This is a genomic window from Vibrio sp. 1CM23M (assembly GCF_023161755.1).
In the GTDB taxonomy this organism is placed as follows: domain Bacteria; phylum Pseudomonadota; class Gammaproteobacteria; order Enterobacterales; family Vibrionaceae; genus Vibrio; species Vibrio coralliirubri.
Genome location: NZ_JALNTR010000002.1, coordinates 573103 through 1034475 on the forward strand (window position 1 = coordinate 573103; position 461373 = coordinate 1034475).

At 44.3% G+C, this 461373-nt stretch carries 399 protein-coding genes, 3 pseudogenes, 1 riboswitch and 1 other annotated feature (1 of these 404 only partly in view); of the genes and pseudogenes, 172 read left to right on the forward strand and 230 right to left on the reverse strand.

Annotated features, from left to right (window positions below):
* Nucleotides 1-828, forward strand: partial view of a GTP-binding protein gene (locus MSG35_RS07945; protein ID WP_248383620.1) — the 3' portion only. It extends 174 nt beyond the left edge of the window; 828 of the gene's 1002 nt are visible here — the last part of the coding sequence; the start codon falls outside the window, past its left edge; its stop codon occupies nucleotides 826-828.
* 99 nt (nucleotides 829-927) lie between these two features.
* Here MSG35_RS07945 and MSG35_RS07950 read toward each other — a convergent pair whose 3' ends face one another.
* Both MSG35_RS07950 and MSG35_RS07955 read right to left on the reverse strand, forming a co-directional pair.
* Entirely contained in the window at nucleotides 928-1800 is an 873-nt protein-coding gene (locus MSG35_RS07950; RefSeq protein ID WP_248383621.1) for an aspartoacylase, read from the reverse strand.
* 203 nt (nucleotides 1801-2003) lie between these two features.
* A complete protein-coding gene (locus MSG35_RS07955) occupies nucleotides 2004-2900 on the reverse strand; it encodes an EamA family transporter (RefSeq protein WP_248383622.1) in 897 nt (298 codons plus the stop codon).
* 103 nt (nucleotides 2901-3003) lie between these two features.
* On the opposite strand from MSG35_RS07955, the gene MSG35_RS07960 reads away from it, so the two are divergent.
* Both MSG35_RS07960 and cqsA read left to right on the forward strand, forming a co-directional pair.
* Entirely contained in the window at nucleotides 3004-4386 is a 1383-nt protein-coding gene (locus tag MSG35_RS07960) for a PLP-dependent aminotransferase family protein (protein WP_248383623.1), read from the forward strand.
* A gap of 268 nt (nucleotides 4387-4654) precedes the next feature.
* The gene (cqsA, locus tag MSG35_RS07965; RefSeq protein WP_248383624.1) at nucleotides 4655-5836 is read left to right on the forward strand and encodes an alpha-hydroxyketone-type quorum-sensing autoinducer synthase; all 1182 of its coding nucleotides are present in this window, start codon (nucleotides 4655-4657) and stop codon (nucleotides 5834-5836) included.
* A gap of 150 nt (nucleotides 5837-5986) precedes the next feature.
* On the opposite strand, the gene MSG35_RS07970 is transcribed toward cqsA, so the two are convergent.
* The 7 genes from MSG35_RS07970 to MSG35_RS08000 all read right to left on the reverse strand — a co-directional run bounded on the left by MSG35_RS07970 (nucleotide 5987) and on the right by MSG35_RS08000 (nucleotide 14438).
* Nucleotides 5987-8035 carry a hybrid sensor histidine kinase/response regulator gene (locus tag MSG35_RS07970; RefSeq protein ID WP_248383625.1) on the reverse strand — a complete coding sequence of 683 codons (2049 nt, stop codon included), beginning with the start codon at nucleotides 8033-8035 and terminating at the stop codon, nucleotides 5987-5989.
* Nucleotides 8036-8288: 253 nt separating this feature from the next.
* Complete coding sequence (locus MSG35_RS07975; protein ID WP_122082541.1) at nucleotides 8289-9104, reverse strand: TauD/TfdA family dioxygenase; 816 nt, start codon at nucleotides 9102-9104, stop codon at nucleotides 8289-8291.
* Nucleotides 9105-9352: 248 nt separating this feature from the next.
* Nucleotides 9353-9928 (reverse strand): RICIN domain-containing protein, encoded by a 576-nt coding sequence (locus MSG35_RS07980; RefSeq protein WP_248383626.1) that lies wholly within the window; start codon nucleotides 9926-9928, stop codon nucleotides 9353-9355.
* Nucleotides 9929-9952: 24 nt separating this feature from the next.
* Complete coding sequence (locus MSG35_RS07985; protein WP_248383627.1) at nucleotides 9953-11140, reverse strand: alpha/beta fold hydrolase; 1188 nt, start codon at nucleotides 11138-11140, stop codon at nucleotides 9953-9955.
* Between the two features lie 19 nt (nucleotides 11141-11159).
* The gene (locus MSG35_RS07990; RefSeq protein WP_102258548.1) at nucleotides 11160-12377 is read right to left on the reverse strand and encodes a multidrug effflux MFS transporter; all 1218 of its coding nucleotides are present in this window, start codon (nucleotides 12375-12377) and stop codon (nucleotides 11160-11162) included.
* Between the two features lie 163 nt (nucleotides 12378-12540).
* A complete protein-coding gene (locus MSG35_RS07995; RefSeq protein WP_248383628.1) occupies nucleotides 12541-13560 on the reverse strand; it encodes an MBL fold metallo-hydrolase in 1020 nt (339 codons plus the stop codon).
* Between the two features lie 2 nt (nucleotides 13561-13562).
* A complete protein-coding gene (locus tag MSG35_RS08000; protein ID WP_248383629.1) occupies nucleotides 13563-14438 on the reverse strand; it encodes an SDR family NAD(P)-dependent oxidoreductase in 876 nt (291 codons plus the stop codon).
* Nucleotides 14439-14745: 307 nt separating this feature from the next.
* Between MSG35_RS08000 and MSG35_RS08005 the strand changes: the two genes are divergently transcribed.
* From MSG35_RS08005 to MSG35_RS08015, 3 genes are all read left to right on the forward strand, one after another.
* Nucleotides 14746-15321: a TetR family transcriptional regulator gene (locus MSG35_RS08005; protein ID WP_248383630.1), complete on the forward strand. Its 576-nt coding sequence runs from the start codon at nucleotides 14746-14748 to the stop codon at nucleotides 15319-15321.
* 47 nt (nucleotides 15322-15368) lie between these two features.
* Complete coding sequence (locus MSG35_RS08010; protein ID WP_248383631.1) at nucleotides 15369-15722, forward strand: DUF5329 family protein; 354 nt, start codon at nucleotides 15369-15371, stop codon at nucleotides 15720-15722.
* Nucleotides 15723-16141: 419 nt separating this feature from the next.
* The gene (locus MSG35_RS08015; protein ID WP_248383632.1) at nucleotides 16142-16543 is read left to right on the forward strand and encodes an ACT domain-containing protein; all 402 of its coding nucleotides are present in this window, start codon (nucleotides 16142-16144) and stop codon (nucleotides 16541-16543) included.
* Nucleotides 16544-16649: 106 nt separating this feature from the next.
* On the opposite strand, the gene MSG35_RS08020 is transcribed toward MSG35_RS08015, so the two are convergent.
* Together MSG35_RS08020 and MSG35_RS08025 are read right to left on the reverse strand one after the other, a co-directional pair.
* On the reverse strand, nucleotides 16650-18536 hold the full coding sequence (locus MSG35_RS08020; RefSeq protein WP_248383633.1) for a methyl-accepting chemotaxis protein: 1887 nt from the start codon (nucleotides 18534-18536) through the stop codon (nucleotides 16650-16652).
* 342 nt (nucleotides 18537-18878) lie between these two features.
* Nucleotides 18879-19595 carry a DUF1826 domain-containing protein gene (locus MSG35_RS08025; RefSeq protein WP_248383910.1) on the reverse strand — a complete coding sequence of 239 codons (717 nt, stop codon included), beginning with the start codon at nucleotides 19593-19595 and terminating at the stop codon, nucleotides 18879-18881.
* 279 nt (nucleotides 19596-19874) lie between these two features.
* Here MSG35_RS08025 and MSG35_RS08030 point away from each other — a divergent pair, with 279 nt between their 5' ends.
* The 7 genes from MSG35_RS08030 (at nucleotide 19875) to MSG35_RS08060 (ending at nucleotide 24919) form a co-directional block, all read left to right on the forward strand.
* Complete coding sequence (locus MSG35_RS08030; RefSeq protein ID WP_248383634.1) at nucleotides 19875-20447, forward strand: YceI family protein; 573 nt, start codon at nucleotides 19875-19877, stop codon at nucleotides 20445-20447.
* A gap of 383 nt (nucleotides 20448-20830) precedes the next feature.
* Nucleotides 20831-22021, forward strand: coding sequence for a YbfB/YjiJ family MFS transporter (locus tag MSG35_RS08035; RefSeq protein ID WP_248383635.1), 1191 nt, complete (start codon nucleotides 20831-20833; stop codon nucleotides 22019-22021).
* Nucleotides 22022-22071: 50 nt separating this feature from the next.
* A complete protein-coding gene (locus MSG35_RS08040; RefSeq protein ID WP_248383636.1) occupies nucleotides 22072-22728 on the forward strand; it encodes a glutathione S-transferase N-terminal domain-containing protein in 657 nt (218 codons plus the stop codon).
* A gap of 172 nt (nucleotides 22729-22900) precedes the next feature.
* Complete coding sequence (locus MSG35_RS08045; RefSeq protein WP_019826031.1) at nucleotides 22901-23596, forward strand: VC0807 family protein; 696 nt, start codon at nucleotides 22901-22903, stop codon at nucleotides 23594-23596.
* A gap of 381 nt (nucleotides 23597-23977) precedes the next feature.
* Nucleotides 23978-24253 (forward strand): HU family DNA-binding protein, encoded by a 276-nt coding sequence (locus MSG35_RS08050; protein ID WP_017059113.1) that lies wholly within the window; start codon nucleotides 23978-23980, stop codon nucleotides 24251-24253.
* 25 nt (nucleotides 24254-24278) lie between these two features.
* A complete protein-coding gene (locus tag MSG35_RS08055) occupies nucleotides 24279-24422 on the forward strand; it encodes a hypothetical protein (RefSeq protein ID WP_017059112.1) in 144 nt (47 codons plus the stop codon).
* 293 nt (nucleotides 24423-24715) lie between these two features.
* Nucleotides 24716-24919, forward strand: coding sequence for a hypothetical protein (locus tag MSG35_RS08060; protein WP_050645367.1), 204 nt, complete (start codon nucleotides 24716-24718; stop codon nucleotides 24917-24919).
* A 42-nt stretch (nucleotides 24920-24961) separates the two neighbouring features.
* Here MSG35_RS08060 and MSG35_RS08065 read toward each other — a convergent pair whose 3' ends face one another.
* Together MSG35_RS08065 and MSG35_RS08070 are read right to left on the reverse strand one after the other, a co-directional pair.
* The gene (locus MSG35_RS08065) at nucleotides 24962-26053 is read right to left on the reverse strand and encodes a transporter substrate-binding domain-containing protein (RefSeq protein WP_248383637.1); all 1092 of its coding nucleotides are present in this window, start codon (nucleotides 26051-26053) and stop codon (nucleotides 24962-24964) included.
* 217 nt (nucleotides 26054-26270) lie between these two features.
* Nucleotides 26271-26726: a PaaI family thioesterase gene (locus MSG35_RS08070; RefSeq protein WP_059019434.1), complete on the reverse strand. Its 456-nt coding sequence runs from the start codon at nucleotides 26724-26726 to the stop codon at nucleotides 26271-26273.
* Between the two features lie 35 nt (nucleotides 26727-26761).
* Here MSG35_RS08070 and MSG35_RS08075 point away from each other — a divergent pair, with 35 nt between their 5' ends.
* On the forward strand, nucleotides 26762-27040 hold the full coding sequence (locus MSG35_RS08075) for a DUF134 domain-containing protein (protein ID WP_004734814.1): 279 nt from the start codon (nucleotides 26762-26764) through the stop codon (nucleotides 27038-27040).
* A 67-nt stretch (nucleotides 27041-27107) separates the two neighbouring features.
* Here MSG35_RS08075 and nqrM read toward each other — a convergent pair whose 3' ends face one another.
* From nqrM to MSG35_RS08095, 4 genes are all read right to left on the reverse strand, one after another.
* Nucleotides 27108-27305 (reverse strand): (Na+)-NQR maturation NqrM, encoded by a 198-nt coding sequence (gene nqrM, locus MSG35_RS08080; protein ID WP_004734813.1) that lies wholly within the window; start codon nucleotides 27303-27305, stop codon nucleotides 27108-27110.
* Nucleotides 27302-27781: a NifB/NifX family molybdenum-iron cluster-binding protein gene (locus MSG35_RS08085; protein WP_248383638.1), complete on the reverse strand. Its 480-nt coding sequence runs from the start codon at nucleotides 27779-27781 to the stop codon at nucleotides 27302-27304. The genes nqrM and MSG35_RS08085 overlap by 4 nt, the downstream gene beginning before the upstream one ends.
* 288 nt (nucleotides 27782-28069) lie before the next feature.
* Nucleotides 28070-29473, reverse strand: a complete 1404-nt coding sequence (locus tag MSG35_RS08090; protein WP_172379364.1) for a HAMP domain-containing sensor histidine kinase — start codon at nucleotides 29471-29473, stop codon at nucleotides 28070-28072.
* Nucleotides 29457-30131, reverse strand: coding sequence for a response regulator transcription factor (locus MSG35_RS08095; protein WP_050634514.1), 675 nt, complete (start codon nucleotides 30129-30131; stop codon nucleotides 29457-29459). The genes MSG35_RS08090 and MSG35_RS08095 overlap by 17 nt, the downstream gene beginning before the upstream one ends.
* Nucleotides 30132-30374: 243 nt before the next feature.
* Between MSG35_RS08095 and MSG35_RS08100 the strand changes: the two genes are divergently transcribed.
* From MSG35_RS08100 to MSG35_RS08135, 8 genes are all read left to right on the forward strand, one after another.
* The gene (locus MSG35_RS08100) at nucleotides 30375-30872 is read left to right on the forward strand and encodes a heme-binding protein (RefSeq protein ID WP_248383639.1); all 498 of its coding nucleotides are present in this window, start codon (nucleotides 30375-30377) and stop codon (nucleotides 30870-30872) included.
* Nucleotides 30873-31114: 242 nt separating this feature from the next.
* A complete protein-coding gene (locus MSG35_RS08105; protein ID WP_248383640.1) occupies nucleotides 31115-31837 on the forward strand; it encodes a DUF1007 family protein in 723 nt (240 codons plus the stop codon).
* Between the two features lie 77 nt (nucleotides 31838-31914).
* Nucleotides 31915-33012, forward strand: coding sequence for a nickel/cobalt transporter (locus MSG35_RS08110; protein ID WP_248383641.1), 1098 nt, complete (start codon nucleotides 31915-31917; stop codon nucleotides 33010-33012).
* Nucleotides 33013-33501: 489 nt separating this feature from the next.
* A complete protein-coding gene (locus tag MSG35_RS08115; protein ID WP_248383642.1) occupies nucleotides 33502-34113 on the forward strand; it encodes a hypothetical protein in 612 nt (203 codons plus the stop codon).
* On the forward strand, nucleotides 34065-35018 hold the full coding sequence (locus MSG35_RS08120; protein ID WP_248383643.1) for an alpha/beta hydrolase: 954 nt from the start codon (nucleotides 34065-34067) through the stop codon (nucleotides 35016-35018). The genes MSG35_RS08115 and MSG35_RS08120 overlap by 49 nt, the downstream gene beginning before the upstream one ends.
* A gap of 12 nt (nucleotides 35019-35030) precedes the next feature.
* On the forward strand, nucleotides 35031-37025 hold the full coding sequence (locus MSG35_RS08125; protein WP_248383644.1) for a choice-of-anchor X domain-containing protein: 1995 nt from the start codon (nucleotides 35031-35033) through the stop codon (nucleotides 37023-37025).
* A gap of 478 nt (nucleotides 37026-37503) precedes the next feature.
* Nucleotides 37504-37998, forward strand: coding sequence for a YcxB family protein (locus MSG35_RS08130; protein WP_248383645.1), 495 nt, complete (start codon nucleotides 37504-37506; stop codon nucleotides 37996-37998).
* A gap of 79 nt (nucleotides 37999-38077) precedes the next feature.
* Nucleotides 38078-38803 (forward strand): metallophosphoesterase, encoded by a 726-nt coding sequence (locus tag MSG35_RS08135; protein ID WP_248383646.1) that lies wholly within the window; start codon nucleotides 38078-38080, stop codon nucleotides 38801-38803.
* A gap of 75 nt (nucleotides 38804-38878) precedes the next feature.
* On the opposite strand, the gene MSG35_RS08140 is transcribed toward MSG35_RS08135, so the two are convergent.
* A complete protein-coding gene (locus MSG35_RS08140; protein WP_248383647.1) occupies nucleotides 38879-40078 on the reverse strand; it encodes a hypothetical protein in 1200 nt (399 codons plus the stop codon).
* A gap of 393 nt (nucleotides 40079-40471) precedes the next feature.
* On the opposite strand from MSG35_RS08140, the gene MSG35_RS08145 reads away from it, so the two are divergent.
* Nucleotides 40472-42529 carry an FUSC family protein gene (locus MSG35_RS08145; RefSeq protein WP_248383648.1) on the forward strand — a complete coding sequence of 686 codons (2058 nt, stop codon included), beginning with the start codon at nucleotides 40472-40474 and terminating at the stop codon, nucleotides 42527-42529.
* 152 nt (nucleotides 42530-42681) lie between these two features.
* On the opposite strand, the gene MSG35_RS08150 is transcribed toward MSG35_RS08145, so the two are convergent.
* Both MSG35_RS08150 and MSG35_RS08155 read right to left on the reverse strand, forming a co-directional pair.
* Nucleotides 42682-43704, reverse strand: coding sequence for a DUF2955 domain-containing protein (locus MSG35_RS08150; RefSeq protein WP_248383649.1), 1023 nt, complete (start codon nucleotides 43702-43704; stop codon nucleotides 42682-42684).
* Nucleotides 43705-43716: 12 nt separating this feature from the next.
* Nucleotides 43717-44766, reverse strand: coding sequence for an HlyD family secretion protein (locus tag MSG35_RS08155; RefSeq protein WP_050650111.1), 1050 nt, complete (start codon nucleotides 44764-44766; stop codon nucleotides 43717-43719).
* A gap of 406 nt (nucleotides 44767-45172) precedes the next feature.
* On the opposite strand from MSG35_RS08155, the gene MSG35_RS08160 reads away from it, so the two are divergent.
* Nucleotides 45173-45415, forward strand: a complete 243-nt coding sequence (locus MSG35_RS08160) for a hypothetical protein (protein ID WP_193840111.1) — start codon at nucleotides 45173-45175, stop codon at nucleotides 45413-45415.
* Between the two features lie 137 nt (nucleotides 45416-45552).
* On the opposite strand, the gene MSG35_RS08165 is transcribed toward MSG35_RS08160, so the two are convergent.
* Nucleotides 45553-47364 (reverse strand): PLP-dependent transferase, encoded by a 1812-nt coding sequence (locus MSG35_RS08165; RefSeq protein WP_248383650.1) that lies wholly within the window; start codon nucleotides 47362-47364, stop codon nucleotides 45553-45555.
* A 142-nt stretch (nucleotides 47365-47506) separates the two neighbouring features.
* Here MSG35_RS08165 and MSG35_RS08170 point away from each other — a divergent pair, with 142 nt between their 5' ends.
* Nucleotides 47507-47962, forward strand: a complete 456-nt coding sequence (locus MSG35_RS08170) for an Lrp/AsnC family transcriptional regulator (RefSeq protein WP_050634531.1) — start codon at nucleotides 47507-47509, stop codon at nucleotides 47960-47962.
* A gap of 11 nt (nucleotides 47963-47973) precedes the next feature.
* Here the strand turns inward: MSG35_RS08170 and MSG35_RS08175 are convergent, their stop codons facing one another.
* From MSG35_RS08175 to MSG35_RS08185, 3 genes are all read right to left on the reverse strand, one after another.
* Nucleotides 47974-48600 carry a type II secretion system protein gene (locus MSG35_RS08175; protein WP_172380260.1) on the reverse strand — a complete coding sequence of 209 codons (627 nt, stop codon included), beginning with the start codon at nucleotides 48598-48600 and terminating at the stop codon, nucleotides 47974-47976.
* Between the two features lie 139 nt (nucleotides 48601-48739).
* Nucleotides 48740-49096, reverse strand: a complete 357-nt coding sequence (locus MSG35_RS08180) for a hypothetical protein (protein WP_050634533.1) — start codon at nucleotides 49094-49096, stop codon at nucleotides 48740-48742.
* A gap of 35 nt (nucleotides 49097-49131) precedes the next feature.
* Nucleotides 49132-50004 (reverse strand): patatin-like phospholipase family protein, encoded by an 873-nt coding sequence (locus tag MSG35_RS08185; protein WP_248383651.1) that lies wholly within the window; start codon nucleotides 50002-50004, stop codon nucleotides 49132-49134.
* A 535-nt stretch (nucleotides 50005-50539) separates the two neighbouring features.
* On the opposite strand from MSG35_RS08185, the gene MSG35_RS08190 reads away from it, so the two are divergent.
* Nucleotides 50540-52048: a DUF3360 domain-containing protein gene (locus tag MSG35_RS08190; RefSeq protein WP_248383652.1), complete on the forward strand. Its 1509-nt coding sequence runs from the start codon at nucleotides 50540-50542 to the stop codon at nucleotides 52046-52048.
* Nucleotides 52049-52144: 96 nt separating this feature from the next.
* On the opposite strand, the gene MSG35_RS08195 is transcribed toward MSG35_RS08190, so the two are convergent.
* Both MSG35_RS08195 and MSG35_RS08200 read right to left on the reverse strand, forming a co-directional pair.
* Nucleotides 52145-52483, reverse strand: a complete 339-nt coding sequence (locus MSG35_RS08195; protein WP_248383653.1) for a cytosolic protein — start codon at nucleotides 52481-52483, stop codon at nucleotides 52145-52147.
* A 265-nt stretch (nucleotides 52484-52748) separates the two neighbouring features.
* Nucleotides 52749-53891 carry an MFS transporter gene (locus tag MSG35_RS08200; RefSeq protein ID WP_248383654.1) on the reverse strand — a complete coding sequence of 381 codons (1143 nt, stop codon included), beginning with the start codon at nucleotides 53889-53891 and terminating at the stop codon, nucleotides 52749-52751.
* A 545-nt stretch (nucleotides 53892-54436) separates the two neighbouring features.
* Between MSG35_RS08200 and MSG35_RS08205 the strand changes: the two genes are divergently transcribed.
* On the forward strand, nucleotides 54437-54817 hold the full coding sequence (locus MSG35_RS08205; protein WP_248383655.1) for a hypothetical protein: 381 nt from the start codon (nucleotides 54437-54439) through the stop codon (nucleotides 54815-54817).
* 120 nt (nucleotides 54818-54937) lie between these two features.
* Here the strand turns inward: MSG35_RS08205 and MSG35_RS08210 are convergent, their stop codons facing one another.
* Complete coding sequence (locus MSG35_RS08210) at nucleotides 54938-55864, reverse strand: hypothetical protein (RefSeq protein ID WP_248383656.1); 927 nt, start codon at nucleotides 55862-55864, stop codon at nucleotides 54938-54940.
* Nucleotides 55865-56161: 297 nt separating this feature from the next.
* A pseudogene (locus tag MSG35_RS08215) lies at nucleotides 56162-56497 on the reverse strand (alpha/beta hydrolase); the annotation flags it as partial.
* Between the two features lie 171 nt (nucleotides 56498-56668).
* On the opposite strand from MSG35_RS08215, the gene MSG35_RS08220 reads away from it, so the two are divergent.
* The gene (locus tag MSG35_RS08220) at nucleotides 56669-57352 is read left to right on the forward strand and encodes a hypothetical protein (RefSeq protein WP_248337694.1); all 684 of its coding nucleotides are present in this window, start codon (nucleotides 56669-56671) and stop codon (nucleotides 57350-57352) included.
* A 142-nt stretch (nucleotides 57353-57494) separates the two neighbouring features.
* Here MSG35_RS08220 and MSG35_RS08225 read toward each other — a convergent pair.
* Nucleotides 57495-58367 (reverse strand): annotated as a pseudogene (locus tag MSG35_RS08225) (alpha/beta hydrolase).
* 296 nt (nucleotides 58368-58663) lie between these two features.
* On the opposite strand from MSG35_RS08225, the gene MSG35_RS24090 reads away from it, so the two are divergent.
* Entirely contained in the window at nucleotides 58664-60445 is a 1782-nt protein-coding gene (locus tag MSG35_RS24090) for a HEPN domain-containing protein (RefSeq protein WP_248383657.1), read from the forward strand.
* 93 nt (nucleotides 60446-60538) lie between these two features.
* Here MSG35_RS24090 and pheT read toward each other — a convergent pair whose 3' ends face one another.
* The 7 genes from pheT to MSG35_RS08265 all read right to left on the reverse strand — a co-directional run bounded on the left by pheT (nucleotide 60539) and on the right by MSG35_RS08265 (nucleotide 71013).
* Entirely contained in the window at nucleotides 60539-62926 is a 2388-nt protein-coding gene (gene pheT, locus MSG35_RS08235; protein WP_248337690.1) for a phenylalanine--tRNA ligase subunit beta, read from the reverse strand.
* Between the two features lie 18 nt (nucleotides 62927-62944).
* Nucleotides 62945-63928 (reverse strand): phenylalanine--tRNA ligase subunit alpha, encoded by a 984-nt coding sequence (pheS, locus tag MSG35_RS08240; protein WP_004734764.1) that lies wholly within the window; start codon nucleotides 63926-63928, stop codon nucleotides 62945-62947.
* 309 nt (nucleotides 63929-64237) lie between these two features.
* Entirely contained in the window at nucleotides 64238-65329 is a 1092-nt protein-coding gene (locus tag MSG35_RS08245) for a GGDEF domain-containing protein (protein WP_248337688.1), read from the reverse strand.
* Nucleotides 65330-65531: 202 nt separating this feature from the next.
* Nucleotides 65532-66764 carry a hypothetical protein gene (locus MSG35_RS08250; protein ID WP_248337687.1) on the reverse strand — a complete coding sequence of 411 codons (1233 nt, stop codon included), beginning with the start codon at nucleotides 66762-66764 and terminating at the stop codon, nucleotides 65532-65534.
* Nucleotides 66765-66773: 9 nt separating this feature from the next.
* Nucleotides 66774-67565 carry an outer membrane lipoprotein-sorting protein gene (locus tag MSG35_RS08255; RefSeq protein WP_248383658.1) on the reverse strand — a complete coding sequence of 264 codons (792 nt, stop codon included), beginning with the start codon at nucleotides 67563-67565 and terminating at the stop codon, nucleotides 66774-66776.
* A gap of 44 nt (nucleotides 67566-67609) precedes the next feature.
* Nucleotides 67610-70108 carry an MMPL family transporter gene (locus MSG35_RS08260; RefSeq protein ID WP_248383659.1) on the reverse strand — a complete coding sequence of 833 codons (2499 nt, stop codon included), beginning with the start codon at nucleotides 70106-70108 and terminating at the stop codon, nucleotides 67610-67612.
* A gap of 119 nt (nucleotides 70109-70227) precedes the next feature.
* Nucleotides 70228-71013 (reverse strand): TetR/AcrR family transcriptional regulator, encoded by a 786-nt coding sequence (locus MSG35_RS08265; RefSeq protein ID WP_048611674.1) that lies wholly within the window; start codon nucleotides 71011-71013, stop codon nucleotides 70228-70230.
* A gap of 546 nt (nucleotides 71014-71559) precedes the next feature.
* Here MSG35_RS08265 and MSG35_RS08270 point away from each other — a divergent pair.
* The gene (locus tag MSG35_RS08270) at nucleotides 71560-72345 is read left to right on the forward strand and encodes a hypothetical protein (RefSeq protein ID WP_248337681.1); all 786 of its coding nucleotides are present in this window, start codon (nucleotides 71560-71562) and stop codon (nucleotides 72343-72345) included.
* Nucleotides 72266-73048: a hypothetical protein gene (locus MSG35_RS08275; RefSeq protein ID WP_248338171.1), complete on the forward strand. Its 783-nt coding sequence runs from the start codon at nucleotides 72266-72268 to the stop codon at nucleotides 73046-73048. Before MSG35_RS08270 ends, MSG35_RS08275 begins: the two co-directional genes overlap by 80 nt.
* Nucleotides 73049-73201: 153 nt before the next feature.
* On the opposite strand, the gene MSG35_RS08280 is transcribed toward MSG35_RS08275, so the two are convergent.
* The 3 genes from MSG35_RS08280 to MSG35_RS08290 all read right to left on the reverse strand — a co-directional run bounded on the left by MSG35_RS08280 (nucleotide 73202) and on the right by MSG35_RS08290 (nucleotide 79449).
* Nucleotides 73202-73696, reverse strand: coding sequence for an outer membrane beta-barrel protein (locus MSG35_RS08280; protein WP_017107497.1), 495 nt, complete (start codon nucleotides 73694-73696; stop codon nucleotides 73202-73204).
* 143 nt (nucleotides 73697-73839) lie between these two features.
* Nucleotides 73840-77922, reverse strand: a complete 4083-nt coding sequence (gene hrpA / locus MSG35_RS08285; protein ID WP_248383660.1) for an ATP-dependent RNA helicase HrpA — start codon at nucleotides 77920-77922, stop codon at nucleotides 73840-73842.
* Nucleotides 77923-78120: 198 nt separating this feature from the next.
* Nucleotides 78121-79449 (reverse strand): MipA/OmpV family protein, encoded by a 1329-nt coding sequence (locus MSG35_RS08290; protein ID WP_248383661.1) that lies wholly within the window; start codon nucleotides 79447-79449, stop codon nucleotides 78121-78123.
* Between the two features lie 81 nt (nucleotides 79450-79530).
* On the opposite strand from MSG35_RS08290, the gene MSG35_RS08295 reads away from it, so the two are divergent.
* The 3 genes from MSG35_RS08295 to MSG35_RS08305 all read left to right on the forward strand — a co-directional run bounded on the left by MSG35_RS08295 (nucleotide 79531) and on the right by MSG35_RS08305 (nucleotide 82727).
* Nucleotides 79531-80061: a hypothetical protein gene (locus MSG35_RS08295; protein ID WP_248383662.1), complete on the forward strand. Its 531-nt coding sequence runs from the start codon at nucleotides 79531-79533 to the stop codon at nucleotides 80059-80061.
* A gap of 24 nt (nucleotides 80062-80085) precedes the next feature.
* On the forward strand, nucleotides 80086-82131 hold the full coding sequence (locus MSG35_RS08300; RefSeq protein WP_248383663.1) for an alkaline phosphatase family protein: 2046 nt from the start codon (nucleotides 80086-80088) through the stop codon (nucleotides 82129-82131).
* Nucleotides 82132-82277: 146 nt separating this feature from the next.
* Nucleotides 82278-82727: a TerB family tellurite resistance protein gene (locus MSG35_RS08305; protein WP_048609171.1), complete on the forward strand. Its 450-nt coding sequence runs from the start codon at nucleotides 82278-82280 to the stop codon at nucleotides 82725-82727.
* 33 nt (nucleotides 82728-82760) lie between these two features.
* On the opposite strand, the gene MSG35_RS08310 is transcribed toward MSG35_RS08305, so the two are convergent.
* From MSG35_RS08310 to MSG35_RS08335, 6 genes are all read right to left on the reverse strand, one after another.
* Entirely contained in the window at nucleotides 82761-83198 is a 438-nt protein-coding gene (locus MSG35_RS08310) for a hypothetical protein (protein WP_019822532.1), read from the reverse strand.
* A gap of 5 nt (nucleotides 83199-83203) precedes the next feature.
* On the reverse strand, nucleotides 83204-84118 hold the full coding sequence (locus tag MSG35_RS08315) for a winged helix-turn-helix domain-containing protein (protein WP_248383664.1): 915 nt from the start codon (nucleotides 84116-84118) through the stop codon (nucleotides 83204-83206).
* Between the two features lie 241 nt (nucleotides 84119-84359).
* Nucleotides 84360-85055, reverse strand: coding sequence for a hypothetical protein (locus tag MSG35_RS08320; protein ID WP_248383665.1), 696 nt, complete (start codon nucleotides 85053-85055; stop codon nucleotides 84360-84362).
* A 15-nt stretch (nucleotides 85056-85070) separates the two neighbouring features.
* Nucleotides 85071-85427, reverse strand: coding sequence for an antibiotic biosynthesis monooxygenase family protein (locus tag MSG35_RS08325; protein WP_248383666.1), 357 nt, complete (start codon nucleotides 85425-85427; stop codon nucleotides 85071-85073).
* A 305-nt stretch (nucleotides 85428-85732) separates the two neighbouring features.
* Nucleotides 85733-86263 carry a 3'-5' exonuclease gene (locus tag MSG35_RS08330; protein WP_017068784.1) on the reverse strand — a complete coding sequence of 177 codons (531 nt, stop codon included), beginning with the start codon at nucleotides 86261-86263 and terminating at the stop codon, nucleotides 85733-85735.
* An 87-nt stretch (nucleotides 86264-86350) separates the two neighbouring features.
* The gene (locus MSG35_RS08335; RefSeq protein WP_050650138.1) at nucleotides 86351-87889 is read right to left on the reverse strand and encodes a sensor domain-containing diguanylate cyclase; all 1539 of its coding nucleotides are present in this window, start codon (nucleotides 87887-87889) and stop codon (nucleotides 86351-86353) included.
* 348 nt (nucleotides 87890-88237) lie between these two features.
* Between MSG35_RS08335 and MSG35_RS08340 the strand changes: the two genes are divergently transcribed.
* The 3 genes from MSG35_RS08340 (at nucleotide 88238) to MSG35_RS08350 (ending at nucleotide 93813) form a co-directional block, all read left to right on the forward strand.
* Nucleotides 88238-88870, forward strand: coding sequence for a DUF2760 domain-containing protein (locus tag MSG35_RS08340; protein ID WP_017091262.1), 633 nt, complete (start codon nucleotides 88238-88240; stop codon nucleotides 88868-88870).
* Nucleotides 88870-90819 (forward strand): Hsp70 family protein, encoded by a 1950-nt coding sequence (locus MSG35_RS08345; protein ID WP_248383667.1) that lies wholly within the window; start codon nucleotides 88870-88872, stop codon nucleotides 90817-90819. The genes MSG35_RS08340 and MSG35_RS08345 overlap by 1 nt, the downstream gene beginning before the upstream one ends.
* A gap of 153 nt (nucleotides 90820-90972) precedes the next feature.
* Nucleotides 90973-93813: an Hsp70 family protein gene (locus tag MSG35_RS08350; RefSeq protein WP_248383668.1), complete on the forward strand. Its 2841-nt coding sequence runs from the start codon at nucleotides 90973-90975 to the stop codon at nucleotides 93811-93813.
* Between the two features lie 170 nt (nucleotides 93814-93983).
* Here the strand turns inward: MSG35_RS08350 and MSG35_RS08355 are convergent, their stop codons facing one another.
* The 8 genes from MSG35_RS08355 to MSG35_RS08390 all read right to left on the reverse strand — a co-directional run bounded on the left by MSG35_RS08355 (nucleotide 93984) and on the right by MSG35_RS08390 (nucleotide 101883).
* Entirely contained in the window at nucleotides 93984-94199 is a 216-nt protein-coding gene (locus tag MSG35_RS08355) for a hypothetical protein (protein WP_012604204.1), read from the reverse strand.
* A gap of 264 nt (nucleotides 94200-94463) precedes the next feature.
* Nucleotides 94464-94937 carry a DUF2947 domain-containing protein gene (locus MSG35_RS08360; protein WP_017060433.1) on the reverse strand — a complete coding sequence of 158 codons (474 nt, stop codon included), beginning with the start codon at nucleotides 94935-94937 and terminating at the stop codon, nucleotides 94464-94466.
* A 152-nt stretch (nucleotides 94938-95089) separates the two neighbouring features.
* Nucleotides 95090-95677: a ribosomal protein S5-alanine N-acetyltransferase gene (gene rimJ, locus MSG35_RS08365; RefSeq protein ID WP_017060432.1), complete on the reverse strand. Its 588-nt coding sequence runs from the start codon at nucleotides 95675-95677 to the stop codon at nucleotides 95090-95092.
* 18 nt (nucleotides 95678-95695) lie between these two features.
* Complete coding sequence (gene tyrR / locus MSG35_RS08370; protein WP_248383669.1) at nucleotides 95696-97240, reverse strand: transcriptional regulator TyrR; 1545 nt, start codon at nucleotides 97238-97240, stop codon at nucleotides 95696-95698.
* 123 nt (nucleotides 97241-97363) lie between these two features.
* Nucleotides 97364-98416, reverse strand: a complete 1053-nt coding sequence (locus MSG35_RS08375) for a TIGR01620 family protein (RefSeq protein WP_248368185.1) — start codon at nucleotides 98414-98416, stop codon at nucleotides 97364-97366.
* Between the two features lie 14 nt (nucleotides 98417-98430).
* Complete coding sequence (locus MSG35_RS08380; RefSeq protein WP_086970236.1) at nucleotides 98431-99804, reverse strand: YcjX family protein; 1374 nt, start codon at nucleotides 99802-99804, stop codon at nucleotides 98431-98433.
* Nucleotides 99805-100015: 211 nt separating this feature from the next.
* Nucleotides 100016-100201: a hypothetical protein gene (locus tag MSG35_RS08385; RefSeq protein ID WP_004734731.1), complete on the reverse strand. Its 186-nt coding sequence runs from the start codon at nucleotides 100199-100201 to the stop codon at nucleotides 100016-100018.
* 164 nt (nucleotides 100202-100365) lie between these two features.
* On the reverse strand, nucleotides 100366-101883 hold the full coding sequence (locus tag MSG35_RS08390) for a fumarate hydratase (RefSeq protein WP_017068776.1): 1518 nt from the start codon (nucleotides 101881-101883) through the stop codon (nucleotides 100366-100368).
* Nucleotides 101884-102137: 254 nt separating this feature from the next.
* Here MSG35_RS08390 and pabB point away from each other — a divergent pair, with 254 nt between their 5' ends.
* On the forward strand, nucleotides 102138-103517 hold the full coding sequence (gene pabB / locus MSG35_RS08395; protein WP_248383670.1) for an aminodeoxychorismate synthase component I: 1380 nt from the start codon (nucleotides 102138-102140) through the stop codon (nucleotides 103515-103517).
* Between the two features lie 162 nt (nucleotides 103518-103679).
* Here pabB and MSG35_RS08400 read toward each other — a convergent pair whose 3' ends face one another.
* Both MSG35_RS08400 and MSG35_RS08405 read right to left on the reverse strand, forming a co-directional pair.
* Nucleotides 103680-105398 (reverse strand): ATP-binding protein, encoded by a 1719-nt coding sequence (locus MSG35_RS08400; RefSeq protein WP_248383671.1) that lies wholly within the window; start codon nucleotides 105396-105398, stop codon nucleotides 103680-103682.
* Nucleotide 105399: 1 nt separating this feature from the next.
* On the reverse strand, nucleotides 105400-105942 hold the full coding sequence (locus MSG35_RS08405) for a heme NO-binding domain-containing protein (RefSeq protein ID WP_017065424.1): 543 nt from the start codon (nucleotides 105940-105942) through the stop codon (nucleotides 105400-105402).
* A gap of 304 nt (nucleotides 105943-106246) precedes the next feature.
* On the opposite strand from MSG35_RS08405, the gene MSG35_RS08410 reads away from it, so the two are divergent.
* The 3 genes from MSG35_RS08410 (at nucleotide 106247) to MSG35_RS08420 (ending at nucleotide 109891) form a co-directional block, all read left to right on the forward strand.
* The gene (locus tag MSG35_RS08410) at nucleotides 106247-106846 is read left to right on the forward strand and encodes a CoA pyrophosphatase (RefSeq protein ID WP_081228700.1); all 600 of its coding nucleotides are present in this window, start codon (nucleotides 106247-106249) and stop codon (nucleotides 106844-106846) included.
* A 309-nt stretch (nucleotides 106847-107155) separates the two neighbouring features.
* Nucleotides 107156-108409 carry an aromatic amino acid transport family protein gene (locus MSG35_RS08415; protein WP_048658418.1) on the forward strand — a complete coding sequence of 418 codons (1254 nt, stop codon included), beginning with the start codon at nucleotides 107156-107158 and terminating at the stop codon, nucleotides 108407-108409.
* Nucleotides 108410-108529: 120 nt separating this feature from the next.
* A complete protein-coding gene (locus tag MSG35_RS08420) occupies nucleotides 108530-109891 on the forward strand; it encodes an L-serine ammonia-lyase (RefSeq protein ID WP_017060420.1) in 1362 nt (453 codons plus the stop codon).
* 154 nt (nucleotides 109892-110045) lie between these two features.
* On the opposite strand, the gene MSG35_RS08425 is transcribed toward MSG35_RS08420, so the two are convergent.
* On the reverse strand, nucleotides 110046-111188 hold the full coding sequence (locus MSG35_RS08425; RefSeq protein WP_017060419.1) for an aromatic amino acid transport family protein: 1143 nt from the start codon (nucleotides 111186-111188) through the stop codon (nucleotides 110046-110048).
* Nucleotides 111189-111269: 81 nt separating this feature from the next.
* The gene (locus MSG35_RS08430; RefSeq protein WP_048611631.1) at nucleotides 111270-111467 is read right to left on the reverse strand and encodes a hypothetical protein; all 198 of its coding nucleotides are present in this window, start codon (nucleotides 111465-111467) and stop codon (nucleotides 111270-111272) included.
* Between the two features lie 565 nt (nucleotides 111468-112032).
* Here MSG35_RS08430 and MSG35_RS08435 point away from each other — a divergent pair.
* Nucleotides 112033-113655 carry a methyl-accepting chemotaxis protein gene (locus MSG35_RS08435; RefSeq protein ID WP_248383672.1) on the forward strand — a complete coding sequence of 541 codons (1623 nt, stop codon included), beginning with the start codon at nucleotides 112033-112035 and terminating at the stop codon, nucleotides 113653-113655.
* 85 nt (nucleotides 113656-113740) lie between these two features.
* Here MSG35_RS08435 and MSG35_RS08440 read toward each other — a convergent pair whose 3' ends face one another.
* Nucleotides 113741-115231 carry a SulP family inorganic anion transporter gene (locus MSG35_RS08440; protein WP_052878183.1) on the reverse strand — a complete coding sequence of 497 codons (1491 nt, stop codon included), beginning with the start codon at nucleotides 115229-115231 and terminating at the stop codon, nucleotides 113741-113743.
* Between the two features lie 558 nt (nucleotides 115232-115789).
* Here MSG35_RS08440 and asnS point away from each other — a divergent pair.
* Nucleotides 115790-117190, forward strand: coding sequence for an asparagine--tRNA ligase (gene asnS / locus MSG35_RS08445; protein ID WP_017060416.1), 1401 nt, complete (start codon nucleotides 115790-115792; stop codon nucleotides 117188-117190).
* 135 nt (nucleotides 117191-117325) lie between these two features.
* Here asnS and MSG35_RS08450 read toward each other — a convergent pair whose 3' ends face one another.
* Both MSG35_RS08450 and MSG35_RS08455 read right to left on the reverse strand, forming a co-directional pair.
* Entirely contained in the window at nucleotides 117326-117532 is a 207-nt protein-coding gene (locus MSG35_RS08450; RefSeq protein ID WP_004734707.1) for a hypothetical protein, read from the reverse strand.
* Nucleotides 117533-117659: 127 nt separating this feature from the next.
* Nucleotides 117660-119063 carry a PLP-dependent aminotransferase family protein gene (locus MSG35_RS08455; RefSeq protein WP_050654432.1) on the reverse strand — a complete coding sequence of 468 codons (1404 nt, stop codon included), beginning with the start codon at nucleotides 119061-119063 and terminating at the stop codon, nucleotides 117660-117662.
* A gap of 218 nt (nucleotides 119064-119281) precedes the next feature.
* Between MSG35_RS08455 and MSG35_RS08460 the strand changes: the two genes are divergently transcribed.
* The 3 genes from MSG35_RS08460 to MSG35_RS08470 all read left to right on the forward strand — a co-directional run bounded on the left by MSG35_RS08460 (nucleotide 119282) and on the right by MSG35_RS08470 (nucleotide 122766).
* Nucleotides 119282-119581: a hypothetical protein gene (locus tag MSG35_RS08460; RefSeq protein WP_017060414.1), complete on the forward strand. Its 300-nt coding sequence runs from the start codon at nucleotides 119282-119284 to the stop codon at nucleotides 119579-119581.
* Between the two features lie 250 nt (nucleotides 119582-119831).
* Nucleotides 119832-121373 carry an HD domain-containing phosphohydrolase gene (locus MSG35_RS08465; RefSeq protein WP_248383673.1) on the forward strand — a complete coding sequence of 514 codons (1542 nt, stop codon included), beginning with the start codon at nucleotides 119832-119834 and terminating at the stop codon, nucleotides 121371-121373.
* A gap of 202 nt (nucleotides 121374-121575) precedes the next feature.
* Complete coding sequence (locus MSG35_RS08470) at nucleotides 121576-122766, forward strand: amino acid aminotransferase (RefSeq protein ID WP_248383674.1); 1191 nt, start codon at nucleotides 121576-121578, stop codon at nucleotides 122764-122766.
* Nucleotides 122767-122889: 123 nt separating this feature from the next.
* Here MSG35_RS08470 and MSG35_RS08475 read toward each other — a convergent pair whose 3' ends face one another.
* Nucleotides 122890-123531 (reverse strand): outer membrane beta-barrel protein, encoded by a 642-nt coding sequence (locus tag MSG35_RS08475; RefSeq protein WP_048664801.1) that lies wholly within the window; start codon nucleotides 123529-123531, stop codon nucleotides 122890-122892.
* Nucleotides 123532-123681: 150 nt separating this feature from the next.
* On the opposite strand from MSG35_RS08475, the gene MSG35_RS08480 reads away from it, so the two are divergent.
* On the forward strand, nucleotides 123682-125571 hold the full coding sequence (locus MSG35_RS08480; protein WP_048658410.1) for a DUF294 nucleotidyltransferase-like domain-containing protein: 1890 nt from the start codon (nucleotides 123682-123684) through the stop codon (nucleotides 125569-125571).
* Between the two features lie 5 nt (nucleotides 125572-125576).
* Nucleotides 125577-126293, forward strand: a complete 717-nt coding sequence (locus MSG35_RS08485; protein ID WP_123284763.1) for a 3'-5' exonuclease — start codon at nucleotides 125577-125579, stop codon at nucleotides 126291-126293.
* A 79-nt stretch (nucleotides 126294-126372) separates the two neighbouring features.
* Here MSG35_RS08485 and MSG35_RS08490 read toward each other — a convergent pair whose 3' ends face one another.
* The gene (locus MSG35_RS08490) at nucleotides 126373-127065 is read right to left on the reverse strand and encodes an MOSC domain-containing protein (RefSeq protein WP_248383675.1); all 693 of its coding nucleotides are present in this window, start codon (nucleotides 127063-127065) and stop codon (nucleotides 126373-126375) included.
* Nucleotides 127066-127216: 151 nt separating this feature from the next.
* On the opposite strand from MSG35_RS08490, the gene MSG35_RS08495 reads away from it, so the two are divergent.
* Nucleotides 127217-128032, forward strand: coding sequence for a helix-turn-helix transcriptional regulator (locus MSG35_RS08495; RefSeq protein WP_248383676.1), 816 nt, complete (start codon nucleotides 127217-127219; stop codon nucleotides 128030-128032).
* 25 nt (nucleotides 128033-128057) lie between these two features.
* Here MSG35_RS08495 and MSG35_RS08500 read toward each other — a convergent pair whose 3' ends face one another.
* The 4 genes from MSG35_RS08500 to MSG35_RS08515 all read right to left on the reverse strand — a co-directional run bounded on the left by MSG35_RS08500 (nucleotide 128058) and on the right by MSG35_RS08515 (nucleotide 133988).
* The gene (locus MSG35_RS08500; RefSeq protein ID WP_248383911.1) at nucleotides 128058-129947 is read right to left on the reverse strand and encodes a GGDEF domain-containing protein; all 1890 of its coding nucleotides are present in this window, start codon (nucleotides 129945-129947) and stop codon (nucleotides 128058-128060) included.
* Nucleotides 129948-129967: 20 nt separating this feature from the next.
* Nucleotides 129968-131092 carry an extracellular solute-binding protein gene (locus MSG35_RS08505; RefSeq protein ID WP_082242363.1) on the reverse strand — a complete coding sequence of 375 codons (1125 nt, stop codon included), beginning with the start codon at nucleotides 131090-131092 and terminating at the stop codon, nucleotides 129968-129970.
* Nucleotides 131093-131467: 375 nt separating this feature from the next.
* Entirely contained in the window at nucleotides 131468-132562 is a 1095-nt protein-coding gene (serC, locus tag MSG35_RS08510; RefSeq protein WP_048609211.1) for a 3-phosphoserine/phosphohydroxythreonine transaminase, read from the reverse strand.
* Nucleotides 132563-132725: 163 nt separating this feature from the next.
* Nucleotides 132726-133988 (reverse strand): DUF945 family protein, encoded by a 1263-nt coding sequence (locus MSG35_RS08515; protein ID WP_248383677.1) that lies wholly within the window; start codon nucleotides 133986-133988, stop codon nucleotides 132726-132728.
* Between the two features lie 183 nt (nucleotides 133989-134171).
* Here MSG35_RS08515 and MSG35_RS08520 point away from each other — a divergent pair, with 183 nt between their 5' ends.
* The 3 genes from MSG35_RS08520 (at nucleotide 134172) to MSG35_RS08530 (ending at nucleotide 137435) form a co-directional block, all read left to right on the forward strand.
* A complete protein-coding gene (locus tag MSG35_RS08520; RefSeq protein WP_248383678.1) occupies nucleotides 134172-136115 on the forward strand; it encodes an ATP-binding protein in 1944 nt (647 codons plus the stop codon).
* The gene (locus MSG35_RS08525) at nucleotides 136108-136605 is read left to right on the forward strand and encodes a response regulator (protein WP_048664795.1); all 498 of its coding nucleotides are present in this window, start codon (nucleotides 136108-136110) and stop codon (nucleotides 136603-136605) included. Before MSG35_RS08520 ends, MSG35_RS08525 begins: the two co-directional genes overlap by 8 nt.
* A 287-nt stretch (nucleotides 136606-136892) precedes the next feature.
* Nucleotides 136893-137435 carry a hypothetical protein gene (locus MSG35_RS08530; RefSeq protein ID WP_019822601.1) on the forward strand — a complete coding sequence of 181 codons (543 nt, stop codon included), beginning with the start codon at nucleotides 136893-136895 and terminating at the stop codon, nucleotides 137433-137435.
* 150 nt (nucleotides 137436-137585) lie between these two features.
* Here the strand turns inward: MSG35_RS08530 and MSG35_RS08535 are convergent, their stop codons facing one another.
* Entirely contained in the window at nucleotides 137586-138167 is a 582-nt protein-coding gene (locus MSG35_RS08535) for a TfoX/Sxy family DNA transformation protein (protein WP_017060401.1), read from the reverse strand.
* 358 nt (nucleotides 138168-138525) lie between these two features.
* On the opposite strand from MSG35_RS08535, the gene MSG35_RS08540 reads away from it, so the two are divergent.
* The 5 genes from MSG35_RS08540 (at nucleotide 138526) to MSG35_RS08560 (ending at nucleotide 144084) form a co-directional block, all read left to right on the forward strand.
* The gene (locus tag MSG35_RS08540) at nucleotides 138526-139446 is read left to right on the forward strand and encodes an HDOD domain-containing protein (protein ID WP_052878172.1); all 921 of its coding nucleotides are present in this window, start codon (nucleotides 138526-138528) and stop codon (nucleotides 139444-139446) included.
* A gap of 54 nt (nucleotides 139447-139500) precedes the next feature.
* The gene (locus MSG35_RS08545; RefSeq protein ID WP_248383679.1) at nucleotides 139501-140406 is read left to right on the forward strand and encodes a lysine exporter LysO family protein; all 906 of its coding nucleotides are present in this window, start codon (nucleotides 139501-139503) and stop codon (nucleotides 140404-140406) included.
* A gap of 174 nt (nucleotides 140407-140580) precedes the next feature.
* Complete coding sequence (locus tag MSG35_RS08550; RefSeq protein WP_017065407.1) at nucleotides 140581-141108, forward strand: hypothetical protein; 528 nt, start codon at nucleotides 140581-140583, stop codon at nucleotides 141106-141108.
* A 118-nt stretch (nucleotides 141109-141226) separates the two neighbouring features.
* Complete coding sequence (gene panP, locus MSG35_RS08555) at nucleotides 141227-142870, forward strand: pyridoxal-dependent aspartate 1-decarboxylase PanP (RefSeq protein ID WP_248383680.1); 1644 nt, start codon at nucleotides 141227-141229, stop codon at nucleotides 142868-142870.
* A gap of 359 nt (nucleotides 142871-143229) precedes the next feature.
* A complete protein-coding gene (locus tag MSG35_RS08560) occupies nucleotides 143230-144084 on the forward strand; it encodes a MurR/RpiR family transcriptional regulator (RefSeq protein ID WP_004734686.1) in 855 nt (284 codons plus the stop codon).
* Nucleotides 144085-144207: 123 nt separating this feature from the next.
* On the opposite strand, the gene MSG35_RS08565 is transcribed toward MSG35_RS08560, so the two are convergent.
* The gene (locus MSG35_RS08565) at nucleotides 144208-145500 is read right to left on the reverse strand and encodes an iron-containing alcohol dehydrogenase (protein WP_248383681.1); all 1293 of its coding nucleotides are present in this window, start codon (nucleotides 145498-145500) and stop codon (nucleotides 144208-144210) included.
* A 406-nt stretch (nucleotides 145501-145906) separates the two neighbouring features.
* Here MSG35_RS08565 and MSG35_RS08570 point away from each other — a divergent pair, with 406 nt between their 5' ends.
* Nucleotides 145907-146170, forward strand: a complete 264-nt coding sequence (locus MSG35_RS08570; RefSeq protein ID WP_009847069.1) for a GrxA family glutaredoxin — start codon at nucleotides 145907-145909, stop codon at nucleotides 146168-146170.
* A gap of 249 nt (nucleotides 146171-146419) precedes the next feature.
* Nucleotides 146420-148102, forward strand: a complete 1683-nt coding sequence (locus tag MSG35_RS08575) for an aspartate:alanine antiporter (RefSeq protein WP_017060395.1) — start codon at nucleotides 146420-146422, stop codon at nucleotides 148100-148102.
* A 273-nt stretch (nucleotides 148103-148375) separates the two neighbouring features.
* Here the strand turns inward: MSG35_RS08575 and fabV are convergent, their stop codons facing one another.
* From fabV to MSG35_RS08595, 4 genes are all read right to left on the reverse strand, one after another.
* Entirely contained in the window at nucleotides 148376-149578 is a 1203-nt protein-coding gene (gene fabV / locus MSG35_RS08580) for an enoyl-ACP reductase FabV (protein ID WP_132763719.1), read from the reverse strand.
* 210 nt (nucleotides 149579-149788) lie between these two features.
* A complete protein-coding gene (locus tag MSG35_RS08585) occupies nucleotides 149789-152071 on the reverse strand; it encodes an acyl-CoA dehydrogenase (RefSeq protein ID WP_248383682.1) in 2283 nt (760 codons plus the stop codon).
* Nucleotides 152072-152126: 55 nt separating this feature from the next.
* Nucleotides 152127-152756: a TetR/AcrR family transcriptional regulator gene (locus MSG35_RS08590; protein WP_248383683.1), complete on the reverse strand. Its 630-nt coding sequence runs from the start codon at nucleotides 152754-152756 to the stop codon at nucleotides 152127-152129.
* Between the two features lie 444 nt (nucleotides 152757-153200).
* Nucleotides 153201-157010 (reverse strand): VCBS domain-containing protein, encoded by a 3810-nt coding sequence (locus tag MSG35_RS08595; RefSeq protein ID WP_248383684.1) that lies wholly within the window; start codon nucleotides 157008-157010, stop codon nucleotides 153201-153203.
* Between the two features lie 301 nt (nucleotides 157011-157311).
* Here MSG35_RS08595 and MSG35_RS08600 point away from each other — a divergent pair, with 301 nt between their 5' ends.
* Nucleotides 157312-158619, forward strand: a complete 1308-nt coding sequence (locus MSG35_RS08600; RefSeq protein ID WP_048609222.1) for a TolC family outer membrane protein — start codon at nucleotides 157312-157314, stop codon at nucleotides 158617-158619.
* Nucleotides 158619-159230 carry an OmpA family protein gene (locus tag MSG35_RS08605; protein WP_248368215.1) on the forward strand — a complete coding sequence of 204 codons (612 nt, stop codon included), beginning with the start codon at nucleotides 158619-158621 and terminating at the stop codon, nucleotides 159228-159230. Before MSG35_RS08600 ends, MSG35_RS08605 begins: the two co-directional genes overlap by 1 nt.
* Nucleotides 159231-159472: 242 nt before the next feature.
* On the opposite strand, the gene nhaA is transcribed toward MSG35_RS08605, so the two are convergent.
* The 5 genes from nhaA to MSG35_RS08630 form a co-directional block, all read right to left on the reverse strand.
* Nucleotides 159473-160636, reverse strand: coding sequence for a Na+/H+ antiporter NhaA (nhaA, locus tag MSG35_RS08610; protein ID WP_048609224.1), 1164 nt, complete (start codon nucleotides 160634-160636; stop codon nucleotides 159473-159475).
* A gap of 274 nt (nucleotides 160637-160910) precedes the next feature.
* Nucleotides 160911-162059: a lipocalin-like domain-containing protein gene (locus tag MSG35_RS08615; RefSeq protein WP_050648771.1), complete on the reverse strand. Its 1149-nt coding sequence runs from the start codon at nucleotides 162057-162059 to the stop codon at nucleotides 160911-160913.
* Entirely contained in the window at nucleotides 162049-164502 is a 2454-nt protein-coding gene (locus MSG35_RS08620; RefSeq protein WP_048609226.1) for an ABC transporter permease, read from the reverse strand. The genes MSG35_RS08615 and MSG35_RS08620 overlap by 11 nt, the downstream gene beginning before the upstream one ends.
* Nucleotides 164483-165154 carry an ABC transporter ATP-binding protein gene (locus tag MSG35_RS08625; RefSeq protein WP_052878163.1) on the reverse strand — a complete coding sequence of 224 codons (672 nt, stop codon included), beginning with the start codon at nucleotides 165152-165154 and terminating at the stop codon, nucleotides 164483-164485. The genes MSG35_RS08620 and MSG35_RS08625 overlap by 20 nt, the downstream gene beginning before the upstream one ends.
* 122 nt (nucleotides 165155-165276) lie before the next feature.
* Entirely contained in the window at nucleotides 165277-166650 is a 1374-nt protein-coding gene (locus MSG35_RS08630; RefSeq protein ID WP_059019298.1) for an MATE family efflux transporter, read from the reverse strand.
* Nucleotides 166651-166746: 96 nt separating this feature from the next.
* Here MSG35_RS08630 and MSG35_RS08635 point away from each other — a divergent pair, with 96 nt between their 5' ends.
* Nucleotides 166747-168177 (forward strand): DUF2867 domain-containing protein, encoded by a 1431-nt coding sequence (locus tag MSG35_RS08635; RefSeq protein WP_248383685.1) that lies wholly within the window; start codon nucleotides 166747-166749, stop codon nucleotides 168175-168177.
* Between the two features lie 216 nt (nucleotides 168178-168393).
* Here MSG35_RS08635 and MSG35_RS08640 read toward each other — a convergent pair whose 3' ends face one another.
* From MSG35_RS08640 to rsuA, 3 genes are all read right to left on the reverse strand, one after another.
* A complete protein-coding gene (locus MSG35_RS08640; protein WP_010441495.1) occupies nucleotides 168394-169053 on the reverse strand; it encodes a DUF2913 family protein in 660 nt (219 codons plus the stop codon).
* The gene (locus MSG35_RS08645; protein ID WP_048617529.1) at nucleotides 169053-170270 is read right to left on the reverse strand and encodes a Bcr/CflA family multidrug efflux MFS transporter; all 1218 of its coding nucleotides are present in this window, start codon (nucleotides 170268-170270) and stop codon (nucleotides 169053-169055) included. Before MSG35_RS08645 ends, MSG35_RS08640 begins: the two co-directional genes overlap by 1 nt.
* A gap of 200 nt (nucleotides 170271-170470) precedes the next feature.
* The gene (rsuA, locus tag MSG35_RS08650; RefSeq protein WP_017060380.1) at nucleotides 170471-171166 is read right to left on the reverse strand and encodes a 16S rRNA pseudouridine(516) synthase RsuA; all 696 of its coding nucleotides are present in this window, start codon (nucleotides 171164-171166) and stop codon (nucleotides 170471-170473) included.
* Between the two features lie 97 nt (nucleotides 171167-171263).
* Here rsuA and MSG35_RS08655 point away from each other — a divergent pair, with 97 nt between their 5' ends.
* The 4 genes from MSG35_RS08655 (at nucleotide 171264) to MSG35_RS08670 (ending at nucleotide 175756) form a co-directional block, all read left to right on the forward strand.
* Complete coding sequence (locus MSG35_RS08655) at nucleotides 171264-173006, forward strand: DEAD/DEAH box helicase (protein ID WP_248383686.1); 1743 nt, start codon at nucleotides 171264-171266, stop codon at nucleotides 173004-173006.
* A 180-nt stretch (nucleotides 173007-173186) separates the two neighbouring features.
* Complete coding sequence (locus tag MSG35_RS08660) at nucleotides 173187-173585, forward strand: membrane protein (protein ID WP_017066076.1); 399 nt, start codon at nucleotides 173187-173189, stop codon at nucleotides 173583-173585.
* A 61-nt stretch (nucleotides 173586-173646) separates the two neighbouring features.
* Nucleotides 173647-174306 (forward strand): response regulator transcription factor, encoded by a 660-nt coding sequence (locus MSG35_RS08665; protein WP_017060377.1) that lies wholly within the window; start codon nucleotides 173647-173649, stop codon nucleotides 174304-174306.
* Between the two features lie 103 nt (nucleotides 174307-174409).
* Entirely contained in the window at nucleotides 174410-175756 is a 1347-nt protein-coding gene (locus MSG35_RS08670; protein WP_248383687.1) for an ATP-binding protein, read from the forward strand.
* Between the two features lie 94 nt (nucleotides 175757-175850).
* Here the strand turns inward: MSG35_RS08670 and MSG35_RS08675 are convergent, their stop codons facing one another.
* The 3 genes from MSG35_RS08675 to MSG35_RS08685 all read right to left on the reverse strand — a co-directional run bounded on the left by MSG35_RS08675 (nucleotide 175851) and on the right by MSG35_RS08685 (nucleotide 178515).
* Nucleotides 175851-176231: a VOC family protein gene (locus tag MSG35_RS08675; RefSeq protein WP_050652234.1), complete on the reverse strand. Its 381-nt coding sequence runs from the start codon at nucleotides 176229-176231 to the stop codon at nucleotides 175851-175853.
* Nucleotides 176232-176452: 221 nt separating this feature from the next.
* Nucleotides 176453-177772 carry an LssY C-terminal domain-containing protein gene (locus tag MSG35_RS08680; protein ID WP_248383688.1) on the reverse strand — a complete coding sequence of 440 codons (1320 nt, stop codon included), beginning with the start codon at nucleotides 177770-177772 and terminating at the stop codon, nucleotides 176453-176455.
* A gap of 14 nt (nucleotides 177773-177786) precedes the next feature.
* Nucleotides 177787-178515, reverse strand: coding sequence for a glycosyltransferase (locus MSG35_RS08685; protein WP_017079049.1), 729 nt, complete (start codon nucleotides 178513-178515; stop codon nucleotides 177787-177789).
* A gap of 367 nt (nucleotides 178516-178882) precedes the next feature.
* Between MSG35_RS08685 and rplY the strand changes: the two genes are divergently transcribed.
* Entirely contained in the window at nucleotides 178883-179161 is a 279-nt protein-coding gene (gene rplY, locus MSG35_RS08690; protein ID WP_048658383.1) for a 50S ribosomal protein L25, read from the forward strand.
* Between the two features lie 168 nt (nucleotides 179162-179329).
* Here rplY and MSG35_RS08695 read toward each other — a convergent pair whose 3' ends face one another.
* The 8 genes and pseudogenes from MSG35_RS08695 to MSG35_RS08730 form a co-directional block, all read right to left on the reverse strand.
* Nucleotides 179330-179722 carry an NUDIX domain-containing protein gene (locus MSG35_RS08695; RefSeq protein ID WP_248383689.1) on the reverse strand — a complete coding sequence of 131 codons (393 nt, stop codon included), beginning with the start codon at nucleotides 179720-179722 and terminating at the stop codon, nucleotides 179330-179332.
* Nucleotides 179723-179783: 61 nt separating this feature from the next.
* The gene (locus tag MSG35_RS08700; protein WP_248383912.1) at nucleotides 179784-180545 is read right to left on the reverse strand and encodes a nucleotidyltransferase domain-containing protein; all 762 of its coding nucleotides are present in this window, start codon (nucleotides 180543-180545) and stop codon (nucleotides 179784-179786) included.
* A 14-nt stretch (nucleotides 180546-180559) separates the two neighbouring features.
* Nucleotides 180560-181096 (reverse strand): GNAT family protein, encoded by a 537-nt coding sequence (locus MSG35_RS08705; RefSeq protein WP_248383690.1) that lies wholly within the window; start codon nucleotides 181094-181096, stop codon nucleotides 180560-180562.
* A gap of 50 nt (nucleotides 181097-181146) precedes the next feature.
* A pseudogene (locus MSG35_RS08710) lies at nucleotides 181147-181245 on the reverse strand (DUF3465 domain-containing protein); the annotation flags it as partial.
* A gap of 38 nt (nucleotides 181246-181283) precedes the next feature.
* The gene (locus tag MSG35_RS08715) at nucleotides 181284-181535 is read right to left on the reverse strand and encodes a TIGR03643 family protein (protein WP_017065384.1); all 252 of its coding nucleotides are present in this window, start codon (nucleotides 181533-181535) and stop codon (nucleotides 181284-181286) included.
* 123 nt (nucleotides 181536-181658) lie between these two features.
* Nucleotides 181659-182180 carry a GNAT family protein gene (locus tag MSG35_RS08720; RefSeq protein WP_248383691.1) on the reverse strand — a complete coding sequence of 174 codons (522 nt, stop codon included), beginning with the start codon at nucleotides 182178-182180 and terminating at the stop codon, nucleotides 181659-181661.
* A 146-nt stretch (nucleotides 182181-182326) separates the two neighbouring features.
* The gene (locus MSG35_RS08725) at nucleotides 182327-183139 is read right to left on the reverse strand and encodes a zinc-dependent metalloprotease (protein ID WP_248383692.1); all 813 of its coding nucleotides are present in this window, start codon (nucleotides 183137-183139) and stop codon (nucleotides 182327-182329) included.
* 236 nt (nucleotides 183140-183375) lie between these two features.
* Nucleotides 183376-183801, reverse strand: coding sequence for a hypothetical protein (locus tag MSG35_RS08730; RefSeq protein WP_248383693.1), 426 nt, complete (start codon nucleotides 183799-183801; stop codon nucleotides 183376-183378).
* 527 nt (nucleotides 183802-184328) lie between these two features.
* Here MSG35_RS08730 and MSG35_RS08735 point away from each other — a divergent pair.
* Together MSG35_RS08735 and MSG35_RS08740 are read left to right on the forward strand one after the other, a co-directional pair.
* On the forward strand, nucleotides 184329-184520 hold the full coding sequence (locus tag MSG35_RS08735) for a hypothetical protein (RefSeq protein WP_081228732.1): 192 nt from the start codon (nucleotides 184329-184331) through the stop codon (nucleotides 184518-184520).
* Between the two features lie 205 nt (nucleotides 184521-184725).
* The gene (locus MSG35_RS08740; RefSeq protein WP_081228733.1) at nucleotides 184726-185145 is read left to right on the forward strand and encodes a BLUF domain-containing protein; all 420 of its coding nucleotides are present in this window, start codon (nucleotides 184726-184728) and stop codon (nucleotides 185143-185145) included.
* A 154-nt stretch (nucleotides 185146-185299) separates the two neighbouring features.
* On the opposite strand, the gene MSG35_RS08745 is transcribed toward MSG35_RS08740, so the two are convergent.
* The 3 genes from MSG35_RS08745 to MSG35_RS08755 all read right to left on the reverse strand — a co-directional run bounded on the left by MSG35_RS08745 (nucleotide 185300) and on the right by MSG35_RS08755 (nucleotide 186823).
* Entirely contained in the window at nucleotides 185300-185692 is a 393-nt protein-coding gene (locus MSG35_RS08745; protein WP_241486943.1) for a hypothetical protein, read from the reverse strand.
* Nucleotides 185693-185763: 71 nt separating this feature from the next.
* On the reverse strand, nucleotides 185764-186213 hold the full coding sequence (locus MSG35_RS08750) for a hypothetical protein (RefSeq protein ID WP_248383694.1): 450 nt from the start codon (nucleotides 186211-186213) through the stop codon (nucleotides 185764-185766).
* Nucleotides 186206-186823: a winged helix-turn-helix domain-containing protein gene (locus MSG35_RS08755; RefSeq protein ID WP_048609459.1), complete on the reverse strand. Its 618-nt coding sequence runs from the start codon at nucleotides 186821-186823 to the stop codon at nucleotides 186206-186208. Before MSG35_RS08755 ends, MSG35_RS08750 begins: the two co-directional genes overlap by 8 nt.
* A gap of 254 nt (nucleotides 186824-187077) precedes the next feature.
* Between MSG35_RS08755 and MSG35_RS08760 the strand changes: the two genes are divergently transcribed.
* The 9 genes from MSG35_RS08760 (at nucleotide 187078) to MSG35_RS08800 (ending at nucleotide 194883) form a co-directional block, all read left to right on the forward strand.
* A complete protein-coding gene (locus tag MSG35_RS08760) occupies nucleotides 187078-187593 on the forward strand; it encodes a hypothetical protein (RefSeq protein WP_050650183.1) in 516 nt (171 codons plus the stop codon).
* Between the two features lie 17 nt (nucleotides 187594-187610).
* Complete coding sequence (locus MSG35_RS08765) at nucleotides 187611-188129, forward strand: hypothetical protein (protein WP_050634635.1); 519 nt, start codon at nucleotides 187611-187613, stop codon at nucleotides 188127-188129.
* The gene (locus tag MSG35_RS08770) at nucleotides 188126-190909 is read left to right on the forward strand and encodes a TcfC E-set like domain-containing protein (protein WP_248383695.1); all 2784 of its coding nucleotides are present in this window, start codon (nucleotides 188126-188128) and stop codon (nucleotides 190907-190909) included. Before MSG35_RS08765 ends, MSG35_RS08770 begins: the two co-directional genes overlap by 4 nt.
* 2 nt (nucleotides 190910-190911) lie before the next feature.
* A complete protein-coding gene (locus tag MSG35_RS08775) occupies nucleotides 190912-191610 on the forward strand; it encodes a hypothetical protein (protein ID WP_248383696.1) in 699 nt (232 codons plus the stop codon).
* Nucleotides 191610-192650, forward strand: coding sequence for a hypothetical protein (locus MSG35_RS08780; protein ID WP_248383697.1), 1041 nt, complete (start codon nucleotides 191610-191612; stop codon nucleotides 192648-192650). The genes MSG35_RS08775 and MSG35_RS08780 overlap by 1 nt, the downstream gene beginning before the upstream one ends.
* Nucleotides 192650-193453, forward strand: coding sequence for an outer membrane beta-barrel protein (locus MSG35_RS08785; RefSeq protein ID WP_248383698.1), 804 nt, complete (start codon nucleotides 192650-192652; stop codon nucleotides 193451-193453). The genes MSG35_RS08780 and MSG35_RS08785 overlap by 1 nt, the downstream gene beginning before the upstream one ends.
* A gap of 3 nt (nucleotides 193454-193456) precedes the next feature.
* On the forward strand, nucleotides 193457-194008 hold the full coding sequence (locus tag MSG35_RS08790; protein ID WP_248383699.1) for a helix-turn-helix domain-containing protein: 552 nt from the start codon (nucleotides 193457-193459) through the stop codon (nucleotides 194006-194008).
* 7 nt (nucleotides 194009-194015) lie between these two features.
* On the forward strand, nucleotides 194016-194441 hold the full coding sequence (locus tag MSG35_RS08795) for a hypothetical protein (RefSeq protein WP_248383700.1): 426 nt from the start codon (nucleotides 194016-194018) through the stop codon (nucleotides 194439-194441).
* Between the two features lie 67 nt (nucleotides 194442-194508).
* The gene (locus MSG35_RS08800) at nucleotides 194509-194883 is read left to right on the forward strand and encodes a hypothetical protein (RefSeq protein ID WP_248383701.1); all 375 of its coding nucleotides are present in this window, start codon (nucleotides 194509-194511) and stop codon (nucleotides 194881-194883) included.
* Between the two features lie 97 nt (nucleotides 194884-194980).
* On the opposite strand, the gene MSG35_RS08805 is transcribed toward MSG35_RS08800, so the two are convergent.
* The 3 genes from MSG35_RS08805 to MSG35_RS08815 all read right to left on the reverse strand — a co-directional run bounded on the left by MSG35_RS08805 (nucleotide 194981) and on the right by MSG35_RS08815 (nucleotide 209931).
* Nucleotides 194981-195931, reverse strand: a complete 951-nt coding sequence (locus tag MSG35_RS08805; protein WP_248383702.1) for an OmpA family protein — start codon at nucleotides 195929-195931, stop codon at nucleotides 194981-194983.
* A 62-nt stretch (nucleotides 195932-195993) separates the two neighbouring features.
* Entirely contained in the window at nucleotides 195994-199509 is a 3516-nt protein-coding gene (locus tag MSG35_RS08810) for a hypothetical protein (RefSeq protein ID WP_248383703.1), read from the reverse strand.
* A gap of 27 nt (nucleotides 199510-199536) precedes the next feature.
* The gene (locus MSG35_RS08815; RefSeq protein ID WP_248383704.1) at nucleotides 199537-209931 is read right to left on the reverse strand and encodes a DUF11 domain-containing protein; all 10395 of its coding nucleotides are present in this window, start codon (nucleotides 209929-209931) and stop codon (nucleotides 199537-199539) included.
* 306 nt (nucleotides 209932-210237) lie between these two features.
* Between MSG35_RS08815 and MSG35_RS08820 the strand changes: the two genes are divergently transcribed.
* Nucleotides 210238-212097 (forward strand): helix-turn-helix transcriptional regulator, encoded by a 1860-nt coding sequence (locus MSG35_RS08820; protein ID WP_248383705.1) that lies wholly within the window; start codon nucleotides 210238-210240, stop codon nucleotides 212095-212097.
* Nucleotides 212098-212167: 70 nt separating this feature from the next.
* Here the strand turns inward: MSG35_RS08820 and MSG35_RS08825 are convergent, their stop codons facing one another.
* Both MSG35_RS08825 and MSG35_RS08830 read right to left on the reverse strand, forming a co-directional pair.
* Nucleotides 212168-214549: a hypothetical protein gene (locus tag MSG35_RS08825; RefSeq protein WP_248383706.1), complete on the reverse strand. Its 2382-nt coding sequence runs from the start codon at nucleotides 214547-214549 to the stop codon at nucleotides 212168-212170.
* An 8-nt stretch (nucleotides 214550-214557) separates the two neighbouring features.
* Nucleotides 214558-216906 carry a hypothetical protein gene (locus MSG35_RS08830; protein ID WP_248383707.1) on the reverse strand — a complete coding sequence of 783 codons (2349 nt, stop codon included), beginning with the start codon at nucleotides 216904-216906 and terminating at the stop codon, nucleotides 214558-214560.
* 273 nt (nucleotides 216907-217179) lie between these two features.
* On the opposite strand from MSG35_RS08830, the gene MSG35_RS08835 reads away from it, so the two are divergent.
* Complete coding sequence (locus tag MSG35_RS08835) at nucleotides 217180-217803, forward strand: HD domain-containing phosphohydrolase (protein ID WP_248383708.1); 624 nt, start codon at nucleotides 217180-217182, stop codon at nucleotides 217801-217803.
* Between the two features lie 182 nt (nucleotides 217804-217985).
* On the opposite strand, the gene MSG35_RS08840 is transcribed toward MSG35_RS08835, so the two are convergent.
* The 4 genes from MSG35_RS08840 to MSG35_RS08855 form a co-directional block, all read right to left on the reverse strand.
* Complete coding sequence (locus MSG35_RS08840) at nucleotides 217986-218489, reverse strand: ABC-type transport auxiliary lipoprotein family protein (protein WP_248383709.1); 504 nt, start codon at nucleotides 218487-218489, stop codon at nucleotides 217986-217988.
* Nucleotides 218489-220114 carry an intermembrane transport protein PqiB gene (pqiB, locus tag MSG35_RS08845; RefSeq protein WP_248383710.1) on the reverse strand — a complete coding sequence of 542 codons (1626 nt, stop codon included), beginning with the start codon at nucleotides 220112-220114 and terminating at the stop codon, nucleotides 218489-218491. Before pqiB ends, MSG35_RS08840 begins: the two co-directional genes overlap by 1 nt.
* 24 nt (nucleotides 220115-220138) lie before the next feature.
* The gene (locus tag MSG35_RS08850; protein WP_248383711.1) at nucleotides 220139-221386 is read right to left on the reverse strand and encodes a paraquat-inducible protein A; all 1248 of its coding nucleotides are present in this window, start codon (nucleotides 221384-221386) and stop codon (nucleotides 220139-220141) included.
* A 188-nt stretch (nucleotides 221387-221574) separates the two neighbouring features.
* Nucleotides 221575-222441: a LysR family transcriptional regulator gene (locus tag MSG35_RS08855; RefSeq protein ID WP_248383712.1), complete on the reverse strand. Its 867-nt coding sequence runs from the start codon at nucleotides 222439-222441 to the stop codon at nucleotides 221575-221577.
* A 141-nt stretch (nucleotides 222442-222582) separates the two neighbouring features.
* On the opposite strand from MSG35_RS08855, the gene MSG35_RS08860 reads away from it, so the two are divergent.
* Entirely contained in the window at nucleotides 222583-222957 is a 375-nt protein-coding gene (locus MSG35_RS08860; protein WP_248383713.1) for a nuclear transport factor 2 family protein, read from the forward strand.
* Between the two features lie 212 nt (nucleotides 222958-223169).
* Here MSG35_RS08860 and proX read toward each other — a convergent pair whose 3' ends face one another.
* Genes proX through proV form a run of 3 tightly spaced genes read right to left on the reverse strand, consistent with a single transcriptional unit; the run spans nucleotide 223170 to nucleotide 226455 of the window.
* Nucleotides 223170-224177, reverse strand: a complete 1008-nt coding sequence (gene proX / locus MSG35_RS08865; protein ID WP_017065372.1) for a glycine betaine/L-proline ABC transporter substrate-binding protein ProX — start codon at nucleotides 224175-224177, stop codon at nucleotides 223170-223172.
* Nucleotides 224170-225264: a glycine betaine/L-proline ABC transporter permease ProW gene (proW, locus tag MSG35_RS08870; RefSeq protein WP_048609436.1), complete on the reverse strand. Its 1095-nt coding sequence runs from the start codon at nucleotides 225262-225264 to the stop codon at nucleotides 224170-224172. The genes proX and proW overlap by 8 nt, the downstream gene beginning before the upstream one ends.
* Nucleotides 225265-225267: 3 nt before the next feature.
* The gene (gene proV, locus MSG35_RS08875) at nucleotides 225268-226455 is read right to left on the reverse strand and encodes a glycine betaine/L-proline ABC transporter ATP-binding protein ProV (RefSeq protein ID WP_048614446.1); all 1188 of its coding nucleotides are present in this window, start codon (nucleotides 226453-226455) and stop codon (nucleotides 225268-225270) included.
* 641 nt (nucleotides 226456-227096) lie between these two features.
* On the opposite strand from proV, the gene MSG35_RS08880 reads away from it, so the two are divergent.
* Nucleotides 227097-227834: an HAD-IIB family hydrolase gene (locus MSG35_RS08880; protein WP_248383714.1), complete on the forward strand. Its 738-nt coding sequence runs from the start codon at nucleotides 227097-227099 to the stop codon at nucleotides 227832-227834.
* A gap of 40 nt (nucleotides 227835-227874) precedes the next feature.
* On the opposite strand, the gene MSG35_RS08885 is transcribed toward MSG35_RS08880, so the two are convergent.
* The 3 genes from MSG35_RS08885 to MSG35_RS08895 form a co-directional block, all read right to left on the reverse strand.
* Nucleotides 227875-228087, reverse strand: a complete 213-nt coding sequence (locus MSG35_RS08885; protein ID WP_017068050.1) for a TIGR02450 family Trp-rich protein — start codon at nucleotides 228085-228087, stop codon at nucleotides 227875-227877.
* 141 nt (nucleotides 228088-228228) lie between these two features.
* Nucleotides 228229-230676, reverse strand: coding sequence for a molybdopterin guanine dinucleotide-containing S/N-oxide reductase (locus MSG35_RS08890; protein ID WP_248383715.1), 2448 nt, complete (start codon nucleotides 230674-230676; stop codon nucleotides 228229-228231).
* Nucleotides 230677-230696: 20 nt separating this feature from the next.
* Nucleotides 230697-231791, reverse strand: a complete 1095-nt coding sequence (locus MSG35_RS08895) for a NapC/NirT family cytochrome c (protein WP_248383716.1) — start codon at nucleotides 231789-231791, stop codon at nucleotides 230697-230699.
* Between the two features lie 316 nt (nucleotides 231792-232107).
* Between MSG35_RS08895 and MSG35_RS08900 the strand changes: the two genes are divergently transcribed.
* Both MSG35_RS08900 and MSG35_RS08905 read left to right on the forward strand, forming a co-directional pair.
* Complete coding sequence (locus tag MSG35_RS08900) at nucleotides 232108-232383, forward strand: nitrogenase-stabilizing/protective protein NifW (RefSeq protein ID WP_019824239.1); 276 nt, start codon at nucleotides 232108-232110, stop codon at nucleotides 232381-232383.
* A gap of 135 nt (nucleotides 232384-232518) precedes the next feature.
* Nucleotides 232519-233643, forward strand: a complete 1125-nt coding sequence (locus MSG35_RS08905; protein ID WP_248383717.1) for a M14-type cytosolic carboxypeptidase — start codon at nucleotides 232519-232521, stop codon at nucleotides 233641-233643.
* 139 nt (nucleotides 233644-233782) lie between these two features.
* Here the strand turns inward: MSG35_RS08905 and MSG35_RS08910 are convergent, their stop codons facing one another.
* The gene (locus MSG35_RS08910; protein ID WP_048609429.1) at nucleotides 233783-234139 is read right to left on the reverse strand and encodes a hypothetical protein; all 357 of its coding nucleotides are present in this window, start codon (nucleotides 234137-234139) and stop codon (nucleotides 233783-233785) included.
* 231 nt (nucleotides 234140-234370) lie between these two features.
* Nucleotides 234371-234997 (reverse strand): LysE family translocator, encoded by a 627-nt coding sequence (locus MSG35_RS08915; protein WP_048609428.1) that lies wholly within the window; start codon nucleotides 234995-234997, stop codon nucleotides 234371-234373.
* Between the two features lie 209 nt (nucleotides 234998-235206).
* Here MSG35_RS08915 and MSG35_RS08920 point away from each other — a divergent pair, with 209 nt between their 5' ends.
* The 3 genes from MSG35_RS08920 to MSG35_RS08930 all read left to right on the forward strand — a co-directional run bounded on the left by MSG35_RS08920 (nucleotide 235207) and on the right by MSG35_RS08930 (nucleotide 237345).
* Nucleotides 235207-236445: a DEAD/DEAH box helicase gene (locus MSG35_RS08920; RefSeq protein ID WP_248383718.1), complete on the forward strand. Its 1239-nt coding sequence runs from the start codon at nucleotides 235207-235209 to the stop codon at nucleotides 236443-236445.
* A 248-nt stretch (nucleotides 236446-236693) separates the two neighbouring features.
* On the forward strand, nucleotides 236694-236915 hold the full coding sequence (locus MSG35_RS08925; protein WP_017057116.1) for a hypothetical protein: 222 nt from the start codon (nucleotides 236694-236696) through the stop codon (nucleotides 236913-236915).
* 127 nt (nucleotides 236916-237042) lie between these two features.
* On the forward strand, nucleotides 237043-237345 hold the full coding sequence (locus tag MSG35_RS08930) for a thiamine-binding protein (protein WP_017065764.1): 303 nt from the start codon (nucleotides 237043-237045) through the stop codon (nucleotides 237343-237345).
* A 59-nt stretch (nucleotides 237346-237404) separates the two neighbouring features.
* Here MSG35_RS08930 and MSG35_RS08935 read toward each other — a convergent pair whose 3' ends face one another.
* Nucleotides 237405-237572, reverse strand: a complete 168-nt coding sequence (locus MSG35_RS08935) for a hypothetical protein (protein ID WP_248383719.1) — start codon at nucleotides 237570-237572, stop codon at nucleotides 237405-237407.
* A 109-nt stretch (nucleotides 237573-237681) separates the two neighbouring features.
* Nucleotides 237682-237945 (reverse strand): DUF1289 domain-containing protein, encoded by a 264-nt coding sequence (locus MSG35_RS08940; protein WP_081090123.1) that lies wholly within the window; start codon nucleotides 237943-237945, stop codon nucleotides 237682-237684.
* A 188-nt stretch (nucleotides 237946-238133) separates the two neighbouring features.
* On the opposite strand from MSG35_RS08940, the gene MSG35_RS08945 reads away from it, so the two are divergent.
* The 5 genes from MSG35_RS08945 to MSG35_RS08965 all read left to right on the forward strand — a co-directional run bounded on the left by MSG35_RS08945 (nucleotide 238134) and on the right by MSG35_RS08965 (nucleotide 243059).
* Nucleotides 238134-238580 carry an META domain-containing protein gene (locus MSG35_RS08945; RefSeq protein WP_004734625.1) on the forward strand — a complete coding sequence of 149 codons (447 nt, stop codon included), beginning with the start codon at nucleotides 238134-238136 and terminating at the stop codon, nucleotides 238578-238580.
* A gap of 383 nt (nucleotides 238581-238963) precedes the next feature.
* Nucleotides 238964-240130, forward strand: coding sequence for an ABC transporter substrate-binding protein (locus tag MSG35_RS08950; RefSeq protein ID WP_017060323.1), 1167 nt, complete (start codon nucleotides 238964-238966; stop codon nucleotides 240128-240130).
* A 5-nt stretch (nucleotides 240131-240135) separates the two neighbouring features.
* The gene (locus tag MSG35_RS08955) at nucleotides 240136-241836 is read left to right on the forward strand and encodes a thiamine ABC transporter permease (protein ID WP_248383720.1); all 1701 of its coding nucleotides are present in this window, start codon (nucleotides 240136-240138) and stop codon (nucleotides 241834-241836) included.
* A complete protein-coding gene (locus MSG35_RS08960; protein ID WP_050621884.1) occupies nucleotides 241802-242452 on the forward strand; it encodes an ATP-binding cassette domain-containing protein in 651 nt (216 codons plus the stop codon). The genes MSG35_RS08955 and MSG35_RS08960 overlap by 35 nt, the downstream gene beginning before the upstream one ends.
* The gene (locus MSG35_RS08965) at nucleotides 242442-243059 is read left to right on the forward strand and encodes a CDP-alcohol phosphatidyltransferase family protein (protein ID WP_048617663.1); all 618 of its coding nucleotides are present in this window, start codon (nucleotides 242442-242444) and stop codon (nucleotides 243057-243059) included. The genes MSG35_RS08960 and MSG35_RS08965 overlap by 11 nt, the downstream gene beginning before the upstream one ends.
* An 82-nt stretch (nucleotides 243060-243141) precedes the next feature.
* On the opposite strand, the gene MSG35_RS08970 is transcribed toward MSG35_RS08965, so the two are convergent.
* From MSG35_RS08970 to MSG35_RS08985, 4 genes are all read right to left on the reverse strand, one after another.
* Nucleotides 243142-244095: a class I SAM-dependent methyltransferase gene (locus MSG35_RS08970; RefSeq protein WP_248383721.1), complete on the reverse strand. Its 954-nt coding sequence runs from the start codon at nucleotides 244093-244095 to the stop codon at nucleotides 243142-243144.
* Nucleotides 244096-244103: 8 nt separating this feature from the next.
* A complete protein-coding gene (locus tag MSG35_RS08975) occupies nucleotides 244104-244802 on the reverse strand; it encodes a TIGR01621 family pseudouridine synthase (RefSeq protein ID WP_248383722.1) in 699 nt (232 codons plus the stop codon).
* 178 nt (nucleotides 244803-244980) lie between these two features.
* The gene (locus MSG35_RS08980) at nucleotides 244981-246597 is read right to left on the reverse strand and encodes a methyl-accepting chemotaxis protein (RefSeq protein ID WP_248383723.1); all 1617 of its coding nucleotides are present in this window, start codon (nucleotides 246595-246597) and stop codon (nucleotides 244981-244983) included.
* Between the two features lie 207 nt (nucleotides 246598-246804).
* Nucleotides 246805-248238, reverse strand: a complete 1434-nt coding sequence (locus MSG35_RS08985; protein WP_081090249.1) for a sodium-dependent transporter — start codon at nucleotides 248236-248238, stop codon at nucleotides 246805-246807.
* Nucleotides 248239-248605: 367 nt separating this feature from the next.
* Here MSG35_RS08985 and cls point away from each other — a divergent pair, with 367 nt between their 5' ends.
* Both cls and MSG35_RS08995 read left to right on the forward strand, forming a co-directional pair.
* Nucleotides 248606-250060, forward strand: coding sequence for a cardiolipin synthase (gene cls, locus MSG35_RS08990; protein WP_248383724.1), 1455 nt, complete (start codon nucleotides 248606-248608; stop codon nucleotides 250058-250060).
* Nucleotides 250061-250243: 183 nt separating this feature from the next.
* Nucleotides 250244-251428, forward strand: a complete 1185-nt coding sequence (locus MSG35_RS08995) for a cystathionine beta-lyase (protein WP_017108370.1) — start codon at nucleotides 250244-250246, stop codon at nucleotides 251426-251428.
* Nucleotides 251429-251515: 87 nt separating this feature from the next.
* On the opposite strand, the gene MSG35_RS09000 is transcribed toward MSG35_RS08995, so the two are convergent.
* Nucleotides 251516-251986, reverse strand: a complete 471-nt coding sequence (locus MSG35_RS09000; protein WP_048614470.1) for a hypothetical protein — start codon at nucleotides 251984-251986, stop codon at nucleotides 251516-251518.
* Complete coding sequence (locus tag MSG35_RS09005) at nucleotides 251977-252834, reverse strand: winged helix-turn-helix domain-containing protein (RefSeq protein ID WP_248383725.1); 858 nt, start codon at nucleotides 252832-252834, stop codon at nucleotides 251977-251979. Before MSG35_RS09005 ends, MSG35_RS09000 begins: the two co-directional genes overlap by 10 nt.
* Nucleotides 252835-253041: 207 nt before the next feature.
* Between MSG35_RS09005 and MSG35_RS09010 the strand changes: the two genes are divergently transcribed.
* Entirely contained in the window at nucleotides 253042-254586 is a 1545-nt protein-coding gene (locus tag MSG35_RS09010) for a recombinase family protein (RefSeq protein ID WP_248383726.1), read from the forward strand.
* A 195-nt stretch (nucleotides 254587-254781) separates the two neighbouring features.
* Here MSG35_RS09010 and MSG35_RS09015 read toward each other — a convergent pair whose 3' ends face one another.
* From MSG35_RS09015 to MSG35_RS09025, 3 genes are all read right to left on the reverse strand, one after another.
* Nucleotides 254782-255045 (reverse strand): hypothetical protein, encoded by a 264-nt coding sequence (locus MSG35_RS09015; RefSeq protein WP_248383727.1) that lies wholly within the window; start codon nucleotides 255043-255045, stop codon nucleotides 254782-254784.
* A gap of 215 nt (nucleotides 255046-255260) precedes the next feature.
* Complete coding sequence (locus MSG35_RS09020; protein ID WP_248383728.1) at nucleotides 255261-256211, reverse strand: hypothetical protein; 951 nt, start codon at nucleotides 256209-256211, stop codon at nucleotides 255261-255263.
* 9 nt (nucleotides 256212-256220) lie between these two features.
* Entirely contained in the window at nucleotides 256221-256469 is a 249-nt protein-coding gene (locus MSG35_RS09025) for a hypothetical protein (RefSeq protein WP_061018972.1), read from the reverse strand.
* Nucleotides 256470-256927: 458 nt separating this feature from the next.
* On the opposite strand from MSG35_RS09025, the gene MSG35_RS09030 reads away from it, so the two are divergent.
* From MSG35_RS09030 to MSG35_RS09040, 3 genes are all read left to right on the forward strand, one after another.
* Nucleotides 256928-257467 carry a recombinase family protein gene (locus MSG35_RS09030; protein ID WP_248383729.1) on the forward strand — a complete coding sequence of 180 codons (540 nt, stop codon included), beginning with the start codon at nucleotides 256928-256930 and terminating at the stop codon, nucleotides 257465-257467.
* Between the two features lie 93 nt (nucleotides 257468-257560).
* The gene (locus tag MSG35_RS09035; protein ID WP_061018969.1) at nucleotides 257561-258334 is read left to right on the forward strand and encodes a toll/interleukin-1 receptor domain-containing protein; all 774 of its coding nucleotides are present in this window, start codon (nucleotides 257561-257563) and stop codon (nucleotides 258332-258334) included.
* A 150-nt stretch (nucleotides 258335-258484) separates the two neighbouring features.
* Entirely contained in the window at nucleotides 258485-259036 is a 552-nt protein-coding gene (locus tag MSG35_RS09040) for a DNA-3-methyladenine glycosylase I (RefSeq protein ID WP_248383730.1), read from the forward strand.
* Here MSG35_RS09040 and MSG35_RS09045 read toward each other — a convergent pair.
* From MSG35_RS09045 to pspA, 7 genes are all read right to left on the reverse strand, one after another.
* Nucleotides 258973-259584 carry a DNA-3-methyladenine glycosylase I gene (locus tag MSG35_RS09045; RefSeq protein WP_248383731.1) on the reverse strand — a complete coding sequence of 204 codons (612 nt, stop codon included), beginning with the start codon at nucleotides 259582-259584 and terminating at the stop codon, nucleotides 258973-258975. The two genes, MSG35_RS09040 and MSG35_RS09045, sit on opposite strands and share 64 nt — an antisense overlap.
* Nucleotides 259585-259662: 78 nt before the next feature.
* Nucleotides 259663-262773, reverse strand: coding sequence for an efflux RND transporter permease subunit (locus MSG35_RS09050; RefSeq protein ID WP_059019239.1), 3111 nt, complete (start codon nucleotides 262771-262773; stop codon nucleotides 259663-259665).
* On the reverse strand, nucleotides 262766-263851 hold the full coding sequence (locus tag MSG35_RS09055; RefSeq protein ID WP_248383732.1) for an efflux RND transporter periplasmic adaptor subunit: 1086 nt from the start codon (nucleotides 263849-263851) through the stop codon (nucleotides 262766-262768). Before MSG35_RS09055 ends, MSG35_RS09050 begins: the two co-directional genes overlap by 8 nt.
* A gap of 1 nt (nucleotide 263852) precedes the next feature.
* Nucleotides 263853-264887: an efflux RND transporter periplasmic adaptor subunit gene (locus tag MSG35_RS09060; protein WP_059019235.1), complete on the reverse strand. Its 1035-nt coding sequence runs from the start codon at nucleotides 264885-264887 to the stop codon at nucleotides 263853-263855.
* Between the two features lie 157 nt (nucleotides 264888-265044).
* Nucleotides 265045-265431 (reverse strand): envelope stress response membrane protein PspC, encoded by a 387-nt coding sequence (gene pspC / locus MSG35_RS09065; RefSeq protein ID WP_029405576.1) that lies wholly within the window; start codon nucleotides 265429-265431, stop codon nucleotides 265045-265047.
* A complete protein-coding gene (gene pspB, locus MSG35_RS09070) occupies nucleotides 265424-265657 on the reverse strand; it encodes an envelope stress response membrane protein PspB (RefSeq protein WP_004734605.1) in 234 nt (77 codons plus the stop codon). The genes pspC and pspB overlap by 8 nt, the downstream gene beginning before the upstream one ends.
* A 14-nt stretch (nucleotides 265658-265671) precedes the next feature.
* Entirely contained in the window at nucleotides 265672-266343 is a 672-nt protein-coding gene (pspA, locus tag MSG35_RS09075) for a phage shock protein PspA (protein WP_010440091.1), read from the reverse strand.
* Between the two features lie 274 nt (nucleotides 266344-266617).
* Here pspA and pspF point away from each other — a divergent pair, with 274 nt between their 5' ends.
* The 7 genes from pspF (at nucleotide 266618) to MSG35_RS09110 (ending at nucleotide 273796) form a co-directional block, all read left to right on the forward strand.
* Entirely contained in the window at nucleotides 266618-267640 is a 1023-nt protein-coding gene (gene pspF, locus MSG35_RS09080; RefSeq protein WP_017060309.1) for a phage shock protein operon transcriptional activator, read from the forward strand.
* A 102-nt stretch (nucleotides 267641-267742) separates the two neighbouring features.
* The gene (sapA, locus tag MSG35_RS09085; protein ID WP_248383733.1) at nucleotides 267743-269365 is read left to right on the forward strand and encodes an ABC transporter substrate-binding protein SapA; all 1623 of its coding nucleotides are present in this window, start codon (nucleotides 267743-267745) and stop codon (nucleotides 269363-269365) included.
* Entirely contained in the window at nucleotides 269365-270327 is a 963-nt protein-coding gene (locus MSG35_RS09090; RefSeq protein WP_017060307.1) for an ABC transporter permease subunit, read from the forward strand. The genes sapA and MSG35_RS09090 overlap by 1 nt, the downstream gene beginning before the upstream one ends.
* A complete protein-coding gene (gene sapC, locus MSG35_RS09095; protein ID WP_017065331.1) occupies nucleotides 270314-271201 on the forward strand; it encodes a putrescine export ABC transporter permease SapC in 888 nt (295 codons plus the stop codon). Before MSG35_RS09090 ends, sapC begins: the two co-directional genes overlap by 14 nt.
* The gene (locus tag MSG35_RS09100; RefSeq protein ID WP_017060305.1) at nucleotides 271201-272202 is read left to right on the forward strand and encodes an oligopeptide/dipeptide ABC transporter ATP-binding protein; all 1002 of its coding nucleotides are present in this window, start codon (nucleotides 271201-271203) and stop codon (nucleotides 272200-272202) included. Before sapC ends, MSG35_RS09100 begins: the two co-directional genes overlap by 1 nt.
* Nucleotides 272199-272981 (forward strand): ATP-binding cassette domain-containing protein, encoded by a 783-nt coding sequence (locus MSG35_RS09105; RefSeq protein WP_017060304.1) that lies wholly within the window; start codon nucleotides 272199-272201, stop codon nucleotides 272979-272981. The genes MSG35_RS09100 and MSG35_RS09105 overlap by 4 nt, the downstream gene beginning before the upstream one ends.
* Before the next feature lie 35 nt (nucleotides 272982-273016).
* Complete coding sequence (locus MSG35_RS09110) at nucleotides 273017-273796, forward strand: DUF2927 domain-containing protein (protein ID WP_248383734.1); 780 nt, start codon at nucleotides 273017-273019, stop codon at nucleotides 273794-273796.
* 98 nt (nucleotides 273797-273894) lie between these two features.
* On the opposite strand, the gene MSG35_RS09115 is transcribed toward MSG35_RS09110, so the two are convergent.
* Complete coding sequence (locus MSG35_RS09115; protein WP_004734596.1) at nucleotides 273895-274284, reverse strand: DUF2750 domain-containing protein; 390 nt, start codon at nucleotides 274282-274284, stop codon at nucleotides 273895-273897.
* 149 nt (nucleotides 274285-274433) lie between these two features.
* Entirely contained in the window at nucleotides 274434-275339 is a 906-nt protein-coding gene (locus MSG35_RS09120) for a manganese-dependent inorganic pyrophosphatase (protein ID WP_017630461.1), read from the reverse strand.
* Between the two features lie 201 nt (nucleotides 275340-275540).
* On the opposite strand from MSG35_RS09120, the gene MSG35_RS09125 reads away from it, so the two are divergent.
* Nucleotides 275541-276755: a putative manganese transporter gene (locus MSG35_RS09125; RefSeq protein ID WP_248383735.1), complete on the forward strand. Its 1215-nt coding sequence runs from the start codon at nucleotides 275541-275543 to the stop codon at nucleotides 276753-276755.
* Nucleotides 276756-277048: 293 nt separating this feature from the next.
* Here the strand turns inward: MSG35_RS09125 and torA are convergent, their stop codons facing one another.
* The 3 genes from torA to torE are packed head-to-tail and all read right to left on the reverse strand — an operon-like array spanning nucleotide 277049 to nucleotide 280950.
* A complete protein-coding gene (torA, locus tag MSG35_RS09130) occupies nucleotides 277049-279511 on the reverse strand; it encodes a trimethylamine-N-oxide reductase TorA (RefSeq protein ID WP_052879880.1) in 2463 nt (820 codons plus the stop codon).
* Between the two features lie 24 nt (nucleotides 279512-279535).
* A complete protein-coding gene (gene torC / locus MSG35_RS09135; RefSeq protein WP_017060299.1) occupies nucleotides 279536-280717 on the reverse strand; it encodes a pentaheme c-type cytochrome TorC in 1182 nt (393 codons plus the stop codon).
* A 50-nt stretch (nucleotides 280718-280767) separates the two neighbouring features.
* The gene (gene torE, locus MSG35_RS09140; protein ID WP_008222628.1) at nucleotides 280768-280950 is read right to left on the reverse strand and encodes a trimethylamine N-oxide reductase system protein TorE; all 183 of its coding nucleotides are present in this window, start codon (nucleotides 280948-280950) and stop codon (nucleotides 280768-280770) included.
* A 437-nt stretch (nucleotides 280951-281387) separates the two neighbouring features.
* Here torE and MSG35_RS09145 point away from each other — a divergent pair, with 437 nt between their 5' ends.
* Entirely contained in the window at nucleotides 281388-282182 is a 795-nt protein-coding gene (locus tag MSG35_RS09145; RefSeq protein WP_248383736.1) for an ABC transporter permease, read from the forward strand.
* A gap of 354 nt (nucleotides 282183-282536) precedes the next feature.
* Here MSG35_RS09145 and focA read toward each other — a convergent pair whose 3' ends face one another.
* Together focA and MSG35_RS09155 are read right to left on the reverse strand one after the other, a co-directional pair.
* Nucleotides 282537-283379, reverse strand: a complete 843-nt coding sequence (gene focA / locus MSG35_RS09150) for a formate transporter FocA (RefSeq protein WP_050621867.1) — start codon at nucleotides 283377-283379, stop codon at nucleotides 282537-282539.
* A gap of 362 nt (nucleotides 283380-283741) precedes the next feature.
* Nucleotides 283742-285049 (reverse strand): ATPase, encoded by a 1308-nt coding sequence (locus tag MSG35_RS09155; protein ID WP_081228765.1) that lies wholly within the window; start codon nucleotides 285047-285049, stop codon nucleotides 283742-283744.
* Between the two features lie 257 nt (nucleotides 285050-285306).
* Here MSG35_RS09155 and MSG35_RS09160 point away from each other — a divergent pair, with 257 nt between their 5' ends.
* The 3 genes from MSG35_RS09160 to MSG35_RS09170 all read left to right on the forward strand — a co-directional run bounded on the left by MSG35_RS09160 (nucleotide 285307) and on the right by MSG35_RS09170 (nucleotide 287179).
* Nucleotides 285307-285537 carry a TIGR02647 family protein gene (locus tag MSG35_RS09160; RefSeq protein WP_017060280.1) on the forward strand — a complete coding sequence of 77 codons (231 nt, stop codon included), beginning with the start codon at nucleotides 285307-285309 and terminating at the stop codon, nucleotides 285535-285537.
* Between the two features lie 114 nt (nucleotides 285538-285651).
* Nucleotides 285652-286506, forward strand: a complete 855-nt coding sequence (locus MSG35_RS09165; protein ID WP_248383737.1) for an NAD(P)H-binding protein — start codon at nucleotides 285652-285654, stop codon at nucleotides 286504-286506.
* On the forward strand, nucleotides 286499-287179 hold the full coding sequence (locus MSG35_RS09170) for a YdcF family protein (RefSeq protein WP_248383738.1): 681 nt from the start codon (nucleotides 286499-286501) through the stop codon (nucleotides 287177-287179). Before MSG35_RS09165 ends, MSG35_RS09170 begins: the two co-directional genes overlap by 8 nt.
* 150 nt (nucleotides 287180-287329) lie before the next feature.
* Here the strand turns inward: MSG35_RS09170 and MSG35_RS09175 are convergent, their stop codons facing one another.
* Nucleotides 287330-287908 (reverse strand): thymidine kinase, encoded by a 579-nt coding sequence (locus MSG35_RS09175; protein WP_017060277.1) that lies wholly within the window; start codon nucleotides 287906-287908, stop codon nucleotides 287330-287332.
* A gap of 97 nt (nucleotides 287909-288005) precedes the next feature.
* Complete coding sequence (gene cysS / locus MSG35_RS09180; RefSeq protein ID WP_248383739.1) at nucleotides 288006-289391, reverse strand: cysteine--tRNA ligase; 1386 nt, start codon at nucleotides 289389-289391, stop codon at nucleotides 288006-288008.
* 353 nt (nucleotides 289392-289744) lie between these two features.
* On the opposite strand from cysS, the gene MSG35_RS09185 reads away from it, so the two are divergent.
* From MSG35_RS09185 to MSG35_RS09200, 4 genes are all read left to right on the forward strand, one after another.
* Nucleotides 289745-290239, forward strand: coding sequence for a peptidylprolyl isomerase (locus tag MSG35_RS09185; RefSeq protein WP_017060275.1), 495 nt, complete (start codon nucleotides 289745-289747; stop codon nucleotides 290237-290239).
* A 77-nt stretch (nucleotides 290240-290316) separates the two neighbouring features.
* Complete coding sequence (lpxH, locus tag MSG35_RS09190) at nucleotides 290317-291051, forward strand: UDP-2,3-diacylglucosamine diphosphatase (protein ID WP_065675744.1); 735 nt, start codon at nucleotides 290317-290319, stop codon at nucleotides 291049-291051.
* A gap of 123 nt (nucleotides 291052-291174) precedes the next feature.
* A complete protein-coding gene (locus tag MSG35_RS09195) occupies nucleotides 291175-292392 on the forward strand; it encodes an EAL domain-containing protein (protein ID WP_248383740.1) in 1218 nt (405 codons plus the stop codon).
* A 136-nt stretch (nucleotides 292393-292528) separates the two neighbouring features.
* Nucleotides 292529-293041, forward strand: a complete 513-nt coding sequence (locus MSG35_RS09200) for a YchJ family protein (protein ID WP_248337531.1) — start codon at nucleotides 292529-292531, stop codon at nucleotides 293039-293041.
* Nucleotides 293042-293266: 225 nt separating this feature from the next.
* Here MSG35_RS09200 and hisIE read toward each other — a convergent pair whose 3' ends face one another.
* The 9 genes from hisIE to MSG35_RS09245 form a co-directional block, all read right to left on the reverse strand.
* Nucleotides 293267-293917: a bifunctional phosphoribosyl-AMP cyclohydrolase/phosphoribosyl-ATP diphosphatase HisIE gene (gene hisIE / locus MSG35_RS09205; RefSeq protein WP_009848800.1), complete on the reverse strand. Its 651-nt coding sequence runs from the start codon at nucleotides 293915-293917 to the stop codon at nucleotides 293267-293269.
* On the reverse strand, nucleotides 293914-294687 hold the full coding sequence (gene hisF / locus MSG35_RS09210) for an imidazole glycerol phosphate synthase subunit HisF (RefSeq protein WP_248383741.1): 774 nt from the start codon (nucleotides 294685-294687) through the stop codon (nucleotides 293914-293916). Before hisF ends, hisIE begins: the two co-directional genes overlap by 4 nt.
* A complete protein-coding gene (gene hisA, locus MSG35_RS09215) occupies nucleotides 294669-295406 on the reverse strand; it encodes a 1-(5-phosphoribosyl)-5-[(5-phosphoribosylamino)methylideneamino]imidazole-4-carboxamide isomerase (RefSeq protein ID WP_012604374.1) in 738 nt (245 codons plus the stop codon). The genes hisF and hisA overlap by 19 nt, the downstream gene beginning before the upstream one ends.
* A gap of 43 nt (nucleotides 295407-295449) precedes the next feature.
* Entirely contained in the window at nucleotides 295450-296064 is a 615-nt protein-coding gene (gene hisH, locus MSG35_RS09220; RefSeq protein ID WP_048614509.1) for an imidazole glycerol phosphate synthase subunit HisH, read from the reverse strand.
* Nucleotides 296065-296088: 24 nt separating this feature from the next.
* Complete coding sequence (gene hisB / locus MSG35_RS09225) at nucleotides 296089-297177, reverse strand: bifunctional histidinol-phosphatase/imidazoleglycerol-phosphate dehydratase HisB (protein ID WP_248383742.1); 1089 nt, start codon at nucleotides 297175-297177, stop codon at nucleotides 296089-296091.
* A gap of 129 nt (nucleotides 297178-297306) precedes the next feature.
* Nucleotides 297307-298347 (reverse strand): histidinol-phosphate transaminase, encoded by a 1041-nt coding sequence (gene hisC / locus MSG35_RS09230; protein ID WP_248383743.1) that lies wholly within the window; start codon nucleotides 298345-298347, stop codon nucleotides 297307-297309.
* Nucleotides 298348-298356: 9 nt separating this feature from the next.
* The gene (gene hisD / locus MSG35_RS09235; protein WP_048617710.1) at nucleotides 298357-299658 is read right to left on the reverse strand and encodes a histidinol dehydrogenase; all 1302 of its coding nucleotides are present in this window, start codon (nucleotides 299656-299658) and stop codon (nucleotides 298357-298359) included.
* Nucleotides 299658-300554 (reverse strand): ATP phosphoribosyltransferase, encoded by an 897-nt coding sequence (gene hisG / locus MSG35_RS09240; protein WP_009848806.1) that lies wholly within the window; start codon nucleotides 300552-300554, stop codon nucleotides 299658-299660. Before hisG ends, hisD begins: the two co-directional genes overlap by 1 nt.
* Nucleotides 300555-300607: 53 nt before the next feature.
* Nucleotides 300608-300743 (reverse strand) — a sequence feature (His leader region).
* Between the two features lie 190 nt (nucleotides 300744-300933).
* A complete protein-coding gene (locus tag MSG35_RS09245) occupies nucleotides 300934-302526 on the reverse strand; it encodes a Na+/H+ antiporter NhaC family protein (RefSeq protein WP_048609390.1) in 1593 nt (530 codons plus the stop codon).
* A gap of 112 nt (nucleotides 302527-302638) precedes the next feature.
* Nucleotides 302639-302816, reverse strand: a riboswitch (Lysine riboswitch).
* A gap of 364 nt (nucleotides 302817-303180) precedes the next feature.
* Here MSG35_RS09245 and MSG35_RS09250 point away from each other — a divergent pair.
* Nucleotides 303181-303591 (forward strand): H-NS family nucleoid-associated regulatory protein, encoded by a 411-nt coding sequence (locus MSG35_RS09250; protein WP_017060262.1) that lies wholly within the window; start codon nucleotides 303181-303183, stop codon nucleotides 303589-303591.
* Nucleotides 303592-303785: 194 nt separating this feature from the next.
* On the opposite strand, the gene MSG35_RS09255 is transcribed toward MSG35_RS09250, so the two are convergent.
* Together MSG35_RS09255 and MSG35_RS09260 are read right to left on the reverse strand one after the other, a co-directional pair.
* The gene (locus MSG35_RS09255; protein ID WP_017060261.1) at nucleotides 303786-305090 is read right to left on the reverse strand and encodes an inosine/guanosine kinase; all 1305 of its coding nucleotides are present in this window, start codon (nucleotides 305088-305090) and stop codon (nucleotides 303786-303788) included.
* Between the two features lie 102 nt (nucleotides 305091-305192).
* Nucleotides 305193-305462 carry a hypothetical protein gene (locus MSG35_RS09260; RefSeq protein ID WP_248383744.1) on the reverse strand — a complete coding sequence of 90 codons (270 nt, stop codon included), beginning with the start codon at nucleotides 305460-305462 and terminating at the stop codon, nucleotides 305193-305195.
* Nucleotides 305463-305666: 204 nt separating this feature from the next.
* Between MSG35_RS09260 and mnmA the strand changes: the two genes are divergently transcribed.
* From mnmA to purB, 3 genes are all read left to right on the forward strand, one after another.
* The gene (gene mnmA, locus MSG35_RS09265; RefSeq protein ID WP_048609389.1) at nucleotides 305667-306803 is read left to right on the forward strand and encodes a tRNA 2-thiouridine(34) synthase MnmA; all 1137 of its coding nucleotides are present in this window, start codon (nucleotides 305667-305669) and stop codon (nucleotides 306801-306803) included.
* A gap of 47 nt (nucleotides 306804-306850) precedes the next feature.
* Complete coding sequence (hflD, locus tag MSG35_RS09270; RefSeq protein ID WP_136974657.1) at nucleotides 306851-307468, forward strand: high frequency lysogenization protein HflD; 618 nt, start codon at nucleotides 306851-306853, stop codon at nucleotides 307466-307468.
* Between the two features lie 143 nt (nucleotides 307469-307611).
* The gene (purB, locus tag MSG35_RS09275) at nucleotides 307612-308982 is read left to right on the forward strand and encodes an adenylosuccinate lyase (protein WP_248383745.1); all 1371 of its coding nucleotides are present in this window, start codon (nucleotides 307612-307614) and stop codon (nucleotides 308980-308982) included.
* Between the two features lie 264 nt (nucleotides 308983-309246).
* On the opposite strand, the gene htpX is transcribed toward purB, so the two are convergent.
* Complete coding sequence (htpX, locus tag MSG35_RS09280; RefSeq protein ID WP_048617716.1) at nucleotides 309247-310110, reverse strand: protease HtpX; 864 nt, start codon at nucleotides 310108-310110, stop codon at nucleotides 309247-309249.
* Between the two features lie 276 nt (nucleotides 310111-310386).
* Here htpX and MSG35_RS09285 point away from each other — a divergent pair, with 276 nt between their 5' ends.
* On the forward strand, nucleotides 310387-310554 hold the full coding sequence (locus MSG35_RS09285) for a hypothetical protein (protein ID WP_017078977.1): 168 nt from the start codon (nucleotides 310387-310389) through the stop codon (nucleotides 310552-310554).
* Between the two features lie 113 nt (nucleotides 310555-310667).
* On the opposite strand, the gene bioD is transcribed toward MSG35_RS09285, so the two are convergent.
* Genes bioD through bioB form a run of 4 tightly spaced genes read right to left on the reverse strand, consistent with a single transcriptional unit; the run spans nucleotide 310668 to nucleotide 314402 of the window.
* Nucleotides 310668-311351, reverse strand: coding sequence for a dethiobiotin synthase (bioD, locus tag MSG35_RS09290; protein WP_172380166.1), 684 nt, complete (start codon nucleotides 311349-311351; stop codon nucleotides 310668-310670).
* Entirely contained in the window at nucleotides 311348-312151 is an 804-nt protein-coding gene (bioC, locus tag MSG35_RS09295) for a malonyl-ACP O-methyltransferase BioC (RefSeq protein WP_059019202.1), read from the reverse strand. Before bioC ends, bioD begins: the two co-directional genes overlap by 4 nt.
* Nucleotides 312152-313363 carry an 8-amino-7-oxononanoate synthase gene (bioF, locus tag MSG35_RS09300; RefSeq protein WP_248383913.1) on the reverse strand — a complete coding sequence of 404 codons (1212 nt, stop codon included), beginning with the start codon at nucleotides 313361-313363 and terminating at the stop codon, nucleotides 312152-312154. It abuts the gene before it with no gap.
* Nucleotides 313350-314402: a biotin synthase BioB gene (gene bioB, locus MSG35_RS09305; RefSeq protein ID WP_016792500.1), complete on the reverse strand. Its 1053-nt coding sequence runs from the start codon at nucleotides 314400-314402 to the stop codon at nucleotides 313350-313352. The genes bioF and bioB overlap by 14 nt, the downstream gene beginning before the upstream one ends.
* A 159-nt stretch (nucleotides 314403-314561) precedes the next feature.
* Here bioB and bioA point away from each other — a divergent pair, with 159 nt between their 5' ends.
* Nucleotides 314562-315845, forward strand: coding sequence for an adenosylmethionine--8-amino-7-oxononanoate transaminase (gene bioA / locus MSG35_RS09310; RefSeq protein WP_248383746.1), 1284 nt, complete (start codon nucleotides 314562-314564; stop codon nucleotides 315843-315845).
* A gap of 462 nt (nucleotides 315846-316307) precedes the next feature.
* Complete coding sequence (locus tag MSG35_RS09315; protein ID WP_248383747.1) at nucleotides 316308-317954, forward strand: response regulator; 1647 nt, start codon at nucleotides 316308-316310, stop codon at nucleotides 317952-317954.
* Between the two features lie 124 nt (nucleotides 317955-318078).
* On the opposite strand, the gene serS is transcribed toward MSG35_RS09315, so the two are convergent.
* The 5 genes from serS to lrp all read right to left on the reverse strand — a co-directional run bounded on the left by serS (nucleotide 318079) and on the right by lrp (nucleotide 325448).
* Nucleotides 318079-319386, reverse strand: coding sequence for a serine--tRNA ligase (serS, locus tag MSG35_RS09320; RefSeq protein ID WP_010439959.1), 1308 nt, complete (start codon nucleotides 319384-319386; stop codon nucleotides 318079-318081).
* 142 nt (nucleotides 319387-319528) lie between these two features.
* The gene (locus tag MSG35_RS09325) at nucleotides 319529-320884 is read right to left on the reverse strand and encodes a replication-associated recombination protein A (protein ID WP_248383748.1); all 1356 of its coding nucleotides are present in this window, start codon (nucleotides 320882-320884) and stop codon (nucleotides 319529-319531) included.
* A 63-nt stretch (nucleotides 320885-320947) separates the two neighbouring features.
* Nucleotides 320948-321544 (reverse strand): outer membrane lipoprotein chaperone LolA, encoded by a 597-nt coding sequence (gene lolA / locus MSG35_RS09330; protein WP_248383749.1) that lies wholly within the window; start codon nucleotides 321542-321544, stop codon nucleotides 320948-320950.
* A gap of 75 nt (nucleotides 321545-321619) precedes the next feature.
* A complete protein-coding gene (locus MSG35_RS09335) occupies nucleotides 321620-324790 on the reverse strand; it encodes a DNA translocase FtsK 4TM domain-containing protein (RefSeq protein WP_248383750.1) in 3171 nt (1056 codons plus the stop codon).
* A 163-nt stretch (nucleotides 324791-324953) separates the two neighbouring features.
* Nucleotides 324954-325448, reverse strand: a complete 495-nt coding sequence (gene lrp / locus MSG35_RS09340) for a leucine-responsive transcriptional regulator Lrp (protein WP_004734558.1) — start codon at nucleotides 325446-325448, stop codon at nucleotides 324954-324956.
* Between the two features lie 156 nt (nucleotides 325449-325604).
* On the opposite strand from lrp, the gene ald reads away from it, so the two are divergent.
* The gene (gene ald, locus MSG35_RS09345; RefSeq protein ID WP_017060246.1) at nucleotides 325605-326729 is read left to right on the forward strand and encodes an alanine dehydrogenase; all 1125 of its coding nucleotides are present in this window, start codon (nucleotides 325605-325607) and stop codon (nucleotides 326727-326729) included.
* A 155-nt stretch (nucleotides 326730-326884) separates the two neighbouring features.
* Here the strand turns inward: ald and MSG35_RS09350 are convergent, their stop codons facing one another.
* Both MSG35_RS09350 and cysB read right to left on the reverse strand, forming a co-directional pair.
* Nucleotides 326885-328087 (reverse strand): methyltransferase, encoded by a 1203-nt coding sequence (locus MSG35_RS09350; RefSeq protein ID WP_248383751.1) that lies wholly within the window; start codon nucleotides 328085-328087, stop codon nucleotides 326885-326887.
* 140 nt (nucleotides 328088-328227) lie between these two features.
* Complete coding sequence (gene cysB / locus MSG35_RS09355; RefSeq protein ID WP_248383752.1) at nucleotides 328228-329202, reverse strand: HTH-type transcriptional regulator CysB; 975 nt, start codon at nucleotides 329200-329202, stop codon at nucleotides 328228-328230.
* Between the two features lie 322 nt (nucleotides 329203-329524).
* Here cysB and MSG35_RS09360 point away from each other — a divergent pair, with 322 nt between their 5' ends.
* Both MSG35_RS09360 and miaE read left to right on the forward strand, forming a co-directional pair.
* On the forward strand, nucleotides 329525-330289 hold the full coding sequence (locus MSG35_RS09360; RefSeq protein WP_019822470.1) for a hypothetical protein: 765 nt from the start codon (nucleotides 329525-329527) through the stop codon (nucleotides 330287-330289).
* Between the two features lie 144 nt (nucleotides 330290-330433).
* A complete protein-coding gene (miaE, locus tag MSG35_RS09365; RefSeq protein WP_248383753.1) occupies nucleotides 330434-331189 on the forward strand; it encodes a tRNA isopentenyl-2-thiomethyl-A-37 hydroxylase MiaE in 756 nt (251 codons plus the stop codon).
* Between the two features lie 104 nt (nucleotides 331190-331293).
* On the opposite strand, the gene pyrF is transcribed toward miaE, so the two are convergent.
* The 11 genes from pyrF to MSG35_RS09420 all read right to left on the reverse strand — a co-directional run bounded on the left by pyrF (nucleotide 331294) and on the right by MSG35_RS09420 (nucleotide 342900).
* Nucleotides 331294-331989, reverse strand: a complete 696-nt coding sequence (gene pyrF / locus MSG35_RS09370) for an orotidine-5'-phosphate decarboxylase (RefSeq protein WP_081228810.1) — start codon at nucleotides 331987-331989, stop codon at nucleotides 331294-331296.
* 125 nt (nucleotides 331990-332114) lie between these two features.
* Nucleotides 332115-333290 carry a lipopolysaccharide assembly protein LapB gene (gene lapB / locus MSG35_RS09375; protein ID WP_016769333.1) on the reverse strand — a complete coding sequence of 392 codons (1176 nt, stop codon included), beginning with the start codon at nucleotides 333288-333290 and terminating at the stop codon, nucleotides 332115-332117.
* A 12-nt stretch (nucleotides 333291-333302) separates the two neighbouring features.
* On the reverse strand, nucleotides 333303-333575 hold the full coding sequence (locus MSG35_RS09380; RefSeq protein WP_017066774.1) for a lipopolysaccharide assembly protein LapA domain-containing protein: 273 nt from the start codon (nucleotides 333573-333575) through the stop codon (nucleotides 333303-333305).
* A 129-nt stretch (nucleotides 333576-333704) separates the two neighbouring features.
* A complete protein-coding gene (gene ihfB / locus MSG35_RS09385) occupies nucleotides 333705-333989 on the reverse strand; it encodes an integration host factor subunit beta (protein WP_017060238.1) in 285 nt (94 codons plus the stop codon).
* 121 nt (nucleotides 333990-334110) lie between these two features.
* Nucleotides 334111-335781: a 30S ribosomal protein S1 gene (rpsA, locus tag MSG35_RS09390; protein WP_010439921.1), complete on the reverse strand. Its 1671-nt coding sequence runs from the start codon at nucleotides 335779-335781 to the stop codon at nucleotides 334111-334113.
* A gap of 106 nt (nucleotides 335782-335887) precedes the next feature.
* Nucleotides 335888-336568 carry a (d)CMP kinase gene (cmk, locus tag MSG35_RS09395; protein WP_017060237.1) on the reverse strand — a complete coding sequence of 227 codons (681 nt, stop codon included), beginning with the start codon at nucleotides 336566-336568 and terminating at the stop codon, nucleotides 335888-335890.
* A gap of 293 nt (nucleotides 336569-336861) precedes the next feature.
* Nucleotides 336862-337608, reverse strand: a complete 747-nt coding sequence (kdsB, locus tag MSG35_RS09400) for a 3-deoxy-manno-octulosonate cytidylyltransferase (protein ID WP_248383754.1) — start codon at nucleotides 337606-337608, stop codon at nucleotides 336862-336864.
* Nucleotides 337608-337787, reverse strand: coding sequence for a Trm112 family protein (locus tag MSG35_RS09405; protein ID WP_004736429.1), 180 nt, complete (start codon nucleotides 337785-337787; stop codon nucleotides 337608-337610). Before MSG35_RS09405 ends, kdsB begins: the two co-directional genes overlap by 1 nt.
* A complete protein-coding gene (gene lpxK, locus MSG35_RS09410; RefSeq protein ID WP_248383755.1) occupies nucleotides 337768-338775 on the reverse strand; it encodes a tetraacyldisaccharide 4'-kinase in 1008 nt (335 codons plus the stop codon). The genes MSG35_RS09405 and lpxK overlap by 20 nt, the downstream gene beginning before the upstream one ends.
* 14 nt (nucleotides 338776-338789) lie before the next feature.
* The gene (gene msbA / locus MSG35_RS09415; RefSeq protein ID WP_248383756.1) at nucleotides 338790-340538 is read right to left on the reverse strand and encodes a lipid A ABC transporter ATP-binding protein/permease MsbA; all 1749 of its coding nucleotides are present in this window, start codon (nucleotides 340536-340538) and stop codon (nucleotides 338790-338792) included.
* A gap of 31 nt (nucleotides 340539-340569) precedes the next feature.
* A complete protein-coding gene (locus MSG35_RS09420; protein ID WP_248383757.1) occupies nucleotides 340570-342900 on the reverse strand; it encodes a DNA internalization-related competence protein ComEC/Rec2 in 2331 nt (776 codons plus the stop codon).
* Nucleotides 342901-342917: 17 nt separating this feature from the next.
* Here MSG35_RS09420 and MSG35_RS09425 point away from each other — a divergent pair, with 17 nt between their 5' ends.
* On the forward strand, nucleotides 342918-343430 hold the full coding sequence (locus tag MSG35_RS09425; protein WP_048658288.1) for a DUF2062 domain-containing protein: 513 nt from the start codon (nucleotides 342918-342920) through the stop codon (nucleotides 343428-343430).
* 192 nt (nucleotides 343431-343622) lie between these two features.
* Here MSG35_RS09425 and lolE read toward each other — a convergent pair whose 3' ends face one another.
* Genes lolE through lolC form a run of 3 tightly spaced genes read right to left on the reverse strand, consistent with a single transcriptional unit; the run spans nucleotide 343623 to nucleotide 346761 of the window.
* Nucleotides 343623-344867 carry a lipoprotein-releasing ABC transporter permease subunit LolE gene (gene lolE, locus MSG35_RS09430; RefSeq protein WP_248383758.1) on the reverse strand — a complete coding sequence of 415 codons (1245 nt, stop codon included), beginning with the start codon at nucleotides 344865-344867 and terminating at the stop codon, nucleotides 343623-343625.
* Complete coding sequence (lolD, locus tag MSG35_RS09435) at nucleotides 344868-345560, reverse strand: lipoprotein-releasing ABC transporter ATP-binding protein LolD (RefSeq protein ID WP_048614550.1); 693 nt, start codon at nucleotides 345558-345560, stop codon at nucleotides 344868-344870.
* The gene (gene lolC / locus MSG35_RS09440) at nucleotides 345553-346761 is read right to left on the reverse strand and encodes a lipoprotein-releasing ABC transporter permease subunit LolC (RefSeq protein WP_248383759.1); all 1209 of its coding nucleotides are present in this window, start codon (nucleotides 346759-346761) and stop codon (nucleotides 345553-345555) included. The genes lolD and lolC overlap by 8 nt, the downstream gene beginning before the upstream one ends.
* Before the next feature lie 227 nt (nucleotides 346762-346988).
* Between lolC and MSG35_RS09445 the strand changes: the two genes are divergently transcribed.
* The 4 genes from MSG35_RS09445 to MSG35_RS09460 all read left to right on the forward strand — a co-directional run bounded on the left by MSG35_RS09445 (nucleotide 346989) and on the right by MSG35_RS09460 (nucleotide 352542).
* Nucleotides 346989-347558 (forward strand): hypothetical protein, encoded by a 570-nt coding sequence (locus MSG35_RS09445; protein ID WP_048614554.1) that lies wholly within the window; start codon nucleotides 346989-346991, stop codon nucleotides 347556-347558.
* A gap of 6 nt (nucleotides 347559-347564) precedes the next feature.
* Nucleotides 347565-351026: a transcription-repair coupling factor gene (gene mfd / locus MSG35_RS09450; RefSeq protein ID WP_248383760.1), complete on the forward strand. Its 3462-nt coding sequence runs from the start codon at nucleotides 347565-347567 to the stop codon at nucleotides 351024-351026.
* A 65-nt stretch (nucleotides 351027-351091) separates the two neighbouring features.
* Complete coding sequence (locus MSG35_RS09455) at nucleotides 351092-351859, forward strand: peptidoglycan binding protein CsiV (RefSeq protein WP_009847152.1); 768 nt, start codon at nucleotides 351092-351094, stop codon at nucleotides 351857-351859.
* 137 nt (nucleotides 351860-351996) lie between these two features.
* Nucleotides 351997-352542 carry a GNAT family protein gene (locus tag MSG35_RS09460; RefSeq protein WP_248383761.1) on the forward strand — a complete coding sequence of 182 codons (546 nt, stop codon included), beginning with the start codon at nucleotides 351997-351999 and terminating at the stop codon, nucleotides 352540-352542.
* Between the two features lie 113 nt (nucleotides 352543-352655).
* On the opposite strand, the gene MSG35_RS09465 is transcribed toward MSG35_RS09460, so the two are convergent.
* The 7 genes from MSG35_RS09465 to hinT form a co-directional block, all read right to left on the reverse strand.
* Nucleotides 352656-353945 carry an NAD(P)/FAD-dependent oxidoreductase gene (locus MSG35_RS09465; protein WP_009847154.1) on the reverse strand — a complete coding sequence of 430 codons (1290 nt, stop codon included), beginning with the start codon at nucleotides 353943-353945 and terminating at the stop codon, nucleotides 352656-352658.
* A gap of 512 nt (nucleotides 353946-354457) precedes the next feature.
* Nucleotides 354458-354997, reverse strand: a complete 540-nt coding sequence (gene ycfP / locus MSG35_RS09470) for an alpha/beta hydrolase YcfP (RefSeq protein ID WP_009847155.1) — start codon at nucleotides 354995-354997, stop codon at nucleotides 354458-354460.
* Between the two features lie 108 nt (nucleotides 354998-355105).
* Nucleotides 355106-355960: a phosphotransferase gene (locus tag MSG35_RS09475; protein WP_248383762.1), complete on the reverse strand. Its 855-nt coding sequence runs from the start codon at nucleotides 355958-355960 to the stop codon at nucleotides 355106-355108.
* Between the two features lie 173 nt (nucleotides 355961-356133).
* Nucleotides 356134-356724: a penicillin-binding protein activator LpoB gene (gene lpoB, locus MSG35_RS09480; RefSeq protein ID WP_017060223.1), complete on the reverse strand. Its 591-nt coding sequence runs from the start codon at nucleotides 356722-356724 to the stop codon at nucleotides 356134-356136.
* A gap of 86 nt (nucleotides 356725-356810) precedes the next feature.
* Nucleotides 356811-357194: a YcfL family protein gene (locus MSG35_RS09485; protein ID WP_017060222.1), complete on the reverse strand. Its 384-nt coding sequence runs from the start codon at nucleotides 357192-357194 to the stop codon at nucleotides 356811-356813.
* Nucleotides 357194-358585 (reverse strand): hypothetical protein, encoded by a 1392-nt coding sequence (locus MSG35_RS09490; protein ID WP_248383763.1) that lies wholly within the window; start codon nucleotides 358583-358585, stop codon nucleotides 357194-357196. Before MSG35_RS09490 ends, MSG35_RS09485 begins: the two co-directional genes overlap by 1 nt.
* Before the next feature lie 277 nt (nucleotides 358586-358862).
* On the reverse strand, nucleotides 358863-359213 hold the full coding sequence (hinT, locus tag MSG35_RS09495; protein WP_017065295.1) for a purine nucleoside phosphoramidase: 351 nt from the start codon (nucleotides 359211-359213) through the stop codon (nucleotides 358863-358865).
* Between the two features lie 277 nt (nucleotides 359214-359490).
* On the opposite strand from hinT, the gene MSG35_RS09500 reads away from it, so the two are divergent.
* Entirely contained in the window at nucleotides 359491-361482 is a 1992-nt protein-coding gene (locus MSG35_RS09500) for a methyl-accepting chemotaxis protein (RefSeq protein ID WP_248383764.1), read from the forward strand.
* Between the two features lie 198 nt (nucleotides 361483-361680).
* Nucleotides 361681-362847 (forward strand): DUF1887 family protein, encoded by a 1167-nt coding sequence (locus MSG35_RS09505; protein WP_017065293.1) that lies wholly within the window; start codon nucleotides 361681-361683, stop codon nucleotides 362845-362847.
* A gap of 213 nt (nucleotides 362848-363060) precedes the next feature.
* Here the strand turns inward: MSG35_RS09505 and udp are convergent, their stop codons facing one another.
* The 4 genes from udp to MSG35_RS09525 form a co-directional block, all read right to left on the reverse strand.
* Complete coding sequence (gene udp, locus MSG35_RS09510) at nucleotides 363061-363819, reverse strand: uridine phosphorylase (RefSeq protein WP_017632176.1); 759 nt, start codon at nucleotides 363817-363819, stop codon at nucleotides 363061-363063.
* A gap of 283 nt (nucleotides 363820-364102) precedes the next feature.
* Nucleotides 364103-366460 (reverse strand): zinc/cadmium/mercury/lead-transporting ATPase, encoded by a 2358-nt coding sequence (locus tag MSG35_RS09515; protein ID WP_248383765.1) that lies wholly within the window; start codon nucleotides 366458-366460, stop codon nucleotides 364103-364105.
* 152 nt (nucleotides 366461-366612) lie between these two features.
* The gene (locus MSG35_RS09520) at nucleotides 366613-368076 is read right to left on the reverse strand and encodes an MATE family efflux transporter (protein ID WP_248383766.1); all 1464 of its coding nucleotides are present in this window, start codon (nucleotides 368074-368076) and stop codon (nucleotides 366613-366615) included.
* 179 nt (nucleotides 368077-368255) lie between these two features.
* Nucleotides 368256-368672 (reverse strand): CBS domain-containing protein, encoded by a 417-nt coding sequence (locus MSG35_RS09525; RefSeq protein WP_017060213.1) that lies wholly within the window; start codon nucleotides 368670-368672, stop codon nucleotides 368256-368258.
* A gap of 302 nt (nucleotides 368673-368974) precedes the next feature.
* Between MSG35_RS09525 and MSG35_RS09530 the strand changes: the two genes are divergently transcribed.
* Together MSG35_RS09530 and MSG35_RS09535 are read left to right on the forward strand one after the other, a co-directional pair.
* Nucleotides 368975-369208, forward strand: a complete 234-nt coding sequence (locus MSG35_RS09530) for a hypothetical protein (RefSeq protein WP_248383767.1) — start codon at nucleotides 368975-368977, stop codon at nucleotides 369206-369208.
* A 171-nt stretch (nucleotides 369209-369379) separates the two neighbouring features.
* On the forward strand, nucleotides 369380-369676 hold the full coding sequence (locus MSG35_RS09535) for a hypothetical protein (RefSeq protein ID WP_050622140.1): 297 nt from the start codon (nucleotides 369380-369382) through the stop codon (nucleotides 369674-369676).
* Between the two features lie 98 nt (nucleotides 369677-369774).
* On the opposite strand, the gene MSG35_RS09540 is transcribed toward MSG35_RS09535, so the two are convergent.
* Nucleotides 369775-370761 (reverse strand): glycosyl transferase family protein, encoded by a 987-nt coding sequence (locus MSG35_RS09540; protein WP_282449845.1) that lies wholly within the window; start codon nucleotides 370759-370761, stop codon nucleotides 369775-369777.
* Between the two features lie 167 nt (nucleotides 370762-370928).
* On the opposite strand from MSG35_RS09540, the gene MSG35_RS09545 reads away from it, so the two are divergent.
* The gene (locus MSG35_RS09545) at nucleotides 370929-371537 is read left to right on the forward strand and encodes a TetR/AcrR family transcriptional regulator (protein ID WP_065675669.1); all 609 of its coding nucleotides are present in this window, start codon (nucleotides 370929-370931) and stop codon (nucleotides 371535-371537) included.
* A gap of 122 nt (nucleotides 371538-371659) precedes the next feature.
* The gene (locus MSG35_RS09550) at nucleotides 371660-372154 is read left to right on the forward strand and encodes a peptidylprolyl isomerase (RefSeq protein ID WP_050652294.1); all 495 of its coding nucleotides are present in this window, start codon (nucleotides 371660-371662) and stop codon (nucleotides 372152-372154) included.
* Nucleotides 372155-372284: 130 nt separating this feature from the next.
* On the opposite strand, the gene MSG35_RS09555 is transcribed toward MSG35_RS09550, so the two are convergent.
* Nucleotides 372285-372722 carry a cytochrome c gene (locus MSG35_RS09555; RefSeq protein WP_248383769.1) on the reverse strand — a complete coding sequence of 146 codons (438 nt, stop codon included), beginning with the start codon at nucleotides 372720-372722 and terminating at the stop codon, nucleotides 372285-372287.
* Nucleotides 372723-372907: 185 nt separating this feature from the next.
* Here MSG35_RS09555 and MSG35_RS09560 point away from each other — a divergent pair, with 185 nt between their 5' ends.
* Nucleotides 372908-373552, forward strand: a complete 645-nt coding sequence (locus MSG35_RS09560) for a cytochrome b/b6 domain-containing protein (protein ID WP_248383770.1) — start codon at nucleotides 372908-372910, stop codon at nucleotides 373550-373552.
* Between the two features lie 16 nt (nucleotides 373553-373568).
* Entirely contained in the window at nucleotides 373569-373997 is a 429-nt protein-coding gene (locus tag MSG35_RS09565) for a MarR family transcriptional regulator (protein ID WP_050622032.1), read from the forward strand.
* Between the two features lie 121 nt (nucleotides 373998-374118).
* Here the strand turns inward: MSG35_RS09565 and MSG35_RS09570 are convergent, their stop codons facing one another.
* From MSG35_RS09570 to MSG35_RS09585, 4 genes are all read right to left on the reverse strand, one after another.
* A complete protein-coding gene (locus MSG35_RS09570) occupies nucleotides 374119-374985 on the reverse strand; it encodes a DMT family transporter (RefSeq protein ID WP_248383771.1) in 867 nt (288 codons plus the stop codon).
* A gap of 110 nt (nucleotides 374986-375095) precedes the next feature.
* Nucleotides 375096-376193: an alkene reductase gene (locus tag MSG35_RS09575; RefSeq protein ID WP_248383772.1), complete on the reverse strand. Its 1098-nt coding sequence runs from the start codon at nucleotides 376191-376193 to the stop codon at nucleotides 375096-375098.
* A 14-nt stretch (nucleotides 376194-376207) separates the two neighbouring features.
* The gene (gloA, locus tag MSG35_RS09580; RefSeq protein WP_248383773.1) at nucleotides 376208-376585 is read right to left on the reverse strand and encodes a lactoylglutathione lyase; all 378 of its coding nucleotides are present in this window, start codon (nucleotides 376583-376585) and stop codon (nucleotides 376208-376210) included.
* Between the two features lie 236 nt (nucleotides 376586-376821).
* Complete coding sequence (locus tag MSG35_RS09585; RefSeq protein ID WP_248383774.1) at nucleotides 376822-377757, reverse strand: LysR family transcriptional regulator; 936 nt, start codon at nucleotides 377755-377757, stop codon at nucleotides 376822-376824.
* Nucleotides 377758-377914: 157 nt separating this feature from the next.
* On the opposite strand from MSG35_RS09585, the gene MSG35_RS09590 reads away from it, so the two are divergent.
* The 6 genes from MSG35_RS09590 to MSG35_RS09615 all read left to right on the forward strand — a co-directional run bounded on the left by MSG35_RS09590 (nucleotide 377915) and on the right by MSG35_RS09615 (nucleotide 385976).
* Entirely contained in the window at nucleotides 377915-379165 is a 1251-nt protein-coding gene (locus MSG35_RS09590; protein WP_065675664.1) for an outer membrane protein transport protein, read from the forward strand.
* 675 nt (nucleotides 379166-379840) lie between these two features.
* Nucleotides 379841-380752 (forward strand): hypothetical protein, encoded by a 912-nt coding sequence (locus MSG35_RS09595; RefSeq protein ID WP_248383775.1) that lies wholly within the window; start codon nucleotides 379841-379843, stop codon nucleotides 380750-380752.
* 635 nt (nucleotides 380753-381387) lie between these two features.
* A complete protein-coding gene (locus tag MSG35_RS09600) occupies nucleotides 381388-381999 on the forward strand; it encodes a magnesium transporter (RefSeq protein ID WP_248383776.1) in 612 nt (203 codons plus the stop codon).
* Nucleotides 381999-382988, forward strand: coding sequence for a biotin/lipoyl-binding protein (locus MSG35_RS09605; protein ID WP_012604427.1), 990 nt, complete (start codon nucleotides 381999-382001; stop codon nucleotides 382986-382988). Before MSG35_RS09600 ends, MSG35_RS09605 begins: the two co-directional genes overlap by 1 nt.
* A 329-nt stretch (nucleotides 382989-383317) precedes the next feature.
* Nucleotides 383318-385294 carry an alkyl sulfatase dimerization domain-containing protein gene (locus MSG35_RS09610; RefSeq protein ID WP_248383777.1) on the forward strand — a complete coding sequence of 659 codons (1977 nt, stop codon included), beginning with the start codon at nucleotides 383318-383320 and terminating at the stop codon, nucleotides 385292-385294.
* Nucleotides 385295-385487: 193 nt separating this feature from the next.
* A complete protein-coding gene (locus MSG35_RS09615) occupies nucleotides 385488-385976 on the forward strand; it encodes a hypothetical protein (RefSeq protein WP_102257820.1) in 489 nt (162 codons plus the stop codon).
* Nucleotides 385977-386053: 77 nt separating this feature from the next.
* Here MSG35_RS09615 and cyoE read toward each other — a convergent pair whose 3' ends face one another.
* From cyoE to MSG35_RS09650, 7 genes are all read right to left on the reverse strand, one after another.
* Nucleotides 386054-386926, reverse strand: coding sequence for a heme o synthase (gene cyoE / locus MSG35_RS09620; protein WP_248337473.1), 873 nt, complete (start codon nucleotides 386924-386926; stop codon nucleotides 386054-386056).
* 8 nt (nucleotides 386927-386934) lie between these two features.
* The gene (gene cyoD, locus MSG35_RS09625) at nucleotides 386935-387246 is read right to left on the reverse strand and encodes a cytochrome o ubiquinol oxidase subunit IV (RefSeq protein ID WP_016786088.1); all 312 of its coding nucleotides are present in this window, start codon (nucleotides 387244-387246) and stop codon (nucleotides 386935-386937) included.
* The gene (cyoC, locus tag MSG35_RS09630) at nucleotides 387246-387863 is read right to left on the reverse strand and encodes a cytochrome o ubiquinol oxidase subunit III (RefSeq protein ID WP_010439790.1); all 618 of its coding nucleotides are present in this window, start codon (nucleotides 387861-387863) and stop codon (nucleotides 387246-387248) included. The genes cyoD and cyoC overlap by 1 nt, the downstream gene beginning before the upstream one ends.
* Nucleotides 387853-389934, reverse strand: coding sequence for a cytochrome o ubiquinol oxidase subunit I (gene cyoB / locus MSG35_RS09635; protein ID WP_248383778.1), 2082 nt, complete (start codon nucleotides 389932-389934; stop codon nucleotides 387853-387855). The genes cyoC and cyoB overlap by 11 nt, the downstream gene beginning before the upstream one ends.
* Nucleotides 389935-389939: 5 nt before the next feature.
* Nucleotides 389940-390836, reverse strand: coding sequence for a ubiquinol oxidase subunit II (cyoA, locus tag MSG35_RS09640; protein ID WP_248383779.1), 897 nt, complete (start codon nucleotides 390834-390836; stop codon nucleotides 389940-389942).
* Nucleotides 390837-391585: 749 nt separating this feature from the next.
* Entirely contained in the window at nucleotides 391586-394684 is a 3099-nt protein-coding gene (locus MSG35_RS09645) for an efflux RND transporter permease subunit (RefSeq protein ID WP_248383780.1), read from the reverse strand.
* Nucleotides 394685-394692: 8 nt separating this feature from the next.
* Nucleotides 394693-395814, reverse strand: coding sequence for an efflux RND transporter periplasmic adaptor subunit (locus tag MSG35_RS09650; protein WP_248383781.1), 1122 nt, complete (start codon nucleotides 395812-395814; stop codon nucleotides 394693-394695).
* 236 nt (nucleotides 395815-396050) lie between these two features.
* On the opposite strand from MSG35_RS09650, the gene MSG35_RS09655 reads away from it, so the two are divergent.
* A complete protein-coding gene (locus MSG35_RS09655) occupies nucleotides 396051-396665 on the forward strand; it encodes a TetR/AcrR family transcriptional regulator (protein WP_248383782.1) in 615 nt (204 codons plus the stop codon).
* 18 nt (nucleotides 396666-396683) lie between these two features.
* Here MSG35_RS09655 and MSG35_RS09660 read toward each other — a convergent pair whose 3' ends face one another.
* Nucleotides 396684-397595: a LysR family transcriptional regulator gene (locus MSG35_RS09660; protein ID WP_050053036.1), complete on the reverse strand. Its 912-nt coding sequence runs from the start codon at nucleotides 397593-397595 to the stop codon at nucleotides 396684-396686.
* Nucleotides 397596-397770: 175 nt separating this feature from the next.
* Here MSG35_RS09660 and MSG35_RS09665 point away from each other — a divergent pair, with 175 nt between their 5' ends.
* Together MSG35_RS09665 and MSG35_RS09670 are read left to right on the forward strand one after the other, a co-directional pair.
* On the forward strand, nucleotides 397771-398076 hold the full coding sequence (locus tag MSG35_RS09665; RefSeq protein ID WP_048609337.1) for a monooxygenase: 306 nt from the start codon (nucleotides 397771-397773) through the stop codon (nucleotides 398074-398076).
* Between the two features lie 73 nt (nucleotides 398077-398149).
* Nucleotides 398150-398524 carry a hypothetical protein gene (locus MSG35_RS09670; protein ID WP_248383783.1) on the forward strand — a complete coding sequence of 125 codons (375 nt, stop codon included), beginning with the start codon at nucleotides 398150-398152 and terminating at the stop codon, nucleotides 398522-398524.
* Between the two features lie 87 nt (nucleotides 398525-398611).
* On the opposite strand, the gene MSG35_RS09675 is transcribed toward MSG35_RS09670, so the two are convergent.
* From MSG35_RS09675 to MSG35_RS09685, 3 genes are all read right to left on the reverse strand, one after another.
* Nucleotides 398612-399139 carry a cytochrome b gene (locus tag MSG35_RS09675; RefSeq protein WP_048616656.1) on the reverse strand — a complete coding sequence of 176 codons (528 nt, stop codon included), beginning with the start codon at nucleotides 399137-399139 and terminating at the stop codon, nucleotides 398612-398614.
* Between the two features lie 108 nt (nucleotides 399140-399247).
* Entirely contained in the window at nucleotides 399248-399766 is a 519-nt protein-coding gene (locus MSG35_RS09680) for a lipocalin family protein (protein ID WP_048609334.1), read from the reverse strand.
* A gap of 150 nt (nucleotides 399767-399916) precedes the next feature.
* Nucleotides 399917-400777 carry an AraC family transcriptional regulator gene (locus MSG35_RS09685; RefSeq protein ID WP_248383784.1) on the reverse strand — a complete coding sequence of 287 codons (861 nt, stop codon included), beginning with the start codon at nucleotides 400775-400777 and terminating at the stop codon, nucleotides 399917-399919.
* Nucleotides 400778-400931: 154 nt separating this feature from the next.
* On the opposite strand from MSG35_RS09685, the gene MSG35_RS09690 reads away from it, so the two are divergent.
* The gene (locus tag MSG35_RS09690; protein ID WP_197087069.1) at nucleotides 400932-401108 is read left to right on the forward strand and encodes a hypothetical protein; all 177 of its coding nucleotides are present in this window, start codon (nucleotides 400932-400934) and stop codon (nucleotides 401106-401108) included.
* Nucleotides 401109-401233: 125 nt separating this feature from the next.
* Nucleotides 401234-403000, forward strand: coding sequence for an amidohydrolase (locus MSG35_RS09695; RefSeq protein ID WP_248383785.1), 1767 nt, complete (start codon nucleotides 401234-401236; stop codon nucleotides 402998-403000).
* Nucleotides 403001-403100: 100 nt separating this feature from the next.
* On the opposite strand, the gene MSG35_RS09700 is transcribed toward MSG35_RS09695, so the two are convergent.
* Entirely contained in the window at nucleotides 403101-403589 is a 489-nt protein-coding gene (locus MSG35_RS09700; RefSeq protein WP_248383786.1) for a hypothetical protein, read from the reverse strand.
* Nucleotides 403590-403851: 262 nt separating this feature from the next.
* Here MSG35_RS09700 and MSG35_RS09705 point away from each other — a divergent pair, with 262 nt between their 5' ends.
* Nucleotides 403852-405114, forward strand: a complete 1263-nt coding sequence (locus MSG35_RS09705; protein WP_248383787.1) for an amidohydrolase family protein — start codon at nucleotides 403852-403854, stop codon at nucleotides 405112-405114.
* A 658-nt stretch (nucleotides 405115-405772) separates the two neighbouring features.
* On the opposite strand, the gene MSG35_RS09710 is transcribed toward MSG35_RS09705, so the two are convergent.
* From MSG35_RS09710 to MSG35_RS09720, 3 genes are read right to left on the reverse strand one after another with little or no spacing between them, the layout of a single operon-like run.
* Complete coding sequence (locus MSG35_RS09710) at nucleotides 405773-406498, reverse strand: DsbA family protein (RefSeq protein ID WP_248383788.1); 726 nt, start codon at nucleotides 406496-406498, stop codon at nucleotides 405773-405775.
* Nucleotides 406499-406508: 10 nt separating this feature from the next.
* Nucleotides 406509-407036: a protein disulfide oxidoreductase gene (locus MSG35_RS09715; protein WP_248383789.1), complete on the reverse strand. Its 528-nt coding sequence runs from the start codon at nucleotides 407034-407036 to the stop codon at nucleotides 406509-406511.
* Entirely contained in the window at nucleotides 407033-409129 is a 2097-nt protein-coding gene (locus MSG35_RS09720; RefSeq protein WP_048609329.1) for a protein-disulfide reductase DsbD domain-containing protein, read from the reverse strand. The genes MSG35_RS09715 and MSG35_RS09720 overlap by 4 nt, the downstream gene beginning before the upstream one ends.
* Before the next feature lie 822 nt (nucleotides 409130-409951).
* Between MSG35_RS09720 and MSG35_RS09725 the strand changes: the two genes are divergently transcribed.
* The 5 genes from MSG35_RS09725 (at nucleotide 409952) to MSG35_RS09745 (ending at nucleotide 416149) form a co-directional block, all read left to right on the forward strand.
* Nucleotides 409952-411196, forward strand: coding sequence for an alpha/beta fold hydrolase (locus MSG35_RS09725; RefSeq protein WP_248383790.1), 1245 nt, complete (start codon nucleotides 409952-409954; stop codon nucleotides 411194-411196).
* Between the two features lie 186 nt (nucleotides 411197-411382).
* The gene (locus MSG35_RS09730; protein ID WP_248383791.1) at nucleotides 411383-412954 is read left to right on the forward strand and encodes an amidase; all 1572 of its coding nucleotides are present in this window, start codon (nucleotides 411383-411385) and stop codon (nucleotides 412952-412954) included.
* Between the two features lie 43 nt (nucleotides 412955-412997).
* On the forward strand, nucleotides 412998-413996 hold the full coding sequence (locus MSG35_RS09735; protein ID WP_248383792.1) for a DUF2860 family protein: 999 nt from the start codon (nucleotides 412998-413000) through the stop codon (nucleotides 413994-413996).
* A 104-nt stretch (nucleotides 413997-414100) separates the two neighbouring features.
* Complete coding sequence (locus MSG35_RS09740; RefSeq protein ID WP_108189066.1) at nucleotides 414101-415120, forward strand: response regulator transcription factor; 1020 nt, start codon at nucleotides 414101-414103, stop codon at nucleotides 415118-415120.
* A 135-nt stretch (nucleotides 415121-415255) separates the two neighbouring features.
* Nucleotides 415256-416149 carry a DMT family transporter gene (locus MSG35_RS09745; RefSeq protein WP_248383793.1) on the forward strand — a complete coding sequence of 298 codons (894 nt, stop codon included), beginning with the start codon at nucleotides 415256-415258 and terminating at the stop codon, nucleotides 416147-416149.
* Between the two features lie 112 nt (nucleotides 416150-416261).
* On the opposite strand, the gene MSG35_RS09750 is transcribed toward MSG35_RS09745, so the two are convergent.
* Entirely contained in the window at nucleotides 416262-417146 is an 885-nt protein-coding gene (locus MSG35_RS09750; RefSeq protein WP_248383794.1) for an SMP-30/gluconolactonase/LRE family protein, read from the reverse strand.
* Between the two features lie 99 nt (nucleotides 417147-417245).
* On the opposite strand from MSG35_RS09750, the gene MSG35_RS09755 reads away from it, so the two are divergent.
* Both MSG35_RS09755 and MSG35_RS09760 read left to right on the forward strand, forming a co-directional pair.
* Nucleotides 417246-418142 carry a LysR family transcriptional regulator gene (locus tag MSG35_RS09755; protein WP_248383795.1) on the forward strand — a complete coding sequence of 299 codons (897 nt, stop codon included), beginning with the start codon at nucleotides 417246-417248 and terminating at the stop codon, nucleotides 418140-418142.
* A gap of 632 nt (nucleotides 418143-418774) precedes the next feature.
* The gene (locus MSG35_RS09760; RefSeq protein WP_048609318.1) at nucleotides 418775-419641 is read left to right on the forward strand and encodes a hypothetical protein; all 867 of its coding nucleotides are present in this window, start codon (nucleotides 418775-418777) and stop codon (nucleotides 419639-419641) included.
* Nucleotides 419642-419758: 117 nt separating this feature from the next.
* Here the strand turns inward: MSG35_RS09760 and MSG35_RS09765 are convergent, their stop codons facing one another.
* From MSG35_RS09765 to MSG35_RS09775, 3 genes are all read right to left on the reverse strand, one after another.
* Nucleotides 419759-420772 carry a manganese-dependent inorganic pyrophosphatase gene (locus tag MSG35_RS09765; RefSeq protein WP_248383796.1) on the reverse strand — a complete coding sequence of 338 codons (1014 nt, stop codon included), beginning with the start codon at nucleotides 420770-420772 and terminating at the stop codon, nucleotides 419759-419761.
* 478 nt (nucleotides 420773-421250) lie between these two features.
* On the reverse strand, nucleotides 421251-421700 hold the full coding sequence (locus MSG35_RS09770; protein WP_048614662.1) for a septal ring lytic transglycosylase RlpA family protein: 450 nt from the start codon (nucleotides 421698-421700) through the stop codon (nucleotides 421251-421253).
* Between the two features lie 326 nt (nucleotides 421701-422026).
* A complete protein-coding gene (locus MSG35_RS09775; RefSeq protein WP_248383797.1) occupies nucleotides 422027-422737 on the reverse strand; it encodes an SDR family oxidoreductase in 711 nt (236 codons plus the stop codon).
* A 219-nt stretch (nucleotides 422738-422956) separates the two neighbouring features.
* Between MSG35_RS09775 and MSG35_RS09780 the strand changes: the two genes are divergently transcribed.
* Complete coding sequence (locus MSG35_RS09780) at nucleotides 422957-423853, forward strand: LysR family transcriptional regulator (RefSeq protein WP_248383798.1); 897 nt, start codon at nucleotides 422957-422959, stop codon at nucleotides 423851-423853.
* Between the two features lie 291 nt (nucleotides 423854-424144).
* Here the strand turns inward: MSG35_RS09780 and MSG35_RS09785 are convergent, their stop codons facing one another.
* Nucleotides 424145-425044, reverse strand: coding sequence for a LysR family transcriptional regulator (locus MSG35_RS09785; RefSeq protein ID WP_052879817.1), 900 nt, complete (start codon nucleotides 425042-425044; stop codon nucleotides 424145-424147).
* 114 nt (nucleotides 425045-425158) lie between these two features.
* Here MSG35_RS09785 and MSG35_RS09790 point away from each other — a divergent pair, with 114 nt between their 5' ends.
* Nucleotides 425159-426478 carry a serine hydrolase gene (locus tag MSG35_RS09790; protein WP_248383799.1) on the forward strand — a complete coding sequence of 440 codons (1320 nt, stop codon included), beginning with the start codon at nucleotides 425159-425161 and terminating at the stop codon, nucleotides 426476-426478.
* 262 nt (nucleotides 426479-426740) lie between these two features.
* Here MSG35_RS09790 and MSG35_RS09795 read toward each other — a convergent pair whose 3' ends face one another.
* The 3 genes from MSG35_RS09795 to MSG35_RS09805 form a co-directional block, all read right to left on the reverse strand.
* Nucleotides 426741-427232, reverse strand: coding sequence for a VOC family protein (locus MSG35_RS09795; RefSeq protein ID WP_048609315.1), 492 nt, complete (start codon nucleotides 427230-427232; stop codon nucleotides 426741-426743).
* A gap of 245 nt (nucleotides 427233-427477) precedes the next feature.
* Nucleotides 427478-428854, reverse strand: coding sequence for a nucleobase:cation symporter-2 family protein (locus tag MSG35_RS09800; RefSeq protein ID WP_248383800.1), 1377 nt, complete (start codon nucleotides 428852-428854; stop codon nucleotides 427478-427480).
* 281 nt (nucleotides 428855-429135) lie between these two features.
* Entirely contained in the window at nucleotides 429136-429627 is a 492-nt protein-coding gene (locus MSG35_RS09805) for a VOC family protein (RefSeq protein ID WP_016798106.1), read from the reverse strand.
* Between the two features lie 473 nt (nucleotides 429628-430100).
* On the opposite strand from MSG35_RS09805, the gene ahpC reads away from it, so the two are divergent.
* Together ahpC and ahpF are read left to right on the forward strand one after the other, a co-directional pair.
* Nucleotides 430101-430658, forward strand: a complete 558-nt coding sequence (ahpC, locus tag MSG35_RS09810; RefSeq protein ID WP_016798107.1) for an alkyl hydroperoxide reductase subunit C — start codon at nucleotides 430101-430103, stop codon at nucleotides 430656-430658.
* Nucleotides 430659-430856: 198 nt separating this feature from the next.
* Complete coding sequence (gene ahpF, locus MSG35_RS09815; protein WP_248383801.1) at nucleotides 430857-432449, forward strand: alkyl hydroperoxide reductase subunit F; 1593 nt, start codon at nucleotides 430857-430859, stop codon at nucleotides 432447-432449.
* A 137-nt stretch (nucleotides 432450-432586) separates the two neighbouring features.
* On the opposite strand, the gene MSG35_RS09820 is transcribed toward ahpF, so the two are convergent.
* The gene (locus MSG35_RS09820; RefSeq protein WP_017065259.1) at nucleotides 432587-433186 is read right to left on the reverse strand and encodes a LysE family translocator; all 600 of its coding nucleotides are present in this window, start codon (nucleotides 433184-433186) and stop codon (nucleotides 432587-432589) included.
* A gap of 122 nt (nucleotides 433187-433308) precedes the next feature.
* Between MSG35_RS09820 and MSG35_RS09825 the strand changes: the two genes are divergently transcribed.
* Nucleotides 433309-433794 carry an Lrp/AsnC family transcriptional regulator gene (locus MSG35_RS09825; RefSeq protein ID WP_248369094.1) on the forward strand — a complete coding sequence of 162 codons (486 nt, stop codon included), beginning with the start codon at nucleotides 433309-433311 and terminating at the stop codon, nucleotides 433792-433794.
* Nucleotides 433795-433912: 118 nt separating this feature from the next.
* Here the strand turns inward: MSG35_RS09825 and MSG35_RS09830 are convergent, their stop codons facing one another.
* A complete protein-coding gene (locus tag MSG35_RS09830; RefSeq protein WP_248383802.1) occupies nucleotides 433913-435283 on the reverse strand; it encodes an L-serine ammonia-lyase in 1371 nt (456 codons plus the stop codon).
* 26 nt (nucleotides 435284-435309) lie between these two features.
* Complete coding sequence (locus MSG35_RS09835; RefSeq protein ID WP_248383803.1) at nucleotides 435310-436851, reverse strand: sodium/solute symporter; 1542 nt, start codon at nucleotides 436849-436851, stop codon at nucleotides 435310-435312.
* Nucleotides 436852-437199: 348 nt separating this feature from the next.
* Between MSG35_RS09835 and MSG35_RS09840 the strand changes: the two genes are divergently transcribed.
* The 4 genes from MSG35_RS09840 (at nucleotide 437200) to MSG35_RS09855 (ending at nucleotide 442204) form a co-directional block, all read left to right on the forward strand.
* Nucleotides 437200-438504: an MFS transporter gene (locus MSG35_RS09840; protein ID WP_017104144.1), complete on the forward strand. Its 1305-nt coding sequence runs from the start codon at nucleotides 437200-437202 to the stop codon at nucleotides 438502-438504.
* A gap of 125 nt (nucleotides 438505-438629) precedes the next feature.
* Nucleotides 438630-439646 carry a nuclear transport factor 2 family protein gene (locus tag MSG35_RS09845; RefSeq protein WP_017065254.1) on the forward strand — a complete coding sequence of 339 codons (1017 nt, stop codon included), beginning with the start codon at nucleotides 438630-438632 and terminating at the stop codon, nucleotides 439644-439646.
* 248 nt (nucleotides 439647-439894) lie between these two features.
* Nucleotides 439895-440980 (forward strand): porin, encoded by a 1086-nt coding sequence (locus MSG35_RS09850; RefSeq protein WP_017065839.1) that lies wholly within the window; start codon nucleotides 439895-439897, stop codon nucleotides 440978-440980.
* A gap of 198 nt (nucleotides 440981-441178) precedes the next feature.
* Nucleotides 441179-442204: a LacI family DNA-binding transcriptional regulator gene (locus tag MSG35_RS09855; protein WP_048609306.1), complete on the forward strand. Its 1026-nt coding sequence runs from the start codon at nucleotides 441179-441181 to the stop codon at nucleotides 442202-442204.
* 68 nt (nucleotides 442205-442272) lie between these two features.
* Here the strand turns inward: MSG35_RS09855 and MSG35_RS09860 are convergent, their stop codons facing one another.
* Entirely contained in the window at nucleotides 442273-443775 is a 1503-nt protein-coding gene (locus tag MSG35_RS09860; protein ID WP_081228855.1) for an arylsulfatase, read from the reverse strand.
* Between the two features lie 9 nt (nucleotides 443776-443784).
* On the reverse strand, nucleotides 443785-444174 hold the full coding sequence (locus MSG35_RS09865; RefSeq protein ID WP_248383804.1) for a DUF4345 domain-containing protein: 390 nt from the start codon (nucleotides 444172-444174) through the stop codon (nucleotides 443785-443787).
* 139 nt (nucleotides 444175-444313) lie between these two features.
* Between MSG35_RS09865 and MSG35_RS09870 the strand changes: the two genes are divergently transcribed.
* Together MSG35_RS09870 and MSG35_RS09875 are read left to right on the forward strand one after the other, a co-directional pair.
* Nucleotides 444314-445084: a DUF481 domain-containing protein gene (locus MSG35_RS09870; protein ID WP_248383805.1), complete on the forward strand. Its 771-nt coding sequence runs from the start codon at nucleotides 444314-444316 to the stop codon at nucleotides 445082-445084.
* Between the two features lie 364 nt (nucleotides 445085-445448).
* Nucleotides 445449-446039, forward strand: coding sequence for a hypothetical protein (locus MSG35_RS09875; RefSeq protein WP_248383806.1), 591 nt, complete (start codon nucleotides 445449-445451; stop codon nucleotides 446037-446039).
* Nucleotides 446040-446107: 68 nt separating this feature from the next.
* Here the strand turns inward: MSG35_RS09875 and MSG35_RS09880 are convergent, their stop codons facing one another.
* The 3 genes from MSG35_RS09880 to MSG35_RS09890 form a co-directional block, all read right to left on the reverse strand.
* A complete protein-coding gene (locus MSG35_RS09880) occupies nucleotides 446108-446509 on the reverse strand; it encodes a globin (RefSeq protein ID WP_248383807.1) in 402 nt (133 codons plus the stop codon).
* 136 nt (nucleotides 446510-446645) lie between these two features.
* Entirely contained in the window at nucleotides 446646-447026 is a 381-nt protein-coding gene (locus MSG35_RS09885; RefSeq protein ID WP_248383808.1) for a VOC family protein, read from the reverse strand.
* Between the two features lie 76 nt (nucleotides 447027-447102).
* On the reverse strand, nucleotides 447103-447987 hold the full coding sequence (locus MSG35_RS09890) for a LysR substrate-binding domain-containing protein (RefSeq protein WP_248383809.1): 885 nt from the start codon (nucleotides 447985-447987) through the stop codon (nucleotides 447103-447105).
* Between the two features lie 104 nt (nucleotides 447988-448091).
* Between MSG35_RS09890 and MSG35_RS09895 the strand changes: the two genes are divergently transcribed.
* On the forward strand, nucleotides 448092-449420 hold the full coding sequence (locus MSG35_RS09895; protein ID WP_248383810.1) for a 6-phospho-beta-glucosidase: 1329 nt from the start codon (nucleotides 448092-448094) through the stop codon (nucleotides 449418-449420).
* A gap of 130 nt (nucleotides 449421-449550) precedes the next feature.
* The gene (locus tag MSG35_RS09900) at nucleotides 449551-450315 is read left to right on the forward strand and encodes a carbohydrate deacetylase (RefSeq protein ID WP_048609297.1); all 765 of its coding nucleotides are present in this window, start codon (nucleotides 449551-449553) and stop codon (nucleotides 450313-450315) included.
* 17 nt (nucleotides 450316-450332) lie between these two features.
* Here MSG35_RS09900 and soxR read toward each other — a convergent pair whose 3' ends face one another.
* Together soxR and MSG35_RS09910 are read right to left on the reverse strand one after the other, a co-directional pair.
* Nucleotides 450333-450773, reverse strand: coding sequence for a redox-sensitive transcriptional activator SoxR (gene soxR, locus MSG35_RS09905; RefSeq protein ID WP_017087167.1), 441 nt, complete (start codon nucleotides 450771-450773; stop codon nucleotides 450333-450335).
* Nucleotides 450774-450925: 152 nt separating this feature from the next.
* The gene (locus MSG35_RS09910) at nucleotides 450926-451885 is read right to left on the reverse strand and encodes a LysR family transcriptional regulator (RefSeq protein ID WP_248337412.1); all 960 of its coding nucleotides are present in this window, start codon (nucleotides 451883-451885) and stop codon (nucleotides 450926-450928) included.
* 130 nt (nucleotides 451886-452015) lie between these two features.
* On the opposite strand from MSG35_RS09910, the gene MSG35_RS09915 reads away from it, so the two are divergent.
* Complete coding sequence (locus MSG35_RS09915; RefSeq protein ID WP_081228861.1) at nucleotides 452016-452828, forward strand: enoyl-CoA hydratase/isomerase family protein; 813 nt, start codon at nucleotides 452016-452018, stop codon at nucleotides 452826-452828.
* Nucleotides 452829-452938: 110 nt separating this feature from the next.
* Here MSG35_RS09915 and MSG35_RS09920 read toward each other — a convergent pair whose 3' ends face one another.
* From MSG35_RS09920 to MSG35_RS09935, 4 genes are all read right to left on the reverse strand, one after another.
* Nucleotides 452939-453460 carry an NAD(P)H-dependent oxidoreductase gene (locus MSG35_RS09920; protein WP_017071824.1) on the reverse strand — a complete coding sequence of 174 codons (522 nt, stop codon included), beginning with the start codon at nucleotides 453458-453460 and terminating at the stop codon, nucleotides 452939-452941.
* A gap of 19 nt (nucleotides 453461-453479) precedes the next feature.
* On the reverse strand, nucleotides 453480-454271 hold the full coding sequence (locus MSG35_RS09925) for an arylamine N-acetyltransferase (RefSeq protein ID WP_052879805.1): 792 nt from the start codon (nucleotides 454269-454271) through the stop codon (nucleotides 453480-453482).
* 325 nt (nucleotides 454272-454596) lie between these two features.
* On the reverse strand, nucleotides 454597-456159 hold the full coding sequence (locus MSG35_RS09930) for a glutamate synthase-related protein (RefSeq protein ID WP_248383811.1): 1563 nt from the start codon (nucleotides 456157-456159) through the stop codon (nucleotides 454597-454599).
* A 226-nt stretch (nucleotides 456160-456385) separates the two neighbouring features.
* Nucleotides 456386-456943 (reverse strand): DUF1439 domain-containing protein, encoded by a 558-nt coding sequence (locus MSG35_RS09935; protein ID WP_029222249.1) that lies wholly within the window; start codon nucleotides 456941-456943, stop codon nucleotides 456386-456388.
* Nucleotides 456944-457231: 288 nt separating this feature from the next.
* Here MSG35_RS09935 and MSG35_RS09940 point away from each other — a divergent pair, with 288 nt between their 5' ends.
* Nucleotides 457232-458575, forward strand: a complete 1344-nt coding sequence (locus MSG35_RS09940; protein ID WP_248383812.1) for a sigma-54 dependent transcriptional regulator — start codon at nucleotides 457232-457234, stop codon at nucleotides 458573-458575.
* Between the two features lie 86 nt (nucleotides 458576-458661).
* On the opposite strand, the gene MSG35_RS09945 is transcribed toward MSG35_RS09940, so the two are convergent.
* On the reverse strand, nucleotides 458662-460452 hold the full coding sequence (locus MSG35_RS09945) for a hypothetical protein (RefSeq protein WP_248383813.1): 1791 nt from the start codon (nucleotides 460450-460452) through the stop codon (nucleotides 458662-458664).
* Between the two features lie 402 nt (nucleotides 460453-460854).
* On the opposite strand from MSG35_RS09945, the gene MSG35_RS09950 reads away from it, so the two are divergent.
* On the forward strand, nucleotides 460855-461241 hold the full coding sequence (locus MSG35_RS09950) for a DUF393 domain-containing protein (protein ID WP_248383814.1): 387 nt from the start codon (nucleotides 460855-460857) through the stop codon (nucleotides 461239-461241).
* Nucleotides 461242-461373: the final 132 nt, after the last annotated feature.

The following is a 461373-nucleotide window of genomic DNA, read 5'->3' on the forward strand; positions in this document are numbered from 1 at the left end:
CAAGGTAACCAGAACACACAACAAGTGTTCATTCGTGAAGTACCCGGTGGTTGCATGTGTTGTGCGGCAGGTTTACCGATGCAAATCGCGCTCAATCAACTGCTTACCGAAGCCAAACCCGATCGCTTGTTAATCGAACCAACAGGGCTTGGTCACCCTAAAGAAGTGCTGCAAGTTTTGTCCTCTGAACATTACCGTAAAGTACTATCACTGCAGAAAAACGTTACCTTAGTCGATGCACGGAAGCTTTCTGATTCTCGCTATGCAGATCACGATACCTTCAATCAGCAAATCACCATTGCCGATACCGTAGTTGGTAACAAAGTCGACCTATACCAAGATGGCGACGCAGAGAAACTGGCTGAATACGTGACTGAAATTTGTCACCCGAATACCAAGCTAGTCTTCGCTCACCATGGAAAAATCCCTTTTGAAGAGTTCGAAGGAGATACAAACTTCTTTGGCCAACAAGCGCACCACCATCATCATCACCAGCAAAAAAAGCCGCTCGCTTCAGAATTACCGATGCCAGAAAGCGGCATGATCAAAGCGACTAACCAAGGTGAAGGTTTTGAAAGCGTTGGTTGGCGATTCTCTGCAGAGAAACTGTTTGACCACCAGCGTTTGAGACACTTTTTAGTTGGATTGAAAGCTGAGCGGATGAAAGCGGTATTCATAACTCAAAGTGGTATTTTCGGGTACAACTTAACAGAGGATGGCTTGGCGGAATCAGAACTCGATGAGTGTATCGAAACCAGAATAGAAGTGATCGGTCTAGAAATAGACGACGATCTTGAGAGCCAGTTACTTGAGTGCATGATCGCTTAAGTCATAGAAAGAAATAAGCCCACTAACCTTGTATACCAAAGCTAGTGGGCTTATTTGCTTGTTATGGATTAGCAGTCTTATCAACTCCTAGAAAAATTCTTAGCCTACAGAAACTAGACGCTTCTCTGCCAAGGCCATCGCAATGTTCGCCTTAGCGTAGGCGCTCTCATTAATGAAATGTGGATAGATATCTTGTTCGCGCTCCCAATAGATATCATAACCAAAGAAAGTCGCTAGCAACGGCTCACCTTGCTTCACGGCTTCGAAATCTCTGCCACAAATCGCTGGGTGTACCGTAGCGACTCGCATACCATCTGGACCAAGTGGCACATTCACTTCCTCAACATAGAAAAAAGCACTGTAGTCTTGTAACGCTTTAACTTGGTTAAGGTTATGGTTCTCAACGTAATCAAGAACCAAGGTCAGCATCTGCTTCATCAGTTTGAGAGTGTCGAACTTGAGTGACCCATGCGCTTGAGCCCCTACTTCAATCATGACGCCGCGATCACCTGCCGTGCACAGGTATGGCTGCTCATCCCACGGTTTTCTGTCTTCAAAGAGAATATTGGCTTCCGGCATACGTTGCTTCACATACGCGCCCATTTTTTGGTAGAAAGCATCATTTGACAGCAAGATTAATGTCGCCCCCATATTGCTGGTCGTGTTGTGTAAATCAACGATCAATTGTTGCTCTCGATTTGCATACCTTTCGGCAAACTGACGCGCGACCGCCTGTTCAGCGAAGTCAGATCCGCTTTCTTCATCACCCACAGCAAACTGACGGTTTAGGTCTGTATCTAGGTATCGCACATTCTGTTCTACCGCTTTCGGGTTTGCGATAACAGAAGTCGCAGCGAACGTCGAACGATCAGCCCCATACATGCCCTCTTTGATCAGCTTGTTTAGGTAAATACCTGAGAGCTCATTGCCGTGTGTTCCCGCAACCAGCAAGACTTGTTTAATTTTATCCATGATATCGATGTCCAAATGTCGAGTAATCTAGTCATTCACAATTGATACGATATAACATAACAATTACTGGCAAATTTCTCCAGATAACTTGACCGCCTTCCATAAGATAACTTTAATCAAATTAGATACATAGAATAAGACCTCACAAGTGCGAGGTCTTATTTGTCATTCAAAGCTGGTCATGCAATATCAGTTTTCTTCAATCACTTTTGTTCAGCAAATGTTTGTGTCGCTTTGGTATTCGTTGTATTCGCAGGTTTCACAATCAAACCAATCCCGACAAGAAACAGTATTGATGCAACAACCTGAGCGACAGACAGCACCTCGTCATACATAAAGTAACCACTGATCAATGCAAAGATAGGCACTAACAAGGTTAACGGCGCGGTCGTACTTAACGGGTATTGGATTAGCAGCTTATTCCATACCCAATAACCAAATAGCGTGGTTGGGTAAGCTTGAAACAGCACCGCAATCGTCGTGTTCCAATCCCATTGTTCGATGCCCTGCCAGATTATTTGGTCACCGTGTAACATCACTGCAAATAACACTAATGGCACCGGAGCAAACAGCATCCCCCAGACATTGAACGCAAAAGCTTGAGTGGTTTTCGATGCCTTAACAATCACGCCCATCAAGGTCCAACTGCACGCCGAAATCATAATCAAGATCACGCCATTAACGGTGACATTACCCGTAGCTGCAGATACCAATACCGCCAACGCACACATAGCTAGCATCGCACCCAATAATTTACGAATAGAAGCACTCTCCTTGAACACCCACACGCCAACCGCCATGCCGATTAATACGTTGGTTGAAAGCAAGACCGATGAAAGCCCCGAAGACAAACCCGCAGTAATCGACCATGAAGCCATACCCCAAATTCCCACACCGAACACAAAGCCATAACTGACTAAGTAGCGCCAAGCAACATTAGGTCTCGCCACGAAAAATATCACCGGAATCACCGCTAGCGAAAAACGCGCAGCAGTGGCTAATAATGGATGAACGTTGGTCACACCCATCTTGATCATCGAGAAATTGAACCCCCAAATCGCCATGACGAATACCGCTAACAACAAATCATTTCTTTTCATACTGACCCCTCCTTTGTTTCGAATGAGTATCCCTTGAACAATAAAACCAGTACAGATACAATTTTTATAATAAAAACCAGTACAGTTAATAACGGTCGTGACAATGAGTATCTACAGAAAGCTAGCCAATCAGTTTATCGATGAGATAGAAACCGGCAAAAGACCGGAAGGCGGACGCATGCCTTCGCTACGTCAATTGGCCAAGCAACAAGCCATCAGCATGTCGACCGTGGTGAGCTGTTACCAAGAGCTGGAATCACAAGGCTGGATACATTCTCGACCGCAAGCGGGGTATTTTGTCTCGCCTCACAAGCCGTCTCACTCAACGCCTGAGTGGGCACAGTTTGAGAGTAAGGTGTCGAGCGTTAAGCAAACGTCATCGACTCACAACTCAATCAACGGGCCGTTAGGGGTTTCGAGCACCACCAATGATGAGCAGTCGATCGTTGAATTGGAACGAAGTTTTCGTCGCGCTATTAAACGGATGGGCAGCAGGCTCAACCACTACCCAGATACACAAGGTGAGCCGATGTTGCGACAGGCATTATCCGCTCACTTTGCCAAGATCGATGTCCATTTTTCACCTGAAGAGATGGTTATCACCGCTGGCTGTATGTCAGCGATTAAGGCCGCTCTTGAATCGTGTACCAAAGAAGGCGACACCATTGCGATTAGCTCTCCTTGTTTCAATGGCATTCTGGAGTTGCTAGGAAAGATGTCACGCCAGATCATAGAAATCCCATCGCTCGATGATGGTGTCGACTTGCAACAACTGGAAGCGCATTTGAAGAACAAGCGAGTCGATGCCGCGATCTTTTGTACTTCTCATATGAACCCTCAGGGGATCAATATGTCGGCTGGTCAAAAACAAAGGCTTGCCGAATTAGCGAATCAATATCGAGTGCCGATCATTGAGGATGATGTGTATCTTGAACTGTCCTACTCCTCACACACACCACTCCCCGCGAAATACTATGACAAAGGCGGCTATGTCTTATGGTGTGGTTCGGTATCGAAAAGCTTGTCACCGAGTTACCGTTTGGGATGGTGCTTGCCGGGCAGGTTTATCAATGAATATAAGGCTCAGTTCTCTGCTGCAAGCTACGGCGTTGCCCTGCCCACTCAGCTTGCGGTTGCTGACTTTATTGAATCTGGCCAATACGCTAAACACGTGAGAAGAAGATGCTCTCAGATCTTGTCTTTGCGCCAACAATACCTAAGTTATTTGTCTCAGCACCTTCCTCAAGATGTGAAGATAAGTAACCCACAAGGTGGCATGGTGCTTTGGCTGCAAATCCCAAACTTGAACCAGTCAACCTTTGCTCAGGCAGTTGCCGAGCAGAACATTGATATTAGGCTTGGACACCTATTCAGCACTCTCGACCTTTACAGCAACTGCTTACGCATCAATATTGGGTATTCGTTAGAGGGTGAAACTAAGCAGCAATTGGATGCCTTAATTGAGCTTATCCACATTCACAGCTAACAGCCGTAGCCTTTCAAAATCAGCTTTTTTAAAAGCCTTTCGATCGTCGAATTTTAATAGCCTTTTGTCATAAAAAAGAAGGCTATTATTCCTATCTTGATTCGGTTAAAGCCCCGAACCGTAAGGAAATCCACTCGCCTCAAAACCCTTAAATGCTGAGTTTGCAAGCACCCACAAATTTATGCAACTTGGTTAATGACACATCACTTTTTATCGTCAATATACAGCCGTCAGCGCTGGCGTTTTCCTGTATTTGAAGAGAACTATTATGAGTGATAAAACAAAAAACAAACCACTACCTTCCTTTATCGAAGAACGCTTGAACTTCTATATTCAAGACCTGATTACCCAGAACCAAAGCCAAAAGCATTTGGTATTGGGTAAACGCCCCCAGCGCAGTGCCGTTGTGATGCAGAGCAATGATTACCTAGCGCTGTCACACAACAAACAGATCCAACAAGCCCATCAAGCGGCGATCTGTGAGCACGACGACAACGTGGTGATGTCTGCCATTTTCTTACAAGATGAGCAGTCTAAACCTGCGTTCGAAACTGAGCTTGCGAACTATGTTGGAATGGAGAGCTGTTTGCTTTCTCAATCGGGCTGGGCGGCCAATATTGGGCTATTGCAAACCATCTGCCCACCGGGGACACCTGTGTATATTGATTTCCTTGCACACATGTCGCTTTGGGAAGGAATCCGCGCTGCCGGCGCAGTTGCCCATCCGTTCATGCATAACAATATGAATCACCTACGCAAACAGTTAGAGCGCCACGGCTCAGGTGTCATTGTTGTCGACTCGGTTTACAGCACAATCGGCACCATTGCCCCACTGCGCGACATCTACGAAATGGCGCAAGAGTTTGATTGTGCGGTCGTCGTTGATGAATCCCATTCACTGGGTACACATGGAGAAAATGGTGCAGGCTTAGTCCAAGCGTTAGGCCTCACCAACCAAGTCGACTTCATCACCGTTAGCTTGGCAAAAACCTTTGCTTACCGCGCTGGGGCAATCCTTGGCCCTAAACAACTGTCTAGAACCTTGCCGTTTGTGGCGTACCCTGCGATTTTTAGCTCGACAGTGTTACCACAAGAAGTGGTTCGTTTAGAAAAAACGTTAGAGGTGATCAAAGGTGCGGAAGACAAACGAGAAGCCTTATTCAATCGGGCCAAGTCGCTGACTACGGGGCTAAAGCGAATTGGCTTTAACATCCGCAGTGAGTCTCAAATTGTAGCGCTAGAGTGCGGCAATGAAAGAAACACTGAACGTGTGCGTGACTTCCTAGAACAGCGCGATGTGTTCGGTGCGGTATTCTGCCGCCCTGCGACTGGCAAGAACAAAAACATCATCCGTTTTTCAGTGAATGCCGACATGACGCCAAGAGACATTGACCATGTGCTCACGGTTTGTCACGAGGCGTACAATCACCCCGAGTTAGAGTTCGTGTAACCTTGTTCGAACCATATTTATAACTAACACCAACGGCAGGACTGAATGGACGCTATCATGTCGCAATACAAAAAGAGCCCAGCAATTCGCTGAGCTCTTTCTTGAATCTATGTCTACCCAATTCCCGTGAACTTCAGACTATTACATCCATTAAATCCAGTGAGCAATTTTATCGAATAGTCGGTTTTTGTCGGCCGGTTTAACAATAAAGTCCGACATGCCTGACGATTCCATCTTTTCCAAGGTAACGGGAGAACTGTCACCCGTGTGAGCAATAATCGGCACCGAAGAGTATTCTTTGTCGGCACTTCGAATTCGGCGAGAAGCTTCAACACCGTCCATGATTGGCATTTCAATATCCATTAGGATCAAGTCGATGTCGTCGGTATCAAGCGCATCTAAGGCTTGTTGTCCGTCTTCTTTCTGCACAACATCAAAGCCCTGTTTTTCCAATAACATTGCCGTAAATCGGCGTAGAGATTCATTGTCATCGACCACCATAATCGTACGTTTAGTGGTGGCCTCTAGCGGTTTTACAGCAACCGATGTCATCACGTAGTTGGAGTCAAACAGTAAACGGTCAATGGTCGCTTTAGTATTCAGTAGCCAGACTTGTGTTTCCACCCAAATAGGCTCGAAAGAGATGTTACGTACATGCTTGATAGGATGACGCTCATACAAGTAAATGATTCGCGCCTCAGTAAACGAAAGTAACGATTCAATCCTATCGAGGCAATTGGCTCTTAAATCCAAGCTCTCCATATCAACAAAGATCAGATCGAATTCGAACTGATACTCCTTGTTCTTAAGCGCAGATGCGACATCTAAGACGGCAAGTTCAAAGCCCATAAAACGCGATATCTCGGTCATTTTACTGGTCAGAATCTTCTGGTCGCTCACCATTAATACGGTCTTCAGCTTAGTGAGCTCACTCTTGATCTCTTTCACTGTATTTGAAGCCAAAGATGGGAACGTCATCGTAAACTGCGTCCATTGTTCCACTTCAGACTGGCATTTAATCTCACCACCAAACGAACGCATCACCTTCTTACAAAATGGTAAACCCAGCCCGTAATTACCCGACTGGCCTGTGGTGTAAAAATCTTGGAAAATACGACGAATGATATCGCTCGAAATACCAGACCCGTTATCCGTCACCATAATTTGGTTCGTCACTTCATCACTGAACATGGTGACATGAATATGAAAATCTTCAGGGCTACGATGATGGAACGCATTCTTGAACAGATTATACATGACGTATTTCAACAAGGTGTCGCTACCCAAGAACTCAAAGTTACTCTGCACATCCAAGGAGATTGCTGACTTATCAGCAGAGCGCTTGTAATTGAAACTGTCTATCGCATCTTCAACCACCGCTTGCGCTGAATGCTTCTTAAACGTAGATCGAGAGACTCGGTTTTCATCAATTGAAGTCAGTAACAGATCTATCGTTTCGTTGCCGGAATGAATGATCTCCATCGCTTCATCGCCCACTTCACGCAACTGAATCACTTCTTCATTGCTTAACGCATATTGCCCTTTTTGATCGCCACTTTTAGGGTTAGGCAATATAGACTGCATAACATCAATAGAGGTAAGTAATCCGCTTAGAGGGTTTCGCATCTCGTGGGCAATACCCGCACCAAAAGACTTCGCCAATGACACCTTGTTTTCATGTTCCACCTGATTGCGGAAGTAGAACAAGTTGCCGAATAAGTAGATAAACAAAAAGATTGGCACATGCGTCCAATCCATTGTGAGTTCGAGGTAGAAGCCTTGTGCAATCCAAGCACACAACGTAGCAATCCCAATACCGGCAAAGGTTTGTGCAAACATCACTCTCGTCACGTGCACCAATAAAATATGGAGGAAAATAGCCGACATGAATGACATAACCCAAACGTTGGACCAATTATTCATTAGCAGCATGTAGAAGAAGAAACCTGGCAAACAGATAGTTACAGCAACTTGATAATAAGCCGGAAGGTATTTTCGCCATTCAAATGGGACGCGATTGCGAAATATAATGCCAAAGAACAATACCGAGCAAAACAGGCGGAGTGCCAAGTTTTCGTAGGGTTGCGGAAACAAAAACTCCCACACAATGTAGTAAATTGGAAAACCGACAAAGCCCATCCAACCCACGAGGGTTAGATTCGGTTCTGCGTACTGGTAAACTTTACGAATCGCGTTCATACGAAATACTTTGTTCTCTAAGCCATGACGTTTATTAATTCTATGATTTGGTTTTTATACTTATATTTTGGCGCCGATTATATTACACATCACGTCCGAGCAGTGGGGTTTCAATCAAAGAACCAACAGATTTGTTTTTATTATTAAGCTTAGATGAATAAAGTCTCAGTTTTATACTTTAATTCAGACACTAAACCTGAGTTCCTGAGACTTGTCCGCTAGCGCCTACACCAATTACCCCTCTTACTTACTGTTATGTCACTGTTACTCGATGCATTTTTCTTGGAGTATCGCCGTAATCTATCACTGCGTAATGTTGCGTTACCCTGTTATCCCAGATCGCCATTGAGCCGTTGTCCCATTTGAAACGAACTTGAAACTCAGGGCGTCTCGCAATTTCAAACAGTTGGCTGAGTAAAACATCACTCTCTTTGCGGTCGAGCTCATTGATATAACGCGTAAACTGTTCATTGATATACAGCGTTTCTTTACCCGTTTCAGGATGAACTTGAACAACAGAGTGAACCACTGGCGGATTCTCCTGTGCTGTTTTGATTAAGGATTTGTGCCAATCGAGCTCAATGTCTTCTGACTCTATACCTTCAAAGGCCACCAGCGAATGAGTCGCCGATAAGCCTCTCAACTTAGCTTTCATATCTTCATTTAGAGATTCAAAAACCGCCGTCATAGAACACCAGATCGTGTCACCACCGACGCTTGGAATGTGTTGAGCATGCAACAGGGAAGCTTTCGACGGCAAGCTGCGCCACGTTAAGTCGGTATGCCAATAACTTTCCATTGGCGCATTGCCTAGGGTTGTTTCAATCACACTCACCTGAGGCGCACTTTCCACGCGAGGGAAGAAAGGATGTGCAGGTTCTAACGTTCCAAAGCGTTCTGCAATCATCAAGTGTTGTTCTGGAGACAAAGTCTGCCCGTCGAGAAAGATCACTTGATGGGTTAGAAGCGCCTGATACACCTTATCGAGTTCATCAGCACTGCATGTAGAAAGCTCTAATTCGTGGATGCGAGCTCCGATGTGAGGAGTAATGGGTTCTATTTTCAACATACTTTCGCTTATTGGTGATGTGACATTTCAGAGTCAATTTGGATACTGACTAGTAAACCGGACAAATACGCCATTTCTTTCAATCCTACTCGCTATAAAAGCAAAAAGCAGTTTTCCGATTAATATCAATGATCTTGTCTCGCCTAAAACATTAAAGCCTCAGTCTTCAAGCTGTTGAGAACAGCGTCAATACTGAGGCTTTGAGTTCGTTTAATTTCTATCTTTTAGCTGCTTACTTAAGATATCGACTAACGAGTCGTTGGTTTAACCATTTGCCATTGAGATAACGCTTTGTCGGCAACATTGCACTCCTGCATATACAAGCTTCTCCATCGGTGCGCCGCACTGTAGGTCACTTTAGATACATCGCCTGCAGTAATACAAAGGTTAGAACCCACCAACTGCACCTGCTTATCCTCTGTAAACTCAAACGTTTGGAACTGAGTAGCTTTCAAAAACGGTTCGTCAACATTGCAGCGTTTTAGCATCAATGCGTTGTAAGGTAGCGAATTATTATTTACACCCATAACCGTGACACATGCCTCGTAAGCGGGAAAGAACAGTGTTCCATCATCTCTATAGGTCACCGCCTCATCAGCGTACAAGCCTTCTTTACAATTGTGCGTCAATAACGGCAAATCGAATCTTACATAGTCACCACTTCCAGCAGCATCAATACAATAGCCGTCTTCCCTGTCTAACAGATCAACCAACTTTAAGTGTGAGCCCGTTTCCTTCCAATCTGCGGTTGCTGGGCCAGCAAACAACAGCGATAGCAACGATATCAGCCCCAATGGTAATACAGGGTATGGTTTTTGATACATTTTAGTGTCCTTCTAATATCGACTCTACAGGGAAGTGATAGATTTGGCGTAATCCAACATTTCGTCAAAATATGGATTGTAGGTTAGCCTCGCATGAACTTTCCCTTCTTCCTTATATCCCCAAGCGGAATACCACGGTTCATCACTATTTAAACAAGCTTCATAATCAAGAGGATCGGTGCTGTTATGGCACATTTGGAATTTACCATTAGCGCCATAATAGAAATTGTCTTCACGGTATAACAAACTCATGTGAGAGAAGTTACTGATGCGTTTTGACGGCACACGACTGTCGAAATGGACAACGCGTTTATCTAGCGTATCTGGTTTATCTCCAAACCAAATAAATCGGCTGTTTGTATTGGTAAACTGCGTTTCAAACTGTTTAAGGACTTCAGTCACATTAACGACACTGTCATCTTGAGTGACGGCTAAAAATGCGGGCCTGTCGAATGGTTTTCTTTCTAGAGATTTTTGAACCTCGTAGCTAGACCAGTAATACTGCGCAAAACCATTCAAAGGTACGCTATTGTATTTCATTAGATTGTTGTGATTTTGCGGATCGCCTTGGAACACCCAATCCACAAATAGGGCGCCAGCAGGCGCAAGGAAATCAATATCACTGTCAGATTTAAAAGCAGGAGAAAACAGATACAGAGCCTCTATGCTTGAATTGCTATTTGCATAATCCGTGACCAAATTCGCACCAGTAGAGAACCCAGCTAAAGACACATCAAATCCCTCTTCCTGCATAATCTCGACTTGATTCTTAACCGTCTTTTCCCAATCAGATATACTTATCGGCACTAAATCGGCGGGACGACTACTATGTCCAGGAAGCAATACACTGCGCACCAAGTAACCTTCATCAGCGAACTCTTGGGCAACATCAACAAAAGACCAAGGAGAGTCGCCCAAGCCATGCACAAAAATAATGCCCTTTCTGAGCGGGTTCGCTTGGTTTGGTGAGATTTGAAAAGGTGTATTATAAGAAAGCTCCGCTGCATGATCGTCTTGCAAAAACACTCGATTCTCTTCCAGCCAAGTCTGAACGGTTTGTTGATACTCTAGAAACGAGTCAAACTGTTGCACTGGAAACGCACTAGTAGACGTGTCATAGAGTGGGTGATCATACTCCTGCTCGCTGCTAATACAGCCAATCAGCAATAAAGCACACACAATTAAAATAAGAGGCTTAAACCTAAATTTCATAAAAAACGACCTTTTGTACCTAGTTTGACATGAAAGATGTTGATGAGTTGTTCTGCTTATTACTGGGGTTCCGAGACCATGCCAGCCACAATAGGCCGCTGATCACACCTATAGACAATTGGATCACACCAAGGTTTTTAATCAAAGAGTCAGACTCGACAGAAACCAACATCATCCCCATCGCGCCACAAATCATTGACGTAAATTGAATGATTGCAACGGCAGAACCAGTGTCCTTGTCTTGTTGTTCAAGCATTAGGTTAGTACCAGGCACTCGCGTTGTGATGGTGGCTAACGTAGCTAATCCGATTAATGGGGCGAACAACCAAGCCGAAGCTTCACCAAGGCTAAAAGTCAGTACTCCACACAAAATCAGAAGCATGAAGCAGAAAGAAATAATTCGTTTTGCAGGCCAATATTGAGTAATTTTGATGTAAGCCCGAGGTCCAAATGAGGCAAATAGAGCATTTAGCGCGAAGATATAACTAAACTCTTGCTCGCTAAAATTAAAGTGCTCAACATAGATGTAAGGACCCGCAGCCACAAATGCCATCATCGACATTGGAGTAAGCGAAAATACTGCCAGTAACAACAGAAACCGTGGATTCTTGAGTACTACTCCCAGCCGTCCCCAAGATCTCACTACAGATCCGCTATAACGAGATACCAACGTTTCTGTCAGACAGAGTGAAAGCACAATCGATAGAAGGCCAAAGACACCAAGCGCAACAAAAATCATCTGCCAAGTCGCAACCTTAAGTAATAATGCCCCTATTACTGGCGCCACCATAGGCGCAATAACCACCAGCGACATAATGGTCGCCATTATCTTCTCTCGTTCTCTCCCATCGTAAAGATCTTTGATAATTGCCACAGCGACAACCGTGACAGCACTACCACCAAACGCTTGAACAATTCGGAAGCCAATCAATTGTTCTATGCTGCCTGAGTTGGCACATAAGAAACTGGCAACAACGTAAATACCTGCCCCGATTAACAAAATTGGCTTGCGACCAAACTTCTCACTGAGGGGACCCCAAAATAACAGCCCGAAAGCATAAACAACGAAGTAGCTGCTCAGCGTAAAGTTAACCATTGACTGAGTCGTGCCTAACGCTGCCACCATATTAGGAAGAGCTGGTAAATAAAGGTCGGTTGTTAAAGGAGGAAACGCGCTGATCATCACCAAAAAGATCAACGTACCCGTATTGCCGAGTATGGGTTGTTTGTTTTTCATTACATCACCGAATAACGGACCTGACGCTACAGGTCAACATTATGAAATATCAAAACATCCATGTCTTTGAGGGCTCAAACACTCTATTTAGCGTTTAAAGCGATCTGAGATAAAAATTGATTTGAAATTAAAAAGGAGCTTGTGGTTAAAAAGAGCTGAGCATCTAAAAGTTAGTCGGTTGACCCACTTCAAGCGTAATAAACTCAGAAGCTGGAACTTGAGCTGCCTTCTTCGCAACGTCAAGCAACTCAACAGGCTCCAGGCGAGGCTCCGCCGTCATTTGAAATGTCCCATAATGTATACCAATCGACTGTTTTGAATTAAGATCTTGATGAGCTTGCACTGCCTCAAAAGGGTCAAGGTGCACTGGCTTGAAGATTTCTCTTGGTGCATACGCGCCAATAGGAATAAAGGCAATATCGACAGGTCCAAACTTCTCATAAGCGTATTTGTAGTGATTGGCATAACCGCTATCGCCACCAAAATAGATTTTTTGGTCGCCAATATGCATTAAAAACCCTCCCCATAGCGTTGAGTTTCTATCGAAGGGAGTACGACCTGAATTATGTTGAACTTCTAAAAACCAAAGCTTAAAGATGTCATTAACCTGAACACTCTCTCCCCAATCTAGCTCGGTGGTGTTAGCGCTTAAAGGGAGACGTTTTGCTACTCCAAGCCCCACATAGATTTTCGGGTTATCTCGTTTAATGAGGAACGCCAAAGAGTCCAAATCCAAATGGTCATAATGATCATGGCTTATCACCACCACATCAATTGATGGTAAGTTGGCTAACGCAATCCCTGGTTGGTGCACCCTTTTGGGACCAGCGAAAGAAATCGGACTCGCTCTTTCTGAAAACACAGGATCGGTCAGTACATTCACTCCTTGGGTTTGAATTAAAAAGGTCGCATGATTTACCAACGTAATACGAACTTTATCTCCTAGCTCACTAGCAGCAGGCATTTTATCCTCATTCGTTTCAACAGTGTCTGACCAATTCGCTTGTTCAACTTCAGAAGTTAAGCCAGCCCAGACAATCTGCCAAAACGTCAGTGTTTTGATATCGGTATTATTTTCAAACTGACCGTTTTTGAAATTAGGTGACGCTTTTCTGGTATCCATCTTGCTCTCTGCACAGGCGTTAATTAAAAGGGTGAGGCTCACTATCCAAAGAAATTTCATTTCTATTTTCCTGTTGGCTTAACTTCGCACGCTTGCAGGTAAGGAGTGGTAATCGATTCAAGTTGGTCCCACAACTTACTAGAACCAGATGTATCGCAACCAGGATCACTCTCCGGTAAATCAACCAAACCAAATACATTGTGCCAATAGCTTCCTCTTGGAAGATTTTGTGTCGCACCAATCAAAGAGGAGTGGGAGCCTTGCTCTTCCGACACCAGTTGTTTAGTACGAAGCCATGCTAGAAACCCTTTTTTACTTCCAGCAAAGCCACTGGCAACCACACCGGGATGAACCGCAATTGGGTGGATATTTGGGTAACGCTCTGATAACTCCCGCACTTGCCATAAATTCCCCAGCTTGCTTCGTGAATAAGTACTGGATGTGCCATCAAAAGGAATATCAGCCGAACACTCATTTTCCATAATGTAAATATCTCCACTAGTCATAACCAGACGAGCATCGTCAACCAACATTTTTTTCTGCATAAGAAGCCGATAAAGAATGTGATGACCTAACACATTAACTGAAAATGTTTTTTCATAACCGGAAGGCGATATTTCAGCCTTTTTAGACACAAGCCCCGCGTTGCAAATGACAATGTCGAATGGCGTCTCCTCTAGTTGTTTTACAGCAGTGACAATACTCTCAGGATCCGCAAGATCCATATAGATTGATTCGACATTAAGAATGTCATCCGTTGCATCCGATAAGCCTCTGGCCAACGACGTCACCCTCGCACCTTGAGCAAGCAAAGAACGAGTAATGAACTCACCAATACCTGCAGTTCCGCCCGTTACAAGTACCCTTTTCCCATCAAGCCTTGGTAACTCAGGGCATGAATGATGTTTTCTTTTCTGTCCAATAATGGCCGATAACACTCGGCGATGCCTACCCTTCGGGGGAGGACTTGCAATCAAACTTAGCGACATGGTGATGCTCCTGAAGGCTCAATAATAACAAATGACAATTTACAATAAATGTCATTTGTTATATTGTCAACGCACCAATTTGATTTAAGAGCACAATAACTTTTGTGCAAAACGGCAATACTTTTGTATTAAACGACGACCTCGTTTGACTGAGTAGGCGGTAATCGATAGCATCAGACTAATACTGTCGTTATCGAAAGTTCTTATTTTCAAAGCCTTAAATAAGGGTTTAGACACAATTTATTGGTAGTGAATAATGCTTACTAAAGAAAAAATATTAGATGCATCTGAAATCGTTTTACGTAAGTTCGGTCCTAGAAAAACGACCGTTGTTGACGTAGCTCGAGCCCTTGATGTGAGTCACGGAACGGTATACCGACACTTTGCAACTAAAGCAGAACTGCATGAAGCCATAACATTAAGATGGCTGGATCGTGTCACCGCACCATTAACTGAGATCACAAATAGACCGGAAAGCGCATCACTAAGGCTTCGAGAGTGGTTTGAGGCGTTAACGGCCATTAAAAGAAGAATTTTTATTGGTGAGCCTGAGTTGTTTGAATCATATTCATCACTAGCACAACAAACACCCGAGCACGTAAAATCAAAACACATCAATCATCTGTTGCAGCAAGTTGAGTCGATTTTGAATGATGGCGTTAGAGAAGGTGTCTTTGAAATTGAGGATTGTACTATCACTGCACGCTGCTTCTTTTTTGGTACCGTGCGTTACCACCACCCACTTCATTCACCAGAATGGAAGAGCGACACCATTGAACAAGAATTTACACAGCTTTTTTCTTTGTTAGAAAAAGCCATCTATAAACACTGATTCCTAATCGTTTTTTGAAATAGCCGATTAGATGGGAGAAGATGATTATGAAGCGTACACTGTTTCTATGTGGGTTAATGGCTAGCCAATTACTATCGCTGAATCATGCATTCGCCTCTCCTCAACAAGAGATTGACCATCTGCTTACCTTTGTTGAATCAACGCAGTGCAAATATGAGCGAAATGGTACAATCCACACAGGGCTAGAAGCGGCCGCACATATAAAAAAGAAAGCTGATTATTACGCCGACGAGATTGAGTCTGCTGAAGATTTCATCGCGTATTCAGCAACAAAAAGTATGTTGAGTGGGCGCCATTACCAAGTTCACTGTGAAGGCAAAACATCGGTTAGTAGTGAAGTTTGGCTAAAATCCGAACTTGATGACTTTAGGTCTCGCTAACTTTTTAGCTTACTTACTCTCTAATGTTCAGCCCTGCTAAATAGTAAACAACAAAGTGCCAAACAAAAAAAGAGCCCCTAAGCTGGAGCTCTTTTCGTTTTTTGATACTTCCTGTATCCATAGACAAGTCCAATCTGTAGTACTTTCACTGAAAGCCAGATCATCGATATCTCCAGTTGTGTATCACCAATAAATCTAGCACACAATCTCCAGGATTTTCTAAAACACAACAGAGATAATGAGTTTAGTCCCACTGCATCTCACCACTCAGCACTTGTTCGATGCCATCAATAAAGAGGAAAACTTGCCATTAGTAAAACTGATGCTGAATTAAAATCATTAATTTTACTTAACTGCCAGTTACTTCTATCGTGACTGCATGCATCTTCAATAAACTTATTAACGCAGGGAAACTGACTATGACTGCCATTACCGATCTAGACCTTCTACTGAAATCCATGTCACCAGAATTAATCGACGGTAACTATGTTTTTTTCACTGTCGACGGAGCGCTAGCAGACTATGTTCAGCTCAATCCAATCTTGACTTTTCGTGAAAAAGAAGGTTTAACACTGGTTCTGGAAGAAGACGTTGCGACCAAAGCTCAGCTAAACTTCGACGCTGTGTTTAGCCTGATCACTTTATCGGTACATTCGAGCCTTGAAGCGGTTGGATTGACGGCTGCTTTTGCGACAAAGCTTGGCTCATACGGCATTAGCGCTAACGTTGTTGCAGGCTACTATCACGACCATATCTTCGTTCAGAAAGACAAAGCTGAAGCCGCAATGAGTGCGCTAAGAGAATTTTCAGAAGTAGATTAGTAAAGAATTCTATTGTTCACAGACGCAAAAAAAGCGACGTAATCTACGTCGCTTTGGCTTATTGCTTACTGTTCATTCACTGATCAGGCATCAGCTAATGAAACAGTTAAGCAAGCTTAAAAGTCGCCACTTTATCACTTAAACCAGCGGCTTGACTCTTAAGTTCGTTCGACTCAGTTAAGCTGTCCTGTGCGCCCACAACTAGGTGGTCGGTAACATCTTTAATGGTCGTCACGTTCTGGGTAATTTCACCCGTCACATGTGTTTGCTCTTCAGCAGCCGTCGCGATTTGAGTCGCCATATCGCTGATCAAAGCAACCGCCGTGTTGATCTCTTCAAGCGCATGCGAAGCTCTATCGGCATCTTCTACTGAATGTATCGCCAGTTTAGAACTGCTTTCCATCAACTCAACCGCTTGCGCTGTCGTGCGCTGTAGGATATCAATCGTTGATTTGATCTCTTCTGTTGAAGAGTGAGTGCGCTGCGAAAGCACACGTACTTCGTCTGCTACCACAGCAAAGCCACGACCTTGTTCACCCGCACGAGCCGCTTCAATTGCAGCATTCAAAGCAAGCAAGTTGGTTTGCTCAGCAATGCCTTGAATCGTGGCGAGTACGGTCGAGATCTCTTGAGCATGCTTGTTTAGCTCGCTGATCACATTACCTGCTTCATTTACTTCATTGGCTAGGTTATTGATAGAACCTTTAGTGTCGACGACCAGAGCGTGACCACTGTTAGTGCTTGTCGCTGAGTCTTGTGCAGCTTTTGCTGTTTGCTCGGCATGCGATGCAATCTCTTGAGTTGCACAGGCCATTTCCGTTACAGCCGTTGCCACCATTGTGATTTCTTGCTGTTGATGGTTAAGCTCATCCACAGAACGGTTCGCACGTTGAGTACTTTGCTCTGACTGGCTATTTAACTGTTCTGACTGCCCACGGATATGGCCAATTAACTGCTGTAAGCTTCCAACAAAGGTATTGAAGTTATGAGCCAACTCGCCCACTTCATCTTGGTTTTCTACATGAATGCGTTGAGTCAAATCACCGCTACCATTCGCGATTTGCGCCAATGCTTGAGATACGTGGTTCAACGGACGGAATAGAATAGTACACAAAAGGTTAAACAGTATGGTACATACAATAACGACCAGCAGTGTCGCCAAAACTTGACCAATCACTGCATCAAATAACGGTGCAACCAGAGAGTCATGATTAACAACACTCACTGTAATCAGGCTCGTTCCGTCAATAGCACGAGCGTACAGAACATAGTCGCTGCCATTCAGTTCGATAGAAGTGTCTTTACCGCTAGTCAGAGCCTTTTGTACATCGGAGAAATTTAACCCAAGTGAACTGATATTCTTATTCAGTAACTTAGTGTCAGGGTGCGTATAAACCGTGCCTTTGTTGGTCGCGATGAACATGTAACCTTCACCTGGAAGAATCACCTGCTCTAGACTGTTTAAGATGTCTGTAATTTCTACATCAGCGCCCAACACAACCTGTTGCCCATGCAGTTGCATTGCTGTTCCTAATGAAACAACGTTCGCCCCAGTTGCAGCTGCAACCGTTGGGTTGTCCATAAACACTTTACTAGGGTTTGCAACCGCATTGGTGTACCAACCCCACAAACGAGGATCATTATTGCCCGGCGGAAGGACAACTCCATTCGCGTTCTTTTGCGAACCATCAGGAAATGCCAAGAAGACATTATCAAAAGAGGCTGAATCACGAACCTGTTTTAGGTGACTCACCAAGCTTTCTTGTTTGGATTCTTTCGAAAGAGAAGTAAGCGCACGCTCTTTGGATAAGATCCAATCCGATACATATTGATTGTAAGAAGCCGATGCGCCCTCTAAGCGCTGTTCAACTTCAGTATCCAACCTTTGCAGTGAAGCACGAAAAGACAATGCCTCGACCAAAATCCCCCCCAGGATAATGGCCATACTGGCTGAAATCGCCAGTTTATTTTTAAGCGAGAGTTTCTTGAACATAGGAAACCTATAATGTGGAAGTAAAAAACCGTGGCGAACAAATTGGTTGCCAAAGAGGTTTGCAAGCGGGATATATTTTACGCTTTAAAATAAATTAAGAAACCGATGAGGAACTGAAATATTGATATATGTGAGTAAGTGCACGCATCGTAACCCATTGATTTAGAGAATGGTAAACTCTAAATTTTGAATTAATGTGCTAAACATGATCAGCTGATAAGTGTCTCTGTTTGAGAGTAATAACGGCATAGATCGCGCCATGCCGTTAGCTCATTAGGAAGGTATTTAAATGTGTTGAAGGTTTGAAAAAAATAGGTCGCGGGCTAAATAGTCAAAAGTTGATCAACCAAAGTCCAACGTTAACAGCAATCGTGTTTCGTCAGATGAAGTGACTGGTGAACGATGCACAAGGCCTGCATTTTCATTGCCACTCCAGCGCTCCCCTTTTAATAACGCAACATCACCACTGGTCATTTTCTGGATGTCAGATTCGTCGTTGTACAGGCCTGAAACAGAATCAGGCTGTCCGTTACTTCCACGACCAAGCTTAGAACGGTCGACCGATTCGTTTGGCAGCCATTGAGTCGCAACGCCGTGATAGGTTGTCACTAAGCGGCAAGGAACTTGGTCAAAATGAAAACGAGGACACATCGCTTTATTCAGAACCGCCAAACGGAGCCCTACTTCTTCAAGATCGAACAAACAACAGAACATATCCACCAGCTCTGCCATGTTTTCTAATAACGCTTTAGAAGCGGTTCCATCGGTGGCAAATTCCAATTTATCGAGAGCATTTTCAGGTGACACGCTAACAGACTTACTAAAGTTTGGATTCAATGCGATAAATTCACTGATTGCCGTCCTTAAGCCTTCATCAAACTGTCGCTGCCATACCGCTATATTAATATCGCTTTGGTAGATATCCGCTAATACCGTTGGCTGTTCAGAAGCACTAAAGCTTGGCTTGTGATTCGCCGGATCCTGAATACTCACAGCTGAACTAATGTTGAGTGGCTGGTTGCTATTGGTTGCCAACGGCTTGGTTAACACGGCATTCATTACGTCGTCTCCTTGATACATGCTCATCGCTTCCCTCCTACCAACATAATAACTATTCTAAGTAAGAGTGACCTTTTAGGTTATGTTATAACATAACTAAAAATAAACAAGTCACTTAGTCGATCATGATTCCAGTAATACAGCGACGCCCTTCTTTGCCTGCGGTAATTTTTCGAATGCTGAACTAAGCTTCTATCAACCATTCTTTCCAAAAAGCCATTTTAAAGACGCACGACTCAAAAACGTAAACTTGTGAATTCATCAATCTGGTGACAACTTATGAAAAAACTAATCTCTACATTCGGCCTCCTATGCACCGTTATCTCCGCTCAATCTTTCGCGGAATCGGGCTACACATTAGATCCGAAGTTATCGAACATCACATTCGCTACCATTAAAAAGCAGTTTGTTGTAGAGCCCGCATCCATCAAACCCATGTCTGGAGGGCTTACCGAAGAGGGGCAGTTTTCAATAGTATTGGACTTGAAAAGCGTTAGCACTGGTGTCGCTATTCGCGATAAGAGGCTAAATGAGCTCTACTTTGAATCGATGACTTTCCCTGAAGTGAAGGTCTCTGGAAAAGTCGAACCTTCAATGTTATCCGGCGACCCAAAAAGAACAACCGTAGCGGCGGAAGTTACCTTACACGGCGTAACAAAAACGATCGACTTCCCAGTTATAGTGGTTCCATCGTCAGGATTTGTCATGGTTAGCTCAGCTTCGACAATCATCGTCAACGGCGCTGATTTTGGGATATCGACAGAGAATCTAAACAAACTTTCAGCGACCGTGGGTGGATTAGCGATTTCCGACAAAATCCCTTTAAGCTTTAACCTACTTTTCGACCAATAATGGACTTATAACTCTTCCTTTCTATTCTCCTCATTTCACATTCATCAATCGTTTGAGAGCGGTGAATGTGAGTGAGAGTTACTGGGCATCAATTTTTTCTAAATAACCTAATCATTTAACTCCAACTTTAGTCTAACCATTGATCACTCAATTCTACGATGATTAAAACAATCGCTTATTGCCTTCCCCTTGGCAGAGCAACAGATCTCACTAAGTGTTTAAACATACTGGCTATTTTCCTACCTCGAAACCACCTTTAGATATGCAACTTATATGACTAACAACCTAGTGATATTGATGGTGAATGATGTCAGTATGCAAAATCAAACAAAGATTTTGTCCTATTGCCAGAGCATCTAGTCAAACCGAAAAGAGCCCCTTTTATGCTGAATACACACATCGTTAATCGAGACAGCTTGGCTGGAATGGGGGCGACTCTAATTGGCAACGGGATCGGTAGGTTTGCCTATATAGCATTAATGCCGGCTCTCATTCAAAGTGGTTGGTTTAGCGAAAGTGATGCATCTTATCTTGGTGTAGCAACCCTTCTTGGATACATATTGGGTGCACCAGCTGCCAATATACTACTGCGTTATTTCAGCGCCGGTCAGTTGATTCGTTTCGCGATGTTGGTGAGCAGCTTTAGCTACTTGGGCTGCGCACTGCAGGATGCGCCCTTGGCATGGTTCTACGCTTGGCGAACTTTAGCTGGAGTTTCGGGTGCTTTGCTAATGGTCGTCGCCCCTCCGGTAATTGTTCGAAAATTTAACCCAGATGTGAAGGCTCGTGTAAGCGGGGTTGTATTTTCAGGCATTGGGCTTGGTGCAATGTTATCTGGCACCCTAATTCCTGTGCTCATTTATTTTAGTGTGGTTTCGGCTTGGATTGGCATGGGTGTCATCGCATTGGCCACCACTATGCTCACCTGGAATACATGGCAAACCCAACCTAATACGTCAAAAGCGCCCTATATAAAATCTTCCTTCTCTCAGCTATCAAAACCTAAGTTAATCAACGTAACGCTTATTCTTGTGGCTTATACCTTCGACGCTATCGGTTACCTACCACACACCTTATTTTGGGTTGATTACATCGTGCGTGAACTGGGCATGTCGTTCACTAGCGGTGGGTTGTTCTGGGCAACCTTTGGTATTGGTGCCGCCATTGGCCCATTAATAACAGGCATATTGGGAGACAAGCTAGGGCTAAAGAAATCACTCTGCATTGCATTTAGCTTCAAGGCTCTAGGCGTCGCATTACCCCTTTTTAGCACTCACCCCATCGCGCTATTTATCTCTTCTTTATTGGTCGGTATTTTCACGCCGGGGACGGTCACTCTGGTGTCGACTTACACATTGGAGATTGTCGGTTATGAACTGCACACCAAAGCGTGGGCTGGGATGACACTTTCCTTTGCTATATCACAAGGAGTCGTCGGACTTGTGATGGCGTACTACTTAAATCATATGGCGTCATATGATTTGTTGTTCAGCATGAGTGCTGCTGCTTTGATTTTATCTGCGGTGTGCACCTTAATGACCGCGACTCGACCTAAGCGTGAACACTCAATCTAAATCTAAACGCGCTTTTTGGACTCAGTTATCGAATAAAATAAGGGATTAACATGCAACTCTACTTAAATGAAACCTCTCCGTTTTCACGCGTAGTCGCAGCAACAGCACTTCTGTCTCGTTGCTCGCCTTTGTCTTTTGTTTGGGTCGACCCTTGGAGTACGCCGACCAACCTGAAAAACGTCAATCCATTTTGCTTAATTCCGGCATTGGAACTGGAAGATGGAGCTTCACTAACAGAAAGCTTATGTATCTGCCAATACCTAATTGAAACGTATCAACCTCAAACGCTACGCCAAGTGACGTTAAGTGATGCCCATCAAATGAAGCATCTAGGAACAGCAAAGACATTAATCGAGATAGCTTTTCGAACCGCAGCACTAACACGCTATACCGATAGTGATAATGTGCTAATCAAGAGAGGACAAGACGGTATCGCTGCCGCGCTAAAGCAACTTGACCAAGAGATAAACACACAAGGGTTAGATTCCCTTCTTACTGATAACTTGGCCACGTTGTATCTCCATGTCGCTTTAGATTACGTCCAATTCCGACATACTGCGCTGTTTGATGAAGCGAACAGCCGAAACATCACCGATTTTTTACACCGTTCTCCATTCGCAGACGTACTGGCACACATAAGCATTGAGAGATTGGCAAGCAAGCCTGACTATGAAATGTTATTAAACTCGTTCGGTCATGAGTCTTAAAAATGGCATGAAACAAAGGCGTGCAAAGTTTAGAATTGAGCATTAGATAGGCTCAGAGATGTCGTTGATGTCACATGTCGTTACACAGCATGACGCCTTAAGGCTTTACATCTTGGGCGAGGTAAACAACAATCCCTGAGAATAAATCCATAACATAATGTATTTAGAAATTATGAGTAGTACAGAAAACAAAAAATCGAGTCCTCTTTTCGAAGTCGTGTTTAACGTCTTTCTTCCTTCATTCATCTTAATGAAATTCAGTGGAGAGGAGCACCTTGGAACAGGCTTAGCATTGCTCGTCGCCCTTGCCTTCCCTATTGCTTACGGTGGCATGGAGTTAATCCGCAACAAGAAGTTCAACTTCATCGCGGCGCTTGGCTTCGTCAGCGTGCTATTAACGGGCGGTATTGGTTTCTTCGAACTAGACACTCGCTGGTTAGCACTAAAAGAAGCATTAATCCCTGGTCTAATTGGTTTGGCGGTTCTTGGCTCAACCTTCACCCGCTACCCGTTTATCCAGAAAGTTATCTTCACACCGGCCCTGTTAAATATCTCTCTTATTGAAGAGCGCCTAAAGCAGTTCGGTAACCAAGCAAAGTTTGATCGTTGTCTAATGACATCGAACTACCTATTCGCAAGTACCTTCGCTTTCTCTTCTGCGATGAACTATTTCCTAGCGACTTGGATTGTGACAAGCCCTGCCGGCACTGCAGCCTTTAATGAAGAGTTGGGTAAACTCACGCTATACAGCTACCCAGCCATAGCTATCCCTAGCATGCTGATGATGTTAGGTATTTTCTATTACATTTGGCGCCAAGTTCGCGCTATGACTTCGTTAGAAACAGAACAAATCTTTATTACTAAGTAGTTCTCGTTACGTTAGCTTTAAATACAGAACCGCTTCAAATACTAGATTTTTTAAACGCCATAAAGCCCAGCCCTGTCGCTGGGCTTTATAGTTTTTAGTGTCTAATTCATGAACCCAATCGGCGTTCCTTTGATTGATACTCTCAATCAACCAAGACATTCACCGCCACTTATCCGTCGTGAACTCAACTAACTCGCTTTAAATCCATAATAATCAATGAATTCCATTGATTGAGCCGTCAGATGCTTTTATAGTCGATTCTGTTGGTTACTTTACAAAGCTCTACCCAACCACTGACAATATTTCAGTTGCCGTTGATAAGATCGCATAAGCTAGGTGCTAAAGGTAGACGCCAGCCGTACTCAATAAGGAATATAGATTATGAACAAATCTCAATTAGTTGAACACATCGCGACTTCTGCAGACATCTCAAAAGACCAAGCAGGCACGGCGCTCAATGCGCTTGTGGAAGGTATCTCTACTTCGCTTGCTAACGGTGATGATGTATCGATCCTCGGATTTGGTAGCTTTAAAGTTAACTCTCGTGCCGCTCGAACTGGTCGCAACCCGCGTACCGGAGAAGAGATTCAAATTGCAGCGTCAAAAACGCCAGCATTTAAAGCAGGCAAAGCACTGAAAGAGACGTGCAACCTGTAATACAAAAAATACAAGGAAGGTTACGATGACAACTAAGGAAAAAGCGAAAACGAGCCGAAGCAAAAAAGCAGGTAAGTCGACTAAAGCGCAAGCTGAAACGCCTAAGACTCGTCAACGCATTGAAGAGCTCCTCGAAGAGCGTGAATTGGCCAAACTGTTAGAGCTATAGTTTATATAAGAACTAAAGTTTAGGTTTGAGCAAAGTGATAGTTTGTTATCGTTCTAATGCCACTGCAGATTTGTAGTGGCATTTTTGGTTTTAGAACACCCCCATTAAATCAATTCCCTCCTCACTTCCAAAAACGGAATTTTAGCTTACTGGCTTTAAGCTGATATCGCGTTGACGGTTACGTTTGAGAAGCGCATGATTTTATTTCGAGCAGAATCGTTGTCTGGCGTGTTAACCGTGTAATCGCCCTAAAACTCGTTCTGTGCAACGTACTCAATTGAATGGCAGGTCACATGAATAAAGTAATTATGTTAGTAATGGGGCTGCTTTTTACCAGTCGATTGTTTGCCAGTATTGTGCCGCATGTTGGTCAACTTGAGCATGATGCGCCTATTCTCCTTCGCTCGGCATTGATTGTAGGGGTTGCGGCTTACGCGGTTTGGAGTGCATTTAAATACTTCAAAAAGACCAAGGCCTCAGGTTCAGATCAACTGTAACGGCGAAAGTCCAAAAGCTTTTGAATAAGCCTCTAATTTCGATTACTGATCTGCGAAATAATCGACCAAGATTTTACGCCACTTTCGTGACTCACGAATCTTCAACAGGGCGCGGTTAATCTCTTCTTCGTACACGTTATTTTCAGTGATGATAAAGCCATAATTCTGCTTTTCTAGCTGATACGGCAACACTTCCAGATCTTCAAACTGCCCGCTTATTCTACCATTACCAATCATATATTTGAGCACCACATCATCGGCAACAATCGCTTCGACTTCACCGTCCTCTAAAGCCGCCAACAGTCTTGGCATATCGACATAACTCTTGTGTCGAATACCGAAGCTTGTGAGCATCAAAGAAGACGTCGTTGCAACCTTTGCACCCACCTCCACATTCGCAAGATCATTCACACCTTTAATATGGGAAGAGCCTTGGCTGAGCGTAAGCTTGCTGGCTAATACCGCAGTAATACTGGCGATGAAAAGCATACTTAGCACACCAATGAACACCGTAGCTATTCGTCCCGTTAAGCTCTTAAACTCGAAATAATTGAATGGGCCTCGAGTGATAAAAAGCAAACCCAATATGAAACTTTCTAACCAACGGCCCGTTCGGCTTTTCATTGAATAGAGCTTTTCATTTTCACCGTGTTCCAATATGTAAAAAAAGGCACCAATCACACCAGAGATAAAGATGATAACTCCAATGATCAGCCACAATGCAGGGTTTAAGAAAATGGCGTGTAAGGTATGAAGGTAACCTTGCTTCTTCACAGCGATAGCGAGGTGAGTTTCATAAAAGGAATGGGAAAAGTCAGCAAACAACTCACGCTCTGGGGTGATTGAAATACAAGAGACACCGATGTCGATTTGCTCTGATTCAATCGCATTGAGTAATTCATCCAAACGGTGATTCTCTATCGTGTACTCAACGTCCATCTCTTTGGCAATCTGTTCCCAAAGCTCGACACTCAGGCCATTCCATTGACTTTCCATCGAACTGGTCACAAAAGGAGGACACGGGTAAACACCGACTTTAAGTGGAGAAGAAGAGGCAAAAGTACTGAAGAATAAAAAAAGAGAAACGATTGAAGTGACACCGTATCGGAGTGTCGATTTGAAGTATTTGTGCATCAGCAGCCCTCCAGAAGAAGGCAGCAATGAATTGAATCGAGTACGAAGGCTCGACTAATGAACACACATCAGCGCGATCAGAAGTGAAGAAAGATTATGATAAATTCAATACTGCCCTAGCTTTATTCGTTATTACCTTAACTATAGAAAACCTCTATTTATTGTGCAAAACAATGGGCGTAACAAACTAACGGCATAGGGAACATCAGATCGATAACTAGTGGGATGACATAAACTGGCTTTGTGCCGACGAACATAACTTTCCGCACTGCGTAATTTGGCTTTCAAGGAAGTAGATATTACGTCTGCTTTTGACCCATTGGGCACGAACTTCCAATTCTTGACCAATGGAAATAGGATGATGAAAGCGAGACGCCAAACTCACCGTCATTGCAGTGATGTGATTTTGGAACAAACAATGCAGCATCGCACTGTCGTGTAACGCGGTGACAATGCCACCCTGCATGATGCCATCGTAGCCCTCAGCTTTATCTGTTGGTACAATCTTGGCCCTGGTTTTATATTTAGCTAAAGTCTCATACTTGGATAAAGTCTCGTGCTTAACTAAAGCCTCGTGCTCACCAATAGCTTCAAATATTATTGGATTGTCTGAAAAAAAACCTTGGCTGCACACTTGGCAACGCCGATGGTTGTGTGGAATGAAAACCTTCATACTTACCTTTTAACCTTAAATACCTAGAGATTGATATGGCTCGACCAAAAAAACATCGCCAGTTATGCACCCGAGCGGCTTACTCTTGCTTTAAGCCTAATGGCGTTCCTATGGACGAGCTTCATAAAGAAGAATTGCTATTAGAAGAGTTAGAAGCCTTACGCTTGGCTGATCAAGAAGGATTGAGCCAACTTGAAGCCGCAGAACAAATGCAGGTGTCTCGCCAGACGTTCGGCAACATCATCAAGCGTGCACGAGCCAAAGTCGCCAAGTGCATCGTCAACGGTCACGCGTTGGTGATTCAAAGCGCTTAACTCGCGCACTAGCCCTACGTTAGTTAGCCCAACGTTAGCTAGCTCAACGACAGTGAATTCTCGATACTTAGCTTGATGGCTCAGAGATCTGATACAGCTTTCGACTCTGCCCTTCACACACATCTTTGCAATTGCATTCACGCTCAATATCTAACTGCGCAAGCCCCCCACAGCTGCCTTTGATTGGCTTGCGAGAAAAAATCACACCTATCGCCATCAACGCGACGATTCCGACAAACCCCAATAGCGTCAACAAAAAGGTCATTTTCGGAACCCTCGAATACCCCCTAAGTGATTCGGCTGTGCCATAAGAATCGCGGAGTCTTTCTTGCGCCCTTCCTCACCGCAGCCTTTCTTATTACTGCACTCTCTCTGACTGTGCCCTTTTTTACTGTGACAAACGTTGCGAGGCTCGCGACCGTAATCGAGATCGGTCACTTCCCGTAGATTGTCGAAATCCAAAGTCCCGATTTCTGCCTTACCTGTTGATGCCAAGACTCTAATATCGTGGTTGAACAAGTGCGCTAGCATCTTCTTCCCTATGTGACGGACGACTACAGATTTCACATCGTAAGAACGGAGGACAGAGATCCATTGCTTCTTTTTATTGCAAGCGGTGTCGGACTCAACCAAAGGAACAATCTGCTTTATTTGTCGTTGTTCATCGACAATCGCAATCTGTGGGGAACGAGCAAAATGGTTGCCTACATGAAGGTCGCGACAAGGTACTGCGTATAACATAGTAACTTCCTGTTATTGATGATCAGAAGTTCAGCATACGCCCCATTATTAGCATATGCCAACAACTATCATGTGAAAAATAAGATTTACTGGATCGATAACTAAGATCAAAAGCTACAAGCTACAAGCTACAAGCAGCCAATAGGGTTGGCGCAGGTTACTCTACCTCCCAAACCTGTTCACGGAGAGCCTCCCTTCCCCAAAAACAAGAATGCCCCACTAGTGCGGGGCATTCTTTGTACCTGCGAGCTGGAATTTCAAAGGCAGAAGTGACGATATAAATCGTTGTTACAACGAAAGAGTAAAAGTACTCCCCACACCCAATTCAGATTCAACGACTAGCGTTCCTTCTAGATTCTCGACCATGGCAAGCGCTAAAGATAACCCAAGACCATACCCCTCGATATTGCTGCGGCTGCTGTCGACTCGGTAAAGTCGTTCAAAAATCAAATCCTGATATTTCTGTTCAATGCCAACACCAGTATCTTGGATGGTTATCGCGATCTTACCCTCTGAACTTTGCTCGGCTTTGACCGTCACTCTTCCTTCGGGCTCGGTGTACTTAATCGCGTTATCAACAAGGTTAACCAACACCTGAGTCAATTTGTCAGGATCTGACTGAATAACAAGAGCATCAGCGCTCTCAACCTCAAGCTCAACTTGTTTATCTTCTGCGACATCTTCATACCAGCTCACCACATTGGCAATCACATCAGAGACCTGAGTCGGCACTTTCTGTGGTATGCGCTTTCCAGTCAGCTCGTCGTTCAGCTTCATCAAGGCGGTTAACATATTGCTTGCCTGCATGGCGTGTTCAGAACAATCTGCCAATGCGTCTTTCATCGCTTGTTGGTCGGCGTTATTGAGCAATGCCGTTTGGGAGGCTAACGTAATACGCGACAAAGGAGTTCGAATATCATGAGCGATCGCATCGACGGTCGTATTCAAGGTTGTCGTCACGTGCTGTAACTTGGCAACCGCAGTATGGACACTAGAGCTGATCACATTGAGCCCTTGCGGTAAATCAGATTCGGCTTCATTTTTAGTGCTAGCGCTAGGAAATTCTAACTGCCCTTTTTTCAGCTTATCGAGCAGGTCGCCAAAGGTCACTAACGGAGACATCGCACTCTGGATAATGTTACGAGTAAAAACTGCGGTCACAGCCACGAGAGCAAGCAACGCATATAAAGTCATTAGCCATTGATTGTACGCGATAAAGTCTCTTGCTCGGTTATCCAAAACCAACCAGAAATCATACTGCTCCCCTTCAATAGGCAACGACATATAGGGACTCAAGATGAAGCTCTCCAGCCATGAACGATTGTCATCAATTTGGTAGCTAGAAAAAGGCTGTTCTGTCGATAAATGTTGAACACCAGCGATAAACACGCCATCAGATGAAGCGCCCTTCTCAAGCTTATACGCCGCAATGTTGTTTTCGAGTAGCCGATGAGGATTCGCCTCTAAAACATGAATCAATCGCTCACTCGAATCGTAAGTCAAAATACGCTGATACTCGGTCGACATAGACGTAAGGATCTTCTTTTCCGTTTGGTAAAGGTCGAAAAAGAAGATAGCCCCAACAATCAGTTCCACCAGCAGCAAGCAGAGCAGTAAGGCCGACATAAAGCGAACCAACAAATGTCTCTGCGTTTTAGCAAGCGCCTGTTCAATACTACGACTTGAGGACATAGCCAACACCTCGAAGTGTGTGAATTAATGGCTTAGAAAAACCCTTATCAACTTTGCTGCGCAGCCTACAAACCAAAACATCGACCACGTTGGTTTGCGGATCAAACTGATGCCCCCAAACATGCTCAAGAATCGCGGTTTTCGACATCACAGCCTCTCGGTTTTCGAGCAATAATTTCATCAACATAAACTCGCGTTGATTAATGGTGATCGTTTGTTGCTCTCTTTGTAGCGTGTGTTTAAGTAGGTCTAGGCTAAGCGGGCCGTAATGCAATTCTAATGCTTGAGGCGTGGGTTGCTTTCCTCGGCGTACCAAGGTTTGGCAACGAGCCAATAACTCAGGAAACGCAAAAGGTTTTACCAAATAATCATCAGCACCTGACTGTAGCCCTTGCACTCGTTCTTCCACTGAGTGTTTGGCACTTAATATGATGACAGGCGTCGCGTAACCTTGCCCTCTGAGTTCAGCCAACACTTCAAACCCATCTTTCTTTGGCAACATGATATCGAGAATGATCACGTCATACTCTTCGGTTACGGCCTCGTGTAATCCATCAACACCATCTGTTGCGTGCGTCACCGTTATCCCTTCTTGCTGAAAACCATTCACCAAAAATCTCGCGATATGAATGTCATCCTCAATCAATAGTATTTTCATTAACGTCCGTTTATCTGTTAGCCGTGGTCTAAACACACTCTATCAATATCCTTTCTCGAATATAACCAACATTGCAACTTTGTAATGTTCGAGAAAGCTCCTCGTAATCATGTGTTCGTTAGTATGAACCTGTTAAAAAAAACACCCTTTCTAAACAAACAAAAAATAGAGTTCGGAATTTGAAAACGAATATTTTTTGAAAACAGATTCTTTTTTGAAAACAGATGATTTAACGGAGTAAACATGAAAATGACCAAACTAACTGTACTAGCAGCAACTCTTGGTTTCCTTAGCCTTTCTCACAACGCAATGGCAGCAGCAACACAAACGCTCTCTTTCACACAGATCTCATCAGAAGCGGCATTCAAGCTTGCTCATGAAGCGGTTAGCCAATGTGAGGCTGATGGTTACAAGGTGTCTGCTACGGTCGTCGGTTTATCAGGGAATGTGATTGCGCAACTTCGCTCAGATGGCGCAGGTATCCACACGCTTGATAGCTCACGCAAGAAAGCTTTTACTGTCACTAGCATGAAGCAGCCGTCAGGTAACCTGATGAAACTCATCGCCGACAAACCTATCATGCAACCCTTGCAGAATATGGACGACAACTTGTTGTTCTTGGCGGGTGGTGTTCCGGTACAACTGAACAATGCCATGATTGGCGCGATTGGTGTGGGTGGCGCTCCGGGTGGCCACTTAGATGTCGCTTGTGCTGAAAAAGCGATTAAGAAGTTCTTCTAAGCAAGTCCATTCACTCGCCTAATTTGGTTATGCCTTTGCCCACCCCAACAATAAATGCCTCGCACTTGCGGGGCATTGCTGCAAATTAAAGCAGTTGCGAATGAAAGCAGTTGCAAATAAAAGCAACTCCGAATTGAAACCGATAGTAGAAACGTAAACAGGCAAAACATGACACAAATTTGATGTGAATAACCCACTCAATTGTTATATTATAACATTACACTTAATGACCATTCTTTCTCATGAAACAGCTATTCAATCTAATCGATGTAATTAATCGCCTCTCCTCACGCTATGTAAGCCGTTTCGCGACATGCTTTCGCTCTCTTAAGGGCTTGACTGTTGGCCTAGCACTCTTGTTTTTTGCGCCAAATCTATATGCCCACCCTCACTCTTGGATAGAGATGAAAACTCATATTGAGGGAGAGAATGGCATGATCACCGGTCTCTCTATGGAGTGGTCTTTTGATGCAATGACATCCATGTACATGCTGGATGGAGAAGATGTCTCTGCCGATACAGAAGCTGAAACATTCAAAAAGCTCGCTGCGTCTGTTATTGAAAACATGAAGTATGAGCACTACTTCACGTACTTTTATGATGGTGAAGAGCCCATCAAATATCAGGTTGCTGAACACGCCAAGTTTGAGCGTGATAAAGCCAAAATGGTTCTAACATTTGACCTACCACTTTCTAAACCTAAACCAGTGACACGAGACTCGCTTCGCGTACTCATTTTTGACCCTAGTTACTTCGTCGACATGTCGTGGCTATCTAATAGAGACGTGACCTTGTCACCTGAACTAGCGAGACAATGTCAGTTGGAGTTAATCGAGCCCAACCCGACGCCAGAACAGATGAGTTATGCGATGTCTTTACCAGCCGATGCTGACCCAGATAACACGTTAGGCCAACTGTTTACACAATCGGTTGAGCTTCATTGTGCAGCAGTTCCTGCATCCTAATAAAGTGACTCTTTATCGCCATTACGTAAGCTTCTCAATTCATTTAGAGAAAAATATCTGATATAGGTTCTTGTGAAATGCAGACAAATCAACTTAAAACAAACTATTACCTTATTGGCGCCGGAGCTTTATTGCTTATTGCTGTCGGTGCATATCAAGTGTGGTCCATGTGGCCATCGTTAGTTATCTCTAGCATCCAATGGCAAAGAGAAGTCAATTCAGAGCTAGCCGACCTACTCTATGAAGCCAAATCTAATCCTTGGGGCGCAGGCAGTTACCTTATCGGATTCAGCTTTATCTACGGCATGCTCCACTCTCTGGGGCCTGGGCACGGCAAGGTTATTGTATCTACCTACTTAGCCACTCACCCAACCAAAGCAAAAGCGAGTTTAGTGCTTACTGTCGTCTCCGCTTTTTTACAAGCACTGGTCGCAATCTTACTAGTCAGCGTGTCGCTGTGGGGCTTTAGTGCTTCCATGCGAGCCGTTAATGACAAAGCGAATATGTTTGTTTCATTAAGCTTTGCCTTAATCGCGGTCGTCGGCGCGCTTATATGTTGGAAGGCTTTGAAAAACATCTACACCACTATGCGTAAGCCTAAACTAAAAGTGAAAGCCATCACCACACTCGCAACAGACACAGCTGCGCCAATGTCAACGCGTTCGCCAATGGCACTTCGTTCATCAATATCAGCCCGTTCTCCAATAATAGGCGCTACTAGCGCAATGCCAGCCGCTGACCACACTCATGCAGATCATTCTCATACCGACTGTGGATGCGGCCACCAACACGTCGCTGATCCAGAAGCCATCAATAAAGCTTCAACATTTCGAGAGTACGCGGGAATCATCGTGACGATTGGCATCAGGCCATGCACCGGAGCAATCATGGTTCTGCTTTTCGCAAACATGGTTGGCCTATATTGGATGGGTGTTGTCAGTGCTTTTGCCATGGCGATTGGTACTGCTTTCACAACCTCGACGATTGCTATAATGACACTAACAGGCAAGAGCTTGGTAAAACGCTATTTGGCAGCAGGTAACAAGAATAACAGTGCTTCACTAAAAGCCGCAGGTCATTATTTACAGCTATTCGGTGGTGTTTTACTTGTCTTAATTGGCTTGTTGCTAATGAGTGGACAAGACAGCGGTATGTCGCCTGTTTTCACTATGTAGCGAACGATGTAATAACAAACCTCAGTTTATTGCGACCTTTACCATTTTTACTAAAAAACACTAGCCCTTATCTCTCAAATCTGAATTAACAGCCACATAATTTCTACTAACCTAACTTTGCACAGCCAGTTAGGTTAGTAGTCAACCATTCAGAACAGCGCGCTCTATGTAGTTCTGTAACAAACCTACATCCAACTTTGATTTTCCTATTCTTAGCTACTCTTTCATAAACTAACTTAGATTGTTCTAACAATATTAGAGCACTACCCCCCTCCTTTTGAAAATAAGGACATAACTTCCGCAATCCAGAAACTGCGATCGCACTCTTCCTATTTTGAAAAAAAATAGAGCAGCAGTTTTATCAATTGAGTAACAAGCCGAAATTATACCCAATAAATTTCACATCAAACTCCAAGCCTTTACCTTACAACTACAGATAGAGCTTTCTTCAACCAAATTCTTGGATAACCTATACTCAAAGGTAAACAAATGAAACTATACATTCCGAGCGCCACGCTCAGTGTTTTGTTACTTTCTCCGAGTTTCGCGAGTGCCGAAGATATACCTGATTCATACGAATTGCGTAATTTTTCGATGCGCTCACAAAGCTCTGGGATAGCCCCACCGCAAGAAGAACTCGGCGTTTATGTTGTGAATTCGGGTCCTGGTCTGGATACCGGTTGTACCTATGCTTCTGGCGGACCTCTACTTATCTCTTTACCTGTTCCTATGGTCGTCAGCCCCAACGTTTTACAAAGTGACGGGAGAATTGCTCCTAGTAAACTGGGCGATATGCAGCAAAAAGGCGTTATCGGTTCTAACGCAAGGATCAGCATGCCGGTCTTCGACATAGACTCCAATGCCAACGTCAGTAATATTGCTCCAGAAATAGATATCGTATCTTTTAACGGAAAGTCTTTAGGTACGCTGCAAGGCGCTGATAACCGTTGGACGGATACTAACCTTCAGTCGATATCAGTGATATCAAGTTCGGCCAAAACAATGAGATTCGCGTCGATATTGATACTGGCAATACGGGAGACAACTGGTGTATGTCTGTCGATTGGGTCTCAATCGAGTTTGATGTTGCCATTCCTGTGATTCTTGCTCATGGCATTGCTGCACAATCAGACACTTGGGATGATGATACGGCTCCAGGCGTGCTTTCTACACTTGATGACTATGGCATTCGTTATACTCGTTTCTCTGCTGACAAAAATGGAACCACAGCGACTAACGCTAATATCTTGAACAACAAAATTCAGGGTTTTCTCGGTGAGTTGAAATCCGACAAAGTTCACGTCATTGCACACAGTAAAGGCGGGCTAGATACCCAAAACCTCAAAGCACTTAGCCCTTCCTTTGAGATAACCTCCCTTTCTACTTTCTCCACACCTCACCTTGGTAGCGTCGCAGCAGATTTGTCGGTGATAAAAATGGACCACTACGCCGATATCTACAGTAACGTCAGTACCGATCCAAATAATTACGCTGGCAAGTACATGCAACTCCCAAATATTCCGTTTGCGGGTCCTAAAATGCCTGGTATCCGTGATCTAACAACGGATACAGCATCAAACGCGATCCAAATGCGTACTCGCGGCAATATTGCAAATACATTTTCTATTGGGGCAAATGCCGATCTCAACCAAGACGGTGTTATTGAGAAAGATCCTGATATCGTTGGCCTATTCCCATGGGGATCGCGTTGGGCAGGCGTTACCGCTTGGCAGGCGCTAAGAAGCTTTAGTTCTGCGGCCTACCTCGATACTCAAACTCAATCGGTCACAATGCCAAGTGTGTATGGACCACAAGCTCATCCAATCACCATAGTCAGTTACCAAGCCATTCAAACAGTACCGCAAGAAAATGATGTTGTTGTGACCTTGGCAAGCGCTAACCCAAGTTATACCAATGCATTGGGTAACGTATTGGCTAACCACTCAACAATGAAAACGGGACAAAACGTTGAACGTTTTCTACAACAAATTATTTCAATGCGCTAAGGAGTGGCCACAATGAAATTCATCAAGCAATTAGTGATGGTGTTCAGTCTTTTCTGTACCTTCATCACACCGGCTATCGCCAGTAATGCAATACCCGTTGGGATGAGTACAAGCACGACACTATCTCAACCAGTGACTAGTAACGATAACGAAGTCACAATGCTATTTACCATCGACAAAGCGGAAGCCCTAAAAGCAGAAATCATCGTGCCGTTGGATGATGCAACCGTATATTTAGTCAAGCCTAACGGACAAGTCGCAACATCATCCAATGATGTGCAAGCGAACATACTTTCAGGTGACACACAAAGTCCGCCGCTACCGGGCAGCTATTTATTTTTGCCTGAAGTAACTAACCCTGAACCTGGCGAATGGAAGATCGTCGTTGATTTTCCAAACCCAAGTTACAACACAGTAATTATTGCTCAGGTTGCGATCCAATCCCCAATTGCGTTTGGTATGGCGATAGCTGCAAACCAATTTGTGGTCGGTGAACCAGTTCCCGTTTCTGCATTACTGACAAACAAAGGGAATCCAATCACAGGAGCCCAAACCAGCGCAGTGATCATTGATGAAGCTGGAATAAAAACACGCCTGACGCTTAAAGATGAGGGTGTCAATTTCGATGCTATTGCTAAAGATGGTGTCTACAGCAATATTTTCGTTCCACCCGCTGAAGGGGATTATCTAATTGAAGGCATAACGTCTTTTGAAGAATATGGAACAACTATCACTCGCCAGACAAGTAAAAAAATCCACGTACTACCCTCTGACATTGAATTTGTCAGCCTCTCACTCGCTCCACTGTTTTCCTCTGAAGGCTGTGTTATTGCCTTAGAGCAGCGCTTGGAACTTGATGTTAAATCCGCGGGGGATTTTGCCATTCATGGTTACCTCACCGATGGAATTGACGAGCTGAACACAAGCAAACGTCTGCAACTCAAACCTGCGAAGCAAATCGTCACTCTACAGTACTCAACTGAAGATATTTTTGGCGCGTTTGATTCAGCGTCTACTTTGACCTCCAACCCGACGATCATCTACGCAATCACTCAAGATGACATACGAATTTCAGCCCCTCGAATTCAGTTTGAAGAATTTATTGATTTAGCATCTTTTGAGCGTTGCCGCGAACCGATTGAAGTCACGGGGAGTTTAGTCACCACACCGACTATGTCGCAAGATGGAACCTACATTGATTCGCTGAGTTTTGAGTTTCCTATCCATGTTACGCGCAGTGGAACTTACACAGGTTCGGTAAATATCGTTGGTACAGCCGGAGAGTATTTAGAGCTAGTGAGTTTCCAAGAACCGCTTGAGGCTGGCGAAAACACCATCAAGTTTACCGTTCCTGGTGACACGTTTAAGCAAGCCGATGGTCCTTATGAACTGAACGCACTGCTAATCTACAGTGGCGTTGACTCCTATCGACAAGGAGTTCTCGGTCAAACTCCACCATACCAAGCCTCTGATTTCAGTCCGCCAGTGAATGTGACCCTCCCCTCTAGCCTATTCGGTTTGGAAAGAGAAAACTGGCAAGCAACCCCGGCAACACAAGTCACGCAACATCGTGTCGGTGGTTACTTAAGAGCGGGGACTTCAATCCCATACGACTACGAAACACTAGCGAGTTTTGACTTAAGTGAGGTTCGAGGGAAAATTAAACAGGCAACGCTTATTGTTGATTTCGGAGATTCAACTCTTCAATTTCCATTCAACAATGTAACTGCGCATATCGTTAATCAAACTTGGTCTCCAAACACACTGGATTACGACACGTTCTGTGAGTCTTTTACAATATGTGCAGCATGGAGTAATCCACTCACTACATTCAACAACGTAGAAGCAGGTCAAACGCTTAGGTTTACCAACTCTAAACTATTAGAAGCATTAAATGAGAAGAGAGTGTCTGGGTTGTACAAACTAGATATTGCTCTTACCTCTTCTCCCTATGAAAGAAGTTTCTTCATTAACGTCAAGCAGGTGTCATTATTCATCGAGTACTGATCCTAAAACTGAAATAGAATAAGGCCATGCCCAAGGTATCGCTTTGGGCATGGCCTCTCAGAGTGAACAGTGATGAACTTTGCAAGCTTCATATGTTTATTCTGTTAGAGCAGACTATGCCAGCCCCTCAACAGTAGTGATAAAGCACGCTAATCACTATAGACTCCATCAACCAACAAAATGAGATCGAAGTTTTATCCAAAAAGGCCAGTAGTCCCAACAACCGGGTGACTCCACAGATCTATCCATCCCATCACCAAATTTTTAGGTGACTTTAAAGATGCCCCTACACTAGTCTGATAGCTAAAGTTAGAATAGACCCGTTAAGTATCATCGATTTACAAAACAGAGCCAAAATATCTAAATAAAAACAGTGAGAAGCGATACAATAATCAAGTTGCAAAATTGCAGCGTGGGACACCTGCCCACTGACAGCCCACTGACAGCCCATTCACAGAGAACCATAAAGTAGCCTCACATGTCTAAAGAACCCGGTTTCACTACAGAATACAAACTCGACAAGACGTTTTTCGCGGAGTGTTATGATCAAACTAGCCTTCCGGCTCAATTTCCAAAAGCCTACTTAAAAGGAATACTGTTTCTTATTTTTGGTGTGGTTCTACTGGAGTTTGAACTATTACCTAACGGCTATGTTGGCTGGTTCTTTATCGTTTTGAGTGTGATTGAAGCATTCAGTGTGTACTGCAAAAGAACCTGGTGGTTATGGCGACAAAAGATCAGCTCAGGCGCAGGCAGCAAAATAGTCTTTCAAGGTGATGCTAACGGAGTGAGTTACAAAAACCACAAAGCGACCAACACCATCGCGTGGAGTGACATCGACCAACTAGAGCAGACCAATCTTGGTTTTATCCTGCATATCGGTAAACAGCGCCAATATGTGAGTAAATCTTGTTTAAGCGAAGAAGCCATTGCCTTCATGATTGAACACCACGCCGCATCAAAAGCGAAATAACACCAATAAATGCCTGCTGATTTAGCAGGCATTTTTCTATCACTTTTAATTCTACGTATCGAATTACCGGACAATAACAATGAATACCGTGTACCAAATCAGTGATTGCCACCTTTCCGATGAATCCAGCTATGAGAACCTGCGCAGAGCACTGGAATACGTCAACAAAGACACGGCATGCAAGACCATCTTTCTGACTGGTGATATTTGTTGTAACCCAAAGTCTGGCGACTACGTTCGATTAGAGGCATTCATTAGGCAACACATTAGCGACCAATCCATTTACGTGATTGCGGGTAATCATGATGACTCTCGCTTAATGCGCACAGAGCTAAAAGGCTCGACGATTTATGTCACCGACAAAGCCACCATCGGTGAACGAGAGTTTGTGTTCCTAGACTCAAGCTTCAAGCCGCTAGACAGCCGCCACCCACTTGGTTCAGGGCGTATTGATAACCGCGGCATGGCTCAGCTAAAACAACAATTGAGAAAGGCCAATGATCCTATCGTGGTTGTTCACCACCCTGTCATTCCAGTCGGTGCAGATTGGATGAAAGCGATCCGCCTAGAGAACGATACTGATGTGATGAAAGTGCTTCGAAAATATCGCGTTCGTGACGTGTTCTGCGGTCATGGCCATGATGGAATAACAGCGACACAGCAAGGCATAACTCAATATATGGCCCCGTCGACAGCCTATGGCTTTGACCACTCGATCAATGAATACAATCGCAGCGAGAAGATAGGATTAAGTCGAATCTCGTTCTGTACTGATTCCATCGGCTACCAAGCTATCTACCTTTGAGGATGCTAGCTTTAAGATTGCTAGCTTTAACCTTGCTGCGCTGCTAACTTAAAACTCCGCGAACTTGGTGCTCCGCTACAAGTATTCTTTTACTTCTTTGAGTTTACCTTTCAACTTGTCTTTTTTGCTTAGCGCTTTGTCGAACTCATCTTTTGATGTATTGAGATAACTCACACCATCTTTAATTTGAGCTAAATAAGCCACGTAGATAGTGTCCATCGTGACGAATTCAATACCCGATTTAGTGATGTATTTGCGGGCAAACTTTCTGGTTTTTTCGTAAGACTTGTAAATCTTACCTGCAAGTTCACTACCTGGTGCATAGGTCGCAAACTTATCGGGCTCTTTCTTAAACTTATATTTGAGCTTTCTCATGTGCTTTTTCATGAGCGAACGTTTCTTATAAGCTGGCAGATCCAACACGCCAATGAGCACCTCTTCTTTAGAGCTGACTAAAGGATGTAAAATCCACATCATCGCGACAACTGGTATATCTTGGATGCTCTTGTTGAAAAACGTACAGCAAGCTAGGCCAGTAATAGTGCTCTTGTTCAGATACATTCTCAGGCATTCTTTTTGGAAAGCTTTGTATCGGGCAATAGTAATCTTTCTGTAAATGTAATTAACGCACCACTGACAAATTGATTTCGCCGCTCTTGCTATGGCTGTCGCAGGTGAGGCAGTACCCAAAGAAACGATATTGACCACTAACGTTGCGGAATTAAAAGAAAACTCCAATAACCCGTCCTCTAAGGCAGTCGCTTTGATTTTTCTTCTCACCACTCTCAGCGTCATCTGCCCTTGGCTATCCGCTACCGATATCACTTTGGTCGCTTTCTTATAGAGGGAAACGCCCTTCACGCCTTTATATGCGCCTTGAACTATCCCTTTGGTGTCTTTAATGAAAGGAGCAAATTCTTCCCAAACATCGCTCACTAAGTCAAAAATCAAAGGTTTCATCTCGGTAAATAGGTTTGAAGGTAATAACTCCAATCCAGGAACGCCTTGAACCGTCCTGTTTACCTGAGCGAAGATCTCATTTGATGTGTCACCTACCGCTTGCCCATTATCGCTATCATTCGACTTTGAGAGGTCCTTCACCTCATTCGTTATTTTTCTGACTTTGTTCAGCACCTTTCTATTTTTTCTGATTTGCTCAGGTGTTTTTACTGTGTCATCGATACTTACTTCACTAAAAAACCTAAGAAAGAAAAGTTGTTTGTCGTCTATCGGGTCACCTGTTATTTCCAAAGAATTGTTCAAATTATCTGGCATGATTCACTGTCCTTGTTCATCCATTTAAGATCATTTAGCTAGTTGATTGTGTCCACATAGAAGAGGCTGAAATGAAGGATTGTAAAAAGCGAAAAGAGCCTCGAAACTTATTGGCGGACTCTTTATCTTTACCTCTCGGGTGCTCAATAATTGCCCACCATATTGTTCGATATCCGTCTTTTCTGTGACTAAAAAGTTTGAGCTATAAAATCAAATGTAGCTTCTGTTTGAGCATAGAGCCAACTGACTCAGGTAGGAAAAGCTAGGAAGGTGTGGTGAGTCGAATTTCACCTAAAGGTTTGTTGTGCTTTAATTTATCAATCTGTGATTGAAGACAACGCGGAAACAGATTTGGCGTTACACTCATTAAGTTCAAACAAATAACGAGGGTCTATGACGTTTTCTCCTGCCATTTTGCGTAAAGTCTGGTACTCCCCTTCTATTAACCTTGGGCTTCGCGCCACCAGTGCCATTGTGCTGTTTCTCGGTTTAGGGGTGCTGTCGAATCAAACCACTATCGCCATGACCGCGCTGATGACTATGCCAGCCGCTCTGATTAGTGGCCTCGACGCCGCCGGGCCAAGGAGATGGACACGTTTTACGATCACCGCAACCGCTTGGGGCATGACTCTGGCCGTCAGTTACGCTCTGCTGAAAAGCGGACTGCCTTTATGGGTGACTTATGGTGCAATGGGTGCGTTGCTAGCCAGTGCGGCGGTAAACGGTCCATTCTGGGCGAGGCTTGGTATGTCTAGCCTCCTGATTGCTGTCGTCAGTCTGTCGCTTCATAACTCCAACACGGCGTTAAGCTTGTACCCGATGCTGGTACTTGGCCCCCTTACTTTTTCTCTGTTTAGCTGGCTTTGGTTTGCGTTATGGAAGCACTATGCGTTACGTGTGTGCTTAGCAGCAATTTACGAGGCATTGGCAGACTACATTCAATATCGCCAAGAGTTCTTGTTAGGTGGGGAAAATGAAGCGTCAAAAAGACGTATCAAGTATCAGCTAATCGAACTGTTCCAACAGGCTCTTCAGTCTGAGTCATTCCGCTCTAAACATGACGATGCTAACAAGCTTCGGGAAGCACTATTCCTCGCTATCGATACATTTGAAGTCGTAATAAGCAGCCACACCAGCAATCCAGATCTGTTAAAACAATTTCAATCCAATAAACACAACCGTGACTTACTGCTAGTTTGGAGCCAACATTGCCAGCAAAGGTTAAAACATAAAGCCAAGCAACTTCTGCACAACACCAATGAAGACATACAGCACTTGAGCTTGTTAGAACAAGAAGCTGATGACTTGATTGAGGCGGTGAAGCTAGAAGATCAGCCTCGCTTCCGTTATTGGGCATTCGCCGTAAAACACATCTCACGTCGTATTGAATTGAGTGAACCCGCGTATGAACGGTCATTTGAAGTACAACCGTTCGAATTATCATTTCGCCTACCCAAACGAGATAACCCTATTTGGCGCCACGTTGCCCGAGTCGGTTTGATGTTTTCCCTTGGTGCCGGCATCGCAGAATACTATGAATTAATTCGCCCTGACTGGGTGCTGATTTCAATGCTGATGGTGATACAGCCTAGCTTTTTGGCAACACGCAGTAAAACTTGGAAACGCTGCTTAGGTACTGCTGCTGGTGTGTTGTTCGCGACATCTTTGATTCAACTCGGTGTATCAGCCACCACAATGATAGTGCTGATCGCGATACTCTTACCCGTTGCCATGCTTAATATTATGCGCCACTACTCACTGGCTATTGGTTGTATTACCGCGCTATTGATTTTGGTTTACCAAACCATGGCACACCAAGGGCTCGATTTCGCCGCGCCACGTTTGATCGATAATGTCATTGGCGGCGCGATAGTTCTATTAGGCTATGGTTTGCTATGGCCTCAATGGCGAGGCAGAGAGATACATAATCAAGCGCTAAAAGCACTGAACCGTTCGAAAAGCTTGTTCCTGTATTGCTATGAACAACTTCAAATCGATGTAGAACAACATGACCACGTTGAACTAACCAAGCAACGTGCCGCCATGCTAACCGCTGAAAGCGACCTTGAGCTGATTTACAATGAGATGCAGCAAGAACCAAAACACACTCGCGCCGACCCTCACTATTATGAAGATATGCTGAGTCACTATCGATTGTTAAGCCATTACCTCTGCTTGCTGATTCCACTTGTAAGAAAAGGCACCCAATACCAAGGCTCGCAACAAGTCGAAAGTTTGATTCATGATGCGATGGATGCGTTGATCAATACCATTCGTGATAACCGCGTCCATGAGCTGCCCGCGCTCACCAATCAAACTGACGCCGACCACCCAATGTCTGCAGCTGGGCAACGTTCAGTAGAAGAAATCATCTGGTTAGCACTGATGACAGTAAAACAAATGCACGATTTAGTTCGGCGCAATCTCGAAAACGAAGAGCTCGAAAACTGAAAGTTTGAAAACGAATGATCTAGGCATCAAAACACAGACCTATGGATGATGACTCATAAAGATTTAGAAGATTCAGCCAGAATAAAAGCATTTTTTAATTTTATGAAAGGCGCAATCAAATCAGACCATAATCGGTTGGCCGGATTTGATTATTAGCGAACGAGTGCCGGCTCTTCACCATTAGGCTTACGAACAAAATGACACAAAGCCCACAGTACAAACAAAGTCACAGCCAGCTCCCAAGCGCGTAGGAAGGTACTTTCCAACCCTAAATTGCTACTGGTCATGTACAACTGAATAGGCAGCATGGTCGCTAATAACGCATCGGCATGAACGTCTCTGGCTGAACCTTTCGCTTTGGCCATTGATGCGGTGATCATAAAGGCAAAGAAACCCAACACTATGGTGTAGTAACCGAATGTAGACTGATGTCCTGCCATCAACAAAGTGAACACCACGGCTACTGCACAGCCGCCTACTTGAGTTTGAAAACGGCGGTCAACCACGTCAATAAAGCTGTTGTGCGTGGTTTGGGTTGCAGCAGCAATCACTGGCACCATGCAGAACGTTGCTGAGATGATGTCAACGATCATCAAGAATGCCAAACCGAGACCAATCAAAGCGAGTGAAATTGCTCTGCTCTCAAATGTGACTGCCTGGTCTTTAAATATAGGAGGCTTGCTTCCTTGCTCAACAGGGAACAGAGCCACCATGGTTTTTGCTACTACCATGGTAATCAACATGGATACCAAAATTTCATGAATGCGCATCGGCATATCCATGGTGGTGTGCTGAGCAAACACCACAATCAAAATCCAGTTGAAGGTTGGCATCAACATTTTACCTTTCTTCGCTGGCGTAGTGGCTCGACGACGCATAAAGTCGAAGAAGAACAGACTAATGGTCCACACCACAAACGGATGCTGTGAAAATACCTCAGTCACCACCAACGCTGTACTTGCTGCCAATAAAGTGGGTGCCAAGGTACGGATCAAGCCAAGCCAAGAGTAATCTTTGTTCTTGGTCATAATGATGGTTGGATACAACGCCAGATAAACGGGAGAGTCTAGGTTTAGTAGCTTTCCCAACACCATACAAATCGTCACAGTAAGTGCGACACGCAGCGCTTCATTACGTTGAGAATGACCCTGTGCAGTGTTTTCGAATGTCCACATCGTCATCTCCTACTAGTAGATGTAGCGAAATGTTGAAACCAAGTGAATCCAAGCAGAGCCAATAACGTGCATTATTGGATTACCGCTTTCAACAATCACACTCGCGCGTGAACCTGAGATCATCGAAGGATCCAATTCATTAACGGTAATGCGGGTACGTACTTTCTGTTGCTCACGGATCCAACGCGTATCATTGGTCACACTAGACAGTTTGCCATTGGCGTTATTGGTGTCGTAAATCGCACGCTCTTGGCTACTCACTTCACCCGTAAAGACTTTGCCCGGTAGCGCATCAAAAGAGACCAAAACTTCGCGGCCATTAGTTAGCTTATCAATGCCTTTCTCATTGAAGTCTGCACTGATCCACGCATGAGCTTCATCCACCAGCAGTAATGATGAAGTACCTTGAGTGATATAACTGCCCGATTGCAATTGTAAGTTGGTCACGACACCTTCCGTTTGCGCGACGACTTGAGTGTGGTCTAAATCCAGTTCCGCACTGGCGAGTTTTGCTTCTGCCAATTCAATGGCCGCTGTGCGGTCTTGGGTCGATAACTCAACTTCAATGCGTTTCACTTCCGCGTTCGCAGCTTCAACCGCACTACTCGCAACTTGTGTATTGGTGATTGCGTCATCAAGATCTTGTTCCGTCGCGAGCCCTTTGTTACGCAGTTTTTGGTTACGTGCGAGTTTCTGTTTCGCGTTGTGGTATTCGAATTCTCGTTGGCTTTGAGTTTGTTTCGCTGCTGCTAATTGCTGCCATTTAGCTGAATCAGAGTCACGCGCTTGATGCAGTTCAGCTTTCGCTTGTGCCACTTTCAATTGGTAGCTGCTGGCATCGATAGCAAATAATGGCTGACCTTTTTCAACCAACTCGCCATTACTAACCATGACGTCAGTAATTACACCGGACACTTCTGGCGCGATGGTCGCCACGTTGCGATACAAAGTCGCTTGAGTGGTAAAAGGGGAAACATTATCTGAGGTGACTAAAAAAGCGGAGAACAATGCTGCCGCTGAAAAAACAGTGTAAATCGCGTATCTATAAAAATTTTCGTTCATGCTTGTGCCTAGTTTTCATTCATTATGACGCGCCGCGCTCACGGCTTATTCGATTCTCTTTTCTACGAAAACTAGGTTATAACCATTCACAATTGGAAAAAAGAACCAATAAGAGAAGTGTGGATTCCATATTTGGAAAGGTTGATGATTTGTACCGATTTCGCTCAATGGTTGAGCGAAAAGGTCAGATTTGGATGTATTAAAATGTTCGCATTCAGTTCCTCCCCTTGCCTTCCCTACAATCAATAAGAGATTGAAGATGTAAACCGGACCCAGTTACATTCCATTAGATTATTGAATTTGAACTAGCTTCTTATGGTTAAAATGCCGTATGGTACAAACAATCAATTATAAAGACTTACGGCCTTTGCCACAGAGACTCTCCATTTAAACGAAAAGACTGACTATGAATTTTGATATCAATGCACTGAAACACCACCAACTGGTCGAAGATGGTCAACTTGAGGGGTGTTACATTCATCAGCCTGTACAGGGCAGTCTGCCAGACGATAAAGCCGTTTTAGAAGAGCGCCAAGCGCTGGAAAGCCAAGGATATAAGGTGGTTCAGGTTAAAGCGAAAGGCGGAACAACTACGTTTGCCGAAGCTATGCAAGAGCTTGCGAAAAAGACAGGCCACCAGCCTAAATAGTAAGTAACTTGGTAAACCAATATTGTCACTTGGTTCTATATCGAGAAAGCACCCTACCGACTACTGAGTCAGCAGGGTGCTTTTTTATTGACTGCTTTTTACTGACTAATCTTGTTAACTTTCCTTACTGAGCTAAGTTACTGACTCAGCTGACTGAACTTCGGCAAGCTCTTTACAAACCTCTGGTGTACATCCATATAAGTTTGCATATAGATTTCATCGATATTGTCACCACTCGGGAAGCTAGATGAGAAGTCGGCGTGTTTACGGTCAATCGATAACTTGGCTGCCTCGATAATATGAGCAATGAACATGCGGGGATCTTCTAAGCCGATAGAAATACGCATTGTGGTCGGTTTGATGCCTGCTTCATTGAGCGCATCGTCGCTCAGTTCTGAGTGCGTAGTCAGTGCCGGACATAACGCGACCGTGTTGGTTTGCCCAAGGCTCACTTGCATACCGATTGCTGGTTCAAGCATGTCGAAGAACTGTTTGAATCCATCTCTATTAATAGGCGCACGCTCGCCGTTACCTTCCATATCGATTGTGAAAAGAGCCGCTGGTAGCCCCAAGTACATGTTGTTCTGGCAGTGTTCATAGTTATCACTATCTGGCAGAGCTGGACACGACACATTGATGTCTGGGTGAGCATCGAAGATCTTCGCAAGAGTCAGCGTGTTGATGGTTTTCTGCACCACACGCATCTCATAGGTTTTCATGCCATTGAGCACTTCAAACGCTTTGTCTGCATCTAAGAATGCGCCTTTAATGTAATACACATTCCAAAACAGGGTTTCGTTCCATGGGATTGTGGTTTCATTGCCGTTTGGTTTGGTGAACGTTACCTCTTCTCCTTTTGGCACAAACATAGTTTCATTACGACCAATGACTACGCCAGCCGTTGTGGTGCCTGAACCCGCTAGCTCTTTGGTGTAGGAGTGAATCACATAATCTGGTCTTTCCATCACATCATCACGTTTGAGTACAGGATGAAGCAATGGTGTGCCTACTGTTGAGTCGACAATCACATCCCAACCACGAGAGTGACCAGCTTTACTGATACTGGCGACATCTAAAACATATCCATGCGGGTTACACGGTGATTCAAGGTAAACGTAGATTTTCTTACCCGCAGCGAGGCGACCAGCGTATTTGTCAGCAACTTCATCAAGGCGAGTCGCAAACTCATCTCCGGAGTAACCATCCACCCACTCTACCGCGACATTCAGATTCGAAGGTTTTCCAAACCAATCTTCCAACAGTTGGTAGGAACCGCCGTAGATATTGCGCGAGGCCAACACAATGTCTTCATGCCCAAGTAAATGGCTCAACAACCCATCAATGGCCGCCATACCCGAGTTAAAGTTCCATGCGAGGTACTCATTGGCTCTAGAGCCAGCCTCTAGGTCAACCATGTGGTTAGCCAGTGAGATTGAGGTTGGGTTTAGCAGTCGAGAGTAGATATCGTGCAGTGGCTCTTTACCGTTAAACGCATCTTCAATCCATTCTGTACAGGCAAACAAATAGGTCGCGGTTCTTGTAATGACAGGGCTGGCAGAGAAAATAGCAGCCACATTATCGAAGATTGGATACGCACCTTTGGATGCAAAATTACCATTGTTAGTCGCAATGGATTGGTAAGTGGCACGCATCGGGTTTTGTAGATTATCGAGGATCTTAGCGATCTGGAATGACAAAAAGCGTTTGGCGTTAAACCAAGCGATACGGTCACTCTTGTCGAGCTCTGAAAGCCCGTCAACGGTCAAAGCCCAAAGGTCGTGAGTCTTAGTATTGGCTTTGTACAGTGTCGTTGCCAGCTCAATCAGCGTGATGCCGTAATCACTGTTTGGGTCGATACCAAAATGCTTTGCTTGCTCAATGGCAAGGGCTTCTGCTTGTTCGTGTTTGGTGGTTTTACGTAGCGGGCTAAGTTGAGTTGAAGTATTCATAATTCCTAAGTCATTCCATGCTTGTTGTTCCTCCTTTAATTTTAGTTTTGTACCGATGTTAAAAATTGCTATTTGCGAAGTAAGACATACACTTTGAGCAATAATATTGCCAAATAAACTTCAATATTGATGGAATATGCTAATGGATGAGATCGACAAGAAAATACTGGCTGAACTGCAAAACAACGCTCGCCTGACCAATCAAGAGTTGGCCGACCGCGTAGCGTTGTCACCCTCTCCTTGCTTACGCCGAGTTCGAGCACTGGAGAAACAAGGGATCATTCGTGGCTATCACGCTAGCGTAGATCAAGAAGCGTGTGGCTTACCTGTGAATGTGTTTGTGTTGGTGAAACTTGAAAAGCCGACTGAAGAGAACATGCGCGACTTTGAACAGCACATTGAAGTGATTGATGAAGTGTTAGAGTGCTTTCTGATGACAGGCAATCACGACTACCTATTGCATGTAGTGAGCGAGTCACTCAAAAGCTACGAGCAATTTATCCGCAAACAGTTAACCCGCCTGCCCAATATCGCGTCTATAGAATCCAGCTTCGCATTTGGTCAGGTAAAAACTAAGACCAAGTTGCCAGTAAGGTAATTAGAAACGACTTAGTTTAACGGTTCAGAAGGCATTGGATAGTCATCTCCGATTATACAAACAAGCGCGCCACCAAAGGCTTTGTCGTAACGTACTTTTCCGGTCGTATTAGAACTTTCGAGACTCGTATTGCCATCGACAATCTGATTAATTTCTTGTGCCACTTTTGTTGGTACTAACCAGATACAAGCCGCAAGAGAACAAGTTGATGACGACGATTCACAACCTGTCTCGGAGCTTCCTCGTGCCCATTGACTACCCTTTTCCTTAAGCAGTAATTGCGTTGCTATGTAATCTGGGTGATCAATGTACTGATCACCTCCTATCCATGTATCCTCATAAGGTAGGTATGGTCCTTGCCATGTTGATAAGCCCGGATTTTCAATTAAGTGATTGATGTTTAAGTAGCCGAAGTTCGTATCGGTATCGGAAGTAATAGGAGGCAGAGAGCCGTTATCACGAGAATATTGCTCAGCAGCATCCAAAACAGCATTAAGTTGACCGATTAGAAATTTTGCCTCGTCGACACGGGACATACGGTTCCCGAACTGGTTGTAGATAAAAAAAGTGGCAATGAGAATGATCAAACTAAGCGACGCAAGTTTCCACTTTTTCACCTGGCGCAACAATTTCAACATGGCTTTCCTATCTCTCATCTAAAAGTTCTTATAACGTAATGGTTGCTCTAGCCTTGGGAAGTGGCTCTAGCCTTAAAATTGGTCTAGATAAAGCACTGGACTACCAACACAGAAGCCACTAGAAACTAGAAACTAGAAACTAGAAACTACTATACGACTGAGGGAGGCGTTTTTCTTCATCCCAACCCGATAGCTCAATATTGATCAATGATTTGCGCTGCTCATTACACAGTGACGCGATATTGATGATAGGAAGTTGACTGCGAAACTGCGCGGTGAGTATCACCTTTTTACCGTCATGAAGGCCGCTTCGGCATTGCGTCAAAGTCACTTCAGTATCTAGCTGGTGTGCGTTCTCGATAATCTGAATATCAGCGTTTTTTTGATAGTAACTTGTTAGCCAAGAGATAGCCTGATCTTCTATGCTTGTGAGCACGATGACATCTTTTGTGGCCACCAGATCGTTGAGTTCAAGTTGTTTGAGTTCCGTTTCCATAAATACTCTCTTCGTCGAGTCAGTGACCTATCACATTAAAGTCGGTTACCCAGTTTAGCCAGTGCCAAATGGTAGCCTCTGTCTATCATCTCTTGTGAACGATCAAACTCTAAAGTGCCACAAGCATTGCGTGGGAGTTCGAGCGTAATATCGGCGGGATAAGCGGCCAGTTTTTGGCGAGCAATGGTCGATTGCATTGCATCAAACGCTTGGTTAGCAATGTCGTAGGCCGCAAAATTGAAGCTCATTTTACTTTTTACACTGCTGCCTAGATTATCGATAAAATGAACAACCTTCTCGTGCAAGTTACTCTCTTTCGTTGGCAGGCAAACAGGTATCACTTCCTGTTGAAGCATTTCAGGTTCACCCCCTAAGTTCACCGCCAGTGTAAAGTCTGTGTTGTCTCCGAAGGTAGGCGCAATCGGTACGGGATTGAGCACTCCGCCATCAATGAGTTCTTCGCCATTGACGACATGAGGAGTAAAGAAAAGTGGCAAAGAGATAGAGGCACGAATGGCATCAAACAGAGAACCTGATTGCAGCCAAACCTCTTTTTCATCGGCAACGTTAGCGGCAACGGCGGTATAAGGGATAGGCAGATCTTCAATTGAAATTTCGCCGATAAGTCCACGCAGTGTGTCGATGATCTTGTCGCCTTTGAACATACCACTCGACTGCCATGAAAAGTCCAACAACATCGCCATGTCCCCTTGGTCGATACTGGTGACCCACTCTTCAAATTCATCCAACTTGCCCGCAGCGTAAACACCACCGATAAGTGCGCCAATTGAACAGCCAGAGATGGATTTGATCTGATAGCCATGCTCAATTAACCAACGGATCACTCCAACGTGAACCAAGCCTCTTGCGCCACCACTACCGAGTACCAATGAGATCGTTTTTGCCATCGTATCAATCCTTTAATTCATTAGCTCTTCAAAGCTTTAGGCAAAAATTATATCACCTCGTATAACTGTACGCAGTGTAATGCTTTGAAAAGGCTTAAAGTCGCTGGTGAACATCTTCATTTTGGGATAGTAAAAATTATCTTGTAGCGTATACCTTGGTCTCAGACGACTGAACAACGTTGAAGGGTGTTTCACCATCCACCCTCCAAAACGTCAGAAAGCACTCATCGGTGGACGTTATCTGGCGCTTTAGTACTAAGCATTTCTTGTTAGATATTCGTTTATTACCAAAAAAGCTCATCACCTACAAATAAACAGACACATACTATCTACCGAGTCTAATACTAGTCGGCTTGCTCTACGACTAATGTCTAACCGACTGAGTCTATTTGTTTTTTTTGGTTTGGTATAAGGTACTAACAACTAAATGTTAATGAATCTTTAATTATAAGTTGACGCATTGTTTGCACTTCTGCGTGAGTAAACAACGTTTGTTGGAATAACACACCTCAGAGTGTGAACGAAAGGAATCAAAATGAGCACTACTTTAGAGTCCGCACATATACAAACAGAGAAGCCTCAAGCCAATGAGGATGAACTCAGCTATGAACAACAACATAAGCCAAGCTCAGAGTTTGAATCCCGAGAACAGTATCTAGAGCACGAATTGCAAATCATGTCGCCTAAGCGCTGGCGTCCAAATTTGCCGTTTAAAGACTATCGATTTGAGATAGAAGACACCATCCCAGCGATGGCCGCGACCATTGGCAAAGTGGTTATGGTGGGCGCTATTGCAGCCACCTTTGCTGGAGCTCTAGGGTTAAATGAAGATTTTGTTCTAGAAAACGTCCGTTACGAACTCCTCATCGCCTCTGTTTTCATCATCCTTTTCTCTGGTTTTCTATTGCCGACTGCAAACCTCGCAGGGACACACGGCCCACTTATCCCGTTGATTCCGATTGTAGTTGCAGCAGGTGGCCATCCTATGGCGTTTGGCCTGTTGATTGGCGCTTTTGGCTTACTCTTAGCCATCAGTAAAGGTGGCAGTATGTTAGCCAACCTCACCAGTAAAGGCGTTTGTGGTGGCTTGCTACTCTACCTTGGCTTTGTAGGAACCGCTTCTCAGGTAAAAAAACTGTTCGCTTGGGCTGAAGGCATCGGCATGAGCCACATCGCTTTTGTCGTGATCTTCTGCACCATTATTCTGTACGCGCTATTGGAACACTTCCGTAAGCGTTGGTTAGCTGTGCCTCTTAGCTGCTTGCTGGGTGGTACGATTGCATTTGCCATGGGTGCGCCATTCGCTTTCCACACTGAGCCAGGCTTACCTAACATGAACCCTATGTATTGGTGGGGAGAAGATACAGGTTGGATGCTAGGTCTACCGACGATTGAACACTTCATGGTGGTATTGCCGTTTGCAATTTTGGCTGTCGCTATGTGGTCTCCAGATTTCTTAGGGCATCAAGTATTCCAAAAGATCAGCTACCCAGAACGTACCGAAAAAGTACACATGAACATTGACGACACCATGACTACAGCGTCTATTCGTCAAACGTTTGGTTCTCTGCTTGGTGGTACTAACTTCACGTCTTCATGGGGTACTTACATCGTACCAGCAGCGATTGCTAAACGTCCTATTCCTGCGGGCGCGTTACTCACGGCTTTGTTCTGTATTATCGCCGCAGTTTGGGGTTACCCGATGGATTTAGCTATCTGGCAACCTGTACTATGTGTTGCGCTAATTGTTGGGGTATTTGTGCCACTGCTAGAAGCGGGAATGGAAATGACGCGTGAAGGAAAAACCACACAGTCGGCAGCGATTGTTGTATTTTCTTCAGCGCTCGTTAACCCTGCATTTGGTTGGGCTCTCACCATGCTGTTGGACAACTTAGGCTTAGTTGGTTGTAAAGAACGTAGTAGCGAACTGAGCAAGATGAGCCGTTGGGTATTGCCAGGCATTATGTTTATTGTGCTAACAAGTGTCATGGCGTTGGTTGGCCTTCTGCCAGGGATTCCAGCGATTATCCCAAGCTTTCGTTAAGCTAGATAATCGTTAACTTCAATAGAAATACAAAGGCCTCATACATGCGAGGCCTTAGTTTTTCTATCAAGGGTTAATAGCCTTACTTCACTGGCTTTAATTTATTCGGGTAATGAAGGTTTGTTCGTCATCGACAAAAGCCACGTAGTCGCCGTGATAGATGAAAACGCGCCCACGCCCTTCAACGATACACGCAAGCTGCGGGTTCAAATCTTCTTCAAGATCTTTGCATTGGTACGTGCCAGTATCAGTGATGACGCCACGGAGTGTCGGTAAAAACCCACAGCTGCGCTTAGCTTGATCAATCAGGCTTAATTCACTGCTAATAGAGAAGTAAGACGGGATAGGACCAGCATCTTCGATAAACATCGGTTTCAGTTCTTCAAAAGCTGTAATCACCAGCCAGTCGATGCCGTTCACATGATGGATAAACATTGTTTATAAATACCTAGATTCTCGATAGTTCTGATGCGGGGATTCTATCACTATCAAGTGTAGAGCGTGGGAGAAATTGAGTTTCACTAGGAACACAAGAAGGCCCCGCAATCGCGAGGCTTTCGTTTTTCTATCGAACCGTTACCGTTATCCTTTAACAACGACAGCACCCTACTTCACTGGCTTCACCGCTTTCACCTGCGTAATGTTGAATTGCTGAGTTGTGCTAACAATGAGTAATGATCAGTGAGATAAATGAGTGTCGCTATTGTTTCTGTAGCCTATCGAATCCATTAATCCGCTGATGAAGCTGCGTGCCCATAGTCAACGACACAAGCAGGCTAATCAAAGCAATCACTGCTCCTGTAACAAACACCCATTGATAACCAGACATCCAGATTATTCCCAACAAAAATGGTAGGAACACCGCTGCAATATGGTTGATAGTGAATGACAAACTCGCCGTTGAAGCCACTTCATCTTCCCTAATTGTCTTTTTAAAGTAGGTGTTTAAAGCTAAAGCAAAGCTAAAAATGATACTGTCGATAACATACAACCCTGCTGCCGCATAATGATCATCCACAAATGCGTAAGATAGGAACACCAGCACTAACGCGGCATACTCAATGATCAAAGCGAGCCTTTCTCCTACTCGATCGATAAATCTCCCAACATACGGTAGAGCAAGCGTCGCAGCTAAGCTGGAGACCATAAACAGAGCAGCCATCATCGCAATCGTATAATGAAACTTTGTCACCATCAGTAAGCCAGCAAATGCCACAAAGATCTGTCTTCTTGCCCCACTCAAAAAAGTAAGAATGTAATAGGTCGTGTATTCACGTCGGACAATGAGTTTGGTGTGTTGCTTAACCTCTGTGTGAGTATCTTGGAACGTAACCAAATAGACCGCAAGCCAGAAACATATTGCTCCACAACTAAAGAAAATAGCCTTATCTGAAACATCAAACAGATAGCTCGCGACCATAATGCCTAGAAAAGTCACCATCGAGAAAAAAGAGGCGGCAGAGCGGATTTTCCCCATTGATTCACTAAAGTTCTCGATCTCTAACAATTGTGTTGAGAGTGATTTGTTCACCGCCTCTAAATAATGGAAACCAATAGACATGATCGTCGTGCTGAAATAGAAGCCATAAATCGAAGGCAAATACCCCGTCATTGCAACACCTAGCCCTAATGTTGCAACCGACAGTACCGCGACTCTTTGTTCTGAAGCGATAAACAACAGAAACAAAACAGTAAATGAGAGTAAGCCTGGGATCTCCCTAACACTCTGCAATACCCCCACATCAGCGCCGGTCATACCAACAGTATCGACAGCGAAGTTATTCATCACAACTCGCCATCCAGTATTCGCTATCACTGACGCGATAGCGATAATAACCAACATCGCGAATGAGCTCCGCGATGTTAAAAGTCTAAGCCAGAGAGTCATTTAAGCCGCCGATTCGAAAAGAAAGTCTTGAATATGATCGCGCATGAATGAAGCCGTTATTAGTTTTCCGTTCATATTCAGATCCTCAAAAATAATGGTATGTTCTGAGCTTGGTAACGATATGCAACTAAGAAAAAGAACACAGAGACAATACAACTCGCTAACAAATTGTTACACGATCGTTTTTAGAATGTTATTTCTTGAGATTGGTAAGTATTCAGAGAGATTTTACTTATTTGAGAGATTCATTGGAGATTGTTATTTGTCGCAAAACATACAGCTGCACTGGCAACGATCGGTATTCAGTTCCTCCCCTTTCCTGTTATCAAAAAAGAGATTGGAGATGTAAACCAAGGGGAGGTTAGGAGGGGATTGCTGGTCAAGCCTCATATGTATTTGATTCAAAAGCAATGACGTAACTTGTTACAATGCCCACAATTAAAGGGTGGTCTTATTTCGCTATACTCCGCCTCCTAATTCCAGAAACAGATCTAATACCAATGAATATCTTTAAAACCTTAGCTCTTTCCATCACGCTATTTTTAGTTGGCTGTGCATCTGGTTCAGCAATATTAGTAGGCGAAGCCAGAAACCCAATTACACCTCAAGAAGTAACACTTTATCTCGAAGCGCCTGAGAACTATGAAAAAATAGCTTTAGTTGATGCATCTAGTGATGCAGGTATGACTAAACAAGGCTCCATCGACTATGCAATCGAAGAGTTAAAAAATCAGGCGGCCAAACTAGGAGCTAATGGGGTCTTACTTCAAGCGACAGGAAGCAACAGCTCTGTAGTATTGGGAGGCGTCGGCACAGACTACCAGTACTTAATCCCTGTTTCAGAACAGACGGTTAATGGAATCGCGATCTACACAGAGTAGTTAATATTGTCCAAGTTAGTTGCCTCGTCAGCACAAACAAAAAGGCCTCGCAATCACGAGGCCTTGTTTTATCTGCGTTCCAACGAAAAAGTAGCTAGCAATTTACGATGGCAAACCAAATTAACTCGAGAGCCATTCGTCCAATACTGTGATGAATTTAGGGTTAATGAGATAACCGATGGAAGCGTGCGGATTGCTTTTTCCGTTGCGAATATTGAGGTTATAAATCGGGTGGATATCTTTCATTCCGCCGGGTATCAGATCCAGTTTGAGCATATCTTTAAAGTCATTTCTAATTTTGCTGTCATGAGAGATAAAGTCATCTTCTGCCGATATGTTTATCCATTGCTGAATGTTTAAAGGGTACTTCTTCTCATCTTTCAAGCGACTCCCTTTTAGCCTATCTTTTACGTTTTCATCGCCTAACGGTGACCCAAGCGTCAGCAATAAGTTGACCTTCTTATCCGCACCATAGTCGTGTCTATACTCTCCGTAATGAGACAGCTTCCATAACACGTCATAACTGATCATCGACCCGAGACTGTGCGACACAATCATCACATCATCCTGATTATCAAGCGCTTCCTTCAGTTCAACCAATAGCCTATGCCTGACATCGCTGCCGAAATAGGTATCTTCATACCAATAATGCGCCATATCCGGCGCGACCATCGTTATGAGTGTCTCAGCCACACCTAGCTTTCCAAACAGCGATGAAAAAGTATCTGCTAACGCCTCTTTTAGAAAACCAATTTTAGATACCTTGTTATACGTTGTTTTATTGAACTGGCTTGTCTTGTACTTTTTGAGTTCAGACAACGCTTGCTGCCGACTTGCAGGGTCTTCCGTTGGTTTGTCTAACAATGTGTTTGATAGTTCACCGTAATAGACAAACCGTTTATCGACATCTTTAAAAGCTTGTAACGAACTTGAGTCTCCACAATCTCGCTGTAAGCCATGTTCTATAGCCTCGTACCAGAGTGCTTGAAGGGAAGCTTTATCGGGCTTTTGAGCGCGACCATGAATGAATATTATTTTCTTAGCCATAGCAGGACGTCCTAAACACATAGTTAAAATTATTATCAGTAGAAAGCACCACTAGATTCGGTCAGCCCTTACTAATAACAGTGGTGCTAATTACGTATCTAAGGGTGGTTGATAGAGCATTTATATAACTATGAGGCCGTCGTTTAAGGACCATAAAAGAATGAACGATGCGAACATTACTCACAAATTGAAATGAATGTATCTAGCAAAGCCTCCAACTAACAAAAAGGCCTCGCAAACGCGAGGCCTTAGTTTTATCTATCACCGATTACATCCATATTTTAACAACTACGGCGCCTACTTCACTGACTTAACCGCATTCATCAACGTTTCGTTGAACTGCTGTGGTTGCTCAAGCATTGGGAAGTGGCCTGAGTCTTCAATGTAGTAAATGCTGTAATCCTTGATGTGTTTCTTGTTCGCTTCTGAATCTGTTGGCCATAGACGAGCGTTAACCAATATTACTGGCACGTTCACGTTCTCATACACGCGGTGTGCTTCGCCAGTCACGTATTGGCCTAGATAATGGCGGAACTGGTTTATCGCGATAGCTGGCTGTGCTGATGCCATGTCTTGTGTTACCCAGTAAAGTAAATCTGCGTCTACGTCTTTTGGTAGCGAGTCTTTTAAAAACTATGGGGAGTCATCCCGCAAACCTGACGCATCCTTAACCTAAATTAGTGGTTTAATGTTGAGTAACCTAAAAGAGATATACAACTTTGACCAATAACGTTAACATAATGTTTTAAAAGGAAATTATCCTATAATCCTAGTGAAAAACTAGCGCGTCTTCGGGAGCAGTGAGTGAAAGTATTTTTAAAACATTACAAACTTTGTAATGACGCAGATGTATGGAAAGTATTTAGGACGATAGTTGTAAATAATAATATCGCTGATCTGATTGTGTTGATATGTCAGTTCTTACTCTTTACATTCGGAGCAATTGGTCTCAAGTATTTCGCAGAGGGAATGTTTCAGTCAACGTTGTCACTGTCTTTCTCTTTGATCATGTGCTTCAAAATGATCAAAAAATATAACAGATGCCGACAAAAAGCATTTGAACGTTACTCGAACATTTTCCAGCATGAGCTCTCATTTTTTAGTAAAAATAACGAATATTTACAATTCGTTTTATTCTATGAAGGGGCGATTAAATCAAAAACAGCAAAAAATTGTGATTTTAATAGCACTCTAGAATATTGTAATACCGAAATCGAAAGTTATTCACAATCACCAATAGTTACAAACCCTTGGTTCATAATATTTGCGTCCTTTTTAGCAGCATCACTAATATCACTATTTTGGGAGTCCAATGAGACATTTATGGCTATAGGGCTATTTTCCGTCGTTTACGCTTCTTTGTTTTTTGTGCCATGGATATTAAGCAATTCTGGAAAACACCGAGCATTGACTAGGTTAAGGAAATTCTGCTTTTGGGCACAAAAACTATCTGATGAAGAAAAAAGAGTATTCCTTAAGATCAGGTAGAATACATTTTAACAAGGTCGAAAAGTTTAGAGCAAGGCCTTTTAATCGTTGCTGAACTAATCGGCATGAGCGCACCATCTAGAACAAAAAGGCCTCGCACACGCGAGGCCTTAGTTTTATCTATAGAATGATTACAACCGCCCTACTTCACTGACTTAACCGCTTTCATCAATATTGTGTTGAACTGCTGTGGTTGCTCTAGCATTGGGAAGTGGCCTGAGTCTTCAATGTAGTAAATGCTGTAGTCCTTGATGTGTTTCTTGTTCGCTTCTGAGTCCGTTGGCCATAGGCGAGCGTTAACCAATATTACTGGTACATTCACGTTCTCATACACGCGGTGGGCTTCGCCTGTCACGTATTGGCCTAGATAATGGCGGAACTGGTTTATCGCGATAGCTGGCGGTGCTGAGGCCATGTCTTGCGTTACCCAGTAAAGTAAATCTGCGTCTACGTCTTTTGGTAGCGAGTCTTTCACGAATGCAGCAATACCCGCTTGGAAGTCTGCTTCAAAGGGTTTGGTCGTCGCATCTAGGTCGCTTTGTGAAACCGCTAGCGCGACGTTTTGCGACGTGTCGACACCAATAATGCCCTTCACTCTTTTCGGCATCAGTTTAGCGGCTTCTGCAATAACACCACCAGCCATTGAATGACCAACTAAGACGACTGAATCAAGTTGTTCTTTGTCGATTACGGCTTTGATGTCTTCAGCGAACGCAACCATGGTGTACTCTTCACGGTTGAACGATGAGTTACCGTGCCCTGCTAAGTCCATAGTGATCACTTGGTACTGCTTTGAAAACTCACTCACTTGGTTCTGCCATAGCCTGCTGTCTAAACTCCAGCTGCGAATGAAGATTAGCACCGTATCCCCCGCTCCCACTTCTTCCATACGCAATTTGCTCACCATCGTGAGATATAGAAATACCGTACTTAACCATTGAATCATGAGCCATGGCATTAAAGCTGCCAGCGCCATGAATACCAAGAATGTGATGTTTAGAATTAAACGTTTCATAGTGTCTCTCTACTTACTTTGGAGAGAACACAGAAAGCGCCCCTCTCAATCAACATAGCCACTATAAAGTGTGAAATTGTAGACAGGTCAATAAGTCACCTTTAAAGGATATAATTGATATTAAACTCCGACTCTATGACTAGATGAACGCTCCTTTTTCACAGTGAACCAATAGGTTAAACCTACAATCATATTGACATAAAAATTAATAATAACAAAAGCTTACAGACAGTGACATTTCGGGGTATGATACCAATAATTTAAATGCATATTTATTTATACAAGAGAGTTTAGTAGTGATTATTACAAATCTTGCGACTTGGACTTATAAGCCAGAGCTTGAAGGATTGTTATTTTTTTCCCAGAGGTTATTGGAGTTGTCTTACGACCGTTCAGACTATGTAGAAAAAAATATTAAAGTACCTCTGAAAGATATAATAACCGAGTGTTTAGAGTACATTGAACTCCAAGAGAAGGGTTTACATATTACTTCAGATACCGAGTTGAACATGTTGTATGATGAGATTCGAGAAAACATTAGAACTGATTCAGTCGTAAAAAAACTATTAAACGAAAAAGCAGAAGTTTATCTTTCAAAATTAAACGCTTCAAATGATAATAAAGAGCTTAAAAACATACTAGAATTAATTAAGTTTAAGATCCCTTCACAGCGATATCTAAATGAAGTAGTTGAACAGTTAAAAGAAGCAATCAGTACACCTAAACAAAAAAAGAAGATACAAAATTTAACTGATAAACTATATGAGTTCCTGGTTTCTTATGGGTATCAAAAAGGTACTATATACTTTTTAACAAATAGACATTTTTTTGATAAGTCTGGTATAAATAAAGTCTCATCATTAGAGGATTTAGCTGCCTTTCTTGAATACTTCGACCTTGAATATAAGGAATTTGAAGTTATTTTCACCGCTTCTAAAATATACAACGAAATATCTGAAGCTTGTAAAAACCTGAACCTTAAAATATTCAGCACTAAAGAACATGTATATAATGAAATTTTAGAAAACAAGTTTTTTAGAAATCCTAGAGATAAGAAAGTATTTCTTAGTTGTGCTAATGTAGAAGCTGTCGACTATCAACACGCGATGCGAGTTGCTGCTTCTAGGGTTGGTATGTTATCAGATCTATTAGTTGTTTTTTCGCATCGCACCAAACCATGGTTTTCCGATTACTGCCTCGTCTACAATCATAGTAAAAATCATGTTGTGAATATAAGTAAACAAACTAATATGATGTCTTCGTTAAGCGAAGCTGACTTCGCTCACACTAAAGATATTTTCCCGGTATTTTTATCTAACTTCGGTTTAGAACAAGATTCATTCAAACGTTTTATTCGAAGTGTAGAGTTACATGCACATGCTTTAGAAAATGATGAAACTGCATCACAAATTTTAAATTTATGGATATGCTTAGAGGCTCTATTAATCACGGGAAAAACGAAATCTCACATTTCAACTGTAATTGAATCCATATCCTTAATCTATTCTTTCTATGCTGTCCGCCATAGAGTCTGTGCATTAAAAGACATTTTTTTAAAGTGGAACGAAATAGAATTTCGTGCAGTAATGGGAAATTTAGGAATAATCGATGAAGAAGAAGCTATGGCTGCCCTTTTATCAGTGAAGCAGTATGAAAAAATAGCAGTAGATTTATTGTCCAAATTAGATGAGCAACCATTAATTCGATTTAAGTTCATTAACCTTGTAAATATCCTCCAAACAAGGAAAGGAATAAGTAATTTAATTGAAGAAGAAAAAAGTAAATGTGAAAAAGATCTTCGTAGAGTTTATCGAACTCGAAATAAAATCGTCCATCAAGGTGATATTAATGGGCATAAAGATTATCTCGTGGAAATGGCTCATTTTTATTTAGACTTGGTTTTATTTTCGATAATTGAACGTAAAGTATCTTTTGATGATATTAGCTCGATTGACAACTTAATCCAAGAAATGAGGATTAATATTGAATGTCATAAAAGTTACCTTAAAGAAAAAAATAAAACTGATGAGCTAGTGCCTACAGACTTTAAAAATGTATTATTTGGACCTTCATCGTAATCAGCACTTAGAAATTTAGCTCTTGCTTGAATTTGTTCTTACAAAAAAGGCCTCGCAATGCGAGGCCTTTGGTTTTCTATCTATCAGAAAAGATTAGTCGCGAAGTGCTGCGCCGAATTTCTCTGAGATTGAAGCTACGATAGCATCTACTGAACCAGCGATGTCTGCATCTTCAAGTGTGCGCTCTACAGACTGTAGGCTAAGTGCGATTGCTAGGCTCTTCTTACCTTCTTCAACGCCTTGACCAACGTATACGTCGAACAGTTTAGCGCCTGTTAGGAATTCGCCACCAGCAGCGATACACGCTTCAACGATGTCGCCAGAAGCAACTGCTTCGTCAACAACTACTGCGATATCACGACGGTTTGCAGGGAACTTAGATACGGCTACTGCTTCTGGAAGCACGCGAGTGTTGATAGCTGCCCATTCGATTTCGAATACGATAGTGCGGCCGTTAAGACCAAACTTACGCTCTAGTTCTGGGTGAACAGTACCAATGATACCCACTTCTTTGCCGTCTACTACGATAGCCGCAGTTTGACCTGGGTGAAGTGCTGGGTGCTTCGCTGCTTTGAAGCTGTATGCGATTTCGTTTGCTGAAAGCTCAAGAACGGCTTCTAGGTCACCTTTAAGATCGAAGAAATCTACAGTGTTAGTTGCAATGTCCCAGTGCTCTTCGCCACGAGTACCAGAGATAACGCCCGCAAGCATCATTTCTTGGCGCATGCCGTTTTCAGCAGTTGCTTCAGGGATGAAACGTAGGCCTGATTCGAATAGACGAACGCGAGACTGTTGACGCTTCTGGTTGTGAACAACTGTGTTTAGTAGACCTTGGATTAGGCCAAGACGCATTGCTGACATGTCCGCAGAGATTGGGAATGGCAGGATTAGCGGCTCAACACCAGGTACAACAAGCTTTTGCTGTTCTGGTTCTACGAAGCTGTATGTGATTGCTTCGTGGTAGCCACGGTCTACAAGAAGGTCACGAACGCGCTTAAGCGGTTGGTTAGCTTCTTTGTGGTCATTCATTTTAAGTGCCGCTTTAGGCGCTTGGTTTGGAATGTTATCGTAACCGTAGATACGACCTACTTCTTCAATTAGGTCTTGCTCGATTGCGATATCAAAACGCCAAGATGGAGACGTTGCCGTCCAACCTGCGTCTGTAGTCTCTACTTCACAACCTAGGCGAGTAAGAATTTCCACTACGTCTGTAGATGGGATTTCGTGACCTAGTAGGCTGTCTAGCTTAGCGCGACGCAGAGCAACTACGTTTGCTTTTGGTAGATCAGCTTCAGATTCGCTGCCGTTTACTGGCGCAACTTCACCACCACAGATTTCAACTAGAAGCTGTGTTGCACGCTCCATTGCTGCTGCTTGAAGTGTTGAATCAACACCACGTTCGAAACGTAGAGAAGAATCAGTGTGAAGGCCGTAAGCACGTGCGCGACCACGGATGTGATCCGGTGCGAAGAATGCAGCTTCAAGAAGAACGTCAGTTGTTTCAGTAGTAACACCTGAATCTTGACCGCCAAAGATACCAGCGATTGCTAGTGCTTTGTTGTGGTCAGCGATAACAAGTGTGTTGCTGTTTAGTTCAGCTTCGTTGCCATCTAGAAGTGTTAGTTTTTCGCCCTGCTCTGCTAGACGAACCACGATACCGCCTTCGATCTTAGCTAGATCAAATGCGTGCATTGGTTGGCCTTGCTCTAGCATCACGTAGTTTGTGATGTCTACAACTGGGTCGATTGAACGGATACCACAACGACGCAGTTTTTCTTGCATCCAGATTGGCGATTCCGCTTTCACGTTTACGTTCTTAACCACACGGCCAAGGTAACGTGGACAAGCATCAGTTGCTTTGATTTCAACAGATACTGTGTCTTCAATACTTGTTGCAACAGCTTCAACTGCTGGCTCTGTAACGTCTGCGCGGTTTAGTACGCCAACTTCACGAGCAAGGCCACGGATGCTGAAGCAGTCTGCGCGGTTTGCTGTTAGGTCTACGTCGATAGTTACGTCGTTAAGCTCAAGAAGCTCACGTACGTCCATACCTAGCGTTGTGCCTTCAGGCAGCTCAAGGATGCCGTCAGACTCTACGTCGATACCTAGCTCAGAGAAAGAACAAAGCATGCCGTGCGATGGAACGCCACGTAGTTTTGCTTTCTTGATTTTGAAGTCACCAGGAAGTACTGCGCCAACTGTTGCTACTGCTACAGTTAGGCCAAGACGACAGTTAGATGCACCACAAACGATGTCTAAAAGTTCTTCTTCGCCGATATCAATTTTAGTTACTTGTAGTTTGTCTGCGTCTGGGTGCTGACCGCACTCAACCACTTTACCTACTTTAACGCCGGTGAATTCACCAGCAACAGGTTCTACATCGTCAACTTCCAAACCAGCCATAGTGATTTGGTGAGCTAGCTCTTCGCTGTTAATTGCAGGTTTAACCCACTCGCGTAGCCAAGATTCACTGAATTTCATAGTTTTGACTGCCCCGGATTACTTGAATTGTTTAAGGAAACGAAGGTCGTTCTCGAAGAACGCACGAAGGTCATTTACGCCGTAACGAAGCATCGTTAGACGCTCTACACCCATACCGAATGCAAAACCAGAGTATTTCTCAGGGTCGATGCCAACAGAGCGAAGTACGTTAGGGTGAACCATGCCACAGCCTAGAACTTCTAGCCATTTGCCATCTTTACGTTTCACGTCAACTTCAGCTGAAGGCTCTGTGAACGGGAAGAATGAAGGACGGAAACGCACTTCAACTTCTTCTTCAAAGAAGTTACAAAGGAAATCGTTAAGAATGCCTTTAAGTTGTGCGAAGTTTACGTTCTCATCAACTAACATACCTTCCACTTGGTGGAACATTGGCGTGTGAGTTTGATCGTAGTCGTTACGGTAAACACGACCCGGAGCAATGAAGCGGAATGGCGGTTTGCCGTTTTCCATCGTACGGATTTGAACACCAGAAGTGTGCGTACGTAGCATTAGATCAGGGTTGAAGAAGAAAGTATCGTGATCAGTACGAGCTGGGTGATCGTCTGCGATGTTTAGTGCATCAAAGTTGTGGAATGCATCTTCGATCTCAGGGCCAGACTCAGTGCTAAAGCCAAGCTCACCAAAGAACTGTTCGATACGCTCAACTGTGCGAGTAACTGGGTGAAGACCACCGTTCTCAATGCGACGACCTGGTAGGCTCACATCGATAGTTTCTTCAGCTAGTTTCGCTTCAAGCTCTGCACGTTGTAGTGCGTCTTTGCGAGCTGCGATCGCTTGTTGAACAGCACCTTTCGCTTTGTTGATCTCTTGACCAGCAGTGCGACGCTCTTCAGGTGGAAGTTTACCTAGGCTTTGTAGTTGAAGAGTTAGTTCACCCTTCTTACCTAAATACTGAACTCGCACTTCATCAAGTGCGACTAACGAATCTGCTGTATCAATAGCAGTCGTTGCATTAGCAATGATCTCTTCTAGATGTTGCATCATTTCCTCATCTACCAGTTGGTAGTGTCCGTATCGGATGATTAGTTTTTTTAGATAGCTACACATAGTAATCAAACACGCAACCAATGCCAAATTGAATCGTTAAAAGAGCAAGTTATTGACTAAAAACACGGCAAATTTAACAGGATATTAATGAGTAGTAAGAGGAAGTGGCACAAATACGAGTGCCACTCCTTTGTTTAGAAGTGAGCGGGGCTCAAGATTTACAGAGAGCTGAGTTCTGAATCTCTAGTGAACCGAGATCTAAAACTAAAGCGAACTTAGATCTGAACTTGAAATAAACCAGTTTTAAATCTGAATCGAACAAACACTGTTTTTACCTGCGTTTTTTGCTAAATAGACGGACTCATCGGCGGCTTTAATTAACTCGTTCATTGAGCCGAATTCTTGGGTTATTTCAGCCACACCGACACTAATACTGCCAATCCAAACTTGATGACTGGTTTCAACCTCTAATTCAGACACTTTCTGGCGAGCCGTTTCCGCGATGTGCATGCCACCTTTGAGGTCGGTGTTAGGGCAAATAACCAAGAACTCATCGCCACCTAACCGGCAAACAATATCATCATTACGGAACGTATTTTTCAGTTCACGCGAGAGGGTTTGTAGCACCAAGTCACCGGCATCATGCCCACTTGTGTCATTAATGCGCTTGAAGTTGTCGGCATCAATCATAATGCACACTAAAGGAATACCAAGTTCTTTGGAGTCTTGCCAATGTAGCGCTAACTGTTTAAAGGCACTGCGGCGGTTAGGCAAATGAGTGAGTGAGTCTGTTAACGACAGTTCTTCAAGCTTCTTACTCGCTCGTTTCAATTCTGCCGTCCGTTCCTCGACTTTGTCTTCGAGTAACTGATTGAAGCGTAACAACTGTTTGTTTCGTTCAGAGACTTGTTCAAACAGGCCGTTAAGCGCAGCCAACAGCGGGACAGTCGCAGAATCTTGCTGCTTTTCTTCTGCTTCAAAGGCTTGTAGAGGTGTTGCACCCTTTTCTATCGCGGTCATTTGTCGCGCCATGTTTTGATCGATGCCGAGGATGTGGTAAGCAAGCCAATGGATGAGGAAGTCCAATAACTGCCGTGCTGACACCTGATCTTCTTCCAAGATGAAAGCTTGCATAAACACACGATGCGCTTTGATGTGTTCTTCAATGTGTAACTGATGTACACCGCAATCTCTCATCAAAGATTCTTCTTCTTTAAAGTGAAATTCGGCATAGCGTGTGAGATCAAGTAAAGCGATGTTAATGTCGTCTATAGAGATTGTATTCTCTGACAAAAGATTTCCGTAGTGGTTGATAAAACCAACAAGGTATTGATGTTGTTCATCTACAACACCAATGCCCGTTTCAAAGTTTTGATCCCAATTAAATAAACTCATAGATCCCTTAGGGCCGATACCACCAGCACGATTTACATGCATATTCGGAGGTTATAGATATTCGAAAAATATAACCATCTTACCTGTGGGACTATTCGATTATTTGCTCTATTTTATAAAAAGATGACGTTGAACATTATAAATATAGCGCGTCTTAATTCTGAGACGCCTCCTTTAACAAGAACGCCCCACCAAACTAACACTAGAAATAATATTCCAACGCTACCTCAACAAAATCATCCTTTCGAGCGAAGAACAATAAGTCTTCTGGGGTTTCGTTCTCAAACAACCAAGCGTTTAATCGCCACTTCAGGTTGTTGTTGATTCGGCTTGATGCTTCCAACTTGGCACTGTAGACATCGCTGTTATCTAAATCTTGGGTGATGCCCGTAAGTACTTCGGTGCCGTCTTCATCATTCAAGGCAAAACGCGCGCCTAAGAACACATCGTTTTGGCCGATGGTTTGAGCATTGTTGCCTCGGCTGTCATACAGGTATTCCGCAATGAAGCCGATGTCCCAGTACGATTCAAGCGCTCCAACCCAAGTGTATTCAAAGCCTGTTGCGACGCCTGTGTGGTTGTCGTAACTATCGCGATAAATGCTTTCCAGCTTCCATAACCAGTCACCGATAATGCCCTGCACATCCAGTCCGAAGTGCTGCATTTGCGCGTAGTATGGCTTGAGTTGGTTGCCTTGCACACGGTAATAAGGGTCGCGGTTTGTGCCGCCCAAATAACTTAAACCGACATCCCAATCACCGTACATTTGGCTATAGCGCAGCGCCACATCGACGTGTTTTTCTTCTCGCGAAGATTCGTAAAGCGCATCGTTCGATACTGGCACGGTTGGTCTTAAGCGTCCGTCTTCGCCTGCAAAGGTACGTTCACGAAAATACGGCAGTAACATGGCGTCGATGGCTCCCCAGTCTTTTATCGAGGTGAAGTGCACCATTGGCTGACCTAGCTTGGATTCGCCATCGACCGATTCAATAGCGTCGGTTTGGTTTACCACATCCACTAAATGCGCCGATTCGGTCACGCCCCAAAACACTTTGCCTAAACCCGCCCGCAGTTCGTAGTCATCCCAGTAGGTGAGATACAAGGCTTCACGAATATCACCATGAGTTCGTTCATCGTCTTCACTGTCTAGGCGATAAAACGGGGTGAAGGTAAAACTGCCGTTGCCCTCTTGTTGTTCCCAATAAAACTCTGGCTGCAAAACCAGTGAGCTTTGCCCTTTATCTTGCCCTTGTAAGCCGTCGCTAAAAAACTGCCTGTGTTCAAGGTTAACCTGCCCTGCGAGCTGTGGGCTAATCTGTTCTACGAACTCAGAGCTAAATCCAGCCGCCACACATGGTAACGACACCTGCATGAGTCCAACTGTCGCTGCCAAGGTTAAAGATAACTGCGTTCCTGTTAACACAATCCTTTTCATATTCTTGCCTTACTTTGCACGTTTCAGTGTGTTTTTCTGGAAATCTTTGTCCTTAAGACCGGTCTGGAACGCTAAATCTGTCGTGGTTAAAACGGTACTTTTTCCCGTTTGATGGTTTTGCATCGACATGGTGTGCGCGCGCCAGTATTGGTTTAGGTATTGTTTGTAGTCTTGGAACGACAGGGTTTTCAGCAATGCGCCTTTACGGTCGTAAAACTCCACTTGAACGGGGCGGTAATATTGTTGGTCTAGCCATACTTTCTGCTTGGTATAGCCAGAGTTTTTGTCGGTAGGAACTTGCTCTAAAACAAAGGTATCCACACCTTCAATTTTGGCGTCTTCAATGTAGTTGAAGGTGTACTTTTCTAGCTCAAACGAGCTTAAGTCTTCGTAAGCAAATTCACTGCCCATAAACGGGCCCGACTTGTTACGTGAAGAGATGCGTTTTACACGTTTCAGAGCAGGCAGATACAACCATTGATCATCAGATTTAGAGATGTGTGAATGGTTTAAGAAAGCCGTGCCTTTTACATCACGTGGCTCATCAAAAATGGTTAAGCCTTTGTCACCATCGTCATCCACTTCTAATGACTTCAATCGCATTAGACGTGTGCTGCTTTCGCCCTGTTTGTTGCGAAGTAGCATCTCCATGGTCGCGACAGAATCGCCCCACCCCATATCCACGGCTTTGCGTTGCTCGGCTATTTCTAGGCCTTTAGCTGGGTCTGCTAATGCTGGGAAAGCTGCCAACGTGCTCAGCGTGAATAATGTAGTAACGAATGATTGTTTAACGCTTTTCATAAATATCTCCTTGAGTCAGCCCACCGCAGCAGGCTGACGATTCCTTATTTGGTTGAAGCAGACAGTTCGCCAGTCGAGCTAGGCTGGGACTTAGTGTCAGGCTTGTTTGAATAGTGAGTCTGTTTGTCGAAGATCATCAGCAAACTCGGTAGCAAGATGAAGTCGACCACCAGCGCAATGAAAATCACAATCGCGCTGAGCAAGCCCATATCGGAGTTGAGTCTGAAGCTCGACATCGCCAACACTGAGAAGCCCGCCACAAGCACGACAGTAGTGATCCACAATGCGCGTCCGACGGTGTGAAAAGCGTATCGGACCGCTTCTTCTGCTGATTTCCCTTCCATTCTGGCGCGCTGGTATTTACTCAAGAAGTGCACCGCATCATCAACCACGATACCCAACGTGAGCGTGACCACGACTGATAAACCTAGGTTGATTTCACCGGAGATGAGCGCCCATAAACCAAAGCCAATAATCGCCGGGGCAATATTTGGTACTAGGCTAATCATGCCTAAGCGAACTGAGCGCAATGCAAAAATCATCAAGCCAGAGATAAGCACTAAGGTGATAGGCAAAGTTGATAACATGCTTGCCATGTTGGTTTCGCCAATGTGAGCAAACATCAGTGATGGGCTCGACGCGACTACTTCATACTGAGGTGCATTGGCTGCAAACCATGAGTAAATGCGCTCTTCGAGTTCCACCAATTCCACACTGCCTAGGTTATCGACCGTGAGTACCATTTTGATCGATGACTTATCGACGTTGATCTGGTTGTTCAAGTCCAAGCCATACGGCAGAGACATCTCGTAAAGCAGTAGGTATTGCGCGGCTAGCTCTCGGTTAAGCGGTAGCTGGTAATAGCTGTCATCATCGCCGTGCATGTTCTTATTCAAACGCATGTAAACATCAGAAAGTGTTGCGACATGGTCGGTTTCAGGTTGGACGCGTAGCCACTCAGTAAAGTCACCAATCGCTTGCAAGAACACAGGATCAGCAATCGCTTGAGACTCGTTGGTTTTCACTGCGATGCTGAGGGTCGTCATGCCACTTACGGTCTCTTCCATGAAGTCGGCCGCTTGTCTGAATTCGCTTGAGGTATCGAAATACTTCACCGATTCATCGTTCACTTTGTTGAGTGGAATTAACGCAGCAGCACCGACAATCACAAGAGTTGAAACAGGCAGCAGTGCTTTACGGTTCGCAACGACAAAGTCACCGAGCTTATCCATAAAGGTGACTTTGTCTGCCGCCTTAGGATTGGCAGATAGACGTTTAACTGGCAGCAGTTTTAACAATGCAGGCAACATAGTTACAGATAGGAAGCACGCGATGAGTACGCCTAGTGCCGACAAGTTACCGAAGTCTCTTAATACTGGAGAATCCGACATGTTCATCATCAAGAAGCCGATCGCAGTGGTCACTGAGGTGATTAGAATCGGCATCGCATTGAGCTTGATGCTGTATTGAATGGCTTGTGCTTTCTCCATACCGCGCTGCATCGCTTGTCTCATGGTCACAATCACGTGAACACAATCGGCCACCGCCAAAGTCAAAACCAAGGTTGGAACATTCACGGTTGCGGTGCTCAAGAACATCCCTGCCCAACCGGATAAACCCATGGTGGCGACAATTGAGGAGATGATCACAATAAGCGTGGCCACCACACTAAAGAACGAGCGCAGCATAAAGGTCAGGAACACCAGCACCACCAACAGCATTAAGGGAACCAGCGTTGAGCTATCTTCTTGAGCCGAAGTCATAAACGCGTTGTTCATGGCGATGATGCCCGCTTTATGGAACTCAACATTTGGGTACTGAGCTTGGTACTTGCCAATCATGGCGTTGATGGCCGCAATCACCTCTTGCACTTCCGCGGTTTTATCCACTTCTGGCAATTGCACAGTGACGTTCACAATGGTCACATCGCCAGAGGCTGACACTAAGGCATTCTTAAGCAGTGGTTCGTTGAGGGCGATCTGTTTGACTTTGGCGATGCGCTCGGGCGTATGCTCGTATTCTTCATACAGCAGGTCTTCCACTAAGAGGTCATCTTCAACGGCTTCGGTATGCTGATAATTGGCCAGCGAATCGACACGGCTTGAGTATGGGATCTGCCACGCATCGACCGTGAGGTTTTGAATTAAGGTGAGTGTTTCTGGGGTGAAGACATTGCCGCCTTCAGGTGCGACAACAATCGCGAGGTTGTCGGTTTTCGCAAAGGTAGTTTGGATTTCATCGAACGCCATCAACTGTTTGTTGGTGCCTTCGAAGAAGATGTTGTAGTCCCCTCTAAAGTAAAGGTTCTTTGCCCCTAATGCAGAGAGAATGATGATTGAAAAAACCACCAGCAGAACGATAAACGAACGCTTGGTCGGTATTGAGTGCCAACTGTTATTTAGATCCCCGTTTACGCTATCGACGTTACGGTTATCTCGATTTTGGTGATCGAAAGCTGGCTTCTGGCTGTCATGTTCCATCACAGTCTCCATTTGTGACGATTCGTCATAGTTGTGTCTTAAAAAGCCAGCTGAAGCTGACAAAAACACAATTCTTAGTCATATACTCAAGAAAACCAAAACCACACTAGGCTAAACTTAAGTTTATGACGAATCGTCACTAATGGTTATTAATAAACCCACATGAGTGGGCTTAATGGAAGCTATCGACCTACAGATTCTAAGTAGGCAATCTCTTCACTGAACAGTTCTTGTTCTACTCGACGCCAAGTTTTGCGGTAGTCCCAATCAGTAGAAAGAGGCTGCCAGTTGAGGCCGTCTAGTAGCATGTTCGCGTTGTATAATACTGAATACGGGTCTTGTAACCGCTTAATACAATGACTGTTTGAAGCATTCTGTGACAAGGCATTTGAACCAAATGCGATTGACCAGTTTGCAAACACGATGGCGTCTGAACCCATACCAGAAGGGAATTTTAGGTCACCAGCATCGACTGCTTGGTTAACCATTAAATCGGCTTGTTCAATCACCAATTCTTCCAGTTCATTCATCTCGGCTACGCGTGCACTAGACGCTTTCTCTAGTACCCACGGGCTTTTTGCCATGATCGCACAAGTTGATAGTACCGGCTCCATGCGAACATAGATTCGGTAAGCAACGTGTAATGCAACGACCTTTTCGCGTGTGTTGCCTTCAAACTCTCCAGAACGAGCAAACATTAATGCTTCGGCCTTTAAAGAGTGAATACACAAGGCTAAAACTACGTCTTCTTTGCTGCAAAAGTGATTGTATATTGTACCTTTTGAATAAGAACTCGCGGCCGTTAGCTTATCCATCGTCAGGTTTCCGAACCCTTGCTCTCGAACCAGATCTTTTGCTAACAACATCAATTCTACTTCTCGGTCTGCGATAGACTGCTGCTTTTTAGACAACACGCCTTTGCAACCAAAGATACCTTGTTTATCGCCTTTACAACCAAAGCCAAACATAATTTCTCAGTCCGTATTTTAGCTTAGCTATCATCTAAGCTTCGCCAGTATTTAAAGCACTCCTATCCAATATATTAACACGAATAGTAAATTCATGTAGTTAACCATTTTATGACGCTTCGTCATTTCTGACTTATCGTCATAATAGCGCAAATATTGATCATATCAAGGTGTTTTATAAATTAAATACAGTTTATGAATAGATAGATAAGGGGATGGAGAGTCGATAAGACAATCATCAATAGTCGACCTTGAGAGAAGACCTTAAAAGAACGCCTGTATTTTGACCAACAGAATGCGAAAGCGAATTGGTCATTCTTAACCTAACAAAAAATGTCGGCACTTTACGCTGTTATGCGTATTCATGCCCAATGGCTCCTAGCTTAAACTACAAGAATGAATGACTGTAGGCTTACTTTATGGGGCAGACGTCTCCTTATGGTCAATATTTGGCTTACTAATGTCGTTTTCTGTTAAGTTGCTATAAATTCGGTAAGGGGTGACTTACAATAGTGACAACGACTTACCTTTTTTGAGAACACGATATTGAGCGCCAAATATTCTTATTTAGCTTGGCAAGTGAATACTTCTAGCCCTGCAGAAAAGCTGGTTTTATTGATGCTTGCAGACGGTGCTGACGAATTCGGCTACACCAATGTGTGCCTACAAACAGCAGGTCAACTTTGTGCTCTCTCTACGTTTGGTTTAGCCGACTGTCTTAAGTGTTTAGTCGACCAAGGTTTTCTCGATAAGGTGAAAGTAGATTATCGAGATAAAAAAGAGATTCACGTTTTCAAAATGCTCATTGAGCAAGAGCAAGCTGCGGTGCACGTTGAGGTTCAACCGACCAATAGTATTCCGGTCTACTCTACCGCACCTGCACCTGCACCTGCACCTGCACCTGCACCTAAGTTTCAGCCTGCTCCGGCGCCAATGCAACACATGCAACAGGCCCCTCGCCCACAAGGCCGAGGCTCAATGAACAGCAACACCGTTTCAACGCATGATTTGGATGAAGAGATCATTCCAACATGGGCGGAACGTGCGTTTAAATTCTCCGGCCTTGCTGGTGACCATAGTTTAGTATGGAAAAAATTTGTCCTCTGGTATAAAGCCAAAGCCAATGAACTAATGCCAATATCACGCATCGAATCTAAGTTGCAGTACTGGTTAGTTAACGAGAAGCAAAATGAAAGACAACAACAGCAGAAGACCTCTCAATATTCAGGAAATGCAGGACAAGCTCAAGGAAATGGGTATCGACAAAAGCTTAGCCCATCTGAACGCTTCAGGCAGCAGCTCATTCAAAAAGGCAAAAAGCCAACCTTCTGAGCCAGCTCAACCTGTTGTACCTGACGCTACAGGTCCATTAGTACCTGAAGTGATTGAAGCGCAAAGTACCGAAGTGAAAGTAGCGGCTGCACAAGCTGCGGATTCTGGTGCGTCTCAACAAGTGCCTGTTGTTGATCAAGATCCTACAGAATTAGAATTAACGGATTGGTGTATTCACGTGTTTGGCTCTTTCTTGAGCGTTTACGAAACACAGTGGGAATATCAGTACGGTAGTGAGCCAAGCGGTAAGTTCATCGAGTTTGCTAACTCTGTTGATTCAGACGGCCTTAACCGCGTGCTAATGCACTGTCACGAGCGTATTCAGCTTGGCAACAGTTGGCCGCCGCAAATGGGTGAGCTTTGGATCCTAAAAGATTCTCTAACGGAAGAAGAGTTGCTGGATAGCCGTATCCGTGTGTTGTCGCGCACTGCGGTGAACAAGATTGAAAAATGGTTAATCCAAAACAAACTGTACGACTTAAAGCGCACCGCGGAAAACAAGTTGGATGGTCTGTTTAAGAAGTACTACTTGGAAGCGAAGCGTTTAGATGAGAAAGGCATGCTAGAAACGGAGTTGCCACAATTCCTGCTTGCCGCTAACTCAGTGAAGAACCTAAACGATTTAAAACGTGAAGAGTACGAAAGCCAACACGGCAAAGCGATTAACCCAAGAATCCAGCGTATTCTAAACAGTAAAAAGTAACCGTCCGCTAGCTACCTGTTAGAAGAAAACAGAGTTGCGATTACACGGTTAACCGATACAAAAATGCCAGCTATCAAGCTGGCATTTTTTATGAATTCTTACGAACTCTTTAACGACTATCCGACCGTTATTTACGATCGTTTTACTGATTAATTACAGTAGGTGGATAGTTGCGTTTAGAGAGAAAACGCCTGCGTCGTCATCTTTCATTTTGAAGTTTTGGTAGCTAGCGCCTACAGATAGTGGACCGAAGATGAAGTATTCAGCGCCTACAGCGTACATGATATCAACATCGTCTTGCTTGAAGTTATCGCCTTTCACTTCGTAAGAGTGAAGACCACCCTTCGCGTATACGTGAAGAGGACCGAAGTCGATGCTTGGTTTGATCGCTAGGTAAGCTGTGCTTACGTCAACACCTTGTTTAGCACGGTTGCCGTAGCTAACGTTGTCGAAAGAACCTAGGTCCCAGTAACCCGCTTCAACACCAATTAGTGGAAGGATACCTGTACCTACGTGGATGCCCACCGCATTTTCATCTTCACCAGCGAATGAGTTTTGACCACCCATTACACCGCCGTACAACCAAGAATCAGCCATTGCTGTTGAAGATGCACCTAGTAGTGCTAGTGCCAATAACGTTTTTTTCATATTCGACCTTTTTCGTCCTAGTGGCAGGCCTTGAGTGGTAATAAATTGCCACCAAGTCGCCCTGTATGTAATAACTATTCAATTAGTAATGCAATAAGCAAGATTTATACCCAAACCTTGCCATTGCGTCTAGCTTTATTCCTTTAGCAAGCATCAATCGCGTTTTTAACACGCTTATCTGATACTGGGTAAGGCGTACCGAGCTGCTGTGCGAAGAAGCTTACACGAAGCTCTTCTATCATCCAACGCACCTCTTTTACATTTTCTGGAACCGCGATCCCTTTTGGAATTTTATTCAGCAGTTCTTTGTAATCATTCATTACTGACTCAACTTTGATCATGTGAAGACGATCTTTGTTCGGGTCAATTGGCAGTTTTTCCATGCGGCGTTCAATCGCTCTCATATAGCGTAGAATATCCGGCAAGCGTTTCCACCCACATTCTGTGGCAAAACCCTTAAAAATCAAACCTTCTACTTGAGCTTTTATGTCAGAAAGTGCGAATGCCATAGAAAGATCCACGCGTCCTTTCAGCTTTTTACTGATGCTGAATGCCGTGGTTAGGATGGTTTCAACCTGTTGAGCAATCTCAACTACGGTATCACCTAGCTCTGCACGCACGTGTTCTTTCAGTGCTTCAAACTGCTCTGGTTCCCAAACCAAACCGCCCTTCTCTTCAATCAGCTTATCAATACCACAAGCGATACAGTCATCGATAAGATCGAGCACCTGTCCGTATGGGTTGAAGTACAAGCCAAGTTTCGATTTGTTCGGCAAATTCGAGTGCAAGTATTTGATCGGCGATGGTACGTTCAACAGGATTAAACGACGCTGACCCGATTTCATTGCCGAGATCTGCTCTTGCTCGGTTTCGAACAGTTTGATCTCTACGCTGTCTTTGGTATCCACCAACGCAGGGAAGGCTTTAACATCGTAGCCGCCGCGCTTCTGTTGGTAGACTTTTGGCAATTCACCAAAGCTCCACGTGTGCAGGTTCTGCTGCTCGATATCGTCGTCTGCTACTTTAGAAAGCGTTTCTTGAACCTTATCTTTCAGGCTCTCTTTCAGCTCATGCAGATCTTTCTGTTCTTTCAGCTTACGCTTGCGATGATCGACAGCGCGGAATGTTACCTTTAAGTGCTCTGGAATCTGGTCTAACTTCCAGTCATCACGTACCACTTCCACACCCGTCATGCGGCGTAGCTCTTTCTCAAGAGAATCCAGTAACGGTGCTTCAAGTGGTGTCACGCGAGCCAAGAATGCATCAGCGTAGTTTGGTGCAGGTACAAAGTTACGGCGTAGCGTTTTAGGTAACGACTTAATCAAGCTAATCACTAGCTCTTGGCGTAGACCTGGGATCTGCCAATCAAAACCGTTCTGGCCGATCTGGTTCAAGATAGGCAGCGGAATGTGTACCGTTACACCATCGTTGTCGTCGCCCGGCTCAAATTGGTAGCTCAGCTTGAGCTTAATACCGTTTTGATGCCAGAAGTTCGGGTAATCCAAATCGGTAACGTGGCTAGCATCGCCTCGGAACAGCATCGACTTTTCAAAGTTCAGCAGCTCAGGGGTTTTCTGACTGGTCTTCTTCCACCATGTATCAAAGTGACGGCCAGAAACCGCCTCTTCACCCACACGTTGGTCATAGAAATCGAACAGTTCATCATCATCGATCAAGATGTCACGACGACGCGATTTATGCTCAAGCTCTTCGACTTCCTGTAGAAGCTTACGGTTCTGCTTGAAGAAAGCATGTTTGGTTTCCCACTCACCTTCTACTAATGCACTGCGTACAAACAACTCACGGCTGACGGTTGCGTCAATCGCGCCGTAGTTCACAAGGCGCTTAGGTACGATTGGGATTCCGTAAAGCATCACTTTTTCGTGTGCCATTACCGCTGCTTGTTTCTTCGACCAATGTGGTTCGCTGTAGCTACGTTTAATCAAGTGTTTCGCTAGTGGTTCAATCCATTCAGGTTGAATCTTCGCGATAACACGGCCCCAAAGTTTCGAGGTTTCCACCAGCTCAGCAGACATGATCCACTTCGGTTGTTTCTTAAATAAGCCAGACGCAGGGAAGATATGGAAGCGCGCATTACGTGCACCTTGATACTCATTCTTCTCTTGGTCTTTCATACCGATGTGCGAAAGCAGACCTGATAGCAGTGACATGTGAATGCCATCATAGCTGCCCGGTTCTGTATTCAACTTAGTATCCAGTTCACGCATTGCTTGGTGAATTTGGAAGTACACATCTTGCCATTCACGGATACGTAAATAGTTGAGGTAATCTTGCTTACACTGTTTGCGGAACTGGTTACTCGACAGCGCTTTTTGCTGCTGCTTGATGTAATCCCACAAGTTCACAAACGTGATGAAGTCAGACTCTTTATCGAAGAAGCGCTTGTGCTTGTCATCAGACGATTGTTGCTTATCTGATGGACGCTCACGCGGATCTTGAATCGACAACGCAGACGCGATCACCATCACTTCGTGTAGGCATCGGTTACGTGGTGCTTCGATAACCATACGCGCTAAACGTGGATCGATAGGCAGCTTCGCCAGCTTACGACCAATTGCGGTTAGCTTCTTCTTGTCGTCGCCGTGGTTCTTGTTTTTGTTTGCAGCTGGTTCAGCTGTTGCGATCGCACCCAACTCTTCAAGCAGTCTTACACCATCTTGAATGTTGCGCTTATCGGGCGCTTCAACAAATGGGAACGCTTGAATGTCGCCTAGGCCTAGCGCTGTCATCTGAAGGATAACCGATGCTAGGTTAGTACGAAGGATCTCTGGGTCGGTAAACTCTGGGCGTGATTCGAAATCTTCCTCTGAGTACAGACGAATACAGATACCTTCCGCAACACGACCACAACGACCTTTACGCTGGTTAGCACTCGCTTGAGACACTGGCTCAATCGGTAGGCGTTGTACTTTAGTACGGTAGCTGTAGCGGCTGATACGCGCCGTACCCGGGTCGATAACATACTTGATGCCCGGTACGGTTAACGAGGTTTCTGCTACGTTAGTTGCCAGAACGATGCGTCGACCAGTATGAGACTGGAAGATACGGTTCTGTTCACCTGCCGATAGACGCGCGTAAAGCGGAACAATTTCAGTATCGCGAAGGTTACGTTTACTTAATGCATCTGCGGTATCACGAATTTCTCGCTCACCGTTCATGAAGATCAATATATCGCCAAGGCCTTCATCACACAGCTCATCAACCGCTTCAAAGATGCCTTCGATTTGGTCGCGGTCTGAATCACTTTCATCACCACCTAATGGGCGGTAACGCGTATCTACTGGGTAAGTACGGCCAGATACTTCAATGATTGGTGCATTATTAAAGTGCTTAGAGAAACGCCCAGGGTCGATGGTTGCCGACGTGATGATCACTTTCAGATCAGGACGCTTTGGCAGCAACTCTTTCAGGTAACCCATGATGAAATCGATGTTCAGGCTACGTTCGTGCGCTTCATCGATGATGATGGTGTCGTACTGATTTAAGAATCGGTCGTGCTGAATTTCCGCCAGTAGAATACCGTCGGTCATCAATTTGATTTGGGTGTTGTCAGAAATCTGGTCGTTAAATCGAACCTTATAACCAACAAACTCACCCAGCTGCGTTTCCATCTCTTCAGCAATACGGTTCGCAACCGAACGGGCAGCAAGACGACGCGGCTGAGTGTGACCAATTAAGCCAAAGCGGCCGCGGCCAAGCTCAGAACAGATTTTTGGTAACTGAGTGGTTTTACCCGAACCCGTTTCACCCGCCACGATAACCACTTGGTTTTCGGCGATGGCTTTCGCGATGTCTTCGCGTTTTTGGCTAACCGGTAGAATTTCTGGGTATTCAATCGTTGGTTTCTGTGCCGCACGCTGAGTTGCCGTCATCATCGACTTAGCAATGTCTAACGCAATCTCATCAAAGACAGCGTGCTTAGCTTGTTCGTTCTTAATTTTGCTCGCACCAGCAATTCGCTTACTCAAACGGAAGCGATCGCGCATCATACATTCCTTGAGCGCTTTACGAAGAGAGGCTGGGCTATTCTGAGATGATTTGTTGTTTGTCGCTGATTGATCAGCTTTTTTGGTATTTGATTGTTCAGCATTTAATTGTTTAGCAGGTCGGTTCGATGCAGGCTTATTTGATTTCGCTTCGTTCTGTGAAGAACTTGGCTGTGCTGCATTCTTGTTGTTATCTGCTTTTTCCGGAGACGAAGTCAAAGCGTGTCCTATTCTTGTACTTATTAAACTCGCGCGATTATATCACAAGTCTCAAACAAAAAAGCCTGACAGCAAAGGGAAAACCTTTTGCTATCAGGCTGATTAATGTCGCTAACACTCGCAGGAGCTATGAAAGCGAGGTCAAACGTAAGTCGTACTTAGTCAACTCTGGTTTAAAGCTAACGTTAAAAACTGCGCTTAAAACTCATATTGGAAGTAAACCGTGTTGTAGTTACTGCCGCCTTTGATTCGTCCGAACTGGGATGCGTTTTCAAAGATTGCAGAACGGTGATGCAATGAGTAACCGAACCATAAGTTGTTCAAGTCATTCTTACCAATCAAGTCGCCGACGTTGACATCGAATGAGAAGTCTAAGTAGTTCAACAGATGGCTTGCGGTGTAACCTTTACGGTCCATCTCAGAGCCTTCGATGTAGGTAATCGAATCGATGTAAGACATACCTTCTGCCACACCTACACGCCACTGAGTTGGCCAATCAAAGGTGTAGTACGCCTTGATAGCGATAATGTATTCTGTGCTGCTTGATTGAACGTCTGAACTCCAGTGGTGCGCAATACCTGGAGTTAAATAGATGTCCAATGGGAAGCCAAAGATCTCATCGGTTAACGGGTGTCCATAGAAGAACGAGGTCAACTGGTTATTGTATTCGTCTTTCTCTGTATTGAACTTCATGATGTCACCAATATTGGATGGCGTTGCCCAGCCGTGTGCGACACGTAAATACGGCGCATTGCCCAGCTTAGGTTTCGGCGCTTTCTCTTTGTCGTTAAAGAAACCAAAGCCAAGGTACAATTCACCTTGATAACGGTCTTCAATAATTGAAGAATCGTAAGCGTTATCGTCCAATCGAGTCACACTGGTTGAACCCAATAAGTACAAGTTTGAAACCATATGGTAACGCGTTTCAACACCAACATTTAAGTCCACACCGGCACCGATGATTTCATTAGACGCAGAGTAATACTCGCTATTGAAGTCAGCACTTTTATAACGAAGTGTCGCGCTCGGGTAAAACTCCCAATCTCCAGTTTCATACTTAGCTTTAGCACGTAAGTTACCGTGGAAGTTGTACTCACTGTCGCTCATTAATTCCGTCTCAACAGACCAAGAATCATCAAGTTGGTAGGTCAGTTGAGCACCGAAATCCGCCGTGTCGCCTTCAATCGCGTTCTGCTCAGATGCAGGAATATCAATAAAGCGCATGCGAGAGATAGCATTGAAAGACCACTTTTCATCGTCAGTTTGATAGAGGTATGCCCCCATCTCGGTACCGTCAATGAACACATAATCGTTCTTAAAAAACAGCATCGGTACGAATGAGCTAACCGATTGGTCACCACCAGACGTGTCATAAGGGATGCTCGCAGTACGGAACATTGCAGCGATGCCCCACTCTTGCTCTTCAGCGGCCCACGCGTTGGCACTCAGGAAAACGCTACTTAGGAAAGCACTACCTAGTAAAACTACCCCAGATGAAGGGAGAGCCGGTAAATATTTGAGCTTCATTCTTATCTAATTACTCTTTGTAATAAATATTGTGTTACTGAATAGACATTTATTAACCATGACGGCTAACTATTTTTAGGTTTGCTCGGCATTGGCCGTTACAATGTAGAATATTCTCGGTTAAATGAAAGTATTGTGAAAGTCTCCGAATTACAAAACATTATAGATCACTTACCCAAAGATTCCGATCCAGATATTGTTATGGGTGAGGCGTGGTTGCCCGAGCGTTTGGTGGATACCAACCTAGACGGCGACATGCTATTTCTTGAATTCGATAATGCCCCTGAAGACAATCAAGGGGATGAAGAAGGCCGTGGTTTTGTTGAACACGAAATCGCTATGATTCGTGAAAAATTGGAGCAGGTGTTAGACGAGCCTTCCGATACCAAGACCAAAGCCGATGCCCTATTGGCAATATTTCTAATGGGCCATGAACTTTCTAGCTCGGAAGTTATCGAAATACTTGAATCAACGGAACCTGAAACGACAGAGCCTGAGATTGCAGAGCATAAAACAACAGAATCCGACTCAGTAGAACTTGAAGCATCACAGCTTCAAACCACAAAGCCAGACACGAATAAGCTCGAAACAAAAGAACACCACGACGACTAACCACTAACGATTTTAGGTACCGTATTGAAACCCTCTACGACATCATCTCTTCCCCTGTTACTCGCCGGACCCATTTTAAGAAAAACCACCGCGACTGAAGTGGTACTTTGGTTAGCCACCAGCTCACCTCTTAAAGGCAGAGCTGAACTTCACATTCAAGAAACGGGCTTTTCGAACGAAAAAGAGCATTCTGAAGCAGAACAAGATCTGCCGTTTTATACCTCATCGCTTGAAGAGCATGATTCGATTCAAATCGGTACACATGCGTGGGTAACACTAGTTCGCTTACAAGGTGAGTTTCCGACTAATACGCTGCTTGAATATGACATTCACACAGAGTCAGGTTCATTAAAAGATCTCGCCCCTCACCTTGTTTACAACGGTAAATCTCGCGTTGAGTTTAAGATCTCGACCTCGGCTGATTACATTCTTCATGGCTCTTGCCGTAATCCGCATCATCCAAGCAAAGACAGCCTAGTCTCGGCCGATAACAAGATAGCCGATCAAACCGTCGCTGAAAGACCCGATATGCTGATGATGAGCGGCGATCAGATCTACGCCGATCATGTGGCAGGCCCAACACTTGATGCTATTCAGCAAGTGATTCAACTGCTTGGCCTTGTTGGCGAGAGCTTACCGACCGACTCGCAAATTAAGAAAATCAACAGCAGTGACGCTCTGTATAACAGTGAATACCACTTATACCAGCGTCATCACTATTTGCCGCACCACACCACTTCAGAATCGATGCTCGATAAGTTTTTTCCTAATCGTGGCGTGCCGATTTTTAGCTCTACCGATTGTGAAAATCACTTGGTCACGCTGTCTGAGTTTATCGCGATGTACCTATTGGTTTGGTCTCCAACACTGTGGCAATGCGTCAATCGAGAGCGTTTAATTGAGAATAACTTCACTCAAGGTGGACGACAATTAACACCGACTGAGCAGCAACAATGGCGTGATGAAAGCATCATCATGGATGATTTCATTGCTGGCTTACCGCAAGTACAACGTCTGTTCGCGCATATTCCAACGTACATGATCTTTGATGATCACGATGTGACGGATGATTGGAACCTTACCGTGGGTTGGGAACATGCCGTCGACCAAAACCAGTTCGCGACTCAAGTGATAGGTAACGGCCTCGCAGCTTACTGGATGTGTCAGGGTTGGGGTAACAAACCGGAGAGCTTCGACGAAACGTTCATCGAGCAAGCAAAACAGCTTTTTGTCGCTCAACCGCTCATTGCTAAACAACCGCGCATTACTAAACAAACTCATAATGAAGCCGGCAATGCCGTGACTACTCACTCTGTTAGCAATATCGAGCCAGACAAACATCAAACCTTCATTGAGATGCTGAGTCGCTTTGAAGAGTGGCATTACACAATAGATAGCTCACCCAAAGTCATTGTGTTAGATACTCGTACGCGTCGTTGGCGTTCAGAGTCACAAATGAATAAACCTTCAGGTTTGATGGACTGGGAAGCCCTGATTGAGTTCCAACATCAGTTAATGAATCAAGATAAAGTGGTGATCGTTTCTGCTGCGCCGATGTTTGGCGTGAAGTTTATTGAAACACTGCAAAAGATGGCGACTACAATCGGCAAGCCATTAGTGATTGACGCTGAAAACTGGATGGCACATCCGGGCAGTGCGAATACGCTGATCAGTATCTTTACACATACCAAAACACCAACCAACTTTGTGGTACTTTCTGGTGACGTTCACTACTCCTTCGCTTATGACATCAAGCTTAGGTATCGTCGCAACAGCCCGAACATCTATCAAATCACCTGTAGTGGTATTAAAAATCAGTTCCCTGCTCCGCTGCTTAAATTCTGCGATGTATGGGACCGCCTGTTATACAGCCCTCGCTCAGTTTTGAACTACTTCACTAAGCGTAAACGCTTGAAGATCGAAAAGCGAAGCCCCGACAATCAAACCTTCTATCGCCTTTCAAACCGCAGTGCGATTGGGGAGTTAAGGCTAGATGTGGATGGTAAACCGCAATCGATCACGACACTCAGTGGCGACGGTAAGGTTACGCGTTTTCCGGAACCGGACTAGGAAGTGCTCCTCATCGCTCGCCTATCCGTAATGTCAGTTTTTAGTAAAGACGCTTGCGATCACACTCTGTAGACCCAATAGTTATGGTTATAGTTGATAGCTATCAGCGTTACGGAACCCGATACAAATTTTAACTGGAGCTCGTTATGTTCAATTCTCTCACATCAATGTTTAAACAATTGATTGAAGGCCAGGACCTAAGCAAAAACCAAGGCACATCACCTAATATCGCCATCGCGAGTTTGTTGTGTGAAGTGGCGGGAGCCGACCATCAGATCAATGAATCAGAAAGAGTCGCCAAGCTACAGCTTCTGCAACGCTTGCTGGATTTAGATGAAGAACAAGCAAAGGTGCTGCTCGCGCAAGCAGAACCAAAAGTAGAACAATCAGTATCGCTGTATGACTTTACATCGCAACTCAGAGACCTATCTCAGCCAGTGCGAATTGACTTAATCAAAGCGATGTGGGAAGTGGCGCATGCCGACGGGGAAATTGACCCTATCGAAGACTCTGTGATCCGTAAAACAGCGGAACTGCTCTACGTTGACCATAGTGACTTTATCAAAACTAAGCTGAACGTCCTCGGTAAAAGCTAACCAAAGGTTTTCTATTCGCGTTAAGCCTCTGTATTAACGTAATCGATCGCCATGCATGATGCCTTTAAGTTCTAATGGCGCGCCTTTTTTCGTTACATAAAGGCCGCGCTGATTCGATACCAACACACTGCGCTTACCTTGAGTTTGTTGAATATATAAGTGCTTGATATTGAATGTCTGTTTATCTTGGGCCTGCTCTTGGTCCAATTGATAAAGGTAGTAGTGATTCCCCCAGCGTAAGAACACACCAAACATTTGCTTGGTTTGAGCGACATTCCCATCCATGTCGTAACCAATGTACTGCATTTTGACTCGACCATTTTCCAATCGAAGTGAGATTTTCTCCCAGCCTATCATCGGATATTCTGCGGTGAATTTATAAGTACTTTTGGTTGCGAGCCCAGAAATTAAGCCTACATTTAGAATAACAAAAAGCGTCAACAAGATAGGCATCCAAAACTTACGATTCATATCGGCTATCCTCGCTCATCGTCATTGTCGTCATCACAAGAGAGCGATTTAAACTGATGGCTCATCTCTTTCCAGCGCCCGTTTATCAAAGCAACGGCTTGAATGTTCTGACACCCAACGCCAATGCGATGCAGGTAGAGTGACTCAACACCGAGTTCTGACACAGTATTCAACTCAGTTAAAAGCTCTTGATCAAAATTCAAACTGTCGTGATAAACATCCATGCCGTGATAACTCGTCTTATCCATAAAAAAAGCAAACTGATAAAACAGCATAAGAAGAAATCCGCTGACTAATATTCCGGCGATACGAGAGCGATGACGCGCGACAAGATGCTGCACCTGACGCTGTTTATACGAGTCTGGTTGCTTCGTTAAGGCTGGCTCACGTTCATTGTCACCACGCTCAGTACTCGAGCTCCTTACTGCTGAGGTTACATTAAGCGCTTCAACTTTAGGCGCTTCATATTGAGGTACTTCACCTTGAATAGCCGAGGTGGGTGTAGATAGGTAGCCATCAAGCTGTTGAGGTCTGCTAAAACTGTACCCTTCCTTTTGCACCGTTAAGATTTTGCAATCACACTTAAGTGAACCTAATGCTGTACGAATGTTCTTCACTGCAACATTAAGCGAACTGCCCGTCACCACCCTGCCCGGCCAACAATGCTCAAGCAAGAAGTCGCGACCCACAGCTTTGGGGCTGTTCTTCACTAAGAACTCAAGAATCAAGGCTTCTGAGGGAGACAAAGTCACCTGCTTGTCCAAGTTCGAATCAATGAGTGTGTTGTTAATCATCTCGATACCTGAAGCGTCTAAGATGATTTTTTCAGGGCTACTGGCGTTCATTTCGGCGAGGTGTTCATAAATAAAAAGGTCATCAAAAAGGTGTTCGTTTGGTTGAGCTAATGCCAAACCATACATAGAAAAGAATAGTGATAAGTTTAGCCAATAATTAAGCCAAATATAAGCTCAGCAAGTAACAAGAATAAAATAACAATAAGGTGAGTGAGTCACGCAGACTCACTCACCTTAGTACAAAGCCTAGCCATTAAAACAACGAATGAGGTCTATAGAAAGAAAGCTATATCGATTGATTTTGATAATTCTCATTTTCGATAGCTTCCATTTTCTTTAGTTCTTATTGTCTATAGATCTCATTTATTTATAGGTCTAGTTTAAAGCCCAATTCACTGACCATGACTTCAGCAAAGCCGAGCTTTACTGCATTCAGCTGACTGGCAATTTCGCGAGCTTGTTGTTCATTTTTAGCCAATATTGCCATTGAGTAGATTGGTCTGATCATCGCTTTTTGGTTTGGCTTCTCTTGGGCTATTTCTTGATGCTTTAAGTAAGCAGAAGTAATCACGCCTTGAGCGCTCCAATCGACAACCATTTGTAAATCTTGACTGATAATCTCATCGACAATGAATTGATTCTCAGGCTCTGTCCAAGCGAGTTCGACTGCGTAGTTTTTAAAAGCGACTTCGGTGTTTAACCACTTATTACCGATGTCTCTGATTTCAGTCACCTCGACAAGCTCTTTAAATTGGAATGGTAAGTTACCAATCAACTCTCGAACGTGCTGTTCACTGTCCGCTTCAATCACAAATTTGATGATCGGAAATTTCTTATCTCCGACAAAGCTTTCTGATACGAACATGTCGTGGACCAAGCCTGCATCAACTAAGTTAGCAAAGGCTTTTTGCTGATGAGGCATTGCCTCAAATACCGCTTGAGCGTCATCGGTTTTCCAAGCCACTGACACGCCGTATGCCGCAGCATGGCTATAGCTAGAAAATAGAATCGCTGAAAATAGAAAGCTAAAAATAGCTAAAAAGGTTCCTCGAATTGTTTTCATTATGTGGTTTCCTAATTAGTCGCGAATAATTTCATACAAGTTAGGGTCAGCAGAAACCCCTTCGATTTTTAAAGGTGGTAGCTCTTTTCTCATCACTTGTATTGCATCATGGAATTGCTTCTTACTCTCCCATTCAGCGACATTGATAAAGCGGTATGTCGCGTCCGAGCTTAAAGAGCGGTGCAATTTGGTAGAGATATATCCGGGTTGCTTCACCAATACATCTCGCGCATCTTCCCAATACGTTAATGTCGCGGCTTCATGGGCTGGCTCGACTGAAAAAGTGTTAATCAATACAACGGGTTGTGCCGAAACCAACGCACTTACGCTTAGTGCCCCCAGTACTAAACCAGACTTAATTATGTTCTTCATCCTAATCTCCTTGTTTGGGTGAGCTAACGCTATCATTTAGCTCTGGCCAATCAAGGCTGCAACCTGCGATTTAATATTAATTAAAAAGCTAAATTTCAAACCAATATTATTCACTCGTAAAATAAGCGATGTAGCCACTCACTATTGATAAACCACTCGCTGAAATGAGTTTTCTTTTGAACGGAATTTTCCTTGAATTACAGGCACAAAAAAACCACCTAATAAGTAGGTGGCTTTGATTTGGATAACTCACAACAATCTGGCTGGTTTCAGTTTTTAACCGAGCGCTCGTTTAATGCAAACGACTACAGCATCGTCAGCGTTAGCTTAGCCAAGTTATAAGCATCAACATAACCCGAGTGTTGACGACCTTCCCACTCAATATTTTTCGCTTCTTGAGCGGCGCGGTGACCAATGCGCTTGTCTTTCAATCGATTCTGAACTCGATAAAGCGTGGCGATATTCAAGAACTCGCTGAACGGAGGTTCGATGCCTTTTTCAATACACTCTTTGTGTAAGATGAGGTCATCACGTCCCCACGCTGCATAGATTTTTTTTGGACCGCCGAAGTTCTTAATCATCGACTTGATGACAGACTCTAATGGGCGACCCTGCTTTTCGATTTTACGAGGTGTAATGCCCGTTAACTCGGCACAGAATAGAGAGACTTCGTCTTTCTCTGGCTTAACGTAGTATTGCGCTCGCTTCACGATAGTGCCGGATGCTAGATCAATCTCAGCAAGACCAACTTCAATGATCTCCCCTGTTGTTCCCACACCGTCTTCGCTCCAACAGCACATTTCCAAATCGAAACACACAACTCGATTGTGATTCATACGTCGCCTAATTCTCTCGTCAAAAATTTCGTGAAATTGTACATGAGCCCAATACAGAACTCGACCCTAGTTGTATCAAGTGCTCATTTAGCCTGCAATTGTCACTCGATTTCGGCCATTCGACTTACTTTGATAGAGCATACTGTCTGTTTTTTGCAGAATCTCTTCCGTGTTTTCATTAGCGTAAATAGCAGCACCAATACTCAAAGTACAACCAAGCTGTCGACCTTTGTGCTCACAATGAGACTGGCTCACTGTTCTTAGAATACATTGTAAGTATCGTTCTAGGGCTTCATGGTTTGTAATACTAGAAATGATACAGAACTCATCTCCACCTATACGAAACAGGTTATCCCCCTCTTTCAGGCTAACTGAAATCAGCTTAATGACATGAATGAGTAAAGCATCCCCAGCAGGGTGACCGAATTGGTCGTTAATGCCTTTGAACTTATCAACATCAAATCCGATAAGACTAAAAGGTTCATTTCGCTGTATCGCTTTATCTAACATCTTATTGAAAGCACGTCGGTTATAAACTTCCGTAAGACTGTCATGGTTGGCTAGAAAACGAAGCTCTTCTGTTCTTTTATCAAGCATTTGATACAAACGCTCTTTCTCTCGGATTTGCATATTAACGATATACGCCAACAGCAATGAGATGGTTGTTCCGACTAACGCGATTCCGGTTAACACCAGATAACCATAGAAAGAGATGCATGAATCTATTTTGTAATCGACCTTCCAATCTCGATTGGTCAGTGTGATTGTTTTTGTTATGTGGTGGCCAGAAACGGCTTCATAACCCTCGGTTTCAAACAATATTGGGGAGTCTTCTGCTTCGAAACCCGTATCGGTAACACGAATATAGACATCCATGTCGCCGACTGCCGAAGCCAGTAGATTTTCAAAGTAATAAGTCGTGCGAACCACACCAATCACAACGCCAAGTAGATTATCGCTTTCACCTTCAAATACTGGGTGATAAACCAACATGCCGGTCTTTGGTGTATTTTGATCTAAGCCGTCTTGAAGCAAGCGAACTTTGTCTGAAATATTCGCTTTACGTGTCTGTTTAATATTATCTAAAACCAGCTTGAAGCGCTCACGAGAAGAGTAAAAACCAAGGACGTTGTCGTTTGCTTGTGTGTTGGGATACAGGTCACTAGCAATGAACGCCGGCTCACCATCTAAGATGTAACCAAAGACTTTGGCTTCGTGTTTTGGAATAGTGAACAGTTCGTAAGACGGGTATTTTTCTTTCATCTTAGCGGTATGCTCGGCAATATCGTCTGCTGCCACTTTTTGCATCCACTGCAAGCCAATTAGACTTTTTGAAACATTAATCGTTTGTTGTGCAAAACGATCAAACTTATCCCAGTTTTCAGGGTCATTTGCGTAGAAAAAATTAGCACCAGAACCAATGTAAGCTACGTCATTAGCGATAAACGCTTCCAAACTCAGTGTCTGGTGAGTAGCAAAGCTATCCAGATTCATATTTAACGCGCGGTTTTGGTTTAACGCGACTAATATAAAACACAACACAGTAATCAAAAAACTGACCAAAAATACGACCAATGGGAGAGTTCGTCTCTTCAACCCTGTTAGTGGGTCAGTAGTGTGCGGCATGTGGCTTCCAAATAGGCTCTAATGAGTTAAAAGTATATAACGGAAGGGAATGATGCTCCATTTAAGTTTGGTTTTAAAAATGACATAAAATGGGCATTGTTTACCTCGCCCTTACATCGACGACCAATATTCGAACGAATCTCGACTAAATTTCAAGCTAACACACCAAAAACCCACGTGATTAAAAACATTAAATACCACTCTTAAGCCTTGAATATGCTAGTATCCATCCATATTTATAGCTTGAAAGTGACCGTTTCGGCTTAGTGCCAATGAGTTTCTTTCCAACCTGTATATTCCTTTGAACCGACGAATATACCGTTAAATCAATTTTAAAGAGAAATCACTATGATCGTTGATTTGAACCTAATCCCACAAACGTTTGATATGCTTCACGCAGGCCTAACTGCATCAAGCGTTTTACTACTGCTAATTGCCGTTTCTCGTAAAACCAAAGTGGTTGAGAAAGTCGTAGAAAAACCAGTAGAAAAGATCGTTGAAGTTGAAAAGCCAGTTGAGAAAATTGTCGAAGTAGAGAAAGTAGTAGAAGTTGAACGTGTGATCGAAAAAGTAGTCGAAGTTGAATCTAAGCTGGCAACAGCACCGACTGATTCAGCAATGCAGCTACTGTCTATCATGCAGCAAGAAGCGCGTCTTATCGACTTCCTAAAAGAAGACCTAACGTCATTCTCTGATGAAGAAGTTGGCGCAGCAGCTCGTGTTATTCACACTGGTGGTCAAAAAGTATTAGCCGATTACGTAACGCTGTCTCACATCCGTACAGAAGATGAAGAAACACGTATCACTATCGCTGAAGGTTTCAACCCTCAAGAAATCCGCCTAACAGGCAACGTAACGGGCAATGCACCATTCAACGGCACACTGGTTCACAAAGGTTGGAAAGCAACTGACATGAACCTGCCTAAGCTTGCTGAAAACTACGATGCATCTGTAATTGCACCGGCAGAGGTGGAGCTATAATGGAACACCAAAGTCATTCAGCTCAAGAGCTATCTTCTCAAAAGCAAAATCAGGCACCTAAATTCAGTGTTGGTATCGATTTAGGTACTACACATTGCGTTTTGTCTTATATCGACACAAGCAATGAAGACGCACGTGTAGAGGTGATGCAAATCCCTCAACTGACGGCGCCAGGTACAGTAGAAACTCGCAGCCAACTTGGCTCGTTCCTATACCAACCACACGAACATGAAATGAATGCGGGCTCTCGCGTTCTTCCTTGGTCTTCAGAGCCAAAAGCGCTAGTGGGTGCAATTGCTCGTAACCTTGGTTCTAAAACCCCTATCCGTTTGGTAGCAAGTGCAAAATCTTGGTTGTGCCACGGTGGTGTTAACCGTCGCGATGCTTTCCTTCCTGCAGGCAGCCCTGAAGAAGTTGAAAAAGTATCTCCGCTTAAGACAACTGAATTGTACCTTGAGCATCTTAAAGACGCATGGAACCACGCAAACCCAGAACACAAACTGGCAGACCAAGATGTAACGATCACGGTGCCTGCTTCGTTTGATCCTGCGGCTCGTGACCTAACAGCAGAAGCTGCACGTAATGTTGGTTTCACTCACCTAACGCTTCTTGAAGAGCCACAAGCGGCTCTTTACAGCTGGATTGATAACAGCAACGACACATGGCGTGATGAAGTAAACGTTGGTGACATCGTTCTTGTTGTCGATATCGGTGGTGGTACAACCGACCTTTCGTTAGTTGAAGTAACACAAGATGACGGCAACCTAAGCCTGAACCGTATCGCAGTAGGTGAACATATCCTACTTGGCGGCGACAACATGGACTTAGCACTCGCTTACCGCCTGAAAATGAAACTGGCACAAGAAGGCAAAGAGCTAGCTCCTTGGCAGGTTCAAGCTATGACTCACGCATGTCGTGATGCGAAAGAAGCACTACTAAACGATGCTGAACTGCAATCTGTGCCTATCGTTGTTCCAAGCCGTGGTTCTAAACTACTTGGCGCAACACTGAAAACAGAACTGACTCAGCAAGAAGTACAACAAACATTGGTTGATGGCTTCTTCCCGAAAGTGGCTGTGACTGAGCACCCAGTACAAAAAACGCGTGGTGCACTGACTCAAATGGGTCTGCCTTACGCTCAAGACGCAGGTATTACTCGTCACATTGCCGCATTCCTTTCTAAGCAAGCGAACGCGCTTTCTGGAAATAGCGAAGCGGCTCAGCAAGATTTCAACCCGTTTGCAAACATGCCTGGTATGCCCGGTGCAGAAGCGCCAGCGGCTGACTTCATCAAACCAACAGCAATCCTGTTCAATGGTGGTGTTCTAAAATCGAACCTACTTGCAGATCGTCTTTCAGATACGATCAACGAATGGCTGATCAATGCTGACGAAGAGTTCGCAAAACAACTTTCAGGTTTAGATTTAGACCTAGCGGTTGCAAGCGGCGCTTCATACTACGGCGCAGTTCGTCGTGGCCAAGGCGTTCGTATCCGTGGCGGTATCGCTTCTTCTTACTACGTAGGAATTGAAAGCGCGATGCCAGCAATCCCAGGTATGGCTCCTCCAATGGAAGCACTGTGTGTTGCACCATTTGGTATGGAAGAAGGCTCAAGCGTACAAGTACCTAGTCAAGAGTTCGGTCTAGTGATTGGTCAGCCAGTACACTTCCAGTTCTTCGGTTCAACCATTCGTCGTGAAGATGAAGCGGGTACGCACCTTGATCATTGGGCGCCTGAAGAGCTTGATGAGCTTCCTGAAATCCAAGTGACACTGCCTGTATCTGAAGGCCGTCGCGAAGGTGAAGTGGTTCCAGTGACTTTGGCTTCTCGCGTTACTGAGCTAGGTACCTTATACCTAGAAGCGATTGCTACTGACAACGGTCAGAAGTGGCACGTTGAGTTCGACGTTCGTGAAGACTCGAATAACGACTCAAACGAACAAGCATAATGAATCAACGGCACCTTAGCGGGTGCCGTTACTTTATCAATGCATTTCTCAATCTAGTCCTGCCTGTTTCTCAGGAATGACGTTTACGAATAACAACAATAAGACCAAAGCTATCAAAAAACTGGTCATCACTCTGGAAGAATAAGGTTTTGTATGGCAACTCCTCGTTTTTTAGTCGGCATTGACTTAGGTACAACCAATACGGTTGTCGCTTACTGTGAAATCAACGACGACCTACAACATGCTCCCGTTTCTCTTTTCGATATTGACCAACTCATCGGCCCCGGTGAAGTGGTTCGCAAGCCCCTACTTCCATCATTTCGTTACCACCCAGCACAAGGTCAAATCTCCCCTTCTGACCTGACAATGCCATGGGAACCAAGCCCCGTTGAAGGCGATATTAAGAACGTTATCGTCGGTGAATGGGCACGTGAATTAGGCGCTAAGGTTGAAGGCCGCCAAGTATCGAGTGCTAAGAGTTGGCTATCACACCAAGCGGTTGATCGTAACTCCGATATTCTGCCTTGGGCTGGCGCAGCTGATGTCGATAAAGTCTCGCCAGTTGTGGCGAGTGCAAGCTACCTCAACCACATTCGCCAAGCATGGAACTACCGTAACCCGAGCAACAAGCTGGAAGACCAAGATGTTGTGGTTACCGTTCCTGCTTCCTTCGATGAGACAGCACGTAAGCTAACACTCGAAGCCGCAGAACTGGCGGGCTTAGGTAAGATTCTGTTACTCGAAGAGCCGCAAGCCGTTTGTTATGACTGGTATGCCCGTCACCAACAAACCGCAGCAGATGAACTTCAACAAATTCCGCTGATTCTAGTGTGTGATGTTGGCGGTGGTACCACGGACTTGAGCTTAATTGAAGCCAAATTCGATGCGAACAGCGACGGCAATAACGAGCTCGCACTCGACCGTATTGGCGTTGGTGAACACTTGATGCTCGGTGGTGACAACCTCGATTTAGCACTTGCTCACCTCGCTGAGCAACGCTTCAATCAAAACAAAAAGCTGAATGCTTCTAGCCTAACCAAACTAATTCAACAAACTCGCGCCGCAAAAGAGAGCCTACTTTCTGCCAATGCACCCGATGATGTGAAGATCACAATGCTAGGCAGCGGTTCTAAACTGCTTGGCGGTACTAAGAGTATTGGCTTAACCAAACAAGAAGTTCATCAAATCGCATTGGAAGGTTTCTTCCCGCTTTCTGAGTTTGCTGAAACACCCGACAAACGCCGCAGTGCTGTGGTTGAGTTTGGTCTGCCTTACGTGGCTGATCCTGCGGTGAGTAAGCACGTCGCAGAATTCCTAACAACACACCAACAAGTGTCTAAAGCCGCATTAGAAAACTCAGACTCTATTGAGTTCGATAACACCAAACCTGCAATTCCAGTTGGCGTGCTGCTCAATGGTGGTGTGTTTAACAGTGAATTGGTCACTGAACGAATCACACAGCTACTTGGCAACTGGAACGGTTCTCCGATCACAGTGCTTGATAACCCTCATCCAGATTGGTCTGTTGCCCTTGGCGCGGTTGCCTTTGGTAAAGCCCGCCGTGGTGCACAACTGAAAATCGGTGGTGGTGCAGCTCGTTCTTACTTCTTGCATCTACAAGAGAAGAACAAGATGGGTAAAGCGCTTTGTCTGCTTGCCAAAGGTACTGAGGAAGGACAAGAGATACGCTTAAACAGCCGTCGTTTCTCGCTGACTTTAGGTGAGCCAGTACGATTTAATCTACTGACTTCAACACACGATCAAATTGCTCACGACACCGCCATTCAAAACGGTGTGATGGTCAATGTGGATGCCGACTTGTTCTCCCCTCTCCCACCGTATATTTCTACGTTGGAAGGCTCAGGTACTGCAGAACTTCAAGCCAACCAAAAAGAGCGTGTTGAAGTCCTGCTCGCTTGTCAGTTAACCGAAGTCGGCACACTGAAAATGGAGTGTGTGAGCACAGAAGATGACTCTAAGCGTTGGTTGCTTGAGTTTGAAGTAAGAAATAAGCAAGGCGATGAATCTGATACCTCCGCGCTTCACCCAAGATTGGAAGAGTGTAAGGAATTGATTTCTCGCCTGTACAGCGGCAACAAGAAAAGTGCTGAATCGAAAGAGATCAAAACGCTATCGAAAGATCTTGAGAAGCGACTAGGTAAACGCGATGAATGGGATTTCACGACCCTTCGTCATCTGTTTGATACCTTCTCACTAGGTCGTAAACGTCGTCGCCGCTCAGAAGCACACGAGAAGAACTGGCTGCGTTTGGCGGGGTACTCGCTACGTCCTGGCTTTGGCGATCCGACTGACTCATGGCGTATCGAACAAATTTGGGGCCTTTACCAACAGAACATTCAGTTTAAGAACCACCAAGGCTGGACAGATTGGTGGGTATTCTGGCGCCGTGTCGCTGGTGGACTAAACCAAGAACAGCAAGAGAGTATCTTGGCGGACATCGCTAAATACCTTCACCCAGGTGCAATGAAGAACCCTAAGACGGCCAAAGATGCGCAAGACAATGGTTATGAAGCAATGGTTCGTTTAGCTGCGTCACTTGAGCAACTTGAGGTTGAAGACAAAGTACTGCTGGCAAGTTGGTTCTTAAGCAAAGCGATCAACCATAACCAATTTGAACAAGCGCACTGGTGGGCTCTGGGGCGATTGGCTTCAAGAACACCTTTGTATGGTAGCCAACACAGCGTGATTCCTAGAGAACAAGCTGAACAGTGGTTACCGAAACTGCTTGAGCAGAACTGGCATAAAGAGCAGATGATCGCCTTTGCAGCAGTGATGATTTGTCGAAAAACCGGTGACCGTCAGTTTGATATCTCTGACGACTATCGCAATCAAGTGATTGAGAAGCTTAAGCAAAGCAAGGTACCTGACTCATGGTTAACACTAGTGAGTGAAGTGACTGAGCTTTCTGAGAGTGAATCTAAGCGTGTGTTTGGTGATGCGTTACCAAGCGGATTAAGCCTGATAAACAACTAGGTTTGAAAACGATTAGCTTTCGTTGCTAATGGTAAAGAAGCTAGCAAGAAAAAAAAAGCCACTTTCGATTCGTTGAAAGTGGCTTTTTTATTGGTGGCTTAAGGCTGGTATGTGTAATCGACTTATAGCTTTTTGGTTAAGAGCCTTAGCCGTGTTGCAGTTCATCATTATTAATGTTTTGTTCCAGTTGGGTTGATAGGAAAATCCGTATTTTCATAAATGTCAGACAGTTTTTTCGGTTTCTTCTCTTTTGCTCCTTTGTTTGATTGATTATGAGTTTCGCTTAAAAGCCATTCCTCATGCATTTTTGCTGAATCCAAAAACTCTGGATCCTCCATTGCTTCCTTGCGAAGTTTATTTACACGTTCGAGAGTATCCCAAATCATAATACTTCACCTCCACTAAGGCAGTAATATAAAGATAGCCCAACCCCATAAAACTTCAACTAACCCAATGAGATAGCGATCTCAATTTCGTAATTTACCCGCCTTGAACGAATGAAAATGGTCACCTATAGATAGGCTCAAATAGTGGGTACTTCCCCATGATCTTCGAAGATCATTAGGCACAAAAAAAGCGAGCTCGATGCTCGCTTTTTGTTTGTCTGTTGCTCGAATCACCAACACCAGCTCGATTAAATCACACCGAGGTTAAGCACGGTTACCGATTTTCACCTTGCCATTGGTAGCAAACCAAAGGGCTTCTGAACGACGGCGACCGATTAAAATCGGGCCATCATCGTAGAACAAAAAGTTCTTCCAATGCTTCTTGAAAATCGCCCATTTGGTTTCAAGAACATTGTACTTTTCATAACAAAAATAAACAGTTACGTCATCTTGCCAATCAATAAAGTTAAGAATCTCTTCTGGCATTTCTGGCTCATCCGCTTCCCAATGCGCCATCCAGCTGATCTCTTCGTTCCAGTTCGATGCTTTGCTTGGCCAGTCTTGCGAGCTTAGTCGTTCTGCGTCTGGGCTTTGAGGGCTCACGTTCTCTTTCCAGAACTGAGATGCTCTCGCCTGTGTCATTGGCTTAATCTTTTCCAAGTCCTCTGCCGGCAGCGGCATTGACTGGTGTGTGAAAATCCATTTTCTTTGGTATTCGTCCAAAGTTGTGTATGACATCAAAATTCCTCAAATATCTTCTCAGGCTGATGGATTTACCATGCCTATCTGTTCTTTTTGATGCAGTGACGGTTTCATTTTATCTATGTCGTCACTGCCTCTAACTCTGTATTTACGCTTAATTGATACTTACGCCTAATGACTATTGGTCTCTATACAGCGCGCCTATCTTCCCAATTCGGGTTAACTAATGCCGTCAGTATATGGTCTTCCCATTTACCGTTAATCTGTAGGTAGTCTTTAGCAAAACCTTCTCGGACAAAACCAAGATGTTCTAATACACCCGCACTGCGTTCGTTGTGAGGCATGTAGCCCGCCATTAAGCGGTGCATGTTCTGCACATCAAACATGTAGTCTTTGGCCATGCTCAAACCTCTGCGCATGTAGCCGTGGCCCTGTGCACTTTGAGCCAATGAGTAACCGACATTACAAGCGTAGAACGGGAAACGCGACAAATTACTGAACGATATGGTGCCTAACATTTCATTAGAGTCAGCGTTAATCAGTAAACAGTAATAGCCTAGCCCCATTTTATGAAGCTCGTTTAACTTGATCAGTCGCTGCGCCCAACTCGCTCTATCAAAGAACGCATCTTCGCGTATCGGCTCCCAAGGTTTCAGGTACTCTCTGTTAACCTGAAAATACTCGCTGATCATGCCAGCGTCATCAATTTCAGCCGTGCGTAGAATCAGATTACCATCATGCTTATAAATGCGCTCTGGTGTACTCAAATCTTCCATAATCTTGTTCTTATTCGATCAGTTCTTTCTGATACCGTAATCACGAAGCTTATTCGCAATTGAGGTATGAGATACATTCAAACGTTTTGCTAGCTTACGGCTTGATGGGAAAGACTGATAAAGCTTCTCTAGAATCTGAGATTCATAGTCTTTCATGATTTCATCGAGCGAACCATCTAAGCTCAGGTTCGCCATTCCTGCCGTCATTGTTTCAAGCTGCGGCAAGTGGAATTGCTCAACCGTTAGTGTGTCTGAATCTAGCTCTGTTAGTGCACGTAGAACCATGTTGTCTAACTGGCGAATGTTGCCCGGCCATTGGTAATTACCAAGCTGGTCGACTAACTCTTGAGTCAATTTTGGTTTTAACATACCTAACTGCTGCGCGTACTTTGCAACGAACAGTTCCAACAGCGGTGCTACGTCGTTTGAGCGTTCACGCAATGCAGGGATAGACAGAGTCAGTACATTCAAGCGGTAAAACAAATCTTCACGGAACGAGCCCGAGTCGGCTAATTCAGAAAGACGGTGGCGCGTTGATGCAATAATACGAACATCAGCGTGCATCTCTTCTTCTTCACCAACACGACGGAATGAACCATCTTGTAGGAAACGCAGCAATTTGATTTGTAGATGCGGGCTCATCTCGCCAATTTCATCTAAAAATACGGTACCGCCATTCGCTTGTTCGAAAATACCTTTATGACCTTGCTCATGGTTGAATGAACCCGGCGCATGACCAAACAATTCCGTTTCCGCTACGTCATCAGGCATCGATGCACAGCTTAGAATCAAGAATGGGAAAGACGATCGATTTGAACGGTTATGACACGCTTTCGCCAACATCTCTTTACCTGTACCCGTATCGCCTTCAATTAATAGAGGCTGATCCAGCATAGCCAATTTCTTAGCTTGGCTGATCAAGGCTTTATGGCGATTAGAGACACCAACAAAGTGTTCGAAACCTAGGTTGTTCTGTTCTGGGATTGAATCTGGCGAGTTCATCTCTTGATTACAAGAGCGAATCGTCATTACTGCGCTTGCCAGTAGCGCTTCGTTGACATCACCACCAAGGTAAATCGGCAGGATCTCAATAGAGAAATCTAAACCATCCAACACGACAACTTCACGATGACGCGTTACATCGCCTTCGATCCAGCGAGCAAAGTTAAAGCTAGGAACAAACGTCGCTAGCGGTTCACCGATGACTTCATCTTCTTGTTTGTTGAAGAGGTTCAATGCAGCGTGGTTAGCCATATCGACTGAGCCTTTAAGGTCAATCGCAATCACAGGATCAGGTAGGTTTGCCAGCAGAGCAATCAGCTCTGTGTTATGCCTTTCGCTTGGCATAAATTGGATTTTACGTACATCCTTCACACCTGAAATTCGGCGAATTTCAGCCATAAGTTCACTAAAAGCATCAAAATCGATATCAGGGCAGTTTAGGTAAATAATGCCTTTAACATCAATTTCGATTCCTCTTAAATCAATGCTTTTTGAGGCCAAGATATCGAGCAACTCACGCGTTAAGCCGAGTCTGTCTTCACACAATACTTCAAGACGCACAAATAGTCCTATTATAGGTGTCAGGATAAGTTGACAGTAGTGTGGATTAAGCTCTGAGTTCAGTCAAGAAGAAGAGTAAACATATGTTTACTCTTCTTCTCAAACTATTGAGCTTCAAATGCTTTATTTGAGAGTGATACGCTTTATTTCAGAAAGGACGGCTTTGCGAAGATCTGATATTTTTACTTTTCGCTCATTATGCCAAGGCATAGGACGCAGCAATGTCATGGCTTTTAAACCCAGTCTCGCAGTGAGAATACCGACACCGAGCCCCTGCCCTGCTCGAGCTGAAACCTTGCCTGCAAGATCCATCGAGACGAGGTCCATACTCGCGTCTATCGCAAGTTCACTGGCACCCGCAGCTGCCATGTTGATTAACACCAGTTTAAATAGCTTAATACGAGACCAGTAGCCAAGCTCAATGCCATACACATCAGCAAGCTTGTCTATCATGGTGAAATTTCGCCAAGCCACCAGCAACATATCAGCCGCCGCCAATGGACTCACCGCGACCAAAGCCGCCGATTCGGTCGAGAACTTAGTGACGATTTGAGTCGCAACCTTATCTTGTTGACTCACGACTAACGCATCGTACATATCCAACACTTCTGCATCACTGTGTGCTGGGTTAATGCTGTTTCGCCACTTATCGTACGAAGGAGACTCAGCGATAATGCCGCCTTGCTTGGCGATGTTTTCACAGAACGCTTTGCCCTTACCGACACTTTGGCTTTGGAGTAGTTCTTCACTCTGCTCTTGCACACTAAAGTGATCTTTAAGTGAGCGCAGTTTCCACAGCTCTTTGCCTATTGCGCCTAAACCCAATGAAGCAATGGCAGCAATAAAGCCAGCCCAACCTAACGCAAGCCAGTCAGCCGTTTGAATCGCGGTAATCACCGAATCAATTGCCTGCCATCCAACTAGACCAGAGAAAGCGACCAATAAACCCGTTCCAAACCACTTCTTCTTTTTGCTCGGTCGAATCACTTGTTCCAATTGCTGCTCAGCTTCACCATCAAGTTCGGCTTCCACTTGCGGTGCGACAGGGACAAATTTCTCTTGCTCTGTGAACAGTTGTTGAGCGCCTAAATCCGGGCCAGCTTCGCTCTTGTCTTGCTCATCAAAAGAGGTCTTCAACGGTTCATTAAAGACCTGCTTTGTTTTTAATTCACTCATTTTGATTGCCTCAATTACTTCAACTTGTCGCCAATGAGATACTCTAAAACCTTGTCGACTCTTAGATGTTGGCAAGGCTCATCGGAATGTTGCTCCATCGGTCTAAAGCTCGTGAAATCAAACTGGTTGGTTTCCCAATACTGTTTATTGGGCAACTTACGCGGCACCTCTCCCGGATACATGGTTTGAGGAACATTATCCAAAGTCACACCTTGCAACGCCGGAACATTGTCTGAGCCCGACGAGATATAGCCCGCGCTGGTCGCTTGAATAGACGCGATGCTCATGCAACTCATGTCGATGTGTTCAAACGCCGCCTGTTGCCAAGCCGGATGCACCATCTGTTGTAACAGCGATACCAAGTTCGGGTGTTGATCCGGTGTCACGTGATCGGCCTTGGTTGCGGCGAATAATATCTTGTCGATCTTCGGCGCGAATAAGCGTCTTAAGATATTGCTTCGACCGTACTTAAAGCTCTTAAGTAACTGTTCTAACGCGCCACGCATGTCCATGAAAGAATCATAGCCCGCATTAAGTGGCTGTAAGCAATCCACTAACACGATTTGTCTGTCAAACGTCGCGAAGTGATTCTTATAGAACGCTTTCACGACCTTCTGTTGATACTCTTCATAACGCGCTTTCAGTACCGCATAGTTACTTGTTTTTGAGAACTTAAACTCAGGTGCGATACACGGGAAGAATTGCAGTACGGGCGCGCCTTCAAGCTCACCAGGTAATACGAATCGACCCGGCTGTACCCAATGCAACCCGTTACTTTTACAAGTATGAAGGTACTGGGTGTAGCTATCGGCAATCGCGACCAGTTTCTTTTCGTCCGCTTCTGCTAGCAAATCGATATCACCACGCATGGCGTTCCACTGTTGCGAGTAAGTTTCTCTGTCGCCTTTCAATGCGGCAAACTGAGATTGGCTCCAGGTATCGAAGTCCATATCCAGTAACGGCAAATCAAGCAGCCATTCACCTGGATAATCGACAATATCGAGATAAAGGGTGCTATTTTTACTCAGTAGCTTTTTCGCGCCCTTCGCAGGCTTATATTTGATTGCTAGACGAATCTCACTGACATCACGCGTTGGCACCGGCCATTCTGGTGGCTGTGCATTCAACGACTCCATCGCTTCATCATAAGAGAAGCGTGGAATCATCATGTTGTGTTGCGGGATACGCTTTGCGCCAATAACTCTTCCATCTCTCGCCGATGCAAGTAGTGGCAGGTTTTTATGGGTAGACGTATGAAGAAGCTGATTAACCAGCGAAGTAATGAATGCTGTCTTACCCGCACGAGAAAGCCCCGTGACCGCTACTCGAATATGAGAATCCGTTCCTCTGCTTATAAAGTCACTCATTTCTTGAGTTAGGTGTTTCATTTGAACGACTCCGTGATAGTTAGGCTAGCTGGTTATGATAATAAAGAGGCAAGCCTATGTTCTTTCCCAGTTGGGATAGTTTGTATGCTTTTGTTTGTTCTTTTGCTAATAGTGGTGAGTATGCAATACACATTCTTAATGCTAGATGAATAAAAGCCCCTGACTACATTCATAATCAGGGGCTTTAGAATTTTTGCACGATATCCGACGTTTAATCGTCTTCAATCAACTTGTAGATAACAAACAGTGCAATCTCTGCAATTAGCCAAAGCGCACATGTAATCGTCACATATTTATTATCAAAGATACTGATCCCTTTCAAGATCAGGTCGTAGCCAACAAAAGCACCAATCACCACTGCCAAGATAATCTGTAGGATCTGAATAAAACGAGGCATTCCTCTCTCCTATGTTCTTATATCAAACTATGTGTTTATCACTATATCATTGATAATATGACAAAAGTGCAGATAATGCTGCACTTTTGTCTTTAACTTTCTGTCAAAAATTGCGATTCAAACGCTGAAGTTAACGACAATTACGATTTTTTGGCTTCGGTTAATTACGCTTTCTCAGCTTCAGCAATCTTCACTTTCCACGTGTCAGGGCCGATCTGGTGTGCGTTCACGCCGTTAGAGTCAACCGCTACCGTTACAGGCATATCTTCAACTTCAAACTCGTAAATCGCTTCCATACCGAGATCTTCAAACGCAACTACACGTGCTTTTTTAATTGCTTTCGCGACTAAATAAGCTGCACCGCCAACCGCCATTAGGTAAACCGCTTTGTGCTCTTTGATTGATTCAACCGTTGCAGGGCCACGTTCCGCTTTACCGATCATGCCCATAATGCCAGTTTCGTTCAGCATCATGTCAGTGAACTTATCCATACGTGTTGAAGTTGTTGGACCTGCAGGACCTACCGCTTCATCACCTACAGCATCAACAGGACCCACGTAGTAAATGAACTTGCCTTTGAAATCAACGCCAGCTGGTAAGCCTTCGCCGCTTTCTAGCATGCCTTGAATACGTTTATGAGCAGCATCACGACCGGTTAAGATCTTACCTGACAGAAGAACCGTTTCTCCGGTCTTCCACTCTTGTACGTCTTCTTTAGTCACTTCATCAAGGTTAACACGGCGTGTATTTGCGCCCGCTTCCCAAGTGATGTCTGGCCACTCTTCTAGTTTAGGTGGCGTTAGCTCTGCTGGGCCGCTGCCATCTAGCGTGAAGTGAACGTGACGCGTTGCTGCACAGTTCGGGATCAGGCAAACTGGCTTAGATGCTGCGTGCGTTGGTGCTGTTTTGATTTTCACGTCAACCACAGTCGTTAGACCGCCAAGACCTTGTGCACCAATACCAAGCTTATTTACACGGTTGAAGATGTCTAAACGAAGCTCTTCTTCTGCGTTCTCTGGGCCTTTTTCGATAAGCTCTTGAATATCGATGTGTTCCATCAAAGATTCTTTTGCTAGTACCGCTGCTTTTTCAGCCGTACCGCCGATGCCTATACCTAGCATGCCCGGTGGACACCAGCCTGCACCCATTGTTGGCAGCGTCTTCTCTACCCATTCTGCAATATCATCAGAAGGGTTCAGCATAACCATCTTGGTTTTGTTCTCAGAACCGCCGCCCTTAGCCGCGATTTGAATTTCAACTTTGTTGCCTGGAACCATATTAATGTGGACAACCGCTGGTGTGTTGTCTTTGGTATTAATACGCTTACCTGCAGGGTCCATTAGGACAGATGCACGCAATGGGTTATCTGGGTTGTTGTAAGCTTGACGAACGCCTTCATCAACCATCTGTTGTACTGTTTGATCCGTTTCCCACCTAACATCCATACCGATGTTCACGAAACAAGTAACAATACCCGTATCCTGACAAATTGGACGATGGCCTTCCGCAGACATGCGTGAGTTGATAAGAATCTGAGCAATAGCATCTTTAGCTGCTTGGCTCTCTTCTTTCTCGTACGCTTTTTCTAGGGCTTGGACAAAGTCTAAGGGGTGATAATAAGAAATGTACTGAAGTGCGTCAGCGACACTGCTGATCACATCTTGCTTACGAATAACCGTCATTGCATGCCTCTTTATTGTTCTGGTTCCATGTGGGTTCACCGTTTGGCTATCTATGCCAAATCGAATTAGGTGGTTTAGCTTTTTATTGTGTTGAGCTGTATTTAGTTGCTTTAGCAATCGCTTGCATAGCTTTAAACTAAACCACTTGGATTACTCCGTTCTAATCAAGAACCCATTTTATTTTCAATTTATGATACTCTTGCTTCCTCTCACACGCCATGCAGTGATCGAACTCTTTGTCACAAATTAAACAAATGAATAACAACGAATTTCGCTCTATCCAAATCAAGCCGCTTGAATATCAATCAACTTTAGCTAAACAGCTGTTTTCCCATATTGAAAACCTGCCGTGGGCAATGCTATTACGCTCCGCTTCAGAAAGCCACGTTGATAGTCGATACGATATTTTAGTTGCTCAACCCATCGCCACCTTCGAAACAATCGGTGCAAAAACGACCGTTAATGTTAATGAGACGTGGGAGGTTTCAGACTCCGATCCTTTCGAACTACTCGACCAATATCAGCAACAGTTATTGCCTGCGACTAAAGAGCACACTGAGCTGCCATTCGTTGGCGGCGCTTTAGGCTATTTCAGTTATGACTTGGGGCGCAGAGTCGAGACACTTCCATCACTCGCAACGCGTGATATTGAAGCACCTGACATGGCGGTTGGCTTGTATGAATGGGCTGTTATCGTTGATCACCAACTGAAAACGGCGTGTATTGTCGGTAACAATATCGATGAACATCATGATTGGCTGATGCAGAAAATGGGTCAATCACACCTAACACATGCGCCCTTTGGATTAACCACACCATGGAAATCCAATATGAGCGAAGAGAGCTACGCCACCAAGTTCGATAGCGTTCAAGAATACCTGTTATCCGGGGACTGCTATCAGATCAACTTAGCTCAGCGCTTCAATGCTCAATACCAAGGCAGTGAATGGCTGGCTTATGACAAGTTAGAGCAGTACAACTCAGCACCCTTTTCGGGTTTCATCCGTTTGGCCGACTGCGCAATCATCAGTGTTTCGCCAGAGCGTTTCTTAGAACTCAAAGACAACGTCATTGAAACCAAGCCAATTAAAGGCACACGACCTCGTTCTGAGAACCCGATGATTGATGATGCTAACGCGCAAGATCTGGCAAGCGCCGATAAAGATCAGGCGGAAAACTTGATGATCGTCGACCTACTTCGTAATGACATTGGCCGAGTGGCAAAACCGGGCACAGTGCATGTACCAAAGTTGTTCGATATTGAGAGCTTCCCTGCCGTGCACCACTTGGTAAGCACGATACGAGCAGACCTTGATGAACAATATTCTGCGACTGACCTTCTGAGAGCGTGTTTCCCTGGAGGATCGATTACTGGCGCACCAAAAGTTCGCGCGATGCAGATCATTGAAGAGTTAGAACCGCATCGACGTTCAGCGTACTGCGGCAGTATTGGCTACATCAGCCGAAATGGCAGAATGGATACCAGTATTACCATTCGTACATTAGTCGCCGAGAACAATACGCTTCATGCATGGGCTGGCGGTGGTGTGGTATTTGATAGTGATTGTGCTTCTGAATACCAAGAAACTCTGGATAAGCTGAGTCGAATTCTACCGGTACTTGAAGATTGCTAAACCTAGCGTCATTAACTGCGAGTTCCGCGATTTAATGACGAGTTCTGCGGCTTAACGCTCAGCAAAAACTCGATATAAAAAGAAACCGAAGGATCGCAAGATCACTTCGGTTTTTTAGTCTTTGAACTAGAGTGCATTGCTCACAACGCATTATTAGCGTGTTTAAGCGACCTTCACCGCAGAGACACCCCACTTCTTAAGCATCTCTTTAAGATCATTGGCGGTGTAAGGTTTACTCAAAATGTCATCCATTCCACACTGAATACAACGTTCGCGTTCTTCAAGTGTCGTTCCGGCGGTCAGTGCCACAATAGATTTAACGTAACCGTTCTCTCTTAGTTTCTCTGTCGCTTCAAAGCCGTCCATAACGGGCATTCTGCAATCCATGAATACAATGTCGTATTCATTGTCTGACGCGAGCTCAAACCCTTCAACACCATTACTTGCGATAGCCGGTTCAATCTCATGTTTACGAAGCATTTGTTGGATGATGATCTGGTTCATTTTAATATCATCAACCACCAGCACTTTAAGTAGTGACAATTCCGCTTCAGACTCGAAGCCCTTGGCGACACTATCACTCTCAGCTGGAACATCGACAACTTGAAGAGGAATCGAGATGGTAAACGTCGTACCTGAGCCAACAACACTGGTCACCCCAATATCGCCATTCATCAGAGCCACCAGTTTGCGACAAATCGCTAACCCAAGCCCGGTGCCCTCATAGTTTCTGCTACTTGAGTTATCTGCCTGCGTAAAAGGTTCAAACAGCGTCTTATGCGCCGATTCAGCAATTCCGACTCCGGTATCTTCTACAGAGAAAACAAATTGGTTTTTGTCCCACTCAATATCAACATTCACATGCCCTTCTTCTGTAAATTTAATCGCATTACCGATTAAGTTCACAAACAGCTGAGTGATGCGCTCTAAATCGCCTTGAAAATGGGAAGGAACATTTGACGCAACACTGATATTGAATTCAAGCTGCTTCTCTATTGCTCGATTGACGAAGATGCTTTCAATCGTGTTTCTCAAATCATGCAACGCAAATTTCTTAGGAATAAGATCCAACATCCCTGCATTGATTTTGCTGTAATCCAATAGATCATTAATGATGGTTCTGAGAAACTCTCCAGACTGGCTCAGGTTGTTCACAATTTCACGCTGAGAACTGTTGAGTTCGGTATCACTGATCAATTCTGCACTACCTAACAAGCCATTAAGCGGAGTTCTTAACTCATGGTTAATCATGGCCACAAAGTCACGCGTTGCCCTTTCGGACTCTTCCGCTCGTTTACGTGATTCAATATTTCGGTTGATTGCTAATTGGTGAGTAATAGCACTACAGATAAGGTCTGTGACCAATAACAGTTGGCTCTCAATGAAGTCGACATCTTGTTCAGATAGGTTGACCTTTACGATTAGTGCTCCAACGATAACCTTCTCAACTTCAAGCGGCACTGTTAGTAAATCATCTTCCCATTTGATTTCTTCAATTTCTTGGTCGAAATCACCAACCGATGCATCACCATAATCGTAGGTCTGAAGTTGTGGGAGCAGCTTTGAAGGTAATATCAAGCGGCTAGCTTCAATGAGGTAACTGTTGGTCACGTTTGTGGTCAGTTGAGACAGCATTACATCATCTAAATCACTTCGAAGAAACGCGCGCCCGAAGTCAATCAACAGGTTGTCGATTTGTTCTTGAAATTCAATACGACGTAAATTCGCGTTGGAGCGCTTTTCTAATTGACGCAAAGCTAGCTCAAGCTGTTGGTTAGCCTCGAACAGTTCAAGGCTCTTCTGTTCCAACAATGCTTCAGCTGCTTTCCTCGCCGCGATTTGACGCTTGAGTTTCTTCTCTAGGGCAGATGCCAGATCCATATTACTTTTCTACTTTGAGATTAAACCTAACCACGCTTTGGTCATCATTTTGTGGCGTCATCTCCACCGCAATAGATTCACCGTGGTATTCAGCGCACCCTTCGATAAGCCCTAAACAAACATGAGACATACATCTTGCGCTTTTGTAGTCAAAAACAAGTTGTGCTTCGGTCGTGGTGATAAAACTGAATTCAGGTGGCTCAGCATCTGGATAAAGCTTCTTCACTTCAACGTGAATGTAGCGCTCTACGTGCTGAATAAATTGAAAGGTGGTATTGCTGTGAGCAAGGCTCGCTTTATTCGGCAATGAGGCTAATAAGTTCTTAAATACGGACTGCCCGAAAACGCGTTGCAAGCTTGCTGCATCTATATCGGTTTTTTTGCTCAGATTAATGATGAGTTTAACCAGATCTTTGTGGTCGTAACTTCCGACAGATGTGTAGATCCCTTCATCTTCTGACATCTCTAGAACTTCTTCCAAAAGCTCTAACCCAAACTTGTCTTCGACGAGTTCTAAAAATTCGGTGAATATGATTCCTTTCATCTCATACCTTTTCTTCTATTTCTTTTTAGAATGGTTCACTAAGTCATTGTTATCAAATTCTTAAACACAAAATCTACGCTTCGTAACCCAATTTTATGACATGGGTAACGCTTACTCGCAGATGCGTACATATTGAATATAGCAAAAACCGGCATTTTAAGGATGTCAGTCACAACGTGGCCCTTAATTACGCCTAGTTAATCGCTAAACTAAAGGTAAGTAAATGAAGACACACTCAAAATTGGTAATCAGCCCACGGTTATGTCTATACTTAAAATCATAATAATCAATATATTGGCTTGATATGAATAAAGAAAACTTCCTTCAACAATTCCAACTAAACCCTACCGTTGGCTATCACCCAGAGTCAGTAGAGCGTGTTTCGCATATCAGTGGCGATCAATTACGTAAAGCGGCAGTGGTGGTAGGTTTAGTTGAAAGAGAAGATGGTTTACATGTCATTTTTACTAAAAGAGCCGCTCATTTAAAGCATCATCCGGGCCAAGTCAGTTTTCCTGGCGGTAAACATGAACTCTCTGACCCTTCTATGCAATTTACTGCACTTAGAGAGCTCCATGAAGAGGTAGGAATTCGATCGGATCAAGTTAAAATTGTTGGGCAATTACCCGCTTTGAGTACTATTAGTAAATTTTCTGTGACACCGATTGTTGCCCTGGTCGATCCTGACTATGAAGCCATCATCGATGAGAATGAAGTTGCCTCTATTTTTGAGGTGCCTGCCACCTATGTTTTAGACCAAGCCAAGTTACACAGCCACACTGTTAACTTCAAACAAATCAAGCATCGTGTTTTTGCGATGCCCTTCCAAGAGCACCTAATTTGGGGCGTTACGGCGCAAATCATCCAATCGCTGCAGCAGCATGTAGTGCAACAAATCACATAGCAACTACGTTTTGTTTAATCTCTGTTAACAAATCGCAAGCTTTGTATGGAACAGAATTATTAATGCAATTTTACGCAAACGTTTACTTGCTATAGATCTATACAACCCGCCCTTTCGCATAAAAAAAACTAATACCAAGCATAAACATAAATCACCTGTGGCACGCTATTTTCGTGATCAAAAATCCGTTTTTCGCATATCATGTGACACGCCGTTTCATTACATGATTTAGATCTATTTTTTGTAGAAGAAAATTCTGCAGAATTAGCCCCGACTTATTTCCTGTTCCCAAAAAATGAGTAATTTAACATGAACACAACAACTTCTTCGGCAAATGCCGTTAAAGATTCAAGCAAGTTTAACTATAAAGATTTTACCTGGTGTTTATCACTATTCGGTACAGCAGTTGGTGCTGGCGTACTATTTCTTCCAATCAAAGCTGGTGCGGGTGGTTTTTGGCCATTAGTTATCCTAGCTCTAATCGCGGCACCGATGACTTGGTTCGCACACAAATCTCTAGCTCGTTTCGTACTGTCTGCTAAAAACCCTGAAGCAGATATTACAGACACAGTTGAAGAGCACTTCGGTAAGACTGGCGCAAACATTATTACTTTTGCTTACTTCTTCGCTATCTACCCAATCGTTCTTATCTACGGTGTTGGTATCACAAACACGGTTGATTCTTTCCTAGTAAACCAAATGGGTATGGAATCTATTCCACGTCCTCTTCTTTCTGGTGCACTTATCCTTGCTATGACAGCAGGTGTTGTATTCGGTAAAGAGCTGATGCTTAAAGCAACGTCAGCGATGGTTTACCCACTAGTATTCATCCTACTAGCACTATCTTTCTACCTAGTTCCTGATTGGAACACTTCAATGATGGACGTAAGCCCAGAATGGTCAACAATGCCTTCTATTATCTGGCTTGCTATTCCAATCATCGTGTTCTCTTTCAACCACAGCCCAATCATTTCACAGTTCTCTAAAGAGCAACGTCGTGTATACGGTGAAGACGCAGTTAAGAAAACTGACCAAATCACTGGCGGCGCAGCAATGATGCTGATGGGCTTTGTAATGTTCTTCGTATTCTCTGTAGTGCTTTCTCTATCTCCAGAGCAACTAGCAACAGCACAAGCACAGAACATCTCTGTTCTTTCTTACCTAGCTAACGTACATGAGTCTCCACTTATCTCTTACATGGGTCCTCTAGTAGCGTTCGCAGCGATTACTTCAAGCTACTTCGGTCACTTCCTAGGTGCTCACGAAGGTCTTGTTGGTCTAATCAAGTCTCGCTCTGGTTCTTCAATCTCTAAGATTGAGAAAGCTTCTCTAGCGTTCATCGTTGTTACAACTTGGATTGTTGCGGTAGTTAACCCAAGCATCCTAGGTATGATTGAAACAATGGGTGCTCCAATGATTGCAGCTATCCTGTTCCTAATGCCTGTATTCGCAATGAACAAAGTACCAGCAATGGCTAAGTACAAAACTTCAGCACCTGTACAAATCTTTACAGCTTTATGTGGTCTAGCGGCTATTAGTTCTGTAATCTACGGCGCTCTTTAATCTCTAGCCCTTTTTATAAGATGGCATCCATCTTATATCGCGAGATTAAACAAAAAATATAATGATAATAAATGAGCCTCCCTACTCCCCTTGGGAGGCTCTCTTTTTGAGGTAATCGCTATGATTAGTGTATTTGATATCTATAAAATCGGTGTTGGTCCATCGAGCTCACACACAGTTGGACCAATGAAAGCGGGTAAAGAGTTTATTGATGACCTACGTTCAATGGGAAAATTGCGCGACATCACTAAAATCACCGTGGACGTATATGGATCACTATCACTGACAGGGAAAGGTCACCACACAGATATCGCAATCATCATGGGTCTTGCTGGCAATACTCCTGAGCGTGTTGATATCGATTCTATTGCTGGCTTCATTGCTCGCGTAGAAGAAACTGAGCGCCTTCCTGTTGGCATGCACTGTCATACAGTATCGTTCCCACGCGATGGCGGTATGAACTTCCACACTAGCAACCTTTCTCTACACGAGAACGGCATGAGCATTCATGCATGGGTTGGTGACGAAGTTGCATACTCAAAAACGTACTACTCAATTGGTGGCGGTTTCATCGTTGACGAAGAGAACTTCGGCAAAGAAGAAGAAAACCCAATCAAAGCACCTTACGAATTCACAACAGCTGAAGAGCTGGTTAATCAGTGTAAAGAAAGCGGTCTTTCTATCAGTACACTGGTTATGAAAAACCAAGCAGCATTCCACTCAGACGAAGAGTCTCGCACTTACTTCGCTAACATTTGGAAAACGATGCGTGAGTGTATGGATCGCGGTATGAATACTGAAGGTATCCTGCCTGGTCCACTACGTGTTCCTCGCCGTGCAGCAGCACTTCGCCAACAGCTAATGACTTCAGAAAAAACAACCAATGATCCAATGTCGGTTGTTGACTGGGTAAACATGTTTGCTTTCGCAGTAAACGAAGAAAATGCAGCTGGCGGCCGTGTAGTAACGGCACCAACAAACGGCGCATGTGGCATCATCCCTGCTGTATTGGCTTACTACGATAAGTTCATCCAAACAGTGACAGAGAAAGACTACATCCGTTACTTCGCAGCTTCTGGCGCGATCGGTGGTCTTTACAAGCGTAACGCTTCTATCTCTGGTGCTGAAGTTGGCTGTCAGGGTGAAGTTGGTGTGGCATGCTCTATGGCTGCTGCTGGTCTTGCTGAGCTTATGGGTGGTAGCCCTGAGCAAGTATGTATGGCTGCAGAAATCGGCATGGAGCATAACCTAGGTTTAACGTGTGACCCAGTTGCTGGCCAAGTACAAGTACCATGTATCGAGCGTAACGGTATTGCTGCAGTTAAAGCAATCAACTCAACTCGCATGGCACTTCGTCGTTCTTCTGCTCCTACTGTTTCTCTAGATAAAGTTATCGAAACAATGCTAGAAACAGGTAAAGACATGAACGCTAAATACCGTGAGACATCTCAAGGTGGTTTGGCTGTTAAGGTTGTTTGTTAATTAGCATTAGTTTGCTAATAGCCTCTAACACAGCTTGCTTGGTAACGAGCAAATAATAAAAAAGGAACGCCGATGCGTTCCTTTTTTTCTATCTAAATTCCGGCCACTTATATCTAAGATGCTCGATTTGCATCTTAGATAATGGGCCAAAGAACTAGATCACTTGTGAGATAAGCAGGAAGCAACCAAACAGCAGTGAGAACAACATCATTGCGCTGCCACCTTCTGCTCGGTATCTATCATCAGCAACTTTCATGAAGCGCTGCTTGTGAACCATCACCAGAGGAACAAACACCGCTAGGAACACCAAGATGATACCTGCGTAATTCAGCACTTGTAGGAACTTGTCTGCAGCAAGCAATGAACCCGCTAACGGCAAGATAAAGCTAATGCAGTACGTTACCGCTGTATTTTGGTTGAACATATCTTTGTTCTGGTTGAACAACGCCATCGCCACACCAAAGAAAGAGGTCAACAACGCCAAGCCCGTGAAGGTAGACAGAACGTTACCCACCCAAGGAGACTGAGCCTCAAACGCCGCCATCAAATCTGATACGTTCTCAAAGCTTCTGAATTGCTCTTCACTCAAGTTACCCACTACCGCAAACAACCAACACAAGTAACACACTAATGGGATCAGAGAACCGATGATCACCATGTTACGCAGCTGTTTATCTGTCGCTTCGTGGTTGTAAGAAACCAAGGTTGGAATCACCACCATAAAGCCAAAGCTCGTAAACAGGATGGCACTGGTTTTGATTAGATCAACGTGGTCATGGCTGGTTACCTGCATCAAGTTTTCTTGAGTCATGCTCGGCGCCAAGAAAGCCATGGTTGCAAACAAACTAGCAAGCATCACGAAGAACAATGCTCGGTTGAGCTTATCAATCACACCGGTACCACTTGCGACTACAGCGCCAGCAAGCAAGGTAAACACGGTTTGGCTGGTAGTCGCGGTAATTTCGACGCCAAAGTTAGACAGTAACTTACTCAGCAAATCACCTGCGCCCAAGATGTAAGCCATTAATAGGCAGATCAACAACGCGTATAGCAAGCCGTTGGTAAGCAGCTGACCTTGTTTGCCCAAGGTTTTTCGGGCGATAGAGTTTAATCCTAGACCGCCACCCGCTTTGATGGTCGCTTCTAGAAGTAGTAATGCTGCGTAAGTCGTACCGAAGCAGATCAGTACCATAAGCAGTGTGCCGTAAAGCAATCCGAATTGAGCTAATACCATTGGGATCGCAAGCATACCAGCACCGAGAGCGGTACCAGCGATAATTAGGGAGCTACCCATCATTTTAATATTCATTGTTTTTAACTTATTTGTTTAGTTTTTATAGATGTGAGTCTTCGTTCATCGAGCGGATGACAAAGGAGTTCAGATAGAAATAAAGTTATAAAACGAATAACAATAGGAGCGATAAGCGGTAAAGAAGCGTGCAGAGACGTTGTCGAACAGGGCGTTCAAAGGAGAGCTTGTCTTAAAAGAGGTAAAACGAGAAGCGTGAGTTAGCATTAACTGATGTGGTGAACCTTCCGTAGGTTCAATAATCGGCGATGTAATCTTGAATTTCATGTATGTGTCCAATAAGTCACATTCCATAGTATTTGAAGCAGCGTATCCGTTGCTGCCCTACCTCTATCATAGAGGTCTTTTCATCTTATCGAATGAGCCTCGAAACACAACGCTATAACCACAATTTTTGCTATTAAATTGAACAAAACAGCCGTTTGGATATAAATTAACCACTAAGCCATCTAAAATAATAGTCTTTATTGATAAAAGACAAGCTGACAAATACATCGAGCTAATCAACAACCAAGGCTTTTCTAACTATCAGCAGACTCACAGCCCGTTGCTGCACTTCAATAACAGCGCTCTATTCCCAAAACAGCAGTCTGTTTCAATAGAAGCTGTATTTTTCACAACACGATGTTTTAAGAACCACACTATGTTTTGAGAACAGTGACGAGCTTGAAGCGCGTTCCATTTCAACATCAGACACAACACAAACTCGCTACATCACAGAAACATAACCACAACCGGAGTGTGGTCACACAATTCGTTATACCCCATAGGTGGTAGGAATTCTTACTAGTACAGTATTTGCGTCATTATAATTAATAAAAACAAACACCTTATGCGCTCAACAATCACCTTTAAAATCCTAGTGGCCCTCGCCATCGTGTTCACTTTTTTACTGGCAATATCGACCTATTTCCAATATTCGCAACAAAAGCAACTTGTAAACTCAGTGTTAAGTGAGCAGCTTCACGACAAAGCAAGTAACTACTTCGATAGCCTCAATATGATGATGCTCACCGGCACCATGGCACAAAAAGAGACCCTTCGTCAGAAAGCACTGGCTCAAGAAGGCATTGAAGACGTTCGTGTTTTACGCGCCGACGCTGTCAGCAAGTTATACGGCCCAGGTAATGACAACCAAACACCGGTTGACGATATTGATAAACGAGCGCTAGCGGGCGAAACCGTTATCGAACCTTTTTCTGCTGATTGGGGCAAAGGCTTAGTTATTGCTCTGCCAATGAAGTCGAGTGAAGATTATCGAGGAACCAATTGTGTCGCCTGTCATATGGCACCAGAAGGTGAAGTATTGGGTGCGATTCGCCTCGAATATAACCTCAACCATGTTAACTCGCTAATAAACACTCAAACCATGGCTGCTATTGGCATTATGGCAGTGATCTCGTTTGCCGGATTCGTGCTTACGATGGGGTTAATTCGTAAGATTATCGTCCGCCCGCTTCAACAAACCTCTCGCTTTATGACCCAAGTCAGCAGTGATAAAAACCTATCAACTCGGCTGCCAGAGCAAAGCAAGGATGAAATTGGCACGCTGGCTAACTCCATCAACTCGTTCATGGGAACCGTATCTGACAGCTTAGAAAAGGTACAAAGCACCTCGCACAAGTTAAATGCCTCGGCAAACCGACTGACTAGTGTCGCGCAAATTACCGAGCAAGCCGCCAGCGACCAGCAAAGCGAAACCGCAGAAGTGCAACACAATATCGAAGGGATACAGGCGCAACAAGTCAATGTAGAACAAGCGACGTTAACGGCTTCAGAGCTTATCAATCACACCGCTGATGTGGCGTGTAAGAGTGCCAACCAAGCACACGACGCAAGCAGCGAGATAAAAAACCTCGTTAGCAGCATAGAAGAAGTGAAACACAAAATACTGACACTCAATGAGCAAACCGGAGAGGTCTCTTCAATATTGAGTGTAATTCGTGGCATTGCAGACCAAACCAACCTTCTGGCCTTGAATGCAGCGATTGAAGCGGCGCGAGCGGGAGAACAAGGGCGTGGGTTTGCGGTAGTCGCAGATGAAGTTCGCCACCTTGCATCGCGAACCGCTGAAGCAACAGGCAGCATTGAGTCAATCATTCATCAATTCCAACAAGGCAGCGAAGAGTCGCTGAATTCTGCCGACCGCGTTTGCGAACAAGCCCATCAAAGCTCAACCGATATCGACGCACTGTCCGTTGAAATGAATGGTGTCGTTGAAGAGATGAAACAAGTACTGGCTCATGCGAAAAATATTCAACAACAGACGCAATCCACTACACACGCGACCGAAGATGTTCAACAAAAGGTTGAGACCATCACTTCTCACGCAGACAACACATCGCAGTCTGCGGCTGAGACTCGTGGAATCAGTAATGATTTAGAAGAGCTGTCTGATCACCTTGAGTCACTGATTAATCAGTTCACTTTGTCGAGTACAAAGAAGAAGTCATAGATCGCCAACAAAAAAGCGCTCAACAATGAGCGCTTTATCTTCCTAGCAATGTCTAGTGAGGCGTTCAAAGAACCTTAAACAATGATTAGTGTGTAATGGAAACCGCGGTTAAATCTTTATGCTTGTGATACATCGCGTGTTTGACTATCAGATTCGCACTCACGCTATCCATTCCTGACACTTCAACGTAAGCCCCTTTTTTACGGAACTTGAACACAACCTTATCAAGCGCCTCGACCGAGGTATTATCTAAGAATGACGCATCCGATATATCGATGGTCACTAAAGAGGTCGCGTTGTCATAATCAAATAAGTCGACAAACGCATCTGACGAAGCAAAGAAGACATGACCTTTTACTCGGTGAATGGTATGCATTTCGTTTGTCACGACTTCATCGGATATAAACACCATGGATTTGCTAGCATGCGCATAAAACAGAGCCGATAGCACCACGCCAACCGCAACACCTATTGCGAGATTGTGAGTAACCACCACCACCGCCACGGTTGCTAGCATGGTTACATTGGTTGGCAGTGTGTGATCTTTAAGCTCAACAATGGAACGCCATGAGAATGTGCCGATAGAAACCATGATCATCACAGACACTAAAGCGGCCATCGGTATCAGCTTCAACCAATCAGAAACAAACACCACCATTAGCAACAAAACCACCCCAGCGATCATGCTGGACAATCGGGTTAAGCCACCTGATTTGATGTTAATGATCGACTGACCGATCATTGCGCAGCCCGCCATGCCACCAAAAAGGGAAGCCACGATGTTCGCAACGCCCTGCCCTTTACACTCATTGTTTTTATTGCTTTCCGTATCGGTCAGGTCATCGACTATGGTCGCTGTCATCAAGGATTCCAACAAGCCAACCAGAGACAGAGCAATCGAATATGGAAGGATGGTTGCAAGTGTATCAAACGTGAATGGAATATTAGGAATCAAGAACACAGGCAGTGAGTCGGGAAGCTTGCCCATATCGCCAATTGTTCTCACGTCTAAGCCGAACAACAAACTAATGATTGTCAGGGCGACAATAGCGACCAGTGGAGAAGGTATTGCGTGACCAAATTTGGGGAAATAAGGAAGCAGATAAATGATCGCCAAACCCAAAGCGACCAACACGTAAACGCTTGAAGGGACGTTGATCAACTCAGGTAGTTGGGCCATGAAAATTAGAATGGCGAGCGCGTTAACAAATCCAGTAATCACCGATTTAGAAACGAAATTCATCAGGTTACCAAGCTTGAGATACCCAGCTGCGATTTGAATGACGCCAGCTAAAAATGAAGCAGCGAGTAGATATTCTAGTCCGTGCTCTCTCACCAAGGTGACCATTAACAGCGCCATAGCGCCTGTTGCCCCGGAAATCATTCCCGGACGACTGCCAACCAAAGCAGTGACGACACAAATACAGAACGAAGCATATAGCCCTACTTTAGGGTCAACGCCTGCAATAATTGAAAATGCGATGGCTTCAGGGATCAATGCGAGTGCAACCACAATCCCAGATAATGAATCTCCTTTAACGTTTGATAACCAGTGTTTTTTTAAATAATTAAGCATGTAATTCTCTTTTACTTGTACAGCCAGTCCTGCCTTGTTGAGACATAATCTGATCGACTGTTTTTCTTGAATGAGCGAGCGCTCGAAAAGTGCGGGTGTAGAGAGAATGCAGGGGTTAAGGCGGCGTAATTAACACGTAGATATTAAACTCCTCTTGTTGCTTTAGTGGGAAATTAAGAAGGTGATCAAGTCCAATATGACTGAATCCGCGCCAATATAGAGCGAGTTTCAACACAATCACACTCCCATTATTGAAAACAAAGGTTTCGATTACGCCTTGCTCGTTCAACAGCTCACATAGGGTGACAGGTAAGGCTGACGCTAAGATCGAACAAAAAACACACCCTCAAACCTATTTATCGTCAGTAGACACAATATTTCTTTCACCAAGCAAGAATAAAGGTTGAAGCTGTCGGTATGACAGGTAATATGTTCAATCGATTTAAAAAGTTTATACAACTTAATGTTTCGGCTAATTATTGTGCAAATGTATATTTATTTGCAGCAATGCCAGAGACTTTGAGTTGAATTTGTCCCTCAATGGAGAATGAAATCAACATGACTTACGCGCCTGTAACAGACGTACTTGGCGGCAAGCTAGCGGTAGACAGTGAAGTAACTGTTCGCGGCTGGATCCGTTCACGTCGTGATTCCAAAGCTGGAATCTCTTTCCTTGCCATTTATGACGGCTCTTGTTTCGACCCGATTCAGGCCGTGGTTCCTAATAATCTTAATAATTACGAAAACGAAGTATTAAAGCTAACGACTGGCTGCTCTGTTGAAGTAACGGGTAAGATTGTTGAGTCTCCTGCGAAAGGTCAAGACTTCGAACTAGCAGCAACTGACGTTAAAGTTGTAGGCTGGGTTGAAGACGCTGACACTTACCCAATGGCTAAGACACGTCACTCTATCGAATACCTTCGTGAAGTTGCTCACCTACGTCCACGTACAAACGTGATTGGCGCAGTAGCACGTGTACGTAACTGTCTATCTCAAGCGATTCACCGTTTCTACCACGAGCAAGGCTTCTTCTGGACTTCTGCTCCGCTTATCACTGCATCTGATGCAGAAGGCGCTGGTGAAATGTTCCGTGTTTCTACGCTAGACATGGAAAACCTACCACGCACTGAAAAAGGCGACGTAGACTTCAACGAAGATTTCTTCGGTAAAGAGACGTTCCTAACAGTATCTGGCCAACTTAATGCTGAAGCTTACGCTTGTGCACTAAGCAAGGTTTACACGTTCGGTCCTACGTTCCGTGCTGAAAACTCAAACACAAGCCGCCACCTAGCTGAGTTCTGGATGGTTGAGCCTGAAGTTGCGTTTGCAGACCTTAACGACGTAGCGAAACTGGCTGAAGACATGCTTAAGTACGTTTTCGCTGCTGTTCTTGAAGAGCGCCGCGACGACCTTGAGTTCTTCGCTTCTCGCATCGACAAGCAAGCAATTACTCGTCTTGAGCAATTCGTTGACGCTGACTTCGCACAAGTTGACTACACTGACGCAATCCAAATCCTACTAGACTCTGGTAAGAAATTTGAGTTTGACGTTGAGTGGGGCATCGACATGTCTTCTGAGCATGAGCGTTACCTAGCTGAAGAGCACTTCAAAGCACCTGTTATCGTTAAGAACTACCCGAAAGACATCAAAGCTTTCTACATGCGCTTAAACGACGACGGCAAAACAGTTGCAGCAATGGACGTACTTGCACCAGGCATCGGTGAAATCATCGGTGGTGCACAACGTGAAGAGCGTCTAGACATTCTAGACGAGCGTATGATTGCTATGGGTATCGACCCTGAGCACATGAGCTGGTACCGCGACCTACGTAAATACGGCACAGTGCCACACGCTGGTTTCGGTCTTGGTTTCGAGCGTCTAGTATCTTACGTAACAGGTATGGGCAACGTTCGTGACGTGATTCCATTCCCACGTACACCACGCTCTGCAAACTTCTAATTCGAAACCTATTCGACATTAAAAGTTAAGAACAAATAAAAACCTCCGCACTTGCGGAGGTTTTTTTATGTTCGGAATAAAACAAGACGACGGCTGTTTCTGCGTACCACTATCTGAGACTAATTATTTCAAAAGCTAATCCACATCTTGGTCGATAGCGTATTTTATTGCGAGACCGCAGATTGCCATCATAACGAATGGGATCGCGGCAGTGGTGTATTCCGCCCACGCCATATCAGCGAATGCTTTTGCCAGCAGTACGTGGCCGAGAATAAGCAGAAGCGCACACACAATCGCGACAATAATCAGCTTAACTTCATTTCCCATAGTCATTTTCAACATAACGGTATCTCCAATATTTGGTCTACCGTTATTGAATCACAACTCTTTGGTCAATTAGGCGTACAGTTACCCCACAAACAACCCGTACAGTTGGAATGATTGTCTTTTTTATGAGGGACTTAAGGTTTTACGAGTGCGTAAGTTGATGTGCCAGTTTGCCAAGCCAGATGAGCGCCTGTTCTTTCTCTTCTGTCAGTTCATAAGAGAAGTTCAATCGTATCGCGTTATCCACTCTGCCCTGCTCACTAAACAGATCGCCAGATGCGACGCTAATGCCTTGCTCGATAGCCAGTTGATGAAACTGTTGGCTGTCGAATTTTTCAGAGAAACGAATCCATACCAAGTAGCCACCAGCCGGTTCTTCAATCTCGATTGAATGCGGAAAGTACTGCTTAATGACATCGATAAATCGCTCTTTCCTGACTACAAGGTTTTTACGCAGTTTACGAAGGTGATTGTCGTAGCTTTCATGTGTTAAGAAATGGGCGACACCAAGTTGAACGGGAGCGCTGCTCGATAACGTAGAAAGAAGCTGTAACTTTTGAATCGCATCGTTAAAACGCGTGTTCACAACCCACCCTACTCGATAACCGGGACACAAGCTTTTTGAATACGACCCACAAAGCAAGACGGAATCGGTCTTATCGAAAGCCTTTAATGGCTTCGGCTTGTGCCCTTCATAATAAAGATCGCCATACACGTCATCTTCAATAATGTAGGTTCCATGCTGTTCTGCAATCTCTACCACACGGCGCTTTGCCTGTTCCGACAAACTGGTTCCCGTTGGGTTTTGAAAAGTCGTCATCAGCCAACACGCTTTAACATCTTGGTTTTGTAGCGCGTTTTCAAACTGCTCTATATTCAACCCATTGATCGGGCAAACGTCCACTTCGATAGGGTTAAGCCCGAGCCTCTCGACAGCCTGCAGAGCACCATAGAAGGCGGGAGACTCAATCACGACGTTATCACCCGACTTGGTGACCGTTTGCAGGCTCAAGTTGAGCGCTTCCATAGCACCCGACGTAATCACGATGTCTTGATGATTAACCGTAATCCCTTGCTGCAGATAACGCTGCGCGATTTGTCTTCTCAAGGACTCACTGCCCGGTGGCAAATTATTGATCACACTGGCGCCAGTCATTTTCCTGCCCGCGCTGGCAAGGTTTCGAGTCAAGGTAGGTAACGGGAACAGGTCAGGATCGGGGAATGCAGAGCCGAAAGGAATCACACCTTCGGCTGAACTCGACTTCAAGAAATCAAATAAGCGGTCATTAATGGCTTTCTTTTCACTAACGAGTGGCTGTGCGTAATCAACGCCGTCCAGCCTTGGCGCTACAAAGTAGCCCGACTGAGGTTTAGCGATGATCCACCCTTCGCTTTCTAGCAACTGGTAGGCTTGTAAGACTGTACTATTGCTGACGTTGTAATTTCGACAACTCATGCGTACCGAAGGGATCTTCTCTCCGGATCGCCACGTATTGTTGGCTATCTGAGTTCGAATATCCTTTGCAAGCTCTTCATAACGCGCCATCTAATTGTACTACCTAGAGAAATTCTGTGGGCCGGTGATTTTATCACTTACGCCAACAACTATTGCTGCTATCCATATGATCGCACCTAATTTCCACAATAGTGTGAATTAGTTCACAGATAACTTTGTAAGCTTTGCTAAGTTTGTACCCAAGGTAGGAGCTAAGTTGGCTTTCTACCTCAATAATTTGATGTACCCCAAAAACATGCGAGATAACAATGAAAAAAATAGAAGCAGACCAATTAAGTTATAAAGGAGAGTCAAACGGTGTTCACAGTTGGACAACACCGAGCGGCCAGCCATATTACTGGCACCCAGATTGGCTCCATATTGCTGAAGATGCGACAGGCTCACATCCAAAGCAAAAGATCGATGTCGAACAAGACCAAGCACCAACGGAAAAACACGCGGTGTCTGCTATTCTGAAACACATCAACCAATGGGCTGCAGACAAACTAGCGTCTCACCCAGAGATTGAAACCGGCTCAATCGAAGCTGAAATCAATCTGAAAAAGTAACGGGTTGAAGTAGATAGCGAACTCAATCACTCGCGATTCTAACCCAGTACACAGACTGAATAGCCTCGAACCTCGACCGAGGCTATTCAAGTATCTTCATAAAAATGCTGCAATAACCCCCACCTAGCTAACAAATCTCTAACACAAACCAGTTTCTTGTATCAATCCACGAAAGCTATCGATAGAATTTCCGGTCTTATTCACGTCAGTTATGCTAATCATTCGCAATTCTAAAGTCGTGAATCAATGAATGCGTGAATCTAATAAGAATGAGAACAAAGGCTTATCGATGGATACTTCAAATTACAATCAATCGCTAACGACTAAGTTATACGTCATTGCTGGCGTGCTGTTTGGCACCTATGGCAGTCGGGTGTGTCCTATGCTCGAGAGCTTAACGACGTTAGAGATTTTCACACAAGTCAGTATTGTGTTTGTCTTATTATGGCTCGCGCGTCGTTATTTATTAGCGCAACATACATTAGTTAAACAAGGCCGATTCGCGCAACTCGATACCCTGCTATTTTTTGCTGGAAGTGTGCCTTTCGCGCTCTACTACAACTTAAGCTATGAATTCACCATAGATAGCAATTTGAAGGTGCTTTTTGGCATGAGTTTATTCGGTTTCTTTACCGGAACCATTCTTCAATTGAACGCCAAGCTCAGCCAAATGGATAAAATGGAGACGACTGGGCAATTCGACTTCCAACTGGTTGGTGAAAGGAGTTCACTGGTCAAGCAAATTATAGGCTTGGTCATCGTACTTCTAGTAACACTGACGACTATGCTAACTATGATTGCCGTCAAGGACATCTTTTGGCTAGAACATAACCCAGATCGCTTATTGGATGGCACAGGGAAGATCAGCGTAATCAAAGAGTTTATTTATTTGGCGGTGGTGCTGGGTGGATATGCGATTACCATCATGACGCTTTGGAGCAAACTAATTAAGCGCATTCTCCTAAGCCAAGAGTGTGCATTAAACAAGGTGACCAATGGCGAGCAAGGCGTTCGCTTACCTATTTTCGGCTACAACGAGCTTGGTTCAATGGCCTCAATGACCAACACTATGCTTGATAGCCTCGAAACCGCGCAAAACGAAGTTAAAACCACACGTGACGTTGCGATTGTTAGCCTATCTGCGCTTGCCGAATCGAGGGACAATGAAACGGGCGCACACATACTTAGAACTCAAGAATACGTTAAGGTGCTCGCACAAGAACTCAGCAAATCAGAAATCCACTCAAGCTTGTTAACACCAAACTACATCGAGTTGCTCTACAAATCTGCGCCTTTGCACGACGTAGGCAAAGTGGGTGTGCCTGATAGCGTGTTATTGAAACCGGGTAAATTGACGGACGAAGAGTTTGAGATAATGAAAGGTCACCCCGCGATTGGTGCTGAAGCGTTATCTATTGCAGAAAAGCAGTTGGGAAGTAGCTCTTTCTTAAGAGTTGCAAAGGAGATATCTCTGACTCACCACGAGAAATGGAATGGCAGTGGTTATCCCAATCAGTTGTCTGGTGAAGATATCCCGTTATCTGGCCGTTTAATGGCATTGGCCGATGTTTATGATGCTCTCATTTCGAAGCGAGTCTATAAACCAGCCTTTACTCATGAGCAAGCTAAACAGATCATTTTAGAAGACAATGGGACGCATTTTGATCCACAAGTTGTCGACGCATTTCTAGCGGTTGAACAAGCGTTTATTTCGATCGCAGCAACCTACAAAGATGGCAAAAATATCGCTAGTGAACTCGAACGCGAAAGCCTTGTTGCTCAGCCCGCATAATCTATTCAAAAACCACTAACTTCTTGCACCCTATAGGTTAATCCGTAGGGTGTTTTGTTATCAAATACCCTCTTTAGTCAATAAATCTGATTGAAATGGATTTTTTTTAGCCTTTCTGTTCACTTCGTATTGTCTTAAAAATTCCATACAGGTATAACTACCCATAGATACTATCCCCTCTCAATTGACATGGATGAAGATTATGTTTGAAAAAGTGTTAGCTGCTCCCGCCGATCCTATCCTCGGCCTTACTGAAGAGTTTAAAAAAGACTCTCGTGCAGAGAAAATCAACCTTGGTGTTGGCATCTACAAAAATGAAGATGGTCAAACGCCTGTACTTAAAACAGTAAAGAAAGCAGAAGCTGCACTTCTTGAAAACGAAAAAACCAAATCTTACCTAACGATTGAAGGTACGGCTGAATACGGTCTAGCAGTTCAGAAACTTCTTTTCGGTTCAGACGCAGAGATCGTTGCATCTCAGCGCGCTAAAACAGCACAAGCTCCAGGTGGTACAGGTGCACTTCGCGTAGCGGGTGAATTCATCAAGCGCCAACTGGGCGACGTAAAAATCTGGATCAGTAACCCGACTTGGGCGAACCACAACGGCGTTTTCGCTGCTGCGGGTATCGAAACGGCTCAATACAGCTACTACAACGCTGAAACTAAAGACAAAGACTTCGCAGGCATGGTTGCTGACCTAGAGAAAGCTTCTGCAGGCGATATCGTTCTTCTTCATGGCTGCTGTCACAACCCAACAGGTATCGACCCAACAACTGAAGAGTGGGAAGTTCTGGCTAAATTGGTTGCTGAGAAGAAACTACTTCCTCTATTCGATTTTGCTTACCAAGGTTTTGCAAAAGGCGTTGAAGAAGATGCTGCTGGCCTACGTATTTTTGCTCAATACAACAAAGAGATCCTTGTTGCTAGCTCGTTCTCTAAGAACTTCGGCTTGTACAACGAGCGTGTTGGCGCATTCACTCTGGTTGCAGAATCTGCAGACGTAGCAACAACCGCGTTCTCTCAAGTTAAGAGCATTATCCGCTCTATCTACTCTAACCCACCAGCGCACGGCAGTGCTGTAGTAACTCACATCCTTGGTGATGCTGATCTACGTGCTGAATGGGAAGCAGAAGTAGCAGAAATGCGCGACCGTATCCAAGAGATGCGCGAACTATTCGTAACGACACTGAAATCTGAAGGTGTTGATTCAGACTTCACATTCATCGAACGTCAAAACGGCATGTTCTCTTTCTCTGGTCTAAGCAAAGAGCAAGTAACTCGCCTAAAAGACGAATTCGCAATCTACATTGTTGGTTCTGGACGTATCAGCGTTGCTGGTATGACTAAGTCAAACATGGGCCCTCTATGTAAAGGGATCGCTGCGGTTCTTTAATCGTAAAGTGAAACCTGTATTTGCAGACCAGAAACCTGCACTTACAGACCGATAAGTATGCAAAAGCCAGCGATTAAGCTGGCTTTTTTGTGTCTCGACTTTCAGTTTTAGATACTTTGTAAGTTAATACTCTAAGAAAAACTCCACGCCCAGCTCATTGGTTCGTTCGCTACGAATCTTACCTTCTCCATCTCGATGTTGGTACGAGCCACCAATCGCAAACTTGTTGGTCACGAGATAACGTAAACCTAAGTGATAAATCTCTTCATCAAACAGATCACTTCGATTCACTTGTACACTACCGTTGGCAATCCAACGTTTCGCAAAACCATAGTTAAGCTCAGCTTTTACCCCTTGGATGAACTCAGTATCTGAAGATTCAGTTCGGTTGGTGTCATTATCTTCAACCTTACCTTTAGTGATACCAAGCAGGTAGTAAGCCACTATATCTAAATCTTTCTTGATGCTGTAACGGTAACCAACACCCGGCATAAGTGTATCAATTCGAGTCGTGGTGTCGTCAGGGTGAATGAAGCGTGCACTGTAGTCGCCCAGCAACAACCAATCATCCGTCATCGCGTAACTGACGCCTAATCCATACGACGAGGCATTGTTATTACTGCCTGCATCTTCATTTAAACTGCCCGAATGCGCCGTGGCATAAACGTGGTCATAATCAAGAATATCCACCGCGTTAGTGTCCGCCCACAAACTTGGAGAAAACGCTAAAACCGCAGAGACAAAACTAAGCTTCCACTTCGACATTCCTATCATCCTTAAACTGTCACTCCATTAATTGAAAGGTTAGTCTATCCATAAGACTTTAAAAAGGTTTTAGCTCACAGATTGATTTGTGACGGCAAAATATTATCAAATGTTGTACCATGAAATCATACAAACCAATGGATGATCATTATGGATGCTGAGTTATTAGAGATTCAAAACTTTCTGGCACAATACCCCCCTTTCACAGAACTCCCTGAAGAGATGTTGGCGAAAGTGACCAGTAGCGTGGAAATTTCTTATTACCGCCAAGATACCCCTATCATTCACTTTGGTGACCAAATTCATGATCTTTATATGGTTCGAAGCGGCGAAGTCGAAGTCTATCGTCGTAAAGGTGAACTATATAACCGCCTTGATGAAGGCCATCTTTTTGGTCAAATGGGCCTACTGACCAACAACAAGGTGCGTTTCCCAGTCAAAGCGACTGAAGACACCCTGCTCTACTGCATTCCAGAACCTATCTTCCAAGAGCTTTACGACAACTACGATTCATTCGCCGACTTTGTCGAAGTAGAAGATAATGCGCGACTGCGCCAAGCCAATTCAGACAGCAACGACGCTAACGACCTAACCACATCAAAGGTAAAAACGCTGCTGACCAGCGAAGCGCCAATGATCGAAAAAACGCGCACGATTCAACAAGCCGCGACCATGATGGCAGAAGACAACGTCTCGTCCCTACTGATTATCGATCCAGATATCGTTGAAGATGATGAAGATGATTCAACGCCAGTTATTGGCATCATTACCGACCGAGATTTATGTACACGTGTACTCGCCGAAGGTCTCGACCCATCGGATGAAGTGTCCAGCGTGATGACACCCGAGGTTATCTCACTCGATCACAACGCCTATGTATATGAAGCCATGATGACCATGCTGCGCTACAACGTGCACCACTTACCTGTGCTTAAAGATAAGAAACCTATCGGTATTATCGAAGCGACTGATATTGTCCGTTACGAATCTCAAAACTCGCTGTTGCTTGTAAGTAGTATCTTCCAGCAACAAAGCATTGAAGATCTAAAGGTGCTTTCTGAGCAAGTAAAAGACAGCTTTGTACGCTTAGTTAACGAAGACGCCAACGCCCACATGGTGGGTACTGCAATGTCGGTAATTGGCCGTAGCTTTAAGCAACGTATTATCGAACTGGGTGAAGAGAAATTGGGTAAGGCGCCTATTCCTTACTGTTTCCTCGCACTTGGCTCGATGGGGCGTGATGAGCAGCTGCTCGTTACTGACCAAGATAACGCCATTATTCTTGATGATACTTACGACGAGAAAAAACACGGTAAATACTTTGAAGAGCTATCGACCTTCATTTGTGATGGCTTAGACCAATGTGGCTATGTGTACTGTACTGGCGACATCATGGCGACTAACCCAACGTGGCGTATGACTCGTCGCCAGTGGGAAGAGTGCTTTGCCGATTGGATTGATGATCCAAACCCGAAAGCACTGTTGAATGCTTCAATCTTCTTCGACTTAGATGGCGTTTATGGTCGTCTGAAATGGGCTGAGCAATTGAACAGCTTTATTGTTCGACGCGCACGCAAGAACAACCGCTTCTTGGCGTGTCTTGCACGTAACGCACTCAACCGCACACCGCCGCTCGGTTTCTTCAAAGATTTCGTGATGGAGAAAGATGGCCGTCACAACAACTCAATCAACCTTAAGCGTCGTGGTACTGCGCCTCTGGCCGATTTGATTCGTGTTCACTCGTTGGCGGTTGGCTCTCGCTCTAAGAACTCATTCGAACGTTTGGATGACATTATCGACGCAGGTATTCTGCCAAAAGGCCGAGCTCAAGATTTGAAAGATGCGATGGAGTTTATCTCTCTAGTTCGTATTCGCCACCAAGCACACGATGTCGACAACAACATCGAGCCTGATAACAACATCGAGCCAGAGAACCTGTCTGACTTCGAGCGACGTAACCTAAAGGATGCATTCCAAATATTAAGTAATGCGCAAAACTTCCTTAAGTTCCGCTATCAAGCCAGCAACAAGTTTAAGTAGGGCCTATGAACAAACTATTCAGATCACCTGCGGTCGATTGGCCATTTAAGTTTGCTCAGAAGTTAGAACGTGCGAAAGACGAGCGCTTAATACACTTTTATAGCCAGCCTCTTCCTGCGCCTGATACACCACTTTCAGAAGTGATGTTCTTGGCTGTCGACTTTGAGACAACGGGATTAAACCCAAACAAAGACGGCATCATTACCATTGGTCTTGTCCCGTTTACGCTCAATCGTATCTACTTGCGACAAGCCAAACACTGGACGCTGAGACCAAAACAAAAGTTAGAAGAAGAATCTGTCGTTATTCATGGTATCACTCACAATGACATCATTGATGCGCCAGACCTTAGCGAAGTATTGGGCGAGATCTTAGAATCAATGGCGGGACATATCCCGGTGGTTCACTATCGTCGAATCGAGCGTGACTTCTTGGACAATGCATTGAAGGTGCGACTCGGAGAAGGCATTGAGTTCCCAGTTCTCGATACGCTCGAGATTGAATCCCAGATCCAGAACAAACTGGCCGGTGGCCTATGGAATAAGCTAAAAGGCAAAAAACCAGCATCAGTGAGGCTTGGGCAGAGCCGTCGTCGATACCACCTACCCGACTACACGCCGCATCATGCATTAACTGACGCGATTGCGACCGCTGAGCTTCTCCAAGCGCAGATTGCTCATCACTTTGACGCAGAGATGCCTTTGAAGAATTTCTGGCTCTAATTGAGTTTCGTAAGCTAAACATAAACACAAAGCCCACTAACTTCCATTAGTGGGCTTTGTTATTTTTTATCATCTAAGTTTATGCTGCTGTTGGCCCAACCAATCGCATTTCCCAATCTTCAACTTCACCCGTTTCTAGGCGTCGTTCAACCAACTTGCCCCAAGATTCTACGAGTGGCAGTTCAGCCATCTGGCTCAGTTCTTCTCGATCCAGGCTTCCGGTAAAGACAGCGCCCATAATGCGCGCGAGCGACCAATCAGGGTATGGTCTTTCACACAAAGTAATCTCGTCACCTGCGCCAATATCGCCCTCTTCCAGTACACGGAAGTACCAGCCAGTTCGAAGTGTGTCTTGCAGTCTTCTTGCCATATCGTTTTGCTCGAAGCGTACATTGAGCTTCCAACAAGGCATACGCCCTTGCGAAACTTCTAGCAATGTTGAACCAATCCGAATCTTATCTTTTAAGCAAATAGACGCTTCAGTCACTCCGCTTGAACTTAGGTTCTCACCAAATGCACCTGCAGGTTGGAAGATGTCTTTGTCGCCTAAGTCTTTTTCCCAAACTGGGTAGTGTTCACTCGGGTAGATATGGAGCGCTTTTTGAATGCCACCATGAAAACGGGGGTCGCCTTGTTCGTCATTGGTAAAACCAAGCTCTGTGGCGTGTTGACGTTCCGACAAAACCTTCTTGTTGATGGCACTCTGGCTACCGTGAGCAAAGGCAACGGTTTTACCTACCAATACGCTGTTGATTACACCTAACTTCTTCATATCCCTTCCTTATTAACGGAAACTTTCTTACTGAAAACATACTTGCTGAACTGTATGAGGTAAGACGGCATCACACTCGACTTCATTCACTATGCCGAGCATGATAGCCTAACAAGCCAATGTCAGAGTAGAGATGTAAGGACAATTAACAATGCCACCCCGCCAAATAGGTTCTCACTCCGATGTCATGACTTCCAACGAGATGATGGCTGCCAACCCCAACTCACCAGCGCTAGTAAAGACCATCGACATGCCTAAAGGTTTCATCGATGCAATGCACCAACATACTTGGCATCAAGTGATCTTTCCAATCAGAGGTTTATTGCAAACTAAGACCGAGCACTACCAGCATCTTGTTCCGCACACTTCTGCGCTGTTGGTACCCGCGGGTATTCAACATGAATCTATCGCTTTAAGCCATACGACGTTTGTCGGCATCTATCTCAATCCTGCCTTCGGCACAGAATATGAGCCTTTAGTTCGAACCATTACACTGACGCCATTTTTAAATGAGCTCTTGCAGGAGATCCGCAGGCAGTGCGAAGGGTTAGTGAGTGATGAAGAGGTGTCGCGTTTACTTGCGGTACTGCACGACCAAATAATGAAAGATAATGTGCAAACCTTTCAATTATTGCTACCCGAAGATAGGCGCTTGAATCTGATATTCGAAGCGCTGACAGACACACCAAGATTAGATTATTCGCTAAAAAATTGGGGAGAAAAAGTCGGCGCATCGGAGCGAACGTTATCGCGCTTGTTCTCAAAAGAGTTCAACACGTCATTTCAGTTGTGGAGACAACAAATCCGACTGATTTATTCGTTATCTTTGCTTGATGAAGAGCTCTCGATCCAACGTATTGCTGACCAAGTTGGCTATCAAAACGACTCTTCGTACATCAAAGCGTTTAAAGCTTATTTTAATCTCACACCGCAGCAGTTTCGCTCTAATGGGCGTCGAAAATCGTGATCGCTATTTGTAAGCGTGATTGGCATTACTTCCCAAACACAGACAACGTTTGGTAATAACGACGCTTTTGCTGATACATATTCTCATCAGCGACTGAGAACAATTGCTCAACGTCTGTTGAATCACTAGAAGCTGCACCAATCGAGAATCTGACAGGAATAGAGATACCCGCTTTGGTCTCGATTGCCTGTTGCTCCTGAGCAATATACAACTGCTCAGCCATCTCTGCGACATTGAGCGAATTCGACTTACCAGACGTTAAGGTAAGCACCGCAAATTCATCTCCACCCAAACGATATAGATTACTGGCAGGTGTCAATTCGTGGCTGATTACGTCTACGCAGCGCTGTATCAGCTCATCCCCGACTTCATGTCCATGAACATCATTCGTGGTTTTCAAGCCATTGATATCAATAATGATCAAAGAAATCTGATTTTGGTTGTCGTTAATGCTGCGTTTACTGAACTCGAGATCTTCATTAAAAGCTTTACGATTCAAACAGCCAGTTGGCATGTTGATGCGCGTAATATTTTCGAGCTCTAGCCAACCGGCTAACTGTTTTTGGTACATGTCAAAAATCAGAAGATCTTCTTCACTGAGTAGAGCAAATGAGCTCGAACAAAAATACCCAATTGCCGTCCCCTGCGAGTCACAGAGTATCAAGTCAGCCTCGCCAGTTCGGTTAAAATGAAATTGAATTGAATGTTGAACAAGTAATGTCTTTAACTCTTGATCGACCATTTGAGGAATCAACCGATATTCAGCCGCCTGTCTCGATGATGCAAACTGCACGATCTTCAAAATACGATGCTTCTGGGATTCTTCACGCGCAAGCGAATACGTTAACTTGCTGGTTTTCTCTTCAACTAAGTCCTCTAGCTGTACATTAAATCTTTCGAGTTTATCGTTGGTTTCGGTAAGCTCACGGACTTGGTACTGTATGCGACCCCACATGGTTTCCAATAAACGACTCAGTGTGACGAACTCAGTAAAACGATGTTCATCCACACTATGAGTCGGTGATTGGTTATGCGAATACGACTTAACAGATTCAGCCAACAAGTTTAACTGCCCTGAGAACCAGCGGCTTAGGAACAGAGCAAACACAATCGCGATGGCAAGCGTCGCCACCAATATTCTGACAAAGACCACCTGAGCTTGTTGCATCTCTAATAAGCGCGCACTGTCGGAAATATGATGTTTGACGTTCAGTACCAACTTGTCGGTAAAGAATTTACTGTCGATAGATATAATGTTCGCACTTTGTTCAGAAGACTGAGCATCCGTTGAATCAACATAGTTAAACTCAACCGACTCATTTTGATAAAGGAAAGGCGTCACTTTAGTGTTAAGTCTGTCATACCCCATAAGAACCACAAGATAACCCTGCGGCGTGTATGTAGAACCTTCAATCAAACGATAAGGTAAAATCGGCGCGACAAAAGCAATACCGGCAGTGGCATTATCCGCCACTTCCGTTTCGGTAAACTCGGTGTGGAACAATTTCCCTTGCCCATAAACCGATTGAGGACGCTTCAAGCTTTCTAATAACTGGCTCTGCTCAAAATGGTACAAGCTGCCTTTACTGTCATAAATGGGCTTCCAGTTTTGGTCCAGAATATAAGTCGCGGACACACTCTCCGCTAGCGCATTGAAGCTATCCATCTTGTCCCAAACCACACTCGAGAAAAAGATATTACCACCCGCTTTAATGAGTGATCGGTCTTGCGAATACCATTGGGTTAGGCTCGCCGTCAGCTTAATTTGCTCTTGTACAGTTTGACGAATACCGGTCGTAGAGTTGTCCAGCTTGGTTTCTTTTTGCTCTAAAGAACTTTGGTTTTGTTTATTGAGAATCAACTGTCCCGCTAGGTAAACAGGGAGCATTGAGCAAGCCAGCAACACCAAGCCCATGGTGTATTTTAATGATAGCTTCAATCTCTTACCCTCATATTCGCCGAGTAATATTGAACAAAATCATTGTAAAACTTATGCAGTTCACTCTTTGGCATCCCTGACTTGTAACGCTGATACGCCCGAGCCGAAGCCTCCCAAACGATCGCCATCTTGTAGTCACTCGACATCATTTGCGACGCTTGAAACTCATCGTACATATTTGAAAAAGTCTGGTTGCCTTCCTCAACACGGCGTTGATTGACCTCATAAAACGGCGAAACCATGGCACTCGAGTGAGCTAAATAGGTGAAACTGTTTGATTGCAGGTATTGAACGACCTCTTTCAAAGCTAATTTCTTATCTGGATTTTGCATGCCTTTTTCCGTGACAGCAAAAATCTTCGCGCCACTAAATGAAGACATACTCTCACCACGATAGGTCGGCAACGAATTGATGTATAAATCTCGACCAAAAGCGGCATCGAGTTCGCTGAAAGCCCAGTCGCCGTCAATCAAAAACTCGACTTCCCCATTGATGAATCTCTGCCTCGCGCAAATATCACTGCACGATGATTCAATGACTTTTTTCTGCTGTAACATGTCGATGAAATCAAAAATGGCAACTAACCCTTCACCGTTAACATTCTTCGACGATAATAAGTCTTCAGAAAAAAGCTGATAGAAAGCTAGATAGAAGTACATGTTTGGATTGGGAAAAAGCACACTCACTTGATCGGACTTAGCAGAGCGCTCAATGAGACTTTCCCATGTCACAACTTGCGCTTGAGGCTTGCTCGAATACAGAACGACCTGGTTTCCAATACCAACCGGTAACGCCTTAAGCTCACCGTTAATGACCACCGCATCGAGTGCCTTTTTCTCATAGCGTTGGGTATCAACCCAAGCCTCGGGAAGTGTCGCTAATTCGATATATTCAGTTAGACCTAAGAAGTCAGAAGGAACCCAAATGGCATCGGGAAAGGTATTGTCTCTAGGGTCAGCAACAAGAAGTTCAGAACGAATACTGTTGACGTCAAACGAACGAATTTCTACACGATGATCAGTCATCGCTTCGATATGTTCTTTTACATAATCGGCCGTTTCATAATTAATACCAGCCCATATTTCAAGTGTGGACGAACAAGCAACGGCTGGAAATAGCATCGCAAATAGACTCAATAACCTCACACTTGATTCCTTGTGGTAAAAATTAGACGTTGGATTTTAATTGCCCATCAATAAACCGGTCGATGCAGCTTATCGCTCGCTGTTCATGATTGGAGATTCAGCTTTGGGCGACACGTTATATAGTAAAAAGTGTCTGAAAAACAGTTGGTACTCTCGCTTTAAGAGAAAGGTCTGCTCATTCCGATACATCCGTCATATCTCTGGATGGCTGTTCTTACAATAAATCAACATACCATACCCTTTATTATTAACGACAAAAAAAATGCCGCAAAAGCGGCATTTATCTCGTTCGGTGCATTCGACACAATAAAAATCAAATCAGTAACTTATCGGTCAAAGCCCTGTCATCGATTAAGCGTATTTCTCTTCGAAATCTTTCATGAAGCTAACCAGCGCTTGAACGCCTTCCAGAGACATTGCGTTGTAAAGTGAAGCTCTCATTCCACCCACTGCTCTATGGCCTTTTAGTGACTTCAGACCTGCGGCATCAGCCAATTCTAGAAACTTGCCATCTAACTCAGGTTTCGCCAGTTGGAACGGCACGTTCATTCTAGAACGGTTTGCAGTGTGAACATCGTTTTTGTAGAAAGCTGAGCTATCAATTGCACCGTAAAGCAACGCTGCTTTCTCTTTATTCACCAACTCCATCGCTTCAACGCCACCTTGAGCTTTCAGCCACTTGAACACAAGGCCTGATAGGTACCAAGCGTACGTTGGTGGTGTGTTGAACATTGAGTCTTTTTCAGCAAGTACTTTGTAGTTCAGAATACTCGGCAACACGTCGTTTGCGAGTTCGAGTAGATCATCACGTACGATTGCAATGCAGATACCGGCTGGGCCAATATTTTTTTGTGCGCCCGCGTAGATAACACCGTACTGAGACACGTCAATCTTACGAGACAGAATGTTAGATGACATGTCCGCTACGATTGGCTTATCCGTTTGAGGAAGTTCGCTGATTTCAATACCATCGATGGTTTCGTTCGGACAGAAATGTACATACGCCGCTTCCGGGTCGATTTTCCAATCTTTAGCTGGAACAACCGCTCCTTTGCCATCAATTGACGTCTTCGCGTTGAATACATCGATTTCGCAATATTTGCTCGCTTCAGTCACTGCACTTTCTGCCCAGTAACCCGCATCAATGTAAGTCGCTTTCGTCGCGTCACCTAAAAGGTTTAGAGGAACAGCAGCGAATTGAGCACGAGCGCCCCCCTGACAGAAAAGAACTTTGTAGTTGTCTGGGATGTTCAGAAGATCACGTAGGTCCTGTTCGGACTCGTCAGCAACTTGAATAAATTCCTTGCTGCGATGGCTGATTTCCATCACGGAAGTCCCTAAACCATTCCAATCAATAAAGTCCGCTTGCGCTTGTTTCATTACCGGTTTAGGCAGTGCAGCTGGGCCAGCACTGAAGTTGAATACGTTATCTAATGTAAGTTCCATGGGGATGATTGCTCCTGCTAAATAATAACTATGCAAGTAATACCATGTTTTACCCAACATAAAAACAACAAAAGAGGTCTTAAGACCTCTTTTGTTTTGTACCGTATAAAATGTTTAAGCTTAACCTGCTAAATCACCCTATCAGTATTCAAGCCAGCTCTGTTTATTGAACAAAAACCGGCATAAGTAGAGCGATTAATGGAATTTCTTGTCCATTTTCGAACACTAGGTTTCCATTCTGTAAGTCAGCGCTGATTTCATAACCACTGTCTGTTTCCTTGATCATTTCCATCACAAGCAATTCATCGATACCTTCACGGATGAATGGATACTCTTCAACAAGTCCGTTTGAGAAACTCGAGTGAAGATTACCAGTTAGTGCAGGCATAATCATTGAAGGGTTGCTGCTGATGTTTTCTGTCCCTTCCGGTACGCTCACCAACCACTTAGATTCGAACTGTCCCTTACCTAACTCTAGCGACATGTTGTTCATTGAAAGGTCAAAGCCTTTAGCAAACAGGATATCGATAAATGGAATGATCTCTGCTACGTCTTCTTGCGTCATCACTGGATTAGATTGGTAAATCTCGAAGATTTTCTCAAACGACTCGCTATCCAACTTCGACATTTCAAAATCGACGTTTAGGTTGTTCAACTGGCCTTCATTGGTCTCGATGTTTGCGATATCCAACTTGAGGTTGCTGCGCAGACGCTTAGTCGCTTCATCTAGATGTGATTCAAAATCGTACTTAGAGTTTTCAATGGTCATGAAAGGCTGCATTGCAGAGTCTGAGACCAAGAAGCTATCGATAGTAAAATTCTGAGTACCTAACCAGTAGCCTTTCGCTTGTTGGCCTGAACCCACACCTTTCAGATTAGACAGCGTTACCTCTTCACCGGTTTCAAAATCAATTTGAACTGAAGGGATTGAAAGCTCGTAATCAACTTGGCCTAAAACAGTCGCATGGCCAGAAAGATTCGATTTAGTGATCGATACCGACGTACCATTCTCATCAGAACCTTGATGATTGAACTGGCTCAACTCGAAGTTAAAGTCAGTGTTGCCGTTTAGCTCAGTGCTAGTCGTCAGAGTTAAAGGCAGAATATCGGTATTCTCAAACGTCGACAGTGCATTTAAGCTCACCAAACCGTGGCTAACCGCACTATTGATGACAAACTCACTCGGCAGTCCATCAATCGCAAGTTGCTCTTTCAGGTTTTCATCCGTCACAGTTAAACGAGTGGTGACGTTGGAAGACAGGTAACCTCTATCGTATTCCATGATCTCAGCTTGAATGCTTGAATTGTTAAGCTTTGCAACACCGTCAGTAATAGCATTTTGTCCAATTTGGCCAACCGCTAAAGGCCAACATAGTGCCAATGAGATTGCTCCGCCAATTGCACCAATTTTTCTTAACTGTTCCATGAGTTCTCTTTCTACACGTGTCTGTTTTTTTTAGTCTAACCCATCAGTAGCAAACAAGAAACATTGAGTTAAATCAGTCTATTGCTCGATACTTCGATTGCCTCAATAAATTAACGGCTAGCTCTCATCCTTATTCGGCGGTTCTTGCTAGGCTAGAGACGTCGCTACTATTAAGGTTGAGCTGTGAATCAATACGCTGTTATCTGTTTGGACAATAATCCGGTTAGCATTGAAAGAATACGTTCGGAGCTGGCTCCGTTGGCTTCTGTATTCGATATTTATACTGCCGAGAACATAGAAGACGCACATCACGCATTAGAAGATATTCATGATCACAACCAAACCGTTGCCTTGGTGATCACTCATCATCATTCTGAATTTAATGGCGTGCAATTTCTGATTGAACTTGAACAGCTGCCCCATAGTAATACCGCAAGAACGATATTAGTCAGCGCTTCGTCAGACATTCAATCCATTCTGACCGCTGTGAATGAAGGCAGGCTCAATCATTGTTTAACCAAACCGGTTCAAGATCAGGTTCTGTTCAAGTCTGCGCAAAAAGAGCTGACCTCTTTTGTTATCCAATACGACTCAGAGAACCTGCTCTCTTACAGTGATGCATTGGATCAACAACGCTTACTCAGAGCGCACATTGAGCAAAAGATTCACTCTTTCCAATCGGGTTTCATTCACGACTACCACCAGCTTTCTGATAATGCACTTGCAGAACGTGTCGTCAGTGCCTTACAAGATGTGTTTTCAAAAGATGACAAAACTAAGGCCATTCGTGACTATTCCCGCGAGCATCTGCTCACTGTGGAAGGCGAAGACAATCGCTTTTTATGGCTGATCATTGAGGGTGAAGCGGCTCTGTATAAGAAAGATGAACTCGGGCAACAGCGGGAAGTGGTACGTCACTCCAAAGGGAACATTGTTGGCGGGATGTCATTTGTGACAGGCGAGCCTTCGTTTTCTACCGCGATCACCCTAACGCAAACACGCGTTATCAAACTGGATAAAGATAGCTTTGCTCAGGTGATGCATTCAAACAATACCCTGCTGCCTTTATTTACCAATCTATTGCTTCGTCATTTCAATCGACGTTTGCAACGCAGCATCACCAATAAGATCAAACTGCAGCAAACACTAGAATCATTAGAGTCTGCACATCAACAACTGATCGAAAAAGAGAAAATGGCGATGCTCGGGCAGCTTGTCGCGGGAGTCGCACATGAGCTGAATAACCCGATTGCAGCCATATTGAGAAGTATCGAAACTCTGTCAGAACATCTCGACCAAATATTGGCAAACCTATCCGTTCCAGAGTCCAATAAAGGAACTGATGTACTGGCACATTCAAAGTTAGCTAAGCCACTGTCGACAGCTCAAGAAAGGCAGCTCGTAAAGCATCTTACGTCGACTATTGATGACCGTGCTTTAGCAAAAAAAGCCGTGAGACTAAACCTAAGCCAAGACTCTACGGTGCTAGACACATTAAAAGCGTCCCCTGTCGCAGGCAAAGAGCTGCTCAATGACTTAGAACATTACCATTATGTGGGGAACTCTATCCGCTCAATTCAAGTGTGCAGCAAGCGTATTGCCGATATGGTCAAAAGCCTAAAAAGCTATGCCCGAGAAGATGAAGAAGTTCGCCACTACACAGATATCCACGAAGGGCTTGAAGATACTTTAGTGATCTTTGAAAACAGACTCAAACATCACCAACTCGAGAAGCATTACGACACCAACTTACCGCCTTTATTGTGCCAGTCACTCTCTCTGCAACAAGTGTGGACCAATCTTCTTTCCAATGCGCTCGATGCCCTTTCTGAACGAGGCAAAGTGTCCATTACTACCTCTCAACATACAAAAGGTGACGACACGTTTCTTGTGGTGCAAATCTCCGATACTGGCCACGGCATTGCCAAAGAAGACATCAACACCATTTTCAACCCAAATTTCACGACCAAAAAAGAAGGTAACTTTGGTTTAGGGATTGGGCTATCCATTTCTCAACAAATCGTTTCGGCTCATCAAGGATTTATTTTGGTGGAGTCAGAGGTAGGCAGTCATACAAACATGCAAGTGTGGCTTCCATTCAAACAAGAAGGAGCACCTCATGAATAAGTACCTAATTTTATGTGTCGATGATGAACCTGAAGTTCTCAATAGTGTCCTTCAGGACTTGGCGATATTTGAAGAGAACTTTCTGGTTGAAGGTGCTGAATCGGTCGATGAAGCCATGCAAGTAATCAAAGAAATGGGACAAGATGGTATTAAGCTCGCGTTAATCTTGTGCGACCACATCATGCCAGAAAAAACCGGCATCGATTTTCTGATCGAACTCAACCAACACGACGCGACCAAGCCAACGCGTAAACTGCTACTCACAGGGCAAGCTGGGCTTGAAGATACCGTCACGGCCATTAACAACGCTGCACTTGATTTCTATATTTCAAAACCTTGGCAAGGCGACCAACTGAGAGACACGATTACTCAACAATTGACTGACTATGTCATTGCCAACGACAAACAATTGCTTAACTGGACTTCCATCTTAGATACCGAGCGTATACTGACTTCCATGGCGGATAAACGCACCAGTTTTGGTGAATAGCATTAATTGGTTAATAGATACTGAGAAAAGCAGCATTCGATATAAGAACCGTCCGAATACATACAAATTTTGGATAATTCGTTCTTCTATTTTCCTCATTCGCCCTAAAACATGAGATCTCCGTTACAGACTGATCCTTAATTTGCTTGTTTTTTAACTAAATGAGTAAGGTTTTACATTTTAAAGGATTACTTTTCCGTGAGTTAGATTAAACTGTCTCAATGTTTATGGTTTGCCGATTTGTCTCAAACCAAAGGAATTAACACTAATATAGGTTTACGGTCGTTATGCGCAAAATTCTACTTACTACCGCTATGCTATTGGCTTCTGGTCAAGCACTAGCTGTTGATGAACAACCACAGGTAATGAGCAACTTTAACTATGATTACTTTGAAGCACGCATCGGTGCTAGCCCAGTAACATTTGGTGGTGCGTTCAGTAAGTCAATTCACCCGAACGCTCATGCTGTAGCACGTATCGATTCAGAATTTGAAGGCGATTACGACTCAGCTGTAGGTCTTGGTTTCCACGCTCCACTAAACAACTGGGCAGACCTAACAGGTGAAATGCTAGCTCGTATCGTTCAGCCAGAGAACTCAAGCTCTACTGATATCGGTATGGAAATCAACGTTGGTGTTCGCCAATGGCTTGGTCCACAACTAGAAGTTGGTGGTAAAGGTGGTTACGTTTCTATCGATGACAACGATGATTGGACAGGTTCTGTTTACGCGCGTTTCCACTCTACAGAGCTTTTCTCTCTAGGCGCTGAAGCTCGTATTAACGACTTCTACGGTGACCAACTTATGTTCACTGCTCGCTTCAAGTATTAATACTTAAAGCCAAGCTAGCTCTTAATAAGCACGTAGCCTTTTGATACTTAGTCTTTTAAGAAATCCGGCTAAGACAGAAACAAAAAAACCGAGGACATTCCTCGGTTTTTATTTATTAACAGTAATCTTAAGCATATAAGGCAAACTTCTTTAGTGGCAGCTCTTTAGTAATTGCTGCTTGCGTGGCTCTTGTAACAGTTTCCAGTGAATACCATCAATTGCACCCGCAAATTTCCAAAGTAGTTTTAGGTCAACATCGTTTCCGTACGCTTCGCGAACCTTATTAAACACTTCAGGCGCGCCCAACTGCATAAACATTGAAACATCATCCACACCCGCCTTTTTAACCATGCGCTCTAACGTAAGCTGCATGTTTGGTAGATCTCTTAATCTACGGCTAGCTGATGATTTCTTGAAGCTACGCTGCTGAATTGAATTATCGATTGAAGTACGAATAATACTATCCAATTCAGGATGTTCACAGGTGAACAGATCCGTAATATCGTAATAGTTTACGGTTGCTGTTGTCTGCTTCTTTACATGACGATACTTTTCACAATCAAGATCGGTCAGTTTTTTATCTAATGATTTTCCACCTCTAATGAATAAACAACCTTCACTCAATAAAGCGAACATAGCGTCATTTTGAAAGAGGCCAATACCTCCGAACATAGAACGTTTTTGATGCTCACCAAATTGATTCACGTAATTAATAAATGCTGTCTCGGTCATATCCGTTGATCCTTAATCAAATTACCCCGATTAGGTTGATCACCAGACAAGCAGCTTGTTATGCGAAAAATTATAAATCTATTTTGTTATTCTATAGGTGAATATTATGGTTTCTTTTTTCACCTTTAAATAAATCATACTTCGAAAAGAAAAATAAGTCTGGACTTAGTTCACATCAATCAATTGAGTATTCTGGTTTTTCATGATTGACGTCACAGTAAACTATCAAACCATGCTTGAATTTGGACACCTAGTGATACACCGGTTCAAATTATTAAAGGTTATGTGGACGGATGAGTATTGCCTCGCAGCATCGCGGCTTGTAAAATGGCAAGACATACATGTTTTTACTTTTTATATGAATCATTTATCGTTTTTCTGGCTACCTCAAAATAAGGCTCTTCTCTTAAAGGGTCTAGAATCAGAGTTTGCCCAACTTGTTGGACATTCTATCTCAGCGGGAAAAATAACACTTCCTCCTATCCCTAACGTTGTACTGAAGATTCAATCGCTTTGTACCCTTGAATCAACCGGGATTGCTGAAGTTGCCGAGTGCTTACTCGAAGACCCAGGCCTCGCTGCTATTGTCATTCGTGTGGCTAACTCTGTCGTCTTTAACCGACGCAATATTACTTGTGTTGATATTATGACGGCTGTGTCGCGCCTTGGCATATTAAGAGTACGTGACATCGTGACGGCTCAGGCTATTGAGCAACTCAAACACTCAGTCAACCTCAGTAAAGAGTGTAATAAGTTATTGGTTCAGAGCGCATCTGTATCAAAAGAGCTAGGCGCCACTATGGTACTGGTGACCAACGGCTTCAAAGAGCTCTCCCCTATTGAATACCGTTACCTTGAACATGAAAAATCACTGCTTGTTGGATTACTGGCTGACATTGGTTTGTTCTGTTTGGTTAGCGAATACCACCTCTACCTCGAAAATGGCAATTACCTAGATCACGACATCGCTTTACAAATCTTCCAAGGCCAATGCTCTGCTACCAGTAAATTGGTGCTTAACCGTTGGGGCTTCGACAGCGACTTTATTGATGTGTGCAGCAATACCATCAATAACCACGAACAACGTGAAGTGTCTTACTTGGATATCGCTCGAATCGCTAACCACCTGCTGATGTTCAGAAACAAGGATGAGAACATCGATGATCACGAAGTTGAACTTAACGTAACTGGTGCAGAGGTGCTTTATAAATTAAGCAACTTGAGCAAGCATGATTTTAATGCAAAGCTAAGCGACGTGATCAATACTAGCGGCTTCTAAGTCACTGTTAAATTACAAGTAAGTGTAATATGAAGTAAATGCAATGGGGAAAGCATGTTTACAGGGATGATCTTTATATTTGCGCCACTCGTCGTGGGGTATCTTTTTGCAATTTCGAACGCTCAAACGCTCGAATTTATCAACCGCTCAACATCGCGCTTAATCTACGTGATTCTAGCCTTAATGGGCCTAAGCTTAGCCGCCCTCGATAACCTAGGCAGTAATCTGCAGACAATCCTTCTATATACCGTCACTTTCTTTGTCTGCTTAAGCGTTTGTAACCTAATGGCACTGCCCGCTATTGATAAGTTATTGCCACTCAAAACCGACAGTAGCAAGAAGAAGCTTCCCCTCTCTTCTATGGCGATGGAATCTGCCAAACTCATCTTAGTGGTAGGTTCAGGGCTAATCGCTGGCTTAGTGTTGCCTATTAGCCTTGATTGGGTTGATAGTGCAAGCGAATGGATTCTGTTTGTTCTCCTGTTCTTTATCGGCATTCAGCTGCGTAATAGCGGACTCACACTTCGTCAGATCTTACTCAACAAGCACGGCATGGTTATCGCAATCACCATTATCATCACCTCAATGTTAGGTGGTGTCATCGCGGCTTACATACTAGATATCCCTCTGTTCAAAGCCTTAGCAATGTCTTCTGGGTTTGGTTGGTATTCTCTGGCTGGTATCTTAATGGGTGACGCCTTTGGCCCTGTCTATGGTGGCGCTTCTTTCATGCTTGAGCTATTAAGAGAGTTAGTTGCCTTGGTACTGATTCCAGTGCTGATTCGCAGCTACCCATGCACTTCCATTGGTTATGCTGGTGCGACTGCGATGGACTTCACCTTACCGGTCATTCAAACAACAGGCGGCGTTCGATGTGTGCCTATCGCTATCGTCAGTGGCTTTATCCTCAGTTTGCTTGTTCCGATATTGATGTTGTTCTTTGTATCTCTTGCTAACTAGATCGCAGGAATAGCGTTTGTTTTAGATTAGAATGCAACTCGAATATCAATGCCCAAGACACCGATACAGTTACCGAAATAAAAAGACACTAAGTGTCATTGCTCAACAAATAACGATCACGGTAACCTGTAACGACAAAGTTATAAAAAGAATAAACTTACAAAAGGAACCACTATGAAACGCCTTTGCGTCGCATTACTGCTAGCTTCAACTTCTACTTTCTCCTTTGCAGCAGATTCAATGTCTGAGACAAACCAGTGCCAAGCAAAAAAATATGATGCGTACATCGACGCTTCTTTGAATTGGTATGCCGACCTTGCTGCATTAACCTCTGAGCAATATCCAGAGCTAACAGAAGTGAGTGAGTGGTTCCTAGAAGGCCGTAAGCACCACTTTGAGCTTAACCGTGCTGCGGTTAACTACTACCTTGTGAACGATTCAAGCAAAGTGGCAACAGAGCAACCTGTAGAAGGTTGGTTGCAACTTGAGCAACACGACATTAAAACGCTATCAACACGTGATGATGAGCTTGGTAAAATCGCGAAAACAACGTTCGATGACCGCCAATCAACGCCTCACGCTCAAAACTACGAGCTACGTTCTGCCTTTGCAGAGCTGCTTAGCCACCCTAAGCAAATCGACTCAGCGCTGCAGCGTTACAACCAGTCGATCAGTAAACTTGAAGCGATTAAGTGTAAATAACCCCGCATTTAATATGCTTTTTTGAGAAGTTGGATTTCATAATTAAGACGGGACATTGTTCCCGTTTTCGTTTAGATTGTCCCGCTCGCGTCAATATTAGAAAAATAACTCGCTTGCTATGGTTACGGAACAAAAAACAGCAGATGTTAGCTTCGACAGTCTTCTACGTATCTTCACGGTACCTGAAGGCCCAGATTCAACACTCACTCAAATTGAAGACAAACTTTCACGAAACCTGAATCAATTCTTACGTGAACATATTGTGGCTGAAGAAAAGCCGCTGCGTGAAATTGAGAAAGATTTTTCAAATGCTCATATCCCAGAGCAGCCTGAGTTTGTTTCTGAACATACTGAGCATCTCCTCGATTCTCTTGTGTCTCATTCGGTTCACACGTCTTCGCCAAGTTTTATTGGCCACATGACCTCTGCGTTGCCGTACTTCCTGATGCCGCTTTCAAAAATCATGATTGCGTTGAATCAGAATCTAGTAAAAATCGAGACCTCAAAAGCTTTCACTCCCCTAGAACGTCAAGTTCTGGGCATGTTACATCGCCTGATTTATCAAGATAGCGACCAGTTTTATTCTCGTTGGATGCACAGCGCAAACCACTCTTTAGGTGCGTTTTGTTCTGGCGGTACCATCGCGAACATTACGGCGCTTTGGGTTGCACGTAACAACGCACTAAAAGCGCAAGGTTCGTTCAACGGTGTAGAAAAAGAAGGCCTATTTAAAGCCATGAAGCACTACGACTACGAAGGCCTTGCCATCTTAGTCTCTGAACGTGGTCATTACTCTCTGAAAAAAGCCGCGGATGTTCTTGGTATTGGTCAAGAAGGTCTAGTGTCTGTTAAAACAGATAACGACAACCGTATTTGTACTGATGATCTAAGACTCAAGATTGAGCAACTCAAGCAGAACAAGATCAAACCTTTCGCCGTCATTGGTGTGGCTGGTACAACCGAAACCGGTAATATCGACCCGCTAAGAGACATTGCCGAGGTGTGTGCCGAATCCGATTGTCATTTCCACGTTGATGCTGCTTGGGGCGGTGCGACTCTGATGTCTAACAATCATCGTCACCTGCTTGATGGTATTGAACTTGCGGATTCAGTCACGATTGATGCGCATAAACAGCTTTATATCCCTATGGGTGCGGGTATGGTTCTGTTTAAAAAGCCAGATGCGATGACAGCGATTGAGCATCACGCTCAATACATTCTTCGTAAAGGCTCAAAAGATTTAGGTAGCCATACGTTAGAAGGTTCTCGTTCAGGTATGGCAATGCTGGTTTACGCCGCAATGCACATCATTAGCCGCCCAGGTTATGAACTGCTGATCGACCAAAGCATCAACAAAGCGCGCTACTTTGCCGACCTGGTTAAAGATCAGAGCGACTTCGAACTGGTTTCAGAACCTGAGCTTTGCCTACTGACTTATCGCTACGTTCCTGAAGCTGTAAAGGCAGCATTGCTTAAAGCTGCTCCTGAACAACGCGTAGAGCTAAATGAACTTCTTAACGAACTCACTAAGTTTATTCAGAAAAAACAGCGTGAAACGGGTAAGTCGTTCGTATCTCGTACTCGCTTAAACCCTGAAGCATGGGCACATCAGCCAATCATCGTTTTCCGCGTGGTGTTAGCAAACCCACTAACGGGCAATGATATTCTCTCTTCAGTGCTTGAAGAACAGCGTGAGATCTCTAAACTAGCACCTAACTTGATGGGCAAAATCACCAAACTGGTTACGCAAATCAACGCATAGTCATTCAATTTTAGTTGCATCAAATTGAAAATTTCTTTCTTTTTGATGTAACTAAGCTGTCAGTTCATACTCATTTTGCATTCTTTTTGCTCAAACCCTCTTCCAATTCTGTAGTTTTCTAAAATTTTGTTGAGGTTTGTCATATTCTTAAGCATTCATGCCCTGTTTTTGTATTAGTAAATAGTATGTTGGGTTTATACTGACTCTATGGTGCTAGTTAGCTTGATATCTATTTGACGCAGCAGTATTTACGATACCAAATATACATTTGGCTTTGTGTTTACTGATATTTGCTTCAGCCATACCCCCTGGTAAAAGATATTAACTAGCAAGTTGTTCTCTATACCCTTGTGAACACTATGAATACATTAGAAAAAATACAAAAAAACCTGGAAAATTTCAGCAAGTCTGAGCGTAAGGTAGCCGAAGTAATTATGGCTTCCCCTCAAACTGCAATTCATTCTAGCATTGCTACCTTAGCTAAAATGGCTGACGTGAGTGAGCCTACAGTTAACCGCTTCTGTCGTCGATTAGACACAAAGGGCTTCCCTGACTTCAAACTTCACCTAGCTCAAAGCTTGGCGAACGGTACACCTTACGTGAACCGTAATGTTGAAGAAGATGATGGTCCAGATGCTTATACGCATAAGATTTTCGAATCAACTATGGCTTGTCTAGACGTTGCTAAAAACAGTCTAGACGCGATGCAAGTAAACCGTGCTGTTGACTTGCTGACTCAAGCAAAACGCATTTCATTCTTTGGACTGGGTGCCTCTTCTGCTGTCGCCAAAGATGCTCAAAACAAGTTTATTCGTTTTAATATCCCAATCACATGTTTCGAAGACATCGTGATGCAACGAATGAGCTGCATTAACTGCAGTGATAACGACGTTATTGTTCTTATCTCTCATACTGGCCGCACTAAAAGCCAAGTTGAGATTGCAAACTTAGCGCGTGAAAACGGTGCGACAGTTATTGCTATCACAGCAAAAGATTCTCCACTGGATAAAGCGAGCTCGCTGTCTATCTCATTAGATGTACCGGAAGACACTGACGTTTACATGCCAATGGCAAGTCGCGTTGTTCAGATGACGGTTATCGATGTGCTAGCGACAGGCTTTACGCTACGTCGTGGATCTGGTTTCAGAGAGAACCTAAAACGCGTCAAAGAGTCACTTCGTGATTCACGTTACGAGAAGTACTCTCAGTTCTAATCTGCTTAGTCATGAATTGAAAACACATGACCAGAGAACAAGTTAAATTAAAAAACGGAGCCTAGCGCTCCGTTTTTATTTGTCTGTATAAAATGGTTTATACAATGAGCAGATTGAAGACTATTAGATAGTCCAGCTATTGCCCTTCTCAACCACGCTATTCTCGGACGCATAAGAGTTGATAATGGTAAAACTCGACTCGACAGCAGGTTCATGGTCAATTTGATTCATTGAGGTCCCCTCATGATGCCCTCCTCCACAACTGCACTTCTCGCACACCTGCTTGAGAATATGCACGAGCCTCTCTTGGTTCAATGGTAAAGGGTTTCCTTTAATAGCCACTGACTTGAGCGCATCGGTAGACACCTCATCAAACTGTGCTTCACAGACACCAAATTCCAGCAAATTGGGTAACTTAAGCGTATCAAGCACTTCAGATAACCAAGAAATTGCGTCTTCTTCTGTTGCTTCTACGTTACCTGTCACTATCTGAGCGATTCGCTGATAACGCGCTAGGATGTCGCTTCTTTGCTGCTCTTTTGCAACGGCTATGTTCTCCAACATCACAAACGGCGCTAAACGCGCGGTAATCACACTATGAGGCGCAGAAATCTTACCTCCTAGTGCAGAGGCTAAACCGTGGGCTGCGCCAAGCTTGGCATTGGTTATCGCCATACCACCGAGCATAGAAGCGAAAGCAAGATCAGAACGCGCTTGAGGCTCATCATAAACACACGCTTTAACAACAGAACCACTCAACTTACGCAGCCCTTCTTCACAAATCATATCGGTTAACGGGTTCGGCTCACCACACACGTAGGCTTCCATTAGATGAGTAAAGGCATCCATCGCACCTCGTCCAGATAGATAAAGATTGGTTCCATGAGTTAGGGTTGGGTCGACAATCGCAACGTCAGCCAGCATGTCTGGGCTTCTAAGGCTGATTTTTACTTGGTCTTGGCCTGATTTCAGCACCGCGTTTTTAGTAACCTCGGCACCGGTGCTCGCAGTGGTTGGAATAGCGATAAACGGAAGTGGTTTAGTTTTAAGAGGAACATTACGCCCGACCACTTCGACATAGTCATACAAGTTACCTTGATTAGGTAAAACCGCGGCTAACGCTTTTCCCATATCGATGGCACTGCCACCGCCCATCGCGACGACCATGTCAGGCTTAAATCGACGAGCAGAAATAGCCGCCTCTTCAACCATTTTAATATTAGGTTCACCGGAAACGGCAATGTGCTGATAACGCATACTCTGCGCATCGAGGTAGTCAGTAACAATTGAAGTGCGCTCTAATGTATTGCCTGTAACCAATAACACGCTGTAGCCGTATTGATTAAAGAGAGACAATGAAGCGGAAAGTGCTCCATCACCAAAGATGATCTTTGTAGATGTCATAAATTGAAACATGGTGCCTCCTGCGCCTATGACCGAACAAAACTGCGAACTCTTGGTTATTGGAATTTAGCCTTTATATCGTGCATCAGTATTAAGATGCCTCGTTCTGTATGCGCTTTTTTTGACGAGGTGCAACTTGTCGCATTAAAGATGGATTAATGTCGTATTCTTAGGGGTAATTCACACTCTTAAATTAAGGATAATCAATCTAGATACCCATCAGAAATCAGCATGGATCCTTTTTGTGACCATTATTTGCTCTGATAGACAAAACCTATTGTATTAAGAGGTAATTCCATCTTTATTTCCCCATGGCATTGAGGCATAGTTGGTTTTAAGAAATTTTGAGTGGCATTCACTAAAGAATAGTTAACATAATCGAGTTAACGAGCCTCATCCCGTATTTAGGAGAAATTAAATGTTTGTAGTTATTTTTGGTCGCCCTGCTTGCCCATTCTGTGTTCGTGCAAAAGAGCATGCTGAAACTCTTAAAGCTAAACGCGATGACTTCAACTACCGTTACGTTGACATCCACGCTGAAGGCATCAGCAAAGCTGATCTAGAGAAGACTGTTGGCAAACCTGTAGACACAGTGCCACAAATCTTCATCGACCAAGACCACATCGGCGGCTGCACAGAATTTGAAGCATACGCAAAAGAAAACCTAGGTCTTTTCGACTAAGCTAGGATTTCTCAGACGAGAATCGAGGCTAAGGCCTTAAACAGCTGACCCATTTAGGCGTTAGACCGTACGATTTATAGAAAGCCCGCTCACTGTAGCGGGCTTTTTGATGACCAGTTTTCATACGGAATAAGAATAAGGTCAAAATCAAGTAAATTAGCAAAATATTGCTTATAATTTATTTATATTTAGATACAATTCACCTCTCAAACTTACCCTGTGTTCCACGCCAATTATTGAGCGACCACCGTGAATATCGACGTTGTTTTTCTGTTAGAACAAAACCCCATTCTCCTCATCTTTGTTGTTTTATCGATTGGATTAGCCATTGGTAAAATTCGTTTCGGTAGCCTCCAACTTGGTAATTCAATCGGTGTTTTGATTACTTCCCTTATCATGGGACATCTTGGCTTTTCTTTTAACGCAGATGCGCTCACCATTGGTTTCATGCTGTTCATCTACTGTGTTGGCATTGAAGCTGGACCAAACTTCTTCGGTATCTTCTTCAGAGACGGTAAGCACTACCTCATTCTGAGCCTTGTGGTACTTTCTACAGCTATTGCCCTAACCTATTTCAGTAGTCATTACCTTGGCCTAGGCTTCGGTTTATCTGCAGGCATGATGGCGGGTGCCTTAACAGCAACGCCGATATTAGTAGGTGCTCAAGATGCTCTGAATTCTGGGCTTGCAGAATTACCAAGAAATATGGATTTGAGCCTGATTATCGAAAACCTATCAGTGGGTTACGCGATGGCTTACTTGGTTGGCTTAATCAGTATGATTATGTTTGCCCGCTTGATTCCAAAACTTCAAAAAGTAAACCTGCACGACTCAGCTGAACAGATTGCTCAAGAACGCGGTTTAGGTGCTTCTGGTCAGCGTAAGGTTTACCTTCCTATCATTCGCGCTTACCGTGTGGGACCAGAGCTTATCTCTTGGACTGACGGTAAGAACCTGCGTGAATTGGGTATCTATCGCCAAACAGGCTGCTACATCGAGCGTATTCGACGTAATGGTATTCTTGCCCACCCAGATGGTGATGCGATTCTGCAAGAAGGCGATGAGATTGCATTGGTTGGTTTCCCAGACAGCCACGCTCGTCTAGACCCAAGCTTCCGTAACGGTAAAGAAGTTTTCGACCGTAACCTTCTCGATCTGCGTATCGTGGAAGAAGAGATCGTCGTTAAAAGTGACAGCATTGCAGGTAAGCGTCTTTCAGACTTAAACCTTTCTGAATATGGCTGTTTCCTTAACCGCGTAGTACGTGCTCAAATTGAAATGCCGATGGACTTAAACATCGTGCTGTCTAAGGGTGATGTACTGCAGGTGAGTGGTGAAAAGAGTCGTGTGCACGGCCTAGCAGAGAAAATTGGTTTCATCTCAATCCACAGCCAAATGGCGGATTTGATGGCCTTCTGTAGCTTCTTCATTTTGGGTATTTTGTTTGGTTTGATCACCATGACATTCGGTCAGGTGTCGTTTGGACTAGGTAACGCAGTTGGCCTGCTTCTATCGGGCATCATGTTGGGCTTCTTACGAGCAAACCACCCTACTTTCGGTTATGTACCTCAGGGTGCGTTGAATATGGTCAAAGACCTCGGTTTGATGTTCTTTATGGTCGGTATCGGCTTAAGCGCCGGTGGTAAGATATTCGAACACTTAACCCAAGTTGGCCCTCAGGTCATTGGTATCGCTCTGGTGGTCAGTGTCTTGCCAGTATTCTTCGCTTACTTGGTTGGCGCTTACGTATTGAAGATGAACCGAGCTTTGTTGTTCGGTGCAATCATTGGCGCGCGAACTTGCGCTCCAGCGATGGACATCGTAAATGACCACGCTCGCTCAACCATTCCAGCTCTGGGTTACGCAGGTACATACGCAATAGCCAATATTTTGATGACCTTAGCAGGTACTTTCATCATCATAATTAGCTAGCTTACTCAGCGTTATAGATTAGATATTTTTAAATGCACTAGTTCTTGTTTGGATTAGTGCATTTTTTATGGCTTCTTTTCTTTCACTTGTTCTTAGAGATCGTCGAACCTCGAACTCCGTATCTGCTCTTAAATCTCTTCGAGTCTCGACATCCGAATCTCTCATCCGCTCTTAGATCTTTTCGAATCTCGACACTCGAATCCGTATCTGCTTTTAAGACAAAAAAATAGGCGCTCAGTGAGCGCCTATTTCGTTTTGATTCGATTGTTTGAATTAGATGTCAGCTACATCAAATTCAACAGCTGGGTTAACATCAGCTTCGTAATCAACACCTTCAACACCGAAACCGAATAGCTTCAAGAACTCTTCTTTGTACTCTACGTAGTCAGTCAGTTCTTTTAGGTTCTCAGTTGTGATTTGAGGCCATAGGTTACGACAGTGGTCTTGGATGTCTTCGCGAAGCTCAAGGTCATCTAGACGTAGACGGTTCACTTCATCTACTTCTGGCGCGCTGCCGTCTTCTTTGTATAGACGTTGGCTGAACATACGGAAGATCTGTTCCATACAACCTTCGTGAATACCTTCTTCACGCATCTTCTTGAACACCATAGCGATGTAAAGAGGCATAACAGGGATTGCAGAACTTGCTTGAGTTACAACAGACTTAAGAACAGCAACGTTTGCAGTACCGCCAGTTTGGCCTAGTTTCTCGTTCAGCGCTGAGGCTGCACGGTCTAGATCCATCTTAGCTTTACCTAGCGCGCCATCCCAGTAGATTGGCCACGTTAGTTCAGTACCGATGTAGCTGTAAGCAACAGTCTTACAACCGTCAGCTAGAACACCGGCTTCAGATAGAGCGTTGATCCAAAGTTCCCAATCTTCACCGCCCATTACAGTAACAGTGTCTTTGATCTCTTCTTCAGATGCAGGCTCAACACTTGCTTCGATGATCATGTCTTTGTTGGTATCAACAGCCGTTGATGTGTACGTTTCACCGATAGGTTTTAGAGCTGAGCGAATCACTTCGCCAGTCTCTGGCATTTTACGCACTGGAGACGCCAGTGAGTACACAACCATATCGATTTGGCCTAGATCTTCTTTGATCAGGTCAATCGTTTTCTGTTTCGCTTCGTTAGAGAAAGCATCGCCGTTCAGGCTTTTTGAATACAGGCCTTCTTCTTTAGCTAGCTTGTCGAACGCTGCTGAGTTGTAAAAACCAGCTGTGCCCGGCTTTTTCTCAGTACCGGCTTTCTCAAAGAAAACACCGATAGTTGAAGCGCCGCCACCAAATGCAGCCGCAATACGTGAAGACAAGCCGTAGCCACTTGAAGAGCCAACAACTAGTACACGTTTAGGTGCGTTTGCGATTGGGCCTTGAGCTTTTGTGTAAGCAATTTGTTCTTTTACATTAGCTTCACAACCGACTGGATGTGTTGTAGTACAGATGAATCCGCGAATTCGAGGTTTGATGATCATATTCAACTTCCTTAAAAAATCAGGTTAAGGATAAAAGTTTCGTACGCAAATGGCATCTAATTTCTGTAAAAATGTGGTGAAAATGCAAGTGGTTGGAGCACTCAGCTGATATTTGCTGACTAAGTCACCATTTGTTAACGCATCTATTGCGACTTCTACGACAAAAACAAAAAAGGCACCTAAGTTAGGTGCCTTTTATCGTTTCTTTATCTAAGCAACGCTATTTAGCTTAGGTTTTAACTCTTTTCGCGTCAAAGTTTCACTAAAGTCATGACTGAAGTGGTCAACTTGAATCGCAGCGTAACGCAGTTTATCGGCAGCCACAATTTGGTCGACTTCATCTTGCGTTAGTACATCAGCAGCAAGTGCTTGAGCAAGTTTGTCTTGCAGTAAGCCTTTACGAGCCACTTTGCCCTCTTTCACTGCTTTAAAGATCTTACGCTCTAATGGCTTGATGCTGTACATCGCATTGAACGCGTTCTCCATTAGACCAACGCTGTCCTCTTCTTCCTTGCCGATGTAGCAAAGGTGAGTCAGACGTTCACGGTGTGCGCCCGGAGTCATCAAGCTTTCTGCTAGTTGTACTGTTAGGTTATCACTTGGTTTTTCGAAGTGGTTACCGACAGGGAAAACTAGACCTTTCAGTACTTTACCAACCATCTTGTTCGGGAAGTTTCTGTACGCTTCTTGTAGCGATTTAGCCGCGTTGTGGAAACAGTGCTGAACCGCGTAGTGTACGTAATCTAGGTCAGCTTGTTGACGACCTTCGTCTTCATACTTCTTAAGCGCTGCAGACGCCATGTAAAGGTAACTTAGGCCATCACCTAAACGTGCTGAGATAAGCTCTTTACGTTTCAGTTCACCACCTAGCGTTAGCATTGCGAAGTCCGCACTTACTGCAAGCGCACGGCTCAAACGAGTTAAGTCTTGGTAGTAAGGCTTAGTTGGACCGCTCATGTCGGCCTTAATGAACTTAGAGCCAGTTAATGCTGCGCCAAACGCGCCGAACGTGTTCTTAGTTGCGTGAGAGATATGCTTGAACAGCAAGCTATCAAAGTCTTTAGCACCTTGCTTCTCATCTGGATTTGCTGCCGCTTCCATTTCGCTTAACACGTATGGGTGACAACGTGTCGCACCTTGACCAAAGATCATCAGGTTACGAGTCAAGATGTTCGCACCTTCTACTGTGATAGCAACTGGAATACCTAGGTAAGGCGCAGCCAAGTAGTTCATTGGACCATCTTGAATTGCACGACCTGAGTGGATATCCATTGAATCATTCAGAATAGTACGCGCCATCTCTGTCATATGATATTTCGCGATAGCCGTGACGATACCCGGCTTCTCTTTCATATCAAGTGAAGTAGTTGTCAGTGTACGAGTCGCTTCTAGTAGATACGTTAAGCCACCAATACGGCCTAAACTCTCTGCAACACCTTCAAACTTACCAATCGACATACCAAACTGCTTACGAACATACGCGTATGCGCCAGTTGTTCTCGCAGTTAGGTGGCCCATTGCTGTACCCAGTGCTGGTAGTGAAATACCACGACCTGCAGACAGACATTCCACCAGCATACGCCAGCCTTTACCTGCGTAATCTGCGCCACCGATTAGCCATTCCATAGGGATAAACACATCGTGACCGCGTGTTGGACCATTCATGAATGCAAGACCAAGTGGGTCATGACGTTCACCAATCACAACACCTTCGTGATCTGCTGGGATAAGCGCACAAGTGATACCGATGTCTTCTTTATCACCCAGTAGCTTTTCTGGATCGTGCAGTTTGAAAGCCAGACCAAGTACCGTCGCTACTGGTGCTAGCGTAATATAGCGTTTGTTCCAGTTAAGCTTGATGCCTAGTGTCTCTTTACCTTCGTGCATGCCCATACAAACTGTACCGACATCAGGGATACCACCCGCATCAGAACCTGCTTCAGGGCCTGTTAGTGCGAAACATGGGATATCTGTACCGTCAGCAAGGCGAGGCAGCCAGTAGTCTTTCTGGTCTTGAGTTCCGTAGTGAGACAACAGCTCACCAGGGCCAAGAGAGTTTGGAACCATTACCGAAACCGCAGTACTGATACTGCGAGTCGCAATCTTAGTTACGATAGTTGAGTTGGCGTGTGCTGAGAATTCACGACCGCCATACTCTTTCGCAATAATGAGCGAAAAGAAACGCTCTTTACGTAAGAAGTTCCAAACCTCTTCAGGAAGGTCTCGATCTTCTTTTACAATTTGGTGGTCATCAAGCATAGCGAGCAAAATTTCAAGCTCATTATCCATGAACGATTGCTCTTCTGCTGTCAGCTGAGGTTTTGGGTATTGGTGCAGCTTAGTGAAATCTGGTTTACCAGAAAACAGCTCTCCGTCCCACCACACGCTACCCGCTTCCATCGCTTCTTTCTCAGTGCTAGATAGTGGTGGTAGTACTTTTTTAAAGAGTTTAAAAGCTGGGTCACTTACCCATTTTTGTCTTAGAGAGCTCATAGTTCAGATCCTTTTGTTCACTATATTGGTTGTGAATGTTTCGCTTTTTATTGTTTTATTCTTCTGCTGACATGCCAGCGGCTAAATATGGAATAAGAATATCGACCACTGCCTTAGCATCTATCTTTCTGTCATAGTCATTCTCTGCAATTTCTACCAGAGCCTGACTTGATGCCATGGTGAATACACAAGTCCCTAGGGTGAAGTGTAATCGCCAAAATAACTGTTCTTGAGTGAGATTCGGATTCGCCTTCATTACTGACGTTGTAAACAAAGAAAGTACTTCGCTATAACGGGTAGTAATGAACCAACGCAAGTGACCTTGCACATCCGTATAGCCTCGACCGATGAGTAACATGAATCGACTCGTACCATTTGGCCTTACATCGTTAAGTGCTCTTAGTGGTTGTCTTAAAGACTCAAACACGTCACTCATAGAATACGTTTCGTTCAAGTTTAAGTTCACTAAAGCGTCTTGCAGTGCTGGCATAAATGCTTCTAAGTATCGATTTAATACGGCACGAACCAGAGTCTTCTTATCGCCAAAGTGGTAGTTCACTGAAGCAAGATTGACATTGGCTTTACCCGTAATAGTGCGTAAAGAGGTGTCATTAAAACCGTGCTCAGCAAATAAGCCTTCAGCCACATCTAAGATTTTGTCTTTGGTTGTACTTCTTGGTGCCATTTCAATCACTCGTATTAAACAACTGTTTGAAATATACGCTTAGTACATTTATTTAACAAGCAAGCAACATCACATTTTCACAAATTGGTCGTACCAGTTAATAAAACTCAGCACTAACCGATTGAATCGCTGTGTGTTTACAAAAAAAGAAAAAAATAATGAATTTTCTTGGAACTGAAATGGAAATGGTGGGTCATAAATTATATAGAAAACAGCGTATTTAGAAGTTTAACAGGCCGTCAAACTTGTTCTTCTCACTGCTTTCTTAATTACTGCATTTTCCTTATTAACTCCTATACTTGTATCCGCCCAAACCACGTTGGTTTGGGCTTTTTTTTGTGTGTTGTTCCGATACCTTTTCTTTAGCGGGTACTCGACACAAAAAAGCCCCCGAAATCGAGGGCTTTTCTTACGTTAAACGTTAGAACCTTTCACATTATCTAATTAAGCAGCATCATTTTTTATCAGCTCTCCCAGCACGGCTAGGTCATTACCTAGGTCAACCGAACCACCCAGTTCAGTCGCAATCCCCTCAACAACGATAGTTTGGACATCATCACCTCCATTGATTGGAATGGACAACGCGATATCTTCTCCGTCGACAGAGACCTCTATCGCATCAAGTAACTCTGCCATTTGAGTCTCATCTTGAGGGTCTTCGACCAAATCATTGAGGTCAATCAGATCCCCAGAACCACCTGTATAAAGCTCGAAATCTTTAATAATATCAGTACCGTTGTCGAGCGCAGAGTCTAGCCAAGTGAAGATGTTGTCTCCGCTATCTCCAATAAGCAGATCGTTGCCTGACTCGGCATACAAAGGTTCATTACTCGCAGCACTAATAACGTTATATTGCTGCGGATCTTCGATATCTATAGTGACCGTCTCTACCGTGCTTTCTGCACCATTAGAATCGACTGCGACATAATCAAACTGCGGATCTTCGGTTACTGCCTCGTTACCTTGGACATAGCGTAACTCCCAACTGCCCCCTGTCGATGACAGCTCCATCCCAACAATCGGATTGTCTGGTGAAGAATAACTAAAATCATACAGAATTTGGCTATTCCCTGTATCTCCTGGATCTTTTTGATATTGCTCCGTCTGAGTAGTGCCATCAGCAAAGGTATAGAGCACTTCAACATAAACATTACTATCAGTGTTAAATGAACCACCCAACCCATCTAAACCAAAATCAACAACCTCTAATGGATTATTAGTAAAGTCGAGGACCAAGGTCTCCTGTTTGTTCATACCTCTACCATCAGTATCACCAATACCAAAGCCAACATGAGGTTGTTCACCTTGATACTGTTTCAACGGTTTATTATTGTTATCTTCGATCGTTAGTGTAATCGTATTACCGTTATCTAGCGTAATAAGTCTCTCTGTTGGTGAAACTTCCACACCCCAATTATAGAAACCATCAACAAGCTCTGGCATATCCTCAGGATCACCACTGAAGCCCATTTCAAACATCTCTCCAGGTCCAGCAACAAAACTGATATTGTTCGGAACAAACAACACACCGTTATCAACATCAGACTGAACGATTTCTCTCGTGACGCCATTTTCATCGGTATACAAAAGGCTGCCGTTGGTTGGCAAGCTTTCTATCCTAATATTAAGTGGAATGTCATCATGGTCATCTTCTATATCTGAGATGTAATCAGGCATACCACCATCTTCAGAATCGAAAAGGATTGGTATGACCGCGTCCTCATCATTGACGACCGTAAAGCTCGTCGCTTCAGGCGCATCGTTGACACCATTGATTGTTATCTCGATAACATGCTCAACACCATCGATAGCGGTTACGACATATCGCTCAATAACCACGTCATCATCATTCAAGTATTGAACCGCATCGTTATCAACGACATAACTCCACGCCCCCTCCGGAGTAATCGTTAACATACCCAGAGCAAGAGCATAAGTAGACCCAATCGGGGTAAACACACCATTAGGTTTAAAGGCGGGCATGTCACTCGTGTCGACATCAGTAATCGTTAAAGTACCTGACGCTGAAAGCTCGTTGGTATCAGGATCAACATCGACATCTTCCGTCACCTCACCCATGTCAGAATCACCTTCACCAACGGTTATCTCAGATGGATCATCGGCACCGTTGATGGTGATGGTCACTTCACTTGTGGTTCCGTCTATCGCAGTAACCGTGTAAACCTCGGTAACGAACTCATCGTCATCAAGATATTGCACATCATCGTTGTCTACGACATACGTCCATGCTCCATCATCGGTTATGGTCAACATACCCAATGCGGTCTCATTGGTTGAGCCTTCTGGATTAAACGTACCATTGGGTTGAAAAGCAGCGACATCGTTAGCATCTACATCGGTTATTGTCAGTGTTCCCGTCGCCATCAAGTCATTACTCTCAGGATCAACATCGACATCTTCCGTCACCTCACCCATGTCAGAATCACCTTCACCAACGGTTATCTCAGACGGATCATCGGCACCGTTGATGGTGATGGTCACTTCACTTGTGGTTCCGTCTATCGCAGTAACCGTGTAAACCTCGGTAACGAACTCATCGTCATCAAGATATTGCACATCATCGTTGTCTACGACATACGTCCATGCTCCATCATCGGTTATGGTCAACATACCCAATGCGGTCTCATTGGTCGAACCTTCCGGATTAAACATTCCGTTGGGTTCAAAAGCCGCAACATCATTGGCATCAACATCAGTGATCGTCAATGTTCCCGTCGCCATCAAGTCGTTACTCTCAGGATCAACGTCGACATCTTCCGTCACCTCACCCATATCAGAGTCACCTTCTCCTACGGTAATCTCGGACGGATCATCGGCACCGTTAATAGTAATGGTCACTTCGCTCGTGGTTCCGTCTATTGCAGTAACCGTGTAAACCTCGGTAACGAACTCATCGTCGTCAAGGTATTGCACATCATCGTTATCTACGACGTACGTCCATTCGCCATCATCGGTTATGGTCAACATACCTAACGCGGTATCATTGGTTGAGCCTTCAGGATTAAACACACCGTTTGGTTGAAAAGCAGCGACATCGTTATCGTCGACATCGGTGATGGTTAGTGTCCCAGAAGTTATTAAGTTGTTGCTCTCTAGGTCAACATCCACATCCTCAGTCACTTCACCTGTGTCTGAATCACCTTCGCCAACGGTTATATCAGATGGATCATCTGCACCGTTAATAGTAATGGTCACTTCGCTCGTGGTACCGTCACTTGCTGTCACGGTATAAACCTCGGTTACGAACTCATCGTCATCCAAGTACTGAACATCATCGTTGTTAACTACGTAAGTCCACGCACCGTCGGGGTCGATGCTCAATATGCCTAGCTGTGAGTCGTTTGTTGAACCTACGAGGTTAAACTCACCATCAGCTGAAAAGGTGGGAGTGTCGCTGTCTACATCTGTAATCACGATCTGACCAGACGTCACCAATTGATTGGTGATGTCATCTACATCGATGTCCTCGGTCACGCTGCCTGAGTCATCAGTGGCTACAGCCGCATCATCAGTACCGATTATCGTTACAGTGATGACTTGTTCGCTTCCATCGGAGGTTTGTACTGTCGTCGTGTCTTGAATTTGCTCGCCATCGGCAAGCTCATCATAAGGACTGTTGGCCACGAAAGTCCAAGTACCATCTTCGTTTACAACAAAGGTACCGAGATCATTATCTCCAGCGACCTCTTTGCCAATAAAGGTAACGTCCGGATCATCGCTGATTAAGGCGCCGCCTGTCTCAATTGGTTCATCCTGCTCAAACTCAATAACGTTAGTGTCACCTGAAATAAGCGCAAAAGCGATGATATCAAAAAGAGCAATACTTTGAGTTTCTGACAATCCTTGAGACTCAAACCCTTCAGTTTCAAAATTCGTGGCGGCTTGAGTTTCAGCTCCAGTACGTTCAATCCTACCGCTGTTGGTCAAACTCGAGCCTTCTTCACCAGCAGCAGTATCAAACTCATCTCCTAGTTCTGTTGGATCAAATCCTTCTTCAATAGCACGCTGAACTTGAGCGATCGCATCATCAGTGTCTAGCACATTTTGTTGGCCCTGGTTATCTACAAAACGTGCAGAAACACTTGGTACACTCTCTTCACTAGTATCAAAACTGATAATTACGTCGCTAGCGGCTGGTTGTTCGCCCGGAGACAAACGTCTAACTTGACCTTGAGCGTCGAGCACTACGCTCCCGCTAACAAGGCCTAGTATATTTAGGTTGATGTTTCCCATATCCATATTCCCACTTCTGCCCAGAACACGCCAAACGCGGAACCAATCCCACCCTGCGCTGTGGCTATTTCCTACAATAAATCTAGTAGTGGCACTATTGATAATCAACTCACTAAAAGTTGGTAAATCTGGTACTTTTTAAATTAGTCAATAGCAATAGCGACTTACATTCAAAAAAAAACCTACAAACTTCGCATTTTTTTGCAAATGTCCTAAGCTTCGTTTAATACCCTTCTCTCAATTCAGCGATAAACGTAGGTTGGGAAACGGATGAGACATTGAAAGTAGAAGGAGAGCTACTTTGAAATTGTTTAAATTATCCATCTTATGCTGCTTAGTTGCTGCAACACCACTCGCCGCTCAGACTCTGGAACAGTCTGTTGCTATTACCTTGGCAACGAATCCAGAGATAAAAAGCATCTTCAACGAATATGTGAGCGTGCGAAAACGTAACGATGCCTCAGGAGGAGCATACAAGCCAAGTATCGACCTTGACGCCGGTATTGGTTATGAAGGTATAAACCCTGCACCAAACAACGGTCCCGATACGGATCTAACACGAAAGGAAGCTACGATCTCCCTCACTCAATTGCTGTGGGATGGTTCCGCGACTCTGTACGACATTGATCGTACCGCCGCAGAAGCTGAGTCGGTTCGCTTGCAATTGATCGCAGACGCCGAAGACAAAGCCTTGGAGGTGACCCAAATATATCTAGATGCAGTGAAGGCCACTGAAGTGCTGGCACTGTCTGAAAGTAACCTTTCAATACACAAAAAAATCTATAAAGACATTAAGAAACGGGCTAACTCCGGAATAGGTTCAACTGCGGATGTGTCGCAAGTTGAAGCTAGGATAGCAAAAGCTCACGGTAACTTATTGGCCGCACAGAATAATTTGATCGATACACACACCCAATTTAGACGAGTGGTTGGTCAAGAACCTTTAGGCTTGATTTACCCAAGAGCCGATATTTCTCAAATTCCTTTGTCGTTAACGGACGCCATTGTTGATGCATTAGACCAACACCCAGTGATCAAAGTTGCAAACGCAGATGTCGATTCAGCCCACTTCCAATACAAACAGTCAAAGGGCGTGAACTACCCTACCTTCTCTATTGAAGCATCTCAGTCATGGCGTGATGATGCAGGTGGCGATGAAGGCTCTAGTCAAGAGACCCTCGCGATGCTTCGCATGAGATATAACTTGTACAACGGCGGAACAGACAGTGCTAATTCAGAAGCTGCGGCATACCAACTGAACAAAGCAAAAGATCTGAGAGATCGAGCTTATCGTCAGGTGGAAGAAGGTCTTCGCCTCTCGTGGAGTGCATTGGATCTAACGTTACAACAAAAGAACTTTCTATCCGACCATGTTGACTCAGCTTCGGAAACTGTTATCGCATATGAAAAACAATACCGAATAGGCAAACGTACTTTGCTTGACTTACTCAACACTGAGAACGAACTATTTGAAGCCCGTAAAGATTACCTAGATGCCCACTATTCAGAGCAGTACGCTAAGTACCGTGTGATGAACGCTACAGGTTCTTTATTGAACGCTCTACTGGTCGACATTCCAGAAGAGTGGACTACGCCCGTGGAGTATTAATGATGAAAATACCTTACTTATTACTTCCCGTGTTAACGATGACTTTATTTGCCTGTTCAAACCAGCAGGAAGAGGCTTATATCGAGACACCTGAAGCAGAACAGATTGCAGACCTGCAAGACGATGATAGAGATGGTGTGGTGAACGCTCGTGATATATGTCCAGGTACGCCTGAGACATCACAAGTCGACAATGATGGTTGTGGAGAAACGATTCGTGCGGAAGAAGTCAGACAGCTAAAAATACTCTTTGCTCATGACTCATTTGAAGTGAACCCGATCTTCTCAGACCAGATCAGCACCATGGCAGAGTTTCTTGAAACCTACAAAAGTGCCTCGATTGAAATACAAGGCTATGCGAGTAAAGTGGGTTCTAACGAGTACAACTTAGACCTATCAAAGAGACGAGCAAACAATGTTCAAGACGAGTTACTGTCGAATGGTATCGAACCAGAGCGAGTGCGAATTGTCGGCTATGGTGAAGAGCGCCTAGAAAGCGATGGCGACGACCCTACTTCACACGCATTGAACCGTAAGGTAACAGCGACTGTGGTAGGGTTAAGTGAACAAATCGTCGAGGAGTGGACCATATTTACCACGCTTGAAAAATAGCGTGACATTGTCACTGTGGATTTCGATGATGTAAATATAGCTATGATATAGAGCAAGAGCGAGTGTTCGAACAACAGCAGCTTAGTTATAAGATCAATAAAGCCGTGATAGGGTTGCACATCACGGCTTTTTTGTTCTTTATCGTCACATGAGTCGAGAGAGACTCTGTGACTCTTCTTGCTGCTCAGAAGTTGACTTGTTACTCAGTGAGTAGGCTCCCTATTAAGCGAGCCTACTACCGATTATAGTTTTACTTCTTGATGCTTAGTTTTCGGTAGAGAAATACTTAGCAGGAAGTAACCTAAGATAGCTGCCGTCGTTGAGCCCATCAGGATACCTAATCGAGCAAGCGTATCAAAATCTGCGTTCGTTGGACCAAATGCCAGTGACGAGATAAAGATAGACATCGTAAAGCCAATACCACACAACACAGATACCGCGAAGATGTTCATGAAGTTCACACCTTCAGGAAGCTTAGCTACGCCGGTTTTCACAGCACCCCAGCTGAATAGGAAGATACCCAGTGGCTTACCAACCAATAGACCCATAGCAATACCAAGCGGTAGCATGCCTGTAAGGTTTGAAATTGAGATGCCTTCTAGTGAGATACCTGCGTTTGCAAATGCGAAAATTGGCAAGATTGCAAAAGCGACGTATGGATGCAGAGCATGCTCTAAGTGTTTCAGCGGAGAACGCTCCCCTTTATTACCTTTCAGTGGAATAGCAAAACCGATTACTACACCTGCTAATGTTGCGTGAACACCAGACTTCAATACTGCGAACCACAGAATTGCACCAACAATGAGATAAACGCTCAGCTTAGTCACATGCTTGTTGTTTAGCATGAACAACACACCAGTCGCGATGAAGCCAACTGTAAGTGCAAGCGTTGATAGGTCGCCTGAGTAGAACAGTGCAATGATAACAACAACACCTAGGTCATCGATAATTGCCAGTGCTAGCAGGAATACCTTCAAGCTTACCGGTACACGGTTACCAAGAAGAGCCATGATACCCAATGCGAATGCGATATCAGTCGCTGCTGGGATAGCCCAACCTTGAAGCGCTTCAGGGTTACTTGAGTTAAATAGCACGTAAATAAGTGCAGGAGCAAGCATACCACCCACAGCTGCGATAGCTGGGAAGATTGCTGTCTCTTTAGACTTTAATGCGCCTTCTAAAAGTTCGCGCTTAACTTCTAAGCCGATTAGAAGGAAGAAGACAGCCATTAAGCCATCGTTAATCCAGTGAGACACAGACATACCAAGAACGTAACTATGAAGTACACCTTGGTACATTTCGTTCAGTGGTGAGTTTGCTACAAACATTGCGATCGCCGCAGCGATGACTAGTATGATGCCGCCAGCAGATTCCATTTTAAAGAAGTCACGGATGACGTCGGTCATGATTTCGCCCTTATATTTATTATTTAAATAAACGAATAACAAAGAATAACCACGAGTTTATATCCAAGTTTAATTGATAGATAATCACTTCTTCGGATGTTTAACTTCGGTTTTTCCTACAAATACTAAACAATACGTCGTATATTCCATAATGTTGTTATGCACCATAAATTAAGTATAGATGAGATCATCGAACCTGTATGCACAATTCATTGGGGTGGCTAAAAGTCACAGGCATAAAAAAAGGCTATCAAATGATAGCCTTAGGTGTTTTTTAGTAGCCAGTTAACTGCATAAAGCCTGTCGCTTCATGACTCCCGCTCGCCTTAATCGGCCCTTCCCAATATGGTATGACAAAAGGAAGCCACATATCCCTGCGTATAATACGCGTTGTGAGGTTGATATCATGCTTAGGGACGTTAATGATCCACTGCAAAGGCATCCGTCTTCCATTCATCAACGTTGTATTTTGCAACGGTTGAATGGAAATGTCGGATTCCGTTAACTGGTAAACTTTGCCTGAGCGCGTTGCCAAGGTACCGAATACGTAAGGCAGCTGTTGGTTATGACGGTAACGGTTAATGCTCAACGCTGTGCCGTCATCGAGGTTAAACACAAACCAATCCCAACCTTGTTGACCCACTCCAAGTAAGCCACTGCCCCACTCTTTATGTACCCACGCTGTTCCTTCTACTTCCTTGGTAACGCCGTCTAGGTTCAACACACCACTCAACGATAAAAACGGAGCGCTGAAGTTATAAGACGCGACAGGCAATAAGTCGTGCTTTTTCTGATAACCGTTATCGCCGTTGAGCACATAGGGCCCTTTTGCAATGGTGTCTAGCTCAAGTCCAAACGTATCAGTTTGCACTTGAAGGCGCCCTGGGAATGGGGTGTTGCCGAGTGCACGCCAGTTCCAGTTATCAATCCAAAGCCTGAATGGACGATTAGTCATTCCCGCTTGGCCAATGCCGCCACGAGCCATGCGCTGTTCTTTCCATACTTTGGATTTAGAAGAGACCACTACATTTGAGATATAGACTTGAGGGCTTTGCCACCCCGGAGTTTCACGTTCGTCCGTTGCGATACGGAAAAAGCTCCACTGGACCGAATAGTCTTTACCATCATCACCTTTCAAAGACGCGAAGTAATGCCACCACTCGTGCTGAAACTCTGGGTGGAACTTAAAATCTTGTGGTAGAGAAACATTACGGTCTGGCAAAACAGGCTCGAACACATTGAAGTGTTCATTAACCAATATTGAGTTAACTTCATTCATGCCCTTTTCACCAGGATCGATGAAATAGGAGTAATAACCCCAAACACTTAAAAAGATGCCGAAGAAACTGATTAATAGCAGAGAAGACAAGATTCGTTGTCTTAACTTAGTTGAGGTATTCCGTAAAAACATACTAAAGCGCATCCCTCAGTGACTTCATCGGAGTGTTCCGAATCATTCTCATCACTGGTAAAGCACCAGCTAGCATCAATGCTGCCATGGCCCATGCAAATGTCTGCAGATAGTCCCAAGGAATCACTTGTAATTCGAGTGACCACCCAAAAGACTGCTTGATCACGATATCAACGATTAAACTCGCTAGCGCTAATCCAAGCGGAATCGCAATTAAGGAGGAAATAAGCCCAAACACAAACAGCTGCAAACTACCTGTCAGGATCAGCTCTTTCGCCGAGACACCCAAACAGCGCTGCAAGGAAATATGCCTTTGGCGAGATACTTCACCCGCAACCGTCGCGAAGAAGATACCGAAGACGGCGATAACCAAGGTGATGTTACCTAGTGTATCTGCAATCGCGAACGTCCTATCGAACACCCGCATAGCTTGACTGTGAATATTGTTGTTATCGAACACACGCTCAGAGCCAAGCCTGAATACACTTTCTAATCGGCCGCGAAGCCCTAGTGAATTCACATCGTCTTTGAGTATTACCCCAAGGCCGACATTACCCCGCCCTGCAAACCCATACAGCCAGTTTCGATGCGACATCATGACTTGATGGTAAGGGTTGCCATAATCATAATAAACACCGACAACCTGCCAACCAGAACCGAGACTGTCATAGAGGTCGATGTAGTCGCCAGGACGAATCCCCAGCTTGAGAGACATCGATTCACTGATCAACACACCTTTAGAGTGATGTAAGTGATACCAGTAATTAGGAATACCTAATTTGATCGTCAGCGCTTCTAGCTCGCCTTCAGAAGGACCTGTACTGACCACCTGAATGCTACCAACTGGAGACGCAACATCTTTCTCCCAACGCCACCAAACCGAATCCACTTCAGGTTGATCGGATAACCAATTACTCATACGAGCAGCGGCATTGTTGGTTGGGTAGATATAAAGATCGGCTGCCAAGCGCTGCGTTAGCCATTTATCGGTGGTATCTCTAAAGCTACCAACCATGGTTTCTACACCAATATTGGCTGTTAAGGCCAACATAAAGGCCATCGTCGCCACGCCACGGTAGCTCATACTGGAAGCTGCATCAGCAAAGAACCAGCGAGCACGAACCCAGCGCAACGAATAAGAGAGGCTATTAAATAACTTCCACATCAAAAACGGGGTAAATAGCGCCACACTGATCAGCATTAGCGCAATAATCGCAAAACCCGTTTCTTGAGTCTGAGGGGCTTGATACACGGCGACAGCGGCAACTAAGAAGCCACAGCCAATCAAGGCTTGCCAAGTAAACTCAGTACCCGCAAAGCGCATCAAAGATAAGCGAGAGGTCAAACGAATCGGTTGCGATCTAAGCAAGCGCACCAATGGCCAAGCACACGCTAAGAACGCACCAAGTAATGCCATCAATAAGCTGTAGCCGCTCCATCGCCAATTCCAGTCGATCGTTAAGCCAACGTTGGCGTCGTATAAGTCGCCTAAGCTTGAAGATACCGCTGGTAATAATTGGTTGGCTAACATGACCCCAAATACATTACCGCAGATCCAGCTCAGTACGACCAATATCAGCAATTCTAAGCACAGCGCTTTAGCCAATTGCCAGCCCGATACACCTGTTTGTCTTAAGATTCCGACTAACGGTTGGCGCTGAATAAACGACAACGACATCGCCTGATAGAAAATGAATAAGCCGACCACAAACGACAGCATACCCATCGCTTTTAGATTTAAATGGAACGCACTGGTTAGCGACTCAAGTTCTGCCTTAGAGCTACGAGAGATCGTCAAACCATTGGGTAACATGTTTTTAAGACGTTCAAACTTCTCGGTGGGCATGTCTGAACAAGCAATCACTGAAAGCCCCGCACTGCGTTTAAGCATTCGGAGCAAGGAGATATCCGCAATCAACCTTGTACCATTAATCATATTATTTTGATCAACAACCACAGGACCAAGTTCAGAACCATCCATCAAAGGGATGTAATCACCGTTGTGCCATTCCATGTGTTCAGCAAGATCATCACTGACAAGGATTGGATATGGTGGCTTCATGAGGTTCAAAGCGGTGAGATCTTTTAACGCAATACCAGGTTGTAGCTGAAGCATAGAGACAGGGTCTATGCCGACAACCATGAAGTTTGCGCCATTTTCATCAGTGATACGATGGTGATCAAGAGGAGAACACTGTTGAAAGCCTTCACGGCGAAGCTGGATATAAAAGCCTTGCGGGATTTTATTGGCGTTGTGTTTTGGTCGAATACGGTAAGGAAGAGGATTCGAAAAGAGTTTTTCACCATGCGCATAGCTTTGCTTGGCGTGTTGGTTGATAGCAGTAACACCAACCAAAAGTGATACGCCGAGGGTTAAACCAAGCCATACCAAAATAATCTGCAGTGGGTAACGTCGATAGTGACCGAGTAGTGCCTTAACTACGGGCCATAACATGCAGTTGCCCTCCTTGTAGACGGATCCTACCATCCATGTGCAGAGCTACTTTTTCACTGTGTGTTACCAACAGCAACGTACATTCTAATTGACGAGCCAAAGAGGTCAGCAAACGCATTACCGCTTCTGCATTACGCTCATCTAAACTACCGGTCGGCTCATCGGCCAGTAATATTTTTGGTTCCATATACAGCGCACGCGCAATGGCCGCACGTTGTTGTTGGCCACCAGACGCTTCTTCAGGGTAACGGCCAAGTAAAGGCATAAGATCTAAAGCAGAGAGAATCTGTCTCCAGAGGCCTTTGTCTTCAGGTAAGCCTTTTAACTGGCGGCAAAAACGGATGTTATCGGCAATGTTTAACGTTGGCAGTAAGTTGAATTGCTGAAAAATATGGCCAATGTTGTTTCTGCGATAAGCGGTGCGGTCACGCTCGGTTGAGTCGTGCATATTGAAGTGAGGGAAAGTAATTTCACCTGAATCAACTAGGTCTAAACCCGCGATAAGATTCAGTAACGTACTTTTACCTGAACCGCTTTCTCCCATTAATGCCAGCTGGTCACCTTGGTTTAATGTTAATTCAGCACCTTGCAAAACAGGGTGAAACTCCCCCCCATCGACATAGCCTTTACATAGGTCTGACAGCTTTAACATTAAACAGCTCGCATTAGTTAGAATTTGGAAGGAGAATCTACACTAATTCCCTGTTAGGAGGAAGTATTTTGAAAGATAGATCACACGCCAACGATAAAGTGATGCGATTGGTGCGCCCTACTTCAACTTCCTATCAAGTTTTTAATCCATTTTCTTGTTTTCATGCGATATAGCGACCCGCCCCACTTGAGGACTTCTTCCGTTAGAAAAAGCAGATATACCCATTCCGGTGGAAACTTTAAATAAATAGCCGCAATGGCTGCCAATGGGATACCGATCACCCACTGAGCAATCAAATCTTGATAGAGGCAAAACTTCACATCACCACCCGCTCTCAACACCCCAACGATCACAGTCAATGGCACCGAGCGAATGACAATACCCACACTGAGGATCAGAATGAATTTCTCTGAGAGGGCTCTGGTTTCTTCCGTCAATGCGCTGAAGGCATTAAGTATTGGCGTTTGAACGAAGTAGAGAAAAACGGCTACAACGATACTGGTTAAGAAACACAGAATTGTTAAGCCAAGTGCTTGATAGTAAACCGCTTCATTATTTTTCGCGCCAAGCTGGTTACCCACTAGAACCGCTGCCGCATTCGATAGACCAATCAATAAACTCAATGAGATAGACTCAACCGGCGTCATTACTGACAGCGCAGCCAGACCTTGAACGCCCGATTGTCCCATGATCGCGTGGTAAGCAAACAACCCCCCCGCCCATGCTAAGAAGTTAAACGTGGTCGGCAGAGACAGCTTCAAGAAGCGAATCACCTTATCGATCGAAGCTGCCGCTTTAATATCGCAGAACTTAAAAGCTAACAAATGCTTAGAGAAATAGAGATAACCAAACAAAGTCGCGACTTCAATCGCGCCACTCAGTACCGTCGCAATCGCCGCACCTTTGATTCCAAGCGCAGGAAAGCCTAAGTTACCGAAGATCAGTACCCAGTTTAAGAACACATTAGACAGGATGCCGATACCGCTGAAGAAGGTGCTTAGCCCGGGTTTGTGCATCGCTCTCAAACCTACAGCCATACTGCTGACACACGATACCGCTAGCATGCTAAATGAGGTAATTACGATGTATTCAACGCCTAAGTTAATGACCTCTTGAGAGTCAGTCGTCACGCCCATGATTTGTGCAGGAAATGAAACGAAAAACGCAATGGTCAGTAATGCAAACAGTGTCGAAACCAGCCACGTCAACGCAGTACTTTCTCTCACACCTTGTCTGTTACCCGCGCCCCAATATTGAGCAGTAAGAAGAGCGCCGCCTGTAGTGACACCCACCAGCATAATGGTCGTCACGAACATCGCTCGGCTCGCCACACCCACAGCTGCAATGTCTGCTTCGCCAAGTTGGCCCAACATCAACACATCCACCAAGCCTCGGCTTGAAAACATAATGCTCTGCAAGGTGATAGGCAGTGCAATCGCAATAAGCCTGCGAACAAAATCACCTCGTGTGTGATGAATAATTGAAGAGAGCAACATAGAGAGACCTAAACGGAACGTATTGATGGATAAAGATAAATATCGCGCTATTATATCAATGTTCGGTTTTTAACCACAGATATAAATGGAGTAACAATGAAGAAAGTACTGGTTTTAGGCGCTTCTGGATATGTTGGTTCGCAACTCCTCCCTCTCCTGCTTGAGCAAGGCTATCAAGTCACGGCAGCAGCAAGGCATATCGACTATTTAAAGGCACGGACCGAGCCTCACGAAAACTTATCGCTTGAGTATCTTGATCTGGCCGATCAAGCCGCGACACAAGCATTAGTTCCCGACTTTGATCTTATCTTCTTTCTCGTCCATGGCATGGCAGAAGGTCACGACTTTATCGATTATGAGCTGAACTTAGCCCGTAACTTTGTTTCTGCTCTTGGCCCAAAGAATCAACACGTCATCTACCTGAGCTCTTTACAGCCTCAGACTGGCGATTCAGAACACCTTCAAGCGAGAAAGAAAACCGGCGAACTGCTTCGTAAAGGGCCAGTTCCAGTTACCGAGCTTCAAGCAGGCGTCATCATAGGCCCCGGCTCAGCGGCATTCGAGATCATGCGAGATTTCGTGTACAACTTGCCTATCATGATTGCGCCAAAGTGGGTCGACTCTAAAGCAAACCCTATCGCATTGCAGAACCTGAACCACTATCTGCTGAAGCTAGCACAAGACACGCCTATAGAAAGCCAAATCTTCGAAGTTGGTGGGCCGGATATCGTCTCTTACCGAAACCAGTTTGCTCATATTGCCAAAACTGCCGATCGTCCACTCAGGCTGTGGGCGACATCGCTACTGACACCAAAGATTGCTTCATATTGGTTAGGTGTGGTGACTTCTGTGCCGTCCAACATAGGCAGAGCGCTGCTTGCAGGCTTAAAGCACGACTTCATCGCCAATTCGACCACCATCAGAGAAAAGTACCCTCAGAAGCTTATCTCGTTCGAGAGCATGGTTGAACAAGCCATTCACGCTGAAGGAAACTTTGTCAAAAGCAATGTGTGGGGCTTTGATAAAACCGCATTCAAACGCTGGCAAGCGGGATACGGTTATTACCCGAAGAAAACAGGTGCAAGTATCACTTCAAGTGCGTCATTAGAATCGCTCTGGCACGTGGCTCAACAGATAGGCAGCCCGAAACAAGGTTACTTCTTCGCTAACGCTTTATGGCGCACACGCGAATGGTTGGATGTCCTTTTCGGTGGCGGCGTACCTGTTCGTCAAATGCCAGAAGGACCCAATCTAAAAGTCGGTGACAAGATCGACTCTTGGAAGGTTATTCGTTGTGAAGAAAACCAGTTTTTATCTCTACTATTTGGAATGAAAGGGCCCGGTTTAGGGCGACTTGAAATTACCGTCTCTGACCACGGTGATTCTCGCGAGCTAAACATCTCGGCTTGGTGGCATCCAAAGGGCTTTCTAGGATTACTGTATTGGTTCGCAATGATGCCAGCTCACCTATTTATTTTTAAAGGCATGGTGAAGGCGATAGAGAAGCAAGCTAAAGAGCAAGATTAGAAGCTGATACGGAATTCGAGTAACGAGATGCGAAAAGATTAAAAGCAGATGCAGGATTCGAGTGTCGAGATGCGAACAGATGAAAACGGATACGAGATTCGGGTAACGGGATGCGAAAAGACTTAACAGCAAATTAGCGACACGCGCTATGAGAGGCAAAAAAAGAGCGGATAATTCCGCTCTTCGTATCTTTCATCTCGTATGCCGAATCCGCTACTAGCCAATAACGCTAATTGGGATCTCAGCCAATTGGTTGCCTTGGTTAGCAGGGTAAACGATGTATTCACCGTGATACTTCACTGCAGACTTATAGTCCGTTACTTTGTGAAGCATGAAACCCGCTTCCATCGCCGCTTGGATGAACTCAGCGTGGTTGCCACGAACAAACCAGTTCATCGGCTTAACCATCAACTCACCGTCGAAAGAGTCATCGCACTGTTTGCCACATAAAGCAAAAGAGTGCTCGCCATCGGTAAAGAATTGAATCTTGCCGCCAGTCGTTAGCTCGTCTTCACTCGATACGCTCCAACCCATCTCGTACATTTTGTCCATAAATGCTTCAACATCACTGTCTTTTAGCGCTTTAGGCTCTTCGCCTTCAGGGAAAAAACGTCCGTAAAACGCAGAAATGCGTTTAAAGGTAAAAGTTAAATCAGAGTTGTTGCCTTTTGAGCGACCCTGTTTCTGCCAGCGAACTAAGTCAGGCACAATCACGCGATCATAAGCTTGAGATTTAATCGCTTTTGTTACCCAACGAACAAGATAAAGGTTGTTCGCGATAGGCGCGTCGATCGCTTTGCCAGACTTATGCAGAGCATATAGCTCGCCCAGCGCATCGTTCACTAACTTCTGAATTTCAATATAGTATTTTGACATTATGCCTTCTTTCCTAATGTCCAATATAGTAATGCTGACAGTATTGCACATGCTGCCATCATCATAGCCATTGGCCCTGCAGTGTCACTTGGTAGCATGGCAACAATTGCCCCCACCACAGAACCAGTACCAAATCTTAATGTGCCTGCAAGCGAAGAAGCTGTGCCGGCCATATTCGGGTATCCGCTTAAAAGTAGTGCCATTGAGTTACTACCAATGGTAGACAGTGTGCCGATAAACAGCATCACGAATGGCACAATACCCCACAAACCAATATCTAACATCCATCCGACTAACAGACCTAAGCCCGCAAACAGTTGAATGGTTAAACCGACTCTGAGCATAGCGTGAGAGCCCACTTTCTTAACGATTCGACCGTTGATGCTCGTCATCAAGATCATAGCAACAATATTCAAGCCAAACAGATAGCCAAACAGATCAGGGCGAACGCCATAGATATCGATGTAAACGAATGAACCTGCCGTTAAGAACGCAAACATCCCTGAAAAAGAGAATGCACCAGAGAAAATCAGGCCCATCGCCGTTGGGTTCTTACACAGTCGAGCGTAATTACGAATCGTTGTTTTAAAGCGCAATGGTTGTCGGTTTTCTGCAGGAAGCGTTTCTGGGATCTTCATCGATACCGCTAGAATCACGATCACCGCAAAGATAGCCAGTACCCAGAAAATTGAACGCCAGCCAAACCACAACGCTAAGTAACCGCCAATCATCGGAGCAACCAATGGCGCAACTGTCATCACCAAAGTAACGAAAGACATGGTTCTTGCGAAATCTTCACGATCGAACATGTCTCTTACCACCGCTTGGATGATAACGGCCGCCGCAGCACCAGCAAAACCTTGAGCGGTACGGATGTAAGTCAGCGCTTCAATACCGTGTGTTGTCGCACTCACCATAGAAGCGATAGCAAACAAGAACACACCAATAAGCAATACAGGCTTGCGACCATAGCTATCCGCCAACGGGCCATGCAGCAACTGCCCCAACGCGAAACCTGCGGTATAAGCTGTTAGCGTGATTTGTACCTCACCCGCCGTCACACCAAGATCTTTAGCAATGGTCGGCATCGCCGGCAGATACATATCAATGGCTAGCGGAGTAAGTGCACCAATCGCACCAAGAATCAAAAACAGCATTAAGCCTAATTGAGGGGTTTCTGGTTGGGAGCTTGGGCTCTGTGAGGTCGATGTTTGCATGGTTCTCCGAATGTTCAACTGATAGAGCTAGGGACTAGCGTGAGTACGCGAGTCAAAGATTGGCTGAGACTTTCCTAGTACCAGTCAACATCATCAGCCGACGCTATCCATGGTCGGCTTTACAACGAAAGGGTTATTTCCAGCAAAAGTTGTTTCTTGCTAAGAACAATTTCTTGTTAAGAGCAACTTCTAGCTAAGGACTACTTCCAGATTGAATCGACTTCTTCTTGCGTTAGGTAACGGTATTCACCTAACTCTAAAGATTCGTCCATCTCAATTTCGCCAATACGTTCACGGTGTAGTGCTTCTACCTTGTTACCAAGTGCCGCAAACATACGTTTAACTTGGTGGTATTTGCCTTCGTGAATCGTTAGCAGCACTTCACGCTCTGCACGAACTTCTAGGTGTGCAGGAAGTGTTAGGCCATCTTCGCTCTTAAGCTGGATGCCCTCTTTGAATTTTTCAACGTAATCGTCTTCAACAGGTTCAACCAACCACACACGGTACGTCTTCTCGCACTTATGCTTTGGCGAAGTGATACGGTGAGACCACTTACCATCGTCGGTAATCAACACAAGACCTGTTGTATCAATATCTAGACGGCCAGCAAAGTGCAGCTTGTCCATTTTGATTTCATCAAGTAATTCAAACGCGATACGATTTGCGCCATCTTCATGCGAACAAACAAAGCCTTCTGGCTTATAAAGCATGATGTAACGTGGGCCGTGAACATTCAGTTCATTGCCTTGCCATTCCACAACGCACTCTTCAGTTACCTTGAGTGAACCGCTTTTTTGAATGACATCATTTACTGTCACTGCCTTGGATTTTAATAAGTGTGTTGCTTCTCTTCGAGTGACGCCTAATGCATCGCACAGAAATTTATCTAAACGCATGAATACCTCAACTAATCTAAGTCGGGTATTATAGTCACCTTTGCTCAATTAGTTGAGCTATTTCACACTATTTGTTTTCTACCCTACAAGACGCGATATGTATACACTCCGCCCGTACCAAGCTGATTCTGTAAAATCAGTGATTCATTACTTCAGAAAACACCAAACTCCGGCTGTTCTCGTGCTTCCGACAGGTGCAGGAAAAAGCCTTGTGATTGCAGAATTAGCAAGGCTTGCGAAAGGTCGAGTGTTGGTACTTGCTCACGTAAAAGAGTTGGTTGAACAGAACCATGAAAAGTATGAAGGTTACGGGCTGAAAGGCTCGATTTTCTCTGCGGGTTTAGGACGCAAAGAGACCGACCAACAAGTCGTGTTTGCTTCGGTGCAATCTGTGGTTCGAAATCTCGATTCGTTTTCTAACCAATTTTCACTGTTGGTTATCGACGAATGCCACCGTGTTCCCGATGAAAAGACCAGTAGTTATCAGAAAGTCATCACTCACTTACGCGAGAATAATTCTGGCATCAAAGTGCTTGGATTAACGGCTACCCCGTATCGTCTTGGGATGGGTTGGATTTATCAATACCACACTCGCGGTCAAGTACGTTCAGATGAGCCACGCTTCTTCCGCGACTGTATTTTTGAGCTGCCGATTCGTTACCTGCTCGACGAAGGTTTCTTAACTCCTGCTCGCATGATCGATGCGCCTGTACTGAGCTATGACTTCTCCCAATTAAAGCCCGCGAGCACTGGTCGCTACAAAGAAGCTGAACTCGACATGGTTATCGAGCAATCGAAACGCGCGACTCCGCAGATTGTCGAACAGATTATTCATCTAGCCCAAGACAAGCTAGGCATCATGGTATTCGCTGCGACCGTTCGACACGCGCAAGAGATCCTCGGCTTATTGCCAGCAGGTGAAGCTTCAATTGTGATTGGTGACACACCGACGTTCGAGCGTGACCAAATAATCAGCGACTTCAAAGAACGTAAAATCAAGTTCTTGGTTAACGTGTCGGTATTAACCACAGGCTTTGATGCGCCACACGTCGATTTAATCGCGATTTTACGGCCGACAGAATCCATCAGTTTGTATCAACAAATCGTTGGCCGTGGCTTACGCCTATCTCCAGGTAAGAAAGAATGTTTGGTGCTCGACTATGCGGGCAACAGTTACGACCTTTACCAACCTGAAGTGGGCGACCCTAAACCCGATTCAGACAGTGAAATCATCACCATCCCTTGCCCGGCGTGCGGCTTCAATAATAACTTTTGGGGCAAGCTAGACAGCAATGGCTTCTTACTCGAGCACTTTGGTCGTAAATGCCAAGGCTACTTTACCGATGAAGACACTGGCGAACGCGAACACTGCAACTATCGTTTCCGAGCAAAATATTGCGGTGAATGTGGTGCGGACAACGACATTGCCGCGCGCATTTGCCATGAATGCGATGCAACCTTAGTCGACCCAGACAAAAAGCTGAAAGAAGCGCTGAATCTAAAAGATGCCTTGGTATTTGAATGTTTAGAAATGGACCTAAACGTGCTCAAAGACGAGAAGGGGAAATCGCAGCTTAAAGTCACTTACCGTGGTGAAAACCAAGCGCAAGTGCATGAGTTTTGGTCATTAACCACCAAAAAGCAGAAGCAGAACTTCAAAGACCAATTTGTTCGCCCTCACCTTGCAGACAGACATCGCCCTTTTGAAGAAGCCTCACCAACGAAAGTGGTTGCTCACCAACATAGATTCCGCCCACCTCAATTCGTGATTGCACGTAAGGTCGGACGCTTTTGGAAAATGAGAGACAAGATATTCGAAGACGAACTACAGCAGCGTTAAGGTTAAGAATAAAAGTAAGTCTTACGTTCTTAACACTCGGCAATTAATCTTATGTATTAAAGCCTGCACCATTTAAGCGTTAAGTTTTTCGGTATCAAATTCTCATTATTAATCAGGTTCACTTTCTGTTCAGAATTACTTTTTTATACTGAACGCTATCAACCTTCTCTAGGATTCGCTATGTTTAGTAAAGCTATGATTTCTTTGTTTTCTATAAGCTTAGGCTTATTTGTTTCTGCTGGTGCATGGGCTGACTCACATCATAATGGTCATGAATTAGTGCAGGACGTTCACAAAGCAGGAACCAGCATCGAATTTGAAGAAGATCAAGACGAAGTCTATGAAGCCGTACGAGAAGGCTACATTCGCCCTTTCTCAGAAATGTATGCGGCGGTTGAAAACGATCTTCATGGCAGAATCATTAAAGTAGAACTAGAAGAAGATGACGACATTTGGGTGTATGAACTAAAAATCAATTACCAAAACAACATCATCAAAGTCGAATACAACGCTGAGACGTTAGAAATGCTTATGATCAAAGGCCGTAACTTTAAAGACGCAATTAAACACGGCGACTAGTTACGTACTACGAAGAGCTAAGCACGACGAACAGTCATTACAAGAATTAAGAAGAACAATTATGAAAATTTTAGTCGTTGAAGACGAGCCTCGTTTGGGCCAACAAATTATTGAAACACTTGAGGGAGCCGACTGGGTTCCAGAGCTTTCTCAAGATGGTATCGACGCACTCTACCGTGCAACGTCAGAAGAATGGGACGCGATTGTCCTCGATTTAGGTTTACCTAAGCTTGACGGCCTAACGGTATTAAAAGGCATTCGAGACGAAAACATCAACACGCCAGTGATTATCTTAAGTGCTCGTGACACGCTAACTCAACGTGTTGAGGGCTTGAACGCCGGTGCTGATGACTACCTAACTAAGCCATTTGAGATGGTCGAGCTGATTGCCCGTATCCGAGCTCAACTGCGCCGAGCATCAGGCAGTGCTGCTCCGATACTTCAAATCGGTGATCTAAGCCTAGACACACGCAGTTCTAAAGTGTTGTGGCAAGGCCAAGCGGTTAGTCTAACCGCTCTAGAATATAAAGTTGTCGCGTACTTCATGCATAACCAAAACAAGGTTATCTCGCGTACAGAGCTGGTTGAACACATCTATAAACAAGACTTCGACCGTGATTCAAACACGGTTGAGGTGTTCATTGGTCGTATTCGCAAAAAAATCGCACCAAAGATCATCAAAACAGTTCGTGGCCTTGGCTACCAACTGAATGCTGAATAGCTCAGTCGTCAATAACGGCAGAGCAACCATCAATTAAGTGGACAGCCTGTTCTGATCATCTCAATACCATAAGTTACGATGAGCAAAGGCAGGCTGGAAATACATGAATCTAAAGAAACGAACACTTAAAAACATCAGTCTAAAAAGCCGCTTGCTCCTTGCTGCGGCTTTTTGGCTAGGTGCGATGATATTAGCGGCAGGTGTCGGGATTCCGAAGTTGGTTAACGACTACCTCGTCGATGACATGAAGCAGCAGCTTGGCTTAACTATGGATGAGTTAACCGCCAATATCGAAACCAATGACAGTGGCAACCTGATCATGGCAGAGCGTCTGTCTGATCCTAGGTTCAACCAACCCTACAGTGGTATTTATTGGCGCGCCGCTACCCAAGAGCAAATCATTCGATCTCGCTCGCTATGGGATAAAGACCTCACCATCAAGCGTTCGCCAATTCACACATCAGTCAAAGGGCCTGAGAAAGAAAAGCTGATTTACATCGCGCAAGATATCTACCTGCCTGAATTGAGCGACCCTGTCACGATCACCATTGGTATCGATGAAGATCCGCTAGAATCGACACTGACCGAACTGACTGGTCAAGTCTGGTTGATCTTAATGCTGCTTTTTGTTGGCGTGCTGATGTTGATCGGTATTCAAGTCAGTTGGTCGCTATTACCACTCAGCAAGATGCAACGCGAACTGGTGATGTTAAGAAACGGTGAGCAACAAGGCTTAAGCGATAACTACCCGAAAGAGGTTTCTCCATTAGTCTCGGATCTCAATGCCCTGCTCTTCCACTATCAAGAACTATTAGAGCGAGCTCGTAACCACGCGGGTAACTTATCTCATGCGTTGAAAACACCGCTTTCAGTTCTAAAAAATGAGATAGAGCGACTTCCAGAGGATGACAAAGCACAGCTGCAACAGCCCATTCATCAGATTCAAAGCCAAATCGATTATCACCTTGGCCGCGCTCGTATGGCGGGTGCAATGAACATTCTTTCGGTGAAGTCTTCACCTTGTGAGCGTGTCGAAGCTATCTCAATGGCGTTTGATAAAGTTTATGCCGCCAATGAAGTCACCATGATTAACGAGCTAGACTCTGAGATTGAAGTAGCGGTAGAAAAAACCGATCTTGATGAAATGGTCGGTAATCTACTCGAGAACAGTTACAAGTGGGCGGGCAGCATTATTCGTGTCCATGCAAACGAACTCGACGATGGCAACATAGAGTTGGTGATCGAAGATGATGGTCAAGGCATTCCTGAAGAGAAGCTTGAGCAAGTGACCAAACGTGGCGTTCGACTTGATGAAACCACACCAGGAACAGGCTTAGGGCTTAACATCGTGAATGAAATGGCACACAGTTACCGAGGCAGCCTAACGCTCAGTAAGAGCTCAATGGGCGGCTTAAAAGCTTCTCTGGTGCTTAAAATAAGTAAAGGCTGAACAAGCTAAGTAAAAGTGAAACCAATAAGCCCTAGCGTAATGCCAGGGCTTAGTTTTATCTCGGTTCAACGGAAAACTGCTCACTTCAACATAATTAGCCCATCGAATGTAGCCCAATCATATTGCCTTCTGTATCGCTAACTACACTAATAAAACCATGCTCACCAATGTCCATTTTTGGCACTTGTAACGTGCCGCCATTGGCCGCAGCCAAACTTGCTTCTATCGCACAGTCTTCACAAGAGAAATAAACCATGGTGCTGTTGCCTCCCGCTTTTACATCGGACATCTTACATAAAGCACCGGTGGCACCGTAACTCTCCATTTCGCAAGGGAATACCCACATCTCAACATCGATTCCCGTTTCATTGTTCAACTTTTCCAGCGTCACTTTAAATACTGACTCATAGAAAGCTTTTGCTCTCGACATATCATCAACATAAATTTCAAACCAACCAATCGGATTCATTTGCATATTGTTGTCCTTAGCTTTCGCCGCTTACTCGCCCTTAATGAGCATAGTCAAAGTAGAACAAGTTATAGCCGAGACATTGCGTAAGAGAAGGTGATGTTTGGATAAACATGGCAAGCAGATAATTCAAAGCCTTGTTTGATTGAGGGTTCAAACAAGGCTTGAGTTTGTTGATATCTAAGAAAAACCAGAGCACTACGAAGAAAGGTTTCGTTGATTCGACCTTATATATCACTCTGAATATCGTTCACCGCGACATCTAAAGTTTGTGAATTATCACTAAGGGTCGTTGCTCCAATCATTAATACCCGGCCATCAGTGTAATAGTCATGATCTTCATTGATCACTTCCACCGTTGCCAATGGGTACTTGTCTAACTCGATGTCTGGTAGTGACGTTCGTATCTGATTAGCGAGCCGATCTCGCTCTTCATCAACATTAGGGTCAATGTTATGAAGGACGGTCACAATGCCTGAATAAGGAGTGACTTTAAGGCCATCATCATAGCTAATTGCGCCTAACCACTGAGGCTGGTTAGTTTTAATATCAACACCTGCGCGCCACCAGCGAATATGGCTGCGCTTCATCAAATTACCCGGCAATTGAAAAGCCATATCTTGCGGCTTGTCTCGCCAATATAAATCAGACACTGGCGGCGTTTTGTCTCTAAGCAATGCGAGATAACCAGCCCATTCAATCTCATTTCGAGAGAAGGTTTGATTCTCTATCCAGCCTAGTTGCTTCATTAAGTCTCTTGGGGTTGCTCCAACATAAATTACGTTGATCGCTTGTGCTGAATAGAACGAAGATTTACCGGGGAACGCTTTATAGGTAACCGAGTTCCAGTCTACTTTGTTTATTTGAGCCGTCTCTTGCTGAGTATGAAAATCATCCGCTTTCCAGAAAAAGTGAGCGTAATTCGCAAACAATACCCACGCTAACAACAGCGCACTCGACTTAAGACCCAAGCGTCGCCACTTCATTCGGTAACCGATAATGGTGAAGACCAATACCGCGAACACACCAACTATCAAACTATTATGCTCAGAGATAAATATCTTAAGGCTATTAAGCCACGGAAAGTTTTCAACGCCGTGCGCCAATAACATACCCCAAGCAATGAACTGCCCTCCACCAAGGGCCAAGCCGATAAACGCCAACACACTGAAATTGCGCCACGGTACACGATGCGAACCCGCTATAAATGGCACTACCCAAGCGATAGGCCCTAATAAGCGAGCAAAAAGAATGATGTATGTACCTTTACGAGCAACCAAATAGCGGCAGCGCGCGATTAACCTTTTGGTTTTGGGACGAAACTTAATAAGCCTTCGTTGCGCCTTAGCACCGTATTTATAACCAATGAAATAACTGATTTGGTCACCAAGCAAACCACCTAGCATTACCAAAACCAACGCCATCCATGCACCTGAATACAGTTGAAAGCCCGCTGCGATAAAGAAGGGCTCTCCCGGTACAAATAGGTTTGGGCCAATGAGAGCATCACCCAATGCTCCCAGAAACAGCCCTAGTCCATCAAACATAACAACCTCAATGCTTACTGTTCTTTGTAGTGACCAAACTTGTAGTTCATCTCGTTGTTACGCATTTCGCCTTTAAAGAAGCGTCTTACATTGGCTTTAAGATAAGTAGAGCCTGTCTTCACAACGCCATCTTGGTCTAAGCGACGTGGGTCAAAACCAAAAGTCATATTTAGGAATCTAAATCGCCATGTTTTGCTCGCACGTTTTACGTAGTCACAGTCTTCACACAGGACGATCTCTTCATCAAAACCGCCGATCTCATCATGCGCCCGTTTAGTCGAGAAAATACATGCGCCAATCGCCGTCGGGAAAAAGAACTGGGTAGTAAACAAGCCTGCGTTAAATAGCCCGTAACCAAACTTGTGTACAAGCGGCAAACCTTTCGAGCTCATGTACACACCCGCCACTTCAAGCTTCTTCTCTTCTAATTCATAAAGCGCTTTCGCAAGGAAGTTTCGAGGCAAGCTCACGTCAGCATCTAAGAAAAGGATTCTGTTGTATTGCGCCAATGACGCACCTGTGTTTCGGCCAAGGCTCACACCACGGTTTTCCATGTGATGCACTGTTAATTTTGGCAGCGCGTTTTCATAAGCTTGCGCCACTTCTCTGGTGTTGTCTTCACTGTTCGAGTCGACAACAATCACTTCAAACTCTTGGTGGGTTTGCACGCTCAACTCTTCCATTAAGCGGCTAATGCGTTTCTCTTCGTTTAGCGTAATTACGACAATGCTTACCGGTTCCATATTTTCACCTATTCATTCTGCTGTTTAATTAACACTAAGATTAACGAACTAAGCCTTAACCAAGTCTTAGGCAAACATTCATTTTCCGTTCATTAACTTGATGATTTAGCGGTGATATAAATAGATAAGAATGGCGATGTAAAAGGGGTTAAAATGCACTAAACAAGCGTTAGCGAACGTTTTATCTCCAAACGAACCCATTATCTAAGGAAATTCACTTTGAGATGGGCTTCTTACTTGCTCATATTGGAATGTGATGTTAGTATCCGCGCTCGCTTAAGCATGAACTTTTATGTTTAAGCATTACCACACACTCAAGGTCGCATTGAGGTGTGAAGTTAATTTTTACTAATTTGAGAGTAAAACTATGAAATTTGAAGCAGTAGTACGTACTGAACTAGGTAAAGGTGCGAGCCGCCGCCTACGTCACGCTGGTAAATTCCCAGCTGTAATCTACGGTGGCGAAGCTGAAGCTGTAGCTATCGAACTTGTTCACGCTGAAGTGATCAACCAAATGGATAAGCCTGAATTCTACGAAGCAATCACTCTACTGATTGACGGCGCAGAAGTTAAGGTTAAGCCACAAGACGTTCAACGTCACGCGTTCAAGCCAAAAGTTGAGCACATGGACTTCATCCGTATCTAATTCCCTACCAAGGAATAAGATTGGATTAATCCAGCCTTCTGCATAGAAAAGATAATCGATCTTACCAGTCGAGAAATCTAGAAATTCGAAACCCCGATGCTACCAACATCGGGGTTTCACCGTTTTTGAGCCCTCAAAAAACGTCCAAAACATCTTATCGAATCCAAACTAAAGATACCTACCCACGCGCTCTACTTCTTTCAAAGCAATACCATCGGCTGCTATACCAACAGGAGCTGAACCTAGTGAATACCACTTAACATCATCAGCCTCTTGAGCGGTGATATCTCCTTTCCAGTCACTCACGATAAAATAATGAATCAACTGAAGTTCCTTCGTAGGATGGTAAAGCGAACACAAGTATTGGTAATCAATCGGAACAACATTAAGCTCTTCGTCGATCTCACGAAAGAGTGTCTGAACCTGGTTTTCACCCTGTTCAATATGACCGCCAGGTATAGTGATTAAACCGGGATCGGTCTCCCTAGACTTACTACGCTTTTCTAGCAATACTTGTGATTCGTTCAGCAAGATAAAAGAGACACACTCGTGGACATCCATCTAATTTTCCTAAAACCGTTACAAAGGTAGTTAAGTTTGTTGTTCTAGCTTGTGTTAATGTTTAATTTACAACAAGCTTTTTGCTCAGCCTTTCATACAATTCAAAAGCTTCTGTTTTCGATATCAAGTTTCCAAGAGCGTATTGATACGCTAGCTCAATATCGTCGCTTTGATTAGGGTAATAACGTTTGGCTACTTCGGCACACTGGCTTAGGTTGGTGTACCAACTACCGTCTTGCTCGGCCACAAAGTAATACGCTGCACGCACTAACCTCTTGCCAATCACCTTAGTGACATCCCCACCAGTCATTGTTTTGAAATTCGGGGTCATTTGCTTAAGATAAGTCGATAAATCGCCATTAAGAGCTTGGGCTATTTCATTACTGGGCTTATATCGTGGAAACTTTATAGATAAATCATTCCCCCAAATACAACAGCAACAATGCTTGAGCCAAAACTGCCAATGGAATTCTTCGTTGGGCTGCAGAACCTCTGAGAGAGACCCTGGATCAATATCAAGCTTAGTCACTTGAGGATAGGTTTGGGGTATGGTGTCGGAAAGTAGGTTAAATACTTCCTTTTCTCTCTGACCAACAGGCGTCGCGAGTACGATAGAAACATCCAAATCAGAGCCACCAACAATGGCCGTTCCTCTAGGCACGCTTCCATACAAGTAGATACCATCAACTTGACCTGGAAGTTCTCTTAGCAGCGAATCAACGACTGCTGACACCACGTCTTGAAATTCAGGCGCAATGTTCTTTGGCGAATAAAGATTTTGAATAAACCCTTTTCGATCGAGCCCTCTATCTAGCTTCTGTATGCCACTTTCCATCACTAAGCCTTTTTCCAATCAGAATGTAGAGCCGCCAACACAACTGTATCCCACCATTGACCTTTGAAAAATCGATGATTCTCAAAGCGCGCTTCTTCTTTCATTCCCAATGACTGACACAATTTGATGGCTGCCAAGTTCTTACTGATGGTTTCGGCGTAGATGCGGTGTATGCCTAACTCTGAGAAACCAAAATTAGCGAGGGCTTCAGATGCTTCTATAGAAAGCCCTTTTCCCTGAGTTTCCCTTGAGAAAGCACAGCCCATCGAAGCTTGTCGATTACCCTCGAGGCGCAAACAAACGGTTCCAATAAACTTCCCCGAGTCTTTGCTTTCAACCGCTAATTGAAAAGACTGGCGCGGAACTACCAAAGACTGCTCAACAAACAACTGGGTTAGCTCTCGATATTTGTTAGGTTCGCAATCATTTTCGTCATAGAAACGCTGATACTTTACGTCTTGAGACATCGCAACAAAGGCACACTCGTCTTCGATACTCATATCTCGAAGAATCAACCTGTCAGTTTCCAGCTTAAACATCAAAATTCCTTTTTATTTTATAGCCATGAAGGGAAAAGTCTCGGAGATGTTTACTCGTATACTTTCCCGTTATGCTTCAACCAACCATGAGTGTGATGATTACGAGGATCTTTGTGCGTCCAGTGCACTACGCCACCTTTCTAATTCCATAATGAAATGTCATTGGGCTGACTAAATAAGTCCCTATCTAGCGGTGCTTGTACTGAGTCGGACAATAACCTCTCGAAACGTCCGAACTGCGCAGTTTTACGTGCTTGGTCGAGCGCCCAGAAACACGTGAACGCCACAGCTTAAAACTGCCAAGCTTGAGATGGCTACGCATAAAACGAATCACTTCCGATTCATTTAAACCAAATTGCAGTTCTATTGCTTCAAACGGCGTTCTGTCTTCCCACGCCATTTCGATAATTCTTGATTCATTCTCTTTAGATAGCATCATGCATACTCTTCCTTTATAAACTGGAAGAAATACGCCCGTCTTCGATTTAAAGATCACAAGTGACCACTTTGAACTACACGACTTATAAAGTTCAATAAAACAACAAGCTAACTCAAATTATGGCTATTTGCTTTCCAGCCACTCAGAACGCAATAGACCATACTTAATCGAGTCATAATACTCGCCTTGGTAATAACGCACTTTTCTTAGCCTAGCTTCTTGCTGGAAGCCTAATTTGAGGGCTAGTGACATCATCCGTGGATTACCCGACCAAGTGGTTAAACCGACACGCTCTATCTGCTTGTTTTTGAATAGACAGGATATCCAAAGAGGAAGAGCTAACGCAGCAATACCCTGCCCCCAATAGTCGGAGTTATAAATGACTACTCCGGCTTCAAGCCAACGTGTCTCTTCACACTCCCAATAACAACTGACAGTACCTACAGGCACATCGTCTACAACCACCAACTGTAAGTCAGATCCATTGAGTAACCGTTGAAACGAACGGCTTTCAAACTCTTCTAGTGATGGCGGTGAGTATGGAAAATAAGGGCCGTTAAACTTCGTCCACTCATCGTTTGAGATAACCAATGCATAAATGGCGGCCAATTCGCTTGGCATGGCGGACCTAATAGTTACTTGCATCTTCTCTCCTTGGTTTGGTGCTTAGGTATGGTTCTTGGTCTGAGTTCTAGAGGGATTAGTCGCAACCACAGCAGTCATTAATCTCATAATAATCATTAATAATAAAGTAACTAAATCGGATGACTACCAATCTAGCAACTAGGCAATCATAGGGTTAAATAAGCTTGTGCGAACTCTCTAAGCACTCTTACATTATTGTGGTGTTTGCTATCTCCGCATTTTATGCCATCCACTTTGATGTCTGGGCTGGAATAAGCAGGTATAACATCTCGCTCATAAGACATCACTGTGCCTCTATCAGCACAAATTGCGCCGAAGGAATATTGAGGAGCTCTTGGATACGTTCCAGAAATGTAACTTTCTATACTATCAAAATCTTTCAATAACGTTTTATAGTCATGATTAGCACCACTTAAATGGCCAATTTCATGCTCCATTAAGTAATCAGGGCAGTTTATCGCTAAAGAAAAAAAGTAGGATACCGAAGATGACATACCACAATAATCAGACTCAAAGCTAAAATTATAATTAGAAAATACTATCCCAGTAAAAATGGGGACGCCGTCTTCTGTTGTTTCTGGAATCGGTTCTTCCATCGAGAGTTTTAATAACCTCTCTGCTGCGCTCAAATCTTGAAACCAAAGGCTGTCGATTTCAGACGTATAAGTCACCTTAGTGACTTTTCTCGTCATAGGGACGCAGGAGTTTTTTAACACCAGATTCGAATAGCTTTCCCATGTCGCTATTTTAGAGGCTATAAATGCTTTGGAATATTCAGATAACAGCGATTCATCAACATAAAGGTGGATTTCTGTATTCAAAACCTCGCTCTGTGCACAAGTAGGAAACTCTATGGTTTGAGCATTGGAGAGTCGACTATTGCTCAACACTATAATCAAAACACAACCAACTAACTGGATGAGCCTTTTAAAAGAACTCTCACTGACTCGTGTATTCATTTCCACCCTCTCCCTATATTCAAAACCACAAAAAGCATCATAAATGCCGTGACTTAAGATTCATATCCTGCCCCATTACACATATAAGCGTTGGCCTCTCAAAGTAACCTGCACTATCTGTGTTTTTCAGAAAACAAAAAGCTCGCCATGCAATGACGAGCTTTATTGATTATGAGAGCTTAACGGTTATAAGACCCTGGCATTAACAAGGCCCAAATACGAAGAAATCTAAAGTATTAAGACACCTGATCGCGTAAAGCCAATTCAACGTTTTTCAACACTTTGAACTCTTCTCGAGTACAACCGCGCGCCACGGAAACCCAATGGTCGCCAGTTTCATCGGCTCCTTTAAACTCTGCACGCAACTCATATCTTCGCCATGTAACAAACGCCAAAATAAAGGTCAGTGCGAGCATCGGTAAACCGAACTGAGGCACGAATGCCCAAGTCGCAGCCGAGAGGACTAAAGCCAACGAAACAATATTGATTGCGTTCTCTTTAAGACCCAATTGACGAATTTCTAACTGTTTGATTTTACGTAAGCTATACACATCTTTCTTAACTCGGAGCTCGTTAGAGTTCACCAGAAAGTCTGATGCTTTGTATGACGTACGAAGTCGCACTAAATTCGCTAACCTGTTGCGTGTTTGGTTCTTATTCATCGCCTTTCTCCATGTTATTTAAAGGTTAGTAAAAACTAATGCAATCATGAAGTTAATGAACGAATGCTTATTTTATAAATCAAGCCAATATTAAAATCAAGCCTATGCAATTAATAACAATTATAACAACATCACTTAGCATACAAAATTTAGATAAAAGAAGGTTTATTGAGGAGTCGACTCATCGTAAATCGATGTACTTTAGTTAAGTTAGATATAGGCCGATAGTGATTCCGATAATCGACCGAACATACTAAACAGCGGGCATAATTCCTCCTGCTTTGTAACCATTTATTTCAACGCGATTTTTGCGACAAACTTCGTGTTCAAGGAATGCTGAACCACGGTCACATAACACCCCATCTTCCATAATCAGAACATTCACCCTCCCTCTTGATTATCGATTTTTTGAATACCAAAATCATTCAATTGAACATATCAACATAGCTTATTAATTAAGCAATTGATCTCATAATGTGGAGCCTGTACGCTTACAATATGCACACAGTTACTTAATGGAGATCACGATGAACGAACTACTGACATGCGCTATGGAACAGAAACAACGAACAACGGTAACGAGTTTATTCGCAAGAAATGGGTTTAAGATCGCAACGACTGACTTTGATGATGTGACTTTCGAACGTGAAAGTGTGTTGGTCAATGTTCGTTTTGATGCGTCTTCAAACGTTGAATCGATTTCAATTCTAAACAACTAACGAGATCACTAGCAGGCCGCTAAAATGATTGAATAACCAACATTCGAGTCATTTTAGCGTATCTTGCGACCAGTTCTTTTCTACGTCATCCCATCCTCTTCTCTTCCAAAAGCCACCGAGTGATAATTAAATCAATGACTCGCAATTCCATGAACTTGGCTTATATTTATTAATACCCTTTGTACAAAAATTCGAAATGATGCCTATGTTCCTAACTCGGTTAATTTATGTCAGTACACTCTGTGAAAGTTGCGACTCTCAGGCTTTGAACGACATTCTTCAGATTTCACATGACCGTAATAAGCAGAGCCACTTAACAGGCCTTCTTAGCCACAACGATAAGTATTTTCTTCAATGTATTGAAGGTTCTAGAAGTGCAGTTAATCAAACTTACAATCACATCCTGAATGATAAACGCCACAAAGATGTGATGATCTTGTATTTCAGGGAAATAGACTGTCGCCAATTTGGAGATTGGTCTATGGGTGATATCCCTCAATCAAGCCTAACCGAATTGGTGAACTTACAGTTTTCGACATCCAACCAATTCAATCCATATGAGATGTCTGGAGAAAGTGCTTATCGAATGCTTCTGGAATTGAAACAGAATTTGCCATCTGAATAAGTATTGTTTAATCACAGGTTCATGCCTCAATCACTGGTGTAAAACCATGAAACGTTGAGCTGAAATTTTTGGATTAAAGCGAGGTTACGAAAGGCTAGATCAACTTCTAGCCTTTCTTCTTTAACTTACGTCTGGTGCATCCTTCAAGTACATTTTATAATGCTTGATTCACTTCAGGTGTCGGTATTGAGGACAGTGGACCAAAAAAGCCTACGGCTTCTATCTGGCTTTCATGCATACCCAGTCGAGGATCTTCTTCAAGCCTTCTTAATATGTAGTGCCCATCGTCGTTTTTCTTAATTTTGTAAACCATCAAAGTTTGGTGTGAACGTAGGAATGCATTTAAGTTATTAGGGTCGCCTTCAACGACTTTATCAGTGCGAACAGTCAAAAGATAAATCGTATCAAAGAAGGTGCCATAATACCCTGTTCCCACTGCATGCGTGCCGTCATGATAAGCAGCCTGAGCTTTGAAGCGCCCATGCGAGCCAATCAAAGTGACCTCACGATCATCAAAGTGACTGTTGATTTCGAAGTCACTAAACATAGCATTCACCCATGGCACCAACAGCGGCAATATAAGTAAGCAAATAATGGACAGAGTCTTTGTTTTTCTCGTTAATCCCATACTTTTATCCGCCCTTGGATCACCACTTGATCAAACGTTTTCTTTATGTCGTCTTTTTGTAAAAGGCCTACCATATTTCCGTTCTTCTCAGAGACGTACACATGAGTCAAACCTCGGAAATAATTCTCTAGGTCACTTGCCACGACCTTGGCTGCAAATTCAGGGTTTAGGCCCTCTTCATAATCTCCATCTAATGAAAAAAAATAGAGAGAATCTCCCAAGGAAGCATAGATACCACGGTGGACTCGATACACTTGCCCTTCATAACTGTGAATGGTTTTGTAAAAGCCTGACTTAGCATTCAGGATAATATCGTGTTCGTCGTCTTCAAAATGGGCGTAACCAGAAAAGTATGTACCTAAAGACAAAAACCACGGCACCAAAAACAACACCGCAATAAAGAGTCCAACTCGTAGAGTGAGGGATTTAAGGCTAACCACCAACACCTCCCCCAAAACATTCAAAGCATTCGAAAGCTTCACGATAGACAAAATAGAAAGTGATCAATCCAATAAACAATGCGATGGTGATCTCCCACACCACAGGCTTCTTACTCCAACGACGAAATACGTTAGATGTTGCAGGCGGTTCTTCTTGAATGGAATTAATAGGCGTATCGGTATAGTCATCATCAGTTTGTAAAGCCGGTGCTTGAGTTAATTCTTTTTCATAATCGAACTCCTTAGCCTCCACGACATTGTCACTATTGGCGGCAGACTCATCATGAACAATCTCGATGTTCATCGCATTGATGAATACATACCCTTCTCCGGGCAAGTTGTTCACTTCAAACCCTAGCTCTAAGCTGTCTAGCTTTTTTCGTAACTTCATAATGGCAACGGCCAAAGAGTTCTCACCGACGACTCTTCCTGGCCAACCTTTCTCAATCAGAACCTGCTTATCAATCACCTCTCCGTGTGACTCACAAAAAGCCAACAGCAAATTATATTCACTTCGATTCAGTTCTAAGGGCTGATTTTCTTGCCCCGAGTCGCTGTTTATCAAAGTTATGGTTCTTCTTACTGTGTCTATAGAAAGTTTTTTAAACATTCTTTTCCCTGCATTCGCACTACCTACTAAAAGTAGACTAAAAAAACATAAAACACGAATTATCAGCCACTTAACTGTAGTAAATCTAAAAAATTAAACGTTATTAACTGCGTATAAAGCACTATTAACGGGCTTTTATTTCCAATTCATACGCCGTTGAAGTCAAATCAATCACCTCGAAAGTGTGCAGGAAATCTCGATTCCAATGCACCTTTTATTTTTATACATACATTTCTAAACAATAGGTGAGAAACATGAAACTTAATAACTTTTTCGTGATGGGCGCAACAGCATTCGCAATGACTTCTGGTTCGGTATACGCAGCAGATGAAGCACTTGCAGATGCAATTTGGAGTGGTGTGATTGGTGGTTCAGTACCTAGCTCGAACCTTATCATCACGGGTGAATCAGGGGGTGACATTCAACAAGGTAGCTTGTACGTAAATACTGATGGAACATTCACTTCTTCTAACGTGGTTCTAGAAGCTCGTGACTTCACTCCAGAAGACCAAACTATCGGTGATCGTCAGCCAGAAGCAACTTGGACTTACGTGACGTCTCAAGTACTGATTGGCAACCAAGTGACTCAAGACGCATCCGTTGAGCTTTACGACGACCAGACACAACTAACCCAAGGCCAAGTCGGATCAGTAACGGGTGGTTACGTTCAACTGAGCGTTAAAAACTCTTCGGAAATATCAGATGTGCCTGTAGAGGGTGAAGCTCAAGTTATCGTACAAATGGCAGCTAGCTACGTAGCAGCGCTTTAAGTGGTTTGGGGAAAACTGTGAATTACTTAACTCGCCCACTTCTCGCTTTGTTGAGTGCAGGCGCGATGAGTCTTTATGCCAATGCAGAAACTCATACGTTCCAGTTAACGAGTGAAATCGATAAGAAACACTTTTTCTCTTATCAGATTACAGAAGTCGCGTTTTCCCCTTCTTCTTTATCGCTAAAGGTCGATCCAAAAACCGACACTTTTCGAGATGCTACAACACAGTTATTGGTCGAGACCGATATTCCAAGTTCTGATCAGTCGACTCGATTCCAGTTGTTCATGACAGGCAATACAGCCCAGTGTTTCGATATTCATAAACAGACACTAATAACGCCTGCAGATCTTGTTGATGTGACTGTCGCTGAACAACCCTTAACGTCATCAACCCCTGTTCTGATGGATTTCAACACCACATCAAACGACCTAAAGAGTGGCGAATACGACGTCATCTTATCCTTTGGGGCTTTACCGACAGGCTCAAACCTGTGCCAAGGCCAGTTATCTGTTTTAGCGGAGCTTTCGTTATGAAAAATAGCACGTTGATTACAACAACGATCTTAGGTTCGTTGACCTTGTCACATCTGGTTTCTGCTAATGGAAACACTTCAATCCCAGCTGGATTTGAAGATTTTTATTCGCAACAAGAACGCGATGTCGAGTTAAAAAACATTGATGGTCGTTACATGACGATTCCTATGTCTGTAACTTACGATTCAGTGCAATTCAGTAAGCCTGAAGATGCAACTGCAGTTGCAAAGGAACTGATGTCATCAGGCCTAAATGAGCGCTCAGCAAAGCAAATAGTTGCTGGGTTTGCTCGCGGTCAATCGAATACTGTTGACTGCCAGGGTGACCTGAACTTATGTAGCCTTACTCCTAAAACGTACGACACTTTTTATGATTACCACTCAAATAAGCTCTACCTATACGTTAACAAAGAGCTGCTTGAGAAGAGCAAACCGAAAGCACTCAAGAAGCATTACGCGTCGACTTACAACGCAAACCCAGGCTTGATCAACAACGTGAGCTTATACACATCAAGCGACTTTTCAGACGATTTGAATGTGAATTTAAGTGATCAACTCATCTTGGGGCTGCCTTATGGCTCGGTTCATGTAGACACCTACCTGAGCAATCAAGAAGATGCGTCTGAGCTCAATTACGGCTATTACAACCTTGAGTATCAAAACCTGCGTTTAACAGCAGGTTATCACCAAGATCGCTTGGCACTTAACAGTACCTCTTTCTTGCTCAACAGTACTCAATATCATGACGTAAACGTGAATTTGTCTTCGAGCAAAAACCTAAGTCGTACCGCTAAAAACGAAGACCAATCACTGTACTTCTATGCACAGACCCAAGGTGTGTTAAAAATCTTTCGCGATGACCAAATCATCGTGCAGCAGTCTGTACAAGAAGGTCAAGGAAGCATCAGCTACTCAGAACTCCCAGATGGCGTGTATGACGTGACTATTGAGATCTCTGCGGGTACGCAAGTGGTTTCTTCTGAATCGGTACGAATTTACAACGCAAATACAGACACATTGAATACTGGTGAATTCGATTATTCGGTTGCTGCGGGCCAATTCCAAGACAACGACACTTACCAGAGTGACGAAGACCAACCATCAGGCTTGTCTTCATCCAACGTATTTGAAGGTGTTGCCTTTTTCCAAGGTGCATTGGCTTATAAATGGTCTGATACACAAACGGTCGCAATAGGTAGCACGTTGACCACCGAACATGCGATGGGTCAGTTAGGTTTTAAAGGCTACTTACCCTTCGATAGCCGCTATGAAATGTTCCTTTCTAACATCGACAATGAGGCTTGGTATGTATCTGGATACTGGAACCTTGGCAGCTTGGGCTTTACCTATGAGCGCCTGAATAACCCAGACCAAAACCAATTTGCTGAACACTTATACGGAGCCAGTGACAAAGAACAGCTCGGTATTTCCACCAGCTACACCATTGGTGACACGGTGCGTGGGTATAGCTCAGTGAATTACATCGAACAAAGTAATTTATACAACAGTTCGCTAAGTAACTGGTCACTGTCTTCTGGTTTAAGTGCACCGTTTATCGTCGATTCAACGCTCGATCTAAATGTGACTATTAATAATGAGCAACTGACATCAAATTGGGACGATGGTGAGCTCTCCATCTCTCTAAATTGGTCAGTACCTCTTTCATCGAAGCTGACTGGCAATACGGGGGTCACGATCACGGAGAATGGCTTTAGCCAATACACCAACAGCTTAGAGACACAAGATTTAGTCGAAGACCAAGACACAGATTTACGACTTACTGCCAGCAACAGTTACTACGTTAATTCGCCTAACGCAGCGGTAACTAATGTAACGGCGTATGCCGCCAAACGAGATGAGCATTACCAAGCTGACGGCTTTTTCTACGCCGCGAACAACGGCGAAAAAGCGTTAAACGCTACATTACGTAGCACCCAAATTATTGGTGGTGAGAGCGTGAGTTTCACTACCGCACAAAGCGATGCTTATGTGGTAGTCGATACCCAAAACAATATCCGTTTTGATACCGACGAGAAAAAGACAAAAGGCTTAGTGGTTGTACGTGCCGATGACCAGGTGATGAACAAACAGTACATCTACAACGACCGAGTAGTCATTACCCTAGACGACTACCAAGCTGCAACGATAGAGCTTGATGTAGAAAGCGTCGCTTTACACAACACTGGCCAACAGTCAGTAACAGGCTACACACACCCCGGGTCGGTCATTGAATTGAACTCGAACGTGAGCCGTGTGATCAGCTTTGTTAGTAAATTCAAGGACATTTTCGGCAACGATGTACACAACATTGAATGTGAAGGCCCAGCATGTTTGAACGTATCAAGCATTACGTCTGGCATTCACAAAGTCGACGTACAAGAAGGTCAACAATTCGCGCTAACCAGTAACGGCCAACAATGTTACTTGCCGTCTGTCGATGATGCGAAACAGCTGAACTTTGGGACCAACTTTTGCCAACCAAACTTGAATCCAATGGAGTCAATGATGTTGGTGAGTAACAACAAAGAAATTAACGTGATGTACATCGGTGAATTCGATGACATCAACACACTTAACGAACAATTGCATGCACTGACCGACAGCGGGATGGAGTTTATTACCACTCGTCTAGGTCGTACTTCTTTTGTTTACCTGACTGTAAATAAGGATCTTCAACTCAGTCATCAACAACGTCAACACATAGAAAATGTTGCTCGCTACGCCAATTCGGAATCGCTACGAGAGCACAACTTTGTACTTAACCGACCTGAAGGTAACTGATTATGAAAAAGCTTCCTATTTTACTGACTGCTGCACTTACAACCTCTGTTAATGCGATGAATGTCGATACCATGTTACTGATTGGAGACGAGTACGGAAACGGCGTATTCACTCTAACGAACAGCAATAAGATCACCGAATTCATTCAATCCAACATTACGCAGTTGGTGGTTGAAGACGGAGAGATCACTCGTGTGCCTTACGCTGAAGATAACTTTGAAGATTGGCGTGTAACGCTGACTCACAACAAAACCATTCTAGAGCCGCATCGCCAAAAGCAAATTGGCGTGCGCTCTCTGTGCGGCAACAAATGCGATTTCACCGAAGACCAGTACTACCTAGTGAGCTTCGAGCCCTCTCCATACGATCCGGAAGGCAAGCTTAACTCAGCAGTAACCATTAACTTTGGCTACCGTCCTTTATTTGTTATCCCAGCACAAGCTCAAGATATTGATTACTCGATGTCTTGGGACAACGGTGAGTTGCACATCAACAACACGGGCAACAGCTTTGTACGGGCTCACATTGATCAATGCACAGATGAAGTAACAGAAGATTGTGAAGTCACGATCATGTCTCTCGCTGGCCGTGAGCGTAGCTACCCTTTACCGAAAAACATTGATCCCTCGAACTTAAAAGTAACGGTCGTTAATCACGATGAAAGTTACCGTCAAGATGTCACTCTGAGTGAGAGTAAGTAATGAAACGACTCGTTTTATTGTCGCTACTGTTCGCGACTATGCCTAACTACGCTGCCACCCTCAATATCAATATTGAGGGGCAACAAGTGCGTTTTGAAAACGCCATCACTCTCGGTGGGAACCAATACACCTTGAGTGATTGGTCTATCGCAAATGGCCTCACCACAACGAGTCAGTTTTTGCCTAGTGCATTTGTTACAGACAAGCCAGACACCATGACATTAACCAGCAATGCAGGCCAAAGTGTCCAAGCAGCGATTGCGGTTAATGGATTGCAATACAACACAGCATCCAACCCATACACACGCGGTGATAATAAATTTATAACGCCTACATGTAGCCAGTCTCAATTATCGGGGAATATTGTGACGCTCGGTGACAGCGATACCCAAAACTGCAGTGCCAGTTTTTCACTTGAGTATTCGCAATCAGTTACACCGTTTTATTTTTATCGCCCGACGTTCAACATAGATACGACGTCTCTATTGAACTCGCTTCAAGGTCAGGCAAAAGGTGTGTATACGGCAACAATTCCAGCTGACATAAAATACTACTATCGCTCTTCAGGAGGGGCGTTGACCTACCGTATTCTGCCCGACGTTTTTACTGTGAATATCGATTACACACCGAATAGCTTGGAGAGTATTGACGTTAGCGGTGATGGTGTACTGCCCCCTATTTATGACACAACTAACCATACCGTCTCAGCTCAAACCACATTCAATATCACGGCAATTGGCCAGTTCAGTACTGGCTTGTCGATGACATTATTGACCAATGAGTTTGAACTTACGTCGGCGTCAGGCAATACATCCATTCCCTACTCTATTCAATGCAATGAAGCGAATTGTGAAGATAAAGACTGGGTTAAGAATGGCGTCAATCAGCTCGACAATCACCAGACCAGCTATGTGATTCAGTCACCAAGCTCAGTGATCAATTTCGATCTCAATGTTAACTACCAAAATATTCCTTCGACAGACGTGGAAACCGGTACTTATTCAGGACATTTCACCGTCATGTTTGAGGAACTTTACTAATGAAAATATTGTTTAATCATATGCTAATAGCCAAAAGCTTTATTGCGGGCGCGTTGGTACTGCCGAGCTTATGTTTAGCTGATGCATCACCATTTTATATTGGCGCTGATGTGACCAACGCAGGGAAAACTAACTCTGAAGTGTCTGATACTGCATTTGGTGGTCAAATTCTTTTAGGTTACGACCTAACAAAAACATGGTCAGTCGAGGCCAGTACTGGCTATTACGGGTACATCAAAACCATGAAAGAACCGGACCTCCCTTATTCAGAAGTTGAGGAACAAAGATTCAACAGCACGGATATTTCGTTACTTGGTACTATCCCACTATCTCGCCACTACAACCTTTATGCTGGTGTAGGCTCACTATGGGAAAGCGATACATGGTCTCCCATCAGTCAACTTGGCGTGGAATATGAGTTCAACGATCAACTCACTATGAAATTTGGCTATAAATTCATATTTAGCGACGACCCTGAAAAAGATCTGCAAGTTCTAATCTTGGGCATGCGCTATCACTTTTTGACACAAAATAAATCAGAACCTGAACCGATTGTGTACAACGATCTCAGTGTGACTTCAACGTCAAAAGTGACAACGTATGAACCTAAAGTGGAACCTCAAACCTGCCACCCGGTCCGCTACGTTGTGAAACAAGACGATTGGCTGATTAAAATTGCTCACAATCACCAGATCAGTTTCGAGAAACTTGAACAACTGAATCGCAAATTTGCTGATCTCAAAGACATCAACCTGATCTATGCCGGTGATGTTGTGTTACTTCCAAACACACGTTGTGAATAAGCTATGTTGTTGCACCTAAACTCAAAACAAGACGCACTCGAACTCTATGAGAGCAAGCCACTGATTCTTTTGAATTCAGTGTCTCTCAGTACTATTGAGTTTAATATTCTCAGTGTTCTTTATGAAAACAGTTATAAACCATGTACTCGCCAGCAATTGAAACAGGCCGGTTGGCCAGATCGTGTGGTTGGCCCAAATTCACTTAATGTGTGCATCATGCATCTCAGGAAGAAGGTTAAATCTCTGATTCCTGATTCAGAGATTCGCGTGGTGCCATCGCATGGATATAAGTTGCTGATACCGACTGCGATTCAATTAGTCGAAGAAGGTGAACTCCCCAACATCAAACCAAGTACGGTTGCTAAACGACCGAAAATGTTAGATCCAGAACCTGTAATGTCACGCACTTTGAGCGCGAGGGTGAAGCGACCGCGTATCCAGCCAAGCGTTGTCAACTTTGATAATGAACACCAACGACTTCGCTGGGAGGACCTGATATTAACAGCATGTATCTGGATATACGCTTTTGCGCTTTATTACTCGATTTACAACTGAGGTTGCCATGAATTTCAAAAGACCACTCATCATCATTCTCGCCATTTTGGCCTTACCTTATATCAACGCGACGGGGGGAGAGTTCTCTATATACGGCAGTCATACTGAGCAGCACGCTGAAACCCATTTGCAGTTTAATCATGGGCTGTACTCGTCCGTGCAGTTCCTGCCACACGAAGTAGTTCGAAAAGGATACGGTATATATGCCGTCCTCAACGATACAGTATTCATGATCTCTTTAGACAGAGATTACGAATTTCTTAACCACCGCATAGACGACAGTGAGGTGCTTAAACTTGACTCAATACAGCACCTCTCAAAGATTAATGTCGCACAGTTAAGCTCTGATAAAAAAACTATCTATATGAAAAAACGGTTAGAACATGAAAAGATCGAAGACATTCAATTTAAGGGCAACTTGGGCTTCTGGTAGGCTTTCTCTGTGGAAAGTGTCATTCATACTTTCTGCTCTACTCTTGCTCAGTCCTTGGCTCAAGCTTATGAGCTATCAATTTACGCTTGAAAGTCACCTCGCAAACCCTGAGCGTTCTCTACATGTCTACATTAACAACGGCGTATTCACGTTTGTGAACACCTTATCTGATGGCACAACAAGAAAGAGCTCGGGGATTGTTGGCTTTACTCACAACACACTTTACTTCCTAATTTGGGATTCGACATATCTGCACGTATCGGAGCATTTAACACCACAACTTAGGCGTGATCTTATCAATGCTAACAACCGCTTATTCGATATTCGATTAGAAACAAAAAGTGAAGGGGAGGTTCTTATGTCATTCGATGAAGAACTTAAGTTTGAAAGAGTACAAACTCAACTGGCGAAGATAAAAGGCAGTTACCCAGAAATACATTGATTGTTTCATCTTGACACTCAAGCAACAAAAAGCCCCAACATATGGGGCTTTTTGCGTTTTATTATAAAGGCAACTATTCGTTATTCTTCGGTGATCTCTAATCGCTCTCGCTGCTCGACGTCTCTTGTTCACTGCCAGAAAGAGCTTGCTGTTCGGCAGTAATATCAGATTCTTTGAACACAATGAACGCGCGGCGGTTTAATGCATCGGCTTTTTCAGAGCGTTCATTAATCGCAGGCTGCAACTTACCAAATGACTTCACTTCCCAGATGAACTGCTTAGGGTCGAGTTTGGTTTTGAGGTATTCAACCACCGTTTCTGCGCGGCGCTCTGCCAGTTTTTCATTGTAAGAAAGTGAACCCGCTTGGTCGGTGTGCCCTGCCACCATTATGCTACCTTGCAGGCCGCTCAATTTAGTTGTGAAGTCATCTAACTGAGTTAGATCTTCTTGCTTAAGCAGTGATTTGTCGAAATCGAAGTGTGGCGTCATTGCCATATAAACTTTACGTTCTGGTTTTGGTGGCTCACAGAAAGGCATCTCTTCGTACTTCTGAGCTTCTTCAAACACGATAAATGCACGGCGGTTCTCCGCTCGGTCTTTATCTGTCTTACCAAACAGAAGAGGTTGAGTCTCACCAAGGTGTTTCACTTCCCAGTCATATTGCGTTGGGTCTAGTTGCCCTTTCAGATAATCTGCGACCGATTTAGCACGGCGCTGTGAAAGACGTTCGTTGTATTCCAGAGAACCTTTGTAATCAGTATGGCCGACAATCGTGATGCGCCCTTTTAAGCCTCTGATCTCTTTAACAAAGGTATCTAAGTTGATCTTGTCGAGGTCGCGTAATTGATATCTATCAAACGCAAAATGCTCTGCGATGGCGATGTGCACCTCACGCTCCGGCGCCAAACACTCGCTGATTAAAAACTTAGACACGTCTATGCCAGCAAACTTGTCTCGGTTCTCCTGACTCACATAGGTGTCGGTTGCACAGCCGGACAGCAGCAAAGTACTCATCACTGCGCTAACTAGGAAAATAATTGTTTTCATCTTACTTTTAACTGTCACTTTGAATTCTCAACTCTTAACTTTCAACCCACTTTGGGGCAGGCTTAGATCTTACCGACTAAGTTAATAAACACACCCGATGCGTCGTAGTCGTCATCATTGGTTAAGTCACTATCAAACGTAGAGAAGTTATAACCAATCCCCATTTTGAAGTTCTCGCCGATGTGCTTGTTCACCGAAACTAATGCACCGTGTTCTAGCTCATCGTTGAGAGTGTCTGTTTTCCAGTGATATTCACCCGTCACATCCCACTCTTTCATCACGCGGTAAGAAGCACTTAATCCGTATAGGTCGATATCGCTTTTGACCAACTCATTCGAACCAGACGCTCGTTCAAAAGCTTGCTGTTTGTCTTTATGGGCGTACTTAGTACCGACGTCCCAGTGTTGGTCGATTGAATAGATCGCTTCAACTTCAATGATCTGACTGGTTTCGTCTTGATAATCCACATCGCGATCCAGTTGATCGAAATCTGCAATATACGTGTAGCGGCTCAGTAAATTGAGTCGATCGTTGTAGATCGGACGATACGCAAGGCCGCCAGTGGCTTCAGTAAATTGCGCCATGGTTTCGCCCGTGGTTTCGCTCTCCGTGATTGAGTAGTTATACTTACCAAATAGCGTGTACTCTTCAGTTAAGTGATGTGTGTAACGGTTGGTCGTCACGATTTGTTGCAGCTCTCGCTGAGCGATGTCAGGGTCGTCTTCACTCTTATCCACTCGATATTCAAATTTGTGGCTTAGAGTGATGTCATCTAGGTCAATTGAAGCATTGAAGCTAATAGATTCACGCTCTGTGGTGATGTTCTGGTCATCTTCAATTTCCCCAAGTTGATAACCGATCCCCATCTCGACATCTTCCGTCACGTCGTAGCCAAAGCCGTACGAGTCGATACGGCCATGACCATCGTTTTCATCAACAAACTGGTTCTCTTGGTAGAAATCGACACTGCTGGTGAGGTCTGCACGCTGACCAACAATCACGTTGTTTTGGCCTTCGTAGTTATCATCTACATAAGTTACGTAGGTTGAGTGGTCATCGGATACATCGTAAGTCACCGTCGCTTCTGCTACTTGGCCTCGGTCGCCATCGGTGTATTCGCCACCAAGAGACAAGTCTTCCAACACTTGGAATTCAGCACCAATCGATGCACTGTCATTCTCGTCGTAGTCATCCGATTGAGATACTGTGGTTTGCCCTTTGATGTAGACACTGTTGTCGCTGTCCCACATGTATTCCAAACGCACGCCCGCTAAGGTCGCATCGCTGTGCTCGTCGTTTTGGTTAAGTTCTTCGGTTTGTTGCCCAGCTGCAGATACCTTAATGTGCTGGGTGATTTTGAATTGAGTCTCAATCTCAATCGTTTCAGTATCTGTTTCTAGATTACCATCGACATCGCGCTCTTCATTGGTCGAGAAACGAGATAGCACCGCCAAGCGATCAGTTGCTTGTAAACGAAGTTCAGCACCGTAAGCTTCTTGTTCAAGGTCATCGCTGCTGCTCGCGTAGCTGTATCCCGCGTCTTTGTCTCGATACCAAAGTTTCAGGTCATTACCAACGGCACCAAAGATGGTTGGGGCAAGGTCATAAAGACTGGTAACAGCTGTGATTTGGACACTATCACCCTCGCGGTCTTCCAATGTGTCGCCAATTGGCGTAAAGGTTAAACCACCGTCGGTAGAGACGAAATTCGACTCGGTTTGTCTACCTTCACTGCGCGCAAACTCAGCCTTAATGTAGGTCCCTTCAGTAGCACGTAACGTTAAGTCCGTACCATAAGACTCGTAATCTTGATTGTCTTTCTCTTGGGTCGCGTACGTCACGCCAACGCCAATGTAATCGTTGATCCAGCCTTTGGCACGACCACCGTAAGACATCGCATCTAATGAGTCAGAACCTTGTGGGACGTACTCATAGTCAACAACCAGAAAGTTTTCGTAGTCGTCTCCGTTTTCAATCACGCTACCAAAGCTGTCGGATAGGATATTGTCCAGTGGCTTGGTCAAAATAATACGACCTTGGTACGGGTCAAAATCATAGTCGACGCCCGGCTCAAGTGGGATTTCATTCTGTACTAGGCCAGATTCATCTTTTACTTTCACATAAACCTTGTCGCTTCCTGGTACCGCTTCACCATGACGAAGGAAGTACAGAGAACCGCCAGTGCCCAAGAACTCATCGTGTGCATACAACGAATCTGCTTCTGCGGTAAAACCGACCACGTTCAAACGATCTTCACCGTATTGTGTAGTATCACGAGTACGATAATCAGCTTTGAAACCATAGAGGCTACGGTTGTAATCGTTGTTCTCGGTGCCTGTTAAACCCGTGTTGTAGTTACCCCACAAGTATTGAGACTTATCGTATTCAACATTGAGGTAAACCTTGCCTTTGGTGTTGACCACTTTTTCGATGTTTGAGCTATCGCCATAGTTGCCGTAATAAAGCTCATCGTCGTCTTCGAGGATATCGAACACATCCGAATCGTCGGAGGCGAACGGATGTTTGAACATGTCTTTGATTTCACTTTCTCGCGTATCAAAGTGAGTCGTTACACGAAGTTTGTCGCCAAATTTACCCTGACCAAAGTACGCTAAACGACCTTGGTTATAGATGTCATCTTGGTACTGGTTATCGACACTTAATGCATCGCTATTACCAGACACATTGTTCTTACCAACATAAAGATCAGCCAAGCCAGTTTGTGCGTAGTAAGTATCTGGAATACGAACGTACAGCTTATAACGACGCTCATCGCCGTTATCAAACACAACCTTGGTTGGGAAAATGTAGGAGTCTGTAGGTAAGTACTGCTCTGCGTATAAGTTGCCGTCTTCGACATCAAATTCATCTTCACCGATGATGACTTTATCTACGCCCTTTAAGCCAGTGCCGATGAATTTCGCTAAGCCCGCATTGGTCGGGATGTTGTGACGCATCAACTTAGCTTGGCCGTAACTTTTATCTTTGCTCTCTTCATCATCGTTATCGTTTCGGTCGATATCGACTTCAGAGTCCGGCTTGACTAAGTCAGTCACACCAACGGTGGTTACATCCATGTTGCCATCTTTGTCCCACGCTTTTAGGCGGAACATCAGCTGCTCCCCGACATTAAATTGGTAATCAACATCGGTTTGACCATCCCAATTGATGTCAGAGTCGTTCGCCAGTTTGTCGCCATCAAGTACAGCGATTGGCTCAGACAAGCCAAAGTCACCCACTCGGTACACTTCCAACTGGTACTTTTTGATGTAGTAACCATAGTTGGTGGTAATGGTGAAACCGACGCTGTCACGCAGTGTGCCTTGCTCCACTTCTAATTCATCGCTAACACTGACGTCGAGCACTGGGTCAAAGCGTGTGATGTCGCGGCTTGCCCAAATAGCGCCTTGTTCTAGGTAAATACGCGAACTATCTTGATCTTGGTTCGGCTTAGTGATTTCAATGCCAGTCGTCTCAGAACCGAGTTTTTCAAGCTTACCTGTGTCTTTCGCTACCGCCATCACAGGAATGGCCGTTAACACACACGTCGCTAAACGAGACTTACTAAATACTTTCATACAATTTCCAGATACGGTTCCAATGGCTTACTTCTGTTCACTTTGTTGGTCTTTACGATGAACGCTAAAGTTGAACTTGGTGAGCTTGTTCGGGGTAATTCGCAACACTTTCGGGTTTTCGCTTACTACTTCCATGGAGGTGGAGAGCGAATCAGTGTCCAACTTCACTAGGAAGTTCTTACCTTTCTTATTGAGTACCCATTGGTCGGGCACGTGGTAACGACCGTACTGGTCTGTGTAAATAACGATTCCCTCAACCGTCATCAACTTAACGCCCGGAATACCATCTTCGTAGATACCTTTGTTCTCGATAACGATTTCCCACAGGTAATCCTCGCCATCGCGATATAGGTTTCTGGTTACATTGAGGTTTTCCGCACTCAGTCCCTTTTTCTTGTCCGATTCATGCTTAAACTGAATCTGACCTTGTGCGTCGAACTCGATGCGAGAGCCCGCATCGGTCGTGACGTAGAAATCAAAGCTCTGCTGTGTGCGAGTTTTAAATTGAATAACCACTTTGCTGGTTTCTGGTAGTGTTCGGTTCACTGAATGTCCCCAAAGATCACCAAGCTCCAAACCTTGTTCAAGTGCAGTGATTATCGCACCATCTTGAATAGCAACGTCTTGTCCATCCCGAATGATATGTGTTGAGTCGGCGATATAGCCTTGCGCTGCTAGGTTCGCGGTTAACTCCACATCAAAGGCTGTAGCGTCGGCTTGGAATCCATCTTTGTTGTGATCTTCAAACACCTTGCCAATGATCGAAGAAGTATCGAATACCTTGTCCGGCTCTATGGTCACTTTGGCGGTGTCTTCATTAGAAACAGCCGTGCCATCAACCTTCGCTACTGCTGTATTGATGTAATCGCCAAAGGTGGCACCTACCGAGACACGCAATAAGTAACGAATACGCAGCTTTTCGCCCGGATCAAAGTTCAACGATGTGAACATTAACTTACCCGTGTCTGATGGTTCTTGAGAGATAACCTGATCGTCTTCAGTACCAAACTCACCATCAATACCGCTCAGCACAATTTCTGATGTGTCCACGATGTATTTCAGACCACCTGGGTAACGGTCTTCCACCGTCACGTTCTTAAAATAAGATTCATTGTTGTTCTCAACGATGATCTCGTACTCAACCGCATCACCCACTTGCGCGGTATCTTGCAGCGCAGACTTGGTTAGCTCTAACTCCCCAGAGTTATCTGGAATTTTCTTGATGTGAGTAGTTACGCTGTCGCTGGTTTCAGTACCGTCAGATTCAGTCGCCGTGAAGGTATTGGTAATGTCGTCATCCAAGCCCTTACCTAGCGTACCCACGACCTCAAACGCGTAAGCATTTCGTTTGTTGGATTTCAGGTTAACGGTGGTGTCTAAGTCTTTATTCGACGGGAAAGAATGACGCTGAATAACCACGCCCGAATCGTCGACTTCGACACCTTCAATTGTCCAATCGGTAAAGACTTTATTAGCAGTGCTGTTTTGTAGCTCACTGATCTCATCGGTTAGACGAACATTGGCCGCGTTACCTTGACCATTGTTAGTCACGGCTAAGTAATAAGTGACACTGTCGTCATCTTCGGTGTATTCAGGTTTATCTGAACGTTTTTCAACAACCAGATCAGCACCCACTGGCGGTAAATCCAAAGCCGATACTTGGTCTGCCACTGCCTGCATCGAGGTTTCAGACGCCAACATGCCCTTAGAACGAGCTCGCATCGCTGGGCTACCAGTTAAATCGAGGTAGTAACCAAGCACATCGATGTTAGTCAGCATGTCTTCGTTGACCGTCAATGTGAACGTGTAATCAATCTTGCCGCCCGGTGCGATGTCGACCAAGGTGAACAGGTCTTTGTCGTTATCAAAGGTGCCCGGTTGAGTTTCAGCCCCTTCTGATGTTGCCGTTAGTGTCCATTTATCAAACGCATTGCTAAAAGCACCATCAATATGATCACCCATTGATTCAGAGAACTGGGTGTAAAGCGCGACATCTTTGGCTATACCACGGCCTATGTTTTGCACCACTAAGTGATACTCAACTTGTTCTCCCGGCACGTAATACGGGGCGTCGGTAAACAGCTCAGCTTGAACCACAGCCGCGACTGTTTGAACTGGAGGACTAATAACATCGCCGCCATCGACTTGCGCAGTATTAATGATGTGTCCGGTCGCGGTATCGACTACGGTGCCTTTTGAGCGGAACACAACTGTGCCGTGCGGCGCGATATCTACGTTGTACTCCGTCGGGCTAACTTGCTCGGTAGTGGTGCCTATTGTGGTTGAATCGACCACTAAAGAGGTGGAACCAGCCACAAAAGCAGGTCCCGTCGAACCGTTGTAGTATGCGACCTCAATCGACTCCATATCATCAACAACACTTAAGTCACTGATATAGTTGTTCGAGGTGTTTTCTATGGTGATCAAGAACTCCAGATCACCACCCGGCTCATACTCTGTTTGGACATTAGTTTTGGTCGCAACAAACTCAGAGTCTTTCGGTGTAATCGTAACTGTAGAGTCTTGTGGGGCACCGTTGTAAGTGATGGTTGCCGTATTGCTGATATCACCAATCGCTGTCGTGCGAATTAACGCCTTAACATGGAAAGTCACAGTGCTCTGTGGCGCAACATCCATACTCACATCGATGTCTTCACTCAAGTCGAACGTCTTGGGAGTGACAACAGAGCGATCGTCGGAAGCTTCAAAGCTCACTTCCCAAAGCAGGAATGCCGACTCTTGTTTATCAGCCGTCGTGTCGACTTGAATGTCACTGATGATGTCTTGAAGTTGAACACCAGATGCAAACGCATCAGAGCTGTTGGTTACGGTGATGTCGTAGTTAATCAGCTTGGTTACTTCATACGATGGCGTATCAACTGTCTTCTTTACCGAAACCGTCGCCAACACTGGTGTACTGGTAGCACTGTCATCAAATGTTGTGCCGTCAAAGGTCGCTGATGCGATGTTAGTAATATCGCCTGTAGCCAACGGATTAGTCGTCACTTGAATAGTGAAAACAATGCTGTCTTGAGGCGCAATATCGAGCGTCTCATTAAGGTCTTCACCACGGGTTGCATCCGGTACTGGGGTTTCACCGGTTGTCGATACCGCAGATATTTGGATTGAAGCAGGGTCAAAAGCTTGTTCAGTTGTACCGCCTGCGATCGCGGTTTCAACCGACTTCAGCGCATCTTCAATAGCAACATCTTCAGCCCAACCTAAGCCGTTATTCTTAACCGTTACGGTGTACTGAAGTGCCTCTCCCGGAAGGTACTCTGCTTTATCGACGTCTTTAGTGATCTCAACTTGCGCGTCTTCTGGAATGTAGGTCGCGTCGGCAGAGTGCTCACCGTCGTCGCTATCAACTTTAACGACGTTAGTGATCTCGCCTTTGGCTTTATCATTAACAGTGTTGGTCACGACAAATGAATATCTGTCACCCGGGTGAATGCTGTAAGTCGCACTATAACCCTGTGCGTTATTAACCACATCTTTGCGAGCGTTCAGGGCTGGATTGCCACTGCCATCAAGCTGTTCGTCGCTAATAATCCAATTACCTGTCAACGCTTGCTCTTGATCTGGGCTGTTAGCCACCTCTGTCATGATGGTGTCGATACGATCGGTTAAGACTTGATCGACAAGGTAACCTTCACCCGTGTTAGCCACAGTGATCTTGTATGAGATTGGTTGACCCGGTTGGTATTTGGCATCAGGTTCTGCAATTGGCGTCGTTTCTTTGGTTAGCACCAATTGACCCGACTTCGGCGTGATAAAGCCTTCTCGTAAGCGAGCGATCTTCGAATCGTCCAAACCATGTCGCAGGTAAGCCGTATTGGTAAAGCGCCCAACAGCATCATCACGAACCTTACCTTGAACATGAATACGGACAACTGTGTACTTATCACCACCACCCGTACCTGCATCGTCACGCCCTGCCATCTTGATAGATTCGGCAGGTAAATCGATGTCTGGACTGTTTTGACCAACTAGCTTATCTAACTCTGAAAAATCATTAGCGTCAGGGTCTGACGGCGCCGAGTTATAAAGCACATCGTAATCAACCGTCCATTCTGTCAGTGCCGTTTTCATTGAGCCATCGACAGTTTCGACTTCAAAACCACTAATGATGTCACGAATCGAAAACAGGCCAGAATCCACATCGTCGTTGGTGATGCCGATGTAGTAATTCACAGTACCGCCCGGCACGTACTCAGGCGTATCCGTCCATTTATCAATCAGGATATTCGAGCGACCCGGATCAAGTACGATGTCGTTGGTGTTATCACCGTTCACTTGCGCCGTGTTGGTAATAGTGCCTGTCGCTGAAGTCGACACGGTGCCTTTCACGTCAAACACAATACGCTCACCAGGACGAAGATCGACAGTTGCATTCAATGGGACGCTACCGTTGTAGTTACCTTGCACGTCATAAGTGCCTGCAGGTTCAACCGCAATAGCCGTTGTCCAGCTAGAGAACGCATCATCACCATCTTCGGTTTTGATGGTGTGAATCTCATCAATAACGCTCACGTCATTTGCGATGCTATCGCCTGTGTTATCTAACGTAACTTGATACTCAACATCACCACGTGGTGCGTAAGTACAACCGCTGCCATCGTTTGAAGGAACAGAACACCCTGCCGATTCACCATCGGTATAAACCAAGGTTTTGAAGTAATCGAGCTCAGCATCTTTAGGGGGGATCACTTGCGACGTTGCAGAGTCACTTCCTGCGGTCACTCGGTTCGCATCAATCGTGCCCAAAGCGTCGTCACGAACGACACCTGTTAAGTTAAAGGTCAGCACTTCTCCTGCGGCAATATCGGATTCAATATCAAGGTTGCCACTGGTGTTGTAGCTTGGTACATAAGTATCAATGTTGGCATCAATACCATTGCTGACTTCATGGGTGATATCGCCAGAAACAAAAGCGGATTCCGTTTTACCGCCAATCACTTCGACTTGAATGTCTGTGATTGTGTCTTTGATCTGAATATCATTCGCCCAACCGTTTTCAGGGTTTGTGACTACAAATTCATACTCGACTTCGTCACCCGGAAGATAGGTATCACCATCACTGAACGGGGTGCCGTTAATCGACACCACACGTTTTTCAACACTGGTATTATTTTCAAGCGGCATTAAATTCGCTGTTCGAGCACTACCGTCGTACGTCGCTTTATTCTGAATGTCACCCAATGCATCTTCACGAATTTGAGCATGAATAGTGAACGTTAGGCTTTCTTGAGGCGCGATAACAATGTCGTTATCAATATCGATGTTATTGCCCGGTACAAAGTCAATCGCGTCGGTAATAGAGCCTGTCGCCGCCGTTTTATCTAGGCTAACTTCCCAGCCAGCCAAGAACGGCTGTCCAACAGGATCATCACCTGAAGTGGTGCTGTCTTCTGCAATACGAGTTTGAATTCCCGAAATCGCATCTTCTAGGCGAGAACCATATTCAATACCATCCCCCGTATTCTTAATCTCAACGCGGTAATAAACCTCACTCTCACCAGAAGCTTGAGAATATTCAGTTTTTTGCGAAGAGAAGCCTGCATCATAAAACGCTTTTTTAGAGAACGTGACTTCAGGATCCGCCATCGTTGATGGTGGTGATACCGCGATCAGTTCATTACCATTGTCTTCATCGATGTAAGCTTTATTAGTAAAAGAACCTACCGCTTTCGGACTGATCTTGGCTTTTATGACATAGCGGACAAATGCTGACGATGCAGCTCGGCCAAAGTTGTCTGCCGAGATATCGAAGTGAGTATCAATCGGCTTATCGTCTTGGATTGAGTTATCAACATCTGGGTTGGAAATACCTGAGCTATCAGTGAATGTTTCAATCGTCCAGCTATCAAATGCAGGGCCACGCGTTCCATCAAAGTATTGAGTGTTAATTTGGTCGATGTCATCACGCAAGCTCATATCATCAACGTGGGCGCTCGCAATGTTCTCAATTAAAATTTCATACTCAACATAACCACCTGGCATGTAGTTAGTTGCGCCAACCAGTTCGTTTTCATCCGTGTCGTAATACGCCAGAATGCTCTTTTCAAAATCAACTTTTCGAGCTTCTTGACGAATATCATGAGATATCGTGTCGCCATCAACGGTTAGAACGTTAACAACATCACCATTGGCTTTGTCATTGATGGTCGCGACAACTTGGTACTCAAGCTTAGCGCCCATTGGAATATCGGCTTCAACATTTAGGTTACTGTTGGTTGATGTGTAAACATTGCCAGCACCTGCGCCCGCATCCACATACTCAGAATCAGTTCCAGTTGCTATCGATGTGATGGTCCAATCTGAATACGCTGGTCCTGTATTACCATCCACTAAGCTGACCGTAATATCTTCGAGGTTGTCGACGATTGGAATATCGTGAGCGTTACCTTTGCCGTCATTCTCAATCACTAAGTGATAGGTCACAGTTTGAGCTGGCTCGTACACCACTTCATCGGTGGTTTTATCAAAATCTAAATGGTAGTCATCGGGAATCACTACAGTATCTCGGTAATGAATATCACCGACCGCATCCGGTCTTACTGTACCTGTTACTGTGTAAGTCACGTCTTCGCCAGCATCGATATCAATTGAAGTCACAATGTCAGTGTCGTTCGCAACATCACCGTCTTTGGTACCATCGGTTGTACCCGCGTTCGCAGGATCGCTCTTAGCAACCGCCACCGTAAACTTGTTTGAACCTACCGAATCATCGAAAAATGGATTACCTGAATTGCCGTCTTGTAGCTCCACTGATATGTCATTAATCAGTTCGTTAACGTCAACGTTATTTCGATAACCGTGCCCGTCTTGAGAGTTGTACTTGATGGTATAAGTCAACTGATCGCCCGGAGAGTAGCGGTTAATGTTAGTAGTGCGAACAACGCCGCCGTTATTATGTACCTGATGGTTTTCAGCCACGGCACGTTTCGCATACTCACAATCGTCAGTACAACCGGCATTATCGTCATGAATCAGCACTGCTTCGTTGCGGATTATGCCGCCGTCTCTGTCAGCGACACCGTTAGACACCGCATTGTCTTTGACATGCGCCTTAATACGCACCGTGACAAAGTCTTTGGCCGGAATTGAAACTGGGAACTCCACATCTTCAGTCGTTTGAGGGCCGAAACCAGAGCCAGTATCAACAGACCAATAGTCAAACGGGTTTTGATTAAGAACATCTTCTACTTCACCATCTTTATCATTCGCTAGCGTAGTAGTGATCTCACTCAGGCGATCCATGAAGATAAGATCGGTCTCATCAGTGTCGCTGTTATTGCCAATAACGATGGTATAGGTGAGGTCTTCACCCGGTGTGTAACGGACAACATCGGTCGTTTTAGCTAGTGAAACGTTGATGTCATAGGTACTGTGTGAGTTATCTATTTGAGCGGAAGAGCTGTGGTCACGGTCTGTAATAGGATCGTAAACATCAACACGGTTCGATACTTGTTCTTCTTCATAATCAGACTTAACAATGCCGCTCACCTCATAGTGAACCCACCCTCCGGGAGTGATATCAACGTCGGTATCGATGTCAGTGTCGTTAGCAATGTCACCGTAACGAGAACCCGGTTTATCTGTGTTGGTCGAACCTACAATTGTCCAACTATTAAAGAAGTTAAGCGCTGAAATACTATCTTGTACCGTTGCGTCATTTGCATAGCCAACACCGCGGTTATAGATATAAATATCGAACGTAGCGCGCTCACCTACAACAAAGTCGGTATTTTGAGCGGTCTTAGCGACTACAAGATTCGGCTCGCTAGGATAGGTACGTACCGTATCCGATAGATTAGTATCTGGTCCCGTCACTGTTGCGGTATTGGTGAATGCTCCCCAAAGAATCTCACTGTCGACACTGCGATCTAGTGTCCCAACAATGATATAAGTAATCGTCGCACCTGGCGGGATCTGAGCGGTGGCATCCAGATCATTGTTATCCGAGAACGATCCAGGGTCAGTCACAGCTTTCACCCACGGAGAGTCTGCCTCTCTTTCTGCACTGATCGTCCACGATGAGAACACGGGCTTGGTTTCACCCGGCTCGTGAAGGAGCTCAGCTTCTATGGTGCTGATTTCATCTTTGACATTGATGTTAGAGGCGAAACCGTTCCCTGCTGGGTTGGTAATGCTGATCGTATAAGTGACAGTATTGGTGGTGTCGGTATACGCGTTTTGTTCGTTATGACCATCAACACGCTTATCCAATACTAAGTAGTAATCTCGTGGGTATGATCCTCTGTCGGAATAAAGCACGCTGTCGACCGTCACTTCATTACGGATTTCATCATCGGCAATGGGGTTTACGATCGCCGCAATGCTATAAACGATCTTATCGTGTGGGGCCAACTTAGCCTTCTCGTCCAAGATAAGTTTATTGCTTTGATTACCTTCAATTTGACCAGTAAAGCCGGGATCACTGTTTGTCGAAATTGAACCGTCAGAGGCATAGGATTTCGCAGTAATAACCCAGCTCAAATACGCTTTAGTCGGTGTATCATTAATAGACTGAGTCATGACAGACACTAAATCATCATAAACCGGTACATCTATCGCGTAGCCGTCACCGTTATTCTCTACCGTAATGTCGTAGTTCAGGGTACCGCCAGCTGAGTAGTAACGAGAATCCACTTCCTTTTGGACTTTTAATTTCGAGTTTGGCATTTGTACACCAGAACCCGACTCGCCTAAGTTATCCCCTAAGCACAAGCCCGCATCGGTACCATCATCAACAATCTGACCCACACTGGTGTCTGCCACTTTTGCGGTCAGCTTATAATGAACGTAGCCTTCAGGTGCGAGGTCGACTTTCAAATTGATGTCGTTTGTTGTCCAAGTATTGTAATTAAATGAACCATAGTTCGATCCGTCACCACTTCTATCGGCGACTTCAAGCTTCCACTCGGAAAATGCTGAAGCGTTAGAGCCATCCGCTTGCTCTGTCACGATACAAGCAAATTTATCGATAACTTCAATATCGTTGGCGAAAAACTCTGTGTCCTTGTTAGAAATAACAATGTCATAGACCACTTCGTTATCACCGGCTATCCCCGGAACATAAGTAGTATCTGTGGTGTTCTTATTACGTGTAATTTGACTTGATGACGTCGTCAGAACGTCTTTCGAATCGAGAATATTAGCCAAAGCATCGCCAGAATCCGCGAGGCCATCAGCATCAACCACTCGGGCAACAACTTGGGGGATTTGACCAATAGACACAGGGCTAACGTCCACCACGACGGAGTAAACAATCTGCTCACCGGGATAGATCGACACTTTGTCTTCTAGTGACTTGTTGGACTCCTTTCCAGATGCATTGAGTTCAGAAAGGCTATTAGAACCAATCGAGGTCACTTCATTGGTCCAAAAATCGTAAGGATTGCCAACCGTGTCAGTTGCGTTCTTTTCGTTGCTGACATCGTTACCTAGATCGGTTTCAAGATCCGCAAGAAACTGCTGAACCGAATAATGGTAAGCAATACCTGAGTTTGCTTGGTTGGCAACCGTGACCGTATAGGAAAACTCATCGTCGACTAGGTACTTATCCGATTGATTCAATGTATGTGTCAGGGTGATACTAGGCTCAGTGGGTGGCGTGATAACCTCATCAACTGTGACCAAGTCATCGCGTGTTTCAGCCGTTATGTCGTCATTAACAATATCGCCAACTAAATTGTCGGCAACGGTCGCTTGAATTTCGTAGGTCACAGACCCGCCTATATCAATCGACGCATCACTTACTGCTAAGTCCCCCGATTCGGCGAAGGTGCCTGGTTCGCTCTTGCTGCCTTCAACCTTGCTGACTGAGTTAACGTTGTCAGTAAAGGCTTGTTGCAAAGCCCCTTCAATATTGAGTGCTTTTATGTCTGAAAGGACATCTTGAACGTCGAGCGTCTGAATAAACGTATCGCCAGTGTTCGAAACCTTAATCTTATAGGTGAGTTTGTTATTGAGTTGATAGTTCGTCTTATCGACCGAAACAACAACATCATGTTGGTACACACCGCGCTGAATGGATTCTGTATTTGATTCAATAGCATCCAACAGTCCAGTACTCGCACTTGCGACGTTATCAATCGTACCGGCTGCGTCAGCAGAAACGGTGGCGACCATGGTGTAGGTCACCGACCCACCAGGCGCAATACGCACACCTGATGCATCTAAGTTTCCGAAGCGACTGTAATCACCTGGAGATGAAAGGAAGGAGGATTGCGCTTGAGTCGAGACTTGCGAGAACGCGTTGACATTATTCCCTTGGTCATCTGTCGTTAAGATATTTAACAGCTCATCTTTAACGTCCAACTCAGCGATAGCTTTATCCGACTCATTCGTTAAAACAAGCGTATAAGCCACCTCTTGGTCGTTGTCGTAAGACGCACTGTCAACAGACAGATCCATAACAAGACCCGTTGTGTCCGCATAGGAGGCAAATGGAAACAATAGAATGGATAAGAAAAAGGTAAGATTGTATCTGAACATTAACGCGCACTTCACAGTAGATTGACAAGCGTCTAGGCAAAAAGCCATAGATTTGACGTCACTAATTTGGCACTTAGCCTGTTAGGGACATGCGCAACATACAGTTCAAATAATCCGAACAATTAACATCCGCAAAAAACAAATTACTGAAGATGTTAAATAGAGAGTCTGATGTCTAAATTAGAATCAAGACATTGAGTTAATTATCAGAAGGTTAATGTTTTAATGAGTGAGTTTTCACAGTTGTTACGTAACTTCAGAAAGGAACTTCAATTTACACAAACAGAGTTTGCAACCTACTTAAATCAGCTGGACGATGAGTTTAATGCGGTTGACGTCGTAACGATAAATCGTTGGGAAAACAGTAAGGTAAAACCTAGTACATACAAAGCACTCAAGATATTACAGTACCTTGGCGGAGATTTGTTTGAGACAATAAAGAGCTTTAAGTCCGAACAAAAAGACACACTAATCGAACTGTTTTTAAACGAATCCTATGGCTCATTTCAAAGTAGAATTTCAGCTCTATCAGGCCTGAATCAACAACAAGGCGAACGCAACTTTAAGTCACTGCCTTTAATGTCAGAGCCGTGTGACACTGGCGTTATCGACAGAATCAAACTACTTTCTAAATTCACAAAAGTCGATATTTCGCCACTGGACCAAATTGATTTATACCTCTACTACTGTGAGAAAAAAGCACATGGTCACAAACTCATCAATGTAGATGGCGACATTGTGAGTCACAACGTAGGCTTTTTCTTTGAAGACCATCAATTTGAGACATTAAAAACTCAAGAGCTAGATCTAAGAATGGCCTGCTCTTTAAATTCAAGCAAAAGCATAAATTATTTTAATATAAGCTCACACTCAGAGACAAAAGATCATGTTATTGAGCATATAGTTTCAGATATACAGTTACTTTCTCAGAACAAAAACATTAAAAAATATTCTGTTTTAGTAAAAGACCCCAATATGATGAGACTCTTGAAGAGTGTGGGGTTTGAAGTATTTAAATTTTCAGAACCTTCTGCTAAAAAATGTAATATTACATTCAAAAATAAATATTATAGCTACTGTATACTAACGATTGATAAAATAGACTATCTGACTAATCGGAACGTAATGTCACTAATCAAAGATGAATATTCTACCATGATGAAATTTCCGCAATTACTGCGCGAAGCGCGCAAGAAATTGAAGTTAACGCAAAAGGATTTTGCGGCATACATTAATCACTTAGATGATGAATTCAGCTCTGTAGATGTCGTAACGATAAATCGATGGGAAAATAGCAAAGTAAAGCCAAGTAATTACAAAGCCCTAAAGCTATTGGACTGCCTTGGTCTGGACTTGTATACAACGTTGAAATCCTTTGATTCAGAAGATAACGAAGACAGTGCATTACTTGAAGACTTCCTTCGTGAGAGGTTCTTTTCGTTTCAAAGCCGAATATCGTCTATCACTAAAGGGGAAATAGAAGAAGGCTGCGACTGTCAGATCATGCCATTAATGGCAGATCAGAATGACAAATCAGTAATAGATAGAATAAAGCTGATTTCGCAATATACAAAGGTGGATTCTTCAGCTCTTGATACTATCGACCTGTTTCTCTATTGCAGTGAAAAAAAGGCGCATGGCAGAAAAATGGTCGATGTTAATGGCGATATTGTTAGTCATAGCCTAGGTTTTTTCTTCAACGAAGAGGTATTCGAGCAATACCAAAATAAGCATCTACATATTAAGCAAGCTTGCTCTTTAGATTCTAACCAGAACTTAAATTACATTGTGGTTAGCGGTCACTCTGAGAAGCGCGAACAATCTGTTGCGAACTTGATTTCCGATATGAAGCTTCTTGCAAGAAATACTAAGATTAAAAAGTATTCGATGATCATAAAAAATCCAAACGCATTAGAGCTAATGAAGAATCTCGGGTTTGAGATCTATAAGTTCTCAGAGCCAACAGAAGAGATGTCGAATATCACCTTTAAAAACAAGTCATACCGATACTGTATATTAACCATCGACAAGATCGAATTGCTTAGTAATAAGCATGTTATATCATTTATTAATAAATATGGTTGATTTTCAACATGCGTAAACTATAAGAAAGCCACCGCATCAACGGTGGCTTTTTATTAACTTATATAAACATTTACCTATCTTGAATCGAAAGATAGGTAATATATGCAATCACGCCATCGGCATCAGTTGAAGAAGCTCCCCCTGAGAAACCCAAGTAATAAAATTTATTCATATCAATAGGTGTTGATTCCAAAGTCACATCAACTGAGCGTACCCAATTTTCTCTATTACTATCTAATGTATAATAAATTCGAATACGGCCTTCATCATTTACGATTCTATAATGAACGACACGTTCACTATGATGAGGCTGATCACCTTCGGCGATCTTTCCATCGCTTGTTGAGACCGTAATGTTGTTATAATAATAGCCGAAAGCGAATTTTAAATAACGATTATCACCAGCAGGTACTCCAGCAGTGCCGACACTATTATTGGCCCCCCAACTGCATGAACCATATATTTCTTCATCACACCAAGAGTTAACATCTGGAGCTACGGAACTTACTTGCTGTAGCACGACATTAACAGCGCCAGCATTAGCTTTTGTAGCTTTTGTTCGGTCTACAGTAAAGACAATGTCAAACGAAGACCCCATGAAATTATTTCGAGATATAGATGTTATATATTGGTCATGCTCACCTAAACTTATCATTGTTCCTTCACTGCTAATAATCGGCTCATACATGTCTAGCTCTTTAGCACCCAGCACTTTAGAAACATTCCAATCATCAGGTTCGGTTGGATCATAGCCACCAATTTCTAGTGTAACAGGCACAAAATTAGCACTTTCACCGTGCTGAGCCATGACTTTATCTTCATAGCCGCCTGTAAACTCAAAAATCGCAGTCGCAACACCATCACTATTAGTTTCAGAAGAATATTCTGTTTGATCATTCTGAACTCCAAACCCGCCATTACCTTTAGTTCCCCAAAAAACAACGTCCTGATAAGGCGCAGGATTACCATCTGGGTCTAATAATATCGCAGAGATGAACCGAGTTGTACTGCGTCCATCCCCGGTATCATCGCTCGTCATATCAGCAACTGTAAAATCTTGAATCTTACCATCCAAGTACACACATGTTGCATAACCTGAACCAGAAGAAGTATCGCCATTATTATAAGCACCATTCACCAAACTAACCAAGGATGCCTCATTGCTTAAAGTTTTATCAACGGTCCAATAAGGAGTAGATGTAGGCCAATTGTGATTCGTATATGGCAATTCAGTAGCTAGCGCTTCCAATTCCCGCGTTAACGGCAAGCGACCACTACGGTGCTCACAATAGGATTTTGCTTGTTCCCAGTTCATTTGCACTATCTGCGCATGTTTTGGGCCTTGAGAGCCATCTTCAACATTTACATTGATATAATCTTCGTTGGCGTAATCCGCCATGGCTTTTGACATTGGCGCTGAAAATGTAGCATCACCATTAATCACATCATCGAACACCGTAATATCTTCCCAATCTTGCACAAGACTAAAGTCAGGTTCTACTTCGATATAAACTTGACCAACAGCATAGCCTCCACGCCCGTCTATCACTGTATATGCGACCTCATGTGGACCAGGTTCAGACGACTGAAACATAAAAGTGTGATCGGTTGTTGAGGTAATTTCCGCTTCAGCGTTATAGGCGCGTACAGTATCTAAGATCACACTGCCTTCAGCGTCCGACACATAATCTGTTAGGTCGATTTCAACCGACATATCTTTGGCAAGCTTACCTTCTCGAACATAATCATCCGCAACGGGTGGCGTATTTCCAATGTCAGAAACCGCCACGTCAATATTTCCTAGCTTGGTTGCCGTACCGTCAGTCATTGAGTACATAATTCGAGTAACACCAATATCTGTTGGTGTATAAATAATCGTATTGCCCAATGAGTCCACTTCAACTGAACCAGAACCTAACAACGTAATCTCGTCGGACACCGTATAAATAGAAGTATCTAGTTCGCTTTCTAGCTCTTCAGACAAATCAATTATGATTGTTGATTCAACGTTAGTCGTCTCAGACAAATTTGGTAGCGTATTGTTTTCTGCCGTTTCAGAAACAGACACCCTCGCAAGCGATGACGCTTGACCAACGTAAATATCTTGCGCAACAGGTTCAGCTTTATATTCAAATTGGCATTCGCCAATCTGATCCGACAAAGTTGTGAATGTCATACCATCAATCGAAGTTACCTCACAATCAACACCGTTACCGACTTGCTCGACGGAAGTTAAGCGAAAATCGATATCTGAACTAACATGAACAGTGGTATCAGATTCCATATTGACGAGTGCTTTTGATTGAACGACAGAGGCTTCAATCGACACAACTGATGGCGAAGTTGGCTGCATCGGTTGTGAAGCAGAGTCAGAATCACCAGACCCTCCACCGCAGCCAAATAGCATTGAAGTTCCGACCGTCAATAACATTTCTCTATATAGTTTCAACACAAACGCTCCTATAGATATGCGGCAAAATTAGCTGTCACAACATAAGCTTCAACATCTTCATAATTCGTTGAACCTCCAGCGCCCACCCAATAAGGCTTGTTCGGATCTATCGCCCCCCAATCAAAAGGAACGACAAAGTCAGGTTCTGCAGGTCTTACCGCTGTAGATGATGAATAGTGATAGAGGCGCTCTCCTTTCTTTTGAAACCACAAGTACCTATCGACATATTGAACATCGGCATTTGTAGTCCCAGTAAAATTGTTAAAACCCAAGTAAAAATTGAATTCATTCTTAAAAAAATGAGTAACAATATTGAACGTATCGTTCGTCAAAGGCGCTCCAGGCTGCGATCTAGTTACGTCATACCAACTCGTATTCGGCATGTTTCCCTGCTGTTGTATAAAAAACGAAGTAGCGCCATGAGTCACATTTCCAAGATTTCGGATGTGCAAAGACATAATGAAATCGTTGCCATCGAAGCTCTCTTTATAAACCGAACTGCTGCCCATACCATTTGGTGAGTTATATGAAAACAGTACAGGGAGGCCATTTTCTCCAATTTCAGGTAATGACAGGCCATATCGAATATCAACATGATTCCACTTAGTCGGTTCTTTGGTATCAAGAGAGGATGCACCCTCGTCCGGTAAGAATGGGTACAACTCGTTAATAGAGCTGACTTTTAGCGATATCACAGACTTATTGAAGGCGGTATCAAAGTAACTCACTTGTGCCAGACCACTTTCATTTAAAGTGAGATGATCGGAAGATAGCCCCGAATCAAAAACACCGTTTTCATCCATAGCTTCTAACTCTATGTCCTGAAAGACACCCATTCCACCATCAGGATGGGTTACAGCAATCTGGTATTTATACTCATTTCCAGAAGCTGAGATTAATTCTACGACGGATGAAAAATCACTCACACTCGGGTTACTCAAATCAACACAAGTCGTGTACATACCAACAGTCTTTGACTGGTTGCCGATTGATCCATCATTTAAGTGAACAGTGGCAGCGTTTGTTTCACTGACATTTTCCGCAGTCCAATACTTCTTACTTGTTGGCCAATTGTGATTAGTAAATGCACTAATTTCGTTAGTAACGAGCGCTTCAAGTTCTCGCTGTAGAGGCAAACGACCACCTCTCACTTTACAGTACTGACGAGCTTGGCTAAGTGTTTGAGTGACGACTTCTGAGTCTTTCAAACCTTGTGTGCCGTTTTCGATATATGTACCTGTGTAAGAGGCATTGACGTAGTCGGCATACACTTTTGTCATTGGCGCGAAAAAGCGGATGTCTGAGCTGATCACAGGATCATGAGTGACAATATCTTCCCAATCTTGAATCAAAGAGAAATCTGGTTCGACTTCTATGCGTGCCAATCCGGTAGTGTAGCCACCCATGTGATCGCTTACTGTGTACGCCACGTCGTGAGGGCCAGGTTGGGTAGACGAAAACTCAAACTTTGTATTGGTGACATTGGCAGGATCGTAAAGTGATGTTGTCGAGTTGAAGTCCTGTACACCAACGAGTTGCAATTCATCTAGGTCTAGGTCTGATATATGGTCTTTCACATCCACAACAACACTTTCCCCCACTTGCGCGAGAGCATCGTGAGCAAAATCTGTTACATCAGGCGCTGTATTATAGGTATCTTCTGAAGTTGCAATCGACAGTGAGCCTTGTTGAATCGACTCACCGTTTTGGTAGCTGTAATACACCTCGGTTTGACCTTTTTCCGTTGGCGTAAACTCAATCTGATGTTCACCAGAGACGCGAGCTGTACCTGAACCTAGGCTGATAACACTGTCCTGCAGGACAAAGTCATCACTCGGTAACGATGAGCCTAACTCACTATCTAGATCTACAACCACCACCTGTGATTCGATGGTTGATGCTGTAATACGTGGAAGAGTGGTAGACGAGTAATTCTGTCCCATAGCAACACGAGCGTAAGAGGTTGCCATTGAAGTGTGAGCTGAAGTCGTTACTTCATATTCGAACAAACAGTCGATAACGTCAGACGAATAGACATTGAAACTACCTTCACTAATACCTTGAACTTGGCAAGAATCAGCAGATAGAGAGCGAGCATTAGTTACGACAAAATCTTGGTTATTCGATGTATGAACATGCTCAGTCAGATCAATAGTGAAGCTTTGTTCTACCAGCGAGTTATCTTGAATATCTTGCGCACTAATCGAGGCTGATTCTACTGGAGGTACAACAATATCTTGCTCTCCGTCGGAGTTTGACTCACCACCACAGCCTGCTAGCAATACCGCTAAACTGACTGAAGTAAACACATTTAGTGTCGAATTCCGTTTCAACAAATCATTGCTGAATAGATACATGAAAAGCACTCTTATTAATGAAGTTGGGAGGTATTGTGAACCTTGCCTCACTTCTACTCCATTAAATTACTATGATTCATTATTAAAAATTAAACCATTGAAATTTAGGGCTATTAATTCAGAATTCATTACCTTTCAAACTTCTAAATTTTTCTAAATATCGGTATGAAATTTGATAAAGACTGTTTAATAAACATTCAATCACATTAAGTTAACTCCTCCATTCATCGTCTCCATACTGCCCGACTCATTTACATTGATATGGCAAACGTTATGAATCAAACCAAAATCGACCGCGTGTACAAATTGGCTCTGCAGCACAAACATTCACTGGATGCACTCAGGTTATTACAGCCTATGCGCCATCATTCTATGGAAACCTATGAGCACACATTGCGAGTTTGTTTACTGTCATATTCATTTGGGCAGTACCTAAAGTTTGGTCGTGAACAGTTGGAATTGATTTTCGATTCTGCTCTTGTTCACGATTTAGGAAAACTGGCAACACCGGATGCGGTGCTTCATAAAAATGGCAAATTAACACCTATTGAGCGCCAAGTTATGAATAAGCATGTTGAAGAATCTTACTCGATGACTTGGGAGGTGCCTGAGTTAGGACTTGCGTCTATTTTGGGTGCTTTACATCATGAACGATGGGATGGAAATGGATACCCGTTACGACTAAAAGGCTCTGAGACTCCATTGATTGGACAGGTTCTTGCGCTTGTAGATACATGGGATGCAATGACCTCAACAAGGGCCTATCGCACAGGAATGCCCGCACAAAAAGCACTTCGTATTCTGTTTGATGAGAGATTAAAGGGGCAATTCAACCCAATTCTGGTCGACAAATTTATCGCCTTTATTGCCAGTACATCAATCGAAGAAGTGGCTTAATCGAACGGAGTAAACGGAGATGTTAATGAGGAGCACTAACCAACAACAGAAGCAAAAAGTCCGTGTTCGAGAACACGGGCTCTTCAGGGATATACTTAACCTTAGGATCAATCTCGGTAACCAATTGACTTAATCACGTGCTAGCCTCTGTCAGTTTCTGAGTTAATTGGTTACCGAAACACCTAAGGTAATTGCGTCTGTATCTCAGATAACACCTTATCTAACCCCTCACCTAAGGCTTCAACAAGCGCTTCATAACCCGCTTCTTTCAAAGGTACTTTGGATTCGAAGTCGGCACGTGCAAGTACTGTATCTTGGTCGCTCAATACCCAACTTCCTTTCACTTCTGCGTTTCCGGTGTAAGAGCCATTAAACTGTTCAAAAATGAGTGTTAATTCTTTATCTTCCGCGCCAGCAGCATTAGAACTGTTTACCCGCTCTTCAAGCAACCCTTCAAGGTTCTCAGCCCAAACGTGTTTACGCGCAGATATCAATTCATTTTCAGACTTGCGATACGCAATCCCTATTGTGTCGAGATAGTCTGGTAGCTCCACTCTCGTTTTAACCTTAAAGATCGGTTTATCTAGCGTACTTTCCGGCAAGAGGTAGGCGTTAGTACCATCAGTAGGCGTTGAACACCCTAAAAGCCCGAGGAGCGCGATAAGTGATATAAATAGCTTTCTCATTATTCCACTCCCTTAACTGGAATCGGGTCTTCTTCCACATCGCTGCCAAACACCAACGCATTCGGTTTATCATTCAATACTTTGATCAATGGGCGAAGCTCTTTAAGCACATGTTCTAACTCTTCAGATGCACTGATCAATTGCTTGTAAGCGTCAGAATCATCGTCGTAACTTTCTAATGTCGCCTCTAGTTGCTTCATGGTTTCACTGAGGTCTTGAGGTAATGCTTTTGCGCCCTCACTATCGAGTAATTCATCCATACTCTTCAAGGTGGTGTCTAAAGAGGCAAGCGAGCCATTTAAGTTAGTAACAGTCGCATCCAGCGGAAGCTCGTTAATCTTGGTTAGGAAATCGGTGATCTGCTTCTGAATCTCGGTGAAACCACCAGGCACGACGGGGAATACAGGATAACCATCAAATTCTGTCGGCTCGTAAGGAGCTTCATCTTCATAAAAATTAATATCGACAAACAACGCGCCCGTGAGCAAGTTACCTGTTTTCAACGTCGCCCTGAGTCCCTCTCCCATTTGAAGAACGACTCGTTTGGCAAAGCTATCCGCGTTCAATCCCTTAAACACTTCGGAAACACGCTCGATTTCTAGCTTAATTAGGATTGGAATACGATTCGACACCTTGCCATCTTTATCCATACTTATCTGTAGCGGAACCGTATCAACCGTACCAATCCGGACACCACGATATTCGACTGGTGCACCTTTCCTTAAACCTCGGACCGATTCTTCAAATAGCAACACATACTCGATCGATGTCGTGTACTTACCTTGTAAAACCGCGTCGTAATTGTCGTACAGAGTGTACTCTTGAAGGTTCTCTTTTATCTGCAACCCAGGCTTAATACTCTCGGCTACATCAAAACTCACACCACCAGTCAGGATGCTTTCTATTGATGCAAAGTTAACGTCTAAACCATTCGCACCAAACTTCACATCGATTCCAGAAGATAGCCAAAACTGCGTTTTTTCAAAAATCAGGCCATCATAAGGTGCAAAGATAAACAATTGGTATTTGCCTTCTTTCTTTTGATAGTCGAAACTCGTTTTTTCAACACGGCCAACAACAAAACCATGGTGTAATACAGGCTCACCAACATTGAGTTGATTCGCCTTGCTGTGTGAAACCACCACTCTTATTCCTTTGGTATCCGGCCCTGCCACCGGAGGCGTTTCTAGCACATCAAACTTCAATTGAGACTCTCTCGATTTCCCCGGCTTCAACTCGATGTACGACCCGGATAAAATGGTCTCTAATCCACTAATACCATCGGTACCGACATGAGGTTCAACCACCCAGAATTGAGTTTCTGTATTAATCATGCGGGTGGCTTTCTTGTCTATCTGAGCTTTGGCTATGATGTATTCATAATTATCACTTAGCGCTACGTCAGTGATGATTCCCACATGAACATTTTTAGACTTAATCGCTGTTTTTCCCGCTTCAATGCCCGAGGCATCCGGTAAGATCAGCGTTATCTCCGGCCCACGATTATTGAAGTACTGAAACAACATCCAGCAACCAACCAATACCGCGATAATGGGCACAATCCAAACGGGTGAAATCTCACTTTTTTGGGCTACTTCTGCATCTGAAACGTTTTGTTTATCCATATTTCCCACACCTCTTAGGGGAGATTACTTCCATATAATTCGAGAATCGAAAATCATTGCTGACAACATGGTAAAGATGACTACCGACGCGAAAGACAACGCTGCTGGCCCCGGGTAAATGGCCATGACCCCGTCGAGTTGAACCAACGCGACCAAGATAGCGACGACGAAAATATCTATCATCGACCAACGGCCAATAAATTCGGTGATACGGTATATTTTGAGAAATCGAGTCGCTTCATCAACAGGTAAACCCTGAACCCTTTTTGCATTCCAATACAAATAAGCTAGGGCGACCATTTTGGCCATTGGAATAAACACACTCGCAAGCAAGATGATCAAAGCGACTGGGTATGACCCCATATTCCACAGAATGATGACACCTTCGATGATGGTTGAACCTTCACTCGTCCCGAATGCAGACGTATACATCATTGGGTATAGGTTTGCCGGGATATAAAAAATAATGGATGTGAGTAATAGAGCCCACGCTATCTGAAGGTTTTTGGTTGGATTAAATCGGTGTAGGTGAACATGACAACGAGAGCATTGACTAAGTTGGTCATCATACAAGTGAACCTGCCCACAAACATGACAAACCAAATGCTCATGCTTTTGGAAAAGGCTACCCGTTACCGATTCGTGCAACGGGTTCGGAGGGATCAATCGGTCCCAGATCCAATCAAAATCAACCAACGAAATGGTTTTGACCACCAGCATAGCGTAGATACCAAATGCCCAAAATGATATGCCCATAGAGACATCGGCTAGTGCTGCTATTTTAATCAAACTAACCAACACACCAATCAAAAATACATCCACCATGAGCCACGGTTTAACCCAGCTCAAGGTCTTTAAAATGAAGATCGCTAAACGGCTTAGGTTCGGCGAGTGGGTGCGCTTTTTTTCAGTCAACGAATAGAACCAGATCGCGCTAACCAGAAAATAAGCAGGTAAGAAAATAACTGCAAGAAATAAGAGTGCGGCAATCAGTGAATTATCTAACCTATTCATCATATCCACGGCTTGATAAAGGGTTATTTGTTGACTGATACCTTGGACGCTAAATGACATGTAGGGAAAAGTAAGACTCATCACGAGTGTGATCAAACTGGCCACTGCGTAGGCCATCACTCCTTGCCCCTTACTCGCGCCGATGCTGCACAAAGTATGATGACAACGAGGGCACGACGCCTCACTGCCCGAAGGTAATTCCCGGAACTGGCTGACTAACCCACATTCGATGCATGACTTGGTACAAAGATCAGACAATAATTAAACCTCTTGGCGTTTGATAAGCAACTAGACACTAAGATTAACTATAAGTAAGGGTTTGATTTTTCGCCAATATCTACACAATTAAACGAACACGATAGGGTAGAAATGAGAGATAGAAAGGAGATGACTGGTGGCCATCCCTTCAGAATAGGTGGGGTATTCAGATGAAAGCCTCACGCCAATTAAACAAAACTCTGTTTCAACTTCTCTTCCAACGCTTGAATACAAAGTTTAATGGCGATAGGTGTGTTCGAAGCAAATGGGCTCAACGCATAAACCGTGTTAGTTGGTAATTGGAAACTTGGCATCATGTCGACAACTTCATTGGATAACTGAGAGAGGTAGAAATCTGGAATCACACCGATACCAACGCCAGATTTGATCAAGGCAAGACAGCTGTGAAAAGAGTTGGTGGTGCAGCTTGCTTGTTGTTGGTAAACGAAGTCTGTTTCAGTGTGAGAGGTCAAGTAATGAGAGATCTGTTTCCCCTGCCACGAGTTAGCAATATAAGGGATAGAATCAAGCTCACGAGAGCGCATGCTTTCAACGCCACACAACACATCTTTAAATTCACCCAAGCGTTTCTGTTTGAGGTTACTGTCACGAGAACTACCCACTCGTACCGCGAGATCAATATCGTGCTCCATGAAGTCTAAATGCTGATCGTCGCTTATCAGTTCTGGCTTTAGCTTTGGATATTGCTTCATGAGATCAGCAATAACAGGCGCAACCAACAAATCCATCAACGCATTCGGAGCAGTAATACGAATCCGGCCTTGTGGCTCTTCTAGCTCGGCTTTTGCCATGTCCCAAGCCGATTCAGCGATCACATTGATGTCTTTGCAACTCAAATAAAAGCGTTCACCCATGCTTGTCAGAGTTTGTCTTCGTGTTGTGCGTTTAAGGAGAGAGGCGCCTAGCTCTTGTTCCAGAATTTTGAGGTGTTGACTGACAACAGATTTAGACAACTCTAACTTTTCAGCCGCAGCCGAGACTGAACCCTGCTCTACGATATGAGCGAAAATCGACATCTGCTTTAGCTTACTCATCTTATTGTTCTCTTTTTACAAACAGTATTTTCTATTATCTCTGTTTTTCAAATCAATTTCCAAGACTAAACTCAATTCAACTTATCGAGATACCAAATCAAAAAGACAGTGCTCGAAACAAGACTGTTATGGAGAAAGACAATGTCAGACAACCAAATTTTAGAAGCATGTAAGCAAGGCATTAACGAGTGGCAAAAAGCTTTCAACAGCCAAGATGCGAAAGGCTGTGCCGATCAATATACTGAAAGCTGTGTAATGGAAGCACGTCCGTTTGGTACTTTTGAAGGTCGTGAAGCGATTCAAGCATTTTGGCAAAATATCATCGACCAAGGCTTCAAAGACGTTGATTACACCGATGTAAAATGGGAAGAGCACCCAGAAGGCGGTTACATTCTTACCGCTAGCTGGACAATGAACAAAGCGTTTGGTGTTGTTCATCGTGAACACTGGGCACTTGAAGCCGATGGCTACGCTCGCTTAGTCAGCGACGACTTCGAAGTTCAAGGCGAACGCTAGGAGCTATAATTAGAAGCTAGAAGCTCACAGCTCAAAAATAGAAACAGAAAACAAAAAGCCAGCAATCCAAATGGACTGCTGGCTTTTTAATGTTTGACTCTGTCGCTTAATCACTTGATTTGAAGGTGATTCAGTGACTCTATACAATCACTCAACACGCTCATCATTTCAAATCAAAATGTCTAGTCAGACAGAGCAAATACAAGTCAACGTTACAGTGCTGCTTTCTTCGCTTCTGTAATCCAACCATCGAACGTGCTTTGGTTCGCTTTAATCCAACCATTTACGTGCGCTTCGATATCCGCAGAGCTGTTCTTACCTTTACTCATCATCATGTTCTGAGCACTTACATCATTGATGTTAAGTTTGATGATTTCGAAAAGCTTCGCTGCTGATGGGTTGTTCTTAGCAAACTCTTTATTCGCAATAATGCGCATTGAGTTCATTTCGAAGCCGTAGTTTTTACCGTTAGATAACGTAGTATCCACGTTCGAACGCTCGCCAGGAAGTGCTGAGAAAGGAACTTCTAACCAAACTACATCTTCGTTAGGCACCAATACGCCACTTACCCAGTAAGGTGTCCACGTGTAGTAAAGGATTGATTCACCTTTTTGGTAACGAGAAATCGTATCTGCAATGATTGCAGCGTAGTTACCTTGGTTGTGAGTTACCGTATCGTCCAGTTTGAACGCTGAAAGTTGGTGTTCAATCACCATCTCACAACCCCAACCTGGGTTACAGCCTGTTAGGTCTGCTTTGCCATCACCGTCCGCATCAAACAGCTTCGCGATTTTTGGATCAGTTAATTGACCAATGTTGGTGATGTTGTACTTTTCAGCCGTTTTCTTATCAATTAGGTAACCTTGAGCAGCGCCGCTTACATATTGTCCTTCACGGTAGAATTTCTCATCACCACCAGCCATTGTGTATTTGTCAGCATGAAGCGGGAACCAACCTACTGTTAGGAACGTTGCATCACCCTTTGCAATTGAAGTGTAACCTACGTTGTAATCCACTTCTTGAGTTGATTTCACGTCATAACCCAGTTCTTCTAGAGCACGGTTAACGATCAATGTTTGGAACGTCTCTTCCGCTACAGACGATTGAACAGGCTGAACTGATACGCCCTCACCCGGTAGGCTTGCTGCCCACACGTTAGTCGATACCGCTAATGTAGAAACGATGCTTACTGCGAGTTTACTCTTCCATGAATTATTCATTGGTGTTTTTCCTTAATTGAAGTTCTGATTTGTTACCGCGATTAAGTACATTCAGTACAAGGGAAACAGGTCCCATGCGATACCAGCGTAATTTTGTATTACCAGCGTTGACACCCAGTACTTGGGTGATTCGGTCTAATAAGATGGCTAAGATAACGATGCCTAAACCACCAACAGCGGCCAGTCCCATATCCAAACGGCCAATACCTCTCAGTACCATTTGACCTAAACCACCTACCGCAATCATTGATGCGATAACTACCATCGATAACGACAACATCAGTGTTTGGTTCACGCCTGCCATGATGGTTGGCAATGCAAGTGGCAGTTGAATTCGGTAAAGCATCTGCTTTTTACTTGCACCGAATGAGTGACCCGCTTCGATCAATTCTTCCGGTACCTGCTGAATACCCAAGATGGTCAAACGTACAACAGGAGGAAGTGCGAATATGATGGTCACCACGACACCCGGAACGTTACCGATACCAAACAACATTACGATCGGTACTAAGTAAACGAAGGCTGGTGTGGTTTGCATAGCATCCAAAATTGGGCGCACGAATTTAGCCGCCGTGTTACTTCGGGCGAGCCATATCCCCATGGGTAAGCCAATCAACAGACAGAAGAATACGGATGTCATGACCAGTGACAATGTGGTCATTGCTTCAGACCAAGCGCCAATCAAGCCGATGAAAGTCAAAGATACGGCCGTTGCAACGCCAAGCTTCAAGTTTGAAAACTGCCACGCCACAAGAAACAAGATGATCAACATGAATGGTGCTGGCGTAGACACCAACGCCGTTTCAAATGAACTTAGAATAAAATCGATAGGCACACGGATCGCTTGGAATAATGGTCGTCCGTGCTCAACTAACCAATTCAGTCCAGACTCAACCCAAGTGTCGACAGGCAGCACAGCCTCTGCAAAAGGGTTTAGTGGATCAAAAGGTGTCGTTTCAACGGTTTCGCTGCTTAACCAATCCGCTGACGGTGAGGTATCAGCGGCTTGACCCCAAGGATCACTTGCAGGTTGAGCTGCAGGAGCCGATTGAGACCATGGGTCATTATTTGTTTGTTCAGACGACATGATCTACCCCTTATCCAATGTTTGTAACAGTCGTGACTTAGTCACCACGCCAAAGTAATTACCTTGCTCATCCACAACAGGCACTGAGTAAGGAACACCACCAACTAGGCCAAGCACATCATTGATTGGTAAATCAGGGTTCAGCGTTAATCCATCATCGAGCTGCGCGCTGACGAGTGATTTGTTCTCTTTGTGAGCTTTACGAAGCGAGTCGATAGAGACAATGCCGGAGTAACGGCTGCTCTTCTCAACTACGATGCCGTACTCGCGGTCGTTATCCATCAAAATTTGCAGAGCTGACGCTGGGCCATCGTGTTCTGATTTTTTAAATACCGCAGCTGGCTTCTTACGCGCAATGTCTTTCACAGTAAGTACGCTTGCTACGTTCACACCGCGGAAGAAAGCTTCGACATAATCGTTCGCTGGGTTATTAAGAATATCGTCTGGAGTACCGACTTGAACCACTTCGCCATTTTGCATAATCGCAATTCGGTCACCGATACGCATTGCTTCATCCAAATCATGCGAGATAAAAACAATGGTTCGTTTATCGTCATTTTGAAGGCGAATAAGCTCATCTTGCATTTCTGTACGAATCAAAGGATCGAGCGCCGAGAACGCTTCATCCATCAACAAGATATCTGGGTCACATGCTAGTGCACGAGCCAAACCAACACGCTGCTTCATACCACCAGATAGTTCATCTGGGTAAGATTCTGAATATGCGCCAAGGCCAACACGTTCAAGTGCTTCAAGTGCTGACTGCTTTCGTTGCTCAACTTCAACACCCGCAAGCTCTAGACCAAATGCGGCATTCTCGATGACCGTCATATGCGGCATCAAAGCGAAATTTTGAAAAACCATGGAGATGTTGTTGCGGCGGACTTCGCGGAGTTCATCTTCTGAGATGTGGGCAATGTCTTTGCCTCGAAGAAGCACATTGCCTTTGGTAGGTTCGATCAAGCGGTTAAGAAGGCGTACTAGGGTCGATTTGCCAGATCCTGACAGTCCCATTATGACGAAAATCTCGCCTTCTTGAATACTAAGAGAAACATCGTTAACGCCGATCGTTAGTCCTGTTTCTTCGAATACTTTATCTTTATTTGCGCCTTCATTAATCATTGTAAAAGCACGGTCGGTGTCTTCACCAAACACCTTGTACAGTCCCTTAACTTCCAGTATGGGATCCATGTAATCTAATCCTTTCTCAGTTATTTAAACTTAAAAATGGTTATTTAAACCCGAAAAACAATTAGCACTCTAAGTAATTAGCACATGTAAATCAAGGAGCTTCGTTCGGTAAAACAAGGCGACAGACCGAAACCAGACAAGTAACAACAAGAACAAAAAACAAGCAAAAACATAACAAACTACTGATAAATAAAGGGATAAATTAGACGGATGCACGATCAATATTATGTGTTACTTAGTCGTAGATTATTGAATATTAATTTTACATTAGAGCAATTAATAGGCTGAATGAACCAACAAAAGCCGCAATTAGTTCGTGCACAAATAATTCGAAGGCGAACTATTTATTAAGCTTTCATGATGTTTCCGAGGCGAAAGTTCGCTCGGTAGAAAAGATAAGATCAGCTCTCAATCTCTACCTAAAAACCAAAGGTCAACCGGCTAAAGTCAGCGAGTTGAAATCAACCTTTTAGACCAAGAATTTTAATACATCACACCAAATGTGATACTTGCTGCAAACTCTTAATTGGTGATTATCTAAGCTGGACTTCAACTTGTAGAGTGCTCATTGCTGAGCCATTCTTTATAAAAGAAATACGCATTTTCCCGTGACGAAATAGAGAAAAAGACAAGGAATTCGAATGATAAAAATGTTGGTGTGTGACTTTGACGGTACGCTTGATGGAGGCTCATCTCACGGTGTTAACCAGCTATTTGATTACCTCACAGAACAACCTGATATTCGTTTTATCATTGCGACAGGAAGAACTCTGCCGTCAATTCGTGTTGGGTTGGCGTCTGATAACTACCCGAAACCACACAGCATTATCAGTGATGTTGGCACTAGAATTCATCACGATCACTCCCAAAAACCCGATCATGTTTGGCACAATCAATTAGAAGCGTCGTGGAACAAATCAAGGGTAGAGACGGCTCTCGCGCCCCTTGATTTTATGGGTGAACGTATAGAAAACCATCAAGGCGATTACAAGATCACCTTTGAAGGAAAGCTTTCAGAGCCTCAACACGAACTGATTGAATCTCGTTTGGAGATGCACGGTTTAGATGTTCACCTGACTTACTCTCATGATTGGTACTTAGATATCACACCAAAAGGCGTTAACAAGGCGACTGCGATTCACCACCTACTCGAACAACACGATTTGAGCGTTGCGGAAGTGTGCGTCGCAGGTGATTCAGCTAACGACACCTCAATGCTCACCATTGAAGGAGTAAACTCGATACTGGTTGCTAACCATTACCCAGAGGTTGCTCACCTATCGGATAGAGACAACGTATACACGAGTAGAGCAACACATGCTGAGGGTGTCTTAGAAGGCCTTAAATACTGGCAAGGGCGTGCGGCAGCGGGTAATTAGAAATAAGTAGAGGTGACCGACTGCTCCCTGCTTCCTATCCTTATTTCCAACCGGGAAGCCAATGATCCTTGTCGGTGAGATCCCGCCAGTTGATGTCTTCCTCACGTTTGGTCATCACCGCTTCTATCAAACAACGAATGACCTCCCCTTCTTCAAACTCGACCTCTGTGACCATAAAGTGTTTTTCTTTCTTTACAGGGCTAACGGCCGTCCATTTACTGCGAAGTAGTTTCTTTGGATTGATTCGATTCATGATCTTATTTCTCGCTTAGATGTCATTGATTATTATGGATTGTCTAGCCGACACTGAGTAATAGTCTTCATCGCAAGAAAAGGATCAAAAAAAGCCAGCGATTAGGCTGGCTTCGTTCAGTGAGCTATTTCTTGTTAAAGATTAGCCGTTTTTAGGTGGATCAAATGCCGTGAGTTCTAATACTGGACCTGTGTATTTTTCAATCTTCACAAGCGCAGAGTTTGCAGCACAGCCATTCGCCAAACGAGAAGTCGGGATATCCAACGTAAGCACGTTACAGCCACCGTTTTTACATAGACCTGTATCTTTATCTAAATCAGGCCAACCGCCTTCATGGATACATACAGCGCCTTGTTTGATGCCATCAGTCACTAATGCACCAACCAGTACTTGTCCACGATCGTTGTATGCACGAACCAAGTCACCCGTTTTGATGCCACGTGCTTTCGCGTCTTCTACGTTAATTGAGATAGGCTCACGGTTACCGATCGCATACTCTTCACGGATCTTCGCGTAGTTAAATTGACTGTGTAGACGGTGCGCAGCGTGCGCTGTCATCAACTGAAGTTCATCACTTTTCGCTTTACCGAAGAACTCAGTAGGCTCAATCCATGTTGGGTGAGCAGGGCAATCAGCAAGCTTGTAACCTTCAATGGTTTTAGAGAAGATCTCAATTTTACCACTTGGCGTACCTAGCGGGTTCATCACTGGATCCTTACGGAAGTCAGCATGACGAACAAACTGTGCCGCCTTCTTGTTGTACTTCATTTCAATAAGCTGGTTATCATCCCAGAACTTACCAAATTTAGGCATACGAACACGTGCAGATTTACCTGCTTTTTGTGCCGCATCGTAGAAGCCTTTCAACCATGCCATTTCGTCTTTGCCTTCAGTGAAGACATCACGGCCACCCGCTTTGATCATCTCAGACATGTCTGCAAATACATCGAAGTCATTACGCGCTTCACCTTGAGGTTCAACCGCTTTCTTCATTGGCACTAAGTGTTGATTACTGTAGTCACCTGTCATCGTCATATCATTACGTTCAAACGATGTAGTAATTGGCAGAACAATATCCGCGTGCTTAGCAGCGGCTGTCCAGTAGATTTCAGAGATAACCACAAGTTCAGGTTTTTGCCACGCTTTGATCAAACGGTTGGTGTCTTGGTGATGAGTGAAGTTACCACCGCCCGCCCACCAGATCATTTTCAGATCTGGGAATGTCAGTTCATGGCCGTTATGCATGTATTTTTTGCCTGGATTTTCCAATGCTTCCGTAATACGAGCAACAGGGAAGCTGTTCACCGCGCCTGAAACTGCCCAGTCATTACCAGCAGAAGAACCGCCGCCGATTGAAGCTGAAATTGCAGGTAATACACCAGCATCGCGTGTTGGGTTACCACCATTAGAATAGTGATAAGACAGACCGAAGCCACCGCCTGGCAGACCAATCTGACCAAGCATTGCTGCGAGAGTCACTACCATCCAGTGGCGTTGCTCACCGTATTGTTGACGCTGAATGCCCCAACCAGCCATAAGCATGGTGCGGTTCTGACTAAAGATATCAGCAAGTAGCTCAAGTTGTTTCGCAGGAACGCCTGTGATCTCTTCAGCCCATGCTGGCGTCTTTTCAACACCGTCTTCTTTACCCATTAGGTACGCTTCAAACTTGTCGTAACCGCTGGTGTATTTACTTAGGAATTCAACATCGTGCTTACCCTTCTTAACTAAAGAGTGTGCGATACCCATCATCATTGCGACATCGGTCATTGGGCGCGGTGCAATCCACTGAACTGCGTCACCAAAGAAATCGATCGTTTCTGAGCGCATTGGGTCGATAGCGATGATTGTCTTGCCAGACTTCTTAAGTTTATGAAAGAACTCTAGGCCTGAACAGTCGGTTGAACTCCATGCAATCTTAAGCGTGTTCATTGGGTTCATACCCCACAACACAACAACGTCTGAGCTCTCTAGTAACACAGGGTGAGTGGTTTGTTGTTCATAAACTTCGATCGATCCCATTACGTGCGGCATGATCACTTGAGCAGCTCCAGTTGAGTAGTCACCTAAGTGACCTGAGTAACCACCAGCCAAGCTCATGTAACGTTGTAGTAGCGTTTGTGCTTTGTGCAATACACCACTTGAACGCCAACCGTAAGAACCCGCGAATACAGATTCAGGGCCATTCTCTTTACGAATACGCATGTGTTGTTCGTGGATCAGCTTATAGGCTTCATCCCAAGACACTCGAACGTATTCATCTCCGCCACGAGTTCCTGTTGGATCGGATGGGTTATCTAGGAAGCCTTTACGTACCATTGGGTATTTGATACGAGCTTTGGTATGGACCTGATCAGGACCTGTCGTTTGTAAACTATTTGGCACTGTTTGTGCCAGTGCATTAGTAGTCGACACTAACTTGCCATCTTTTACTTCACACAGCATAGGTCCCATACGACCCGCTGTTAATACACCTTTACCACGCTTGTTTGCAGCCGACGCTGTCATTGGCGTTAGCGACGTAAATGCCAGCGCACCAGCAGCCATGCTTGTTCCTTTGAGGAATCCGCGACGAGTAATATCTGCCATAATTATTTCCCTTTTGTTTCTTAGTGGCCAGCCACATCTTTTGCGTGGTTCTGGAAGTATTTAGTAAGAAGTTCTAAATCTTGGTCTGAAATGTCAGTTCTTTCGCCCATGCCTTTTGCAACGGGGCCCCAAGCATTAACGGTGAAGTGGTTCGCGCCAATTTTTGCGTGGCATGTCGAGCAGTAAACGTTGTCGAGTTCTTCAGCGTAATCCCAGATTGGCTCGAGTGAATCCAGTACAGGCACATCAACGTTCGCGGTTAGCACCGCCGTTCGCCATTCATTGCCGTACGCATCCGTTTTAAAATCACCAACTTCAAGGCTCTGTTGCCCTTGGTCTGTCAACATCGCAACGATTGAGCGTTGACCTTCGCCGTAGTAAAGCACCTGTTCTGCACCCTTCATTTGGTAAGCATGCAACTCGATTTTGCGCTCAGTACCTTCAACACTTTTCACATCTAGGCGTGCCGTTGGATTGATAGTGCCAAGGTCGCCAATACTGATAGTTTGAGCTGAGTACACGACGTTAGCATTTGGGTCTGTTTTCTCAGTGAATGCCATCAAGTTGTCGAACGCTTCACTGTCCATCTCTGGCTCTGGTGCAAAGTGAGCAACACCTTTGTGGCAGTCGATACACGTCTGATTATTCTCTTGCCCGTACTCATGCATTTTCGCCGCATCTGCAGATTGCTCGTAGCTATCCATCGCATCGAAGGTATGGCAAGAGCGACAAGTAGCAGAATCACTTTCACGTAGTTGAGCCCAAACGGTTTCGGCCATCGCCATACGGTGCTCTTCGTATTTGTCTTCGGTATCAATTTTGCCAGTCACAAACTCGTGATAAATGTCTTTAGACGCACGAATCTTGGTGATTACGTAGTCAATTGGGTCGGAAGGAATATGACAGTCAGAACACTCAGCTCGAATGCCTTTTGCATTGCTGAAGTGGATTGAACCTTCATATTCTTCATAAGGGATTTGCATTGTGTGGCAAGAAGTACAGAACTCAGTGCTCGATGTGTAGTGCATAACGGCAGCAGTACCGCCCAGCGTTAACCAGCCAATACCTATACCGACAGCAGCAATAAGAGCGATATATCGTTTTTTAATAGACATATTTAGAAATCATCTTCAACAATTAGTAACAATTGCGATCAGGATAATACTTTAGGGTTAGTCACTATTGATTCACGTCATAAATTGTCTTTATTGATAATAAAGAAAGTGAGCAATGAGACTTCAATACAACTCACTTATAACCATGACTGCGCAATCAATTGGTTTAATATTCATAAAACAAATAAAGCTAATCTCATTTATAAAATTCAACTAAGAATAACTACACGCCTTCCTACTTAAATCGCACTAAAATCAAGATAAGGAGTAATTAACACGCCTATAATATTTGCAAACTTATGGCATTGAATTAGGTATGAACCAAACAGAATTCCAGCAAAAAATAGCGAGTTTCACCTCCATCGAACAAGCGCTTGATTACTTTGAAATTGGGTTTGATAGCAAGTTCATCGAGCAAAACAGAATCGAACTCGTTAAACGATTTAATGGTTATCTGATTCTTGCTAAACCCGATGATTGGTTCTCAGGAAGAAGAGCGCTGAAAAATGCTTATTGTAAGGTTCAACGCAGCAAGTTAGATCGCCACACGCGTTCTGCCTGTCGTGGGTGTACCACTTGCCAACGTCGATAGGTTGGAAGTACAGTTCAAAATAGAGAACTAAAAAGTAGATAGTTGAAATAACATCTCATTACGATTTAGTTAGTGGTTTGCTCGAAAAAAAGTGTGCTAGTCTTACGGCAACTCAACTACGAGATAAAAACTACAATGAAAATTTTCAGCAATTTCGAAAGCGGCAACATTCACGTCGTTTCAGCAGATTCACCACAAAACATTCAACTGACTATCCCAGCAGACTACCAGACTGAAATCTCTCAGTGGTTCCACTTCCGCTTAGAAAGTGAAGCTCAACAAGCTCACCACTTTGAAATCGGTCAACTGGCAACGTCTGCCTACCCTGAAGGCTGGAAAGATTACGATGTGGTTGCATCGTATGACCGTGAAGAGTGGTTCCGTATCCCATCTCAGTTCGATGGCGATACATTAAGCTTCGATATCATCCCTGAACACGATTCAATGTACTTCGCGTACTTCGCACCGTACTCATACGATCGTCACCAAGATCTTCTGCACAGTGCTCAAACGCACCCAGCTTGCAAGCTTGAAACTCTAGGTCACACACTAGACAACAACGACATCACTTTGCTAACTATCGGCGAGCCAAGTGAAGAGAAGAAAAATATCTGGGTTATTGGTCGCCAACACCCTGGCGAGACTATGGCTGAATGGTTGATCGAAGGTCTACTTCAACGCCTACTTGATGAAACGGACACGGTAGGTCGTTCACTGCTAGACAGCGTTGTGTTCCACGTTGTTCCTAACATGAACCCAGATGGCAGCATCCGCGGCCACCTACGTACTAACGCGATTGGCGTAAACCTGAACCGCGAATGGCAATCACCTTCTATGGAACGCAGCCCAGAGGTATTCCTTGTTCGCGAGCGTATGCTAGAAACGGGCGTTGACCTGTGTCTAGATATTCATGGCGACGAAGCGATTCCATATAACTTTGTCGCGGGTAGCGAAGGTACACCTTCTTACAACGAGCACATCGCGAAGCTAGAGAACCACTTCAAGCAAGCACTGCTCACTATCACGCCAGAGTTCCAAGATGAATTTGGTTACGATAAAGACGAACCGGGCAAAGCGAACATGACAGTTGGCACAAACTGGATTGGTGAGCAGTTCAAGTGTTTAGCTTACACCGTCGAGATGCCATTTAAAGATCACATCAGTCACGCTGACGAACTTTACGGCTGGTCTCCAGAGCGAAGTGTCGCGTTTGGTCACGACATGCTAGCTGCGGTTTGGGCTACAGTAGACGAGCTATAGAGTCACTAAGCTCTTTAATTTGTCCATATATCTAGCTTGATAGATAGAACAAAGCCCAGCACTTGTGAAAGTGCTGGGCTTTTTAATCTCTGCTTAGAATGAGCGATTTGCGCCTTAAGGAATCTAACGTCAGTCGCTTTTAAGCCACTCTTAAGCTTGCAAAAAATACCGGGTATCTTTGCCTAATATGCCTTTGTTCAGACACCATATCTTTGAAGCTTGGGCCTTGTGATAACTGAACGATCACTTCATCGCCCTCTTGTCTCAATACAGCACCACTAACATCGATACTGTTATTGTCATGCAACCTCAAGGTGCCAGCCATTGAAAAGCCACGATAAACCGGAATGATGTTACGCATCATCAGGCGTACACCCTTTTCAGAAACTTCACTGACATGAAAAAGCTCATCCTTAATTCGCATCACCGGGCGTGCCTTTTGAGGGTACTTTAAGCGGTAATATTTGCGTTTCTGGGTGAATGAATCTTCACGCATTAGTGACTCCCTGTCTCTGTTATTTCGGTCAAGCAATAGACTGTAGCTTCAATTGGTTCTAAATAAACACATTTACCAAATTGATGGCTAATTATTATATCGACTTTCCGAGCTAATGCTTTAGAGATTTATACAGAGAAACACGGATTGCTTAGCATTCACTTAAAAATGAGAACTGAGTCGGATATGAACTGAGCCAGTAGCTAAAGATCCAATTCTTCGCGTCGCACCCTAAAGCTGAAACAATGCCAACTGAATGCTGAAGCCCACGAATAGAATCCCGCACACAATGTTCATCATTTGCGAGGTGCGCTTTTGAACTAACAAGCGCTTAAAGGTATCCGCCATTAAGATCACAACCAAGAACCACATCGACACCACTGACGCTTGAATTGCACCGAGTATCAAACTGTCTGTCACAATCGCATCTGTTGAAACAAATTGAGGGAATATAGAAAGATAAAACAGGACAATTTTAGGATTCAGTAGATTAGTGAGAAGCCCTTTGAAAAATTGGTTATAAAGCTTACTTCCCGATGCACTGACCACAGAGAGCACGCCCTCTTGAGCACGCAGTGCCGCACGAAAATGGTTATACCCAAGCCAGACAAGATACAAAACCCCAGCCCACTTTAGCCCTTCAAAGGCCATGGGAGTGTTCGACAATAATAGGCTTATGCCGTTGGCCGAGATAAAGGCGTGAAAAAAGAAACCACATGACACGCCCAACACGTTCACAAATGCGAACAGCTTCCTTTGAGTTAAGGCTGTGCTTAATACCAACAGCGCATTTGGGCCCGGGATAATGGCAATAAAAAACACGATAACAATAAACAGCCAGATACTGTCCCAACTCATTTCGATCTCATTTCATGAACATTTTTAGGGCGGACATTGTACGTCCATTCAGTCCCATTACAATATGATAAACGCTTAATTATCGCGTATGGCTAACAGACATAATTCACGCGTATAATGAATGTGTTTATCGTCTAACATACAAAACTGATTCTCTAACATTTGTAGCCCTGTTAGACTCCACCTCCCTTTTGATACTTGGTTCATTTATGTCATTTGCTAGCCTAACCCTTAACGCAAAAACCGTTTCCGCGCTCCCATCTCAATTCAATAAGCCGACAGAGATACAGCAAGCGGTAATTCCTACCATTATTGCGGGGAAAGACGTACTTGCATTGGCTCAAACGGGCAGCGGTAAAACATTGGCATTCGGCTTACCTTTACTGAATAACATCAACCAAGATGTAAATGAACTGCAAGCACTGATCATTGTTCCAACCCGTGAACTTGCATCTCAAGTGACCAAATCTTTAGAGCCGATCGCGACAACGCTCAATATCAAATTGGTAACGCTAACGGGCGGCGTGAATACTGATGATCAACAGCAACAATTATCGACTAAACCACAATTAGCCATCGCCACACCGGGCCGCTTACTTGCTTTAATCAAAAGTGGTGAACTGGATGTAGCTCAGTGTTCATCATTGGTTCTTGATGAAGCCGATCGCCTGATCGACATGGGCTTTTGGCCAGATATTCAAGCGATTACTGCAGCACTACCGAGCAAACGTCAGTCACTGCTGTTCTCTGCGACACTTCCGCCCGAATTAGTAGGGCAAGCTGAAGAGCTTCTTTTAAACCCAGTTAAAGTCACGACACATCAAGAAAACAGCGTGGTCGCGACTATTGAAGAAGCCCTGTACTTAGTCAACAAAGGCAGTAAAGCTCAAGCGCTCATCGCCCTACTCAATCAACACACATGGCCGCAAGTATTGGTATTTATTGGCGCAAAAGACAATGCCGATGCATTAACCAAACGATTGAATAAAGCCAAAATCAGCGTGAGTGCGTTACATGGAAATAAGAGCCAAGAAGAACGAGAGCAAACATTAGAAAGTTTCAAAAATGGCGAGACTCGTGTGCTTATCGCCACCGACGTGATGGCTCGCGGCATCCATATTGATCAGCTGCCTGTCGTGATTAATTTTGATTTACCTACACACTCCGCAACTTACGTACACCGAGTTGGTCGCACAGCAAGAGCAGGAAGCACTGGTTGCGCTATCTCTCTGGTTAGCCACAGCGAAACTGACTACCTGAATGCAATTCGTACTCTGACCAATAAGCCTCTTGTGCTACAAGCATTAGAAGGTTTCCCTGTTACAGACAAACCTGCATCTGAAGCCACAGCTCGCAAACGTCCACCTAAAGACAAAATGGCTAACCGAAGAACCGCAAAGAAGAAAAGTGCTAAGCAATTTAAGAGCAAGCCAAGTTCTTCGAAATAGCCAGTTCTTCAAAATAACCATAGAAAATCGATTAGCCCAGTTTGTACTGGGCTTTTTATATGCAATCAGATGTAAAATCACAACCTATCGACTCAGACAAAATGCCAACTTAAATGACACTTTTGTGAATTATGATGCCAACGTATTGATTCTTGGTTGCTCAAAAAAAATACTCTTAAATCACGTTGACGCCCCTATGTCTGGCAACTAGATTTTTCTATTAGTGTCTACAACAGGAGGTCATTGAAATGAAACGTGCTAGCTCTACATATCGATTACAACTGATTAAGGAAGTGGCAACCCGCCGAGATCGTCAACGTTCCAATGACCCGATGGCAAACTACATACAAACCCTAATAGATAATAAAGATGATTGTGATACTTCGGTTGAACGCAACCAGAGGTTCAGTGGCAGTCATTTTGATGAGCACATAGGTGGTTGGGTAAGTGACCACTGGGGTAACAAGTAGGACAACGAGAGTAATCCAACCAGCATAACCGCTGTAGAATTCGTCTCCGCATTAACCTATCATCTGCAACAATTCCCTATCCTAGAGTAAGCAGAAAGTGTCTGAGTTAAAAAGAGAAAAAGAAGTGATGGTTGCCTTCCAAGTGATACCTCGCGTTAAAGAAGGCAACAACTTCGAAGTGGTTGATAAAGCCATTGAAGTTGTGAAAGCTGCCGATGTGCCTTTCCAAGTCGGTGCGATGGAAACCACGATGAAAGGTGAACTCAACCAATTACTCGATATTGTTAAAAAAGCTGAACAAGCTTGCTACGATGCAGGGGCAGTAGAAGTGATCACAAACATTAAGATTCACAGTAAAACCACCGAGGCCGATGATACATTTTGCACGTACCATCGCGGTGTAACGAAAGCGAATCACATGTTTGTTTAATCACATTTTTGTTTCTGAAAACTGAGCTTTAAGAAAGACTCTGAAGAAAACCAGTGGTGTTATTGGAAAGGCATGTCTGAGAGGTGAGAAAGGATTTCCATTCGTTCTTCTTCTGACATCGAATGCCAATCACGCGGAGTCTCTTCAGGGGCATCTTTCGCCCCGATCGGTTTTCGGTCCAATGCTTTGACTGGCTCTTTTTTGAGTTTTACGTTCTTTTTATTCATACCGACACCACTCCTTCAGGTACAAAGGTACCTACCTTAATATTACACCCCAACCATTATGTAAAGTAATAGTTACTTCGGAGTTAAATAAAATCTAAATACTTCCTCTTTAGCCAAAAAGATCTCTTTGGGGACTTGTATTTCCCTCTTCATCGACCTGCTTACCAACCAAGTTTTTTTGCTTCATTATTTTTCTTCTATAGCGCTGGCGACACAGCTTTATCACGTGCAATTGTTCTGACGGTGTCATCGACATCCAATTAAAGCGCTCTTCTCTTTTGCGCATACAACCATTGCAATAGCCTTTGTCATCGCTTGAACAAACCCCAACGCAAGGGCTTGGAACTTGGAAAAACTCTAACTGCTCCACCATGCCTCCTTACACATTCAAAATTACGCTTACTCTCTCAAAAATAAGCGATTAATTTGTCGCCTAGCTCATGGAATCCATACTAAACTATGACCTTATACTGACACATATAGTGTTTTGTAAACTATACTTTGAACCCATCAAGTTACACTTATTCGGTAACTTCGTTCTTTCCTTTGGAGCCTTATAATATGAAGTTTAGTTCAAAAAAATTACTAGCAGTAGCCGCTTTACCTATGATGCTAGCAGCATGCACAACAACAGGTGACAACGCGATGCAAGTAACACCAACCGATCTACAGCACCATAATTGGGAACTTGCGCAAATTGATGGCAAGGACATTGTGAAAAGCGAAGACCAAGCAGCTCCTCGTCTAGAGATCGGCGAAAAGATGACTGCAAACGGCATGGCTGGTTGTAACAACTTCTTCGGTCAAGGCGAGCTGAAAGACGGTCAATTCCGTATCAAGCAAATGGGCATGACAATGAAAATGTGTCACGGCTCTGCGATGGAAATCGAACAATCAGTTTCTGCTACTCTAAGCGAGTGGAGCGACGTAACGCTAACAAACGATACACTAGTACTGAAAAACGATGTACACACGCTAACGTACACCATTCGTGACTGGGTAAACTAATCCGTCATCGAAACCAAATATTGATTAAAGGAGCCTGATGGCTCCTTTTTTATTGCCTGCTTGCCCACACTACTTCTTCAAAATTGACGCTCATCGCCGACTTTTCGTACCAACCTCCAATAAACCTCAAAAATCTCTCATTTAGATGCAATAAATTCAACGGTTCAGCGGTCTGTTGCTAGGATGGCAAAAGCCTAGAGTCTGTCGAGTTTTCGAGATGATTACATATCGAACAAAACTCAACCGCGAACTCCCTGCTTGTTCTCAAGTAATTGATTGAATTTACTGTTGAATTAGAATTTATTTCAGAAACAGATAGAATAACTATTAGGGAGTTTGAAAATACAATGCTCTTGCCCGTTCACTACCAAATGGAAAAGTTTATGAACAAGATAGTAAGTACGTTAGGAATCATGGCAACCGTTGCATACAGCGCAACCATTTATGCTGATGAAGCAACATCCACCGACAGCTGGAACCAAATAGAACAGCAGGCAGAGGGAGAAACTGTCTACTTTCACGCTTGGGGCGGAAGCCAAGAGATCAATCGTTACCTACAGTGGGCAGGCAAGAAATTACAAAGTGACTACGGTGTCACGTTGAAGCATGTGAAAGTAACCGATATTGCGGAAACCACCACTCGACTGCTCGCTGAAAAAGCAGCAGGAAAGAACAGTGAAGGCAGCGTCGATATTGTCTGGATCAATGGCGAGAACTTTCGTTCGATGAAAGACAACGCGCTATTGTTTGGGCCATTTACAGAATCACTTCCAAATTGGCAGTATGTCGATAAGTCTCTGCCAATTGATGTTGACTTCTCAGAGCCTACGGAAGGCTTAGAAGCACCGTGGGGCGTGGGACAACTGGTGTTCATTCACGACCAAGAAACACTGCATAATCCACCACAATCGTTCTCTGAGATGTTGAGCTACGCTCAGGCTTTCCCGAACCGCTTAAGCTATCCTCGCCCACCAGAATTTCATGGCACGAGCTTCATTAAATCACTACTGATTGAACTAACAAACAATAACCCTGCGCTGGCTCAGCCGGTTTCAGAAGACAACTTCCAAGAAGTGACGGCACCACTTTGGGCTTACTTAGATAAATTCCATAAAGTGGCGTGGCGCGGTGGCAAACAATTCCCAGCAGGCACATCGGAAAGCATCCAACTTCTGGATGACGGACAGATCGATCTCGCGATTACGTTCAATCCAAACTCTGTTTATTCAGCACAAGCCAGTGGTCGCTTAGCCGAAACCACTAAGGCTTATGCTCTAGAAAGCGGCGCTCTATCTAACATTCACTTCCTTGCGATTCCTTGGAATGCCAATGCAACCGCAGGTGCTCAAGTGACCATTAACTTCTTACTGAGCCCAGAAGCACAGTCTCGCAAAGGTGACCTCAATGTTTGGGGCGATCCTTCGGTTCTGAGCAGCAAGTACCTCACTGGCAGCGCTAAAAACACCCAGCAATTTAAATCGGTTGATGAACCACACCCTAGCTGGCAAAACGCGCTCGAGAAAGAGTGGCTTAAGCGATACGGTAACTAGTCTTCATGCTACGCGCTCTATATTTTGTTGTTATAGCTGTTTGCATTATCCCAACCATTCCTGGGGTAGCGGGAGTCGTGGCTTCGTCACTGAGTTTCATCCCACCTCTAGGTTTAGAGGAACCAACACTCAACGGTTTTAGCCAAGTCTTTCAATGGGAAGGGGCTTGGCACTCTATTGGCTTAAGTCTAGGTTCAGCAATTGCAAGCAGCTATATCGCCTGCTTCCTGACCTTTTGTATTCTTCAAGCTTCTTGGGGAAACAAGTTTTGGAGAAAGATTGAGTTAACGCTATCGCCAATGCTTGCCATTCCACATGTGGCTTTCGCTATCGGCTTTGCATTTCTGTTTAGCCCAACCGGGCTTGGCGCAAGAGCCGTACATCACTTGCTCGGCGAATCGGCTACCAGCTCTGAATTGGCGTTATTGGTGAAAGACCCATACGCGTTCGGCTTAATCATTATGCTCGCACTCAAAGAAGTACCTTTCTTGTTGCTGATGAGCATTTCGATACTTCAGCAAATTGATGTAGAACGTATCACCAAGGTCAGTGCATCACTCGGTTACAGCCGCGCTCAGATCTGGTGGAAATGTATTTTCCCGCAATGGTTTACTAAGCTTCGCTTCCCTATGTTGGCGGTACTCGCTTACAGTGTCTCGGTTGTCGATATTGCTCTGATCATTGGCCCAACCAATCCTCCGACCTTTGCCGTTTTGGTATGGCAATGGTTCAACGATCCTGATCTTAACCTACTTCCGCGATCTGCTGCTGGTGCCATCGTTTTATTTGGTTTAGCTTCGTTGATCATCGCCTTGGCGCGTTTAGTTGAATGGGCGGTTCTTAAGTACTTTCGAACTTGGCAGTATTCAGGAAGAACAGGGGCTAACTTGCCGGGGAAAACGGTATTCACAATCCTTGCTAGTCTTTCACTGCTGATCATTCCATTGATGGTAATTTGGAGCGTTGCTCAGCGTTGGCGCTTCCCTGATTTACTGCCGAGCCGCTACAGCATGCGCTTCTGGGAGTTCGAGTGGAATGCCATCATGAGCACCGTTGGTCAAAGCTTATGGATTGGTCTGATTGCGGCTTCAGTCGCTTTGTTGCTTGCGCTGGTTGCTCACGAATACAGAATCAAATACAAGTGGCAAGTTCCGGGCTTCATTATCGCTATTCCAATGTTGATACCACAGCTCTCAGTGTTGTTTGGTATGCAGGTCACGACCCTCTACATCGGCAGTAGTGCCTATGAGTTCTGGGTGATTTGGGCGCATGTTTTCTTTGCTTTCCCGTTTGTGTATCTGTCTTTGGATGGCCCGTGGAAAAGCTTTAATGATGGGTTGATTAAAGCCTCGCTGAGCCTAGGTAAATCGCCATTTCAGAGTTGGTATTCAATCAAACTGCCAATCTTGCTTCCTGCTATCGCCTTTGCTTGGGCGGTCGGGATCAGCGTGAGTTTGGCTCAGTACTTGCCAACATTGATGCTCGGCGCAGGCCGCATTAGCACGATCACCACAGAAGCCGTTGCCCTAACCAGTGGTTTCGACCGCAGGGTAACAGCAATCTATGCCATTTGGCAGGCCCTATTGCCTCTGTTCTTTTTCTCTTTAGCGATATTAGTCAGCCGACTTCAACTTAGATATCGCCGTCTTACTTTTAAAGGTCTCCTAAGTAATGAGTCTGTACCTCAACGACCTCGCCATCCGTAAAACCGATGGGGATTCGCTGTTCTCAGCGCTAAACGTAACATTAGAATCTGGCCAAATACTGGCTTTGATGGGGCCGAGTGGCTGCGGAAAGTCGACCTTACTGGATGCGATTGCTGGTCACTTAAGTGAAGAGTTTTCGTATTCTGGCACCGTTGTGTTGAACGATATTCAGCTCGACGAGCTTCCATCACATCAGCGTGAAGTCGGTATTTTGTTTCAAGATGACTTGTTGTTTCCGCACCTCAAAGTATGGGAAAACTTGGCCTTTTCGTTACCGAACTCTGTTAAAGGTTCCGCTCGCCAACAGCAAGCAATGGCTGCACTAAAAGACATAGAGCTAACTCACTTAGCTGAATCTTTCCCGGATCAAATATCTGGCGGTCAACGCGCAAGAATAAGCTTAACTCGTATGTTGTTAGCCAAGCCTAAACTCGCCCTGCTTGACGAACCGTTCAGCAAACTGGACCAAGAGTTAAGAGCACAATTTCGCGATTGGGTCTTCGAACAGCTGACCAAAGCGAATATTCCCACATTAATGGTCACGCACGACGAAGCCGATGTACCTCAAGGGGCAGAAGTACTGTCTTGGCCATGGAGAAGTAACCATGCTGGATAAGTACTCCATCAAGGTCATTAAGTGGCCATTAAATCAGTCTGCTAAGTTACTGAACCAATTGGGTATCACGGCCAATCAAACCACGTTATTCGGATTTCTGGTTGGGTGTTTAGCATTTCCAGCGTTGGCATTTCAACAATATGAGTGGGCGTTAGGCTTCATTGTGTTTAATAGAGTATGTGATGGGCTTGATGGAGCCTTGGCTCGAATCCAAGGCATTAGTGATGCGGGCGGTTTCCTCGATATCAGCCTAGATTTCCTATTCTACTCGCTGATCCCTTTTGGATTTGTCATTGCCAACCCAGAACACAACGCCATCGCCGGTGCATTTTTGATCTTCTCTTTTATCGGCACAGGCAGCAGCTTTTTAGCGTTTGCGGTTATGGCCGGCAAGCGAGGCATCGAAAACCCAGTCTATAAGCATAAGTCTCTGTACTACATGTCAGGGCTAACCGAAGGCACTGAAACCATCGCTTGTTTCATTGCTTTCTGTATTTGGCCTCAACACTTTGCAGTTATCGCTTACACCTTTGGTGCAGCTTGTTGGCTAACGACTTTCATGCGTATCTATTTTGGGTTCCAGACACTCAAGAATCAAACCACCTAGTATTCGTTTCAGGTTCCTTTCAAACTAAAACGCCGCTCAACATGAGCGGCGTTTTTATATTCTAGCGGATACTTAAACCTAATTAGGCATCTGCAGAAGCGCTAATTTTAAATCTCAACACCTTCAAGCTTGAATCAAGGTCGACATCGACAAACTCAGGCGGGTTGTCCAGACGCTCAATGAATTCAACGCTTGGTGCTTCTTCTGACATCGTCTCAATCAGGAAGTTTGGTGATACTGCTGGTGAGTTCACACACGCAATCACTTCACCGCCTTCTGTTAGAAGCTCAGGCAAACGACGTAAGATCTTTTTGTAATCTTTAGTTAAAGCAAAGCTGCCTTTTTGGAACGAAGGCGGATCGATGATAACGAGCTCGTAAGGGCCGCCCTTCTTGATTTTTCCCCACGACTTAAAGATATCGTAGCCAAGGAAGTTAACCGAGCGCATATCGTGATCATTCAGACGGTGGTTATCGCGGCCTTTGTTTAGCGAGCCACGTGACATGTCCACGTTCATGCATTGACGAGCGCCACCAGCGATAGCCGCGACAGAGAAACCACAAGTGTATGCGAACAGGTTAAGAACGTTCTTATCCTTGGCATTATCTTGTACCCACTGACGACCATTGCGCATGTCTAGGAACAGACCAAAGTTCTGATTACGGCCAATGTCTAATTGGTACTTAAGACCGTGCTCAATCACAACCGGTGAGTCATTCAACTCACCCCATAGAACCTCTGAAGGCGCGCCATCGGCATAACGGTGTTGCAGAACAATGCTTGTGCCCTGCTTTGATTGCCAGATATCTTTGTTGGTGAGTTCAACCAATCCAGCTTTTAGAGATGACAAGAATTCGTCGTCTACTTCTTTAAACACGTTAACCAGTAGCTGTCCATCAACCCAGTCACATGTCAGTTGCTCTAGACCAGGCCAAAACTTACCGCGGCCGTGGAAAATACGGCGTAGTTCGTTTGGTACTTCATTAAGTTGCTGTTCAATATGACTAAAAAACAGAGGTAAAGCTGATGCTTCCATTATTTCACTCACTTAGTGTTTAGCTTTGGCCAAGTTAATGACCAAGGTTCAAGCCAACTGTCCAAACCGTTCGACACGGTTTCCTGATGCCACTTCTCACCCAAGGAGTTTAAACTTCTTGGATCGCAGACATATTCGTAGGCTTGTGATTGATAGGCAAATCGAATCGCGAAGGCATGCAGATAACCTCTGTCAGCCTCACTCGATGGATTATAAATAGGGTCACCAACAATGGCTGAGCCGATCGATTTCATCGCGACACGGATCTGGTGAGTTCGCCCCGTATAGGGTTTGCATAACAGCAGACGCTCACCGAGTTCAGCCGTTGCTGATAAAAACTGAGTAATCGCAGGGTTCTCTTTGGATGTCAGAAGTTTCCAACTTGAGCGTCGTGAGCGCTCCATGTCTCCTGAGATCAAACCTTGCTTTTTCTTTGGCTTCTTAGAACCGATCGCAAGGTAGTATTTCTCTACTTCACGCTTTGCAAATAGCTGTGAAAGCTCGCTCGCTGCCGACGCATTTTTTGCCAGCAGTAGAATGCCCGAGGTCATTTTATCAAGTCGATGAACGAGATACAGCTTAGGCTCATTAATTGCCTTAGCAACTTCTTGAAGCAACATGGTATCGCCATCGTCTTTGTGGACGCTGACTCCAGGATGCTTATTGATAAGTAAAAAATCAGAGTGGTTCAGAAGAATATCGAACATGTAAAGGCTAGCTCCATTGTAGAACGTGGAGTATACCGCGTCTGAATCCAGATTCCAGCTACGAAAAAGCCCAACTCACTCAATAAACATTGAATCGTTGGGCTTCTTTTCAGCAAGTAGCAATCAGTGCTTGGTCTTTACTCGATTACCAATAGGCAAATAGAACCAAACCACCGCTTTACACCAGTTTAAACTTACCCACTAATGCTTCTAGCTCAGCAACCTTAGCGTTCAAGCCTGATGTATTTTCAGAGCTGCGAGTTGCTAGCTGCAGAGATTGCTCAGAGATATCGCTAATCGCGGTAATATCCGCTGCAATTTCTTTGGTCACCGCTGTCTGTTCTTCTGCCGCAGTCGCGATAGAGTTAACCATGCTTTGTACATTGCCCGCACCGCTTACAATCGCCTCTAGAGCCGAAACAGCGCCTGAACTTTGCTCGACACCAATCTCAACTAAACGACAGTTGTCTTGAGTGTAAGTCACCGCTTCTTGAGTGCCCGATTGAATCGATTGAATGATGCCCGAGACTTCTTGTGTCGCTTTGGTTGTTCTTTCTGCTAACGCTCGCACTTCATCGGCTACCACAGCAAAACCACGGCCAAATTCGCCCGCACGTGCCGCTTCAATTGCAGCATTCAAAGCTAACAGGTTGGTTTGCTCAGCAATGTCTTCGATGACTTTAATAACGCTACCTATCTGTTCACCATGCGAACCCAGCGTGTTCATTTGTAGCGACATGTCACTCATTTGAGTCGACACTTGTTGAATACTTGCCACCATCTCAACAATCACGTTGCGGCCATCTTCTGCAGAAGTTTCAGAGCGACGTGCTTCTTCATAAGTCGAAGTACCTTGCTGCGCCACTTCAGAAATGGTCAAGCTTAGCTCTTCAGCAGCCGTTGCAATCAAGTTTGCTTTGTCTGCTTGAGCTGATGCGCCTGTTACGATGTCTTGGCTGATAGAAGAGAGCTCTCCTGTCACAGATTGGACTTGGTGAGTCACAGACGAGATAGAACCTAGTAGGTCTACTAGCGATTTCTGCATCTGGTTAATCGACTTAGCCAGTTCAGCCAGTTCATCACCAGAATCATCAATAATGTCGCCTGCCGTTAGGTCACCATTCGCTACACGTCGTGCTACTTGTTCAACACGAGTCAGGCGATTGGTAATAGAGCTAGACAATAGATACGCAATCACACAACCAAAGACAATCGCAATAGCAGACAACACCATGATGGTACGTTCGATGGTGGTAAACGTATCGGTTAGTGTCAGTAGTGACTGTTCTGTATCTGCACGCTCACTTGCTGATGCTTGATCCAGCAAGTTCTCAATAGGGATAAGATTGCTCTCATACAAAGATCGTAGCTGTTGAATATTGGCTAGTAGCGCAGCTTCATCATTGATATTCGGTACAAGCTTTGATTCAAACTCTTGAGTGAAACGCCCCATCAAGTCTTCAATTCGCTGAATACGGCGGTGGTCTTCCGAACCTCTACTCTCCAAACGCTTAGCCTGCTCGATAGCTTGAGCAAATTCGTTCTTATTGGTTCGATAATCGTTCAGCGCGTTATCAACCTGAATGATCGCACCCAACGCATCTCGGTAGACATCTCCAGCTTCATCTATCAGAACAAGATAGGTAACAGTGCCCGGTACATCGTCCATTCTGATCTCATCAGCACTTTTATGAGCGCCAATAACCTCTATCCATACAATACTGACTAACGTGACAAGCACCGCCAATATAGAGCCAAAACCGGCATACAGTTTCTTTCTCACTGACAATTTCACACAACACCTACCTAAATTAAATACGGACTGAACAGCCCTAACCAATAAATATATCGGCTAGCAAACGGATAACTTTAGTGAATGCATAACTTTTATTTTTCGATAAAAATTAAGTATTTAAAACAAAAAAACGGGAGCCAATGACTCCCGTTTCTTAACTTACTTTAACTCGCGATTGTATCGTCTAAGAGCTTTAGTTTCTAAGAACTATAGCTTCTTAGAGATAAGCGCAGAGCCAGCAATAATACCAATACCTAGTAGCATGATTGCACCTTTACCGCTGTCGAAGCCAGAAGAGATACCCATGAACGCTACGATAGCGATAGCTACTGGGATGATGTACTTAACTAGTGTGTACCATAGACCGAATAGAGGGAAAGATACTTCACCGTCGTTAGTGATTTCTTTCTCAAGGTCAGCACGGTTTAGTCTCCAACCAGCGAAGATACATACCAACATACCGCCAACGGCTAGGAAGATCTTATCAGTTAGTAGGTCGAAGATATCGAATGCGCCAGTACCGAACAGTGTAGGACCGAAGCCACCAAGTGATAGAGAAGCGAAGATACATAGAATCGCCATTACTACACTTGCAGACAGTACTGCAGTCACACGCTTCATGCCTTTCTCATCGATTAGGTAAGAAACCACAACTTCTAGTAGAGATACTGAAGAAGTCAGTGCCGCAACACTTAGACCAACGAAGAACATTAGAGCGAATAGAAGACCAACTACGCCGCCCATTTCAGCAAATAGCTGAGGAACAACAACGAATACTAGACCAGGACCAGCTGCAGGTTCCATACCGAATGCGAACATTGCAGGGAACATTGCAACACCAGCTAGGATAGCAACACCTGTATCCATAGCCGTAACCATAGCCGTAGTTTGAACTAGGTTCTCTTTCTTCTTAAGGTAAGAACCGTAAGTCAACATACAACCCATACCAAGAGATAGTGAGAAGAATGCTTGACCTAGTGCAGCTAGGATTACACCGCTGTCTACTTTAGAGAAATCAGGGCTGAATAGGAATTCAAGACCAGCCATCGCGCCCGGAAGCATGATGCCTTTGATTGATACCACGATAAGGATAATGAAAAGAAGTGGCATCAGGATCTTACCCGCTTTCTCAATACCACCAGAGATACCCTTCATAACAATAACAATGTTAAGTAGTAGGTATAGGCCCATCCACATAAGTGGTTGAACTGGGTTTGAGATAAAGCCACCGAAGCTGTCACCGATTGCTTCAGGTGCGTCTAGCAGACCACCAGCAATCTTACCGATGTATGCGATAGACCAGCCACCTACTACAGGGTAGAAACCCATGATAAGTAGACCACTGACTACGCCGATAACACCAGCGAACGTCCAACGACGGTCAGTTGTTTTGAATGCACCTACTGCTGATTTTTGCGTATGACGGCCAATCGCAAATTCAGTCAGCATTACACTGAAACCGATGAAGATTACAAAAAACAGGTAAATTGCAACGAATGCACCGCCGCCACTTTCGCCTGCTGTGTAAGGGAATTTCCAAATGTTACCTAGACCAACAGCAGAACCTGCTGCAGCCATTACGAATCCTAACTTCGAACCCCAGGTATCGCGGGGTGTTGTGGTTGTATTACTAGTAGCCACGTGTACTCCAAACTTTTGTGTTATGTGATGTTGTGTTTTGCTTTGGGTGGCGTCTTTAAAAGATAAGGCGTATAAAAAAATTTACACACCTAAAAGATTTGATTGACGCTCGTTATCTGGCAAGTAAACCAGTTTAAGAATAAAATTGGAAGCCCGAACCGTACATATTTCGTTACCAATGTAAATTTTTATGGTTAAATGCCGCCTTTTCATACAAAACAATCGTTTTCGTCTTAAGTTAACCAAAACTTAACAACTATAACCTGTTTACAGCTTTAGCTCTAATTTGTAAATAGTTGATTCCTTAAATTCCCATATCCGCAAAATAGCATTATTATCTAAGTGTCTCTTTTTTCGAGTATTCAATGTGGAAAAGCTCTACCATTTTTTAACTTTAGCCTCTGTCGCTTTGTACTGGGTGCTTGTAGCCGGTGTGACTTTCCGTGTCGTACTAAAACGACGCTCTGTCAGCGTTTCTCTCGCGTGGTTGATGGTTATCTACATTATCCCAATTGTAGGTGTCGCTTGTTACTTCCTTTTTGGAGAGCTAAACCTAGGTAGAAAGAGGGCTGAGCGGGCTCACCGCATGTTTACTCCATTTGGTGATTGGTTCCGAAAACTCGATGATTGCCAGCTCCACCTGCCAGGAAAGGTTGGCTCCCCTATCCACAAGATCGATGAACTTTGTAATAATCGAATGGGCATTCCTGCACTCAGCGGAAACACACTTTCACTGCAAGCGTCTCCCAATGAGATCTTACACGCAATTATTGAAGATATAGAAAACGCCCAAACCAGTATCAAGATGGTTTTTTATATTTGGCACCCTGGAGGCTTAACGGATTCGGTTGCTTCCGCACTCATTCGAGCTGCGAAACGTGGCGTGGATGTTAAAGTCTTGCTTGATTCAGCAGGTAGCCCGCGCTTTTTCAAAAGCCACTGGCTTTCAATGATGAAAGACGCCGGTGTGCAAGTTGTACAAGCACTAGAGGTTAGCCCTTGGCGTATTTTAATACGCCGCCTAGATCTAAGGCAGCACCGCAAGATCATCGTGATTGATGAAACCATTGCCTATACCGGTTCAATGAACATGGTCGACCCTGCTCACTTCAAACAGAGCTCAGGTGTGGGTCAGTGGATTGACGTAATGGTTCGTGTAACTGGCCCTACCGTTAATGTGCTGTCGGCCATCCATGGTTGGGATTGGGAAGTCGAAACAGGTGAACGAATCCTTCCTGATTTACCAGAGTGTCCGGTTGAAGAGGTAATGACGCATCATCCAGTTCAGGTAGTACCATCAGGCCCGGGCATGCCGGAATATTTGATCCTACAAGTTCTGACCATTGCGATTAATCAGGCAAACCATTCAGTTCGTATCACAACCCCCTACTTTGTACCGAGTGCCGATTTATTAGAAACACTCAAAATGACAGCGCAACGCGGTGTAAACGTAGAACTGATCATCCCACACAACAACGATTCATTGATGGTTAAGTGGGCCTCACGCGCGTTTTATACTGAACTGCTTGAAGCTGGCGTGAAGATTTACGAGTTTTACGGTGGACTTCTTCACACTAAGTCAGTAGTGATTGATGAAGAGTTTTGTTTAATCGGAACGGTCAATATCGACATGCGCAGTTTATGGCTTAACTTCGAAGTGACGCTAGCCGTTGACGATGTGCACTTCACTCAGCAGCTATCTGAACTTCAGCAATCTTACATCGAGTCATCGCACCCAGTAGAACTCGAGCAGTGGGAGCAGAGAAATCTGCGCAACCGCTTCTTCGAAAGGTTGTTCTATCTGTTCAATCCACTGCTGTAATCTAACCCATGGGTCCATGCCGACTCATCTCTCACTGCCTATCTGCTTTTTAACCTTTCTCGATAAACGACGTGAAAGGTTAAAAAGAGAAAGAAAAGCATAAAAACTCCCGCTTCACTCTTGCTTTGAAGGCTATTGGCATGTTTTAAATAGGACATAACCGATTGATAAGGAATTCACAGCATGTCCGAGAACAAAACCACTAAGCTGATCACTGCAGGTCGTGATAAGAAGTGGACCAATGGTGTCGTTAACCCACCAGTACAGCGCGCTTCAACTGTCGTGTTCAACTCAGTAGAAGAAAAGCGCAAAGCTACGATTAATCGCGCTAACAAAACGCTTTTTTACGGACGTCGTGGAACCAACACTCATTTCGCTTTCCAAGATGCCATGGTTGAAGTGGAAGGCGGCGCTGGCTGTGCGCTATACCCTTGTGGTACGGCAGCCATTTCTAATGCCATCCTCTCTTTTGTAGAAACTGGTGACCATATTCTGATGGTCGATACCTGCTACGAACCGACGCGTGATTTCTGTGACACCATCATGAAGAAGATGGGCGTAGAAACGACTTACTACGAGCCAACGATTGGTGAAGGCATCCAAGACCTTATTAAGCCAAACACTAAGGTTCTATTTACCGAGTCTCCGGGTTCAGTCACCATGGAAGTTCAAGACATTCCAACGCTTGCGCGTATTGCTCATGAACATGACATCATCGTTATGTTAGACAACACATGGGCAGCCGGTGTTAACTTCTCACCGTTTGAATTCGGTGTTGATATCTCTATCCAAGCAGCGACTAAATACATCGTTGGTCACTCTGATGTGATGCTAGGGACAGCGGTAGCCAATGAAAAATGTTGGGACCAACTGAGAGAACAGAGCTACTTGATGGGTCAATGTGTTTCGCCAGATGACGCTTACCTTGGTCTTCGTGGTATTCGAACTCTTGATGTTCGCCTACGCCAACACGCAGAGAGCAGCTTGAAAGTCGCAAAATGGTTAGAGACTCGTCCTGAGGTTGACCATGTTCGTCACCCTGCACTTGAGTCTTGCCCAGGCCATGAGTTCTTTAAACGAGATTTTACGGGCGGTAATGGCTTGTTCTCTTTCGTGCTGAAGAACTCAAATACAAAAGCGACCACAGCGCTGCTTGATGGCATGACGCACTTTAGTATGGGTTACTCATGGGGCGGCTTTGAGAGTTTGATTCTAGCGAATGAACCAAGCAGCTTTGATAGCCTAAGAACAGTAGCGAACCCTAACTTCGAAGGTACCTTGATTCGCGTTCATATCGGTTTAGAAGACGTTGATGATCTGATTGCAGACCTAGAAGCAGGGTTAGAGCGTTACAACGCGCTCGTTTAATTTAAAGCGTTAATAGACTCAGACCAAAAAGGCAGGATATTCCTGCCTTTTTCAGATTAGCGTATTCGACACATAGCTTTAAAAAAGCTACTGAACGTTAAAACACGCCCAATTGAATATTTCAGTTCGATGTTCATTGAACATATACAAAGACTGATCCTTCACTGCAATAGCGTAGTCAATCGTCACCCCTTTATACTCACTGTAATCCTGATTAATAACAGGATCATGAAAAGGCGTTGCGGTTCTCACATCTAGAATGCTCATCGACAGATTGTTTCCATCCAACCCGTAGTAGCCGGAATAAAGGTTTTCCATTGTACTCTCGTTACCGTCTTGTTCAGTAATCGTCACAAACTCTCTTATGCTAAAAGTATGGTCAGACTGAAAAGTAAGGCTTATGCGTTCGTACAGTGCTTGATATGGTTGGAATGCCTGAGATAAGAAATCCGTTTTGATCGTTTTACAGTGCCATCGAGTGCCTGCTAATTCATTTTGCTCTAACAAGAAGCTCGAAGCGGCGATTGCACAAAGAATGAGTAAGCCAATTAGTCGCAAAAGTAACTCCTCTTTTCCATGTACTGAGCAAACGAATCAAAAGACGACGCTACATTGAAAATAGAAGCGCTGTAATTCAACGCTTCGCCATCCTTCTTTTGAACCAACATGTATAACGTATCATTTTCAGGTTGGTCTACAGACGGATAGATGCGGACAAAAACATCAACGTTGCAGTGGCTAGGTATCGCATCCGTTAGCTTTTGAGTGATCGCAGGCAACGAATAGGATTCATTATGCGCAATATGGAAAAAGTAGTGATTGGTATTGTCTGTGTAGCTGTCGCGATATTCGGCTTTATCAACAAAATAAGGCAGTGGCGTATAATAGGTTTGGAAAAGGTTGAACGCCGTTACGACGACACAAATCAATGCGACTAAATAACCCGCTTTAACAAGGTGCGTATTGCTTTTCGAGTTTGAAGATTCTAGCTCACCTGAGTTCTGTTCTTGGTAGGAAGACGTCTTGAGTTCTGAATCAGTGACCGTTGCCGCGTTAACATCTGTAGAGGTTTCATTTTTGCTAGGCTTTATCGATTCATCGATTTCAAGTGAATAACCCGTTTTACTGACCGTGCGAATCGTCGCACAGCCACAAGTCACTCGTGACAGCGTTTTTCTAATCTTAGATATCACGTTAGTGAGCGCTTGCTCTGAGACAATCACATTGCCCCAGCACCTATCAAATATCAGGCCTCGTTCAACACACTCACCAACATTTTCAAGTAAGAACAGAAACACCTTACCTTCTATCGGCGCGATAGTTTCTACGTGGCCATCTTCACGCACAAACTGCCTAAGCAAGGGATCATAACGAACATCACAGATTTGGTAGCTTTGTTGTTTCACTATCGTCTTCTAGGTTTGAATTTGGTCGCATATGATATTGAATAGTTTATAAATGACCAGTAAATTTTCCTATATTAACGCAATTATTTTTCGACGATAAATAACACTTTTATTTGTGCGGACAACCTACGATATGGTCATTAACCATGCCTGTCGCTTGCATGAAGGTATATTTACTAGATATAGTCATTAAGTTAAGATTGAAAAATGAACGCATACAGTTACAGACGCTTTTCTTCAGCAACTCAAAGCCATGGGGACTCAATACGTCGCCAAATACAACTAGCTGAAGACTATTGCCACAAGCATAACCTAGAGCTTAGTACAGATTCTTTTGAGGATTTGGGAGTCTCTGCATACCATTCAAACAATAGCCTTGAAGACGCTGGCTTAGGTCAGTTTATAGCTGCTTTAGAAGAAGGTAAGATACCCACTCCTTGCTACTTATTGGTTGAGAGCTTAGACCGCTTAAGCCGAGCTAATATTGATGAAGCACTACAACAACTTCTAGCCATTACTAATCAAGGTGTCATTGTAGTAACTCTGTTTGATAACCAAACTTATAAGAAAGGCATGGGGTTAGCTGAGTTCATAACAGCCATAGTTACGATGGCTAGAGCCAATGAAGAATCAGAAACCAAATCAAAACGTTTAAAGGCTGTATGGCACAAGCGTAGAACAGACCCTAACGCACTGAAAACCAACAATAAGCCTTTCTGGCTAGACCTTTCCGATGATAAGAAGTCATTCATCCTTAATGAAAGTGCTGAGTTAGTTAGGGAAATATACGAGCTAAGCATTGGTGGTATGGGTTCTCACCTTATATCTAAGCACCTCAATGCTAAAGGTATCCCTAGCCCTAAAGGCAAGACATGGGGTGATGCTGTAATTACTAAAGTGCTTAATACCAAAGCCGTTCTTGGCGAGTATCAACCTAATCAACGAGTAAATCGAAAGTCAGTTCCAATTGGTGAGCCAATACAAGACTTTTATCCTTCAGTGATTGAAGAGCAAACCTTCTACCTATCCCAAGCTCAAATAAAGCAAAGGGCTAAGTCACTAAAACGAGGCTCTACTTCTAGTCACCTTAATATACTAAAGGACGTTGGCACCTGTAAGCGGTGTAGTGCTCCACTTAGATTGCAAAAGCAGTCCCACCTTTATTACTTCAGATGCCCTGAATCACTCAAAGGCACATGCGACTCAAAACCTATTAACATCATGTTTCTAAGGGACTGGTTAAAAGAGCAATGGCTTACCCCTGCATTCTATAAAACATGGAGTAAGCCCAAGACAGCGGTGAGAAAATTAAAGCCATTAGAAGCTAAGAGACAGCACCTTTCAGACGCTCTAGATACAATGCTAGAGGCTTTTGCTTCTACATCTAACTCTCAGGTTATAGCTAACATTCAAAAGCGTACAGATGAACTCAAGGAGCTTGATTCATTAATTGAGATAGAGAAACAGGAGCAAGCTAAAGAGACGAACCCCATCAAGATGAACATGAAGGAGTCTATTGGTTTAATTGATACTGCTTTTAAGCCTGAGATAACAGCCGAAACCATTACTGCTCGCAACAAGCTTAGGCAGTTAATGAATCAGTTCTCAAAGTTTGAGGTCGATATGATAGACAAGCAGGCTATCTTTGAAATTGACTCTACGAGTAGTTTTATGTTCCAGTCAATCCAGAATCCATATCACTATATGAAGTCTAAGCCTATGTTTGTATGGAAAATGCTAAGCATTAAGTAGTTCTATAAAATTGATAGGTATCTTGATTAGAATGCTTGGTGTAACGGCGTTCTAGTTTATAGATGTATACATGTTAATTAGTTATTACTAATAAAAAACTAATTCAGTGCTGGTAATAAGTAGTAGAAACATACTGATATTATCGGTTAACTATCGGCGGATTAGTAGTTAGGCTGCGCCATTCTAATGGTGGATTTATGGCTGGTGGTAGTCAATGTCACCTTGCTTAATCCACTTCATTTTACCAGCGTGATACATCCTAACTTGGTTATTGTGGTTAGGTTTCAGTATTCGCTTAGTTCTACGGTTGCGCACTACATTACTAAGGTTATGCTTCTCATAACTAGGGTAACCATCAACCATATCCCACCTATCAAGCATCCTATTTGCTTTCTTAAGTAGCTCTAGATTGCTGCATTGGTATGCCTTAGTCATTATATCCCATGCTTGCTCTAACATGTGATCTCGCCACTTTGGTTACATGGCTTATTATATTCTTTCATTATATCAAATCCTTACGCTATATCAGCGTTAGCTATATTATTTAAAAGTATCGAAATTAGACCTATACACTACCTAGGAAATAGCACAAGCAATACCCTCTCAGCCCTTATGTACCAACGCCTACAGGCGATTTGGAGTGTAACCAAAACAGCAATTCTAGGTAAAACCTTCTACGCCACAAGTCCAACTCTTTGATTTTCTTGAACTTCAAAGTACATCTGGTTCTGTTCAAGCTCTAGTGGCGTTAGCATATCTGCAAGATGATTAGCTTCATTTCCACCTAACTCTCCTTGAGCCTTCAGCTCTTTCAATCTCTCCATTGCTTTAGCTGATTCCATTTCTATCAGTGTATCGTCTACATCAAATTCATTGCTTGGTTCTATATCAAATCCCATAATTCCATCCTGTTGTTTTCTATAATTGAGTAGCTGTTGATGTATGTCATCAAAGCCCATTAGTGTTTCTAGTTGTTCTAGTCCATTGGCTAATTGACTGAACTTGCTCAGCTTCTGATAGTAGCTAGATACTAATAAATCAGTGCCTTTCGGTTCTTCCCCTAAACGCTCAGCCTCTATTTGAAGTACTTCACCCATTGCTAAGCCATTGGTCTCAAAGTCATTAATATTAGTAGCCTCAGAACCTCCTATATAAGCCTGTAAGCGCTCTATATCAAAACTAGCAACATAGTCCTTGAACTCATCTAAAGTCCAATGACCTTCGGTACGCTCAACCCTATAACTCTCCAGTCCATCACCATGCTTATCTCTCAGTGTTAAGTTAACCAAAGCAGGCATAACTACTAGGTTCTCAGCAATCAGCTTGCCTCCTTTTGAAGCAGGGTATCTATGACCAATGTGATAGTTATACTTAGTGCCAATGCTTTGATTCTCTCTGTAGTAACCCCTTGCTTTAATAGCAAACTTCCTGACTTCAAAGACCTTAATCAATTCATCAGTGCAACTAGGCATAGCTTGCTTATCAGACCGCTTAGCCATGTCCCAAAGCCAGCGAAAGTAAGAGCCACCAAAGAAGCCATCTTGCTTGCATTGACTGCATATACGCTGGTGGCGTGTCATACGCTTAGCTTTCTTGCATCTAGAGCACTTCTTTACCTTCTTCATTCATACCCCTTAGCTTGCTTTGGCTTGCATGACCCATTTAACCTTCTTACCTTCAGCGTTATTAGCAATTAAGCGCACTTGCCCTTTAGCATTGGGCTTTAAGACTCTGTGAGTATTCTTGTTTCTATATAAGCCACTGATGTTATGACACTGATAGTTAGGAAAGCCTTCAATATTATCAAAGCCTATTGCTTCTAACACTGAAGTATCCAAGCCATTCTTAGTGGCTAGTTCTATTAATTCTGTTACGTTATTCAAATTGAAATCCTTATTTAAACTATTGAAATATATAAGTTAGATAGATTGGACAGTGTTCAGATACAGTTATCCTTAAACCATAGGAACTCTTCAGAGCTAACACCTATGGCAGCCCGACCTGAAGTAAACCTTGGGAGTTGGTTAATCTGTATCCCATCAAACCTTCAGTGCCGTTTAAGCAAGTTGTAGTCGTCTTGCCAGAGCTTTATAACTTATCTATCTAATTGTATTTGCTACATTTAATAGTATGCATGTCAGACCTGATTTGTGACCACATTCATACCACACTTATATAGACTCCTTAACTCAGCGAATTGTGACTACTAAACGATTCGTCAAATCCACCTATCTCATATGTATACCTTTTAAGATAAGGCCTCTTTCCTATCTCAAAATCTTGAAAAGTGACTTTTGATACAGTATAAATCATAACTCCTTAGACTTTATGAGATAGAGCAATGGCAACGATAGGCTACAAACGAGTATCAACAACAGACCAGAATACTGATCGTCAATTAGTTGATATCCAGTTAGATAAGGTATTCGAAGAGTATTGCTCAGCATCCACCATAGACCGCCCTGTATGGTCTGAGTGCCTTAATTACCTTAGAGAAGGGGATAAGCTTTACATCCACTCATTAGACCGTGTGTGCCGTTCTGGGGCTGGTGACGCTGTAGCAATAGTGGAGCAGTTAACCACCAAGCAAGTATCAATAGAATTCATCAAAGAAGGTCTAAGCTTCAACTCTACTATGTCAGCAGCTCAGAAAGGTGTCTTAGGCATTCTTGCTTCAGTAGCACAGATGGAGCGAGAGCTTATTAAAGAGCGTCAACGTGAAGGTATAGAAGCGGCTAAAGCCAAAGGTAAGAAGTTTGGCAGACCTTCAAAGGCAACCCCTGAGCAAGTTAAAGAGCTACGTCAGACGCTATCAATAGCTCAAACAGCAGAGAAGCTAGGAATATCGCCAGCAACAGTTAACAGGTTACAAAAAGCATAATTGTGAGTTAGCTCAAAGCGTTACTTGCTGTGCTTCATTGATTTTTCGTATACCAAGCCTCATCTAACTCATATCAGTTAATTAGGAGTTACTATGAGCATAAATATACCAAAGGTCTTTCTGTCCTACTCGCATGATAGTGCACAGCATAAACAATGGGTTTTAGACCTTGCCACAAGGTTAAAGAACGCGGGTATTGACGCTAGGATAGATGCATGGAGTTTGGGGGCTGGTGACGACTTACCTCACTTCATGGAAACTCAGTTAGCTGAAGTTGACCGTGTGATAATGGTTTGTACTGAGAAATATGTAGAGAAAGCTAACAAGGGCACTGGAGGTGTAGGCTATGAAAAGATGATTGTAACCTCATCATTGATGTCCAGCATAGGTGACAAGAAAATCATTCCTATAATTCGTCAGCAAAGCACCAACGATGTTCCTACCTTCTTAAGATCAAAGCTTTATATTGATTTTTCTAACGACAATGAGTTTGAGTCTGTTATTGATGAGTTAATGCGTGAGATACATGGAAGCCCTTTATATAAAGAACCTGAGATTGGCTCTAACCCCTATCTAACAGCAGAAGCTAAACCTGCTGAAAGTAAGATAGATAAAAAGACTGAGCTATTGAAAGCAACAGTTGAAGCTTATAACAAGGGGAAATCGCATTTTACCTTTCATGACCTTCATAGTCTTATGACTTGCTCTAGAATCTTTGCTGAGGTATATATCCAAGAACTAATAGATGAAGGACTACTTATGAGTGAAAGGCAATACTATCAAAGGTATGGACAGCATTTCGATGGTTTTGTATTGACTTCAAAAGCCAAAATTCAAGCAATAAAGCTAGGTTGGATTACCGAGTAACGTCCTTCCCCTTTTATAGTTCTTAGTCAAGCCCCATAACACATACACCTTGGGGCTTTCATTTCGAGACATGTGGTAAATATGTGTATTGCCATTCTTTGATTAACACATATGCTAAGTTAATGACTCACAGTTTATTGGGACTCTACAATGAAACGTTGCCTATGGGTTGAAGGTGCTAAACCTGACTATCTTGAGTACCACGATAAAGAGTGGGGAGTTCCTGTTTATGACGATAAGGTGTTCTTCGAGTTCTTAGTGCTTGAATCAGCACAAGCAGGCTTGAGTTGGTACACAATCCTCAAACGCAGGGAAGGCTATAGAAATGCCTTTGCAGAATTCGACCCTATCAAGGTATCTCAGTTTGATGAGGGCAAGGTAGAAGAGTTGATGCAAGATGTTGGTATCATTCGTAACAGAGCAAAAATACTAGCCGCTATTAACAATGCTCAGTGCTTCCAAGAGATACAACAAGAGTTCGATAGCTTTAGCAATTACGTCTGGGGGTTTGTTGGTGGGAAGCCATTGATTAATACCTATGCTGAAGGTGAGATGCCTCCAGCTACAACTAAAGAATCAGATGCTTTAGCGAAAGACCTCAAGAAGAGAGGCTTTAAATTCCTAGGTACAACAACGATTTACGCTTTCATGCAAGCTTGTGGGTTAGTTGATGACCATAGCGAAGATTGCTTCAAGAGATGATTTCTTGTAAATACACCTAGAAAGTACACATATATGAACGCGTAACAGATTGTTTCCCCTACAAACTTAAAGCCTCTCTTCTTCAAAAACTTACTCATCGCTTTAGATTGCTCGGTAGAAGCGGGAACTTGAGACATCTCGGTCCATTGATTCACGATCACTTCATTATCGACAAATTGCCATAAGGCATTAGAAAGAGAGCCGAACTCTTTCTGTAATTCAAGCGTTGCTCGTGCATTGTTGTATACCGAAGCAATCTTGCCCTTGTGTTTAACCACATCGAAATTTTCAATGATATGCGGCACGTTGTCTTCATTCAACTCAGCTAGCTTGTTTAGATCGTAATTATCGAACGCGACACGATACCCTTCACGCTTTTTCAGGATCGTAATCCAGCTCAGACCCGCCTGAGCGCCTTCTAAAGTAATGAACTCAAACAGAACTTGGTCATCATAAACAGGCACGCCCCACTCTGCATCGTGGTACTCCCTTTCAAGCTCATGTTTAAGCGCCCATGCACACGTTCTATCTGATGTATTTACGTCCATTTTTGTATTCTCTTTTTATCAATCGGTATATAAAAATAATGCCCCAATTAGGGGCATTATTTCAAAGGTCAGTTGACGTTAAGCCACTTCAATTTTATGGAATAGACGATACAACACAGGTACTACGATTAGCGTGAGTACAGTCGCAAAGCCCAAACCAAACATGATGGTTACTGCCATTGGTTTGAAGAAGATATCCGGTAGTAGAGGGATCATACCAAGAATGGTGGTGATCGCTGCCATACATACCGGGCGAACACGACTCAGTGCCGCATCAACAACCGCTACATACGGGTCTTTACCGGACTTCATCTCAATCTCAATTTGATCAAGCAGTACGATACCGTTCTTCAGAAGCATCCCAGATAGACTCAAAAAGCCCAACAATGCCATGAAGCCGAATGGTGTATTCAAGGCTAACAAGCCTGTCGTCACCCCTATTAACGCCAATGGAACCGTTAACCAAACAATCAGAGGCTCTTTCACCGAGTTGAACAAGAACACGGTAATCAAGAACATGAACAGGTAACCCATCGGCATAGTGGTAAACAGTGACGCTTGTGCATCAGCAGATGACTCATATTCACCACCCCACTCCAACGAATAACCTGGTGGCATCTCAATCGCTTCGATTTGTGGCTGTAAGCGTTTCTGTAACGTCGAAGCCGTTTCTTCACCCAATAGGTCGTTGTCGGCCATTACCGTCAGCATGCGCTTACGGTTCTTACGGATGATAAGTGGATCTTCCCATTCTAATTCGTAGCCAAGCGTCACTTGCTGCAACGGAATGTATTCGCTTAATGCCGGACTCCAAATCTTCATACCTTCGATGTTGCGAATATCAATTCGCTCATCTTCAGGTAAACGAGCCACAATAGGCATCAGCGTAGTACCATCACGATACACACCAATCGACTTACCAGAGAAAGACATTGCAAGGAAGTCATCAACGTCAGATTTGGTAATACCATAACGACGCGCTTGGCTTTCATTGAACTGAGGCTCTAATACCTTAGTTCTTTCACGCCAATCGTGACGAACGTTAAACGCGCCTTCATCAGCTCGCATAATCTCCATCACTTGAGCAGCGATTGAACGTAAAACCGTTGGATCAGAACCCACAATTCGCGCTTCAATTTTCGCACCGCCACCAGGACCTAATTCGATCTGTTTAAGCTTGTAGTCGATCTCTGGGAACTGACCATTTACATGATCACGGAAGCGTTTCATTAGCCCTTCAAGTACTTCGTAGCTCTTCACACGAACCGTTATCTCGCCGTAAGCACTATAACTTTTCTCTGGCGCATAAGTCAGCATGAAACGTTGCAGGCCTTTACCCGCCGTTGTCGTGATATGTTCAACTTCGTCCTGCTCTGCTAGCCAACTTTCAAGCACTTTAAGCTTGGTATTGGTCGCTCGAATATCGGTACCTTCCGGCATCCACACATCCACTTGGAACATAGGTGTGGTTGAAGACGGGAAGAAGGCTTGCTTAACGAAACCAAAACCGTACACACTCGCACCTAAACCAATCACCAGAACGATCATGGTTAGCCACGCGCGTTTCATACAGAACTCAAGGAAGTTTTTATAGATAACAAAAACCATCCCGTTGTATGGGTCTTTGCCTTCATTATTGGGATCAACCTTCTGTCCTCTGAAGAAGATATCTGCAAAAAACGGCGTGATCGAGATAGCAGTAAACCAACTCAGCATCAATGAAATCAATAGCACCGTAAACAAGGTGCCACAGTATTCGCCCGTTGAATCTTCAGACAAACCAATTGGAGCAAACGCGGTGACCGCAATCACCGTTGCTCCAAGCAGTGGCCATTTGGTTTGGGTCACGATATCAGTGGCGGCCTGCATCCGGGTTCGTCCCTTCTGCGTACCGATCAATATCCCCTCCACCACCACAATGGCATTATCCACCAGCATCCCCAAGGCAATAACCAACGCGCCCAGTGAAATACGTTGAAGATCGATTTTGAAGTACTGCATGAAAATGAAGGTACCAAAAACGGTCAACAACAATATCAAGCCAATCAACAGTCCCGACCGTAGTCCCATGAAGAACAGTAACACCACGATTACGATCGCAACCGCCTGCCCTAAACTCACCACAAATCCGCTTACCGACTTGTTCACCTCTTTAGGTTGGTTATAAACCTCTGAAATGTCGATACCGACGGGTTGTTGGTATTTAAGTTCAGCAAGTCGTCGGTCAAACGCTTCACCCACGGCAACCACATTTACGCCTTGCGCAAAAGAGACACCAAGGTTGAGTGCGAGCTTGCCGTTATATCCAATGATATTACTTGGAACTTCAACATAACCACGAGTTACATCAGCGACATCTTTTAGATAGATAAGCCCTTGAGCGCCGCCTTCTGTCAGAATCAAATCACCAAGCTGTTCAACATTCTGGAACTCACCCGTTGGATGGATTCGAATGTATTCATCGCCAATTCTGACCGCGCCAGCACTTGATACAATGTTTTGAGTCGACAAAAGGTTAAATACCGTGCTTGGAGACAAACCTAGAGAGCTTATCCGTTTCATCGATATCTCAATGAACACTTGCTCTTGTTGTTGGCCGGAAACGGAGACTTTACTAACCCCATCAACCAGCTCCAGCTCTCGCCTTAGGTAATCAATGTAATCCAGCAGCTCTTTATAGCTATAACCATCACCTGTCACCGCAAGCAAAATCCCATAAACGTCACCGAAGTCATCGATGACTTGTGGATCATTGACCCCAGGTGGCAGTTCAACCTTAAGATCATTCACTTTTCGACGAAGTTCATCCCAGATTTGCGGAAGATCGTCCGGACCATAGTTATTCTTCATCGTTACCGTTACCTGAGACAGGCCACGGCTTGAAATAGAGTTCACTTCGTCGACATAGGTGAGCTGTTGAATCGCTTTCTCTAGTGGGTAAGTAACTTCTTCTTCCACCTGCTGAGGTGTTGCCCCCGGGTATGAAGTCACGACCATTGCATCTTTGATGGTAAAGGCAGGATCTTCTAACCGCCCCAAACCGAAGAATGCAGAAACACCACCAATAAGAAAGATCAGAGATAGCATCCAGCTAATGACTTTGTTACGTATAAAGTAAGAAGCAACACCTGTGATCTGATCATCACCCTGTTGATCGTCATTTTGAGGCTTGTTATTTACTTCACTCATTGTTCGTCTCCTGAGACAATACTTCCACTGTCATCCCATCTCGCAATCGCGATACGCCTGCAACAACGACATGCTGCCCCATTTCCAATCCTTTCATGACCTGTAATGTTTTCTGATTTGCTTTTCCTAATACGACTTGCTGTTTCGAGACAGTATTGTCGTCATTGAGCACCCACACATAAGAGTTCTGACGCGTTAAATCATCGCCATCAGCATTAAATACCGCTTCAATTGGAATCAACACACCGGCTTTTAGCTCTAAGCCGATTTCTCGCCCATTTGACGTCACCTCAACCGCCATACCATCCAGAATCAAGTCATCTTCAGGCATTGGCAAAGCAAGCGTCACCGTAAACGTGCCCGTACTTGGATCCGGTTCAGTGGTGAACTCCTTAATACCTGCCGTGTATTCATTGCCACTTGGCACTCTAACCACAGCCTCAACGTTCGATAGCAGTTGTTCACTCGGTTGGTTGACGTAGATTTGGTCAGGCAGCTGAATAACGACTTCAACATCTTCGACACTGTGGATGTTCACCACTTGTTGGCCTACCTGAATATTTTCATATTGGTCGACACTGACACGAGAAATAATCCCATCAACAGGGGCGCGAAGCATGGTGAACGATAAGCGCAGTTTCGCCAGTTCCAACTCGGCATAAGCAATCTGGCGTTGAGCGGCAATTTCATCGAATTGCGACTTAGCCAATAAGCCTTTCTTCACTAGCGGACTCGAACGTCGGTATTGGCTATTGATTACCGTGTAACGCGCTTGAGCATTGTCCACATCCAATTGATAATCGGTTGGGTCAAGTTCGGCAATGATGTCCCCTTTGGAAACACGCTCACCTTCTTTCACATCTAGCTTGAAGATTTCACCGGCCACTCGGAAACTGAGGTGAGCCTTCTCAGCAGCGTTTGCTACTGCTGGGAAATAGAGTTTGTCACTAAAGTCGATGACTGAAATCTCGATAGCTTTAACCAAGGGCGTATTACTCACTTCTACAGCTTGCTTATCTTCACAAGCCGTCAGTAAGGCTAAACACGACAGGCCTGCGGCCATTTTAAGTGTTTTCATGTTATAGCCCCCTTTCCTTGATCCACTCTCGAACTTTAACGCCCGATTCAAGACCATTGACGCCAGAAGTCACAATGCGATCGCCATCGTTCAGTCCAGAGACAATATGACGTTTTTCATCGATGACTATGGCAACATTTTCAACAATGCCGTCGCTATTCACACGCCAAACAGAGACATCATCTCCGTCGGTCATCATTGCTGACGTTGGAATTTTGGTGGCGGCCGCTAACGATGAAACGAGATTTACCGTGCCAGACATGCCGGGCAAAATACCCACATCGGTTGGTCTTTCCATTACCATTGTGACCTTGTATGAACCTGTTTTCGGGTCGGCTTCGGTATCCACTTCTTGGAAGGTTAGAACGTAAGAGTTTTCAGGAAATGCATCAAAAACCATGGTTGCATCCGTCTCGAACCCTGAAGAAAAGCGCGTAATAAGTTGGTCGGGTAATAAGAAGACGACTTTAAGAATTTGATTGGTTTGAATATTCATCACGCCTTGTTTAGCCGCAATATATTCATGGTTTTCAGCCGGAATAATGGAAATCGTTCCATCGTAAGGCGCAACAAGAGTGGTATAGCGAAGGTTTGCTTTGGCTTGATTAAGCATCGCTTTAGCAGAATTGTGATTGGCTTTCGCTTGATCGAAATCTTGCTCAGATACGACTCGGTCTTTACGTAGCTTAATCGAACGTTGGTATTGAACGTCAGCAAGCTTAAAGTTGGCTCTTGCTTGCTTCTCTAGCAGTTGATATTCGTCAGGATTGAGCGTTGCAAGCCCTTCACCTTTACTGACCTGTTGACCAGATGTGACATCGATAGTCTGAAGTAGCCCTGGAACACGAAAGGCCAGTACGGCTTTGTCACCCGCTTCAGTGGTGGCAGGAAAGCTACGTTCAAAGGCATTACTACCTACGGAGACAGTGAAGAGTTTGGCGGGTCTAGAATCAGGTTCAGGTACGGGAGGAAGCTCCTTACCACACCCAGACAACCCAGCTAAGGCTGTCAATAGGACAACGGAGGCTCTATACATTGGTGATCATCCATATCTATAAATATTTTTATAACATAGATTAATCACATGTAACTTACCAGTTATCGTAAGATTTATTTAGACAAAATTATTAAAAAAAATAACGGCTTGGAATAAATTTTCCTAAACCGTTATCGAATCTTTTTTAGACTTATCGTTACATGTTCTTAAATGCGCGGTCGACTTTAAAGGTGTCGGAGGTCACATAAGCTTCCATGTTGCGGACACTGGTCTCTAACTTCTGGAAATCACCCTCTAAAGTGCCCAGTAACGACTCTGCCGTTTGCCCTTTTTCCCAAGGCTTTTGTTTGAGTGTGTGCTCTTGCTTGGCTTTCATCTCATCAACATAGTGAGGTGGTTGTTTTTCAAGCATAAATGTCAAAGCTAAATACGCTAATAACACCAGAAAGCTACCACCAAGCAGTGCCGCAGAGATAACTAAGATACGAACCAACCACACTTCAAGGCCAAAGTAGTTCGCTAACCCTGCACACACACCAGACAATTTGCCGTTAATTGTGTCGCGATACAGTTCTCTACTCATAGTTGCGTCTCCAGTTAGGCGACTCCGCATCCAGTATTTTTTCTAGTGTCTTCACACGATCTTGCATGGATTCCGCTTGCGCTGAAAGCTTGTGCAGACGCTGAAGATCCGTTTCTGACAGACCGTTACTGGATTTCTTCTTGCTGCGGTAATGTAAGAATAACCATAGCGGTGCCACGAAGATCAAGAAGACAATCAGTGGGCCTGCAATTAGAAATGTTGACATAGAAAACTCCTAAATTATTTATCGCGGTTTTCAACTTGTTGCTTCAGTTTCGCTAGCTCTTTTTCAATTTCGTCTTGAGCTTGTAGCTCTGCAAACTCTTGGTCTAAAGATTTTGCGTTGCCTGTTTTTGCGTAAACGTCTGCCTCAGCTTCTAATTCATCCACTTTACGCGAGAATTGCTCAAACTTCGCCATTGCTTCGTTGGTTTTGCTTGAATGCAGGTGTTTTTGAACATCACGACGATTGCTCGCCGCATTATTACGAATCATTAATGCTTGTTGCTTTGCGCGAGTTTCTGCAATTTTGGTTTCAAGCTTGCCGATCTCACTGGTTAGCTTTTCGATGGTTTCATGAACCAAAGTTTGCTCGGTGTGAAGGCTCTTGATGATGTCTTCCAGTTTTTGCTTTTCGATTAGCGCCGCTCTTGCCAGATCTTCACGTTGCTTAGTCAGTGCGAGTGTTGCTTTGTTTTGCCAATCTAGAATCTGAGTTTCGATAGCTTCAACTTTACGTGCTAGCTCTTTCTTGTCTGCGATTGCTTTTGCTGAGTTAGTGCGAACCTCAACCAGCGTATCTTCCATTTCTTGGATAATCAGGCGAATCATCTTTTCAGGATCTTCGGCCTTATCTAATAGTGCACTGATGTTTGAATTTACAATGTCTGCAAAGCGAGAAAAAATACCCATGAGGAACTCCTTAATTACAATGATGGCAAATGCGTTTCAAATCGTTGTGCGACTTTATCAATCCACTTGCTCAAAAATTTACGTTTGTTGTTAAACCTACCATAAGTAATCCAAGTAGCGTGCCAACTTTTAAGCCATTTATTATCAGTTACTTACAATAAAATGGTGATTAACCCGAACCATGCTATGATGAATTTAGCCAAGTATTGGTATTTTTCACCACTACGACTCTTACATGACTATCTCCAACGATTAATTCATACAAGGACGCGCTATGCAGCAGAACCTCATTGGTGAATCACCTAGCTTTCTCTCTGTGTTAGATAAAGTATCCCAGCTCGCACCAATAGAAAGACCCATTCTGATCATTGGTGAGCGTGGTACGGGTAAAGAACTGATCGCACAAAGGCTGCATTACCTTTCAAGACGCTGGGATCAACCTTTGATCTCATTGAACTGCTCAACCCTCAGTGAAGGTTTGATTGATTCTGAACTGTTTGGTCACGAGTCAGGGTCGTTTACGGGTTCGAAAGGTCGTCATCAAGGTCGCTTTGAAAGAGCAGAAGGAGGAACGCTGTTTCTGGATGAGTTAGCGACCACTCCCCTTGCGGTTCAAGAGAAGCTATTGCGCGTTATTGAATACGGGCAATATGAACGTGTCGGTGGGCAAAAGGCGCTAAGTGCCAATGTAAGACTGGTGTGTGCAACCAATGCCGACTTACCAGATATGGCATTAAAGGGCGAATTCAGGGCTGACCTATTAGATAGACTGGCGTTTGACGTCATTACTATCCCTCCTTTGCGTGAGCGAAAAGAAGACATCATGCTACTCGCAGAATACTACGCCATTAAGATGTGTCGTGAATTGGAATTGGAGTTGTTTGTTGGCTTTGCCCCTTCTGCCGTTGAATCGCTTTTAGATTATTCTTGGCCAGGGAATGTACGAGAGCTCAAAAACGTCATTGAGCGAGCGATCTATCAGCACGGAAAAGACCCATATCCTATTGAATATTTGGTGTTTAACCCATTTAAGCCCGCATGGAAAACAGAGCAAGATTCCTCTCCGGAAACTGGCAATGAGCCGTCTAACAGCCATACTTCATCAGAGAGCTTGTTTTCTTTGCCGCTTGATTACAAAGCATGGCAAGAACAACAAGACATCAAGCTACTCAATCAAGCCCTAAAACAGAGCAAATATAACCAGAAACAAGCCGCAGAATTACTTGGGTTAACCTACAACCAATTACGTGGAATGGTGAGGAAGTACGCGATTGTCGGGCAAGCTAACGATAAATAGCTGTCCACACTTGATTATTATTTGGAGCCGAATAAATAAAATGTTAAATTGTCCGGATCTTGAGGCTCCTCTAACGCCTCGTTTCGAAAAGTATTTCTTTTTATGAAAGCACTAATAAGACTATCACTGAGCATCTGCACGTTGAGCTTTCTCGCTGGATGTGGTGAGAGTGTGAATCACGAGCAAATCCGTGAAAAAGGCTTCATTTATTGCGGCCAAGGTAATCCTAGTACCTTCAACCCACAGCTGGTTGATAGTGGCATTACCGCAGAATCGCTGAGTCCTCAAATCTTCGATACACTGCTCACTCTTGATCCGATGACGTACCGACCAAAACAGAACTTGGCGACAAGTTGGTCTGTTGATAAATCAGGTACAGAGTACACGTTCAAACTGCGCCCAAATGTTGCGTTCCAAACGACAGACTGGTTCACCCCAACTCGTAGCATGAATGCACAAGATGTGGTGTTTAGCTTTGAACGTGTCATTGATAGTTCAAACCCATTTCATTATGTGGGTGGCGGCCTATACCCATGGTTTGCCGGAATCGACTTCAAAAACCTGATTGTCGATATCACCGCAGTTGATGACCTAACGGTGAAATTCCAATTAAGTCGCCCAGACAATTCGTTTCTCAACAATATCGCCACCAGCTATGCAGTCATTCACTCTAAGGAGTATGCCAATCAGCTCATTGCAGCGGATGAGAAAAATCGAATCGATTCCAATCCAGTCGGCACTGGCCCTTTCTACTTAGATGAATACCAAATCAACGACCTAGTGCGCTTGAAAAAGAACAAGCACTACTGGAAAGGTGAAGTACAAATGGACCAAGTTGTGTTCGATACTTCACAACGTGGAACGGGCACACTTGCCAAGCTTCTTCGCAGTGAGTGTGACGTGCTCAACTCTCCGATCTCTAGCCAGATCCCTATTATTCAGGCTCATGAAGAGTTGAAGATTTCTGCCACACCGGCGGTTAATGTCTCTTTCATCGCGCTGAATACTGAGCACCCTGCACTGCGTGACTCTCGAGTTCGTAAAGCGCTCAACTTAGCCATCAATCGTCAGAACATTCTCGATTCTGTGTATTACGGTACAGGAACTAAAGCCTACACCTTGCTTCCTCCTACTTCTTGGGCTCACCAAAAAGACAACGTTCAAGTTCGCTACGACCGAAACTATGCGGTTGCGCTTCTCAAAGAAGCTGGCGTTGAACCTGGGTTAGAGCTTTCAATGTGGGTACCACTAGAGCCACGCGCATACAATCCAAGTCCAAGAAAAACGGCAGAACTGATCCAAGCAAACTTCGCTGATATTGGTATTGAATTGAAACTCTATACCGACGACCGATTTGACCGCACCCAGTTGTCCTCTATTTCCTCGACAGACTTGTTGCTTACAGGCTGGATAGGCAATACAGGTGATCCAGACAACTTCTTGCGCCCGCTGCTCTCATGCAGCTCCGAGCGTGCAGGGTTAAACGTCTCGATGTGGTGTAATTCAGACTTTGATTTCCTTCTCGACTTAGCATTAGAGATAAATCAACAAAGGCACCGTGTGAACTTGTACCGACAAGCCCAAAATATTCTTAATGAAGAAGTTCCTGTGATTCCTCTGGCTCATGGCGTGCAATTTCGCGTGCACGATCGTTCGCTAACAGGCTTTAAAGCAAGTCCTTTCAATGCCCAACCTTTTGATCAAGTCAGAAGAGAGGTGCAGTAATGTTTTGGTATACATTAAGACGTGTAAACTTATTCGTTATTACGCTAGGGATTCTAACCTTAGTGGGTTTTTCTCTGCTTCGATTAGACCAAACCTCCCCATGGGCAATTCAAGATTTCTGGCCTGGATGGATTAGCTATATCACTGAATTATCGACGCTAAACTTTGGCCTAAGCAAACACGGTGTGCCTATCATCGATGAGTTGGTCCTGGTGTTCCCTGCAACGCTAGAGCTGTGCTTCTTTGCCTTTGTGTTGGCACTCATCATCGGTATCCCTTTCGGCACCATTGCTGGTATGAGACAGGGTAAGTTTGTTGATACCACCATATCGTTTACCTCTATGGCTGGTTACTCTGCACCTATCTTTTGGGTCGCATTGCTGATGATCATGGTGTTTTCACTGCACTTTGAAATGTTCCCAGTTGGTGGCCGATACGACCTACTTTACGAGATTGAACACGTGACTGGATTCGCGATGATTGACGCCTTTTTTGCCGAAGGTCGCTACCGCGCGCACGCACTACAAAGTGTTATCGAGCATATGGCGTTGCCTTGTCTTGTTTTAGCACTGGCGCCAACGACTCAGGTCATCCGATTGATGAGAGCGTCAGTGGCTGAAGTAATGACACAAAACTACATCCGCGCTGCGCGAATTAAAGGTCTTTCCACTAGAGAGATCATCACGCAGCACGTGCTAAGAAACGCGATACCTCCGATTATTCCTAAGGTCGGTGTTCAGCTATCGAGTATGTTAACGCTTGCTATTGTTACCGAGTCTATCTTTAACTGGCCGGGCATTGGTCGTTGGTTGTTGGATGCCTTATCGAATCAAGATTACGTTTCAATTCAAGCAGGCGTAATTGTGGTAGCAACCTTGGTTTTGACCGCCAACATTCTGTCCGATCTACTGGGCGCGATGATCAATCCACTGGTAAGGAAGGAATGGTATGCTAACAAATAACGTCTACCAAGAAGAACAGATTCCAACCCAGTTCGAACGTTTCTGGCGCAGCTTCCGCAGCAATAATCTAGCTATGTTTGGCTTGTGGTGTTTGGTGCTTATCATTCTGGTCACCGTCACTTCACCTTGGTTAGCCCCGCATGATGCACAAGAACAAACCGGTCACCTATTAACGCCGCCCTCTTGGGATCCTGCGGGAACGGTAGAATACTTTCTAGGTACGGATGACTTAGGCAGAGATATTCTCTCTCGCCTAATAATTGGCTCTCAGTTAACGTTCGGCGCCGCGGTGGTGATTACCTTTATCGCAGCCGTCATTGGTTGTCTGATTGGCGTACTTGCTGGTATGACGCGCGGTTTACTATCAAGCACGCTAAACCACCTGCTTGATACTGTTATGTCGATTCCATCTCTTCTGCTGGCGATTATCTTCGTGGCATTCCTTGGCTTTGGCGAGTTTAATATCTTGCTCGCCTTGTGCTTGGCACTGATCCCGCGCTTTATACGCTCGGTGTACATTGCCGTGCATGCTGAAGTAGAAAAAGACTATATTCTGGCTTCTCGCCTTGATGGTGCGAACGATTTTTACCTGCTATGGAATTCAATCCTTCCGAACATTCTTACCGTAATCGCACTTGAAGTTACGCTGGCACTGTCAGTCGCAATTCTTGATATCACGGCTTTAGGTTTCCTAGGGCTTGGCGCTCAAGCACCGAGTACCGAGTGGGGTTCAATCTTGGGTGATTCAGTCGAGTTGATTTACCTTGCGCCATGGACAGTAACCCTACCCGGCTTAGCTATTATGTTTACAGTGATCGTGATTAACCTCGTCGGTGAAGGTGTTCGCCAAGCGCTAAATGCAGGAATCGAATAATGCCGTTACTTGATATTCGACATCTAACCATCGAGATTGAGACCCCTCAAGGGATGGTTAAAGCGGTAGATCGAATGAGTATTACCCTCAATGAAGGGGAAATTCGTGGCTTAGTAGGTGAATCAGGCTCAGGTAAGAGCTTGGTTGCAAAAGCGATCGTCGGGGTTTGTAAAGAAAATTGGAAAGTTTCTGCAGACCGAATGCGCTTAGGCAATATCGACCTACTGCAACTGACGCCGAAAGAAAGACGCCGAGTGATCGCCCGCGATATCGCAATGATCTTCCAAGAGCCATCAACGTGTCTTGACCCTTCTGAAAAAGTAGGTAACCAGCTCGTTGAAGCGATCCCTTCCCATTCGTTTGAAGGTCGTTGGTGGCAACGATTTAAGTGGCGTAAGAAGCAAGCGATCGCATTACTACACAAAGTCGGCATCAAAGACCACTCTCGCCTAATGGACAGTTACTCTTACGAGCTGACCGATGGTGAGTGTCAAAAGGTGATGATCGCAATGGCGATCGCTGCCAAGCCAAAAGTCTTGATTGCTGATGAGCCGACCAACGATTTGGACCCAATAACACAGTCTCAAATATTGCGTCTGTTGAGCCGTATGAACCAGATCAATAACACCACCATCGTGTTGATCGGTCATGACTTAACCACCATTACCCAATGGGCAACTCGCATTACCGTGATGTACTGTGGTCAATCTGTAGAATCCGCTGATACGCCGAAGCTGTTGGATGCACCCAAGCACCCATATACTGTTGCTCTGTTAAAAGCGATGCCAGACTTTAACGACTGGATTCCCCACAAGGAGAAGCTACAGTCTTTGCCGGGGTCAATTCCACCGCTGCAACATCTTCCTATTGGTTGTCGATTAGGGCCTCGCTGCCCATACGCGCAAAGGCAGTGTGTCGAGATCCCACATACTAAACGTATCAAGAACCATAAATTTAACTGTCACTTCCCTCTGAATATGGAGAAGAAAAAGAAATCATGAGTGCATTATTAGAAGTCAGTGATTTGTCTAAAGACTTTACGACTCGCTCTGGTCTTTTCCGTAAAAAGATTCATCAGGCGGTGAAGCCGGTCAGCTTTTCCCTTGAAGCAGGCCAAACGATTGGTTTTATTGGTCAGAATGGTTCTGGTAAATCAACATTAGCAAGAATGCTCGCAGGCATGGTTGAACCAACCGCAGGCGAGATCCGCGTGAATGGCGAAAAGCTAGAACACAAAGACTACTCGACTCGTTGTAAGCTGATTCGAATGATCTTCCAAGATCCGAATACGTCGCTTAACCCGCGTATTCAGATCGGTCGAATTCTTGAAGGTCCATTAAAGCGAAATACCAACATGCCACCAGAAGCCCGTATGCGTCGTGTGAAAGACACACTATTGCGCGTGGGCCTTCTACCGGAACATGCTTACTTCTACCCTCAGATGCTTGCTGCGGGCCAGAAACAAAGGGTTTGTTTGGCTCGTGCCTTGATACTTCAGCCATCCATCATTGTCGCTGATGAAGCGTTAAATGGTTTAGACATGGCAATGCGCTCGCAAATCATCAATCTGTTCTTAGAACTTCAAGAAGAGATGGGCGTATCGTTCGTTTATGTATCTCAACACCTCGGTATTGTTAAGCACATAACCGACAAGATTATTGTCATGCACGAAGGCAATGTGGTTGAGAGTGGGGAAACGGATCAAGTGCTGACCAATCCAACTCACCAAATTACCCAAAGATTAGTTGAGAGCCATTTCTCCAAAGCGCCGAACCACTAATCTTTAATCACGCTAAATTCAGCAGAGGGGAAAGTATGTTACGAACAGCTTCAATGCTTCCCCTTTTGTTGGTGATGTTGTCCTTTAACGCGACAAGCACACCGCTCACATGGCTAGATAGAAGCTTCGTCGAAACTGCCTTTTATAACGTCGCACTTCAACACGAATACTCCCAAGGCAACAAGCCGCTCGCCAAGTGGAAACAACCTATCAAGATTTGGATCCATCATCGAGTGGGCGATGAAGAACTGCATCAAGAGCTCACAGAGCTTCATATCCAACACTTATCTGAAGTCACTCAACACCCAATAACAATCGTCAGTAAAGAGTCCCAAGCGAACGTTAAGTGGATATACACAAGGCAGAGTCAGTGGGTATCTGAGGCGAAATCGGTGCTCAAGCTCAAATCAACTCAGCATTTAAATAGCGCCATCTGCACGGCGGGTTATCGAACCAATTCTAAAGGAGAGATTGTTTACGCTGGGATTGTTATTCCCGTTGATCAGGCCAGATCGCGAGGTAAGCTAGTCGCCTGCATCGTGGAAGAGATCACACAGGTTCTCGGCCTGCCGAATGATTCAGATAAAGCCTACCCTTCTATTTTCAACGACCACACGCCAGAAGACTTATTATCGCCCTTAGACGTAGTGCTACTGCAACTGCTGTATGAACCAGAATTGAAAGCTGGAATGACAAAATCTGAAGTAAAACCTATCGTTCGAAAGATACTCAAGAGATACAGCAAAACAGGTGTGCTTCAACAAGCTTCTAAAGCCGCACAACAAGCGCCCTTGTATCAGTTGATTGGGTATTGACGAATATACGTTGGAAGTAACTTAGATGGGATAATTGAATGATAGCGCTACCTAAGAAAGGCAGCGCTGACTTACGATGTTACTGTATTACGAAAGAACTAGCGCTTAGCTGCCTGCTTTTTCAATTCGAAATCGAACTCATCCGGGAACAAGATAACGCCTTCTTCTTGCTCGTTCGGGAATACTACAACAGCAAGTTCGTCGTCTTCTAGACCGTTCGTCCAGCGACTGTGCCATTTATTCAACGAAATAGACTCAGCTTTACACTCAGACCAATCACCCGTTGCCCATGATTCTGCGAACTCTTGGTTTGGCCATACTGGAACACAATCTTCATCTTCTGTGTTCAGCATTACACAACCGTGTTCATCGGTTAAGATCCATACTTCACGGTTTGCTACGATTTCTTTCACACAGTATTTCAGGCGTTGCTCGCCCGTATACTTGTTGATTTCAGCGATTTTTTTATCGTCTAGCTGTGTAGTCATCTTAATTTCCTACTTTAGTCAGTAACTTTGCTCTTAAAGCTATTTTATGCCGAGTGTTTTTAACTTCAAACATTATCGATGAAGAAGAAAGTCTACTTCAAAGAAAAACGCCTGCTAAATAAGCAGGCGTTTAATATTAAGCGACTTGATTAAACAAGCTCACCTTGTAGCCAAGGCCAGCCTTGCTTCTTACGGCTTAGTGTATTTTCCATCATCAATACGCCGTCTTTCTCGTGCTTAACCAATTTCTCAGCCCACTCACCTTTGTATAGAAGACGAGTTTGAGCAGTAGTGATATCTGTTAGCATTACCGCAGCGAACGCTAGACCATCTTTCTCACAACGCTCTTCAAGATCAGCTTCTAGCGCCTCAATCATGCCGTCTACTTGCTCAAGAGTCGCAAGTTCAACTTGACCAACAACAACATCACGACCGTTGAATGGGTAGCCTTTAAGGTCTTTTTCTACTAGCTGTGCAGCAGATAGGCCTTCGATGTTTGTCTTAGCGATTAGAAGCGCTTTGATGAATGCATCAACGTCTTCTACACCTGCGATTTCAGCAAGCTCAGCAACGGCGTCTTTGTCTTTTTGAGTACATGTTGGAGAAGCGAAACCCACTGTGTCTGAAAGAATTGCAGACATCATTAGTTTAGCGATTTGTTGAGAGATTGCGTGACCTTCAATCTTGAACATGTTGAAAAGTACAGTGTTTGTACAACCAACAGGCCAGATCCAAGCTTCCATTGGGTTTACTGTCATCACGTCACCTAGACGGTGGTGATCGACAATACCTACGATCTCTGCATCAGCAACATCATCTGGTGCTTGTGCTAGATCTGAGTAGTCTACTAGCCAGATTTTCTCACCAGCAACAGAAGTACGAAGCTCTGGCTTTTCAGCACCAGCGACTTCTAGAATGTGTTGAGTTTCGCGGTTGATCTCGCCTTGGCGAATTGGTGTCGCTTCCTCGCCACGAGCTTTAAGAAGCTCTGTTGCAACTAACGCACTACAAATACTGTCACTATCAGGGTTTTTGTGACCAACAACTAAAATCATGTTTCTTCCTATTACACTAACAATTATGACTCTACCTTTAGAGCCTCTCTTTATTAGCCATACTTTACCTCATTTTTTCAGATTGGTCATGTTTCGTAGGTTTAGCCAATAGTAACAATAGATAAAAAAACAACAAATGCAATTGATAATTATTATCATTCGTATATATTTATCTTAAGCCACTATTTTTGAGTAACACCTATGGATCGACTAATCTCTTTTTTGCCAAGCAGCAGCGCTGCGAAAACAACTCAGTTTTCACTCTCATTTAAGCGCCTGCTTTTACCCATCTCACTAGCAGCATTGGTTGCAGCCCCTGCTACACGAGAGCTGACGGTGACCACGCTGTCAGACGCCTTCTGGGCAGTGTCTTGCTACGTTGCTTTAACTTTGGCTATTTACCACGGGTTAAGCCTTTACATCAACAAAGACAATGTATTCAACAAGCTCGTCCACCAGTCTCGTTCAAACCAAGTGGTCTTTGCCGCTTTGATGGGCGCACTGCCCGGTTGTGGTGGTGCGATTGTGGTTACTACGCAGTTTATATCCGGCAAACTTGGGTTTGGCGCGGTTGTTGCGGTACTTGTTTCTACGATGGGTGACGCAGCCTTCCTGCTGATTGCTAGCGAACCTAAAACGGGTTTGGCTATGATGGCGATGGGTGTGATTGTGGGTACCGCTTCAGGTCGAATCATTAACCTATTCCATGCGGATGACTTCTTACGTCCAAAACAAACTGAGCAAAATGAAGCCACCAACAGCTGTGCTTCCCAATCTCAAGACAAAGAAACGGTATCTAAAAAGGCGATCAATCTGCAAGGCTACCTATGGTCAGTCCTAATTATTCCCGGTGCTGCGGTGGCTCTACTTGGCTCTTTTCAAGTCGATGTCAACGAGTTGCTCGCGTTGCCTGAAATGTCGATGGAATGGGCGGGAACAATCTTACTGATTAGCTCAATGTTTCTATGGGGTCTGACCCGCGAAATTGAGGATTACAAATCAGCTGTGAGTGAGGACGAAAAATGTATGGGCTCTCATCCACTGCAAAAGACCGCTCAAGATACAAACTTTGTTACCGCTTGGGTGGTGGTTGCCTTTCTTTTCTTTGAATTTGGTTCTGTGATAGCAAATGTCGATTTTGCGACGCTATTCTCAAGCTGGGGCATCATGCTCCCCCTGGCTGGCGTGTTGATGGGTTTGCTACCGGGCTGTGGACCACAATTATTGGTCACTAGCTTATACCTTTCAGGCGCACTACCACTTTCGGCTCAGGTAGGTAACGCAATTTCAAATGATGGTGACGCGCTATTCCCTGCGATTGCGATGGCTCCCAAAGCAGCACTGGTCGCAACCTTATACTCTAGTGTGCCTGCACTAATCTGTGCTTATAGCTACTGGTTTATATTTGAGATCTAACTTGAGCACAGTTAACTCCATAGGCTTCTGTAAGGTCGGTACTTTGTATCGGCCTTTTTGTTTCCGTCAGCCTAAGTCTTTCCACAGTTTTTTTGACCTTCCCTTCCTGATCCACTGTTTCTACTACTGCTCTCAAACAGCACGTTACAGCCTGTCTCAAAAACGCCCTCCATTAGCCCTGTACAGTGCTTATTTAGAAACACCAACACAGATATCAAAAATACAAAAAGCCCCTGTAATAGTACTTACAGGGGCTTTGATTCAAGCTTTAATCTTGGTTCTTAAGACAAGACTTAAGAAACTTCGATTGGACCACCGAATGAAGTTACTGGAGGCAGTTTGCCTTGGAACTTCTCGAAATCAACCAAACATGTGTTTGCTGACGTTGCTTGAGCAAGTTCAGACGTACCGATATCTTGAGTCAGTGTGTTTGGATCGCCGTATGTATCTAGCGCGCCCACTTTCTCGTTGATCGGACCGTACCAAGCACCTTCTTCGATACGAACAACACCAGGAGCGTAGCTATCCATTAGAACAGCACCTGCTAGTAGTTGACCACGGTCGTTAAACACACGTACTACATCGCCATCTTTGATGCCTTTCTTCTTAGCATCTACTGGGTTGATGTAGATTGGCTCACGGCCTTGTACCGCGTAAGTCGCACGCCACTCTTCAGATTCACACATCTGAGAGTGAAGACGCTTGTCTGGGTGACAAGATTGTAGCCAGTATGGGTGTTTGTCAGAGCCTGGACCACCGTGTGAACGTTCAGATTTCTCGAACCACATAGGGTGTTCTTGACAGTGCTCGTAACCCATGTTGCCAACAGTACGGCTTGTGATTTCGATGAAACCAGAAGGAGTACCTAGTGCGTTGATCTCTGGATCTTCACGGAATGAAGCGTGGCGAGTCCATGGCTTACCTTTACCGAAGTCTAGGAAACCTTTCTCCCAGAACTCAGCAAACTCAGGCATTTCGAAGCTGCCTTCGTTTGAAGCGCGACATTCGTCGTACAGAGATTTAACCCACTGCATTTCGTCCATACCACGCGTGTAATCGTCGTAGCGACCCCAACGCTTAGTCAGGCTAGACATGATCTCGAAGTCAGTCTTAGACTGGAACAGAGGATCCACTAGCTTGTGCATTGCGATCAAACCACGACCAGAGTACGCACCGTAACCATCGATATCGTTACGTTCCCACTGAGTACAAGCTGGAAGAACAATATCAGAGTGACGACAAGTTGCAGTCCAAGCGAAATCAACAGCCACTACAGTTTGTAGGCTCTTGAATGCTTTACGCATCTTGTTGCGATCTTGGTGGTGGTGCCACGGGTTGTTACCACTGAATACCATCATCTTGATGTCAGGCAGTGTCACTGTCGCGCCGTTTGCTTTGATCTTCTTACCTGGCTCTAGCAAGCTATCTACCCAACGAGCAACAGGGATTACGCGGCTGTAACCGTTGTAATCTGTGTTGGTGTACTTAGGCGTTTGACCTTGGTCGATGTTCAGCGGGAAAGAACCCGGAGCAGCGAAGCCAGTTGAAGATACACCGATACCAGAGTAGTGGTGACCGTAAGAGATACCACCGCCCGGAAGACCAATTTGACCAACCATTGCTGCGATAACTGCACACATCCAGTAAGGCTGTTCACCGTGCTCTTGACGTTGGATACTCCAACCAACAAGAATCTGTGTACGACCGTTAACCAGCATCTTAGCGAAGTCACGGATAGAGTCCGCGCTTGCGCCACAGATAGCAGAAGCCCACTCAGGAGTCTTCTCAACTTTATCTTTCGTTTCACCTTGAACGTACTTGATGAAATCTTCAAAACCTAGACAGTAAGTTTCGATGAACTTCTTGTCGTATAGGCCTTCGTTGTAAAGAACGTGAGCAACACCAAGCATGAACGCCACATCAGTTTGTGGGTTGATGTACATTTGCTCGTTTTCTAGGTAACGACCTGTTTTGTTTTTAACAGGGTCAACAGAAACAACGTTGATCTCTTTCTTAGCAACTTTTTCTTTCAGCTGTTCTAGGTATGCGAACGACTCGTGAGTCTCACATGTCCAACCTACTTGAAGGTTTTTAACTGGATCGTTACCCCAAAGAACAATGTTGTCACTGTTTTCTAGGATAAGTTCCCAAGATGTACCTTGAGCATATACTTCAGTAGAACCTAGCACGTAAGGCATGATCGTTTGACCAGCACCTGTCGAGTAGTCACCGATTTTCTTCACAGAGTAACCGTGAAGTGCCATTGCACGTTGCATGTGGTTAGTACAGCTGTGGAACTGACCCGTTTGTCTCCAACCAGTTTGACCTGTGTGAAGCGCCCATGGACCGTAATCTTTCTGTACGCGTTCTAGTTCGCGGTAAACAAGGTCTAGTGCCTCATCCCAAGTCACACGAATAAAGCGGTTGTTACCACGCGTATCTGCGCTGTATTTATGCTTTTTCAACCAATCCAGGCGAACCATTGGGTAACGCACACGTGATGGGCTGTAGATAATACCTTTAATACCTTTCAGCATCTCTGTTGGGTGCTGATCGATTTCTAGAGGTTTAATTTCTTGTACTTTACCCGCGTAAACGCGAGCTCGGAATGCACCCCAGTGAGAACCAGAGACTTTCCACGCGCCGTCTGTTTCTGCAGCTGATGCTGAAGCCGACGCCAATAAGCTTGGACCGATAACCGATGCCGCACTTGTCGTCGCGACACCTTTCAGAAAACTTCTTCTTGTAATTGCCATTGTGTTACTCCAATTGACGTCTTATTAGTGATGGCCTTCAGAAAAATCTGATGAGTGCTTCTGTAGATACTTAAGAACAAGTGCTTCTGTATCTGTATCGAAGTTAACGAATGCAATCATACCATCTAGCATGCCTACCCAACCGTTAGCGCTGAAGTGAGCTTCATCTGGCTGTGAGTGACACGTTGAACAGTTAGATTGGTACGCTTGACCAGCTGCGTTCCAGATTGGATCGAAGTTATCAACCATAGACTCTTTCTTCATCCAAAGTGCTAGGTTAACTTCTTCCCAAGGAAGACCAGTTAGCTCATCTTCTTTCTTCTCACCAACAGTGATTACGTCACTTTGAGATACTTCTTTCGTCAAGATTGCAGTCGAGATGTTCATACCGAAGTCTTCTTGGATTACACGTCCGAAGCCTTTCGCTTTACGCCAACCGTCGATTTGAATCTTGATCATATCGCCTTTTTCGTCGATCACAGCAACTTTACTTGCAGGGCTTAATAGACCCGCTTCAACTTCAGCTGTTTCATCTGTGTACATTGGTAGGTGACGAATAGAGATCACGTCTGAACCATTTGCGTAAGATGTGCTGCTTGCTACGTTTTCTAGCTCGCCAACAATACCGCTCGCTGATGCCATATCTAATGGAAGGTTGTGAGCAATACCTTTGTGACAGTCAACACAGCTTTGATCACGCTCTGCTGCGTTCTTCATCTGAATACGCGCTGTTGGGCGCATGTTTTCGAAATCCATTGAATCGTAGTTGTGGCAGTTTTTACACTCTAGAGATTTGTTCGAAGAGAAACGATCCCATTCGTGTTTAGCCAGTTCGATACGACGAGCTTCGAATTTCTCAGGTGTATCCAGGTCACCAAATACTTGAGCGAATACTTCTTTAGATGCTTGCATCTTACGAGCAATTTTTGCTGTCCATTCATGTGGAACGTGACAGTCAGGACAAGTAGCACGTACACCAGAAGTATTTTTCCAGTGAACCGTTTCTTGTAGTTCTACGTATACGTTGTCACGCATGGTGTGACAGCTTACACAGAATTCTTCTGTATTTGTGTGCTCTAGAGCTGTGTTAAAACCGCCCCAGAAAATAACACCGGCGATAAAGCCACCCATAGTTAGTACACCAAGACTGATGTGTACTGCTGGGCGAGTCATTGTGCGCCATAATTTAACTAAAAATGATTTCATGTTTAGCTCTCTTAAATATTGATTTTAAAAAATGTTGTTACTAGAGGGCATTACATGCCGCCGTGAGCACCAGGAGGTCCGAATACAAACACTTGCAGTGCCCAAACTAGGAAGCCGTAACCACCTACAAAAGCCACACTTAATATTGGAAAGAGAACCACCGCGATGAAGAGGAAAGACTTCCACTCCAACGAGCGTTTTTCGCCAGTTTCAATTTTATTAACATCACTCATACATTTTGCCTATTTTGTATTTAGTAATTTCGAGTAACCCATTCTATGGGGCTAAAGTTCTTAAGTATCTAACGACAAATTTTAGACCATACTCAAAGTAGGGTTCAATCAAATCTCCCGTTATAACCCTTGCTAATCAATACTTTTTTGAGCTCATCCAAAGTTGTTTTTAGTTAAACAAAGTTATTAAAAAGTATTAACAAATGTGAAGAATTAAGTATATTTCACAAATGTTAAATTCCAACACCTGCGCAACCATATTGTAACCAATTTTAACGTTTTACCTACTAAGTAGTAGCCAAAAATGCCTCAAACAACCAATATTTTGTGGTTTGATTGTTAAATTATTGAGTATTTTTTAAAGCAACGGCTGAGAAGCTGAAATGCATCATTTGGCACTTTCAGATATGATGGGGACCTACTTAAAAGGAAACATTATGCAAGACGTTATTGATATATCTTGGTGGCAGTTATTGTTCTTCAGCTCACTTCTCTTGCTACCCATTACCATCAACCACAAGTTAAAACTCGGCCTTGGCAAAGAGGCTTCTATCAGCATCATTCGTATGGTTATTCAGCTATTTCTGGTGGGACTTTACCTAGAATACTTGTTCACTTTGAATAGTTTGTGGGTCAATTTGCTGTGGTTATTTACGATGATTATCGCCGGTGCAAGCTCGATTGTTGAAAAATCTAGACTGCCAAGAAACCTACTTTTGGCTCCTGTCGCCGTTAGCCTTGCGGTAACTTGTGTACCTATTGTCTTGTTCATCTGCTTTTTCATCATTAAGCCGACACCGGTTTTTAACGCGCAGTACCTTATCCCAATCGCAGGGATGTTATTGGGTAATAGCTTAAGCAGTAATATCGTGGCATTGCAGAACCTGTTTAGTGCCTTTGAAACACAGAAATCAGAATATGAAGCAGCAATCGCGTTAGGCGCGTCTCCTACTTATGCTGCTGCGCCTTTTGTACGTAATGCGATACAGAAAGCGATGTCCCCTATCATGGCCTCTATGGCAACCACAGGCCTAGTAACGCTGCCGGGAATGATGACGGGGCAGATCTTAGGTGGTGCTTCACCGATGATCGCGATTAAGTATCAACTGATGATCATGCTGGCGATTTTCGTGATGATGAGCTGTTCTTTAGCACTTGCGCTTCACCTCTCATTGAAGACATCTCTGACCAAAGAAGGGCGAGTTCTCGCTCAAATACAGCCTTCGAAATAGCCTCCCTACTCCACTTAGATCTGGTTACTCACTGAATTTGAGACAGGTTATCCACAGAAACTGTGGATAACCAAATCAATATAGATCCTTTTTTGTCCATTTCGACCCAAGGAAAGATCATCGCCTTTGATCTTTGGGTGATTTCAAAGACATATACACACATGGTGATCAGCGCTGTTGCGTACTCAGATGATCATTAGAGAGATGAAGAAGTAGGTTTTCCACAAATAAAAAACGGCCTGCAATGCAGACCGTCTTGTAAATGTCATAAGTCAGTTCAGTGTTTTCACTGCGCTTTAACTCATCTCGTCAACTGAGCTAGTCACGCCATCTTTGTCGATAGCGCCACCTTTATTAGTCACGTAGGTAGATCAACCAGTACCACATGCCAACAAAGATACCGCCGCCAATGATGTTACCGATGGTAACGGGCAGCAAGTTGTTCATTAAAAAGTCCATCATGTTCAGATCAACATAGTCCGCTGGGTTAGCGCCTGTCATTGTCCAAAATTCAGCTGGAGCAAATGTTTTGATGCCGATAGCTAAAGGCACTTGGAACATGTTCGCAATACAGTGCTCAAAACCAGCCGATACGAACATCGCTACAGGTAAAATCATTACCGCAATTTTGTCAGTCAGTGTGCGTCCACTAAACGTCATCCATACCGCGATACAAACCAATACATTACACATGATGCCGAGCGCGATAGCTTGGATAAAATCGTGGTGCATCTTATGTTGGGAGATCGCCATTGCATTCAAACCCACTTGACCGTGGTCGAACATGTACTGTTTGGTCAGTAACATACAAGCCACCAGCAGCAATGCGCCAATCAAGTTACCTACATAAACTGTAGCCCAGTTCTTAACGAGCGTGCGCCAACTAATCTTGCCACTTGCACGAGCAACCAGAGTCAGCACCGAACTGGTAAATAGCTCACCACCGGTAACAACAACGAGAATTAAGCCCAAGCTAAATGCAAGGCCACCTAATAGGCGAGTAATACCCCAAGGCAAATCACCAGCACCAGTCGTTACGATGGTGTAGAACACAAACGCAATACCGATGTGTATGCCAGCGGAAATAGCTAGGAGAAAAGATTTGATTGGATCTTTGGTTGCTTTACCTACGCCAATATCTGCAGCGCGCTCAGCCATTTGTGGCGGTAATAATGAGTCAAATTGGTTTAGATTCATGATGATTTACATTTTGAAACATGTCGTCGGGAGCGCGATAATCCTCTCTTTCATTTCTGAATTCAAGAGCTATTTTAGGCACAAAATAGCTCTAACAGCCTTGTTGAAAGCAAATAGTCCGAGTTATTCCAAATTCATACGACTTTAGTAGTAAAAAGAAAACTCTGCTGAATGATTAGTTATCAGCATAGAAAATAACACACCTATAAATATCAACAAGTTACGTTAAAACCAAAAGAATAACGTACACTAAAATGGCTCACCGAGCGCTTTTATTTCTAGATTTTGACATAGATCAACAGAACGTAAAAAAGCGCCCTAAGGCGCTTTTAACTCAATCACAAATAAAGAAATTAGTGATGCTAAACCGAAGGTTCAATCACTTCTTCTGATGATTGTTCTAGGGTTGAATCCTCTAGAGTAGATTCAACAGCCGGGGACATCACACCAGAGTCACTTTCGTTGGCCACTTTGCCACCTAAGCTTTTCAAACTATCCACTAACTCTTCTAAGCTTTTAATGTGAGCATCACTCTTGGTAATCTGCTCACCGAGCAACTCACTGTGCTTGGTTGCTTCAGACAGTTGCTGCGCTTGCTTCTGGTTTTCAGACTCCAGCTTAGCCAATTGCTCAGTCAAAGTTTCAATCTCTGACTTTAAAAGCCCTGTCATATCAGAGCTTTTTAACGCCTTAACACTCGCTACTATCTTCTGTGATTGCTGACGTAAACCAACATCACGGTAATCTTCATCATTAACGATTTGTGAAATGCTCAGTAGCTGGTTCTCGGCATTCAAAACCGACTGTTCGAACTGGTCGCCTTTTACGCTCGCCAGCACTTTGACTTCATGAGCGACACTGCGCACGTGGTTCAATTCAAACTCTGCAGCGTGAACCGCGTCTTCAATGATCGACTTTTCACGAGGGCTGGCTTTCACTTGGCTTTCGGCCAACGCAATTTGAGATGCTGCCTTAGCAAAAGTCAACGGAGCAACGTCATCAAAGTCTTCATCTTCCAAGAACTCTAATTCGTTCTTCAAAGGTTCGATGTATTTCTTATGCGCCACTTTAACTTCTAATAAGCGAGCATTGTTAAGAAATTCCACCTGCGCTTCTTGAGCGTCTTCAAGCTCATCGACCAGCACATACTCGAACAACTCGCTGTATTCTGAATACAAACGTTTGTAGCTCGAGGTAAACATGGTATCTGCGCCCAAGAACTTCAGGTAATCCATTTGGACAATCGAATCAGCGAGTACTCGGTCAGCCTTCTTCTTTAACACTAAGATCGAGTCATAGTTTGATTTGATCAAAGCGATTTTTTCATCAAAGGCTTCAGCGTAAGTTAGGCTCGAAAAAATGGAGTAACTCTTGGTTATCCGAGTTTCGTCTTTCAGTAAGTCCGCATAAATGCTTTCAGCATCATCCCATGCGTCTAATAGTTCATTGTAATTCTCTGGTGCATAGAGAGACAATTGAGCATGGTCTTCAAGCTTAACTTCCCATTCGGAGTAAACGCTTTGGACAGACTGAAATGAACGGACCTCTATTGTAGATTCATTATTGTTGTTTGTGGTTTGGTTCGCGTCTGTCTGCTCTGAGGGTGTGCTTTGACAACCTGAGATAGCAAATAGCATACTGATCATTAATGCTACTTTGTTCGCTCTCACTTATGCATATCCTTTTTATACAATATTCGCTCAATGCAAATTATTTCTAGTCACAATATATTACAACCACTTAGCAATAAACATCATTGATGATTTAAGTGGGTGTAAATCACCCAATATAACCAAAATAAACTCATCACTCGATGATTAATCAATCAATTTGGTATCACTTATCAATTCTCTTTATTTGCTATTGCCTGAGCCGAGAATGCGCACTAAGGTGAAGGTAGAGAACGTTATGAATATATAGGTTAATTATGAAGTACAACGCTGAACATATTGCTGATTTAAACCTCCTTCTTCAATTTGATGTAAGTAGTGCTGCTACTGGAATTAAAGTTCATCAAGAGGCTGCTCAAGAAACTCAAGACGCTGTTAAGCGCCTATTCGAAAAAAACCTTTGTACTCAGCCAGACGGCGGTTATCTAACTGATGAAGGTATCGAGATGGCAGAGCGCGCAGACAAGCTTCTTCGCGTACTAAACTAAAGCTCCATTGTTCTAGTAAAAACTCCACTTGCTTCGGCCGTGGAGTTTTTTCATTTTTGGGCAAAGCTTTGTTAGGCTTATTGTAAATTCGTCATTTGCAGTTGTGAGGAACACATGGCTTCTATATTTATTGTCGGTGCAGGATGGGTAGGTGCACCTTTATCTGAACATTTAGAAAAACATGGTAACCGAGTGGTGGTCACGAAAACGACCCAAGCGGGAGCAGACGCCATTGGTAGCGAACAAATTCCATGTGAAGTGTTTAGCTTTGATTCATCCGATCCACAACAGACTATCGGGCGACTCTATTCGCTGTTACTCGAAAACAACACTGAAATTGTGATTGGCAGCTTCCCTCCTGGCTTTAGAAAAGGAGCAGGACAAGAGTATGCCGACTATTGGCAGCAACTCACCAATGCATGCCAAAAGGCCAACATTAAAAAGCTCATTATGGTCAGTTCAACTACGGTATACCCAACTAAGCCGGGTGTGTTGAACGAGCTGGATGCATCACTCCCTCTTTCGACATCAGATAACGAGCAAGCGTCTTTATTTTCCGATAACGCGCGAATCATGCTGCAAGCTGAACAGTCAGTGATTGATTCAGGTATCGACTACACCATTCTTCGCTTTAGTGGCTTAATAGGCCCAAGCCGTCACCCTTCACGCTTTGCAAGCAAGTTAAAACAAGTCAGTACCCAAGCTCCAGCCAACATGCTACACCTTGATGACGCGATTGGTGCTGTCGATTTCGCTATCAGTCAACTGCACAACGAAGTAGTTAACGTGACCACGCCAAATACGGTCAGTAAGGCGGAGTTTTATGCCGCGGCACTGAAAAGCGCCAACAGCAGTGAGCCTCTGCCCGCTGTTGTTGATACCCCAGACAAGTTAATCTCTTCGAAGAAGATTCTCGACTTAGGTTATTCATTTAAATTCGAATCCACACTGGACGCTCTTTATGACTGAACAATCTATAGCTAACAAAGATCCCAACATAAAACTGCATCGCTCAGTCGACACTCTTTGGAACTTTATGTCGATGGGTCACAAGGTTACGCCGTCAGACTGTATCTTTGTATTGTGTAGCAACGATACTCGCGTCGCAGAATATGCAGCTGAGCTTTATCACCAACAGATCGCGCCTTACATCGTTTTTTCTGGCGGTGTGGGACGTTTTACCGAAGGGTGCTTTACAGAAGGGAATTTTGAACGCTCAGAAGCAGAAACATTCGCTTCTATCGCACGAGATTGTGGTGTGCCTGACTCTGACATTATCATAGAGAAACACGCGACAAATACCGGGGAAAATGTACGATTCACTCATGAGTTGCTGACAGAAAAAGGGTTATCGCCGAAGAGGTTAACCTTAGTTCAGAAGCCCTTCATGGAGAAACGTACCTACGCCACCTTCAGTAAACAGTGGCCTGACGAAACTTCCGAGATTACCGTGACGTCACGATGGCAAACTTGGGATGATTACTTTAACGAAGAGCTACCGTTAGACATGGTGTTAGGCGCATTAATTGCTGACTATGAGCGAATCAAAATCTACCCAGCGAAAGGCTTTCAGATTGAGATGCCGATCCCCGACGACGTTGACCACGCCTATCAAGCATTGAAGAAGCTCGGTTTCGAATAAGTCAAAAGATCGACTTCGAATAAAATAAAAGCTCGATCGGGAATAAAACAAAAGCTCGGCTTGGAAGAAAGCAAAACACAGGCCCAATAAACAAAAACGGTGACACTTGGTCACCGTTTTTCGTTCTTTCGCGTTAGCAAATAGATCGGCTTATTTACCCAACGCTTCTTTGTAGTGCAGACGGCAAACAGAAACGTATTTGTCGTTACCGCCAATAGCCACTTGGTCGCCCTCAGCAATCGCCACACCGTGCTCGTCGGTACGAATTACCATGTTCGCTTTACGGCCACAGTGACAAATTGTTTTCAACTCAACAAGTTTGTCTGCCCAAGACAATAAGTAACGGCTACCTTCAAACAGTTCACCCAGGAAATCGGTACGTAGGCCGTAACAAAGTACAGGGATGTGAAGCTTATCAACCACTTCTGTTAATTGGTATACCTGCTCCTTCGATAAAAATTGGCACTCATCGATCAAAACACAATGACGCTTTTCTTCCTCATTGAGCTTTTTGATCGCATCAAACATGTTGGTGTCATTTTTAAACAGCTGAGCTTCAGATTGCAGACCAATTCGTGAGCTCACTTTACCGATACCATAGCGGTCGTCCAACGCTGCCGTAAAGATCACTGGCGTCATGCCACGTTCTTGGTAGTTGAATGAAGATTGAAGAAGCGTTGTTGATTTACCCGCATTCATTGCCGAGTAATAAAAATACATCTGAGCCACAGAAATATTCCTGTTAATTAAAAGTTGAAGATAGAAAAGGTGAAATAGAGAATTCGTGCTAGAAAAAAGGGCTGAAAATCAGCCCTTTTTATAAGATTTACTTACGACGCCAAGTCGTACCTTCTGGGCCATCTTCCAGAACAATACCCAACTCGTTTAGCTTATCACGCGCAAGATCGGCGTTTGCCCAATCCTTTGAAGCACGAGAGTCGTTACGCAGTTTGATCAACGCTTCAATTTCAGCTACTTCGTCGTCGTTACCAGCCGCATCACCTTGAAGGAACGCTTCTGGCTCTTGGTGAAGAATACCGATGATGTCTGCTAGTTCACGCATCAATGCACCAAGTCCGCTTGCTTTTTCAATGCTTTCAGGCTTGATACGGTTGATTTCACGAGCCATTTCAAACAGTACTGAATAAGCTTCAGGTGTGTTGAAATCATCGTTCATCGCTGTAGAGAATCGAGTCACGTACTCTTCGCCACCGGCAGGAGCGGCTGTAAGGTCGAGGCCACGAAGTGACGTGTATAGACGCTCTAGTGATGCACGAGCTTGGTTTAGGTTATCTTCGCTGTAGTTTAGCTGGCTACGGTAGTGACCAGACATTAGGAAGTAACGTACCGTTTCAGCATCGTAATGTGCTAGCACGTCACGGATAGTGAAGAAGTTACCCAGTGATTTAGACATCTTTTCTTTGTCTACCATCACCATACCACTGTGCATCCAAGTATTTACATACTGAGTGCCGTGCGCGCAGCAAGACTGTGCGATTTCGTTTTCGTGGTGAGGGAACTGCAGATCTGAACCACCACCGTGGATATCGAAGTGGTTACCAAGAATAGACGAGTTCATTGCTGAACATTCGATGTGCCAACCTGGACGACCCGGGCCCCATGGCGATTCCCATGTAGGTTCACCTGGTTTAGACATCTTCCAAAGAACGAAGTCTAATGGGCTACGTTTTGCAGAGTCTATATCAACACGAGCGCCAGCTTGAAGCTGATCAAGGTCTTGCTTAGAAAGCTTACCGTATTCTTCGAACTTCTTAACTTCGAACATTACGTCGCCGTTACTTGCAACATATGCGTAGCCACGTTCAATCAGCTTTTCAACAAGTTCGATGATTTCAGTGATGAATTCCGTTGCACGAGGTTCAACGTCTGGACGCTTCATGTTCAACGCATCGAAATCAGCGTGCATTTCGCCGATTAGACGCTCAGTCAGAGATTCACAAGACTCGCCGTTTTCGTTAGCGCGCTTGATGATTTTGTCATCAATATCTGTGATGTTACGAACGAAGTTCAAATCGTAACCAAGGTAACGAAGGTAACGAGTTACTACGTCGAAAGAAACGAACGTACGACCATGACCAATGTGACAGAGATCGTATATGGTTACCCCACAGACATACATGCCGACTTTGCCAGCTGTAATTGGTTTGAATTCCTCTTTCTGTCTTGTGAGCGTGTTATATATCTTCAGCATGATCTCTATCTATTTTATGGATTAATCAAAAATAAGCTCGCAGTATAACAAGTCATACCTTAATAGGTAATCCCCAAAAGCAGGAATTATACCAATCACAGTAAGTAGATGGTCATAAATAGCGCAGAAAAAATGCTTGAGAACAAGGAAGAAATTTTCGATAAGTAGTTATTCTACATTCAAAATTTCTAACGACGTTATCAAGTGTTTTAACAAGCTAGGATGACCAGTTATTTGCGACGATTGGTATTATCTCAAACATCTGAGTTAAGTGAATGATTTGGTGATTTGAAAGTCTGCCAACATGCGCTAGAATTCGAACTTCATATTAAAAAGACAGTAAGGTAACAATCATGATCATCCTTCACACAAATTTTGGTGATATCAAAGTTCAACTTAATGAAGAAAAAGCACCAGAAACAAGCGCAAACTTTCTACAGTATTGCCGTGACGGTTTCTACGACAACACACTATTCCACCGTGTTATCGATGGTTTCATGATTCAAGGCGGCGGCATGACTTCTGGCCTTAAAGAAAAGGCAACTCGTGCAACGATCAAGAACGAAGCAAACAACGGTCTAGCGAACAAAGTTGGTACGCTAGCAATGGCTCGTACTATGGAACCGCATTCAGCGAGCTCTCAGTTCTTCATCAACGTTAACGACAACTCTTTCCTAAACTTCCGTAGCGAAAGCCTAGACGGTTGGGGCTACTGTGTATTCGCAGAAGTTGTTGAAGGCATGGACATCGTAAACAAGATCAAAGGTGTTAGCACTGGTTCTATGGGTATGCACCAAGATGTACCTCTAGAAGAAGTGATCATCACTGGTACTACAATCGAAGCTTAATTCATCGCTTTCGGTTAGTATTGATGAGCCGATAAAATCAGGATACAGGGAGCGAATCGCTCCCTTTTTTTAGACCTATGAAAACATATTTTATATCAGATCTGCACCTTTCTCCGTCACGACAAGACATCACAGACTGCTTCTTAACCTTTATGAAGAAAGAAGCCGTAGAAGCGGATGCACTTTACGTATTAGGTGACCTTTTCGAATTCTGGATTGGTGACGATGATAAGAGTGAATTCGCGACTTCTATCCGCCAAGCGTTTATCGACTTAGTGAAAACAGGCGTGCCTTGTTACTTTACTCAAGGGAACCGCGACTTCTTAGTCGGCAAAAAATTTGCTAAGCAAACGGGCGTGCAACTTCTCGACGAAGTTTCTACGATCGATATCTACGGACAAAAAGCGGTGGTATTGCATGGTGATACCCTATGTACTGAAGATGTAAAGTACCTCGCCTTTCGCGAAAAAGTGCATCAGCCATGGTTACAATGGGTCTTCAACCGAATCCCATTTTTCATCAAGAAGAAAATTGTTTCGAAGGTTCAATCAGATATCAAAGATGACAAGCAGACCAAGTCTCTCGACATCATGGATGTGACACAGCAAGAAGTCGAAGATGTGATGGAACGAAACAATGTCGATTTGATGATCCACGGCCATACTCATCGCCCAGACATCCATACATTTAATGCTAATAATTGCACTAAAACTCGTATCGTACTTGGCGATTGGTATACGCAAGGCTCTGTGCTGGTGTTCACGCCGCAAAGTTTTGAACTACAGAATCGAGCGTTTAGCAATAGCTTTTAACATCACGCTTAAACTTTCACTTTGATTATTATTATCGGTCAGACTTTCTTAGAAAGTGTATGGTAATTTCTAGTGAATTAGCTATTATCTCTCTATCAGAAATAAACCGAACACAGTACCAAGTTGAAATATTCATACGTAGCGCGTCAACCAATACTCGACACAGGCAAGAAAACCATAGGTTACGAGTTGCTATTCAGGGATGGTCCTAAGAACACTTTCCCTGAAGTAGAGCCGGAGCTCGCTACTAGCCGTTTGCTTTCCGACCACTTCTTATCGACCCACTATAATACGTTGGGTGATAAGCTTGGGTTCGTGAACTTCCCATATGCAAGCCTAATCAACTTAGTCCCTACTCTGTTCCCCAAAGAAAGCCTCGTTGTTGAGGTTCTTGAAGACTGCGAACCGACAGACGAGTTACTTGAAGCCATCAAAACCATCTTTGACGCGGGTTATACCATTGCGCTAGACGACTTTGTGCCAAGTAAAGCTTGGAAGCGCTTCTTACCCTACGTTTCAATTATCAAGTTCGATATCCGTTTGACGCCAATTGCTAAAGCCGTGATGTTTATGAACTCTCTCAAAGGACTAGATATCAAGTTCCTTGCTGAGAAAGTAGAAACGTACGAAGAATACCAAGAAGCGAAAAAAGCAGGCTTCACCTACTTCCAAGGTTATTTCTTTAGCAAGCCAGAGATGATCCAAACGCGTGCGCTCAACCCGGCATTCCTGACTACCGTTCAGCTGTTAAAAGAGATTGCACACGACCCTATCGACTTTGGTGAAGTCGAGCGTTTGATTACGCTCGATGTGACCATGTCGTATAAGCTACTTACCTACGTAAACTCCGCTGGCGGTTCACCAACAACGATTCGTTCATTCCGCCAAGCGCTTATTTACCTTGGTGAACAAAAGCTGCGTAAGTTCGTTTCACTGGTGGCTATCGCATCCGCGAAAGAAGATAAGCCGGACTCACTTTATGGCTTAGCGGTAATACGCGCACGTCAGTGTGAACTCTTGGTTGAGAAGATGAATGTTAAGGTTGAGCCTGGACAAGCATTTTTGACCGGTATGTTCTCTCTATTGGACTCACTCTTTGACCAACCATTGAAACAAGTACTCGATTCAGTGCCGATCGACATCGAGATCAAACAGGCCTTGATTCAACGTAAAGGCGTGTTAGGCGCTGTATTGGCGATGGTGGTTGCTTATGAACAAGCTCGTTGGGATGAAGCGACTCGTATTCGCCAGCTTCTCAAACTGAGTGAAGCTCAACTTGGTCAAGCTTATGACGAAGCGACGACTTGGGCTCAAGAGCTATTGTCTCCAGCCTTGAAATAGTAAACTTCGCGCTAACACTTTGATAATTTCAATAACTTCAACAGAAACTAAACTTTGGTGAGCGATCGTTTCTTGGTAAACTCCCACGCATTCATTTATGGCCTCTTAATAGAGGCCATTTTTACAGGATCTGACTATGTCTTTATGCCCATGCGGTAGCAATAATACTTACCAACATTGCTGTGAATCAGCGCACCTTAACCACAGTGCCGTTGAAACACCTGAGCAATTGATGCGCTCTCGTTATTCCGCGCACGTGTTGGGTTTGGTTGACTATGTTGTTGCGACTTACCACCCTAGCTGCAATGCAGAAGCACAAAGAGAAGGCATCGCCGAATCTATCGACAGTGATTGGTCAGGGTTAGAGGTCATCGATACTGCGGCAGGTTCACACCAAGACGAAGGCTTTGTTGAATTTAAAGCTTACTTCAATGAAGACGGCGCACAATACTGTATGCAAGAGCGCTCGCGTTTCGTTCGTGAAAACGGCCTATGGTTCTATATCGACGGTGAGTTCCCAGAGCAAGAAGAAACTACACAGCCAGAAATCGATCCTCGCTTAAACCAAACGGTTGAAAGCTTCAAGATCGGCCGTAATGACCCGTGTATTTGTGGTAGCGGAAAGAAGTATAAGAAGTGCTGCGGGTAACTCGCACGAATAAGAAGTCAGACTAATAGAAGAGATTCCTGATGTCGCTTAGGCTCCTCGGAATGACGTAAAGTCAGAGTTTAGAAAAGTGACGTAGGGCTTAGAAATCTTGAAATCTTGAAATCTTGAAATCTTGAAAATTCAAAAGCTAAAAAGCCCCGTAAACATATTTGTTTACGGGGCTTTTATCTATCTGTTACGTAGTTCGATTAATCTAAACAGAGCTTACTTATGGCGCTCTTTTAATTTGTTCACCACATCGTTCATCGATAAGCCTTGGTCTTGTAAAAGAACCATCAAGTGATAAATCAAGTCTGCTGACTCACACACTAATTCCGCCTTATCGCCCGACGTCGCCGCAAGCGCGACTTCAACGCCTTCTTCGCCCACTTTTTGCGAAATACGCTTGGTGCCACGGGCATATAGACTGGCAGTATAAGAAGATTCAGGGTCTGCGTCCTTGCGGGCAGCCAGTAGCTGCTCAAGCTGATGAAGCCACACCATCTGAGACTCTTCTTGCTTGTCTCCATCCCAACATGTTGTTGTACCTGTGTGGCACGTTGGGCCAATGGGATTAACTTTAACCAGTAAGGTGTCGCTGTCACAGTCCAAGGCGATGTTTTGCAGTTGCAATACGTTGCCCGACGTTTCACCTTTCGTCCAAAGACGCTCTTTGGTGCGAGAGAAAAACGTCACATTGCCTGTTTCACCGGTTTTCTCAAGTGCTGCTGGGTTCATGTATCCCATCATTAACACTTGGCTCGATTGGTAATCTTGAACAATAGCTGGCACTAAGCCATCTACTTTTTCCCAGTTAATACGCTCTGACAATGCGCCTACTTCTGTTTTTGATAAGCTTGCGGTTTCAAAACTCATAGTCGCACCTCTACATCTTGTTGTTTTAAATATTGTTTAAGTTCACCAATATTGATGACTTGCTTGTGGAATACCGAAGCTGCTAATGCACCGTCCACGTTGGTCTTCTTATAGGCTTCAGCAAAGTGCTCCATTGCACCTGCGCCACCAGAGGCAATCAATGGCACATTACACACTTCACGCACCATGTTTAACTGAGCGATGTCATAGCCGTTACGCACGCCATCTTGGTTCATCATGTTTAACACAATCTCACCTGCGCCACGCTTCTGTACTTCCTGCACCCAATCTTTGGTTTCCCATTTGGTTGCTTTAGTACGCGCTTCATCACCAGTGAACTGGTAAACCTGATATTTACCGGTTTCTTTGTCGAAGTATGAATCGATACCGACAACGATACACTGCACGCCAAACTTATCAGCTAGGTCAGTGATCAGCTGTGGGTTAGCCAATGCCGGTGAGTTGATTGATACTTTATCTGCACCAAACTCAAGAATGCGCGCTGCATCTTCTGCTGATTTAATACCACCAGCCACACAGAAAGGAATATCGATCACTTCAGCTACGCGTTTCACCCAGCTTTTATCGACCACACGGCCATCACTTGATGCGGTGATGTCATAAAATACCAATTCATCAGCGCCCTCTTCTGCATAGCGTTGTGCTAGCGGAACGATGTCGCCAATAATTTCGTGGTTACGGAACTGAACGCCCTTAACCACCTGTCCATCACGGACATCCAAACAAGGGATTATTCGCTTTGCCAACATGCAAATGCCTCCTCTGCGGTAAACTTGCCATCAAGTAGTGCACGACCCACAATCACACCCGCAACACCGCTGCCTTTAAGCGCTTCGATATCAGCTAGGCTGCCAATGCCGCCCGATGATTGGAACTGAACTTGTGGGTACTGCTTACAAAGATCAACATATAGCTCTACGTTTGATCCTTCTAGCGTGCCATCGCGTGAAATATCTGTACACAGCACGTGTTTAAGACCAACTGTGAGGTAGTCTTCAATCAGCGCTTCAATGGTCACGCCTGAATCTTCTTGCCAACCTGAAATCGCCACTTTACGTGTGCCGCTTTCGTCAATATTGATGTCCAGAGCCAGCACGATTTTTTCCGCGCCGTACTTCTCCATCCAACCTTTCACCAACTCAGGTTGCTTAACGGCTGTAGAACCAACTACAACACGCTGTGCACCAGCTTCTAGTAGATCAACGACATCTTGTTCGTTACGCACGCCACCACCAATCTGGATGTTCGCAGGCGTGCTAGCAAGTAGCTTTGCGATAAGGTCAAGTTGACGAGCGGTTGTGTCTTTTGCACCCGTTAAGTCAACAAGGTGAAGCCAACCTGCACCAGCTTGGTGATACAGGTTAAACTGCTCTGCAGGGTCTACTTTGTATTCTGTTACTTGCCCGTAATCACCTTGGAATAAGCGAACTACTTGGCCTTCAATTAAATCTAATGCGGGAATAATCATTTACATTCCTTATATGGCAACGTTGGCCGCTGCCTAATCCTTATTACAATTCCAAGAAGTTCTGAATCAGCTTAGAGCCAGCTTTCGAAGATCGCTCTGGGTGGAACTGAACACCATAATAATTGCCACTTTGAACCGCCGCAGTGAACGGATTACCGTAATCACATTGTGCGATTGTGTAGTCGCCCACTGGCATTGCGAAGCTATGAACAAAGTAGAAGTATTCGCCTTCTTCAATGTCTTTAAATAGCGGGTGATAAGGCGTTGCTGTTACTGTATTCCAACCCATGTGTGGTAATGGCAAGTCGCCCGTTTCAAGTAAACGAACTTCACCATCACACAAACCTAGACATTCAACTAACTCGTCAGCCTTTTGGCCTTTCTCTTGAGACAGTTTACCTAACAGCTGCATACCCAAGCAGATACCTAGCAGAGGCTTCTCTACTTGCTTCACAAGGGTAACAAGGTCACGCTCTTGCAGGTTCTTCATTGCCTCACTTGCTGTACCTACTCCGGGTAGGAATAGCTTGTCGGCAGTAAGAACAACTTCTGGTTCTTTTGAAATTTCAACTGCGTAGCCCAGACGTTCAATCGCAAACTTCACCGATGAAACGTTGGCACAACCAGTATCAATGATAACGACTTTTTGCTCTTTCATTGTTTTTCCTTGCTAACGTTAGCCTTACAGAACGCCTTTGCTGCTTGGTAACTCGTTACCTTCAACTTTGATTGCTTGGCGAAGAGTGCGGCCAAACGCTTTGAACAGGCTTTCAATGATGTGGTGATCATTATTGCCATCAGAAGAAAGGTGTAGCGTACAAGCCAGTGTATCAGTTAGAGAACGGAAGAAGTGAACCACCATCTCTGTTGAAAGATCACCCACTTGCTCGCGGCTGAACTTAGCATCGAATTTCAAGTATGGACGACCAGAAAGGTCTAGCGCACACTGAGCCAAACACTCGTCCATTGGTAGGCTAAAACCAAAACGGCCAATACCACGTTTGTCGCCTAGTGCATCTTTCAATGCTTGGCCTAAAGCCAGAGCGGTATCTTCTACTGTGTGGTGATCATCGATGTGCAGGTCGCCCTTCACAGTCAGGTTCATTTGGAAACCACCGTGTGTCGCGATTTGATCAAGCATGTGGTCGAAGAAACCCATGCCGGTATCGATCTTGTTGCCACCAGTTTCATCAAGGTTTACTGCAACCTTGATATCTGTTTCTTTAGTGGTACGAACTACTTCAGCAATACGCGCATTAACCGTCAGATCTTTAACGATTTGTGGCCAGTTAAGCGTGCCTTCTGTTTCCGCATCCGGGCCATATTGAAATCCGCGGATAGCCATGTTCTCTGCCAGTTGAAGATCCGTCATTCGGTCGCCAATCACAACAGAGTGTTGGAAATCGACTTTACCTTCTTGTAGGTACTCTTTAACCATACCCAGTTTAGGCTTGCGGCAAGAGCAGTTATCTTCGTCAAAGTGAGGGCAAATAAGCACGTCGTCAAACTTAACGCCTTGAGATTCGAAGAACTCCATCATCATATTGTGTGGCGCATCGAAATCTTCTTGTGGGTAGCTATCGGTACCTAGGCCATCTTGGTTCGTGACCATCACTAAGCGGTAGCCAGCGTCTTGCAAAGCAAGCAGGCTAGGAATCACTAGCGGTTCGAATTTTAGCTTGTCTAAACGGTCTACTTGAAAGTCAACTGGCGGCTCAACAATTAAGGTGCCGTCACGGTCTATAAAAAGTATTTTCTGTTGTTTACTCACTTGAACTTCCTTTTAATTTTAAATCTGGTGGCCTAGCAAAAATCAAACGCTAACCCAAAATATTGGTTTCACTTGCCAGCCCAATTAATCAAATCAAACTGGCAAATGTTATTACTGGCAAGCCTTTCGTTACTGATAGAAGTTACGAATGAATCCAAGTGTCTTTTCGCACTCTTCGCGGTTACCAATACTAATACGAACACAGTCTTCAATCGGTGAATTACGCAAAATAATGCCCGTATCCCAAGCCGCTTTAAATAACTCATCGCCGTTCGGGAATTTAACCAGTAGGTAGTTACCCCAACCATCAAATACCGTCACTTGAGGCATGCCTAATAGACCCGCTTGCAAATACGCTCGGTTAGCACTTAAATCTAGAACTTGGAACTTAGCTCGCGCGAGTCCTTGCTCTGAGAGAGCTTGAACGGCAATGTCAGCAACAGGGATTGGCACAGGATAAGGAGCGATCACTTTCAACAGTACATCGATAAGCTCTTTATTCGCTAGCGTAAAGCCACAACGTAAGCCTGCCAAAGCAAAGGCCTTCGACAAGGTACGCAGAATCGCTAGGTTTGGATATTGCTCAAGCAAATCAACGGTTGACGCTTCTGGACAAAAATCGATATACGCTTCATCCATCACCACAATCGCTTTGTCTTGTGTCATTTGAAGCAACTTGATGATGTCTTTACGATCAACCAAATTACCAGTTGGGTTATTTGGGCTACAAACAAACACCACTTTTACGTTGTCGAGCTGAGCTTCAATAGCTGGAAGATCCAATTGCCACTCAGAAGTCAGAGGCACAACCTTACGCTCAACACCAATCGTCTCTGCACTGATTGCGTACATACCATAAGTGGGTGGGCAGTAAAGAATAGCGTCTTCGTTCGGCTCACAGAAAGCACGAATCAGTAATTCAATACCTTCGTCAGCACCACGTGTTGTCAGAGTTTGCTCTGATTTCACGCCTGCGTATTGAGCGTAAGCGTCGATCAGCTCTTTTGGCTGACACTCGCTGTAACGGTTAAGACGAGACAAGTTCAGGTTGTACTCGTTATCAAACGGAGATTCGTTGGCGTTTAGCCACACATCACCAGTACCGCCAATGCGTCTTGCAGACAAGTAAGGTGTCAGAGCCTGAACTTGTTTTCTTGCTAACTTTTCCATGCCCTACCCTTATTTCGCTTTATTTAACTTTTCAACTCGGATAGTCACAGCGCGTTTGTGTGCATCCAAGCCTTCGGCTTCCGCCATTGTTACTACAGTTGGCGCTAGGCCTTTCAAACCGTCAGCTGTTAGCTCTTGCACCGTCATTCGCTTAGAGAAATCAGCCAAACCTAGGCTTGAATACGTCTTGGTATAACCGTAAGTCGGAAGAACGTGGTTTGTACCTGATGCGTAGTCACCCGCAGATTCTGGAGACCAGTCACCCAGGAAGATTGAACCTGCATTGTCTAACAACGGCAGCAATTCACGTGGATTCTTGGTTTGAACGATCAAGTGCTCAGGGCCGTAGAAGTTCGAAATCGCAATCGCTTGAGTGAGCGATTCAGCAATGATGATTAAGCTTGAAGCCAATGCTTGCTGAGCGATGTTCGCACGAGACAGCTCTTTCAATTGCTTTTGAACCGCTTCTGTTACTTGGTCTGCAACCACTGGAGATGGAGTTACCAGTACAACCTGAGAATCAGGGCCGTGCTCTGCTTGGCTCAACAAATCCGCCGCAATGAAATCTGCATCGGCAGTTTCATCGGCAATCACTAACACTTCAGACGGGCCCGCAGGCATATCAATCGCCGCACCGCGGAAGTCATTGCTCACTTGACGCTTAGCTTCAGTTACGTACGCGTTACCTGGGCCAAAGATCTTATCGACCTTAGCCACACTCTCGGTACCGTAAGCCATTGCAGCCACCGCTTGACCACCACCAACGTTGTAAACCTCGTCGATCTTACAAAGCTTAGCGACATACAAGATTTCATCAGCGATTGGCGGAGGTGAACAAAGCACAACCTTGCGACAACCTGCAATTTGAGCGGGAACACCTAACATAAGAACCGTTGACGGAAGTGGCGCACTGCCACCTGGAATATAAAGGCCAACAGTATTAATCGCGCGCGTCACTTGCTCACACACAACACCAGGCTGTGTCTCAACCTTAATTGGCTGTGGCTTTTGAGCTTCGTGAAACTTAGCAATATTGCTATAAGCTTGCTCTAACGCTTGCTTCATCTCTGGTGTTAGACGAGCACACGCCTCTTCGATCTCACCCGAACTGACTCGGATAGATTCTGGAGTCACACCATCAAACTTTGCGGTCAGCTCTCTAAGCGCGGCATCGCCTTCATTTCGTACTTTTGCAATAACATCAGAAACAGTCGCTGTGATGTTTGCACCTTCAGTAATAGCTGGACGCTCTAATACCGAGTCTTGCTGTGATTCACTTAAAGATTGCCAAACAACGGTTCTCATCGTCACTACCCCATCATTTTTTCGATTGGTAATACTAGAATCGAGCTTGCACCCAATTCTTTCAGCTGTTCCATTGTTTCCCAGAACAAGTTCTCTGTACTTACTAAGTGAACGGCAACTTTGTCTTTGTCCGTTGATAGTGGAAGAACCGTTGGATCTTCAGCACCAGGCAGTAGTGCTTTGATTTGTTCTAGCTGAGAGGTTGGCGCGTGAAGCATGATGTACTTCGACTCTTTCGCTTGTTGAACACCCTGCATACGAGTCAGTAGTTTTTCAATCAATGCAGTTTTGTCTGCGTCGAAGTCACCAACACGTTGAATCAGTGTTGCTTTCGATTGGAAGATAGCTTCTGCTTCTTTTAGGCCGTTTGCTTCTAGCGTTGCGCCTGTAGAAACTAAATCAGCGATAGCGTCTGCAAGGCCAGCGCGAGGAGCAACTTCAACCGAGCCTGTTAGCATACAAGTGCTGAATTCAACACCCTGCTCATCCATGTAGGCTTTCAGTAGTTGTGGGTAAGTTGTCGCAATACGTTTGCCCGCAAGATCTTGTGGGCCGTTGTACACTTCATCTTTGTTGATTGCGATAGAAAGACGGCAACCACCAAAGTCTAAACGACGTAGTGTGCGAAACTCTGATGGCTCTTTAAGAGCAACACGGTCTAGACGAACTTCTTCTAGCTCATTTTCACCGATGAAACCAAGGTCAACCACACCATCCATGATAAGACCTGGGATGTCATCATCACGAACTAATAACAAGTCGATTGGCATATTTAGTGAATGAACAACTAGGCGCTCACCCATGATGTTAAATTTAACACCACATTTTTTAAGTAGGTCTTGGCACTCTTTACTTAAGCGACCTTTCTTTTGAATTGCGATTCTTAGGCGTTGTGTCTGCATTGCTGTATCCCTGTGCAAATATTTGAATTTATTGATTATTTAAAAGCGCTAAAACTAAAAAACCCTCGGAAGACTTTGTCATCCCGAGGGTTTAAATCTAAATTCTTTGACTTAACCTCCGGGAGAATTCTTGCTCCCGGGTATACGTAAATCTCCCCGAAAGACTAGATAGGGTGATGATGGTGATGAATGTTCATTACTAATTTACGCATACTTATAAGCTCTTCAGTTGTTTGCTTTCTTATCTCCACACTAACTAAGCTGAGATCCTTTTTCAACCATTTATTCGAACTTTTTTCACGAAACTTAAAATTAAATTAACAAGCACAAAAAAGGGAGGCCAATGCCTCCCTGATAGTTTACTGATTAGCTTTCAGTTTTAGCTTTTGCACGTCGCCATTTTGCAGCGAGAGAAGTAAGCCAATGCAAAACATACAGCAACAAACGTTAGAGACGCTGCGCCAAATGCGATGCCAATTGAAGATGTCATACCTAGAGTAATGAAACCAATGCACGATACGAACGCTACAGACAGCGCGTATGGAAGCTGAGTCGATACGTGGTCAATGTGGTTACAACGAGCACCAGTAGAAGACAGAATCGTTGTGTCTGAGATTGGAGAACAGTGGTCACCAAATACAGCACCTGCTAGAACCGCACTTAGCATCGGCAGAATTAGCGCGATGTCAGATGCCGCAGCCATGTCGCCCGCGATAGGTAGCATGATACCGAACGTACCCCAAGATGTACCTGTTGAGAAAGCCATAATGCCAGCTAGAAGGAACAAGATAACTGGTAGCCAGTGGTAATCAATGCTGCCGGTTACTAGAGACGATAGGTAAGAACCTGTTTTCATGTCGCCGATTACAGAACCGATAGTCCAAGCGAACACAAGAATTAGGATAGCGCCAAACATAGAGCTTGCACCAATCCACATCGTTCTTGCGATATCTGCCATAGATAGCTTCTGTTTGAATACAGTTGCTAGAGCAACGATTAAGCCGATAACGCCACCATAAACAAGTGACTTACCTACATCCGTGTTTTCAAACGCACCTAGAAGGTTAAATGCTTGACCATCAGCAGTCAGCGCTTGGCCACCGGTGTAAAGCATCGCAGCAACCGTCGCTACGATTAACGATACGATTGGCATAACCAGATCAGAAACAGAACCGTTTTCGCTCTCTTCGATATCTAGCTCTTCGTTTAGATCGTGAGCTTGCTTTTGATCGTTGTCGCCTTCAAAGCCACGACCTTGAGATGCTTCGATTTCATGCTCACGCATCTTACCAACGTCTAGACCGAACCATGCCACTGCAAACACCATTAGTAGTGCGAATACAGCGTAGAAGTTCATTGGGATAAGACGAACGTAAGCACCCAGTGCAGAATACTCTGTCACACCGTGTGTCACTAAGATGCCACCAATAATCGTGATGATGTAAGCACCCCAGCTAGAAGCAGGCATGATCACACACATAGGAGCAGCCGTTGAATCTAGGATATAAGCAAGCTTAGCGCGAGATACGTAGAAACGGTCTGTTACAGGACGAGAGATAGCACCAACCGCTAGGCTGTTAAAGTAGTCATCAACAAAGATGAATACACCTAAGAAAGCAGCAAGTAGTTTTGAACCACGTTTGCTCTTAACGCGAGACTGCGCCCACTCCGCGAATGCGCGAGTACCGCCAGACAGTGTTAATAATGCCGTTGTCATTCCAAGAATAATTAGGAATGCAATGATGCTCATGTTCCAAGTGTTGATGCCACCATCTTCGATGAAAACACCAGATGCTTTAGTAAACACGTAACTAGCTGCGTTACCTACTGAGTAGTCAGCAAGTAAAATCGCACCCATGATGATACCGACACCCAAAGAAACCAATACACGGCGGGTAACAATAGCAAGGCTCAAAGCCACAAGGGGCGGAAGCAAGGATAAAGGTGATGTTGCAAAATCTATTAAATTCATGATCTTCAAAAACCAGTTTTTTATTTGGCTAGAGATCTACTGCAGACAAACTTGATACGGCTGACCAAGCTCATGTTGAACTAAGCGAAAGGGAAGTGAACACTTCACCCAACCCTACAGTAGCGCTCCATAGTTTAAAATTAAGACTATGGCAGTGTTGTACCTATTGAGCACAACCCCAGCAAATTGCTTAGATATACAATTTACTTCGGCAATTACACCTTTCATTCCCGTTCATTGGCATCACCCCAACGGAAGTTACTTTTTATAATTGCACCTCTACGTGCGATAACATTATTAACCGTGTAAAACAGAGTTTAACAACAAATTAACCAATACCTCGCATCAGGTAGCCGCAATTGTACTCATCAAGAGCAACAATGCAACATATCATTCCGAGAAAAATAGCTTTTTGTTAATGAACTAATCAATAGAAGAATAGTCTACATAAGTTGACTACTCCACCTGTCACATATCACTTTTTAAGATATTCTTAATAATTATTATAAATTCAATAGAAATACCGCTCTGAATTTTCAACTATTCATCTCACTTTTATATTTAAATATGTAATAGAAGAAATACTATTTGTTTTATTCCTAGGCTCTGTTTATTATTAGGATGATTATTTAGTTTACCTTGATGGAAAATATCATGTCTGAATTAACAAAAACTCTATTAAATATCCGCAGCCTTCGTGCGTTCTCACGTGAATTAACTCTTGAGCAACTTGAAGAAGCGCTAGACAAGCTGACTATTGTTGTACAAGAGCGTCAAGAGTCTGAAGCTGAAGAGCGTGCTGCTAAAGCAGAGCAAGAAGCTAAGCTTTCTGCTATTGCAGAACAAATTGCAAAAGACGGAATTGATGTTGCCGATCTTATTGCTGCACTTTCTGGTGAAGCAAAATCTAAAACAACAAAAGCTAAACGCGCTCCTCGCCCAGCGAAATACAAATACGTAGACGCAAACGGCGACGAGAAGACTTGGACAGGTCAAGGCCGTACGCCTTCAGCTATCCAAGAACAGCTAGATGCTGGTAAATCTCTAGAAGAGTTTGCTATCTAAACATTTAGTTTACTTAGTGTGTAATCAATTACACGCTAAGCAATAGAATTAATATTTAAGTCGACCAAAGTATTATTTACGACTTCAATATATTCAGAAACAAAAAAGGCTCCTTTCGGAGCCTTTTTTATATTTGTACTATCAGTATTAGAAACCAACTGATACTGATAGTACTACTGATTAAAGAAAGTAACTTATCTTTCCCAGTACGCTTCTTCTAGGCTATCTTCTCTTTCAGGCAGGCCACGAGATAAACGTGGAGAGTGTTGAACCAACACTTCATAGCTAGCACGATTAGAATATTTACAAACTTGTGAGAACGAAGAGTACGTCAAGAATGAATGTTGATGTTTACTTGAGTTTGGCACGTTTTCTTTGTGGTACTTATTAGCAGCCATATCATGTAATAAAGCTGATAACGCAGCATCACCTGCACCATTGGTATTTTTGATCTTTTCTGGTCCACCCATGTATGGCGCAATGTGCGAATACACTTTAGTTGGGTTTTCACATAAATCTTTATGCGCAGGACGGCTAAATTCAAAACGGTTGAATTCCGCAATTGAACCTGGAAGTAAAGGCAGTGACGTTTCACGCTTAGCTGCATCTTCTGTATAACCAGCCATAAATAGGCCAACAGGTCCCGCAGTACATAGAACAAGGTCTACCCAGTCTAGCGCTTTATCTGATGCAGCCAGTGGATCGCTTTCACCCGTTAACGCTTCAGCTTCGTCTTCATTCATTGCAACAACCGTTACGTGTTGCTCAAGGAAATCTTTCCAGAATTCTGGATCATCTTGAATAACGAACTTAGTACCTAGTGTCAGAACTACCGGCACATCGTATTTCTTCGCGTATTCGATCGCTTTCATTGTTGCTTCAGGCATCGGGTCGCCTGGCTTACAACGAACTAAATAAGCCGTTAAAACTAAAGCAGAAGCACTTTTGAAGATTTTTTCAGGAATGCTTTCTGGTTTTAATTGGTTCATTTGTCCTTCGCTAATTGCGAAAGTACGTTCACCATCTTCTGTAATTAATGCAAAGCAGCGACCAATTGCGCCATCTACCCCTTGTAAATGGTTCAGATCCATTCTGCTTGATGTATTACATAAATAGCGATAACCGTAACTACCAATCTTAATATCTTGGCTCATTACACCTAGCAGTGTTGAACGGTCATCCGCTAGCACTGAATAGTTGTGTAATGTGTTACCAATTGTGCCACCAGCGTATTCATTGGTAATCAGGCACTGCTCTTTTAATTCTTGATATAAAGATTCAGCGGCTGCGTCACCAATAACCAGTGAATGTCCCTTGCTCAAACCATACTTCTCAATAAGTTCAGAACTCACCTTTGCTTCAATATCCACCAATGTTTGGTCAATACCGATAATATGAGTGCGTGACATTCTTTTACTGCTTTGAGCTTGGCTCACTAGAGGATCACGAGCGTGAACCGGAAAGTAGTGCTTTGATTTACGTTGTCCAGGGAATTTCATAGGGCTAGTCTAAGTCAAGGGGAAATAGGTGGCGGATTCTACCGCGCTATATTTAACGCGGCAATCTTTCAAACTATAGCAAACGTTTGCTGAAGGTTTTTTTTATTCGCCTTCCATAAAGCTTAAATCAGGCAGCATGCCCAAATGCTCTGCGTAACGTTTTTGATTGAACTCCGCGCCGTTTTTCATAACGTCAAATACTTCAATTGCCAGTGCACATGCCATAGCCGCAATTGCATCTTCACGTGGAGTACCAGTCATCATTAAACGCATCAACGTCTCTTTCACTTTCACTGGTTCGCCATCTTCAAGCTGATTCTCGATGATCTCAATCAGCTCTTCTTCTTGCATAAATTCATTTTGTTCAGACATTTTTTTATCTCAGGTCTTGGATTTCGAGCGACTATGCCACATATACTTCTGACATCCTAGCGACTCACCTCGCTCTCATGCGATTCTCTAACAAAGTCAGCGCACTATTTGTGCAAATGAAACTGTGATTCCGGTCTCGGATCTGTCACGGCGTTTCTCTTTCTGTTAGAATCTGCGACCAAGTAATAGTAACGGTGTTTAGACATGTCAGATATCAGCTCTGGAAACAGCGAAAAGAAAGTAATTGTCGGTATGTCCGGCGGTGTAGATTCGTCAGTATCGGCGTATCTTCTTCAGCAACAAGGCTATCAGGTAGAAGGCCTTTTCATGAAAAACTGGGAAGAAGACGATAACGAAGAATACTGCACGGCAGCTGAAGATCTTGCTGATGCTCAAGCGGTATGTGACAAACTAGGTATCCACCTTCACACTATCAACTTTGCTGCAGAATACTGGGATAACGTATTCGAATACTTCCTTGAAGAGTACAAGGCAGGTCGTACACCTAACCCAGATATCCTTTGTAACAAAGAAATCAAATTCAAAGCATTCTTAGAGTTTGCGGATGAAGTGCTAGACGCAGACTACATTGCGATGGGTCACTACGTTCGTCGTACTTTCCCAACTCAAGAAGAGCTTGATGCTGGCGTAAAACCAGAAATGCTACGCGGTCTAGACAGCAACAAAGACCAAAGCTATTTCCTATATACGCTAAGCTCAGATCAAGTGGCACGCAGCCTATTCCCTGTCGGTGAATTAGAGAAGCCAGAAGTGCGACGTATTGCTGAAGAGCAAGACTTGATCACAGCGAAGAAGAAAGATTCAACAGGCATCTGCTTTATCGGCGAGCGCAAGTTCACTGAGTTCCTAGGCAAATACCTACCAGCACAACCGGGTAACATTGAAACACCTGAAGGCCAAGTGATTGGTCAACACCAAGGTTTGATGTACCACACGCTAGGTCAGCGTAAAGGCCTTCATATTGGCGGCACTAAAGGTGGTGGCGGTAACGAAGAACCATGGTTCGTTGGTGAAAAAGATCTGAAGCGTAATGTTCTGATCGCAGTACAAGGTAAAGATCACCCTCTTCTAAAATCAGAAGGTTTGATCGCTTCTCAGCTTCACTGGGTAAATCGCACACCAATTACTGAAGTTATGACATGCACGGTAAAAACACGTTACCGTCAAACCGATATTCCTTGTACAATCATCCCAATTGATGATGAGAACATTAAGGTTATTTTTGATGAGCCACAGATTGCTGTGACCCCTGGTCAATCGGCAGTGTTCTACCTAGACGACGTTTGTCTTGGTGGTGGTATCATCGAAAAGCGCATCTAATCAAATCGACGAACAACAAACGATAGAAGACAACTAGGAGTTACTACGTGGCTAATACACTTTATGACCGTACTATTGCTTTCGCCGGAATTTGCCAAGCTGTGGCTTTGGTTCAACAAGTAGCGAAAGACGGCCATTGTGATAAAGATGCCTTCGAAGCCTCACTCAATGCTATTTTAAATACCAACCCGGCGAACACCGTGGGCGTATTTGGACGTGAAGCGAACCTAAAACTTGGCCTTGAGTGCTTAGTAAAAGGTATCGATAGTACTCCAGCTGGTAGTGATATTACTCGCTACATCATCAGCTTGATGGCGCTTGAGCGTAAGCTATCTTCTCGTAACGACTCTATGTCTCAGCTTGGCGATCGCATTCAAACTGCAGAACGCCAAACTGAACACTTTGATCTGTTTGACGAGCAAATGATCAGCAACCTAGCAAGCATCTACCTTGATGTTGTGAGCCCTATTGGCCCTCGTATTCAGGTTTCTGGTACACCATCTGTACTTCAACAGACATCGAGCCAACATAAAGTTCGTGCACTGCTTTTATCAGGGATTCGAAGCGCTGTTCTTTGGCGTCAGGTTGGTGGTAAACGCCGCCATCTTATCTTCGGTCGCAAGAAGATGATCGAGCAGGCTCAAATCCTACTAGCTCGAATGTAATTTATTAGCTCGCGCCTCGTCGCGAGCTTGTTTTTTGTATCAACACAACTCTCACGCAAACGATTGCGCAATGTGCGTGACAATTGAGATTGTTACTGGTATAAACCTCTCAAAATTTAGAAAACTCAATTCAGGAGAACACCATGGAACTGTCAGCATTGACTGCTGTTTCACCAGTAGACGGCCGTTACGGAAGTAAGACTATTGCATTACGCAGCATCTTTAGTGAGTTTGGACTACTAAAGTACCGCTCTATCGTTGAAATTCGTTGGTTACAAAAGCTTGCAGCAACTGATGCAATCAAAGAAGTACCAGCGTTCAGTGCAGAAGCTAACCAGTTTCTTGATGAACTAGCCGCTAACTTCAGCGAAGAAGATGCTCTGCGTATCAAAGAGATTGAGCGCACGACAAACCACGACGTTAAAGCGGTTGAATACTTCTTGAAAGAGAAAGTCGCTGGCGTTCCTGAGCTTCACGCAGTTAACGAATTCATTCACTTTGCATGTACTTCTGAAGACATCAACAACACATCTCACGCGCTTATGCTTAAAGAAGCTCGTGATACAGTGATTCTTCCAGAAATACGTAACGTAATCGATGCTATCAAAGCTCTTGCGAACGAGTACCGTGATATTCCTCTTCTTTCTCGTACACACGGTCAGCCAGCTTCTCCTTCTACTATGGGTAAAGAGATGGCTAACGTTGCGTACCGTATGGAACGTCAATTCAAGCAAATCGAAAGCGTTGAGATCCTAGCGAAAATCAACGGTGCTGTAGGTAACTACAACGCTCATCTTTCTGCATACCCTGAAGTTGAATGGCACCAGTTCTCTGAAGAGTTCATCACTGAATCTCTTGGCGTAACTTGGAACCCTTACACAACTCAAATCGAACCTCACGATTACATCGCTGAGCTATTCGACGCAGTTGCTCGTTTCAACACGATTCTTCTAGACTTCGACCGTGACGTTTGGGGCTACATCGCTCTTGGTCACTTCAAGCAGAAGACTATCGCCGGCGAAATCGGTTCTTCTACAATGCCGCATAAAGTGAACCCAATTGACTTCGAAAACTCTGAAGGCAACCTTGGTCTAGCTAACGCTGTATTTGGCCACCTAGCACAAAAACTTCCAGTTTCTCGCTGGCAACGTGACCTAACTGACTCTACGGTTCTTCGTAACCTAGGTGTTGGTGTTGGCTACGCAATCATTGCATACACTTCAACTCTGAAAGGTATTAGCAAGCTAGAAGTTAACCGTGAAGCGCTACTTGCTGAACTAGACAAGAACTGGGAAGTTCTTGCTGAACCAGTACAGACAGTAATGCGTCGTTACGGCATCGAGAAGCCATACGAGAAGCTTAAAGAGCTAACTCGTGGTAAGCGTGTCGATGGCGAAGGCATGCGTGCATTCATCGACGGTCTAGAAATCCCTGCAGACGAGAAAGTTCGCCTGAAAGAGATGACACCAGCGAACTACATCGGTCAAGCAATCGAGCTGACTGACAAGCTGTAAGATTCGAACAAACGAATAAACAAAGGCTTCCCACGTGGAAGCCTTTTTGTTGTGTAGAACAAATGTTTCGAACAGTAGTCCCTAAATAAAACAACAGCCGTCAATCAAACCTGACTTCTCCAACTAGCCTACCGCATTCAAATACTGCAAACCGCATTAGACAGACACCCGTTCCTTTTCTTAAGCAGCAAGTACAAAAAGGCTCCCCGAAGGAAGCCTATAGAATACATATTGCCGCTTAACGACAGCAGTTTGTATTAGAGATTACATGTTACGTAGAGAAGCAATACGCTTATCTAGCGGCGGGTGGCTCATTAGAAGCTCAGTTAGAGACTTCTTACCGTTGATACCAAACGCCATCATAGAACCTTCTAGTTGTGGCTCGTGGCTCACCTTTAGACGCTCTAGCGCTGCAATCATCTTCTCTTTACCTACCAAGTGCGCTGCACCTGCATCAGCATGGAACTCACGATGGCGGCTGTACCACATCGTAATGAAGCTCGCTAGGAAACCAAATACCAGTTCCAGCACCATAGACACACCGAAGTACACCATCATGTTGCTGCCACCCTCTTCTTCGTTGTCATTCGACGCAACAATGTTGGCGATGAAACGAGATAGGAAGATAACGAACGTGTTCACAACACCTTGCATTAGGGTCATAGTCACCATGTCACCATTCGCGATGTGGCTAACTTCGTGAGCTAATACCGCTTCAGCTTCGTCACGCGTCATACTGTGCAGAAGACCCGTTGATACTGCGACCAATGAATCATCACGCTTAGCGCCCGTTGCAAATGCATTGATGTCTGGCGAATCGTAGATCGCCACTGTTGGCATACCAATACCAACTTGTTGAGATTGACGGCTTACCGTCTCCATCAACCAATGTTCTGTTTCGTTACGTGGGCTTTCAATGACCATGCCGCCTACAGAGCGTAGCGCCATTTTCTTCGACATCATTAATGAAATGAATGAGCCGCCAAAACCAAATACCGCAGCCATCACCAATAAGCCTGAGAGGCTACCGGGTTGCATACCTGTAACTGCGTATACAATATTAAGAACAACACTTAGTACCAATACAACCGCTAGGTTGGTTGCAAGGAACAACATTACTCGCTTCATTACTTATCTCCGCATGAAAGCTGTTTTTATAAAACTTATTGTTATAGACAAGGCAGACAGCAATAGATTCCAACCTTGAGACTTATACTTACTTATACATATAGTCTTAGATTAAGAAAACAAGGTTAAGCATTAAATTGCAACATTTGATTACGAGACCATATCCGAATTAAATCCACTCTATTAGACCTAAGTCGTATGGTGTCGATATAACAATCCGTTTACAGTGACTTCAGATGATTTATTGGCTAGTCCATGTACAAAAAGGGAAGGATCATGGTTGAAGGTACTAACACTCAAATGGCTATCGATTTACTGTGCTGTCACCTAGGGATTACTGAAGAAGAAGCAAAAAAGCAGATTGGAATCCTAACACCGCAAACGGCACAGACAAAAATCACAGAAACTCAGCAAGCTTTAATGGGACTAACGAAAGAACATTAATTCTAAGCTTGTTTATTAAAAGACCGGTTGTTTATCAACTCAAGGTCTAAAGGCTTAAATAGCAAAAGGGCTGCAATCGCAGCCCTTTTCTTATTTAGTACATAGCGTGATAATTAAAGCGCAAGCAAAGGCTGCACATCAATGTACTTACCAATGTTCTTAGACTTCGCTTTTGGTACGTAAGGAATTTCACCTAACTTTGGCGCACCTAGCTTATCTTCAAGCATCGCAATAATATCTGCGTAGTGCTCAGTACCTGGATTGATACGGTTTGCGACCCAACCTATTAGGTTTAGGCCATCAGCACGAATCGCTTCTGCCGTTAATAGAGCGTGGCTCAAACAACCAAGCTTAATACCCACAGTCAGTACCACTGGAAGCTGCTCTTTTTTAACCCAGCTAGACAAGTATTCATCATCTGAAACCGGTACACGCCAACCACCAGCACCTTCAACTAACACGATGTCAGAGTTTTGCTTATGCTCTTCCAGCTTTGCAGATAATACGGCTTCATCAATCACCACACCGTCATGCTTTGCAGCGATGTGAGGCGATGACGGTAACAATAGTGCATACGGGTTTACGTCTTCGTAAGCAATATCTTGCGTTGCCGCTTCTTGAAGATGCAGAGCATCACTATTACGTAAACCTTCAGGGTATTTCTCACACCCTGCAGCAACTGGCTTATAACCAATTGTCGATAAATCTTGTGCGGCCAAAGCTTGAAGAATCGCTTTTGAAACCACAGTTTTTCCCACTTCGGTATCCGTACCTGCAATAAATAATGCATCAATCATAATTGAATAACCCCTAAACAAACTTGATATGTTGCTGGCAAGAAACCTTGATGGTTTTTGAACTCTCGATATTCCCGTTCAACAAGCTGCAACATGCTGCGACTTGTTAAACCCTGTGAGCGACCACTTACGTGATTAGCGCCGATGCCTTTAAGGTCGCGCATCAGTTCAAACGCAGTGTCGTACCAAACGGTGATGGTGGGCAAGTCTAGTTGATGAACCGTACAGCTAGATTGCGCTAACGCAATTTTTACCTGATTGATTGTAATAAAATGGTTAACGTGTTGATGTGTGTCAATTTTGGACCATGATTTTTTCAACTCAAACAGTGACCCATCAAGCAAAGTTGAGAAAATAACACGCCCACTAGCCGCTGTAACACGCTTCATCTCTCTCAAAGGCGACGACAAGTCGTCACACCATTGCAACGCAAGGCTAGAGAAAACGATGTCAAAACACCCATCTTCAAACGGCAATTGTTCGGCATCGGCTTGTTGATATAAAGAGACAGATGCACCACAACGCTTCTCTGCTGTTGCTAACATTCCAACAGAAAGATCAGCGCAAACCACTTCGGCGCCTCGTTTTACAAGTTGCTCTGAGAAATAACCAGTACCACAACCTAGATCCAGCACCTTAAAGCCTGACAGATCGCTAGGTAATTTATCCAGTAATCGGTGGCCAACATCGCGCTGAAATTCAGCGTGTTTGTCATAGGTTGTTGCTGCTTTACCAAAAGCTTCGGCAATCGCACTCTTATCTTGGCCAACGTAATTATGCACTACTGCTTCTTGTGACATTTACTGAGCCTCTTTATTTGGTTCAAAGCTTGGATGGATACCCGATTTAATGCCTGAGTCGATATTTCGCTCAATGGCTTGATGCAACGACCTGGTTAACTGGAGAATCTGTTCTTGGCTATGGTTAGCCGTTAACGTGATTCGTAACCGAGCGGTTCCAGCAGGAACGGTTGGCGGCCTTATTGCGGTCACCCAAACTTGGTTTTTCTTTAACTCTTCAGCAATAGATAATGCCGCCTGAGCTTCACCTATCACAAATGGCTTGATCGGAGTCTGAGTATCCACAAAGCCTTTCAAGCCGCTCATCTGCTCTGCATAGAGAGCCCCTAACTCGATCAGCTTTTCTCGGCGCCACTCTTGAGTTTGAATCATCTGACAGGCATGAGACAAAGCCACCGCTTGTGAAGGTGGCATTGCCGTAGAGTAAACATGATGACGAGCAAACTGAGTTAAGTAATCACCCACTTCTGACGAACAAAGAATCGCAGCACCAGAAAGGCCAAGTGCTTTGCCAAAGGTCACCACCAAAATATCGGGGAAGATTTGTGCTGCACTGCAACTCCCAGCTCCTTTATCACCTAATACGCCGATACCGTGGGCATCATCAACCGCCAACCAACTGTCGTATTGATGAGTCAGGTTAGATATCTGGCTGAGAGGCGCTTGATCGCCATCCATGCTGAAAACGCCCTCAGTCACGACCAAGGATTGTGGAGATCGACTTAATAGAGACTCTAGATGCTGCGTGTCGTTGTGCTTAAAGCGTTTCATGGTTGCAGGTGAAAGCACCCCCGCTTCCATTAAAGAGGCGTGGTTAAGTTTGTCTTGCAACAGAGAGTCGTCTTTTTCGAGCAGAGAAAACAACAAAGCTTGATTAGCGCTGAAACCAGAACTAAAGAGAATGGCACGTTCAAAGCCCAACCATTCACACAGCTGAGCTTCTAAATTTCGATGAGCAGGACTAAAACCCGTGACCAATGGCGATGCTGCACTGCCAGCACCATACTGAGAAAGCCCCGCTTGCCACGCCTCCACCAATTCAGGGTCGTTCGCCAAGCCTAGGTAATCATTACTCGAAAAATTAATAAAGCGAGAACCTTCGCAAGTAAGCAAAGGACCATTACTGTTTTCGAGTACCTTGAGTTGACGAGTTAGCCCCTGCTCACGGCGTTGAACAAGGGCATCTTTGATACGGGATTTAAACAGTGGCATCGTAGAACATGTCATCTTTCGTTGGGCGAGCAGCAACGCGCTCCACCACTTGATCTAACAGTTCGTTTTCTTGAATTTCATCAGGCTTCTGAGCCACTTGTTGGCTGTTGATACCTAACTTCTTAAACAGCTGCATATCCGTGTCTTCATCTGGGTTTGGCGTAGTCAGTAACTTACAACCGTAGAAGATAGAGTTCGCGCCAGCCATGAAGCACATCGCCTGCATCTGTTCATTCATATTCTCGCGACCTGCAGATAGACGAACCGCAGACATTGGCATCATTATACGAGCAATCGCAATCAATTTAATGAAGTCAAAAGATTCAACATCATCGACGTTTTCCATCGGTGTGCCTTTCACTTTCACGAGCATGTTGATTGGCACACTCTCAGGGTGTACCGGAAGGTTCGCTAGCTCTACCAGCAGGCCTGCACGGTCATTCGTACTTTCGCCCATACCAATAATGCCACCAGAACAGATTTTCATACCGGCATCACGCACGTGAGATAGCGTATCTAAACGGTCTTGGTAAGTACGAGTGGTGATGATGCTGCCGTAGAACTCAGGAGATGTATCAAGGTTATGGTTGTAGTAATCCAAACCTGCATCCGCTAACTCGCCAGCTTGATCGGGGGTTAACATGCCTAGTGTCATACAAGTTTCTAGACCCATACCTTTCACACCTTTGATCATATCAGTCAGGTGAGGCATATCGCGTTCTTTCGGGTTTTTCCATGCCGCGCCCATACAGAAACGAGTCGAGCCTGCGTTCTTGGCTTTTTGCGCCGCATCCAAAACACGCTCTACTTCCATTAGGCGTTCTTTGTCGACATCCGTTCGGTAGTGAGCACTTTGAGGACAATACTTACAGTCTTCAGGACAAGCACCAGTCTTAATCGATAGAAGCGTACTCACCTGCACGTGGTTGTGCTCTTGGTACTGTCTATGAACCACTTGAGCTTCAAACATTAAATCCATAAACGGTTTTTCAAGCAGCGCTGTTACTTCAGCGACTGTCCAGTCATGACGAACTTCCACGTGTCGATCCTTTTTTATTATTTGATGTTTCATCTCTGTCAATAGAGATTGCATTTATGCTTGGCTAGTCTACCGACAAGCTTTAGACTGTCAACACATTGATAATATCAAAAGTTTACATCTGATTATTTTTTAATCATACCAAGAATGGAAGTTACTATGGATATCGCCTTTGATCGCCAGCATATCTGGCATCCCTACACATCAACGTTAACACCTCTGACCTGCTATCCAGTCACCAACGCAGACGGTGTTTACCTAGAATTAGAAGGCGGAAAACGAATTATTGATGGTATGTCATCTTGGTGGTCAACCATCCACGGCTACAATCACCCTGAGCTAAATGCTGCAGCTCACAGCCAAATCGATAAGGTTTCACACGTTATGTTTGGTGGCATCACCCACCAACCCGCTATCGATCTATGTAAGAAGCTTTTGAATCTCGCGCCAAGTAATCTTGAGCATGTATTTTTGGCCGATTCAGGTTCAGTAGCCGTAGAGGTTAGCCTCAAGATGGCACTGCAATATTGGCACGCTAAAGGACAACCTCGTTCAAAGTTCCTCACACTAAGAGATGGCTACCACGGTGATACCTTTGCGGCGATGTCAGTGACCGACCCTGACAACTCGATGCACAGCCTCTACAAAGGCTTTTTACCGGAACATATTTTCGCTGATTCGCCAAAAACAGGCTTTTGGGATGAGTGGAACTCAAGTGACATCGATAGTTTTCGAGAAAAACTGGCAGCACACCATCAAGAAGTCGCAGCGGTGATCTTAGAGCCAATCGTTCAAGGGGCTGGCGGTATGCGTATCTACCACCCTGAGTTCCTAAAACAGGTTCGCTTACTGTGTGATGAATTCAATGTATTGCTGATCTTGGATGAGATTGCGACCGGATTTGGCCGCACAGGGAAACTGTTCGCTTGTGAGCATGCCGATGTTCAACCGGACATCTTATGCGTAGGCAAGGCTTTAACTGGTGGCTATATGACATTGTCAGCGACGCTTGCGAGTAAAGAAGTTGCTGACACGGTATGTGGCGGTGAAGCGGGATGTTTTATGCACGGGCCAACCTTTATGGGTAACCCATTAGCTTGCGCAGTCGGTGCGGTAAGTTTATCCATCATCGAGCAAGGTCATTGGAAAAATCAAACTCAACAGATCGAACAGCTTTTCTCTGAGTTGCTACCACCGTTGCGAGAGCATGATCTTGTTAAAGACGTTCGTTGGTTGGGCGCGATTGGCGTCGTTGAAACTCACACACCCGTCGATATGGACACCATCCAAGCGCACTTTGTAGAGCAAGGCGTTTGGATCCGTCCGTTTGGTAAGCTAATTTATATGATGCCTCCATTTATCAGCGAACCTGCGCATATCGAGCAACTTGTTTCAGCCATTGATAAAGCTCTACAACAATCAGCTTGCTTCAAGTCAAATTGATATAAATAAAACCAAATAGAAATTCCGAAAATTTATTAGCATATAAGCCGATACGCCGCCTTTAGAGTGCTAAAGGTGGCCTACTCACAAAGCAAATAATCAGACAGCCAATAAAAAAATCTCAAACTGATATTTTATCTATGATTCCACCCTGAAGAATCTCACAAATAAATTTAATCCTCTCCATAAAAACAATTAGCAAAAGAGTGTTACCTATCGGGTCAATAGCCGCTTAAAATACAAGCCATTTTTTTGTCGGATATTATGATGAGCTTCCTCATTCGATTTCATTCTAGAATCAAATCAGCTAATTCAATTCGACTGTACTTAGATAATAAATAGTAACGAAAGCTTGTATCAACTTGGTAGAAACAGAGCTTTTCTGTTTTGTCGATCGTGCAAGACAGCAACGCAACCCGTAATCGCTGCAAAATTCACGTCAGTAAATAATTTAAAGTAAACATGAAATTAAACCAACTCAATGCACTTATCGTTGATGACTCATCGATCGTGCTATCAACCATCCGCAATATGTTGATTCATATCGGCTTTTCAGAGCGAATGATTTCAATTGCTAAATCCCCTCGCATCGCTATGACGATAACAAGCGAGACGACGTTTGATGTGATTATATGTGACTATAACTTTGGTAACACCATCAACGGCAAGCAACTGTTTGAAGAGCTTAAACAATCGAATAGATTGAAAGACGATGGAATATTTATTCTAGTTACAGGTGAGAACTCCGCTTTATCGATCCGCCCTATTTTAGAGCTTCGACCAGATAATTATTTATTAAAACCATTCAATCGTGAGACCTTAAAACAACGTATTACAAGCTCTTTAAAAAAGAAGCTGGTGCTACAAAAAATCTATAAGGCCGAACGAGAAAATGACTATAAAGCCGGTCTTGAGTTCTGCGAAGAGCTACTCGCCTTTAACCCAGAATACTTCGCCACAATTCAGCAATTTCGCGGAAGCTTTTTGTCAAAGCTCAAGCTTTACGAAGAAGCAAAGAACGTATATGAGAAGGCGCTTGATGAAGGCAGTTTTGATTGGGCTCAAGCGGGTCTAGCAAACAGCCTTGCGAATTTAGGTCAGATCAATGAAGCACAACAAATGATCGAAAGCTTGATTGATTCAGCACCCACCAGCACCTTGTATCGAGATCAAGCAGCTCAAGTGAACCTTATCAGTAATAAAGTTCCTGCTGCGATTGCCCATTTTAAATTGGCGAGTGCACTCACACCGGGTAACTCAGAAAGGGAACTGGCAATCGCAAACCTGTGTCTCTCCGTAAATGATACCAAGACGGCGTTGGTTCACTATCAGAACTATGTGCAGATCAATAGAGATACCTTTCGAGATAACCTCTATATGAAGCTCAACCATATTCGATTTTTGCTCTATTGCGCATCTGGTGAGAGCAACAATAAAGCGACACTCGACCAAGTAAACTATCTAATTTCGAAGATCCCTACAGAGGCAAGAGCAGGCCTTCAAACTGATTTGGCGCTTATCGCAGCACACATTGCAATGGAATCAAAACAGTACCAAAAAGCGGTGACTATTTTGACTGCACTGCATGACAGAAATAGCTTTAATGCATTCCCGGTTATCTATCACCACACCTGGTTGTTAGACAGAATGAGTTGTGAGAATGAGTTTAAAGTCGCAGAAAGTCGTTGTGGCATGTTGATCATCCAAACGGCGAACGAAACAGTTGTTTCTAGCCAAATGACCATGTGCAGTGAGATGAAACGCCGTAACGCAGAAAAGATGGAATGGCTCAAACAGAGCAACGTCAGCATTAAGCAGGCTTCGTCAGACTATAAACAGGTATTGGTCTCTTATTTAGAGATTCACAAGCGATGCCCGATGATCAAAAACGTATGCATGAACATCGTCAAACTGCTCTCTGTTATTTGGCCTGACGCAATGGGCGCGAAACAGGTTTTAACGATTATTCAGAAGTGTGATGGCGTGGTCACTCAACTTTATACACTTGATGAACTGACCAAAAACAATTATCAAAATTACTATCGAAAGGCGTTGCTAGCTTGTAAGCAAGCAGACGAAGCAACCAAAGCGAGCTTCTCTTTTATGTAGCTTCTCTTAAACAGCTGCTACTTAGGTAAGCTCCAGATACGAAAAAGGCTTTGCCATTACAGCAAAGCCTTTTAAATACTCTGGCAAGTCAGGTTAATCTAAATTTGATTAACCTAAATTGACATTAACCGATGTGCGTTACGCCGCCCATGTATGGCTGAAGTACTGCTGGGATAGCAATACGGCCATCAGCTTCTTGGTTGTTCTCAAGGATAGCAACCATAGTACGACCAACAGCAAGACCGGAACCGTTTAGTGTGTGTACAAGTTCAGGTTTCTTCTCGCCTTTACGACGGAAACGAGCTTGCATACGACGCGCTTGGAAGTCCCACATGTTTGAACAAGAAGAAATCTCACGGTAAGTCTCTTGTGCTGGAACCCATACTTCTAAGTCGTAAGTTTTCGCAGAACCGAAGCCCATGTCACCTGTACATAGAATCACTTTACGGTAAGGAAGCTCTAGAAGTTGAAGTACTTTCTCAGCGTGACCAGTTAGCTCTTCAAGCGCTGCCATTGAGTCTTCTGGCTTAGTGATTTGTACTAATTCAACTTTATCGAATTGGTGCATACGGATAAGACCACGAGTGTCACGACCGTAAGAACCCGCTTCAGAACGGAAACATGGCGTGTGAGCTGTCATCTTAAGTGGCAGTTCAGCTTCATCAGTAATCGTGTCACGAACCATGTTCGTTACCGGTACTTCCGCAGTAGGGATAAGCGATAGAGTCTTAAGAGGTACGTCACTTACTTGCTCAGTTAGCGGGCTTGTGTGGAACAAGTCTTCGCCGAACTTAGGAAGTTGACCAGTACCGTAAAGGCTATCGTGGTTCACTAGGTACGGTACGTACATTTCTGTGTAGCCGTGTTCATCAGTGTGAAGGTCCAGCATGAACTGAGCAATAGCACGGTGTAGACGTGCAAATTTGCCTTTCATCACGATGAAACGAGAACCCGAGATTTTAACTGCGCTAGCAAAATCAAGACCGCCAGACATTTCACCAAGATCGACGTGATCTTTCACTTCAAAGTCGTAAGTCTTAGGTTGACCCCAACGAGAAACTTCTACGTTGTCATCTTCGTCTTTACCATCTGGCACTTCTGCATCAGGTAGGTTAGGAATAGACATTGTGATCGTTTCTAGCTCAGATTGAAGATCAGCCAATGCTACTTTAGCTTGGTCTAGTTCTGCGCCTAAGTTGCCTACTTCTGCAAGGATACGCTCAGCTTCTTCATGGTCGCCTTTTGCTTTCGCTTGACCAATGGACTTCGATCGAGAGTTACGTAACGCTTGTAGCTCTTCAGTTTTCATCTGAAGGGACTTACGTTTTTCTTCAAGTTCACGAATTGTCTCTACATCAAGGGTGAAGCCTCGACGTGCTAATTTTGCCGCTGTTTCATCCAGCTCAGCTCGAAGTAATTTAGAATCCAGCATTGCTAATCCTATGCTTTAGTTATTTGAATATTCAGTAGATTGCTACTGAATCACTGCTAAACCCCTAAAACTGGTGCTATTTCGACCAATTTGTAACGATTTAATTGAAATTTTATGACTAGGTAACGATATCCAAAAAAGACTACTTTTCATAGCGTTTTTGTGGGCTTTTTGCGTCCAAATCCGCCAGATAATCTAGCTTCTCGCCAATTTTGGTCTCTAAGCCTCGTTTTGTTGGGAAATAGTATTGCTTCTCTCCCATTTCAGGAGGCAGGTACTTTTCACCCGCCGCGTAGGCTCCTGGTTCGTCATGAGCATAACGGTATCCTTGCCCGTAACCCATGTCCTTCATCAAAGTTGTCGGTGCATTTCGCAAATGATGAGGGACTTCATATTCCGGAAGGTTGTGAGCATCTGTTAACGCTTGCTTCCACGCGGTGTAAACGGCGTTACTCTTTGGTGCACACGCGAGATAAACAACCGCCTGCGCAATCGCACGCTCCCCTTCAGCAGGGCCAATGCGCGTGAAGCAATCCCAAGCCGACATCGCCACCTGCATGGCACGAGGGTCAGCGTTGCCAATATCTTCAGAAGCAATCGCTAGCAAACGTCTTACGATATACAAAGGGTCGCAACCCGCCGCAATCATTCGTGCAGACCAGTACAAGGCCGCATCAGGGTTTGAGCCACGAATTGACTTATGAACCGCAGATATTAGGTCGTACCAAATATCGCCCTTGTTATCGAAACGAGCGACTTTCTCACCAGCCACTTCAGCCAACAACTGCAAGGTTAACGCTTTCTCGCCTCTATCGTTATCTTCTGCCATGTCATACAGCAGTTCAAGGTAGTTAAGCGACATACGTGCGTCACCGTTAACCAGTTCTGCAAGGCGATCTAAAACATTATCAGCAAAATCAGCAGACACATCACCTAACCCGCGTTGCTTGTCTTCAATCGCTTGGCGAATCACGAGAGAAATATCATCTGTGTTCAGGGACGTCAGTTTGTAGACACGCGCGCGTGACAACAAAGCGTTGTTCAATTCAAAAGAAGGGTTTTCTGTGGTCGCACCAATAAAGGTCACGGTGCCATCTTCGATATGAGGCAGAAAAGCATCTTGCTGACTTTTGTTAAAGCGATGGACTTCGTCCACAAACAGAATGGTTCTGCGCCCAGCTTGCTTGTTCTCACGCGCTTTTTCAATCGCAATACGAATGTCTTTTACGCCCGAAGTTACCGCCGATACCCGCTCAACTTCTGCATTCGCATAGTTTGCTGCTACTTCGGCTAACGTCGTTTTACCGGTGCCCGGAGGCCCCCACAAAATCATCGAGTGGATATGGCCCGCTTCCAATGCTCTGCGAAGTGGTTTACCTGGGCCTAATATATGCTGCTGACCGATGTACTGTTCGACAGTTTCCGGTCTCATACGAGCAGCAAGGGGACGAAAATCTTCGTCCCCCGCAAAATCTAAGCTGTAATTACTCAATTGCAATCTCTTGATTCGTTGATGGCATTTATGCCTATCGACGTACTACCAAACGATCTGCTTTTTAGATCAGTTTCTTTGGTCGTCGACCTCGACACCTTCCGGTGCCACAAAAGTAAAGCGGTCTGCTGCAGGTTTACCCAAGTCAACATTGCTAAAGGTAAACTCACCTTTTTGACCGTCTTGTTCAATCACATTAAAGCCCTGAACAATGCCCTTTTCGGTGATATTAATCTGGAAGTCGCCCTGATTAGAATCGACAGCGGTTGGCGTTAGCGTAAATTGGTTACCCGTTTGCGCCACATTATAGTTATCCCAATCGCTTTCTTGGTTACGTGTAAGTAGGACAAAAGGTGTCTGTGATGCCGCTTGCTCTTGCCAGTAAATGCTCACTTGCTCAATGAACGGGCTGTAGTACCACAAGCTTTGGCCATCAGATACCAACAAGTTTTCATCAGGGAACGTGGTTTCCCAGCGGAACAAGCTTGGGCGTGCAATCTCTACCGTGCCCTCACCTTCCATAACAACATCACCATCAGGGCTGGTCACGATTTGTTTAAAGTCAGCGCTGAAGCCTGCGTTTAATGCCAAACGGCTACTCAACTCTTCTTTCGGAGAAGCAAACACTGAGAAGCTCATAAATAAAAGTGCGAATACTTTTTTCATCAATAATCCTGTTAGAACATAAGTCGGTCATATTTTCGATTTGACCGACTTAATGGGTATGAGTTCCTAGTGGAACTAATCTTTTGGTGGCGCTGGTGCTAAGACTTCTCGGTTACCGTTATGGCCTGGAGCACTTACGATACCTTGAGCTTCAAGTTGCTCGACAATACGTGCAGCACGGTTGTAGCCAATCTTGAATCGACGTTGTACGCCTGAGACTGAGCCGCGACGTGAATGAACAACGTGTTCTACCACTTGGTCAAACAAAGGATCGACCTCTTCATCACCTTCCATTTTCTCGCCCGGAAGCAAGGTTTCAGGGGTCTGTTCGCCGTTGGTGATCTCATCAATATAGTTTGGCTTACCACGCGCTTTCCAGTTATTCACGACTGCATGCACATCATCATCAGATGCAAAGGCACCGTGAACACGAGTTGTATGGCTAGAACCCGGTGGCAAGTAAAGCATATCACCCATGCCCAATAGTGATTCCGCACCACCTTGGTCAAGAATAGTTCGTGAATCCGTTTTGGTTGATACCGTAAAGGCCACGCGGGTTGGAATGTTCGCTTTAATAAGACCAGTAATAACATCTACAGATGGACGTTGCGTCGCTAGGATCAAGTGAACACCCGCCGCACGTGCTTTTTGTGCCAAACGCGCAATCAGTTCTTCAACTTTCTTACCTACCACCATGATTAGGTCGGCAAATTCATCAACGATAACCACAATGTAAGGCAGCTTCTCAAGCAATGGTGCTTCAGGATCCATGCTGTCGCCCGGCTTCCACAGCGGATCGTGAATTGGGTGACCCGCTTCCGCTGCCATCTTAAGCTTATCGTTGTAACCTTTAATGTTACGAACGCCTAATGCAGACATCAGCTTATAACGTCGTTCCATCTCGCCAACACACCAACGAAGGGCGTTCGACGCATCTTTCATGTCAGTTACCACTTCAGACAATAGATGAGGGATGCCTTCATAAACCGATAGCTCAAGCATTTTCGGGTCGATCATGATGAATCGAACATCTTCCGGTGATGCTTTGTAAAGCATACTCAGAATCATTACGTTCACACCTACCGACTTACCAGAACCGGTTGTACCCGCAACCAGAACGTGAGGCATTTTCGATAGATCAGCAATGACCGCTTCACCAGCGATGTCTTGTCCTAGGACCACTGTCGTTGGCGATTTCGCTTCTTGGAACTGAGGGCTAGCAACCACATCTGAGAAGAATACCGTTTGGCGACTCATGTTCGGCAGTTCTAAGCCAACATAAGGTTTACCCGGAATCACTTCTACGACACGTACTGCCAATGCAGAGAGCGAACGCGCTAAGTCCATAGAAAGGCCTGAAATACGACTTACTTTCACGCCCGGAGCCAGATCGAGTTCGAATCGAGTGATTACTGGTCCAGGGAAAATATCAACCACATCGGCTTTGATCTTGTAATCCGCTAGCTTAGATTCCACAAGGCGAGCAATTGCCTCTAATGCGTCACGGTCAATAAAGGTTTCACGCTTTTCAGGGTGGAATAACAATTCAAGCGTTGGTAATGGCTCAGCAGGCTTCGGTAAATTAACATCTTGTTGAACCAAGAACGGGTTCTGCGCAGCTGCCATATTCGCTTGTGCTTCAGAGACAATGCTTTGGAATGCGGCGACATCTTGATCTTGATGCGCAGATTCTTCTTCCGTTACTTCTTCCCAAGGAAGATCAACAGCTGGCTCTAAGCTCTGCTCTATTGGTTGTTCAGGCTCTGAATGTTCTTCTTGATAAGAGAAAGGTTCAAACTGTTCTTCGGTTAATGCTGCGCCAGCTAACTCAGCTTCAGTCTGCTCAGACTCAAGATCTGAACCCTGTTGGTAGCTTTGCTCTTCCGTTACATCAAACGGTGAAGGTGGTGCAGAAAAATCGTCTTCCACGGTTGCTTCTGGCTCACCCATAGGTGAAGCGTATAAGGATTCAGGTTGAACATCTTCAGAACCAAATTCGCTATTTACTGTTGGTGAGCTCTCCATTTCTGGTTCAGCACTTTCAAGGTCAGCATGAGCAGGGCTAACTTCTGGTTGTTCGTTCTGCATGTATTGTTGGTAAGCAACCTGAGAATTATGCGCGTCGAGCTGATCTTGTTCTGCTAGATCATCTTCATACATGGCCGCATTTTCTAGTTGCTCGATCGTTGCATTCAACTGTTTAGAGCGCTCAATACCTTCTTCTAACTGTTCTTCTGGCGCTTGGTAAACAGGTGCTGCAGGGATCGGTTGCTCTGGTTCAATTACCGCTTGAGGCTGAACCTGAGGTTCTTCATGAACAGGAGCATCTTGCTTCGCTGGAGCTTCGACAGGCATATGAATGTTGTAATGACGCTTCGGAGATGCAGCATTGTCTCGCGCATTTGTCGCCACGTCTGAAGAATCATTGGTCGCAGAAAAACTCATCGCAGGATCTAGCGGGTCATGCTCTGTTGATTCTTTGTTGTCTTCTATAGCAGGAACATCGCGGTAAGTTGGCTCTTGATGCTGGTGATGACGTTCTTCGATTAAATCGCGGTCTGCTGATTCTCTTAATTGAGGCTCAAGCAGCTCTTGTTCTTGTCCACGAGCCTTATTAACAGCAGAAGTGAAAAATTTGATGGCACATTCACCCAACCATTCCACAATACTTAACCAGGAAATACCGGTTAATAGAGTAAAGCCAGCACCCCATAAGAAAAGAAGAACCAGCGTACTACCAAGAACATTCAACGTTGGAAGAGCAAGGCTTGTTAAAACGTCACCTACCACGCCACCGGATGAAAAGTACCAGATGTCATCAAAGTTGATATCCGCGAGACCACAACTCGTAAGAATAAGGATAGTCAGGCCAAGCAAGCGAGTGCCCCAAAGCATGAAGTCTATCTGCTCGTCTTCATTACGTTTGCGGAATAAAACCCACGCAGCGACCGTCACTAAGATAGGCAGAGGGTAAGCCAAAGAACCAAATACGAAGAAAAGCGTATCTGCCAACCAAGCACCTAGATAGCCACCCGCATTTTGAATGTCACCACCCCACGCCGTTTGCGACCATGATGGGTCTGCAGGACTAAAAGTTAATAACGCAACGGCAAGTAGAATAGAGAAGAGAACACCGAGAATCAGACTGCACTCTTTGAGACGTTGAGAACCACTCAAACGAGGAGACTGAGGCTCTTCACTCGTTTTAATGATTGTTTCTACTTTATTACTGCTCTGCTTGAACATAAACCAACTTAATAATTAAACGGGATAAAAACATCTCGAGCGGCCAAAGCCGCTCGTTTCAATGAAACTACTGTTGATTTAACCATATCAAACAGAAAAACCCAATTCCAGAAAGCAAGAAAGCGGAACAAATGTCCGCTTTCTTTCATTTCACCAATTGTGACTAACGAGTTTTAATCACAAGTTGATTGGTTTGTTTCACTTCTTCCATTACTACGTAAGTTCGAGTGTCGTTTACGCCCGGTAGACGAAGTAACGTATCACCCAGTAGCTTACGGTAAGCACCCATATCAGATACACGTGTTTTTAGAAGATAGTCAAAATCACCCGACACTAAATGACACTCTTGGATGTCATCCAGTTTCTGCACAGCGGTGTTGAATTGTTCGAACACATCTGGCGCACCACGGTTCAACGTAATTTCAACAAACACTAAAAGTGAAGCATCAAGGTACTGTGGGTTCAGCAACGCTGTGTACCCAGTAATGTAACCTTGACGTTCTAAACGACGAACACGTTCAAGACATGGAGTTGGAGAAAGTCCTACTCGTTTTGAGAGTTCAACGTTTGAGATACGACCGTCTTTTTGCAACTCATTAAGAATGTTGCGGTCAATACGATCTAGTTCCTTGGACGGCTTCTTATAATTGTCTGCCATTTTTTATTCCACCTTATTACTTCCTTGCAAAAAAATATACTACAACTTTTTAATATTCAGTATCAAATTTTATCTGAACCTATCTATACTAGATATTAATTCGACAGAATTACCCTACACATAGATAAAACAACCAAAATAAAATGAGGAGTCAGGATGATCATTGGCGTACCTAAGGAAATCAAGAACCACGAATACCGCGTTGGTATGACCCCAGCTAGCGTGAGAGAACTAATCTCACACGGCCACCAAGTTTTTGTAGAAACCAATGCCGGTACTGGTATCGGTTTTTCAGACGATGATTACATCGCTGTAGGCGCATCCATTCTTCCTACTGCTGCTGACGTTTTCGCGAAAGCAGAGATGATTGTAAAGGTTAAAGAACCTCAAGCTGTCGAGCGAGCTATGCTTCGCGAAGGGCAAATATTATTTACCTATTTACACCTTGCACCAGATTTTCCACAAACTGAAGAGCTTATCAAGAGCAAAGCTGTCTGCGTAGCCTATGAGACTGTAACAGATAATATGGGTCGCTTGCCACTATTAGCACCAATGTCTGAAGTAGCTGGTCGTATGTCTATTCAAGCAGGTGCACAAACATTAGAGAAATCTAACGGTGGTTGTGGTCTTCTTCTTGGTGGCGTTCCTGGTGTTGAACCAGCAAAAGTTGTTGTTGTTGGTGGCGGTGTTGTAGGTGCTAACGCAGCACGTATGGCTGTAGGCCTTCGCGCTGATGTTACAATTCTTGACCGTAACGTAGATACACTGCGTCGTCTTGATGAAGAATTCCAAGGTCGCGCAAAAGTGGTTTATTCTACTGAAGACGCTATTGAGAAGCATGTTCTAGAAGCAGACCTAGTGATTGGTGCTGTACTAATCCCTGGTGCAGCAGCTCCAAAACTGGTTACAAAAGAGCACATCGCTAAGATGAAACCAGGTTCAGCAGTTGTTGACGTTGCAATCGACCAAGGCGGTTGTTTCGAGACTTCTCACGCAACCACTCACGCAGACCCAACTTACATTGTTGATGACGTAGTTCACTACTGTGTTGCAAACATGCCTGGCGCTGTTGCTCGCACTTCAACGTACGCACTAAACAATGCAACACTTCCTTACATTGTTAAGCTAGCGAACAAAGGCTACCGCGAAGCACTTCTATCTGATGAAGGCTTCCTAGAAGGTCTAAACGTTATTCATGGTAAAGTAACTTGTAAAGAAGTTGCAGAGAGCTTTGACCTTGAATACGTAGACCCAGCAGAAGCAATCGCAATGTTTAACTAATGATGTAATGACTAACTGAACGCAATAATCTTCTCGTTGAAGCGTTCAGTTAACTCATACACATTAAACAAAAAGCCAGTACGACATTATGTCGCACTGGCTTTTTTGCATTAATGGATTTAGGTCGAAAAAACACGTAACAGTACGATTTACCACTAGCGCTCGATTTTAACCCCATGAATCAATAGGTTTCTTGGCGTAATACTGCGTTCGCAGAACTCTTCAATCGTAGCTTCATAACCTTGTTCTTGCAGATAGATAGCGCGATCTAACGCCAGCCATATCTCTAAAGGTCTTCTAAAGACTTGTTGAACCAAACTCAGCTTCTCCATTTCCCAGAAAAGCGCTTCGCCTTGAATCAAATAAGAGTCAAAATCGATATCGGAACCCAGCGACATCTCTTTCACTTCAGATGCCCAACGACAGAAGGATTCAAAACCCTCAGCTAACTCTGATTTTTTGATGCTCGGTACAGGAATATATTCGTCAATGTTAAGTTCAGCCTTAAGTAACTGGCTGAAGCCTAGACGATAGCTCATCTCTAGTTGACGATGTCTTTTTACTCTTTCACCACCAGTGACGGTTTCTTGAAGCGGGATTCTTAAATCGCTCTTACTTAACGTTAATGCTGATCTTTTCGAGACAGAAGACATCGCTTGGTAGTTTTCGTCTCGAATAAGATGATAACAACAAGGGGAAATCGTGACCGCGGGTAGCCCATGTGACACTGACTTTTTAACTAACTCAACATGAAGATCGCCACAAGCATGAAGGGCTACTGCATGTTGGTTTGAGTTAAACACGTCATCGGCCTTGTCTGAAAACGCATCTCCTTGAACAAAATTAATCGCTAACTTCTGGTCATCCGCAATCTTTTGTCCGCTTTCGCATAACGATTGCTGCCATTCAAAGCTAGTGACTTTTTGATCCGATTGCTGAGATAGGATTCGACCAAGAAAGCCTTTACCAGAACACCATTCGAGCCACTCTTTGCCATGGTGATGGCCTAATGCAGCCTCGCCCATTGCGACAATTTGATGTAGCTTTCGGCCAGGAATACCCTCAGCAGTACCACGTGGGAGGTCTAAACCAACCAAAGCAGTGTTATCGAACTGGATGTTTTGGGTAACAGTTTCTAATTCAGGTAGGAAACGAGTCAGTTCCTCAATCAAAAGCTGAGGCTGCTCTTTTAAGGTTTGAATGCTTTCATTATCTAAGCTTTCTAACCAATCAACGAGTGGACGATTGACCTCTTTCCACGGCTGCTGTTGAGTTTGGCATAGGTGAAAAGGCTCTGAACGCCAGTAAATCTGGTGCTCCAGCAAAAATGAATCGAGTATTTTAAATCGTGAATGCATGCTTCCCCCTATGATGCGTGGATTGTAGGGGTAAGAGGTCGAAATGGAAAGGCTCGATAAAGAAAACGAAAACTAAAAGCCCTAAAGAAAAACGGCCTGCAAATACAGGCCGAATAAGAATCTAGATTTACACGACGAGATTAACGAACTGGCAGCTCGATATCTTTAAACATCTCTTCTATTTCTTCATTCGATTTCAAAGAAATAGCTTGCTCAACCACAGGGCGAGTTAAGTGCGGTGCAAAACGCTCCATGAAATCAAACATGTAAGAACGCAGGAAGGTACCTTTTCTAAAACCAATGCTGGTTGTGCTCGCACCAAATAGATGGCTCGCATCAATCGCAACCAAATCAGTATCTTGCTCGTGGTCAATCGCCATACTTGCAATTACACCAACACCAATGCCCATACGAACGTAGGTTTTGATTACGTCTGCATCGGTCGCGGTAAACACAACGCGCGGTGTTAACCCTACTTTGTTAAACGCGGTATCAAGCTCAGAACGGCCAGTGAAACCAAATACATAAGTCACGAGAGAGTAAGCCGCAAGATCTTCGATCGTGATATTACGCTTCTGTGCCAGAGGGTGATCTTTGGCCACGACGATCGAACGGTTCCAGTGGTAACAAGGCAGCATAATCGCATCTTGGTAAAGGTGTAGCGCTTCCGTTGCAATCGCAAAATTCGCTGTACCTTTAGCGACGGCTTCTGACATTTGGCTTGGCGTGCCTTGGTGCATGTGAAGCGATACTTTAGGGTAACGCGCCGTGAAACCTTTAATCACATCAGGCAGTGCATAACGAGCTTGAGTATGAGTCGTTGAAATATTCAATGTACCCATCTCTGGATGAGTGTGCTCACCCGCTACCGCTTTAATACTTTCAACGCGTGCCAAAATCTCTTGAGAGATACGAATAATATCTTCACCCGCTTGGGTAACCTGCGTTAGATGCTTGCCGCTACGCTCAAAAATCTGAATACCTAGTTCGTCTTCAAGTAATCTAACTTGCTTACTAATGCCAGGCTGAGATGTGTACAAACTCTCTGCTGTAGCTGAAACATTTAGGTTATGGTTTACAACCTCAACAATGTACTTCAGTTGCTGTAACTTCATATCTAACCTCGTAATCCTTTACTCATTTCTGTGCTAACTTATTTGCAAAGAGAGCGTTATAGTCGCGTGTAATATAATTAATAGTTATAACGCTTCGAACACAAAAATGACAGAAAAATTGAGTTTTTCTAGCTTAACAAACAAAAATATCACTAACGCTTTGCAACCCAACCCTCATTCTCATACATTAGTTGGTAAGTTTTGATTGCCGATTTCGCTCAACAAGAGATAATCAGAAATTGCAATTTACGAGTGCCGATACACAATGGAATCGTGTATGCTCTCCAGTTAGCTATAGAAAATAATAAGCAGACTCAAATATATGAATATTGGTTTAATAATCGCCTTAGTAGCCGTTCTTTTGGTGTTAGTTTTAGGCTACAACATCATGCTTCAATATAAAGTTAAGGTAGAAACAGCGAAGAAACAGGAAGCTTCTCGTTATCTAACCATTATTGATGGTACAGAAGAACTGATTGGCAACGCTCATCACATGCCGTTTAGCCAAGATCTTCTTGTATGCTTAAACAATCGAATTCTTGATGCATTAGAAAACATGTATCAACTCGATCCAAAAAATAAGCAGCTTGCCCAACGCATTGAAAGCGTAAAACAACAAATTACTCAGCTTAAAGAGAACTACAAAGGTGGCGAGAGTACCGCTTTCCGCTCACCAAGCAGTGACAAGCAAGCGATCATGATGCTTAAGTTAGTTAAACGCCTGCGTGATACGGTACGTAACGAGCACAATAAAGGCCGTTTCGAGACCCAAGCTTACGTGGTTGAAAATGCTCGCCTAGAAACGATTCAAATCCGTATTAACATTGAAAATGTTATCAAACGTGCAAACGATTCGATTTCTCGCGGACAACCGGGAACAGCGATTCAGCTATTACGCAAAGGTATTGATGCTTTAGCGACTAAGAACGACTCCTACTCTAATCAAGCCAAAGAAAAGCTTCAGCAGATGCTCAACGAGCTTGACCAGAAACGCCAAGACAAAAACGCTCAAGATTTACAGCAGATGGAATCTAAAGAGCGAGAAGACGATATGGACGCCCTCTTCGGTCAGAAGAAGAAGTGGTAACACTCTAATTCAACACTTAAAGGCCGCCTTATTTACATTAAAATAGGCGGCCTTTTTTGTAGCTGTTGAATTTCCTTTCTCTGTATAGGGAGATCTCTTGAGCTGTGATAAAATCCCCGCATTATCAACAAACTTTCCCTGACCATGTATCAAGAATTACTCGCTCCAATCCACTCTTTTCTTAAAGCCGAAACGCCAGATTCATGGATAGATGAAGCCAAAAAGCCTGAAAACCTTCACATCATTCTGCGCGATCACATGCTGTGTGAACTTAAGGCGGCACAGAGTGCTTTGTTCCTTATCCGCAAGTACGCAGTTGATAAAGAAAGCGCGAAGCAACTGAATGAATGGATTTTGCCATACGAACAATTTGCTTACCGTCGTATCGGAGACTTAGAGTCTCTACGTGGTAAAAGCAACGTATCCAAGCAAATCACCGCGAAAGAAGGTTGTAACTACGGTGAAGACCTGATCGATAAGATGGTATTACTGATCAAAGAAGAGCTGCATCACTTCTACCAAGTCATGGAATTGATGGAGAAGAAAGGCGTGACTTACCAGCCAATCGAGGCGGGTCGTTACGCTAAAGGCTTGATCAAACAAGTTAAGACTTACGAGCCTGATGCTCTGGTTGATAAGCTTATCATCGGTGCGTTTATTGAAGCTCGCTCTTGTGAACGATTCGCTAAATTGGCTCCTTTCTTGGAAGAAGACATGGAGAAGTTTTATGTGTCTCTACTTCGTTCAGAAGCTCGCCACTACCAAGATTATCTTGAGCTAGCAGAGCAGATCGCAGGGAAAGATATTTCAGAGCGTATTGCGCATTTTGCTCAAGTAGAAGCTGATCTTATCACTTCAGATGACAGCGACTTCAAATTCCATAGTGGTGCTCCAGTTTAAGCTCCACACTGAGCATTCAGTCCAGTTTAGACTAATCCAGACTAAAAAATTAAGGCCAGCAATTTGCTGGCCTTCTTTATTTATATCTCAATCTAAATATAGGCTTAAGCTAACGTACCGTTAATCTCTGCAAGCACAGCAGCAGGGTCTATAGCTTGCGTAATCGGACGGCCGATAACAAGGTAGTCTGAGCCTGATTCAATCGCTTTAGAAGGCGTCATGATACGCTTCTGGTCACCAACATCTGCGCCGACAGGACGAATACCTGGAGTAACTAGCTTGAACTCCTGACCAAGTGTACCTTTAAGTAAAGAAGCCTCTTGCGCAGAACATACAACACCGTCTAAGCCAGAGTTTTTCGTCAGAGAAGCCAAGCGCATCACTTGTTGTTGTGGCTCAAGATCAAGACCGATACCCGCTAAATCAGATTGCTCCATACTGGTGAGTACCGTTACACCGATTAACAGTGGACGGTCTTTGCCGTAAGGTTCTAAGATTTCGCGAGAAGCTGTCATCATACGCTCACCGCCACTTGCGTGTACGTTCACCATCCAAACACCCAGTTCAGCGGCAGCACGGACTGCTTTTGAACATGTGTTCGGGATGTCGTGGAATTTAAGGTCTAAAAATACTGAGAAACCACGCTTATGTAATTCACGAACAAATTCAGGGCCAAACAGGGTAAACATCTCTTTGCCCACTTTTAGGCGGCAAGATGCTGGGTCAATACGATCGACAAAGGCTAACGCATCCGCTTGATTATCATAATCCAAGGCTACAATGATTTTTTGGTCGTTCATTTCATCTCCTAACGCAGTTAACTTTCTAAATAATTTTCAATCACCTAAGCAGGTGATAAATAACAGTCATAAAAATGCAGCCCGAAAGCTGCAATTAATAATTTGGTCTTAAAATGACCACAAATCTATTCACCATCAAGCCCACGAATAGGCTTGATCGTCCCCCACCCTTTACATGAAGGGCAGTGCCAATACATTGAGTGTGTCGAGAAACCACACTGACGACAACGGTAATGAGGCTTAACCTTAAGCTGTTCACCAACCATAGATTGAAGTGTGGTTAAGCTGTCTTTTGCTCGGCCTTCTTCTGCTTCCGCTAGGTGGTAATCGATTAATCGATAAAAACCTTTCATGGTTGGGTTTTTAACAAGCTGCTTTGTCAGTAACTCTTGAGCAGAGCCTACATCTTCATGGTGAGCAACCAATTGCGCCAGCATCAGTTCGGCAGATACACCGGCTTTCTTCTGAATACACGCTTTGAGGAACTCGACCAATTGAGCTTCTTGTCCAAGCTTGTGGTAACACTCAGCAAGGGTTGGCAACACCTCACTGATAAAATCGATATCTTGTTCAAGTACCGATTCAAGACAATCAATTGTCTTTTGGTAATCTTCGTTCGCTAAGTGGAACTTCCCTAGTGCGATACTTGCGCGAACACATTTAGGGTCTTCAGAAAGCGCCTTCTTAAAATGCTGAAGCGCTTTAGAACGATTACCATCGGCTTGTTCTTGCATCGCAAGCTCACACCAGAAATGCGCAACGGTCGCACGCATCTTCATTTTTTTCTTGCCGAGCTTAACTAAGATATTTCCGTAATGGATAGCCTTGTTCCACTCACGGGTCTGCTGATAAATTGCCACCAACTGCTGTAAAGCGCCCTCTTTATGGTCAGGTTCTTCTACAAGTTGTTCAAAGATTTTTTCAGCGCGATCAAGGAAACCAGAGACCATATAGTCTTTGGCTAATTGTTGCAGTGCGAGGTTTTTCTGATCGAGGGTAAGCCCCGAACGAGAGATGAGATTTTGGTGAATACGAATAGCGCGGTCGACTTCGCCTCTTGAGCGGAACAAGTTGCCCAAAGCCAAGTGAGTATCGATGGTTTCATTGTCTACTTGAAGCAGCTCAATGAAGTGATCAACCGCTTTGTCAGATTGATCTGACAGTAATAGGTTCAAACCCGTCACGTATTGACGGGAGATCTGGTGTGATTGCTTTTGTTTTTCTTGCTGAGCATTACGATTACCCATATACCAGCCATAAGCGGCTGCGATGGGCAAAAGTAAGAACAGTAACTCTAACATCAAATATAGCCTTTAAGCTTTAGTATCAGCAGCGACCTGCTTTGATTGCTTATTGAGTTGCTTCTTCAAGCGATGAATTTTTAGCTGAGACCGCATGTGCATATTACCAAAGACTAACCAAGCAAGGGCGAAGCCTGAAACGAATACAACACCTAATAAACTTGAGAGGTGGAAGTCACCTTGCGCTAGCAGATAGTTGAAATTCACAGTTGTTTGGTTTTGAGAGCCTAAAGCCAGTGCAATTAGGAAAAGTGCGATAACGGCGACTATTTTTATAATTTTCATAGTTCATCACTCATTGGTTGGTTAGCTGTACGATTATGCAGGAAAATTACTAATCAGACCACCATATTATGGTCATAAAAAAGCGGCATACATTATAGTATGCCGCTTTTCTTCATTCCGATAAGTAGGCTACATTCCTGAGTTTACTCGTTCACGCAACTCTTTACCTGGTTTGAAGTGAGGAACGTATTTACCTTCTAACTCTACCTTGTCACCAGTCTTTGGGTTACGTCCAACACGAGGCTCACGATAATGCAGAGAAAAGCTGCCAAAACCGCGAATTTCGATTCGATCACCACTTTCTAGTGTTGAAGCCATATGCTCTAAAATGTCTTTTACAGCGTCTTCAATTTCTTTTGCAGAAAGATGCGTTTGCTCAGCGCATAGTCTTTCAATCAATTCAGACTTAGTCATAGTTACCCTCGTTGGTTTTCTTTTTAGAAATTATAGACCTATCGGAAAAATAAGCAAAAAAAAAGGAGCCTTACGGCTCCTTTCTTGGCTAGATAGCTATAATTCTCTTAATGAGAAGCTATTATTCGCCTTTAGCAGCTTTGAATGCGTCTGCCATTGCGTTACCGAACGCGCCTTCTTCAGACTTGTTCAGTGAAGCCATTGCTTCTTGCTCATCAGCTTCATCTTTAGCTTTGATAGATAGGTTGATTACGCGGTTCTTACGGTCTACACCAGTGAACTTCGCTTCAACGCTGTCGCCAACGCTTAGGATTAGAGATGCATCTTCGATACGGTCGCGAGAAACTTCAGAAGCGCGGATGTAACCTTCAACGCCTTCGATTAGCTCGATAGTAGCGCCTTTCGCGTCAACTGCAGTAACAGTACCGTTTACAAGAACACCTTTCTTGTTGTCAGCAACGTATGCGTTGAACGGGTCGTTTTCCATTTGCTTAACGCCAAGAGAAATACGCTCACGCTCTGCATCTACTGCTAGAACAACAGCAGAGATTTCGTCGCCTTTCTTGTATTCACGTACAGCTTCTTCGCCGGCAGCGTTCCAAGAAATGTCAGATAGGTGTACAAGACCGTCGATACCGCCTTCTAGACCGATGAAGATACCAAAGTCAGTGATAGACTTGATCTTACCAGTAACTTTGTCGCCCTTAGCTTGCATTTCTGCAAATGACTGCCATGGGTTAGCTTTACACTGTTTCAGACCTAGAGAGATACGACGACGTTCTTCGTCGATATCAAGAACCATAACCTCAACTTCGTCGCCAACATTAACAACTTTAGAAGGGTGGATGTTCTTGTTAGTCCAATCCATTTCAGAAACGTGTACTAGACCTTCAACGCCTTCTTCGATTTCAACGAAGCAGCCGTAGTCAGTTAGGTTTGTAACACGACCAGAAAGCTTGTGACCTTCTGGGTAACGCTTAGCGATTGCTACCCATGGATCTTCGCCTAGTTGCTTAAGACCTAGTGAAACACGAGTGCGCTCACGATCGAACTTAAGAACTTTAACTAGGATTTCGTCACCAACGTTAACGATCTCTGATGGGTGCTTAACGCGCTTCCAAGCCATATCAGTGATATGTAGAAGACCGTCAACACCGCCAAGGTCAACGAATGCACCGTAGTCAGTAAGGTTCTTAACGATACCTTTAACTTCAGTACCTTCTTGTAGAGTTTCAAGAAGTTCGTCACGCTCAACACTGTTTTCAGATTCGATAACAGCACGACGAGAAACAACAACGTTGTTACGCTTCTGGTCTAGCTTGATTACTTTGAACTCTAGCTCTTTGTTTTCTAGGTGAGCAGTGTCACGGATAGGACGTACGTCTACTAGAGAACCTGGAAGGAAAGCACGGATACCGTTAAGTTCAACAGTGAAACCGCCTTTAACTTTACCGTTGATGATACCAACAACAGTTTCAGCTTCTTCACAAGCTTTCTCAAGTACGATCCAAGCTTCGTGACGCTTAGCTTTCTCACGAGAAAGTTGAGTTTCACCGAAACCATCTTCAACAGCGTCTAGAGCTACGTCTACTTCAGCACCAACTTCAACTTCAAGTTCGCCAGCAGCGTTCTTGAATTGTTCAGCAGGGATAGCAGATTCAGACTTAAGACCAGCGTCTACAAGAACGAAACCGTTCTCGATAGCTACTACAGTACCTTTAACGATGCTGCCTTGTTGGAATTCAGTTTCAGATAGAAACTCTTCAAAGAGTTGAGCAAAAGATTCAGTCATTATTTAATCTTCAATAATTAAACGTCCATGGGTATCCTACCGCATGGGGTTGATAAATTCGCCAGTCATCATCCTTGCGACCAACGTTCGTACTAGCTCGGCGAAATTACCCAGCCAGTTTCGATTCAATATAGTGTAGTGCTTTTTCTACTACCTGCTCAATATTCATTGAGGTGGAGTCAAGCACTAGAGCATCCTCTGCAGGGCGAAGTGGCGCCACTGGGCGATTACGATCTCGGTCGTCTCGCTCTTGGATCTCGCTCAAAAGGTCGTCAAATTTAACATCTAACCCCTTCTGTTGCAACTGTTTAAGGCGGCGACTCGCACGCTCTTCAGCACTTGCATCTAAAAATATTTTCGCTTCAGCTTCAGGAAACACAACCGTTCCCATGTCACGGCCATCTGCAACCAAACCAGGCGCAGCGCTGAATGCACGTTGACGACGAAGCAGTGCTTCGCGAACGCGAGGTAAAGCAGCAACTTTTGAAGCCGCCATGCCTGTCTCTTCTTTGCGAAGTTCACCAGACACATCTTCACCTTCTAGGATAACCTTAACTAAGTCGCCTTCAGCAATAAACTGCACGTCTAAGTGTGTAGCAAGCGGTACTAAAGCATCTTCTGATTCAGTATCTACACCATGGTGAATTGCCGCTAAAGCCAATACGCGATAGATCGCACCTGAGTCTAGAAGATGAAAGCCTAGCTTATCTGCTAGCAACATACACAGGGTACCTTTACCTGCACCACTTGGTCCATCAACCGTAATCACTGGGCTTTGAGAAGGCATCTTTTACTCCACGTCTTGTCGTAAGTTTTATTCTGTACTAGCGATTCGCCACTACATTTATAGGCGGCATATTATAGAGAAAAATTGGAACTCGAGCGAGGTAAATCTCAGATAATTCCGTGTTGATGATGCGTAAACCAATGCAACTATCTCAATATCCGTTTGCTTAGGTCAATAAGACACGCACGCGCTTTTCGATAGCGTACTTTTCGATAGATAGAAAAAAGCCTCGCAATAGGCAAGGCTCATCATTTTTCATTTTGTAGAGCAAACAAGAACTCGCTCAACGAAGCTTAGCCAATAATAGCTCGAACCGCTTCGAGGTCTTCAGGCGTATCAACACCAGCAGCCGGCGCTTCCGCCGCAACGTCGACGTGGATTTTTTCACCGTACCAAAGTACTCGTAATTGCTCTAGGCACTCAATACGTTCAAGAGTGCTTGGTTCCCAATTAATGTAGGTATTGATAAAACCCGCTCGGTAAGCATAGATACCAACATGACGAAGCAAAGGAGATTTCGCTGCAGTACCGTTGTTCGCATAAGCATCGCGATCCCAAGGGATGGTTGCTCGGCTAAAATACAAGGCGTAACCGTCTTTATCGGTTACAACTTTAACGGCGTTAGGGTTAAACACTTCATCAGCATGAGTGATTTCCACACCTAACGTTGCCATCGGAGCTGTACTGTTAGCAAGATTGTTGGCAACCTGATTAATGATCGAAGGTGGGATAAGTGGCTCATCACCTTGAACATTCACGATAATATGATCATCAGGAATCTTCATAACTTCAATCACTTCAGCTAGGCGTTCAGTGCCTGACTCATGATTCGGTGATGTCATACAAACGGTCGCGCCAAATGCTTTAGCCGCTTTTTCAACTCGAGCGTCGTCAGTAGCGATAATAACGTTATCGGCACCCGCTTTCATTGACTGTTCGTATACCCATTGAATCATCGGCTTTCCACCAATGTCAGCAAGTGGCTTCCCTGGCAAACGGCTCGATTGGTATCTTGCAGGTATAACAACCGTATAAGACATTACTTACCCTCATCCATAGAAACGGTGCGAGCTTCAGGTTCTAAAAGAACAGGAATACCCTCTTTAATTGGGTAAGCAAGGCGATCAATTTTACAAACAAGCTCTTGCTTATCCTTGTCAAAAGTTAGTTTACCTTTACATACAGGGCAAGCAACGATCTCAAGTAGACGGTGATCCATAGTATTCCATAACCTCTTTTATTCTTTTTAAAATTTGCTGTTGCGAATCTTCATCGAACTGCGCAGAAACGGGAAGATACCACCAGTTATCTTGAGCATATTCTTCGCATTTTACAGCGTCTTTTTCTGTCATAATCAGATTCATACCTTTCTTAGCTAAGGCATGAAGTTCATCTTTATCAAAATCTTGATGGTCGGCGAAACCCTTTGTGAAAACCACATCACCATCAAGATCTTCCAATGTTTTAAAAAAGCGCGGTGGATGGCCAATACCGGCAAAAGCCACCAGCTTGTGTAATTCTGCCACAGACCTTTTCTGACCTGTTTTCAGGTTAACCGCTTGGCTTGGAAGCAAAGACATCGAGAACTCTCGCCCATGCACTTTACCGCCATTGTTAACCAAAAAGTCGACTTCATCTAAACGAGACACAGGCTCTCGTAATGGACCTAAAGGAATCAAGCTCTCGCTACCAAAGCGTCTTGCGCCGTCGATAACTGCAAATTCAATATCGCGTTCAAGCGCGTAATGCTGAAGGCCATCGTCAGTGATGATCACATCAACGCCTTTGCTCAGCAATGCTTTCACTGCATTAGCGCGTACAGGGTCGACTGCGACTGGCGCACCAGTTCGCTTACGAATCAAGCGAGGTTCATCACCCGAATGCTCAGCTGGGGTATTTTCATCCAACACCAACGGATAGCTTGGTGCTTTTGCACCGTAGCCACGAGACACGACTCCGGGTTTAAAGCCGTGAGCCTGAAGCATCTCAACTAACCAAATCACAACCGGCGTTTTACCATTTCCGCCAGCGGTAATATTGCCCACAACAATCACAGGTAAAGGCGGGCGGTAGGTCTCTTTCTTCCCAGAGAGGTAAGCATCACGACGTTGACCACTAATCAATTTGAACAGCAGACTCAGTGGCCACAATAGCGGCCAGAGAAGATATTTCAACGGGTGATTGTTAAACCAAATCTTTTCGATCACAACAAGACCTAATCTTATCCGCTGAACTGAATTCGATGTAATTGTGCATAAGCACCATCATGCGCGATTAACTCAGCATGTGCGCCCCTTTCTACAATATGACCATCATCAACCACTAGAATCTCATCAGCTTGCTCGATCGTAGAGAGTCGGTGTGCGATAACTAATACTGTTTTGTCCTTCTGCAGTTCTTCTAGTGCAGATTGAATCGCTCTCTCTGACTCGGTATCCAGTGCAGACGTTGCCTCATCAAGAATCAAAACTGGTGCATCTCTCAATAGCGCTCGTGCAATCGCAATACGCTGTCTTTGACCACCAGAAAGACTCGCGCCATTCTCGCCCACAACCGTATCAATGCCATTTTCCATGCCATCGATAAACTCACTTGCATGAGCAAGCTTAGCCGCGTATTCGATCTGTTCACGTGAATACTGTTCTTCTGCTGCGTAAGCGATGTTGTTAGCCACCGTATCGTTAAACAGATGCACATTTTGAGAAACGAGAGCAAAGTGCTCACGCAGATTTCTCAATTCGTAATCACGAATGTCGTGGCCATCAAGCTCAATTGAACCAGAGTCTACGTCATAAAAACGAGTAAATAGGTTGGCAATGGTACTCTTACCCGAACCCGATCGCCCAACAAGCGCTACGGTCTTACCTTTTGGTATGTTGAAGCTGACCTTATCGAGTGCTGGTTTCTCTGCGCCCTCGTAAGTAAACGTCACATCTTTTACAGCCACTTCACCCGTTACAGTTTCAGGTTTCAACGTTCCTTTGTTTTGCTCGGTATCTAGATCCATTAAGCCAAATAGAGTCGTACTCGCAGCCATACCTCGTTGGAATTCAGACGTTACGTTAGTTAATGCCTTCAACGGACGTAATAGACCAAACATTGCAGAGAAGACAACGGTAAACGTACCAGGAGTAAGCTCGGCTTTAATAGAATCGACACTAGCAAGGAATAGAACAACAACAATCGCAACTGATGCAATCATTTGAATAATCGGGTTAGCGGCCGCTTGAGCAGTGATTAGCTTCATGCTTTGCTGGCGCATTTGGTTACTAACTTTATCAAAGCGGTGCTTTTCTAGATCTTGACCACCGTAAGTTAGAACCACTTTATGCCCTTTCAGCATTTGTTCAGCTGAAGAAGCAACGTGACCCATGCTGGTTTGCATGTTCTTAGAGATCTTTCGGAATCGCTTCGATACGATACTGATCGCCCACGCAACCAAAGGCGCGACAGCAAATAACACCAAAGACAACTGCCAGCTATTCCAGAACATCAGCGTCAACAAGCCAATAATACTTGCACCTTCACGGACAATACTGACTAACGCTTTACTGGTTGCTGCAGACACTTGCTCTGAATCGTAAGTAATTCGAGATAGCAATGCGCCTGTCTGTTCCTTATCGAAGAAAGAAACAGGCATGTGCATGAAATGGCTGAAAATTTTACGACGAATTTCCATCACCACATTGCCAGAGACCCAGCTCAAACAATAGGTTGAAACAAAACCACTGACGCCACGAACGAACATCATGGCAAAGATAATAAGTGGAAGTGTGCGTAAAAAGTCAGATTCAGCATTACCAAAGCCTTCATCAAGTAACGGCTTTAGTAAGGAAATCATATAGGTATCAGAAACGGCATTTATAATAAGCGCAATTACCGCAACACCTAGGCCGGCCTTATATAGTCGAATATAAGTCCAAAGTCTTTTAAATGTGACCCAGGTAGTTTCATCTGTTTGTGTTGACATAGAATCGCTTAATTTTCTCACAATAATCTATCTATTCTACTCCCTTACGGAGCATCTGCCTATACCACTGCCCGCCTTGTTGTTCTCTAATCGCATGATATTGCCAACCTTCTTTGCTAAAAGTGATGGTTATTTGTCCGCTTTCTCCAGTATCAAGCCAAGTACTCCCCGCTTCCTGATAGCGTTCAATAACAGACTCACTAGGCATTCCCCATTGATTGCCTTTGGCAAGAGAAGCTATTGCCAGCTGAGGAGACACCGCCTCAATAAACGGCTTAATCGATGACGAATCGCTACCATGATGCGGAACCAACATGACATCACTCCTTAGCTGTTCTCCTTCACGAGCAAGTAACCACTCACTTACCAGTTCAATATCACCAGTGAGCAACATTGAGAAATCAGCACTATGATCTGAGATCTTGACCACACATGAATGTGGGTTATACGCCCTCTTCACTTGCTTAGGCGGCCACAACACCTCAAAAACAACATCTTGCCAGTTCCAAACCTCTCCAATAGTACATGTTTGAATATTAGACGGGGCTTGAGTGGTAGATTGGCGTTCTTGAATAATGTTCTGACTGGTTCGTATCCACTTTGGCATATAGTTCTCAAGTAACGCCGGATAACCACCAGCATGGTCAGAATCGAAATGACTCACAATCACGCCTTCTAATTCAAAAATCCCCCTTTGGTTTAAAGTAGGAATCAACAAGGACTCAACAACCGAGCCTCCTGGCCACGCATTACCAAGATCATAAACGACAATCTGATTGTTCTTTTCTAAAACCAAAGACAACCCATGCCCAACATCCAAGATGTCTATGGTTAGCTTGTCTTGCTGAGGTTTACCGAACTCCCCCCACAACACGAACACTGCAGTTACCAATATCGATAATGTTCGCTTGAAATACCGACTAACAAAGCTCAAGAACAAGATAAGGAATACTGATAATGCAATCGTCTGGTTATCGACTTGGATCCAAAATCGCTCAGAGAAAGGAAGACTAAATACGAGAGGCTCAAGCGACAAGTCGACCAACTTCCACAGCTGGCTAACCAAGCCATTGTCTAGCGCCGTTATACCAACCACGCCAGACACTGACTCCGACATTAAGCTTAGAAACATTGCCAGAAACAACAGCGGGATCGTCACCATCGATACCCAAGGCAAAAGGAACAAGTTGTAGAAAACAGAGACTAAACTGACTCCTTTAAAAAACAACATCGAGAAAGGCGCGATCAGGAATGTCAGCATCAGTTGAATTTTAATCAGTTGGAGTGCACGGTCGATAAATGTAAAGGTTGAAGCTGAGCGCTGTGTATTTAACGCGATATAGAGAACAGCGCCCAATGCACCAAAGGACAACCAAAAGCTGCTCGACAAGGCTGAAAACGGCCAAATCAGCAGAACCACGCACAGACTTAAAGCGACATACCGAAGCAAACTGATATTCTGCCCACGCCACAAAAAATAACTGGCGATGACGCACATCACTAAAGCTCTTAAAGTTGGCAGCGTGAATCCAGCAAACCAACTGTAGAAATAGGCCAAGCAGAGCCCGAACATCGTAGGAAGCCAAAGATATGAAGGTGAAAGTAACCTGAATATCTTGCCTAACTGATAACCGAAACCAAAGGCAATCCCGATATGGAGTCCCGAGATAGCCATCAAATGAATTAAGCCACTACTTTTAAGTAAATCCCACCGCTGAGGATGAATGAGCTCCCGATACCCAAAGCTTAAAGCCATAATGAGGTCTTGGTTTGCCAGCCGACTTAACCTTTCAAGGCTGGTTTCAAACCATTGGGCTCGCAAGTTGGTGCTAGAGTGTATTCGATATTTGGTATCGGCCCTGTAAGTTGCATTGGCAACCACGCCAGCACTAAACAAGTACTTTTCTAAATCGAAGCCTGCTTCATTGAGTTTGCCCCATACCGGCTTTATGGACACAGATAAATTGACATCATCTCCAAGCGTTAACTTAAAAGGGGTGAATAAACGCAATTTTATCAATTGAGGAGAGATTAATTTTTCGCCGCCAATTGATCTGGCTACTATTACGCTTTCAAAACCGTGGCTATTTTCACTAAAAAGGCTAACAACCGAAGCATTTATGGTAGTATTCTGCCCTGATTGGAATAAGCGACTCGTCTGTATTTCAATCGTATTCCCTAGGCAGATAACCAGTATCAATGCTGTTACTGGACCTCTTGCACTCCGGAAAACGCTATACTTTGTTGATGCTAGCAGTAGCAACAGCATCAATGGTGCCCAAACCCAATGTGGCATCACAGGCCAGAAGCTGGCAGACACAACTGTCGCAGCAAATGAAATCAAGAACCAAGTGTTAAACAAGAGAGTAGCTTCCTCCTATGCCAAGAAAGTTTATCAAACGATTTATGCCTGACCATGAGTTAATCAAGCGTCAGAAAGCATTGAAAGTTTTTGGCAATGTTTTGTACAACCCCAACTTATGGTGCCTTAATCGTCGCTCTGCGGCTGGCGCGTTCGCTGTTGGGTTATTCATGGCGTTTGTCCCTCTACCAAGTCAAATGATTATGTCTGCAGGCCTTGCCGTCGCATGTGGCGTTAATCTGCCTCTGGCTGTCGCACTTGTTTGGATCAGTAACCCGGTCACCATGCCCGTTCTCTTCTACTTTGCTTATAAAGTCGGGGCGTTTGTTATGCATGTTCCGCCGCAAGCCTTTCACTTCGAGCTGTCTTGGGACTTCATCTTGGCGCAGATGAGCACCATTGGGCCTCCGTTCTTATTGGGTTGTCTGATTTGTGGGGTGGTTTCAGCAATGACTGGCTACTTTGGTATTCGCGGTTTATGGCGTTACTCAGTAGTAAGAAGTTGGAAAAAGCGACAAGCAAGGTACTGAACGACCGTTCCTTGTCATTCAATCTAACCTTGTATGCGCTTCACTTAAAATGCACACAAGTTAAAATCAGATGAGCCGCTGACCTCTGCAAGATTGGCATGTAACGAAAGTCGTAAAGAACACGAATTGAATTCAATAAAAAAGGATCCCATTGGGATCCTTTTTTGTATCTACTAGAGAACTGACTGCTGATTATTTAGAACTAAGCACCGAGGCCGGATTTAACTTCGCCGCTCGTGATGCTGGATACCATGTCGCCAGCAAACTCAACACAATCGCAGTACCGGACACAACAACAACATCCGTCATATCCAACTGTGATGGCAAAAAGTCGACAAAGTAAATGTCACCGGACAAGAACTGGTGATCGACCAGCTTTTCAAGCCCTTTAATAAGCGTAGTGAGGTTAAGTGCCACCAACACACCTATCGCACTCCCCACTAAACTGCCTAACACACCTGAGAATACGCCCTGCCAAACAAAGATGCGCTTCACTAGACCATCTGATGCACCCATGGTTCTTAAGATCGCGATCTCTGATGCTCTGTCTTTCACTGCCATCATTAAAGTCGAGACAATATTGAAACAAGCGACGCCAATAACCAGTACCATCACCAGATACATGATGGTGCGAACCAATTGGATATCTCGATACAAGAAGCCAAACTTCTGTTGCCAACTTCGTAGATACACGTACACATCAAGCTGATTGCCCACTTCGCGCACAATAGAGTTCGCGTTCAGCACATCGGTCACTTTTAAAGAGACTCCAGTCACCGCTTCACCTAAGTTTGCGTAGACTTGAGCATCACCAATAGGGATTAGAGCCAAGCTGTGGTCTATCTGACCATTAAGCGTCAGCAAACCCACCACTTTCACTCGAACACGTTTTGGCGCCTGAACCTTCACAGAACCATTCACCGTTGGAATCATCAAAGTCAGATAATCACCGACTTTAGCGCCAAGCACATCTGCTACACCTGAGCCCAAGATGATCTGTTGTTGCCCCGACTTAAATTCACTCCAAGCTTGTTTATCGATGAAGTTAGACAAGCTCGAGACTTCTTGCTCACGCTTAGGGTCAACGCCGCGCACTTCGATCGCTTTCAACTCTTTGCCCTTTTCAGCAAGCGCTGTAATTTTCACATAAGGCGCAGCTGACACAACCTTGTCGTTTTTTTCGGACTGTTCGATCACATGTTCCCAGCGAGTTACTGGCTCGTTCACGCCCTCAAACTCACCGTGTGGAATAACAGAAAGCACGCGTGATTCAAGCTCACGCTCAAAACCATTCATGGCCGATAGGCCGATAATGATCACAGCGACACCAACCGCAATGCCGATTGTCGAAGACAAAGAGATGAACGACACCATCTTGTCTCGCTGTTTCGCTCGGCTAAATCGACCGCCTATCAATAGAGATAAAGAAGAAAACACTTAGCTCTCCTCTTTTTCTACGTTAACCAACAAACCATCTTGCATGTGAAGTTGACGGTCCATCTTGCCCGCAAGTTCACCATCGTGGGTTACCACCAAGAAAGCAGTATCGTATTCACGGTTCAGTTCACGCATTAAGTCGTAAATAGACAGTGCGGTGTTATGGTCTAGGTTACCGGTTGGTTCATCCGCCAACACTAACGCAGGCTTATTCACCAATGCACGAGCAATCGCTACACGTTGTCTCTCACCACCAGAAAGCTCTGAAGGTCGGTGATCAACACGATGACTCAATCCAACTTTATCCAACAGGCGTTGCGCTTCTTGTTTTGCTTTCGCTGGCTTTTCACCACCAATCAGCAACGGCATTGCTACGTTTTCTAACGCTGAAAAGTCAGATAGAAGATGATGGAACTGATAGACAAAGCCAAGATGTTGGTTGCGAAGCTTGGCCTGCTTATTCGAGCTCAGAGATGCTAAATCTTGACCAAGAAAACTTACGCTACCCGCAGAAGCATCATCCAATGCCCCTAAAATATGCAATAACGTACTTTTACCCGACCCAGAGGTACCGATGATTGCTACTAGCTCACCCTTTTCGATTTCAAAGCTGACTCCCTTGAGCACCTCAGTATCTAACGAGCCTTCACGGTACGTTTTACGGATATCATTACATTGAAGAAAATTACTCATAACGAAGGGCCTCAGCAGGTTTCACAGACGATGCACGATAAGAAGGGAATACAGTAGCAATCAGGCTAAGTGCAATAGCCAGAACCACAACAACAGCGATTTGAATTGGGTTAATCAGAATTGGTAGCTGGCCACCAAATGAGAATAGAGCAACGCCCATCGCCTCTAAAATAGCATTAAGGTTCATCGCTAGGGCAACGCCTAACACACCACCAGAGAGCGCCCCAATCACGCCACTACTTGCGCCTTGAACCATGAAGATCCCCATGACTTGACCATCAGTCATGCCTTGGGTCTTAAGAATCGCGACTTCAGACTGCTTCTCCATCACCACCATGATAAGTGCCGAGATGATATTGAAAGCAGCAACACCGATGATAAGCCCAAGCATTAAGCCCATCATATTTTTTTCCATACGAACGGCTTGGAATAGCTCGCCACGTTGGTCTCGCCAGTCACTCCACAACCAACCTTCTGGCAATGGCTGAGTTGATAACTCTGCCACTTCAAACGGGTCTTCAAAAAACAGTCTCCAACCGGAAATGGTGTCTGATTTATAGCGCATCAAACGCCCAGCATCTTTAATATCTGTCACCATCAGTTGAGCGTCGATATCAGAACCTGTGTTGAAAATACCGGCAACGGTGAAATTTCGTTGGCTTGGAATACGACCTAATGGGGTGTATTGGCTAGCGCTGGTCACCATCAGGCGAATTTTGTCACCCATAGAAACTTTCAAGTTTCTCGCCAAAGTATGACCGAGGAACAACTGATATTGACCCGCTTTAAGTGAAGACAATCGACCTGCAATTAAGTGGTTCTGAAGAGGGTCATCTGAATTAGGTTCAATACCGATTAATAGCCCCGCAGATAACTGAGCCGGACTCTGAATCACTGCCTCACTTCGGACAATCGGTTCAACGTGACCATTAAGCGAGATTTGCTCTGCAAAATTAGGCGCTTGGGCAGAAAGAGAGGTAGTGCCACCTTGCTCATAAACCACCGCTTGAGGAAGAACACCAAGAATTCGGTCTTTTAACTGCGCTTCGAATCCATTCATTACCGATAAAACAGTAACCAAAGACAGCACACCAATGGTGATACCTGCCGTCGACATATAAGAAACAAAACGGCTAAAGCGATCACCTGAACGGCCTTTCAAATAGCGTAGGCCAACAAACAACGAAATAGGATGAAACATACTTTGAACCATCTAAAGGGGATGCGGGTTAATGTAACGGGTATTGCTGTTACTGTGTAGGGGTTAATTGAAAATATAGAGTGAATTAACTCAATTAGTTAGGCTTGAAAAACAGAACCTTGTCAAATTACCAAATTTCAAACAACTATTTGAGACTTTCAATTAACTGATCTTGATTACTGCGGCCACATAGCGATAATCAATAGATCACTTCAAGGAACTAACGCATGACAGAACAAGAGTTTTTCACCGTTCACCATAGCCTTACCGCTAATATTGAACCAATGGACAGCGGCTTCACTTTACCTTCTCAAATTCAATTCGAATCTGAGATCCCAGCACCATTTGTGGTGGCAAGTGAATTTAGCCAATTGGATCTGTTAGCTGACAGTGCTCGTGCTGAACTGAAAAACAGCGACTTGAAGAATGTCACCAGTTTATTGGATGCACAAAACTCAAAATTAAACCTCTTGTTGAGCTTTATGTTATCGCAGCAAGATGATGAGAAATTTCGCACTCACACCTATTCATTTGGTGCGAGTCAGTTTTCCTGCTTTTCAAAAGCAGACATCGAACCGGGTCGCTTAGTAAAAGCCAAACTTTTCCTAGAGCACCCAGCTGCAGCTATTTATTGCTACGCAGAAGTCTTTGCTAGCGAAGCGAAAGACTCAGGTTTCGAAATCAAATTTAAATACGCTCATCTTCGCGATACCGACCAAGACCTGCTAATTAAAGCGGCACTTCATCAACAACAGAAACTCTTGCGTCAACGCTCTCTAGACCGAGATAACAAGTAAATTAACATGACCAAAAAATCCATATTTACACTACCTAAACTTAAAGGTGCCGGTGACAAAAAGCACATCGGTAACCTAGTCGGTTCGTCTCTCGCTCTTGCCATTGCCAAACTCGCAGAGCAACACAACAGCCATACCGTCTTGGCTGTGCCCGACCCACAAGTTGCTCTTAAGCTTCAATCTGAAATTGAACAGTTTACGGCACATGAAGTTGCGTTATTCCCTGACTGGGAAACGCTGCCATACGATAGCTTCTCGCCGCACCAAGAGATCATCTCAGATCGTATCGCTCGCCTTTATGCACTGCCAACACTAAAAGATGGCATCACGATCGTTCCGATCAGCACGTTATTGCAACGCCAGTCACCGCGAGACTTTTTACTACAACACACGTTAATGGTGAAAACGGGCGATCTCTACTCGCTTGAGAAACTGCGCTTGCAGCTTGAAAAGTCAGGCTACCGTTACGTTGATCAAGTGTTTGGCCCAGGTGAATACGCAAGCCGTGGTTCTATTCTCGATCTGTTCCCAATGGGCAGTAAAGACCCGTATCGAATCGATTTTTTCGATGACGAAATCGACACTATTCGTACTTTCGATCCTGAAAACCAGCGTTCTATCGAAGACATCTCTGAGATCCGCCTACTGCCTGCTCACGAATTCCCGACCTCGGAAACAGCGATTGAAGATTTCCGTATTCGTTGGCGCCAACAGTTTGATGCGCGCCGCGAACCAGAATCGGTTTATATGCAGGTTTCAAAAGGTACTTGGCCTGCTGGTATCGAGTATTGGCAGCCGCTGTTCTTTGATCACACTGAAACCTTGTTTGATTACGTTGCCGATGAAGCGCAACTGCTGATTCTAGGTGATGTCGAGACTGCAGTAGATTCATTCCTAACGGACGTTGCTCATCGATACGAACAGCGCGGTGTAGACCCATTACGACCACTGCTTACGCCTGAACAACTATGGCTGAAGAAAGACGAGCTGTTCGCACACTTCAAACAGAAGCCACAAGTCAATCTGAGCTTAGATTCAATTGAAGAAAAAGCCGGACGTACCAACCTTCCGGTTGTGTCTCTTCCTGATCTCAGTGTTCAACATCAGAATAAAGAACCACTCGCAAACCTAAGAAAGTTCACTGAAGCCTTCGAAGGAAAAGTGGTCTTTTCAGTTGAATCTGAAGGTCGTCGTGAAGCTCTGAGTGAATTACTTCGAGGCATTAAAGTTCGTCCAAGCGAAGCTGAAAACCTCGATGCGGCGATTAAAGGTAAAGATAAGTTCAGCCTGATCCTAGGGTCAGCGGAACATGGCTTTATCCACGAAGAGCAAAACATCGCCCTTATCTGTGAAAGCGACCTGTTGGGTGATCGCGTTGTTCAGCGCCGTAAGAAAGACAAGAAAAGCGTTAATAGCGATACTGTAATTCGTCACTTAGCCGAACTTAAACCGGGTCAACCTGTCGTGCACATTGACCACGGTATTGGTCGCTACATCGGCTTGCAAACACTCGAAGCCGGCGGCATGAAAACCGAATACGTAACACTTGAATATCAAAACGATGCCAAGCTCTACGTACCAGTTGCCTCTCTAAACTTAATCGGACGTTACTCTGGGGGCGCTGAAGATTCAGCACCTCTACATAAACTCGGTGGCGAAGCGTGGCAAAAAGCTCGTAAACGCGCCGCAGAGAAAGTCCGTGACGTTGCAGCAGAGCTACTTGATGTTTACGCCAAGCGAGAGCTAAAACCTGGCTACAAGTTTGTGCTCGACCGTGGCCAATATGCGACTTTCAAGTCTGGCTTCCCGTTTGAAGAAACCGATGACCAAGCAATGGCCATCAATGCCGTTATGTCGGATATGTGCCAAGCCAAAGCCATGGACCGTTTGGTGTGTGGTGATGTTGGCTTTGGTAAAACCGAAGTCGCGATGCGCGCAGCATTCGTTTGTACCGACAACAGCAAACAAGTCGCGGTGTTAGTGCCAACTACCCTACTTGCTCAACAACACTTCGAAAACTTCCGCGACCGTTTTGCCAACTTGCCGATTCGTGTCGAAGTTCTGTCTCGATTCAAATCAGCCAAAGAACAGAAATTAATCATGCAAGATGTCGCCGACGGTAAGGTCGATATCTTGGTTGGCACTCACAAGCTACTTTCGAGCGATATTAAGTTCAAAGACCTTGGCTTGCTGGTTGTCGATGAAGAGCACCGATTTGGTGTGCGTCAGAAAGAGAAAGTAAAAGCGATGCGTGCGGATGTCGACATCTTAACGTTAACTGCAACGCCTATCCCACGAACGCTGAACATGGCGATGAGTGGTATGCGTGACTTGTCTATCATCGCGACGCCGCCAGCGCGACGTTTAGCAATCAAAACCTTCGTTCGCGAAAGTGATGATGCCATCGTAAGAGAAGCGGTGCTGCGTGAAATCATGCGTGGTGGTCAGGTTTACTTCCTGCATAACCAAGTCGACACGATTGAGAAAACAGCTGAGTCACTTCAGAAGTTGATTCCAGAAGCACGCGTTACTGTGGCTCATGGCCAGATGCGTGAGCGCGAACTGGAACGCATCATGAATGACTTCTACCACCAGCGCTTTAACTTGTTGGTGTGTACAACCATCATTGAAACCGGTATCGACGTACCAACGGCAAATACCATCTTGATGGACAGAGCCGATAACCTTGGTTTGGCACAGTTACACCAATTGCGCGGCCGTGTGGGTCGTTCTCACCACCAAGCTTATGCTTACTTGTTAACGCCACATCCAAAGGCAATGACCAAAGATGCGATTAAGCGACTAGACGCGATTGCTTCACTTGAAGATTTAGGTGCAGGTTTCACCCTAGCCACTCACGATTTAGAGATTCGAGGTGCCGGTGAGCTATTGGGCGATGAGCAGAGTGGTCAAATCCAGTCAGTTGGTTTCACCTTGTACATGGAGATGCTTGAACAAGCGGTTGAAGCATTGAAAGAAGGTCGAGAGCCATCGCTTGATGACCTACTACGTGAACAAACTGAAATTGAGATGCGTCTGCCAGCACTATTGCCAGATGACTACATCCCAGACATCAACACGCGCTTATCAACGTACAAACGTATAGCGAGTGTGAGTGACACCGATGAATTGGCAGAGTTGAAAGTCGAGTTGATTGATCGCTTCGGCCTTCTGCCTGATGCAACCAAGAACTTGTTGTCGGTTTCTGAGCTAAAATTAGCCGCAGCGTCTATCAAAGCGAAGAAAATTGAAGCTCACGATAAGGGTGGATTCTTAGAATTCTACCCGGATGCTGACATAAACCCGGCCTACCTTGTTAAACTGTTGCAATCTCAACCGCAAAAGTTTTCAATGGAAGGACCAACAAAGTTCAAGTTTACGATATCATTGGTCGACAGACGGAAACGAATTCAATTTGTTAGTGATTTATTGGGCGAATTCAGACAAAACTTGCTGCCTTCAGCATAAGACCCAATCCCCACTTGCACATATAAATTATCCAGCCGGTAGTTCGGCTGGAAGACGGAGTAAAAATGAAAAGACTGATCCCACTGCTACTATTGTTCGTCTCACTGCCAAGTTTGGCGCAGAGACAATTTGATATAGAAGTGATCATTTTTAAGCGCGCTGTTGATGCAGAGAAGGTGAACGAATCTTGGCCAAATACACAGCCTAAGATTTCACTTGAACGCGTTGGTTCATTTCAAGATACCCAATACCGAGCAAAGAAAGGCGTTCAAATGCTACCTTACTCGGAATACAAGTTAACGCCTCAGAAAGACAAGCTACGTAAACACGCTGGCTTTGAAGTTCTGATGCATACCGCTTGGCGTCAAGGCGACCAAGGTAAGAGCTCTGCACCTGTTTTCCATATTCAAGCAGGTAAAGATTTCTCTAAACAGTTTAATGCTGATGGCTCTGAAAAAGGCGCAATCACTACAGGCAGCGCTGATGGGTTCCAAGAAGAGACCATTGATAAGCCACTCTACGAATTAGACGGCAAGCTGCAAATCTACGTTCAGCACTACCTATACGCTGAAACGACATTAGATTTAAAAGCGCCAAGCGTTCGTGAAGTAACTCTACAAGAGCAACAAATCGAGCTAGATTCACCAGTAAGTGGCGCAGAAAGCAACGTCCAAGTGGGCAACCTAACTGAGATTTCTCCGACGGTTGAAGTCCAAGAGTTCCTTAAGAGCTACCGCATGGACCAGAAACGTCGTATGCGCAGCACAGAAACTCACTACCTTGACCACCCACTTCTTGGAATGGTAATTCAAGTTAGACGTGTAGCGCAGTAAGTTACTTGCCGATTCGGCTATAATTATATAAATAATTCAATCCGCCCTCCAAGTGAGGGCGTTTTATTAAGTGCTATTTATCTTTATTCTGTACTGACTCTCTTTGTTCAGTACTTACACGTTACTTGGTACGTCTTATGAGCCCTGAATTTCAGATCAACACACAAAACCTTAGCCTTAAAATCATTGAGGCCTCAGATGCTCAAGAATTTTCTCAGCTGGTTAAGTCCTCACCTAGCTTGTTGCCATGGGTCGACTGGTGTCATAGCGAGTTTTCTATCGTCGAAGCCGAGAAGTTTATTCTGGCGACTCGCCTGAACTGGGTCAAAGCCGATGCGTTTGGCTTTGGCATCTTTGAACGACAAAGCGATAAGTTAGTCGGTATGGTTGCCATTAATGAGCTTTACCACACCTTTAATATGGCGAGTTTAGGTTATTGGGTCGGTGATGACTTTCAAAGGAGAGGGATCGCCAAAGAAGCAATGCTCGCCCTATTTGAATTTTGCTTCGCGCAACTCAAGTTAACGCGTTTGGAGGTTGTCTGCGATACCGAGAACCTACCTAGCCAAAAGTTGATAGAGAAGTGTGGCGCAGAACGAGAAACCATTGCCAAGAATCGATTTTTGTTTAACGGTAAGCCAAAAGATGGCGTGGTTTATTCTGTGCTACCTCCAACGTCTTAACAGCAGAAATGAGTTCAACACATGCGATAGTACGTAATCGACACGATCAAAAAAAGAGCTCCGAAGAGCTCTTTTTTATTATCAGCGTAATGACCTTAAAGGCTTACCTGATTTTAGTGAAGCTTTAGGTTTGGACGAAGTACGCGGTTAATACGACCAACCAACATCATCAGTGATGTTTTGATTAAGCCGTGAAGCGCCATCTGGTGCATGCGATACAAAGAGATGTAAACCACACGAGCAATACGACCTTCAACCATCATCGAGCCTTTCGTCAGGTTACCCATCAAGCTACCTACCGTAGAGAAACGGCTTAGTGAAACTAGCGAGCCTTTATCTTTGTAGATGTAATCTTTCAGGTCACGACCGTTCAACTTAGCAATGATGTTGCTGAATGCACAGCTTGCCATTTGGTGAGCCGCTTGTGCACGTGGTGGAACGAATGAACCATCTGCTTGTGTACATTGCGCCAAGTCACCGATCGCAAAGATGTTGTCATCCAGTGTTGTTTGCAGCGTGTTCTTCACAACCAACTGGTTGATACGGTTGGTCTCAAGGCCACCGATATCTTTCATGAAATCTGGTGCTTTGATGCCTGCTGCCCATACCATGATTTGAGCTGGGATCTTGTCGCCATCTTTGGTTGTTAGGCCGTCAGAATCCGCCTGAGTCACCATCGTATTCGTACGAACGTTCACACCAAGCTTGGTTAGCTCAGAGTGTGCTGCACTTGAAATACGAGGAGGTAGAGCTGGAAGAATACGCTCACCCGCTTCAACTAGGTTTACGTTCAGCTTGCTTGAATCTAGGTCGCCGAAGCCGTAAGTACGAAGCTCTTTAACTGCGTTGTGTAGCTCTGCAGAAAGCTCTACACCTGTTGCACCCGCACCAACAATCGCGATGTCTACCGTGCCTTGACCGTTCTTAGCGTGAAGCTTTAAGAACTGGTTGTTCATTTCTGTACGGAAACGGTGTGCTTGCTCTGGACTATCAAGGAAAATACAGTTGTCACGAACGCCTGGAGTGTTGAAGTCGTTTGACGTTGAGCCTAGCGCCATCACAAGAATATCGTATTCAAGTTCACGGCTTGGCATCAGCAGTTCACCGTGCTCATCAGTCAGCTCGCTTAGTGCAATCACTTTACGCTCACGATCGATGTCGTTCAGGCTGCCCATTTGGAAATCGAAGTAATGGTTTTTTGCGTGTGCACGGTAGCTTAGTGCATCAACACCTTCATCCAGTGAACCAGTTGCTACTTCATGAAGTAATGGTTTCCATAGGTGGCTTGCTTTACGGTCTACCAGAGTAATCTGGGCACGTTTCTTACGACCTAAAGTGCGGCCTAGCTTAGTTGCTAGCTCTAAACCACCAGCACCGCCGCCTACTACGATAATTTTTGTCACAATGACAATCCTCTACAAAATGAATAAATGGGGTTCGGCTCGATTACTCCAACCGATAAATTCTATGTATCTACTCGGCCTTGAATGCGAAGGCTGTTACAAATTGGGTTACCGCGAAAAAGAATAACGACAGCTCACCGAGTAGTTAGAGGGGTTACAAACAACAAATAATGGTTTGTTGCTTTGCTCACGTGGATAAAAAAGGTGACTACCTGAGAGGCAGAACACAAATTATGGGCAAGTTTTTTCACTCGCTCTCAATTTTTTTTGATATTTGTCAAAATATTTTGCTTGGGAACATTATATATAGCAAAAAGATGACCGCAACAAAAAAATCCTTACCCTCAATGAGGATTCGCGACTAATTAGTTAACGTTTGCGCAAACTGATCTATAAATGCACAAACCGACCGATAAAACATATACAACTACTTTATCAATACCAATCTCTAAGATTCAGATGTGAAAAAGCAGCACTCATTGAGCACTGCTTTTATAAAACATCTGGATTGATTAAGCGTTTTTGAACGCTTTCATTGCTTGAAGATGTTGAGAGATCTTTTTGAATTTATGACTCTCTTTCTCATCCCAGATTACATCGTAGTAATCTTCTAGCGCGGCAGCTGTTTTAGTATTGTCGTGAATTTCATCTTCACGAGAAAGCACCACTAAACAGCGTCCTTTGTTTTTCATACGGTACTGAGCAACACATTTAGTTGCGATGTCTTCGTATTCTTCTGGACGGTCAATTCGACCTACCATGTTGTTCTCAGGGTGCAGATTAGGGTTAAACACCACCTGCTTAATCCCACATAAGAAACCAATACGCTCAGACCAAAAACCACCTAAACCTACACCACAAATAATGGGATGCGGATCATCGGATTGCTCTATCACTTTATGCACTTCTTTTAGCAGATGCTGCATATCGTGTTTTGGATGCAAAGTACTGTAGTTGATGAAACGAACGTCATCATCAATGAATTGCAACTGCAGTATTTTTTCGTGATTGCCCGGGCTTGTTGAGTCGAAGCCATGTAGATAGATAATCATTGTACCTCCCCCGTTGAATATTGGTACGTTTTGATCAATCTAACACGAAAAACAAGGTTTTAAAGGTAACAGCTGAGAAATTATATTTTTCACTTCCTAAACGTGATCCTAGCTACATAAAGTGTGACTCAGAGCCTCCGCTTCACGCAGATAACTTTCATCGCCCCAAAGCTGATGAGCAAGTAAATACCATAGCATCGCCATCATCTGGCTTCTTGGTAACCATGCTTCTACGCCGTCAAGCCAAGGCTGAACATCATGGATGCCTCGCAGCTGACAGTACTTCTCAACCGCTTCTGTGACTGGCACGCCAGCAACCCCAATGGTTAATGTTAAATCGAGCCTAGGGTCTGCGAGCGCAGCGTATTCCCAATCAATAATCTTAATGCCGTCACTGTTTCTCACTAGGTTATAACCACCTAAGTCAAAATGGCACAAAGACAGGTCAACATTGGTAATACTCGGAGCCACGCGCCACTCTTGATAAATCTTAGTGCAGGCTTCGGTCTTATGAATCGCATCAAGCTGCAGCCAGTAATGGTCGACTCGCGCCGTGAAACTGAATGGTTGCAGTGGTAATCGCGCAGTATTAACCAGATGAACAGAGATCAGCGTTTTCAACAGGTCATCGAGTTCTAGATCTTCGTAAAGTGTCTCACCCGCAATCCACTCAACCAGTAACCCCTGCTCATTCACTACCATTGGGCTTGGTCCGATACCGAGTCGCTCAATGGCAGACAGCACTTGGTACTCTTCATGACGAGAGATGAAGAACGCTTTGGTGATAGGTGTGGTTGGCCGCCAAACATACGCAGTACCATCGGCATCAACCAACTTCCAACATCGATTGGTCAAACCGCCGGTTAATGTCTGAGCTCTAACTGGAGGCTCAGAAAAGTAACCGTCAAGCGAACTCAAACTGGTATCAAGAAGCTTAGCCTCAGACCAAGAAAAAATTGCCATATTTACTCCCTATAAACGTCTTAACTGCCCTATAAACGCCTTCATTCCCTACAAAAAAGACACTGACCAAAAGCCAGTGTCTCTTCATAAACAGCGCATCATGCACTGCATTGGCGTGTGACCAAGCTATACGCTGTCAAAACTGGCCGCGTATAGTTGGCAAGTAAGCGAAATTAAAGGCCTAGTAGACTCTTAGATTGTTGCTTACGGATTTCAGTCTCGTCAGCCCATTCAATCAAGCCAGACTCAAGATCCATTAGACGCATCGTCATTTTGTAGTATACGTCTTCATCGCTACCCGCTTTCTTAACGATGCTTGATAGGTTGCCGTACAGCATGTACTGAGCACCAACCATTTTACCAAATTGAATCGCTGAACTTTGGTTTACAAGCTCATCGTTGTTTTGGAAGTTCAATTGGTCACGAACAGACTCTACACGGTCCATATCAACGAAACGGAACTTACCAGAGTTCAACATCTTCGTACTGATAGTGTCAGTGATTGACTCAGTATCGATGTGCTCACTTGTTTTGTTCTTGATTCGCTCTACAAACACGATTGGACGCTGTTCACGAGTAATGTAAGACACAGAACCAGACGCCATCATGCTATCGACCATTTCACCCGCAATCGTTTGAAGGTCAGTTGAACCGAAATCGATTGTCGTGGTTTCTACTGCTTGTGCATCACCGTAGCTTACCTTGTTTGAACAACCGCCTAAAATAACCGCTAAACCTAGTAGCGCAATGACACTCTTTTTCATTTTGTTTCCTCAACTTATCACTGAGCGGGGTTACCCACACTCTTAAATTCTTGTATTTACGAATCATGAGACTCGTTTAATCTAACTTACTGCTCTCGGAACTGGACTCTGAACTGAGTCGCTTTCGGGTTTACCGACACTTCCGACAGCGAAATACTTTCAAAACCACGAACAATCGCTTGCTTCCAAGGGCCTTGCTTTAGGTTGACCTCAAGCCCGGCATCGTCGTACCAGTAAAAACGATAAAGGATATGTTGATCGCCTTTATAGTTACTGTTTAAACGAACGATTCCTCGCGTATGACCGTCGACCAGATCGGTGCGAATATCTTCAACCTGTAAACGGCTGCCCAATACCTTGTCACCAAAGAAAACGTTCTGAGTCAGACTATCGACCCTTACGCCAGCTGTATTATCAGCACAACCAGCCAGAGCCATAACCGCTGCTAAGCTCACTAACCACTTTTTCATTACAGCCTCCCTAGCTGTTTATGCCACATTGTTGCGTTGTTTCCTTGTCGAGAAATCCACACCAAGGTGGTTTGCCCTTCTCGAATATCAAAGTCGTACGTTTTAGCGCCCGCTTCCAACGTATATTGACCGCTGTTTGCTACAAGCGTGCTGCTCTTAATCTCTGCAGGTAATGATTGCCAACTGCGAGTGTCTGGTTGCTCTGTCAGTGTGTTCCACACGTTGAACAGAATATTACCGACATCATCGCCTTTGGTTGCTTCTTTACGAATGCGATCTTTCGCGACTACACGTAGCGCTTGGCGAATAACAATGCTTGTCATACGTTCAGATAAATCGTTCTGCGCCATCGCGTTTACGTCTGTGATCAAGTGTTCTTGTAACGGTTGACCGCTGATTCGCAAGGCAGAAAAACGCTCTACGTTTTGACTTGGGTAATATGGCAGCGCAAGAGAGTATATTGCCCCCTGATCGCGACTGTCATAAACAGGTAAATCCAGTCGCCAACTGTCCATAGCTTGTACAGCGCTCTGCTCTTGAAGAACAATCACTCGCCCTTCACCTGCACTAAGTTTAGAAGATTGCTTATAGCGTTTTTCTAATGTCGCTAAATCTTGTCGCATCCCTAAACGAGCGGCTGTTGACATGGTTCTATCGATGATTTCTTGGTTATCTGGCATCACAGCCAAAGCACGACGATAGTCAACATAGGCGCTGTTTAAATCATTTGACGCTTCATAAAGCAGACCAGACAAGAACATCAGATACGCATTCTGTACTGACTGCAGCTTTTTACCCGCATCAGGGTAATTGGCAAGAATGCTACCCACATTGGCAGACAAGCCTTGCTTCTTCGCATCGCTGGCTGCTTTATCTAACTCAGCCTCGCGTTGCTTCTTCGCTTGTTCTTGAACTTGGTTGGCGCGACGCATTTCGATCACCGCACCTTCTAAATCGTTTTTCTTAAGGTAATTTAAACCGAGATATAGATGAAGAAAGCCCAACTCATAATCGGCTGGAACATACTCAGTAATATTGTCATTCACAGCCAACGCACCCACACTGGTTGCACTGTCTGAGATTGAGATCACGGCTTTGCGTTGCTGCTCAGTCACCGCCTGATCAGCCACTTCGAACGAAGCCTTACTCTCAGGGTATTTTTGATCCAGCAGATTAATTCTGCCTCTTTCAAAGTTATCAAGGATGTCGCCTGCCGCGTAATCTGGTAGCTCTTGCTGAGCCTCTGAATAATCTCCAGATTTAACGGCTTGGTAGATCGCTTTGTTTTGTGCGCTGTAATGACTGAACAGGCTTCCTGCAGACATACTCGCACAACCTACGGTCAACGCCGATAACAGGGCAATGGAAGCGAATCTAAACTGTTGCTTCACTTATCGTCTCCGTGCATGTTTAAAATGCCAACTTTATTAGGGTCTGCTGACCTTTAATGGTCTCATTATCAAAACGAAACGTGTTGTAAAAAGGATCTCAAGCCAGTTGAAACCCTACTGATTTAGCCTCTGCCTAGGCGATGCTGACATTCAGACAACAGATAGAACTTAAAGTTGGCATACAAACTACAAATTTTCCAACTAACAACTTGTGTTAACCCACTAATGAGCGCGTTTAAACTAGCTCATTAGCTTTCATTAACTCGTTAGCTTTTCATTAGCTCATTAATAGGGGGCCAAGTGGACGGCCGCCAACCAAGTGCATGTGAATATGATAAACCTCTTGGCCACCGTGAGAGTTACAGTTCACGATAAGACGATAGCCATCTTCTGCGATGCCTTCTTCTTTTGCTAACTTACGAGCAACGGTAAACATTCGCCCCATCATCGCTTCATCTTCGACTTCAACATCGTTGGTTGTCGGAATCAGCTTGTTTGGGATGATTAGGATATGGCTTGGCGCACGAGGGTTAATATCGCGAAATGCGGTTACTAAATCGTCTTGGTATAGTAGATCTGCTGGGATTTCTTTGTTGATGATCTTAGTAAAAATGGTTTCTTCAGCCATGTTTCTCTCCGATAAAACATTTATTTTTTAATGCTTTGAGTATGCGCTATGCCGCATCAAACCACAATAAATCTGCTTTAAAGCATAATAAAAAACACCGTTCAAATCAAAGAAAACGAGCCTTAGCTCTCAAGAATGGCATGTTGGTTATAACTGAGCGTTATTTTTGACGTATGCGTCATAAAACGCGTAAGCCGAGCTCAATAGAATGCTGACAATTTTGTTAGTTTTACTTTGACCTGACATTAGGTCTGCATTTTTATTTAGGGAGAAAGCCATGAAGGGATCTGTGATCAAGCGTATGTACGCTGGTTTCGCACTGATCATCATCATGTTCGCAGTCACGATAACCATCATGATGAACAGCATGAATCAGATACACAGCAATTTTGAGAGTGTCTCAGAAACCTCATTGCCACTTGTCGCGCTTTCAAATCAAACAAGTGTTCAATTGCTTTCTGCTGATAAGTCATTCAAAGATTTCTTAACCACACAAAACGCTGAACGCATGTCTGCAATGCGCACAGAGTTTGCTGAATCACAAAACTCTTTTTCTGAAGTTCTAAGCAATCTAGAGGCGGCAAGCCAGAACGACTCAACACTCATCGAACGCATCGCACAATTACGAGCGATGGAAGAACGCTACTTCGCCGAAGCTGACGAAGCGATGAACAACTACGTTGCGATGTTCGAAGCACAAGAACAAGTGCAAAAAGCCTCTCGTGACTTCCAACGCTTACATTCAGAATTAACCGTTGGCATGAAAGAGTACGTTGCTGACCAGAAAAGTATCTCTGTAAAAGTGATGGCGAAGAGCTACTTCATCAAACTGCAAGATGCAGAAGTTATTACCTCTGATGCACTTGCTAGCTCTGACGTTGCCTTCGTTCAGAAAGCCGTTAACCAAAACAAAAAGGCCGTTACTCATCTTAACTACGCTTATCGCGGCCTATCAACACAACTACCAGCACTTAAAAATGTCTTCGATGAGTCGGTTCAGAAGTTCACCAAAGACGTTGGTCAGAAAGGTGGCGTACTAGACAAACACAACAACTACCTACAAGCCAAGCAAGCGCTGTACGTGAACATCGCCAACCTAGCCGTAGAAGTTGACCAAGCAATGGTTGTTTTGGACTCGTTCAACGTGACTGCTGAAGAGCAACTCAACTCATCACTCGCTGACGCAAGTAGCATCTACGACAAAGGCCTATTCAACGCGATCGCAATTGGCATTGTTGTAACCGTGTTCGCAGCTGCAATTGGTTACCACATTGCACATAGCGTACGAGAGCCATTAACTCGCATCCTAGGTACGTTAGAAGGTCTAACCGAAGGCGATATGACTCAGCGTATCGACATTCGTTACGACAACGAATTCAGCCGCGTGAGCCGTCACATCAACACCTTGGCTGATAACCTACACAATATTCTTGTGAAGCTGAACGATGCTTCAGATGACTTAACTAAGACTGCAAGCGTCAACCAGAAGACGTCATCTGAAACGCAGGCTCAACTGAACAGTCAACGCGAACAAACCGCGACCGTTGCGACCGCAATGACAGAGATGTCTCATTCTGTACAGGAAGTGGCGAACAGCGCGCAAAGCTCACTCACCATGGTTCAACAAGTAGAATCGGCTTCTGAATCTGGTCGTCAGATAATGAACACCAACATCAGCACCATTAATCAGCTTGAGGTTCGCCTGACTGAATCGGTGGGCGCTGTAGGCGAACTGCAACAGATGAGTAGCCAGATTGGTTCAATCCTTGACGTTATTCGTGGCATTGCTGAACAGACCAACCTACTTGCACTTAATGCGGCTATCGAAGCAGCGCGTGCAGGTGAACAAGGTCGTGGTTTTGCAGTCGTTGCTGATGAAGTACGAGTGCTAGCACAGAAGACCACTCAATCAACCTCTGAAATCGAGACTATGATCAGCAATCTGCAATCAAGTTCGAAAACGGCAAGCAACGTAATTGAAAGCTGTATGAGCGATATGGACATGTCGGTTCAACAAGCTTCAAGTGCAAACAGTGCGATGGAAGAGATCCAAGCCTTGATTCTAGAGATCAGCCACATGAGTACACACATCTCTCAAGCAGCCGCTGAGCAGAGTGAAACGTCTGGTGATATTGCACGCAACATCGAAGACATCAACCATATCGCAGATAAGAGTTACCAAGCGATGTCTTCAATTGCAGAAGCAAGCCAAAACCTAACAATTCTGGCGAATCAGCAAGGTGATTTAGTACATCAATTCAAACTATAGATAAATGAAGAATCGATAGATATTTAGTGAGATTGTTGAGACTTCTTACCCAATAGTGGTAACTAATTGAGCTAGGGCAACTTTTATCAAGGGTTGCCCTTGTTTTTTATGAGCTTTGTCATTATATGATTATTAAGGCTTGCTGCTTCCCGTTTTTTTCTTTCACCTTTATGAGCGAGCCGCTATTAAGGAATTTATATGGCTGTTCATGTTGGCATTATCGATCAAGACCCCATTCGCTTGCTCACCCCATTACTTGATAACCGAACGGTCAGCACTCACATCGTGTTTATCGGCGACAAAAATCAAGTCAGTATGTACAAACGTTTAGACAGCGTTTTGCACAAGCGCGACATTACAAGTGAGTTTTTCGAAATTCCGACCATCGTAAATACGTCCGTCATTAAAGAATCTATCCAGACCCTTGCTGAAGACCTCAAAGCACGCGGCCAAGAAGTGAAGCTCAACGCAAGCTGTGGCCTACGTCACCGCCTACTTTCTGTTTACGAAGTGTTCCGTACTTACCACTGGCCAATCTTCGTGGTGGAACCAAATAGCGACAAGCTGTGCTGGTTGTACCCAAATGGCAAAGAAGATGCACAAGTTCAAGACCGCATCACTATCGACGACTACCTAACTGTGTTCGGTGCTCGCGGTGAATTCAGCGATGTTCAGCTGTCTCCGCAACTGGATCAGAAACTTTATGAACTGGGTGAACGTTGGGCAAGTAACGCACTCGAACTAGGCCCTGGCCTTGCGACATTGAACTACCTAGCAACGACCTGCCGTAAAGAACAGAAACTTGATGTAGGGTTATCTGAGAAGCAACAAGGCTATCGCGAGCTCAACATGCTGCTGAGCGATTTAGTTGAAGCTAAGATTGCAACTTACGACAACGGTATTTTAACCTTTGCTAATGAAGACGCGCGCCGCTTCTCAAACGGTGAATGGCTTGAAACATTGGTTCATAGCACAGTTAAACAAATCCAAGATGACATGCCGACTATTCAAGACCGTTCTTTGAATGTTCAGGTATACCGTCAACTGGGTGAACGTGAGGTTCGTAACGAGCTTGATGTTGCCTCTGTGGTGAACAATAAGCTGCACATCATCGAATGTAAGACCAAAGGCATGCGTGATGATGGTGATGACACCTTATACAAACTGGAATCGCTTAGAGACCTGCTAGGTGGCCTACAAGCACGTGCAATGTTGGTGAGCTTCCGCCCTCTTCGTCATAATGACATCACACGAGCAGAAGATCTTGGTCTTGCATTGATTGGCCCTGACGAATTGAAAGATCTTAAAACACACCTAACGGCATGGTTTACGGCTGCGGGTGGCAGTGAAGATCTAGAGTACTAAAAACCAATAAACTCATGAGAGCTCAATGCTCTTAAGCAGATTGTTAAAAAGGCGAATGACGATTAAGTCACTCGCCTTTTTTGTTGTCTGTTTTCTCTATTGCTTACTTTCAGACGGCACAAAAAAATGGCCGCATCATTCGATGCGACCATTTTCAAAATTTAATGTCACTTGAAAACTTAATGCTCTCTAAAACTCAGAGCACTTTAAGACTTAAAGCATTTTACGAGCAGCTTCTACAACCACTTTGATTGAGCGCGCTTCCGTTACTTTTAGTGTGTCGTGATCAGGCGTCTCTTTTTGAGTACGGTTGATGATTACACCAGCAACACAACCTGCTTTCAGACCAGAACTTGCACACATTGTTAGTAGTGTTGCAGATTCCATCTCGAAGTTTAGAACGCCCATGTCTTGCCATTCTTGCATAGAACCTTGGAAACGCTTAACAACGCGACCTGAGAACGTGTCATAACGCTCTTGACCTGGGTAGAACGTATCACTTGAAGCCGTTACGCCCATGTGAACTGCTGCGCCTGATTCTTCAACTGCCGCTTTCATTGCTGTAGCAACTTCAAAGTCAGCAACTGCTGGGAACTCCATTGGAGCAAAGTGTAAGCTAGCGCCGTCTAGACGAACAGAACCTGTAGAAACAATCATGTCACCCACGTTTACGTGAGGTTGGATAGCACCAGTAGTACCTACACGTAGGAAAGTGCGAACACCAAGTTGAGCAAGCTCTTCAACTGCGATAGAAGTCGATGGGCCACCAATACCTGTTGAACATACAACAACTGGCTTGCCGTCTAGCTCTGCGCGGTAAAGCGTGTATTCACGGTGACTAGCAAGGAATACTGGGTTCTCCATCTCTTCTGCAATTTTTTGCACACGAGCAGGATCACCAGGGATGATCGCAAGAGTAGCACCGTTAAGATCTGCTTCAGTAACACCTAAGTGGAAAACAGCTTGAGACATAGTTCGCTCCTTTTGGCTTATTGGGCTTTTTACCCTTATTTAAGCTCATAGTAAATTCGTGGGGTACGAACACACTCTAACCAAGCTCATTACAAAATGAAGTGACACGCGTCACATGAATGATCGCAACAAGAATTCAAGTTTCACAAAAAACCGATTGGCATCACAAAAATAAGCAATCCGCACGCCTGTGTTGCATACTAATGAGACAAAAAGCGCCTTTAACGTATTACTGCTAAAGGCGCTTTTTATATTAAGAATGCTCTATGTCGGTGAACTCGATTTAATCCGCTTTAGATTTAAATCGAAGCAGACGCAATGCGTTCAATGTCACCAATGCAGTTGCACCACTATCCGCTAAAACTGCCACCCACAAACCGGTAATACCTAACAAGCTTGTCACCAAGAATACGCCCTTTAAACCAAGCGCAAGGGCTACATTTTGACGGATATTGTTCATGGTCGCTTGCGACAGTTCAATCATCGCTGGCAGCTCAGTTAAACGGTTATGAGTCAGTGCTGAATCCGCCGTTTCCAAAGCGACATCCGTACCACCACCCATTGCGATGCCGACATTCGCCGTTTTCATTGCTGGTGCATCATTGATGCCATCACCGACCATCGCCACGTGCGACTGTTGAGACAACTCCTCAACGTAAGATACCTTGTCGCTTGGCAACAGGCTTGCCTTGTACTGCATACCAATCTTGCTACTGATCGCTGCTGCACTGCGCGGGTTATCGCCAGTCAGCATGATAGATTGAATACCTAAGTCATTAAGTCGTTCAATCGCAAGCTTAGCGTCACTGCGTAACGTATCTTGCCAAGCAATCAGACCAATCACAGTCGTAGCTTGTTCTGTTGACTCTTCTTGATCTTTAACCTCAAGAGCAACCACAACCGTCTTGCCCTCGCCTTCTAATGCTTCTACCTGAGAAACCACATCGGCACCAAGTTCGAACGTGACTTTAGACGGTGACAGAACCTGATACTTAACACCATCAACATCACCTTCAACACCACTACCAATCAACGCTTTCTTGTTGTGTGATTCAGGGATCTCAATATTCAGCTCTTTTACTTTAGCGACAAGTGACTGCGCCAACGGGTGAGTAGAGCCAACTTCAATTGCCCCAACCACACGCAGCATCTCGTCTTGTTGCCAACCCGATAGAGGTTGAATATCCGTAACCTGAGGCTTACCTTCGGTCAGTGTGCCTGTCTTATCAAAAGCGATGGTTTTGATTTTGCCAAGCTGCTCTAGCGCTGCCCCGCCTTTAATGAGCGCGCCACGTTTCGCCGCTGCTGCTAAGCCAGAGGTAATCGCTGCAGGAGTCGAGATAACCAAGGCACACGGACAAGCAATCAATAACAGCGCTAGGCCACGGTATACCCATGTTTCCCATGGCTGCGCAAACAACAATGGTGGCGTGATGATGACCAACAAAGCCACCACCATCATTAACGGTGTGTACCAACGGCTGAACTTATCGAGGAATCGCTCTAGTGGTGCTTTACGAGACTCTGCTTCTTCAATCAGATGAAGAATGCGATCGATCGCGTTCTCACCTTGTTTTGAAGTGATGGTGATACGAACCACTTTATCGACCACCACAGCGCCAGCCATGATGCTGTTACCTTCGATATGTTCAACAGGAACAGATTCACCGGTTAACGCACTTTCATCAAAGCTTGCCGCGTCTGTAATCAATTGGCCGTCAGCAGGTAAACGAGAGCCCGCAGCCACTTCAATCACATCACCTGGAACCAGTTCACTGACTGCAACTTCTACACGTTCGCCGTTGATGATCTTAGTCGCGTTTTCTGGGACCAATGCCATTAGCGCTTGAACGCCACTTCTTGCTCTAGATGAAGCAAACGCTTCTAAGCGCTCACCAATCAAGAACAACAATAGAACCATCGCAGCTTCTACAGTTTCGCCAAGGTACAAAGCACCCAGCGCGGCAACACTCATTAAGGTTTCAATAGCAAATGGTGTTCCTGAGCGTGCCAACTGAACCGCTTTTTTCGCCACCGGATATAAACCAAGCAGACAAGTTACCGTAAATAAGCCTTCACTTAATTGAGGTGAGGTGCTTTTCACAAGCGCCGCAAACAGCATTGCCGCTGCAATCGCGATAATCTGTAAATTAGGTTGGATATGAGCTTGCCAAAAAGTCTCAGGTTGTTGTTTTTCTTTCTTTGAACCGACTTCCGTAAGAGGGAAACCCGTTTTGATAGAGACCTGTTCAATGGTGTCGGCAAGGCTTTCATTATCGAATTTCACAACCAGCTTTTCGGTAGCAAAGAGAACCTTCGCTTGAATAACACCGTCAATATTGCTGATCGCGTTTTCTATTTTTCTTGCACAAGCTGGGCAGTCCATTCCGGCAACCAGCCAACTTTTCGAAAATTTGGCGTCGAGAGATAAAGTTGAGGACTGACTGTCTTCTTCTCCACTGTCCGACGAACTACAACAATCATCTCCAGACGATGACGGTGCAGCGGAAGAGCTACAACAACCAGATGAAGCACCTGCTGCTGTGATGCTTGAAATTTTAGGGCTAGAGCAACTTGCTCCTGCCGCTTGAGTTTGAACGTCCACTTTTGCTGAGCGGCACGCTGCATGTTTTGCGCACATAAAATATCTCCTAAATACTCAAAAGCCTTGAGGCTGTTGCTAACTCACGAGCAACATAACCTTAATTTCAACAGGAGTATAAACCTTGGAGGCAACTCCAAGGTCAAGGAGAAGTTATCAAAAAACAAAAATCTTATTCAGAAAGCACAGAATTACCGAGATTTAAGCTCCGCACACTCTTCACGGTTCGCCGATACATCATCAATAAGCACCGCATCGTGTGAACAGAATGGCTGTGTGTTTAGGCTGACAATCGACACATCATCTTCCACAGGGTCGACTTGAGAACCTTGCATCAGCTCAGCGATATGATGTCGAAGTACCAAGATACCTAAAATCCCGAACAGAACATTACCCAAGGCTTGACCGTAGAGAACACCCAAAGCGCCATACCACTGCGAACCTAGATAGACGAATGGCAAAGTACCTAACGTCGCTTTGCCCAAATTCAATGCTGTCGAATAAAGCGGTTTGCCTAAGTTATTAAAAGAGGTGTTGGCAACAAATAGTGCACCGTTAAAGGTGAAGGTTAACGCCACATAGGTACAGAAAGCCGCCACAATAATTGCTGCATCACCTTGTAGACTAAAGCCTTGAATGACATAACCTTGAACGAAGTACAACAAGATACAAACGGCAATGGTGTATGCCGTAGTAACCAATAATGAGTTGTTGAGTGTTTCTTTCACTCGGTCCATGCGTTCAGCACCAAAGTTCTGACCAATGATTGGCCCCACAGCGCCAGACAAGGCAAAGATAACCGCAAAACAAACTGGCGTCAGACGACCTATCACGGCAAAGCCCGCGACAAAGTCCTCACCATATTGTGCGATACCCGTTGTCACAATCGCATTACCGATAGGTGTAGCGGTATTGGTGATAATCGCAGGCAGCGCAATCGCCAATATTGGTCGAATATTAAGACGCCATTGCACAAAAGAAGGCGGAGCCACCAGCTGATGGCTGCGAATAAGAGGATAAAGCGAAAAGAATAGCACCGAGAAACGAGCGACAACCGAAGCGATAGCTGCCCCTTCGATGTTCCAACCAAAACCAAAAATAAACAGAGGATCGAGAATCGCGTTAACAATGCCGCCCGACAAAGTTGCCCACATCGAACGTTTGGCATCACCTGCCGCTCTTAAGCCCGCACCCGCAGCCATCGCTAACGCCAAAAATGGACCACTTGGTAGCAAAATCTGTAGATAAGCTTGAGCGCGCTCGGCTGCAATGCCTTTGGCGCCTATCGCGGCTAGCAGCTCTGGAATATAAGCGAACATGACTGCAGTTATGGTTGAACTGATAACAAACGCAGTCATCATGATACTGGTGCTTAGGTTTCGAGCGTGCTCTTGATTCTTTGAGCCGATGGCTTTGGACACTAATGCGCCCATGGCAATGGAAGTACCGATAGAAACGGAGGTAGAAAAGAAAGTCAGCGTACCAGCAAAGCCTACCGCAGCAGCCAATTCGACCTGTCCGAGCATACTGATAAACAGCATGTCGAGTAAATCGACCACAAATAACGCCATCAAACCGACAGAGCCAGCCCCCGACATCACCAATATGTGGCGCATCGTTGAACCTTCAACAAACTTTGCCGTTTGATTTGACATGAAACCTCCAAAAGTTGGAATACCCAAGAGCTAAAGCCTAATCAGCTGTTCAACAGATCAACAGGCTACGGATCCACAAATAAAGGATCCACAAAGAAAAGCGCTATACAGAAAAAAGGCGCTAGTGCGCCTTTTTTCAATTGAGGGTATTGAGAAAAATAATCGTTCTTAACACGCTACTATACCTGATGTTTGAAGCATTCTTCCAAGTTCTTGCCGATTGCTCTCAAAACATCGGTTCTGGTGATAATACCCACCAGTTTTCGATTATCGATCACAGGGTATGCTTTCGGTTTTCCAACCTGCATCATGTCCGCCAATTCAATAATGGATAGGTCAGGTGACACCGACAGCACTTCTTGGTACATGCAGTCGCCCACAAGGTGTGTGTCTTGGCAGAAGTAACTGACCTTCACAAGTTTCTCGAGTAAATCCTGCTCTGAAAGGAAGCCAATCACTTGTTCGTTATCATCGATTACGGGCCCACCCATATGGTGGCTACGCATCACTTTGTCTAACGCTAGACTTAACGGCATATCAGGAGTAAATGTCACAACCTGCTGCGTCATGTAATCTTTCACTTTAATAGAATGCATTGCGTTCTCCCTAAATACTTTGCGTCATATATTTTTCTATCTTGTTAAGTTAATTGTTGTCTAAAATCTTGATTTTACTAAATGGATTTCAACAATTTTATTGATAGGCAAAACCTAACAAGACAAAAAAGTGAGACAAACAAAGGGTTGAGCACGTTTTCGAACGCCAGAAAAAAGAAAAAAAGAGCCCTTACAAAGCCTTACTTTCCCTTGCTTAACCTTACTTAGCCGAACTAGCCTGCGTAAATAAACCCTGTAATCTTCACCGCACTAATAATTAGAAATCCCGATTTAGGAAGTTTATGCAACACGACAACAACATGTACGCGTATGTTTATGCAGGTAACGACGGCACAGAAAACACACTCATCGCCACTATTGATAATCAAGAAAAACCGCTTATATCAAGCTGCGTTGATGAGATAAAACGCATGTCATGCTTAGCTATTGATTTAGCAGCAAAACACGAACTAAAAGTAAAGCTGGTGAAGTATCAAAGAGAACAAGAGATCGACTTTGGCATATTCATAAAATAGTGAATCCGACACTGATTTGGTTAATCACGAACTGGCAGCCACAGTAGCAATAGCAATAGCAAAGCATTAGCGTGAATGGCTGCCGAATTCGACCTGACAAGCCTAACGGGTAAAGGCTATAATGATCAGACGGCGCCCTTGCCGATTTTCATTGTCCCAATACGGTTTACTATGTCCTCTCAAACCTCACCTAAAACGTATCTAACTAATTCCTTATCTAAGTTAAAAAGCTACTTTAGCGAGTTATTGGATTTCCAATCACGCATTTGGGTGGTTCATATCTTTGAAGACTCCATTACCGATCAGTCGTTTGTGATTAATGAAGATGGCTTTAAAGAACCTCTAGAGTGGATGAAGAAACGTGATTACCAAGCTAGAATGCTTGATCGTGTTGATAAGATGAAAATCTCACAGGTGATTGAGATTCAGTTCGAAGACAAAATGCATCGCTTGATGCGAGTGAAGTAGCACTATTGTTCGGGCGTTCACGAAAAGCCCTTACTAGAAATCAAGTATAAAAAAGGCCAGAGCTCGCTGACCTTCTCTCATTGGCTGCAAACCACCATCTAACGCGCACAATACTCATGCCACAGGCGCACCGCTTTCTGGTATGCCTCAGTTTTATCGTGCGTTTCTGCAAACAGAATGGCTGTCATGCTGTCGACAACGGTATTCGCCATTAGCGCCATCTCTTGAGCCGACGTACCAAGTACACATTGACTAGGAAGTGGCAGCTCTAGGTTCATCATCTCTTCCCAGTAGAACGATTCGACTTTGTCAGGAGAGCTCATCCACACCGTTTGGCTAACTTTAGGATTATATTCCGACTCACCGTTCATCCCTTTGAATGAAATCACCGAGTGGGATTTATTTCCGATAACATGCTCAACCTCCGCATGAAGTTGTGGGAAGCCAGGATGGAAACTGCCACGCAAACCTAAACGGCCGCCACCAGGATTCAATGCTCGAACTACCGTGTTAATTGGTGTTCTCAAACCGTAACGGTGTTTCCAACCAATCATGGTTTGTGCTTCGGGCGCAAAGTTAGCTAGCGGTAAATAAGCAATGCCGTCTTGTTCAAGAATCGACTTAGCATGTTCAGGGTTCTCAGCACTTTGCACACCGACATCTTGCAAATGGCTTTCAACGTGCGTCCTACCGCTCGGCTTATCCATATAGCCATGCATTAACACTTTATAGCCATTGTCAGCGAGTATTTTTGCTGCCAACAAGTTCCAAGGCTTGCCACTGGCGTTATCGTTACGCTTACCTGCATAACACGGCCAATCAATATCAGCGCCTAAATCTGGCACTCGAGATTGAAACGCTTTTACAAAGCCAGCGATCTCTTCATTAGTTTCATTCTGCACACGAATCAGCATCAGTAGCATAGCCATTTGGTCGTCACCGACCTCTCCGCTTAAATACTCATCCATGATGCGGTAGGCTTGTTCGAACGATAAAGGCTTACGCCCTCTTTCTCCTCGTCCAACTGTACGAATACACTCTAAAATACTACTCATTGATTGTTTATTCTCTTCCGTTGATATCAATAAAATTCGAATACACTTTCGATTCTATGATACCCACAGTGCATTGCAAAGCGATTCAGTTGCTATCGACCGAATTACCAATACACGGATTGTTGTTCTAAAAGTAAACTTACTGGTGTAAAATTATCGTATGCAATGCTAACCGCGACATATTGAGTAGTATCCCGATGACTGTAAAAAAAACACTGAGCCAAAGAAAACGTGAATCGATCGTTGCCGCTGCTATCGCAGAGTTTACTGAGCGCGGCTACAAGGCGACCAGCATGGATAAAATATCGAGTCGCGCAGAAGTATCAAAGCGCACCGTATACAATCACTTTGCCAGTAAAGAACTCCTTTTAGATGAGATTCTAGACAGTATTTGGAGCAAAACTCTGGCCGCTACGCATTTCCCTTATCAAGCAGAGCTGCCACTTGAAGAACAGCTTTCATCGATAGCCAATCAAGAACTTGAGTTACTTGAGTCTGAAGGCTTCATCGACCTGTCACGCGTGTTGTTCTCAGAGTATTTCCATAACGCAGAACTGGCGCATCAAGCGATGGAAAAATATTCCCAAGCAGAAAGTGGACTTACAACCTGGATTAAAGCCGCATTGGCAGACGGTCGTCTAATCGATCTTGACCCACAATTCGCCTCCACGCAGTTCATTGGTCTGCTTAAGTCTTTTGCGTTTTGGCCGCAAATCATTGGTCATGTGCCGTCACCGGATGCTGGGCACAAACAAGTGATCATTACTTCAAGTGTCGAGATGTTCCTTAAACAATATCAGGCGTGATTTTGGTGGTTGACGAGAATTCAACCACAATGAAACCATCACTGGTATCCGTTGTTATTTTCCCTATACTGCAACCCACTTTCGTCATTACGACTCAGTAAACTTCAACTTTAGGTAGCCCTATGATTACTTTCACCACCAACTTTGGCGATATCGAGATTGAACTGAACCTTGAAAAAGCGCCAGTAACGTCGAAAAACTTCCTTAAATACTGCCAAGATGGCTTCTACGAAGGCACAACATTTCACCGTGTTATTGAAGGTTTCATGATTCAAGGTGGTGGTCACACTATCGACATGACAGAAAAACCAACTCGTGCACCGATCGTCAACGAAGCAAACCGTGGCTTGAAGAATGTGATTGGTTCTGTGGCAATGGCGCGTACTGATGCACCACATTCTGCAACAGCGCAGTTCTTCATTAACCTTGATGACAACGACTTCCTAGATCACACCTCAACAACCAATGCTGGCTGGGGTTACGCGGTATTCGGTAAGGTTTCAGCAGGTATGGATGTGGTAAACAAAATCGCTGTAGCACCTACGACTATTCGTTGGGGACACGAAGATGTGCCTTGCGAAGATATTGTGATTACTAAAGTCACTATTCGCGACTAATTCATTCACGTCCTTTCCCGCCCCTAGTGCATTCGAATTGATAGCACAAAGAAAAGAAGGCTGTGCGATAGGACTATGGTGGTAAGGGTTCGACTTTACCACCTGTATTCAAAGCTCGTTGTTAGAATCGTTACCAACGAGAACGATAAGTACGGTGACACCCTTTGCACGTCTTATTCGCAGAATTTAACCCTTGCTCTGCACTCGACAAGTCTTGTTCAACACTCGCCTGATACAGCTCTGCAAAACCTTGATTCATCTGTAACATCAGTTGATTGAATTTCTCAGGCTTGCTCCAAATCTCCTTCTTGGCCTTACCTCCTGTGTCAGCTTCATCAAAACTCGCGTTCAAGACATCACCATGTTCCACCAACATTTCACTTAACTCGCCCACCTTCAGCCAATCCACGTCACTGTTATTCAATTCTGAATCGACTTGTTTGCTGACCTCTTCAATAGAGCTAAAAGCCTGTTGACGATTATTTACAACATCCGCTGCGGCTGTAGAGATCATAGGCAGAGCAATTGTAGACAGTGCGATGATTAAAGCGATAGTGAATTTTTTCATAGTGTCATTCCTAGTAATTTATTGACTGAGTAGTTAATTGACTGAGTGATTTATTCGTTAATTACGTCTTGATAGTTCAGCCGTAATCGATGAGGTGCATTTAATTTACACAACAATAGTTGCGTGCACAACTGTTGTTGTGTAAATTATTCCCACCAAGCAAATTTACAAATAGGAAAAGCATTATGAAAATCTGGGATCTACCAACTCGACTTTATCACTGGCTTCAAGCCGCACTCTTTATTGGTCTTGCTGCATCAGGATTTAACGGACAAGGCCCCCATGTTTACTTGGGGCTCGCACTGTTTAGTCTGATTTTATGGCGCTTGGTTTGGGGAATCGTCGGCAGTGATACCAGTCGTTTTTCTCAATTCATTAGCTCCCCGAAATCGGCTTGGAATTACTTGCGTGGAAAGGCTCGCCCAAAACCGGGACATAATCCGTTGGGTGCCTGGATGGTGATAGGAATGATCACGACTCTGTTTATCCAATGTATGACAGGGCTTGTTATTGCCGGTTTCTTTGATGCGATTCCAGGTTCGGAACTCGTGATTACTGATGCAGTATTCGATGTGTTATGTGCGGTGCATGGCATTGCCGCTCGCATGTTAGTGGTCTTTGTCGTACTGCACTTAGTGGCTATTATCATCTACAAACTGCGTTCAAAACCGCTGGTTCTTGCCATGATCACAGGCAAACAAAACCATTCAGCGTCAACGGATCATTTCAGAAATAGCAGTCAGTTGGCTTTTTCATCAAATAGGAAAGCGTTGTTGGTGCTAATTGCATCGGTATTAGTTACGATGACAATAGTTGTAATATCACAGTAAAATTAGGTAGCGAAAGATGCCAGAAGAGTTTGATAGACAAAAAAGCTTTGGTTGGATGATCAATGTGATCGCCAATAAGTCGACCAAAGATTTCGACACGGAATTGAAAGAACATGGCTTAAGCATTGCTCTATGGCCAACCATGATGTGTCTTTGGGAAGAAGAAGGTGTGACTCAGCGTGATATTGCTGCGAAATCCAAAGTCGAGAATTCAACAACGACACGCACATTAGACAAGTTAGAAAAGCTTGAACTGGTCGAACGCAGAGCCGATCCAAACAGTCGACGTTCTTTCCGAATTTACTTAACGGAAAAAGGCAAAGCACTTGAAGAACAACTCGTTCCTATCCCAGTTCGTTTAAACAAAGAGTTGATGAACGAGTTAGATGCTGAAGAACAGCAACAAATGCTCAAGCTACTTCAGAAAGTAGTCGCGGCAATCTGATCTTACCGCGTTCACTGCTTACCTAGCTTAGTGCTTAGTGCTTAGTGCTTAGTGCTTAGAAATTATTACACTCTGAACGTGTATTGAAAAACAACCCACACTCGGCCTTGCGCCGAGTGTTTTATTTTCGTCTCGACCACTTGATATAGCAAAACAGTGAAGCAATGATCACCGCCCCACCGAGCAACTTCTGCATCTCTACACTTTCGCCAAGCACACTCACACTTAACAGCAGCGTCCACACAGGCTCAAGAATCATGATCAATGCCGCCACTTCCATGTTCACGGAGTGCTGACCGACCGTTTGCAGCAAGTAACGAATAGACGTTGCGATCACCGCAGAAACGATAAACCAGAAGACTAAGGTTTTGGTGATTTCGAACTCCGGCTGAGCTGTCATAGAAGCAAAAGCTAAACCACTCACACCCACCACAAACAGCTGCACACAGATTGATGCGATAGGCTTGATATTGGTAATCACACGCTTGTTCATCACAAAGTGCACAGACAACAACATCGATGCTAGCAAGAAGTAAATCTGACTCTGCTCAACATGCCAGCCGTTGCCCAGAGTCAGCAATAGCATGCCGATAATCGCGATAGGGAAAGACATCCAAAACGCACGATTAGGCTTAACTCGAAACAAAATCCAAGACACAAACGGTGCAATGATCATGGCTAAGCTCATGATGAATGCCCCTTCCGACAAGCTTTCCGTTACAGAAACCGCAAACACCCATACCTGCAATGAAGCAGACAACAACAAACCCACGCCGCAAAGAGATAGAATCTGCTTAAGCGAAAGCTTACGAATATGGTGAATACAAAATGGCAGAAGAATAAGACTCGCGACGAGGAATCGCACACCAATAAACACTGGCCCAGGCATTTCTAATACCACCAGCTTAGATGCAATCCATCCCACCCCAGCTAGCAGGGTGGCAGATAGAAGGTAAAGCTCTCCGCGCATCGCTTTCACGTTCATCATTTTACTTGGTCCAATAACAAAAAAAGCAACCCGACTCTGCAAGGTTGCTTTTTATAAACATTCAACAGGATCGAGATACTATCTCAATACTCTGCTTCAGGCAGCTGTTTTTAGCCTGCGTATTCAGGGTAATCCGTTAAACCTTTTTCAGCACCACCGAACAATGTGTTTGGATCGTGCGCCGCAAGTGGGTAACCATTTTGAATACGAGCTGGTAAATCTGGGTTCGCAACGAATGGACGACCAAAGCCAACCATGTCAGTTACGCCTTCAGCAACGGCTTTTTCGCCACGCTCGCTATCGTATTTACCCGCATAAATAAGGACGCCATCGTAAGCTTCACGAACTGCCGCTTTAAATGCTTTTGGCGTTTCAGGTGCATCGTCCCAATCAACTTCTGCAATGTGCAGGTAAACAATTTTGTAAAGGTTAAGTAGTGCTGCCGCCGCTGTGTAAGTCTCGACTGGCGTAGCGTCAACCGTACCATTCAACGATGTGAACGGAGCAAGGCGTACACCAACACGGTCAGCACCAATCGCTTCAACCATAGCTTCAACCACTTCACCAAGGAAACGTAAACGGTTTTCAATTGAACCACCGTATTCGTCAGTGCGGTTGTTTGCTTCAGAATCGATGAATTGGTTGATTAAGTAACCATTAGCTGCGTGAAGTTCAATACCATCAAAGCCTGCTTCAATCGCGTTCAAAGCCGCTTGGCGATACTGTTCAACCACTGCTTTGATGTCTTGTTTCGTCATCTCACGAGGTTCAACCACATCAACAAAGCCCGGTTCATCAGCACCGTTATCGATGAATACTTTTACGTTTTCTGCTTTAAGTGCAGAAGACGAGATTGGCTGTTCACCGCCGATGTTATCTGGGTGTGTTACACGACCTACATGCCAAAGTTGAGCAAAGATAACGCCCTCTTTTTCATGTACGGCATCAGTCACTTTTTTCCAACCAGAAATCTGCTCGTCAGAATAGATACCTGGAGTCCAAGCATAGCCTTGCCCCATAGGTGAGATTTGTGTGCCTTCCGCAATAATCAAACCTGCAGAAGCGCGTTGAGCGTAGTAAGCCGCCATCATGTCGTTTGCTGAATTACCAGGTTGCGTTGCACGAGAACGCGTCATCGGTGGCATAACAATACGGTTTTTAAGCTCGATATTACCAAGTTGAATTGGTTGAAATAGTGCGTTTGTCATTGTTATCTCCTCGATTAACCTAGTTGAATCAGTTCGATTTGGTAGCCATCTGGGTCAGTAATGAAAGCGATATGAGTTGAACCGCCTTTCACTGGACCCGCTTCGCGAGTGACGTTGCCACCTAGCGATTTGATCTTGTCACATGCTGCGTAAATATCTTCTACACCCAATGCCAGATGACCAAACGCGCTGCCCATCTCGTACTCGTTAGTATCCCAGTTGTACGTTAGCTCGATAGTCGTGCTGCCTTGCTCGTAGCCAACAAAAACCAATGTGTAGCGGTAGTCTTTGTTTTCATGGCGTTCAAGTTCCTTCATTCCCAATACCTTGGTGTAGAACTCGATAGACTTGTCTAAATCAGTAACTCGGATCATTGTGTGTAGGAATTTCATATTTCGCCCTTGATACTTTAATCTCAGCCTCGTTCAGAAGCTAAGTAGTGTTCGTTTAGGTTGACCTTGAGGCCACCTACTTCTCTGTTGCTAGGTATATTACTGAACACACACAAATCAGTGAAATTATTAAATATTCTTATTTTGATAATGTTTTGTTATTAACATATTGACTAGTACCAACTAAAAGACACAAAAAAGGGAAGCCAATGCTCCCCTTAGATTTAGACTCTAAATTAAAATCGCAACCGCCTATCTTTAAGTGCCTTCGACATTGAATCTGATGTACTGATGACTTGTTCTCTGAACCATTTATGAGCGGGGTCGCTGTTCTGCTTCTTCAACCAAATCAGATAGTGAGACATCGGCTGATATTCAAAGGGTGGCTTGAACAGCTGCAAACTTAACTTTTCTTGGAACTGCACGGCCATAGATAAAGGCACCACAGTGATGTAATCGGATTGGCTACACAGCAAGATATTACTGAACAGCGAGCGTCCATGGAACACGATTTTACGCTGGGACAGATCCAAAGAAGTGTAGTGATTCAAACTGCGAACTTTGCGTCGTGTTCTGTCTAATACAGCATGCTTTTCACTTAGGAACTGAGCTTCGCTGATTTCACCTTGAATCCGTGGATGATCAGCTCGACACACGATCACAAACTCGCCTTCATAAAGTGTTTCACTGACGATACTTGGGTGTTCAGGCACCACAATATCGATCATCGCATCGAACTCTTGAGTCAAAAGATCTTCATAAATGCGCTCATCACTGTCTGGCTGATCAAAGACTTCCAGCGACAAGTTTTGATTAGGAAGCGCCGCGAAACTATTGAGCAGTACCCACTGTAAGTGCTCAGGTGCAGAAATAACAAACTTACGCTCAGAGGATTGCTCATCAAAATTAGCCATCGACTGAAACACGCCATTGAGTTCATTGATCGGCGCTTTAATTTGTTCATACAAGCTTTGCGCATAAGACGTAGGCGCAACACCTCTTCCTTTGCGAACAAAAAGCTCTTGGCCAATCTCTTTCTTTAGACGAGTTAACGCGGTACTGATGGTCGATTGATTGGTACTGAGTTGATCCGCAGCTTTGCTTAAACTGCCCTGCTCCATCACCGCAGAAAACACGGCAAGTAGATTGAAGTTGGGGATGTCGTTGCTCATAGATCATGCCTTTATTCTGGATAATACTCTCGTGTATCTACAAATCTTATCCTATCGTAAATACGATACTATGAAATGTTAATTCGCTATTTTTCGACCCAATTTGTGAGACTACTATCAGCGCCCTAAAAACTGCTCCCAAAATAGGTTCTATTCCATGAAAAAACACGCACTTGCCATTGTAGTGTCAACGCTTTCAACTCATGCAATGGCGGCTGGCCCATTGCTTCCTGAATTAGGTTCATTGAACGCAAGTACTGCAGGAGCTGGTACCGCAGCTCTAGCAGAGAGTGCGTTAACAGCTTGGACTAATCCGGCCGGCATGTCTCAACTAAAAGAAACCAACGTTACAGTAAATGCTTCTATTTTAGACACGACATTTGATTACTCTGATCAAGGTTCAACAGGCCCCGCATTTTCAAATGGGGAGAACGCAGATGGCGGGACAACAACCCCAACAGGCAGTTTCTACTTTGTCACACCAATCAACGATCAATTCCACGCAGGCCTTTCAGTTGCATCACAGGGTGGTTCCGGCGTTGATTATGGTGACAATTTCCACGGTGGTAATCTATTAGAAAACGTGGAGTTTATTACCGTACAAATTGCACCAGCTATATCGTACAAAGTAACTGACAAGTTTGCTGTTGGTGCTGCCATCAATCTGGAATACTTCTCAGCAAATGGCGAACTCGATGTCTTTCCGGGAGTTCTCCCAACGATTGGAGAGGGCAAGCTTGAGGCCAATGCCGACGATTTTAACGTAGGTTATACACTCAGTGCCTTTTACAAATTCAACGAAGCACATCGTATCGGTTTGATTTATCGCTCTGAAATCGCGCATTACGGTGAAGGCGATGTAAAAACAACGCAGCCAGGATTCAAAGGCAATATCGTCAACATGGATGTTGGATTAGATTTCATCATGCCACAACACGTTCAAGCAAGTGGTGTTCATGCCGTTAATCCGCAGTGGGACATGCTTTGGAGTGTGACTTGGTATGACTTATCAACTTGGACAGACCTAACACTAGACCTGAACAATGCACCAATTGAAATCGTTCAACGTGATTTTGATGATGTATGGAATTTCGCGATCGGTACACACTACCAACTTAATGAACAATGGCGATTAGAAACCGGAGTGAGTTACGAAACCTCACCGCAAGATGATCCGACAAAGGTATACATGGACCTCCCGGTAAGCGACATTTGGCGCTATGGAGTCGGTGCGACCTATCAAGTAAACGACAGCTGGCAAGTGCGTGGTTACTACGACTACATCGACTTAGGTACACCAAACATTGATTACACGCTCGACCTTGCACCTTCGCTAGGTAACCTTAACGGTCAATACAAGAGTTATGCACACTACTTTGGCTTACAAGTGAACTATCGCTTCAAGTAACATTCAGCCCTGAACAACACTAACTCAAATAAGAATTAAATTTAGTCATCTGGCTAAATCTATATTACTTACCTGAAATTTTTAACTAAATATTAAGCTTAGTGCCCTGCGCGCTAAGCTTTTTTATTTGGGCTAAGCATTTCAATTAATTTTCTTTCTACTCTCAATCGACAAGTCATTTATCACCGTTCTGATTTGCATTGATTATCAACCTAATAAACCCAACAAACAAGGGCTTATTGTCTCACTTTTCGTGACACTGTTTCACAGTCGCTTTCAGCTACTTAGTAAAGCTCTTTGTCTTTTTCACAGCGCAGGCTGAAAATTGTGCATTTAACAAAACACTGCTCTTTCAACTAAACCTATTAATTTTCAAGCGTTTTAGGCTGCAGCCCTTATTCAGCCTAATGAAGAGATTTGGAGGAACGCTTTCTCCGCTCGCTATTTTCCTAAAGAACGACCAACACATTAGTTCAAAAAGCAGCCCTTTATTTTTTATAAAACTCACTACTAATGAATAAAGATCATTAGCTATCGTATTTGCGATGATTACAAAACGAAATATTACGTAGATTCATATTATTCACATCTTCTATATTTCTCGCCAACGAATAAACACTTCATGACTATGAAGATGAAGTGAATGCCAAACAAGTTATGACTAAGAGTATAGATATGCTTAAAATTAAAAAGAGTTTCCTTTCTGGTGCCATTACTGCAGCAGCATTACTTTCAACAACAGCAAGTGCACAAGAAAAATTATCAGTACAAGAAGCGGCAAAAAAATCAGCAAACCCAGTATCAGATGTATGGATGCTAATTACTCAAAATGATTATACTTTTCTAGAAAAAGAAGGTGGTCACCATGAGATGCAAAACCGCTTCAGCTTTCAACCAGTAATGCCTGTACCTATCATGGATGGTGAATGGAACTTGGTGAACCGTTTGGTTGCCAACCACTACAGTTCACCAGGCGATCGTGAAAACGGTGATTTCTTTGAAGGACGTACAAACGGTATGGGAGACACTGTCTTTCTATCAATGGCAGCCCCTAACCGTGATGATGGGTGGATTTGGGGTGTTGGTCCAACGATGATCATGCCAACAGGTACTGATGGTTTAACGCAAGATAAGTGGCAAGTCGGCCCTGCAGCAATGGTCGCTCGTCTTGGTAAAGAAACAGGTAATCCAACCAGTATTGAAAGCTGGAACGTTGGTTTCTTAGCTCAGCAATGGTGGGACGTGGGCGGCAGTGACAGCGTTACTGAGTCAACCAATCAAGCGGACATCCAGTATTTCTTAAACTATCGTGTCAGCAACACCGCGTTAATTGGTATGACACCTAATATTCAAATTGATTGGACAAAAGACGGTTCCGACCAATTTACTGTACCTGTCGGATTAGGCTATATCGATATGTTTAAGGTTGGGCCAATGCCAGTTCGTTGGGGTGTAGAACTTCAATATTACGTAATGAAACCAGATGCAAATGTTAATACAACCAATCCAGCTGAGTATGTGCCATATGCACCAGATTGGAACCTGAAATTCTTTATTGCTCCTGTTACATTAAACCCGTTCAAATAATCGATTAAAATCCCCCTACAGGCTGGTCTAATTTATTTAATATTTTAGGCCAGTATTTTTAGCACTTTTCATCGACTTCTATGATCCAAGCCAAGTTAATGAACAATGTTTTCTATCTGTATATGAGCCTTTTCAAATAAATCGACCTACCGATTTAGAGTTATAACTACTAATCGTAATTACGATATTATCAAATCGTAATTCTGGGTAGATACTGCTCAAAACTCTTCCTATTATCCTGCTAACAAATCAATTCTTAGCCCAAACAGAATGCTGACAAATGTTTTACAACACTATGTCAATTGCCATGGAAGACCCCCTCGACAGACGAGGTATTACACGTAAAGAAGACAATAGCGAAAAGAACGAGCCTAATATTTCGTTCGACAGTGCATCGTCATTCAACCTGCGTTTCAGGCTAACAATAAGAATTGGTTTGTAAGGAAGCATATTCGCTTCTTGATACCGAGAATCGGTTGTCTGGATTGAGTAGTATCACTTTAAATACCATCTATTACTTTTGTTTATTATGCGCACTAATCTACCCACATAATAGACATCTACTTTTTAAGATGTCATTAAAAGTTAGACTTCTAGGCTGCAAATTCTCTCTTCTTATTGATGTAGGTTGAGATATGAACTTTATTAAAATCGTTTTCAAGAAAATCTGGGCCGTTGTGATGGTCTTGATTAAATTCTGCCTGTTTATGGCGGTGATGTTTGCTGGAGCATGGGCTCTTGCACCATTAGGCACAATCCATTCTAAAGACATCGACATGTCTCAATTCAACAATCATCCCAATGAAATGATGATGAACTTCTTCCAGATGGAGTCCTTCTCTGGTTACTTGTTCTCAGTGACCATTGCTGTGGTTTTAGCCGGTGTTTACGGCATGTGGCAGTTGCATGAACTGGGTGTGCATAAAGCAAAAGAGCATAAAAGCGCTCACGTTCAAATCGTGTTTGCACTGTCACTTTGCGGACTCTTCATCAGCAAAACATTCTGGGTTATCGCATTGGTTATCGCATTGGCGAACTGGAAACATATTGGTCAATCACTGAGTGATGTGATTCGCCGTGGTGTTCAGCCTAAACAAGATGCGACCAACACAGAGACAGCCGCAGTCCACGTATCACCTGAACAACCGGTAACAGAGCCGTCTTCAGTAGACCAATCTTCAAAAGAACAGGCTTCAGAAGAAAAGACTCCAACAACACAATCCGCTACAGAAAAAGAGGTCGCATAATGAAAGAGATGATGATTCCATACATCCTAATTGTATGGTCACTGTTTGCGACAGGCGCACTTAAGAAGAACTTCAAGAACTACACATGGGCTGCCATTGGTGGCGTAACGATTCTTGCGGTATTAGCGGTAATCTCTCGCTTGTGGGCACCCGTTGATTTAACCAACTCAACCACAGTGAAAGCACCACACGCGGTGATGTCACCTATCTTTGGCCAGCAGATCGACCAAGTGCTTGTTGAGCACAACCAAATGGTTAAAGAAGGCGACGTAATTTACACACTCGTCGACATTGACTCAGCCGCAGACAAAGCAAAGATCGAATCTTCAATTGTTCAGAAAGAAGAAGAGATCAAGCAAATGAATCGCGACTTAGAGCGTGCTGAAACGTCACCTGAAATCTTCAATATGCGTGACGTAGAAAAGTACGACTCTGATCTTCGAGTGCTGCACGCTGAACTTGTGTCGTTAAAAGCCGACTTACAAAAAGTAAATTGGGCGCAAGAGAAGAAAACCATTAGAGCTGAATTTGATGGTCAGGTATCGATAGTGAATATTGCTGAAGGTTCTGTCATGGGTAACATGCACCTCTACAACACCAGCAAAAAGTTTCTTGAGATGCGTATTTCAGACCAAACTTATGGCTATGTTCAAGTAGGGGACTTCGCTGAGTTCTTCGTTGATGCATACCCAGGCCACGTGTTCCGAGCAAAAGTACACAGCTTTAATGCCGGTACTGGTGAGTCGAGTATTTCTCCACTTCAGGGGCCACAAAGCGTCGGTCAACACGTGGTAAGAAACGGCAATGGTTTAGGTCGTACTATCGTACTTGAGATCATTGAACCAGAAGGTTACAACATCCCTATTGGTTCAACTGGCGCGGCTTGGATCTCGGCAGAGAAACCACATCCGTTCTGGGGCTTCATTGATGTAATCGGCGCAGCAACAGTTCGCCTACAATCTTACAAGTCATACCTAGGTGCTTGGTAAGCGCTTAAGCTCTTGGTATACGATTAGCTCTTTATAAGCAATTAAGTATTCAATGATTTGGCTGTTATTCACTAGTATCACAGCCACTCATGAACTAGCGACTAATTGTAAAACAAATGCCCTGAATTTCAGGGCATTTTTGTATCTGTTGCAAGCTCATTTACTAATTGATTTAGATCAAAATTAATCGCCAATACAATCGTTGATCAAACAAATCATCGAAAAAACGATAGATTGAAATATTATTAGCGCGTAGATAGCGACCTCCCCCACCTCTATCATTTGGCTCAAGAAATCCAATTCCTGTATCCAAATATAAGGTCACTACCATGACTAATACATTCAAAAAAATGGCGCTTCCTGTTGCTATTGCGAGCACTCTACTTGCTTCTGGTTTTGCATCTGCAACGCCAACTGTAGAAGCGACATCGAAAGTCGGCCAAGAACTTCAGACGGCAAATGCTGCGCAATACCAAAACATTGATCTTGATGCTCGCTACAAGAGCGAGGTTCTATTCGAACACAAATCAAACATGTTCTGGGGAAAAGGCGAACGTATTCAAGTTGTTTCTAAAACAGGCGATTCTCTAGCTTACACTGCTGAGTCTGACCATGTTCACCCAATCCTCACCAAGCATGGTCGTAAAATGGACCAAGCAATCATCAAAGTAGATGACAACGTATATCTTGGTTACGGTTTCGGTCTAGATACACCCGTCATGATTGAAGGTACGGACGGCATCATCATTGTTGATCCAGGCGAGTCGGTAGAAATGGCTCAATCGGTTAAAGAGCAGTTCCGTCAAATCACCGACAAGCCGGTTAAAGCAATCATCTATTCTCACAACCACATCGACCACATCTCTGGTGTGCGTGCATGGGTTACTGACGAAGAAGTGGCATCAGGTGAAGTAAAAATCATCGCTGAAGAAGGCCTAACCGCTGCCGTGGCTAACTGGTCTTCAAACCTAGGTACTCTATTTGGTCACCGTACTTCTTACACCGGCGCTAAGCACGTAGAAGAAGGCGAGCACGGCACAGTAAACGACGGCCTTGGTCCACGCTTCATGCAAGGTGCTATCTCGTTCATCGAACCAAACCTGCTTGTACCAAGCCAAAGCCACATCGAAATCGAAATTGCTGGCGTGAAAATGCACATCGAGAACGTGCCATCTGAAACTAAAGATGAGTTAGTGGTTTACTTCCCAGACCAGAAAATCCTGCACGCGGCTGAAGTACTTCAAGGTGAGAACTTCCCTAACCTTCACACCATCCGTGGTACTAAATTCCGTGACCCATCAATGTGGTTCAAGGGCATCGACGTAATGCGTAAGTTCGACACTGAGATCATGATTAACTCTCACGGTCGTCCTGTTGAAGGTAAAGAAGCAGTAGCTGACGTACTAACGGCTTACCGTGATGCGATTCAATACACGCATGATCAAACTATCCGTTACATGAACAAAGGTATGACGCCAGACGAGCTAGTTGAAGTAGTTAAACTTCCTAAGCACCTTGCAGAACACCCTTGGTTAGGTGAACACTACGGTACTGTTGCACACGCCGTTCGCCAGATTTACGTAGGTTACAACGGTTTCTTCGAAGCGGATCCATGGCAGCTAGAGCCAATGGCTTACGAGCAACGCGCTAAAGCATTCGTAGAGATCATGGGCGGTCGTGACAACATCCTTACTACTGCACAAGCAGCAATTAAGGCTGAGAACTACACATTTGCAGCAGAAATTCTTTCTTACCCAATCACGGTAAACAAGCAAGATATGGAAGCTCGTGAGATGAAAGCACAAGCTTACAAAGCATGGGCTGCAGATCAAGTAAACATCAACTGGCGTAACTGGGCGCTTAACGCGGCGGCTGAACTAGAGAACAAACGTGACTTCTCTAACATGATCAGCTTCGCTTCTGTTGACGTTCTTACTGCGCTACCAAGCAAGCAGATCTTCGACATGATGACTTCAACGCTTATCGCAGAAAATTCGTTAGACGTAAACATGATGCTAACGTACAACTTCTCTGATACGAACGAAGCATTCACTATCGAAATTCGCAACGGTATTGCTCAGTTACACGAAGAAGCAGTGAAAGGCGCAGACGTTCAAATCGACACCACTCGTGCAGTATTGAACCAAATCTTGATTGCAGGTCCAAACGCTCAACAAGTGATTGGTACCAACCTACAGTCTGGTGCATTCACGTTCTCGAATGGCGACATCAAAGGCTTCGGTCAATTCATGAGCTACTTCGATAAGGCAATGACTCCAGAAGAGATCATGCTCATCGTTCGCTAATAGCGAGCTCGAACGGTCGCTCTTCGACGATAGCGTATTAGTAAACAATCAATAACACACTATCAACCGATGCACTGACCGCTTCACATGGACGACAAACAAATACAGGGACCCTTTGTGGTCCCTTTTTTTATCGTCAGGTTCGGCTGCTGCCGTCAGATTCTTAATCCTGTTATAGGTTTCGATAACCATTATGTTAAAACGATTTGCTTTGATTCTTTCGCTTACCTCTTCACTCACGTTTGCCTGTGGTCTTCACCAAGATACCGGATTTAGTTTAGTGACAGAGCCCGGTTCACTAGAGGTATTTGGCAACGTCATCACAGCCAGACAAGACAATGAATTCAACAACCTCAATAAGCCGGATCATTTTCGACTCTTTGCGATCAAGGCTGCGCTTGCGAAACCCCACCCAAGCAAAATTGAGTTCAACTTATTCGAAGCAATTAAAGGTCATTACAGTCAAGTGAAACTTGAGAAGGGCGTCGATGTTTCAGGTAGAGATACTTTGCCTACCGAGGAAGATCTATTACTGATTACGGAACTCGATGTGTTCGATGCGCTAGCAACTGGCACCATCTCTTGGGATCACGCGACACTAAACGGCTTAGTGATCATCAACGGCCCACAAGATAAACGAGAGCAGCTTGAAGATTGGCTGAGTGATATTTTTGAAGGGTAATAGCTTAAAGCGGGACAGATAAAAAGTCGTCAAACCCTCGGACTTCAGAACATTGAGGGTTCAACGACAAACTTAAATCAAAAAAGCGTAGGCAACGGAATCAACTCCAGCCCCAGTACACCACTGATGCTCATAACCACCAGGAGAGAGACCTTGAAGACCGTCTTTGACCACTGGATGTAGTTAAGGCAATCCACTTTGCGGAATGTCACTTTAGTCCACATAAAACAGACTGCTGCTGACACTGCTAGGTATTCATAACCTGCTTCCCCGAGTAGGAACAGCGCCAATGAGACTGCGCCAAACGCCACAACATACGCTTTCATGTGTTGATGTGCTTTGTCGACGCCCTCTTTCACCGGTAACACGGGAATGCCTGCATCTCGGTAGTCTTGAATGCGGAACATCGCGATCGCGTACGAGTGTGGCATTTGCCATAAGCAGAACATCACAAACAACAATACTGCTTCAAGGCTGATGTAATTCGTCACCGCCAAGTAACCCACCAATGGCGGAACTGCGCCCGAAATACTGCCGACTAAAGTGCCGTAAACCGATGTACGCTTGTACCACATGGTGTAGAAAAAGACGTAAAACACATAGCCAAGCAACACCATGACCGCAGAGATCGGATTAGCAAACTGAAACAGCAGAGCTGTGCCTGAGAGCAGTAAAACCAAGGCATAAACGAACGCGACGTCTGTATTAATGTTGCCCTGAACCAATTCTCGATTTTGTGTGCGCTTCATCTTCTGGTCGATGTCTCGATCAAAGATGTTGTTCACCACACAACCTGATGCAATAACAAGTCCCACACCCGCTAATGTTGTCACTAACAACATCGCATTGGCTGGTTCTGTTTTTGCAGCGAGGAAGAACCCCGCCGCAACAGAAATCAGGTTGCCGAAAATGATGCCCGGTTTGGTGATAGACAGATATCTTTTCAGCATACCCTAGCCTACAACTTCATGTTGACGTTCATGTTGTAGATGATCCATACCGAGCCAGCGATAAGGATCAATACAACAATGGCGGTAAACATCAGCGATACCAAGTTCCAACGCCCATCGGAAGATTTCGCTTCCATGTGCAAGAAGTACTTAAAGTGGACAAAGATTTGCACCAGCGCACAGCCGAACAAGATCACGTAAGTTTCCGTGCTTGGTAGCGCATGTGCCCACACGATGTAGAACGGAATAATGGTGAGAATCAGTGACGCAATAAAGCCTTTCACATAATCCGTTGCACCGCTGTCTAGATGCTGTTCCATTACATCACCCCCATTAAGTACACGATGGTAAATACACAAATCCAAACAATATCAAGGAAGTGCCAAAACAGGCTCAAGCACTGGAAACGCATCGACATGTTGTCGTTCAAACCTTTGGTTGAAAGCTGGTGATACGCCACCGCCATCCAAATCAGACCGAACGTTACGTGCAAGCCGTGTGTGCCAACCAAGGTAAAGAATGCTGAAAGAAACGCACTCTCTTGAGGACCATAGCCTTCTGCAATCAAGTGATGAAATTCATACACTTCCATACAGATGAAGGCTAAGCCCAATACGAAAGTCACTTTGATCCAGCGCTTCAGTCCGGTCACGTCTTTGCGCTTCATCGCAATCATGCCAAAACCGAAGGTGATACTACTGAACAGCAGCATCATGGTTTCGACAAACACGAACGGCAATTCAAAGATGTCTTTACCTGTCGGCCCTGCAATAGATCCACTCTCAAGCACGGCATACGTCGCGAAAAGCGTGGCAAACAGGACACAGTCACTCATCAAGTAAACCCAGAAGCCAAACAATTTATTGCCCGCAGCTTCATGGTGATGATCATGCGAGTGTGCAAGATCATAAGTGTGTGACGGAGTATTAGCTTGCATACGTCGTCTCCAAATCATCTTTATTTTCGTTGTTATCACTGTCACCGTCAGCGCTGTTACCACGACCAGAATGGTCGCTTTTCACTGACTGTTTCTTAGCTTCTTCAAGCTGTGCACGTCGAGCCGCTTCAATCGCTTTGATCTCTTCAACTTCCACGTAGAAATCCACATCGTCGTTGTAGCTGTGTTGAATACACGTCACCACGATGCCCACTAAGCTTGCAGCCGCTAGCCACCAGATGTACCAGATCATTGCGAAGCCAAATGCCAACGCCCATGCCGACACATAAATACCTGTCGGTGTGTTCTTCGGCATATGAATACGTTCGTATTCTTCTTCCTGAGTTGGGTCAAACTCACCACTTTGCTTTTGATACCAGAACGAATCGATCTCATCGCCCTTAGGCAGTTTTGCAAAGTTGTAGAACGGCGGTGGTGAAGACGTTGCCCATTCAAAGGTACGTCCGCCCCACGGGTCACCGGTTAGATCTCGGTTTTGGTCGCGGTCACGAACACTCACGTAAATCTGCACGAACTGACACACCACACCCATCGCAATCACGCCCGTACCTGCAGCAGCAACCGCCAATAGTGGGAAGAACTCAGGGTTGATGTCTTGGCTCAAACGACGCGTCATGCCCATAAAGCCCAGAGCGTAAAGCGGCAAGAACGCCATCAAGAAACCGATGATCCAGCAGTAGAATGCGCGTTTGCCCCAAAGCTCGTTCAGAGTGAAGCCGGTCGCTTTCGGGAACCAGTAACCAATCGCAGCAAAACAGCCGAAGACCACGCCACCGATGATTACGTTATGGAAGTGAGCAATCAGGAATACCGAGTTATGCAGGATAAAATCTGCGCCCGGAACCGCCATCAATACGCCTGTCATACCACCAACAGTGAAGGTGATAAGGAAACCGACCGTCCACATCATTGGTGTGGTGAAGCAGATGCGACCTTTGTACATGGTGAACAGCCAGTTGAAGATCTTAACCCCAGTCGGGATGGAGATAATCATGGTAGCGATGCCGAAGAAGGCATTCACATTGGCGCCAGAACCCATGGTGAAGAAGTGATGCAGCCAAACCACAAACGCTAAAATAGTGATAGCCACCGTCGCCCATACCAGTGAGGTATAACCAAACAGTTTTTTGCGAGAGAAGGTTGCAGTCACTTCAGAGAACACACCGAAGATAGGCAAAATTAGGATGTACACCTCAGGGTGTCCCCATGCCCAAATCAAGTTCACATACATCATCACGTTGCCACCAAGGTCATTGGTGAAGAAGTGCGTGCCGATGTATCTATCCAACGTCAGTAACGCGATGGTGACCGTTAGGATTGGGAAAGAGATGATGATCAGGATGTTGGCACACAGCGATGCCCAAGTGAATACAGGCATCTTCATCATTGGCATAGACGGAGTACGCATGCGCAGAATAGTCGCGAAGAAGTTCACACCCGTTAGAGTGGTACCCACACCGGATATTTGCAGCGCCCATATCCAATAATCGACACCCACTCCCGGGCTCGCCTCAATACCGGACAACGGCGGATACGCCAACCAACCTGTGCGGCCAAATTCACCTAAACCCAGTGACATGTTGGTTAGGATAATACCTACGACAAACAGCCAGAAGCTCAGATTGTTCAAGTAAGGAAATGCAACATCACGGGCACCGATTTGCAGCGGCACGATGATGTTCATCAAACCAATAACCAAAGGCATCGCTACGAAGAAAATCATGATCACGCCGTGAGCCGTGAAGATCTGGTCATAGTGATGTGGCGGTAAATAGCCCGTCTCACCAGCTGCAGAAAGCAATTGCTGACTGCGCATCATCACCGCATCGGCAAAGCCACGAACTAACATCACCATCGCAACCGCAATGTACATGAAGCCCAGTTTTTTGTGGTCTACAGATGTAAACCATTCATTCCAGAGGTATTGCCATTTACCGGCTTTAGTGACCGCGTATACCACTAAAGCACCCACCAAAGCGATCATGGTTAAGGTGACCAAAATAATGGGTTCGTGGTAGGGAATTGAGTCTAGAGTTAATCTTCCAAACATGACGATTATCCTTGGGTTTCCGGCAGACAGTTCATTGAACCAGGGTGCTGGGTCACGACATCAGTGAATAAAAATGGTGGGATACTAGAAAACAGCGTCACAGGTTCAGCCACACTTGGCGCGGCCAATGAACGGAACTGCTCCCAATCTTCAATACGATCAGGACTTGCTTTCACTTTCTCTACCCAGTTTAAAAACGCCACTTGATCAGGCATGGCCGATGCGGTGAATTTCATCTGAGAGAACCCTTTGCCACTGTAGTTCGAAGCAAAGCCTTTGAAGTCACCTTCGTGGTTTGCAATCAAATTCAACTTAGTCACCATTCCCGGCATCGCGTAGATCTGCGAACCAAGACGCGGGATAAAGAACGCGTTCATGATGTTGTCTGAAGTCAGCTTAAACGTCACCGGAACATCTTTCGGGAACGCAACATAGTTAACCGTCGCAATGTTTTGCTCCGGATAGATGAACAGCCATTTCCAGTCCAGAGAGACCACTTCGATCACCATGGGCTTAACGTCACTCACCAGAGGCTTTGATGGCTCTAATTCGTGTGTTGTTCGCCAAGTGATGGTGGCTAGAATCGCGATGATGATGATTGGAATCGTCCATACCACTATTTCAATTTTGGTTGAGTGCGCCCAGTCAGGTGCATACTCTTCCGTGGTATTGCTCTCGCGGTATCGGTAAGCAAAGTAGATGGTCATCAGAATCACTGGGATGACGACAATCAACATCAGCAACAGAGCCGTGATAATCAGCTCTTTTTCCTGAACGCCAACGCTACCTTTAGGGTCGAGCAATGCGGAGTTACATCCTTCGAGCATCAGAATGGTTCCCAGCAAACCAATCTTCGACAAACTTTTCCTCGATAAAATGCGTTTATATCTTGAAGCTTCCATTAACTTTCTCGATGGTTATCCAGCCTCAGAACGAACGCCTAAGTACTGGTTGTCATGATCATTAGAATATTTATGTGTTGAGCATGTGAAACGCCGCATCTCAAAAAGCAATGCAATAGAGCCCGTTACTGCTGGGTTAAAACCACACAGAAAACATGACTTAATTGTTACACTTTGAAATACATTGTTACATTTGGCGCATTATGAAGAGTTGAATTTGAAAGCTCACCAAACAAACTTGGAAACTAACCTTCCATTTATGGATGCGAAAACTAAGAAGTAGAAGAGGATTAAGACACACACCAGCAGCGTGCTACATGGGTGGAGCCAGTGCTGACAAGGGATTTAGAAAAAGCAGATAAACACTCGCGCGACACCACAGCTCAGAGCCAGTTCAAGGTACATTAGAAAGAGCGAATAAATAGAAGTGTGACGCCCGTCAAGATTGTGAATTCACATACCATTTACAAGGTATTCACTGGTTAGATTATTCAAAACCAACACCCATTCACCAAAAAGATAATCAAGCATTCATCGATGCACTAATGTGACGAATTGAAAGAATATAATGACTAACAGAAAGGATAATTTGACTAATTGAGGGCGTAATAGCGGTGAAAAGAACAACAAAATGGTAAATATTGGGATGAATTTATTGAGAACAACAATGCCATAATCGAGCCAGATACGGCTCGATTATGGGCAGTTGAAGAGCAGTTAAATTCAGGAGACGTTAAATTGAAAAACAGTTATGCCGCTTGAGTCGCGATGGTTTTTCGCTGATTTCGAGTCATCAAGTGATAAACCACAGGCACAAAGTAGAACGAGATAAGCGTGGTTAACACGGTACCGCCCACAATCGCGACCGCAAACGGAGGCCAGAAACCACCACCAGCAATAATCAACGGCATAAAGCCGCCCACGGTTGTAATCGTGGTCGAGCTGATATGGCGAGTACATGACATCACAGCTTCAACGACTGCATCTACATTGCCGGAGGAAGCCTCCTTGTCTAGCTTCAATTCGGTCAGAATGACAATGGCCGCGTTAATCGCCAAACCCGCAATCCCGAGCATTGCGATGATCACCGTAAAGCCGAACGGATAACCGAAGATCCATACCGACAACAGCCCTAGCCCACCAGCCAGTCCTGCTACCATGAAGATGATGCTACTCATTCGGAACGAGTTAAACGACATCACCACCACCAACACCATCAATACCACCACGACAGCGACATTCGAGATAAGGCTGTTGACTGAATTGTCACGCTCAGCCGATTCACCACCAAAACCAATCGTATAACCCGATGGCATCTGATAGCTTTCCAATCGTTTTTGGAACTCATTAAGCACGGTTTGAGGCAAGACACCCGCTTCAATGTAACCCTCAATGGTATTGACACGCTGCCCGTTACGACGAGTAATCGCACCACGACTGGTAGTCAGTTCAAGTTCAGCCAAAGTCGACACATTGATGCCCGTTGAGTAGACATCAGAACTGATTGGCAAACGAATATTGCTTAAGTGCGCCAAGTTTTCACGCGCATCATCCGCAACACGAACACGGATTGGCACCGATTCACTGCCCTCAATCACAGAGCCACTTTCACGGCCTGTAAGCGTAGTTTGCAGCATGCCAGCAAACTGATTGAGTGAAATACCGTTGAGTTTCGCGGTGTCTTCATCGACCTTCAACCACACCTTTGGCGTACCCGGTTGCAGGGTTTCCCTTGTGTGCGTGACATGAGGGACACCTGCCAGAATCAAGCGTACATCTTCACCAATCGCTTTTAGGGTGTCGAGGTTTTCACCGTAAACTCGCAGTTCAACGGGCGCGGTAAATGGAGGCCCTTGGTTGAGCTTACGTACCAAGATTTGTGCTTCCGGCACCTCGTTATCCAACACCTTTTGCAACTTTGGAATTAGCGCATTGGCTTGGTCAAAGTTCTCTGTTTTCACCATGGCTTGCGAGAAGTAAGGCGCATTATTTTGCCTTGCCTGCAAGTTGTAATAGAAAGATGGGAAGTTTGCGCCCACCAGCCAATCGATACGTTCTACTTCAGGATAACGATGAATGATATCGTCGATTTTTTCAGAGGTATTCTTGGTCGCATAAATGCTCGCTTGCGGCGGCATGTACACCTGAATCTCAAACATGTCTCGATCTGATGGTGGGAAGAATTGCTCAGTCAGCTGAGACATACTCCAATAACCAGTAAACGGTACCAACAACACCAGAGCAATCGTGATGATTGGATGCGTCACACCAAAGCGAACAGAAGACGAGAACCAACGCGTCAAAGCCGGAATTCTCAAACCGGTCATGTACCAATGGTGCTGCCCTTTCTTATCCACATCACTGAGTTGTTTCGGTAATAACTTGGTCGCCAAGCCTGCAATTAAGGTATGCGAAATAATGTAAGAACCGATCAGTGAGAAAGACACAGTAATCGCAATACCACCGACAAACTCACCCGATGCACCCGGCATCAAAATAATCGGGGCAAACGCCAACACGGTGGTTAAGGTTGAACCTAATAACGGCACCCACAAGTGCTTCAACGCATTCATGGTCGCTTCCGCTCTGTGTTGCCCTTTCAAGCGATATGCCTGAATAGTATCGACCATCACCACCGCGTTATCGACCATGATCCCCAGCGCTACAATTAGGCCTGTCACCGACATTTGGTTAATCGGTACACCGGTCATTTTCATGATCGACAGGGTCAACAATGAGGTTAACGGCAGAGAAATTGCCACTAAGATCGCGGCACGCACGCCTAAAGTGACAAATAGAACAATCAAAATCAGACCGAAACCGATCATCAAGCTCTTGCCTAAATCGTCTAAGCGAGTCTCGGTATAACCTTGCTGATTAAATAGTACAGTCACCTTAACGTTACTTGGTAACTCTTGCTCAAACTTGCTAATCAGCGCGTTGGCTCGAGACGTCCAGTTATCAACACGCAGATCAGGGTGCATTCTTGCCGCGACAATCACTCCCGGCTCTCCGTCAATAATGGCAATTTGGTCTTGTGGGGTTTTCTCACCACGTTTCACAGACGCAATGTCTTCCATGCGGATGATGTGACCATTGCTGTCAGTGGCAATTGGCACTTGCTTGATACGTTCAATGGAGTCCAATTCAGACGCAATTTCCAAACCAAAACGGGAATAGGCACTGACCAGTTCACCCGCAGAATTCTTGGCGTCTGCCCCTTCGAGCGACTCAGCGATATTGGCACTTGATCGCCCTAGAGCAGCGGCATCGGCCGTACGTAAACTGATTTGAATCTCTTCTTGCGGCATCCCGTATTCATCAACGAATTCGGTACCCGACAAGGTTCGCAACCGCTTGGCGAGCTCTTTGGCATAACGGCCCAGCGTTAATCTGTCAGGCTCGCCTGCACCAGACCAAGTTAGAGATGCGATGGTCGTGAAAGCATAGGTATGGTCGCTATCGAGATCGGGAGATTGAGCACCCGCAGGCAAAATGGATTCGATGTCAGATAGCTTGTCGCGAGCTTGGGACCAGACGGGTTCTGGCTCGGTAATGGTGTCGTTAAGTTCTAGCGTAACAATTGATACGCTCGGCCTAGAGGTTGAGCTCACGAGTTTAACTTCACTCAGTTCACGGAGCTTATTCTCGATAACCTCAGTAACCAAGGTTTCAACACGCTCGGCACTGGCGCCGGGGAAACTGGTTGTGATGTTCGCATAACGGTTGATGATTACTGGGTCTTCTGCACGTGGCAACGTCATGAACGCCGAAATACCACTCACCATCAGCAGCGCGGTCATCAAGATAAGCAGTCGAGTGTTGGAAATAGTCTCTATAATTTTCATACTATTACCTACTCAGCCGCGCTGACTGGTTTCACGATTTGGCCCGGAACTAAGCGATGTAAGCCACTGGCAATGACCTGTTCACCGTCTTCAATCGCCCCACTCACATACGCTTGTTGATTATTGGCAAACAACACCTGAACACTTCTACGTTCAACCTTGTTGTCTTCACCAATCACAAAGATGTTCCACACACCGCGCAATCCATCAATCAAACCGGTTAATGGCACCCAGTAACCTTGCTCTTCAATCTGTTCATCAAATTTAAGGTAGGCCAGTTGCCCTTCTAATACCGATGACTTTTCAGGGAATAGGTAACGCAAGCCAACACTACGAGATTGGGTATCCACCATTGCACCGGGATTCAATAGCTCCACGGCATAATCTGTGCGCCCAACTCGGATGCTAGGCGAAGAAAGTGAGGTGACTTTTTGCATTTGGTGAGCAGGAATACCGATGAAGGCCTCTTTTCCCTCAGAAGCGAGCAGTGTAAGAGTTGGATTACCCACATTCACCACATCTCCGAGCGAGACAAAGCGTGTCGCGATAGTGCCAGAATAAGGCGCAAGCACTGTCGATTTCACCAGTTTCAATTCGTTGCCTTTTACCGATGCATCGATGCGCAGCAAGTTCGCCTGCAATACCCGTTGCTCACTGGTAAGAGAATCAATCTCCGCTTCCGCACTGAAGCCTTTCGCTTTCAATGAACGTTGACGCTTTAGGTTAGCAGCAACAAGACTCAGTTGAGCTTTCACTTCTTCAGCCTGCGCTTTCAGTTGGCTAGACTCAGTTTCCAATAGCTGCGTGTCCAATCGAATCAACGGCTGACCCGTTGTGACTGTGTCACCAACATCCACCAGAATCTCGTTTACCTTGCCCGCCAATTCAAAACCAAGATTCGCCTGTTGACCCGCCTTTACCACACCGACATATTCACGTTGTACCGCATACGATGGAGAGCGTTCCAAAGCGACAGTTTCCACTGTTAAGACTGTCGACGCTGCACTATTCGATTCCACTGCATCATTATCTGCATCGGATGCTATCTCGGCTTGTGTATTTTCACCACACCCGACAAGAAGAGTCGACAACGCCACTGCTACTGCGCTTCCCTTCATCAATTTATACATACTTCCTGTTCCTATGCGGTACTCAATTATGTTCTTTTTTTAGACTAACCAAACCAAACTAGACTGTCTAGTTTGATTATGTTAAAAATAAGTTTCATGGTTAATGATTGATAAAACCATCACAAAAAGCATAATGCTTAGCGCCAAATGAGATACCTATTACTGAGTATCAATAGGCATTAAGCAAAGAGACAAGCTAGGTAACGACCCAACACCAAGTAACGAGAAGCAAGCACGTGACAAAAATCATCAAGAGTGAACAGAAGAGATCGCAGATCTTAACCGCAGCAAGTAAACTTTTCTCTGAACATGGCTTCAAGATCAATATGGATCAAATAGCCAAAGCAGCGAACGTTTCCAAGCAAACGGTCTACTCTCACTTTAAAAACAAAGACGAGCTTTTCGAAACCTGCATGCAAACCAAGTGTGCCGAGCGTGAACTCAGCCCTTCTGCTTTTGATATGAATGCCACTTTGGAAGACGAGTTGGTGAAGTTTGGTGTGAAGTTTCAAGATTTGTTACTTGATGAGCAGTCCAGACAGACCTTTCAAAATGCGGTGAGCCAATCCAACACGCACCCAGAGATCGCTTCAATCTACTTAGAAACAGGGCCACAAAAAACCACCGTTTTGCTCGCCGATTATCTACAAAGCAAAGTGGAATCGGGTGATTTGATCTTATCAACATCAAGCTCACCGATCATTGCAGCAAGACAACTGCTGCTGATGTTCCATGGTAAGTCGGCGTATTGGGGGTTCTTCGGGCACGAAAGCGGTGAGTCTGAGCAAGAGAGGCTTCTCTACACCAAAGAGTGTGTCGCGCTGTTCTTAAACGGCAATCAGCCTCGTTAATCTTAAAATATTTATCCGTTAGCCAACCATAGAAGCTGACTCAAGCAGCAGTTCATAGAAACGTTTTGCGGCAGGGCCTGTCTTGGCCCCTTTTGGCAGAGTCAGATGCAGCGGAACGTGATATCCACTGCCATTTTCGACATTGAGCACCGTCAGCTTATCGCTACCTCTGCTTTCCACAATGTGTTTTGGTAATCGGCAGTAACCCACACCTTGCTCTACCGCGCCAAACGCATGGTCGAAATTATCCACCGTAATGCGCTGACTCGACTTCAACCAACCCACATCCTGTTTGTTACCTTGGCTTTTAGTGCCTTGACTGGAGCGTGCACCTAAATCCCTCACCACAATTTGTGGCAAAGACGACAATTGATTCAACGACACAGATGCAGCACTTGCTAACGGATGTGAACTCGCAACAACAGGCTCCATCATAGTAAAACCAAAAGCCTCAGCAGAATGATTGGTGACAGGGAGGTTGATGATGGCAACGTCGGCGAGTTCTTGAGTGACCATTTCAGTCGTCTTAGACAATGACGTTTCCATCACTTGAATCGATGTTGTGCTGTTCTCCGCCATAAATTGCGCCATCGGTCTGTATAAACGTTCAAGACAACACAGATGATCCACGGCGACCACGATTTCAGACTCGACGCCTTTCGCCAGCTGTTCACTAATGAGTTCCAACTCTCTCGCCTGTTCCAACATGCTGCTTGCACGGCGCAACAATGATTTTCCATCTTCCGATAGCACCGCCCTGCGACCTTCAACTTGCACCAAAGACACACCCAATTGATCCTCCAATTTTCTCAAAGCATAAATCAGCGTGGTATGGCTCTTATTCAATTGCACTGCCGCCGCTTGAATGCTGCCTGCACGGTCAATTTCGTAAAGCGTTTGCCATTGGTCTAGGGTGGTCTTTAATCTCATCGGTCTAAAATCCTGACAGTTAATGGCAATATTATGAACTTTTCTGTGTGTTTTTTACAGGTAATATGAGTTTCAACAACAAACGAGAATGGCTTGTTTGTCTTGAACACCTATTTGTTAATGGAATTTTTTAAACGGAATTTGCTAAACAGAATTTATTAAACGGAGAAACACCATGAAACTACTACAAGTTGATTTTGAATTTTCAGGCCCTTTCGGTGAAGAGATGTCAAACGCACTCGTTGACCTAGCAAAGTCTATTAACAACGAACCGGGCATGATCTGGAAAATCTGGACAGAGAACGAAGCAGAAAAACTGGGGGGCGGCGTCTACTTATTTGAAGATCAGCTGAGTGCTGAAACCTATCTGGCGATGCATGCTGCTCGCTTAAAAGAGATGGGTGTACAGGAAGTGCGTGGTGTGATTTTTGACGTCAATCAGCCATTAACTACCATTAATAAAGGCCCAATCAACGCTTAACGCATCGCTCACTCCTGTATTGAGCAAAGAGACAGGTTAGCGATATCACCAAGTTGAAAAAGAGAGCGACACAATGAACAACAAAACATTCTTGAGCCTACACGGCATCATTTACGCAGGGTTTGCCTTCGCGCTGTTTTTCCTACCCACCGTTATGTGGCCAATGTACGGCGTAGAGATCAATGATAAGTACGCTTACTTTCTCTCTCAACACACCAGTATCTTTTTGGGTGGTATCGCAGCGATAAGCTGGTTGCTTAGAGACATTGAACCTGGCTTGTCCGCTAAAAAGCTCATCCAAGGTTTGGTGGTTACGAATATGCTTGGCGCGATCATCACACTGTATGCAGCGTTTACAGGAATCTTTGTTGGCTTTGGCTGGAGTGATCCTGCGTTCTTCCTGTTTCTATCAATACTTAGCGTGTTGCAGGTTCGCAAGCAAGCTTAACTAACCAATGAGTTCAGATAGCACAAACAAAAAACACTCGGTATATGCCGAGTGTTTTCGTATTAAATCGTTAACTTTAACGTCAGGCTATGAGCGACCAAGCATACGACTTAGCGTGCCATCTTTATCGACAAACTGATGCTTCAATGCGCCTAATACATGCAGAGCAAGTGCCACCATAATCAGGTTCACTGAATTGACATGAACAAAAGAAGCCGCAGACTGTAACCATTCGGTTTTTTCACCAGCAGCGATAAGCTCGAACCCGAACACGTCTAATGCACGCCCACCAGCAACACTCATCACAGCACCAGAAATTGGCATCGCCAACGTCACTAATAATAAGAAGTGGTGAACGCTTTTCGCTGCGATTTCTTGTGCTCTCGTCAATACGGCAACACTTTCAATTGCGCCCTCTTTGAAACGCCATACCAAGCGTGAAAGTGCGACAACTAAAACAATCAAACCCAACGATTTGTGTAGCCCCATCAACTCACCTTTTTCGGGGCCTCGCGGCATACCTTCAAATTGAAGCCCAATCACAAACACGACAAGGAACAAAATACCGGTAAGCCAATGGAAAACAACAGTCTTTTTCGATAACGATTTACTCATAATGACCACTTTATGTCTCTAAACTTGATGCTATTTTCGCCTAATATCATTACGTTTTATAGGGTAAATGCGTAAAGTTAGGTAAAGACAAGTAGAAGCCAGAAATCGTTATTTTGTGTGCTCGACAAAAATCAACTCGTCAGTGTTGAAGCCACGCTCTTTAGACATGCTTTTGAACTTCTCCATAACCTCTGGCGCAACTTCTGGTGTTCTTGAAAGCAGCCACAAGTAATCGGTGTCAGGGCCAGAAACAAACGCGTACTGGTATCCCTCTTTGTCCAATTCAAACACCACATAAGCGCCGTAGAAAGGGCCAAAGAAAGACACTTTCAGATAGCCTTGTTCAGAGCCTTCAACGAAGTACGCTTTTCCTTCCGCTTCGTTCCACTCACCTTCTTCCGCCGAATAACCACGGTTAATCACCTTCACGCCGCCATCATCACGAAGGCTGTATTCAGCGCTGATGTTGTCTAAGCCACGCTCAAACGAGTGATCCAAACGAGCCACTTCGTACCATTTCCCTAGGTATCGTTCCAACTCAAACTGTTGAACAGGCTTTACCGTTTCGGGCATGCCAACACAACCACCCAATAAGATCACGCTAAGCAGCAATAATATTTTTTTCATCCTAACCTCGACTTGTTTTTATTAGTAATGCGAGTAAGTCTCGTGAAAACATAAACTTACATCCTTGGTAATACGTTAAATCCATTTTTATAGTCCACTTAACTGTAATTTATTCAGAATCTTATGTGAATCGTTTAGTCTGCGAATGAATCAATGACGTTTCATTGCTATTCGATATTGAGTCGGCGTCACCTGTTTATAGGATTTAAACTGACGATTGAAGTTGGCTTGGTTGTCGTATCCCACTTTCTCCAAGATCAAATTGACCGGCAATGATGTATTAATCAGTAAGTCGCACGCGACGTTCAATCGGATCTTTTTAAGCCGTTGACTGAAGCTCTCTTTATAGTGCTTTTGAAATAAACGCCTAACACTGCTCTCACTGATGTATAGGTGACTGGCTAAATCGTTAATCGAGATATCTTGAATAAAGTGATTCATTAAGAAGGCTTCGACCTTATCTAGCTTATCGCTGATCTCATCACCTTCATTGTCCTTAAAGATCGGGTTGATCAACTGCACCACCTCTTCGTCATCAAGTAATACCGAAAACAACGAGAATAAGGTGAGTAACTGTTGGTGTGGCGGTTTCTCCATCACCCTGTCTAGCAGCTCAGTCGCCTTCTCTGCCGAGCTGGGAGAGAACTGCAATCCTTTCTTTGAGCCTTCCAGCAGCGCACGCAACGGTTCAAGCTCTCGACAACTGGCTATCAATGGCTCTATCCAGTCTTTACGAAACCAAATCACATGCGTTTCACATACTCGTTGGTCATCCGTGCTGTCGTCTGAATAAATAGCATGAGGCAAATCCGGCCCAACCAAAATCATATGATTATGGAACACATCGCTTTGGTGATGCCCAATAAAACCATGGCCAGTAAAGTGACGATGAATCGCTATTTCATACTCTTCGTGCCGGTGCCAACCATAGCTTTTACTGTTCTCGACAATTTTCTTATAGCGCCAAGACATGCCAACTCGTTGTGGCACTTTTTCCAAGTAACCTTTCATTACAATACTCAATGACCTTTTAATATTGAAAGTATACGTAACAAACCACCCAAATCAGCACATTGACTGAAAAGTATTGAACATTGCGCTGAGGGTACTCTTCTCTTCGTCTCCGATAAATATACTGCAAGTGAACTTAATCAGGAGAGCAACTATGGACACTTTATTATTAAAAATTCGCGATATGATTCTTGCCACACGTCAGCAGTGGATCGGCGAGATCACCTACAACCACAATATTAAAGGTGACCACACCTGGAAATTCTATGGCTATAACTCTTATGACGAATATAAGAAAGATCTGCGTAAGAGCCTAAGACAAGAGTCGTAATGAAAGGCTTATTCAAACCACAATTCATTGATTAATCGCGGTTTTTATTTGTCATTCATGTTGAGTTTCACACTTGCCACTCGCTTTCTATACTTACTAAACAGTGGAACATGGAAGACATAATAATGAATAACAAGCTCACTCTGCCACGCACTGCATGGATAGCATTACTCACAAGCTTAACCGCCGTAACGCCGGTTCTTGCACAAGCCAACACCGTTGTCCAAGCGCAAACATCAGTTCAAACACAAACAGCAGTTCAAGCGCAAACAGCCGTTAAAAGCCAAAGTGCTGATCAGATTTTTACCAATGCTGATATATACGGGCATCGCGAGTCGGACTCGATCGTTACCCACAACGGCAAGATCATCTTCATCGGTAACCAATCACAGGCGCAAACTTTTCAAGGGCAAGGTACTGATGTCATTGATTTAGACAATGCCTTTGTCTTACCGGGATTCATTGACAACCACAATCATGTGTTTGAAGCCGCCTCAGGGCTGGGTGGCAATTGTGAACTCGACTCTGAAGCAACATTAGAAGAGCAAATCCCCTACTTAGAAGCGTGCAAGATCAATGCTGATACCGATGGCAAAGGTTGGCTTATGGGCTATGGTTTTTCTTTGGAAGCGACGCTCGATAGCGACTCTGATTACACGCCACTAGAGATCATCGACAGTATCTTCCCGGATCGCCCAGTGGTGATCATGGAGCAGACTTCGCACTCAATGTGGGTCAATTCAAAAGCACTAAAAATCGCTCGAATCAGCCAACAATCTCCAGACCCACAAGGCGGTGTTTATTTAAAAGACCAAGACAGTGGCAAGCTCAATGGCATCTTATTAGACAATGCTGGCGATCAACTGATGGAGATGGCGTGGAACAGCCAAAGCGAACTGTTTGAGCAAAGCTACCAAGGCTTAATGTTCGGACTTGAGGAAGCGGCAGCCCACGGCATCACCACCATTGGCGACGGTCGCATGTATTGGAAGCGAGGTTGGTATGACGTTTGGCTAGAGGCCGAGCAAAATCAAGACTTAACGGCGCGTGTATCGCTGCGCCCTTGGGTGTATCCATCGATGGCAATACCTTCTCAATTAGAAGTCTTTGAAAAGATGTATTCCGACGATAAAAGCCGTCTGTTACTTGTCGATCAGGTGAAAATGTACAGCGATGGTATCTTCATCAATGGCACCGCCAAAACACTCGCGCCCTACTTAGATACTTATCTGCCCCAGTCTCCTAATGGCTTGAACTATATTCCACCAGAACAAATGAACGAGTGGTTAACTGCGCTCGAGAAAATCGGCTTTAGCGCCCATATTCATGCCATTGGTGATGGAGCGGTTCGTGAATCTCTTGATGCAATAGAAAGCATTCGCAAACAAGGTTCAACCAAACCCTACACCCTAACCCATGTCGAATTAATCAATGATGAAGATGTGCCACGCTTTCGCCAATTAGACGTGACTGCAGATTTCCAAGTCGGCTCTGATTACGTTGTAAGGCACCAACACCAATGGGCTGAAGCTTTCCTAGGAGCTCGCCGTGCTAAAGCCATGATGAACCTCGACGCGATACTCAAGACCGACGCCAATATCACCTTAAGCAGTGACTGGAACGTACACGACATCAACCCTTTGGTCGGCATCGCGAACAGCTTAATCATGGGCAAAACCGGCCTAACTGATATCTATACCGCGATCGACGCTTACACGCTCAATGCAGCCAAAAGTCTTGGAATTGAAGACGTAACAGGTTCTATTGAGGTAGGAAAATCCGCTGACTTCGCCATTCTCAACCGAGACATCACCACAGTGTCAGCAAGACAAATCGCTAAGACTCAAGTGTTGATGACGGTGTTACGCGGGGATGTGGTTTACGAAAAATAGAGCCAACCAGCGCATCGAATTAGTTATCGCAACTCAAACGAAAACGAGCCAGCTTATTCAGCTGGCTCGTCTGTTATTCACATCTGTATTTTATGTTGTGTTACGCGTTGGTCTCTTTAAGCGCTTTCACATTTGAATCTTGTTTATCATCCAGAGCAAAGTAGATCTTCGATACAATCACTTCAGCAACCAGAATCGTAAATACCACAGCGAAGAACGCTACCACGCCGCCCCAAGGGCCAGTGAAGCTCACCTTGTCACCGAACAATAGGTTAATCGCTTCTAACATCACGAATTTTGAGCCCACCAAGATAATGTAAGTGGTGATTGCTCGGAACACCTTAGGCGCGGTGCCCGGCTTGCTTTTGAAGTGCTCGGCAATCTTGTGCTCTAAACCAATAGAGAGCTTCAACAACAACTGCAACAACAACGCCGCAATCAAAGATATAGTGAAAGACTCAATGTTGACGAAGTCCCAGTACTCATCGAAGAAGTTAAGTACTACTAAGTCCACCAGCACGGCTAACGTGTAACCTACGAATAGACGTTGTGGTGTGTTGAACCCGTAAACTTTGTCTGATTTAGTCATTCTGTCTCTCTCTAATTTGATAAGTAGCCTTGATTTGAAATACATCTTAGCGTTCGAATCGAAGCAAAACTTACCATTTCATGACACCGCCAACATTCATTCCTCAAATTAATAATTCGATAGAAATCCCCCTTCCCTCTCTTATAGCAATAGCAAAAACACGCCCAATTCATCACTGTCACCAAATGGCCATTCTTCAAATGCTGCGCCCCATATGATGACCCCATCAGCGACACACACTCATTTCCAAAAGGTGCAGACTATGAAAAAGCTAATCACTAACGCGAACGTATTTAACGGTGTTGATAACAACTTAATCGAGAACGTATCAATCCTCATCGAAGATAACTTGATCACTCAGATTGGTGAGATTGACCCAACGATTGCCGATGAAACGATTGATGCTCAAGGTGGCACAGTCATGCCAGGCCTGATTGATGCACACGTTCATATCACTTTATCTGCACCTTTCAATGTGATTGATACCATGACACGCGAAGAAGTGGCGATTCGCTCAGCGAAGATTTCGGAAGAGATGCTGATGCGCGGCTTTACTACCATTCGTGATGTAGCGGGTAACACACTTGGCCTTAAAAACAGTATCGACAACGGCTATGCCACTGGCCCACGTATTCTGCCTTCAATGGCAGCTATCTCACAAACCTGTGGTCACTCCGATTACCGTCAAAACCAAGCACAAGAGCGTTTAGCAAACGGCCATGAAGACTCACCAATGATGAAGCAAGGCTCAATGAAAGTGGCCGATGGGCGTTCAGAAGTATTGAAAGCGGTGCGTGAACAGCTATTTATGGGCGCGTCACAAATCAAGATCATGGCTGGTGGTGGCGCATCTTCAACCTTCGACCCGCTAGACACATTGCAATTTACATCAGACGAGATGAAAGCCGCAGTTGAGGCCGCTTCAGATTACGGCACTTATGTCGCTGCGCACATCCACACCTCTGATGCGATGCGCCGAGCAGCTGAAGCGGGCGTGATGTCTTTCGAACACGCGACCATCATGGACGACGACATTGCCGAGATCATTAAAGAGAAAGGCATTTGGGTGATTCCTTCTTACTTTACCTCTTCATTGATTGCAGAGCGTAAGATCCCGCTGCCGAATGAGGAGACATACCGCAAAACAGAACGCGTAGGCAAAGCCATGTTCAAGTCAGCAGAACTGATTAAGAAATACGACATTCAGAACATTGCTTTTGGTACTGACTGTGTGGGTGAAACCAACGTTCATGCGACACAATTGAATGAACTTGGTGCGATTGAGCAAGTATTCGATACCATCACCGCACTTCGCATGGCGACATCAAACTGTGGTCGCTTGTTCGAAATGTCGACTTACCAACACCCATACCAAGAAGGCAAGTTAGGTCAGATCGTTGAAGGTGCTTATGCCGACCTATTGATCATCGATGGCAACCCACTGGAAAGTGTTGCGTGTGTGGCGAACACAGAGACACAAAAACTGATCATGAAAGACGGTAAGGTGTACAAAAACACGCTTTAACCTCGAAAAGCGCTCGTCCCTTAACCGCAAAACAACACATCTAAAGCAAATAACCGAGATGACTAACTTGGTTGTTTGCTTTTTTTTGGATCGCCTAAAGCTGATCTCACCTTCCATTGAAAATCTTAGATATCCAATTCACTCAATAAAAAATATAAATTCACTGCCATGCTACGAGTTATTTTCCATTCGATGAATTAATTTACATTTACGTATTAAAAACCATATGAAAATTAAAAATAGAATATCAAACTGTAAAAATTCAGTATAAAAACCCTCTGATTATTTCTAAAAAAACACAGAGAAAATGGAATTATTTCAGCATAGATAGCTCTAACTAAATGTTAAGTGATAATTTATCTGGAGGTGCTATTTTAATATAACTGTGTCAACCCCACGCCCTTAAATTGCACATAAGACAATTTAGAAAAGTAAATACTATTAATCATTTTTTTGTAATCAGGAATTAACAATGAGACTGTTGTTGTACTCGACATGTGGTGTTCTCAGTTTTCTAGGCATATTTGGACTAGCTGCGTTATACATTGTTTATTAATTTGCAAACTACTTCTGCAAATTAATAAACAAATAAGAAAAAGCCCTAATCAATAGGGCTTTTATCCATCAGAAATAATAATTAAGTTATCGTAAATTTATTCTATTTACTTTTCTCTTCTAGCTTAGCCTTTACTATTGGATATAGTTTTTCGTATGGCAAGTAACCGGGGAGCAATGTTCCATCAATTAACATCGCTGGTGTACCTCGAACACCCAACCTCGTAAACAAGTTATAGTTTTCAGCAACTTCAATCGCTATTTCGCTGTCTGAAGAAGCGTAATCGGTGGCTTTGTTCTTCTTCGCTACTTTCATTATCGAACGAACGTTGTGAATGCCAGGCTTACTGATCAACATCTCTTCAACTGCTTTGTATTTTTCTTTGTCATTGTTCCAAACATTGAGTCCAAAGGTTGCTGAGTTCAGTGGTGAATCTCTCTCCTTTAGAGGGATATAAATATTTATCACCTTGATGTCATTAGGAAACTCATCCACTATTTTCCGAAGAACAGGATCTAACTTTTTACACCACGGGCAACTAAAATCAGTCATGTTTACGATCGTCAGCTTTGGATGTTCGGAACCATACCAAGGGTGGTGTGGGTTGTTATAAATAAAGTCATGGCTCTCAGCCAACGTTTTATCGAAACTACTTTGTTGATCTATGTAAGCAGCCAGACTGTCATGAACCGAATCGATAATACCTTCATTCGTTTCTAACATTTGCGTTATCTCGGCAATCTTTTCTTGTTTTGTCATTGCGTAAGTGACAGGAGAGAAAGCCAGTGTAACTAATAGTGTGATGATGCTTTTTGTTATGAATTTCATATTTTTCCCATTAATACTTAGCTAACCAAAGTCGGGCTGCGATACCTATTGGCGTAGTAATTCCTGAAGTAACACTTGTTACTTTTCCATCATTAATAACAATGAGTGTTGGCGTTAAGGAGATTCCCCAATCGCGTGCAATTTTACCTTGAGTGTCATTAATGTTGTCGTAGCTATACCCTTTAGCATTCATATAGCGTTGAACTCTTTCATCCTTACCCGAAGTCAGTGATACACCAACGACGGGATAGCTTGATGAAAACCAATCAACCACTGGCGTCACAAATTTGCAGGCCACGCACCATGTCGTCCAAAAATAAACTAATACCGGCTCTTTCTTACTCATTTCAATTACATCTATCGGTTTACCGGATAACGACATTCCGACCATCGGCGGAACGTTCTGCATTGGAACGTCTTTTGTACGCCAATAATCAACACCAAAGACCACGACCGCCGCGAACAAGGTATACAGTAATGCCGATCTCAACTTCTGCTTTTTAGTCTGAGGTTTTGCCTTAGATTTTGTTCTAATCATTCGTCATCACCTCTTGCCTTCTCAATGGCTTCCATCACCGCATCACTGGTTAAGATGACAGGAAGCTCAATACCTTCTGGAGCATTAGGGCCATAAACCATATTGAACGGAACACCGAACCGGTTGTGATCTTGTAGGTATGACGTGACGCTATCACTCGGTACAGTCCAATCCCCCTCCATCGGCACTACATCACCTTCAGTCAATGCGCTGTAAACAGGATCTTGTAAAAGAACACCTATCTTGTTTGCTTTACAAGTCACACACCAATCAGCAGTGACATCAACAAAAACCACTTGGCCATTAGCAACATGTTCATCAATGACTTCAGTAGACAACGCTTCCCACTCAGGTTCTGGTGGCAGCATTTTAGATGTTGCTTTCTCGACAAATAACGAGGCAGAGATAACACTCAACAGCAGCAAGGCAACAGCACCCGCAGTCTTGATTCCATGCACTTGAACCAACCTGACAAGTAATAGGCAAACACTGACTGCCAATATTGCGTATAACCACAATTGAGGGACATGAGGTCGAAGCAAGCTAAAGAGCCAAACGCTAGTGATTAGCATCATTCCGCCGAACAGGTATTTAACACGGTTCATCCATGCCCCGGGTTTAGGCAACGCCAAAGCTATCGATGGGAATGCAGCAACGATAATCCATGGAAGCGCCATACCAACGGCAAGAGCTGTGAAAATACCAAACATCGTCGGGATAGTAGTGGCGAGAGCAAAGGCGACGGCTGTTCCAAGAAATGGAGCAGAGCATGGCGTAGCCAATAGCGTTGCGAACATACCTTGAGTAAAGTGTCCGACGTAGCTACTGTCGCCCTTGGTTGCCATCCATGTATTTGCATTCGATGAAAGACGGATTTCGAAAAGCCCTAACATATTGGCGCTGAACAGAGCGGTGACGATAAACATCCCACCGATAAACCAACCGTTTTGGAACTGAATTCCCCAACCGATAACGCTGCCTGAAACTTTTAACACAGCCAAGAAAGTGGCTATTAACCAGAAGGATGCGAGGATGCCACTTGCAGATGCAAGGAATTGGAACCTAACTTGTTTTCTTGCCATTCCTTGAGCAGAAATAACCCCACTCAGTTTCATTCCAAGCACAGGGAATACACAGGGCATGATATTGAGAATCAACCCACCTAATAGCGCTAAAAGCACCATACTTATCATAGAGCTGTTGCCCACAATGCCATTGGTAACAGTGGTTGGATATTCTGTGATGAAGTCTTTGTCTTTGATGCTTACACGGATGTGCTGGTTGTTAAGATCGGGTGTGCCCATCCAGCTACTTACATCGTAAGTCGCAATGACTTGGTTACCTTCAATTTCAATGTGAGGAATACCAAAGTCAGCATCTTGCATTTCATCTGAATCACCATCCACGATTACATCGGGTGCAGTCCAGCCAATTTGATGTGTAGCAATAACTTGAAGTTGCGACTTGCGAGCATCCCAAATCGTAGATGTACCTTCTACAAGCGGTGAATCTTTCGGCACTTCACTCATTGCTTTGGCGTAGACAAGCATCGCGTCGTTATCCACGGTCATCTCACTTGGGTTAAACACCAAGTTGATATCAAAATCCGTGAGAATACATATGGTGGTGCATGAAGACATCGTCAGCACAGCATTAAGCTCAACAGGTTTGTTCATATCATCAATATGAAGATTCATCGGGAAGATGATGTTGTGCTTGTAACCTAGCGTATCTATGCCGAGCAAATTGAAGCGTTGGGGAAACTTCCAAAACCATTGCAGTTGCGAAACGTTCTTAGAGTTGGCCCATTTGATTTTGGGCGCAATGCCTCCTTCACCAGGACTTCTCCAGTAAGTTTTCCATTCATCAGAAAGGTTCACTTCCAGATAACCCGCCGCGGTTTTATCTTCTTTATTAATTTGTCCTGTCATGACAAAACGCGTTTCTACATACGGATGTAACTTGTCTTGCATCCAACCCGTTGTAACAGGAGTCATCGATTCGCTCGCACTTGCGTTCACAGTGAATGTTGAACACAGTGCAACGAATAGCCAAAGCACAACAAAGTGCAATGACATTTTGCTTTTAGGCATGTCTAATTTTTCCTTAAAAAATGAATAATATGAGTGTTAGTTAAACGCTCTTATTCTCATTCTTTAAAGACACAGACCTTGAGATGGATGCGCCTACCCTTGTGAAGGATTGGCTCAGTGAATGGAGGGAAATACGGGACAGTACTTAGCAGCCACAATACGACTACAACGAGTATGAAGTACGTGAATATAGCTTGATCATTGACTTGGTGGTGATCAAAATTTATCAGGTGTTCTGATAACTCACATTTGTGGACGGATTGGTCGTCTTGAGATTGAGATGCACCGCCACCATCATCAATCTTGTTTACCTGCAGGACATTAGAAATCGCAGAATCACTGTTTTCATAGTTTACTTTGCAACCTTGGATAAAACTCATATTACTGGCGAGACAGAAACAGATAACCCAACCCACTAATAATAGTGCGCTACGAGTTAGCTGGTGTGTGTTTCGACTTGAGATCATATCTAAACTGCAGATGTCTTGTGATGGTAAACGTAGCAATACGACTTAACTAAAATGATAAAGTTCAATTTTTTTCGCATGGCCGATAATTTCCATGAATCAAAGCGGTTGAGAATGGCAAAAATCGTATACCAACAATCAGTATCGAAAAGACAATCTCTATAGCACATCGGCATCAGCCATAGCGCTGTCGAGCTGCATGGAATAAATAAACTCGAATCAAAACAGGACATGATCAAGAGCACGTATGACCTAACTCTCTGTTTTCTTGCTAGTATTAAATTCATGCTGTTTGTTTATGTATAAGATTTGTTGATTGAAGGACGAAGCTTGTTGATATGGGGATGAGATTGGAATGAAACGATTACTGACTGCACGCTTACTCAGTACAGTGCTGTTACTCAGTTCAGTGCTATCAGGGTGCAGTAACTTTAGAAACCTATCTAATGAGATACAAGCTATCGACTCCATAACCAATCAGTACACCATCACCTTAAGTCAACCGGCCTCCGGCTCTGCCGTGGTGATTGAACAAATCAAAGACATCAATAAAAGCGAAGTGGATGGCTACGATGGCATTATAGACAGCGACAGTATTCACTTACATGTATCAAATAACATCCATTACCTACTCGTCTTTGAAGATAAGAATCAAGACCTAAACCTACAAGCTGATGAAGCATTCAGTGTGGTTAACCTGCGCGATCACCAAGACAAATCGACAATCGAAGTATCACTTGCCATTAATGAGAGTGATGCCCCAAGAGCGTTTGTTGATCGTTCATTGTCCTCACTATTGAAAATAGAGTTAGACCTCGTCGATATAGGCACCGTGGTGGATTTAACAGATCCCCCTTTTGAAAAAGGGAATGCAAAACTCGGTATGTGGCAGCCGCTGACCTTCTTACTTGAAGATAATGCAGGGCTCTATTTTCTATCTGAATATGACCCAAATAAAATCCCAATCCTATTCGTACATGGAATCAATTCAACGGCTTTAGATTTCGCCCCTCTCATTGAAAAAGTGGACCAATCTAAATACCAAATATGGGTATTTAACTACCCTTCAGGCCTGTCTCTGTCTTTGAATTCGAAAGGCTTAAATAACCTATTCCATACAGTTGTGACTGAATATAAGATCCAACAGTTGCATGTTGTTGCCCACAGTATGGGTGGCTTGATCGTGACTAACAGTATTCGTCAGTGTCGCATTGGGCAGTTATGTGATTTTATTAGCAGCGTAACCACCATATCTTCGCCGTTTGGTGGTGTCGAGTCAGCTAAGCAAGGGGTGGAATACTCTCCCGTGGTAATGCCTGCTTGGGTTGACTTAAACCCAGACGGCCAATTTATTAGCGACTTATTTGTTGAAAACAATCAAATCCACATTCCCCACTTTTTAGCCTTTGGTTATAACTCGGGTGATCTGTTTAATACCAACAGTAACGATGGCGTCATCAATTTATCAAGCCAGTTATCACGCCCCGCTCAATTGAACGCCGACCAAATTCGTGGTTACAACGAAAACCATCTCAGTATTTTAGATAATGAAGATCTGTTTGAAGACCTGTCGAGCTTTTGGCTAGCAGCAGAGCAATAATCCCTCCCTATACATAACCCGAAAAACCAGTTGGCGTGAATGGTATGAACATTGGCGGTATTTGCACTGCAAGCCAACACACCAATCTTTATTCTAATCCCATAAACCAGCACACGGAGTGACGCTAAGCCTAGCGATCTAGGTTTCGAAACAAGGATAGTGACTTTCTAACTTGGGATAGAAACGATGACTATCAATGAATTAAAACGCAGAGATTTTTTCAAAGTTATGGGGAAAGGTGCAGTTTCTGCTGCGGCTATCTCTCTGCCTACCTTAGCCAATGCAACGCCAACTTCGCCAACCAATTTGCCTTCAGATCACCAAACCGTTGACTCGCCACTGGATGCGACCGAGATGGCAAATCTGATAAGAGACAAAAAAGCCTCGCCAAAAGAATTCGTACAAGAAGCCATCTATAAAATTCGCCAAACAAACGATCAGGTTAATGCGGTGGTTGCTGAGTGCTTTGACTTAGCGCTAGAGCGAGCAAACTCATTTAACCCGAACTCACCCTTTGCCGGCGTGCCTTTCTTGGTAAAAGACTGCGTTGATGTTGTTGGGCTTGAATGCACCCTGGGTTCGAAGCTAAACCAAGGCAGAAAACCCAACGCGACCTCTTGGTTTATTCGTGCGACTCAAAATGCAGGGCTGAACACCATTGGCATGACGAACATCCCTGAGATGATGACACTAGGCTGCACCCAGAACTCCCTTTATGGAGCGACGCGCAACCCATGGGATCTAAGCCGAGGTGTTCACTCATCGACTGGCGGTGGCGCAGCAGCGATTGCAGCTGGCTATGTACCCTTAGTGCACTCTACTGATGGTGGCGGTTCTTCTCGTATGCCTGCTTCGGCGACTGGAATCTTTGGTTTTAAGCCAAGTCGAGAATCTTTGATCTCAGGGCTAACTGACGGCTCAACAAACGAAGGTTTTACCCATCAATCGTTTATGTCGAGAACCGTTCGTGACGCTGCTTTGGCAGTTTCAGTCACAGAGCATCATACAAAAAATAACTTTGAGACGCCTTTTCCTCGAACCCCAATAGGAATGGTTAATGCTTCTCTTAACCGTCAGATAAAGATTGGCGTCACCCTCAAAGATATCCACGGCAGGCTTCCTGATGAAGATACGCTCGCAGCCATTCGTTCTACGGTCTCTTTGCTCGAAAGCCTTGGGCATATCGTTATCGAAGTTGAACAACCAATCCAAAATGGCGATGTGTTCATGCGTAACTACATGGGCGTATTTGGCAACAAGATGGCAAGCTTTGCTGAGCAATTCGACCGCTTAGGGATGCCGCTAGAATCGATGCCAGACAAAGTGAGCGACAACGTCGTCTATTTAGCTCGTACGATGCAAGCACGCTTAAAAGCCACTCCTAGCTTGTATATCGACTCTCAAGAGCGATGCCGAAACTTCGCAACCAGTCATAACCGAGAGTTCTTTAAAAACATCGATATATGGCTCACCCCTTGTGCAAACCATGTTCCTTTGGACATCGAATATTTCGACCAGAAAGCGCACTCCGGCAAAGAGATATGGGCACGTTCAGAGAAATTAATGTCCTACACGCCAATCGAAAACGTGGCAGGCAATCCGGCGATGTCGGTTCCCTTGTATTGGAACAAACAGAACCTTCCTGTTGGTAGCCACTTTTCCGCAGCGAGAGGCAACGACCGCCTGTTATTTGAATTGGCCTATCAACTAGAACACGCCAAGCCTTGGGCAAACATAAAAGCCCCGATTGCGCTTTAACAAGCGATTCAATTTAGAAAATCATTTAAGTACGAGTCTATTGATGAAACATATTATTTTCCTATTCTTGGCAAGTCTGACGCTTGCGCCACACTCATTCGCAGCTCTAGCTCCAAGTGAAGGCTTCAGTGGCAACATGACCTTCCTAACTGGCTTCACCGCAAACTCAAGCAATCTCAATGTTGGTCAAAGCAATCATCAATCTCAAGCCGATTTAATGTCGTCGGGTAACACGGAAGCCGAGGGAATGGTCGCTGTTTTGGGTTCGGTGCAATACACCTTTGGCGCTTTGAATCACAAACAGTTTTTCTTAGGCACCTCAAGAGACGACATCATCACTGGTACGCTGGCATTTGAAATTGGATATAGACAGCAAGTGGAAAGCGGCATGGTGGTCGATTTTTCTATCTTGCCGACTCTGATATCTGGCGAAGTGTGGGATGACCCTTATGCTATTGACTCAAATAGGAAAGAAACCGACCTCACTGGCACTGTGGTTCGAATGCAGCTTTCAAGAATAATGGGCTCGAACTTTAATCTCGATGTCGCTTCTGGTGAGTCAGACGTTAAAAAAGAAAACACCGGTCTAAAGGGGCTTGGGTTAACCGAAGAAGAACGCGCACTGATGATTCGAGAACGAAAGTACTTTTATCTCAAGTCTGGTTATCAGTACTTCTTGAAAGATGGGTCAGGCATTCTCACACCTTCAATGAATATTTTCTCTTCAGACTCCGAGGGTGATGCACTGTCGTTCTTGAGCCTTGGTGCGGAAATCAACCTAGCGAAAAGATACGGAAAACATGGTCTTGCTTTAACACTCAATGCAGCAAAACGCAGCTATGATAAAGAGAACCCGATCTTTAATAAGACACGTGAAGACAAAGACTTTGGCGCCTTCGTTGCCTATGAATATGCCAATATCTTTGATGCTAAAAACTGGTCTTTGGTGTCACTACTCGGCGCCAAGACAACGAATTCAAACATTGAGTATTACCAATCATCGCAATATGTGGTTTCAGTCGGTGTTGATTACAAATTCTAAGGTTGAACTGAGATTTTCATTGCTTGTAACCCGCAAACAAATCCTTTAATTTGGATATATTACCGAGAAGAACACTCTTCAATCGCCAGCAATAACAGGGAGTTATGGTGGAAAGTTTTAGTACTCAATTGCCCATTTTTTGGTTTAAAACTTTAGATTCTGCTATTCAGGCTAGAATTGGAGACAGCAGCGATATCTGGTCGGGAGCAGAGGTCTACAAACAACTTTGCTCCGCCGAATCGATCTCGGCTTATCAGCTTCAAACCGCCATCACCAATATCTACCAACGCTTTGATCATGAACTGATCGACCTATTTGATGAATCTGCTCGCTACTTCGATGAGCTTGAAATGGGCGCGCCGGTAATGGCCATGCTCACCGCGCCAGATCTCGCCAGCTTTTGCCAACTGCTGAGTCGATACTCTATTCATATACATCCGCTACTGAAAATATTCAGTCGTGAAACAGAGAGTGGTGAAGTCGAACTTTGGGGCGTCACACCCGAGTACATTGACGAAACCACACTGATGACACACATCAGCTTGGGACTCTATTTCAGTATTATGATCAAGCTCGTTCGCAGATACCTTAATGCACCGAATCAAAAGCTCGCCATTCACATTCATAAGAACACTATCGGTGATGAGTTCTTGAGCATCTATGAGCGTGTCTTTAATGTTGAAATGAAGGAAGGCTTCCCCGCCCGATACATGCTGTTTCCTAACGATCTTGTTCAAGCAAAACCTCGCCAATTCCAAGCCGACTTTCATGCAGAGTTAGTACGAATCGCCGATCAACAGATGGAAAAAACATTAAAAACCAACCTAATCTACAAAGTGAATGAGACGTTCAAAGTGCTCGCGGTGAAAGACACCAACCTAGATAGCGTGGCGAATAATCTTCACATCAGCCCTCGAACCCTGAATCGTAAACTTAAACAACAAGGTGTGAGCTTTCGTCGTTTGTTCGATAAATACCGACTTGAGCTGAGCATGACGCTACTGAATCAAAACGACGGCAACATTACCTATGTGGCTCACGAACTTGGCTTCTCAGACTCGAGCGCATTCAGTCGAGCATTCAAAAATTGGACTGGGCACTCTCCTACTGAACTCAGATCATAACAGCAGACCTCGCAACCTATATAAGTAAGCATCGAACGACATTGTTCTTACTTGGTTTTTGTTCTTACATATTTTCGATTCTCATGTATTATGTGCGCTCACAATTGTATGACAAATATGTAGTGCTGTTTCTGTATGACCAAAGCCACCAACCACGCGATTTTGCTCTTAGTATTCGCAAACCTGCTCGCCTCCTTTTCAGACGTTTCACTCAAAGTACTGAATGGTGAAGTGCCCACGTTCCAATATGTGTTTATCCGCCAACTATTGAGCGTGATGTTGCTGCTTCCTTTTTGGCTAAAGCTACCCAAAGAGACACGCATGCAAGGTGGTTGTCGCATCAACTTCTTGCGGGCTCAATTCATCCTAGTAGGTAGTGGCTGCGCAATGATTGCTATCACACACCTAACGTTGGCGACCGCAAATGCGATGTTCTATGTTGGGCCCATTCTTATGCTCCCGCTTTCTATTGTTTTACTGAAAGAGAAGCCGACATCATCAAAAGTGGTGGCGACATTGATTGGCTTCGTGGGTGTGCTAATCGTGTTGCGTCCAGAGCAATTTCACTGGGCCGCTATTGCAGGCTTAGGCAGTGCGCTCGCGATGGGTGTCGGCAATATTTTGATCAAGCGTCTTCACGCAGAACAACACATTATCTCGACACTATTTTGGACCAGTGTGATGACTCTACCGCTGGCGTTGGCTCTTGCTCTGCCTGCATGGGCGGCGATTGAATGGCGTCATGTTGGGTGGATTATGGCAATCAACCTATTCGTTCTTGGGTATCATGCCCTTGTGGTGGTGGCTTATAAAAAAGCGCCAGCAAACCAAATTGCTCTCGCGGAATACTCGGGGTTGGTGTTCGTTACCTTATTTGGCGTGATGTGGTTTGACGAGATTCCAGACATGCTGACCCTTGTCGGCATCAGCCTGATCGTGATTCCTATGATGCCAATAAAATGGAAGAAGTACTTCAGTAGGCCAAATCAAACGGCCCTTGATATAGAAGCCAGTCAGCCTAAGCCTTAATCGTCGACAGCATCATTAAAGCACATTGAGCTAACCCACTTTCGACTTATTCAAACTAGAAAAGAGACCGGTATTTCTACCCGTCCCTTTTTGTTTTCGTTTATGTTAAGCGTTACTTAAGCTTGAACACCAACACTTTGTTGTATGCCGTTACCATCAGTAAATCTTGCTGTTTCCCGCCAATTTCTAGGTTGCTGATATGGCCCGCGTCGATAGCAATGAAGTCTATCTGCTTACCGTCTTTATCGAACACCCCCACGCCACCGTGTGCTGCAACAAATAGATTGTTATCGGCATCAACAGCGACGCCATCAACCATAGGTTCAGAGCCAGACTCCGCCTTCACCTGGGCAAACTGCGTCTTATTGCTGAGTGACTGTCCATCAACATCAAATCGGTATACCCAACCATCAGATGTGTCGGCAACGTATAACGAAGATTCATCAGAAGAAAAAGCGATGCCGTTTGGTAGCTTGAACTCTCCAGTGATCAACTTTAGATCACCATCTAAATAACGATAAACGCCATTAACCGGTTGCTCTGGTTCTGCCTTTGCTGGGCCGTAACCTTGGATACCAAACGGAGGATCGGTAAACCACACACTGCCATCACTGTTAACAGTTAAATCGTTCGGACTATTGAGCAGCTTGCCGTTATACGTTGCAGCGACAATCACTTTCTCTCCGTTGCCATCACGGTACGACAGCTTTCTATCATGACGAGCAGCCCACAGGTTGCCTTTCGCATCGATATCGAGACCATTAGCATAGCCAGAATTGTCATCAAACACGCTCAACTTGCCGTTAAGATCGTAAGAATAGGTTGTGTTATTTGGGATATCGCTAAACAAGAAACGTTGATGTTCCACATCCCATGTTGGGCCTTCAACAAAGCCGAATGAGTCTCCAACCAATGTTGGGTTGCTTTCTACAACAGAGGCAGCTGAAACATTCATAGAGGCAGCCATTGCAGCGGTAATAAGTAGTAATTTGTTCATTGTTCTTCTCCTTTCTGTTTACGTTTTGAATCTTAGTTTCTTGAAGGAGTGAGAAAAACAGTACAAAATGACTTCACTGTTTACTAAATGGTGTTAATGATGAATTTGATTTATATGCAGACCTTCTTGACTGTCGCCGAAGAGCAAAGCTTCACCAAGGCCGCTGAAGTATTGGATGTATCAAAAGGTTTGGTGTCTCGGCATGTACAACGACTCGAAGAAACATTGAATTCTAAGCTGTTTCACAGAACGACTCGTTCTATCAGCCTCACGGAAGTGGGTGAAGAGTTGTATGCGAAAGCGAAGCAAATTCAACTATTAGCAACCGAAGCGGAAATGCGTGTCTTAGACATGACGCAGGAAGTGGCAGGCGATTTGAAAATTACCGCCCCGATAGAGTTTGGGCGTGCGCTTTGTCGTCATATCATCCCTACTTTCAAGCAAGAGTACCCAAAAGTGGATTTGATTCTCGACTTTGGGCCGATGAAAAAGAAGATAGAGTCTGGCGACTTTGACATTGCTTTTAGAGCCTACGATGAACTGCCTAATGATGTGATTGCCAACGATCTCGGGCACATCCGCAATGTTCTCGTTTGCAGTGCGGATTACGCATCGACTAACCCACTAGCCACCACCAAAGACATCCATAAATGCAGCTTCATTCTTAACAGTCAAAATGAACGTTGGAATCAGTTGGAGTTGGTCAATGGCGAGCAAACCTACCATGTTGAAGTAACCGGAAGCGTTAGCTCGAATACCTACAGTTCAATTTTAGAGTTAGCGATGCAAGGGATAGGTGTCGCCAGCTTGCCGTTCTATCAAGTTGAAGAGCAGCTCAAACAAGGTGAGCTTATTCACGTGTTCCCAGAATGGTCGATAAAAGCCCAAAAGCTAAGCCTTATCTATGCTCAAAGAAGGGTAACACCGCAGAAGTTGGTCACTTTTAACCGAGCGGTAAAAGAGTGGTTGGAATCGAATAACGCTTATACGTTGTGAGTTTTAGAACTCTAAATCTTTCAATTTGAATGCATGTACGTTCCATTCATATCAGGCGCAATCACAATACTTTTCAATAGTTGATAGGCTGCCGTGTTTTCGTAGATTTTGAAACACCCTCCCCCTCAAGTTGAGTTCATCAACCACTGCAGACTGACGAACGAGGGGGAGAACCTTCTTTGACGCTGAACGTGTAAATGCACATGCCGCTATCGGTATTCAGTTCCTCCCTTTTCCACGAATCATAATGGATCGAAGATACGGATTAAGGGGAGGTTATGAGGTGATTTTTTTGGCTGGCACGGATTTTCCCCATTATAATCTGTAACTCTATCACGCAAGCTGCATCGCACAACTTACCTGAGTGTTCGTGTTGTTAAGCATTCCCCTTAGAAAAGTCATACGAACATATCACCAGTCATGACACAGTTATTTTGAATGTCTTATTGAGGTACTAAGACACACCGTATACACAACAGTAATTAGTCGAATCCTATTACATGATTAATTTTTTTAGTTAATATTGAATATCAATTTTAGTATAATATAAATAACCAACTGCACCTTTCAAGTTCGATTAGATAAATATAGAGATATTTATTAAGTCTGGAAGATATTAAAGGATAGTGACTATGCAAAAATTAATTATGCCAAAAGAACGAAAATTTGGATGGAAATTAAAACCGACTTCATCAGTTCATTGGGGACAGACTGTTAACAAATCAGGCCAAATCTGTGTTGTTTTAGAGCACTCATTATTACGAGGGGTGACATCTGAAATGATCGCTTGGTGGTTTAAGAATTTTGCAAACCTGAGCGTAACTTTAGAAGATATCAAAGGATATGAGGGAGTAAAAGTGCCTGCATATCTGCTGTGGCATCCTTCTGATCACATCGCTGTTCAAATGAGTGGCAAGCTAGGCGTAAACAATACGGCAGTAGCTGGAGGAAAGATTCATATTAAAGAAGCCATGCAATACAATAAATATGGATTTAAATACCCTGTTAATAATAAACTAAAAATTTTCTATTGTGAAAATGACGGTTGGGGAATGGGAAGGGAAATACCATTGCTTGGTAAGCTGGTATTCTTAAGAATATGCTACACGGATGTATATGAAAATGGCAAGCTCATCGGTGTGCATTATCATTATGAGGTAGTTGCTGGTACTAGTAAGCGAAATTTCTTAGCAAAAGCAATTAATAATAAAATTGTTGGAGGCCTTACCCCTGATTTCTGGAAGGCATGGATTACTCATAATACTATTGAAGTAGGCGTATTTGAGAACTTCCTCCCTGTTCTTTATAGCCAACGAAATGATTTAGAAAATTTGCATTACTCTAAAAGTATGAATCCAATAACCGAGGATATTGCATCAAATGATCAAAATGGGTTTGATTTTGATCTTCTTAATAAAAGATTAGAAGGTTACAAAAATAGCGAAAATGCCTTTGATTATCAAAATGGAATTGAAAGAAGTAATAAAATATTAGGATAAACAGCAAGTACAACGATGATCTTAAAATTGAAAATTTACAACTCACCTAAAACAAAAGGGATTGGTATCTCTACCAATCCCTTCACTACTTATTTATAAAGTAACAGCTCTTACTATCTACAAACTTTCAATTGCCTTTTGAACTGCAGGGCCAATCTGACGCTTGCGAGAAGTTACACCTTCTAGCGTCAACATGTCGCTTGTTGGTTCAGCGTTGAAAGCCGATTTAATCACTTGATAGTCGCTTTCATCTACCCAAAGTAAGTTTGCTTCTTTGTTCTTAGTGTCTGTGATGGAGAAGAACAGATGGTCTAAGCCGTTCTCTGCTTTGTAAGTCTTCATTGCTGCTAAAAGATCGTCTTTACGGTCAATCAGTTGTTGAGCCGTTAGCGTTTCAGCCACACCGATACCCACCTGTTTGCCACCGTACTTAAAGTTCTTGTAGTCCAGCGTCAGAATGGTTTCAGAAGAAAGGTGGCTGAGATCCGACTTAGCAATCAGCATCTGTTGGCCGAAATCTTCGATGTCTGAAATACCTGCAACTTTTGCCAGTTTCTCTGCGTACTCACGGTCATGCTCAGTCGTGGTTGATGATTGGAATACCACAGTATCAGAAAGGATTGCGCCTAAACCGACACAAGCAAGGTGTTTAGGTAGGGTCACATCCAGCTTTTCAGCATTGTCAGCCAAAATTGTCGCAGCCGATCCCCATCCTCGAATATCCATCTCGACAATTTGTGGTGTGTTAATCGGTGAGCCACCAATTGCGTGATGATCAACCACAGCAACAATAAATGCTTGGTCAATAGTTGGCGCTAGCTGAGTGACCTGATTGAAGTCCACCAGCCCCACTCGGTATGAGGAGTAATCTGTCTCTACGCGTGGTGATTCAGCATTACAGTAGTTCAAGATGAAGTTGGATTCTGGATTAATCGGCTCTGGTACTGTCGCTGTACCGCCATAGATATGAGCCGCGAGCATCGCAGACATTACCGTGTCGCTGTCTGGGCTTAGGTGCCCTGTCCATACGAGATCTTCACTGTTTTCATTGGCTGATTGTTGCAAGCTAAAAGCAAAACTTGCTGAGCTAAAAGACATAATTAGGGCTGCAACGACAGGGGTTAGCTTCACGGGTATTTCCTTATTTGAATTCGATATAGAACCCCATAAGCTAAACACCAAAAATTTCAGAACCGTGTCACTAATATTTCAGATTTACTTCAGTGAGTAACGAAATGTAATCTCCCTCACTTCGAGAGTCTTCTTCTCCCATCAATTGTACCTCCCCCTTTCTATTACACTCCCGCCACAACCAATTTTGGATTAGTTCAGCTTTTCATTATTTCACAATGAATTTCAATGAACCCTAATAATAAGAAAGCTAAGACACTGATTTATTGACCACATAACATCATCAAACCACATATTAGAAATAAGATAATCTTATTAAAAATGGATTATCGAAAGGCACAAAAAAGGCTACAAAGCAGCCTTATTGAGTAAGCATAAATGAGCTATTGATTCACCGATATCGAGGTTCTGTTCCTCCCCTTTCCCACTACTGGTAAGGGATCGTAGATGTAAACCAAGGGGAGGTTAGGAGGGGATTCTAGTGTTTGTATCGAAAGGTGTTGCTGTCATCAATGATCTCAATTTTGACTGTTGCTACGCCTTTCTTGACGTCTCCAATTTGAGAGAATGCTTTGTGCGAAAGGTCAATCACTCGGCCTTTTACGTAGGGGCCTCTATCGTTAATTTTCACATCGACTGACTTGTTATTGGCTGTATTGGTCACTCTTACGATAGTCCCAAATGGCAAGGTTTTGTGAGCGGCTGTATAAGCATTTTTATTATACGTTTCACCACTTGCTGTCAGTTTTCCGTGGAATTTATCGCCATACCAAGAAGCTACTCCCACAAGTGCATGTGAATTGGCATAGCCCTTTGTTTTTGAAGTATCGACGGCCGCATGTGACGAGCATCCGGCAAGCAAAGTAATAAGAAAAGCGGCAAAGATAAGGTTTAGTTTTTTCATGCTATTTGAGTAGATCTTCTTCATGTAATGTTTATTTATTTTCATTGTAGTGCGGTTCAGCAGTATTAAGCTGAGTATTGTGAGTTCTCAGCGAGGGCTATCACCAATTTGATTCCGCAATATTTTCATGAAACACGCTCGCTTCAGTCATATTCATGAAAGGTTTTATCTTCAAAACGTCAACTTTAACAACGCCTTAGAGCTGTTTATTTATTAACCGCCTCACATAATGGAGCACTTAAAAAGCACACAAACAAAAAAGGATTGGTATCTCTACCAATCCTCTTTAGAGGGCGGTTTACTAGTTTGTTGCAGATAGCACAACGCTATCCAAACTTACTAACCTATGATTAATGCATCTTGTTGTTAACGGTTATTAGAGAGCCACTTAGATAAGTTTTATTCGGTTGGGTCAACTCCATCATCAAATCTGCCAAATCTACAGGATCTACCCAAGTAGATTGGTCAGCCTCAGGAAGTGCTTGTCGATTTACTTCAGTATCAACAATGGTCGGCAACACCGCATTCACTTGAACATTAGATGAAGCCGCCTCTGCAGCCAAGCTTTCGACCAAAGCATTCAATGCTATTTTAGATGCCATGTAAGGTCCGAATCCTGCGGGTATGTTACGTGCTGTATCACGAGCGGAAACGAACATCATTGAACCTTTCCCTTGCGACTTCATTAATTTAAAAATTTCTCTTCCGAAGACAAACGCCGTCATAAAGTTCGCGTTCCATAAGTCAGACATTTTACTCACTTCCACATCAGTCCAATGACTCCAGATATAAATGCCAGAGCAATGAAAGTGAGCATCGATATGACCTAAGATTTTTGAAGCCTCAGCAGCAAGCGCTTGGCTTTGCACTTCATCCGTAAGGTCTCCAAGTAACACGGTAAGATGACCTGAATACTTATCTTCTAAACTTTTTGCTCTTGCTTCATCGCCGATACGCCCAAAAGCGACGACACGGGTTCCGCTCGTAATGAGTTTCTCTATCAAGTGTTGGGCTGTTACCGAAAAGCAGGCTGCGATAGTGGCTGTTTTAATTGCATTCATGATTATTGCTCGTTGTTGGTAATGATGTGGAGAATCATAAAGACAACAACCTAAGGTTTGAATCTGCCGAGAAGCAATTCAGTTTTGCTTTATAAGCAATTAAGCTAACATTAAAGAACAGTTAAAACATCAATGTCACTTATGCTGCGGGCGCCAACCATCTTATTTAGAAGGCTGCATTTTGAAAGAACTGAAACCGTCGTTTAATGAGGAATACACATGAGCCTTTTCAATCGTCTTGCCTATTTCAACTGCGTGGTTGAACAAGGAAGTATCTCCAAAGCCAGTCGGATTTTTGATATTCAGCCCTCTTCTATCTCACGACAGCTCTCGGCGTTGGAAGAAGAACTCAATGTGCGACTGTTAGAGCGCTCGACACGCAACGTAGGGGTCACTGAAGCAGGTCAATTGTTCTATCAATATTCCAAGCGAATTACGGGCGAGTTTGATGAAGCGAAACGAGTCGTCAGCGCATTGCATCACTCGCCGAGAGGGAGCCTCAAAATAAGCACGACCGTTGCGTTTGGAGAAAGCAAAATCTTGCCCCTTGTTCCTATCTTTAGGGCTGCCTTTCCCGAGGTCGATATTGAAATTGAAATCACAGAAAGAGTGGTCGATTTGATCGAGGAAAATGTGGATATCGCGATTCGCAGTGGCCGACTGCCTGATTCTAATTTGATCGCTAAGAAGCTCGTCCAAAACAACTTTATTCTATGCGCCAGTCCTGACTATGTAAGAAGAAACAAAGCCCCTCAACATGTTGAAGATCTAGCAAAACATGACTGCTTAGTTTATGGCTACAAGGGGTGGCATGATTGGTTTGTATTGGATAAAAAACCGCAAAAAATCGACATCTCTTATTACATGGAAGTCGACTCTGTGAACGGGCAAAAGCAATTGATATCGAACGGTGGTGGTATTGCCCTGCTCCCACAATGGGCGATTGAAGAAGAACTTAAAATAGGCAAATTGGTGCAATTGCTTCCTGAGTTTACGTTTAGCCCATGTAACTATGAAACCAGCACATACGCAATCTATCAAAACCGCCAGCTAGTTCCGAGCAAGGTTCGAGTGTTTTTGGATTTCCTCACTGAGCATTTCGGAACTGCTCTTTAGTTTTTGTATCTCGTACGTCAGCAGAAGGTATTTAGCTGATGACGATGTATAAGTCGAACCATGTCCATCATAACCAACCCAAAAAAGAAGATTGGTATCTATACCAATCCTCTTTAAGAGGTGTTTCGACTTTTCTGCCTTAAGCGCAATTGTCCGTAATCAATCGCGTAGGTATCTTCGTATGTGTACGAGTAGAATTCGAATAGCATGCCAAGCTTTAATACGAAATTCTGAATCGGCTCTCTGTTCTGAGCTAACACAGATCTTCACGATATCGTTAAGCCATAGAGGTTATGAGTAACGGCCGTTAGCAAAAACAGCGGCGCATTCCTTGGCTATTTCAATAATTCGGCTTCTTGTTTTATTCATCTCTGAATGCAGCGGATAAAACAACACCATCTCTTGCCTCAAGTTCACTAGTGTTTCCTTGACGTTTATCTTTCTCAACTTCCCTGCATCGACAAAATCTTGCGCATTTGCAGTACTTAAGAGCGTCCAACCCTTTTTTTGAATCTTGTTTAACAACATATCGTTATTCGAAACAAGGTGCTTTCGATTACTGATGTTCGCATATCTCATTTCATTCAATACAGAGTTTTCGGTCAGCAGGAAATCCTCAGTGGTTAACTCATTAAGATCGATAGCCTGATGGGAGATGCCAGATTCCATTGAAGTAAAGGGGGCATATTGATAGGTGCCTAAATTAACGACTCCAACTTTAGTGTTCGGAAAGATCTGACCAATAGTCGGCATAATTGAAAATAGTGCATCACCTGCTTCGATATCTTTAAAGCTTGAACCTCGGTCTCTTTGCAGCCAATTTATCGAAATATCAGGAAACTCACGCTCAATCGCGTCATCGATATCGGACAGTAAACACAGGGGTATTAAATCATCATGGTGTAAGACGATGGAAGTGACATCAGTAGAAAAAGTAGACAAGGCAACGCTATAAAACTCTTTTGACTGTCTGATCAAGTTGTCAGCTCTAACATACAAATGTCTCGCGCTCTTAGTCGGGACCACTGTTTTACCCTGAATCTCAAATAGCTCAAAACCCAAAATATCTTCTAACGCTTTGACTCTTTCTCGAACCGTAGCTCTTGTTTTATCCGTTGATCTTGCGGCTTTACTGTAGCTATTAAGCTCGTATACCGCTTTAAAACAAGAGAGTTGCTCCAATGTGACCATAACTGCCCCTCAACACCAATGTATGGGTAATGCGTACATTATGTATTCGTGTGTATCTTTTAACAAACATATTATGTGTCCAAAGATGATTAGGAATAAACAAGGGCTATAAATATGAAATTAAAATCGATCGCAATTTTGGCGTCCATCTCAGCATTCGCGGTATCTGCAAACGACAATGCGACTGCAATGTACTCTGTTTTGACGGATGCAAATGAGCAGGTGACATTAGGAAATTGGATGCACCCTGATTACAACCATTGGGCTTTCCAAAATATGGGGATTCACCCAACATTAATGGTCCCTCGTGATGGCAATGTTTCAGTATTACCAGAAAGACTAGACCAAAATATTGCTCAACTTCAGTTCCAATATGCTGAACAAAATTACACCGTCAAAGAAGCAATGTTAAATGACCGCACTGATGGTTATATCGTTATCAAAGACGGTCAAATTGTTGATGAAGAGTACTTTGGTACTTTTGGACCTAAAGATCACCACATGTGGGCATCAAGCACTAAATCACTCATTGGTCAGGCTATTGGTATTCTCGTTGAGCAAGGTAAGCTAGATCCCAATAAAACCGTTGAAAGCTATATTGAAGAATTACGAGGCAGTCATTTCGGGAAGCAAACCGTGAGAACTGTTCTGAACATGACATCAGCTCTAGACTACAGCGAAGACTATGCCAATATCACCCCTGGCACTATGCACTTTGAGTACTTTCGTCGCTTAGGCTTAGTACCTGCATATGACTTAATGATGCTTGATCCAACTAAGGACGATACCCCGAGAGGCGTATTAGAATTTGCTCCTGATTTTGAGCAAAATCCAGATTTGGCGGTGAACCACAAATATGAATACCATTCACCTAATGTTGACGTTGCTGGGTGGCTCATAACTCGAGTATCGGGACAACCGCTACAAGATTTTATTGCTGAAAACATCTGGTACAAGCTTGGCGTTGAACACGATGCAACCCTTATGGCTGATATGACATTCACTCCAATTGCCACAGGTGGATTCGCAACGACACTAAGAGACTTTGCCAGAGTCGGTATCGCTATTGCCAACGACGGAAGTTTCAATGGACAACAAGTCTTTTCCAAAGCATGGATAGAAGATACCTTCAATCTAACTGAAGATGAGAGAAAACATATGGATCGCAGTATTTACAAAGACAAAGATTCAGGTGTTTACGACCAGTGGCTTGAAGGGTACAAAAACTATTTGTGGGTTCATGATAGCGAAAAAGGAATCGCGACCTTTAGAGGTGTGTATGGTCAACACCTATACATCAACCAAGAACAAAACCTTGTTATCGCGACGTTTTCATCAGCACAATCAGCCTCAAATGCAGCAAGGTCAACCAACTTACCTCGTTTAGCCGCTTTTGAAGCAATCACAAACCACTATGAAAAGGAAAACCGTTAAACAAGAGACGGTTACTAAGAGGTTTGCTCGTAACCTGTATCAACTCTTTTGAATCACACAAAAGGGTTGATCGGTTACCGACATGGGTATCCCCATTAAGCTCATTTCCACATGAAACTCAGGTCGAACTTAGCATCATCCAATAGTGGAGTAGACTCTTTAGTTCCTTAACCACCGCAAACAAAAAAAGGATTGGTATCTCTACCAATCCTCTTTAGGGGGTGTTTCGGTTTTTCTACCTTATGCCAGGTAGATAACGTTATTACTCGTAGTCAGTCGCGTACGTGTCTTCGTATGTGTGCGAGTAGAATTCGAACAGGTTGCCAAACGGGTCTTCTAGGTAAACCATTTGTGCTTGTTTTAGTTCGTCTTCTGGGTGGTAGCGCATGATGTCCATACGAACCTTACCGCCAAACTCTTCAACACGCTTAATCGCTGAGTGAAACTGCTCTTTTGGCAGCTGTAGACAGAAGTGAAAGATACCTAAGCGAGAGAAATCAACTTCGTGACGCTCTTGGCGCTCTTTCATTTCGAACAGCTCAACACCGATGCCATCAGATGTTACTAGGTGAGCAATGTTGAAGCCTTTAAAGCCTTCACCGAACACAGCGATACACATGCGGCCGATTGCTGATTCGCGCTCTTCCATCACTTTGGTGTTGTTCATTACGACTCTTAGACCTAAAGCTTTCGTGTAAAACTCTACTGCTTTGTCCATGTCGCCAACCATGATACCTACGTGATTCATTTTCATAACTTTCTCCAAATTCTCTTTAATTCTGTATTTTTCGAAGACTGCTTCGGTCTTCCGTTTCGATGGAAAGAGTATATGGAGATATGCTGATTAACTGAAATTATCATAATTTATATTAATGATAATTTTATGTTATTTACCAAATTAAGTGAGATACCAACACGTCACACAATAAGTTAAAATTCAGAGCCACATATTTCATGTGGCTCTAGTTAAACATCCTTAGTTCAGCACGAAGAAGCCCGTTACGCTTTGCTGGTTTGAACTACATCCGAGATCGGTTTCTCTCTAGTTTCAGGCACCAAAGACATCAACCCGGTAATCACAAGCGCGGCAATACCAGACATGGTTACAGGTGAGCCAAATATGCTTTGTGCTATCTTCGGCGCTTCTTTCAATAAATCCGGCACCAGCATTACCCCAAGCCCTAAGCCTAGTGAGATGGCAATCGTCATAATTCTGCGACGATCCAGTTTTTCATTTGCAATAATCTTGATGCCCGCAGCAGCAACCGTACCGAACATCACTAATGTCGCCCCGCCTAAGACTGGCTTTGGAATCGTCATTAATACCGCACCTAAGATGGGAAATAGCCCTAACAGAAAAAGAATCGCGGCAATGAAATAGCCGATGTAGCGACTCGCGATCCCCGTAAAATGGATCACACCGTTGTTCTGGCTGAAAGTCGTGTTCGGAAAAGTATTGAATACCGCAGCGATAAGTGAGTTCACGCCGTCACCCAGCACGCCAGCCTTGAGTCGATTGAGGTATTTAGGCCCTTTAACCGGCTGCCCTGAGAACATGCTGTTGGCGGTAAGGTCACCCGTAGTTTCTATAACAGTAATCAAGTAAATAAAAGCGATAGGCAGGAAGGCTTGCCAATCAAAAGCGAAGCCATATTTAAATGGGACAGGAATACTCAATAGCGGTTGAGAAGCAAAAGAAACCATAGACGCTTTACCCATCAAAATGGCAACGCCCCAGCCAACTACCAACCCAACTAAAATCGACGACAGCCTAACCATATTATTGTTACTCAGGTTAAGCACGACTATGGTTCCGAGGACTATGGCACCCAACATCAGATTGCTTCCAGAACCAAAATCTTCGGCGCCAACGCCACCAGCAATATCTGTGACGCCAACTTTAATCAAAGAGATACCAATCGTGGTGATAACGATTCCGGTCACAACGGGCGTGATCACCACTTTCAGCTTTTCGATAAAACGCGATAGGACAATTTCGACAAACGCACCGAAGAAGCAAACACCAAAAATGGTGGCCAGCATTTCATCCGGGCCACCGCCATTCGCTTTAACAAGGAAGCCCGCACCTAATACAGATCCTAAGAACGCAAAGCTGGTTCCTTGGACACAAATCATCCCTGCGCCAACTGGCCCTATTTTTCTAGCTTGGATAAAGGTACCTACCCCAGACACCATCAGTGCCATGCTGATCAGATAAGGGATGTGTTCACCCAACCCTAAAACACCGCCAATAATGAGCGTGGGTGTGATAATGCCAACAAAGCTGGCTAATACATGCTGCAGTGCCGCGTAACTGGCTGCTTTAACTGATGGTCGGTCATCCAATCCGTAGATCAATTCACTGTTCTGTTCCATGTGACTTCCTTAATGTATTTTTTATTGTATACAATTTACAGAAAGGGAATAAAGCAACATATATGCCAATGGTTTAACATTATATTTATCAATCAGTTAATTTTTCCATCAAGGGAATACTGCACTAAAGAGCAACATTGTCGGCTTGTTTTAGTGCAACAGATGTTTTATTCGATGTTCCGAAATTAAGCCCTACAAACACAAAAAAGGATTGGTATCGCTACCAATCCTCTTTAGGGGGTGTTTCGGTTTTTCTACCTTATGGCAGGTAGATAACGCGATTACTCGTAATCAGTCGCGTACGTATCTTCGTATGAGTGCGAGTAGAACTCGAATAGGTTGCCAAACGGGTCTTCTAGGTAAACCATTTGTGCTTGCTTCAACTCGTCTTCTGGGTGGTAACGCATGATGTCCATACGAACCTTACCGCCAAATTCTTCAACACGTTTAATCGCTGAGTGAAACTGCTCTTTTGGAAGCTGTAGACAGAAATGGAAGATACCTAGACGAGAGAAATCAACTTCGTGACGCTCTTGGCGCTCTTTCATTTCAAATAGCTCAACACCGATACCATCAGATGTTACTAGGTGAGCAATGTTGAAGCCTTTAAAGCCTTCACCGAACACAGCGATACACATACGGCCGATTGCTGATTCGCGCTCTTCCATCACTTTAGTGTTGTTCATTACGATTCTTAGACCTAGCGCTTTCGTGTAAAACTCGACTGCTTGGTCCATGTCACCCACCATGATGCCTACGTGATTCATTTTCATAACTTACTCCAAATTCGTTTTAAATTCTGTGCTTTTCGAAGTCTAGCTTCGGTGTTTCGTTTCGATGAAGAGAGTATAGGTACACGCGATAATTAACTGAAATTATCATAATTTATATTAATGATAATTTTTTGTTATTCACCAATTTGGTATCACAACTCAACTGACGTAAAGAAACCATATCTACCTTTACCTACATAGACACATAGATACGCACACCAATAAAGATAAGCCCAATATAGAGAACAACCTAAAGAGCATAGCTACTCAAATTGGGGATTGCTGATGTTTGATGGCTTTTGTTAATTGTTTTTGTTGATAGCTTTTACCGATAGCCTTTTCCTTTCGAAGATAGGATTCGCCTATTGAATCTATAGAAATGTCCGATTTCACTAATTTTCGGTGGCAATGCAATATATCTACATCGACGCGGGATAGCGTTAAACACTACAAATTAGAAAGAGAGTCAAATCATGATCAACACAGAAATCAAACCATTCAACGCAACAGCATTCAAAAACGGCGAATTCGTAGAAATCACTGAGCAAGACGTTAAAGGCAAGTGGGCTGTATTCTTCTTCTACCCAGCAGACTTCACATTTGTATGTCCAACTGAGCTAGTTGACCTGCAAGACAAATACGCAGAGCTTCAATCTCGCGGCGTAGAAGTTTACTCAGTATCAACTGACACTCACTTCTCTCACAAAGCATGGCACGATACTTCTGACAAAATCGGCACTATCGAATACTTCATGGTAGGCGACCAAACAGGCAACATCACAAATAACTTCAACGTTATGCGTGAAGGTCAAGGCCTTGCAGACCGTGCAACGTTCCTAATCGACCCTGAAGGCGTTATCCAAGCAATGGAAATCACAGCTGAAGGCATCGGCCGTGACGCAGAAGACCTACTACGCAAGGTTAAAGCAGCACAATACGTAGCCGCTAACCCAGGTGAAGTTTGCCCAGCTAAATGGAAAGAAGGCGAAGAGACTCTAGCTCCATCTCTAGACCTAGTAGGCAAGATTTAATCTAAGCCTAGCTAACAAGAATAGCTAAACGGTTCTACAGGCGCGCTTCGGCCCCCCTCCTAAAGGGCAGTCGCGCGCCACCCTTTCAAAACATCAACACCACAATATTTGCCGACTTGCGCCCCCTTTTTATTTTCCTTTTTCAGCAAGAAGGTATTGGTCAATACCAAGACACAGAATTTAAGAGCAGGCACGATTATGTTAGATCAAGCAATGAAGCAGCAGCTAAAAGCATACCTAGAAAACCTAAAAACCAATGTTCAGTTAGTCCTTAGCCTGGATGGCAGCGACACCGCGAACAAACTTCAAGATCTGGCGAATGACATCGCGTCTTTAACCGACAAAATTGAAGTGATCCGTGATGATAGCGCGAGCACTCGTAGCCCTATCATGCAGGTAGTGAACCAAGAGAAAGGCACAGCGATCGGTTTTGCCGGTTTGCCAATGGGTCACGAATTTACGTCACTGGTTCTAGCACTGCTTCATAGTGGTGGTCACCCTATCAAGCTTGAAGCGGACGTAATCGAACAAATTAAAGAGCTCGACCAAGAGCTTAATGTAGAGATTTTCATCTCACTCTCATGCCAAAACTGTCCAGAAGTGGTTCAGGCATTCAACATGATGTCGGCGATTAACCCTCTGGTTAAGACAACAATGATTGATGGCGCAGCATTCCAAGATGAAGTGAAGTCTCGCGACATCATGGCAGTACCAAGTGTATTCGTTAATGGTGAGCTATTTGGTCAAGGTCGTATGTCACTGGCAGAGATCCTGAACAAGGTTGATTCAGGCGCAGCACAAAAGAAAGCAGCAAACCTAAACCAACAAGCACCCTTTGATGTATTGGTTGTCGGCGGCGGCCCTGCAGGTTCTTCAGCGGCAATTTATGCTGCACGTAAAGGCATTCGCACAGGTGTGGTTGCTGACCGATTCGGCGGCCAAGTGATGGACACCATGGCGATTGAGAACTTTATCTCAGTGAAAGCGACAACTGGCCCTAAATTAGTGGCAAGCCTTGAAGAGCACGTAAAAGAGTACGGTGTTGAAGTGATGACTGAGCAGCGCGCTGCAAACATCATTGCAGCAGAAGACACTGAAGACGGCTACATCCACGTTGAGCTAGAGAGCGGCGCAACACTACGAGCTCGCACGGTTATCACAAGTACCGGTGCTCGCTGGCGTGAAATGAACGTTCCGGGTGAGCAAGAGTACCACAATAAAGGCGTCGCTTACTGCCCACACTGTGACGGTCCTTTATTCAAAGGTAAGAAAACAGCGGTTATTGGTGGTGGTAACTCAGGCATCGAAGCGGCAATTGATTTAGCGGGTATCGTTGAACACGTAACCGTACTTGAATTTGCAGACACACTACGTGCCGACCAAGTGCTTATCGACAAAGCGAACGCAACACCAAACATCGAAATCATCAAGATGGCACAAACAACGCAAGTGATTGGTGATGGCAACCGTGTAACCGGTCTGGAATACAAAGACCGCAACACCGATGAACTTAAACAGATTGAACTTGCGGGTATCTTTGTTCAAATCGGCCTGATGCCAAACAGCGAATGGTTGAAGGGTTCAAAGGTAGAACTTTCACCACGCGGTGAAATTGAAATTAACGCTCATGGCGCAACATCAATGAAAGGTGTGTTTGCCGCGGGTGACGTAACAACCGTACCTTACAAACAGATCATCATTGCGATGGGTGAAGGTGCAAAAGCAAGCTTAGGTGCATTTGACCACCTAATCCGTAACTCAGCTCCAGTTAAAGAGGCTGAAACCGCTTAATCTTTACACTGAAAAGCTTAAAGCTTTTAACTCAAGTTCCTTAAATATTTGTTAACTTAATTCTTTACTGTTAACGACTTAGTCGACATTTAGACGCCACTCCTATGGATTTAGGAGTGGTTTTTTTTCTTTGAGATTTATGCAGGTTGATAAAGCATGAAGGCAACCACCATCGCTAAGCTTCCACCCAAGCAACGGTTCACAAACATCATCTGTTTTGGTGATTGCAGTAATTTTTTCAGCATGGTGCCGCAATACGCCCACACCAACATGCACGGCACACCGGTAATAACCATACCCGCTATAATGGTCACGACTTGAATCAAGTAATCTGCGTTCGGAGTAATGAACTGTGAAAACACGGTTAATGACGCTATCCAACCTTTAGGGTTTAACACCTGCACCAACACACCAGACATGAAACCTGAACGATTGTCGGTAGTGCTTTCTTCGATTTGCATATTCGCAATCGACCATGCCATGAACAGCAAGTAAGCCGCACCCGCGTATTTCAAAATGCTGTATAGCTCTGGATAAAGGGTAAATAGGCTCACCAAACCGACACTAGAACCTGCCAGTACGATGATGATGCCAACAGCGTTCCCAGAGATAAAAGGTAAAGTCGCAGCAAATCCATAACGACTTGAAATCCCAAGTAATGCGATATTGCCTGCCCCAGGGGTAATTGCAATTGATGTTGAAAATAGCAAGAACGCCAGCATTAATTGAGAGCTCATTTCCTCTCACTCCTAATAAGTAAAGTATTTATAGGGAGAGAGTTTACAGATTCGACTAGGAATTAAATTGCTATATAGGCTAATATTAATCCAAATTTGAGCAAGACTTTTCTAAAATAGCCATGAAACAGAAAGAATCCACCAAAGAAGTATTAGATGACACAGATATCGCCATCTTAGAGCATATCCAGAAAGACGGACGCATGAGCAACAGCAAGCTCGCAGAGAAGGTCAACCTCAGCGAAACCCCATGCTGGCGTCGTTGGAAACGCATGGAAGAAACTGGCTATATCGATGGTTACGCCGCTAAGCTGAATCGTAAGAAATTAGGCTTTCATGTGGCGGGTTTTACTCTTGTGACTTTAGGCAACCATGAAGTAGAAAACACAGAACCGTTCGAAGAGTTTGTCGCGGTAACCGATTGGATTCCAATGTGTCACTGCATTGCAGGCGGCGCCGATTACATGGTGCAAGTGTTGGCGAAAGATTTGGAAGAGTACTTTGAGCGTATTAGCTCGATCAGAAGAGTCAAAGGCGTGAGTGCGATTCAGTCGAACATCTCAGTAAAAGAGTTGAAAAACAGCTATCGATTGCCGCTTTCAGATTAGCTAACTGTCTCTCCCGAAAACACCTAAAACACATCAAACAAAAAGCCCAGCCGCGATAGATTTCTAAAGTCTAAAGCTCTGGGCTTAACGTTATTATTTACTGGGTTAACTGGCTTAGCTATTCACAAGGGTGAGCCAGATGGATCAAGGCTAAACCACCGAGTGATGTTTCACGATATTTCTTGTTCATATCTTTACCCGTTTGATACATGGTCGCAATGACCTTATCTAACGAGATCAAAGATTTACTATTACGCTTCAAAGCCATGCGTGATGCGTTGATGGCTTTCATCGCGCCCATCGCATTTCGCTCAATACACGGTACTTGAACCAAGCCGCCAATTGGGTCACAGGTCATACCCAACGAGTGTTCCATCGCGATTTCCGCCGCAATACAGATCTGTTCATTGCTGCCACCACGAAGTGCCGTTAAACCAGCCGCCGCCATAGAAGACGACACCCCTACTTCACCTTGGCACCCAACTTCCGCACCAGAAATTGAAGCGTTGGTTTTGTACAGAATACCAATCGCGCCCGATACCGCTAAGAAGTCTTTTAACTGCTTGGTATCCAACTCTTTAATGAAGCGATGGTAGTACATCAACACAGCAGGAATAACGCCCGCCGCACCATTAGTTGGTGATGTTACCACTTGGCCACCTGCGGCATTTTCTTCGCTAACCGCAAACGCAAACAAGTTAATCCAATCCATGATTTCCATTGGGTCGTTTTCAACCGCCGCATTCGCTTCTAACTTTTTCAGTAGGTTAGGCGCACGACGAGTTACGTTCAAACCACCATCAAGAATGCCTTCGGTTTCAAAGCCACGCTCCATACAACGACTCATCACTCGCCAGATTTGATCCGCTTTCTCTGAAATAATGTCAGTGCCTTCGAACTCCGCTTCATTTTTTAGAATCATACCACCGAGGCTCATCCCACTATTGTCAGCTTGTTGAAGCATTTCATCGGCGTTTTTGAACGGGAAAGGAACTACTACCGCTAGGGTTTGAGTACCATTTTGCAGTTCATCAGCAGTTGCGATAAAACCGCCGCCAATCGAATAATAAGTTTCATCGACAATCACGTTTCCACTCTGGTCGAACGCAGTAATCATCATGCCATTTTCATGCAGAGGCAGGTTGTCTTTGTGGAACACCATGTCGGTTTCGTAGTTGAAGGCAATATGCTTTGTGCCCGCTAAATCCATCTCACCACTGTCTACTGCATGACGCATTGCTTGGTTTGCGCTGGTGATTTTAATGGTGTCTGGCTTATTGCCAAGTAGCCCCAATATTGTAGCTCTGTCGGTGTGGTGACCTATGCCAGTCAATGACAAAGAACCGTATAAATCCACCTGAACACGCGTCACTTCAGCGATTTTATCAGCGATTAATTGTGTGAAATGGAAACCCGCAATCATTGGGCCGTTGGTGTGAGAGCTCGATGGCCCAACACCAATTTTGTAGATATCAAAGATCGATAACATAGATATACCAGTAAAAAATCGGTCAATTAAGAAAGAGCGGCATAAAGCCAATCAGGGATAACAGTACAAGCAGCAATCGTCACAACAGCGAACACCAACAAGCCATAATGACTCGCGGTAGGCTTTGCAAACAAATGCTTTTGCTTGGCTATAAATTCATTTTGTTGCTCGGTTACCTCTCCCCAGAAGCGGCTCACAACAACACCTAACACTAAGAAAACCACAGTGCCAATCAAGGCAAACCAAGGCCAAGCTATTCCGCTGTATTTGGCGATGAATACGACAGCCACACTGCCAATACTGCCCGCAATTACTCCTTTCTCGTTTGCTTGTTTGAAGAACAAACCCAAGATGAAAGAGCCAAGGCGAATACCGACAAAAATCGAGGTTAGGCTCGCAATGGTTTTAAGTACAGATTCATTAGAAACAGCCAGTAATGCAGGCACAACAACCGACGCTGCAGCAACCAGGCTCATTTTTCTAGCAACCGATTCATAGTGCGCGTCAGAGGCTTGCTTGCGGAAAAAGCGCTTATAGAAATCGAACGTTGCGACCGTCGCCATAGAGTTATAAGTGGAATCCAATGTCGACATGGCCGCTGCCGAAAGTGCTGAGATCACCAAACCAACAATGATTGGGTTGGTATGGTTAAACACAAAATCGAGAATCACTTCGTTGCTGTTATCAAAACTGCTGTCTTGATAAAAGACACTTAACAGCACCCCCATCACAGCAAAGAACAGATAAACAAAAAATGCGCCGTAGCCACAAAGCAGCATCGATTTTTGCGCTGTTTTAACGCACTTGGTCGCCAATGTTCTTTGAATAATCAGTTGGTTAGTGCCATAAACACTCAGGTGCAAAAAGCTCACAGCCACTACGCCGGCCCACAATGTGGTATCGACGCCTAAGTCAAAATCGAGATTGATGATATTCAAATGTTCAGGAGACAACATCTCGCCCGCATCGATTTTCATCAGCAATAAAACAAAGATCGCAATGCTGCCGATAATCAACACTGCTGACTGAAGCATGTCAGTCCAGATTACAGTCGAGATACCCCCCGCATAGGTATACAACGCAGTAAACACGCTGATATAGATGATCGCCTCAGAGATACTCACCGGCAGCACTTGCACTAAGATAAGAGCTACCGCATACAGAATAACCCCTGCCGAAATACACTGAACCACAATGAACACGATGGAATTGATCGTGCGAGCAACAACGCCAAAGCGGTGCTCTAGGTATTCGTAAATCGAGGTTAGGCCGAGCTTGTAAAACACCGGAACAAAGAAAAGCACAGTGAAAAAGATCACTATTGGATAGTTCAAATGTACGCTCATCGCTTCCATACCTGAGCTATAAACCCAGCCCGGCATGCCAACGAACGTCATTGCGCTGATGTAGGTTGCAAGAATCGACACACCTGCCGTAAACCAACCAAACTGTTTTCCACCAGTCGAAAAGTCGCCACCGACGCTATAGCGCCTATTAACTAAGTAGCTGATAAACAAAGTAGTTAGCACATAAAGAGCAATAACCACAAAACTTGAGTACGTAACCATTTTTAGATTCCGTTTATTGTATGTCGCAAATAATTCGCCGCCAATAGTACTCAAAAATGGATATTTTCCCTCAAAAACCCACAATAAGTGTGACTACTATCACTAAGATAGACGATTAAACACTCAAATCGCCCCACAAAGCACAAAAACTCAGTTAAATGAGATCAAGATCACTAAAATGCACAAAATGGGTACGCACTCATTTTAAAATTGACTTTGATCACGGATCTAATAACCACAAAAATTCTATTATCTCTCCCGAAATGAAGACGGTGTGATGAAGCTAAATAATCAACACACAATAATTAAAACCAAAACCACCCTATATAAAATAAAGGTTTATCGGTCATGACCATTAAAAAACACATGAGCGAAGTTCCTATGATTCAAAGGGTAGCCGCATATCTAGCAATTCTAGTAGGTTACTTTTTTTATTGTTATAACTTTGTAATTATTGACTACGTACGCCCATACATTGTGGAAGAATATGCTGGTATTAGCCTTTCTGATACCGCTCAGTTCTACACTTGGCAGTCTGTTGGTGCTCTGATTGGTGCACTGAGCTGTGCATGGTTCGCAACCAAGTTCGGCAAAAAGTCCACGCTAGTAGCAATTACGGCACTAAACGGTGGTGCAACCATCATCAACATGATGTTTACCGACTACGCCACTTGGGCCGCAATGCGTTTCATCATTGGCCTGTCTTTAGGTGGTTACTTCACTGTAGCTGTATCTTTGATGATTGGCCTATTTACACCAACGGTTCGCGGTAAGTTGACTGCTTTTGCTTCTTCAATGTTCTCTGTTGCTTTAGTGGCAATGGGCGCTTACGCAGCCTTCATTACAAGTGTTGATGCACCTTGGCAGAGCCTAATGTGGGTAGGTGGTATTCCACCGCTTGTAGCAGCAGCGTTAATGATCTTTGTATTACCAAGCGACAAAACAGTGATCGCCTACGGTGAAGAAGATCAACAAACAACAACCAATGCAGCTGGTGAAGTAACCGAAGCTAAAAAAGGTTCTTGGGGTGAGATGTTAAGCAAGCCTTACCGCAAAATTACGATTACTTGTTTACTTCTTTCTGGTCTTAACTTCTACGGATTCCAATTCTTCGGTGGCTTTGTAACTACCTACCTGAAAGATGTTCGTATGTTTGATGGTGCAACCATCGGTTTGATCTTCTCTATCTCAGCATTTGGTTCACTCTTCGGTGCTTGGTTCTGGGGATGGGCAGCAGATAAGTACGGTCGTAAGATCAACGCGTTCGGCTTCATCCTCGCAGGTATCATGGTTTCTATCTTCTTTGTCGCACCTGGCGACATGATGATTGGCGGCCTAAACATGCTGGCTCTTCTAGGTCTTATCTACAACTTCGGCCTGTCTGCTTCTGCAGTATGGGGCGGTTACTTCTCTGAATTGTTCCCTGCACGCTTGCGTAGCTATGGTGCAGCTCTGTTCCATGGCGGTCGTATTATCGGCATGTGGGCACCAATGGTTCTTATCTTCATCCAAGAGCGTACCGACCTACAAACAGCAATGTGGGGCTCACCAATCGTATGGATTATCGCCGGCCTACTATGGCTAACACTGCCTGAAACTCTTAAAGGTGGCGTCTTCGATAAGAGCAAAAAAGCTGAAGCAGCAAAAGCTTAATTCGACACTCATACGCTGAAGTTTAAATACGAAAAATTTAAAGCCGGCTGATAAGTCAGCCGGTAACAAAATCCAAATCGAGTCCTGTTCCGAATGTTGACTCGACAACACAAAGAGAAATTATTATGTCTAAATATCAAGAAGCTAAACGCATTGTTCGTGAATACTTCGATGCAATGGAAAACGCAACTCACGAGAACGTTGCTGAAGTTTTAAAAGCACATACTTCTGAAGATTACTTGTGGCGCGGTGTTTACCCATTCCGTGAGCAAGAAGGCGCACAAGCAGCTGCTGACGTATTCTGGGCGCCAATGATGAAGTCAATGACTCGCATGCAGCGTCGTCAAGACATCTTCATCGGTGGTAACAACGAAGTTAACCCAGATGAGATTTGGGTAATGAGCATGGGTCACTTCATGGGTCTATTCGACGCTGAATACCTAGGCATGCGTCCAACTGGCAAGATCATGAACGTTCGCTACGCAGAATTTAACTGTGTTGTTGATGGCAAAATCACTAAGACAGGCCTGTTCCTAGACCTACTAGGCATGATGGATCAAGCGGGTTGCTACCCACTTCCACCATCAACTGGTAAGCACTTCGTATACCCTGGCCCACGTAACCACGATGGTCTGCTATTCGAAGACGCGGCTCCAGAAGAAGGTGTTGCGACACTTGCTCTAGTAAACAAAATGGTTGATGACCTGTCTGCTCTTAACGACAGCGGCGCTATGGGTTGCCCACCAGAAGTACTAGCGAAGAGCTGGTCAAAAGACATGATTTGGTACGGCCCATGTGGTATCGGCGCGTCTTACACAATTCCTCGCTACCAGCAACAGCACCAACTTCCTTTCCGTAACAACCTGAAAGACAAGAAGTTCAACGGCCACGTTTGTCGTTTCGCTGAAGGTAACTTCTCTTGTTTCTTCGGTTGGCCAAACCTATCAAACACACCAACAGGTGGCTTCCTAGGTATGACTGGCGGTGAAGTACGTGCAAACATGCAAGTAGTTGACGTTTACTACCGTGACGGTGACAAACTGTCTGAGAACTGGGTTCTTATCGACCTTCCATACTGGCTACAGCAGCAAGGTCTAGATGTGTTCGAACGCACTTCAAGCATCATGAACCCAACGCTGTAATCGATACGCTTTAATCCAAAAGATTGAAACGAAATAGTGGCAACCTAAATAGACATCTGATTTAGGTTGCCACGCTTACTGGGGGACCCTTCTCGCTCCCAGTAAGTGCTCCAACCAATTCATTATTGCTCCACTAATAACTGAATCTACTAGTGCCTCATGGATGGGGTACACCCTGCCAAACCATTACCAATATAACGGGCTTGAAAGCACGGTGGCTTTCTACGGCCTGAATAAAGAGAATTACAATGAAAAAGTCGATTCTTTCAGCAGTGATCCTGACAGCACTTACCTCGGGTTCTGCTTTTGCTGCACACACTTTTACCAATGACGCGGGCGATAGCCTTACTTTAGACGGTCGTTTCGACGTTCGTTACCAAGATAAGGGCGGCGACCACAACGGTGAATGGAACAGCGGTAGCTCTCGTTTCGGCCTGAAAGGTCAAATGGGACTCGATAACGGCTGGACTGGCTTTGGCCATGCTGAATGGGGTTATAACTCAGGTGCTAACGGCGACAATATTTACGACCGACTTCTATACGCAGGCGTAGAGCACGACAAATACGGCAAGATCGCAGCAGGTACTAAGCAGTGGTCTACTTTTTATGACGTAGCATGGTACACCGACTTAGGTCGTGTCTTCGGTACTCGCGGCTCAGGTGTTTACAACCTTTCTGACTGGGGTATTGCATCTGGTACAGGTCGAGCAGAAAACTCCATAACTTACCGTAACTCAATCAACGACCAAGTAAGCTACGGCTTCACTTACCAAACGACACGTGAAGAAGTGGCACTAGCGAGTAATGCGACAGCTTCATTGAAAAACGGTATGGGCGCGTCAATCACTTACAAACCGGTTGATGGTGTAACACTTGGTGCAGCTTACCACCAAAATGAAATTGCAGACCTAGACTCAGGTGTGGTTGGCGTAGAAAATGGCGACAACATGCGCATCATGCTATTGGGTGCGAACTACAGCAACGGCGGCTTCTACGCAGGTGCCACTTTCCATGTTGGCGAAAACTGGGAAGCTGTAAGCCAAGGCGGTACGGATGTAATGTTCGATACCCTAGGTGGTGAAATCTACACTTACTACCACTTCGACAATGGCCTACGCCCTACGTTGAACTACAACTACATGGAAGATCGTGATGACCAAACAGATGGCTATGAGCGTAACCTGCTTATTCCTGGTGTTGAATACCACTTCCAGAAGAACAAATTCCTAGTTTGGACTGAATACCAATTCGACCTAGGTAAAGATCAGCTCGTTGGCAATAAATTCGAAAACAGAGACGACCAATTCGCTGCAGGTATTCGTTACTACTTCTAACGCCCAGTTAGTCGATTCATAAATTCTTTAAACAAAGCTCTGCTATTAACGCAGAGCTTTTTTGGGTCATACCCAGAATAATATTCAACACTCTCTATTAACCCTTATTTTTCATCCTATCATGGCATATTGTATTTTTGAGTACGTACCTAATTATGTTACTCTATGCACAATCAATTTGGTTCAAAAGTATGGTCTATGAGCTCTCCAAAACACTCCACGGCGTCAAAGCCAACCGTCACCTCTAAAGATGTCGCTAAACTTGCTGGCGTTTCTCAATCAACTGTATCTCGTGTATTTGTCCCGGGCAGTTCAGTGTCTGAAAAGACCAAGCAGAAAGTATTCGATGCAGCAAAATCGTTGAATTATCGTCCCAATGCCTTTGCCCGCAGTCTGACGACAAATGAGTCCAAATTGATTGGCTTAGTTTTCCCGGATGCCGACTACCCTATCCACATGAAAACTCTGCAGCTTATCTCTACTGAGCTACAAAAACAGGGTTACTCTGCGGTATTGATTCCTTGGCAAGTTGATGGAAACGACAACCACTCGATTCCTAATATCTTCCAATACCGAGTTGATGGCGTAATTGCTGCTTCCGCGACCTTTAATAAGTCGCTTTATGAAGAGTGTGAAGAGTTCGACATCCCTATCGTCCAGTTTGCACGTGTTGTTGAAGGGACGAAGAGTAGCCATGTGGTGAGTGACAACTACGCCGCTGGCCAAGTCGCCGCTCAGCATTTACATAGCGTAGGAACAAAGTCAGCGGTTTACCTGACAGGTAACGTACCAACCTACACCAACGGCGAGCGTGAATCGGGCTTTTGCTCAGAATTCGAAGATCTCACGGGCAAGCAAGCTCGTGTTATTGAAGCTGACTATGACTACCTTGATGCTCTAGATACCATTCGGACTCTGTTTTCAGAACCCACACATCCTCAAGCGATTTTCTGTGCGACAGATAACCTCGCGATGGCAGTAATGGATGTGGCGCGCTTAGAATTTAACCTGCGTATTCCAGAAGATCTTCAAGTGATTGGTTTTGATGATATCCCACAGACTCAATGGTTGAACTACCAACTCACTACCTTCAAGCAAGATTTCAGACGCCTTGCACGTGAATCAGTGAAAATTGTCGTTAGCCAGATTCAAGAGCAAGACACAAGCTTGGTTAAGCTGATGGTGCCAGTGAAGTTCATTGAACGAAACACGACGCTAAAATAGAACCAACGTTAAGACGCTTTCAAACAAAAATCCCGCTCAGTGTGAGCGGGATTTTTTATGATATCTAACTAGTTACCTACACCACCGGTCTTCTCTGCCGGAGATTCAGGCGTTACTGGAGGCCACTCTTGGAAGGTTGCTAGATGTTGTTGGACAGCAGCTTGTGCCGGGCCAAATGCCCACATTTTTTGTCCCATCCATTTTAGGTACATGCCCGACTCTTCCGCCGCTCGCTCGTATGGGTCACGACGTAAGTTAAAGAGTAACGGTGCATTTAGCTCCTCTTTCGGACCACTCCAGCCATGATTTTGGACCACAAAGTGCGCCTTCCAATCACCAACACGAACCGCTTGCAGCTTGTCTCGTTCGTAGTAGTAGATCTCTTTACGGTTTGACTCGCCTTTCTCAGTCAGCATATCCACTTGGTTGTAACCATCAAGGTGCGCTTTAAAGCCATCGTGACCTTTCAGCAGTTTTTCTTTTAGATCCGTTGGACCACCAGCCGCAGCGACCAGAGTGGGTAACCAGTCCATACCATCAAAGATGCCATTGCCTACAGTACCCGCAGGGATTTTACCCGGCCAGCTAACCAGAGCAGGGGCTCTTACGCCACCTTCCCAAGTTGTCCCTTTCTCACCGTGGTAAGGTGTCATACCGCCATCAGGCCAAGTCATGATCTCAGGGCCGTTATCGGCAGTGAAAATGATGATGGTGTTGTCGGCAATACCGAGTTCTTCCATCTTCGCCATCATCTCACCGACATGATCATCAAGATCTTTCATGACCACTTCTTGAAGCCCCCAACCGTTTTGGCCGAGCATCGCTTCGTATTCAGGTGAAAGGTGCGTCCAAACGTGACCGCGTGATGGACAGTACCAAGTGAAGAAGGGCTTATCCGCCTCAACCGCCCTTTCGATGAAGTTGATCGCGTGTTTATTTACTTCGTCATCGAGTGTACGCATACGCTCGATCGACAATGCACCATCGTCTTCGATCGTTTGACCACCTTTACCGTCTGATCTTGCGTAAATCACATTACGAGGCGCAAACGCATCCAAAGAGCCATCTTTTGGCCAATCAGGATCTTCTGTGTATTCCATTGCATTCAAGTGATACAACCAACCCCAATACTCATCAAAACCGTGCATTGTCGGTAAGAATTCATCTCTATCACCAAGGTGGTTTTTACCAAACTGCCCCGTGACATAACCCATGGTTTTAAGAATCTCGGGAAGCGTTGGCGTGTCGGCACTTAAACCAACTGGGCCACCCGGTAACCCAACTGAGTGCATGCCTGTTCGAACAGGAAGTTGACCAGTTAAGAATGCGGAACGCCCCGCCGTACAAGAGGGTTGTGCGTAATAATCAGTCAATAGCATGCCCTTTTCAGCAATACTATCGATGTTCGGTGTTTCGCTGCTCATCACACCATTGTGATAAGCACTCAGGTTTGAGATCCCAATATCATCCGTGAAGATAACAAAAATATTCGGTTGCTCTTGTGCTGACCATGCCGATAGCGAAAAGCTACTCAACACACTCATCACAACAAGGTGGAAAATCCTTTTCATAGAATGTCCTTATACTGTTTCAGATTGCTCTTTGTGAACCATTTTTATTCCTACCAAACCAAAGCCAAGCTCCAATAGTAGATAGACGACAAGTAGCCAGTGAGGCATGCCATCTATCAACAAGCTAATGACTCGGCCGGCAGCCAAACCCAACATGAAGACCACCAAACTGTAGAGTGCTGGTAGTCGGTATTTCTTTAGTAACGCCCCTGCTATCCAAAACAGAGCCAACGCTAAGTACAACCCCATCACGGCACGAAAGATATGAGTGACATTGATAGGGCTAGCATCAATTCCGAAAAGATAATCAAGGGAGACAACGGGGGCATAACCGTACGACAACGCAATCGGTGTTAAACCCAAAACAGCGACGATCAAAAAAACGCCTTGTGGCTTCATATCCTTACTCTTTTAATTTGGCTCTTTTCAAAAAACATAGTCTACAATCAGAAATATACAAGTTGCATATATGAAAAATGAATAGTTAAAACACACATTCACATTTGTGCTATTTCACATCGAAGATAAGGATATCAATATGGCTAAATGGCGTTACCTACTCGCATCAGCATTGGCTGCTAGTTCAACCGTAAATGCTCAGGAAGCAAGTGAACAAGCGGACACAAAAAAGTGGCAACATAGCTTCGAAATTTACGCGCTTGCACTCAATATCCGCGGAGACAGCACCATTGGTGGCTTGTCAGCAGATGTCGATGTTGATCCTGCATTCATCATGGATCATCTTGATATGACCGCAATGGTGCGTTTAGAGGGTATCTATGACAATCAGTGGGGCTATTACATTGACTACAGCTTCATGAAGTTAAGCGGAAAAACAAACTCAGTGTTAGGTAGCAACCTAGAGGTATTGAGGGGCAACCTTGATATCCGACAAGGTGTTTTAGATGTGAAGGGGTTTAAGCGCTACCAGTACGATTTTGGCACGATTGATTATCTGTTTGGGCTTCGTTGGTGGGATAACGACATTGATGCCAAGCTTTACACTTCAGTTGGCGACTTAAATAGAAGTAAATCATTAGATGAAGATTGGATAGATTACCAAATAGGTGTGAGATGGATAACGCAGATCAATAAGGATTGGAAGTTTCACGCAACTATTGATGCAGGGCTTGGTAGTGACACAAACTTTACCTCATCTCTGTTAACTGGCGTGCGATACCAGATAAACAGTTGGTCTGACTTAAATGTTGCCTACAAATCGACCTGGGTTGATTACGAAAACAAGGGTACCTTTGAATACGATACCGCATCGCAAGGGTTCCTGATTGGTTGGGCTGCTCACTTTTAATCCAATTATCGTAACGTGTTAGAAGCTAGGCCAACCCAACGTTGATTACTTGGATTTAATGTCTATTAAAACGTAATCCTCAAATGATTCTGATCTCTGGCGATAACCTCGTCGCCAGAGGTTTTTCTTCGTGAAACATACACCGCCCTTCCTCAAAGAAAACCCATAAAATCATCAAGTAACACCTGAACATCGTTCATTTAACCTATCTAAAAAATTGTAATTTTAGATCATGGAAATACAGGTTTATATCTTGAGATATTTAATCTTCATTTAATCGTTCCCGCCCCATTCGAACAGTGTTTTTTATTTTGAAAATATCGCTAGAATCCTCTCCCGAAATTTACAAACCAGAGTGAAAACAATGAAAAAATTAATCTTAACGGCTCTTACGATTGCCTCAGTTACCGGCATCGCATCAACTTCAGCTTTTGCATCAAATGAAATGTACGCATTGGGTGGTTTCGGGATGGATGATGGCGATGTCGGTGGCCAATTCACATTTGGTAGCCAAGTCATGCAAAGCAACTGGTACGTTGAATCAACGTTGCTTGTTATCAGCGTCGATGACAAATCTAGTTACTTTGATTACAGCCACAACGAGACAAAACACCGAAAAGAAGAGTTCGATACCTTAATGCTCTCGTTGACGCCAGTGTACAAACACAGTTTCAGTGAAAATTTTGCTATTTTGGGTAAGTTTGGCGCTTTCTATTCACACTCAGATACAAAGATGGTGATCAGCTCTAGCAACGAGACTAAAGTTGATAAAGGTTCGCATGGTGATCTTGGCTTAACTTACGGGATCGGCGCAGAGTACAAATCAGCAAAGCCGATATTTGGCAACTCTAAGCTACTGACTCGCGTAGGGTTTGATTGGTATGAATTCGGTGGTTCAAGTGGTTGGTATACCAAGGAGTCAGCTTTGGGTATTCAAACAGGCTTTACCTTCTAATCTAGTCACGGATAACACAAAAGTAAGCCACATATGATTCGTGGCTTACTTTGTAGACACATTTTGATTCAGATTACACACTCTTTCTTCATGATAGTTAAGCCAGCCTCGAGCGTTTCTGTCCATGCTTGTTCGACGCTTTCATCATAGTGTGGATCGTATTTTTTAACCGTATTGAGTAACGAATTGAACCACTCGTTGAGCTCAATCTCGGAAATATCCAGCCCTAAGTCTTTATGCCTTTTACCCAATTTCTTTACTGAGTTACGCACGCTTGATAGACCAGCAGAGTTATAGATAAGAATGATCGAGGCTTTAAGCATCTTGGTTTGCTGCTCTAATCCTATCTTTTCAAAACGTTCTGAAAATCTTGGATTATGCTCGCAAAAATCCGCCAAAAACGTTTCGAGAAATTCTTGGTCAATCCGGCAGCGCTCAAAACTTTCATAAAACAGTTCGTTCGGTTTCATCTAGCCAGTCCTTTGCAAAATTTTGAGTTATCGGGAAGCTAACAAGTTCAGAGCCGCGACTTCGCCAACTCCGAACCATCAATATGATCTAAGTATACGCCACTGTGGCATAAAATGAACGATGGCATAACGTCAACTATGGCATAAAGTGAGTTGCACAGATCTTGTTTCCATCAGGATCTCGCAAATAAGCCATGTACAAGCGACGCTCATCAGAACCTCTCGCTCCAGGGCCATTTTCAATGCTGGTACCGCCATTTTCGACGCCAACTCGATGCCATTCATCTACAACTTCAGGAGAAGGCGCAAGAAAACCCACCGTCATGCCGTTGCCGTGAGTCGCAGGCTGACCATCAATCGGCTTCGTTAAGCCCAACACACCTGTTTGACTAACGTAAACACAGCGCCCTTTAGGATCAACAGAGCCTTCGGTATAACCAAGCACTTTCATGATTGGGTCATAAAAAGCCTTCGCACGTTCAATATCTTCGGTACCGAGAAAAACATGGCTGAACATAACTAACCTCTTCTTCTATTGAAAGAACCACCTAAACTAGACCTATAATTCGTGTTTGTCTAGGCACGCTATTCGGTCACAACTGTTGCTTAACCCATTGAGCAAACACCTGAAACTTAGTTCGCTGCTCCATGCCTCTCGGGCACACTAAATCATACCCTTTGCCCGACTCAATGCTCATAAGAGGCGCGACCAATAAGCCTTGTTCAATCTGCGGTGTCATAAACTCTAACCGCCCTAGTGCCAGCCCCATCGATAATATCGCCGCATCCATCGCCAAGCGGTTATCGCTGTAATAGTCACACTGAAGTGCGCAGTTGGTATCACTTTGAGCTTCATACAACCAACGCTGCCACGCAGTGATATCGCCACTGTGAATGAAACGAACGTCATCTAAGTGGTGTATGCCTTGGTCTAGTTTGAAGCGTTTCGCGTATTCAGGGCTACACACAGGAGTTCTTACTCCACTGAATAATCGCTCGCTGTAATGGTTGGGGTAATGGCCTTCGCTATAGAAAATTGCCACGTCATAAGGTTCAAACTGGAAGTCTGACTGGCTCTGTTTGGTTTGCAGTTTGATGCTTAGATTCGGATACAAGCGTCTGAATTCCGGCAAGCGCGGCATTAACCATGATGAAGCGAAATAAGGCGATGTCGCGATATACAACTCCCCACTTAGCTCACCCGTTTGAATATCCATGAGTTCGGAAAAGATAGACTCAAACGAGACGTTCAACATGGATAACACACGCTGACCTTCTGGCGTCAGTTCGAGCTTTCTTGTCTTGCGCACAAACAGGTTGAACTTCAATTGTTGTTCGAGTTTTTTGATGCGATGGCTGACCCCTCCCTGAGTTAAGAAGAGCTCGTCGGCGGCAAGCGTAAAGCTTAAATGTTTAGCCGCAACACTAAAGGTGTGCAGCAGTGACAGCGTTTGTTGGCGATTTTCGAATAGCCCCATGCATTAACCTCATTAATTCATAAGTCGTCATAACTGGTTTGTCGGTGTATGTAACCATCATATAAATTAAACTAAGTAATCTACAACATTAAATGGTGAACAGCATGCAACAGAATCAAAAACTCAAAGTAGCCGTGATTGGTGGTGGCTCAAGTTACACCCCAGAGCTCGTTGAAGGACTGCTCAAGCGCCATCACGAATTACCTATCTCTGATCTGTGGTTAGTCGATATCGAAGAAGGCATGGAAAAAGCAGAGATAATCGCGGCGCTCACCAAGCGAATGATAAACAAAGCAGGCTGTGAGATTAATGTTCACCTCACCACGGATCGAAAAGCAGCTCTGAAAGATGCGGATTTTGTCTGCTCACAATTTCGGGTAGGAAGAATGGAAGCAAGATTACGCGACGAAAAGATTGCTCTGAAATATCGCATGATCGGCCAAGAGACCAATGGCTTGGGTGGCTTCTCTAATGCTTGCCGAACCATTCCGATCGCGCTCGAGATAGCGAAAGAGATGGAAGAACTGTGTCCGAATGCGTGGTTACTCAACTTCACCAACCCATCAGGCATGGTAACGGAAGCACTGATTAAGCACTCAACCATTAAAAACGTTGGTCTATGTAACGTTCCCGTCAACATGGAGCTAGGCGCGGCGAAAATGCTCGGTGCAGAGCGTAAAGATATCACGATGCAAATTGCAGGATTAAATCACCTAGTGTGGGCTCGTAAGGTGCTTCATAAAGGTGAAGACAAGTTAGGAGAACTCATCGAACAACTCCTTGGTGGTAACGACCAAATGATGCCAAAGAACATCCCTCCCTTTGAATGGGACGCTGAATTGATTCGCTCTCTGAACATCGTTCCTTGTGCTTACCTACGCTACTACTACCAATCCAGAGACATCTTAGACAAAGAGTTTACTGCGTCTGAAAACAGCACCAATCGCGCAGACTTAGTTGCCAAGGTTGAACAACAGTTATTGGAGATCTACAAAGATCCCATGCTCGATACCAAGCCTAAATTGTTAGAAGAACGTGGCGGAGCTTATTACTCTGAAGCGGCCTGTGAGCTGATGAGCAGTATTCACAACAACAAACGTTCTATCATGCACGTCAACACTCGCAACAATGGTGCGATTCAAGGGTTACCCGATGACTGCGCGGTAGAAGTAAGTTCGGTAATCACCAGCAGTGCGATCCTGCCACTGAACGTTGAACCTTTTGAAAGCGACACGCTGCGCTTGATTCAGCAGATGAAAGAGTTTGAAACTCTGACCGTTAAAGCGGCGATGACGGGTGACATCGCAACAGCAAAACGGGCTCTGATCTTAAACCCTATCGTCGATAGTGGTTCGCACATCGACGAGGCTTTGCAAGAAACCATTCGCGAGAACTTAGACTTCATGCCTGCGTTTGCTCATCGACTCGCTTAATGTGGCCTTTGTTAGCAACTAATAAGCTCGGTTATAACAGCTAATAAGCTCCGTAATAACAGCAAATGAGCTCAGTGACAGCAGAGCTCATTCAAGATATTGAATCCAAATCTTTTAATAAGAGGTCATGATGAAATTGATACTCAACGCCGATGATTTCGGCCTCACTGAAAGCGTGAACCACGGCATCGTCGACTGTTTCAAGGCGGGTCTGGTTAAGTCGACCACCATCATGATGAATCAACCGGGTACACAGCACGCGATTGAGCTCTATCATCAAGGTTTAGTCTCTGAAGTTGGCTTGCACTTTACGGTCACCGCAGGCAAACCACTGACGCCACCAGAGTTAGTGCCGAGCTTAGTGGACGAACACGGTCACTTCTTTAGCAACATCACCCTGTTCGATAAATCAGATGTGAATGAAGATGAGGTGATGCTCGAACTCAACGCGCAATATCAAGCCGCTGTCGATGCCGGTTTAAAGATTAACCATATCGACAGCCATCACTTTGGTGGTGTGTTTAAACCTCTAAAAGCAGCGTTTACCCGCACAGTGAATCGCATTGGTCTTCCAGTTAGACGAATTGATAACATCCTAAGTGGCCAAGATGAACTTCAAGTGCCAACACCAGACGCTTTCGATATGCGTTTCTTTGACGAAGGCGTATCACTGAATGGCCTGCAAGATTTATTGCTGAGCTACCAAGCTATGATGCCTAACGGTGTACTGGAGTTAATGTGCCACCCTTCATCAGTGGCAAATGAACAGCTTAAGTCCCTATCAAGCTACAGTGATAAACGCGTCGAAGAGCATCAACTTCTCACTAGCCCAGAGCTAAAACAGTGGCTAGCTGACCATCAGATTGATTGCATTGGATTCAACGATCTCAGATAAGATACATTAATTCAGGGCTACTCAACGATCCGTTGTGCGCCCTGCCCTTGGTCATGCAGAATATCTTCAGGGTTCAACAAGTGGCATTTCTGCATACTCAAACACCCGCAACCGATACAGCCTGTTAAGTTTTCTTGTAGCGATTTAATCTGCGCCATTTTGCTATCGAGTTGGCCCTGCCACTTCTTAGCAACGCGCTCCCAGTCTCGCTTAGTCGCGGTATGGTTCATCGGCAGTGTCGATAACTCTTCGGTGATCTCTTCCAGCGTGAAGCCTATCGACTGCGCGACTTGGATCAACGCAATTCGTCTCAACATCGCCGACTGATAACGGCGCTGATTTCCGTTAGTACGAATCGAAGCAATCAACCCCTTGGTTTCGTAAAAACGTAACGCCGAAGGAGCCACGCCACTGCGCTCTGCCAACTGGCCTATGCTGAGGTATACGATGTTTCTCATGATCTTTCACTTCCTGTTTGAATAGCCGTTTCATCCTGATAATGACCAGTATAATAGAGTTCACTTTAACTTGACGTTTTGGTTCAAATTTAGGTTTGGACTAGGTTACAAAATACGCCGAACAAAGAAACCTAACGTATTGATTCTCTGAGCTATGATTTTGTTCGCTGATTACCATACATGTTGTCAAACCCGGGAATGCCTTGCTCCCACACAGGCTTATCTTCACCAACAATGGTTTTCAATGTATCAATGAAGAGCTTGGTTTTTATGGGTGCATCTCGATGTGGGTACACCGCATAGAAAGTGCCAAAGTCATCCAAGTTTAAGTGAGTCATTATAGGCACCAACTCTCCACTGAGCACTTCATCTTCAATCATCTGCGCCGTGACGACCGCCAGAGTACTGCCGGTTAACGCACTCTTGGAAATCATCTCAACGTCATTCACTTTATAAGCGGCATTAAGCTGGAAATGCTGCGCTTGCCCCTCTTGATCGACATAAGAAAACTTATCGATCAACAACCCCGGAGCGGCATAGATAGTCGCAGGTAATGACTCGAGTTTTCCGATGGAGTTGATCTCGCCATGCTGAGCAATGAACTCAGGTGAAGCAACAATCAACAATCGACTTCTGGCTATCTTACGGCTGATTAGGCTAGAGTTTTTGGGCTTACCTATACGGAAACCAATATCAAACCCTTCTTTAACCATATCGACGATTCGGTCTTCGAGTCTCAATTCAAACTCAACATCTGGATACTGCTTCTGGAAAACCGCAATCGCCTGCTGAACATATTGTCGACCAAACATAGTAGAGCTGGTGATTCTTAATAATCCTCGAGGCTCTGCATGATAATTTTGCGCCAAGCGTCGAGTATCGTTCAACAGTGCACGAAGCTGATGCGCTTGATTGACCATCTCATTGCCTGCAGCTGTCAGAGATAACGAACGAGTGGTGCGATTGAGTAATCGAACATCCAGCTCTTCTTCAAGACGGCTGATCTGTTTAGAGATAACGGAACGGTCGACGTTTCTTTGCTCCGCCACTTTGACAAACGAACCCAGCTCAACCACTTCAAGTAACAATAATAAACGACTCGATATATCCATAATGCCCTTTGTTGCATTTAAAGCACCAATTAAGTGCCAATATGACTATTTTTCTCATCTTATTACAAATCTATAGTAGCTGCACATAACGGAGACAACATTCAGTCCCGACCTAATAGAGGAACACCCCATGACACTACTATCTGTGACTAATCAAAATGGCATCGCAACGGTATCAATCAACAACCCACCAGTGAACGTGCTGACTTTCGACTTGATCAACGAGATCAATGCCTTTGTACTTTCATTGAAAGATGATCGTGAGACTAAGGTTGTGGTCTTTAAATCATTACATGAGAGCTTCTTTCTGGCTCACCTAGATCTCAATGTGATCAACGGTACACAAGGTGGACAAGCCGGTTCGATTGAATTCAATCACATGATTGAGAACATTAAAGCGATGAAACAAGTCTCTGTCGCGGTAGTTGATGGCGTAGCTCGTGGGGGCGGTAATGAATTTGTGATGGCGTGTGATCTTGCTTATGGCACTGAAAACTCGGCGTTCGCACAACCAGAAATTCATGTAAACATCCCAACGGGTGGCCAAGGCGCAGTGCAATTTGCAAGACGCATGGGCAAAAACAAAGCGCTGCAAGCTTTGCTGCTTGGCAACGATTTTACGGCTCAGCAAGCAGAAGACCGTAACATCATTACGCAGTTCGTACCGAAGGCTGAGCTAGAGGATTTCTTAGCAGCGACACTCGGTGTGATCAGTCAATTAGAAGTACGTGATATCGTGATGTACAAAGAGATCATCGCAGCCTCAATCAAAGATGAGCAAGCGGGCGCTGAGCTAGAACTGCGTTACTTCTTAGAGCGCGCAAAAGAGCAAAAAACCGCAGCAATTATCGGTGCGTTTCTAAAACATGGCGGACAAACTGAGCGTGAAGCGAAAGACATTCAAGGTATCTTCGTTGACACCGCAGCAGAGTTATCACAATAGACAATCACGCAATTAAATGGCCATCGCTTGATGGCCATTTATGTATCTAACTATTTATTTATCTATTTATCTGCGCACCGATGTTGTAATTATCTCACTCACTAAAGCAGCTAAATCTGACTCATGATCGATTTCAGGCTCTCGGCCATTTCAGCATTGATGATCTCACCCGTTTCTACATTAAAGTTGTCATAGAAACTTGGCACCGACATCGACCCCTTCACATCAGCATCGAAGTAAGGTGCCGAATTTACCGCAGACGACAACACAGAGCTTGCGCCGCCTGGGCCTGGTGATGTGGAGAGCATCACAACAGGTTTGCCTTGATACACTTTCATGTCGATTCGTGATGTCCAATCAAACACATTCTTAAAGGCTGCGGTGTATGAACCGTTGTACTCTGCAAAAGAGATGACAACAGCATCTGCTTCGCCAATCTTGCTGAAAAAGCGCTGCGCGTGTTGATGAACGCCGGACTCTTTTTCTCTGTCTTCACTGTAAATGGGCATCTCGAAATCATTAAGATCGAGCACCTCTACTTGCGCGCCCTCAACTAAGCTTGCGGTGTACGCTGCCAATTGTTGGTTAATCGATGCTTTACTGTTGGTAGCGCCAATCGCTAATACTTTCATTGTTGATCCTCGAATTTGGTTAGAAACATTTCTCTAAAGTTTGAAAAGGCACATTTGGCGCTAAACCAAAGTACGTTTGTAATGCAGCAAGGTACGCTGGCTCGTCTTCAAGTAACCACTCTTCTGTTGAGCCATTTTTGCTAATTTTAATTTTCTGGTTAAGCAGCGTGACAATCCCACCTTCGATCGGCAGTGCCGCAATACAGTTTGATGTAAAAATGGATTTCGGACTGTTTGAAGTGAAGAAGTTGCTCGACTCTAGGTCGTTGGCACCCACATACGTCATGTCTAGGCTGTAGACGTTCATCCACTCATCACCCTGCTTTATCTGCAGTAAGAAGCCATATCGTTCGTCTTCGATAAAACGAAAAGTTTGTAAGTCATTAGACTGCTCAATATTGGTTTCAATCAGCAATGGAGCACGAGGGGTAAAGGTGCCAAAGCCCGCATCCACCAGCCACTGTTTGCCTTCAATCGTCACCAATGTCACTCGATGGCTACGCCCTGTAGGCTCTCCTGCTAGGTGTACTCGACCAAGCAAGGCTCTCGCTTCAAAGCCCATATGAGTTAACACATTCAGCAACAACCCATTAAGTTCTTGGCAATAACCACCTCGCTGATTAACCACCAGCTTTTCATGCAATGCCTCTTGAGACAGTTGAATAGGCAGCCCCTGAACCACATCAAAATTCTCGAACGGAATGGTTCGGTGTTGATGCCTATGGATCGCTGTTAGGTTTTCGATCGTGATGTCATTGGGTTGAGATAAGCCGATTCTCGAAAAGTATTCAGTTAATTGATTCTGTTCCATGTCCTAGCCCTTGATGCATTGTTCTCGCCTTATTGCTTCTTTCTTTCGTTTCTTTAGAGCTAACTTCTAAATGTTCAGTTTTTACGCATGTCGCTTTTAAACATGTAGCTCTTAAAGTGATAAGACGATGAGTTGTGTTTTTAGATTGGGGATGATGATAAAACCTCAAGTTAACTTGAGGTAAAGCGATATTTTCAAAAAATAGGAAATAATTTAAAAATACCTATAAAGCAGTTAATTACGAAAGGTTAAACATAGATTGGCATTACTCAGACAAAAATAAGCACACCCAAAATACAGTGAGTGTGCTTAATCGAAATACTATTTACTTAAGTTGGTTTAATGGACTGACACCAGAGTAAGCGACTCCGGATAGCTCGGCCATTTCGCGATTCCATGTTGCCAGATCGTGAGGGTTAAACTGATTCAAATGATCATGACCGCACGCTCTCGCCATCACTTGCATCAATTCAGTCGAGGCTTCGAAGAAGTTCCTCAATTGATTCGATGCCTTCTCGACATTTAACCGTTGGCGTAAATCGGCTTTTTGAGTCGCTATACCCGCCGGACAATTATTGGTGTTACACATTCTGGCAGCAACACACCCAATAGATTGCATGGCACTGTTCGAGATAGCGACTCCATCAGCGCCAAGCGCCATCGCTTTTACGAAGTCCATCGGAACACGAAGCCCACCAGTAATGATTAAGGTGACTCTGTCACTTACGCCTTGCTTGTCTAGATAGGCTCTGGCACGAGCAAGCGCTGGAATGGTCGGCACACTAATATGGTCACGGAACATTTCTGGCGCCGCCCCAGTACCACCGCCTCGACCATCCAAGATGATGTAATCGGCACTGGCATCCAATGCGAACTGAATATCCTCTTCAATATGATTGGCACTCAACTTGAACCCTATTGGGATACCGCCCGTCACTTCTCGAACTCGGTCGGCGAAATTTTTGAAATCCTCGACGGTTTTTAGCTCAACAAAGGTGGGTGGGGAAATCGCGGCTGTGCCCGCTTCAATACCGCGTACCTCGGCTATCTTGCCAATGTTCTTCGCACCCGGCAGGTGACCGCCTGTTCCGGTTTTAGCACCCTGCCCACCTTTAAAATGGAAGGCTTGGACATTTTTGAGCTTAGATTCATCGTAACCAAATTGTGCACTGGCTAGTTCGTAAAAGTAACGTGAGTTCGCCGCTTGCTCTTCGGGTAACATTCCGCCCTCACCCGAGCAAATTCCTGTTCCCGCAAGCTCCGCGCCTGTCGCTAAAGAGATTTTCGCTTCTTCAGATAACGACCCAAAACTCATATCGGAAACAAACAAGGAGATGTTCAATTTGAGCGGCTTTTTCGCTTTTGGCCCAATAATAAGCTCAGTACCGACGGGCACATGTTCCAATAACGGTTTGGTCGCCATTTGAGCAACCATCACTTGAATATCATCCCAGTGAGGCAATAGATATCTTGGAACGCCCATTGAAGTCATTGGCCCATGGTGACCCACTTTGGATAAGCCATCTCGTGCTAATTGATGAATGAACTCGACCGTAGGCTCTTCTTTGGTTGCAGAAGCCGCTGGCGAGAGATCGGGCGTTGCCGCTTGGATATGAACATCAGGGCCTTCTTGGCCCACTTGCTCAGCCGTAAACTGTTTATGGGTGCCATCACAGAAAGGGAGATTGTTCGAATACTTACAGCGGCACAGGTAAGCGTCGCCGGTTTCCTCGGCCACGAAACTCTTCGGTTTAAAACCGGTTCCTGCATGAGAGCCGTCGCAGTAAGGTTGGTTTTTCGATTTACCACAGGTACAGAAGTAATACTCCTCCCCTTCTGTTAGCTCCACTTTGACTGGCTTGGTATCCGCTATCACTGGATTCTTCATAGTTCGCTCACCTTTTCTTTCTTATGATTTGATGACTGAAGCGATGACTTGCTCACAAGAGTAAAGTAAAGGTGAGATACGCGGCTAATTCAATAAATGAGCCAGAGAAAACAAGCTGGATAGACAGCCTAAAAACAGAAATCTTGCTGATTCAACACAAACAAAAATGGCCACCAAATCGGCAGCCATTGTGTTTTAAATCTGAGTTTAAGCTAAACGTGAAAGGTTAATCGAATAACTCGATGACCAGCTTGTTGTCTTTAATCACTAGATTAGGTTCCGATGACTTGATCAATGACTCTTGAACCTTGTTGCTGTCCAGTTTATAAACTGGCGACTGAGACAACGCAAAACCAATCATAGAAACGGCAGGCTTAAGTAGTTTGGCGACCTCAGGAGAAAGCTGTTTGTCTTTTTCTTCAAAGCGCTCTAAACGCAGTGATTTCAAATAAATCTCGCCGCTCTCTTTGTCATATTCAGGAATCGCACTGAACTCGATATCAAGATCCAACCTCATATTCGGCACGTTAAACACCTGAACTTGTGCATTGGTATTCGCCAGAACAGACACGCGCTCGGCATCAGCTCGGCCAATTTGCACCGCTAAGTCATCGACAGCGACTTGTGCATACATAACGTTTTGAACACCCACTTCTTGCTCTAACATCACCGAATCTTGAAGGTAGTTCGTCATTTCTTGCTCGGTCACGCTGTAGCTCACACAACCGCCTAGCATCAGTGCAGACGCTGCCAAAATGAACTTTTTTGCTACGTTAATTATCATCAATATCAGCTCTTTATCGTTAGTGATTAGCGCGGAGTTTACTGTGTGATCATCAATAAACAAAACAGTAAAAACACGATATTCGTGAATACCTTTAATTAATAAGCATAAATATCAGTAAGTAAAGCACCAGATTGGCTTTCCCGCTTGAGATAATGACACTTGTCAGCCAAACGCCATCAGATTTGTGTGCTCGAATTAATTGAATTTTGCTTCTAAGCTTATGGGATATTTAGGGGGCTTACTGAAGGTTTCATCATGGATATCGAAACATGAAGAGTGAGCACAATGCCATCAAAAAGAGTATCACCTGAGCCAATAACTCGTTCTGTGATTTTGTTATGCAACACCGCATGCCTGCACCATAGTCAGTGGGTTGGAGAACTGCGTCTCCAGAACTGGGAAGCTCAAGTTGCAGAAACGACCGAACAGGCTATTCACTTACTCGACACCCGCAGCGACAGCTACGTACCAATTTTGATATCTTGTCTAACATCACCCTCAATCGACAAGCAATGTGAACAAATATCAATGCTGAAGGCTCGCTTTCCAAGTTTAAAAGCAATTGCTATCTGCAGCCAACCACCAAGACGTAACTTATCACTCATTAAGCAAACCTTTTGGGATTATTACCACCTACCTATTGATACAGAATGGCTTTGTCGAAACTTAGGGCATGCGTATGGCATGATCGACACCAAGCAAAATACACCTAAGCCTGTCTCGTATCTTGAATATCAACTGGTGGGGCAATCCAGAACTATTCAGCAACTTAAAAAGAAGATAGCCAAGATCGCTAACAACGATTTTCCAGTACTGATTCAAGGGGAAACCGGAACAGGAAAAAGCCTATGTGCGCGTTTAATACATGAGGCCTCAGCCCGCAGTCCGAAACCTTTCATCGCTGTAAATTGTGGCGCAATTCCCGAATCCTTGATTCACTCAGAGTTATTTGGTTTTGAAAAAGGCTCGTTCACAGGAGCAAACAAACGCTATGTCGGACACGTGGAAAGAGCGAATGGTGGCACGCTATTTTTGGATGAGATCGGCGACCTTGAACTGTCGCTGCAAACCTACTTACTCCACTTTCTAGAAAATAACTTGATAGAGCGATTAGGCAGTAACAACCAATTGCCTGTAGATTGCCGTGTGATTTTCGCCACTAACGTCAATATCGAACAAGCCGTTGCTGCAGGTAAATTTCGAAAGGATCTCTTTCATCGGATCAATGTACTTCCATTGGACCTAGTACCACTCAATGATCACAAGGAAGACATTGAAGATTTGGTTCGATTTGAACTGAAGCACAATTACGCATCCAAAACCAAACTGCCTAGCCACACCCTTGAGCAAATGAAACAGTACCACTGGCCGGGTAATGTCAGAGAGTTATTCAACTGCATAAAAAGGGCGATTATTCTTTCTAATTCAAACGCGCTCTCTACTCGTCATATGGGGATTCAATTAAAAGACGCGTCGCCCGATACTGAGAGTGACACACGACTTTCTTCAAAAAATGTTCGTCGAGTGATTCAGCAACACCACTACAATATTTCCCAATCCGCTAAAGCATTGTCGATTTCTCGGACCACCTTATACAAGCTGATCAAAAAACATCAGATAGTAATTTAAGTCACCTAGCGAACTAAATAACTAATAAAGCAGCCTAACGAACTAGGCTGCTTTAGAGTTTAGTCGTACTCAATTAATGAAAGTACTTATGGCTCAGGTACAGTAAATGGACAAACATCACAGGTTGCAATGTTCGATGTTTCCATAAATGCTTCTTGCAAGAACAGCGAGTCAAACGTTGCTGTCACTTGATTAGATAGCATCCCTGCAGTTCCGGTTGGTAACACATTTGGTGCATAAGTTTTACTTACTTGTGTACACACTTGACCAATCGCATCACCAAAGTTCGGTATCCACTCTCCTTCACCCGTTTTACAAGCAAACAGCTCAGGGTCGGCACTTAATGCACTACACATATTGCCAGCACCACATGTGGTCACATCCTCAAGATCATCACAAGGTAAAGCAAAGTCGAGGTAATAACTGCTGTTGACTACTTCAGTAGGTAAATCAGAACGGCTCAAAGAGTCATCCTTAGAATCCACCAGCGATTCAATGGCCAATGGGATATCACCGGTATTACATATTTCAACATCATAGGTTTTCTTAAGCACAACTTGACCACCATCAACCTCTAAGAAGCTATTACACACCTTAGAAATCTCAACCATCGGGCTCAAGTCTATTGGTGGACAATTGTAGGCCACTGGCGCTTGAGCATTCACGATAAGCCCATCAAGATCCACCGCACCATCTATCACGCCGACGGCACCGTTATTTACAGACAGATAATTCCCCATGATTGCGAATGACTCACCGACACTCCACACTTCATCGCCGTTACCAACCACTGGAAGCGCACCTAAGATTGGTGACTCAGATAAAAAGGCCACTTCGTAGTCACCATTGGTGCCTAACGAACCAGGGCCAGTGTTGGTGACCGTCACGGTGTAATCTATGTTGAACATACCATCAACCGTAAAGCTGGTTGTGTTACAAGTCGCCGCTATATTGATGCTACATAAACTGAATGAACCGACAACGAAGTCAGCCAAAGATGCATCAATCGAACGGGAAGCTCGTGACTCCACTAAGAAGCTACTGAAACATGGAATATCTTCAATACCAAACTCATCGTTCAATAGCGCAGATAAGTTCAGGCGTCCTTCAACAAAGCTCTCTGTCGGAATAGAGGTTGTTTCACCCGTTTTCGCGAGGTAGTCCCAACCTTGTACATTAGGTAGCGGTATTGCCCCGATAGAGTCATCATTTGCAATCGCACATATCTTATCGACACCAACAGCGCCACTGCCACATCTTGCACCAACGAAATCATTCGACTTAGGGTCACCATCAGTTTGGAAGATTCTCGTCATGTTGTCGGTGACATCGCCATTATTCAGATCCCACTGCAACACTTCTATATACGGATTACCGCCACTTGCTTGTGGGAATGAAATCAGCACAAGGATGTCTCCATTGATATGCTGTCCAACAAAGTCGCCCTTAGTTTTCCTATCCGGCAATCCTACTTGGTCTTGTAAGAACCAGAAGCCAATGTACATATCACCATTGTTCGCATATCGGTCTGCACCAAAGTAAATTAGCAAATCGCCTTCGCTTTCAAAGGCAGCGGCATACGCATTAGTAAAGTCATCTTTTGGTTGTGGTGACGCGGTACGGAACGCCCAATCTGTAATGTCGGAATCATCTTTTGACCCACCCTTCCAAAAGATTTGGTCGATACCATTACGGTCTTTTTCGAAAAACTCTGCAATCCCAACCATGCTGTTGGGATCATTTACATCGTCCCAATCAATACCACTATTATCACTGGTCGCATTACCATCAAGTTCCATCACATCAACAGTAGCCCACGCCAACTGGGGGCTACTAAACAACAAAAGCACACTAAGTAAATAATTTATAACCTTCATGTTCTCTCTCCATTTATCCATACTTATGCTTTTAGGGTTTTCTGCCATGCCCAAATTGGAGAAAATCCATTAGCAATTCGTAGGTTCGATAGAGCATATTCCAAGCCAAGTTCAACTTGCTGAATTTATTGATTTTTATATATTTAAGGCACACCTTTAATGGACGCTTTGTCATCATTTGTCCATAAACCAGAGATTTGACCAAACAATCAAGGACTTGAAAGGATGAACAAAGTGTCTAAGTCGGACATCTTTAGAGCTTTGGATACAAGGTAAGTGATCTTTAAAAGGTGCAATCACGTAGCCATTGCTAGATTATTGAATAACAAGCGATTGAATTGACGGGTGCCGACTTAACGGGTAACTGAAGGTTAAGGTCGTGAAATGATAGGCGAACAGACGATGACACAACTTACGATATTCTACGATGGGACATGTCCATTATGCGCAAAAGAGATGGCGGCACTTGCCAAGCATGATGTCGATAATAAGATCCAAACCATCCATATCTACAGCGAAGCCTTTTCAGACTACCCTCAGATTGATGCGGACGCAGCCAACACTATTTTGCATGCACTTGATGATAATGGAAAACTGCTGCTAGGTTTAGACGTGACCTACCAAGCGTGGCGCTTAGTAGGAAAAGGTTGGCTATACGCCCCTTTACGTTGGGCGATATTCAAGCCAGTGGCCGACTGGTGTTATCTTCGGTTTGCCAAGAACCGATACAAAGTCTCTTTCTGGTTAACCGGAAAATCACGTTGCAACGGAAACAGCTGTACGAAATAGTATTGAGTTAAGACATACCACTGGCGACTTTGTAGTAAACGATGCCAAACAGTGCAGCAAATACTAGTACGGTAAGAACGACTTTCAACCAAATAAACTTCATGCTTTGTCCTTTTCAATCGAGTTACTGAT

Bases quoted from the DNA above. Each gene is read 5' to 3' on its own strand.
- MSG35_RS07950 (WP_248383621.1), bottom strand. From the start codon at position 1,800: ATGGATAAAATTAAACAAGTCTTGCTGGTTGCGGGAACACACGGCAAT.
- MSG35_RS07955 (WP_248383622.1), bottom strand. From the start codon at position 2,900: ATGAAAAGAAATGATTTGTTGTTAGCGGTATTCGTCATGGCGATTTGG.
- MSG35_RS07960 (WP_248383623.1), top strand. From the start codon at position 3,004: ATGAGTATCTACAGAAAGCTAGCCAATCAGTTTATCGATGAGATAGAA.
- cqsA (WP_248383624.1), top strand. From the start codon at position 4,655: ATGAGTGATAAAACAAAAAACAAACCACTACCTTCCTTTATCGAAGAA.
- MSG35_RS07970 (WP_248383625.1), bottom strand. From the start codon at position 8,035: ATGAACGCGATTCGTAAAGTTTACCAGTACGCAGAACCGAATCTAACC.
- MSG35_RS07975 (WP_122082541.1), bottom strand. From the start codon at position 9,104: ATGTTGAAAATAGAACCCATTACTCCTCACATCGGAGCTCGCATCCAC.
- MSG35_RS07980 (WP_248383626.1), bottom strand. From the start codon at position 9,928: ATGTATCAAAAACCATACCCTGTATTACCATTGGGGCTGATATCGTTG.
- MSG35_RS07985 (WP_248383627.1), bottom strand. From the start codon at position 11,140: ATGAAATTTAGGTTTAAGCCTCTTATTTTAATTGTGTGTGCTTTATTG.
- MSG35_RS07990 (WP_102258548.1), bottom strand. From the start codon at position 12,377: ATGAAAAACAAACAACCCATACTCGGCAATACGGGTACGTTGATCTTT.
- MSG35_RS07995 (WP_248383628.1), bottom strand. From the start codon at position 13,560: ATGAAATTTCTTTGGATAGTGAGCCTCACCCTTTTAATTAACGCCTGT.
- MSG35_RS08005 (WP_248383630.1), top strand. From the start codon at position 14,746: ATGCTTACTAAAGAAAAAATATTAGATGCATCTGAAATCGTTTTACGT.
- MSG35_RS08010 (WP_248383631.1), top strand. From the start codon at position 15,369: ATGAAGCGTACACTGTTTCTATGTGGGTTAATGGCTAGCCAATTACTA.
- MSG35_RS08015 (WP_248383632.1), top strand. From the start codon at position 16,142: ATGACTGCCATTACCGATCTAGACCTTCTACTGAAATCCATGTCACCA.
- MSG35_RS08020 (WP_248383633.1), bottom strand. From the start codon at position 18,536: ATGTTCAAGAAACTCTCGCTTAAAAATAAACTGGCGATTTCAGCCAGT.
- MSG35_RS08025 (WP_248383910.1), bottom strand. From the start codon at position 19,595: ATGAATGCCGTGTTAACCAAGCCGTTGGCAACCAATAGCAACCAGCCA.
- MSG35_RS08030 (WP_248383634.1), top strand. From the start codon at position 19,875: ATGAAAAAACTAATCTCTACATTCGGCCTCCTATGCACCGTTATCTCC.
- MSG35_RS08035 (WP_248383635.1), top strand. From the start codon at position 20,831: ATGCTGAATACACACATCGTTAATCGAGACAGCTTGGCTGGAATGGGG.
- MSG35_RS08040 (WP_248383636.1), top strand. From the start codon at position 22,072: ATGCAACTCTACTTAAATGAAACCTCTCCGTTTTCACGCGTAGTCGCA.
- MSG35_RS08045 (WP_019826031.1), top strand. From the start codon at position 22,901: ATGAGTAGTACAGAAAACAAAAAATCGAGTCCTCTTTTCGAAGTCGTG.
- MSG35_RS08050 (WP_017059113.1), top strand. From the start codon at position 23,978: ATGAACAAATCTCAATTAGTTGAACACATCGCGACTTCTGCAGACATC.
- MSG35_RS08055 (WP_017059112.1), top strand. From the start codon at position 24,279: ATGACAACTAAGGAAAAAGCGAAAACGAGCCGAAGCAAAAAAGCAGGT.
- MSG35_RS08060 (WP_050645367.1), top strand. From the start codon at position 24,716: ATGAATAAAGTAATTATGTTAGTAATGGGGCTGCTTTTTACCAGTCGA.
- MSG35_RS08065 (WP_248383637.1), bottom strand. From the start codon at position 26,053: ATGCACAAATACTTCAAATCGACACTCCGATACGGTGTCACTTCAATC.
- MSG35_RS08070 (WP_059019434.1), bottom strand. From the start codon at position 26,726: ATGAAGGTTTTCATTCCACACAACCATCGGCGTTGCCAAGTGTGCAGC.
- MSG35_RS08075 (WP_004734814.1), top strand. From the start codon at position 26,762: ATGGCTCGACCAAAAAAACATCGCCAGTTATGCACCCGAGCGGCTTAC.
- nqrM (WP_004734813.1), bottom strand. From the start codon at position 27,305: ATGACCTTTTTGTTGACGCTATTGGGGTTTGTCGGAATCGTCGCGTTG.
- MSG35_RS08085 (WP_248383638.1), bottom strand. From the start codon at position 27,781: ATGTTATACGCAGTACCTTGTCGCGACCTTCATGTAGGCAACCATTTT.
- MSG35_RS08090 (WP_172379364.1), bottom strand. From the start codon at position 29,473: ATGTCCTCAAGTCGTAGTATTGAACAGGCGCTTGCTAAAACGCAGAGA.
- MSG35_RS08095 (WP_050634514.1), bottom strand. From the start codon at position 30,131: ATGAAAATACTATTGATTGAGGATGACATTCATATCGCGAGATTTTTG.
- MSG35_RS08100 (WP_248383639.1), top strand. From the start codon at position 30,375: ATGAAAATGACCAAACTAACTGTACTAGCAGCAACTCTTGGTTTCCTT.
- MSG35_RS08105 (WP_248383640.1), top strand. From the start codon at position 31,115: ATGAAACAGCTATTCAATCTAATCGATGTAATTAATCGCCTCTCCTCA.
- MSG35_RS08110 (WP_248383641.1), top strand. From the start codon at position 31,915: ATGCAGACAAATCAACTTAAAACAAACTATTACCTTATTGGCGCCGGA.
- MSG35_RS08115 (WP_248383642.1), top strand. From the start codon at position 33,502: ATGAAACTATACATTCCGAGCGCCACGCTCAGTGTTTTGTTACTTTCT.
- MSG35_RS08120 (WP_248383643.1), top strand. From the start codon at position 34,065: ATGTCTGTCGATTGGGTCTCAATCGAGTTTGATGTTGCCATTCCTGTG.
- MSG35_RS08125 (WP_248383644.1), top strand. From the start codon at position 35,031: ATGAAATTCATCAAGCAATTAGTGATGGTGTTCAGTCTTTTCTGTACC.
- MSG35_RS08130 (WP_248383645.1), top strand. From the start codon at position 37,504: ATGTCTAAAGAACCCGGTTTCACTACAGAATACAAACTCGACAAGACG.
- MSG35_RS08135 (WP_248383646.1), top strand. From the start codon at position 38,078: ATGAATACCGTGTACCAAATCAGTGATTGCCACCTTTCCGATGAATCC.
- MSG35_RS08140 (WP_248383647.1), bottom strand. From the start codon at position 40,078: ATGCCAGATAATTTGAACAATTCTTTGGAAATAACAGGTGACCCGATA.
- MSG35_RS08145 (WP_248383648.1), top strand. From the start codon at position 40,472: ATGACGTTTTCTCCTGCCATTTTGCGTAAAGTCTGGTACTCCCCTTCT.
- MSG35_RS08150 (WP_248383649.1), bottom strand. From the start codon at position 43,704: ATGTGGACATTCGAAAACACTGCACAGGGTCATTCTCAACGTAATGAA.
- MSG35_RS08155 (WP_050650111.1), bottom strand. From the start codon at position 44,766: ATGAACGAAAATTTTTATAGATACGCGATTTACACTGTTTTTTCAGCG.
- MSG35_RS08160 (WP_193840111.1), top strand. From the start codon at position 45,173: ATGAATTTTGATATCAATGCACTGAAACACCACCAACTGGTCGAAGAT.
- MSG35_RS08165 (WP_248383650.1), bottom strand. From the start codon at position 47,364: ATGAATACTTCAACTCAACTTAGCCCGCTACGTAAAACCACCAAACAC.
- MSG35_RS08170 (WP_050634531.1), top strand. From the start codon at position 47,507: ATGGATGAGATCGACAAGAAAATACTGGCTGAACTGCAAAACAACGCT.
- MSG35_RS08175 (WP_172380260.1), bottom strand. From the start codon at position 48,600: ATGTTGAAATTGTTGCGCCAGGTGAAAAAGTGGAAACTTGCGTCGCTT.
- MSG35_RS08180 (WP_050634533.1), bottom strand. From the start codon at position 49,096: ATGGAAACGGAACTCAAACAACTTGAACTCAACGATCTGGTGGCCACA.
- MSG35_RS08185 (WP_248383651.1), bottom strand. From the start codon at position 50,004: ATGGCAAAAACGATCTCATTGGTACTCGGTAGTGGTGGCGCAAGAGGC.
- MSG35_RS08190 (WP_248383652.1), top strand. From the start codon at position 50,540: ATGAGCACTACTTTAGAGTCCGCACATATACAAACAGAGAAGCCTCAA.
- MSG35_RS08195 (WP_248383653.1), bottom strand. From the start codon at position 52,483: ATGTTTATCCATCATGTGAACGGCATCGACTGGCTGGTGATTACAGCT.
- MSG35_RS08200 (WP_248383654.1), bottom strand. From the start codon at position 53,891: ATGTTGGTTATTATCGCTATCGCGTCAGTGATAGCGAATACTGGATGG.
- MSG35_RS08205 (WP_248383655.1), top strand. From the start codon at position 54,437: ATGAATATCTTTAAAACCTTAGCTCTTTCCATCACGCTATTTTTAGTT.
- MSG35_RS08210 (WP_248383656.1), bottom strand. From the start codon at position 55,864: ATGGCTAAGAAAATAATATTCATTCATGGTCGCGCTCAAAAGCCCGAT.
- pheT (WP_248337690.1), bottom strand. From the start codon at position 62,926: ATGAAATTCAGTGAATCTTGGCTACGCGAGTGGGTTAAACCTGCAATT.
- pheS (WP_004734764.1), bottom strand. From the start codon at position 63,928: ATGCAACATCTAGAAGAGATCATTGCTAATGCAACGACTGCTATTGAT.
- MSG35_RS08245 (WP_248337688.1), bottom strand. From the start codon at position 65,329: ATGAGTTTATTTAATTGGGATCAAAACTTTGAAACGGGCATTGGTGTT.
- MSG35_RS08250 (WP_248337687.1), bottom strand. From the start codon at position 66,764: ATGAAAAGGATTGTGTTAACAGGAACGCAGTTATCTTTAACCTTGGCA.
- MSG35_RS08255 (WP_248383658.1), bottom strand. From the start codon at position 67,565: ATGAAAAGCGTTAAACAATCATTCGTTACTACATTATTCACGCTGAGC.
- MSG35_RS08265 (WP_048611674.1), bottom strand. From the start codon at position 71,013: ATGTTTGGCTTTGGTTGTAAAGGCGATAAACAAGGTATCTTTGGTTGC.
- MSG35_RS08275 (WP_248338171.1), top strand. From the start codon at position 72,266: ATGGGTATCGACAAAAGCTTAGCCCATCTGAACGCTTCAGGCAGCAGC.
- MSG35_RS08280 (WP_017107497.1), bottom strand. From the start codon at position 73,696: ATGAAAAAAACGTTATTGGCACTAGCACTACTAGGTGCATCTTCAACA.
- MSG35_RS08290 (WP_248383661.1), bottom strand. From the start codon at position 79,449: ATGAAGCTCAAATATTTACCGGCTCTCCCTTCATCTGGGGTAGTTTTA.
- MSG35_RS08305 (WP_048609171.1), top strand. From the start codon at position 82,278: ATGTTCAATTCTCTCACATCAATGTTTAAACAATTGATTGAAGGCCAG.
- MSG35_RS08310 (WP_019822532.1), bottom strand. From the start codon at position 83,198: ATGAATCGTAAGTTTTGGATGCCTATCTTGTTGACGCTTTTTGTTATT.
- MSG35_RS08315 (WP_248383664.1), bottom strand. From the start codon at position 84,118: ATGTATGGTTTGGCATTAGCTCAACCAAACGAACACCTTTTTGATGAC.
- MSG35_RS08320 (WP_248383665.1), bottom strand. From the start codon at position 85,055: ATGAAAACAATTCGAGGAACCTTTTTAGCTATTTTTAGCTTTCTATTT.
- MSG35_RS08325 (WP_248383666.1), bottom strand. From the start codon at position 85,427: ATGAAGAACATAATTAAGTCTGGTTTAGTACTGGGGGCACTAAGCGTA.
- MSG35_RS08330 (WP_017068784.1), bottom strand. From the start codon at position 86,263: ATGAATCACAATCGAGTTGTGTGTTTCGATTTGGAAATGTGCTGTTGG.
- MSG35_RS08335 (WP_050650138.1), bottom strand. From the start codon at position 87,889: ATGCCGCACACTACTGACCCACTAACAGGGTTGAAGAGACGAACTCTC.
- MSG35_RS08340 (WP_017091262.1), top strand. From the start codon at position 88,238: ATGATCGTTGATTTGAACCTAATCCCACAAACGTTTGATATGCTTCAC.
- MSG35_RS08345 (WP_248383667.1), top strand. From the start codon at position 88,870: ATGGAACACCAAAGTCATTCAGCTCAAGAGCTATCTTCTCAAAAGCAA.
- MSG35_RS08350 (WP_248383668.1), top strand. From the start codon at position 90,973: ATGGCAACTCCTCGTTTTTTAGTCGGCATTGACTTAGGTACAACCAAT.
- MSG35_RS08355 (WP_012604204.1), bottom strand. From the start codon at position 94,199: ATGATTTGGGATACTCTCGAACGTGTAAATAAACTTCGCAAGGAAGCA.
- MSG35_RS08360 (WP_017060433.1), bottom strand. From the start codon at position 94,937: ATGTCATACACAACTTTGGACGAATACCAAAGAAAATGGATTTTCACA.
- rimJ (WP_017060432.1), bottom strand. From the start codon at position 95,677: ATGGAAGATTTGAGTACACCAGAGCGCATTTATAAGCATGATGGTAAT.
- MSG35_RS08375 (WP_248368185.1), bottom strand. From the start codon at position 98,416: ATGAGTGAATTAAAAACAAAGCAGGTCTTTAATGAACCGTTGAAGACC.
- MSG35_RS08380 (WP_086970236.1), bottom strand. From the start codon at position 99,804: ATGAAACACCTAACTCAAGAAATGAGTGACTTTATAAGCAGAGGAACG.
- MSG35_RS08385 (WP_004734731.1), bottom strand. From the start codon at position 100,201: ATGCCTCGTTTTATTCAGATCCTACAGATTATCTTGGCAGTGGTGATT.
- MSG35_RS08390 (WP_017068776.1), bottom strand. From the start codon at position 101,883: ATGACGGTTATTCGTAAGCAAGATGTGATCAGCAGTGTCGCTGACGCA.
- pabB (WP_248383670.1), top strand. From the start codon at position 102,138: ATGAATAACAACGAATTTCGCTCTATCCAAATCAAGCCGCTTGAATAT.
- MSG35_RS08400 (WP_248383671.1), bottom strand. From the start codon at position 105,398: ATGGATCTGGCATCTGCCCTAGAGAAGAAACTCAAGCGTCAAATCGCG.
- MSG35_RS08405 (WP_017065424.1), bottom strand. From the start codon at position 105,942: ATGAAAGGAATCATATTCACCGAATTTTTAGAACTCGTCGAAGACAAG.
- MSG35_RS08410 (WP_081228700.1), top strand. From the start codon at position 106,247: ATGAATAAAGAAAACTTCCTTCAACAATTCCAACTAAACCCTACCGTT.
- MSG35_RS08415 (WP_048658418.1), top strand. From the start codon at position 107,156: ATGAACACAACAACTTCTTCGGCAAATGCCGTTAAAGATTCAAGCAAG.
- MSG35_RS08420 (WP_017060420.1), top strand. From the start codon at position 108,530: ATGATTAGTGTATTTGATATCTATAAAATCGGTGTTGGTCCATCGAGC.
- MSG35_RS08425 (WP_017060419.1), bottom strand. From the start codon at position 111,188: ATGATGGGTAGCTCCCTAATTATCGCTGGTACCGCTCTCGGTGCTGGT.
- MSG35_RS08430 (WP_048611631.1), bottom strand. From the start codon at position 111,467: ATGAAATTCAAGATTACATCGCCGATTATTGAACCTACGGAAGGTTCA.
- MSG35_RS08435 (WP_248383672.1), top strand. From the start codon at position 112,033: ATGCGCTCAACAATCACCTTTAAAATCCTAGTGGCCCTCGCCATCGTG.
- MSG35_RS08440 (WP_052878183.1), bottom strand. From the start codon at position 115,231: ATGCTTAATTATTTAAAAAAACACTGGTTATCAAACGTTAAAGGAGAT.
- asnS (WP_017060416.1), top strand. From the start codon at position 115,790: ATGACTTACGCGCCTGTAACAGACGTACTTGGCGGCAAGCTAGCGGTA.
- MSG35_RS08450 (WP_004734707.1), bottom strand. From the start codon at position 117,532: ATGTTGAAAATGACTATGGGAAATGAAGTTAAGCTGATTATTGTCGCG.
- MSG35_RS08455 (WP_050654432.1), bottom strand. From the start codon at position 119,063: ATGGCGCGTTATGAAGAGCTTGCAAAGGATATTCGAACTCAGATAGCC.
- MSG35_RS08460 (WP_017060414.1), top strand. From the start codon at position 119,282: ATGAAAAAAATAGAAGCAGACCAATTAAGTTATAAAGGAGAGTCAAAC.
- MSG35_RS08465 (WP_248383673.1), top strand. From the start codon at position 119,832: ATGCGTGAATCTAATAAGAATGAGAACAAAGGCTTATCGATGGATACT.
- MSG35_RS08470 (WP_248383674.1), top strand. From the start codon at position 121,576: ATGTTTGAAAAAGTGTTAGCTGCTCCCGCCGATCCTATCCTCGGCCTT.
- MSG35_RS08475 (WP_048664801.1), bottom strand. From the start codon at position 123,531: ATGTCGAAGTGGAAGCTTAGTTTTGTCTCTGCGGTTTTAGCGTTTTCT.
- MSG35_RS08480 (WP_048658410.1), top strand. From the start codon at position 123,682: ATGGATGCTGAGTTATTAGAGATTCAAAACTTTCTGGCACAATACCCC.
- MSG35_RS08485 (WP_123284763.1), top strand. From the start codon at position 125,577: ATGAACAAACTATTCAGATCACCTGCGGTCGATTGGCCATTTAAGTTT.
- MSG35_RS08490 (WP_248383675.1), bottom strand. From the start codon at position 127,065: ATGAAGAAGTTAGGTGTAATCAACAGCGTATTGGTAGGTAAAACCGTT.
- MSG35_RS08495 (WP_248383676.1), top strand. From the start codon at position 127,217: ATGCCACCCCGCCAAATAGGTTCTCACTCCGATGTCATGACTTCCAAC.
- MSG35_RS08500 (WP_248383911.1), bottom strand. From the start codon at position 129,947: ATGGGCTTGGTGTTGCTGGCTTGCTCAATGCTCCCTGTTTACCTAGCG.
- MSG35_RS08505 (WP_082242363.1), bottom strand. From the start codon at position 131,092: ATGCTATTTCCAGCCGTTGCTTGTTCGTCCACACTTGAAATATGGGCT.
- serC (WP_048609211.1), bottom strand. From the start codon at position 132,562: ATGGAACTTACATTAGATAACGTATTCAACTTCAGTGCTGGCCCAGCT.
- MSG35_RS08515 (WP_248383677.1), bottom strand. From the start codon at position 133,988: ATGGAACAGTTAAGAAAAATTGGTGCAATTGGCGGAGCAATCTCATTG.
- MSG35_RS08525 (WP_048664795.1), top strand. From the start codon at position 136,108: ATGAATAAGTACCTAATTTTATGTGTCGATGATGAACCTGAAGTTCTC.
- MSG35_RS08530 (WP_019822601.1), top strand. From the start codon at position 136,893: ATGCGCAAAATTCTACTTACTACCGCTATGCTATTGGCTTCTGGTCAA.
- MSG35_RS08535 (WP_017060401.1), bottom strand. From the start codon at position 138,167: ATGACCGAGACAGCATTTATTAATTACGTGAATCAATTTGGTGAGCAT.
- MSG35_RS08540 (WP_052878172.1), top strand. From the start codon at position 138,526: ATGAATCATTTATCGTTTTTCTGGCTACCTCAAAATAAGGCTCTTCTC.
- MSG35_RS08545 (WP_248383679.1), top strand. From the start codon at position 139,501: ATGTTTACAGGGATGATCTTTATATTTGCGCCACTCGTCGTGGGGTAT.
- MSG35_RS08550 (WP_017065407.1), top strand. From the start codon at position 140,581: ATGAAACGCCTTTGCGTCGCATTACTGCTAGCTTCAACTTCTACTTTC.
- panP (WP_248383680.1), top strand. From the start codon at position 141,227: ATGGTTACGGAACAAAAAACAGCAGATGTTAGCTTCGACAGTCTTCTA.
- MSG35_RS08560 (WP_004734686.1), top strand. From the start codon at position 143,230: ATGAATACATTAGAAAAAATACAAAAAAACCTGGAAAATTTCAGCAAG.
- MSG35_RS08565 (WP_248383681.1), bottom strand. From the start codon at position 145,500: ATGTTTCAATTTATGACATCTACAAAGATCATCTTTGGTGATGGAGCA.
- MSG35_RS08570 (WP_009847069.1), top strand. From the start codon at position 145,907: ATGTTTGTAGTTATTTTTGGTCGCCCTGCTTGCCCATTCTGTGTTCGT.
- fabV (WP_132763719.1), bottom strand. From the start codon at position 149,578: ATGATCATCAAACCTCGAATTCGCGGATTCATCTGTACTACAACACAT.
- MSG35_RS08585 (WP_248383682.1), bottom strand. From the start codon at position 152,071: ATGAGCTCTCTAAGACAAAAATGGGTAAGTGACCCAGCTTTTAAACTC.
- MSG35_RS08590 (WP_248383683.1), bottom strand. From the start codon at position 152,756: ATGGCACCAAGAAGTACAACCAAAGACAAAATCTTAGATGTGGCTGAA.
- MSG35_RS08595 (WP_248383684.1), bottom strand. From the start codon at position 157,010: ATGGGAAACATCAACCTAAATATACTAGGCCTTGTTAGCGGGAGCGTA.
- MSG35_RS08605 (WP_248368215.1), top strand. From the start codon at position 158,619: ATGATGAAAATACCTTACTTATTACTTCCCGTGTTAACGATGACTTTA.
- nhaA (WP_048609224.1), bottom strand. From the start codon at position 160,636: ATGACCGACGTCATCCGTGACTTCTTTAAAATGGAATCTGCTGGCGGC.
- MSG35_RS08615 (WP_050648771.1), bottom strand. From the start codon at position 162,059: ATGCGCTTTAGTATGTTTTTACGGAATACCTCAACTAAGTTAAGACAA.
- MSG35_RS08620 (WP_048609226.1), bottom strand. From the start codon at position 164,502: ATGTTATGGCCCGTAGTTAAGGCACTACTCGGTCACTATCGACGTTAC.
- MSG35_RS08625 (WP_052878163.1), bottom strand. From the start codon at position 165,154: ATGTTAAAGCTGTCAGACCTATGTAAAGGCTATGTCGATGGGGGGGAG.
- MSG35_RS08630 (WP_059019298.1), bottom strand. From the start codon at position 166,650: ATGTTGCTCTCTTCAATTATTCATCACACACGAGGTGATTTTGTTCGC.
- MSG35_RS08635 (WP_248383685.1), top strand. From the start codon at position 166,747: ATGAAGAAAGTACTGGTTTTAGGCGCTTCTGGATATGTTGGTTCGCAA.
- MSG35_RS08640 (WP_010441495.1), bottom strand. From the start codon at position 169,053: ATGTCAAAATACTATATTGAAATTCAGAAGTTAGTGAACGATGCGCTG.
- MSG35_RS08645 (WP_048617529.1), bottom strand. From the start codon at position 170,270: ATGCAAACATCGACCTCACAGAGCCCAAGCTCCCAACCAGAAACCCCT.
- rsuA (WP_017060380.1), bottom strand. From the start codon at position 171,166: ATGCGTTTAGATAAATTTCTGTGCGATGCATTAGGCGTCACTCGAAGA.
- MSG35_RS08655 (WP_248383686.1), top strand. From the start codon at position 171,264: ATGTATACACTCCGCCCGTACCAAGCTGATTCTGTAAAATCAGTGATT.
- MSG35_RS08660 (WP_017066076.1), top strand. From the start codon at position 173,187: ATGTTTAGTAAAGCTATGATTTCTTTGTTTTCTATAAGCTTAGGCTTA.
- MSG35_RS08665 (WP_017060377.1), top strand. From the start codon at position 173,647: ATGAAAATTTTAGTCGTTGAAGACGAGCCTCGTTTGGGCCAACAAATT.
- MSG35_RS08670 (WP_248383687.1), top strand. From the start codon at position 174,410: ATGAATCTAAAGAAACGAACACTTAAAAACATCAGTCTAAAAAGCCGC.
- MSG35_RS08675 (WP_050652234.1), bottom strand. From the start codon at position 176,231: ATGCAAATGAATCCGATTGGTTGGTTTGAAATTTATGTTGATGATATG.
- MSG35_RS08680 (WP_248383688.1), bottom strand. From the start codon at position 177,772: ATGTTTGATGGACTAGGGCTGTTTCTGGGAGCATTGGGTGATGCTCTC.
- MSG35_RS08685 (WP_017079049.1), bottom strand. From the start codon at position 178,515: ATGGAACCGGTAAGCATTGTCGTAATTACGCTAAACGAAGAGAAACGC.
- rplY (WP_048658383.1), top strand. From the start codon at position 178,883: ATGAAATTTGAAGCAGTAGTACGTACTGAACTAGGTAAAGGTGCGAGC.
- MSG35_RS08695 (WP_248383689.1), bottom strand. From the start codon at position 179,722: ATGGATGTCCACGAGTGTGTCTCTTTTATCTTGCTGAACGAATCACAA.
- MSG35_RS08705 (WP_248383690.1), bottom strand. From the start codon at position 181,096: ATGTTTAAGCTGGAAACTGACAGGTTGATTCTTCGAGATATGAGTATC.
- MSG35_RS08715 (WP_017065384.1), bottom strand. From the start codon at position 181,535: ATGATGCTATCTAAAGAGAATGAATCAAGAATTATCGAAATGGCGTGG.
- MSG35_RS08720 (WP_248383691.1), bottom strand. From the start codon at position 182,180: ATGCAAGTAACTATTAGGTCCGCCATGCCAAGCGAATTGGCCGCCATT.
- MSG35_RS08725 (WP_248383692.1), bottom strand. From the start codon at position 183,139: ATGAATACACGAGTCAGTGAGAGTTCTTTTAAAAGGCTCATCCAGTTA.
- MSG35_RS08730 (WP_248383693.1), bottom strand. From the start codon at position 183,801: ATGAATAAGAACCAAACACGCAACAGGTTAGCGAATTTAGTGCGACTT.
- MSG35_RS08735 (WP_081228732.1), top strand. From the start codon at position 184,329: ATGAACGAACTACTGACATGCGCTATGGAACAGAAACAACGAACAACG.
- MSG35_RS08740 (WP_081228733.1), top strand. From the start codon at position 184,726: ATGTTCCTAACTCGGTTAATTTATGTCAGTACACTCTGTGAAAGTTGC.
- MSG35_RS08745 (WP_241486943.1), bottom strand. From the start codon at position 185,692: ATGTTTAGTGACTTCGAAATCAACAGTCACTTTGATGATCGTGAGGTC.
- MSG35_RS08755 (WP_048609459.1), bottom strand. From the start codon at position 186,823: ATGTTTAAAAAACTTTCTATAGACACAGTAAGAAGAACCATAACTTTG.
- MSG35_RS08760 (WP_050650183.1), top strand. From the start codon at position 187,078: ATGAAACTTAATAACTTTTTCGTGATGGGCGCAACAGCATTCGCAATG.
- MSG35_RS08770 (WP_248383695.1), top strand. From the start codon at position 188,126: ATGAAAAATAGCACGTTGATTACAACAACGATCTTAGGTTCGTTGACC.
- MSG35_RS08775 (WP_248383696.1), top strand. From the start codon at position 190,912: ATGAAAAAGCTTCCTATTTTACTGACTGCTGCACTTACAACCTCTGTT.
- MSG35_RS08780 (WP_248383697.1), top strand. From the start codon at position 191,610: ATGAAACGACTCGTTTTATTGTCGCTACTGTTCGCGACTATGCCTAAC.
- MSG35_RS08785 (WP_248383698.1), top strand. From the start codon at position 192,650: ATGAAAATATTGTTTAATCATATGCTAATAGCCAAAAGCTTTATTGCG.
- MSG35_RS08790 (WP_248383699.1), top strand. From the start codon at position 193,457: ATGTTGTTGCACCTAAACTCAAAACAAGACGCACTCGAACTCTATGAG.
- MSG35_RS08795 (WP_248383700.1), top strand. From the start codon at position 194,016: ATGAATTTCAAAAGACCACTCATCATCATTCTCGCCATTTTGGCCTTA.
- MSG35_RS08800 (WP_248383701.1), top strand. From the start codon at position 194,509: ATGAGCTATCAATTTACGCTTGAAAGTCACCTCGCAAACCCTGAGCGT.
- MSG35_RS08805 (WP_248383702.1), bottom strand. From the start codon at position 195,931: ATGAAAACAATTATTTTCCTAGTTAGCGCAGTGATGAGTACTTTGCTG.
- MSG35_RS08810 (WP_248383703.1), bottom strand. From the start codon at position 199,509: ATGAAAGTATTTAGTAAGTCTCGTTTAGCGACGTGTGTGTTAACGGCC.
- MSG35_RS08815 (WP_248383704.1), bottom strand. From the start codon at position 209,931: ATGGATCTGTCTGTTGACAGTGCGTCTTACGACAACGACCAAGAGGTG.
- MSG35_RS08820 (WP_248383705.1), top strand. From the start codon at position 210,238: ATGAGTGAGTTTTCACAGTTGTTACGTAACTTCAGAAAGGAACTTCAA.
- MSG35_RS08830 (WP_248383707.1), bottom strand. From the start codon at position 216,906: ATGTATCTATTCAGCAATGATTTGTTGAAACGGAATTCGACACTAAAT.
- MSG35_RS08835 (WP_248383708.1), top strand. From the start codon at position 217,180: ATGAATCAAACCAAAATCGACCGCGTGTACAAATTGGCTCTGCAGCAC.
- MSG35_RS08840 (WP_248383709.1), bottom strand. From the start codon at position 218,489: ATGAGAAAGCTATTTATATCACTTATCGCGCTCCTCGGGCTTTTAGGG.
- pqiB (WP_248383710.1), bottom strand. From the start codon at position 220,114: ATGGATAAACAAAACGTTTCAGATGCAGAAGTAGCCCAAAAAAGTGAG.
- MSG35_RS08855 (WP_248383712.1), bottom strand. From the start codon at position 222,441: ATGAGTAAGCTAAAGCAGATGTCGATTTTCGCTCATATCGTAGAGCAG.
- MSG35_RS08860 (WP_248383713.1), top strand. From the start codon at position 222,583: ATGTCAGACAACCAAATTTTAGAAGCATGTAAGCAAGGCATTAACGAG.
- proX (WP_017065372.1), bottom strand. From the start codon at position 224,177: ATGAATAATTCATGGAAGAGTAAACTCGCAGTAAGCATCGTTTCTACA.
- proW (WP_048609436.1), bottom strand. From the start codon at position 225,264: ATGTCGTCTGAACAAACAAATAATGACCCATGGTCTCAATCGGCTCCT.
- proV (WP_048614446.1), bottom strand. From the start codon at position 226,455: ATGGATCCCATACTGGAAGTTAAGGGACTGTACAAGGTGTTTGGTGAA.
- MSG35_RS08880 (WP_248383714.1), top strand. From the start codon at position 227,097: ATGATAAAAATGTTGGTGTGTGACTTTGACGGTACGCTTGATGGAGGC.
- MSG35_RS08885 (WP_017068050.1), bottom strand. From the start codon at position 228,087: ATGAATCGAATCAATCCAAAGAAACTACTTCGCAGTAAATGGACGGCC.
- MSG35_RS08890 (WP_248383715.1), bottom strand. From the start codon at position 230,676: ATGGCAGATATTACTCGTCGCGGATTCCTCAAAGGAACAAGCATGGCT.
- MSG35_RS08895 (WP_248383716.1), bottom strand. From the start codon at position 231,791: ATGTCTATTAAAAAACGATATATCGCTCTTATTGCTGCTGTCGGTATA.
- MSG35_RS08900 (WP_019824239.1), top strand. From the start codon at position 232,108: ATGAACCAAACAGAATTCCAGCAAAAAATAGCGAGTTTCACCTCCATC.
- MSG35_RS08905 (WP_248383717.1), top strand. From the start codon at position 232,519: ATGAAAATTTTCAGCAATTTCGAAAGCGGCAACATTCACGTCGTTTCA.
- MSG35_RS08910 (WP_048609429.1), bottom strand. From the start codon at position 234,139: ATGCGTGAAGATTCATTCACCCAGAAACGCAAATATTACCGCTTAAAG.
- MSG35_RS08915 (WP_048609428.1), bottom strand. From the start codon at position 234,997: ATGAGTTGGGACAGTATCTGGCTGTTTATTGTTATCGTGTTTTTTATT.
- MSG35_RS08920 (WP_248383718.1), top strand. From the start codon at position 235,207: ATGTCATTTGCTAGCCTAACCCTTAACGCAAAAACCGTTTCCGCGCTC.
- MSG35_RS08925 (WP_017057116.1), top strand. From the start codon at position 236,694: ATGAAACGTGCTAGCTCTACATATCGATTACAACTGATTAAGGAAGTG.
- MSG35_RS08930 (WP_017065764.1), top strand. From the start codon at position 237,043: ATGGTTGCCTTCCAAGTGATACCTCGCGTTAAAGAAGGCAACAACTTC.
- MSG35_RS08935 (WP_248383719.1), bottom strand. From the start codon at position 237,572: ATGAATAAAAAGAACGTAAAACTCAAAAAAGAGCCAGTCAAAGCATTG.
- MSG35_RS08940 (WP_081090123.1), bottom strand. From the start codon at position 237,945: ATGGTGGAGCAGTTAGAGTTTTTCCAAGTTCCAAGCCCTTGCGTTGGG.
- MSG35_RS08945 (WP_004734625.1), top strand. From the start codon at position 238,134: ATGAAGTTTAGTTCAAAAAAATTACTAGCAGTAGCCGCTTTACCTATG.
- MSG35_RS08950 (WP_017060323.1), top strand. From the start codon at position 238,964: ATGAACAAGATAGTAAGTACGTTAGGAATCATGGCAACCGTTGCATAC.
- MSG35_RS08955 (WP_248383720.1), top strand. From the start codon at position 240,136: ATGCTACGCGCTCTATATTTTGTTGTTATAGCTGTTTGCATTATCCCA.
- MSG35_RS08960 (WP_050621884.1), top strand. From the start codon at position 241,802: ATGAGTCTGTACCTCAACGACCTCGCCATCCGTAAAACCGATGGGGAT.
- MSG35_RS08965 (WP_048617663.1), top strand. From the start codon at position 242,442: ATGCTGGATAAGTACTCCATCAAGGTCATTAAGTGGCCATTAAATCAG.
- MSG35_RS08970 (WP_248383721.1), bottom strand. From the start codon at position 244,095: ATGGAAGCATCAGCTTTACCTCTGTTTTTTAGTCATATTGAACAGCAA.
- MSG35_RS08975 (WP_248383722.1), bottom strand. From the start codon at position 244,802: ATGTTCGATATTCTTCTGAACCACTCTGATTTTTTACTTATCAATAAG.
- MSG35_RS08995 (WP_017108370.1), top strand. From the start codon at position 250,244: ATGTCCGAGAACAAAACCACTAAGCTGATCACTGCAGGTCGTGATAAG.
- MSG35_RS09010 (WP_248383726.1), top strand. From the start codon at position 253,042: ATGAACGCATACAGTTACAGACGCTTTTCTTCAGCAACTCAAAGCCAT.
- MSG35_RS09015 (WP_248383727.1), bottom strand. From the start codon at position 255,045: ATGTTAGAGCAAGCATGGGATATAATGACTAAGGCATACCAATGCAGC.
- MSG35_RS09020 (WP_248383728.1), bottom strand. From the start codon at position 256,211: ATGAAGAAGGTAAAGAAGTGCTCTAGATGCAAGAAAGCTAAGCGTATG.
- MSG35_RS09030 (WP_248383729.1), top strand. From the start codon at position 256,928: ATGGCAACGATAGGCTACAAACGAGTATCAACAACAGACCAGAATACT.
- MSG35_RS09035 (WP_061018969.1), top strand. From the start codon at position 257,561: ATGAGCATAAATATACCAAAGGTCTTTCTGTCCTACTCGCATGATAGT.
- MSG35_RS09040 (WP_248383730.1), top strand. From the start codon at position 258,485: ATGAAACGTTGCCTATGGGTTGAAGGTGCTAAACCTGACTATCTTGAG.
- MSG35_RS09045 (WP_248383731.1), bottom strand. From the start codon at position 259,584: ATGGACGTAAATACATCAGATAGAACGTGTGCATGGGCGCTTAAACAT.
- MSG35_RS09050 (WP_059019239.1), bottom strand. From the start codon at position 262,773: ATGAGTGAAGTAAATAACAAGCCTCAAAATGACGATCAACAGGGTGAT.
- MSG35_RS09055 (WP_248383732.1), bottom strand. From the start codon at position 263,851: ATGAAAACACTTAAAATGGCCGCAGGCCTGTCGTGTTTAGCCTTACTG.
- MSG35_RS09060 (WP_059019235.1), bottom strand. From the start codon at position 264,887: ATGTATAGAGCCTCCGTTGTCCTATTGACAGCCTTAGCTGGGTTGTCT.
- pspC (WP_029405576.1), bottom strand. From the start codon at position 265,431: ATGAGTAGAGAACTGTATCGCGACACAATTAACGGCAAATTGTCTGGT.
- pspB (WP_004734605.1), bottom strand. From the start codon at position 265,657: ATGTCAACATTTCTAATTGCAGGCCCACTGATTGTCTTCTTGATCTTC.
- pspA (WP_010440091.1), bottom strand. From the start codon at position 266,343: ATGGGTATTTTTTCTCGCTTTGCAGACATTGTAAATTCAAACATCAGT.
- pspF (WP_017060309.1), top strand. From the start codon at position 266,618: ATGCAGCAGAACCTCATTGGTGAATCACCTAGCTTTCTCTCTGTGTTA.
- sapA (WP_248383733.1), top strand. From the start codon at position 267,743: ATGAAAGCACTAATAAGACTATCACTGAGCATCTGCACGTTGAGCTTT.
- MSG35_RS09090 (WP_017060307.1), top strand. From the start codon at position 269,365: ATGTTTTGGTATACATTAAGACGTGTAAACTTATTCGTTATTACGCTA.
- sapC (WP_017065331.1), top strand. From the start codon at position 270,314: ATGCTAACAAATAACGTCTACCAAGAAGAACAGATTCCAACCCAGTTC.
- MSG35_RS09100 (WP_017060305.1), top strand. From the start codon at position 271,201: ATGCCGTTACTTGATATTCGACATCTAACCATCGAGATTGAGACCCCT.
- MSG35_RS09105 (WP_017060304.1), top strand. From the start codon at position 272,199: ATGAGTGCATTATTAGAAGTCAGTGATTTGTCTAAAGACTTTACGACT.
- MSG35_RS09110 (WP_248383734.1), top strand. From the start codon at position 273,017: ATGTTACGAACAGCTTCAATGCTTCCCCTTTTGTTGGTGATGTTGTCC.
- MSG35_RS09115 (WP_004734596.1), bottom strand. From the start codon at position 274,284: ATGACTACACAGCTAGACGATAAAAAAATCGCTGAAATCAACAAGTAT.
- MSG35_RS09120 (WP_017630461.1), bottom strand. From the start codon at position 275,339: ATGATTTTAGTTGTTGGTCACAAAAACCCTGATAGTGACAGTATTTGT.
- MSG35_RS09125 (WP_248383735.1), top strand. From the start codon at position 275,541: ATGGATCGACTAATCTCTTTTTTGCCAAGCAGCAGCGCTGCGAAAACA.
- torA (WP_052879880.1), bottom strand. From the start codon at position 279,511: ATGGCAATTACAAGAAGAAGTTTTCTGAAAGGTGTCGCGACGACAAGT.
- torC (WP_017060299.1), bottom strand. From the start codon at position 280,717: ATGAAATCATTTTTAGTTAAATTATGGCGCACAATGACTCGCCCAGCA.
- torE (WP_008222628.1), bottom strand. From the start codon at position 280,950: ATGAGTGATGTTAATAAAATTGAAACTGGCGAAAAACGCTCGTTGGAG.
- MSG35_RS09145 (WP_248383736.1), top strand. From the start codon at position 281,388: ATGCAAGACGTTATTGATATATCTTGGTGGCAGTTATTGTTCTTCAGC.
- focA (WP_050621867.1), bottom strand. From the start codon at position 283,379: ATGAATCTAAACCAATTTGACTCATTATTACCGCCACAAATGGCTGAG.
- MSG35_RS09160 (WP_017060280.1), top strand. From the start codon at position 285,307: ATGAAGTACAACGCTGAACATATTGCTGATTTAAACCTCCTTCTTCAA.
- MSG35_RS09165 (WP_248383737.1), top strand. From the start codon at position 285,652: ATGGCTTCTATATTTATTGTCGGTGCAGGATGGGTAGGTGCACCTTTA.
- MSG35_RS09170 (WP_248383738.1), top strand. From the start codon at position 286,499: ATGACTGAACAATCTATAGCTAACAAAGATCCCAACATAAAACTGCAT.
- cysS (WP_248383739.1), bottom strand. From the start codon at position 289,391: ATGCTGAAGATATATAACACGCTCACAAGACAGAAAGAGGAATTCAAA.
- MSG35_RS09185 (WP_017060275.1), top strand. From the start codon at position 289,745: ATGATCATCCTTCACACAAATTTTGGTGATATCAAAGTTCAACTTAAT.
- lpxH (WP_065675744.1), top strand. From the start codon at position 290,317: ATGAAAACATATTTTATATCAGATCTGCACCTTTCTCCGTCACGACAA.
- MSG35_RS09200 (WP_248337531.1), top strand. From the start codon at position 292,529: ATGTCTTTATGCCCATGCGGTAGCAATAATACTTACCAACATTGCTGT.
- hisIE (WP_009848800.1), bottom strand. From the start codon at position 293,917: ATGAGTTTTGAAACCGCAAGCTTATCAAAAACAGAAGTAGGCGCATTG.
- hisF (WP_248383741.1), bottom strand. From the start codon at position 294,687: ATGTTGGCAAAGCGAATAATCCCTTGTTTGGATGTCCGTGATGGACAG.
- hisA (WP_012604374.1), bottom strand. From the start codon at position 295,406: ATGATTATTCCCGCATTAGATTTAATTGAAGGCCAAGTAGTTCGCTTA.
- hisH (WP_048614509.1), bottom strand. From the start codon at position 296,064: ATGAAAGAGCAAAAAGTCGTTATCATTGATACTGGTTGTGCCAACGTT.
- hisC (WP_248383743.1), bottom strand. From the start codon at position 298,347: ATGGAAAAGTTAGCAAGAAAACAAGTTCAGGCTCTGACACCTTACTTG.
- hisG (WP_009848806.1), bottom strand. From the start codon at position 300,554: ATGCAGACACAACGCCTAAGAATCGCAATTCAAAAGAAAGGTCGCTTA.
- MSG35_RS09245 (WP_048609390.1), bottom strand. From the start codon at position 302,526: ATGAATTTAATAGATTTTGCAACATCACCTTTATCCTTGCTTCCGCCC.
- MSG35_RS09250 (WP_017060262.1), top strand. From the start codon at position 303,181: ATGTCTGAATTAACAAAAACTCTATTAAATATCCGCAGCCTTCGTGCG.
- MSG35_RS09255 (WP_017060261.1), bottom strand. From the start codon at position 305,090: ATGAAATTCCCTGGACAACGTAAATCAAAGCACTACTTTCCGGTTCAC.
- MSG35_RS09260 (WP_248383744.1), bottom strand. From the start codon at position 305,462: ATGTCTGAACAAAATGAATTTATGCAAGAAGAAGAGCTGATTGAGATC.
- mnmA (WP_048609389.1), top strand. From the start codon at position 305,667: ATGTCAGATATCAGCTCTGGAAACAGCGAAAAGAAAGTAATTGTCGGT.
- purB (WP_248383745.1), top strand. From the start codon at position 307,612: ATGGAACTGTCAGCATTGACTGCTGTTTCACCAGTAGACGGCCGTTAC.
- htpX (WP_048617716.1), bottom strand. From the start codon at position 310,110: ATGAAGCGAGTAATGTTGTTCCTTGCAACCAACCTAGCGGTTGTATTG.
- MSG35_RS09285 (WP_017078977.1), top strand. From the start codon at position 310,387: ATGGTTGAAGGTACTAACACTCAAATGGCTATCGATTTACTGTGCTGT.
- bioD (WP_172380166.1), bottom strand. From the start codon at position 311,351: ATGATTGATGCATTATTTATTGCAGGTACGGATACCGAAGTGGGAAAA.
- bioC (WP_059019202.1), bottom strand. From the start codon at position 312,151: ATGTCACAAGAAGCAGTAGTGCATAATTACGTTGGCCAAGATAAGAGT.
- bioF (WP_248383913.1), bottom strand. From the start codon at position 313,363: ATGCCACTGTTTAAATCCCGTATCAAAGATGCCCTTGTTCAACGCCGT.
- bioA (WP_248383746.1), top strand. From the start codon at position 314,562: ATGGATATCGCCTTTGATCGCCAGCATATCTGGCATCCCTACACATCA.
- MSG35_RS09315 (WP_248383747.1), top strand. From the start codon at position 316,308: ATGAAATTAAACCAACTCAATGCACTTATCGTTGATGACTCATCGATC.
- serS (WP_010439959.1), bottom strand. From the start codon at position 319,386: ATGCTGGATTCTAAATTACTTCGAGCTGAGCTGGATGAAACAGCGGCA.
- lolA (WP_248383749.1), bottom strand. From the start codon at position 321,544: ATGAAAAAAGTATTCGCACTTTTATTTATGAGCTTCTCAGTGTTTGCT.
- MSG35_RS09335 (WP_248383750.1), bottom strand. From the start codon at position 324,790: ATGTTCAAGCAGAGCAGTAATAAAGTAGAAACAATCATTAAAACGAGT.
- lrp (WP_004734558.1), bottom strand. From the start codon at position 325,448: ATGGCAGACAATTATAAGAAGCCGTCCAAGGAACTAGATCGTATTGAC.
- ald (WP_017060246.1), top strand. From the start codon at position 325,605: ATGATCATTGGCGTACCTAAGGAAATCAAGAACCACGAATACCGCGTT.
- MSG35_RS09350 (WP_248383751.1), bottom strand. From the start codon at position 328,087: ATGCATTCACGATTTAAAATACTCGATTCATTTTTGCTGGAGCACCAG.
- cysB (WP_248383752.1), bottom strand. From the start codon at position 329,202: ATGAAGTTACAGCAACTGAAGTACATTGTTGAGGTTGTAAACCATAAC.
- MSG35_RS09360 (WP_019822470.1), top strand. From the start codon at position 329,525: ATGAATATTGGTTTAATAATCGCCTTAGTAGCCGTTCTTTTGGTGTTA.
- miaE (WP_248383753.1), top strand. From the start codon at position 330,434: ATGTATCAAGAATTACTCGCTCCAATCCACTCTTTTCTTAAAGCCGAA.
- pyrF (WP_081228810.1), bottom strand. From the start codon at position 331,989: ATGAACGACCAAAAAATCATTGTAGCCTTGGATTATGATAATCAAGCG.
- lapB (WP_016769333.1), bottom strand. From the start codon at position 333,290: ATGTTAGAGTTACTGTTCTTACTTTTGCCCATCGCAGCCGCTTATGGC.
- MSG35_RS09380 (WP_017066774.1), bottom strand. From the start codon at position 333,575: ATGAAAATTATAAAAATAGTCGCCGTTATCGCACTTTTCCTAATTGCA.
- ihfB (WP_017060238.1), bottom strand. From the start codon at position 333,989: ATGACTAAGTCTGAATTGATTGAAAGACTATGCGCTGAGCAAACGCAT.
- rpsA (WP_010439921.1), bottom strand. From the start codon at position 335,781: ATGACTGAATCTTTTGCTCAACTCTTTGAAGAGTTTCTATCTGAAACT.
- cmk (WP_017060237.1), bottom strand. From the start codon at position 336,568: ATGCCTTCTCAAAGCCCAGTGATTACGGTTGATGGACCAAGTGGTGCA.
- kdsB (WP_248383754.1), bottom strand. From the start codon at position 337,608: ATGTCTTATACGGTTGTTATACCTGCAAGATACCAATCGAGCCGTTTG.
- MSG35_RS09405 (WP_004736429.1), bottom strand. From the start codon at position 337,787: ATGGATCACCGTCTACTTGAGATCGTTGCTTGCCCTGTATGTAAAGGT.
- msbA (WP_248383756.1), bottom strand. From the start codon at position 340,538: ATGTCAACACAAACAGATGAAACTACCTGGGTCACATTTAAAAGACTT.
- MSG35_RS09425 (WP_048658288.1), top strand. From the start codon at position 342,918: ATGCCAAGAAAGTTTATCAAACGATTTATGCCTGACCATGAGTTAATC.
- lolD (WP_048614550.1), bottom strand. From the start codon at position 345,560: ATGAGTAATTTTCTTCAATGTAATGATATCCGTAAAACGTACCGTGAA.
- lolC (WP_248383759.1), bottom strand. From the start codon at position 346,761: ATGTTTCATCCTATTTCGTTGTTTGTTGGCCTACGCTATTTGAAAGGC.
- MSG35_RS09445 (WP_048614554.1), top strand. From the start codon at position 346,989: ATGACAGAACAAGAGTTTTTCACCGTTCACCATAGCCTTACCGCTAAT.
- mfd (WP_248383760.1), top strand. From the start codon at position 347,565: ATGACCAAAAAATCCATATTTACACTACCTAAACTTAAAGGTGCCGGT.
- MSG35_RS09455 (WP_009847152.1), top strand. From the start codon at position 351,092: ATGAAAAGACTGATCCCACTGCTACTATTGTTCGTCTCACTGCCAAGT.
- MSG35_RS09460 (WP_248383761.1), top strand. From the start codon at position 351,997: ATGAGCCCTGAATTTCAGATCAACACACAAAACCTTAGCCTTAAAATC.
- ycfP (WP_009847155.1), bottom strand. From the start codon at position 354,997: ATGATTATCTATCTACATGGCTTCGACTCAACAAGCCCGGGCAATCAC.
- MSG35_RS09475 (WP_248383762.1), bottom strand. From the start codon at position 355,960: ATGGCAATTTTTTCTTGGTCTGAGGCTAAGCTTCTTGATACCAGTTTG.
- lpoB (WP_017060223.1), bottom strand. From the start codon at position 356,724: ATGAAAAAGAGTGTCATTGCGCTACTAGGTTTAGCGGTTATTTTAGGC.
- MSG35_RS09485 (WP_017060222.1), bottom strand. From the start codon at position 357,194: ATGAAAAAGTGGTTAGTGAGCTTAGCAGCGGTTATGGCTCTGGCTGGT.
- hinT (WP_017065295.1), bottom strand. From the start codon at position 359,213: ATGGCTGAAGAAACCATTTTTACTAAGATCATCAACAAAGAAATCCCA.
- MSG35_RS09500 (WP_248383764.1), top strand. From the start codon at position 359,491: ATGAAGGGATCTGTGATCAAGCGTATGTACGCTGGTTTCGCACTGATC.
- MSG35_RS09505 (WP_017065293.1), top strand. From the start codon at position 361,681: ATGGCTGTTCATGTTGGCATTATCGATCAAGACCCCATTCGCTTGCTC.
- udp (WP_017632176.1), bottom strand. From the start codon at position 363,819: ATGTCTCAAGCTGTTTTCCACTTAGGTGTTACTGAAGCAGATCTTAAC.
- MSG35_RS09515 (WP_248383765.1), bottom strand. From the start codon at position 366,460: ATGTGCGCAAAACATGCAGCGTGCCGCTCAGCAAAAGTGGACGTTCAA.
- MSG35_RS09520 (WP_248383766.1), bottom strand. From the start codon at position 368,076: ATGTCAAATCAAACGGCAAAGTTTGTTGAAGGTTCAACGATGCGCCAC.
- MSG35_RS09525 (WP_017060213.1), bottom strand. From the start codon at position 368,672: ATGCATTCTATTAAAGTGAAAGATTACATGACGCAGCAGGTTGTGACA.
- MSG35_RS09530 (WP_248383767.1), top strand. From the start codon at position 368,975: ATGCAACACGACAACAACATGTACGCGTATGTTTATGCAGGTAACGAC.
- MSG35_RS09535 (WP_050622140.1), top strand. From the start codon at position 369,380: ATGTCCTCTCAAACCTCACCTAAAACGTATCTAACTAATTCCTTATCT.
- MSG35_RS09545 (WP_065675669.1), top strand. From the start codon at position 370,929: ATGACTGTAAAAAAAACACTGAGCCAAAGAAAACGTGAATCGATCGTT.
- MSG35_RS09550 (WP_050652294.1), top strand. From the start codon at position 371,660: ATGATTACTTTCACCACCAACTTTGGCGATATCGAGATTGAACTGAAC.
- MSG35_RS09555 (WP_248383769.1), bottom strand. From the start codon at position 372,722: ATGAAAAAATTCACTATCGCTTTAATCATCGCACTGTCTACAATTGCT.
- MSG35_RS09560 (WP_248383770.1), top strand. From the start codon at position 372,908: ATGAAAATCTGGGATCTACCAACTCGACTTTATCACTGGCTTCAAGCC.
- MSG35_RS09565 (WP_050622032.1), top strand. From the start codon at position 373,569: ATGCCAGAAGAGTTTGATAGACAAAAAAGCTTTGGTTGGATGATCAAT.
- MSG35_RS09570 (WP_248383771.1), bottom strand. From the start codon at position 374,985: ATGATGAACGTGAAAGCGATGCGCGGAGAGCTTTACCTTCTATCTGCC.
- MSG35_RS09575 (WP_248383772.1), bottom strand. From the start codon at position 376,193: ATGACAAACGCACTATTTCAACCAATTCAACTTGGTAATATCGAGCTT.
- gloA (WP_248383773.1), bottom strand. From the start codon at position 376,585: ATGAAATTCCTACACACAATGATCCGAGTTACTGATTTAGACAAGTCT.
- MSG35_RS09585 (WP_248383774.1), bottom strand. From the start codon at position 377,757: ATGAGCAACGACATCCCCAACTTCAATCTACTTGCCGTGTTTTCTGCG.
- MSG35_RS09590 (WP_065675664.1), top strand. From the start codon at position 377,915: ATGAAAAAACACGCACTTGCCATTGTAGTGTCAACGCTTTCAACTCAT.
- MSG35_RS09595 (WP_248383775.1), top strand. From the start codon at position 379,841: ATGCTTAAAATTAAAAAGAGTTTCCTTTCTGGTGCCATTACTGCAGCA.
- MSG35_RS09600 (WP_248383776.1), top strand. From the start codon at position 381,388: ATGAACTTTATTAAAATCGTTTTCAAGAAAATCTGGGCCGTTGTGATG.
- MSG35_RS09605 (WP_012604427.1), top strand. From the start codon at position 381,999: ATGAAAGAGATGATGATTCCATACATCCTAATTGTATGGTCACTGTTT.
- MSG35_RS09610 (WP_248383777.1), top strand. From the start codon at position 383,318: ATGACTAATACATTCAAAAAAATGGCGCTTCCTGTTGCTATTGCGAGC.
- MSG35_RS09615 (WP_102257820.1), top strand. From the start codon at position 385,488: ATGTTAAAACGATTTGCTTTGATTCTTTCGCTTACCTCTTCACTCACG.
- cyoE (WP_248337473.1), bottom strand. From the start codon at position 386,926: ATGCTGAAAAGATATCTGTCTATCACCAAACCGGGCATCATTTTCGGC.
- cyoD (WP_016786088.1), bottom strand. From the start codon at position 387,246: ATGGAACAGCATCTAGACAGCGGTGCAACGGATTATGTGAAAGGCTTT.
- cyoC (WP_010439790.1), bottom strand. From the start codon at position 387,863: ATGCAAGCTAATACTCCGTCACACACTTATGATCTTGCACACTCGCAT.
- cyoB (WP_248383778.1), bottom strand. From the start codon at position 389,934: ATGTTTGGAAGATTAACTCTAGACTCAATTCCCTACCACGAACCCATT.
- cyoA (WP_248383779.1), bottom strand. From the start codon at position 390,836: ATGGAAGCTTCAAGATATAAACGCATTTTATCGAGGAAAAGTTTGTCG.
- MSG35_RS09645 (WP_248383780.1), bottom strand. From the start codon at position 394,684: ATGAAAATTATAGAGACTATTTCCAACACTCGACTGCTTATCTTGATG.
- MSG35_RS09650 (WP_248383781.1), bottom strand. From the start codon at position 395,814: ATGTATAAATTGATGAAGGGAAGCGCAGTAGCAGTGGCGTTGTCGACT.
- MSG35_RS09660 (WP_050053036.1), bottom strand. From the start codon at position 397,595: ATGAGATTAAAGACCACCCTAGACCAATGGCAAACGCTTTACGAAATT.
- MSG35_RS09665 (WP_048609337.1), top strand. From the start codon at position 397,771: ATGAAACTACTACAAGTTGATTTTGAATTTTCAGGCCCTTTCGGTGAA.
- MSG35_RS09670 (WP_248383783.1), top strand. From the start codon at position 398,150: ATGAACAACAAAACATTCTTGAGCCTACACGGCATCATTTACGCAGGG.
- MSG35_RS09675 (WP_048616656.1), bottom strand. From the start codon at position 399,139: ATGAGTAAATCGTTATCGAAAAAGACTGTTGTTTTCCATTGGCTTACC.
- MSG35_RS09680 (WP_048609334.1), bottom strand. From the start codon at position 399,766: ATGAAAAAAATATTATTGCTGCTTAGCGTGATCTTATTGGGTGGTTGT.
- MSG35_RS09685 (WP_248383784.1), bottom strand. From the start codon at position 400,777: ATGAAAGGTTACTTGGAAAAAGTGCCACAACGAGTTGGCATGTCTTGG.
- MSG35_RS09690 (WP_197087069.1), top strand. From the start codon at position 400,932: ATGGACACTTTATTATTAAAAATTCGCGATATGATTCTTGCCACACGT.
- MSG35_RS09695 (WP_248383785.1), top strand. From the start codon at position 401,234: ATGAATAACAAGCTCACTCTGCCACGCACTGCATGGATAGCATTACTC.
- MSG35_RS09700 (WP_248383786.1), bottom strand. From the start codon at position 403,589: ATGACTAAATCAGACAAAGTTTACGGGTTCAACACACCACAACGTCTA.
- MSG35_RS09705 (WP_248383787.1), top strand. From the start codon at position 403,852: ATGAAAAAGCTAATCACTAACGCGAACGTATTTAACGGTGTTGATAAC.
- MSG35_RS09710 (WP_248383788.1), bottom strand. From the start codon at position 406,498: ATGAAATTCATAACAAAAAGCATCATCACACTATTAGTTACACTGGCT.
- MSG35_RS09715 (WP_248383789.1), bottom strand. From the start codon at position 407,036: ATGATTAGAACAAAATCTAAGGCAAAACCTCAGACTAAAAAGCAGAAG.
- MSG35_RS09720 (WP_048609329.1), bottom strand. From the start codon at position 409,129: ATGCCTAAAAGCAAAATGTCATTGCACTTTGTTGTGCTTTGGCTATTC.
- MSG35_RS09725 (WP_248383790.1), top strand. From the start codon at position 409,952: ATGAAACGATTACTGACTGCACGCTTACTCAGTACAGTGCTGTTACTC.
- MSG35_RS09730 (WP_248383791.1), top strand. From the start codon at position 411,383: ATGACTATCAATGAATTAAAACGCAGAGATTTTTTCAAAGTTATGGGG.
- MSG35_RS09735 (WP_248383792.1), top strand. From the start codon at position 412,998: ATGAAACATATTATTTTCCTATTCTTGGCAAGTCTGACGCTTGCGCCA.
- MSG35_RS09740 (WP_108189066.1), top strand. From the start codon at position 414,101: ATGGTGGAAAGTTTTAGTACTCAATTGCCCATTTTTTGGTTTAAAACT.
- MSG35_RS09745 (WP_248383793.1), top strand. From the start codon at position 415,256: ATGACCAAAGCCACCAACCACGCGATTTTGCTCTTAGTATTCGCAAAC.
- MSG35_RS09750 (WP_248383794.1), bottom strand. From the start codon at position 417,146: ATGAACAAATTACTACTTATTACCGCTGCAATGGCTGCCTCTATGAAT.
- MSG35_RS09755 (WP_248383795.1), top strand. From the start codon at position 417,246: ATGAATTTGATTTATATGCAGACCTTCTTGACTGTCGCCGAAGAGCAA.
- MSG35_RS09760 (WP_048609318.1), top strand. From the start codon at position 418,775: ATGCAAAAATTAATTATGCCAAAAGAACGAAAATTTGGATGGAAATTA.
- MSG35_RS09770 (WP_048614662.1), bottom strand. From the start codon at position 421,700: ATGAAGAAGATCTACTCAAATAGCATGAAAAAACTAAACCTTATCTTT.
- MSG35_RS09775 (WP_248383797.1), bottom strand. From the start codon at position 422,737: ATGAATGCAATTAAAACAGCCACTATCGCAGCCTGCTTTTCGGTAACA.
- MSG35_RS09780 (WP_248383798.1), top strand. From the start codon at position 422,957: ATGAGCCTTTTCAATCGTCTTGCCTATTTCAACTGCGTGGTTGAACAA.
- MSG35_RS09785 (WP_052879817.1), bottom strand. From the start codon at position 425,044: ATGGTCACATTGGAGCAACTCTCTTGTTTTAAAGCGGTATACGAGCTT.
- MSG35_RS09790 (WP_248383799.1), top strand. From the start codon at position 425,159: ATGAAATTAAAATCGATCGCAATTTTGGCGTCCATCTCAGCATTCGCG.
- MSG35_RS09795 (WP_048609315.1), bottom strand. From the start codon at position 427,232: ATGAAAATGAATCACGTAGGTATCATGGTTGGCGACATGGACAAAGCA.
- MSG35_RS09800 (WP_248383800.1), bottom strand. From the start codon at position 428,854: ATGGAACAGAACAGTGAATTGATCTACGGATTGGATGACCGACCATCA.
- MSG35_RS09805 (WP_016798106.1), bottom strand. From the start codon at position 429,627: ATGAAAATGAATCACGTAGGCATCATGGTGGGTGACATGGACCAAGCA.
- ahpC (WP_016798107.1), top strand. From the start codon at position 430,101: ATGATCAACACAGAAATCAAACCATTCAACGCAACAGCATTCAAAAAC.
- ahpF (WP_248383801.1), top strand. From the start codon at position 430,857: ATGTTAGATCAAGCAATGAAGCAGCAGCTAAAAGCATACCTAGAAAAC.
- MSG35_RS09820 (WP_017065259.1), bottom strand. From the start codon at position 433,186: ATGAGCTCTCAATTAATGCTGGCGTTCTTGCTATTTTCAACATCAATT.
- MSG35_RS09825 (WP_248369094.1), top strand. From the start codon at position 433,309: ATGAAACAGAAAGAATCCACCAAAGAAGTATTAGATGACACAGATATC.
- MSG35_RS09830 (WP_248383802.1), bottom strand. From the start codon at position 435,283: ATGTTATCGATCTTTGATATCTACAAAATTGGTGTTGGGCCATCGAGC.
- MSG35_RS09835 (WP_248383803.1), bottom strand. From the start codon at position 436,851: ATGGTTACGTACTCAAGTTTTGTGGTTATTGCTCTTTATGTGCTAACT.
- MSG35_RS09840 (WP_017104144.1), top strand. From the start codon at position 437,200: ATGACCATTAAAAAACACATGAGCGAAGTTCCTATGATTCAAAGGGTA.
- MSG35_RS09845 (WP_017065254.1), top strand. From the start codon at position 438,630: ATGTCTAAATATCAAGAAGCTAAACGCATTGTTCGTGAATACTTCGAT.
- MSG35_RS09850 (WP_017065839.1), top strand. From the start codon at position 439,895: ATGAAAAAGTCGATTCTTTCAGCAGTGATCCTGACAGCACTTACCTCG.
- MSG35_RS09855 (WP_048609306.1), top strand. From the start codon at position 441,179: ATGAGCTCTCCAAAACACTCCACGGCGTCAAAGCCAACCGTCACCTCT.
- MSG35_RS09860 (WP_081228855.1), bottom strand. From the start codon at position 443,775: ATGAAAAGGATTTTCCACCTTGTTGTGATGAGTGTGTTGAGTAGCTTT.
- MSG35_RS09865 (WP_248383804.1), bottom strand. From the start codon at position 444,174: ATGAAGCCACAAGGCGTTTTTTTGATCGTCGCTGTTTTGGGTTTAACA.
- MSG35_RS09870 (WP_248383805.1), top strand. From the start codon at position 444,314: ATGGCTAAATGGCGTTACCTACTCGCATCAGCATTGGCTGCTAGTTCA.
- MSG35_RS09875 (WP_248383806.1), top strand. From the start codon at position 445,449: ATGAAAAAATTAATCTTAACGGCTCTTACGATTGCCTCAGTTACCGGC.
- MSG35_RS09880 (WP_248383807.1), bottom strand. From the start codon at position 446,509: ATGAAACCGAACGAACTGTTTTATGAAAGTTTTGAGCGCTGCCGGATT.
- MSG35_RS09885 (WP_248383808.1), bottom strand. From the start codon at position 447,026: ATGTTCAGCCATGTTTTTCTCGGTACCGAAGATATTGAACGTGCGAAG.
- MSG35_RS09890 (WP_248383809.1), bottom strand. From the start codon at position 447,987: ATGGGGCTATTCGAAAATCGCCAACAAACGCTGTCACTGCTGCACACC.
- MSG35_RS09895 (WP_248383810.1), top strand. From the start codon at position 448,092: ATGCAACAGAATCAAAAACTCAAAGTAGCCGTGATTGGTGGTGGCTCA.
- MSG35_RS09900 (WP_048609297.1), top strand. From the start codon at position 449,551: ATGAAATTGATACTCAACGCCGATGATTTCGGCCTCACTGAAAGCGTG.
- soxR (WP_017087167.1), bottom strand. From the start codon at position 450,773: ATGAGAAACATCGTATACCTCAGCATAGGCCAGTTGGCAGAGCGCAGT.
- MSG35_RS09910 (WP_248337412.1), bottom strand. From the start codon at position 451,885: ATGGATATATCGAGTCGTTTATTATTGTTACTTGAAGTGGTTGAGCTG.
- MSG35_RS09915 (WP_081228861.1), top strand. From the start codon at position 452,016: ATGACACTACTATCTGTGACTAATCAAAATGGCATCGCAACGGTATCA.
- MSG35_RS09920 (WP_017071824.1), bottom strand. From the start codon at position 453,460: ATGAAAGTATTAGCGATTGGCGCTACCAACAGTAAAGCATCGATTAAC.
- MSG35_RS09925 (WP_052879805.1), bottom strand. From the start codon at position 454,271: ATGGAACAGAATCAATTAACTGAATACTTTTCGAGAATCGGCTTATCT.
- MSG35_RS09930 (WP_248383811.1), bottom strand. From the start codon at position 456,159: ATGAAGAATCCAGTGATAGCGGATACCAAGCCAGTCAAAGTGGAGCTA.
- MSG35_RS09935 (WP_029222249.1), bottom strand. From the start codon at position 456,943: ATGATAATTAACGTAGCAAAAAAGTTCATTTTGGCAGCGTCTGCACTG.
- MSG35_RS09940 (WP_248383812.1), top strand. From the start codon at position 457,232: ATGCCATCAAAAAGAGTATCACCTGAGCCAATAACTCGTTCTGTGATT.
- MSG35_RS09945 (WP_248383813.1), bottom strand. From the start codon at position 460,452: ATGAAGGTTATAAATTATTTACTTAGTGTGCTTTTGTTGTTTAGTAGC.
- MSG35_RS09950 (WP_248383814.1), top strand. From the start codon at position 460,855: ATGACACAACTTACGATATTCTACGATGGGACATGTCCATTATGCGCA.